We start from the raw sequence: 452,092 nt of genomic DNA, 5'->3' as shown, positions 1-452,092 counted from the left end.
AGCCAGCACATCCTGTTGGATTCGCCGCCAAACCATCCGGTTGAGGACAAATATGACCAAAGGCAGGCCGATCATTAGAAGCGCCAATTCGCCTAGGAGGTAGAAGTTATCCATCGCTTCTCGTTACCCCAGGAGGTTCCCGGTCAGGACACTTTGGCGGCGGCCAAGGCGCGGCCGTCAAGGGGTTGCGGGTAACGTTTTGTTGTGTGCGTCCCTCATCGAGGGGCTTAAAGCACCGCCCAGCCGCGCGTACCTTGAGCAATATGGATTGGGATGACGACGACGAAGATTACGACGATGTTGTGGACCCGGACGGGGCTCCAGCCTGGATACATTTGCTTAGTCTAAGCCTACGAGAATGGCGCCGTTCCCAAATTCTAAAAGGACGCGACCCAGACCCATATATCGAAAAGCAGCTCGTCGAAGCAGGCGAGTGGCCGCCCAAGGCGTAGGCCTGCAAAGCGCGCACGCGCGCGAGCCGTGCCAATCCTGGTCCTCAATTCCGCCGCTTCGCCAGATCGCCGCTCGGCGCCTCGCTACAGCGCACATTCTGCCCGCCGCTGCCATGCCCTCGCATTTACAGCGGCTAGACCACTAATTGGAAGGCGGGGAGCGCTCGGCCCTAGCCGGGGGCGCTTCCAACGCCGCCTGGGGGTATGGGGGTATGATAGGTAGGTAGGTTGGAATCGGGTTGGAACCGGCCGCAAACCCATTCGCCGCAACGGTTTCGCCCCTCTCGGCTTCCAACTTGTTCCAACCCAAAAATCGAGCGTTGGAAATCAGGTTGGAAATGGCCCACCGGAAAGTAGCCTGCGGTAACGATGGGGATCTTCCGGTACACCGAAATGCCCCTTGGCTGCCCTTCCAACCTTCCGAGTGCGCCAACGCGGATTTAAAGGTTGGAAGGGTTGGAAATCACGCCGCCTCGGCGGTTTGCGCAACACGGAGGATGCGGCTTCGGGGTTTGGACTGCGGCCCTTCCGCCAGAGAGCCGATAACGCCGGAAGCAAAAAGCCTGTTCATCGCCGCTTCCAGTTGGCGCTTGTCGATTATGCCAGACCGCTCATCCTTGGCAAACTTGGCAGGGGCGTAAGTCGGCCCCCACGCGGCGCTCACATTCCTTCCCTCAGCCGTGTAGGCGTCCAGCAAATCGAGGAACACGCGGTCGGCCTCATGGATCGCCGCTTCGCGTCCCTCCGCCGTCGCTTCGGCGCTGCCCTCGAACACGCCGTTCTCCCATCTCAGCTGTATCGTCGCCCCGGCCCGGCCGTAGTTTGCCTTGACGGCGGTTAGGGTGCGCAGATCGGGGTGTTTGTCACCGTCGCCGTCTCGCGTCAGTTGGAGCCGCGAGCGCACGGAGTTGTGCCACGCGGTCGAGCCCGACGAGCCCGCGCCCGCACTGAGGCCAGAGGTGTTTAGACCAGCGCGGCTCGGGTGCGCTAGGGGCATGAGAGCGGCATTATGCTCGATGGCCACGGCGCGCAGCTGAGCAATGAAGCCTCGCGCGTGGCTGCGCACATTCTCATTGCCGGCGAAGACATCGGCCAGGGTGTCGAGCACGACGAGCTTGGGCTTAAAATCGCTGATCACGTCGACAAGTTCGCGCCAGCGCGGCGTAAACTTGAGGCGATCCCGATCACCGGCGACTGCGAGCGCGGGGTCGTCGGCTACCAGGGAGACGACTTTCAGCTTGGCGGCCAGATCGCGAAGGGAAATGCCCTCCCGACTGGCAATGTCGGCGATGCGCCGATGCAATTCAGCCTCGTCGTCTTCGGCCGTCAGGTAAATGGCTCGGCCCGGCCGGACGCGAAGCCCGAGCCACGACCGTTCCGCCGCCGTAGCGACGGCAAGCTGCATCGCCAGCAAGCTCTTGCCGGTGCCACCATCGCCGTAAAGCAGCGTGACATTGTTGCCGGGTATCCAGCCCTCGACGTGCCAGTTGCGCTCGGGAATGGGCTGGCCGGACAACGCGGCAAGGTCGAGGGTAGCGCGGGCCAGGACGCCCGATTTCCCGTTGTCGTTCGCCGCAGCACCAAGCACCAGGTCGTCGGGTATCTCGTCGAACTCCAGTTCGATACTGGCCGAGCCGGGGCTGTTCTGCCCATATGCCGCCGCGTGCTCCACGATCGCCGCTAACTCCTCACGATCCCAAGGCGGGCTGCATCTCTCGTTCCAATCGGAAAGAATGTCCATCGCGTCTAGCGCCCCATCGGCGGACAGTCCAAGGTCTTTGAGGCGCGCAGCGACGCGGTAAGCGTTGTCGTTTCCCCCTTGGCCGGCAATCGACGGCGGAGCGTCCCGCAAGTAGGCGAGTGCAGCGGTATAGGCCGCGTCGGTGTCCAGATCGACCGCCACGGCAAGCTCCACCCTGGGGGCCTTCGCGGAAGCCGCCGCAATGGCATCTAGAAGCCACGCCGGGAACGGGGCCAGGTTCGGCCTCCCGTCCTGCCGATAAAGCCCCTCCCGAGTGCTCTTGCCGTCTTCACGCGTGTATGAGCCAGGGGCGAGCAAGTAGCCGCCGCTGCCCCTAATATCGATGCCTGCGCCGATCTTGCCTACGCTATTCGGTACCGTCACGCCTTCCGGTAAGCGAAACAGCATGTGCCTGCCGCCGGACGGCGTAGCCACAGTGAACGTGTCCGGGATGGTCGCCCCGGCAGCCTTGGCCAGTTCGCGAAGCGTCGCCAATCCATCGGCGCCGCCTTTGCAATCAAGGTCCACGCCAACGATGCGAGAGGGGCCGCAGGCAATGCCGATATTGGGCGGTTCGGGGCAATCGAACCACGCTGCGAGCGTGGCCTCATCGGTCGTGGCGGCCCGATCCGGTTTGTCCATAAGGGGAGGAGTTTTCTTGCCGCGCACTACGGGGAAAAGATGCAAGCCGACCTTGGCCAGCCGGCGCGCCGTTTCGTAGCGGAACCTGTCCGCCAATCGCCAATCCGCTTCGGTCGTGGGCGGATTTTCTTCATTGGACGGGTCGGATTTGATATACTTATATTCTGACATTTCTCTGCACTTTCTCGGTTGACGTACATGGCCCCGTCGCGCCTCCAAGCTTCGGCGGGGTCATTCATTCAGGGGGGTGGGCATCACGGGGCGTCTATGCCTAACCGTCTGGCGTCAGGGGCCTTGGTCGCCGTTGGCAGCGTCCAGAACCACTCGCCGTCCTTGTCTCTCGTTGCCAGGAGGCCCATTGCACGGCGCGCACGGATAGCGGCACGCCAGCGAATTCCGGCGTTGCCGGTTCGGCGCATCGCCGTTCCAAGCTTCACCGGGCCTTTGGCCAGGAGGTCGACAAGAAACTCTCTGGCGTATTCGATCTCGATTTCTTCAATGTCGTCATTCATGTGAGGGCTCACGCAGGGTACGGCAGCGCGGGGTGCGCGGCTCGCTCGGGGCTCATTTGGGATTGATCCTGAAAGGGCGTTCTTGGCCGCGCCCCAGGCCATCTGTCAGCGGCTTGGCGGGATCGGCGCCAAGGTGTTCGCCCAAAAGCCCCTCGGTACAAAAGGGGCACGAATAGGATAGCAAATTGCAGCCGCCATAGTCGCGCCATTTATTTCTCGACGCGGTAACCATTGGATTCTTGAAAGCCTCTGCGGAGCCACTATTCGCGCAGGAATCTGCCGCGTTGTCGTCTGGATTCTATGGAGGCGCAACCATATAGTCGGGCCCCTTGCAGGGGGAATCAAATATTGGATAGCGATTTTCAAGTTTTCATTAGCTATGCTCGGCCGGACCGAGAGGCTGCCGGGGAATTGTACGATTGGCTCAAGAAAAATGGTTTCGACGCTTGGATAGATTTTAAGAAGATAAAGGGCGGGCAGAATTGGGATTTTGAAATCAAAAAGGCGCTAGACAGGTCAGCTATTATCGTAATCCTTTGGTCTAAAAACTCGCGCGATAGGCGAGGCTACATCCAAAGAGAGGTTAGAATTGCGTTGGACAAATACCAGGAGAAGCTGGTCGACGATATCTTCATAATTCCTGTTCTCCTAGACGATAGCGCAATCCCGGATCAACTAAAAAGCATCCAGGCCTTGTTCGCCGGCCAGTCAGATTTCCGGGAAGCTTTGTCAGACGCAATAGCCCATCAGGTCGAAAGGCTAGGGGGCGAGCGAGAACGCGTCCAATTGGATCAGGAAATTACATGGCACTCGTCTTGGATAAAAGAAGAATGGGAGGGGACGCCAGGATATTCCGTTGAATTACAGATACTAGAATTTTCATCCACGGAAGTTCCGAATATAAATCAGATAGGACAACACCTGAGAGGTGTATTGCTTGAGGATTTATTTGTCCATCGCCAGATAAAATTCAAACAGGATTCGGAGTTTTACAACTATGCCCAGGACAAATGGGCTCGAACTAACACGTTTGATGCGCGTTGTACTGATCCAGTATTTTGCAACAAGGTTGTCACGCTCCTATATAACATTCATTGGTATGGTGCTGGGGCGGCGCACGGCACCCATAGTCACAAATCCTTCGCCTTTTTGCTTGAGCCGCTTTTTAGGATCGAATCACTCGAAAGTGTCTTCAAGGAGCCCGATGGCGCGTTTCCGATCCTACAGAGGGAAGTCCGCGAACGGTTGGTGAAATACAATCCTGGAGGAGACGAGGAGCCGGAGCCCGGCGAAGTGGTCGGCCTCGATGAGGAGTGGGTTAACAGGGGAACCGACGAGTGGTCGCACTTCGCCTCATTCGTTTTCAACGAAAATAGCCTCGATATTCACTTCGCCTCCTATCAGGTCGCATACTACGCGGCCGGCACGCCTCACGTTTCAATCCCATATCCCTTAATCGCCAAATTGTTGCGAGAAGAGTATGTGATAGCTCTGAATTTAAAGCGGTACACGTGGGATAAGAGCTAGGGAAAGTCACTGGGGGGCGCCGGGGATGGAAGATGCGGGTCAGATCGCGAAACTTACGGAATGGGTTCCGCTGGCCGTATCGGCATGTTTGACAGCGGGTCTTTGTTGGACAGTCGGGTCGTGTCTCCCGCTGGGCGCAGACGCATTCTACTATCTGAGCGCAAGCGACTTTTTGCGAAGCGCCTTGATTTGCGTGCCCATAACGCTCTTGTGCGCCCCTGTCTTGCTGGCAAGCCTACTTTTTCACTCGAATGATCGCGCAACCGACTACACTAGAAAGCTGGTTGCAGAGCATGAGCAACACGGCAGACGCGCAGTCTATTTGACTGCCTTCATACGGGAGGCACTCTATCACCTCCCGTTAGTTGCAATCATCGCGTTCCCATTTTTGGTTGCACCAAGCAAGTTTGAGGTAGCAATTTTTCTCGGTGTTTATTTCGTCGTTGTGCTTGTCGGAACAGTCACATTTGCAAACTTGAATGACACGAAGCGGCGGGCTTTGGCTGTCGTATCAATGTATCTAGGCGCTTTGGTGCTCTTTTCCTTTCTATATCAGGTGAATGTCCTCCGCACGGCAGAGCTGATCCCCAGTGATAACATATGTCTTGGGGACAAGTGTCGACAAGGAACTGTGGTCGCCCGTTTCTCCGAAGGCAGCTTCATTTGGTGGGCTGGCGCGACAGCTCTTTCGATCGTGCCCAACGACCAGATAACGTCCTTAGACAAATTGGGCGACGGTAGGCTGAAGCCATTGTGGGACTTAAAGAAGTCCGTGCGGTCTTGGTTTGAGGGGGCTGCAAATCCGTAGGCGGCAGCAGCGCCGGCCCCAGCGGATCAGCGCCTAGGCCCGGTCGAAAGGCCTAAAGGCAGGGGTCGCACCTTCAAAGTTGAGATCGGCCCTCCTGCCACCGCTTCGGCGGATCACCGATTCCGTCGCGATCAAAATTTTGTTACCTGTCCCGTTACCTTTTCTGCCGAGAAAGACCTTGGGAATGCGCGCTAAGTAGTTGAAATTGTTGGTGCCCCCGGACGGAATCGAACCGCCGACCTTCGGTTTACAAAACCGCTGCTCTACCAGCTGAGCTACAAGGGCACGGCGCTCCGGTTAGCATATTTGTTGCGCCAGTAAAGACAAAACTCCGTTTTCGGTTACCCCGGCGGTGGATGACGCTGCGGATGCACATGCTGAAATTCGCGGGCACGCTTCCTACATATGGGTCAGGTGCAATCGCTTCGGACTGGAGTGTCGCATGATCAGGCTTGTCATCATTCTCCCCATCGTCGTCATCGCCTGGATGCTGCTGGTGAGGCTCATCAGCGACGTCAAGAAGGCCAATGTCGACTGGACCGGCGTGACTACGATCATCGGCTTCATCGCGCTCGCCTTCTGGCTTCGCCACATCACGGGCATGGGGTGAGGCAGTAGGGAATAGGGAATAGGGAATAGGGAATTGCATCGTTCATAGCGCATGGCGCCATTTCACTACTGCCTACTGCCTACCCCCCTGAAAAAATCTCCTCGACCTTTCGAACCTTTTCCCGCGCTCCGCCGACTGATCTCCAGAGGCGAATGGGTCGCCTCGATCAAGGATCCAGGAGATCATCATGCTCAAGCGCACTCTGACATCAGGCCTCGTCGCCATTTTCGTCGCCACCGGCGCGCTCGCCGCCACCGTCCAGTCGTCCTCGGCTCACGGCTTCCATCATCACCACCATCATCATCACCACAACCACTACTTCAAGATGCATTGGTGGTGGCACCGCAACCATCATCATCACGGCCATGGCAAGGTGATCATTTTCCTTTGATGGAGGGACCCCATTCTCCCAAAAGGGCGGCTTCGGCCGCCCTTTTTGCGTTCCGTGTGGCCTTCGCAATAGCCGAAGACGAAGCGGGAAATGCCAAGCGGGAAGTCACGCTGAAAAAATCGAAAAAAGATTCGAACCTTTCTTTTGGCTCCGACGACAGATGATCAAGAGGCGGATGGATCGCCTCGGTCAACGAAGCAAGGAGATCATCATGTTCAAGCGCACACTCGTTTCCGGCCTTATCGCCACCACCGTCGCCGCCACCACGCTGGTCGGCACCGTTCAGCCTTCGGCGGCTCATTCGCATCATCACCACAATGGCATCGGCATCGGCGTCGCCGCCGGCATAGGTGGCTTCGTCCTCGGCAGCCTGCTTGCCCAGCAGCAGCCGCGCACCGTCTATGTCGAGGAAGACTACGACTCGATCCACATCCGCCGCTGCTACGCTCGCTACGCCACCTACGATGAAGGCTCGGACACCTACATGAGCTACGACGGCCCGCGCACTTGCAGGCTTTGAGAGGAGCCCAACAGTCACAGTAAAAAGGGGCCGCATGCGGCCCTTTTTTCTTTGTTTCCAGCGAGCGCACTGACTGCGCGACCGCCTATCAGACCTTTGGACCAGCGTCGGCAATCGGCAAACCGGCCGCCTGGCAGAGGCCAACAACTCGACGGCGAGCCTCTGGCGTCTCATCGCTCATCGCGACGAGTTCGAACCTGCTTCCGGCATCCGGGTAGACCTTGGCAACAAACGCCTTGTCACCGCCCCCGGATGGGGTCTTGGCGCTGACGGTGCCGCAGACCACGATCTCCCGGCGGCCGCTCAGCGTTCGCTCGCCGGCGAGAATCGTCCCGAACCTGGCGGAGGCCGGATCCGGCAGGTGCTGGCGGATACCGCTCGTGACGACCTCCTCGAGCGCGAGCGAGAACGGAATGGGGTCGACGCGTTGGTCCCCGGCATCGAGTTGAGGTGTCGTCGCCACGCATCCGTAAAGCGAAGCGACAAGCAGAAGCTGAACCGTTTTCCTCATCCGCGCCCTTTCGCATGCATTCGAACGCCACGGCAAGGCGGTGAAATCCGATCTGGCGGGCGCTATACAGCGATTTTCGCAACGTCTAGTCTATGCCGATGGCCCGGCTGAGGGAGGGTGGCTTGGACGAGCAGGATCCCAGGGAAGACCTGATCGAGACGGTTTTCCGCAACGGCACCGTCACCACCGTCGGCATCCTGCTGGCATTTTCGCTGGGCTTCATCACCCATTGGGCCGCCAACCCGATCCCGTGGCGGGCCTACCATCTTGTCGCCGTGCTGCCGATCCTGGCCGGCATCGCCCTGCAGATGCGGGCACTGGCGCTGCTGCTCGACATAAAGTCGCTGCAACGGCGTGTCTATGAACGCGCCAACCGCATCTTCATCGCCGGCCTCATCAGCACCGCTTGCGGCGTCGGCTTGGCGATCCTGCTCGATTTCTTCGATATTGCGACGAAGAGTGCGCTGCCGGGGGCAAGCTGATCAGCCGGCTTGCACGCCGCCGATCATCCGGGTGACCTCGGCCGCCGCATTGTGCACCAGCGGACCGATCTCGGCGAGCCGCTCCGGCGTCACCCGCACCGTCGGCCCCGAAACCGAAACGCCACCAATTGGTTCGCCGAATTCGTTGAAGATGGCGGCCGCCACGCAGCGCATGCCGGGGTGGCGTTCCTCATCATCGACCGACCAGCCGCGGCGCTTGATGACAGCCAGATCGTGGGCGAGGGCGGAAATGTCGGACAGCGTCTTGTCGGTGAAGCGCTGCAGGCCCGCCTTGCGCAAGATGGTGCCGACACGCTCCGGTTCCAGATGCGCCAGCACCGCCTTGCCGATGCCCGATGCGTGGAAGGGGCTGCGCGTGCCCGGCCGGAAGAAGGCGCGGATCGCCTGATGCGTCTCGACCTGGCTGACGAACACCACGCAGTCATCCTCGGCGACGCCGAGATTGGCGGTCTCTCCGGTTCGTTCCATCAGCTCCTGCATGACGATGCGGGCGCGGTCGACCAGCTTGCGGCGGCGCAGGAACGCCGCACCCATGCGGTAGGTCTCGACGCCGATCGACCACAACTGGTCTGATGTGTCGAACTCGACCATGCCGTGGTTCTGCAGCGTCGTCAGCATGCGGTAGGCGGTCGAGGCGGCAAGGCCGCTCTGGGCTGATATCTCGCTCAGCGACAGGCCGCTGCCCTCCGCGACAATGGCCAGGATGCGCAAGGCCCGGTCGAGCGACTGCACCGAACTGGCCTCGGCAGGCCCGTTGAAAGCGCGCGGCCGGCCGCGCTGGCGTTTCTCAGTGGTTTCCATGACACCAGTTTCGCCGATTTCGTAAAACACGCAATGAAAAAGTTTTTCACTCGGGCGGAGAGGGAAATTCTTGGAAAACCAAAAGCCAAATGAAATCAGGGCACAGGCGCTGTTTTCTAGAAATGAAAAAATATTCTGAAAAAATTGAAAAATAGCCGGCTTGCTGACATCCTCGGCTATCCAACAATGACAAACCCCGTGGAGGGCTGGAAAATGGCCAGGATGCGCGCTGTCGATGCCGCGGTTCTCGTTCTCGAAAAGGAAGGCATTTCCTGCGCCTTCGGCGTGCCGGGCGCGGCGATCAATCCGCTCTATTCGGCGCTGAAGGCGAGGGGCACCATCCGCCATGTGCTGGCCCGCCACGTCGAGGGCGCCTCGCATATGGCCGAAGGCTACACCCGCGCCAAGGCGGGCAATATCGGCCTCTGCATCGGCACTTCGGGGCCGGCCGGCACCGACATGATCACCGGACTCTACTCGGCGGCAGCCGACTCCATTCCGATCCTCTGCATCACCGGCCAGGCACCGCGTGCCCGGCTGAACAAGGAGGATTTCCAGGCCGTCGACATCGCCGCCATCGCCGCACCGGTCGCCAAATGGGCGGTTACCGTCATGGAGCCGTATCTGGTGCCGATGGCGCTGCAGAAGGCATTTCATCTCATGCGCTCGTCGCGCCCGGGGCCTGTGCTGATCGATCTGCCGGTCGACGTGCAATTGGCCGAGATCGAGTTCGACATCGACGCCTATGAGCCGTTGACGCCGTTCAAGCCGGCGATGACGCGCGCCCAGGCCGAAAAGGCGCTGACGATGCTCAACACGGCCGAAAAGCCGCTGATCGTCGCCGGCGGCGGCATCATCAATGCCGATGCATCGGATCTGCTGATCGAGTTCGCGGAAATTTCTGGTGTGCCGGTCATCCCGACGCTGATGGGCTGGGGCGCGATCCCCGACGACCACCGGCTGATGGCCGGCATGTGCGGGCTGCAGACGTCGCATCGCTATGGCAATGCGACGATGCTCGAGGCCGATTTCGTCTTCGGCATCGGCAACCGCTGGGCCAACCGCCACACCGGCTCGGTCGACGTCTACACCAAGGGCAAAGAATTCATCCATGTCGACATCGAGCCGACGCAGATCGGGCGGGTCTTCCCGCCGGACCTCGGCGTCGTCTCCGATGCGGGTGCGGCACTCAAGATACTGCTCGACGTCGCCACCGAGTGGAAGACGGCCGGAAAACTGCGCGACTGGTCGGGCTGGGCGAAGGAATGCCAGGCTCGCAAGAAGACGATGAAGCGCAAGACGCATTTCGACCAGGTGCCGCTGAAGCCGCAGCGCGTCTATGAGGAGATGAACAAGGCGTTCGGCCGCGACGTCACCTATGTCACCACCATCGGCCTGTCGCAGATCGCCGGCGCGCAGTTCCTGCATGTCTACAAGCCGCGCAACTGGATCAATTGCGGCCAGGCCGGCCCGCTTGGCTGGACGCTGCCGGCAGCCCTTGGCGTTCGCGCCGCCGATCCGGACCGCACCATCGTGGCGCTGTCGGGCGACTATGATTTCCAGTTCATGATCGAGGAACTGGCGGTCGGCGCGCAGCACAAGCTGCCCTACATCCATGTCGTCGTGAACAATGCCTATCTCGGCCTGATCCGCCAGGCGCAGCGCGGTTTTGCGATGGATTACGAGGTCAGCCTCGCCTTCGAGAACATCAACCGATCAGGCGATCCCGAGGCCGGCTATGGCGTCGACCATGTCGCCGTTGCCGAGGCGATGGGCTGCAAGGCGGTTCGGGTGCGGAAGCCCGAAGAATTCGCCGGCGCCTTCAGAGAGGCGCAGCGGCTGATGAAGGAGCACCGGGTTCCGGTCGTGCTGGAATTCATCCTCGAGCGCGTCACCAACATCTCGATGGGCACCGAGATCGACAAGATCACCGAATTCGAGGACCTTGCCGAACATCAGGAAGACGCGCCGACCGCGATCGTGATGCTCGACTGAGAAGAAGGACAAAAAGAATGCCGCGTTTTTCAGCCAATCTGTCGATGCTCTTTGGCGAGCATGATTTCCTCGACCGCTTCGACGCCGCCGCCCGCGCCGGCTTCAAGGGCGTCGAGTATATCGGTCCCTACGACCATGCGCCCGAGGTGGTAGCCGCCAGGTTGAAGAGGAACGGCCTGACGCAGGTGCTGTTCAACCTGCCGGCAGGCGACTGGGGCAAGGGCGAGCGCGGCATTGCCGTGCTGCCGGATCGCGTGCCGGAATTCCGGCAGGGCATCGCCAAGGCAATCACCTACGCGCAGGCGCTCGGCTGTCCGCAGGTCAATTGCCTGGCCGGCATCGCGCCCGCCGGCGCCGACCGCAAGGTGCTCGAGGATGTTTTCGCCGAAAACCTCGCCTTCGCGGCGGAGAAGCTGGAGCAGGCCGGCATCCGGCTGCTGATCGAGCCGATCAACACCCGCGACATTCCCGGCTTCTTCCTCAACTACTCGGACCAGGCGCTGGCGATCATCGACCGCGTCGGCTCCAAAAACCTGTTCCTGCAATACGACATCTATCACATGCAGATCATGGAGGGGGATCTCGCCCGTAAAATCGAGGCCAACCTCGGCCGCATCGCGCATATCCAGCTTGCGGACAATCCCGGCCGTCACGAGCCGGGGACGGGCGAGATCAACTATCCCTTCCTCTACGACCACATCGACCGCATCGGCTATTCCGGCTGGATCGGCGCGGAATACAAGCCCAAGGCGGGGACGGAGGCCGGCTTAAGCTGGTTCCGGGACCTGGCCGGGCAGGGCAGCGCGGCGGCTTAGCGGCTAAGGCCCCCTCATCCGGCCGCTTACGCGGCCACCTTCTCCCCGCCGGGGAGAAGAGACGCGCACCAACGTCGGCAGCCTCTTCTCCCCTCGGGGAGAAGGTGGCCCGAAGGGCCGGATGAGGGGGCGTTTCACACAGGCATTGGAGAAAAGACAATGGAAACCATCGGCTTCATCGGCCTCGGCATCATGGGCGCGCCGATGGCGGGGCATCTGCTGGATGCGGGCTACAAGGTCATCGCCAGCGATCACCGCTCCAAGCCTTCAGCCGATCTCACCGCCAAAGGCCTGAAAACAGTCTCCGGCCACGCCGCCGTGGCCAAGGCGGCCGACATCATCATCACCATGGTGCCCGACACCCCACAGGTGGCCGACGTGCTGTTCGGCGACAACGGCGTCGTGTCGGGCCTCTCCAAGGGCAAGCTAGTCATCGACATGAGCTCGATCTCGCCGATCGAGACCAAGACCTTCGCCAAGAAGATCAACGATCTCGGCTGCGATTATCTCGACGCACCGGTTTCGGGCGGCGAGGTCGGTGCCAAGGCGGCGTCACTGACCATCATGGTCGGCGGCGAGGAAAAGGTGTTCGAGCGCGCCAGACCCGTGTTCGAGAAGATGGGCAAGAACATCACTCTGGTCGGGCCGAACGGTGTCGGCCAAACAACCAAGGTCGCCAACCAGATCGTCGTCGCGCTGACCATTGAGGCCGTCGCCGAAGCACTTGTTTTCGCTTCGAAAGCCGGCGCCGATCCGGCGAAGGTCCGGCAGGCGCTAATGGGCGGACTGGCCGCCTCGCGCATCCTCGAAGTGCATGGCGAGCGCATGGTCAAGCGCACCTTCGCGCCGGGCTTCCGCATCGAATTGCACCAGAAGGACCTCAATCTGGCATTGGAAGGCGCGAAAGCGCTCGGCGTGTCGTTGCCAAACACCTCGACCACGCAGCAACTGTTCAATTCCTGCGCCGCCAATGGCGGCGCCAAGGAAGATCATTCGGCGCTGGTCAGGGCGCTGGAGCGGATGGCGAATTTCGAGGTCGGCGGCGAAGCGGCCGAAATCAAGGGCAAAGCGGCATAGGTCGGGAGAGGGCGGCGCAACGTTCCCAAGCCGCCACCTCTTGTCCGTCGAAGAACGGGTTTCGGCGCCTGTCGCCGGGACCCGTTTCTCGTTTGCAGCAAATAGTCCGCTGTTCCTGGCTCAGCCGCGCTTGAGGAAGGCCCGTGCGGCATAAAGACTGATCGCCGCGGCGTTCGACACGTTGAGCGAACGGATGATGCCCGGCATGTCGAGCCGTGCCAGCGTCGTCACCGTCTCGCGTGTCTTCTGGCGCAGGCCCTTGCCTTCGGCCCCCAGCACCAGAGCGATCTTTTCTCCGGCAAAGCTCTTTTCGAGTTCGGCCGGGCCGTCCGAGATCAAGCCCGATCGTGCGAAAGCCGGCCTCGTGCAACTGGCCGAGCGCGTCGGCCAGGTTCTTCACTTCGATCTGGTCGATATGCTCCAGCGCGCCGGAGGCCGATTTCGCCAGCACGCCCGATTCCTGCGGGCTGTGGCGCGCGGTGGTGATCAGCGCCCCGGCGCCGAAGGCGACCGCCGAGCGCAGGATGGCGCCGACATTGTGCGGATCGGTGACCTGGTCGAGCACCAGCACCAGCTTGGTGTCGCCCAGCGCATCGAGGCCCTTGGGCTTCAGCGGCTCCGCCTCGATCAGCACGCCCTGATGCACGGCGTCCGAGCCGGTGATCTTGTCGATGTCCCTGGGTTCGACCAGTTCCGCCTTAAAAGGCAGGGCGGCGAGATCGGCGATTTCCAGGCGCTCGGCTGCGTTGCGCGTCACCAGCATTTCCCGGATCTTGCGGCGCGGATTGTCGAGCGCCGCCCGCACCGTGTGCAGGCCATAAAGTCGCACCAGGCCGTCGGCTGCGTTTTCGCCGGGCGGCACGGGCTGGCGTGGCTTGAATGCTGGTGCGCCACCGCTTTTCTCGTCGCGAAAGGCGCGGCGCAGATTGGCGTAATGGGTATCTTTCGGGGTGTTTGTCTTGTTGCTCATGGCCGGCTTCTATAGCTGTCTCCCGTTGCCAAGGATATGCCCTGTCGCCGCAGCCGGCGAACAACATCGAAAAACCCTTCCTGCGCGGTTGACACCCAAAGGGCTTGCCGCCATAAGGCGCTTCGCTGGTTTCGGAGAAGACACAACTCGGGTCCGAATTGGCGCGAATGCCTCGTTGCATGGCTCCGGCGGCAGACTGGAGAGGTGCCCGAGTGGTTAAAGGGGACGGACTGTAAATCCGTTAGCTTAGCTTACGTTGGTTCGAATCCAACCCTCTCCACCACTGCCGGCCCGGAAGCCCTGAAACGAAAAAGCATCGGGCCGAAAAGTGCATGGCGCTTTTCGGGTGAATCCGATACTTCAGTGCAAGGCGCGGGTATAGCTCAGTGGTAGAGCAGCAGCCTTCCAAGCTGAATATGCGGGTTCGATTCCCGCTACCCGCTCCAGATTCTCACCAGCGCCGGATTCCCACCCAGAAAGAACCGCAAGCCGAAGCGCTGCGCGACCGATGCGCAGCGCTTCAACGTTTCAGGGCCGTGTCAGCTGTTGAACGCGGACGCCACCTGATGCTGCTGCGGCACCTGGCCGTTCGGCGTCAGCTTGTCGACGATGCCTGGCAAAGCCGTGGACAGCTGCTTAAGCAGTTCGCCCTCGTCCATTCCGGTCCGCTGCGCGATCTCGCGGATGACCTGTGGTCCAAGCGCAGAACCGAGGTCGTTGGCGTTGATCGACTGGTTCTGCCCGGTGCCGACCCAGGAATCGGCGACATTGCCGTGGCCGGCGTCCTTGAGCTTGTCGAGCAGGCCGCCCAGACCGCCGAGCAGGCCGCCATCACTGGCGGTGGTTCCGGCAGGCGTTGGCTCGGCTGGTGCGGGTGCTTGATCCGGCTGTTCGGCGCTTCTGCCGCTCAGCATTTTTCCAACCAGCAGGGCGCCGAGCGCGATCATCAGCGGTTTGGTGATGTTGCCGCCGGGAACGGCGTTGTCAAAAAGTCCCATAGTGGATCCTCCATCTAGCCAAGCCCAACCCATCATCAACAATGGCGCAATCGGGCGGAATTTCAAGCTGGCTTGTGGTTTTGACAGCCATATGAAAATGTCGGGCTGGCGAGGGATGGAGAGGAAAAAAATGGGTATCATCAGCTGGATCATTCTCGGCGCCATCGCCGGCTTCATCGGCAGCAAGATCGTCAACAAGACCGGTCAGGGCCTGCTCATGGATATCGTGCTCGGCATTGTCGGCGCCATCGTGGGCGGCGTGATATGCAGCCAGATTTTTGGCGTGGGTGTCACCGGTCTCAACATCTCCAGCCTGATCGTCTCAGTGGTTGGCGCGATAGTTGTGCTGTGGGCCTACCATCAGTTCAGCGGACGTCGGACGCTGTAAGCGTCAGCCGGATGACCTGAAATTTCGGATTTCTGCCGGGGCAAGACCGGCTTCGGGCTTGCCTATGGCATCAGCACCGCATCGGCCGCGGCGAAGAAGATCAGCGTTCCGGCGATGAACACCGCCCAGCCGACCAGCGACTTGCGAACGGCGGCCTTGTGCTCGGCGTCGGAGTTCTTGTTCTGGTCAAAATCGGTCATGGGGAAGCTCCCTTGGCTGATTGATCACGGCATCGCCGGATAGACGATATATCGCCGAATAGACGATCAATCTGGGCTCTGCAACAGCAGAAACAGGCGCTCGGATGGCGATGCTACGCGACGACGGTCAGCCGGCGCTTGCGCTGATCCAGCGACACGATGGTCAGCCCGCTGCCCACCACCAGCAGGATACCGCAGACAGCCAGCGCATTGGGGAACTGCCCGAACACCAGCAGGCCCGAAATCACCGCCCAGACGGTGAAGCAGTAGTAGAACGGCGCCACCGCACTGGTCGGTCCGATGCGATAGGCCATGAAGATGAAGAAATGGCCGAAGATGAGGAAAAACCCGGCGCCTGCCATCAGCAGCAGGTGGCGCGCCTCGGGCATGACCCAGCGCTCGGAAACCAGATGCGCAGCACCAGCGCCGATCAATACCACCACCACGGCGGAAATCGCCACGATCATCCCCGGCACCTCTGCCGGCACACGCCGGCCGGCAAGGTCGCGCGCGGCTGCCAGTGTGGCGTTGCCGAGCGCCAGCAGCGCGTAGACCGATATGCCTTGCATCGTCGGCTGCGCCACCATCAGCGCGCCGATGAAGCCGAGCCCGATCAGCGCCATGCGCTGGCCGCCGATGCGCTCGCCAAACAGGATCGATGAACCGACCAGCATCAGCAGCGGCGTGATTTGTCCCAGCGCCGTTGAATCGGCGATCTGCATGTTGGCGAGCGCCACGACATAGCAAAGGATCGCCGCCATCTCGAGCAGGTTCCTGCGCAGCACATGGCCGTCGAAGATCAGCGGAATCTGTTTGCCGTAGCCGAGCAGGAACAACAGCGGGAAGCCCCAAAGCGTTGCTGCGACCCCGCGCAGGAACAGCACCTCATAGGATGGCAAGCCTGCCGTCGCGAGTTTCATCATCGTGTCGTTGACCAGGTACGACCCGGTCGAGACGATCATGAACAGCGGGCCGCGGATCGAGGCAGGGATGAAATGCATCGGGTGAGGAGATCAGACCTCGGTGACCGCCGCAATGGGCCATCAACTGGCCGTGATCCAGACGGGGACTGGCGGGCAAGAGCAACCTTGATCGATCGGCCTGTCGCCCATTTCATTTCATGCATCGCCTTCCTATATCAGCGCCACATCCCCGCAATCGGATCCCAGGTTCGGACTGAGTGAGACGGCACCCAGCCAAAAGACGCTTGTGTTTTTTGGCCTTTGTCGCTAATCGCCCCGCATTCGACTGAACTGAAGGTCAAGGCCGTCCAAGGAAAGAGACTATGGCAAAAGGTAAATTCGAGCGTAACAAGCCTCATGTGAACATCGGCACGATTGGTCACGTTGACCATGGCAAGACGTCGCTGACGGCGGCGATCACGAAGTATTTTGGCGAGTACAAGCGCTACGACCAGATCGATGCGGCGCCCGAAGAGAAGGCACGCGGCATCACGATCTCGACGGCTCACGTCGAATACGAGACGGCCAACCGCCACTATGCCCACGTCGACTGCCCCGGCCACGCCGACTATGTGAAGAACATGATCACCGGTGCTGCGCAGATGGACGGCGCGATCCTGGTCGTGTCGGCTGCCGACGGCCCGATGCCGCAGACCCGTGAGCACATCCTGCTCGCCCGTCAGGTCGGCGTGCCGTCGATCGTTGTGTTCTTGAACAAGGTCGACCAGGTCGACGACGCTGAGCTGCTCGAACTGGTCGAGCTCGAGGTTCGCGAGCTTTTGTCGAAGAACGAGTTCCCCGGCGACGACATTCCGATCGTCAAGGGTTCGGCTTTGGCCGCGCTTGAAGATTCGAACAAGACGATCGGCGAAGACGCGATCCGCGAGCTGATGGCTGCGGTCGACGCCTACATCCCGACGCCGGTTCGTCCGCTCGACAAGCCGTTCCTGATGCCGATCGAAGACGTGTTCTCGATCTCGGGCCGTGGCACGGTCGTCACCGGCCGCGTCGAGCGCGGCATTGTCAAGGTTGGCGAGGAACTCGAGATCATCGGCATCCGTCCGACGACCAAGACGACCTGCACGGGCGTTGAAATGTTCCGCAAGCTGCTCGATCAGGGCCAGGCTGGCGACAACATCGGCGCGCTGCTGCGTGGCGTTGATCGTGAAGGCGTCGAGCGTGGCCAGGTTCTGGCCAAGCCCGGCACGGTGAAGCCGCACAAGAAGTTCGTGGCCGAAGCCTACATCCTGACCAAGGACGAAGGTGGCCGTCACACGCCGTTCTTCACCAACTACCGTCCGCAGTTCTACTTCCGCACGACCGACGTGACCGGCATCGTATCGCTGCCGGAAGGCACCGAGATGGTGATGCCTGGCGACAACATCACGGTCGATGTCGAGCTGATCGTGCCGATCGCCATGGAAGAGAAGCTGCGCTTCGCCATCCGTGAAGGCGGCCGCACCGTCGGTGCCGGCATCGTCGTCACCATCAAGGAATAATCGACACCGGCATTAGCCGGATCGAGAAGAAAAGGGCGGTCTTAGGGCCGCCCTTTTTGTTTGCTGACACTAGGCGGAATAAGTATTGCGCAGTTCTTTCAAACCTATTGCAAGCACCGTTGCCACAACTATTATCGGTTGTGTCGAGGGGGCTTTGGCAAAGCGTGTTTTTGGGGCGCCGTTCAAGCTATGTAGCAAGTTGGTGGCGTGCGCTGGTTCGCCTGGTGCCGGTGCTTGCGATTGTGATGGTTGCCTTCACCGCGAAGGCCGATAACCCCTCCGACCCGAAAACATGGAATCCCGATACCTGGTACCTTCAGCACCTTCTGTCCGATGGTCTCTCGGAGATGCAATTTGCCGTCGTCCGCAGCAACGCGGCTGGCTGCGAGCCCAACTGTCCGGAATGGATTTCGGCTGAAGGCGCCATCGAAGCCGGTACGCCGGCCAAGCTCAAGCGCATATTGAAGACGCTAGGCCGTCGGCAACTGCCGGTTATCGTCAACTCCCCTGGCGGCAATGTCGACGCCGCGCTCCAACTCGGCCGCATAATCCGCAAGAACAAACTCGATGTAGCCGTCGGTGCCACCAAATTCTCCGGCTGTCAGCTGGGAATAGGCGATTGTCGGGCCAACGATGGCAAGGGCGCCGCCTACTTCGGCATCGCGTCCGACGGCGGTGCCATGTGTAATTCCGCCTGTCCGCTGATGTTTGCCGGAGGTGTCCAACGCCTGGTCGGGCGATGGGCCTATCTGGGCGTCCACCAGATCACCACGACATTCCAGCGCCAACAGGTCTACTACCGTACCACGTACAGAATTGTGCGTGGCAGGAAGAAGATTATCAGCAGCAAGATCGTCAGCCGCACAAACGTCGGCACCTACAAGACCTACGAAATGAGCAAGGCGGTTGAGAGGAAGCTGTCGGCGTATCTCAGGGAAATGGGAGTGGGGCAGGGTGTTCTCGAGGTCATGAAAACCACACCCGCGGGTGACATCCGCCAGGTCGCCCTCGACGACATGACCACGATGAAGTTGGTCACCAGCAAGGGCACTGTCGACCTACTTATATGGGCGGGCATATGCCGGCGGAGTCCTGCGCCGGCGAACTGCAGGGAAATCCCTGCGAACGCCAAGCCGGCCGACGTGGCAGCGATAGAGGCAAAGCCCGCACCCTCCCAACCGGCTCAAGTCTCACTTTCGCAGCCTGCCAAGGCAGCACCAACCCAGCCTGCCAAGGCAGCACCGGCCCAGCCTGCCAAGGTAGCACCAACCCAGCCTGCCAAGGCTCCGCTCCCCAAGCCGTTCTGGGCAGCGCCAGGAAATGGGGCGCCGGAGACGCGCTTCGTGGTCGTTCGCGGCAGCGATCCGCTCTGCGATCCCGACTGCCCGGAATGGATCTCGGCGGAGGGCGCGATCACGCCTCAGACCCCGGACAGGCTTCGCCGGTTGCTCGCCATGCTTGGCAACCGGCGGCTGCCCGTTGTGATCAGCTCACGGGGAGGCGACCTGTTCAGCGCTTTGATGATGGGTCGGCTCATACGGGAACGGAAGCTCGACGTCGTCGTCGCCCGCACCAATATCACAGGCTGCAGCCCGGCCGGGGCTGGTTGCTCGGACGACAACGGCGCCTATGTCGGGCTGATCAGCGATTTTGGCGTGGAGTGCGATTCAGCCTGCGCGCTCGTGCTTGCCGGCGGCGTCAAGCGGCTGGTCGATCCCAAGGCGCGGTTCACCATGTACACAATGGGGCAGAAGGGGATAGTCAAAGCCTACCTGGAGGAGATGGCGATCGATCCCGGTCTGTTCGCAGCGCTCGAGCAGCACTCGGTCGAGCGCCAGCTCGAACCCGAGCTGATGCTGAGGGCTGGATTGATCACCGGGCCGCAATCGGTCAACGTGCTGATAGGCCCGACCATTTGCAAATCGGCGCCAAAACCGGACAATTGCCGGGCTTTGTCGTCGGCTGATGCCGAGGCAAAGACGGCGCCTAAACTTTAGCGCACTGTTTCCGGCACTGCGTGATCTGGGAGCTACGCCCGCCGTCAAAGCTGTTGCAAGCGCCATCGCGGCAACTAGTATAGGTTGCGTTGTGGGAGCTTGCCGAAGAGTGGTTCCAGGGCGCTGTTTCGATGGGATGGCATGGTGGTTGCGGGCACTTGTCCGTCTCATGCTGTTGACCGCTGTTGTGCTGACTGTAGCGGCAGCGCAGGCTCAGGAGCAGTCGCTGGAGATCCCCTCGATGCGGTTTGCCGTCGTGCGCAGCAATGCGCCGGGCTGCGAGCCCAACTGTCCGGAATGGATATCGGCCGAAGGCACCATCGAGGCGGGCACACCGTCGCTGCTCAAGCGCACGCTCAAGGCACTCAAAGGCAGGCAATTGCCGGTGGTCGTCAATTCCCCCGGCGGCAATGTCGATGCGGCGGTGACACTTGGCCAGATGATCCGCAAGAACAAGCTCGACATCGCCGTCGGCACGACGGTGTTTTCCGGCTGCGAGCCGGAGATGAAGAATTGCAGGGATAATCAGGGCAAGGGCGCCGACTATTTCGGCCTGGCCTATGACAGCGGCGCCATGTGCAATTCCGCCTGCCCGCTGATGTTTTCCGGCGGTGTCCGCCGCGTCGTCGGGGATTTCGCCTATCTCGGCGTCCACCAGGTCACCACCACCTATAAGCGCGAGAAGCTGCTTTACCGGACGACCTACCGGATCGTGAACGGCAGGAAGAAGATCATCAGCACCAAGGTCGTCAGCCGCAAGAACGCAGGCAGCTACAAGACCTACGAAATGAGCAAGACGGTCGAGAAGAGGCTTTCGGCCTATTTGCAGGGGATGGGGATAGGCGAAGGCGTGTTCATCACGATGAAGAACACGCCGGCCAGCGAAATCCATCAGCTGGTTCTCGACAACATGCTCCGCATGAACCTCGTCACCTCGCTCGACACCGTCGAGCTTTTCACCGGCGGAACCATCTGTAAGGCAACTCCGATGCCGGCGAACTGCCGGGAGATACCAGTGGGCAAAGAGAGTTCGCCGGCCAATCTCCCGACCGCCCAGGCAAAACCGGCTCCCGCTGCGCCCGCTGAGGCCCCGAAGGAGGCGGACATGCGCTTCGTGCTTGTCCGAGGCAGCAACCCGCTCTGCAATCCCGACTGCCCGGAATGGATCTCGGCGGAAGGCTCGATCACCGCGCAGACGCCGGATAAGCTTCGCCGGGCACTCGATGCCGTCGCCGGCCGGCGGCTGCCGATCGTCATCAACTCGCAAGGAGGCGATGTCGAGAGCGCGCTTGCCGCCGGCAGGCTGATCCGCGAACGTAAGCTCGATGTCGTCGTCGCCCACACGGATTTCGTCGATTGTGATCCCTCGGCGGATTGCCTGGCCAAGGACGGCACCCACACCGGGCTCACCATCGAATCGGAGGGCGAATGTGCGTCGGCCTGTCCGATCATGGTTGCTGGCGGCGTCAGGCGCGTCATCGGCTCGGCCGTGCGCCTCAGCGTGAGCTCTGTTGGGCCTGGGGACAAGGTCAAGGCGTATCTCGACGAGATGGCGATCGGACCCGGCCTGTTCGCCGCCATACAACTCTCCTCATCCAAACGGCAGCTCTACCAGCAGGCGATACTGAAATTCGGGTTGGCAACCGGGCCTCAGTCCGCAGACGATCTGACGGGTGCCACCATATGCAGATCGATTCCGAGGCCGGACAATTGCCGGATCGAGCCGTCAGCCAACGCCGAAGCCGAGATGCCGGCCAAACTGTAACTGGCCATCGAGGCAGGTTGAGGCTGGTCGGGTCTTTCCGCTACCGTCTGCGGCGATCGAGGACAGGTGACCGCCATGCGCAAGGATGTTCCGACACTCTACGAATGGGCCGGCGGCAGCGACGCCCTGAACCGGCTGACACAGACCTTCTATGACAAGGTGGCGCAGGATCCGGTCGTCGGGCCGGTGTTCAAGACCATGTCGCCGGATCATCCCGCCCATGTCGCTGCCTTCATCGGCGAAGTCTTTGGCGGACCGAAGACCTACAGTGAGAAATTTGGCGGCCACCGCGAGATGGTCATGCATCATCTGGGCAAGCATTTGACCGAAGAGCAGCGCCGCCGCTGGATCAACCTGCTCGCCGATGCCGCCGATGCCGTTGGTCTGCCCGACGATCCCGAATTCCGCTCGGCCTTCATGGGCTATGTCGAATGGGGATCGCGGCTGGCCAAGATGAATTCCAATCTCGGCGAGACCTGCGATCCGGAAACCGAACCGATGCCGGCCTGGGGCTGGGGCGTGCCCGGCGGACCGTACACGCCACCGGAAACAAAGTAGGTTCCAGCCACCCGGATTGCCGAACTATGTCAAAAGATTTTAAGATCGTGCGCTGGCGCGAGTGGGACGGCCCCGGTATCGAGCATCTCGAACTGCGCCAGCGGGCAGGGGAGGTCCTGGCTGACTCCGTCGTCATTTGTTCCGGCCAGACCCCTTTTGCCGTCCGCTATCGCATAGAATGCGACGTGAGCTGGCGCGCCAGGAGCGTCACGGTCGACATGATCGGCTCTGGCCGGGCGCTGGTTCTTGCCTCCGAAGGTGACGGCCGCTGGATCCGGGACGGTCTGCCGATGCCGGAACTTGGCGGCGTTCTCGACCCTGATCTCACCGTCACTCCGTTCACCAACACGCTGCCGATCCGGCGCTTGCGGCTTTCCACCGGGCAGAGCGCCGAGATCACCACCGCCTTTATCGAGTTCCCGGCGCTCACGGTCGTCAGCAACCCGCAGCGCTACACATGCCTCGAGGAGGGCAAGCGATATCTCTATGAATCGCGCGCCAGTGACTTCAAGCGTGAACTCGAGATCGACCGCGATGGGCTGGTCGTTGCCTATCCCGATTTCTGGCAAAGGGGATGAAGGCGTGTTTGCGTGCAAACCACTCTTTACAGAGAGCGCGGAAGCTTTTAGGAAGCCCCTGCTGCGCCGAGGCGCGCACGATACGGGCATAGCTCAGTTGGTAGAGCGGCGGTCTCCAAAACCGCAGGTCGTAGGTTCGAGCCCTGCTGCCCGTGCCATTTCAAGAATGGCCATTGGAAGTGATTTTTTGTGGGCCGCCTTTGAAAATCGGCGACACGCTTGCCATATTAGGCTGATTGGGGCATAAGGGCGCCATAGCCGGGACGGAACGACTGGATGGTTCCGAGGCGGTGTTTGGTCATAAAGCGGACACTTGCCACTTGCGTGGATCAAGAATCGGTTTTATGTAGACAGAACAGACACGCGACGCGCGGAGCTGGGAAACCGGCTTTACGCGTCTGATTTGCATGGGCGAAATGATTGCGCTGATTCGGCGCGATACTGGGCTCAGGCGGCACGTCCCGGCCAGCGGGATCATCCAGGAGACCCGGCCAACGGGTCTTGAAGACAGAGCGGCATATGGCTTCGAAAACCACAAATCCTTTCGTCTTTCTCCAGCAGGTTCGCTCGGAGACCGCCAAGGTGACTTGGCCGTCGCGGCGCGAAACGATGATCTCGACGGTGATGGTTCTGGCCTTCGCTGTGATTGCGATGATTTTTTTCTTTAGCGCCGATCAGTTGATGGGCTTCGCGATCGAACAGATTCTGGGCATTGGACGCTAAGTCCGGCGACTACGGAGAAGTCTAAAAAAATGGCTGCGCGCTGGTACATCGTCCACGCTTATTCGAACTTTGAAAAGAAGGTCGCCGAGGACATCGAGAACAAGGCCAAGCAGAAGGGCCTGTCCGCCGATATCGAGCAGATCGTGGTGCCGACCGAGAAGGTCGTCGAGGTTCGCCGTGGCCGCAAGGTCGATGCCGAGCGCAAGTTCTTCCCGGGCTACGTGCTCTTGAAGGCCAATCTGACCGACGCCGTGTTCTCGCTGGTGAAGAACACCCCGAAGGTCACCGGCTTCCTGGGTGACTCTAAGCCGGTGCCGATCACCGAGGCGGAAGCACAGCGCATCCTGAACCAGGTGCAGGAAGGCGTCGAGCGGCCGAAGCCCTCGGTCACTTTCGAGATCGGCGAAGCGATCCGCGTTTCGGACGGTCCTTTCGCGTCCTTCAACGGTTTCGTCCAGGAAGTGGACGAGGAGCGGGCGCGGCTCAAGGTGGAAGTTTCGATCTTCGGGCGCGCTGTGCCTGTCGATCTGGAATTCGGACAGGTCGAAAAGGGCTGATCCGAAATCCCCGATGTTGGGCCGGCGACGCCGGTTCGACGATCAGGGCAGGCGGCGCGGAGACGCGCGGCCTGAGAACGGTGGGAGACGAATGCAGCTTTAGCCGGCCGCATGGATCGCACCACCAGACTGCAACCGCCGGTGTTTCCCAGATGGTGGGGCCGGCATAGACAAAGGCAGGAAAAGAGATGGCTAAGAAAATTGCAGGCCAACTCAAGCTCCAGGTTAAAGCGGGATCGGCTACGCCGTCTCCGCCGATTGGCCCGGCGCTTGGTCAGCGTGGCATCAACATCATGGAATTCTGCAAGGCGTTCAACGCGCAGACCCAGGAAATGGAAAAGGGATCGCCGGTTCCGGTCGTCATCACCTATTACCAGGACAAGTCGTTCACCTTCGTCATGAAGACGGCGCCGGTGAGCTACTTCCTGAAGAAGGCGGCGAACCTCACGTCAGGTTCGAAGGAGCCGGGCAAGGTCAAGGCTGGCACCGTTTCGCGCGACAAGGTTCGCGAGATCGCCACTGCCAAGATGAAGGATCTGAACGCAAACGACGTCGAGGCGGCCATGCGCATGGTCGAGGGCTCCGCCCGCTCGATGGGTCTGGAAGTGGTGGGCTAAGATCATGGCAAAGATTGCAAAGCGTGTATCGAAGACCCGCGAAGGCATCGATCCCAACAAGGCTTATGCCTTGGGTGATGCGCTGAAGCTGCTCAAGGACCGTTCCTCGGTCAAGTTCGACGAGACCGTCGAAGTCGCCATGAACCTCGGCGTCGACCCGCGCCATGCCGACCAGATGGTCCGCGGCGTGGTCAATCTGCCGAACGGCACCGGCCGCTCGGTTCGCGTCGCCGTGTTCGCCCGTGGTGACAAGGCCGAGGAAGCCAAGGCCGCCGGCGCCGACATCGTCGGTGCCGAGGACCTGGTCGACATCGTCCAGAAGGGCACGATCGATTTCGATCGCTGCATCGCCACGCCGGACATGATGCCGCTGGTCGGCCGTCTCGGTAAGGTGCTCGGCCCGCGCGGCATGATGCCGAACCCGAAGGTCGGCACCGTCACCACCGACGTCGCCGCCGCCGTCAAGGCATCGAAGGGTGGCGCGGTCGAGTTCCGCGTCGAGAAGGCCGGCATCGTTCATGCCGGCGTCGGCAAGGTCTCGTTCGACGTCAAGGCTCTGGAAGAGAACATCCGTGCCTTCACTGACGCGGTGACCAAGGCAAAGCCGGCTGGCGCCAAGGGCAACTACGTCAAGAAGGTGTCGGTCACCTCGACGATGGGCCCGGGCCTCAAGCTCGACGTCTCGACGCTCGCAGCGTCCTGATTAAGACCATTTGGATCGGCCGCTGGAAGGCTGATCCGTGACTGAATTCCGGGCCTCGGATTTATCCTGGGCCCGGTGCCGGAAGTCGAAAGGCTTCCGGACATCCTGTCCGAGATTGCAGGCGGCCCAAAAGCCTTAATTCATGTGGGCCTGCATGAGACGGGTGAAGACCCGACAAAGGAGCAAATGCTCCAATGAAAGGTTCGAACCGTGTTTGCCTTTTGTCTGCGCATCGTCGGCTTGCCGGCGGTGTGGCGAAAGGGGGCAGGATCCTCGAGCGTCGTTCGGGAGATCCGTTACTGGATGGCCCGGCCGGCAAAAGGCAACCCGACGCCTGTCCTCGTCAATGGGAATGTTCCCGTTGAACAGGATAGGGGTCAACTGGAGATAGGCAGTGGACAGAGCGGAAAAACGCGAACTCGTCACGGGCCTGAATGATGCGTTTTCGGGCGCAGGTTCAGTCGTAGTGGCCCACTATGCCGGTATCACCGTCGCGCAAATGAACGACCTTCGGTCGAAAATGCGCGCTGCCGGTGGCACCGTTAAAGTCGCGAAGAACCGTCTCGCCAAAATCGCTCTTCAGGGCACGGACTCCGCATCGATCATCGACCTGTTCAAGGGACAGACGCTGATTGCTTATTCGGAGGATCCGATTGCGGCGCCGAAGGTCGCGTCCGATTTCGCCAAGGGGAATGACAAGTTGATCATTCTCGGCGGCGCAATGGGCACCACCTCGCTCAATGCCGACGGTGTGAAGGCACTCGCCACACTTCCGTCGCTCGATGAGCTGCGCGCCAGGCTGGTTGGCATGATCGCCACGCCGGCAACCCGGATCGCCCAGATCGTCAATGCGCCAGCGGCTTCGGTCGCGCGCGTCATCGGCGCTTACGCCCGGAAGGACGAGGCGGCATGAGGCCGTTCCTCGCTATCACAAACACACGTTCGAACCTTATGAAGGAATACAACAATGGCTGATCTCGCAAAGATCGTAGACGACCTTTCGAAGCTGACCGTCCTCGAGGCGGCCGAGCTGTCGAAGCTTCTGGAAGAAAAGTGGGGCGTTTCGGCTGCTGCTCCGGTGGCGGTTGCCGCTGCTGGCGGCGCTGCTGCTGCCGCTGCTCCGGCCGAGGAAAAGACGGAATTCGACGTCGTCCTCACCGAAGCTGGCGCTCAGAAGATCAACGTCATCAAGGAAGTCCGTGCCATCACCGGTCTTGGCCTCAAGGAAGCCAAGGATCTGGTCGAAGCGGCTCCGAAGCCGGTCAAGGAAGGCGTTTCCAAGGCCGACGCTGACAAGTTCAAGGCCCAGCTGGAAGCAGCCGGCGCCAAGGTCGACCTGAAGTAAGCGTAAAAGCGGCGGGCGGCCTCGCGCCGTCCGCCACTCCCCTCGACCGAAGGGAGGACGCGTAGCGCGAGACGTACGAGAACCTCTTTCCTGAGGGCCGCAACCGGCCTTCAGGAAACGGGTTTTCTCCCGTTTTAGCCGGCCGCCGCCAAGCAATTGGTTGGGGCGGACGGAGAACAGACAGAGAGCCGCCGCCCAGGCGGCTCGGTATGCAAGGCGGGCCGCGGCGAGGCCCGTCCCGAGTTTAGAGCTAAGGAGCGACGATGGCCCAGACCCAGACTTTCAATGGCCGCAGACGCGTACGCAAGTTCTTCGGAAAGATTCCGGAAGTTGCGGAGATGCCGAACCTGATCGAGGTTCAGAAGGCATCCTATGACCAGTTCCTGATGGTGGACGAGCCCAAGGGCGGACGTCCGGACGAGGGACTGCAGGCTGTTTTCAAGTCGGTCTTCCCGATCTCCGATTTTTCCGGCTCCTCGATGCTGGAGTTCGTGAAGTACGAGTTCGAAGGACCGAAATTCGACGTTGACGAATGCCGTCAGCGCGACCTGACCTATGCCGCGCCGCTGAAGGTGACGCTGCGCCTCATCGTGTTCGATATCGACGAGGATACCGGCGCCAAGTCGATCAAGGACATCAAGGAGCAGGACGTCTACATGGGCGACATGCCGCTCATGACCTTGAACGGCACCTTTATCGTCAACGGCACCGAGCGCGTCATCGTCTCGCAGATGCACCGTTCGCCGGGCGTCTTCTTCGACCATGACAAGGGCAAGTCGCACTCGTCTGGCAAGCTTTTGTTTGCCGCGCGCGTCATTCCCTATCGCGGCTCGTGGCTCGACATCGAGTTCGATTCCAAGGACGTCGTGCACGCCCGCATCGACCGTCGCCGCAAGATTCCAGTGACGTCGCTGCTGATGGCGCTCGGCATGGACGGCGAAGAGATCCTGTCGACCTTCTACAACAAGATCACCTACAAGCGCGCCGGCGACCACTGGCGCATCCCGTTCAACGTCGAGCGTTTCCGCGGCCTCAAGGCTGTCGGCGACCTGGTCGACGCCGACACGGGCGAGATCGTTGTCGAAGCCGGCAAGAAGATCACCGCCCGTCAGGCGAGGGCGCTTGGCGAAAAGGGTCTCAAGGCGATCAAGGCGACCGACGAGGATCTGCTCGGTAACTACCTGGCCGAAGACATCGTCAACTACGCCACCGGCGAGATCTTCCTCGAAGCCGGCGATGAGATCGACGAAAAGACGCTGAAGGTGCTGCTTGGCACGGGCGAGAACGAGATCAAGGTTCTCGACATCGATCACGTCAATGTCGGCGCCTATATCAGAAACACGCTCAACGTCGACAAGAACGAGAGCCGCCAGGACGCGCTGTTCGACATCTATCGTGTCATGCGCCCGGGCGAGCCGCCGACGCTGGAGACCGCCGAAGCCATGTTCAACTCGCTGTTTTTCGACAGCGAGCGCTACGATCTGTCGGCCGTCGGCCGCGTCAAGATGAACATGCGCCTCGAACTCAAGGCCGAGGACACCGTGCGCGTGCTGCGCAAGGACGACATCCTGGCCGTGGTCAGGACGCTGGTCGAACTGCGCGACGGCAAGGGCGAGATCGACGACATCGACAATCTCGGCAACCGCCGCGTGCGTTCTGTCGGCGAGTTGATGGAGAACCAGTACCGCGTCGGCCTGCTGCGCATGGAGCGCGCGATCAAGGAGCGTATGTCCTCGATCGAGATCGACACGGTGATGCCGCAGGACCTGATCAACGCCAAGCCGGCGGCTGCCGCCGTGCGCGAGTTCTTCGGTTCCTCGCAGCTGTCGCAGTTCATGGACCAGACCAACCCGCTGTCGGAGATCACCCACAAGCGTCGCCTGTCGGCGCTTGGACCGGGCGGTCTGACCCGCGAGCGCGCCGGCTTCGAAGTGCGCGACGTGCACCCGACGCATTACGGCCGCATCTGCCCGATCGAGACGCCGGAAGGCCCAAATATCGGCCTGATCAACTCGCTGGCCACTTTCGCACGCGTCAACAAGTACGGCTTCATCGAGAGCCCGTACCGCAAGATCGTCGACGGCAAGCTGACCAATGACGTCGTCTATCTCTCGGCGATGGAAGAAGCCAAGCACCATGTCGCGCAGGCCAACGCCGAGCTCGACAAGAGTGGCGGCTTCGTCGACGAGTTCGTCATTTGCCGCAGTGCCGGTGAAGTGATGATGGCACCGCGCGAAAACGTCGATCTGATGGACGTGTCGCCGAAGCAGATGGTTTCGGTGGCCGCGGCCCTGATCCCGTTCCTCGAGAACGACGACGCCAACCGCGCGCTGATGGGCTCGAACATGCAGCGTCAGGCCGTGCCGCTGGTGCGCGCCGAGGCGCCGTTTGTCGGCACCGGCATGGAGCCGATCGTTGCCCGTGACTCAGGCGCCGCCATCGGCGCCCGCCGCGGCGGCATCGTCGACCAGGTGGACGCGACGCGTATCGTTATCCGCGCCACCGAAGATCTCGATCCGGGCAAGTCCGGCGTCGACATCTACCGGTTGATGAAGTTCCAGCGTTCGAACCAGAACACCTGCATCAACCAGCGTCCGCTGGTGCGTATGGGTGACCGGGTCAACAAGGGCGATATCATCGCCGACGGTCCGTCGACCGAGCTCGGTGATCTGGCGCTCGGCCGCAACGTGCTCGTCGCGTTCATGCCGTGGAATGGCTACAACTACGAGGACTCGATCCTGCTCTCCGAGCGCATCGTCGCCGACGACGTCTTCACCTCGATCCACATCGAGGAGTTCGAGGTCATGGCGCGCGATACCAAGCTCGGTCCGGAGGAAATCACGCGTGATATTCCGAACGTTTCGGAAGAAGCGCTGAAGAACCTCGACGAAGCCGGCATCGTTTACATCGGTGCGGAAGTTCAGCCGGGCGACATCCTGGTCGGCAAGATCACGCCGAAGGGTGAAAGCCCGATGACGCCGGAAGAAAAGCTTCTGCGCGCCATCTTCGGTGAAAAGGCTTCCGACGTGCGCGACACTTCGATGCGCATGCCTCCGGGCACCTTCGGCACCGTCGTCGAGGTGCGCGTGTTCAATCGCCACGGTGTGGAGAAGGACGAGCGCGCCATGGCGATCGAGCGCGAGGAGATCGAACGCCTCGCCAAGGACCGCGACGACGAGCAGGCCATCCTGGACCGTAACGTCTACGCGCGTCTTTCCGACGTGCTCGTCGGCAAGGAAGCGATCGCTGGACCGAAGGGCTTCAAGAAGGGCTCGACGCTGTCCAAGGATACGCTCGACGAGTATCCGCGTTCGCAGTGGTGGCAGTTTGCCGTGGAGAACGAAAAGCTCCAGAGCGAACTGGAAGCCTTGCGTGGCCAGTACGACGACTCCAAGAAGGCGCTCGAACAGCGCTTCATGGACAAGGTCGAGAAGGTCCAGCGCGGCGACGAAATGCCTCCGGGCGTCATGAAGATGGTCAAGGTCTTCGTGGCGGTGAAGCGCAAGATGCAGCCGGGCGACAAGATGGCCGGCCGTCACGGCAACAAGGGTGTCGTGTCGCGCATCGTTCCGGTCGAGGACATGCCTTTCCTCGAGGACGGCACGCATGCCGATATCGTGCTCAACCCGCTGGGTGTGCCGAGCCGCATGAATGTCGGCCAGATCCTGGAAACGCATCTGGGCTGGGCTTGCGCAGGCATGGGCAAGAAGATCGGCGAGCTGATCGACGCGTACAAGGTGGCGGGCGACATCAAGCCGCTGCGCAAGACGCTCGAGAGCTTCATCCCGGCCAACGACCGCAACGAGCCGGTCCGTGATTATGACGACGAGAGCATTGTTCGCCTCAGCGAGCAGATGCGCCGCGGCGTCTCGATCGCGACCCCGGTGTTCGACGGCGCGCATGAGGCTGACATCAACATCATGCTGGAGCAGGCGGGCCTGCACACCAGCGGTCAGTCGCAGCTCTATGACGGACGCACGGGCGAGCCGTTCGATCGCAAGGTGACGATGGGCTATATCTACATGCTCAAGCTTCACCACCTGGTGGATGACAAGATCCACGCGCGTTCGATCGGTCCGTACTCGCTCGTCACCCAGCAGCCGCTGGGCGGCAAGGCGCAGTTCGGTGGCCAGCGCTTCGGCGAGATGGAGGTCTGGGCGCTGGAAGCCTATGGCGCCGCCTACACGCTGCAGGAAATGCTGACGGTGAAGTCGGACGATGTCGCCGGCCGCACCAAGGTCTACGAGGCGATCGTCCGCGGCGACGACACCTTCGAAGCCGGCATTCCCGAGAGCTTCAACGTGCTCGTCAAGGAAATGCGGTCTCTCGGCCTCAATGTCGAGCTGGAGAACACCAAGCTCGACGACAACCCGATCCGGCTGCCCGACGCAGCCGAGTAAGGCTATGGCGCGCCGCCCAAGTTGCGGCGCGCCAAACGAATTCGACGGCCAGTGGCCGACAAAGACGGCGGGCGTTTGGTCCGCGTTAGATGCAAGGGGTTTTCGAGGACCCCGAAAAGGAGAACGGCATGAACCAAGAGGTCATGAATCTCTTCAATCCGCAGGCGCCGGCGCAGGTGTTCGATTCCATCCGGATATCGCTCGCCAGCCCTGAGAAGATTCTGTCCTGGTCGTTCGGCGAGATCAAGAAGCCGGAGACCATCAACTACCGCACCTTCAAGCCGGAGCGTGACGGTCTGTTCTGCGCGCGCATTTTTGGCCCGATCAAGGACTATGAGTGCCTGTGCGGCAAGTACAAGCGCATGAAGTACAAGGGCGTCATCTGCGAGAAGTGCGGCGTCGAAGTCACGCTGTCGCGCGTCCGCCGCGAGCGCATGGGCCATATCGAGCTCGCCGCTCCGGTCGCTCACATCTGGTTCCTGAAGTCGCTGCCCTCGCGCATCGGCACGCTGCTCGACATGACCTTGAAGGACATCGAGCGCGTCCTCTACTTCGAGAACTACATCGTCACCGAGCCTGGCCTCACCGCGCTGAAGGAGCACCAGCTGCTCAGCGAGGAAGAGTACATGATCGCCGTCGACGAATATGGCGAGGACTCGTTCACCGCCATGATCGGCGCCGAGGCCATTCATGACCTTCTGGCCGGCATGGACCTGGAGAAGATCGCCGGCGACCTGCGTTCCGAACTCGCTTCGACCACGTCCGAGCTGAAGCAGAAGAAGTATCTGAAGCGGCTCAAGGTCGTCGAGAACTTCATGGAATCGGGCAACCGTCCGGAATGGATGATCATGAAGGTGGTTCCGGTGATCCCGCCGGACCTGCGCCCGCTCGTCCCGCTGGACGGCGGCCGTTTCGCCACGTCCGACCTGAACGACCTCTATCGCCGCGTCATCAACCGCAACAACCGTCTGAAGCGGCTGATCGAGTTGCGCGCTCCCGGCATCATCGTGCGCAATGAAAAGCGCATGCTGCAGGAAGCCGTCGACGCACTGTTCGACAACGGCCGTCGCGGCCGCGTCATCACCGGCGCCAACAAGCGTCCGTTGAAGTCGCTGTCCGACATGTTGAAGGGCAAGCAGGGCCGGTTCCGTCAGAACCTGCTCGGCAAGCGCGTCGACTATTCCGGCCGCTCGGTCATCGTCACCGGTCCGGAGCTCAAGCTGCACCAGTGCGGGCTGCCGAAGAAGATGGCGCTCGAACTGTTCAAGCCCTTCATCTACGCCCGTCTCGACGCCAAGGGTTACTCCTCGACCGTCAAGCAGGCCAAGAAGCTGGTCGAGAAGGAGCGTCCGGAAGTCTGGGATATTCTCGACGAGGTCATCCGCGAGCACCCGGTTCTCCTGAACCGTGCGCCGACGCTGCACCGCCTCGGCATCCAGGCGTTCGAGCCGATCCTGATCGAAGGCAAGGCGATCCAGCTGCATCCGCTGGTCTGCACGGCCTTCAACGCCGACTTCGACGGCGACCAGATGGCCGTTCACGTGCCGCTGTCCTTGGAAGCGCAGCTTGAAGCCCGCGTGCTGATGATGTCGACCAACAACATCCTGCACCCGGCTTCCGGCGCGCCGATCATCGTGCCGTCGCAGGACATGGTTCTCGGTCTCTACTATCTCTCGATCGTCAACCAGAACGAGCCGGGCGAGGGAATGGTGTTTGCCGACATGGGCGAACTCCAGCACGCGCTCGAGACCAAGGCGGTCACCCTGCACGCCAAGATCAAGGGCCGCTTCCGCACGGTCGACGCCGAAGGCAAGGTCGTGTCGAAGATCCACGACACCACGCCTGGTCGCATGATCATCGGCGAGCTTCTGCCGAAGAACGTCAATGTGCCTTACGAGACCGCCAACCAGGAGATGACCAAGAAGAACATCTCCAAGATGATCGACACCGTCTACCGCCATTGCGGTCAGAAGGAGACGGTCATTTTCTGCGATCGCATCATGGCACTCGGCTTCGCTCATGCCTGCCGCGCCGGCATTTCGTTCGGCAAGGACGACATGCTGATCCCGGACAGCAAGATCAAGCTGGTCTCCGACACCGAAGCTTTGGCCAAGGAATACGAGCAGCAGTACAATGACGGCCTGATCACGCAGGGCGAGAAGTACAACAAGGTCGTCGACGCCTGGGCCAAGTGCTCGGAAAAGGTCGCCGACGAGATGATGGCCCGCATCAAGGCGGTCGAGTTCGAGGACAATGGCCGTCAGAAGCCGATGAACTCGATCTACATGATGTCGCACTCCGGTGCGCGTGGCTCGCCCACCCAGATGCGTCAGCTCGCCGGCATGCGCGGCCTGATGGCCAAGCCGTCGGGTGAAATCATCGAGACGCCGATCATCTCGAACTTCAAGGAAGGCCTGACCGTGCTCGAGTACTTCAACTCGACCCACGGCGCCCGCAAGGGTCTGGCCGACACCGCCTTGAAGACGGCGAACTCGGGTTACCTCACCCGCCGTCTGGTCGACGTGGCACAGGACTGCATCGTCAACTCCGTGGATTGCGGCACCGACAAGGGCCTCACCATGCAGCCTATCGTCGATGCCGGTCAGGTCGTCGCTTCGGTCGGCCAGCGCGTGCTGGGCCGTACCTCGCTCGACGACATCAACCATCCGGTGACCGGCGACCTGCTGGTCAAGGCCGGAACGCTGATGGACGAGCGAGACGTGGAACAGATCGAAAAGGCCGGCGTCCAGTCGGTCCGCATTCGCTCGGCACTGACCTGCGAAGTCAGGATCGGCGTCTGCGCGGTCTGCTACGGTCGCGATCTGGCGCGCGGCACCCCGGTCAACCAGGGTGAAGCCGTCGGCGTCATCGCGGCGCAGTCGATCGGCGAGCCGGGTACCCAGCTCACCATGCGTACATTCCACATGGGCGGTACCGCGCAGGTGGTGGATAGCTCGTTCCTTGAAGCCTCCTATGAGGGCAAGGTCGAGATCCGCAACCGCAACGTGGTGCGCAACTCCGACGGCCAGCAGATGGTCATGGGCCGCAACATGGCGGTGCTGATCCTCGACGAGGCCGGCAAGGAACGCGCCACGCACCGTGTCACCTATGGTTCGCGCATCTTCGTGGACGATGGCGACAAGGTGAAGCGCGGCCAGCGTATCGCCGAGTGGGATCCCTATACCCGCCCGGTCCTCACCGAAATCGAGGGCAAGGTGTCGTATGAGGATCTGGTCGACGGCATTTCCGTTCAGGAAACGGCCGACGAGTCGACCGGCATCACCAAGCGTGAGGTCATCGACTGGCGCTCGACGCCGCGCGGCAACGACCTGAAGCCGGCAATTGCCATTCAGGACGCCAAGGGCAAGGTCGGCAAGCTGTCGAAGGGTGGCGACGCCCGCTTCCTGCTCTCGGTCGAGGCCATTCTCTCGGTCGAGCCGGGTGCGCAGGTTCGTCCCGGCGACGTGCTGGCGCGTATCCCGATGGAAAGCGCCAAGACCAAGGACATCACCGGCGGTCTGCCGCGTGTTGCCGAACTGTTCGAGGCACGTCGCCCGAAGGATCACGCCATCATCGCCGAGATCGATGGCACGATCCGCTTCGGCCGCGACTACAAGAACAAGCGCCGCATCATCATCGAGCCGCATGACTCGACGCTTGAGCCGGTCGAGTACCTGATCCCGAAGGGCAAGCCGTTCCATCTCCAGGACGGCGACGTCATCGAGAAGGGCGACTACATCCTCGACGGCAATCCGGCGCCGCACGACATCCTGGCGATCAAGGGCGTGGAAGCACTTGCTTCCTACCTCGTCAACGAGATCCAGGAAGTCTACCGCCTGCAGGGCGTGTCGATCAACGACAAGCACATCGAGGTGATCGTTCGCCAGATGCTGCAGAAGGTCGAGATCACCGTGCAGGGCGACTCGACCTACATTCCGGGCGACCACGTCGACGTGATCGAACTGGAAGAGGTCAACGAGCGCCTGGTCGAGGACGGCAAGAAGCCGGCCGAAGGCCTGCCGGTTCTGCTCGGCATCACCAAGGCCTCGCTGCAGACGCCGTCCTTCATCTCGGCCGCCTCCTTCCAGGAGACGACCCGGGTGCTGACGGAAGCCGCGGTTGCCGGCAAGACCGACATGCTGCAGGGCTTGAAGGAAAACGTCATCGTCGGCCGGCTGATCCCGGCCGGTACTGGCGGCACGATGAGCCAGATCCGGCGCATCGCCACCTCGCGCGACGAACTGATCATCGACGAGCGCCGCAAGGCCTCCGGTGTGGAAATCGCCGAGCCGATGTTGGCCGATATGACAACCGCCGCGCAGTAAGCGCGGCGCCAAGACATCTCAGGCAACAGGGCCGTCGGGGCAACCCGGCGGCCTTTTTGTTTACTGGGCATGACGACGTTGGTATTCAGCAAGAGGGTCCGCGCGTTCTTCTCCGTAAAACCTTAAGCGGTCGGTTTTTCGCGTCGGCTCTCGATCGGAGAGAAAACGATGAGCAAGAAGACCTGGGCTGCTGTCGACGACTACATCGTTGATGCCCTGTTCGAGGCGGATCCCGCCCTCGAAGCCGTTCTGGCCGCCAACCGCGATCAAGGTTTGCCACCGATCGACGTCTCGCCGGCGCAAGGCAAGCTGCTTTCACTTCTGGCGCGCATTCAGGGAGCGAAGAAGATCCTCGAAATCGGCACGCTGGGCGGCTATTCGACGATCTGGATGGCGCGGGCTTTGCCTGCGAACGGCAAGATCGTGACGCTTGAACTCGACCCGCACCACGCCAGCGTCGCGCAGTCGAATTTCGAACGTGCAGGTGTGTCGGAACGGGTTGACCTGCGGATCGGACCGGCCCTCCAGTCGCTTACCGCGCTAAGCACTGAACATGCCGGGCCGTTCGATCTCATCTTCATCGACGCCGACAAGCCGAACAACCCGAATTATCTGTCCTGGGCCATGCGGCTTTCGAGGTCGGGGACAGTGATCATTTGCGACAACGTCATCCGCGACGGCGCAGTGCTCGACGGGGGCGGCCATGACGCCAACGTCGTGGGCGCTCGGGCGGCGTTCTCGTTCATCGGCGGCGACAGGCGTTTGGATGGCACCGCGATCCAGACGGTCGGCGCCAAGGGCTATGACGGCTTTGCGATCGCGATCGTCGAGTGATATCCCGCTGCAATAAGTTCGCGCCCTTCCTCTCCCCGTCGATCGGGGGAGAGGTGGCTCGGCGTAGCCGAGACGGAGTGGGGGTCGACCTGGCACAAGCGTGCGTTCAAGCCAGGTCCGCGATCCCGTCGCGTGCACAAATCAATCGAAAAACGCCTCGACCATGTTGCGCTTGCCGAGCATGAAGGCATCGGCGACGTGCTGCAGCGGCGCCAGATCGACGTCGGACACGCCGGCACGCACGATCTCGGCGAAACGGCGGTAGAGTTGGGGATATTCGGCTTCGGGCTCGTCATGAACCACCTTGCCATCAATGGCGAGCTTCGCGCCGCCGCCGGAAAGCACCATCTTGCCCTGGTCCGTGTCGGCCAGGATGTCCCAGCTTTGCGGCCCGGTTTGCAGCCAGTCGAGGTCCATTGTCACCGGCAATCCATCAGACGTGCGGAAGGTGACTTGCGCGGCGACCGGGGCGGCGCGGTTTTCGGGAAAGTCGAGCACGGCCGAGGCGATGAACATCGCCGGCAGGATGTGGGTTGCAATCGACAGTGCGTTGATGCCGGGATCGAAGACACCGAAGCCGCCGGGCGCCCAGATCCAGTCCTGGTTGGGGTGCCAGCGACGGACGTCCTCTTTCCAGTTGATCGCCGCCGACTTGACCTTGGCCGAAGCCAGGAAGGCGCGCGCGGCCTCCACCGCCGGCGCGTAGCGCGAATGCCAGCTGGCGAACAGCGAGACGCCATTGGCCGTCGCCAGCCTCTTCAGGTCCTCGACCTCGCTGACCGTGGCGCCGGGCGGCTTCTCCAGGAAGACGTGCTTTTTTGCGATCAGCGCTGTGCGCGCCGCATCGTAGCGGAACTGCGGCGGCATGCAGAGCGACACGGCCTCGAGTTCAGGCACTGCGTCGAGCATGGCTTCGATGGTCGAGAAATTCGGAAGGTTGTCGACCTTGCCGTGCCGGCTGGCGGCGGCGGTGAGGCGATAGCTCGGGTCTTTCGCCAAAGCCGGCAGGTGCTGGTCGCGGACGATCTTGCCGACGCCGACGATGCCGATCTTGATGGGGCCTATCTTGATGGGCTCGGACACGGCCGCTCCGTCTGTTTGGTGATGGTATGCGTTTCTAGCAGAAGACTTGCCCCGGGCAAGCCGAAGCCTAACGATCAGCCCCAGCTTTCCTCGAACTGCAGCGCCAGCTTTCCGCCCGCCAGAAAGGCTTCGATCGCAGGTTCGAAGGGCGAGGGGTCGAGGCCGTTGGCGGCCAGCCATTCGTCGGAATAATAAGTGTTGGCATAGCGGTCGCCGGAATCACAGATCAGCGTCACCAGCGAACCGGTCTTGCCATGCTCGATCATGCGCGCGGCCTGAAAGCACATGGCGATGAAGTTGGTGCCGGTCGAGCCACCGACACGGCGGCCGAGTCGGCGCGACAACACCCGCATCGCCGCCAGCGACAACGCATCCGGTATCCTCAGCATGTGGTCGATTACGCCGGGCACGAACGATGGCTCCATGCGCGGCCGACCGATGCCCTCGATTCGCGACGGCTGCTCGCAGCGGCAATCGCGGTCATGCGTGGCAAAGCCGTCAAAGAAAGCCGAGCGCTCGACGTCCACGACCGACAGCCGGGTCGCATGCCGCTTGTAGCGCAGGTAGCGGCCGATCGTGGCCGTGGTGCCGCCGGTGCCGGCACTCATCACGATCCAGCTTGGGACCGGATGCCGCTCCTCGCGCATCTGTCCGAAGATGGAATCGGCGATGTTGTTGTTGCCGCGCCAGTCGGTGGCCCGTTCTGCGTGGGTGAACTGATCGACGAAATGACCGCCGAGCCGCACCGTGAGTTCGGCCGACTCGGCATAGATCTCGCCTGCCGTCATCGATGAAATGACAGTTGCCGCCATAGTGTTCGATCGCGGCTATCTTTTCTCGCGAGGTCGAACGCGGCATCACCGCATAGAACGGCACGCCGATCATACGGGCGAAATAGGCTTCCGACACTGCTGTCGAACCGGATGACGCCTCGATCACCGGCGAGCCTTCGCGGATGAGGCCATTGCACAACCCATAGAGAAACAGTGAACGCGCCAGCCGGTGCTTCAGGCTGCCGGTCGGATGGGTGGATTCATCCTTGAGATAGAAGTCGATGCCGGCCAGCGCCGGCAGGTCGAGTTTCCACAGGTGGGTGTCGGCCGAACGATGCTGATCGGCCTCGATCGCGGCGACCGCCCGGTCGGCCCAGGCCCGGGATGCAGGTTCCTTCGGTCCAGCCATCATCTATGCCCTGGGTTCAGATCGGCACGTCGAAGGTGACGATCGACACTTCGCCTTCGAGCGCGCCCTGGAAAGCGGAAAGATGCGGCTCCTCGTCGGGTATGCCGTCCATGTCACCGATCTGGTCGAGCTCGGCCTCGGCGTAACCCTCCGCGGCAAGCGATTCGAGCGCGCGTCGCACCGCCGAATCGTCGTCGGGCGCAACCAGCATGACATGCACGCCCTCTACCTTGCCGCCCTTCCTCTTCCATACCCGGCCGGTGATGATGGTGACCGGGCGCTCCTCATTGTCGTTCACGGGCTGATTCCTGTTTTTTGCCAAAGAGACGGGGTGGGCGAGGGGATTTGGGCTGCTCATGCGGACTTTTCGCATGAAGCATGGCTTTGCAACAGTCGAACGCCGGTCACTTTCTTCCTAGAGCTTGCAAAACGGCGAAAGAAAATTACATGCGGTTTTCGCATAGCTGCCAAGCCCCGGCTTCGATGCAATATTTGCCACTCCGGGGTTGACGGTTCGCGGGCTTACGAGTAGAAGCCGCCCAGTCAGAACCGATGTGAGGCTCTCCCTTCCGAAGCGACACGCTTTGGAGTTTGCCTCAAACAGGGTTCGTTTTACGAGCGAAAAGACATTTCCGGCGTGCACGAAGCGGCTTCCGCTTCCTCTGCCATTTGTTCGGGCAAGACCGCGAGGCGCGGTTTATGGCCCGAATTTGCGTATGGAAATGACGCTTTGAGCGGCCCTGACCGGGCGAGACACGGAATTGAGAGACAAGAGGGTTTAATGCCTACCGTCAACCAGCTGATCCGCAAGCCGCGCATTGCGCCGGTGAAGCGCAACAAGGTCCCGGCCATGCAGCAGAACCCGCAGAAGCGGGGCGTCTGCACACGCGTCTATACCACGACGCCGAAGAAGCCGAACTCGGCGCTGCGCAAGGTGGCCAAGATCCGCCTGACCAATGGTTTTGAAGTGATCGGTTACATCCCCGGCGAAGGTCACAACCTTCAGGAACACTCCGTGGTCATGATCCGCGGCGGCCGCGTCAAGGATCTTCCGGGCGTTCGCTACCACATCATCCGCGGCGTGCTCGACACGCAGGGCGTGAAGAACCGCAAGCAGCGCCGTTCGAAGTACGGCGCCAAGCGTCCGAAGTAAGATTTTCCGGCCCTGACGCTGCTTGAATGCGTCGGGCTACGAGATTGAGAGACAAAAGCCATGTCGCGTCGTCACAGTGCAGAAAAGCGTGAGATCAATCCGGATCCGAAGTTCGGTGATCTGATCGTTACCAAGTTCATGAACGCCGTCATGTATGACGGCAAGAAGTCGGTCGCCGAGACCATCGTCTACGGCGCGCTCGACCAGGTTCAGTCGAAGACCAAGCAGGAGCCGGTTACCGTCTTCCATCAGGCGCTCGACAATGTCGCGCCGCATGTGGAAGTGCGTTCGCGTCGCGTCGGCGGCGCCACCTACCAGGTTCCGGTCGACGTGCGCCCCGAGCGCCGTCAGGCGCTGGCCATTCGTTGGCTGATCGCTGCCGCCCGCAACCGCAACGAGACGACGATGGTCGACCGCCTGTCGGGCGAGCTGATGGACGCGGCCAACAACCGCGGCACCGCCGTCAAGAAGCGTGAAGACACCCACAAGATGGCTGAAGCCAACCGCGCTTTCGCGCACTACCGCTGGTAAAGCGCGAACGAGACTGAGAGGCAGCTACGATGGCCCGCGAATACAAAATCGAAGACTACCGCAATTTCGGTATCATGGCGCATATTGACGCCGGCAAGACGACGACCACCGAGCGCGTCCTCTATTACACGGGCAAGTCGCACAAGATCGGCGAAGTGCACGACGGCGCTGCCACCATGGATTGGATGGAGCAGGAGCAGGAGCGCGGCATCACCATTACGTCCGCCGCGACCACGACCTTCTGGAAGGGTCGTAGCGGCAAGATGTACCGCTTCAACATCATCGACACCCCCGGACACGTCGACTTCACCATCGAAGTCGAGCGTTCGCTGCGCGTTCTCGACGGCGCCATTGCGCTGCTCGACGCCAATGCCGGTGTCGAGCCGCAGACGGAAACCGTCTGGCGCCAGGCCGACAAGTATCGCGTTCCGCGCATGATCTTCTGCAACAAGATGGACAAGATCGGCGCCGACTTCTACCGCTCGGTCGAGATGATCGGCTCGCGCCTCGGTGCGCATGCCGTCGTCATGCAGCTGCCGATCGGCGCCGAGACCGAGTTCAAGGGCGTTGTCGACCTCGTCGAGATGAATGCGCTGGTCTGGCGCGACGAGACGCTGGGCGCTGCCTGGGATGTCGTCGAGATCCCGGCCGACCTTCAGGCTCGTGCGGAAGAATATCGCGAGAAGATGATCGAAGCCGCTGTCGAAATGGACGAGACGGCGCTTGAGAATTACCTCGAAGGCAAGATGCCGTCGAATGACGAGATCCGCGCGCTGATCCGTAAGGGCACCATCGCGGTCAAATTCTACCCGATGTTCTGTGGCTCGGCCTTCAAGAACAAGGGCGTGCAGCCGCTGCTCGACGCCGTCGTCGAATATCTGCCTTCGCCGGCCGATGTTCCCGCCATCAAGGGTGTCGATGCCAAGACCGACGCCGATATCGAGCGTCATGCGGACGATAACGAGCCGCTGTCGATGCTCGCCTTCAAGATCATGAACGACCCGTTCGTCGGTTCGCTCACCTTTGCCCGCATCTATTCGGGCAAGCTCACCAAGGGCATCTCGGTCGACAACACCGTGAAGGGCAAGAAGGAGCGCATTGGCCGCATGCTGCAGATGCATGCGAACTCGCGCGCCGACGTCGAAGAGGCTTTTGCCGGCGACATCGTCGCTCTGGCCGGGCTCAAGGACACGACCACTGGCGATACGCTCAGCGATCCGCTGCACCCGGTCATCCTCGAGCGCATGGAATTCCCGGATCCGGTCATCCAGATCGCCATCGAGCCGAAGACCAAGAACGACCAGGAAAAGATGGGCCTCGCCCTTCACCGCCTGGCCGCCGAGGATCCGTCTTTCCGCGTCAAGACCGATGAGGAATCCGGCCAGACCATCATTTCTGGCATGGGCGAACTCCACCTCGACATCATCGTCGACCGCATGCGTCGCGAGTTCAAGGTCGAGGCCAATGTCGGCGCTCCGCAGGTGGCTTATCGCGAGACGATCACCCGCAAGCACGAGCAGGACTACACCCACAAGAAGCAGACCGGCGGTACCGGCCAGTTCGCTCGCGTCAAGATCGTGTTCGAACCGAACCCGGAAAGCAGCGAGTTTGAGTTCGAGACCAAGATCGTCGGCGGCGCCGTGCCGAAGGAATACATCCCCGGTGTCGAAAAGGGCATCAACAGCGTCATGACCTCGGGTCCGTTCGCGGGCTTCCCGATGATCGGCGTCAAGGCAACCCTGATCGACGGCGCTTATCACGACGTGGACTCGAGCGTTCTGGCCTTCGAAATCGCCGGCCGCGCCTGCTTCCGTGAAGCCGCACCCAAGCTTGGCGTGCAGCTGCTCGAGCCGATCATGAAGGTCGAAGTCGTGACGCCGGAAGACTACGTCGGCAGCGTGATTGGTGACCTGAACGGCCGTCGTGGCCAGATCCAGGGCCAGGAAGCGCGCGGCGTGGCTGTCGTCATCAACGCGATGGTGCCGCTCGCCAACATGTTCAAGTACGTCGACAACCTGCGCTCGATGAGCCAGGGCCGCGCGGCCTACACGATGCAGTTCGATCACTACGAGCCTGTGCCGACCGCGGTCGCCCAGGAAGTTCAGAAGAAATACGCGTAACCCGAACGGGTTGCATCGGTAACTTAATTCAAGGCCCGTATGGGCGAGCAGATTGGAGACATCACATGGCAAAAGGTAAATTCGAGCGCAACAAGCCTCATGTGAACATCGGCACGATTGGTCACGTTGACCATGGCAAGACGTCGCTGACGGCGGCGATCACGAAGTATTTTGGCGAGTACAAGCGCTACGACCAGATCGATGCGGCGCCGGAAGAGAAGGCACGCGGCATCACGATCTCGACGGCTCACGTCGAATACGAGACGGCCAACCGCCACTATGCCCACGTCGACTGCCCCGGCCACGCCGACTATGTGAAGAACATGATCACCGGTGCTGCGCAGATGGACGGCGCGATCCTGGTCGTGTCGGCTGCCGACGGCCCGATGCCGCAGACCCGTGAGCACATCCTGCTCGCCCGTCAGGTCGGCGTGCCGTCGATCGTTGTGTTTTTGAACAAGGTCGACCAGGTCGACGACGCTGAGCTGCTCGAACTGGTCGAGCTCGAGGTTCGCGAGCTTTTGTCGAAGAACGAATTCCCCGGCGACGACATTCCGATCGTCAAGGGTTCGGCGCTGGCCGCTCTGGAAGATTCGAACAAGACGATCGGTGAAGACGCGATCCGCGAGCTGATGGCTGCGGTCGACGCCTACATCCCGACGCCGGTTCGTCCGCTCGACAAGCCGTTCCTGATGCCGATCGAAGACGTGTTCTCGATCTCGGGCCGTGGCACGGTCGTCACCGGCCGCGTCGAGCGCGGCATTGTCAAGGTCGGCGAGGAACTCGAGATCATCGGCATCCGTCCGACGACCAAGACGACCTGCACGGGCGTCGAAATGTTCCGCAAGCTGCTCGATCAGGGCCAGGCTGGCGACAACATCGGCGCGCTGCTGCGTGGCGTTGATCGTGAAGGCGTCGAGCGCGGCCAGGTTCTGGCCAAGCCCGGCACGGTGAAGCCGCACAAGAAGTTCGTGGCCGAAGCCTACATCCTGACCAAGGACGAAGGTGGCCGTCACACGCCGTTCTTCACCAACTACCGTCCGCAGTTCTACTTCCGCACGACCGACGTGACCGGCATCGTGTCGCTGCCGGAAGGCACCGAGATGGTTATGCCCGGCGACAACATCACGGTCGATGTCGAGCTGATCGTGCCGATCGCCATGGAAGAGAAGCTGCGCTTCGCCATCCGTGAAGGCGGCCGCACCGTCGGTGCCGGCATCGTCGTCACCATCAAAGAGTAATTTGGACTTAAACCGATCTGTCGCGGGCGCGGAAGTTGCCCGCGCCGCGCCAGAACAAGGAAGTGACGCATGAACGGACAGAATATCCGCATCCGCCTGAAGGCGTTTGATCACCGCGTGCTCGACGCCTCGACGAAGGAAATCGTGTCGACGGCCAAGCGCACCGGTGCCAACGTCCGCGGCCCCATTCCGCTGCCGACGCGGATCGAAAAGTTTACGGTCAACCGGTCGCCTCACGTCGACAAGAAGAGCCGCGAGCAGTTCGAGATGCGCACGCACAAGCGTCTGCTCGACATCGTCGATCCGACTCCGCAGACCGTCGATGCTTTGATGAAGCTCGATCTGGCCGCCGGCGTCGACGTCGAGATCAAGCTCTAAGGGAATGAGAGCGCGGTAAGGGGCGGTGCCCCTGGCCCGGAACTCTAAAGGAATTGAACCGATGCGTTCAGGTGTGATTGCAAAGAAGGTGGGAATGACCCGCATCTACAACGATGCCGGGGAACATGTTCCCGTCACCGTTCTCCAGATGGAGAACTGCCAGGTCGTGGCGCAGCGCACGCAGGAGAAGAATGGCTACACCGCCGTTCAGCTCGGCGTTGGCCTCGCCAAGGTGAAGAACACGTCGAAGGCGATGCGCGGCCATTTCGCGACCGCTTCCGTCGAGCCGAAGGCGAAGGTCGCCGAGTTCCGCGTCTCCGCCGACAACATGATCGATGTCGGCGCCGAGATCACCGTCGAGCACTTCGTCGCCGGCCAGAAGGTCGATGTGACGGGTACGACGATCGGTAAGGGTTTCCAGGGCGTCATCAAGCGTCACCACATGGGTGGTGGCCGCGCGACGCACGGTAACTCGGTCTCGCACCGTACACACGGTTCGACCGGCCAGCGCCAGGACCCGGGCAAGGTGTTCAAGGGCAAGCATATGGCTGGCCACATGGGCGACACCCGCGTCACCACACAGAATGTCGAGATCGTTTCGACCGACGCCGATCGCGGCCTGATCCTGATCCGCGGTGCGGTTCCCGGATCGAAGGGCGCCTGGATCCTGGTCCGCGATGCGGCCAAGGTGGCACTGCCGGCCAATGCGCCGAAGCCTGCCGCGATCCGCGTCGTTGCCAAGAACGAGGCTCCGGCCGCAGAGGGAGCAGAATAATGGATCTCAAGATCACAACGCTCGGCGGTAAAGACGCCGGCAAGGTGGAACTCTCCGAGGAGATTTTCGGCCTTGATCCGCGCGAGGACATCCTGCAGCGCGTCGTGCGCTGGCAGCTTGCCAAGAAGCAGCAGGGCACGCACAAGGCCAAGGGCCGCGCCGAAATCGCGCGTACCGGCGCCAAGATGTACAAGCAGAAGGGTACGGGCCGCGCCCGTCACCATTCGGCACGCGCTCCGCAGTTCCGCGGCGGCGGCAAGGCCCACGGCCCGGTCGTTCGCAGCCATGAGCATGAACTGCCCAAGAAGGTTCGTGCGCTTGGCCTCAAGCATGCTCTCTCGGCCAAGGCCAAGAGCGCGTCGATCATCATCATCGACGAGCTGAAGCTGACCGAAGCCAAGACGAAGGCGCTGATCGCGAATTTCGCGACGCTGGGCCTGACCAACGCCCTGGTGATTGGCGGCGCCGAGCTTGACAAGAACTTCAAGCTCGCAGCCACCAACATCCCGAACATCGACGTGCTGCCCATCCAGGGCATCAACGTCTACGACATTCTGCGCCGCGGCACGCTGGTCCTTTCGAAGGCCGCCGTCGAGGCTCTCGAGGAGCGCTTTAAATGACCGACCTTCGTCATTACGACGTGATCGTCTCGCCGGCGATCACCGAAAAGTCGACCATGGCCTCCGAGCAGAACCAGGTCGTCTTCAACGTCGCCAAGAAGGCGTCGAAGCCGGAAATCAAGGCCGCCGTCGAAGCGCTGTTCGGCGTCAAGGTGATGGCCGTGAACACGCTTGTCCGCAAGGGCAAGATCAAGCGCTTCCGCGGCACGATCGGCCGCCAGAGCGACGTCAAGAAGGCGATTGTGACGCTGGCCGACGGCCAGTCGATCGACGTCGCGACGGGTCTCTGAGCAAGGCCGCGAGGACAGAACAATGGCACTGAAAAAATTCAACCCGGTAACGCCGAGCACCCGCCAGCTGGTCATCGTCGACCGCTCGGGCCTCTACAAGGGCAAGCCCGTCAAGGGTTTGACCGAGGGCCTGACCAAGTCGGGCGGCCGCAACAATCACGGTCGTATCACCGCCCGCTTCATCGGTGGTGGCCACAAGCGTTCGTACCGCATCATCGACTTCAAGCGTCGCAAGTTCGACGTTGTCGGCACGGTCGAGCGTATCGAGTATGATCCGAACCGCACCGCCTTCATCGCGCTGATCAAGTATGATGATGGTGAGCTGTCCTACATCATTGCTCCGCAGCGTCTGGCTCCCGGCGACAAGATCGTGGCCGGCGAATCGGTCGACGTGAAGCCGGGCAACGCGATGCCGCTGGCCTCGATGCCGGTCGGCACCATCGTCCACAACATCGAGCTGAAGCCGGGCAAGGGCGCCCAGGTCGCTCGTTCGGCAGGCGGTTACGGCCAGCTGGTCGGCCGTGACCAGGGCATGGCGATCCTGCGCCTCAATTCGGGCGAGCAGCGTGTCGTTCACGGCTCCTGCATGGCCACCGTCGGTGCCGTGTCCAATCCGGACCATGGCAACATCAACGACGGCAAGGCCGGCCGCACGGTTTGGCGTGGCAAGCGTCCGCACAATCGCGGCGTGACCATGAACCCGGTTGACCACCCGCACGGCGGCGGCGAAGGCCGCACCTCCGGTGGTCGTCATCCGGTCAGCCCGTGGGGCAAGCCGACCAAGGGCAAGAAGACGCGGTCCAATAAGGCGACCGACAAGTTCATCCTGCGCTCGCGCCATCAGCGCAAGAGCTAAGAAGAGGTAACGCCAAGTGACTCGTTCTATTTGGAAAGGCCCCTTCATCGACGGCTACCTTCTCAAGAAGGTGGATAAGGTTCGTGAAGGTGGTCGCAATGAGGTGATCAAGATGTGGAGCCGTCGCTCCACCATCCTGCCGCAGTTCGTCGGCTTCACCTTCGGTGTCTATAACGGCCAGAAGCATGTTCCTGTTGCGGTCAACGAGGACATGGTCGGTCACAAGTTCGGTGAATTCGCTCCGACCCGGACCTATTACGGTCACGGCGCGGATAAGAAGGCGAAGAGGAAATAATCATGGGCAAGGCCAAAGCTCCGCGCAGGCTTGCTGACAACGAAGCGCGCGCCGTATTGCGCACGATCCGTATCAGCCCGCAGAAGCTGAACCTCGTTGCCGCGCTGATCCGCGGCAAGAAGGTCGCGACAGCACTTTCCGATCTCGAATTCTCGGCCAAGCGGATTTCCGGCACGGTCAAGAAGACGCTGGAATCGGCGATTGCCAACGCGGAAAACAACCACGACCTGGATGTCGATGCGCTGATCGTGGCGGAAGCCTATGTCGGCAAGTCGATTGTCATGAAGCGGTTCCATGCCCGTGGTCGTGGTCGCGCCAGCCGTATCGAGAAGCCGTTCTCGCACCTCACGATCGTCGTTCGTGAAGTCGAAGAAAAAGGGGAGGCCGCATAATGGGCCAGAAAGTCAATCCGATCGGTCTTCGCCTCGGCATCAACCGGACCTGGGATTCGCGCTGGTTCGCGAACACCGGCGAGTACGGCAAGCTGCTGCATGAGGACATCAAGATCCGCAAGTATCTTGAGAAGGAACTCAAGCAGGCTGCGATCTCCAAGGTCGTGATCGAGCGTCCGCACAAGAAGTGCCGCGTCACCATCCACGCCGCGCGCCCGGGTCTGATCATCGGCAAGAAGGGCGCCGACATCGAGAAGCTTCGCAAGAAGCTGATGGAGATGACGAAGTCCGAGACGCACCTCAACATCGTTGAAGTGCGCAAGCCGGAAATCGACGCGACCCTGGTCGCCCAGTCGATCGCCCAGCAGCTCGAGCGTCGTATCGCGTTCCGTCGCGCCATGAAGCGTGCCGTTCAGTCGGCGATGCGCCTCGGTGCCGAAGGCATCCGCATCAACTGCGCCGGCCGTCTTGGCGGCGCCGAGATCGCGCGCATGGAATGGTATCGTGAAGGCCGCGTGCCGCTGCATACGCTGCGCGCCGATGTCGACTACGGCACGGCCGAAGCGCATACGGCTTACGGTATCTGCGGCGTCAAGGTCTGGGTATTCAAGGGCGAGATCCTCGAGCACGATCCGATGGCTTCGGAGCGTCGCGCGACCGAGGGTGATGCTGCGCATGGCGGTGGTGGTGATCGCGAACGCGGTCGTCGTCGCGAAAACGCCTGAGACATTTAGGAATTTGGAGTTAGAACGATGCTGCAGCCAAAGCGCACAAAGTTCCGCAAGCAGTTCAAGGGCCGTATCCATGGTACCGCAAAGGGCGGCACCAACCTGGATTTCGGTGGTTTCGGGCTGAAGGCGCTTGAGCCGAACCGCGTCACCGCGCGTGAGATCGAGGCGGCCCGCCGCGCGATCACGCGTGAAATGAAGCGTGCCGGCCGCGTCTGGATCCGTATTTTCCCAGACGTGCCGGTCACCTCGAAGCCGACCGAAGTGCGCATGGGCAAGGGCAAGGGCGCGGTCGACTACTGGGCGGCGCGCGTCAAGCCGGGCCGCATCATGTTCGAGATCGACGGCGTCAATGAAGAAACCGCCCGTGAGGCGCTGCGTCTCGGCGCGGCCAAGCTCTCGGTCAAGACGCGCTTCGTACAGCGCATCGCAGAATAGGACGGGCTGATCATGAAAGCCGAAGACATCCGGACCAAGACCCAGGATCAGCTGACCGACGACCTGGCCAGCCTGAAGAAGGAGCAGTTCAACCTGCGCTTCCAGAAGGCCACCGGCCAGCTTGAGAAGACCGCGCGCGTGAGACAGGTCCGTAAGGACATTGCGCGCATCAAGACCATCGCTGCGGAAAAGTCCGCGGCTAAGAAGGCTTAAGGACGAAAACCATGCCAAAGCGCATTCTGCAGGGCACCGTCGTCAGCGACAAGAACGAGAAGACGGTTGTCGTCAAGGTCGAACGGCGCTTCACGCATCCCGTGATGAAGAAGACCGTGCGCATGACCAAGAAGTACAAGGCGCACGACGAGAACAACGCCCACAAGGTTGGTGATCAGGTGTTCATCCAGGAATCGAAGCCGATTTCCAAGGACAAGCGCTGGATCGTCGTGTCTTCGGACCAGGCGTAAACAAAACGAATTTTGGACAGACCGGGGAGGGGCTTAGAGCCCGTCCCGTTAGAAAAGAAGAAGGCGGCCAGTCATGATTCAGATGCAAACAAACCTCGACGTGGCGGATAATTCCGGCGCGCGTCGTGTCATGTGCATCAAGGTGCTGGGCGGCTCGAAGCGGAAATACGCTTCCGTGGGCGACATCATCGTGGTGTCCATCAAGGAAGCCATTCCGCGCGGCCGCGTTAAGAAGGGCGATGTGATGAAGGCGGTCGTGGTTCGCACGGCCAAGGACATCCGCCGCCCGGACGGCAGCGTGATCCGTTTCGACAAGAACGCGGCCGTTCTCGTCGACAACAAGAAAGAGCCGATCGGCACGCGTATCTTCGGACCGGTTCCGCGCGAACTCCGCGCCAAGAACCACATGAAGATCATCTCGCTCGCGCCTGAAGTGCTGTAAGGAGCCGGACCAATGCAAAAGATTAGAAAAGGCGACAAGGTCGTCGTGCTGGCTGGCAAGGACAAGGGCCGTTCGGGCGAAGTCCTGTCGGTTCAGCCGAAGGATGACACCGCGCTGGTGCGCGGCGTCAACATGATCCGTCGTCACCAGAAGCAGTCCCAGTCCCAAGAGGGCGGGATCATCACCAAGGAAGCGCCGATCCAGCTGTCGAACATCGCGCTGGCCGACCCCAAGGATGGCAAGCCGACCCGCGTCGGTTTCATCTTCCAGAAGGACGGCAAGAAGGTGCGCGTCGCCAAGCGCTCGGGAGAAGTCATCAATGGCTAAGTCTCAAACCAAGCAGGCGACTGCAACCAACACGCCGCGCCTCAAGCAGGTCTATAACGAGACCATCCGCAAGGCGCTGCAGGAGCAGTTCGGCTACGACAACGACATGCAGGTTCCGCGCCTCGACAAGATCGTGCTGAACATGGGTGTCGGCGAAGCGACCGCCGATTCCAAGAAGCCTTCGGTTGCGGCCGAAGATCTGGCGATGATCGCCGGCCAGAAAGCCGTCGTCACCCGCGCCCGCAATTCGATCGCTGGCTTCAAGGTCCGCGAGAACATGCCGATCGGCGCCAAGGTCACGCTGCGCAAGGAACGTATGTACGAGTTCCTCGACCGCCTCGTGAACATTGCACTGCCGCGCGTCCGCGACTTTCGCGGACTGAACCCCAAGAGCTTCGATGGCCGTGGCAACTACGCCATGGGCATCAAGGAGCACATCGTGTTCCCGGAGATCAACTACGACAAGGTTGATCAGATCTGGGGCATGGACGTCATCGTTTGTACGACTGCGAAGACGGACGACGAAGCCCGGGCATTGCTCAAGGCTTTCAACTTCCCCTTCCGCCAGTAACGGCAGCGAGAAAAGGAAAAATCTGAAATGGCAAAGACCAGCTCAGTCGAGAAGAACAACAGGCGCCGCAAGCTTGCCGACCAGTACGGTCCCAAGCGCGCTGCCCTGAAGGCGATCATCATGGATCAGTCCAAGCCGATGGAGGAGCGCTTCCGCGCTCAGCTCAAGCTTGCCGCCATGCCGCGCAACTCGGCCAAGATCCGCATCCGCAACCGCTGCGAAGTCACCGGCCGCCCGCGTGCCTACTATCGCAAGCTCAAAGTATCGCGCATCGCGCTTCGTGATCTCGGCAATAACGGCCAGATCCCGGGCCTGGTCAAGTCGAGCTGGTAAGGAGGACATAACATGTCATTGAGCGATCCTCTCGGCGATATGCTGACCCGCATCCGCAACGCCTACGGCCGCAAGAAGTCGAGTGTCTCGACGCCGGCTTCGCGTCTGCGCACCCGCGTCCTCGACGTGCTGAAGGCTGAAGGCTATATCCGCGACTACAGCCAGACCGACTTCGACAACGGCAAGTCCGAAATCGAAATCGAGCTGAAGTATTTCGACGGTGCGCCGGTCGTACGCGAAATCGCCCGCGTCTCGAAGCCGGGCCGCCGCGTTTACGTCTCGGCCAAGTCGATCCCGCACGTCGCCAACGGCCTCGGCATCGCCATCCTTTCGACGCCGAAGGGCGTGATGGCCGATCACGAAGCACGCGAACAGAACGTCGGTGGCGAGATCCTCTGCCAGATCTTCTGATCTGGCAGCTGACCCGCAAAGTGGAATCCGGTCTTCGGATCGTTCCGAAGACAGAGACCTGAAACAAGAGAAGTGACGAGGACAACAAAATGTCTCGTATTGGAAAGAAACCCGTTTCGCTGCCGCAGGGCGTGACCGCGACCGTCAACGGCCAGACCGTGACGGCGAAGGGCCCCAAGGGCGAGCTGAAGTTCGTGGTGAACGACGAAGTCCTGGTCAAGATGGAAGGCAGCGAGATTGCTGTCCAGCCGCGCGACCAGACCAAGACCGCTCGCTCGAAGTGGGGCATGTCGCGCACGCAGATCGTCAACATCCTGCAGGGCGTGAAGGACGGCTTTGAGAAGAAGCTCGAGATCACCGGCGTCGGTTATCGTGCGGCACTTCAGGGCAAGAACCTGCAGCTGGCACTTGGCTTTAGCCATGACGTCGTCTACGAGACGCCGGCCGGCATCACCATCACGGTGCCGAAGCCGACGGAAATCACCGTGACCGGCATCGACAAGCAGCAGGTTGGCCAGGTGGCTGCCGAGATCCGCGAATACCGCGGCCCCGAGCCCTACAAGGGCAAGGGCGTCCGTTACGCTGGCGAGAAGATCGTCCGCAAGGAAGGCAAGAAGAAGTAGTGGCTTGGCCCCGAAAGGTTGCAGACTTTTCGGAAAGGGCCAAACCAAAGAAGTGCAACGCCGCGGGGAGCGGTCGCGGGAGGCGCTTTCGCCTACCGCATATGGCGGCCCCCGTCTTTTGAAGGCAAGGAACTATCATGGCTAGCAAAGAGTCCATCCAGCGCCGCGCGCAGCGCGTCCGCCGTCAGATCAAGAAGGTCGCCGGCGAGCGTCCGCGTCTCTCGGTTCACCGCACGTCGAAGAACATCTACGTGCAGGTTATTGACGACGCCAAGGGCCACACCATCGCCGCCGCTTCGACGCTTGAGAAGGACCTCAAGGGTTCGCTCAAGACCGGCGCCGACACCGCGGCCGCTGCTGCGATCGGCAAGCTGATCGCCGAGCGTGCCACCAAGGCCGGCGTCAAGGAAGTCGTCTTCGATCGCGGCGCCTACATCTACCACGGCCGCGTCAAGGCGCTGGCAGAAGCCGCTCGCGAAGGTGGCTTGAGCTTCTAATTTCGCCCCCGGTGACCCACAGAGGCGCCGGATCTCATCATCAACCGTGCTTCCGGAAAAAAACAAGGAACAGGATATGGCACAGGAACGTAGGGAAGGCGGCCGCGGCCGCGAGCGTGAAGAGCGCGATGACGGCATGGTGGACAAGCTCGTCCACATCAACCGCGTCGCCAAGGTCGTCAAGGGCGGCCGTCGCTTTGGTTTTGCCGCACTTGTCGTCGTCGGCGACCAGAAGGGCCGCGTCGGCTTCGGTCACGGCAAGGCACGCGAAGTGCCGGAAGCCATCCGCAAGGCAACCGAATCGGCAAAGCGCGACATGATCTTCGTGCCGCTGCGCTCGGGTCGTACGCTGCATCATGACGTCGAGGGACGTTGGGGTGCTGGACGCGTTCTGCTGCGCGCTGCCAAGCAGGGTACCGGCATCATCGCCGGCGGCCCAATGCGCGCTGTCTTCGAGACGCTGGGCATGCATGACGTGGTCGCCAAGTCGATGGGTTCGTCGAACCCTTACAACATGGTTCGCGCCACTTTCGACGCGCTGAAGAGCCAGATGCATCCCAAGGATGTGGCTGCCGCGCGCGGCATCAAGTATTCGACCCTTCAGGCCCGCCGCGGCACCGCCGTTGCGGCTGAAGAATAGTCGATCTGACCAGGGATTTTGACCATGGCCAAGAAAGCAACCAAGACCATCACCGTTGAGCAGATCGGTTCGCCGATCCGCCGCCCGAAGGAACAGCGTGCGACGCTGGTCGGCCTCGGCCTCAACAAGATGCACAAGCAGCGCACGCTGGAAGATACGCCTTCCGTGCGCGGCATGATCGCCGCCGTTCAGCATCTCGTCCGCGTCGTGGACGAGGGCTGAGCCAAAGCGCAGGAGAACCCAGATGAAACTCAACGATCTGCGTGACAAGGACGGCGCGACGCATTCCAAGAAGCGTCTCGGCCGCGGTATCGGTTCCGGCTCCGGCAAGACCGCCGGTCGCGGCGTCAAGGGCCAGAAGGCGCGCTCCGGCGTCGCCATCAACGGCTTCGAGGGTGGCCAGATGCCGCTCTACCGGCGCCTGCCGAAGCGTGGCTTCAACAACATCTTCGCCAAGAGCTTCACTGTCGTGTCGCTGGCCCGTATCCAGGTCGCCATCGATGCCAAGAAGCTCGACGCCAAGGCAACCGTGACGGCTGAATCGCTGGTTGCCGCCGGCGTCATCCGCCGCGTCAAGGACGGCGTTCGCATCCTCTCGGACGGTGAGATCAAGGCAAAGCTCGCCTTCGACGTCGCCGGTGCCTCCAAGGCCGCGATCGAGAAGATCGAAAAGGCCGGCGGTTCGGTCAAGCTGCCGGAAAAGGCAGCTGCCGAGTAACGGCAATTTGAAGCGCGATCGGCAAGGATGGAATCCCGTTTTTGCGCATGATTGCGCTTTGATCTGCTCAATTAGGCGGCCGCGTCAACGCGGCCGCTTGCATGTTTACAGCCCGGAGCTTATCTCGTGAGCTTCGGTGAAACGCACCGCCTGACCTCACGGGCCATCAAGCGTTACCAAGCGGAGAATCAGGCATGGCTTCGGCTGCTGAACAACTAGCCTCGAATCTGAATTTCTCGGCCTTCGCCAAGGCGGAGGACCTGAAGAAACGCATCTGGTTCACCATTGGCGCGCTGCTCGTCTATCGCCTCGGCACCTACATTCCGCTTCCCGGCATCAACCCCGACGCCTTCGCCCAGGCCTTCTCCTCGCAGAGCAAGGGCGTGCTCGGCATGTTCAACATGTTCGCCGGCGGCGCTGTGCAGCGCATGGCGATCTTTGCGCTCGGCATCATGCCTTACATCTCCGCCTCCATCATCATGCAGCTGATGACGTCGGTCATCCCGTCGCTGGAAGCGTTGAAGAAGGAAGGCGAGCAGGGCCGCAAGGTTATCAACCAGTACACGCGCTACGGCACCGTGCTGCTCGCGCTGGTGCAGGCCTACGGCATTTCAGTGGGACTGGAGAACGGCAACGGCATCGTCAGCGATCCCGGCATGTTCTTCCGCATCTCGACCGTCGTCACGCTGGTTGGCGGCACCATGTTCCTGATGTGGCTCGGCGAGCAGATCACCGCGCGCGGCATCGGTAACGGCATTTCACTGATCATCTTCTCCGGCATCGTCGCCGGCCTGCCGCATGCCATTTCCGGCACGTTGGAACTGGGCCGCACCGGCGCCCTGTCGACCGGCCTGATCCTGGCGATCATCGTCCTGGCCATCGTCGTCATCGCGCTCATCGTGTTCTTCGAGCGTGCCCAGCGCCGCCTGCTGATCCAGTATCCGAAGCGCCAGGTCGGCAACCGCATGTTCCAGGGCGATACCTCGCATCTGCCGCTGAAGCTCAACACCTCGGGCGTCATTCCGCCGATCTTCGCGTCGTCGCTGCTCCTGCTGCCGGCCACCGTCGCCGGTTTCTCGCAGACGACGAACATGCCCGCCTGGGCGAGCACCATCCTGGCCTCGCTTGGCCACGGCCAGCCGCTCTACATGGCTTTCTACGCGGCGATGATCGTGTTCTTCGCCTTCTTCTACACAGCGATTGTGTTCAACCCGAAGGACACCGCCGATCAGCTCAAGAAGCATTCGGGCTTCATCCCGGGCTATCGTCCGGGCGAGCGCACCGCCGATTATATCGATTACGTTCTCACCCGCATCACCGTCGTCGGCGCCATCTATCTGGTGCTGGTGTGCCTGCTGCCGGAGTTCCTGATCTCGGCGACTGGCGTACCATTCTACCTTGGTGGCACATCGCTTCTGATCGTGGTCAGTGTCACGCTCGATACGGTTGCGCAGATTCAGGGCCACCTGATCGCGCACCAGTATGAAGGCCTGATCAAGAAGTCGAAGCTGCGCGGGGGGAAGAAAGCCAGATGAGGTTGATTTTGCTTGGGCCGCCAGGGGCGGGCAAGGGGACACAAGCACAAAGACTGGTAGACAAATACGGCATACCCCAGCTTTCGACGGGCGACATGCTGCGTGCCGCCGTTCAGGCCGGGTCCGAAGTCGGCAAGCGTGCCAAGGCGGTGATGGATGCCGGTGAACTGGTGTCCGACGCCATCGTCAACGCCATCGTCGCCGAGCGGATCGACCAGGCCGATTGCGCCGGCGGGTTCATTCTCGACGGCTACCCGCGCACGCTGGTACAGGCCGATGCGGTTGAATCGATGCTATCGGAGCGTGGCATCAGCCTCGACACGGTCATCGAACTGGTCGTCGACGACAGGGCCCTGGTCGGCCGCATCGTCAAGCGTGCAGAGGATGCCAAAGCGGCCGGCCAGCCGGTGCGCAAGGACGACAATCCCGCGGTGTTCGAAGAGCGCCTGCGCGAGTACTACAAGAAAACCGCTCCGCTGACCGGCTATTATTACGCCAAGGGCAGGCTCAAGACGGTCGACGGCATGGCCAGCATCGACGCGGTGACCGCCGAGATCGAAGCCGTGCTCGCGGCAGCTGCAAAGGCGCGGTAAGGGAATTTAAAGATTAAGCTTGACGGGGACGGTTCGCTGCGGTATGGCGGCCCGTCTTCCTATCAGTTGCGCACTTTGCTTGTCCGCAAGGGCAAGGCAGTCGCTTTGAACTGGAAACTCCCGCAAGGGCCGGCCTCCACCGGACGCGGGGCAATCTGAATAACGCCGGCTCGTCCGGCCCACATGGAGAAGAGAAGAACATGGCTCGTATTGCCGGCGTCAACATTCCGACCAACAAGCGCGTCGTCATTGCGCTTCAGTACATTCACGGCATAGGCAAGAAGTTCGCCCAGGAGATCGTCGACAAGGTCGGCATCCCGGCCGAGCGCCGCGTCAACCAGCTGACCGACGCGGAAGTCTTGCAGATCCGCGAGACCATCGACCGCGACTACCAGGTCGAAGGCGACCTGCGCCGCGAAGTCTCGATGAACATCAAGCGGCTCATGGACCTCGGCTGCTACCGCGGCCTGCGTCACCGCCGCTCGCTGCCGGTTCGCGGCCAGCGCACGCACACCAATGCACGTACCCGCAAGGGCCCGGCCAAGTCGATCGCCGGCAAGAAGAAGTAATTTGGGGCAGTAAGGAGTAGGGCGGTAAGGCAATAGGACCGGCAGACATACTGCCCTCCTGCCATATTTCCCTACTGCCTTCTCCCTGGTGGAGCCGCTGGCATTACGGCGGTGTAGAGATCAACTGAAAGGACTATCATGGCCAAGGAAGCCGCTCGTGTTCGCCGTCGCGAACGCAAGAATATCTCGTCGGGCGTTGCCCACGTCAATTCGACCTTCAACAACACGATGATCACCATCACCGACGCGCAGGGCAATTCGATCGCCTGGTCGTCGGCCGGTGCCCAGGGCTTCAAGGGTTCGCGCAAGTCGACCCCGTTCGCTGCCCAGATGGCTGCCGAGGACGTTGCCAAGAAGGCCCAGGAACACGGCATGCGCATGCTCGAAGTCGAGGTCTGCGGACCTGGCTCGGGTCGTGAATCGGCGCTGCGCGCCCTGCAGGCGGCCGGCTTCACCATCACCTCGATCCGTGATGTGACGCCGATCCCGCACAATGGCTGCCGCCCGCGCAAGAAGCGCCGCGTCTAAGAAATTACCGAACGCCGCGCGAACGCCGAAAGGCGTTCCTCCGCGGTATTCCAGGTCGCCCGCCACGATTGGATGGTGGCGGGTCAACGGAAGGAAAGCATCATGATCCAGAAAAATTGGCAGGAACTGATCAAGCCGAACAAGATCGAGTTCTCGTCGAAGAAGAAGACTCTGACCACGCTGGTCGCCGAGCCGCTCGAGCGCGGCTTTGGCCTCACGCTGGGCAACGCGCTGCGCCGCGTGCTTCTGTCTTCGCTGCGCGGTGCGGCTGTCACCGCCGTGCAGATCGACGGCGTCCTGCATGAATTCTCGTCCATCGCCGGCGTGCGCGAGGACGTGACCGACATCGTTCTGAACATCAAGGAAATCGCCATCCGCATGGAAGGCGACGGCCCCAAGCGCATGGTCGTTCGCAAGCAGGGACCGGGTGCGGTTCTGGCCGGCGACATCCAGACGGTTGGCGACGTCGAGATCCTCAACCCCGACCACGTCATCTGCACGCTGGACGAAGGCGCTGAAATCCGTATGGAATTCACCGTCGACACTGGCAAGGGTTACGTGCCGGCCGAGCGCAACCGCGCCGAGGACGCGCCGATCGGCCTGATCCCGGTCGACAGCCTCTACTCGCCGGTCAAGAAGGTCTCCTACAAGGTCGAAAACACCCGCGAGGGCCAGGTTCTCGACTATGACAAGCTGACCATGACCATCGAGACCGACGGTTCGATCTCGGGCGAAGACGCGGTGGCTTTCGCCGCCCGCATCCTGCAGGACCAGCTCGGCCTGTTCGTCAACTTCGACGAGCCGCAGAAGGAAGTCGCTGCCGAGGCCGTCACCGAGCTCGCCTTCAACCCGGCGCTGCTCAAGAAGGTCGACGAACTCGAGCTTTCGGTGCGTTCGGCCAACTGCCTGAAGAACGACAACATCGTCTACATCGGCGATCTCATCCAGAAGACCGAAGCCGAGATGCTGCGCACTCCGAACTTCGGCCGCAAGTCGCTGAACGAGATCAAGGAAGTCCTGGCGGCAATGGGCCTGCACCTCGGCATGGAAGTGCCGGACTGGCCGCCGGAAAACATCGAAGACCTCGCCAAGCGTTACGAAGATCAATATTGAGCATGAATTCCAAGGATCGGCGGCGTGGGCCGCTCGATCCGCCGGTCATGCGGAAAACCATCAGGGGCCGCGGCCTCTTGAACAACTGAAGAAGGAAAAGAGCCATGCGCCACGGTTTTAAAGGCCGCCGCTTCGCCCGAAGCATTAGCCATCGCAAGTCGATGTTCGCCAACCTCGCCGTGTCGCTGCTCGAGCACGAGCAGATCGTCACCACCTTGCCGAAGGCCAAGGACCTGCGTCCGATCGTCGAGAAGCTGGTGACGCTCGGCAAGCGCGGCGACCTGCACGCCCGCCGCCAGGTCATTGCCCAGATCGGCAATGAAGGCGTCGTCAAGCGCCTGTTCGACACCATCGCGCCGCGCTACGCCAACCGCAATGGCGGCTATCTGCGCATTATGAAGGCGGGCTTCCGTCACGGCGACAATGCCGCGATGGCCGTCATCGAGTTCGTCGATCGCGACACCTCGGCCAAGGGCGCCGGCGACCGCGCGCGCATTGAAGCCGAAGGCACCGAAGCGGACGCCGCTGCCGCATAACGCTGCGTCTTTCCGGACTGAATTGAAGGGGCCTGCGGGCCCTTTTTCTTATTCTGCGCGTGCCATCGCGTGCCCAAAACGATCGGCTGGCGCGAAAATAATCGGATTTCAGCGGCTTAGCCTTTCATTTTGCACAATCGTCGGGACAATGCGCCCGAACTTGCCTTGGAGGATTCGCGAATGCGCGCCAAAAGACTGTCCCTCGTTCTGCTCTGCGCCTTCATGGTGTTCGCAGCCGCACCGGCAGTTCGGCAGGCGCTGGCCGAAGACGCCGCAAAGCCTGCCGATCCCGGCCTGTCGGACGTGCTGACCGATCTGTTGCATGGCGTTGAAGGCGAGAATTCCACCTCGGGGCCAGACAAGCGCGTGCCGTTCGGCCGCGAGGAGGTGCAGCTTTCGTTTGCGCCGCTGGTCAAGCAGACCGCGCCGGCCGTGGTCAACGTCTATGCCTCGCAGACGGCCAAGGTCACATCGCCTTTTGAAGGCGATCCGTTCTTCGAGGAGTTTTTCGGCCGTGCTCAGCCGCGCGCACAGTCCTCGCTGGGCTCGGGCGTGCTCGTCGATCCGAGTGGTGTCATCGTCACCAATTTCCACGTCATCAAGGATGCCGATGAGGTCAAGGTGGCGACTGCCGACGGCCGCGAATTCACCTCGAAGGTGATGCTCAAGGACGAGACGCTCGACCTTGCCGTGCTCAAGATCGAATCCGACAAACCGTTCCCGGTCATCGCCATCGGCGATTCCGACGCGCTAGAGGTCGGCGATCTGGTGCTGGCCATCGGCAACCCCTTCGGCGTCGGCCAGACCACCACCAGCGGCATCGTTTCGGCGCTTGCCCGCAGCCATATCGGCGTTTCGGATTCGGGCTATTTCATCCAGACCGACGCCGCCATCAACCCCGGCAATTCCGGCGGCGCGCTGATCAACATGGGCGGCCAACTGGTCGGCATCAACACCGCGATCTACAGCCGCAGCGGCGGTTCGATCGGCATCGGCTTTGCCATCCCAGCCAACATGGTGCGGGCTTTTGCCGATGCCGCCAAGGCAGGCCTCGATTTCTTCGAACGGCCCTATATCGGCGCCGAGTTCGAAGCGGTGACGCCGCAGATCGCCGAATCGCTTGGCATGGAGAAGCCGACAGGGGCTCTTGTCTCTTCCGTCGAAGCGACCGGACCGGCGGGCAAGGCTGGGCTGAAGGCGGGCGATGTCGTGCTGCAGATCAACGGCAAGCCCGTCGAGAGCATCGAGGCGCTGGACTATCGCATGGCGACGCTGTCGATCGGCACCAAGGCGAATTTCGCGATCCTGACCAAGGGCCAGCAAGCGGCGATGGATATCGCGCTGGAGCGCGCGCCGGAGGGTGCAAAAGCCTCGGAAGTGACGCTGCACGGCCGCAGCCCGTTCTCGGGCGCCAAGGTTGCCGAACTGTCGCCGCGGCTGGCTCAGAAGCTCGGCCTGCGCACGGATCTCAAAGGTGTCACGGTGATCGACATCAACCGCGATTCGCCGGCCGCCGATTTCGGCTTCCAGCCGGGCGACATCGTACGTGAGGTCAACGGCACCGCCATCGACACCGCCGCGACGCTGGCGCAGGTTGCCCAGCAGGATACGCGCTGGTGGCGCTTTACCGTCGAGCGCGGCGGGCAGATACTGCGCCAGGTGTTGCGTTACTGAGTTCGATCTGAAGGGATCGCGCTCCAAACCAAAAGAAGTGCATGGCCGATCTGTTCAGCGTCGATGAACCGGAGAAGGCGCCGCCCGGGCGGCCGCTGGCCGACAGGCTGCGACCGAAAAACCTTGGCGAGGTCGTCGGCCAGGATCATCTGACGGGACCCGATGGCGCGCTGACCCGCCTGATCGGATCTGGTTCGCTCGGCTCGATGATCTTCTGGGGACCGCCGGGCACCGGCAAGACCACGGTGGCCGGGCTGCTCGCCGGCGAGACCAGCCTTGCGTTCGAGCAGATATCGGCGGTGTTTTCCGGTGTCGCCGACCTGAAGAAGGTCTTCGAGGCGGCCAAGCTGCGCCGCGCCAACGGCCGCCAGACCCTGCTTTTCGTCGACGAGATCCATCGCTTCAACCGCGCCCAGCAAGATTCCTTCCTCCCCGTCATGGAGGATGGGACGGTGGTCCTGGTTGGCGCCACAACCGAGAACCCGTCCTTCGAACTGAATGCCGCGTTGCTGTCTCGCGCGCGCGTCATGGTCTTTCATTCGCTGGGTGAGGAGAGTATCGCCAAGCTGATGGTGCGGGCGGAGGAGACTGAGGGCAGGGCGCTGCCGCTCGACGACGAGGCGCGTACGATGCTGATCCGCATGAGCGATGGCGATGGCCGCGCATCGCTGACGCTGGCAGAGGAAGTCTGGCGCGCCGCCAAGCCCGGCGAGATATTCGATCCCGAAGGGTTGCAACGCATCGTCCAGCGCCGCGCGCCGATCTACGACAAGGGTCAGGACGGCCATTACAATCTGATCTCGGCGCTGCACAAGTCGGTGCGTGGCTCCGACCCTGATGCAGCGCTCTACTATCTCGCGCGCATGTTCGATGCCGGCGAGGATCCGCTCTATCTCGGCCGCCGGCTGGTGCGCATGGCGATGGAGGATATCGGCCTCGCCGATCCGCAGGCGCTGGTCGTCGCCAATGCCGCCAAGGATGCGTACGACTATCTGGGCTCGCCGGAGGGCGAGCTCGCCTTTGCCGAAGCAACCGTCTATCTCGCCACCGCGCCCAAATCCAATGCAGTCTACACCGCTTTCAAGGCAGCCACGCGCGCTGCCAAGGAGCATGGCTCACTGCTGCCGCCCAAGCACATCCTCAACGCGCCGACCAAGCTGATGAAGGAAGAGGATTACGGTGCGGGCTATCGCTACGACCATGATGAGCCGGACGCCTTTTCGGGCCAGGACTATTTTCCCGAGAAAATGGGCCGCCAGACCTTCTACGATCCGCCTGAGCGTGGTTTCGAGCGCGATATCAGGAAGCGGCTCGACTATTGGGCAAAGCTGCGCAAAGAGCGGGAATAACCGACTTGCGCGGCCCGGTGGTCGTCACGCTTCGAAGCCAGGCCTCGCCATGGGCCGTTCCCGCCTCGGTTGTTCTTCACACGCTGCTCGCAGCAACGCTGGCCTTGATGCCGATGCCGAAACCGCCGAAGCGGTTGGAAGAGGAACGGGTATCCGTCGACATTCTGACGCCGCAGCAGTTCGAGGCCTCGACAAGGCCACCGCCAGTGCACGCACCGCCGCCGGCACCAGAGGCACGAGCGACGGTGCCCACGCCATCGCCGAGTGCTCCTCAATCTCTACCGCCCTCCGCGCCGGCCATGATCCGGCCCACCGAAATGCTGTCGGCCAAGACGCTCGCCGATCCGCGCAGCCGGCAGGCGCGCGCCGATCTTTCGACCTTCGCCGACGACGAGCGCATGGTGCAATTGTGCAATCTCGAGGCCATGGACCAGATCCGGCGTTGGCGCGCGGACTTTCATCCGGAACGCGTCGTGCCTTACGCAACGGCCGAGGAGAAGGTCCGCGGCACCACGATCGCCGCCGACGGCGCGGCTTTCCGCAGCCGCAAAAACTGGTATAATCTGAAGTTCAAATGCCAACTCGCACAGGACGGCGAAAGCGTCATCGGCTTTGAGTTCCTGGTCGGCGATCCCGTGGCCAGGGAGAAATGGGACGAGCTCGGCTTGCCAGCGGTGCATTGACCCCAGCGGTTCATTGACCGAAGTCTGGCGAATTCCACCAGGCAGCTGCCAGGCCACGACGTCGTGGCGTTGTGCGGCGACCCAAAAAACCTTATCAAGGCGCACGGCCGGGCGGTGGTCGTTGCCGAGATTTGGCACACTCATTCGCAACAGGATCGCGCTCCGCGCGTGGAAAAATGACAAAAACCCTTCGCAAATCCCTTCGCAAATTCGCCATCGCCATCCCGCTTCTCGCCCTTGGCTTCTACTTCATCCCCATTCTGACGACGATCTTCATCGTTTGCGGCCTGATCGACGTGCTGCGCAACGACAGGAAGGATCTGTCGCTGTTCTCAGGCTACTTCCTTGGCAACGGCCTGTTCACCTGGCTGCTGTCGCCGTTCAACCTGCTGGTCGATCTGCTCTGCTACAGGAACCCCGGCGTCTGGAAGCTGGAGCAGTTTCCGGAGGATTATCAGCGCGAGGTCAATGAAGTTCTCGACATCTTCAAGGCGCGCAAGGACGAGATCATCGCCGACATCGACGCCAATTTCGGCGCCGGCCGGCGCGGTATGTATGTCTACCAGTGGTATGGCAAGCACAGGATCGACAACGTCGCCGAGTTCAACAAGGATTTCAAATACATCAAGACCATCGCCGTGTCGGTCTTCAGCAAGCGCGAATCGACCTCCTGGCATTTCGGTCCGCTGCGGCTCAGCCTGCGCATCCTCTACAATCTGGTCCCGGTGAAGTCGGAGATCTTCGTCGAATGCGGCAACGTCAAGAACTACTGGTACGACAACCCGCTGTTCATTTTCGACGACACGCTGCTGCATCGCTCGGTCAACGAGTATGACGGCCGCCGCTACTGCGTGTTCATGGACATCATCAGGCCGTCCCCGGTTCCCAGGCTTATCGCCGGCATGCTCGCGGTTGTCTCGGTCAGCGTCGAACGCATCAATTCGATGTTCTACAAGAACTGGAAGATGATCGGCTCGACCAAGCCGAAGAAGGTCGAAACCACCTGAACAGAAAACCCGTCGACCGGCAGCGGTTCGCAAGTAAGCACCTCTGCCGGTTACCCGTGGGCCGCCCCACCTAGGTGTTCTCCATGCTCGCGCCGTGCGCGTTCGAGCAACGGCCCATTTGGGCTCTCAACAATTCATTATAAGAATCTGTTCGCAAGATTCGCCGGAACGGCCCTTGGCGGCGTCAGGGGACGGCTCCGGTTTGGTCCCGGCAATTCTGTCCCTTCTCTCCTTGGCGGCTTCCAGTGACAAAGAACAAAATCTTCGGATTCTGGACGGGCACCTACATATTCACCGTCTTGCTTGGGGTTGCCCTCAGCGCTGTGTACGTAAATCTCGAAGAGTCCGTCTACTATTGGGACTTCGCTGCCTATTTCAATACGTTCAACCAACAGGGTGCGCTGCTGGTCGAGAGCCCTTTCAAGTGGCTTAGCCAATTGGGCACTTCTATCGCGACGGAAGATTACGGCGTGGCGATCCTGGTGCCCTTGATGCCGTTTCACATCATTTTTGGCGGTTCAAGGCTTTCCTTCGTTGCCGGAATAGTCGCGGTTTACCTGGTCCCGGCGGTTCTTTTCATAGGCAGAATAAGCTATCTGGAGGCTGCCTCCGAGACGCCTTCCCGAAGTTGGATTGCCGTCTGGATTGCGGCCTTTCTGTATACTCCGTTTTGGGCGCCGACGCTTCGAGGGTTGCCTGACATTGCCGGTTGTACCGTTCTCACCGCGGCAACCTATTTTCTTTGGAAATCAAGATTCCTGACCCGGGAGCCGGTGATCAGCGGAATATCGGTCGGCGCATGCCTCTGGTTGGCGTTCATGCTGCGCCGTTGGTATGCCTACGCCGTCATCGGGATCACTGTTTCCGCAGCATTGTTTTGTTTGCTGCAGATCGCAAGGGACCGAAACTTTTCCGCCTTCCGAAAAGCGGCGTTGGGCGGCGTGTGTGCGATTTTCGTTGTTGTCGCAACCGCGTTGAATTTCCAATTGCCGCTGATCGCCAAGATTCTGGGAACCAGCTATGCCGAGCTTTACAGCGGATACAGGACGACCATCTTTATCCAACTCGGTGAAATTGGATCCCGCCTTAGCTACATGAACTGGGCCTTGATCATGGTGGGTCTCTATATCTCCCTAGTGCGCAGCAACAGATTTTCCTTGTTCTGTACCATCGCTTCGGTCCTCACCTTTTTTCTTTTTGTCCGTACGCAGGACCCGGAACGTCATCATTCGCTACCGATATTTCTCTGGCTCTTTCCTGCATACGCTCAAGCAATCGTTTCTATTGTTTCGGCGCCGGCGTTGAGATCGCAATGGTCTACCGCCGTGATATCCATTGCCGCTGGACTTGCTTTTTGGGGTACCTTTTTTCCAACCGGACGGCAGATGCTGTCGCCGATCAACTACGTCTTTGCCAAGGAAGCCACCCTTCCTCTTCACCTCGACAATATTCCTGAATACAGACGGCTGATCGACGACCTTGTTCAAAGAATGGGACCAGCGGATCGATTTTCGGTCTTCGCCTCCGGCGCGGTCATGAGCGACGCGCTGTTGTTAGGTATGAACCAAGGCCTTCTCCCGCATGTCGGATGGTCGTGCCAGGTGGATAGCCGCGACCAGTTCAGATCCGAGACATTGAAATCCAGATATGTTGTCGTTACCGACCGGCCCGTTATCCATTTGCAATCGGGTGCGCAGTTATGCGTCACGGTTCCCAACGAACATATTTTCGAAGGGAAAGGCATTGGCGCCGCATACAAGCGTATTGCGGCATACCAGTTGTCCGACGGCGTTACCGGTTACCTCTATGAGCAGGTACGTCCGGTCAGCAAAGCGGAACTCGATGCGCTTTACGCCGAGTTCAGGAAAAAACATGCCGGGTGGGCTACGCCTGAATGGTGACAATGATGTTGGCGGCGCTTGGGCGGGAGGCCGGGTCGGCCGCGTTCCATGGCTGCTGTTGGACCATTGTCTTATAGCGCCAGCAGCCGCTGATCCCCTACAACTCAATGCAGCTGATATATCTGAACGGATATAACGCTGCTTGAGTTGGAAGCGCCTTGGGAGGATGAGGTGACCGGACAGCCGGCCCATCATGCCGATGTCGTCCAGGCGGCCATTGCCACCAGCGATGCCGCCCGATCGGCGTTGGTTGCCTCCTGGAGACGTTCGCTCACGGTGCATGGACTGGATCCTGGCCAACGACAAGCGCCTCGACGGCTGACCGAAGGCGAGTTCAGGCTGGCGCGGCAGCGGGTCGAGCAGCTGCTGCGGGCTGCGGAAGCCAGCCTTGATCGTCTCTATCTTGCGGTCGGCGGCATTGGCTGTTGCGTCCTGCTTGCCGATCGCGACGGTATCCCTGTCGAACGCCGCGGGGCTTCCGCCGATGACGAGACCTTCGACGAATGGGGCCTGTGGACCGGGACAGTATGGAGTGAGGACTCCGAGGGCACCAACGGCATCGGCACATGCCTGGCCGACCAGCGCGCGCTGACCATTCATCGTGACCAGCACTTCTTTTCGAGCAACACGCTGCTCAGTTGTACGACTGCGCCGATTTACGACCACGAGGGCAATCTGGCTGCCGCGCTCGATGTCTCGTCGTGCCGGTCGGATTTGACCGAAGGCTTTGTCGGCCTGATCGCCATGGCGGTCGGTGATGCTGCCCGCCGCATCGAGGCCGAGAATTTTCGCCTGTCTTTTCCCAATGCCCGCATTCTGCTTGCCTCGGCGGCCGAGCGCGGCGCCGGTGCGCTGATTGCGGTCAACGGCGATGATCTGGTCGTCGGCGCGACACGCTCGGCGCGGCAGACCCTCGGCATCACGCAACAGGCGCTGGCAAGGGGGCTGCCCGCCGCCGACATCCTCGGCGATTTCGCCAAGGCCGCGGAAGAACTGGAGGACGCGGAGCGCGGAGTGATCCAGCGGGCGATCGCGCGCGCCGATGGCAACGTCTCCGCCGCCGCGCACAATCTCGGCATTTCCCGGGCCACTCTGCATCGCAAGCTCGCCCGCTTCGGCATCCGCCGGCCGCATTGAGGTTTCGGCGCCGAACCTGTCGCAATCTTGCGACAGTCGGCCCGGGGTGGATGACATGCCTGGGCTGACAAAGCTCGATGGCATCCTCACTCTCCCTGGCAGCGCGGTACATCCCGTACCGCTGTTTCCTGGGAGGAAGACAATGAACAAGGTGGAATTTTCACGCACGGCCAAGGTGCCCTTCGCCAAGCGTTACGACAACTACATCGGTGGCAAATGGGTGGCGCCGCATTCAGGACGGTATTTCGACAACATCTCGCCGGTCAACGGGAAGCCGCTGGGCGAAATCGCCCGTTCGGATGCTAACGATATTGAGGCGGCACTCGACGCCGCGCACAAGGCCAAGGACGCCTGGGGCAGGACCAGTGCCGCTGCCCGTGCCCTGATCCTCAACCGCATCGCCGATCGCATGGAGGACAATCTCGATCTCCTGGCGCTCGCCGAGACCTGGGACAATGGCAAGCCGATCCGCGAGACGACCGCAGCCGACTTGCCGCTCGCCATCGACCATTTCCGCTATTTCGCCGGTGCTTTGCGCGCCCAGGAAGGCAGCCTGTCGCAAATCGACGATGACACCGTCGCCTATCATTTCCATGAGCCGCTTGGCGTCGTCGGCCAGATCATTCCCTGGAATTTTCCGCTGCTGATGGCGGTTTGGAAACTGGCGCCGGCCCTTGCCGCCGGCAATTGCGTGGTGCTGAAGCCGGCCGAGCAGACACCCGCCACCATCATGCTGTGGGTGGACCTTATCGGTGACCTGCTGCCGGATGGCGTGCTCAACATCGTCAACGGCTTTGGCCTCGAAGCCGGCAAGCCGCTGGCGTCGTCCAACCGCATCGCCAAGATCGCCTTCACCGGCGAAACCACGACCGGTCGGCTGATCTCGCAATATGCCAGCCAGAACCTCATCCCGGTGACGCTCGAACTCGGCGGCAAGTCGCCAAACATCTTCTTCCAGGACGTGACATCGGAGGATGACGACTTCTTCGACAAGGCGATCGAGGGCTTCGTCATGTTCGCGCTCAACCAGGGCGAGGTCTGCACCTGCCCCAGCCGGGCGCTGGTGCATGAGAAGATCTATGACAAGTTCATGGAAAAGGCGCTGAAGCGCGTCGAGGCGATTGTCCAGGGCGATCCGCTCGACCCGGCAACTATGATCGGTGCACAGGCATCGGGCGAACAGCTGGAGAAAATCCTGAGCTATTTCGACATCGGCAGGCAGGAAGGCGCCGAGGTGCTGATCGGCGGCGAGCAGAACCATCTGCCGGGCGATCTGGCCGGCGGCTATTACGTCAAGCCGACCGTGTTCAAGGGGCACAACAAGATGCGCGTTTTCCAGGAGGAGATTTTCGGGCCGGTGGTCTCGGTGACGACCTTCAAGGACGATGACGAGGCGCTCTCGATCGCCAACGACACGCTCTATGGCCTCGGCGCCGGCATCTGGAGCCGCGACGCCAACCGCTGCTACCGCTTCGGCCGCGCCATCCAGGCCGGTCGTGTGTGGACCAACTGCTACCATGCCTATCCCGCGCACGCGGCGTTCGGCGGCTACAAGCAGTCCGGCATCGGCCGTGAGAACCACAAGATGATGCTCGACCACTATCAGCAGACCAAGAACATGCTGGTCAGCTACAGCCCGAAGAAGCTTGGCTTCTTCTGAGCGCCCTCCCAGGGCTACGCATGACCTCGGAAGGCCCTAAATCTCCGATGGGTCATGCGCATCCGCAAAGGGGCGCGGCCGTTCCGCCGCGCCCCGATCGCCTGATGATGCCCGACTGCTTCATGATGGAGGAATGCCGTGCTCGACAAGGTTTCGCTTGGGAAAGTCTCGGCCACCCCGGAGGCCAGAACATTCCTGGCTGAAATCATCGCCGACCATGGGCCGGTGCTGTTCCATCAGTCGGGCGGCTGTTGCGACGGCTCCTCGCCAATGTGCTATCCCCAGAACGATTTCATCGTCGGCGACAATGACGTCATGCTGGGCGAAATCGGCGAGACACCGGTCTATATCAGCGCTTCGCAATATGAAGTGTGGAAACACACAGATCTCATCATCGACGTGGTGCCGGGCAGGGGCGGCATGTTCTCGCTCGACAATGGTCGCGAGCGGCGGTTTCTGACGCGGTCAGCTATCTGTGCTGTTCCGGAAGTCCCGTCACGGGCTTGAAGGGATTGACGCCGCCGCCCTCGCGGGGGCAGTAGACGACAATGTTCAATCTGCTTCTCGTTGTCATAGGCGGCGGCATCGGCTCCGGCATCCGCCACCTCACCAATATCGGTGCGCTACGCGTTGTCGGCCCCAACTATCCCTGGGGCACGATGGCCATCAACATTGTCGGCTCCTTTGCCATGGGGCTGTTCATCGCCACTGTGGCGCGCCGCGGCGGATCGGATGAAGTCAGGCTGTTTGTCGCCACCGGCATCTTTGGTGGCTTCACCACGTTTTCCGCCTTTTCGCTCGATTTCGCGACACTGTGGGACCGCGGCGCCACGCTGCCGGCGTTTGGATATGCGCTGGCCAGCGTCATTGGCGCCATCATCGCCTTGTTTCTGGGACTTTGGCTCGCAAGAAGCCTGCCTTAATGCTATTGCCGCGCCAAGCGCAGGCCGAGACCTGCTTTGGAAACGGATAAGCGAAGAAAAAATGGCAGGCGTTGAACAGATCACGGTGGAGGCCGGCGAGGCGGGCATGCGGCTCGATCGCTGGTTCAAGACCCATTTCCCGGGCCTTGGTTTTGGCCATCTGCAGAAGTTGCTGCGCTCCGGCCAGATCCGCGTCGATGGCGGCCGGGTCAAGGCCGACAGCCGTGTCGAGCCTGGCCAGGTGGTGCGTGTTCCGCCGCTCGAGGTCGACAAGAAGGGCGAGAGCGCGCTGACCGGCCATTCGATCCGCAACCAGGGCGATGCCGACGTCCTGGCAAAAATGCTGATCCATGAGGACCCGAAGGTTTTCGTCTTCAACAAACCGGCGGGCCTTGCGGTGCAGGGCGGTTCGGGCGTCACCCGAAATGTCGACGACATGCTGGAAGCCTGGCGCAACCAGAAGGGTGAGAAGCCGCGGCTGGTCCACCGGCTCGACCGCGACACGTCGGGCGTGCTGGTCGTTGCCCGTTCGAGACTGGCAGCCATGAAGCTGTCGGAGGCGTTCCGCGCCCGCGAAACGAAGAAGACCTACTGGGCCCTGGTCAAAGGCGTGCCGCCGAAGCGCGAGGACAAGATCTCGACCTGGCTGATCAAAGAGCCGACTGAGGACGGCGACCGCGTTCGGGTGGCTGCGCATGGTGAAAAAGGCGCCGACCATGCCGTGTCCTACTACCGCATCATCGAGCAGGCGGCGCAGACCATGACCTGGCTGGAGATGGAGCCCTATACAGGCCGCACCCACCAGCTTCGTGTTCACGCCGCGTATATCGGCTGCCCGATCATCGGCGACCCGAAATATTTCGAGGCCGATACCAACTGGGATTTCCCAGGTGGCATTCAAAATCGCCTGCATCTGCATGCGCGCCGCATCATCATTCCGCATCCCGACAAGGGCGTCATCGACGTTACCGCGCCGATGCCGCCGCATATGCGCCAGAGCTGGAACCTGATCGGCTTCGACGACGCCAGCGCGGAGGACTGAGCTTGAGCGGCGCCACCGACGCGCTCGATCGGCGCGACACAGTCGACATGGCCGCCGCCGCCATCATGGTCGGCCTGACCTTTTCCTGGGGCCTGAACTACGTCGCCGCCAAGATCTCCTACGCCGGCTACGACCCTGTCTTCCTGTCGATCGCACGCTCGCTCATCGGCGGTTTCTGCGTCTTCCTCTGGTGCCGCTGGCGCGGCATCGCGCTGTTCACACGTGATGGCACGTTGCTGGTTGGCATCGCGGTTGGCGTGCTTTTCGGCGTCGAATTCCTGTGCCTCTATGTCGGCCTGGAACACACGACCGTTGCCCGCAACACGCTGCTGGTCAACTCCATGCCGTTCTGGATGCTGATTGGCGGTCACTTCCTGCTTGGCGAACAGATCACCATGCGCAAGTTCCTTGGCCTGCTGCTGGCGTTCGCCGGCCTTGCCGCCGTCTTTTCCGACAAGCTGGGCGGCGGCGGGGACATGCTGTTCGGCGACCTGCTCAGTCTCGGCTCCGGGTTCTTCTGGGCTTTGACCAATATCCTGATCAAGCGATCCAAACTGGTTGAGGCGAGCGCCGAGAAGCTGCTGCTCTATCAACTCGCCGGTGCGGCGATCGTCGGCCTGTTAGTGCTGCCTCTCGCCGGCCCACCGGTGCGCGATCCCTCGCTGTTGCCGACATTGGCGCTGCTTTTCCAGGCGATCTACATCGTCGCTTTCACCTATGTCCTCTGGTTCTGGCTGCTGCGCCGCTATCCGGCCTCCGGCCTGTCCAGCTTCACCTTCCTGTCGCCGGTTTTCGGCGTGCTGTGCGGTGCGATCATCTTGAATGAACCACTGACCATTCGCATCTTCCTGGCACTCGGCCTGATTGCCGCCGGCCTGATCATCGTCAACCGGCCGGCACGCAAGCTGATCCCGGTGTGAGAGAGATTTTTCATGCGTGACATCCTCAATGACCTCGAAGCGGGCAAGTATCTTTCCGATCCGGATCCGGTGCGTCGCGCCCAGATTCAGATGAAGACACCGCAGCCCAAGCGCTTCTACAAGACCGTTTCGGTTGCGCCGATAGAGGGCGGTTTTGCCGTGCATCTCGACGGCAAGCCGGTGCGCACGCCGGGCAAGGCGCTGCTGGCGCTGCCGACCGAGGCGGTAGCAGTGCTGGTTGCCGAGGAATTCGCTCAGCAGGGCGAGACGATCAATCCGGTAACGATGCCGGTGATGCGCCTGGTCAACACCGCCATCGATGGCGTCGCCAGCGATTCGCAGGCGGTGCTGGAGGACATACTGCGCTTTGCCTCATCGGACCTGCTCTGTTACCGCGCCGATGCGCCGCAAGGGCTGGTCGAGCGGCAGAACGAGCAGTGGGATCCGGTCATCGATTGGGCGCGCGCCACGCTTGGAGCCCGCTTCAACCTTGCCGAAGGGATCATTCATGTAGAGCAGCCGCGTGAGTCCATCGCCGTTCTGGGCAGTCATCTTGCTCAGCGCGCCGAGCCGCTGCGGCTGGCCGCCATCCACGTCATGACCTCGCTGACCGGTTCGGCGCTGCTGGCGCTGGCTGTCGATTTCGGCGAACTCGACGCGGAGGCCGCCTGGGCCGCCGGCCATGTCGACGAGGATTGGCAGATCGAGCAATGGGGACAGGACGCCGAAGCGATCGCGCGCCGCGCCGCCCGTAGGCGCGATATGGTGGCTGCGGTCAGCCTTCTCGAAGCGCTCAAGGCCTGACCGGCCGGTCCCTACCGCACCGCACCTAATACCAAAGTCATAATCCCATCGTCGCTCTGCCTTCGGCGAGCGCTTTCTGTCATTTTTTCCTTGATGACTCGGCATTTCCGAGTCCGCGTTCGGAGGAGAGCGCGGACATTGGCGCCCGGCATCGAGGACAGGGTCTCACGGGAGGACAACTCAATGACAATTGCATCGACCGCCGGCGGAGCAAGCCGCGGCATGACGCGAGAGGAGAAGAAGGTCATCTTCGCTTCCTCGCTCGGCACCGTTTTCGAATGGTACGATTTCTATCTCTACGGCTCGTTGGCGGCCTTCATCGGCTCGACCTTTTTCAGCCCGACCATTCCGGAGGCGACGCGCAACATCTTCGCGCTGCTAGCCTTTGCCGCCGGCTTCCTGGTGCGCCCGTTCGGCGCGCTGCTGTTCGGTCGCATCGGCGACCTCGTCGGCCGCAAATACACATTCCTGGTCACCATGACTATCATGGGCCTGTCGACGTTCCTGGTCGGTCTGCTGCCCGGCTATGCAACCCTGGGCATCGCGGCTCCCGTGATCCTGATCGTCCTGCGCATGCTGCAAGGCCTGGCGCTGGGCGGCGAGTATGGCGGTGCGGCGACCTATGTTGCCGAGCACGCGCCTGACGATCGCCGCGGCTTCTACACCTCATGGATCCAGACGACAGCGACGCTCGGCCTGTTCCTGTCGCTGATCGTCATCCTGATTGTCCAGGGATCAATCAGTAAGGAGTCTTATGCCGCCTGGGGCTGGCGCATACCGTTCATCGTCTCCTTCCTGCTGCTCGCCGTCTCGGTCTGGATCCGGTTGTCTCTGTCAGAGTCTCCGACGTTCCAGAAGATGAAGGACGAAGGTAAGGGCTCCAAGGCGCCGCTGTCGGAGGCCTTTGGGCAGTGGAAGAACGCCAAGATCGCTTTGCTGGCGCTGCTTGGTCTCACCGCCGGCCAGGCCGTCGTCTGGTACAATGGCCAGTTCTACGCGCTGTTCTTCCTGACGAACGTGCTCAAGGTCGACGCGCAGTCGGTCAACATCATGATCGCCATCGCGCTGGCGCTTGGCTCGATCTTCTTCGTCGTCTTCGGCTGGCTCTCCGACAAGATCGGTCGCAAGCCGATCATCATGGCTGGCCTCGCGCTCGCCATTGTCTGCACCTTCCCGCTGTTCAAGGCGCTGACCCGGGCGGCCAACCCGGCACTCGCTAACGCACAGCAGAACACAAAGGCGACGGTGACCGCAGCCCCGGGCGACTGCAGATTCCAGTTCAATCCGGTCGGTACGGCGAAGTTCACGACGTCCTGCGACATCGCGACTTCATTCCTGACCAAGAACTCGGTTCCCTACGACGTGGTGTCGACGGCTGCAGCCGGAGCGACTGCGTCGGTCAAGATCGGCAACGAAACCGTGGACTCCTACGATGCGGTCGCTGCTGGTGATCAGGCCAAGGCCAAGGATGCAGCCTTCGCCAAGGCTATCAACATGTCCCTGAAAGACGGTGGTTATCCGCTGAAGCGCGCGGCGATCAAGGTCGCCGACCAGAAACTCGACGCCTTCATCGCAGCCAATCCTGAACTCAAGCTCGACGCGGCAACTATCCGCGGCGGCGAAAAGGCAGCGGTGCCGACTGATCAGGCGGTCAAGGACAAGCTCTTGACATCAGATGAGGCAGCGGGTGCGCCGGAGGTCACGGTCTACAACATACCGGGCGGCGGTGCCTTCGCCATGTTCGCTGACCCGGCCGGGATCAACTGGCCGATGACGATCGGCATCCTGTTTATCCTGATCCTCTTCGTGACCATGGTCTATGGTCCGATTGCCGCAATCCTGGTCGAGATGTTCCCGACCCGCATCCGCTATACCGGTATGTCTCTGCCCTATCACATCGGCAATGGCTGGTTCGGTGGTTTGCTGCCGGCGACGGTGTTCGCGCTCAGTGCCTATAAGGGCGACATTTACTACGGCCTTTGGTACCCGGTGGTGATCGCGGCGTTCACGCTCGTTATCGGCATGATCTTCGTCAAGGATACGCTTGGCACTGACCTGCACGCCAAGGACTGACGGATCATCGGTCAACAGAAAGCCCGGCGTGATCGCTCACGCCGGGCTTTTCGTGTCTGAGACCCGAACGAAACGATCAGCTCTTGCGTTGATTTTCTTCCTCGACGGCCGCTTCGTGATACCAGCCGTCAAAATCGGCGTGCGTGTTGCGCAACGAGGCCAGCTCTGCCGCGAATTTCGCCTTTACGCCTAAATTTGAGGCAGAGCCGCGCGCTGCCAGGGGGAACATCAGAATTTTTGCCGACGGACGGGTGTGGACGACTTCCATGAGCGGTCTCCTTTCTTCTTCAGGAGCTTTTCGATTCAGCTTTCCCAGAAGATAGGTCTTGCGATTCATTTAGGCAATATGCCTACGAAAAGATCATCAAACGCCTAATATTTATGCATTATCCGGGTTTGATCGATATGGACCCAGTGGTGAGACGGCTGAGTAAATTCATCGCGATATCACGGCCATTTTGCCGCACCCGTCGATGCCGGAGTGGCACACGAATTGCATTTTATTAATCGGCAGCGCCGGCTGCCGACGGCAGACGCATGTCGACCCCGTCTGGTGTTCGGTGATCAAGCAACGAGAGGCTAGAATGACGAAATACAAGCTCGAGTACATTTGGCTCGATGGATACACCCCGGTCCCCAACCTTCGCGGCAAGACACAGGTCAAGGAATTCGCCGAATTCCCGACGCTGGAAGAGCTGCCGCTCTGGGGCTTCGATGGTTCCTCGACGATGCAGGCCGAGGGCCACAGCTCCGACTGCGTGTTGAAGCCAGTCGCGGTTTATCCGGACCCGACCCGTACCAATGGCGTGCTGGTCATGTGCGAAGTCATGATGCCCGACGGCGTCACGCCGCACGCTTCCAACAAGCGCGCCACCATCCTCGATGACGAGGGTGCCTGGTTCGGCTTCGAGCAGGAGTATTTCTTCTACAAGGACGGCCGCCCGCTCGGCTTCCCGGAGACCGGTTATCCCGCGCCGCAGGGGCCGTACTACACCGGCGTCGGCTACAAGAATGTTGGCGATGTCGCGCGCCAGATCGTCGAAGACCATCTCGACCTTTGCCTCGCCGCCGGCATCAACCATGAAGGTATCAACGCCGAAGTGGCCAAGGGCCAGTGGGAATTCCAGATCTTTGGCAAGGGCTCCAAGAAGGCCGCCGACCAGATGTGGATCGCCCGCTATCTGCTTCTGCGCCTCACTGAAAAATACCGCATCGACATCGAGTTCCACTGCAAGCCGCTCGGCGATACCGATTGGAACGGCTCGGGCATGCATGCCAACTTCTCGACCGCCTATATGCGCGAAGTCGGCGGCAAGGCGTATTTCGAATCGCTGATGGCGCAGTTCGACAAGAACTTGATGGACCACATCGCCGTCTACGGGCCGGACAACGACAAGCGTCTGACCGGCAAGCACGAGACCGCGCCATGGAACAAGTTCAGCTATGGCATCGCCGACCGTGGTGCCTCGATCCGTGTGCCGCACTCCTTCATCAAGAATGACTACAAGGGTTATCTGGAAGACCGCCGCCCGAACTCGCAAGGCGACCCCTACCAGATCGCTTCGCAGATCCTGAAGACCATCTCGGAGGTTGCGACCGACGCGAAGGTCTCGGCTGCTGCCTGATTGTCTTCGCGGCGCGGATCGCAAGGTCCTCGCCGCGACTGGAACTCGGTAACAAAAAGCCCTGGCGGAAAATCGGCAGGGCTTTTTCGTGTTTGCGAGGGGCGGGTTCGTCTGCCGCTGTCAGCCGGCGACAGCTCCACGCGCCTTGAGCGCCGCCAGCACCTTCGCATGCGGCAAGGCAGGGCTGCGGTTGCCGTCACGGCCGATCATGTCACTGTTGGCGACGAGCGCGTTGAGCACTGCCTCCTCGGTCGCCTGCACAACGGCGGCATAGAAATCGTCCATGCGCCCCCACGGAATGAAATCCATGCGGCTGTAGCTCTCTTCGCTGGCCGGGCCTTTGGGAAAGCGGCCATTGAGCGCATCGCGGTTCGCGGTCGAGAAGCCGAGGAAAATATCGCCGGAGAAATGCGAGCCCGTAGTCCCGGTCCGCGCCAGGCCGAGCGGCACGCGCCGGGCCAGCGCCTTGCATTGGCCCGGCAAGAGTGGCGCGTCGGTGGCGATGATGCCGATGCAGGAGCCGGCGCCCGTCGGACCGCCCCGGAAGTACGCCTCCATCGGGTTGTCGTCTGCCAGCCGATCACCAAGCGGCACGCCGGCGATGGTGAACTCGCGGCGCGACCCGAAATTGGCCTGCAGGAAGACGCCGACCGTGTAGGATCGATGGCCGTAGTCGACGATCCGTGAGGCCGAACCCGAGCCGCCCTTGAAGGCATAGCAATTCATGCCTGTGCCGCCGCCGACCGAACCTTCCTCGATGCGCCCGCTCGCCGCGTTGTCGATCGCGGCAATAGCGTGGTCGACCAAGACATGCGAGCCGTTGATGTCGTTGAGATAGCCGTCCCAGGTTTCGGCCACCACCGGCAGCAGCCACTGCTTCGCGACATCGGGCTTGTGGCGCGCCACCCAGTCGATGACGCCACGATGGCAGGGACCGATCGCATGGGTGTTGGTGATCAGGATCGGCAGGCTGATGCTGCCGGCCTCCTCGATCCACGATGCGCCGGTCATCTCGCCATTGCCGTTGAAGGAATGATAGCCGGCGGCACAGGCGACGCCGACGCCGTCACGGCCGAACGGCAAAATGGCCGTCACGCCGGTGCGCACCGGTCCTTGTCCATTGAGCTTGCCTTCGCCCTTGATGATCGTGGAGTAGCCGACCAGGACGCCGTCGACATCGGTGATGGCATTGGCGGGGCCGGGCGTGCCTTGCAAGGGAATGGCGAGAGCGCGGGCTCGCGCCTTGCCGGCAGGCGTGGTGGTGTGGGTCGGCAATTGGTCCATGCTTGGGGTCGCTCCGTTGATGTAAGCCGGCTCAGCGAAGGCTGCAGCCGGTCGCAAGCTCGGCATAGCTGGTCAGGATTGCCAGCGCCGAAGCTTGATCGACCGCAGGCACAACGTTGACGAGATGCAGCCCCAGCCCGTCCTCGAGCACCACCAGGCTGCGCGCGATCGTCTCGCTGGCCGCCTGTAGGTTGAAGATGCCGGTGGCCGCGCCCGCTTCCAGGATGCCGACATAGATCGACACCTGTCGTTCGAACAGCGTGATGTGGCGGGCGGCGTAGCTCGGATCCGAGCGCGAGTAGGCGCCGAGTTCGAGCAATAGCCGGCAGAGCTGGTCGTCCGTGTCGGTCGGCAGCCCGTTATCGATCATCGTTTTCAGCCGCAGCCGGGGATCGGCGATCTCGGCGACCGACGCCGCGCGTATCGTGCAGAACCGCTCGACAGCCTTGCGCTGCACATCGTCCAGCAGGTCCTTCAGGCCGGGATAATAATAGAGCAGGGCGCTCGAACTCATCCCTGCTTCATTGGCAACGTCGCGCAGGGTGACGCCGGCAAGGCCGCGCCTCGCGATCATCGATTCTGCCGCCGCGACCAGAGTGAGGCGGCGATCGGTCTGGGTTTTGGGTCGTCCCATTTCTGTTTCCTGAATTAGATTCAATTAAAAACCGGCATGTGGATTTTTGCAAGCACCAATGCACCATATTTGTTGACGATATCTGACTCGGTCGATAGGTTCCGCGTCGGAGGATAATTTTTATCTGATTAAAAAAAGGGAGGACGATGTCTACAAACGAAGCAAAAACGGGGGCGGTCAACAAGACTGCGCCCACCGCCAAGGGACTGGACCGGGCGCTCAATGCGCTGGGCACGCTGATGATCGTGCTGTCGGCCGTGACGCCGGCATCCTCGGTGTTCATCATCGTGCCGGGCGTCATCGCGCTGGCCGGCACCGGCTCATTCCTGAGTTTCGTCATTGCCGCCGTCATCGGGCTGTTCATGGCCTTCGTCTATGCCGAACTGTCATCGGCCTATCCGATGGCCGGCGGCGAATACACCATGATCGGCCGTACGCTTGGCCGTTTCTGGGGTTTTGTCACGCTGGTGCTGGTGTTCGTCTCGATCGTGCTGATCGTCGCCGTCATCGCGCTCGGCGTCGGCACCTATCTCGGGGTTCTCATTCCCAACCTCAGTCCGCAATGGGTCGGCGTGGTGACGATCGCACTGGCCGGCACGGTCGCGGCAATGCGCATCAAGCTCAACGCCTTTGTCACCGGCATCTTCCTCGGCATTGAGATGCTGGCATTGCTGGTTCTGACCGGCCTCGGCATTGCCCATGTCGAGCGGCCGTTGTCGAGCCTGTTCACGTCGCCGCAATTGCTCGATGCCACCAACACGCTGGTCCCGGCATCGGCCGGCATCGTGCTGGCGGCCACCGCCGTTGCCCTGTTCGCCTATAATGGCTATGGCGCGGCCGCCTATTTCGGTGAGGAGACGCAGGACGCCAAACGCAACATCGGCAAGGTCGTGGTCTGGGCGCTGTTGATCACGGTCGCTGCTGAGCTCATTCCGCTGACGGCTGTGCTTCTGGGGTCGCCGGACCTGGCGGGACTGCTCGCAGCGCCCCAGAAAATAGAATATTTCCTCGAGGCGCGCGGTGGCCATGCGTTGACGGTACTGATCAGCCTCGCCATCGCCGTTGCCATCTTCAACGCGGTCATCGCCATCATCCTGCAGGCGGCGCGGCTGCTGTTCAGCTCCGGCCGCGACAAGACGTGGTTCGGTCCGATCAATGCCGCGGTCGCCTCCGTCCATGGCAGCTACGCGTCGCCGTGGATCGCCACCATCGTCGTGTCGGTGCTGGCGGCAGTCGCCTGCTTCATCGACATCAACCTGCTGCTGGTGGTCAGCGGCACCTCGCTGGTGGTGATCTACGCGCTTCTGTGCGTGGCGGCGTTTGCCGGGCGCCGCAACGGCACAACGGCTGGCGGACACTACCGCATGCCCTTGTTTCCGGTGCCGGCCATCCTTGCTTTCGTGGCGCTGGTCTATGTCGCCTATCAGAACCTGCTCGACGCCGCCTTCGGGCGCCCGAGCCTGATCGCGACGCTGCTGATCATGGTCGTGGCGGCGATCTACTATGTGCTGGTGCTGGCCAGACGAACGGACTGGAATCTGCACGGCCCCGACGAACTTGCCGGATAGGCATCACCCTCCGATGTTCTGTCCGTGTGAGAACCCCGGCCCGTGCCGGGGTTCTTTTTGCCATACCTGACCCCGCGGACCGAATACCCCCAAAAAAAGTCAGGTTGAAAAGGATCGGGCAAATTCACCGGCCGGAAAGACTTTTGGCCGACGCCCCTTGCCACCATTGGTGTTGTGCGTTTCCGTGTTCCCTGAAAAAGCCCGGAAAACAGCCTGTTTCAGGTCACCCGTACACCAATGATCAGTTATATAAGCCTCTGATCAAACACCGAAATCGGCGTTCGGCGCCTCTGGCCGGCGGCGTTGACAGATTGCACCGCAGCATGCGTATTCGTGGCCTTGGGGTTACGCCAAAGCGATGCTGTTCGAACGGGGCGGGGTTTCTTGAACGACGGCATTGGCGGGGGCGCCGGACGAGCGGGCATTGCAGCCTGAGGCAGTGTGCCGCTCGCTCCTGGCTCGCGGTTGAAAAGCCCAGCCGTCAGCCTTCATTTGCGGCTTCTGCCGGTGGCCATAGCCCAGCCAAGTCCTGCCATCAAACAATTCTCTAGAACCAAAAGAGCTTGCCCGCTGTTGCGTGGCTGGCCAAACGCGCACCCATAGGCAAAGCATTGGTGGGCAGCAAAAAGCCCTTGAAGGCGGAAAGCCTTCAAGGGCTTTGCATTGTTATCCGGGCGGGATCTTAGACCGAATAGTACATGTCGTATTCGACCGGATGCGGGGTCATTTCGAAGCGCATCACCTCGGCCATCTTCAACTCGATGTAGCTGTCGATCTGGTCGTCGTCGAAGACGCCGCCGGCCTTCAGGAAGCCGCGGTCCTTGTCCAGGCTCTGCAGCGCTTCACGCAGCGAACCGCAGACGGTCGGGATCTTCTTCAACTCCTTCGGCGGCAGGTCGTAGAGGTCCTTGTCCATCGGCTGTCCCGGATGGATCTTGTTCTTGATGCCGTCGAGACCGGCCATCAGCAAGGCGGAGAAGGCCAGGTAAGGGTTCGCGCCCGGATCGGGGAAGCGAACCTCGACGCGCTTGGCCTTCGGCGACGAGCCGAACGGGATGCGGCAGGAGGCCGAGCGGTTGCGCGCCGAATAGGCGAGCAGCACCGGCGCTTCATAGCCCGGCACCAGACGCTTGTAGGAGTTGGTCAGCGGGTTGGTGAAGGCGTTGACCGCCTTGGCGTGCTTGATGACGCCGCCAATGAAGAACAGGCAGTTCTCCGACAGGCCGGCATATTCATTGCCGGCGAAGGTCGGCTTGCCACCCTTCCAGATCGACATGTGGACATGCATGCCCGAACCGTTGTCGCCAAAGATCGGCTTCGGCATGAAGGTTGCCGTCTTGCCATAGGCGTTGGCGACCTGGTGCACGACATACTTGTAGATCAGCATCTTGTCGGCGTTGCGCACCAGCGCGTCGAACTTGATGCCAAGCTCATGCTGGGCGGCGGCCACTTCGTGGTGATGCTTTTCGACGCGCACGCCCATCTCGGCGAGCACGGTCAGCATCTCGGAGCGCATGTCCTGCGCGCTGTCGATCGGCGGCACCGGGAAATAGCCGCCCTTGACGCGCGGACGGTGACCGAGATTGCCGGTCTCGTAGTCGGTATCGTCATTCGACGGCAGTTCGGTCGAGTCGAGCTTGAAGCCGGTGTTGTAGGGGTCGGCCTTGTACTTCACGTCGTCGAAGACGAAGAACTCTGCTTCCGGGCCGACATAGATGGTGTCGCCGATGCCTTCAGCCTTCATGTAGGCCTCGGCCTTCTTGGCCGTGCCGCGCGGGTCGCGGTTGTAGGATTCGCCGGAGACCGGGTCGAGGATGTCGCACAGGATGACCATGGTCGACTGCGCGAAGAACGGGTCCATGTGGACCGTGTCCGGATCGGGCATCAGCACCATGTCGGACTCGTTGATGGCCTTCCAGCCGGCAATCGAGGAGCCGTCGAACATGACGCCATCGGCAAACATGTCTTCCTCGACCTCGACGACATCCATCGTCACGTGTTGCAGCTTGCCCTTCGGGTCGGTGAAGCGCAGGTCGACGAATTTCACGTCGTTGTCCTTGATCTGCTTCATGATGTCTTTGGCTGTCGTCATGTCATTTATCCCTGTTTGATGACGTTTTTTGATGGATGACGGTTCTTGGAGGATGGCTCCGTCAGACGGCGTCCATGCCGGTTTCGCCGGTACGGATGCGTACGACTTCCTCGATATTGGAGACGAAGATCTTGCCGTCGCCGATGCGGCCGGTCTGGGCTGCCTTGCGGATGGCCTCGATCGCGCCTTCGACCGCATCGTCGCCGAGCACCACCTCGATCTTCACCTTGGGCAGGAAATCGACGACATATTCCGCGCCTCGGTAGAGTTCGGTGTGACCCTTCTGGCGCCCGAAGCCCTTGGCCTCGGTGACGGTAATGCCTTGCAGTCCGGCCTCCTGAAGCGCTTCCTTCACTTCGTCCAGCTTGAATGGCTTGATGATCGCTTCGATCTTTTTCATGTAAAAAGTGGCCTCCACTGCCAAAAAAACGGGTTGTGAGCCCCCGCTTGCGCCTCGATCAAGCACGAACTGTGCCAATCCGAGGGATTCGAAGCGGTCTCATACGATTTCGAAGCCATGCTGCACCTGGATGCAAATTCGCGTCATTCACTGCAACGGATGCGGCATGGGCCGCAAGAGCCTACACAGTGCCGTCATTTGCGCCCGCACAAAAACCAGGCAAGTTGCTCATACAGTGGGCAATCTTGCGCCTGCGACGTGCATCCTGACGGTCTGGCGGCGGATCGCAACAACTCCTCCCCGTTTGCGTCGAGCCGAAAACTGGACAATGCTTGATCGAATGCGGATCGGCAATCCATGAGCAACGAACTTCTTTCTCCCGCCGAAATGAGCGAGGCGGATCGGCTGACGATTGCCGCCGGCCCGCTCAACGGTTTTGGCCTGATGCAGCGCGCCGGTGAGGCGGTCGCGGCCGAAGTTCTCAAGCACTATCCCTCGGCAACACATGTCCATGTGCTCTGCGGTCCCGGCAACAATGGCGGCGACGGTTATGTCGTCGCCCGCATCCTGGCCGGCAACGGCGTTGCCACGACAATCTGGGCGTCCGTTGCGCCGAGGCCGCTAAGCGACGCGGCGCTCGCTGCTGCCGAATGCCCGATCGAGCCGCGGCCGCTGTCCGGCTTTAAGGCCGAGCCCGGCTCGATCGTGGTCGACGCGCTTTACGGGGCAGGGCTGTCCAAGCCGCTGTCCGGCGATGCCGCCAGGGCGGTCAATATTGCCTCGGACCTCCATTTGCCCGTTGTCGCGGTCGATCTGCCTTCCGGCGTTTCGGGTGATAGCGGCAAAGTGCTGGGCAAGGCATTTACCGCCGATGTTACCGTCACCTTTGCACGCAAAAAACCCGGCCATCTGCTTCTGCCCGGTCGCGAACGGTGCGGCGAGATCGTGCTTGCCGATATCGGCATCGGCGACGACATCATTGCACGGCTCCGGCCCCAGGCGTTCGAGAACACACCGGCGCATTGGCTGCGCGATTTCCCGGTTCCGGCTGTCGACGCGCATAAATACAAGCGCGGCCATGTCGGCGTCTTTTCCGGTGGGCCGAGCGCCACCGGCGCGGCGCGGCTGTCGGCGCTGGCCGCGGCCCGAAGCGGGGCAGGGGCGGTGACCGTGCTGTCGCCGGGCAACGCCATGCAGGTCAATGCCGCCCATCTGACCTCGATCATGCTGCGCAAGACCGATGACGTCGCCGACATCAGCGAATTTGTCGGCGAACGCCGGCCTTCGGCCTTCGTTCTTGGTCCAGGCTTTGGCGTCGGTGAAAAAACGCGGACGTTCGGGCTGGCACTCCTCGCCGCCGGTCAACCGCAAGGTACTTCCGCACGGGTCGATGGCCTTGTGTTCGACGCCGACGCCATCACCGCGTTTCGCGATGAGCCGGACACTTTGTTCGAAGCGGCGCGCGGGCCGAATGCACCGGCCTTGGTGATGACACCGCACGAAGGCGAGTTCGCCAGGCTGTTTCCTGACATCGCCGGTGATGGCGCCTCGTCCAAGCTGGACAAGGCGCGTGCGGCGGCCAAACGTGCCAATGCCGTCATCGTCTACAAGGGCGCTGACACGGTGATCGCGGCGCCCGATGGCCGGGCGGCGATCAACGCCAATGGCGCGCCATGGCTCGCAACCGCAGGATCAGGCGACGTGCTGTCCGGCATCGCCGCCGGGCTGCTGGCGCAAGCCATGCCGGCGTTCGAAGCAGCCTGCGCGGCGGTGTGGATCCATGCCGAGGCCGGCAGCCGGTTCGGGCCGGGGCTGATCGCCGAGGATCTGCCGCTGGCGCTGGTGCCGGTGCTGCGCGAACTGGTCGAAGTACGGCGGAAGGTGCCGATCGGATGAAGCGTTTCGCGCTCGCGTTTGCGGCCGTCGTCGCGCTGTTTACACCGCATGGCGTACGCGCCGGGCAGCCGGTGACCATCGTCGACGATCCGGCGGTGCTCGCCGCACTCGATGCCAAGGGCTATGGCTTCGCCGGCATTTTCGGCGTCGATGGCGCGGGCGACCTGAAGGCGCTCTATGACAAGGTGCCGGCCTATCATGCGATCGTCGATACGGTGGCATCAGACATTGCCACGCTGCGCGCCGAGATAAAGGCCGGCGGGCGCACCCTCTACGAGGTCACCGACGGCAATGTCGGCCGCGTCATGGACATGCGCTGGCTGAAGACGGAGGCGGCACGCTTTCGCCTGGTCGGCGTCGTCAATCGGCTCGACCGGCGCGATTTCGCTGCCTTGGAAGGCGACAAGAGCTGCGGCGAGGTGCGTTTCATCTATCGCCTGGCCTACAGTTTCAGGAAGGGCGGCAAGGTCCTGTCCTCGCGGCTGCCGTTCAACTTCAACGCCGTCTACAGTGCGGCACCCGATGCCGACGGCGGCTGTGTCGGCGTTGCCGGACGCTGGACGCCGCAGCTGGATGAAAGCGTCGACGCCGGCTGGCTGGCCGGCGGGCCGTTGGAGCGCGCCGGGCTCACCTTCAAGCAGCTCGAACTCAATGCGCAGGTCGTGCGCTTTCCCTCCGGTCAGGAGACCGAATTCGGCGGGCAGGCCGCTTATCTGATGCGGATCTTCGGCATCGACGGTGCCGCAGTCAGCGAGAAGCCGCTGGAGAATACGCCGGACACCGAACGGCTCTCGCAAGACGCGGCGCTGAAGAAAAGCCTTGCCGAGTACGTCAGCACCAATGTCGCGGCGGTCGATCTCGGCGTCTACAAAATCCCCGACGCTTTCCTGGCGAAAAAGGTCATCTCGTGGTCGACCTTCGGCAGCGCAAGACAGGCCAACCATCCGTTTACGCAATTATTCCAATCCAAGGAATTCGCATCGCTCGATTATTCCTCACTGAAACTGGTGCGAACGCCGGAGGCGCTGGTCGAGCGGTTGGACAACGGCGCCTGTCAGGGCTGTCACCAGGCGGGTTCCACCGCCGGCTTCCACTTCATCGGCCTCGACGACAAGACGACGTCGCCGCTCAACCGCATCGAGGTCGGCATCTCGCCGCATCTCCACGCCGAGATTCCCCGGCGCCAGGCCTGGCTGCGCGCCACTGCCGAAGGCAAGCAGCCGAACCGCTACCGGCCGCTGTCCTTCGCACCGCCTGCGACATGGACCGATACCGGCGATGTCGATTACGCGCCGGCCGGGATGGCGATGCCATGCCTGATGCCGGACGATGCCAAGCGTTTCGGCGCGACCTGGCAATGCGGCGGCGGCACCGTCTGCACGCCGCTGGCGACAGCATCTGGCGTACGCACCGCTCTGGCGCAGTGTCTGCTGCCCAAGGACAGTCCCAAAATGTTCTCCGGCCATCCCTGCCTGACCGGGTCTATCGCCAGCAACGCGGCGCAGCCTTTCAACGACCGCTACAGCATCACGGGTCAGTTCGCGGCCTTTGCGCCGGATGTCTCGCGCGCCGCCTACACCTGCCGTCCGCCGAAGATCGGTGTGCCTGCAGGCATCGCTTATCGCGCCTGCGACGACAAGGACCGCAGCTTTGCCGCCTTCAAGAAGGGCAAGCCGATGCCGAACGAGATTTGCGGGTTGGTCGGCGGCAAGAAATTCGACATCTGCGTGGCGACCAACAATTTCGACCAGTGTCTTGGCGGTGCGGTCAATCGCGGCAACCGCCCGGCCTGTGATGCCGAGCATTTCTGCCGCGAGGATTATATGTGCCAGTCGATGCCGCCCGACACGCCGGGCATTTCAAAAGTGAAAGGCATCGGCTTTTGCTCGCCGACCTATTTCATCTTCCAGATGCGCATCGACAACCACGCAACGCCGTGGGCGAGCCCGACCAGCGCCACCATGGACGCGGGGTTCGGCGCGGCGGAGGAGGAGTGAGCGCCCGACAGCTACCCCCCTCGGCCACCTCACAGCGGAATGTTGTCGTGCTTCTTCCAGGGGTTCTGCATGTCCTTGTTGCGCAGCATTCTGAGCGCGCGCGCAATACGGCGGCGGGTCGAATGCGGCATGATCACCTCATCGACATAGCCGCGCTCGGCGGCGACGAAGGGTGACAGGAAGCGATCCTCGTAAGCCTTTGTATGGGCTGCGATCTTTTCCGCGTCGCCAATGTCCTTGCGATAGATGATCTCGACCGCGCCCCTGGCGCCCATGACGGCGATCTGCGCCGTCGGCCAGGCATAGTTCATGTCGCCGCGCAGATGTTTTGAGGCCATCACGTCATAGGCACCGCCATAAGCTTTGCGGGTGATGACGGTGATCTTCGGCACAGTTGCCTCGGCATAGGCAAAGAGCAGCTTGGCGCCATGCTTGATCAGCCCGCCATATTCCTGCGCGGTGCCCGGCAGGAATCCTGGGACATCGACGAAGGTGACGATCGGTATGGAAAAACAGTCGCAGAAGCGCACGAAGCGCGCTGCCTTGCGGCTGGCGTCGGAATCGAGCACGCCGGCCAGCACCATCGGCTGGTTGGCGACGAAGCCGACCGTGCGGCCCTCGATCCGCCCGAAGCCGGTGACGATGTTTTTGGCGAAATTCTGCTGGATTTCGAAGAAGTCGGTTTCATCGGCGACCTTCAGGATCAATTCCTTGATGTCGTAGGGCTTGTTGGCATTGTCGGGGATCAGCCGGTCGAGCGAAAGATCATGGTCGGTGACCGACTGGTAGCATTCGATCTCGGGGATTTCCGACGTGTTCGACGCAGGCAGGAAATCGACCAGCCGGCGCATTTGCAAGAGCGCCTCGACGTCATTGTCGTAGGCGCCGTCGGCGATCGAGGATTTGGTCGTGTGCACCGAGGCGCCGCCAAGGCTCTCGGCTGTCACCGTCTCGTTGGTGACGGTCTTCACCACATCCGGCCCGGTGACGAACATGTAGGACGTGTCGCGCACCATGAAGATGAAGTCGGTCATGGCGGGCGAATAGACGTCGCCGCCGGCGCATGGGCCCATAATCACGGAAATCTGCGGAATGACGCCGGAGGCCAGCACGTTGCGCTGGAAGATTTCGGCATAGCCGCCAAGGGCCGCCACGCCCTCCTGAATGCGGGCGCCGCCAGCGTCGTAAATGCCGATGATCGGCGCGCGGTTGCGCAGCGCCATCTCCTGCACCTTGATGACTTTTTCGGCATGGGCTTCGGACAGCGAGCCGCCGAACACGGTGAAATCCTTGGCGAAGAGGTAGACCGGGCGGCCATTGACGGTGCCCCAGCCGGTAACGACACCGTCGCCGGCGATCTTGGTTTTCTCCATGCCGAAATCGGTCGAGCGGTGCTCGACATACATGTCGAATTCCTCGAACGAGCCTTCATCGAGAAACACCTCGATGCGCTCTCGCGCCGTAAGCTTGCCCTTCTTGTGCTGGGCATCGATGCGCGCCTGGCCACCACCCATGCGGGCGATGTCGCGCCGGCGCTCGAGTTCCTTCAGCACGTCCTTCATCGCTTGGTCCCCCATGCGCGATACTTCTTGGCAGGCATTCGCCAGATATGGCAGAATAAACCTATGAAGAACAACGTAGAAATATCCGAGGATTTGAACCGCCGGATTGAAATGTTGACCTCGCGCTCGACCCTGACTCGCGATCAGATCATCGAGGATGCCCTGTCGCATGGCCGTTCTCTGGCGTGGCAGGAAAAGTGGATTGCCGGCGTTCAGGCGGGAATCGAAGCCGCCGACCGTGGCGACTTCGCCAACGAAGAAGAGATCGCGACGGTTCTCAATAAGCACAGTCAGGCATGAGCCTCGGTGCGAATTGTCTGGACCCGACACTATCTGATCGAGCTTGCATCAATCGGCGACTACCTCGGCCAACATAACCCGCGGGCCGCTGCCCGGATCGTCAACGAAATTCACTCAAAGACCGCCCGGCTGTTGTCCGCCAACCCGTTCATAGGACGCGTTGGGGAGATCAAAGGCACGCGCGAACTGGTGATTCCCGGCACGCCCTACATCGTCGCGTATCGGGTCACGGACACTCAGATAGAAATTTTGTTTGTCCAGCATGGTGCCAGGAAATGGCCGGATGAGGTTTGAGCGGACATTTCCGACCGCGTCCTAGTCGGTTTTTGCTGCGCCGCAACATGACGCCCCTTGCATTCCGGGGCGAACTCGGCCATATGCAGCCCATAGGCGCTTGGGCCGGGAGATTCCGGCCTTCTCGACAAATGAGACTGGTTGCGTCTGTTTTCCCTCTTTCCGGTATATCGGCCTCCCTTTCCGGTACATCACAAAGTGGCGAAAAAGCCCCGTGGCATGATGCCTGCGGGCACGACAGCGCAGCCGAGTGGACGTTTACGTCCGCCCGCCTTGTCGTTTCATAACAAATTTTTCGACGGCAGGTTGCGCCCTGCCGCCATCGATGTTTGCGGCCACGGAGCCGCGTGAAAGAAGAATATTTTGACCAACGAAAACACATTGCCCGGCAACGACTCCGCGGAACTCACCGGTTTCGCAGCGCTGGGAATTACGGGTGCGCTGCTCAAGGCCACCCACAATGCCGGCTTCGCCGAACCGAAGCCGATCCAGATGCAAGCGATCCCGCCGCAGCTGGAAGGCCGTGACATTTTCGGCATCGCGCAGACGGGCTCCGGCAAGACCGCGGCCTTCGCGCTGCCGATCCTGTCCAAGATCATCGCGCTCGGCACCAAGCGTCGCGCCAAGACGGCCCGGGCCCTGATCCTGGCGCCGACCCGCGAACTCGCGGTGCAGATCGAGGACACCATCAAGATCCTCGCAAAAGGCCAGCATGTCTCCACTGCACTCGTGCTGGGCGGCGTCTCGCGCTTCAGCCAGGTGAAGAAGGTTGCACCGGGCGTCGACATCCTCATTGCCACGCCTGGCCGGTTGACCGACCTGGTGCGCGAGGGCGACCTGATCCTCTCCGACACCAAATGGCTGGTGCTGGACGAGGGCGACCGCATGCTCGACATGGGCTTCATCAACGACGTCAAGCGCATTGCCAAGGCGACCGCGCCTGATCGTCAGACGGCGCTGTTTTCAGCCACCATGCCGGATGAGATCGCCGAACTGGCCAAGGGCCTGTTGAAGAACCCCGTGCGCATCGAAGTCTCGCCGCAGAGCACCGCGGCTGTCGAAATCGTGCAGGGCGTCGTCTTCGCCCGCACCAAGCAGAAGCGCCAGGTGCTGTCGGCCATGCTCGCCGACGAAGCGATGAAGTCCGTCATCATCTTTTCGCGCACCAAGCATGGTGCCGACCGGGTGACCAAGGATCTCGAGCGCGATGGCTTCAAGGCCGCCGTCATTCACGGCAACAAGTCGCAGAACGCCCGTCAGAAGGCGCTCAACGATTTCCGTGAGGGATCGGTGCGCATTCTGGTCGCGACCGACATTGCCGCGCGCGGCATCGACGTCCCCGGCATCAGCCATGTCGTGAATTTCGACCTGCCGGACGAAGCCGAAAGCTACGTCCACCGCATCGGCCGGACCGGCCGCAACGGCATGGATGGCATTGCGATCACGCTTTGCGATCCTTCGGAAAACAGCAAGCTGCGTCAGGTCGAGCGCATCATCCGCACCAAGCTGCCGATCGTTGCCGACCATCTCGGCAGCCCCGATCCGCAGCGCAATCCGGCTGAAAAGAACGAGCGTTTCGAGCCCGCCAATGATCGCAACGACCGTAATGGCCGTCGCGACGGCAGGCGGCCGGGCGGCGAGAACAAGGGCAGCGGTTTCGGCAAGAAGCGCTTCGGCGACAAGCCGGCCTTTGCCGGCGAGCGCAAACCGGAAGGCAGCAAGCCGGCCTTCAAGGGCAACAACAAGCGCCGCTTCGGCGGCAAGCGCCCGGCGGCGCGGGCTGCTTAACCACGCCTGGCTGGTGGCTGACCAAACCTTAGCAGTTGGCTGGTTATCTGTCTGATAGAGAAGAGGGCGGCTGAAGCGATGCTTCGGTCGCCCTTTCGTTTGACCGTTACTTTGCCACCGCCTCGACCCAGACGGCGATTCTCTGCGCCAGGAAAGCCGTGGTCGATGGTGACAGCACATCGCCGGCGATGACATGGTTGTCCGGGTCGCCGCTGCTTTCGATGGGCACCAGCTCATGTGCGCCACCCCAACGTCCGGCGATCTCACGCGTGCGGTCGGGCCGCACCACCTTGTCCATAGCCGAGAAAATGAACAAAGCCGGGATGGTCGCCTTCTCCACCGGCGCGCCATAGGCAAGTTCCGTCAGCGCCTGCATCGGCAGCGTCGCGGCAACCGGATATTTGGTGGTCCAGAGCTTTTCGTGCAGGGCGTTGCGCGCCACGAAGCTGCGCTCCTTGCCGATGACGAGTTCGGCGATCTGCTTGCCCCATGGCATGGTCAGGATCTGGGCGCCGGACGCCTTCACGCCGAAATTGGGCGAGATGAACGCAATGGCCGCCACCCCGTCCGATGCGCCGGGTTGCGTTGCCGCCCAAGCCGCCAGCGAGCCGCCGGTCGAGGTCGAGATGACGATCACCTTGTCGCCGATCGCCCGGCCGATGGCGAGCGCCTCCTCATAATCGTTGATCCAGGCATTGACGCTGCCTTGCGTCATCGCCGCGCCGTCCTGCCCGTGACCGGTGAGGCGGGTGTAGAAGAGGTTGGCGTCGAGCTGGTCGGCCACGTCGTCGGGCAGGGGGCGGACTTCGCCCTTCGATGCGGAGAAGCCGTGGATATAGACGATCGACAGCGGCGTCTTGGCGTGCACCATCGGGTTGGCCCAGACGATCTCCTTCTCCAGCCCGTCGCGGATGCCGGGCACGGTGGCTTCCACCTTTGCGACATAGGCCTGCGGATCGTCACCGATGACGGAAGGATCGAAACGGATCGTGGTGTCGACGGGAACGCGTGGACCAAGGACGAAGGCCAGAGCAAGGACGGCGATCAGGCCCAGCACAGCAAGCACGATCCGTCGCCCCATCGCAGACTCCACGCAACAACTACGAACCTATGGCGGCGGCCATGAACAGGCAACGGCCGCCCAGGCAGCCAAGCCACCAATCCTTTGCGCATCCTATTTGTTGGGCGGTTTACGCTCGTAATGCAGCGGCCGCGCCTTCCAACTGGTCATCAAGATGATCACCCATCGGGTGACCGGCCTCGGCAACAGACTGAGAAATTTCAGCGGCCAGCTCGTGCGGTACGGGAAGGTGACTTCGAAGCCGCCGGATTTGATAGCCTTCACCATGCGGCGTGTCGCTCGGCTGACCGGCATCAGGCCCGGCATTGGCAGCATGTTCTTTTCGGTCAGCGGCGTGTCGACAAAACCAGGGTTTATCACCTGGACGCGGATGTTCATCTTGTCGAAATCGTACTTCAGCGACTCGGCCAGGATGTTGATCGCCGCCTTGGTGCCGCCATAGGCGGCCGTGGTCGGCCAGCCGAAATAGGCGGTGACCGATCCAACCAGCACGACATGGCCGCGCGCCCGCACGCGCATATAGTCCACGACCGGCACCAGCCCGTTGATGATGCCGAAATAATTGACCTCGAAGGACTTGCGAAAGTCGCTGACGACGAGAGCCTCTCCAGGTGTCGAAATGTAGTTTCCGGCGTTGAAGACGGCGAGCACGATGGGGCCGAGCTCCTTCTCGATCGCGGCCACCGTCCTTTCCATACGCGGCTCGTCGCTGACGTCGCAGGGAAATGCCGTGACGCTGCCCGGCATCTGCGCGGTCTCGACGATCAGCGTGTCGATAGGATCATCGTCCAGTGCCGTTACCGCCACCGCATAGCCCTGGGACGCCAGATCCCTGGCCAGCGAGCGGCCAATACCGCTCGAGCCGCCCGTGACCCAGGCGACGCCGTGTTTCGGATCGGCCCGATAGAGTGTCATGCTGCGCCCTGCCGAGTTTGTTGGTGCCTTGCTCTAGAGCGGTTCACCGTTTCACGGAAACGCTGATCAGCTCTATCTCTTTGTTTGGAGCAATTCCGGACGGAAAACCGCTACGCACTTTTCCTGGAATTGCTCTAACGGTGAAGAAATCGAATGAAAAGAGTGCTTTTCGACGTTGGGTGCAAATGAACTGTAGGATATTCGTCCGGTCGCGAGGGCGCCCGTGCACCGTGGTGCCGGAAATGCGACTGGACCAGACGAATTCTTGCCTTGAAACCGAAGCTTCGGGTTTCTAGGGTTTCGGCGTACGCACACAAGGAATCCTGAATGCCCCGTTCTGTGATCGACGCGATCGGCAACACGCCTCTGATCCGCCTCAACAAAGCGTCCGAAGAAACCGGCTGCGAGATCCTGGGCAAGGCCGAATTCATGAATCCCGGGCAATCGGTCAAGGATCGCGCCGGCCTGTTCATCATTCGCGACGCCGAACAGCGCGGCCTGTTGCAGCCGGGCGGCGTCATCGTCGAGGGGACGGCCGGCAACACGGGCATCGGGCTGACGCTGGTCGCCAAGGCGCTGGGCTATCGCACCGTCATCGTCATCCCTGATACGCAGAGCCAGGAAAAGAAGGACACGATCCGGTTGCTCGGCGCCGAGCTGATCGAAGTGCCGGCGGTGCCCTACAAGAACCCCAACAATTACGTGAAGCTGTCGGGACGGCTGGCCGAGCAGATGGCCAGGAGCGAGCCGAACGGCGCCATCTGGGCCAACCAGTTCGACAATGTCGCCAACCGCGACGGCCATATCCGCACGACGGCGCAGGAAATCTGGGCCCAGACCGGCGGCAAGGTCGACGGGTTCGTTTCGGCGGTCGGTTCCGGCGGCACGCTTGCCGGCGTCGCCATGGGGCTGAAGGCCAGGAGCAACAATGTGAAGATCGCGCTAGCCGACCCGTTGGGCGCCGCGCTCTACAGTTTCTACACCAGCGGCGAATTGAAGTCCGAGGGCAGTTCGATCACCGAAGGCATCGGGCAGGGGCGCATCACCGCCAATCTCAAAGGCTTCACGCCGGACTTCTCCTTCCAGATCAGGGACGAGGACGCGCTGCCGATCGTCTTCGACTTGATCCAGGAAGAAGGCCTGTGTGTCGGCGGTTCGACCGGCATCAACATTGCCGGCGCCATCCGGCTGGCCAGGGAGCTGGGCCCTGGCCACACCATCGTGACCATTCTTTGCGACTACGGCACGCGCTACCAGTCGAAGCTGTTCAACCCGGAATTCCTGCGCGAGAAGAATCTCCCGGTGCCGGGCTGGATGGAACTGCAAAGCAAGATTTCGGTGCCTTTCGAAAAGGTCGCATGATGGCGCACAAGACGGAAGCGCTGTTTCGCGACGACGCCTATCTGAAGACAGCGGACGCTAAGGTTGTTGCCGTCAATGACCGCGGTGGCATCATTCTCGACCGCACGATCTTCTACGCAACCTCAGGCGGCCAACCGGGAGACACCGGCTATCTAGAACGCGCCGATGGCAGCCGCATCGCCATTGCCGCCACCATCACCGGCGAAACCAAGGACGAAATCATCCATGTGCCGGCGCCGGAGCAGGTGGCCTTGGCGGTTGGCGAGAAGGTCAAACTGACCATCGACTGGGAACGGCGGCATCTCCTGATGCGCATGCATGCGGCCTGTCACCTGCTTACAGTCGTCTGCCCGTTTCCAATCACGGGGGCTTCGGTTTCCGAGGACGACAGCCGTGTCGATTTCGACATCCCGGACGCCAGCTTCTCGAAGGAAGAGGTGACGGCGAGCCTGATGGACCTGGTGCGCGCCGATCATCCGATTTTCACCAGGCTGATCAGCGACGAGGAACTCGCCGCGAATCCTGGCCTGGTGAAGTCCAAGAACGTCCGGCCGCCGGTCGGCACCGGCAAGATCCGCCTGGTCTGCATCGGTGAGAATGGCGCGGTCGATAGCCAGCCCTGCGGTGGCACGCATGTGAAAAGCACCGGCGAAATCGGCGAAATCCATATCGGCAAGATCGAAAAGAAGGGCCGTGAAAACAGGCGCTTCCGCATCCGCTTTGGCCTGATGCCGGCGATTTGACACGCAACGCTTTGCTTTACCCGGGATAGAGAGAACCAGAATGGCCGAAGACAGTCCTTTTATCGTCGATGCGGACTGGTTGCAGGGGCGCCTCGGCGAGCCGGGCCTGACGATCATTGACGCGTCCTGGTACCTGCCGGCGCAAAAGCGCGACGCGCGCGCCGAATACGAGGCGGCCCACATTCCCGGCGCCCGTTTCCTGGATCAGGATGCGGTTTCGGATCCCGACGCCGCTTTCCCGCACACCCTGCCATCACCTCAGCATTTTGCCCAATATGTCGGTGCGATGGGCGTCTCGGCCGACGACACCATCGTCATTTATGACGGTCCGGGGTTCTTCTCGGCGCCCCGGGCATGGTGGATGTTCCGCATCATGGGCGTCTTCCAGACCTATGTTCTGGATGGCGGTTTCGATGGCTGGAAAGCGGCCGGCCGGCCGGTAACGTCCGAGCCGACGAAGATCGCGCCGAGTGTGTTCCATGCCGATTTCGACGCCGGCCGCGTCGCCAGCCTCGCCGACATGCGCGGGATCGTCGAGACCAGGGCCAGCCAAATTGCCGATGCCCGTGGACCTGGCCGCTTTACTGGTGCCGAACCCGAGCCTCGAGCGGGAATCCGCTCCGGCCATATGCCGGGCGCGCGCAATGTGCCGTACTCCGCACTGTCGGAAAACGGCATGCTGCTGTCGAAGGACCGTTTGCGCAAAGTGATCGAGGCGGCAGGCATCGACCTGTCGAAGCCCGTCGTCACATCTTGCGGCTCAGGTGTCACCGCCGCGGTGATCACTCTGGCGCTGGAGACGCTTGGCCACACCGACAACAGGCTCTATGACGGCTCATGGACCGAGTGGGGCGGGCTCTCCGACACGCCTGTCGTGACCGGCCCCGCGAAGACCGGCCCCGATAAGACCGGCCCCGATAAGACCGGCAAGGAATGAACGCGATGGAAAACGGCGTGCTGCAGGACATTGAAGTCACGGTGACTTTTCTCGAAATGCATGCCCCTCCTGCCGTCTCGCCGCCAGTGCCCTACAACCGCCAGGTCGCGCTGCTGAAGACCAGGGAAATTCCCTTGCATTTTTATCGCTATTTGATGGATCGGGTCGGGCGCAAATGGCACTGGGTGAATGTTCTCAGGCTGAATGATGAGGAGCTTTCGGCGGGAATCCACCGTGAGGATCGCGACATCAGGGTGCTTTATCTCGACGGTGCGCCGGCCGGCTTCTTCGATCTCAAGCCGCATCTGCCCGATGAAGTCGAGCTCGCCTATTTCGGCATGATGGAACATGCCACCGGGCAAGGTATTGGCCGCTGGTTCCTGGGCTCGGCGATTTCAGCCGCCTGGTCGCATGGGCCGAAACGGGTGACGGTGCAGACCTGCACGCTGGACCATCCGGCGGCTCTGCCGCTCTACCAGAAGCTCGGTTTCAAGCCGGTCGCGCAGAAGAAAGAGGTCGTGCATCCGCTGCCTTTCGCCGAGCGCTCGGCCAGCGTCATGCGGCCCTGATTCAGCCGGAAGCCGACACCAGCGCGAAACCTGAACCACTCGTTCATCCGCGCTTCAGCCTGTCTTTGGCATCTTGCCCGCATCGTCAATGCGGCAGAGGCCGAAGGAGAAAAGACATGCTGACACGCCGTACCCTGGCCGCCGCGCTGATCGCAGCCATTGCCATGCCGAGCCTTGCCGCCGCCCAGGCGACGACGCCTTCGGCCGCGACGATCGAGCGCAAGCTCGAGGCGGCACCCCGGGTGAAGTTGCGGCCGAACGAGCGCGTCACCATCCGCGAATTCAAGCGCCGGCCGGATCTGCGCCGCATGGCGCGCTCGATCGACATCCAGTCGATCAATTTCGCCTTCGGCTCGGCCGCCATTGCCAGTTCGCAGTACGACAAGATCGACAATATTGCCGACGCGCTGCAACGCATCCTGCGCCGCGATCCCCGTGCCCGCGTGCTGATCGAAGGGCACACCGATGCCGTCGGCTCCTTCCAGTCGAACCAGATCCTGTCCGAGCAGCGCGCCGCTTCGCTGAAACGTACGCTGGTGCGCGAGTTCGGCGTACCCGGCTATGCCTTGGAAACTGTCGGCTATGGCGAGGAGTTTCTGCTGGTGCCGACGCAGAACGAAAACTGGCAGAATCGCCGGGTGACATTGCGACGCTTTGACGATTTCATCCGCTGATTTGGGGTTCGGCCAGTGCTTCATTGGCCGGCTTACTTCACCGGGTTGGCGCTGGTGCCTTTATCTATATGAGGGACTGATCGCCGACATCGGATCGGTCCCTCGATCCCTTGGCAGGAATCGGGTGGGAAGCATTGGCCCGTGCGCATAGTTTCCGGTCGACAACACCGGAGGTTTTCACGATGACCATTCAGTTCAAGGCGCTGCCTACCGAATCTGTAAGAGCTCTGCAGCGTGGTGGACCCGATGCTTACGGCCACACGCCCGAGCGGAACATCTCCGACGGCGACGGCATGCCTTGCCGGCATTGTCTAAGGAACATCGCAGCCGGCGACGCCTATCTCATTCTCGCCTATCGGCCGTTCCCGAACCTGCAGCCCTATGCGGAAACCGGGCCGATCTTCCTGCATGCCGAAGAATGCGAGCGCGCCGCCGGGAGCGAAATGCTTCCCGAGATCCTCGAAAGCCCGGACTACATCGTGCGCGGTTATGGCAGGGATGACCGCATCGTCTACGGCAGCGGCGGAGTCATCCCGACCGAGGCAATTGCAGCGCGAGCCGAGACTTTGTTCGAACGCGACGACATTGCCTACGTGCATGTCCGCTCGGCGCGCAACAACTGCTACCAGTGCCGGATTGAACGGGCCTGAACCGCAGGGAATGCGGTCAGGGGGCCTGTCGTACTCCCGTCGCATAGATCAGATAGAAAGCCAGTGTCGATCGATTGGCCGACCGCGGATGAACCGGCGGCAATCTCGATATCGAGGAAGCGGGGCTTTGGCTCCGCTTTTTTGTTGCGTCGAGCAATCCAGGAAAAGCGCATAGCGCTTTCCCTTGGGAATTGCTCTGGGGTCCAGCACAAAGTCTTCAAGGCAAAAAGCCCGCCGGCTAGGCCGACGGGCTTCGACTGTTTGCCTGGAGGGGCTTACTTTAATTGAACTTGTATTTCGCGCCGATACGAACGGTCTGGAACGAAGCCTTGTCCGTCAGCGTACCATCCGGCGCTCCGAATTCGGACGAAAAGTCCTTCTTGCCGAACTGCGAATAGCGATATTCAAGGCCAACAGTCATATTGTTGGATACCGCCGTTTCGAGGCCGCCACCGATCGTGAAGCCACTCTTGCCCCAGTCGATGATGTCGCCGATCGGATCTGAAGCTTTGAGGTCGAAATGCTGGTAGCTGTAGCCGCCGATGACATAGGCTAGGGTCGATTCATTGACCTTGGCGCCGACGCGGGCCAAAGCATCGAAGCCGTAATCATTGTCGAGCTTGATCGAGCCGCCAGGGATGTCGAGTTTCGAGCGAATTCCAGAATAGCTGCCATCGAGCTGTACACCGGCAACCCAGCTGCCGAAATCATAGTCATAACCAATGCTGGCTTCGCCAAACACGCCTTCGCTGCCAATGCCATTGAGATCGAGAGCACCGCCACCAAGGTCGACGCCAAGGTCGTGAACCGCCGTGCCGGCGCCAAGCGCGCCACCAACATAGAAGCCGGTCCAGTTGTAGGTCGGGGCCGCAAATGAAGCACCACCACCGTTCTGCGCGCCGAAGCGATAGTTGGCAGCGATATGGAAGGTGTGGGTGGATGGCTCGACGTTCAGAGAACCGCCGCCAAAATCAAGAACCGACTTGTCGCCATAATTGGCATAGCGATATTCGGTCTTCAATGTCCAATTGCCGCTCAGCACGGTTTCCATGCCAGCGCCGAGCACATAGCCGCCCCGGTTTTCGGTAAAGCTCAGCCCATCGGCAAGGCCCGATCCATCAAGTTTGAAATGCTGCCAGCTGTAACCGCCGAGCACATAGCCGAGCGTGGTGGGGTTCAGAAGATAGCCAGCGCGCAGGCCGACATCGAAACCGTAGGAATTGGTCAGGTCGATATCGGTACCTGGAATGCTGATCGACGGCCCGATGTTTCCGCCGTTGGCGTCAATGAACCCGCCCAGGAGGAAACGCTCGGAAACCATATAGTCATAACCGGCGGTCAGTTCGCCGAATACGCCGTTGCCGCCGATGCCGTTGAAGTCGACAATCGGCGCGACGCTGAACTTGTGCACACTGGCGCCGAAGCCACCACCGATGCCGACATAAGCACCACTCCAGTTGAAACCGGACGCCTCAACAGGCTGCACCACATCAGCCGCATGTGCAGCCGACATCAAAGCCACTGCAGAAACGGCACCCAAAAGGAAAGATTTCGCAGAAACGCGAAGAAACATTGCCCAAACCCCTAATCAATAAACCCACCATGTCTCTAGCAGGGACTCGGCCAGATTTGGAATGACAAATATGCAACAGTTGTGGGTAAACCCACCCCTGCAACTGACACCGATCCGCCCAGTAACCAGGCTTGCCACCCTAGATCGACCAAGAAAAAGCCCGCCGGAACGAACCGGCGGGCAACAACAGCAAGTTGACTTTTTCTGGGTGTATCAGGCGGCCAGAACAGCTTTCGGCTCGACCAGTTCGTAGCCCAGCGCTTCGGCCACCGCACGATTCGTGATCTTGCCCTTGTGGACATTGAGGCCGTTGCGCAAATGATGGTCGTCGACCAGCGCCTTGAGGCCCTTGTCGGCAAGCTGCAGGCCGTAGTGCAGCGTCGCATTGTTCAGCGCATGGGCCGAGGTGACCGGCACGGCACCTGGCATGTTGGCAACGCAATAGTGGATGACGCCGTCGACCTCGTAGGTGGGCTCGGCGTGAGTCGTCGCATGCGAGGTCTCGAAGCAGCCGCCCTGGTCGATGGCGACGTCGACCAGCACCGAGCCCTTCTTCATGCCGGACAGCATTTCGCGGGTGACGAGCTTGGGTGCGGCAGCACCCGGGATCAGCACGGCGCCGACGACGATGTCGGCCGAGAAGCATTCTTCCTCGAGCGCCTCGACGGTCGAATAGCGGGTGTGGACACGGCCAGCGAAGAGGTCGTCGAGTTGGCGCAGGCGCGGGATCGAGCGGTCGATGATGGTGACGTCGGCGCCAAGGCCGGCGGCCATGCGGGCCGCGTGCAGGCCGACGACGCCGCCGCCGAGCACGGTGACCTTGCCGGGCAGCACGCCGGGCACGCCGCCGAGCAGAACGCCGCGGCCGCCATTGGCCTTCTGCAGCGCCGTCGCGCCGGCCTGGATCGACAGGCGGCCGGCGACTTCCGACATCGGCGCCAGCAGCGGCAGGCCGCCGCGGTCGTCGGTCACGGTCTCATAGGCGATTGCGGTCACGCCCGAAGCGAGCAGGCCCTTGGTCTGTTCCGGATCCGGAGCCAGGTGAAGATAGGTGTACAGGATCTGGCCGTCACGCAACTGCACCCACTCATTGGGCTGCGGCTCCTTGACCTTGACGATCATGTCCGACTTGGCGAACACGTCGGCAGCGGTCTTGGCGATGGTGGCGCCGGCAGCACGATAGGCATTGTCATCGGCGCCGATGCCGGCGCCAGCGCCGGTCTCGACCAGCACTTCGTGGCCATGCGCCACATATTCGCGGACCGCGCCTGGCGTGAGGCCGACACGATATTCGTGGTTCTTGATTTCCTTGGGGCAGCCGACGCGCATTGTCTTCTCCTGATCCGGGCCCTTTTGGGCTCACTCCCTGTATGGGTGAAGTGAACCATGAATCGGCTCGCAAGTGTTTGCGAATGCGCTTGCGCGGACGGTCAGGTTTCGATAATCGTTGCGCGAAATAGTCGGATATTCGCAGGATTCACGAAAAATGCCGCTCGACAGGATTGATATCGCCATTCTCGAGGCTTTGCAGAAGGATGGCAGGATACCCAATGCGGCGCTCGCCGAGAAGGTTGGCCTGTCGCAATCGGCCTGTTCGCGCCGGCTTGATAATCTGGAAAAATCCGGAACCATTCGCGGCTACCACGCGCGGCTTTCCAACGCAGCCCTTGGTCATCAGATGACGGCGATCGTGCATATATCGCTGTCGGGCCAGTTCGAGAAGACGCTGTCGGATTTCGAGGCGGCGATCAAGCGTTGCCCCAACGTGCTGTCCTGCCACCTGATGTCGGGCGAATACGACTACATCCTGCGCATCGCAGCAAAAGACCTGGTCGACTATGAACGGATCCACAAGGAGTGGCTGTCGGCGATGCCGCATGTGACGAAGATCAACTCGTCATTCGCCTTGCGTGAGATCGTCGACCGCACGGCGATGGGCATGAAGCCGGAAATGGCTTAGCGCCAAAGGCACACCCGGACGTCCTTGCCGACATAGCAGGCGCCTTCGCGGCGAAGTGCTTCCCAACGTTCGTCACCGTGCGTTTCGTCAATTTCGGAGTTGCTGTAGCCGGCCCAAACATCACCGTCCTTGTAGACATCTGCCCAGTAATCCCGGGACATTTCACCGGCCCCGCTATGTGTATCGGGATAGTCGATACCCGCAAAAACTTGCCGGGGCCCCTGGATATTGAAATCGCCGCCCGCCTCGATTTGATAGGAGCATTTTCCGGATATGCGGGTCTGACCGTCAACAACAAGCAGGCAACGGCCCCATTTGTAGTCGCTCGGCAAACGATGTGGTTTCGCATGCGCAGGCGACAAGGAAAACGCGATGACAAGGGCAGCTACGGCAGTTCGTCCGATCATCTTATCACCTGTTGTGAAACAGCCAGTCCAAGAGCGACCGTTGGATCCGCCCAGAGCGCATGTCGAAACGGTCCGACGCAGGATGGTCCGCTCAAAGGTCAGATTATTTATCGACCAAGTCGGATTTTTGTCACGTGACATCTGCGCTGCCGCGCGGCGGAAGTATGGAGAATTTCCCGAAACAGATGGGGTGATTGGGGTCTCGGCCGAGCCAGATGATGGCGGCTGCTCCTGTCGAAATGTGAAAACGTGGTCGATGTGAGTCGCCACAAACATTTGGAAGGAGCAGCCATGAAGTACTTTGCCGGACTGGACGTGTCTTTGGAAGAGACCTCTATTTGCATTGTCGACGAGACTGGCCGGATCGTGAAGGAGGCGAGAGCGTTGAGCGATCCGCAGGCGTTGTGTGAAGCGCTGAAGGGGACCGGCTTGCCGCTTGAGCGGATCGGCCTGGAAGCGTGCTCGCTGACGGCCTGGCTTCACGATGGATTGCACGCCGAAGGCTTGCCGGCGATCTGCATCGAGACGCGGCAGGCCAATGCGGCGATGAAGACCATGCCCAACAAGACCGATCGCAATGACGCCCGCGCGCTGGCGCAGATCATGCGCACCGGCTGGTATCAGCAGGTGCACGTCAAGAGCCGGCAGTGCCGGCTTTGGCGCTCGCTGCTGGTTGCCCGCCGCACGGTGCTGAACGAGATGCGTTCGATCGAGAACGTGGTGCGGGCGATGCTGCGCGAGGCCGGCGTCAAACTGGGCTTGCCGTCGCGCAGCGCTTTTGCCGGCCGCGTGCGGGAACTGGCCGGCGCCGACGCCCAGATGATGGCGATGGTCGAGCCGCTGCTTGCGATCCTCGCCGTCATGCTGGGAGAGTTCGCCCGCCTGACCAAGCAGGTTCTCGATATCGTGCGCAAGGAGGAAGTCTGCCGGCGGCTGATGAGCGCGCCGGGCGTCGGGCCGATCACCGCGCTTGCCTTCCGCGCCACGATCGACCGGCCGGAGCGGTTCGGCTCGTCGCGGGCGGTAGGGGCGCATCTGGGGCTGACGCCGGCGCGCTACCAGTCCGGCGAGACCGACATCCAGGGAAGGGTCAGCCGCTGCGGCGATGAACTCGCCCGCACCGCCCTCTACGAGGCAGCGCATTCGCTGCTCGTGCGATCGAAGAAGTGGTCGAGCCTCAGGGCCTGGGGCATGACCATCGCCAGGCGCCGGGGCATGGCGCGGGCGCGGGTGGCGGTGGCCCGCAAGCTGGCGGTCATCCTGCATCGCATGTGGGCCGAGGCAACCGAATTCCGCTTTGGAAAGGAGCCTGCCGCGGTGGCGGCGTGAACCGAGGCCAATCAAAGGAACACGCAACACGAACAAAGCCTTCGCCCGAAAGGGCGATGCCCGGATCGTTCCGTGGGGACGATGGGCGAGGCGATCTCGTTGAGAGTCCCGAACCTGCCGGCCAAAACTCGGCAAAGTCGTGAAACAGATTGAGACGCCTCGCTCTCCTGACCCCATCATGCGGCGGCCAGAGCGCCGACCGCGAAGAGAAGCGAGTGACCCACGGAACGGTCCAGAAAAAAGTGCAGGAGCATCTTGACCTCAACGACCCCAATCAGAGAAGGCTCTCAGGCCTCCGTCACCATCCGATCCATTGGAATGTCGTGCGGCTGCGGATAGATGGTGGCGATGCGCTGCAGTTCGTAGCCGACGCCGATGACCAGCGGCTTGAACGGCATGGCGGCCAGCGTGCGGTCGAAGAAGCCGCCGCCATAGCCCAGGCGATAATTTGCCGGATCAATGCCGACGATCGGCGAGATGACGATGTCGGGCAGCACCGGATCGCCCTCGGCCGGGATCGGGATGTTCCAGATGCCTTTTTCCAACCGGTCGCCGGATTTGTAGGCACGGAAGATCAGCGGTTGCCCTTTCTCGACGACGATGGGCAGCGCCGTGCGGCCGCCGCGATCATTGACGGATGCCATCCATGGCCGCAAATCCGGCTCACCGCGAAACGGCCAGTAAAGACTGACCATGCGGCCACTGACCGCGCCGATGATCGCGTCGAGCCCTTCGGCAATACGCTGGGACATGGCCGTTCTGGCGTCGGCCGAAACAGCGAGGCGAGCCGCGATCAGGCGTTCGCGCTCTGCCTTGCGCCAGCGTCTCACATCTGCCCAGTCCGACAGCGATGTCTGAAACGCGGGATCGAGTTCATGCATGAAGCAGGGCGGCGAGGAATACTGCGCCGGAGCCAGGTCGTCATGATCGTTGGCCATGCCTTACCTCGTAAGCCTGTTCGATGACGCTATACCTCGCGACACGATGCATCTTGTGCGTTCACGACATGGGACGACGAGTCCCGGGCACTGTCCTTCTGTTGCTGCATTGCACAAAAATACCTACATCTACGGTAGGCAATCTTACCGGCAGGGTGAATGAGATGAACGAAGCCAGCCATCATGTCGTCGTTGTCGGCGCGGGTTTCGGCGGCCTCGAACTCACCCGCGGGCTGTCGGGCGCACCGGTGCGCATCACCATGATCGACAAGCGCAACCATCATCTTTTCCAGCCGCTGCTCTACCAGGTGGCGACGACGGCACTGGCAACCTCCGAGGTTGCCTGGCCGATCCGTCACCTCCTGCGCAAGCGCAAGGACGTGACGACGCTGCTGGCCAACGTCACCGGCGTCGACCGTGCCGGCAAACGCGTGTTGCTCGATGACGGCAGCGCCGTCACCTACGACACGCTGGTGCTCGCCACCGGCGCACGCCATGCCTATTTCGGCCACGATGAATGGGAGCCTTTCGCGCCGGGCCTGAAAACGCTTGAGGACGCCACCACCATCCGGCGTCGCATTCTCCTGGCCTTCGAGCAGGCCGAGCGGGAAACCGATCCCGCCAAACGCCAGGCGCTGCTGACAATTGCGATCGTCGGCGGTGGGCCGACCGGCGTGGAACTGGCCGGCACCATCGTTGAGCTGGCGCACGACACGCTGCGCGGCGAGTTCCGCAACATCGATACGCGGCAAACGCGCGTGGTGCTGATCGAGGCCGGCGACCGCATCCTCGCCAATTTCGCGCCAAAACTCTCCGACTATGCCAGCAGGGCGCTCGAGCGGCTTGGCGTGACGGTCGAACTCGGCCGGGCTGTAACGCGCTGCGACGCCGAAGGTGTTGTGTTTGGCGACAAGCAACTGGAGGCGAGAACGATCCTGTGGGCAGCCGGTGTTGCCGCTTCGCCCGCCGCCGAATGGCTGGGAGCGAAGGCGGACCGCGCCGGCAGGGTGCTCGTCGAGCCCGACCTCAGCGTGCCCGGCAGCCCGGAGATTTTTGTCATCGGCGACGCCGCCCTTGTGCTGCGGCCCGATGGACGGCCGGTACCCGGCGTGGCGCCTTCCGCCAAGCAGGAGGGCCGCCATGTCGCGGCGACCATCAAGGCCAGGCTCGGCGGCGATAGCACCACGCGGCCATTTCACTACAAACATGCCGGCGATCTGGCGACGATCGGCAAACGCGCCGCCGCGATCGATTTCGGCTGGATCAAGCTCACGGGCTGGCTCGCCTGGTGGCTGTGGGGCATTGCGCATATCTATTTTCTGATCGGCTTCCGCAACCGGCTTGCGGTTTCCTTGAGCTGGCTATGGATCTACGTCACAGGCCAGCGCAGTGCCCGGCTGATCACCCAGGGCGACGACGACAAGACCTGACTTTTCTTCACTGTCGCATTCATCCGCGCGTCATCTGTCGCTGATCGACTGGCGCTCCAATGCGCGCGACTTCTTGACCCCACTTAAACACCGCCTGTAAGAATATGTTATTATATCAGCACGTTAGGCGCGCGCCGGCGCGTGTTACCACTACATTTTGGGGATGATCTCAGGCGAGTTGTTCGTCGAGGTTGTGTGGCAGAGCGATGCCAGATGCCTTGAAGACGTTGCCCACTTGGCCCGTAACGTGAGTTCTGGTTGTGACGATGCGACCATCCTTTTCGATGGTGGCTTCCTGGAGGCGGTCGAGATCGCGTAGGAGCGGCTGCCATTCGGGCGTCAGGCCTTTGGCCCGGCAGAGGCGGCGCAGTTCCTTGCTGAGCACGAGCGCCAGGAACGAGCAAAACACATGCCCGCGGATGGCGGCATCGGATTGGTGGAAGATCGGCCGGGTATTGAAGGTTGCCTTGGCGGCGCGGAACAGGCTCTCGACCTCGAGCAAATCGCGATACCGCAGCACGGCCTGGAGCGGGGTCACCTTCGCGTTGGTCCGCACCACGGTGAGGCCGTCGTACCGGGCTTCCTCGGCAAGCTTGCCGACATCGATCTTGAAGTTCTTGCCGCTGGCCTTGAGGTAACGCCGGTAGGCCGAGTTGCCGACCAGTGCCTTGTCGCCCTTCTTGAGCTGTGCCTCGAGGCCGGCGATGATCGCCTGGCGGTCGGCCTTGTCCTTCTCGGCCTCGGCGTCATTGCGGCTGACAATGTAGCGGTCTTTACCGACCTTGACCTCTTTGACCCACAACTGAGTTTCACCGCGCTGGCGCTCGAGAACGAGCGGAACCATCGGTGCCGCGTCATTGAGCACGACGTTGTGGATCACGCTGCTCGAGCGTTCGCGGGCCCCCAGAATGTATTCCATGCCCAGCTTTTCGAGCGCGGCGATGGTATCGGCGCTGATCATGCCGCGATCGGCGACAACGCAGGCGCGTGTGACGCCGAAGCGCGTTCGCAGCCGATCGACCACCGGCAACAGGACGGTCACGTCAGCGGTGTTGCCGGGCACCATCTCGGTGCAGATCGGCCGGCCCTCGGCATCAACGACCAGCGCCAGGATCATTTGCGCCAGATCGGGGCGGAAGTCCTTGGAATGCCCGCGCTTGCCCAGCGTCTCGCCGCCCGCGCCATGGAAGGACAACGAGGTTGTGTCCATGAACACAAGGCTGAGGTCGGTGAACAGGTCCTGCCGGCGCGCGAAGAGCTTTTCCTCGATCACGTCTTTCACGCAGCGCGCCACCAGCGCGCCTTGCGCCTTTTCGCCGAGTTCCTCGCCCAGCCACGCCATGGCCCGGTAAAAGTGATGGAGCGCCAGACCCTCGGCGCCCTCGATACCATAATCGGCCATCCAGTTCGCGCAGTCGCGGTCCGAGCCGGACACGAACAGCCGATGCAACGTGCCAATGAACACCGCCCGTTCCACCGCAAAGCCGAACTGGCGCCCCTCCAGCACCTCTTCCAGCACATCGCCGATCCCGAGCCGCTGCCACAGCCGCCCGAACAACAGCGGACCGCCAATGCGGCGAGAGGCAATCCGCCCCGCGTCAATGTCGGACAGGATGAGGCTGCGTTCGCCATGGCGCGCAATCGAGGCCGCCAATCTGTCAAGTTCGCCGCTGGCAACCAGCGCATCCTTGCGGCCCAGCGCCTTTATCGTGCGCTGGCGAACGGTTTTGCCGTCGCGGACACTTTCCACGAGGTAGAGATAGCGGTGGCCGCGCGCGACTCTCTCAACGACAAACATGCCAGCGTTGTTAGCGAATAAATGCCGTCAAATCCATACAGAACCACGATAACAGCACAAATGTTGTTACCACACATTTTCGCGCCGGAAATTCAAGGCAAGTGAATTCAATAGCTTAACTGACAGCGTTCGCCATCCGTTCACCTCCAACTGTTCAAGTCGGGCTTGAGTGGACTTGAGCCGGTTTCAGCGCCAAGTTCGCTTCGGGTCAGGGCGTGTCACGTTGTTGATGAGGAGAAAACATGTCGCAACTGCTCCACCCAGTCTCCCGCCGCGGTTTTCTCGCGGGTGCCGCAGCCACAGGGGCGCTGATCGTGCTTCATCCCTTCTCCGCCCGTGCGCAAGCCAACCAGGCGCATCTTCGCATCATGGAAACCACCGATATCCATGTGAATGTGCTGCCTTATGATTATTACGCCGACAAAGCCAACGACACGATGGGCCTGTCGCGCACGGCATCCCTGATCGACGCGGTGCGCAAGGAAGCCGTCAATTCGATGCTGATCGACAATGGCGACCTGCTGCAGGGCAACCCGATGGGCGACTACATCGCCTACGAGAAGGGCCTGAAGGACGGCGATCTGCATCCGATCATGAAAGGCATGAACCTGCTCGGCTACGAGTGCTCGACGCTCGGCAACCACGAGTTCAACTACGGCCTGTCCTTCCTGGACAAGGTGCTGGCCGGCGCCAACTTTCCGTTCGTCTGCGCCAATCTGATCCGCGGCACCGAGCTTGCCGCCAACCCGCGCGACGACAAGCTCTACCTCAAGCCCTACGTGATCCTCGACAGGAAGATCAAGGATGGTTCGGGTGCCGAGCAGCCGATCAGGATCGGCGTTATCGGGTTCGTCCCGCCGCAGATCATGGTCTGGGACCTCAAGAACCTTGAGGGCAACGTCAAGACGCGCGACATCGTCGAGGCGGCCAAGGCCTGGGTGCCGCAGATGAAGGAAGAGGGCGCCGACATCGTTATCGCGCTTTCCCATTCCGGCATCGATGTGAAGCAGGGCGGCATGATGGAGAACGCCTCGTTCTTCGTCGCCGGCGTCGATGGCATCGATGCCGTGTTCACGGGCCACCAGCATCTGGTGTTCCCCGGCAAGAAGGATTTCCAGTCGCTCGAGGGCGTCGACACGCAAAAGGGCACGCTGCAGGGCAAGCCGGCCGTCATGGGCGGCTTCTGGGGTTCGCATATGGGTCTGATCGACCTGATGCTGGAGCGTGACGGATCGAAATGGAAGGTCGTTTCCGCGACCTCCGAGGCGCGGCCGATCTTCGAGCGCGTCGACAACAAGAACAAGCCGACTGTTCCCGACGACAAGCGTATCATCGCCGCCCTCGAACAGGACCACCAGGCGACCCTGGCCTATGTGCGCCGTCCTGTCGGCAAGACTTCGGCGCCGCTCTATTCCTATTTCTCGCTGGTCGCCGACGATCCGTCGGTGCAGGTCGTCAGCCAGGCGCAGACCTGGTACTTGAAAGACATTCTCAAGAGCACGCAGTGGAAGGATGTGCCGCTGCTGTCGGCCGCCGCTCCCTTCAAGGCCGGTGGGCGCAACGGCGCCGACTACTACACCGACGTGCCGGCCGGCGACATCGCCATCAAGAACGTCGCCGACCTCTATCTCTACCCGAACACCGTGCGCGCCGTCGAAATCACGGGTGCGCAAGTGAAGGAATGGCTGGAAATGTCGGCCGGCATCTTCAACAAGATCGAGGCCGGGAAGGCCGACCAGGCGCTCATCAACACCGATTTCCCATCCTACAATTTCGACGTCATCGACGGCGTCACCTACAAGATAGACCTGTCGCAGCCGCCGAAATATGATGCCAAGGGCGGCGTGGCGAATGCTGGCGCCAATCGTATCGTCGACTTGATGTTCGGCGGAAAGCCAATTGATCCCAATCAGAAATTCGTCGTTGCGACCAACAACTACCGGGCCGGCGGCGGCGGCAATTTCCCTGACATCAATGCCTCGAAGATCATCTATGAGGCACCGGACACCAACCGCGACGTCATCGTTCGCTACATCGTCAGCCAGGGTACGATCAACCCGTCTGCCGACGACAACTGGTCGTTCGCGCCACTGCCAGGCACCAGCGTCGTGTTCGAGACAGGCGTCAAGGCAAAGGACTTCATCGCCGACGTGAAGTCGCTGAAGATCGAACCGGCGGGCGAGGGCGAAGCCGGTTTTGCTAGATATCGCATCACGCTTTGAGGAAAGGCACAAACCACGCAACAGGTGCGTGGTTTTGTTTTCTTCCGCAGTGCTGCTTCAGTCGGTTGCAGGCGTCGGCGTCAACGGCAAGGCTGTCACGGGGGCTTGCGGGCTGACTGGCTGCGTCGGCTCGAGCGACGTGCCCGTCGGGTCGCTGGGCACGGTCAAGGGCGTCATCCCGGCCGGAACATGCACCCCGTGAATGGTCGAGGTCGGTGTGTTGTCGACGAGATCGCTCACACCAGGCGTCAAGGTTGGGCTGATGCTGTGGCCCAGCGGATCGTTCATGACGATGGGTGGAGTGATGCGCCGTGCGTCGGCTGTGGATACGGCGGCAAGCAGGACGGCAATGGCAGCAACAATTCGCTTCAAGGAAGCCTCCTATGGTCAGAGGCGCTCGGCGTTGGGGATTGGGCGCGGGCGTCGGATGCGGCAGAACGCCCGCCAGGCGCTCACGGTTGCATCACGTTGGCATCAGGAAATCGCGATCGAAAACGGCGAAGCACGCCAACCGGTAATCGACCCGGCCGTCATCTCCAGCAGTGCTGACTTCCGATGGCAACGAAATCGAGAGCGTATCGACCTACGCCTTGTAGACCACCTGGCGCACATCGATGTAGCTGGCGCGAAAGCCGGCTTCGCAATAGTGCAGGTAGAACTCCCAGAGCTTCTTGAAGCGATCGTCGAAGCCGAGCGGCACGATCTTGTCCCAGGATACCCAGAAGCGCTGCCGCCATTCGGCAAGCGTACGCGCATAGTCGTCCGGAAACACGCGCTCACGCAGATGCGCCAGGCCATGATCCGCGCCCAGCGCCTTCAGGATCGACGGTGTCGGCAGCATGCCGCCCGGAAAGACGTAGCGCTGGATGAAATCCGGCCTGGCGCGATAGGTGTCGTAGGCGGCTTCGTTGATGGTGATGATCTGCAGGCCCGCGGTGCCGCCGGGCCTCAGGCAAGCCTTCATCTTGCCGAAGAACACCGGCCAGTATTTCTCACCGACCGCCTCGAACATCTCGATCGACGCGATGCGGTCGTAAGTCCCTGTTTCGTCGCGGTAATCCTGCAGCTTGATATCGACCTTGTCCGCAAGTCCGGCCTTGGCGATGCGTGCCTTGGCGAAATCGTGCTGTTCGCGGCTGATGGTCAGCCCGGTAACGCGGCAGCCGATTTCGCGTGCCGCGAATTCGGCAAAGCCACCCCAGCCGCAGCCGATTTCCAGCACATGATCCTTTTTGCCGATACCCGTATCCTTGGCCAGCGCCCGGTATTTGGCGGCCTGGGCGCTTTCCAGGTCGTTGGCGCCATTCGCGTAAAGCGCCGAGGAATAGGTCATGCTGGGGTCGAGCCATTCCTTGTAGAAAGCGTTGCCGAGATCGTAATGCGCCGAGATATTGCGCTTCGAGCCGGTGCGTGTGTTCTCGTTGAACCAGTGGCGGATGCGCTGGACGGTGTTGATGAGCCAGCTGGCGCCACCGGCGACGCGTTCTCCGATCGCCGAATTGACCACGAACAGTTCCAGGAAACTGGTGACATCAGGGCTCTCCCAATCGCCGTCCATATAGGATTCGGCAACGCCGATCGTGCCGCCGGAAAAGGCGCGGCCTGGCAGGCGCCAGTTCTTAAGCACCAGTTCGGCGTCCGGGCCGGGTCCCTTGCCACCGACGAGAACGGCGCGACCATCCGGCATCCTGACCTTGAGCGTACCACGCGGCAGGTTCATCGCCGCCGACAGCACCATGCGCGCCTTGGCCGGCAGACCTTTGACGATCTCGGCGAAATTGAACTCGTCAAGCCTGACCGCTTCGCCCGGCGCTACGCTATGATGGTCCCCGTCTGCCATTTCATGCCCCTGGATTTCCGTGGTGCCGGCGCAATTGCCGGGCCACGGTTCTCTTGGATCATCCGCCAGGTTCGAACACCCTTGCCTGGTCCCGTTGGCTCACGGGTTCGGCGACAGGCGGGTCGAACGAAAGCGCGCGCCCGTTAACCGGAGCTTCCGCGCTTCCCAGCGAATGCCGGCCTCAATCTTCCACGTCATGAGGGGGAACTTCAAGAGGCAAGCCGTCAGCTGGGCTGTGCCACGTGGCGTTCAGCATTTTCGTCGAGTCGCTGCTGCCCAAAATCAAAAAACGTCTATGGTCGCAGTCGCGCTTGTGCGATAGCTTTAGCCATGCGTTATGTAGTCGTCATTGCCGCCATCGCGTTCTTCCTGATCTGGGACGGCCTCTACAATCAGGGCCGGTATCTCGACATATCGGTCAGGGAGTTCTCCCATGCTGTGCGCTACGTCACCGGCAAGGCATAATATCCCCTTTTAGAGATAGCAGCCCCGGCGCTTCTGCAAGGTGTCCGTTGCTGCGAGATGAGGTCCGGCCCCATCCGGGCGCGTCGCAAGGACGCGTGGCGCCATGGACGGTTGACGCGAGGGGACCGCCGTCACTAAAGACCCCGACATTCAGATCGAGGAGGCGGGATTGATCCGGCATATCGTTTTCTTCAGCGCGCGGCGCAGGGAGGATGTGGAGGCAGTGCGCACCGGGCTGCTGGCGCTCGGCAACATTCCTCATTCCAGTCGCTTCGAGGTCACTTTGAACACCAAGGTCGACCCGCTGTCGGATGAAGTCGATGTCGTTGTCTATGCCGAGTTCGCCGATGACGCGGCGCTGGCCGCCTACAAGGCCCATCCGCTCTATGCGCAGACCACAGCCAAGGTCAAACCATTGCGTGAACTGCGCTATTCAGCCGATGTCGTGGCAGGCAGCTGATCCAGCGCCTGTGGCAGTTGATCCAGCGCCTGCGGCAGCTTACCGAGCGCCTGCGGCAGCTGACCGAGCGTCTGCTCGAGCAGGTGACGTTTTCGACGCCCCATGAAATAGCCCGGCAGCACGTGGAGGCCGCCAGGCAGATGGTTGGCCTGCCGCCAGGCCTTCAACTCGGCCAGCGCGACGCCGAAATGGCCCTGCGCCGCCGCTTTCAGCGTGCCGCGCACCGTCAGATAGCTGAGGATCGACCCGTAGCCGACTGATCGATAATCGGGACAGCGGCCGACGAAATCGTCCAGCCCCTTGATATAGCCGGCATGGTTGCGCGAGATCGAGTTCGCCGATCGGTATTTCCACACGTCGGTGGCGGTGCCGAAGGCGATGCAATGCCGTCTCGCCAACCGCAGCAGCAACTCACGATCCTGATGGCGGCGCAGGTCCGGATCATAGCCACCGATCGCGTCAAAAGCTGTGCGGCGAACCGTGACGGTCGAATTGGTCAATGGAATGCAATGGCAGAGCAGGAGCTGCCGCAGTTTCTCTCCATCGGGCGTCATACCAGGCAAGCGGTGGATGCGTTCACCGCTGTCCGAAATGTCGCTGAAGCCGTCTATGCTACAGTCAATATCCGGGTTCTCATCGAAGAAGGTGATAAGCCGGTCCAACCGCCCGGGGCGGAAGGCATCATCCGAATCGAGAAAGGCGATGAGCGGCGCGGTGGACAGGGCGGAACCTTCATTGCGAGCCTTGTTGGCGCCGGCCGGCACCGGCATCCGGCGCCATTTCAGGCGCACATCGTCGAGCGAGGCCAGATAGCTGTCGGTCCCGTCCGCCGACCCATCGTCTATCACCACCAGCTCGATATCCATTCGGAGGCTGCCGAGGACGGATGCCAGCGTGCGTGGCAGGCTTTCGCGGCGGTTTCTGGCTGGAACCACGACGGTAAGGCGCGGTGTGACGGCGCGCCCGATTTCCCTGGGAAAGAATGCTGGAAGGACTGTCACAGCCGAAACTCGTGCATGGTGGTGCGGATGCAGCCGAAGTCGGCCTTGAAGGGTTCGTCACCGATGGTGAAATCGAAGGCTGTGCCGCCCTCGGCAGCCCAGGCAGCCATGACCCGGTCAAGCACTACGCGACCGGGCGAATGACGAGCGTGGGAGACATAGTCGCATGCCAGCAGAATGTAACGGAAGCAGTCGCCGTCGACCAAGCCGGAGACAAAGGCGACCGGGCCATCCTTGGAGGCAAGGCGCCAGGTTCGTGCAAGGCCGGAGCGTGCGCCGTTGGTGGCGACATCCGATGTAGAATTCAAGGCCGCGTGCCGTCTGCAGCGGATCATTGGAAAAGCGCCCGGTGCGGAAGTCGCGTGCTGCAACCATGGCCTGACGCACACCGTCCGGCTCGACCAATTCCAGTGTCAGCCCACCGGCCTCGGCTAGTTTGCGCGCCTTCCGGTCAAGTCTGGCGGCGTCACGGCGGCCGAGATTCGTCCGGCGCCATTCAGCATAGGGATTGCCATAGCGCACGGCGTGCGCGCCGAAGTCGAGCGGGGAAGGCTCGACCCCCAGCAGAGAACGCCAATGATGCAGATGGCTGTGATGGACAGGTCCAATTCTCAAATCAGCATGAAGCCCAACGACATCGCGAAAATGCCATGCGGTTTGCGCGCCAACCCTTATGCCTCTGGCTACGATCGGACAGGCATAATCGGTGACGCCCAGAAAGGCATATTCGACCCATCCCCGCCCATTGCCGTTCTTGTGCCGGACCAGGGGAACCAGCAGCTGCAACTCGCCGTCGCGGTCCCGGCCGGTGACTACCAGCGGCTCGACATCATGGGCCGGAGCGATGTTGCGATAGAAGGCCGAAAGCCAGTCGGGATGCTGGAAGGCCGATGCTGATGCGCTGGCATACAGCCGTCGATACGCCTCAGAACCGAAATCGAAGCGATCGGTCGCCTCGATCAGGATCGGCCGTTTGGAAATCGGATGCTCCGGTGCGGCCAGGTCAAGCACGTTTCAGCCCCGTGAAAAGGCGCCTGAACGCCTGCTGCGGGAGAAGGGCAGGGTCGTCGAGGCCTATGCGGGGTCCAACCGGCAAGTCCACGGCCCGCAAGGCGGCGTACAGTCGGTCTTCCCCGAGTCTCTGGGTTTCGACCCGTTGGGGGAGTGTTTCCTTATAGATCGTGCTGTGGGAACCGTGCGCCGGATTGGTGTTGATCTCAAAGATCTGTGGATGCCCATCGACCAGCGAGAAATCGGCACGCCCGTAATCGATGCCGGCAAGGTCGAAAGCCCGGCGCAGCACGTCTTCATAAAGATTGCCTTCGACAAAGCGGCGCTCGTTTTCGAGGAATGTCTCCAGCTTCGGATGGGCGAGGAGTCTCTGCTTGTCCTGCACGTCCTTGGCCGCCCAGCGGAAATCGACGGCATTGTGATGAGCGATCAGCCGATGGCCGACGCGATAGGTGGCAAAACGCTGCCAGACGCCGGGGCTGACCTCCTGTCCGGCATATTCGATCACCAGCTTGCCGGCCAGCGGTATCCCGTTGACCTTCATCCGGCTCAGGGTTGCATCGAGCGCCGGCTGGTCCGCGATCAACTCGAGCTCGGCCGAGAGGTGGTCGAACTCGTTGCGGATGAAGACGGGAAAGGAATTCGGACGTGGCCGGTTCTCGCAACGCCAGGCCGAGAAGCGGTTGATACCGGCCGCATTCAAGGCTTTCAGCAGGTCATGGCGGCTAAGCACATGGGCGGGATGGTTGAGAACGCGGGCGCCGCCGCGCTCGAGCCGGTTGGCGACCCTGGCGGCCAGCGCAATCTCGAAGTTCGAAAGCCGCTCATGATCCGTAAAGACCCAGGTGCCGGAGCGCAATTCCCTCTGCCGGAAGAGGCGCTCGTAGCTCCAGTGGCGTGCATTGCCCAACTGATGAACAAGGTGCCGAACGGTATAGCCGTGGCTGCGCGTGGTGACGAAATTGATCAAGCACCATCCGGCGAACCGCCGTCCTCCTGCAGCGCCAGAATTCCTTTCGAGGAGCGCGACCCGGTCTTCGAACCTGTGAGAACCGACGCATAGAGGGCGAGGTTGAGTGTAACCGCGCGATCCAGCGAGAAATCCTGTACGCGCCGGCGCCCTCTTGCAACGAGCACTTCTTCTGCGCGGCCATCGGCAAGCATCTGAAGCGTTCGCTCAATAAGCTCTTCGCGCCGTCCTTCGGGCCGGAGCGCCAGTGCTTCCGGACGACCGGCCACGTCAGTCACGCCGCCGACGGCATAGGCAACCGTCGGCACGCCGGCTGCCATCGCTTCGAGCAGGACACTGCCGAACGCTTCACGTCTTGAAGGCAGGATCATGAGGTCGGATATCTTGAGCGCCTTCTTGACCTCGGCCGGTGAGACAAATCCGGTGATGGTCCACCAGCCTGGTCGCGAGATCGCCGCGAGCGCCGCTTCAAGCTTGCCGCGATCGGGGCCATCTCCGCAGATGAGCAGGAACACGCCTTTTTCGGACAGGCGCTCGACAAAAGCGGGCAAGTCCCGCCAACCTTTTTCTGCACTGATACGGCCGATGAAACTGACGATTGGTCGCCTGTCCGGGATGCCGTGATCGCCGCGAAAGATCTGAAGCGTCTCTGGAGCGATCGGGCGCTGGAAAGCTTCAAGGTCGACGGTGTCGGGAATCACGTCGACGCGCGAGGCATGAACTCCCAACTCGCCCGCCGCTCTCCGGCCATACGTCTCGGTCAGAGCGACGACTCGGCTTGCCGACTTCAAGGCCATCCGCTCGATCCAGCGAGTGACGTCATATGATTTGCCCTCGAGCCGGAGCGCATCCCGAAACCCGGACCACAAAGGCGTGTTCATCGAGACGACAAGCGGTATCTTCAGCCTGCCGACAATGATGGCGATGATCCTGCACCAGATCGAATGGTTGAAATGGATGTGGACGACATCGTAGCGGCCTCGGGCGCGAAGCAACTCCGGTATCGCGCCCAGAAACCAGCTGAAGCAAAGCATTGGGCCGGCCAGAAACGCCGGCAGCCAGAAACCCGTGCATTTGACCCGCATCGTCAGAGATAGTTGCACGTGCCTTGGGCTGCCTGGAATGTAGCTGGTCAGAACCGTCTGGGTCGTGCCGGCCTTGTCCATGGCTTGCGCGATAGTCCATGTCTGGTTCTGCAATCCACCAACCGGATCGAACGCAACCGGCCATTTGCCGGGTCGGTAGAAATGCGGCGTAATCCGCAAGATCCTGAGCATGCTGTTGCCCGTCATCCGTCGTTCCAGCCATGCACGCAGGGCAATGGGCGCCATTCGACGTCGAATCGCGACGTCGTGACAATTGTCCAAGACGGAATTCGCAGCATCCCCCATGCGGGGGATATCGTTACGTCAAATCCTGCGGCGGCAGAAGAGAAAAGGGGCGACCATTTCTGGTGGCAGTTGCGCTACCGCTGGCGGTGAGGATCGCAATCACGTCTTGAACCGTGTTGCGGAATGATGCACATCGCGCCTCAAATGACCCGAACAGCCGGCATTCATCCGCTCGATCATCTGGTGCTGCCGACGCAGAGCCTCGATGTGGCACGAGCCCGGCTCGCTTCGCTGGGCTTCGTCGTCGCACCGACCGGGATCCATCCCTTTGGAACGGAAAACTGCTGCGTTTTCCTCGCCGATGGCACCTATCTGGAGCCACTGGCGATCGGCAATGAACAGGCAGCGATCAAGGCGGCTGCCGAGGGCAATGTCTTCGTCGCGCGCGACCGCCTCTATCGCGACAGCCGCGGCGAGGAAGGATTTTCCGCGGTCGTTCTCGGCACGGACAATGCCGACGCCGATCATGCGCGCTATGTCGGGGCCGGGCTGTCGGCGGGAGACACGCTGAGCTTTTCACGCGCTTTCATGGATACATCGGGCAAGAGCGATCTGGCGTCATTCAAGCTCGCCTTTGCTGCGACCAGCGGAGCAACCGACGCGTTCCTGTTTGCCTGCCAGCGGATCAACGCACCGAAAGTGGACCGTACGGCTCTGCAGGCCCACGCCAATGGCGCCACGGGCATTGTGGAGGTGGTGGCGGTCAGCGACCAGCCTGCCGAACAGATCAGGCTGATCTCGGTGGCGGTGAACGATCCTGCCGCCGATGGCGGGGCGTTTCTCCTGCCGAACGCTACTTTGAGCGTGCTGGACCCCAAGTCCTTCACCGCCCGCTTTGGCATTCCGGCCGGGTCAGCGACGAAACTTCGCTTCGCGGCGATCGTCTTTGCCGTCCGAAACATTGATGTCACGTCACGGCTGCTTGCAGCCAATTCCATCCAGCACGATATAGCGGGCAATGACATTGTCGTGCAGCCGGCGTCCGGACAGGGCGCGGCTTTCATCTTCCGGGAGATCCCATGAGCAAGTCCCAAGCGTCCAATTCGATGGCGCCCAATTCGTCGGTAACGGTCGGCAATGTCGTTTTCGACAACAACGCGGCTTTGGCGCTGATCGCCGGCCCGTGCCAGTTCGAATCGCGCCAGCATGCCTTCGACATGGCCGGCGCGCTGAAGGAACTGACCGGCAAGCTCGGCATCGGCCTCGTCTACAAGACGAGCTACGACAAGGCCAACCGCACCTCGCTGTCGGCAACACGCGGCGCCGGCATGGACGCCGCACTTCCGGTCTTCGACGAACTGCGCAAGGAATTTTCGCTTCCCGTGCTGACCGACGTCCACACCGAGGAACAATGCGCGATCGTCGCGCCGCATGTCGATGTGCTGCAGATTCCGGCCTTCCTGTCGCGCCAGACCGATATGCTGGTTGCCGCTGCGAAAACGGGCAAGGTGATCAACGTGAAGAAGGGGCAGTTCCTTGCCCCCTGGGACATGAAGAACGTGGTTGCCAAGATCACCGGTTCCGGCAACGCCAATGTCTTGACCACCGAGCGCGGCGCGTCCTTCGGCTACAACACGCTGGTGTCTGACATGCGCGCGCTGCCGATCATGGCGGAAATCGGCGCACCGGTGATCTTCGACGCCACGCATTCGGTGCAGCAGCCGGGCGGGCAGGGCGGTTCCTCGGGTGGCGAGCGCCGCTTTGTCGAGACGCTGGCGCGTGCGGCCGTCGCCGTCGGCGTTGCCGGCGTGTTCATCGAGACCCATCAGGATCCGGACAATTCGACATCTTCAGATGGCCCGAACATGCTACCGCTGAAGGATATGCCGGCGCTTCTCGAAAGGCTGATGGCATTCGATCGCATCGCCAAAGGCCGCTAAAGCGCCCTGAGGGACGTGCTTCAAGCGCCTGCATGTCAGTTGTTCTGGGCTGACCGCCTCATGTCGATCGCGAACACCGCGTAATAGTCCACGCCTGGCATCGGCGCCGTGACGGTCAGGATCCAGCGCACATTGCCATGCTGGCGCTCGTAAACCGGCGGGCCGTTCGAGGGCAGGGCATCGGCCGGGATTGCAAAGGCGAAGGGAATGCCCACGCTCGACTGCACGGAACCACGCGGCACGACGAGCTTTTCCTCGTATCTGAGCTCTTCCTTGTAGGTTGATTTGTCCCCGGCGATCGTATTCACGGCAGGTCCGCCGACTCGGTAGGTTCTGATACATCGCAATTTGACGACGTAGTCACCGGAAGGAGACAGATCGCGGCTCGCCCGGAGCCGGCCTTCGAAGCGTCCGCCAGATTTTGCCAGCCCCGCCTCTAGCGTCGTTGCGCCGAATTTGCGCACGCGCAATGTGTCACGGATCGCCTTTAGCAATGCGTAGAGCCCGATGACGGCAAACACGACCGGGACGAAGACCAGTGGATTGAATTCGCGGTCGTTAACGTTGAAGTTGAGCGGCAGTTCGAAATACCAGGGGATCAGGGCGGCGATCAGCACCATGGCGCCGGCAAAGTAGTAGCCGCTGGACGCATTTGCGGCATTGGCATCAACCACAGGTGACGGCGGCTGCGCCGCTGCTGGCTGCTGACTGCGCCTTCGGGCCATTGCCGCCTCACAAAACGATCGGACGCTTCCTCAATGCCACGCTGGACGGCGGCATGACAATGGCCCCGACGGCGCCGCGCTTGTGGAAGCCATAAGCCGGTTGTACGCTTGGCCGGCAAATGAGCGTTTTGGCAGGAGGAAGCCATGTCCGTCGCCCGCGTCACCGAAATCACCTCGTCGTCGAAGAAGAGCTTTCAGGACGCCATCGAAAAGGGAATCGCCCGCGCTTCGAAAACCCTGAAGAACGTCGAAGGCGCCTGGATCCAGGATCAGAAGATCGTCGTCGAGGACGGCAAGATCGCGGCCTACCGCGTCAACATGAAGGTCACTTTCATCCTCGCGGAGTGATTGGCCGCCGCCGAAAAAGTCGGGAACTTTCGCCCGCGCCCCTCATTGTCAAAGCAGAGTTCAACGACAACGAGGAGCAGATCATGACAACTCAGACAGGTCACACCGAAGCCATTGCCGCTTCGCGCGTCATCGGCACGTCGGTCTACAACACCGAAGGCAAGAGCATCGGCAGCATCGAGGACATCATGCTCGACAAGACGTCGAACGGCATCATGTTCGCGGTGATCGGCTTTGGTGGCTTTCTCGGCATAGGAGAGAAATACCATGCCGTTCCCTGGGCAAGTCTCGACTATGACGAGCACAAGGGCGGTTATGTCGTGCCATTCTCGAAGGATCAGCTGAAGGCAGCGCCCGCCTATTCGATCAACGAACTGGCCGGTGCGGATGGCGAGACCGCGCGCGATGCCTCGTATGAGTACTACAAGGTCACGCCCTACTGGCATTGACGCAACCTCAATCAAAAAGGGCCTCGTTTCGACGAGGCCCTTTTTTATTCAAGACAACGCTATTCGCTGGTGCTCAACGCCGGCAAAGGCGCGAAGGCCTTCGGTGGCGATTGTTGGGTGTCGCACGACGTCAGGAACGCCGCCGCAATCAGGAACAAACTCAAGATACCGCTCAACTCGGACATGGCGAAACTCCTCCTGTTTCGCCCCGCGCATCGAAACCATAGCTCGAAATGCGCGTCTGATGACATGACTTATGATGACAGAAATTTGCGCTTCGTGAATCGGGCTGGCGGCACTATTCGGCCATGGCCGGATTGCCTTTTGCGCCGCTTTGGCTAAGACGGGCGCGACCTTTCGTCAGATCAATCGGGGACATCGCAATGACCGCCATCATCGACATTGTCGGACGTGAAATCCTGGACAGCCGTGGAAACCCGACCGTCGAGGTCGATGTTGTGCTCGAAGACGGCTCGATGGGCCGCGCCGCGGTGCCGTCGGGCGCCTCGACCGGCGCCCACGAAGCCGTCGAGCTTCGCGATGGCGGTGCCCGCTATCTCGGCAAGGGCGTGCTGAAGGCCGTAGAGGCGGTCAATGGCGAGCTGTTCGAGGCGATCGGCGGCATGGAAGCCGAAAACCAGATCCATATCGACCAGACCATGATCGAGCTCGACGGCACACCCAACAAGAGCCGGCTCGGTGCCAACGCCATTCTCGGCGTTTCGCTGGCGGTGGCCAAGGCCGCGGCGGATGCCTCTGGCCTGCCGCTCTATCGCTATGTCGGCGGCACCAAGGCGCACATCCTGCCGGTGCCAATGATGAACATCATCAATGGCGGCGCCCATGCCGACAACCCGATCGATTTCCAGGAGTTCATGATCCTGCCGGTCGGCGCGCCGACTTTGCGCGAGGCCGTCCGCTGGGGTTCGGAAATCTTCCACACGCTGCGCAAGAAGCTGAAGGACGCCGGCCACAACACCAATGTCGGCGATGAGGGCGGCTTTGCCCCGAACCTGAAGAGCGCACCGGTGGCGCTCGATTTCATCATGGAATCGATCGAGAAGGCCGGCTTCAAGCCGGGCGAGGAGATCGCACTCGGCCTCGATTGCGCTGCGACCGAGTTCTTCAAGGACGGCAACTACGTCTATGAGGGCGAGAAGAAGACGCGCGATCCCAAGGCCCAGGCCAAATACCTCGCCAAGCTCGCGGCCGACTATCCGATCATCTCGATCGAGGACGGCCTTGCCGAGGACGACTGGGAAGGCTGGAAGTACCTGACCGATCTGATCGGCAAGAAGACGCAGCTGGTCGGCGACGACCTGTTCGTCACCAACACGGCGCGCCTGCGCGACGGTATCCGCATGGGCGTCGCCAATTCGATCCTGGTCAAGGTCAACCAGATCGGCTCGCTGACCGAAACGCTCGATGCCGTCGAGACCGCGCACAAGGCCGGCTACACCGCCGTCATGTCGCACCGGTCCGGCGAAACCGAGGATTCGACCATCGCCGATCTCGCCGTGGCTACCAATTGCGGGCAGATCAAGACCGGCTCGCTGTCGCGCTCCGACCGCATGGCCAAGTACAATCAGCTGATCCGCATCGAGGAAGAGCTCGGCAAGCAGGCGCGTTACGCCGGCAAGTCGGTGATCAAGGGCTGATCTGCAATACCAAACTCGGACAGTGCGCGAAGGGCGGGAGCATTCCCGCCCTTTTTCATTTCGCTGGTCGCCTGGCCGGTCTCCGTAACCGTCCGTTAAGCACAATCAGGTGAAAAAGGGTCCGGGTCGCCCGAGTTAGCGGCCATGGGGAATCGGTTATGTGGACGCGTCAGCACAAGCAGAGAAATACCGGCCGGCTGATCATTCCCTCGCTTTGCGTCCTATTCCTGGCCTATTTCGGCTTCCATGCCTATCACGGCGAGTTCGGCATCAATTCCAAATATCAGCTGGAAGCTCAAACGGTTGCGCTGCAGGCTCAGCTCGATGCCGTCAAGGCGCGGCGTATGGAGCTCGAACGGCGCGTTCGGCTCATGCATGACGGTACGCTGGAGAGGGACATGCTCGACGAGCAGGCGCGCCGGGCGCTCAATCTGTCCCAGGCTGATGAAATCACCATCATGCTGCCGGCCTCAGCGAAATAACTGACTTTCAGTTAATCACCAATATTTTCAATGATTTTAATCGCTTAGGCGCATGCCAGCTATGCAAATTCGTCATGGCGCAACGCTCTGACGCGTGTTAGCTTTGCATAAATCGGTGGGGAGAGCTGATCTTCCCAGGGCAGATTTCATCCTGCCCTAATGTCCGCAAAGAGACGCCAACAGGGAGTGATGCATGGCCACCGCAGCCAGAAAAGCGCCTGCCAAATCGAAATCCGACGGCAAATCAGGGCTTTCCGCGCCCAAGCCTGCTGAATTCACCAAGGACGAAGAGCTCGCCGCCTACCGGCACATGCTGCTCATCCGCCGCTTCGAGGAAAAGGCCGGCCAGCTCTACGGCATGGGCTTCATCGGCGGCTTCTGCCATCTTTATATCGGCCAGGAAGCAGTCGTCACCGGCATGAAGATGGCGCTGATCGACGGCGACCAGATGATAACAGCCTATCGCGACCACGGCCACATGCTGGCGATGGAGCTTTCGCCGCGCGGTGTCATGGCCGAGCTGACCGGACGTCGTGGCGGCCTGTCACGGGGCAAGGGCGGCTCCATGCACATGTTCTCCAAGGAGAAGCATTTTTATGGCGGTCACGGCATTGTCGGCGCGCAGGTGTCGCTCGGCACGGGCTTGGCCTTCGCCAACCGCTACCGCGACAACAACAACGTCTCGCTGACCTATTTCGGCGATGGCGCCGCCAACCAGGGCCAGGTCTATGAAAGCTTCAACATGGCCTCGCTGTGGAAGCTGCCGGTGATCTACATCATCGAGAACAACCGCTACGCCATGGGCACCTCGGTCTCGCGCTCGTCGGCGGAAACCAATTTTTCCCATCGCGGCGCCTCGTTCAAGATTCCGGGCATCCAGGTCGACGGCATGGATGTGCGCGCGGTCAAATCCGCTGGCGATCAGGCGACCGAATGGTGCCGTGGCGGCAACGGGCCGATCATTCTCGAAATGCAGACCTACCGCTATCGCGGTCACTCGATGTCCGACCCGGCAAAATACCGCTCCAAGGAAGAAGTCCAGAAGATGCGCTCCGACCATGACCCGATCGAACAGGTCAAGGCGCGGTTGACGCAGAAGAAGTGGGCGACCGAGGACGAGCTGAAGACCATCGACAAGGAGGTTCGCGACATCGTCGCCGACGCCGCCGAATTTGCCCAGAACGATGCAGAGCCGGATCCGTCCGAGCTCTGGACCGATATCGTACTGTAAGGGAGGGCCAGGACATGCCGATCGAAATTCTCATGCCTGCTCTCTCGCCGACCATGGAAGAGGGCAATCTTTCCAAGTGGTTGAAGAAAGAGGGCGACAAGGTTGTTGCCGGCGACGTCCTCGCCGAGATCGAAACCGACAAGGCGACGATGGAAGTCGAAGCCGTCGATGAAGGCACGCTTGCCAAGATCGTGGTTCCTGCCGGCACCGAAGGTGTCAAGGTCAACGCGGTGATCGCAGTGCTGGCGGTTGAGGGCGAAGACACCGACAAGGCCGGCGAAGGCATTGGCGAAGAGCCGGCCAAGGCCGAAGCAGCGGTGCCGACGCCAGCGGCGGCCAAGAGTGAAGCCGCGGCACCTGTCGCGGCGGCGCCGAAGACCGAAATTGCCGCCGATCCCGACATTCCGGCCGGCACCGAAATGGTCTCGACCACGGTGCGCGAAGCGCTGCGCGATGCCATGGCCGAGGAAATGCGCCGCGACGGCGACGTCTTCGTCATGGGCGAGGAGGTCGCCGAATACCAGGGCGCCTACAAGATCACCCAAGGCCTGTTGCAGGAATTCGGACCGCGCCGCGTCGTCGACACGCCGATCACCGAGCATGGCTTTGCCGGCGTCGGCGTCGGTGCGGCGATGGCTGGCCTGAAGCCGATCGTCGAATTCATGACCTTCAACTTCGCCATGCAGGCGATCGACCAGATCATCAATTCGGCCGCCAAGACGCTCTATATGTCGGGCGGCCAGATGGGCGCACCGATCGTCTTCCGCGGACCGAACGGTGCCGCCGCCCGCGTCGCCGCTCAGCACTCGCAGTGCTATGCCGCCTGGTACAGCCACATTCCCGGCCTGAAGGTGGTGATGCCGTACACGGCAGCCGACGCGAAGGGCCTGCTGAAGGCTGCGATCCGCGATCCGAACCCGGTCATCTTCCTCGAGAACGAGATCCTCTACGGCCAGTCCTTCGACGTGCCGAAGCTGGATGATTTCGTGCTGCCGATCGGCAAGGCGCGCATCCACAAGGTGGGCAAGGACGTCACCATCGTCTCCTTCGGCATCGGCATGACCTATGCGGTCAAGGCCGAGGCGGAACTGCGCGGCATGGGCATCGACGCAGAGATCATCGACCTCAGGACCATCCGCCCGCTCGATCTCGACACCATCATCGCCTCGGTCAAGAAGACCAACCGGCTGGTCGTGGTCGAAGAAGGCTATCCACAGAGCTCGGTCGGCGACCATATCGCTAACCAGGTCTCGCAGCGCGCTTTCGATTTCCTCGACGCGCCGGTTATCACCATTGCCGGCAAGGACGTGCCGATGCCTTATGCGGCAAACCTCGAAAAGCTGGCATTGCCGAATGTCGGCGAAGTCATCGAGGCGGTCAAAGCCGTCGCGTATCGCTGAACCGGGCGGGAGGACAAAATGCCAATCAACATCACCATGCCGGCGCTCTCGCCCACGATGGAAGAGGGCAATCTTTCCAAATGGCTCGTGAAAGAGGGCGACAAGGTTTCGCCGGGCGATGTCATCGCCGAGATCGAGACCGACAAGGCGACGATGGAAGTCGAAGCCGTCGATGAAGGCACGGTTGCAAAGCTCGTCGTCCCCGCCGGCACGGAAGGCGTCAAGGTCAATGCGCTGATCGCCGTGCTTGCCGCCGAGGGCGAGGACGCAGGCGCCGCCGCGAAAAGCGGTGGCGGTGCTGCGCCGGCGAAAGCCGAGGCTCCCAAGGCTGAAGCACCAAAGGCTGAAGCGCCGAAGGCCGAGCCTGTTGCTGCGGCCGCACCCAAAGCCGAAGCGGCACCGGCCGCCAATGGCCATGCGGCTGGCGAGCGAACCTTCGCCTCGCCGCTGGCACGCCGTATCGCCAAGGACGCCGGCGTCGATGTCTCGGCCGTGACCGGTACCGGCCCGCACGGCCGTGTGGTGAAGGCGGATGTCGATGCCGCGATTGCCGGTGGTGGCGCCAAGGCAGCGCCCGCTGCCAAGGCTCCGGCCGGCGCGCCTGCCGCCGCCGCTCCCGCCGTCAAGGCGATGTCGGACGACCAGGTGCTGAAACTGTTCGAGCAAGGCTCCTACGACCTCGTTCCGCACGATAATATGCGCAAGACGATTGCGCGGCGCCTGGTCGAGGCCAAGACCACCATTCCGCATTTCTACCTGACGCTCGACTGCGAACTCGACGCACTTCTGGCACTGCGCACGCAGATCAACGCCGCAGCCCCCGTGAAGAAGACCGACAAGGGTGAGGCGCCCGCCTACAAGCTGTCGGTCAACGACATGGTCATCAAGGCGATGGCCATGGCGCTGAAGGCGGTGCCGGATGCCAATGCCTCGTGGACCGAAAGCGCCATGGTCAAGCACAAGCATGCCGATGTCGGTGTTGCCGTGTCGATCCCCGGCGGCCTGATCACGCCGATCATTCGGCATGCGGACGAAAAGACGCTGTCTACCATCTCCAACGAGATGAAGGATCTGGCGAGCCGCGCCCGCAGCCGCAAGCTGAAGCCCGAAGAGTATCAGGGCGGCACCACGGCGGTGTCGAACCTCGGCATGTTCGGCATCAAGGATTTTGCCGCGGTGATCAACCCGCCGCATGCGACGATCCTGGCGGTCGGTGCGGGCGAGGAGCGGGCGGTGGTCAAGAACGGTGAGATCAAGATCGCCACGGTGATGTCGGTGACGCTGTCGACCGACCATCGCGCCGTTGACGGAGCACTCGGTGCCGAACTGCTGGTCGCCTTCAAGCGGCTGATCGAGAATCCGATGGGCATGCTGGTCTAGGAAAGGAAAAGGCTGTGCGGACATTCTTCACCAGCCTTTTCGCTTTCATCCTTTCCGGCTTTGCCGGCGGTCTCGTCGCGCAGTGGCTGGCTGTCGCCACCGACGATCAGGGAGCATACATCGTCGCCTTTGCAGTCTCGATGCTGGTGACGTTCGTCGTCACCTTTGTCTTCTTCATCGCTCAGTTGATGAATGATCCCGTCACCGCAGTGGCCAAAACTGGCAAATGGACGCTGATCGTGTTTGCGGTGCTGATTGTCCTGCTGGTCGCGTTGACGCTCTATAGCGACAGCAGTGCGGCAGTCGTCAGGAAAGACATGCCATTCATTGCAGGCCTTGGCTTGCCTGGGCTGGTAACGATCATCGTGCAGTGGTTTTTCGTGCGCTGGCGGGTGAAGCGCGGCGTAGCCAACACAAAGGCAGGTTGAGCGTATGAAGACGGTGCTTTGCTACGGCGATTCGCTGACCTGGGGACACGACCCGGAGACCTTGGGTCGACATAAATACGAAGACCGGTGGCCAACCACACTGGCGACCGTGCTCGGACCAAGCTTCCACGTCATTGCCGAGGGACTGGGCGGTCGTACCACGGCCTACGACGACTTCCTGTCGGCCGCGGACCGCAACGGCGCGCGGATATTGCCGACGACCCTGAGCACGCACTCGCCGATCGATCTGATCGTCATCATGCTTGGCTCGAACGACATGAAGCCGTCTATACACGGCAGCGCGGTCATAGCGTCCTATGGCATGCGGCGCCTCGTTGAAATCGTGCGGGGGCACGCCTATCCGTTCGGCATTGTCGCCCCCGGGATTATTCTGGTTGCGCCGCCGCATATCGTGGAAACCCGCAAGGCGGACTACGCCGAAATGTTGGGAACCGGCGCAATCGAGTCGCCCAAACTCGCCGGCTTCTATCAAGCCGCCGCCAACGAGATGGGCTGCGGCTTTTTTGATGCCGCGAGCGTCGCCAAATGTACACCGCTCGATGGCGTCCATCTCGATGCCGAAAACACGCGCAACATCGGCAAGGCGTTAGCGCCTGTCGTGCGCGGCATGCTGGAACTGTGAATAAGGAGAAGATCCGTGGCTGAGAACTACGACGTCATCATCATCGGCTCCGGCCCCGGCGGCTATGTCACGGCGGTGCGTTCCGCCCAGCTCGGCTTCAAGACCGCGATCGTCGAGCGCGAGCATCTCGGCGGCATCTGCCTCAACTGGGGCTGCATACCGACCAAGGCGCTGCTGCGCTCGGCCGAGATCATGCACTATTCGGATCATTTGAAGGACTATGGCTTGAAGCTCGACGGCAAGGTCAGCGTCGACACGGCGGCCGTGGTCGACCGCTCGCGCAAAGTGTCGCTGCGGTTGAATGGCGGCGTCGCCTTCCTGATGAAGAAGAACAAGGTCGATGTCATCTGGGGCGAAGCCAAGCTGTCGAAGCCCGGTGAAATCGTCGTCTCCAAGACGGCCAAGAAGCCGATGGAGCCGCAGCCGCCGGTGCCAAGCGGCGTCAAGGGCGAGGGCACCTACACCGCCAAACACATCATCCTGGCGACCGGTGCCCGGCCGCGCGCGCTGCCTGGCATCGAACCGGACGGCAAGCTGATCTGGACCTATTTCGAGGCGATGGTTCCGCCGGAAATGCCGAAGTCGCTGCTGGTGATGGGTTCCGGTGCCATCGGTATCGAATTCGCCTCCTTCTACCGCACCATGGGCGCTGACGTGACGGTGGTTGAATTGCTGCCGGCGGTGATGCCGGTGGAAGATGCCGAAGTCTCGAGATTTGCGCAAAAACAGTTCGAGAAGCAAGGCATGAAGATCATTCTCGAAGCCAAGGTGACCAAGGTCGAGAAGGGTGGCAACTCGGTCACCGCGCATGTCGAGATGAAGGACGGCAAGGTCGAGAAGATCACCGCCGACCGCATGATCTCGGCTGTCGGCGTGCAGGGTAATATCGAGGGCCTCGGGCTTGAAGCACTTGGCGTTAAGACCGACCGCGGCTGCGTCGTCGTCGACGGCTACGGCAAGACAAACATACCCGGCATCTACGCCATCGGCGATGTCGCCGGCCCGCCGATGCTGGCCCACAAGGCCGAGCATGAGGGCGTCGTGTGCATCGAAAAGATCGCCAGCTTTCCCGGCGTGCACGCCATCGACAAGCTCAAGATCCCCGGCTGCACCTATTGCAACCCGCAGGTCGCCTCTGTCGGCCTGACGGAAGCCAAGGCCAAGGCCGAGGGCAAGGATATCCGCGTCGGCCGCTTCCAGTTTGCCGCCAACGGCAAGGCGATCGCGCTTGGCGAGGACCAGGGCTTCATCAAAACCATCTTCGACAAGAAGACCGGTCAACTGCTCGGTGCGCACATGGTCGGCGCCGAGGTGACCGAGTTGATCCAGGGTTTTGTGGTGGCGATGAACCTGGAGACGACGGAAGAAGAGCTGATGCACACCATCTTCCCGCACCCGACGCTGTCGGAGATGATGAAGGAAAGCGTGCTCGACGCCTATGGCCGCGCGTTGAACGCATGATAGATTCGCCGCAAGAGACTCAGCCGCGAAAGCCCTGGGAACTCAACGGCAGCGGTGTTCGTTTCCGGATGCATTTTTACGTGCGCAAGGAGAAGACATATGCACTTGAACGGCGTGGGCTGGATCGCAGCCATCATCATCGGCGGCCTGGCAGGCTGGTTCGCCGAAATGTTCATGAAGAGCAACACCGGCATATTCATGAACATTATCATGGGTATCGTCGGCGCCGTGGTGTTGAATGCCATCCTGCAGGCGCTCAATTTCGGCCCATTCGGCGTCGGCTGGATTGCCTATCTGATCACCGGCTTCATCGGTGCCTGCCTGCTGATCTGGGTTGGTCGCCTGGTGCGCCGCTAATCGATATCGTTCCCGGCTATGCGAAAACGGTTGTAGCGGCATGCGCCGCTGCAGCCTTTTTCTTTGGGCCGAAAAGTCCTAGATGACGTGAAAGTGACGATCGCCGACGGGCGGTCGCAAGAAAAGCCAGGGTTCAGATGGTCACTGTCCTCGACACGATCGCCAACGCGCCGCGGCTGCGGCACCCGGAGAAGGCGCATAAGCCTGACCAGGAAGTGCTGCGCAAGCCGGACTGGATCCGCGTCAAGGCGCCGGTCTCGAAGGGCTATGCCGAGACACGCGAAATCGTGAAATCGCACAAGCTGGTGACGGTCTGTGAAGAGGCCGGCTGCCCCAATATCGGCGAGTGCTGGGAAAAGAAGCACGCCACCTTCATGATCATGGGCGAGATCTGCACGCGCGCCTGCGCCTTCTGCAATGTCGCCACCGGCATTCCGACCGCGCTCGATGCCGATGAACCCGCACGCGTCGCGCATGCCGTCAAGCAGATGGGCCTCAGCCACGTCGTCATCACTTCGGTCGACCGCGACGATCTCGCCGATGGCGGCGCACAGCACTTCGCCGAAGTCATCCGGGCGATCCGCGCGGCAACGCCTTTGACGACAATCGAAATCCTGACGCCCGATTTCCTGCGCAAGGATGGCGCGCTCGAGATCGTCGTGGCGGCAAAGCCAGACGTCTTCAACCACAATCTCGAAACGGTGCCGTCGAACTATCTGACGGTTCGGCCGGGCGCGCGCTATTTCCACTCGATCCGGCTGTTGCAGCGGGTCAAGGAACTCGACCCGTCGATCTTCACCAAGTCCGGCATCATGGTGGGGCTTGGCGAGGAGCGGAACGAAATCCTGCAGCTGATGGACGATCTGCGTTCGGCCAATGTCGACTTCATGACCATCGGCCAATATCTGCAGCCGTCAAAGAAGCACCATCCGGTGATCCGCTTCGTCACACCCGAAGAGTTCAAGTCCTTCGAGACGATCGGCCGGACCAAGGGTTTCCTGCTGGTGGCGTCGAGCCCGCTTACACGCTCATCGCACCATGCCGGCGACGATTTCGCGCGGCTGCGCGCGGCGCGGGAAGCGCAGCTCCAGAAATCTCTCTAGCCGATTTTATGCCGAAATTCGAAGCCACCCGCCGCGTTGCCCATACGCCGCAGCAGATGTTCGCGCTGGTTGCCGATGTCGAGGCCTATCCGCAATTCCTGCCGCTTTGCGAAGCGCTGACGGTACGCTCGCGCAAGGAGCGTGACGGACGCACCATTCTGCTGGCTGACATGAGCATCGGCTACAAGGCCATCCGCGAGACCTTCACCACGCAGGTGCTGCTCAAGCCCGACGAGAACGCCATCGACGTGAAGTATATCGATGGCCCGTTCAAATATCTGAGCAATGTCTGGCGTTTCGAGCCGGACGGCGCCGGCTGCGCCGTCCGCTTCTTCATTGACTATGAATTCAAGAGCCGCATCCTGGGCGCGCTGATGGGCACCATGTTCGACCGTGCCTTCCGCATGTTCGCCGAGGCTTTCGAAAAGCGCGCCGACGTCATCTATGGTGTCGCACCGCAGGCCTAGAGCATTTCACCGTTTCACGGAAACGGCGAACTGCTCTAACTCTTTGTTTTGACGCAATTCCCAAGGGAAAGCGCTATGCGCTTTTCCCGGGAAAACCGCTTCACACTTTTCCTGGAATTGCTCTAATTCTGGCTGAGCGCTTGCAGGCCCAGCTTCAGGGCGTGTCTCACCGTCTCGTGGCGGATGAATTCGCGGCCTTTGTGGCCAAACAGCTGGCGCTCGGCGACAACCGGCTGACCGGCCAGAGCCAGGCCGAACCAGACGAGACCGACCGGCTTGTCGGCCGAACCTCCGCCTGGACCGGCAATGCCGGTAACGGCAAGAGAAAGGCTCGCGCGTGAATGCGCCAGCGCGCCGGCCGCCATCTCCAGCACCGTTTCGCGCGACACAGCTCCATGCGCGTCGAGCGTTTCGGCGGAAACGCCGAGCATCTCCATCTTGGCTTCATTGGAATAGGTGATGAAACCGCGGTCGACCACGGCGGAGGAGCCGGCAATGTCGGTGAGCGCCGCGATGATCAAGCCGCCGGTGCAGCTCTCCGCCGTCGCCAGCATGATGCCACGTTGCTGGCAGGCCAGCAGCAGGGAGTTTGCGAGCTCGGCGTTGCTCATTCCGGCACCTCGCCGGGGAACACCACGCTGGCCGTGGCGATCGCCGCAATGCCTTCCTCGCGGCCGATGAAGCCGAGCTTCTCGTTGGTGGTCGCCTTGATCGAGATGCGGTCGGCGGAAATGCCCAGCATTTGCGACAGGGCCGAGGTCATCGCCTGGCGATGCGGGCCGACACGCGGCGCCTCGCAGATCAGCGTGATGTCGGCATTGGCGATGCGTCCGCCGCGCCCGCGCACCACCTTTGCCGCATGTTCGACGAAGATCCGGGACGCAGCGCCTTTCCACTGCGGGTCGGACGGCGGAAAATGCGTGCCGATGTCGCCGGAGCCACAGGTCGCCAGCAGGGCGTCGGTCAAAGCGTGCAGCCCGACATCGGCGTCGGAATGGCCCGACAATTTCTTGTCATGCGGAATGGCGACGCCACACAGGGTGACATGATCGCCAGGCTCGAAGGCGTGGACGTCGTAGCCGTTGCCGGTGCGGATGTCGGGGAAGTGCGTTCGTTCGCTGGAAAGCCGCTCGTGCGCCATGGCGATGTCCCGTGCCCAGGTGAGTTTGACATTGTCCGGCGAGCCGGGAACCAACTTGACCGGAATATGCGCCCATTCGGCGATGGCCGCGTCGTCGGTGAAGTCCAGTCTGCCCAGTTGATGGGCCTTGTCGTGTGCGGCAAGGATCGGCCCGTAGGGAAAACCTTGCGGTGTTTGCGCCGCGTGGAGCCCGCTGCGGGAAACGGTTTCCGCGACCACGCCGGCGGCCGACTCGCGCTTCAGCGTGTCGGCGACGGGCAGGGCTGGCAACGCTCCCTCGTTCTCGCCGATGGCGGCGATGGTGCGGTCGATCAACTCCGCATCGACGAACGGGCGGACGGCGTCGTGAATCAGAACCTGGCCCGGCGCGTGGGCCTTCAGTGCCAGCAGCCCGAGCCGGACGGACTCCTGCCTGGTCGGTCCGCCAATGACTGCGGTGACACGCTGGGCCTGGGCGCCCGCCGCTTGCCGGAACAGTTCGTGGTCGTCGGCGTGGATGGCGACGACAATCTGGCCGGTTCGCGGATGGGCAAGAAACATCTCCAGCGTATGCGCAATGACGGCGCGCCCACCGATGTTCTGGTACTGCTTGGGTCCGTTGGCCTGACCGGCACGAGCGCCGCGGCCGGCGGCGACGATCACCACCGCAACCCCACCCGTCGCGCTCGAGTTTTCACTTCCGTCAGTCATGGCGATTGGCTTAGCGCACGATCCCCAAAAGTGTAATTGGTTTTCCGAAAAGATCGTGCGTCAAATATGAATTCCAAAAGCGTCTTGAAGGAAGCGCGGCGCCTTTGGTCGCGGCAAAAGCCGAAGGCCGGCATTTTCCCAATTGCGCCTTAATGTGGCGTCATTCCGCGTTGCACATTGCGGCCGATATGGCTAGAGAATGTGCAACGAATGGACGTGCTTGGTTTTTGTGCATGGTTAACTCAGCCAAATTGGCCGCGCCTCTCGACGTCGGCGGCGTGGAAATCCGCAATCGCGTGTTCCTCGCGCCGATGTCGGGCATTACTGACGAGCCTTTCCGCAAGCGCGCCCATGCGCACGGCGCCGGCCTGGTCGTGTCCGAAATGGTGGCAAGCGGCGAACTCGCCAAGGGCAGGGCCGGCTTCGACCTGCGCATACGGCATTCCGGCCTGCCCGTCCATATGGTACAGCTCGCCGGTCGCGAGGCAGCACATATGGCCGAAGGCGCGCGCATCGCCGCCGGCGAGGGCGCCGACATTATCGACATCAACATGGGCTGCCCGGCGAAGAAGGTTACCGGTGGATATGCCGGCTCGGCATTGATGCTGGATCTCGACCACGCGCTGTCGCTGATTGAGGCCGTGGTTGGCGCGGTCAAGGTGCCGGTGACGGTCAAGATGCGGCTCGGTTGGGACGAAGGCGCGCTCAATGCACCCATCCTCGCGCGCCGTGCCGAGCAGGCGGGCGTCAGAATGGTGACTGTGCATGGCCGCACGCGCTGCCAGTTCTATCAGGGCAAGGCCGACTGGCGCGCCATCGCTCGCGTCAAAGAAGCCGTTTCCATCCCGGTCGTTGCCAATGGCGATGTCTGCTCCCTGGCCGAGGCAGCCGCCATTCTCGACCAATCCGGTGCCGATGCGGTGATGGTCGGCCGCGCGCACTATGGCGCGCCCTGGATCGCTGGTGGCATTGCAGCCGCGGCAGCAGGCGAAACGGCGACCAACGTGCCGTGCAATTCGACCGCACTGGCCGACTATGTCGTCGCCCACTACGAAGACATGCTGGCGCTATATGGCGTCGAGAGCGGCTTGCGCCAGGCGCGCAAGCATCTGGGCTGGTATCTCGATCGCCATGCCGTTGGCGTCGCCGACGACGACCGAAAGGCGATCCTGACCACGTTCGAACCGGCCCGCGTCATTGCCTTGCTGCGCAATGTGTTCTCGCGCGATCCGCAATCCTTGAACCTGCGGAGTGCGGCATGAACGCCAACGTCACCCACGGTACCGATATGGCAGAGGCCGCCCATATCGTGCTCAACACGATCCGCCGGCCGGTGATCATGGTCGATACGGATGGGTTCATCACCTACGCCAATGCCGATGCCGAGGACTTCTTCCGCTCAAGCGCGAATATGCTCGCCCGCAACACGCTGTCCAAGCTGATCCCGTTCGGCAGCCCGCTGCTGACACTGGTCGATCAGGTGCGCGAGCGCCGGGCTCCGGTCAACGAGTATCGCGTTGATGTGTCGTCGCCGCGCCTCGGCATCGAGAAGGTCGTCGATCTCTATGTCGCGCCGGTGCCGGAATTCCCAGGCTCCGTCGTCGTCATGTTCCAGGAGCGGTCGATGGCCGACAAGATCGACCGCCAGATGACGCATCGCGGTGCGGCGCGTTCGGTGACTGGCCTGGCGGCCATGCTTGCCCACGAAATCAAGAACCCGCTCTCCGGCATCCGAGGCGCCGCGCAGCTGCTCGAACTGTCCGCCTCCGACGAGGACCGCGCGCTGACGCGGCTCATCACCGACGAGACGGACCGCATCGTCTCGCTGGTCGATCGCATGGAGGTGTTTTCCGACGAGCGGCCGATCGATCGCTATCCCGTCAACATCCATGTCGTGCTTGACCATGTGAAGGCGATTGCCAAGAACGGTTTTGCAAAGAAAATCAGGATATTGGAGGACTATGATCCATCATTGCCTCCGGTGTTCGCCAATCGCGACCAGCTGATCCAGGTGTTCCTCAACCTGGTTAAGAACGCCGCCGAGGCGATCGGCAGTGATCCGCATGGCGAAATCGTGCTGTCGACCGCCTTCCGGCCGGGCATTCGCGTTTCGGTTCCAGGAACGCAGGATCGCGTGTCGCTGCCGCTGGAGTTCTGCGTGCGCGACAACGGCTCCGGCGTCTCGGAGGATATCCTGCCGATCCTGTTCGATCCCTTCATCACCACCAAGCCGAACGGATCCGGGCTGGGGCTGGCACTCGTCGCCAAGATCGTCGGCGAACACGGCGGCATCATCGAATGCGACTCGACCCCGCGCGGAACCACCTTCCGCATCCTGATGCCCGCCTGGAAGGAAACGCCGTTCGGCGCTGAAGAAGACGGTGAAGGAGACCGCAAATGACGGTTCGCGGCAATATTCTCGTCGCCGATGACGATGCGGCGATCCGCACAGTGCTCAATCAGGCTCTCTCTCGCGTCGGCCATGAGGTGCGCGTCACTTCCAATGCCTCGACCCTTTGGCGCTGGGTGGCAGCGGGCGAGGGCGATCTTGTTATCACCGACGTGGTGATGCCGGACGAGAACGCCTTCGACATGCTGCCGCGCATCAAGAAGGCGCGACCGGAACTGCCCGTCATCGTCATGAGCGCACAGAACACGTTCATGACGGCGATCCGCGCATCCGAAACCGGCGCCTACGAATATCTGCCAAAGCCGTTCGACCTGACCGAGCTCCTCAACATCGTCAACCGGGCGCTGTCTGAGCCGCGCCGGCCGAAGATCGATGCGCGGCCGGAAGAACAGCCCGATGCCATGCCGCTGGTCGGCCGCTCGGCAGCCATGCAGGACATCTACCGCATGCTGGCGCGTATGATGCAGACCGACCTGACGGTCATGATCTCGGGCGAATCCGGCACCGGCAAGGAACTGGTGGCGCGTGCGCTGCATGAATATGGCCGTCGTCGTGGCGGGCCGTTCGTCGCCATCAACATGGCGGCAATCCCGCGCGACCTCATCGAATCAGAACTGTTCGGGCATGAGAAGGGCGCCTTCACCGGCGCCCAGAACCGCTCCACCGGCCGCTTCGAGCAGGCCGAGGGCGGCACGCTGTTCCTCGACGAGATCGGCGACATGCCGATGGAGGCGCAGACGCGCCTGCTGCGTGTCCTGCAGCAGGGCGAATACACGACGGTCGGCGGCCGCACGCCGATCAAGACCGATGTGCGCATCGTCGCCGCCACCAACAAGGATCTGCGCACGCTGATCAACCAGGGACTGTTCCGCGAGGATCTGTTCTATCGCCTCAACGTCGTGCCGTTGAGATTGCCGGCATTGCGCGAGCGCTCCGAGGACGTGCCCGATCTAGTGCGTCATTTCTTCAAGCTCGGCGAAATGGAAGGGCTGCAGACCAAGCGCATCTCGTCAGGCGGCATCGAATTGATGAAGCGCTATCCCTGGCCAGGCAATGTGCGCGAGCTGGAAAATCTGGTGCGCCGGCTCGCCGCGCTTTATTCGCAGGACGAGATTTCCGCCGAGATCATCGAGGCGGAGCTCAAGACCGGAGAGCGTCCCGTGGTTCCGGGCGGCGGCAACCTCATTCCCGACGACCTTTCCATCGGTCAGGCGGTCGAGCATTTCCTGCAGCGCTATTTCGCATCGTTTGCCGGTGAATTGCCGCCCGCCGGGCTCTACCAGCGCATTCTGTCCGAAGTTGAATATCCGCTGGTCCTGGCCTCGATGACGGCGACTCGCGGCAACCAGATCAAGGCCGCGGAACTGCTGGGGTTGAACCGCAACACGCTGCGCAAGAAGATTCGCGAACTGGGCGTCAATGTCTACAAATCATCGCGGCCAGGCTGAGCGCTGGTCCGGCGTTGATTCTTTTCGGGAGACTGAGCGTCTTTTCAGGGGGCTGAGCGGCGAAAGATTGCTGCCATTGTCACACTTGTTGCATAATCGCCACAATGCGTTGCATAGATCGGACGCAATCATTGGCTCCCAGACGGCGACATGGCTCCGCAGGCACCTGTACTCAACCAACCGCTTTTCAGCGAACCCGGCGCCCGCGACGGGCGCCGCCTGCTGGCGCTGCCCGGCGTCGTGGCGGTCGTTGGCGCCCTGGTCATGGCGGCCATTTCGTTCACCATCCTGGTCGGCGCGACGCCGATCGCGCCTGACGCCAGGACGACCTGGGCGCTGATCGCGCTCAATGCCGCTTTCGTGCTTTTCCTCAGCGCGCTGGTCGGGCGCGAGGTGCATCGCATCGTCATGGCGCGCCGGCATGGCAAAGCGGCCTCGCGGCTGCATGTGCGCATCGTCGCCATGTTCGCGCTGGTTGCCGCCATCCCTGCTATCATGGTGGCGATCATCGCCTCGATCACGCTCGATATCGGCCTCGATCGCTGGTTCGAGATACGCACCAAGACGATCGTCAATTCCTCGCTGTCGATAGCCGATGCCTATGTCCAGGAAAACGCCCGCAATCTGCAAGGCACGACGCTGTCGATGGCCTATGATCTCGATGCGTCGCGCACGCTCTACGGCCTTGATCGCACAGGCTTTCTCGACCTCATGAACAAGGAGGCGGTGGGCCGGTCGCTGGCCCATGCGGCGCTGATCAAGCCCGACGGCTCGTTCGTCATGAGCGCCCAGACCGATGCCGATTTCTCCATGCCGGAACCGCCGGAGGGCTCGGTCAGCAGCGCCACCGAGGGCAAACCGGTGCTGATCGAGCCGCGCACCCGCAACATCATGGGCGCCATCGTCAAGCTGCGCGAGATCGAGGGCCTCTACCTCTACACCATCCGCCTTGTCGATCCCGAGGTGATCAAGGCACGGCAGATCGTCAGGTCCAACACCGACGAGTATCGCAACCTCGAAGACAACAGGCGCACCTCGCAAGTCGCCTTCGCACTGCCCTATCTGTCGCTGACCCTGATCATCATCCTGTCGGCGATCTGGACCGGCATTGCCGTAGCCGACCGTCTCGTGCGGCCGATTCGCCAGCTCATCGGTGCCGCAGACGAGGTGGCGACAGGCAATCTCGACGTCGCGGTCCCCGTCAGGCCTTCCGACGGTGATGTCGCCTCGCTTGGCGATACCTTCAACAAGATGCTGCTGGAGCTCAAATCGCAACGCAACGAGATCCTGTCGGCAAAAGACCTGATCGACGAGCGGCGGCGCTTTTCCGAAGCCGTGCTCGCCGGCGTCACCGCCGGCGTCATCGGCGTCGATCCCTATGGCATCGTCACCATCGTCAACCGTTCGGCCGAATCGATGTTGGCGATTTCCGCCAGTGCCGCACTCGGACAGAACCTGTCCGCCATTCTGCCACATGTCGGCCGCGTCTTCGAAATCGGCCGCCAGTCGGGCAAGCCTGTCTACCGCGAGCAGGTGACATTCTTCCGCGCCGGCACCGAGCGTACCTTCAACGTGCAGATCACCATCGAGGCGGGCGACGACGGTTCGGAGGAGAAATCCTACGTCGTGACGGTCGACGACATCACCGACCTGGTTCAGGCCCAGCGTTCTTCGGCCTGGGCCGATGTGGCGCGCCGCATCGCCCACGAGATCAAGAACCCGCTGACGCCGATCCAGCTTTCGGCCGAGCGCATCAAACGCCGCTACGGCAAGGTCATCACCGAGGATCGCGAGGTTTTCGACCAGTGCACCGACACCATCATCCGGCAGGTCGAGGACATCGGCCGCATGGTCGACGAATTCTCCGCCTTCGCGCGTATGCCCAAGCCCGAGATGAAAGCCATCGATCTGCGCGAATCGCTGCGCGAGGCATCGTTCCTGGTCGAAGTCAGCCGCGCCGACATCACCTTCGAGCGGGTTTTCGGCAACGAGCCGCTCAAGGGCACGTTCGACAGCCGGCTGATGGCGCAGGCTTTCGGCAATGTGATCAAGAATGCCGCCGAAGCGATCGACGGATTGGAACAGAAGGACGGTTCGCACGGCATAATCCGGATTCAAGCCGGCCGTCAGAATGGCGCGATCAGAATCGACGTCATCGACAATGGCAAAGGCCTGCCGCGCGAGAATCGCCAACGGCTGCTCGAGCCCTATATGACCACACGCGAGAAGGGCACCGGGCTTGGTCTCGCTATCGTCAAGAAGATCGTGGAGGACCATGGTGGCAGGCTGGAACTTCATGATGCACCTGCGGATTTCCATGGCGGGCGCGGTGCGATGATCAGCATCATCCTGCCGCCTGCGGCTGCCACGCCGTCGCGCGGCGAAGCCAAGACGGAACACGAAAGAGAAACTGAAAAGGTCGGTAATGGCGTCTGATATTCTCATCGTCGATGACGAGGAAGACATCCGTGAGCTCGTCGCGGGCATCCTGAGCGACGAAGGTCACGAAACCCGCACGGCATTCGATGCCGACAGCGCGCTCGCTGCTATAGCTGATCGCGCGCCGAGGTTGATTTTCCTCGATATCTGGCTGCAGGGCTCGCGCCTGGACGGCCTGGCGCTGCTCGACGAGATCAAGACCATGCATCCCACGCTGCCGGTGGTGATGATCTCCGGCCATGGCAACATCGAAACGGCGGTCTCGGCCATCCGTCGTGGCGCCTATGATTTCATCGAAAAGCCGTTCAAGGCCGACAGGCTGATCCTGATTGCCGAGCGCGCGCTGGAAACCTCGAAATTGCGGCGCGAGGTTTCCGACCTCAAACAGCGCAGCGGCGAGACCTTCGACCTGATCGGCATGTCGTCGGCGATGAGCCAGTTGCGCCAGACCATCGAGCGCGTCGCGCCAACCAATAGCCGCGTGATGATCATCGGCCCGTCGGGATCCGGCAAGGAACTGGCGGCGCGCGCCATCCACACGCTGTCGGCGCGCAAGGGCGCGCCGTTCGTGACGCTGAGTGCCGCCAACATCACGCCTGAGCGCATGGAGATCGAGCTGTTCGGCACCGAATCGAACGGTGTCGAGCGCAAGGTCGGCGCGCTGGAAGAAGCCCATCGCGGCATCCTCTACATCGACGAAGTGGCCGATATGCCGCGCGAGACGCAGAACAAGATCCTGCGCGTGCTGGTCGAGCAGCAGTTCGAGCGGGTAGGGGGCACCAAGCGGGTCAAGGTCGATGTTCGCATCATCTCCTCGACCTCGCAGAATCTGGAAGCCATGATCGCCGACGGACGTTTCCGCGAGGATCTCTATCATCGCCTGGCGGTGGTTCCGGTGATGGTGCCGGGGCTGGCCGAGCGGCGCGAGGATATTCCTTATCTCGTCGACAATTTCATGAAACAGATCGCCCGCCAGGCCGGCATCAAGCCGCGCCGTATCGGTGACGACGCGCTGGCCGTGCTGCAGGCGCACAACTGGCCGGGGAACGTGCGCCAGCTGCGCAACAATGTCGAGCGGCTGATGATCCTGGCGCGCGGCGACGATGTCGATGCGCCGATCACCGCGGACCTTTTGCCGTCCGAAATCGGCGATGTCATGCCGCGCACGCCAAACCAGTCCGACCAGCACATCATGGCGCTGCCGTTGCGCGAGGCGCGTGAACAGTTCGAGAAGGACTATCTGATCGCCCAGATCAATCGCTTTGGCGGCAACATCTCGAAGACCGCCGAGTTCATCGGCATGGAGCGCTCCGCCTTGCACCGCAAGCTGAAGTCGCTGGGCGTCTGACGGACACAAAGTCAGCCTGGCCGTGGCCTACGCAATTGTCGGTTACGGTAGCGGCGGAATCGCATAAGAAAGCCGGGACTTTTCTGAGGGATCACTATGCCGCGCATTGCCTATGTGAACGGGCGCTACGTCGTCCACGCGGACGCTTCCGTGCATATCGAGGACCGCGGCTATCAATTTGCCGACGGTGTCTATGAGGTCTGCGAGGTGGCGCGAGGCTTCATCGTCGACATGCCGCGCCATCTTGCCCGGCTGAACCGCTCGCTCACCGAACTGTCGATCGCTTGGCCGGTCGCGCGCAACGTGCTGCCGCTCATCCTGCGTGAAGTGGTCAACCGCAACCATGTCGTCAACGGCCTGGTCTATGTCCAGGTGACGCGCGGTGTCGCCAGCCGCGACTTTGTTTTCCCGTCGGCGGACACCAAGCCCTCCCTGGTGGTCACGGCCAGGAAGGCCGATCCGGCGGCTGGAGCAAAGCGAGCCGAGACCGGCATCGCGGTCATCACCGTGCCCGAAAACCGTTGGGACCGCGTCGACATCAAGACTGTCGGGCTGCTGCCCAACGTGCTGGCCAAGCAGAAGGCCAAGGAGGCCGGCGCCCAGGAGGCGTGGTTCGTCGACACCGACGGCAACGTCAAGGAAGGCGGCTCGTCGAATGCCTGGATCGTCACCAGGGATGGCGTTCTGGTCACCAGGCCGGCCGAGCATGGCATCCTGCGCGGCATCACCCGCACGACCATGTTCGAGGTTGCGGCAAAGCTCGGCCTGAAGATCGAAGAGCGCGGTTTTTCCGTCGCCGAGGCCAAGGCGGCGCGCGAGGCGTTCATCAGCTCCGCAACGACAATTGCCATGCCTGTCGTGGCCATTGACGGTGATCCGGTCGCCAATGGCCACCCCGGCTCTGTGACACTTTCGTTGCGGCAGGCCTTTTTTGACATTGCGGAAAAAAGTCCAGCCTGATAACCGCACAGGTGGAATGAACATCAATATATCTCGTTCTGCTTGTCGTTACTGACGACAAGACGGTGTTTGCGCGCTTGACATGTGCCCGACAATTTGGCGCATTGGCTTGCAAACCGAAGGGGATCGGCGAAAGACAAGAACAATGGCGGAACGATCGCAAAACCTTCAGGACCTGTTCCTGAATTCAGTTCGCAAGAGCAAGAACCCGCTCACCATCTTCCTCATCAACGGCGTGAAGCTGACCGGCGTGGTCACTTCGTTCGACAATTTCTGTGTCTTGCTGCGCCGCGACGGTCACTCCCAGCTCGTCTACAAGCACGCCATTTCCACGATCATGCCGAGCCAGCCGGTTCAGATGTTCGATGGCGAGGAAAGCCAGGGCGCCTGATTGGCACGTGAGAAGGACGCGGACGCGACCGTTCGCGGAAAACCAGCGCATCATCCCGGGACGGAAGCCAAGGGCCCGACCCGGGCTGTCGTCATTGTGCCTGTACTTACTCGCCAGCCGCGCGGCGACGACGATACCAACCGCCCGCGGCTGACGCGATCGGCTGACGCACGCCGCGACGAGGCCGTCGGCCTTGCCCGCGCCATCAATCTTGATCCGATCCATACGGCGGTGGTGACCGTCAACGACCCGCGCCCGGCGACCTTGCTCGGTAGCGGCAAGGTTGAGGAGTTCGCCGAGATCGTCAAGGAGGGCCACGCGGAGCTGGTCATCGTCGATCATCCGCTGACGCCGGTGCAACAACGCAATCTCGAAAAGGAATTGAACGCCAAGGTGCTCGACCGCACCGGGCTGATCCTCGAGATCTTCGGTGAGCGCGCCCGCACCAAGGAAGGTACGCTGCAGGTCGAGCTTGCCCATCTCAACTACCAGAAGGGGCGCCTCGTGCGCAGCTGGACCCACCTCGAGCGTCAGCGCGGCGGCGCCGGCTTCCTCGGCGGCCCCGGCGAAACCCAGATCGAATCCGACCGGCGGCAGTTGCAGGAAAAGATCATCAAGCTGAAGCACGAGCTGGAAACGGTTCGTCGCACGCGCGACCTGCACCGCGCCAAGCGCAAGAAGGTGCCATTCCCGGTGGTGGCGATCGTCGGCTACACCAATGCCGGCAAGTCGACGCTGTTCAACCGGCTGACCGGAGCAGACGTGCTGGCGCAGGACATGCTGTTCGCCACGCTCGACCCGACGCTGCGCCGCGTGCGCCTGCCGCATGGCACGCCGATCATCCTGTCGGACACGGTCGGTTTCATCTCGGATCTGCCGACGCATCTGATCGCGGCTTTCCGCGCCACTTTGGAAGAGGTGGTCGAGGCTGATCTTGTCCTCCATCTGCGCGACATTTCCGATCCCGATACGGCAGCGCAGGCCGAGGATGTCGAGCGCATCCTGGCCGACCTCGGTGTCGACGCCAGTGACACCAAGCGGGTGATCGAGGTCTGGAACAAGGTCGATCTGCTGGACGAAGGCAACAGGAGCCGGCTGCTCGCCGATGCCGCCGACGGCAGCAAGGGACCGCCCATCGCCGTATCGGCGGTGACCGGCGAGGGCATCGATGCGCTGAAGGCGATCATCGAGACACGCATGGCGGGCGAGCTCGAGGACCTGACGGTGACGATCGAGCCGGCACAGTTCGGCCTTGTCGACTGGCTTTACCGCAATGGCGACATCGTCTCGCGCACCGATAATGACGACGGCAGCGCCACCATCTCGCTCAAGGCGACGCAAAGCGCCCGCGAAGAGATCGAAAGCCGATTGCGCAGGAAAAACAACGGCTAACCCGAGGCAATTCCAGCAAAAGTGTATAGCGGTTTCCCTCCGGAATTGCCGAGCTTACTTCGCGGTTTTCGCTTCCTGCCAGAGCGCTTCCATCTCGGCCAAGGTGGCCTTCTCCAACGTATTGCCGGACTTCTCCACGGCCTGCTCGACATAGTGGAAGCGCGAGCGGAATTTTTCGTTGGTGCCGCTCAACGCGGCTTCCGAATCGAGCTTGAGGTGACGGCCGAGGTTGACGACGGCGAACAGCATGTCGCCGAACTCGTCCTTGATGGAGGCTGTTTCACCCTTGGCCAATGCCTCGCGCAATTCGCCGATCTCTTCCTCGATCTTGTCGAGGATGGGCGCCGCCTCGCTCCAGTCGAAGCCGACACGAGCAGCCTTCTCCTGAAGTTTGAGCGCCCGTGTCAAGGCGGGCAGGGCGACCGGAACACTGTCCAGAAACCCCTTGCCGTTGTCCTCGGGGTCGAGACCGCGCGCGAGCCGGGCTTGCCGCTTCTCCACCTTCTCCTCCGACTTGATCTTTTCCCACATGCCCTTGGCCATGCCGGCGCTGCGGGCTTTTTCGTCGCCGAAGACATGTGGGTGGCGGCGGATCATCTTTGTGGTGATGGCCTGGACCACATCCGGGAAAGCGAATTCACCCGCTTCCTCAGCCATCTGCGCGTGATAGACGACCTGCAGCAGGAGGTCGCCCAACTCGTCACGGAGATCATCGAGATCGCCGCGTGCGATGGCGTCGGCCACCTCATAGGCTTCCTCGATCGTATAGGGCGCAATGGTCGAGAAATCCTGCTCGATGTCCCACGGACAGCCGGTCTTCGGCGCACGCAGCGCTGCCATGATCTCGATCAGGCGCGAAATGTCTTTCGCTGGCGTCATGCGGCGGATGCTATCCTGCGGCCCTACGCGCGGCCAACACTGTCGGCCGGCGAGGGCGCCTTGTCCACAGCTGAGCCGCTTAGTCGAGTACGGAGACGATCGCCTTGGCGAGATCGTCCATGCCGTCCTCGGGCAGTCCGGCGACGTTGATGCGGCTGTCGCCAACCATGTAGACGCCATGTTCGGCACGCAGCTGTTCGACCTGCGCTTCCGTGAGGCCAAGCCGCGAGAACATGCCGCGATGGCTGGCGACGAAGTCGAAGCGGTCGGAGTTGGACTGCCGGCGCAGCGCCTCGGCGAACTGGACACGAAGCCTCAGCATGCGCAGGCGCATCTCTTCCAGCTCGGCTTCCCAGTCGGCACGCAAAGTAGCGTCTTCCAGCACGATGCGCACCGCTGCGGCACCATGGTCGGGCGGCATCGAATACATGGCGCGCGCCGCCAACAGCATCTGGCTCATCGCCACATCGGCCTGTGCGCCGTCCCTGGCCAGCACCATCGCCGCGCCGACACGATCGCGGTAGACGGCGAAATTCTTCGAGCAGCTCGACGCCACCACCATCTCCGGAACTTTCGCCGCCAGCAGCCGCAGGCCGAGCGCGTCGGCCTCGAGGCCATCGCCAAAGCCCTGATAGGCGATGTCGACGAAAGGCAGCAGGCCGCGCTCGACGACCAGATCGGTGACGGCCTGCCACTGCACCGCGTCGAGGTTGGCGCCGGTCGGGTTGTGGCAGCAGCCATGCAGCAGCACCACGTCGCCGCTCTCAGCCGTGCGCAACGCGGTCAGCATGTCGTCGAAACGAACGGCACCCGAGGCCGCATCGAAATAGGGATATTCGCGGATCTGCAGGCCGGCGGCACGCATGACCGGCATATGGTTCGGCCAGGTCGGGTCCGACAGCCAGATGGTGGCCTCCGAACGCGTCCGCTTGAGCAGCTCCGCCACCAGGCGCAACGCACCGGAACCGCCAGGCGCCTGTGCAGCCCGGATGCGCGTCATGTCGGCGCCCGGGCCGAAGGCGAGCTTGGCCATCACCGCGTTGAACCCGGTATCGCCGGCAAGTCCAAGATAGGTCTTGGTGTCCTGGCTGTTCAGCAGCCGCTTTTCAGCCTCACGCACGGCGCGCATGACCGGCGTCTTGCCGTCGCGATCCTTGTAGACGCCGACGCCGAGGTCGACTTTGTTGGGGCGCGGATCGGCACGATAGAGGCCGATCAGGGCCAGGATCTTGTCGGCGGGAGCTGGCTGCAGGTCTTCGAACATCGTTATGGTTCCGTTGGCGCGGCGGAGTGATACGCAAATCGGACGTGATGCACCAGCGCTTTTAGTTGTGCGAAACAGAAGGCGGCGCCCAAGGGTGTGGCCTTTCGATCGAAACGATAGCCGCTATTCTAATCGCAGCGTATGCGCCGCTTCGAAAGCGGTTCAAGGGATGACGGCCTCATGCTCGTACGGCTGACGATGATCTGTAGCGGTGCCACAGCCGCGACCCGGAAGGGTGCGTTCCCGTCGGATGAGCCGCTGGAGCCGCGATCGCTGACGCAAGCGAAGGCGATGCGCGGGACGTTGCGCCGTGCCGACCGCGTGTTGACGGCGCCTTCGCTTCGCGCCCGCCAGACCGCCGAGGCGCTGGCGCTGGACGCATCGGTCGAACCGCTTCTGGCCGACCAGGATCATGGAAGCTGGGCCGGCAAGAGCTTTGAGCAGGTCCAGGCGGAGCAGCCCGAGGGCATAGCCGCCTGGCTTACCGACCCCAAAGCAGCGCCGCACGGCGGCGAGTCGCTGGCCGACGTTGCTCGCCGGGCCGCCGGCTTGATGGACAGGTTGATGGCCGTGCGTGGCCATACGATCGCGCTGACCCATGCCAGCGTCATCCGCACCGCGATCCTGAATGTTCTCGGCGCACCGCTTGCCGCTTGCTGGAAGATCGATGTCGAGCCGCTCAGCATCACCGATTTTCGCAGCGACGGTCGCAGGTGGGTTTTACGTGCCAGCGGTGTAACGACGCCCAAACCGGCAAAACCACTTCGCCCCTGAGAGCCAGGCCCGGCGAGGGTACTGGCAAACGCGCCCTTTCGGCGAACCCGCCAAAGAAAAAATGGCACTGCTCGGGATTAAAATCCCCACATGCTCCGTCAACAGGACATGAAACGGTCGATGCCACGCTTTGACATCATAGGACAGCTCGGGTCGCTGCGGCGCTATGCCCAGTCGCTGACGCGCGACAGTGCGGACGCGGAGGATCTCGTGCATGACGCGCTGGTGCGCGCCTATGAGCGGCGCGGCACCTTCCGCTCGGGTGGAAACCTGCGCGCCTGGCTGCTGTCGATCGTCCACAACGCGTTTGTCGACCGCATGCGCTCTCGCCGCTCGGAAGCCGCGCGTATCGAACAGGCCGGATACCTCGCCGATGCCAGCACGCCGGCGCCGCAGGAGCATTCTGTGCGCCTGGCGCAGGTGCGGGACGCCTTTTTCAACCTGCCGGAAGAACAGCGTTCGGCGCTGCATCTGGTCGCAATCGAAGGGCTTTCCTACAGCCAAGCGGCCGATGCCACCGGCGTGCCGCTGGGCACGCTGATGTCGCGCATCGGCAGGGCGCGCGCTGCCTTGCGCCAGATGGAGGACGCCGCCCCGGCACGCGGCAGGAATCATTTGAGAATCGTGGGAGGTGAGTAATGACCGCTCTTGTCGACCCCGTGACCGACACCGACCTCGACGCCTATGTCGACGACCAGCTGGATGTCACCCGCCGCATCGAGGTGGAAGCATTCCTGTCGACACGTCCGGAGGCTGCCGCACGCGTGATGTCGGATCTGCGGACCCGGGATGAACTGCGCGTGGCGCTTGCCGGTTCCAAGGGCATGGCGCGGCCGGCGACCGCTGACGCGGCGCGGCGGCTGGAGAGGGCTCTTGTCCGCGGCCGTATCTTCGGTGTTTTGCAGCGCGCCGCGGCCGTTGCCGCCTTCATTGCCGCCGGCTGGTTGGCGAACGGCATCATCGGGCCGATGTCGGTGACCAAGGTCATCGCTTCGCCGCAGCCGCCCGCCTATGTCGAAGAAGCGGTGCGGGCACACAGGACGACCCTGGTGCGCGAGACCATGCCCTCACAGCCGGAAGCGCCCAACTACAATGCCGGCGAGATCCGCGCCGCGACTGCGATCGTCATGCCGACGCTGCCCAAGGACTGGAATGTGCGCGACGTGCAGATCTATCCGTCGCGCTTCGGCCCAAGCGTCGAGATGGCTGTCGACACCAAGGATATGGGCGTGGTGTCGCTGTTTGCGATCCGGCCGGGAACCTTCGACGTGGTCAAGCCGACCGTCGCGCCCTCGGGCGACATTTCCTCGGCCTATTTCCAGATCGGCGAGGTCGCCTATGCGGTGGTCGCGAAGAGCGGGGTTCATGACCTCGACCGCGCCGCCGAGGCGCTCGCCAAAACGCTTTACTGACTGATTTACAAAGGAGACTGCAAATGAACACCCCCAATCTGGGATATCGCGTCGGCACCGGCGCCCAGGCCGGAGCCGTCTTCGACGAAGGCCTGCGCCAGCATATGCTGCGCGTCTATAACTATATGGGCCTTGGCCTGGTGGTCACCGGCCTAGTCGCCTTCATGGTGTCGTCGACGCCCGCACTTTACGTGCCGATCTTCTCCAGCCCGCTGAAATATGTGGTGATGCTGGCGCCGCTCGCCTTCGTCCTGCTGTTTTCGTTCAAGATGCAGACCATGTCGGCGGCGAGCGCCCAGATGATGTTCTGGGCCTTCTGCGCGGTGATGGGCCTGTCGCTCGCCTCGGTGTTCCTGGTCTTCACCGGAACCAGCATCGCGCGCACCTTCTTCATCGCCGCTACCATGTTCGGCGCCACCAGCCTCTACGGCTACACGACCAAGCGTGACCTGACGCAGTTCTCGTCGTTCCTGATCATGGGCCTGATCGGCGTGGTGATCGCCAGCATCGTCAACATCTTCCTCGGCTCGACCGCGCTGCAGTTCGCCATTTCGGTGATCGGTATCGCCGTCTTCATCGGCCTGACCGCCTGGGATACGCAGACGATCAAGGAACAGTACGCCGAGAATTTCGATGCGGAATCGCGTCAGAAGCTCGCCGTCTTCGGCGCCTTCTCGCTCTATCTGAACTTCATCAACATCTTCCAGCTGTTGCTGAATTTCACCGGCGAGCGCGAATAACGACTGTCCGCTGTGGGCAAGGGCGAGCATATCGTCCTTGATGCGGAGAGGTGGCCGGAGGAGAGATCCTCCGGCCACAATTCGTTTCGGCAAGACCGACTACGGCTTGAGTCCTCAAAAGCCTTTGCTAGTCTGCCTCGCAACAGCCTTCAAAACCGTGAGGACACATGGAACAGGACAGCCAGACGCTCCATGGCGACGGCATCTCGGCTGTAATTGTCGGGCAGGGCGCCGAACTGGTTTCGCTACGGGGGGCGCAGGGATTTGAGTTCCTTTGGCAGGCCGGGCCGGAGTGGCGGCGTCATTCGCCGGTGCTGTTTCCGATCGTCGGCCGGCTGAAGGGCGACCAACTGCGCCATCGCGGCCAGACCTATCCGATGACGCAGCACGGCTTCGCCCGCGACAAGCCGTTCACCTGGGAGGAGAGGGGCGAGCGCTCCTGCACGCTGGTCCTGACCGACGACGCCGACACGCGCGCGCACTATCCGTTCGCCTTTCGCTTGGCCGTCACCTACACACTCGATCGCCGGCAGCTTGGAGTGGCTTTGGAGGTCACCAACACCGGTGACGAACTGTTGCCGGCCTCGGTCGGCGCGCATCCGGCATTCAACTGGCCGTTGCTGCCGGAATTGCCCAAGCAGGCCTATCGGCTGACCTTTGCCAAGGACGAGCCGGCACCGATCCGTCGCCTGAAGGACGGCCTGTTGCTGCCAGCACCCCGGCCGACACCCATCGAGGGCAGGACGCTCGCATTGTCCCAACGGCTGTTCGATGACGATGCCGTCATCCTGGATCGGCCCGCCAGCGCCAGCGTGCGCTACGCCGCCGACCATGGTCCGGCGATTGAAATGTCATGGCAGGGGGCAGAGCAGCTGGGCATCTGGTCCAAGCCCGGCGGCGCGCCGTTCCTGTGCCTCGAGCCCTGGCACGGTATTGCAAGCCCGGTCGATTTCGATGGCGAATTTACTGACAAGCCTAGCGTGATGCTGATCGAACCGGGGGCGAAGCGTTCGCTGACCTACCGGATCAGCCTGGAGCAGGGGCCGCGGTGACCAGCGGACGACCAGCCGGAAAATCAACGTCATGGGATACCTAATGAAACTTGGCTTCATCGGCACGGGCGCGCTTACTTCAGCCATTGTCACCGGGCTCAAATCCCTCGAAGGCGATCCGGTATCGGTTGTGTTATCGCCGCGCAACGAAGAGATCGCAGCGGATCTCGCTTCCCGTTATCCGAATGTGGATGTTGCCGCCGACAATCAGGCGGTACTCGACGAATGCGACACCGTCATGCTGGCGGTGCGGCCGCAAATTGCCCCTCAGCTGTTGCCTGAATTGAAGTTTCGGCGCGACCACCACCTCATCAGCCTGATCGCTACGCTGTCGCGCGAGGAAATAGTCGGCCTGACCGCACCCGCGAGCCGTGTGACGAAAGCGCTGCCCATGCCGATGATTGCGCAGCGGCTGGGGGCGACGATCATCTATCCGCCCGATCCGGAGGTGACCGCATTGCTCGGCGGGCTGGGGAAGGTGATCGAGGTCGAGAGTTCGAGCGAGTTCGACGCCTTGAGTGTCGCGACCGCGACCTATGCCACTTACTTCAAATATCTCGATACGATCCACCGCTGGCTCAAAGCGCATGGTGTGCCGGATACCAAGGGGCGCGACTATATCGCGGCGCTCTTCACGGCGCTTGGACACGCACCGGAGACGGCGCCCGATGCGGACTTCACGCATCTGGCGCAGGACTATGCGACCCGCGGCGGCATCAATGAGCAGGTCCTGAACGAGCTCACGGCCCGCAACGTCTTCGATGCACTCGCCGAAAGCCTGGATGCCGTGCATCGGCGCATTTCAGCGACAGGCGCCACATAGCCGGGTCTCAAACCTGCCGGACGATGGTGCCGATCACATTGACGAGAAGGCGCGCGGCGGTGAGGGACGACAGGCCGTCCATGTCGGCGGGTGGGTAGAGTTCGACAAGGTCGAATCCCGCAACTCTGGCCCGCTTGCCGAGGCCGGCGATCAGGTCGATCGCCTGCGTGTAAGTGAGGCCGCCGGGCGTGCGTGCCGCCACGCCTGGCATGATGCCGGGATCGAGGCTATCGCAGTCGAAAGTGACGACGACTCGCGCGCCTTCCGGAATATGCCTGAGCGCCGCGTCCACGCCTTGAGCATGAACCTCGCGCGCGGTCACGAAACGGCTGCCATAGTGCTGCGCCGCTTCGATTTCGGCGCGGCGCGCGCTGCCGACGCTGCGCAGGCCGACCTGCACCATGCCGGCGACATGCGGCATCTCGCTCGCTCGCCGCATCGGGCTTGAATAGCCGTAGCGTTCGCCATGCACCTCGTCGCGCCAGTCGATATGGGCATCGATCTGCAGGATCCAGATCGGTCCGTGGTCGGCAAAGCCGGCAAGGAGCGGAATGACGACGGAATCGTCACCGCCAAGCAGGATCGGTATGGCCGGCATGGCCAGGACCTCGTACGTCTTCGCCTCGATCCCGGCGCGGTTGCCGGCATTGTCATGCAGGGTGGTCGAGATGTCGCCGACGTCGACGCAGCAGGCCGGCTTGCCGTCGAACAACGGGCCGCCGAGATCGAAGTCCCAGTGTTCGACGAGCGAGGCATCATCCTGGCTGGCTGCTCGGATGGCGTCGGCCGCCGACCCATAACCGCTGCTGTCCTTGCCGGGATAGGTGCTGCCATGGCCGGCTCCGAAGATCACTGCGCGAGGCGTGCGGCCATCGGCAAGGCGATCGGGAAGGCCGAGAAACGATGCGGTCATTCTTGATGGTCCTGATGATATGGACAGGGAGGTTATCGCGTCACACGGTCGGCCGCAAAGCAGGTCGCCTTCCGGGCCTCAGACTGCACATCCGATGTTGCAACCAAGTTTGAATGTCGCTTGGCCAGCAAAGTAGAAATGTCGCCACGGGGCAATTGGCGGGGCGGGGCGCAGCAATTTAGAAATGCGACAGTGACGCGCTTCTTGGCGCCGACGAGAGCGCCCGATCGGGCGACAGCTGGTCAGGGTTGCGCAGCCCGATCGGGTGCGGCTCCAGCCAAGCTCCCCGGCTTTAGCTTTGAGTGGCCCGCCAGTGCCTGTTCACGCCGGACGATGACCGCTGGATCGTTCATGAAATCCGTCCTTCGGCCAGGCTTCCTGTCGCGCTTCTGATAGCCAGTCTGTTCGCTGTTCGTCTTAATCTTCGGCGCGGGCCGAGCCTCATCTTGCTGGCTCTTGATCCATGACAGAACCTCGCCAAGCCGCTTGTTCTCGGTGACCGCGGCGTGGGTGACGCGCTGCTCTTTGTCGAAGATAGTGTAGGGCAGGGAGGATGCCTTCCATCGAACATCCAGGCGACCGTCCGCGAACTCGTAAATATCGACATATCTACCGACCAGGCCGCATGAGATATCGTTCTTCTCCAGCATGATCTGCTTGCGTTGGTAGGAGAAAGACAATTGCTGGCCGACATAGCGCTGCTCGCGTTTGCAGAGCAGGTCGCGGAGTCGATCGGCCGGCATGTTCAAGACACGATGCAGATTGTCCGGCCGGTTAGGGATCTTCGCAAACTTGTCGTTGAAGCTGGTCGTGAATGCCGGCAGAAAAGCGTTGGCTTCTTCGATATCTGAGATGCCAGCAAGACGCAGTTCCTTCACCAGCCGGTCCTGCAGCGTGCGATTGACACGTTCGACCCGGCCCTTGGCCTGACTCGAATTGGCGCACAGGATCTCGATGTTGAGCTCGGACAAGGCTCGGCCGAACTGTGTCATGCCGCGGCCGGCACGCGCCTCGGCCTTGGCAACCCGGAACACCGTGTGCTTGTCGGAATAAAACGCCACCGGGCAGCCGTGCGCCTCCAGATAGAGTTCCAACGCCTCGAAGTAGCTGAACGTGCTCTCCGACTTCACAAAACGTAGCTGCTGAAGCTTGCCGGTGGCATCATCGATAAAGACGAGCAGGGTGCATGCATCACCCCGCTCCTCGAACCACCGATGCTCGCTGCCGTCGATCTGCACGAGTTCGCCATAGGCTTCGCGCCGCAAGCGCGGTTGATGAAATGTCCGGCGCTGCTTGCGCGACAGCCAGATTCCGGCCTCTGCCATCCACTTGCGCAGCGTCTCGCGCGACACGACCAGGCCATGTTCCTCGGCCAGCTTCTCAGCCGCCAGCGTCGGACCGAAATCGAGATAATGTTCGCGGACCAGACAGACGGCGAAATCTCGAATGCCATCGCCAATCTCACGGTTTGAGCGTCGACCTCGCGCCTTGTGTCGTAGCGCGGAAGCACCGTCGAATTGGAATGCCTTCAAAAGCCTCTGGACCTGACGCCTGGTCAAGCCGAGCACATGTGCCGCCGTGACCGTTGTCATCCTTCGCTCGATGATCTTCGATAGAACCTCTATGCGTTGCAGCTCGCGTTCGCTCATCAACACCAATCCCACCTAGAGTCTCCCTCGCTATCGGTGCCGGGGAGAATGGCATCCAGCAAAGCGGAAGCGACATTCCTACTTTGCAGAAGTGGGACATTTTAACTTTGCGCCTACATCCGAAAGTCGCATAAGATAGATTATGGAACTCGTGCATAGGCCAGCAGCCGGAAATTACTGCTGCTTTTCAGAGGCTTGAGACGCTCGATGTGTGTTGCCTCATGTGGATTGCCAACGCTACGCTGCATGGATGACAGCAGCAAAGCGTAAGATCGAAGCGGCGATCGAGGTGTTCGTACATGGCTACAGCACCGACAAAAGCCGCACCTTTCCTTACGAGGTCAGCCGCGTCGGGCCATTGTGGGCGATGCGCGATGCGCCGCGTAGGAATGCTCGCGACTACCGTGGCGAGGAATGGGTCGTCCATGACGTCGCTGCCGAGGAAGCCGACGCGATCGTGCGGCAGCATGCGCGGCCGGGTTATGCCATTTCCGTCGTGATCGCAAACGACGAACCGGATGGGCCGACGCGAACCGCATACAAGGCTCTCGGCTACCGGCTGCTTCGGACGGAAGGTTTTTTCGTCCAGCCATTGCGTCAGATTCCAAGCCCGCCGGCGGCCGTCTCGATCGAACGCGTGCAGACAGTCGAACGGGCAGCGCAATTGGCCGCGATCATCCGCAGGCGGCCGATCGCGGCCGATCTGCTCGGCGACGGCGCGCCGTTCCGCCAATATGTGGCGGTCGATGGCGACGCTATCGTCGGGCGTGTGCGCAGCATAGACGCCGTGGGCGCCACGTGGTGCGCGGCCATGTATGTCGAGCCTTCGCACCGGCGCCGCGGCATCGGCCAGGCGCTGATGGCTAAAATGCTGCGTGACGACCGGGCTCGTGGAGCGCGATGCTCGATGCTGTTGGCGACGCATGCCGGAGCGCTGCTTTATCCCCGCATGGGCTATGAGCGGATTGGAACGCTGCTCATATTCGGGCCAAAGAAGCGAACGGCATATGAACAGGCGTGTTTATCCCGCTGATTCATAAGGAATTTCGATCACCATGCCATCATAGGCTGGGACCACCTTATCAGGCGTCTCGGCCATCACGGTGGCATAGTCGAGCGGCACATGCATATGGGTCAGCATGGCACTCTTCGGCGCCAGCTTCTCGATCCAGTCGAGCGCCTGGCCGAGCGACAAATGGCTGGGATGGGTGTTGTACTGCAGCGCGTCGATGACCAGCATCTCCAGGCCCCGAAGCCGCTCGGCTGTGGCGTCGGGAAAGCCGCTGATATCGGGACAATAGGCCAGCCCACCGATGCGGAAACCGAGCGAGATGATGTCGCCATGGAACTGCGGCAGCGGCTCGAGGGTGAGGGCACCCCCTCGCCTTCGATCACCACGGGCTTTGCGTGGTCGATGATATGGGCCCTCACGATCGGCGGATAGGAGCTGCCCGGCGGTGTCTCGAAGCAATAGCCGAACGCCTGCCGCAGACGCAGCATCGTCGGTTGGTCGGCATGGATGTCGATCAGGTGGCGCTGCTCCTGCACATAGCCGCGCAGATCGTCGATGCCGTGGATATGGTCGGCATGCGGGTGCGTGTAGACGACCGCATCGATGCGTCTGACCGAAGCGAGCAGCATCTGCGCGCGGAAATCCGGCCCTGTGTCGATGACCACGGTGGTGCGGCGGCCATCGGCGGCAATCCGTTCGACCAGCGCTGCCGTGCGCATGCGCCGGTTTCTCGGATTGGTCGGGTCGCAATTGCCCCAGTCGCCGGTGATGCGCGGCGTACCTGGCGACGAGCCGCAGCCGAGAATGGTGAGGCGCAGCCGGTCAGTCATCGTTCAGGCGCTCTGCTCGGCAGGTCGCGGCATCTTGCCGAACAGCCGGAAGAAATTGTTCGTCGTCAGATCAGCGACCTCAGCCTTGCTGACGCCAATCGTTTCCGCCAGCACCTTGGCGGTGTGCGCGACATAGGCCGGCTCATTGCGCTTGCCGCGAAACGGTATCGGCGCCAGATAGGGTGCGTCTGTTTCGACGAGCAGCCGGTCATGCGGCACATCGGCGGCGACGGCGCGCAGTTCAGCCGAATTCTTGAAAGTCAGGATGCCCGAAAACGAGACATAGCCGCCGAGCGAGACACCGATTTCGGCCAGCCGGCGCCCCGAGGAGAAACAATGCAGGATGAAAGGGAAGGCGCCCTTCCCTGTTTCGTCCTCGAGAATGGCGGCCATGTCGTCATCGGCGTCGCGCGAATGGATGACGAGAGGCAGGCCGGTCTCGCGAGCGGCGGCAATGTGATTGCGAAAACCCTGCGCCTGCGCATCGCGCGGCGCCTTGTCGTAGAAATAATCCAGCCCGGCCTCGCCGATCGCCACCACCTTCGGATGAGCCGACAGGCGGACAAGCTCTGCGGTGGTGATGTCGAGTTCCTCGGCGGCATTGTGCGGATGGGTGCCGACCGAACAGTAAACCTCGTCGAAAGTCTCTGCGATTTCAAGGATTTGCTGAAAGCGCTTCACACGGGTCGAGATCGTCACCATGCGGCCGATTCCGGCCGCCTTGGCGCGGGCGACAATGGCCGCCCGCTCCTCGGCGAAATCTGGAAAATCCAGATGGCAGTGGCTGTCGACAAGCATCAGGCGTTCGCGCCCGGCTGTTCGACGTAACGCGGAAATACGCCTTCCGGCACAGGCAAGGCGGCGCCGGACACCAGCGCATAGTCGGCGTGGACATGCACGAAGTCGCGCTCATCGGCCGGCACCGCCAACAGGTCGAGCAGGCTCGTGGCCGACCCCGGAACGAAGGGCTGGCATAGCACCGCCACGCGCCGTACCACTTCGGCTGTCGTCCACAGCACCGTTTCCATGCGTTCCGGATCGGTCTTCTTCAGCGCCCATGGTGCCTGTCCAGCGAAGTATCGATCGGCTTCCGCCACCACATCGAAGATCGCCGCAAGTGCCAGATGAATGCCTTGCCCGACCATTGCTTTGCGCGCGGTGGCCAGAGCCGCCACCGCCTGATCCAGGATGGCGCTGTCGGCATCGGTCAGGTCGCCGCGCTTCGGCACCACGCCGCCGCAGTTCTTGGCGATCATCGACAGCGAGCGCTGTGCCAGATTGCCGAGGCCGTTGGCGAGGTCGGCGTTGGTGCGGTTGACGATCGCTTCATGGCTGTAGCTGCCGTCCTGGCCGAACGGCACTTCGCGCAGGAAGAAGTAGCGCACCTGGTCGAGACCGTAATGCTCGACCATGGTGAACGGGTCGATGACGTTGCCGACTGATTTCGACATCTTCTCGCCGCGGTTGAACAGGAAGCCATGGCCGAAAACGCGCTTCGGCAACGGGATGCCGGCCGACATCAGGAAGGCCGGCCAGTACACCGCGTGGAAGCGCACAATGTCCTTGCCTATGATATGCGCATCGGCCGGCCAGAAACGCCATTTCTCATCTTTTTCATCGGGATAGCCGACGCCGGTGATGTAGTTCGTCAGGGCGTCGACCCAAACATACATCACGTGCTTGTCGTCGCCAGGAACCGGCACGCCCCAGTCGAAGGTGGTGCGCGAGATCGACAAATCCTTCAATCCCGATTTGACGAAACTCATCACCTCATTGCGGCGCTCGGCCGGACCGATGAAGTCGGGCTGGCTTTCATAAAGCGCGATGAGCTTGTCCTGGTAGGCCGAGAGGCGGAAGAAATAGCTCTCCTCCTCGACCCATTCGACCGGTGTTCCCTGCGGCCCGTAGCGGACATTGTCGGGACGGACCTCCGTCTCCTCCTCGCCGTAATAGGCTTCGTCGCGCACCGAGTACCAGCCGGCATAACCGCCCTTGTAGATGTCGCCATTGGCGTCCATCGCCTTCCAGATCGCCTGCGAGGCAGCGTAATGCCGCTCTTCGGTGGTGCGGATGAAATCGTCATTGGACGCGTTGAGCGCGGTGGCCATGCGCTTGAAATCGGCCGAGTTGCGATCGGCCAGTTCGCGCGCCGAAATGCCTTCGCGCTTCGCCGTCTGCAGCATCTTGATGCCGTGCTCATCGGTGCCAGTGAGGAAGAAGACCTGCTTGCCGTCGAGCCGCTGGAAGCGCGCAAGCGCGTCGGTGGCGATCAGTTCGTAGGCATGGCCGATATGCGGCCTGCCATTCGGATAGGAAATCGCGGTCGTGATGTAGAATGTGTCGCGTGACATGAATGAACCATCATGAATGTCTGAATGGAAGCCGTGGCGGTGGATATCGCATCGGAATGGCATTTGCCATCCCGGTGGGGACCGTCACATTCGCATCGCAGACTTCAGGCGGTCGATCATGGTCAAGGCTTGCTGCTTCTTATCGAGTTTGCAGGTGTCGGTCTCAAATATAGCGTCCAGCGCCTCATGCCAAGTCCCGACCGTTGCAAAGGCAGGTCGCGATCCGTAGTTTCGCGGCGTTGTAAAAAGGCAGACCGGCATGGCCACGACCACGCAATATGATCCGCGGCAGAACCTCGATCTGCGCTTGCGTCAGGCCGGCGCCAGTAAAACCGTTTACGCCCTCGTCACGCCAGAGATCGAAACAGTGAAGGCCGAGCTGTTTGGCAACAGCGGGGGAAACGGCCCCGATGCGATTCGCGCCGCCTATCTCGATCAGTTTCGCCATGCCTGGACTGGAAAGCAGAACGCGTTGCACAGGCGGTTCTTCGACACCTGGCTCGGTTGGGCGAAGCCGATGGCGCCGCTGGACGCGGCTGGCTTTCCATTCAGCTACCCGACGTCAGGTGCCAGCGAGGCGCTCTTTCATCTGATTGCCGACTACGGCAACCGCGCACGCATCGAGAGGTTTTCCCCTCGGCTTGTGATCTTTCGCGGCGAATATGAGGGCTACAAGGCCTATGCGGAAGCCTGTGGCGTTGCGGTGATGGAATATGAACGCCACGCCTGGCGCGAGGTCGCCGACACCGTCAATCCCCAGGATCTCATCTGTCTCAGCCAGCCCTCGGCCATCGATGGCATGGTGTGGCCGCGGGCCAACGCCTTTCTGCGCCGGCTGAGCCAGCGCGCGAACCCGGCCCAGCTCGTCCTCGATTTGACCTATGTCGGGGCGACCGGCGAACCTCCGGCGGAGACGATCCTCGCCGACGCGCCTTGCGTGAGCGCCGTGGTGATCAGCCTGTCCAAGCCGTTCGGCGCCTATTACGACCGCATCGGCGGAGTGTTCTGCCGATCGCAGAATCTCGGCCTGTTTGGCAATCAATGGTTCAAGAACCTGACATCGCTGCAACTGGGAATACGGCTGATGGAGCGGTTCGACGTCTTCGCCATGGCGCGCCGCTACGCCAGTATTCAAGGCAGTGTCGCTGAACATGCAGGCCAGGCGCTCGGCCTTGCCTTGACGCCTGCGGACGTCTTCATTCTTGCCCAGGCCACGGCGGGCGCGCAGAACGATCCCGATCTCGCCTCCTATCTGACGCGTGCCCCTGGCGCGGTCGATGCCCGACCACGCTTGTGCCTGACGCCAGGCATGGCGGAACGGATCGGCATGGCCAGTCCGAATTCCGAGACGTTGTCATGAAGAATTTGATCCCGCTCGTGACGAGTGATGACATCCATGCCCATTGCCTCGAGCACTGGAAGACAGAAGCATTCCGGTCATCGCATCGCCAGGGCGGCTATGTCCACGGCATAGTCGATCAGTATGCCCGCCTGCCCCGCTTCAGCTGCGAGACCACCAACGACCGCCTGGAGCGCGCGCATTTCTGCACATGGTGGGGACTGACCATGCGCCGGGATGACTATGCGTCCCCGGCCATCGAGGATCTCTACGTCCTGCATGAAATCTGGCACGCCGCGCATATGCCCTTTATCCCAGGCATCGGTTTCGAGGCTTTCCACGGCAAGATGGAGCGCAACGAACTCGAAGCCAGCGTGGCGTCCGAACTGCTGGTCTATTTCAAGATCGATGGGCTGAGGGAAAGTGCGTTTCCTCATCCCATTTATGCGGACCGATTCCTGAACGATCCGGCGATGCGGCTTCTATGGCGTGAGAATGAAGTCGTCGCCACCAACACATTGCTCGAAGCGCGCCGCAACGTCATGTATTCCAAGCCCGAAGGAGACATGGACCTGAGCGAGCGATGGATTCGCAAATTCACCATGCAGAACCGGCAATGGTCGATCGTCTGGGCCGACCGCTACCTCGACATCGAGGATCATATGCACGGGTTCCAGCAGATGGCTCTCGGCGGCGACAGGAAGGCAGCCGCCGACTTTCACGCCGACTGGATCGAAGCCGAAGCCGCTACGGACACGGTGGACCACGTGCCTTTCCGCGACCAAGCGCTGCTGTTCGCCACCATCTATTGGGCCAATCGCGCGAAATACGATGCCGCGCTTGCGGTGCAGCGAGCAAGCCAGTCCTAGGACACGGCCTTGAAGCAGGCCGTATGAATGGCGACTGCCATCCCGAAAGGCTATTCACATCGTCGACTTCAGCCGGTCGATCATGGTCAGGGCGTGCTGCTTCTTGTCGAGATTGTAGGTATCTGTCTCGGAGATCGCGTCCAGCGCCTCATGCCAGGTGTCAGACAGGATTTTGGCCCGCGCGAGATCGCCCGACAGCGCCGCCTGGCTCGCGGCGTCCGACAACAAGTCGAGCGCCCGGCGGTTAAAGATATCGAATTGGATCGCCTGGTCGCGGCCGGCGACAGCTTCCGCGAGCCTATAGGCGCCGCCGATGTCGCTCTTTCCCTTCGCCACCAACCCATCGAGCGTCTCGGCGATCTCCAGCCCGCCATATTGCGTCAAAAGGATCGCGTTGCGGGCGCTGCCCCCTGCCCGTTCGACCAGCGCCGCCCGTGCGGCCGGATCGCCCGGTGGCGGCGGTTCGGCGGTCTGCAGCACCGCCAGCAAATCGTCGGCGTCGAGCGGCGTCAGGCGTATCACCTGGCAGCGCGAGCGGATCGTCGGCAGCAGACTGCCCGGCGCATGGACGATGAGAATGAACAGCGTTCGCGCGGGCGGCTCCTCAAGGTTCTTCAGCAAGGCATTGGCGGCATTGGCATTCATGTCATCGGCGGGATCGACGATGACGACCCTGTAGCTGCCGTCATGCGAGGTCATCGACAGGAAGCGGCTGACCCTGCGGATCTCGTCGACGGTAACGACCGTCTTGAAGCTCTTGGTCTTGTCGTTCATCGGACGGGTCAGATGGAGCACGCCCGGATGCGCCCCGGTCGCGATCTGGCGAGACAGCGACGATGCCGGATCGGGCACGGCAAGGCTTTCCGGCGCCTGCGCGAAGGCCGGGTGCTTCAGCAAATGATGCGCCAGATGGAAGGCCAGCGTCGCCTTGCCGATGCCGACGGGGCCAGCGAAGATCAGCGCATGCGGCAGCTTTCCCGATCGGTAGGCGGCGGCAAGCATCTCGGCCGCCTGCCGGTGCCCGACCAGACGAGGCGTTTCGGACGGTTCGGGCACGCCGTCCAGCGTGTCATGCTGCTCCGGCGCGATGCGTTCGAAGATCATACCGGTGCCGCCTGCCTGTTGCGCGCGGGTGCCCTCGCCTCCAGAGCCGCGAACACGGCCGCGGTGACGACGTGCTCCACCGTGTTGGGATCGGCGGAGGCGTCGACGACGATGCAGCGTTCCGGCTCGGCCGCGGCGATCGCCAGGAAGGCATCGCGCCGGGCCTGATGGATGGCCAGCGTTTCCTTCTCGAAGCGATCGGCGTCGGCATCGCTGCCGCGCCGCAGCGTCGCGCGCCTGAGGCCTTCGGCCGGATCGATATCGAAGATCAGCGTCATGTCGGGCATCATGCCGTTGATGGCGACCTGTTCCAGCGCAGCCATGAACGCCGGGTCGATCCCGCCGGTGACACCCTGGTAGACGCGCGAGGAATCCAGGAAACGGTCGCAAAGCACGATGGAGCCGCGCTCGACCGCCGGCCGGATGACCTGCTCGACATGGTCGGAGCGCGCGGCGGCGAAGAGCAGCGCTTCCATCTTCGGCCCGAATGGCTCGGCCGCCCCTGAAAGCAGCACATGCCTGACCGCTTCGGCGCCCGGCGAGCCGCCCGGCTCGCGGGTGAGCAGGACATCATACTTCTTGGCGCGCATCTTCCTCGCCAGCCGCTCGATCTGCGTCGACTTGCCTGCGCCTTCGCCGCCTTCGAAGGTGATGAAAAATCCGCGCGCCAATCGAAAGGGCCTTTGTCCGTGTTGGAGTGGATTGTTGCGCTCTAGATAGTCCGCGTTCGGGAAAACGTCCATGCCGTCGGTGCTATCGCAGCCAGCCGATCGCCAGTTCCTTGACGGCATCGAGCGCGCGCTGCGGCAATGTGCCGACGCCGATCGATTCAGCAGCGAAAAGCGGCGTCTCTTGGCTCAGCGTGTCGCCGATCCAGACGCGCAGCGCGCCCACAGGCTGGCCCTCCTCCACGGGTGCTGCAACCGGGCCGGTGTAGACGATTTTGGCCGTCAGCTTGTCACGGTTGGTGATCGGCAGGAAGATGTCGATCGGTCCCTTTGCCTTCAGCGTCACGCCGGATTTCGCGCCGCCAAAAACCTGGGCCTCGCCGACCACCTCGTCCTTGGCGAAGATCTCGGTTTTCTGGAAGGAGCGAACACCCCAGTCGAGAAGCTTGCGCGCCTCCTCGGCGCGTTCCTTGTCGTTGGCCAGCCCGCTCATGGCCGCGATCACCCGCGTGCCGTCGTGGCTGACCGAAGCGACGATGCCGAAGCCGGCTACCTCGCTCGCGCCGACAGCCAGGCCGTCGACGCCGATATCCATAGCCAGCAGCGGATTGCGGTTCCTCTGCGAGATCTTGTTCCAGGTGAAATCCTTCAGGCCGTAGTAGCGATAGAAATCCGGATAATCGCGCCACAGATGCAGCGCCAGCTGCGCCAGTTCGCGCACCGTCGTCCGCTGGCCGTCGGCCGGCAGCCCGGTCGAATTGACGAAGGTCGATGTTTTCAGGCCGATCTGGCGGGCCCGTTCTGTCATTTGCGCGGCAAAATTGTCCTCGGATCCGGCCATGCCTTCGGCGATGACGATGCAGCCGTCATTGGCCGCCTGCACGGTCACGCCCTGGATCAGGTCCTCGAGGCGGATCGCCGATTTGAGCTTGGCAAACATTGTGGATGTTCCCGACGGCGCGCCGCCCTTGCGCCAGGCATTTTCGCTGACCACGAACGTGTCGTCGAGTTTGAGGCGCCCTGATTTGATGGCGTTGAAAACCACTTCCATGGTCATCAGCTTGGCCATCGAGGCCGGCGGGATCGGTTTGTCGGCGTCTTTCGAGAACAGCACCGTGCCGGTGTCGACATCGATCATGAACGCCTGCGTGGCCTTGGTCTCGAAAAGCTGCGCTTGGGCTGGAGCGAGGCAAAGCAGCAGCAAAGCCAGTCCCAGAAAGCCGGCAAATGGCGAAAAGGCGCGCAACTGCATGAAATCTCGACCCGTTTGCCGGTTTTGGCACAACCAAGCTATCAGGGTTTTTTCCGCCGGATCAACCGCGCGGGCAAAATAGATCAGTTGCGCACAGCCAGAGCGTCCGGCGCACCGTGCGACCATGCCGCCTGCAGCAGATCATCCAGGCCGCCATGACCGTTCGGATAGAGATTGACCGCATACCAGTCATTGCCGTCGAGATCGGAACGCTGGATCTCGGTTCTGCCGAAGGGCTGAAGTGCGGCGGCCACGCGCTTGGCCTCAGTGGCATCGTCGAATGTGCCGGCGGCGACATAGTCGGCGCTGGACGGCGAGGCCTGCGGATTGGATTTTTTCCACGACCGCAGGATGTCGGCGGGCGACATGCCGCTGTCGTCGAGTGCGGCGAAGACGTCCGCGCGCTTTACGCGCTCATCCGCATAGGACAGCGACGCCACCGCGAACGGCGACTGCGGCGGCAGGCCGATCTCGGGACGTTCCGGAACGATCGGTCCGAAATCGGGGAGCGCCAGGTCGCCGAAAGCCGGCGCCTGGGCCGACAGGGACGGCTGCGCGGCCTCGCCGGAATTCGTCAACTGACCGGGGAACGGCACGGCGGCGGCGCCCACTGGCACGCTTGGCGACGGTCCGTTCATGGCCACCATGACGCCGGTTGGCAAGCCATCCGACGGATCCGGAGTCCTGTTGCCCGGATGGTAGGATGCCATCAGATACTGGTCGTCATTACCATCGAGCGGCGCGCGGCCGACATATTCGACCTTGACCTTCGCGGTGCCGACCTTGGCGTAATCGAGCATCTGCGCCGCGCGCTCCGAGACGTCGATAATGCGGTTCTCATGATACGGCCCCCGGTCGTTGACGCGCACGATGACCGAACTGCCGGTTTCGAGGTTGGTGACGCGGGCATAACTTGGCAGCGGCATGGTCGGATGCGCGGCCGTCAGTTGCGCCGTGTCATACACCTCGCCATTGGCGGTCAGCCGGCCATGGAAAGCATCGCCATACCACGAGGCCAGGCCGACCTTGGCGTAGTGCCGATCTTCCTTGGGATAGTACCACTTGCCGCGCACCTGATAGGGCTTGCCGAGCTGGTCGCGACCGCCGCCGCGCCGCATGAATTGGACGCGCGGGCTTGCCTTCACGCCATATTCGGTTTCGGCGAAATATTCCTTGGAGCGAGGCTTGGGATTGACCATCCCCTTCGGCTCAGGCTGCGACGCGCAAGCCGCCAGCAAGGCAGCCGACGCCGCAAGCAGCGTAAGCGTGGAAGCGCGACGAAGACGCTGATGCGTCGTAGCCTGCATTTTTCCTGAAATCCCCTACAGTCTCAATCAAGACGCCGTGGTTTGAACAGCAGAGGAGCCAAAGCACTCACTCGACAACACCAACGGCGCCCTGAACCCCGATCCTTTGTGCGCAGGAATTGTTTGCCACGGTATTAACCAATTGTGGCCGGAACCGGGCAAGATTGTGACGCAGCCGGCCGAGCCCGGTGCGCTGGGTCACATATATTAGCAATCGCTTGAATTTTCTCCAAATCAAGATCATTCTTGTCGATGGGTGTGGTCCGCTGTTTGTTAAGCGTTGTAGGGGTAGAGTGTCATGGAATTCGCAAGTTGCTATGACCAGAGCGCGAGCATTTTTGCGTCAACGATGTTCCTGAACATCACGGCGTTTTTCATAATTATGGCCGCATTTGCCGTTGCACGGCTGATAACGATATCCGGCGAAGGTTCGGTCAACCGGCTTCAGACCGCGTAAACCCTTGGGCACATGGCCGGGATGATCGCGATCAAGGACTGGACTTGCGGCATGAGCGACGAACTCGGCCGTGTGGTGCTGACGATCAACCCGACAGAGGGGGCGCCGATCGTCGTCCTGATGACAATTTTCCAGGCGGCAAAAATAGCCCAGGAACTGAGAACGCCGAAATTCATCCCCTTTTCCCCTGTGTAACACGCTTGAGCGTTCCCCGCCTCTTCGTTGAGCGGGTGCAACCTCGGAGGATCGCTCCACCTTCCCTAAGGCTTGCGGAAATTGAGTCCAGCACTTGCCCGGCCAACAGGAAAGGCGCCGCAACGGTGGTTGACGCGGCCCTCAATGCCGCTTTACAGGAATGAACTGCGAACCGGTCGGGAATGCCTTCGGTGCCAATCCGGCGCCAACGCCGAAAACCCGTCGGAAGCGCACGATCCAAGTGGTTGAGAAATCACGACGGAGGGATGGCCGAGCGGTTTAAGGCACCGGTCTTGAAATTTAGAAACGGACTGCCCGCAACTGGCTGAGAACAAAGGGACTTCGATACTACCGGGCGCAGTTTTTGCGCCCATTTTGCGCCCACGCTGGCAATCGGGCGCAAAAAGCTGGATGGGTGGCCGAGTGGTTTAAGGCTCTGGTCTTGAAAACCAGCGTAGGGGCAACTCTACCGTGGGTTCGAATCCCACCCCATCCGCCATCGCCTTCCCCTTTCCTCTAATGCCGTGCTGCCGGCTAGTTTGACGATCCACACTCCCCTTGCCGGTGCCTCTGTGAAAAGCTCACAGGTTCGATGTCGACTTGATCCTGCACAATGTATCCGGCGATACCCATCGGTACGGTCCGCGCATGATCCTCAACCTGTTCATCGGCACCATCGTCATAAGCCTGACGGTCTTAATCCACACATTTGGTCTGATCGCCGTCACACATGCGATGGGATACCTTGTCTCTCGCTTTCGCATGCACGGGCGCCGCAGCCGTATCGTCGCGATGATCAGCGTGGTGATGGGCCTCTTTGCCGTCATGACCGCGGAGGTCTGGCTTTGGGCTGGGCTATACCGGCTGCTCAACATCTTCGCCGACTTCGAAACTGCCTTGTACTTTTCCACCATCACTTTCTCGACGGTCGGCTATGGCGACATTGTGCCCGCCCATGCATGGCGCGTTCTGGCAGCGCTCGAAGGCGTGAACGGGTTCCTGCTCATCGGCTGGTCGACCGCCTATCTGATCGCGGCAGGGACCCGTATCGGCCCATTCAAAGCCGGGGAACATTTCTGACCAGTTCGACGCTCAGACCGCCACAGAATGCCTAGCCTTGCCGGTCTCGAGATATTTGTCGAATTTCGCCGCGACGCTTCTGACAAAGGGGCGGTTTTCCGCCGGCACGACGAAGCGGTCACCATCAAGTTCAAGCAACCCTTCGGGGTCACGAAGCGCGGTGGAGCTTGCCTTGAGCAGAAGTCTTTGGCCGGCTTCGCCAAAGCGCTCCACCAGTTCGAGCGCGGAGAAGGCGAAGTCGCACATCAGCCTCTCGATGATCCAGCCGCGAACGCGATCGTCCTCGGAAAGCGCTATACCGCGGACCGTCGCCAGCCCACCGTCCGAGACCATGCGTCCATACTCCGCGGTCGACGGCATGTTCTGCGCGTAGCCTTGGCGAAATTGACTGATTGATGAGGGGCCAAGGCCGATCAGTGTTTCGCAGCGATCCTCCGTATAACCTTGGAAATTCCGGCGCAAGCAGCCGGTTCGGGCGGCTACGGCCAATGAATCGTTGGGCTTGGCGAAATGGTCGAAGCCGACGGCTTGATATCCCGCGTTCAGCATCAGGCATGCGGCCAGTTGCGATTGAGCAAACCGCTCTGCCGGGCCTGGCAACCACGCCTCGTCGATCATCGTCTGATGTTTCTTGAACCACGGCACATGCGCGTAGCCAAACAATGCCACCCGATCCGGTTCCAGGGTCAACGCCTGTGCGACCGTAGAGGAGACGCTCTCCCTGGTCTGGTGTGGCAAGCCATAAAGCAGGTCCAGATTGACCGATCTGACACCGCGCGCGCGAACCCCGTCCACAACCGCCTTGGTCTGCAGAAAGCTCTGCTCGCGGTTGATCGCCTTCTGCACCTTCAGGTCAAAATCTTGGACGCCAAGGCTCGCCCGGGTCATGCCGATTGCGGCGAGCGCGTCGAGGCGGGCGTCATCCATATCGTTGGGATCGATCTCGACGCTGATCTTGGCGTCGGGAAGGAAGGCAAAGCTGCTGTGCAGGACCTTTCCCAGCGCCACCAAATCCTCCGGTTTGAGCATCGTCGGTGAACCACCGCCGAAATGCATGGCACGCACCTTCGCCTTATCTCGGACGAGACCCGCGACGGTTGCGATCTCGGCATGCAGTGATCGCAAATATTTGGTCACCGGCTCGTAGTGGCGTGTCTGCTTGGTATGGCAGGCACAGAACCAGCAAAGCCTGTCGCAATAGGGGATATGCAGATAAAGCGAGATCTCGTCATCCTCGCCAAGCGCCTGCAGCCAGTCGCGGCAAACGGCACCGTCGACACCAGAATGAAAATGCGGCGCTGTCGGGTAGCTGGTGTAGCGCGGCACGTTCTCGCCAAGTCTGGCAACTAAATCTGGGCGCATCTCTCCGACCACTCCACTTTGCATGGGGCGGTATTGATCCCATTGGAGGCGCGCTGCCTTGATTTCGGTCAAGAGAGATGTTGCTGCGGACAAACTGCCGCAAGGCTTTTTGTTGGGTCGATGCTATACCGTTGCAGGACTTGGGTCCGCGGAAGACGACAATGACAGTGCGCCAGGATGTACACAGCGCCGGCATTCCCGTGCTTTGCCTATCATGCGAAGCGCGGCACCATGGTGTTTGCGGCGCGCTCGACCCCGACCAACTGGTGGGCCTCGCAAAGACCTCGTCGAAGCATACCATCGAACCGGGCGCGGAATTGATTGGTGACGCCGAGACCGTCGACAGTTACTCGAACGTGCTCTCCGGCGTGGTGAAGCTCACAAAGAGCCTCTCGGACGGACGCCAGCAGATTGTCGGGCTTCAATTTGCTCCCGATTTTCTGGGCAGGCCCTTCAAGGCGGAAAGCGCGATCAACGCCGAAGCCGCAACCACAGTCTCCCTGTGCTCGTTTCCAAAAGCCGCGATCGAACGGATGATGAAGGAGTCGCCGGGCCTGGAGCATCGCCTTTTCAAGCAGACGCTGAAAGAACTCGACGACGCCCGCGACTGGATGGTGACGCTGGGCCGCAAAAGTGCTTCGGAGAAGGTGGCGAGCTTTCTCCTGATGATCGCCACGAACATCGACCCCGCGCTTGACCCGGATGCCCAGTCGACAAGTTTCGATCTGCCTTTGACCCGCGCCGACATCGCCGATTTCCTCGGTCTGACGATCGAGACGGTCAGCCGCCAGCTGACAAGGCTGCGATCGGATGGCGTGATCCGTATCGAGAACAACCGGCATGTCACAGTCGATAGCCTGACGCGTCTACAACGCCGCTCAGGCACCTAGGATCAATCGACGATCCCGATCATCGGCAGGACATGCTCTCGCTCAAAGGCGATATGCCGGCGGAGGCTTTCAAAGAAGCCGCGCAGCATGAAGCCGATTGCCTCGGCATTCTCGACCGTCTTGCCATGGCCGATCGCCAGCAGGATTTCGGTCACCTCGCCGGCAAAGCATTCGTCCTCAACATGTTCGGCCCGTAATCGTCGGGTTGAGGCAAAGTTCGGGTCGCTGCCGGTCAAGGCAGCCTCGTAGACCGGAAAGATGACCGTCTCTTCGTATTGATGAATGTTCCGCAACAGTGGGACGATCGCGTTTGCGGTAGCCAGGCATGCCAGGCAATCAACCCTGGGCAAGGTGTCTGCGATCCTCTCAAGGGCCTCGCAAAGCCGCAGCTTTTCCAGATGCGCACGTTTCATCACAGCAGCCGGAACTGCCTCCCTGCCGGGTCGAGCTGCCAGTATCGAACTTTCGCGGCTCGTTTCGAACAGCGACGATTCCAGCTCCTTCTCCCTGTTCAACGGCAGCCTCCAGATCGTTTGCACGACCGAAACTGCGCAATCCAAAAGCAAATGGCTTTGACATGGATCAAGGCGGCGAAGGGGCGACTGCTGAATTGCTGTTCCCGCGGATTGACGTCCGCGCATCAGAGTCGACGTCGGGGACATGTCATGAAGTTCGGCACGCACATCTTCGTTTTGGGCCTGTTTGCATTTGCGGCTTTTGCAGCTGCGGGCTTCGGCGTGGACGAGCCCTTCCGCCAGCACATGTGGGTGCTGTTCATCGTGCTGCTGGGTTTTACCGCTGTTCTTCTACGCAACACGAGTTTCGCGCCGGCAGTCGCGGTCGATCCGTCAGCCTATATGGATGGACCCATCCGTTACGGGGCGATCGCCACCATGTTCTGGGGTGTCGTCGGCATGCTTGTCGGCGTCGTCATCGCGCTGCAGCTTGCTTACCCGGATCTCAACATCCAGCCGTGGTTCAATTTCGGCCGCTTGCGGCCGCTGCACACTTCGGGCGTCGTCTTTGCCTTCGGCGGCAACGCACTGCTCTGCACATCTCTCTATGTCGTCCAACGAACCTGCCGCGCCCGTCTGTTCGGCGGCGATCTCGCCTGGTTCGTGTTCTGGGGCTACCAGCTCTTTATCGTGATGGCGGCGACTGGCTACCTGCTCGGCATCACCGAGAGCCGCGAATACGCCGAACCTGAATGGTATGTCGACATCTGGCTGACCATCGTCTGGGTCGCCTATCTCGCCCTGTTCCTCGGCACGATCCTGAAGCGCAAGGAACCGCACATCTACGTCGCCAACTGGTTCTACCTCTCCTTCATCGTGACCATCGCGATGCTGCATGTGATCAACAACCTGTCGATGCCGGCTTCCTTCCTCGGCTCCAAGAGTTACTCCGCCTTTTCCGGCGTTCAGGACGCCTTGACGCAATGGTGGTATGGCCACAATGCCGTCGGCTTCTTCCTGACCGCCGGCTTCCTCGGCATGATGTATTATTTCGTGCCAAAGCAGGCGAACCGACCAGTCTATTCCTACCGCCTGTCTATCGTCCATTTCTGGGCAATCATCTTCCTCTACATTTGGGCCGGGCCGCATCACTTGCATTACACCGCCCTGCCCGACTGGGCGCAAACGCTCGGCATGGTGTTCTCGATCATGCTGTGGATGCCCTCATGGGGCGGCATGATCAACGGCCTGATGACGCTGTCGGGCGCCTGGGACAAGCTACGCACCGATCCGATCATCCGCATGATGGTGATGGCCATCGCCTTCTACGGCATGTCGACCTTCGAAGGTCCGATGATGTCGATCAAGACGGTCAATTCGCTGTCGCATTATACCGACTGGACCATTGGTCACGTGCACTCCGGCGCACTCGGCTGGGTCGGCATGATCTCGTTTGGCGCAATCTACTACATGGTGCCGAAGCTGTGGAACCGCGAACGGCTTTATTCGCTGCGGCTCGTCACCTGGCACTTCTGGCTGGCGACGCTCGGCATCGTTGTCTACGCCGCCGTGATGTGGGTGTCCGGCATCATGCAGGGCCTGATGTGGCGCGAATACGACGAGCAGGGTTTCCTGGTCTATTCCTTCGCCGAAACCGTCGCCGCCATGCACCCCTACTATGTCATGCGCGCCATCGGCGGAGCCATGTACCTCTCCGGCGCTCTGATCATGGCTTGGAACATCACCATGACCATCCTGGGCCATCAGCGCGAAGAGCAACCGATCCCGGGCTCCGTCCCCACCCTTCAGCCTGCCGAATAAGGAGCCACAAAATGGGCTTGATGGACAGACACGCGATCATCGAGAAGAACGCCACGCTTCTTCTCGTTGGTTCCCTTCTGGTGGTGACGGTCGGCGGCATCGTCGAGATCGCGCCGCTCTTCTATCTCGACAACACGATCGAGAAAGTCGAAGGCATGCGGCCCTACTCGCCGCTCGAACTCGCCGGCCGCAACATTTATGTGCGCGAGGGCTGCTACCTCTGCCACAGCCAGATGATCAGGCCGTTCCGCGACGAGGTCGAGCGCTACGGTCATTACAGCCTGGCCGCAGAGTCGATGTACGATCACCCGTTCCAATGGGGATCGAAGCGTACCGGGCCCGATCTGGCCCGGGTCGGTGACCGCTACTCGAACACGTGGCATGTGCAGCATCTGTCCGACCCGCGCTCGGTGGTGCCGGAATCGATCATGCCGAGCTATGCCTTCCTCAAGGACAACCCGATCGAGGTGAAGGACTTCTCGACACATCTGGTCGCAAACAGGCGTGTTGGCGTCCCGTATTCCGACGACATGATCGCGCACGCCAACGCGGACCTTATGGCGCAGGCCGACCCCAACGCCGATACGTCGGGCCTGTTGACCCGCTATCCGAAGGCGAAAGTGGGCGATTCTGATGGCAATCCCCAGCAAGTTACGGAGATGGACGCGCTCGTCGCCTATCTGCAGATGCTCGGCACGCTGGTCGATTTTCGGCACTACGACGAAGCCGCCGGTTACCGCTGAGGAGAACGACCATGGACTACAATCTGATGCGGGAATTCGCCGATAGCTGGGGTTTGGTTGCCATGGCGCTTTTCTTCGTCGGCGCCATCGCTTTCGCACTTCGTCCGGGCAGCCGCAAGCAAGCCGATGAAGCCGCCCGCATTCCTCTCAAGGACGACTGACCATGAGCAACGAACATATCGACGAAGTGTCCGGCACCTCGACGACCGGCCACGAATGGGATGGCATCAGGGAGCTCAACACCCCTCTGCCGCGCTGGTGGGTCTGGACGTTCTACATCACCATCGTCTGGGCGATCGGCTACACCATTGCCTATCCGGCATGGCCCCTGCTGCACTCGGCAACCAAGGGCGTGCTCGGCTATTCGAGCCGTAACGATGTCGGGAACGAATTGGCGGCGGCCGAGGTTGCCAAGGGCAAGTATGTCGCGGCAATTCAAGCCAAGACCGTTTCCGAGATCACCGCAGACGATGCGTTGCGCGAATTCGCCGTCGCCGCCGGCGGCGCCGCGTTCAAGGTCAATTGTGTGCAGTGCCATGGTTCGGGAGCACAAGGATCAAAAGGCTTTCCCAACCTGAACGACGACGACTGGTTGTGGGGCGGCAAGGCCGACCAGATCCAGCAGACGATCACGCACGGCATCCGTTTCGCGTCCGACCCTGATACACGCATGTCCGAGATGCCGGCCTTTGGCGACATCATCACCGCCGACCAGATCACCCAGGTCAGCGCCTATGTGGCGAGCCTATCCGGCAAGGTCCAGGATACAAGCCTGATAGAGCCCGGCGCAAAGGTCTTTGCTGAGAATTGCGTGGCCTGTCATGGCGACAACGCTAAGGGCAACAGGGAGTTCGGCGCCCCTGATCTGACTGATGCCATCTGGCTGTACGGGTCCGGCGAGTTAGCGATCGCCGCCCAGGTTCGCGCGCCGAAACACGGCGTGATGCCGGCTTGGGGCGGCCGTCTTGGCGAGACCAAGGTGAAGGAACTGGCGGTCTACGTGCATTCGCTTGGCGGTGGAGAATAGCAACGGGGGTCTATTCTCCGGCCCTCACCGTGCAAGCGACGAGGCCCGGCCATGCCGGGCCTCGATCTGTTTGCGGCATGCGGCGATTGACCTGTATCAACGCGGCTCAACGCTATCGGTGGCAAAGTCCTGTCGACGCTGCATTTCGCGCGCTTGCCTGAACCGATCAGGTCAACTGCCCGGCGAAATCACAAGCTGCGCGACGGGAGACACTGGTGCTGGACAATACGCAGGTAGAACGGCTTGAGGCCGAGGCCGTCAACTCCGCCAGAGTGCGCCAGCCACTGTATGCCGCGCGCAAGAAAATCTTTCCCAAGCGGGCGTCGGGCAGCTTTCGCCAGTTCAAATGGATCGTGATGGCGATCACGCTCGGCATCTACTATCTGACGCCCTGGTTGCGCTGGAATCGAGGCCCATTTGCCCCCGATCAGGCGGTGTTGCTCGATCTCGCCAATCGGCGTTTCTACTTCTTCTTCATCGAGATCTGGCCGCAGGAATTCTACTATGTGGCCGGTCTTCTGGTTATGGCCGGCGTCGGTCTTTTCCTGATCACGTCGACTGTCGGCCGCGCCTGGTGCGGCTACACCTGCCCGCAGACCGTATGGGTCGATCTGTTCCTGGTGGTCGAACGCGCGATCGAGGGCGACCGCAACGCCCGTATGAAGCTCGATGCGGGCCCATGGACCGCCCGCAAGCTCGTGCTGCGTGTATCAAAGCACGCCATCTGGCTTGTCATAGGCGCGGCGACCGGCGGTGCCTGGATCTTCTATTTCGCCGATGCGCCGACCTTGGCTCGCGAACTTTTCACCGGCACTGCGGCGCCCGTCGCCTACATCACCATCGCCGTGTTGACGGCGACGACCTACACGTTCGGCGGTCTGATGCGCGAGCAGGTCTGCACCTACATGTGCCCCTGGCCGCGCATCCAGGCAGCCATGCTCGACGAGAACTCGCTTACCGTCACTTACAACGACTGGCGCGGCGAACCGCGCTCGCGTCACGCTAAGAAGGTCGTGGCAGCAGGTCAATCTGTCGGCGATTGCGTCGACTGCAATGCCTGCGTCGCGGTTTGCCCGATGGGGATCGACATTCGCGACGGCCAACAGCTCGAATGCATCACCTGCGCGCTTTGCATCGACGCCTGCGACGGCGTCATGGACAAGCTCGGCAAGGAGCGCGGGCTGATCTCCTACGCGACGCTCTCCGACTACAACGCCAACATGATGCTGGCGACCGCAGGTGGCGCCAGTTCGGTCAATCCGTCGCTGGTCAGGGCGGCTGATGGCCTTTTCTCCGACAAGGTCGCGCATTTCCATATCCGCAAAATCTTTCGGCCCCGCACCTACGTCTACATGGGTATGTGGTCGCTGATCGGGCTGGGCTTGCTCTATTCGCTGCTGACGCGCGACCGGCTCGAGGTCAACGTGTTGCATGACCGCAATCCGCAGTTCGTCACACTGTCCGACGGATCGATCCGCAATGGCTACACCGTCAAGCTGCTCAACATGATCCCTGAGCCACGGACGATCGTCGTCACGATGCAAGGCTTGCAAGGGGCTGAAATGAGCGTGGTTGGCGACGACATCCCCGCAGGCCGTTCTTTCGCCATTCCGGTCGAACCCGACCGCCTGAAAATGCTGAAGGTCTTCGTGAGCCAGCCGGCGGATCAGATCCAGGGCGCGGCGCAGACCTTCACGTTCCGGGTCGAGGACAGAGCGAGCTTCGAGTCAGACCAATACACCGCCACCTTCAACGCACCGGAGATCGCCAGATGACCGCCAAGGCGCAAAGGCCCCGCGAATTCACCGGCAAGCATATGTTGGCGATCATCCTTGCCTTCTTCGGGGTGGTCATCGCGGTCAATCTGACGATGGCGACGCTCGCCAACACAAGCTGGACCGGCCTTGTCGTCGAGAACACCTACGTGGCGAGCCAGCAATTCAACAAAAAGGCCGAGGAAGGGCGCGCACAGGCTGCCCTTGGCTGGAGCGGGAAACTGACCATCGCATGGGGTGAAGTCCGCTACAGCCTTACCGATGCCGGCGGCAAGCCGGTTCCGTTGCGTGGTGTCAAAGTGCTGTTTCGCCATCCCGCTTACGAGAAAGAGGACAAGTCGGTCACGCTCGCACCCGCCACGGGTCAGGAATTCGCCGCCCAGCACATGCCGAAGGACGGCGTCTGGATCGTCGAGGTGGACGCCGATGCCGGCCTCGCGATGCCCTATCGCGACGTCCGCAGGATCATGATTTCCCATGGAGCGCTGCAATGAGCTGTTGTGCACCGGGCGCCGAAATGGCGCTGGAACTGGAAAACAGCATATCGGTCCTGCCATCAAGCCAGGAGATCAGGCTGGCAAGCCGATCGCTCGGCGGTGGTCTTAACCAGACTGACCTTTCAGTCCCAATGGTTCACTGCGCAGCCTGCATCCAGACGATCGAGACGGCGCTGGCAAAGCTCGACGATGTCGAAGGCGCGCGTGTCAATCTGTCGACGAAACGGGTCGCGATCCGGTGGCGTGGGGATCAGGTGCCACCTTTCGTCGCCGCGCTTGGCAGGCTGGGCTACGAGGCGCATTTGTTCGCCCCCGAGGTCGATGAGAAGGACAAGACGCTTGCGGAGCTGATCCGCGCCGTCGCCGTTACCGGCTTCGCGGCCGGCAACATCATGTTGCTGTCAGTCTCGGTCTGGTCCGGCGCCGAAGGTGCTACCCGCGACCTGTTCCATTGGGTGTCGGCGCTGATCGCCATCCCGGCGCTGGCCTTCGCCGGTGGCATCTTCTTCCGCTCAGCCTGGAATGCACTGCGCCACGGCCGCATGAACATGGACGTGCCAATCGCGGTCGGGGTGTCGCTTGCCTATGCCATGAGCCTCTATGAAACGATCAATCATGGCGAACATGCCTATTTCGACGCGTCGGTTTCGTTGCTGTTCTTCCTGTTGATCGGTCGCACGCTGGATCACGTAATGCGGGAGCGTGCCCGCACCGCGGTGAAAAGCCTGTCACAACTGGCCGCGCGCGGCGCCATGGTGTTGCGCCGCGACGGCGCGCGGGACTATTTGCCGGTCGGCGAGATCGAACCGGGTATGCATCTGCTGATAGCAGCCGGCGAAAGAATCCCGGTTGACGGCAAGATCATTCAGGGAGCGTCGGATCTCGACTGTTCGCTGGTCTCAGGCGAGAGCACGCCGAAAAACGTGGCATCAGGCGAACCCGTGCAGGCTGGCGTGCTCAACCTTACCGGCCCGCTGACAATCGAGGCGACAGCCGCCGCAAAGGATTCGTTCCTGGCGGAAATGGTTCGGCTGATGGAGGCCGCCGAGGGCGGTCGTGCGCATTATCGCCGCATCGCCGATCGCGTCTCGGCACTCTACGCGCCCGTGGTTCATCTCACCGCCTTCGTGACATTCCTGGGCTGGATGGCGGCGACCGGCGACTGGCACCGCGCGATGACGATCGCCATCGCTGTTCTCATCATTACATGCCCGTGCGCGCTCGGTCTTGCGGTGCCGATCGTCCAGGTGGTCGCCGCGCGGCGACTGTTCGAGAACGGCATCATGGTCAAGGACGGCTCGGCCATGGAGCGCCTGGCGGCGATTGATACGGCGGTGTTCGACAAGACCGGTACGCTCTCGCTCGGCCAACCCCGGCTTGTCAATTCGGGCTCAATCGATCCAGTCATGCTGGCAATCGCCGCAGACTTGGCCGCGCATTCGCGTCATCCGTTTTCAAAGGCCATAGCCGGCTTTGCCGCTCCGGGCGGGCAACACAAGTTCGATGCGGTCGCCGAGCACCCGGGATTTGGAATCGAAGCCACTGACGCCGGAAGCACCTGGCGGCTGGGTCGACGCGGATGGGCCGGGTGGAAGGCTCGAACCGGTGGTGAAGGCAAACATGGCTACGGCGGAACGGTCCTGACGAAAAACGGGATGATTGTCGCATCTTTCGTTTTCCAGGATGCGTTGCGTGCCGACGCTTGTGCGGCCATCGATCAATTGCAACATGCTGGGATGTCGGTGGAAATGCTGTCGGGCGATACAGCGGCAGCCTGTGCCGACGTTGCGAAAGGGCTTGGTGTCGATGACTTCGTGCCCTGCCTGTTGCCATCCGGCAAGGTCGAACGCATCGAGACCCTGGAGAAGGACGGACACAAGGTTCTGATGGTTGGCGACGGCCTCAACGACACGCCGGCGCTGCGCGCAGCGCATGTCTCGATCGCACCGGCCACGGCCGCCGACATTGGCCGCAACGCAGCGGACTTCGTCTTCCTGCGCGAAAGTCTTCTGGCGGTGCCTCTCGCGCTGGACGTCTCGCGCAAGGCCGGACACCTGATCCGCCAGAACATCGCTATTGCGATCGTCTACAACACTGTCGCCGTGCCGATCGCCATATTGGGGCATGTCACGCCTCTTATCGCGGCGGTCGCGATGTCTGCCTCGTCATTGCTTGTGATTGGAAATGCCATGCGTCTGCAAGGCTTCGCAACGGGTGCGTCGTCCGCAACTGCACAGCAGGACAGGCCCGCGCGGGCCGCCTTGGCCCAATCCTCATGACGACGCTCGCATATCTCATTCCGGTGGCGCTTTTCCTTGGTGCACTCGGCCTGTCCGGCTTCCTGTGGGCGTTGAGAAGCGGCCAGTACGAGGACCTCGATGGTGCGGCGGAGCGCATTCTCATCGACCGCGACGACGGCGCGGAGAATGCCCCTCGTTCCAAGTGACTCAGATCAAAGCGCCGCGGGTCGCGATGTCCCATCGTCGTCTGGCGAAAAATCAGGAGGTGAGGATGCAAGCCGAAGCCATAATGACGAAGCCGGTCGTCACGACGGATGCGAACGCGACGATTGCCGAAGCGGTCGAGCTCATGATCTCAAACAAAGTCAGCTGCCTCCCGGTAACGGACAGCGACGGTGCCCTGGTCGGCATTGTAAGCAAAAGCGACTTCTTGCGCCGAGAGGAACTTGGGACTCAGCGGGTGCGTCCTCGCTGGTTGGAGTTTGATCTTGGCCCGGGCACAACCGCCCACGACTATTTGCGCTCGAACGGACGGATCATCCATGAGGTGATGACCTCAGTCGTCATTTCGGCGCCTCCAGGTGCGTCTATTGCCCATATTGTCGACTTGATGATGCAACACCGCATCAACAATGTGCCGATTGTCGATCGGGAAAGGGTCGTGGGCATCATCACGCGAACTGATTTGCTGCTTGTCCTGATCCGCGCAATGCCGAAACTGGGCAGCACCACGCCACCCGATGACGACCTGATCCGCAAGGCCATACTTGCCGAGCTGCAGAGACAATCGTGGAGCGGTGGTGACTTGATTGATGTGCAGGTCAGCGGCGGCGTCGTCGAACTGACGGGGGCGATTGTCGACGAGCGTCAACGGAAGGCAGCGATCGTTGCGGCGGAGAACGTTGCCGGCGTCGGGCAAGTCAAGGACAGCCTCCGTACAGATCCGTTCTCGGTCATGGTGGTTTCGTAGTGCGAAAACGGGGCCGGAAAGCCGAGGGCCTATCGGGTTCTGCTTTCCTCCCACGTCCCCTTGGCCTTAACCCGTCGGCGACGTCCTTCAGCATATCGCGCTCGTCATGCTTGGCCCGTCCGGGCCGAATGCGCCCTCTGTGAAAACGCACTTCACCGGCTAGGGATTTTGGCCGCGAGCTGGGTGTTCAGCTGCGGCGAACTGCTCGGATCATTGGGACCACCCTCACCTCTCATTTGACGCAATTCCGGACGGAAAACCGTTCACACTTTTCCTGGAATTGCTCTAGGCTGTAGTGACAAATTAACGACTTGGGATTCCCATCGCGAGGCAAATCAGATTCAAGGCTGACTTTTGGAGGTCGGCTTTGGAAGGTGAGGTTCTACGCGACGATCAGTGGGAGCAGATCAAGCCTTTTGTGCCGGGTGGGCGCAAGGGCAAGCGGGGTCCGCGTAGCGATGGTCGGCGCTTCTTCGATGCGCTTTTATGGATCGCTCGGTCAGGCGCGCGCTGGCGCGACCTGCCGGAGCGGTTCGGCCCGTATCAGAGGGCAAAGCGACGTTACTACCGCTGGATCGAAGCGGGCGTGTTCGACCGGCTGTTCGAAGCCATCAGCAGGCATCCAGATATGGAATGGCTGATGATCGACGCGACCGTTATCCGCGCTCAGGCCCAGGCTGCTGGAGCCCGGCGTAAAAGGGGGGATCTGAAGCCCAGGCTCTCGGCCGCTCGCGTGGTGGGTTCGGCACCAAGCTCCATGCCGTCGTAGATGCGCTCGGCCTACCGGTCCGCTTCGAGATCGGCCCCGGCCAGCAAAACGACATGGCAGCGGCCTGCGGTCTGATCGAGGGGATTGCAGCAGGCCAAGTGATCGCCGACCGCGCTTATGATGCCGATCGACTGCATGATGTGATCCTCGACCAAGGCGGTGAACCGGTCATCCCGCCGCGGCGCCATCGCAGATACCAACACAGCTATGACAAGATCGCCTACAAAAACCGCTGGGGCATCGAGGCCTTCTTTGCAAAGCTCAAGCAGTGGCGGCGCATCGCAACGCGCTACGACAAAATCGCCGCCAACTTCCTCGGCTTCGTCAAGCTCGCAGCCATCATGCTCTGGCTCAAATGATTAAATTGTCACTACAGCCTAGAGCCTTTCACGTTTTGACGGAAGCGTAGCCTGCGTTTTGGAAGTAGTTCTTGCATTCGGCTGCCTCGATGGTTTCGACGAGGTGGCCGATGTAGCGCCAAGTGTCCTCGACGGTGCGTTTCTGAGCTTGGCGCATCCAGTGTTTGATCTTGGCGAAGGCCTGCTCGATGGGATTGAGGTCTGGAGAGTAGGGCGGCAGGTACCAAAGCCTGGCGCCGGCAGCCTTGATCATCTGCCTGATGGCCGCCGACTTATGACTTCCCAGATTATCCATGACGACGATGTCGCCGGGCTTCAGAACGGTGACGAGCTGCTGCTCGACATACGCGCGAAAGCATTGGCCGTTGATCGGTCCGTCGAAGACGCAAGGTGCTGCGAGCCGATCCCAGCGCAGCGCGCCAAGGAAGGTCAGCGTGCGCCAGTGGCCGTGCGGCGCCAGACCGCGCAGCCGCTTGCCCTTCGGCCCCCAACCTCGCAGCGGAGCCATGTTGGTCTTGATCCAGGTCTCATCAATGAAGACCAGGCACCGCGGATCGAGACCGGTCTGCCAGGATCGCCATCGCTGACGCCTGCGGGCAATATCAGCGCGTGCCTGCTCAAGGGCGAACAGCGTTTTTTTTGAAGCTCAGGCCCTCGCGGCGCAGGAACAGCCACACCGTATTGTGCGAGACCTTGACCCCGCGCGCATCCAATTCGTCCTTCAGCCGATGCAGCGTCAGTTCAGAGGTCTGATTGATCCGCTCCACGATGAAGGCCCGATGCGGCTCCAGAACGCGCTTGCGGTGTCCGCCCATCTTGCCCGGCGCCACCGATCCGGTCGCACGGTAACGCTGCGACCACTTCACTACAGAGGAAACTGCAACGCCAAAGCGCGAGGCAACCGCACGGCAGGTCTCCCCCTCGCCAACTGCCGCTACTGCACGCTCACGAAGATCATTTGAAAGCGCTCGCGTCATCAGATGCTGGCCTCCAATCCAGCCAGCATCTTGAATCACAAACACCCTTCTTTGGGAATCCTACGATTCTCTCAAAACAGGAAACGCTCTAATCTGCATCTCCAAATGAACAGGGCCGGATGAACCGCCGCCCTCGGTCCGTCCGGCCCGTGCCCGCCTCACTTATGGCAGGCAGACTGTATGATGCTTCAGTTAGCCGGAACCTGGGTGAAAAGGTCGGCGAACACCGTTTTTGCTTTCCCAGGATGCTTGACCCCCTTGGCGGTATCGAGATTGACTGGCTTGCCGACAACGATCAGTGCGACCATGCCCATGCCGTAGTGGGGCGCGCATTTGACGCCGTAGACGCCTTCCTTTGTCAGCGTGACGGTGATTTCCTCACTAGGCTTTCCCTTGAAAGGCTCGGCGCCGTCCGGAATCATGCCCTTGATCGACTCGGCGTCATGCGTCTTGTCGGTCGGCACGAACTTCACGGTGTCGCCAGGAGCGGCCTTCACGAAGGCGGGCTGGAAAACCATGGCGCCTTTTTCGCCCTTATTGAGCATTTGCACCACGTGTTCTTCGGCGTTTGCGCCGCTGGCGAGCGCCAGGATGGAGACTGCGGCGGCGAGGATGGAGAGTTTCATCGATTTATCCTTTGTTTCGTCTTCGCGGCATTGCGCCGTTCCATGCCATTTAGCCTGATGCGACTGGGAACAATTTGCGCTGGCGCAAACTCGGGATAAGATCGGACAGCCGACGCAGAGCATCTTGTGTCTCACCAGCACAGTCAGCGTTGCCGGCCATTTCCTGATGATTTCGTCGACGAACATGTCCGGGCGTCTCCGCGATTTGCGAAGCTGTTCCCAAATCTCGTTCGGACCGCCCTCGTTGCGCTTTCACAACTTCATAGAAACTGGCGCTGAACCATCTCGGGACCGTCAGATGGCGGTGCCAACGACGGCACCGATACCCGCGGTCAGCGCCATTGCCAGCGCGCCCCAGAAGGTGACGCGAACAGTTGCCCTCAACACATTGGCGCCGCCGGCCTTGGCCCCAATGGCGCCCAGCACGGCCAGGAACAGGAGTGAGGCAACAGACACCGTTGCGGCAAGCCAGGCGGCCGGCGATGCAAGCACCATCGCCAATGGCATGGCCGCGCCAACCGAAAATGCGGCCGCAGACGTCAGCGCGGCCTGGATTGGTCTGGCCGTCGTCACCTCCGAAATACCGAGTTCGTCGCGCGCGTGGGCACCAAGCGCGTCCTTCGCCATCAATTGGTCGGCAACCTGCAAGGCAAGCGTTGGCTCCACGCCACGTTTGACATAGATGTCCGCAAGCTCCTGCCGCTCGAAATCCGGCTGTGTCGCCAGTTCCCCTTTCTCACGCGCAAGGTCGGCTTGTTCGGTGTCGGACTGTGAGCTGACCGAGACATACTCGCCTGCCGCCATCGACATCGCACCGGCGACCAGTCCGGCGATGCCGGCCACCAGAACATTGGAGGCCGCGGCATCGGCTGCCGCCACGCCAACGATCAGGCTTGCCGTCGACACAATGCCGTCATTGGCGCCGAGCACGGCAGCGCGCAACCAGCCGACGCGGGATACAAGATGGTTTTCAGTGTGCAGCCGGCTCATGACATCACGACGCCCGCCGTCCAGGTCGCAGCATCCTGACCAGCACATCTGATTTCACATAGAAATGTTGCCATAGCGCCGCGGCGGCATGGAGGCCGACGGCAATGATGATTACCGGCTTGGCGAGTTCGTGAATCTCACCCATCGCTCGAAAGCTGAAGAACCATGCCAGCGCCCCGGTAATCGGCATCCCGAAAATGAAAAGATACAACAGGAAATGGGCGGTCGCGGCAAGCCGCTTCAGCAGGACGCTTTCTGCGGGCGGCGCCGCCGGCACACCATGCCGTAGACGGACCGCAAGCCGCCAGATCGCCAGCACCAGAACTGCCAAACCGACATAGGCATGAATATTCGCATCGAACATGTCGCCAACTGCAGGCTCGGCGCCGCGCGAGAACGCCCGGTAAGCCGGCTTGATGTCCTCACCGATTACAAGCTGAAGGATGATAAGCCCCGCGATTGTCCAATGCAGCAATATCTGGGTTCCGGTGTATCCGGCCGGCTCGTTGGCAACAATCATGGACAGCTACCTCGCTTGGGAGAACCTTCCTACCTCGCCGCCTATGCGACAATCTTGATCTAGGACAAGCCAATTTGCCGTCCCCCCTCGAGCTTTGACTGTCCTCGCAGTTAGCCCCCGCCTGACAGCCAGTTGTCAGCTTGGTTGTGGGATATTGCCTCCGAAGCGGACCGGAGGGGTCACCTTTGCAATGTACAATGTGGAAGCACCATTCCGATGAAACAGATTGCCCTGTCACTTTTGGTGATCGCCGCCTCGGGCGCTTATGTCTGGGATCAGGCCGGCAAGGATCCGGCAAACGATATGCTCGGCGAGGCGCTGCCGGCCGACGCAGCAGAAGCGCCCTCCGTGCAGCCAAAAGAGCCCGCATCCGCTGCGGCTTTGCCGGTGCTCCGCACCTCGCCGGCGCCCCTCGATCCCCGGTTCAGGACAAGGTTCCCGATTGCCCGGGAAACGACGGCTGGCATAGCCGTGCGCGCCGAACGGCCAAATGATCCAGTCAAACAGACAGTGGTTCCAGTGGCACCACAACCGTCGCCAGCGCCGCCCGCGCAGCCAGTGGCGCCGGCTGTCACCGATCCTGCGTCATCAACGCCTTCATTCGCCGTAACGCCCGCCATCTACATATCAGTCCCGCAGCCGAGGCCGGCATATCCGGATGCACCAGCACGTGTCGTCCGGGTGGGCATGAAGCTCGCCGCAAAGGGCTATGCCGATGGCGTCTACACCGGCCCCGCGGCCGATGCCTACTACGGCATCATCCAGATTCAGGCCCTCGTACAGGGCGGGCAGCTTACGGCGCTGAAAGTGTTGAAATATCCCTCCGATCGCCGCACCTCCGTCAACATCAACAGGCAGGCGCTGCCCATGCTGCGCGACGAAGCGATCAGCGCCCAGAGCGCCAATGTCGATATTATTTCGGGCGCGACGCTGACCAGCAGGGCTTTCATCCAGTCGCTGCGCGGCGCGCTGAAGAAAGCGTCGTCTTAGGACCATGCGCGACACGCGAATTTTGATGGGCATGCCCATCACGGTCGACATCGGCGGCGCGTCGGCCGGTGAGTTGATCGACACGGTTTTCGGCTATTTCGAGCATATCGACCGGCGCTTCAGCACGTACCGGGCCGACAGCGAGATCGCGGCCATCAACCGCGGCGACGTTCCGGTCGTCGACTGGAGCGGCGAGATGATGGAAGTGCTGGCCATTGCCAAACAGACGAACGACGAGACGGATGGATACTTCGATATTCGCAAGCCCGACGGTTCGCTCGATCCTTCCGGCATCGTCAAGGGCTGGGCCATTCGCAATGCGGCCGGGATCGTTCAACGGGCCGGCATCAGCGATTTCTTCATCGAGGCCGGCGGCGATATCCAGTCCTGCGGCAAGAATGCATCGGGCCATGACTGGAGCGTCGGCATCCGCAATCCCTTCAACGCGGACGAGATCGTAAAGGTCGTCTATCCCCGCGGTCGCGGTGTCGCAACCTCCGGCACCTATGTCCGCGGTCAACACATCTACAATCCGCACGGAATTGGCAGCCCGATCCAGGACATCATCAGCCTGACCGTGATCGGAACCGACGTGCTCGAAGCCGATCGTTTCGCCACCGCGGCCTTCGCCATGGGTCGGGACGGCATTCTCTTCATCGAGCAGACGCCCGGCCTGGAGGGCTATCTCGTCGATGCCAATGGCCGCGCCACGCCGACAACCGGGTTCGGAGCCCTTTGCCTGCCATGATCAAGACCATCGACCGATTTCTCGATCACCTGACCATGTACAGGCTTGTCCTCTACTATCTGATGGCGCTGGTCGGCGCGGCGTTCGTGCTCGGCTTCGTCAAGCTGGTGCCACATGATCCGATTGCGCTTGCCTTCACGACGGCGCTTGCGCTGGCCGCCTGCTGGATCACCAACAAGGTCTTTGCGCATGTCTTCGCAGTCCCGGCCAACAACGAGTCCGTCTACATCACCGCACTCATCCTGGCCCTTATCCTCGATCCTGTTGCGGTTACGGACATAAAGGGGATTGCGGCGGTGGCATTCGCAGCCGTCTGGGCGATTTCATCCAAGTTCATTTTCGCCATCGGACGGAAGCACCTTTTCAACCCGGCTGCGCTGGGCGTGGCGCTGTCCGCGCTGCTGCTCGACCAACCGGCCACATGGTGGGTGGGCGGCAATCTGCCATTGCTTCCGCTCGTGCTCATTGGCGGCATGCTTATTGTCCGGAAACTGCGCCGGCTTGACCTTGTCTCGACCTTCGTTGTCGTGGCGCTGGCGACCATTCTGGCAACCACGGACCCGTCGCAATACTGGACCGCGCTCCCAGAGACATTGGGTTCATCGCCGCTGCTGTTCTTTGCCTTAGTGATGCTGACCGAGCCGCTGACGGCACCGACGATGCGATGGCCGCGCATCGCCTTTGCCGCCATCGTCGGCTTTCTGTTTGCTCCCAACATCCATATCGGCTCGTTCTATTTCACCCCGGAACTGGCGCTGCTCGCCGGCAACCTGTTTGCCTATGCGGCGGGCCCCAAGGGACGCTTTGTGCTGACGCTCGAACGCATCGAGCAATCAGCCGTCGACAGCTTTGACTTCATCTTCCGGTCGCCGCGCAAGCTCGCCTTTGAAGCCGGCCAGTATCTCGAATGGACGCTTGGCCTCGATCGTGCCGACAATCGCGGCAACCGCCGCTATTTCACGGTCGCATCGGCGCCGACGGAGGAAACAGTCCGCCTCGGCGTCAAGTTCTATCCGCAATCGAGCGCCTTCAAGCGCGAATTGATGACCATGAAGCCGGGCAGCACGATCCACGCCGCGCAACTGGCCGGCAACTTCACGCTGCCCGCCCGGCGTGAAACCAAGATCGCGTTCCTGGCCGGAGGCATCGGCATCACGCCGTTCCGCTCGATGCTGCAATATCTCCTCGACCGCAAGGAGCGGCGACCGATCGTCATCCTCTACGGAACCGAAGGCCAGCAGGACATCGCTTATCGCGAGGTGCTTGGCGCAGCCAGACAGGAGCTTGGTATCAAGACGATCCACGCTGTGGCGCGCGGTGGCGAGCGCGGGCAATATCCCGGATACATCGACGAGCGCCTGATACGTCTGGCAATACCCGACTACCTCGAGCGCACTTTCTACATTTCCGGCCCGCAGGCGATGGTCAAGGCGCTGCGCCAGAAGCTGCTGGCCATGGGCGTTCGCCGCTCGAAGATAAAGGTCGACTATTTCCCGGGTTTTGCCTGAAGCACGCTCAACTGTGTCGCGGCAATGAAATGGTCACAACAAGGCCCGGATCGGCGTTGGCCATGGCAAGGCGTCCACCATAGGCTTCGACGATATCGGATACGATGGCCAGGCCAAGACCGCTGCTGCCGCCCTTGCTGTCGAGCTGGACACCACGTGACAGCGCGGACTCCCGGTCGGCATCCGGTATACCTGGGCCATCATCGGCGACGGTGACGGTCACCTCGTCCCAGGCAGTGGATGCACCGACACGGACTGACGATTTTGCATAGCGCGCGGCATTCTCGACCAGATTGCCGAGAACTTCTGACAAGTCGCCTTCGTCGATTGGCGCCGTCAGATCTTCCGCGACATCCAGCTTGAAAGAAAGCTGCTTGCCGCTTGGTGTCCGTTTGACGACGGCAATGACGCCAGCCGCGACGTCCGACACGAGGCAGGATGCCTTGCCGGAAACGCCGGGGGCGAGGCGCGCGCGCGCGAGCTCCCGCTCGACATGGCGTCGGATCGCTCCGGCGCTCTTTTCGATCTCGTCAGCCAGATCCGTCTCGCCTTTCTTGCGCAAGGCCCGAATGTCGGCCGACAGCACTTGCAGCGGTGTCTTGAGGCCATGCGCCAGATCGGTGGCGCGCGAGCGGGCTCGCGCAAGCGCCTTCTCCTGGGCATCGAGAAGACGATTGATTTCGTCCGCGAGCGGCTGGACCTCGCTTGGCGCCACCACATCGAGCCGTGCTGATCGCTGCGCAATCACGTTTCTGACCGAAACCCGCAAGGTCTCCAGAGGCGCAAGACCGACGGTGATCTGGATGAAGAAGGCCGCCATGAGAGCAATGGCGAGCAGAACAAGGGCTGGCGCAAGATCGCGGACATACCCATCGATGGATTCCTTCACCGTTTGATGGTCTTCCGCCACGACGGCGCGAAACGATCGGCCACTGGCGTCGATGATCGTGCGCTCGACGGCGATGGTAAGCTCCCCCTGTGGCCCCTTGAATTCCTTGATCTCCCTGAATTCGCCGTTAGTTGCGCGATCAGGCAAGGCAAGCGTCGCGTCCCATAGTGAACGCGAGCGGACAAGGTTGCCGGAACCAGTGTCCTGCACCTGCCAGTAGTGGCCGGAAAAAGGAATGGAGAAACGTGGGTCGGCCAAGGTCGCCCGGACCGAAACCCGGCCATCGGCGGCGAAATTGGTCGCGCCGATAAGATCGTTCAGGTCGACTGTCAGCTCGCTGACAACGCGCCGCTCGACGTTCAGTTCGAACAGATAGCGCAATCCAACGCCGGCGATAGCGAGTGCGACAAGGATCGAGATCGTCGCCGCCAACCAGAGCCTGAACCGGATCGAGTTGCCCATCAGCGGGAATCGTCGGGCATCAGATACCCGAATCCGCGCCTCGTTTCGATGACGTCGCTCCCGAGCTTGCGACGCAGGCGCGCGACGATCACCTCGATCGTGTTCGGATCGCGGTCGTTGCCTGAATCGTACAAATGCTCGGCAAGTTCGGTCGGCGCCACCACCCGGCCGGCGTGGTGCATCAGAAACGCCAGGAGCCGGTATTCCAGCGGCGAAAGCGCAACGGGAATGCCGCGTAGCGAAATGCGCATCTGGCGTGTGTCCAAGAGCAGCGGCCCGGACCGCAACACGGGTGCCGCCTGGCCGGCCGAGCGACGCAGGATTGCCCGTAACCGGGCGAGCAGTTCTTCCATTTCGAAAGGCTTGGGAAGATAGTCGTCAGCACCGGAATTGATGCCGTCGACGCGTTCGGTCCACATGCCTCTTGCGGTCAGGATGAGAACCGGAAACCTGCGCTCATTGGCCCGCCAACGTTTCAAGACCGTAAGGCCATCGAGCTTGGGCAATCCGAGATCCAGAATCGCGGCGTCATAATTCTCGACATCGCCTGCGAACCAGGCAGCTTCACCATCCTTTACGATATCGACCGCCATTCCGGATGCCTTGAGGGCGGTCGCGATATCGGCAGCGATACGGGGCTCGTCTTCGGCCAGGAGGATCTTCATCAGTCACCCTCCCCATCGCGCATGATGGCGCCGGCGCCGGCGTCGACGTCGACGGTCTTTCGCCGGCCATCGGCACCCACGACCTGAAAACGGTAGACCCATCTGTCGGCCTTGCGGATGAGATCGACCGCAACAACATCGCCAGGAGCTTTGGCGCGGACAACGTCAAGTATATTGGCAAGGCCCTTGATTTCGCCGCGTTCGTACAAATCCCGCGCCCGGTCATGGTCGCCGTCATCGTCCTCGTCGGCACGGGCAGCGAGAGGCATTGCCAGGACAAGTCCCGCGAGACCCAGCACCGCCAAACGCTTCCATTGTCTTTTCATCAGCAAGGCATGTCGCACGTTGCAGCTTTCAATTTGCTGTCAGTTATCCTCAGCCCACAGCAAGCAAAGGGTCCATATCAAGGCATCATCGCGTCCAATCATGGCCGCGCTGAGAAGGATACGAGACCATGCGCAACTCCATGCTTGTCCTTGCAGCACTTGCAAGCCTCACGATCTTTGCCCTGCCGGCGGCAGCTGAATCGGACGAAGGATCATGTGGGGCGTCATCGTCTGTTGTCCCATCCGGTCCGATCGATCTGCAGGCCATCCCCATGCAGGACGCCTCCACCCCGAAAGCCATCAAGGGCGGCGAAGATGCGTGTGACGACCAGCAAGGCGATGAAGCCGACGATAACGACTAGGTCTTCCCTACGCTGTGCGTGGCCCACCGCAGCACATGACGCTTGCCGATGTCGTGGGCCAAGGCTCGCTGCAAAGCCGGCCAATCATCCAAGTCTCTTGCCAATTTCTGGAGAGTTTTCGTGATCCCCATTCAACATATCCACCCCATGCTTGTTCATTTTCCTATTGTTCTGATCTACATGCTCGTGGCTATCGACCTTGTAGCGCTGGTTGGCGGCAGCGCCGTCACCAGGAGATCGGGCGCCGGTACGATCTCTACTTTTGTGGCCCTGGCTGCCGGAATGTTGGCTATGGGGACCTGGTTCTTCGGAGGTCTTGCGCTGGATCATGCCGAAGCGGCCGGCTTCAGCAGCGACATCGCGGAGATCCACGAGAGCCTGGGAGGTATCACTGCCCTTGCCTTCCTGATCTGGGGACTTGTGAGGCTCACGCTTTGGATACGGAATCGCGAGTTTCGGGCTGTGACCATCGCCATTCCTCTGATCGAAGTTTGCGGAGCATTTCTGGTCACTGCAACGGCCTACTACGGTGGACTGCTTGTCTACGAACTTGGGGTGAACGTCGCCAAGACCGCGATAGCCGGTTGACCGGTTCGCGCCCCGTCATTCAAGGTTTTGGACTATTTGCCTCGACGGAAAAATGATTCAGATCAAGGCGCTTCGTTCATGTGAAGTCTAAAGAAGCCGGACGTTGGAAAACTCCGGAGAGCGAACATGCAAGCCGAAGCCATCATGAGCAAACCAGTCGTCGGCATAGACCCGTCCGCATCGATCGCCGAGGCGGCCGGGTTGATGCTCTCCAAAAAGGTCAGCGGCCTCCCCGTCATTCGCAACGACGGCAGGCTGGTGGGGATCGTCAGCGAGGGCGATTTCCTGCGACGCGGGGAACTGGGCACGGAGCGCAAGCGCTCGCGCTGGCTGGAATTTCTCGTCAGCCCCGGAAAGGCCGCCGACGAATATGTCCGCGCCAATGGTCGACGGGTTGAGGAGGTGATGTCGCAAGATGTCGTGACGGCATCCCCTGCAGCATCGCTCGCGAAAGTCGTCGAGCTCATGACGCGTCACCATGTCAAACGCATTCCGGTCGTCGAAGCTGGGAAAATCGTCGGCATCATCACTCGCTCTGATCTTCTGCGGGCATTGCTGGGCGTCCTTCCTGATGGAGCTGCTACGGTCATCGATGACGAACAGATTCGGCAGAACATCATTGGCAAGCTTACGACGCAGAAGTGGGCCGGCAACGACTTGATCAACGTAACTGTAGACAAGGGCGTGGTGACACTGAGCGGCGCCATCTTCGACGAACGCGAGCGCCAGGCAGCGATAGTCGCTGCCGAAAACGTCTCCGGCGTCAATGCTGTCAAGGATAATCTCTTCTGCGCCGATCCCGTCTCGGTCGTCCTTGTTTCGTAGCGGAGTAGACCATTGATCCGCACCGAGGCACCATTGCCTCTCTGTGTTGCTAGTCCTCGCCCAAGGCTTCGCCGCGCTTAGGGCGCAACCAGGGGTATCAACGGTCGAAGGAGCAACAGGGCAAAGCCAATAAGCGCCGCGCCCGCAACTTTTTCTACCAGTGTTTTGCCACCGCTGAAGTGCCGACCCAGCAAAAGCCACACCGATCCGGTGGCGGCTGTCATTACCAGCAGCGCAACCCAGAAGATCCCCAGCGCGCGCGGCTCGATGTTCATCGGCACGATAGCCAGGCAATAGATGAAGGCCTTCGGATTGAGAGCACTGGTCACCGCAACAGAAATGGCGTCGCCGCTTTTGGAAGCGTTGATCCGAGCGCTCACCGTTAGACGCAAGCCAAGAATGACGAGCCACCCGGCTGCTACCAGCCTGAGTATCTGAATAGTATCGGACGACATGAAGGGACGCAGTGAAAACCAGCACGCGGATGCGATCCCGTATCCGCATGCCTGAGCGGCCAAGAGCTTGACCGCTTTCTCTCGCTTCACCGACCCCGCCAGCAAAAGAGCGTTGGTTGGCCCTGGTGCGACAAAGAGCAGGAATGCTTCCAGAAAAAATAGAGTGTCCAACTGCCTGGTCCCGTGGAATGCAAACCTATCAACTGCAAAACTCGGTTTGCGTTGACTCTCGTCAAAACACGGACAGCACGACATCGTCCAGGCGGAGTACTCGAATGACTACCGTTGGCCGGCCGCATGCTGCAGTCGAGCGATCAGGTCGCTGTTGCGGCAATAGTCTGGCGGGTTATCGGCTTGCTGGTGTTCGTCGAGCCAGACCGAGCATTCGTCCTGATGCCCGCAGGAACGGCAGCGATCCACTGCCCGGCTGGTGACGGCGGCATGGTCGGCTACGACTTTCAATTGTCTGTCGACGCCGAGCTTCCGCATCATGCGGTCCATCAAGGTGGTTCTGGCATCAACTGAAATCAGGTAATCGAGAAAGGTCATGGTGATCACTCCTGCCTACCGGCCATCATTGGCATGTTGGCGGCCGGCGGCGTTGATCTCGATCAACAGACGATCATCTGACAACCTCTTGAGCGCTAAACCGAAGCGACGAGGCGGTCGAGAAATGGCCGTTGACCGACAACCAGCTTGTCTCTGGCCAGTGCTAAATCCAGCCATTCACCACGATCGACCTCGGCAAACGATTGTACTCGGCCGCTGCGTGGCGGCCATTCCATCTCAAACAGGTTGCTGCGCAACGTCGCGGTATCGAAGTCGCCTTCGAACGCGAATGCCGTGATGAGTTTGCCTCCTCGCTGGCGCAATTGACCCAAAGTGAGCAGGGCCCCCTTGGGCTCCCAGCCTGTCTCTTCCCTGAATTCGCGCCGTGCCGCTGCTTCGGGCAGCTCGCTTTCGTCATACTCGCCTTTGGCAATCGACCAGGCACCAAGATCACGTCTTTGCCAGAACGGGCCGCCAGGATGGACAAGCAGCACCTGCAGCCCCTTGTTCGATCCACGATAGGGCAGAATGCCTGCGCTTCTTTTCATCATCGCTTCAAGCCTCCCCACGGCCCTGTGATCCCGAGTAGGCTGCATGTGGCTTGGATCCGCTTTGGACCAACTGCCCCGCCCTCTTCCGGAGCGACTGACGCTTCTCTTGTCCGAAAAACCAGCGCTTGGTCGCCTCCGAGGCGAGTAGATAGAGCGCGGTAATTGCGACAAGCCCGGCAAGCACGGGCAGAGGCAAGGGCACGAAGCCGAACCAGGTTGCAAACGGCAGGTAGGGGATCATGATCGCGATAATCCCGACAGCCAACGTAAGCCAGGCAAGCAACGGGCTTGGACGGCTCGCCCAGAAAGCCCTGTGCGTGCGCACAATGAGCACAATGGCAAGCTCCGTCAGCAACGACTCGACAAACCACGCGGTCTGGAATGCGGCCTCCGTGGCATGCGCGAAGAACAGAAGGAATGCGAAGGTCGCAAAGTCGAACAGCGAACTGACCAAGCCAAAGCTGATCATGAACCGCCGCACAAAACGGATATCCCAGTGGCGAGGCCGGCGCAGTTGGTCGGGATCGACGTTGTCGCTTGCAATGGCGAGTGAAGGAACGTCGGAAAGGAAATTGTTGAGCAGGATCTGCTTGGCCAGAAGCGGCAGGAAAGGCAGGAACAGCGAGGCAACAGCCATGCTGATCATGTTGCCGAAATTGGCGCTGGTGGTGATGGAAATGTACTTCATCGTGTTCGCGAAGGTCTTGCGGCCATCGTCGACGCCGCGCACCAGCACGCCGAGATCCTGCTTGAGAAGGATGATATCGGCCGCTTCGCGCGCGACATCGACAGCGGTGTCGACCGAGATGCCTATGTCTGCTTCATGGAGCGCGGGCGCATCATTGATGCCGTCGCCAAGATAACCAACGACATGGCCCCTGCTCCGCAAGGCCTGAACGATGCGTTCCTTCTGGTTGGGATCGATCTCGACGAACAGGTCGGTGTGCTGCACGCCTGCAAAGAGCGCGCTCTTCGTCAATTTCGACAGCTCCTCGCCGGTCATGATCCTGTCGGCGCGCAAGCCGATCGCCTGGGCGAGATGCGCGGCAACGTAACGGTTGTCTCCAGAAATGACCTTTACCGCAATGCCGCGCTGGGCGAGCTCGGCAAGCGTCTCCTTGACGCCTTTCTTTGGCGGGTCGAGGAAAAGCAGGAAGCCCGCAAAGGCGAGATCGATCTCGTCTTTCCTGCTGAACGTTTTCGCGCTCTCAAACCGACGGATTGCCAGGCCCAGAACGCGGTAGCCGTCCGCGCTCCAGCGCCGGAATTTTTCGTCGATTGCCGCACGACGCATTTCATTGAGAGGTTCCAGCCCCTTGGCCGTTCGGACGAAGCTGCAGGTTTCGAGGACATTTTGTACGGCACCTTTGCTAATCAGAAGGTCCTGGACGTCCTTGGTCCGCGCCACGACGGATAGCCGCTTGCGAATGAAATCATAGGGGATTTCGTCGACTTTCGTGAAAGCCGCCAATGATGCGCCCTCGCCCGGCGCGCCGGCGATTGCCTCGTCCAGCGGGTTCTTCAGTCCGGTCTGCAGGGTCGCGTTGAGACGTGCCCAGAGCAGAACATCGGTTGACGGACTGCCATCGACATCGAGCCATCCATCCAGGTGGATGACGCCTTCCGTCAGCGTCCCCGTCTTGTCGGTGCACAGCAGATCCATGCTGCCTAGGTTCTCGATGGCATCGAGACGGCGCACGATGACGCCATTGGCGGCCATGGCGCGGGCACCACGAGCAAGGGTCACACTGATAATAGCCGGGAGAAGCTCGGGCGTGAGGCCCACCGCGAGTGCCAGCGAAAACAGCAGCGACTCAATCAGCGGTCGCTGCAGCAGCAGATTGGCGAAGAACACCAGGATGACGATCGCCAGCATGATCTCGGTCATCAGATAGCCGAACAGCCGGATGCCTCGGGCAAACCCTGTTTCGGGGATTTGTCGCTCCAGGGTCGCGGCGATCGACGCGAACTCCGTGCGGGTGCCGGTTGCTGCTGCAAGCACGGTTGCGGTGCCGCTACGGACGGACGTTCCCGTAAAGACCGCATTGGTGCGTAGTGTGAGCGCGGCATCCGGCGCCGATCGTCCCGGTGTCTTCACGGCGGGAAAGGTCTCGCCGGTCAGCACAGCCTCGCTGACATTGAAATCGCGCGCATCCAGAATGATACCGTCGGCAGGGATGAGATTTCCGGCCGAAAGCCGGATCACGTCGCCCGGCACGATATCTTCGGCGGCGATCGAGCACTCGGCGCCGTCGCGCAACACAATAGCCTTGCGCGAAATACGCTGTTTCAGTGCTTCGGTCGCCCGCGACGCACCGTACTCCTGGGTGAAGCTCAGGACGCAGCTTGCCAGCACGATCGCGCCGATGATCGCAGCCTCCTGGCCCTCCCCGACGAAGGCCGACACGCTGGCCGCGAAAATGAGGATCAGGACCAGCGGGCTGCGGAACTGACGGGCAAACACTGCCAAGGCCGACGCGCTTGACGTCGACGCTGGTGTGTTTCGGCCGAATTTTGCGAGCCTCGATGCCGCTTCGGACGAAGCCAGCCCCGAGACTGAGGTCTCAAGACGTAGCAGGAGGTCATTGGTCTCGATCGACCAATAGGCACCGTCCTCTGGCGAGACGGATTGCTGGCCGGCTTCGCCTATCATCAGTACGACATGAAGCGGTTGATGCCACTCTCTTCGATCAGCGTGCGGGTAACGCCGCCGAACGCCCATTCCCGCAAGCGGCTATGGCCATAAGCACCCGAGACGATGAGGTCGACATGAATCGAGCGTGCGAATGTCAGCAGCCGGTCGCCGTCAGCCTCGCCGGCGATCAGCTCGGTTTGCGCCTTGATGCCATGGTGTTCGAGAAAGACCGCGACATCGGCGAGGCTGTCACGAATGCTTTCGTCGCGGTCGGTGTCAATCGTGACGATCACCACTTCGCTGGCTTTGGCCAGGAAAGGCAATGCATCAACCATCGCCCGCCGTGCCTCCCTGGTGTCTTTCCACGCTACGAGAACGGTTTTTGCAAGGATGTGCTCGACGTTGGTTGCGGCGACCAGAACCGGACGCCCGGCACCCAGTGTCAGACTGCCGACATCCACGGCGCGAAACACATTGTCTCCTGTCTGGCCGGTAATGATAAGATCGGCCGCTCTGGCCGAAACGCTGAGGAACCGGGTCGGGCTGCAAACAGCCTGGCCCCATTCGCTAAAGATCGACGCAGGAACCAGCCTCTCGAACTCGGCACGCAATTCGGCAAGCCGCTTTTCGATTTCCGTCCGTTGGATCTGCATGATCTCGCCTTCGTAGACCATGCCTTCGCCGGTCGCGACCAGGGGCGGAACATCGGCTGCCGCCAAGCCGATAAGACGGGCTCCGAACCGTTCCGCGAGCTCGACCCCCACCTTTACAATGGGTGCAGGAGCCGCATCGATGGCGAGGTTGACGATGATTGACTTGTAAGACATTGCGGACGCCTTTCGCGGAACGATGGAATGCGTGATGAATTGCATTCGCCCGCGTCCAATGCCTTGATGCGCGTCAAAGATCGCCAACCGCATCTGCACACGAAATCGTCGGCTCGATCCGTTTTGCTGTGCGGCGAGAAGTGATAGTTACCCCGGTAGCACCGTCTCGAACCCAGGAACTTCAGGTGATCAAAGACGAAGCGCTCAGTTTGTCGCCCGGCGGAACGACACTGAAATCACTGTTGTCGCAAATGTTCGATCAGGCTCCGGGCTTTATAGCGCTCCTGCGCGAGCCAGGTCACGTTTTCGAACTGACCAATGCCGCCTACCAGCGATTGATCGGCCACAGGCAAGTGATTGGAAAGTCAGTACGGGACGGTTTTCCCGAGCTCGAAGGGAATGAGTTTTTCGAACATCTGGACCATGTGTACACGACTGGCGAGCCTTACATCGGCCACGGGGTGAAGGTTGGCCTTCGCAACACAACCGACGGGCCGGTCGAGGAGCGCATCCTTGATTTCGTCTATCAGCCGGTCAAGGCCGACGATGGCCGTATCACCGCGATCTTCATTGAAGGCACGGATGTCAGCGACCTGTCCTTTGCAAACGCAGCACTTCGGCTGCGTGAGGACCATTTGCGATCGATCCTGGCAACAGTGCCGGACGCGATGGTCGTCATCGACGAACAGGGTGGGATTCAATCCTTCAGCACCGCTGCCGAAACGCTGTTCGGCTACCAGTCAAGCGAAGTCATTGGTCAAAACGTAAAAATGCTGATGCCCTCGCCCTACCGCGACGAGCATGATGCCTATCTGCTTCGCTACCTGACGACGGGAGAGCGCCGGATCATCGGGCTCGGCCGCACCGTTACCGGCGCGCGCAAGGATGGCACGACTTTCCCAATGGAGCTTTCCGTTGGCGAGATGCATCCGGGAACCGGACGCTTCTTTACCGGCTTCTGCCGCGATCTGACCGAACGCCACCGGGCGGAGGCAAGAATCCAGGAGCAGCAGCAGGAGCTCCTCCACATGGCGCGCTTTACAGCACTTGGCGAAATGGCATCGACGCTTGCCCATGAGATCAACCAGCCACTGACCGCGATTACGAACTACCTCAAAGGCAGTCGTCGGCTGCTTGAGAAGAGCCAGGACGAGAATGCGCCTATGCTTCGGGATGCCGTCGAAAGGGCAGCTGAGCAGGCATTGCGGGCAGGCGACGTCATCCGTCACCTGAGGGATTTTGTAGCCAGGGGCGAAAGCGAGCGTCAGGTCGAACGACTGCCGGTTCTCATCGAGGAAGCCGCATCGCTGGCCCTGGTTGGCGCGAGGGAGATAAATCTCCTTGTCAGCTACAAGCTTGACCCTGCCGCCGAACTGGTCTTGACCGATCGCATCCAGATTCAGCAGGTTCTGCTCAACCTGATGCGCAACGCGGTGGAGGCCATGCAGGACGCGCCGCGCCGCGAATTGAAAGTCACAACCATTGCCCGGGATGATGGGATGGCCGAGGTAAGCGTGATCGATACAGGCCCGGGTCTCGCGCCGGAGGTCTCGGCCCAGCTCTTCCAGCCGTTTGTAACGACGAAGAAGCAAGGCATGGGTGTCGGCCTTTCTATTTGCCGCACCATCGTTGAATCGCACGGTGGCCATATATGGGCCGAGGTCATGCCGGCCGGCGGAACCGCTTTCCGGTTCACCTTGCGCATCGTAGAGAAGGAAGAGATCACAAATGGCCCACAGTGATCTGGTGCACGTGGTCGACGACGACGTCGACGTCCGCAAATCGCTCGGTTTTCTTCTGGCAACAGCAGACTTCGCAGTACGCCTGCACGAATCGGCCACCGCTTTTCTCTCAACGGCGACTGGCCATCTCGACGGCTGCATTGTCACCGATGTGCGCATGCCGGGCATAGACGGCATCGAGTTCCTGCGCCAGCTCAGAGCAGGCGGACATACAGTTCCGGTGATTGTCATGACGGGTCATGCCGACGTGGCGCTTGCCGTTCAGGCAATGAAGGAAGGCGCTGCCGATTTCATCGAAAAGCCATTCGACGACGAGATGCTGATCGAGGCGATCCGCTCCGCGCTGGCCAACCGCAACCAGGCAAACGCGGCGCATCCCCAGTCCGCGGATATCCGCGCGCGTCTGTCGACCCTGTCTGAACGCGAGCGGCAGGTGCTGAATGGACTTGTTTCGGGCCTGCCGAACAAGACGATTGCCTACGATCTGGGGATCAGCCCGCGCACGGTGGAGATACATCGGGCCAATGTCATGAGCAAGATGGGCGCAAGCAGCCTGTCACATCTCGTGCGCATGGCGCTGATCGTGGAATCCCGACCCTAGGGAGAACCTTCGAGAGGGTTGCTAGTGCTGGCCTGACCCTTCACCTCTTCCCAGTCGCGCCAGTGGGTCGGACGGATGTCGACACGGGCGCCGGTGGTGGCATTTTTCCAACCTTCGCGGACCTTTATGCAGGGAAATACCAGCGCATGCGCCCCCTCCTCGTCGAAGACGGCGAGTTCGAGGCCGCGACCATAAGGTGCGCTTAGGATAGGGTTCCACATCGCATCAAAATCTTCGCAAACGGTACGTTGCGCATTGATCTGCATCATTTTCTGGAATCGCCGAAACGGCACACGCGTTGCCGGGCGTCGGGCTGATGTGGCTAACAGTTCTTGCGGCAGAGGCCATATCGTCATCGGTGCCAATCACATGCACAGCGCGGGCAAGCCAATTGATTGCGAACGCAACGCCAATATCTGATCGGGCGCTCATCGCGACGGCTGCGTTTTCCCTGAAATGCTTCATGACCCCACTCCGTCGACGGCCGGCCATCTTAGGACAGCTGCCGCATCAGAAATTGATCGTCGTCAAACGTCTCGCGATTGCAGCACTCTGCGCCGGACGCCGATTGATCGGGATCAAGGACCGTGCCGCGCGAGCGCATATCATTCGGCGGCATAGGGAGAATTGCGATGCACTATATCAAGGTCGATGAAGCCCTGTGGGCGTCCAGCATGTTGCCGGAGGGCATCCTGGAGCGTTGGTTCATTACGAGCGGCGATACAATCAAGGCCGGAGAGCGAATAGCCGAAGTTCGCGTTGAAGACGCGCTGCACGAGATTGTGGCGCCGGCAGGCGGCCGCGCGACGATTGTCGCCACTGCGAATACCGTCATCGAGCCCGGCTCGATCCTGGCAACGCTGGAGTCCTAGCCCGCGTGAGGACGCCTCATCGGGTTGATCGCGCTCATTCCTCAACCATAGCCTCAAGGATGTATCAGTATGCAGACCCAACACGCTGTCGCCTGGCTGGATCATCGCAAAGCCAAGGTGTTTTTCTTCAATCGTGAATCGGCCGAGAGCCTGAGGCTTGCCACCACGCTTGCGCATCATCAGACCCACAACAAGGCAGGCACCGTCGACGGCAAGCGTGCACCGGAAAACCAATCCTTCTATCACGACATCGTCACCGCCCTGCAGCCGGCGAAGGAATGGCTGATAGTGGGGCCGGGATCGGCAAGAGACGAGCTGGCAAAGCATATACGTGACCACCATCCCCACTTGAAGGATCGCATCGTCGGCGTCGAACCTGCCGATCACCCTACGGAGGCCCAGATCGTGGCGCATGCTCGCTCGTTCTTCCGTGCCGCTGACCGGATGTTGCCCTAGCCTGGTCTGCGCCGATTTGCCGGCGCCGCGAACGGTCACCAGATCGACTGCCTCCGCTGTGCAGTGGAGGCGTCAGGCTCGGCCGGCTGCTGCGTCTGCAATCCCTCTCACGGTTGCTGCAAGGTGGTGATGTAAGCGATTATTGCATCGATCTGGTCGGGGCTGGCGATCCACTCAGGCATGTCCGGGTGGCCAGTCGAAATCCCCTCAGCGAGGGCCTCCTCGAGATCGGTGATCGGATAGCTCTTTGACAAGGTGCGAAACGCCGGGGCGTCAGGATGACTGCTCTTGTCGGTTTTTCCAATGGCGTGGCAGCGGGCGCAATTGACCTCCACCAACGCCTTTCCGTGATCCGTCAGGCTATCGGCCGGGGCTGGATGCACATATCCGAGCAGCATCATTGCAAGGGCGGAAGCCGGCAGAAGACGACGCCTGTAAAGGCTGTTCATGTTTGACGACCTCCGCATTGCCGGTCTACGCGACTGTCTTTGCCGCTGCATCCTCGATCGCGGTTCTGGCTTCCTCGCGAACCCGCTTGGCCGTTTCCGAAGCAAGCCTGGAGGTCAGTGTAGCGACCTTTCCGGCTTCGCTGACGTATTGCGATGTCGCATTCTGCAGGAAAGCAGCAAAGATGTCGAAGGCGTCATTGAACTCCGGGCCACTGATAAGATCATCGGCCAGCTTAACGTCCTGTTCGCAACGATGCTTCAGAAATGCCAGCGTTTCGAGGTTATAGCGCATCATCGCCTTGAAGGCGTGCACTTGAAGAGACGCGGCAGCAAGGAAGAACTTCTGGCCATTTCCCGCAATCGGCAACAATTGTGTGCCGAATGAGGAAGGCTCGGGCTGAGTGTGCATTATCGACTACTCCGTTGTGAGGCATGCGAACAAGATCTCCACAGCGCAACGTTGACGCCATTCGTCGTCATGTCCTTGATCAGGATCAACCCTCTGGCCTTGCGGACTGTACGAGCGCCCCGGCACCAACCGGTCTCGTTAGGGTTTGACCCGCATCAAGGTGCTTGCCTCTATTTGATGGCCAAGTCGCGTCAACCGCAGATGGAATGACGCGATGGCTTTCAAGACGATCATGGTTCAACTGGACGTGGACGTAATCGCAGCGCCACGCATCGCGATGGCGTGGGATCTTGCTCAACGGATCGAGGCCGACCTGATCGGCTTCTGCGCCGCCGAGCCGCATTTTGTCCTCCCAACCAGCACTGATGACCAGGCCGCGACCAAGGCGTTGTGGCGCCAGATAGAGGAGATAGAAGGTCGCCTCGACTGCCTGAGGGAGGAATTCCTGAGCATCGTCAACGGCAGCAATCGTGCCTCGTGGCGCGGAGAGGTAGGCAATCCTACGCGCCAACTTGCACTCAATGCGCGTGCCGCCGACCTGATCCTCACTGGCTCGCCGACGGCCGATCTGGTGGTCGACCGTCATCGTGTGCTTGATCCGGCAAGTCTCATCCTTGCGGCTGGCCGTCCGATACTCGTGGCATCGGAACCCCTGGCACCGATCAAGGCCGAAAGCATCTTGATTGCGTGGAATGACACGCGGGAAGCGCGACGTGCCGTCGTCGACGCTATGCCTTTCCTGATCACCGCCAAGGATGTCGTGATCGCCACCGTGGACAATGGGAATACTGGACCCAGGGAAAATGCAGCGGATGTGGAACTCTTTCTGACGCGCCACGGTGTGAAGGCGCGATCCGAAATCTTGGATGCGTGCCGCTCCGAACCGGCGGAAATCCTCCTCCAGATCGGACAGGATATTGCGGCCGATCTCATCGTTCTCGGTGGCTACGGTCATAGCCGGCTACTGGAGAGGACCTTTGGCGGCGTGACGCGTTCTGTGCTGCGCAGCGGATCATTGCATCGGTTCATATCGAACTGAGGAGGTGACACCTCCAAATCGTGGTTTTGACATGAATCAAGGTCTTCCGCTCCCGCAAACGGTTACGTCTAACCTTGCCAAGTTCGGTGTAGCTGATGCCCGCAGCGCAACCGCGAGCAAATAAGGAAATTCGGACATGAACTACCAGCGGTTCTTCGAAGAATCGATCGACCAGCTCCACGCGGAGCGTCGCTATCGTGTCTTCGCCGACCTTGAGCGTATCGCGGGCAAGTTTCCGCGCGCCATATGGCGTTCCAATGGCCGCGCCGAGGAAATCACCGTCTGGTGCTCCAACGATTATCTCGGCATGGGCCAGCATCCCGATGTCATCGCCGCGTTCCAGGAAGCGGCCGGCAAGATGGGCTCGGGCGCCGGCGGCACCCGCAACATTTCCGGCACTTCCAACCCGCTGGTCGAGCTCGAGCATGAGCTTGCCGACCTGCACGGCAAGGACGCCGCACTGGTCTTCACCTCCGGCTTCGTCTCCAACGAAGCGTCGATTTCGACCATTGCGCGGCTTTTGCCCAACTGCCTGATCATCTCGGACGAGCTGAACCATGCCTCGATGATCGAAGGCGTGCGGCGCTCGGGCGCCGAGAAGAAGATCTTCCGCCACAATGACGTCGCGCATCTGGAAAGCCTGCTGCAGGCGGCGGGGCGCGAGCGCGCCAAGCTGATCGTCTTCGAGAGCGTCTATTCGATGGACGGCGACATCGCGCCGATCAGAGAGATCGTCGAACTCGCCGAGCGCTACAACGCCATGACCTATATCGATGAGGTCCATGCCGTTGGCATGTACGGGCCGCGCGGCGGCGGCATCACCGAGCGCGAGGGCCTCGCCGACCGCATCGATATCATCGAAGGGACGCTCGCCAAGGCGTTCGGAACGCTGGGCGGCTACATCACCGGCACAAGTGCCGTCATCGACGCCGTGCGTTCCTATGCGCCGGGCTTCATCTTCACCACGGCATTGCCGCCGGCGATCGCCGCCGCGGCCACGACATCGATCCGCCATTTGAAACGCTCGCAGGCCGAGCGCGACGCGCAGCAGCAGCAGGCGAGCCGGACCAAGCAGATCCTGTCGGCGGCCGGCCTGCCGGTGATGGAGTCGCCAACCCATATCGTGCCGCTGTTGGTCGGTGACCCCGAGCTCTGCAAGATGGCCAGCGATCGCCTGCTCGGCGTGCACGGCATCTACATCCAGCCGATCAACTACCCGACCGTGCCACGCGGCACGGAGCGGCTGCGCATCACGCCGACGCCGTTCCATTCCGACACGCTGATCGCGGGACTGCAGGACGCGCTGGTCGAGACCTGGGATGCGCTGGGCATTCCCTACGGCTCCGCCGGCCGGCCCACTGTCGCCAAGAGCGATCGGATCGTTCCGCTGCTGGTGCAGAAATCCGGAGGCTGAAACCCGCCGCTTGCCCAAACGGTGTTCGTCCCCTTTGCCTGCCGGTCTCCTCGAACTGGTCGAGGCGGCGGTGGAAAACGATCGGGGCGATGCACCTTTGAGCGATTTGATCCTGCTCAATGCTCAAAGCCTTACGATGCCTGACAATGGAGTTCAAATCTTCGAGGAGCATCGCCATGGGGCAAATTTCCCACACATCCTTTGCTGGCTTCACGCACGCTGGCCAGCAGGCGCAACAATGGGTCAAGGAACTCGCCAAGGACCTCTGCTGGAGCGAGCCGAGCGCGTGCCGTCTCCTTAGGTCTGTCCTGCACACGGTGAGGGATTGGCTGTCGCCGGCGGAAATGGCCGATCTCTCGGCGCAACTGCCTGTTTTGGTCCGCGGCATCTATTTCGAAGGCTGGAATCCGTCGGCGCCTCCGCATGAGCGCACGAAGCGCGACTTTGTTATCAGCGTCAGAAACAGTTTCGGCTACGATGAGGAGATCGACTTCGATGTCGCGATCAGTGCCGTGTTCAAGCTTCTCGACCGTCACATTTCGCACGGTGAGATCGTACAGGTCAGAAACTCGATGAAGAAGTCGCTGCGAAAACTGTGGCCGGTGGATTGACCGATGTTCCGCGACCGGGAAGAGGCTGGAGTGAAGCTTGGCCTGGAACTGAGCAGGCTTCAACTGCATCAGCCCATCGTACTGGCATTACCGCGTGGCGGCGTGCCCGTCGCAGTGGAAGTGGCCAGGGCCCTCAACGCTCCTCTTGACCTGCTTGTCGTCCGCAAGGTCGGCGCCCCGGGCAATCCCGAGCTGGCTGTTGCCGCAATCGTCGATGGCGACCCTGGTGAGGTCGTGTTGAACCGTGAGATTGTCGAGACCTATGCACTCGACGAAGGCGAGCTACGTGTCTTGATTGCAAATGAGCGTCCTGAACTCGAACGCCAGCGCGCTGCCTATCGCGGGAAGACCAAACCGATCTCGATCGCGGGAAAGACCGCGATCATCGTCGATGACGGTGCCGCAACCGGTACGACCATGAAAATCGCGATCCGCGCCCTCAAGCGCCGGTCACCAAGGGAAATTGTCGTGGCAATTCCCGTTTCACCGCAAGAGACGGTCGCCGCGCTGGAGCAGGAAGCGGACCGTGTGGTCTGCCTTAGTCAGCCAGGACAGTTCCGGGCCTTGGGCCACCACTATCTACGGTTCCCGCAGCTCTCTGACAACGACGTTGTCTCCGCTATGGACGCGGCTGCCCAGCTGTACAAAACTGGCCTGCGACACGTTTCCGGCCTAGTTCAAAAGCCGTGAAGAACAGGAGATCGCACTGATGCAGATCCGCACGCTTTCTGCTTTGGAATGTACCAAATTGCTGACGGCCAATCGCGTTGGCCACCTGGCATGCGCGAAGGACGGGCAACCCTATGTCGTGCCCTTCCACTACGCCCATTCGGACGCTCATCTTTACGCGTTTTCAATGCCGGGGAAAAAGATCGAATGGATGCGAGCCAATCCGCTGGTGTCCGTCCAGGTCGATGAACATGGCCAGGGGCGAGGATGGAGAAGCGTCGTTGCCGACGGCCGATACGAAGAACTGCCTGACCGGATCGGCCACAAGCTTGAGCGGGATCATGCCTGGTCGGTCTTGAGCAAGCACTCCGACTGGTGGGAACCCGGTGCACTCAAGCCCATCGTTCCTCCCTCAGCCGACAGTGCGCCGCACGTTTTCTTTCGGATCCTGATCGAGCAGGTGTCCGGACGAGAAGCAAGCGAGTAGTCGCCCCATCAAATCTTGCGAGACATGAAAAGAGCCGGCGCAATCTGCACCGGCCCTTTTTTCTGTCGTTGAATTGCTATCGCGCCATCAAGACCGGCAGCGATTGCCCCTCGAGCATCGACTTGGTGACCCCGCCGAAAATCCGCTCGCGCAACCGGGAATGACCATAGGCGCCCATGACCATCAGCTCGGCCGCAACGTCGCCGGCATGCTGGCGAAGCACGTCGGCAACCGAATGGTTCGCGCTCGGCAGCCGCTCGACCGTAACCTTCACGCCGTGCCGGGCAAGATAGGCGGCGGCATCGGCTCCAGGCTCCGCACCGTGATGGAATTCGTCCTCGATCGGGTCGACAATAACGAGGTGAACCTCTTCGGCGCCTTTCAGCATATCGAGCGACTCGCGGACGGCCCGCGACGACTCAAGACGGGCGTCCCAAGCGACTAAGATGCGTTTCGGTTTCAGCGTCGGGCGCGAGCCCTCGGGAACGAGCAAAATGGGCTTTCCCAATGAGAACAGCGTGCCCTCGATGACTTTATCCTTCAGCCTATGGCTTGCCAGCAGATCTGGTCCGAGAATGGTCAGATCGGCGTAGCGGGCACGCCTTCCGATGACGTCGTCCGCCCATCCCATGTCGGGATAGTCGTCGCTCAGATCGGCCGATACGGCGGTCTGGGAAAGAAAGCCGGCGACGTCGGAAATTCGTTTCTCGAGCCTTTTCAGCTCGGCCTGACGTTCCTCCAGCCAGGCTGGTGAGACGACGGCAGCATACTCACCACTTGATGGCGGTGCGGCCAGCTCGAGAACGAGCACGGAGAGATGGGCGCCGATCTGTTCGCACAGCGAGGCGGCTAGCTTTAGATCGCCCTCACCCTGGTTAGGTCCGGTAACCGTAAGCAGTGTCTCGAACGCCATGATGGCAACTCCTGATTTCGATTGAAGGATCAGTCGCGGTTTCAGTAATTAGCGAGGGCGCCCGATGCGTTCGTTGCGCTGAATCAAACACAGTGACTGACGGCATTTGATCCGTGTCAACGCACTGCCAAAGCAAGGCTTTAGATTTCAGCCAAACAATCGGGGAAACACACATGAGATTCCTGATCACGGCGGCTCTGGCAGGATTGGCTTTCAATGCGGCCGGCGCCCAGGAACTTGGCGACGGCAAGGCCGAATACATGAACTCATGCGCCGTCTGCCATGGTCCCGAAGGCAAGGGCGATGGCCCGTTGGGCGACGAGCTGTTGAAGCGGCCGAGCGATCTGACGCGCCTCTCCAGGCGCAATGGCGGCGAATTCCCTTACTGGCGCGTTTATGCCGTGATCGACGGTCGCGCCATGGTGCCGGCGCATGGCGAGCGCGACATGCCAGTGTGGGGCAGCCAATTCCTGCCTGCCGACGTGAAGAAATATGGCCCGAACGCAGGCGAAATCGTCACCAGGGAACGCATCCATGAGTTGGCAGGTTATGTCCAGACATTGCAGCAATGAGCGCAGATCGCGGAAACGAATTTTCCAAGACACACTGGGAAGGCCGGCCATGATCGTCGATGACCAGCAAGCCGCTGCCGCGTTTCTGCTTGATCCTGCTACCCATGGCGCGGTTGGGCCCGTCGAGGCGATCGAGACTCACATTTCGCGTATTTTCCTCGTTGGCGAACGCGCCTACAAGATGAAGCGGGCGGTCAAGCTGCCTTATGTCGATTTCTCGACGCCGGCACTGAGGCTGGCCGCTTGCGAGAAAGAGGTAGAACTCAACTCGAAAACCGCTCCCGGCCTCTATCTGGGGGTGCGTCGCATCACGCGAGAAGCCGACGACAAATTGGCTTTTGACGGCACCGGCCAAATGCTCGACGCGGCGATCGAGATGATCCGCTTCGACCAGTCGAAGCTTCTCGATCGAATGGCAACAGCGGGACAATTGACGCCGGCGCTGATGACCGCCGTCGCACGGATGATCGTAGGATATCATCGCGCAGCACCGGAGGTCCACAATGGCACCGGCTCGTTCAATTTGATGGGCGTGCTCGACATCAACGAGGCCGGCTTTGGCACCAGCCATGTTTTTGCGAAACGGGAGATCGAGACGTTTGCCGGGGCCTTCCGCACCGCACTTGCCCGGCATGCCGGATTGCTAGACCGCCGGGAGGCCGCGGGCAAGATCCGCCGGTGCCATGGCGATCTGCACCTGCGCAACATCTGCCTTTTCGATGGCGAGCCTCGCCTCTTCGATTGCATCGAATTCAATGACCAGATCGCCAGCATCGATGTTCTGTACGATCTTGCCTTCTTGTTAATGGACCTTTGGCATCGCGGCTTCCCCCAGCTCGCCAATCTTGTGATGAACCGCTATCTCGACGAGGCCGACGATGAAGACGGTTTCATCCTGCTGCCGTTTTTCATGGCCGTGCGGGCTGCCGTGCGCGCCCATGTCACCGCAACGCAGGTCGAGGAAGGCAGCGCCGACAGCGACAAGCTGATTGCCGAGGCGAGATCCTATTTCGAACTCGCCCTGACATTTCTCCAGGAAACAGAACCGCGGCTCGTTGCCATCGGCGGCCTCAGTGGTTCCGGCAAGACGACCATTGCCGAGGCGCTCGCTGCCTATGTTGGAGCGCCGCCCGGCGCACGCATTGTCGAAAGCGACCGTATCCGCAAGGCAATGCACGGCGTGCCCGCCGAGACCAGGCTGCCGGACAAGGCCTATCGACCTGAGGTGTCCGAACGGGTCTATAACGAAATGGCATGGCGCGCCGGCCTGATCCTCTCCGAGGGCGGCTCCGTTGTCGCAGATGCGGTTTTCGACAGACCGGCCGATCGTGAGCGGATTGAAAAGGCAGCGCGCGACCGAGGTATTGCATTCTCCGCTTTCTGGCTGGAGGCGGATCCACTCGTCCTTTGGCAGCGGGTCAATGAACGCAAGGGCGGCCCCTCGGACGCCACGATAGATATCCTGTCGCGGCAATTGCAGCGCAAGGCCAGCCAGGCCAGTTGGCGCAGGACCGACTCCGACCGACAACTCGTCGACATTGTCTCCGAATTGAGGAGATGTTGCGTGCACGATGCTTCCGAGATCCTGCGCACAGCGTCCTGACTGGGTGCGGACGATCAATCTCAACTGAGTTCGAGCTTGGCCTCGACAAGGCCGGGCTCGTTCGGAAGATGCGTGATCGAGAAGCCAAACTCGCGGCACATGGCCAGCATCTTGCTGTTTTCGCTCAGCACGATGCCTTCGATGCGGCGGATACCATCCGCTCTTGCATAGTCGACGATCTGGCTGAGCAATTCCCAACCCAGGCCATGCCCCTGCAAGTCCGTCCGCACCAGCAAAGCGTATTCGGCGCTGACATGATCGGGATCGCAAGATAGCCGGCTGATGCCCGCCAGCGCGCCAGTGCTCGTGTCCAATGCGACGAAAGCCATGTTGCGGTCGTAGTCGAGCTGGGTAAGCCGCTTCAACATCTGGTCGGAGAAGCTTTTGCTCGACGACAGAAAACGCAGGCGCAGATCGTCGGGCGAAATCCTGGTGAGGAAACACGGATAGAGCGCGATGTCGGCCGGTTTGATCGGCCGGATGTGATAACGCCTGCCGCCCACCGAAAACTCTTTTTCCCAACCCGACGGATAAGGCCTGATGGCAATCGCCGGGTTGGGCCCAGGCTCCTCAACGCGTTCCGGCTCGATCTCGATGCGGGCGTCGAGCGCAATCACGCCGGTGGAATCGGCGAGCAACGGATTGATGTCCATCGAAACGAGGCACGGAAAGTCGACGATCATCTGCGACAGGCCGTTGAGCGCGCCGATGATCGCCTGCCGATCGGCCGGCTTGCGATCGCGGAATCCGGCCAGCAGGCGGCCGATCCGCGTTTGCCCGATCAGGTCACCGGCAAGAACGTCGTCGAGCGGCGGCAATGCAATCGCTGTATCGTCCATCACCTCGACGGAGACTCCGCCGGCTCCAAACAGAATGGCCGGCCCGAAGATCGGATCCCGGCTCATGCCGAGAATGAGTTCCTGCGCCTGCTTCCGCACCACCATTGGCTGAATGGCATAGCCTTCAATATCGGCTTGCGGTGCGTGCTTACGCACGCGCGCCTCGATTGCGCGTGCTGCCTCCCCTGCGGCAGTCGCAGTAGCTATGCCAAGCACCACCCCGCCAATGTCCGATTTGTGCGAGATCACCTTGGACAGCAGCTTGACGGCGACCTGCTCGGACGTCTTGAGGAGGCGGCTGGCGGCCGCCTCCGCTTCGGCAGGAGATCTGGCGACGATCGTTTCGGGTACCGGGATGCCGTAGGCGGAAATTGCTGCCTTGGCTTCGGGCTCGGTCAGCATTCGCCGCCCTTCCCCCGCGACCTGCCTGAATATTGCGAGCACGGCGTCTCGGTCGCTCGTGACGTCCTCGCTGCGGCTCGACGGGGTGCGCATCAACGCCCGCTGGGCTCGCGACCATTCGCTGAGGTAGGAGACGGCCGTTGCGGCATCCGCTGGCGTCTCGAAGCTGGCAATACCGGCATCCTGAAGAACACGTCGCCCTTCGCGCGCCGTGTGTTCGCCAAGCCAGCAGGTCAGGACAGGTTTGCCACCAATCTTGCCGTCCTGCGCGAGCGCCGCCGCCGCGCTTGCCGCAGCAAGCGGCGAGCCGAGCCCAGTCGGGCAGTTCATGACCAGGACAACGTCGGTTCCGGCATCGGCCGCGACGGCCACGATCGCCGCCTGATAGCGCTCTGGCGGGGCGTCGCCGATAATGTCGACCGGATTGGCGCGGGACCATGTGCTCGGCAGGACGGCATCCAGTCGGGCGATCGTTTCCGGCGACAATTCGGCCAGTTCTCCATTGCCTTCGACGAGTTGATCGACGGCAAGCACGCCGGCGCCGCCGCCATTGGTGACGATGCCGACCCGGGTTCGTTCTAGCGGAACGAAACGAGCGGTCGTTTCAACCGCATCGAACAACTCAGTGAGACCTTTGACGCGCAGTATGCCTGCCCGCAGCAACGCCGCATCGACGACGCGATCGGCCCCCGATAGCGCGCCGGTATGGGTCGCGGCCGCTTTGGCCGATTGTTCGTGCCGACCCGATTTTATTGCGATCACCGGCTTGATCCTCGCCGCCGCACGAGCGGCTGAGATGAACTTGCGCGGATTGGGAATTGTTTCGAGATACATGACGATAGCGCGGGTGTGCGCATCGCCCGCCAGCATGTCGAGACAATCTCCGACGTCCACGTCCGCCATGTCGCCCAGGGAGACGATTTGGGAGAACCCGACATTGTTGTCGGCAGCCCAGTCGATCAGCGATGTGGCAATGGCGCCGGATTGCGACAACAGCGCGATGTTGCCGGGCTTGGCGGCCATATGCGCAAATCCGGCGTTGAGCTTCATCGGCGGGATCATCAGCCCGACCGTGTTCGGCCCGATGATGCGGAAGAGCGTGGGCTTGGCAGCGTCCAACATCGCCTGGCGCAGGCCATTTTCGCGCGTAACCCCGGCGGTGATCACGACCGCCGCCCGTGTGCCCTTTTCAGCAAGGTCGCGCACGATGCCGGGAATTGTCTCGGGCGGCGTGACGATGACACCAAGGTCTGGGACGTCAGGCAGATCGGCCGCCTTGGGATAGCATTGCCGATCTGCGACTTCGGAGTATTTCGGGTTGACCGGCCAAATGTCGCCCTCGAAGCCACCGCTGACGATGTTGTCGAAAACGACATGGCCGACGGAGCCTTCGCGCACCGACGCACCGAAGACAGCAACGGACTTCGGGGCGAACGCATGTTCGAGATTTCGGATCGTCACCCCTCATGCCTCCTGTTCGTAGCGATGATCGCCGGTCGATCTTGCCCGTTCGTTGCGTTGGATCAAAGCGTTCTCTGGTTCTCGCTATTAGCTGTTGCCCGAGTTCGACGCGCCCCGTCAGCGCTGACGAAAATTGGCGAGCATCGATCAAATCGAAGGGCATCGCATGAACGAGTCCACCTTGCGACGCGCATTGCTGGTCATTGCCATCTTGGGTCTCGCCGTTGGGATCGGAGTTTGGCGAACCGGGCTCGGCCCCCTTGAAGCCAACACGATCTGGACGGTGGCGACCTTGCCCGTGGTGGCGGCTCTCGCCATCTCTATCCTGCGTGATTTCTGGATCGGCCGCTTCGGTGTCGATGCGATTGCGCTGGTGTCAATGTCCGCCGCCCTGCTGCTCGGCCAGCCCTTGGCGGCGGTGGTAGTCGCGATCATGTATGCCGGCGGCACGGTGCTTGAGGATTTCGCTCGCGGCCGCGCGGAACGGAACCTCAAGGCATTGACCGACCGATCGCCGCGTGTCGCCCACCGAACGTCAACGCTGGGGACAGAAACCATCTCCGTCGAGGACGTTGATGTGGGCGACGAGCTTCTGGTCCGGGCCGGCGAACTGCTCCCCGTCGACGGCATCCTGCTCGATGCTTCGGCCTCCCTCGACGAGTCCGCGGTGAGCGGAGAACCCCTGCCGGAACGGCGCAGCGCAGGCGATGTGCTGCGCAGCGGCACCGTCAATGCGGGCGAGACCTTCAGCATGCGGGCTTCTGCCCTCGCGGAGCAGAGCACTTATGCCGCGATCGTTCGCATGGTCGCTGCAGCGCAGACCGCGAAATCCCCGTTCATCCGAATGGCCGACCGCTTCGCCCTGTTCCTTCTGCCAGTCACATTGCTGGTCTCCGGTGCCGCCTGGTACATCTCCGGCGATCCAATCCGGGCGCTGGCCGTACTGGTCGTCGCGACACCCTGCCCGCTCATCCTCGCCGCGCCTGTTGCCTTCATCGGTGGCGTCTCGCGCGCCGCGCGTGCCGGCATCCTGATGAAAGGCAGCACGGCGCTGGAGGCGCTTGCGCAAGTCCAAACCGCGATCTTCGACAAGACGGGGACCTTGACCATCGGCGGCGCCGAGCTCATCGAAATCGAGGCCGCGCCCAGCCGTGACGCGAACCATCTGCTGCAGCTTTTGGCATCCCTGGAACAGGCCTCGCACCACGTGCTCGCCGACTCGATTATCCGGGCGGCGCGCGGCAAGCAACTGGTGCTGTCGCATCCGCGTGATGTCCGCGAGCATCGCGGTGCCGGCCTGAAGGGTCGGGTCGAAAACATGTCTATTGCCGCAGGATCGCGGGCTCTCGTGCTCGCCGACAAGCCATTGCCCGACTGGGCGAAAAGCGGCGAAGAAAAATACCGGGACGAGCCAGTACTCAGGGTTTTTGTAGCACTAGGAGGTCGACTTGCCGGTGTCTTCACTTTCGGCGACGCCCTGCGTCTTGATGCGCACGATACACTCGGCAGACTGCGCTCTGCCGGCATAACGCGCATGGTCATGCTCACAGGCGACGACGGCGTCGCAGCCAAGCGCACCTCAGTCTTGCTCGACCTCGACGCCCTAGTCGCCGATGCGACCCCTGCCGAAAAAGTCGCGACCGTCGAAGCAGAGAAAGCCTCGGCACCGACGATGATGGTCGGCGACGGCATCAACGATGCCCCTGCGCTTGCGGCGGCAACGGTCGGCGTCGCTATGGGCGCACGAGGTGCGACCGCCTCCTCCGAGGCGGCGGACGTCATCGTCCTGACCGACAGGCTGCTGCCCGTCGCCGATGCGGTTCGGATTGCACGGCGAACGCGATCGATCGCCTTGCAGAGCATCATCGCCGGGCTGGTGCTGTCGGGGTTGGCAATGATCGCAGCGGCCATGGGGCAGATCACGCCGGTTGCCGGAGCGCTGCTTCAGGAAGGGATCGACGTAACGGTTATCCTCAACGCGTTGCGCACCCTTGGCGATGGGCATCTGTGGCGCGCATAGTGATCGAGAACAAAATCGGTGAATGGCTTTGGCACAGCAAAATCTGGTGGTTTGCAGCAAATGTGGTGGGGTCAACCGCCTGCCGCCCGCCCGCAATGCCAGTGAGGCAAAATGCGGAAAGTGCGGGACCAGGCTGTTTTCGGGGCATCCCGATGATGTCGACGCCGCTGGTTTCGAGCATCAGATCGCGCGCAGCAGCCTGCCAGTTGTTGTCGACATCTGGGCACCTTGGTGCGGCCCCTGCAAGATGATGGCGCCAGCCTATGAAGCGGCGGCAAGTGAACTGGAGCCGCATGTTCGCCTGATCAAACTCAATTCCGAAAATGAGCAGGCCGTCGCGGCAAGGCTAGGCATTCGCGGCATCCCGACGATGATCCTGTTCCATGGCGGGCGCGAACTTGCACGCACATCTGGGGCAATGACGGCAGGCCAGATCGTCAGGTGGGTTCGCGACCGCCTGCCGACTGTGACCGCCTGAAGTCGTCGCGCCAATGGACCCGCTCATCGCCCGGCTTGGACTGGCCCTCGCAATAGGTCTTCTTGTCGGCTTGGAGCGTGGTTGGCAGGAGCGGGATGCGCCCGATCGCAGTCGTACAGCTGGCATCCGGACATTCGGCATATCCGGCCTGCTTGGTGGCGTGCTCGCGGCGCTGGCCAGTGCACTAGGCTCGGTATCGGTGCTGGTCGGCGGCTTCATCGCCTTTGCGGCAATCTTTGCCTGGTACAAAGCGCGCGAGGCTGCCCATGACGAGGATTTCAGTGTCACCAGCGTGATCGCGGGCCTGGGCGTTTTTGCCCTTGGCGCGCTTTCCGTCGCCGGCGATTACCGTGCTGCTGCTGCCGGTGGGGCGGCACTGGCGGCAATCCTAGCCAGCCGCGAGGTCCTGCATGGTCTTTTGAAGCGACTGACCTGGGTCGAACTCCGGTCGGCTCTGATTCTTGCGGTGATGACGGCGATCGTCTTGCCCCTGCTGCCAAACCGGACAATGGACCCGTGGGGCGGTTTCAATCCTTGGGAAGTCTGGTTCCTGACGGTTCTGATGGCCTCGATTTCGTTCGCCGGCTACGTGGCTGTTCGCATTCTGGGAAATACACGTGGTCTACTGGTCAGTTCGCTCACCGGTGCAATCGTCTCTTCTACAGCGGTGACCTTGGCGCTTGCCCGCAATGCCGCGTCGGCAAGCAATCTGCTGCCGCTCGCCGGGGCGGCATCCCTGGCTGCAATGGTTTCGGTGCTCCGCGTCTGCGCCGTGGTTCTGATCGTCGAGCCAAGCGTGCTCGCATCGGTCGTCATTCCGGCGATTGCCGCAGCGCTTGCCTTCGCTGTCTGCGGCGCATTGCTGCTGACTCGTGACAGCGGGAACGGTGAAGGCAGCGCGATCGCGCGCAATCCATTCGAACTAGGCCCGTTGCTGCTCTTCGCCTTGCTCTTTGCCATCGTCGCGACCGCAAGTGCCGGGCTGGCCGCTCAATTCGGTGGGCGCGGTCTGCTGGCGAGTTCGGCGCTGGCCGGCGCATTCGATGTCGATGTCTCGGTGCTTGGCGCGTTGCGCCTGGTCAAGCATTCCGTGTCCGTCGAGACCGTGGGCCAGGCCGTGCTCGCGGCGCTGGCGGCAAACGCGATCGGTCGCCTGTCGCTCGCAGTATTTGCTGGTCCGGTCAGGTTCTGGTTGCCACTGGCCGTCACAACACTGATCGCCGCGGCCATGGGCATCAGCGCCCTGCTGTTGCTCGGTCCTGGATAGAAGTGCTGTGCTCGGGCGTTCTTTGATGCGGATCAAGGGCTAGGTCCCGCCACCGCTCTATGAAACTCCGTAAAAGGAGCTCGCCATGACCAGTTTGAAGGACCTCACCCCGAAATTCCGCAATGTCCGACTGCTGCTCGCGCGTGAAAAGGGCCACCCGGAGGGCGACCGTGAAGAAGGCTATGACGTGCTGGCTCCGTTGACCGGCGAAGGCCGGATCGATGCCGACGAATGGAAATCGCACAGGGCCTCTTGCCGTGTTCGCCGCTTTCGCACCGGCGAGGAGGATTTGATCGGCCGGCTGAGGCGCAAGCCCGGCGGGCAGTGGTATTTCGACTACGCCGAAGGCGATCGCGATGACGAAATCGGCTTTCATCTCGGCGACGAACGGTTCGTGACCGGTGAGTATGTGTCGATCGAGCGCAACGGCGCCATGCACACCTACCAGGTGGCGAGGGTCGAGCGGCCCTGACGCGGCAACGCCAGGCTCCCTGGGAGTAGACCATGTCGCGACGTATCTTGATTGTGGTCGGCCATCCCGACCCGTCCCCGGACCGGCTCCGCCGCGGTCTCGCCAGGGCCTATGGCGAGGGCGCGGAGAAGGCGGGGCACGCCGTCCGCCGGGTCGATCTGGCGGCGATCGATTTTCCGATGCTGCGGACAATGCAGGAGTTCGAGCACGGTTCGATTCCCGATGAGCTGAAGGACGCAGCCGAAGCGATCGTCTGGGCGGAGCACATTGTATTTGTCTTTCCTCTGTGGCTTGGGACCATGCCGGCCATGCTCAAAGCATTTCTGGAACAGGTCATGCGGCCGGGAACGGCCTTTGCCTATCCGGACAAGGGCGGCGGCTTCACCAAGACATTGCTTCGCGGCCGCTCCGCGCGCGTTGTGGTGACGATGGGCATGCCCTCCGTTCTTTACCGGCTATGGTTCCTTGGACACGGCATCGCCGGCATGAAGCGAAGCATCCTGCATTTTGTCGGCATCAGTCCGGTGCGCGAGACCTTGTTCGGCATGGTCGCCGGCGCCAGCGATGCGACCCGCGCGAAGTGGATCAGCCAGATCCGAAATCTCGGCGAGCGGGCCAGATAATCTTCAACTGTCAATCACGGCACCAGGACGGCGGCGCCGCTCAATCTGCCTTGCCTCAAATCGTCCAGTGCCTGATTGGCCTGTTCCAGCGGGTAGATTTTGGTGTGGGTGCGTACCTGCGCGCGCTTGGCAATGGGGAAGAACTCTCCGGCGTCGCGGCGCGTCAGGTTTGCCACCGATACCAGTTCACGCTCTTCCCAGAGCAACTCGTAGGCCATTGCCGGAATGCCGCTCATGTGGATGCCGCCGCAAACCACCCGGCCGCCCTTGCGGACGGCACCAAGCGCGATCGGCACCAGGTCACCCACAGGAGCGAAGATGATCGCGGCGTCGAGCTGCTTGAGCGGAAGTTGATCCGAACCGCCCGCCCAGGTCGCTCCAAGCGAGCGCGCGAAATCCTGTGCTTGCTCGTCACCGGGCCGGGTGACAGCGAAAATCTCACGGCCTTGCCAGATCGCGACCTGAGCGACGATATGCGCGGCGGCGCCGAAGCCGTAAATCCCGAGCCGCTTGCCGTCACCGGCCTTCTTCAGGCATCGCCAGCCGATCAGGCCGGCGCAGAGCAACGGCGCCACCGATATGGGATCGGCATCCTGGTCCAGATCGAAGGCGAATTGGGCGTCGGCAACGACATGGCTGGCAAAGCCGCCATCGCGTGTGTAGCCCGTGAAATCTGGCTGATCGCAAAGATTTTCATCTCCTGTGGCGCAGTAGGGACAATGCCCGCAAGTGTGCCCAAGCCATGGCACACCGACTCTCCGCCCGATCCTGGAACGCGCCACGCCCTTGCCCACGGAATCGACGATGCCGACGATTTCGTGACCGGGAATCAGCGGCAATTTTGGATGACGCAGATCGCCATCAATGACATGCAGATCGGTCCGACAGACAGCGCATGCCTCGACCTTCAACCTGATCTCACCCACCCCCGGTAAGGGGTCGGATCTGTCGACCAGTTTCAAGGGAGTGCCGATGCTTTCGAGCACCATTGCTCTCATGACGCGCTCCATGTTGCCCCGGAAACAAACGAAGCCGACTACGATCCACTTCCTCCGCTATAGCGACATCAGGCGATGGGATGCGATCCCGGCAAGCTTTCGAAAGCTGCGACACGTCACAGGCTCTTGGCGCTGCCTTGTTCTGGGGTTTATGGATCGACGGTGAACTCGGCCCACATTCCGGCGCCAAAGTGACCTGGAACGTTGCAGATAAGCAGGTATTTTCCAGCCTTCAGTTCGACGGTCAATGTGCCTGATTTGCCGGGATCGAGCTCCGAAACTTCGCCCTTGTCGCCAGCCTTGTCTTCGTCGACCCGGTTCTCGGCCTCGACGTAAGGAAGCGGCTTGCCCGGATCGGCAAGGTACATCACGATCATTTCGTGAACGGTGTCCTTGGAGTCGTTTTTCACATTGAATGTGACCTCCCCGGCTTTCACCGCACCGGGCAAAACCTTGATGCCCATGGTCGCCTTGGCGAGATCGAGTCCTGGCGTTGCATAGGCAAGACCCATCGGCATCTCCGTACTCGCGCCCTTGTCCCAAAGCGAGACCTGGACAAGCGCGGCAGCCTGGGCAGCACCAGCACTGCCGGCCATGAGCATTGCGGCAGCAAGCCCGAGCGCTGCTCTTCTCGATATGGTTTTCATGACGGTCCTCCTTCAGGACGGCAGCAGAAGCGCTCCGCATCCCGGCAATCATCCTGCTCGTGGCGTCACCCGCCGTCCTTGCGCCAGATCAAACTGACCGGCGAGCCCGACCAGCGGCGCCGATGCAGCTGTCAGCCAGTTGTCAGGTTGAATTGGTTATGCCGCACCAATGACGGTCATATCGCCGTCTGATCGAATCGATCGAAATCCACCCCCAAGGCGCATCGCCGCGCCCAACCTCCCGAATGGAGCCATCATGTATCGCACACTCGTCCTCGCCGCTCTTGCTGGCATGATTGCAGGACCGGCGCTCGCCGCCGGCGGCAGCTGCAGCACCGCCCCGAAATCACAGTTCAAGCCCAAGGCAACCCTCGAGGCGCAATTGACCGGCGAAGGCCTTACCGTCCGCCAGATCAAGGTCGAGAAGGGTTGTTACGAGGTCTACGCGGTCGACAAGGCCGGCAAGAAAGTGAATCTGGCCTACAATGCCGAGACCCTTGAAAAGCTCGACAATGCCGAAGCCGGCGAGAACTGATCGAAACGTTTCCATAGCCGCGGACGCGCAACCATCGCCGGAGATGGTGCGCGTCTGGGACCGGGTCGTGCGGAGTTTCCACTGGGCGCTTGTGCTCAGCTTCGTCACGGCCTGGCTCACCTCCCATTCCTCCGAGGACATTCACCATTGGGCCGGCTACACCGCTGCCGCGCTGGTCGCAATGCGGCTCTTATGGGGCGTTCTGGGCACGCCCTATGCGCGGTTCTCTCAATTCGTGCGCGACCCGGCGACGGTGCTGCGCTATCTCTCGGCAATACTGAGCGGTCGCGAAGCCCGCTACATCGGCCACAACCCGGCCGGTGGCGCAATGGTGGTCGTGCTGATCGCGGCGATGGGGTCAACCGCACTGACCGGTTGGCTGATGACGACGGACGCTTATTTCGGCGTGTCGTGGGTCGAAACGGCGCACAGCCTGAGCGCGCACGGCTTACTTGTGCTGATCCTTTTCCATATAGGCGGCGTCGTGCTGGCAAGCTTTCGCCATCGCGAAAACCTGGTACGGGCCATGATCACGGGGAGAAAACGCAAAGCCGAACCGGCGGACATCGCCTGACGACCTACCAATAGACCAAATCCGATTTGCGCCCCGGCCGATTTCGGGGGCGCAAGTCGGTCGCTCCTTGTTCAACATTTCCCTGGAAGCGCGCGATGCGACATGGGCGGAGCGGACAAAGATAAGAGCAGGTATTGGTGCGGCGACCCAGAAACCGGAACACCAACGCCACTCTTCTTATTCAGCAACCGCTTATTGACCCGCGTCAAAGCTGCCGGCCCGTTCTTCCTGTTCATTGCCTCCCATCAGAGCCTTCAATTTGGGGAGAGCATCATGACTACGGCTGATTTCAACATCCCTGTTGCGAAAGTCGCGACCGCGGCGCCAGCGAAACTTCGATTGGGGTCCCTGACCGCATTGGTGATCGGCTCGATGGTCGGCTCCGGCGTGTTCAGCCTACCGCAGAATATGGCGGCTGGTGCCGGTCCTCTTGCAATCCTGATTGGCTGGGCGATCACAGCTGTAGGCATGCTGGCGCTGGTCTTCGTCTATCAATCGCTTGCAACCCGCAAGCCCGAGCTCGATGCCGGTCCCTATGCTTATGCCAAGGCCGGTTTCGGACCCTTCATCGGCTTCAACAGCGCCTGGGGCTACTGGATCAGCGCCTGGGTCGGCAACGTCTCCTACGCGGTCATCGTGTTCAGCGCCCTGTCCTATTTCTTTCCGGCCTTCGGCGATGGAAACACTTGGCAAGCGGTGCTCGGCGCATCGATCCTGCTGTGGCTGATCCATGTCCTTGTTCTGGCCGGCATCCGGCAGGCTGCCGTAGTCAACCTCATCGTCACGGTGGCGAAGATCGCACCGATCGTCCTGTTCGTCGGGGTTGTTGCCGTCGCCTTCAAACTGCAGGTCTGGTCTCTCGACTTCACGGGTCTCGGCAGCGCCAATCTCGGCTCGATCACCGCACAGGTGAAAAGCACGATGCTGGTGACCCTATGGGTTTTCATCGGCATCGAAGGCGCCAGCGTCTTCTCCGGCCGTGCCGAGCGACGCAAGGACATCGCTACGGCGACAGTGCTCGGCTTCTTCACCTGCCTGGCGCTCTACGCTCTGGTGTCGCTGCTGTCGCTCGGCATCCTGAGCCAACCCGAACTCGCCGCGCTGAAGAACCCGTCCATGGCCGGTGTCCTGGAGGCGGTTGTCGGTCCCTGGGGTGCCATCCTGATCAACATCGCGCTTGTCGTGTCCGTGATCGGCGCCTTCCTGAGCTGGACGCTGCTGGCCGCCGAAATTCCGCATGCCGCCGCCAAGGACGGCACGATGCCCAAATTCTTCGGCCATGAAAGCGACCGCGGCGTACCCTCGATTTCGCTCCTGATCACCAACCTGCTCGTCCAGGCCTTCCTGGTGATCACGCTCTTCGCCCAGAGCACCTATCAGGCATTGTTCTACATTGCGTCGGCCGCGATCCTGGTTCCTTACATCTTTTCCGGAGCTTACGCGGCCAAGCTCGCATTGACCGGAGAGAGCTACGAGGGTGGCGAGCAGCGCATCGGGCCGCTTTTTACGGGGTTGCTGGCAACGGTCTACGGACTGTGGCTCGTCTACGCGGCGGGGCCCGCATACCTGTTCATGTGCGCCATCCTCTACGCACCCGGCATCATCTTCTACATCTGGGCGCGCCGCGAAACCAATCAGCGTGTGTTCCATCCTGCCGAAGCGGCCCTCGCCGGAACCCTCATCGCTGTCGCCATCCTCGCCGTCTACGAGATGTGGACCGGCGCCGTCAGCGCGCTGTGAGGGGACCGGTTCGATGACAAGTCTCGGTGTTCACTCCGAAGTCGGCCGACTGCGCGAGGTTATGGTCCATCGTCCGGACCTCAGCCTGCGCAGGCTCACACCGGAAAACTGCAAGGCGCTTCTCTTCGACGACGTGCTGTGGGTCAAGCGAGCTCGCCAGGAACACGATGTCTTTGTCGATGCCTTGCGCGAACGCGGCGTGCTGGTGCATTCCTTCGGTGAGCTCTTGGCTGAGACAATGCGCCTCGCCAAGGCCCGCGACTGGCTTCTCGACCGCCGGGTCCATCCCGGCGTCGTCGGGCTCGACATGGTCGACGAAATGCGCGGATGGCTCAACGAGATGCCGCCGGAGCAATTGTCGTCCTACCTTGTAGGCGGCATTGCCCGGGCGGAGCTTCCTTTCGAACCCAAGGGCCTGACCGGAAGGACGCTCGCGCCCCAGGATTTCGTGCTGCCGCCTTTGCCGAACCAGCTGTTCACCCGCGACAGCTCCTGCTGGGTCTACGGCTCGGTCTCGGTCAATCCCATGTACTGGCCCGCGCGGCGCCCGGAAGCGGCCAATGTCGAAGCCGTCTATCGCTTCCATCCCCGCTTTCGCGACAGCGGCATGCCTTTTGTGTCGCCAGACCTGGGCACCGGCACCAGCCTTGAAGGCGGTGATGTCATGCCGATCGGGGGTGGAACGGTTCTCGTCGGCATGGGCGAGCGCACCACGCCGCAAGCGGTAGGCGATCTCGCGCGCAACCTGTTTGCTGCCGGCGAAGCCACCCGCGTGATTGCCGCCTTGATGCCACGGGACCGCAGTTTCATGCATCTCGACACCGTCTTCACCTTCTGCGATCGCGATCTTGTCACCTTGTATCCGCCGGTGGTCGACCGGTTATGCACCTTCTCGCTGCGGCCGGGCGATGGAGAGGCGGCGGTCGAGGTCACCGATGAGACAAAACCATTCACGGCCGTGGTTGCCGAAGCCCTTGGACTGAAATCGCTGCGCATCATCGCCACCGGCGGCGACCGCTACGAGGCCGAGCGCGAGCAATGGGATGACGGCAACAATGTCGTGGCAGTCGAGCCTGGCGTGGTCATCGGCTACGACCGCAACGTCTACACCAACACGCTGCTGCGCCGCGCCGGGATTGAAGTGATCACGGTCGAAGGCGCCGAACTCAGCCGCGGTCGCGGCGGCGGGCACTGCATGACCTGTCCGATTGTCCGCGACCCGATCTGACCCGAAAGGAAATTTTCCATGTCGATCAATCTTCACGGCCGCTCCGTCCTGACCCTGGACGATCTCACGGCCGACGAGATCCGCTTTCTTCTCAAGCTGGCGGCCGACATGAAGGCCGCCAAGCTCGCCGGGCACGAGATTCCGCGTCTTGTCAGAAAAAACATTGCGCTGATCTTCGAGAAGGATTCGACGCGCACGCGCACAGGGTTCGAGGTAGCTGCCTATGACCAGGGCGCTCACGTCACCTATTTCGGCCCCACTGGCAGTCATATCGGCCACAAGGAATCCATGAAGGACACCGCTCGCGTCCTCGGCCGTATGTATGATGCGATCGAATATCGCGGTTTTGGCCAGCACCAGGCCGAACTGCTTGCCGCGCATGCCGGCGTGCCGGTCTACAATGGTCTTACCGACGAGGCACATCCGACGCAGATCCTCGCCGACCTCATGACCATGCGTGAATTCACGCATAAGCATCTATCGGACATGACCGTCGCCTTCGTCGGTGAGGGTCGGGATAATGTCGCGCTGTCACTGGCGCTTGGAGCTGCCAAGGTCGGCATAGACATGCGCATCGCTTCCCCGAAAGAGCTCTGGCCGGACGAGGAATTCTGCGCCCATGTTCAGGACCTAGCGCAGCGTAGCGGCGGCCGCTTCCGCCTCGACGAAGACGTGACAGGCTGCGTGCAGGATGCTGATTTCATCTACACCGACGTCTGGATGTCGATGGGCGAGGACAAATCCGGCTGGGCCGAGCGCATTCGCCTTCTGACGCCCTACCGCGTCACGAGCGAGGTGATGGCTGCCGCCGGCAACCGCCACGTCAAATTCATGCATTGCCTACCGGCATTCCACGACACCGATACCGAGATCGGCGCCTTCGTTGCGAAGGAATACGGCATCGACTGCATGGAGGTCACCGACGAGGTGTTCGAGTCGGCCGCGTCCATCGTCTTCGACCAGGCCGAAAACCGGATGCACACGATCAAGGCCCTGCTCGTCGCCACGATCGGCAACTGAGATGCTTATCGTCGTTGCGCTCGGCGGAAACGCACTGCTGCGCCGTGGAGAACCGATGACGGCCGGGAACCAGCGCGCCAACATCGTGCGCGCCGCGGCTGTATTGGCGAATCTGGTCGACGCAGGGCACTCGATTATAGTCACTCACGGCAACGGTCCGCAGGTGGGGCTTCTAGCCCTGCAGGCAGCGGCCACTTCGGACGGCGGCACATTTCCGCTGGACGTGCTTGGCGCCGAGAGCGCCGGTATGATCGGCTATGTGATCGAGCAGGAACTCGGCAACCTCCTCAAAGAGAGGCTTTTCGCGACCCTGCTGACACAGGTGAAGGTGGACCCACAAGATCCGGCTTTCGCTCACCCGACAAAGCCTATCGGCCCCGTCTACGATGAGGCAACAGCACGCAGGCTTGCCAGCGAGCGCGGCTGGCAGATCGCGCCTGACGGTGACAAATGGCGCCGCGTCGTGCCCTCGCCCAAGCCGCTGGTGATCCTAGAAGCATCGGTAATCTCGTTCCTGGTCGAGCGCGGCGTGATCGTCATCTGCACCGGCGGCGGCGGGGTTCCGGTGATTGCCCGGGACGACGGCAGTCTTTGCGGCGTGGAGGCCGTTATCGACAAGGATCTGGCAAGCTCGCTTCTTGCTCGCCAGTTGAAAGCCGACATGCTGCTCATGCTGACCGATGTCGACGCCGTCTATGCCGACTATGGCACAGCAGCCGTTCGGGCGCTTCGGCGCGTGAGCCCAAAGGAGCTATCGGGGAAGAATTTTCCGGCCGGCTCCATGGGGCCGAAGGTCAGCGCTGCAATCGAATTCACTGAAGCGACGGGTAAACCTACCGCAATCGGCAAGCTCGATGACGCCGTCGAAATTGTCAGGGGGAACGCGGTACCTGGGTCGACCCAGGCACTCCTGAGGCCCGATGCGCCGATCCGAGTCAAACGCCCCCTGGATCCTGATCGAGACGCGTCAAAGCGGTCGCGCTTGTTCCTCGACGACCTTCAGTCGGACCACCGAAACCGAGCAAAGAGCCTGTGCGACCACTTTGGTCGAGACGCTGCCGAGGTGGCGGCGGATTGCCGAAGATGCCCGGGCTCCAACGACGATGTGGCCGACATCATTGTGCTCGGCATAATCGAGGATCGCATCGGCAGGGCTGACCGCTTCAAGCACATGATAACTGATGCGGTCCTCCGGCAGATGAAGTGGATGGGCCCAATCCTTCAGCGCCACGAGCCGTTTCAAGTAAACCGGGCGCCCGGATTCGTCGGCCGCGGGCGTCTCGCCTATGATCTCGGTCCTCAGGACCGTTACGCAGGCCAGCCAGGAATCCTCGCGCGAGGCAAGCACGCGGGCGGTCTCGTTGAGAACCTCGCCTGCCAGCGCATCGCTGCCATTGGTCAGATCGACTGCGGCGAGAACAATTGACGGTCCAGCCTGCGTCCTTGACAAAGTCGGCTTGCCGACAAGCGATCTGTCATCCGTCTTGCGAAGCAGCTTCATGATCGCGGCCCATACCCCCTCGGTCGGGGGCTTACGCCTGGCAACCACCACCTGGTCGGGGTTCCTCAGGTCTGAGAGAACGTGTGCCGCCTCGGCATATCGTCGAGACCTGTCCACTTCCATGCATCTCAGGACTATGGCTTCCAGCCATCGCGGAATGGCATCGTTGATATCTCTCGGCGGCCTTGGCGCGTGATAGAGCCTGCGCTTCATCCCCGCGAAGGTCGCAGGCCGCCCGAACGGCTCCTCGCCCGTAGCCAGCTGGTAGAGGATGCAGCCCAGTGCGAACAAGTCACTTGCAGGATCGGACCGCTCTCCGAGCACCTGTTCCGGAGAGATATAGGCGGCCGTGCCCATCGGCACCGAGCTTTCCGCGCCGAGAAGATCGGGAAGCTCTGCATGCCGGGCGAGCCCGAAATCGAGGAGAACGGCCCCGCGCTCGGCGAGAATGACATTCTCGGGTTTGAGATCGAGATGGACGACCTTCTGCCGGTGCAGGGCAGCGAGTGCCGTCGCGATCTCGGCGCCAATCCTTGCCACCTCGCCCACGGGCAGTGGCGCGTTGCTGACGATATCCGCCAGACCGGTGCCAGCCACGAACTCCATGGCGATAAAGGGAATCTGCGACAAGCTGCCGGCTCCCGCAAAACGCGGCACATGCGGACCCGTCAGACGTTTCAGGATCAGTTCCTCCGCCTCAAAACCGAGAATGACGGAAACATCCCCGCCCGGGTCGAGAAACGGTATCTTCAGCACAAGCGGGAAATCGTGCAGCGGGTTGGTCGCCCGCCAGAGCGATGCCATGCCGCCGGCGGGCAGCTTTTCGACCAGCTCGAAACCATCAATGACTGTCCCTGCCTCGAACCGTTGCATAGAATACCTCTTCTCAGCGGCCGATCTTCAAACGCATGCCCAGCCACCCAGGCAGACCGGCGGCGCGGATCTTGCGGGCCGTTTCTTCGTGATCATAGGGAACACGAACCATCGTGGCCTCTTGCCGCTGCGTGTCGACAAGAACAAAGCACGCTGCCGGGTTGCCGTCGCGTGGTTGACCAACAGCACCGGCGATCACCACGTGCCGCCTCATCTCCGACAGGGGTGCAGCCACATTGTCGTGCGGCTGAAAATGCATCGGTCGGCGACCGGGCAGAGCGTAGTAGATGGCGGGAATGTGGGTGTGACCGCAGAAAATGAAGCGTGCGTCGCTTGCCGAAAGGCAGCGTTCCGCTGCGTCCACGTCGCGTATATAGGGCCACTTTCCTGGGCGCTCCGCACTGGCGTGCACATACAGGCGGTCTTCGGACTGCAGCGAGAGCGGCAATCGCGCGAGAAAATCGACATGCGCCGAAGCGATGCGTTTGCGAGTCCACTGGACGGCGAAACGCGCATTCTCGGTCATGTTGCTCAGGTTCAGCGCCACTGCTTCGTCGTGATTGCCCATGATGCAAAGCGCGCCGTCAGCCATCAGATGGGCTGCCCTTTCGATCACATGGATGGGATCGGGGCCGTAACCCACCAGATCACCGAGCAATACCAACTCGTCTGGACTACCGCGTTCGCGAACAGCTTCCAGGACCGCGTCGAACGCCTCGCGATTGGCATGGATGTCAGACAGGATTGCAATGCGCATTCAACCTTGTCCCAGAGATTGGCAAAACATGGCAAGGCGCATGCCGCGATTGATTTGACACGGACGCGTCGCGATCATAGGGCACGGCTAAAGCAACGTGCCGCCTCGTTGGGGTGGCGCAACATGGCTGAGTGACGCCGAGTCTGCTTCAGCGTCTGCTGTGGTGCCTTTGGAAACCAGGCGTATGACAAAGACGAAGTATCCGACCTGCAGAATGACCAAGTCGACAATCGCCCAGCCCAGTGCTGTCCAGACCCAGCCCGTTACCACGTAGGTCCACACCGCGACGATGGTCGAGGTGACAAACATTCCGACCAGAAACTGCGGAAGATACATCGTCGCGCATCAACCGCCCCGGAACCTGACATGAGTTCGGAACGGTTCCCCATTATTATCCAAAGCTAGGGGATCATAGGCATCCGGATTGGCTTGTGGCTTGACGTGGATCAACAAGTCGGGCGTCAGTCGACGGGTTTCTTTTTGATTGTTGCAAATCTGGCCAATTCTTCGGCCAAGAGATTTTTGAGCGTGCCGCGGCGGCCCGGGTCTGTTTCGGATATGAGCTTGCGCCTGAAATGCTTGACGTTTTCGTGGTGTATATAGTCGCGATAGGGATCCTGCATGACCGTATCCCTCCTTCAGGGAGACGTAATAGCGACGGTAGGCGTCTATTCGGTCCAAGGCTAGCGCAATCGCTTGTTGAGGGCCCTAGCCGCATTTGCCACTGCAGATCGGTTCCGTGTTCAACTAGGTAGTTTCCCGTAGGGATATAACCGAATTTCGCGACCCGCGGATTCGCGCGATTGCTGTGTCACGGAACAACCGGGAAAACAGCCATGCACGCCTACACCGCCTCCAGGATTTCACTGCCGTCGCATTCTGTGCAACCAGGCGTGCCGGACGCATTCGACCCGGCGCCGCTGCAGCCGATCAGCTTTTTTCCGGCCGGCGCGGAAATTTATGCCCAGGGCGAGAAGGCCGGGGCCTTCTACCAGGTCGAGTTCGGTGCCGTGCGCATCTACCGGCTGCTCGCCGACGGTCGCCGGCAGATAAGCGCCTTCCACCTCGCCGGTGAGACCTTCGGCTTCGAAGCCGACACGACGCATCATTTCTTCGCCGAAGCGATCAGTGCCACCGGCGTCCGCGTCTTTCGCCTGGCTGCCGCCGACATGTCCCGTCAGTTGCTGCCGTTGGCGCTCAAGGGTCTGACGCGCGCGCAGGAACACCTCCTGGTCCTCGGTCGACAAAACGCCATCGAACGTGTCGCCGCCTTCCTGGTCGACATGGCGGAGCGACAAGGTGGATTGCGGCAGGTCGAGTTGCCAATGTCGCGCATGGATATCGGCGACTATCTCGGCCTCACCATAGAGACCGTGTCGCGGGTCTTCACCCGGCTGAAGGACAAGGGCGTCATCCGCCTCCTCAACCTGCGCAGCATCGAAATCGTCAAGCACGACGCGCTCCACTGCATGAGCGAATGACCAGACATCGTCGAACGGTGGCACGGAGATATCCAAAGGAAGCCATATCCACTTGGTTCCGCTGCGTCCGGCCATTCAGAACAACCCAGGATTAGAGTTCCACCCATGTCCACGAACAGCGCAATTACCACACGTACTGGATTTCGTTTCGAAGTACGCCTTGCACGTCCCGAGGACGAGCCAACCCTGGCGGAGTTCTTCACCCATGTGACACCGGAAGACCTGCGCTTCCGCTTCCTCGGCGCTGTGAAGGAAGTTTCGCATGAACGGCTGGTGGCGATGACGCGTTCAGACGACGCGCATATCCATAATTTTCTGGCCTTCTCGACCGACGGGATGCTGATCGCCGTTGCGACGCTGGCAAGCGATCGAGCCGACCGAACCGGTGAGGTCGCGATCTGCATTCGCGCAGATCGCAAGCATCTGGGCGTTGGCTGGGAGTTGCTCGCCTATATCGCGAAATATGCCGAAGACCTTGGCCTCGAAGCCATCGAGTCGATCGAGAGCCGTGAGAACCGTGCCGCCATCGAGGTCGAGCGCGACATGGGTTTCACCGTCACGACCGATCCCGACGATGCGACGCTGGTCCTGGTTCGGCGGGAGTTGGGGGCGCGATCAGCCGCTTAGCTACCTTGGCCGCTGCAGAATTTGAGAATCTCCGTGGCTACAGCGCTTTCTTCATCCGCTGGAATGACAAGGACATCGACGCGGGATTTCGCAGCGCTGACCACCTCCTCGCCTCCTCGGTTTCGCTCGCCGTCGAGACCGACTCCGAGCCAGGCCGCGGCGGCGCTGATCCTCTCCCGGACCAACGGCGCATTTTCGCCAATGCCGGCCGTGAACACCAGCGTGTCCAGTCCTCCCATGGCAGCGGCAAGCGATCCTATCTCGCGTCCGATGCGATAGACGAAGAGGTCGACTGCCTCGGCGGCGGCGGGATCGTTTGAGCCGATCAGGGTCCGCATATCACCAGAGATTCCAGACACACCGAGCAGCCCGGATTGCTCATAGAGAAGCGTCACCAGTTCACCCCCAGACAGCCGCCGCTCCTGCAGTAAATGGAGGATGACTCCCGGGTCGAGCGCGCCGCAACGCGTGCTCATCACCAGGCCGTCGAGCGTCGAAAACCCCATCGTCGTGGCGATGCTTCGTCCAGCGTCCATGGCGCACAGGCTGGCGCCGCTGCCGAGATGGGCAACGATCGCTCGACCACCGGTGCGCGCGCCGTAGCGATCACGCAGCTTCGCAGCGATGTGGCTGTAGGACAGCCCGTGGAAGCCATAGGAAACGATGCCCGTCTCAGTCAGTGCGCGCGGCAGCCCGTAGATTTTGGCGAGCTCCGGCCTGGTCGAATGAAACGCCGTGTCAAAGCACCCGATCTGGAGAGCCTGCGGCAAGAGTTCAGCAGCCAGCGCGACAATGTCGAGGTTGATCCGCTGGTGGATGGGCGCCAGCGGCTCGAGCAGGCGCAGTGCTTTGAGCGTGCGTTCGTCGAGCAGCGTCGCTTCGGTGAAGTCACGCCCGCCATGAACGATCCTGTGCCCTACCCTGTCGATGCGGCGCAGGAGATCGTTTTCGGCGAGCACGGACGCAACCGCCGCGAACGCCTTGCCCATATCGATCGGTGCCTCGCCCAAGCTCTTGTCGATCTTGGGCCTGCCGGCCGCGGCCTCGACACGTAGCCGTGGTTGTTGACCGAGAGAGGAGACATTGCCGCGCAGCAGCAGCAGGAGCTCGCCGCGTCGCTCGAAGACCGCGAACTTCAAGCTCGAAGAACCGCCGTTCAGGACAAGGATCGCATCGGTCATGAAGCCATCCGATAGGTTGCCGTTCCCATGCGCTTGCGAACGGGCATCCGTTCAATCCGGACGCTTCGGCCCGGCATCGGCATCCTGTTCCCACTTCCACTCAAGGATCTCCGGCATATCCTGTCCATGGGCGCGAATATAGGCTCGATGCTCAAGCAGCTTGCTGTCCATCGCCTGCTTGACGCCGACCCGCATGCTCTTCAGTCGTGGAACCCAGTCGACGACGCTTTGGACGATATGAAAGCGGTCGAGGCCGTTCAGCACCGTCATGTCGAAGGGCGTGGTGGTCGTGCCCTCCTCATTGTAGCCGCGTACATGGATGTTATCGTGGTTGGTGCGTCGATAGGTCAGGCGATGGATCGTCCAGGGATAGCCATGATAGGCAAAGATGACCGGCTTTTCGGTGGTGAACAGCGCATCGAACTCGCGATCCGACAGACCATGCGGATGATATTCCTTTGGCTGAAGAGTCATCAGGTCGACGATGTTGACCACCCTGATCCTGAGATCAGGCACCTGTTGCCTGAGGATCTGCACGGCGGCCAGCGTCTCGAGAGTCGGGACGTCGCCAGCGCAAGCCATCACCACGTCGGGCTCAGCCCCATCGTCCGTTGACGCCCAGTCCCAGATGCCAATCCCCGCCCGGCAGTGAACGATTGCCCTGTCCATCGACAGCCACTGCCAGGATGGCGGCTTGCCGGCGACGATGACGTTGATGCGGTTCCAGGTCTGCAGCACATGGTCGGTCACGCACAGCAAGGTGTTGGCGTCCGGTGGCAGGTAGACCCGCACGATGTCAGCCTTCTTGTTGAGGGCGACGTCGATGAATCCTGGGTCCTGATGGCTGAAGCCGTTGTGTTCCTGATGCCAGACATGGCTGGACAACAGATAATTCAGCGATGCGATCGGCCGCCGCCAGGGGATGTCGCGGGAGGCGTCCAGCCATTTCGCATGCTGGTTGAACATGGAATCGACGATGTGGATGAACGCTTCGTAGCAGGAAAACAGGCCGTGGCGCCCGGTGAGCAGGTAGCCTTCGAGCCAACCCTGGCAGGTGTGCTCGGAGAGGATTTCGAGCACCCGGCCGTCGCGCCCCAGATGAACGTCTTCGGGCAGGATCTTTTCCATCCAGCCGCGCTCGGTCACTTCAAACACGTCCTGAAGACGGTTTGAGGCTGTCTCGTCCGGGCCTACGATGCGAAAATTCTTCGAGGCCGCGTTCAACTGCATGACATCGCGCAGGAAACTGCCCATGACCCGCGTCGACTCAGCCTTGACGACGCCGGGGCGCTCGAGCGCAACGGCGTGACCATGCAATGCCGGCAGATCGAGAGACCTGCGCAGCAGGCCGCCATTGGCGTGGGGGTTTGCACTCATTCGTTTCGTTGCCTGGGGTGCCGTGGCGCGGATCGTGGCGACAGGAGCGCCGGCGGCGTCGAACAATTCCTCGGGCCGGTAGCTTCTCAGCCATTCCTCGAGCAGCTTGAGATGCGCGGGGTTTTCCGCAAGACCTGACAAGGGAACCTGGTGCGAGCGCCAGAAGCCCTCGGTCTTCAGCCCGTCGACCTCTTTTGGACCGGTCCAACCCTTGGGGCTGCGCAGCACGATCATCGGCCATTTTGGTCGTGACCCGGTCGCGGCCGGTCCATTGCGCGCGGCATGCTGGATAGCCGTGATGCGATCGAACGCATCATCGAGCACAGTTGCCATTCGCTGGTGCATCAGGGCCGGCTCGTGGCCTTCCACGAACAGCGGCTCATAGCCGTAGCCGGCAAACAGCGCGCGCAGTTCGTCTTCAGGAATGCGGGCTAGAATGGTTGGATTGGCGATCTTGTAGCCGTTCAGGTGCAGGATCGGCAGCACCGCTCCGTCGCGCGCCGGGTTGAGGAATTTGTTGGAATGCCATGCTGCCGCCAGTGGTCCCGTTTCAGCCTCGCCGTCTCCGACGACGCAGGCGACCACAAGATCCGGATTGTCGAACGCGGCGCCGTAGGCGTGCGAAAGCGAATAGCCCAACTCGCCGCCCTCATGGATCGAACCGGGCACATCCGGTGCGGCATGGCTCGGAATGCCGCCGGGGAACGAGAACTGCCGGAAGAGTTTGCGCATTCCTCGCTCATCCATCGCAATGTCGGGATTGAGCTCGCTGTAGGTGCCCTCCAGATAGGTATTGGCCACCATTGCCGGGCCACCATGGCCGGGGCCGCAGACATAGATCACATTTGCGTCCCTGAGCCGGATCGCGCGGTTAAGGTGGGCGTAGATGAAGCTTAGGCCGGGCGACGTCCCCCAGTGGCCGAGGAGACGCGGCTTGACGTGCTCCAACCGCAACGGTTCGCGCAGCAATGGATTGTCCAGCAGATAGATCTGGCCGATCGTCAGATAGTTGGCAGCGCGCCAATAGGCATTGATGTCGTGCAACTCGCGATCGGACAGCCGGCCACCGGAAGCTGGTATCGTCGTATGCTCTGTCATGTCTGGCTCCCATCGCCTGCTGGCGCCCTGTCGCCGGACCGCGACCTGGGCCTGTGTTCGTCGATCTGCCGCGAATGGACACCAACGCGCTCGCGCGCTTTCAGTTCATCCTTCGCCGGCCTCTACGCGTCCTCGTCCTCGAGCGCCCTGCGCATGCGCCTGATGACCGCTGCGCGACTCCGTTCGTCGGCCGCGGCGCTGACCGCCTCGTTTACGTCGAGGAGAAGCTTTGAAAGGTCATTGTGCCAGTCGAGGCGGGCAATCTTTTCCGGCTTCAGACGGCGGGGCTCATTGACCTCGACCGGCAAATTACGACCGGGGGTCAATTGGAAAGCATCGTCTAGCCTGGGGACGATGATCTTGTCGTCGGGTATCAGTCCTGCAAGCCTTCCACGCAGGCCGCCGAGTCCGGCTTCCTCTCCATGCGTCAGGAACACCTGCTGCTTCACCGGAGTTCGGGCCTTGAGCCAGGCGACCAGTTCGCTGGCGTCGGCGTGGCCGGAATAGAGGTCGAACAGGCTGATGCGTGCCTTGACCTCGACTTCCTCACCCTGGATGCGCACACGCTCAGCGCCGTCGAGCAGGATCCGCCCGAGCGACCCTTGGGCCTGGTATCCGGCCATCATCACCGTGGCGTTCCGGCGCCAGAGATTGGCCTTGAGATGATGGCGGATACGCCCCGCGTCGCACATGCCGCTGGCGGCGATCACCACGAAGAAGCCGCTCAGGCGGTTGATCGCCTTGCTCTGTTCCACCGTCTCGGTGAAGCGCAGCTCCTTCGAGTTGAGGGCCTGGCGCAGCACGTCACCCTGTTCGATCTCGTTGGCATGCCGCTCGAAAATCGCACTGGCGCGTGTCGCCAGCGGCGAGTCTACGAAGACCGGAGCTGACGGCACCTCCCCCGCATTCATGAGCAGATACAGGTCGACCAGCAGTTCTTGCGTCCTCTCGACGGCAAAGGACGGAATGATGAGGGGGCCGCCGGCCTCGGCGGCACCACGCACGATGTCACCAAGCTGGGATCGCCGCTGTTCGGGCGAGACGTCCGGTCGGTCGCGGTCGCCGTAGGTCGATTCGCAGATCAGATAGTCAACGTCGGCGGGCCCCTCGGGATCGGTCTGAAGTAGCTTGTGGCCTGGTCCGATGTCGCCCGAAAACATGACGCGCAAACTCGCATCGTGTCGGTCGATCTCAAGCTCTACCGATGCCGAACCAAGGAGATGGCCGGCGTTCCAGAAGCGGGCGCGGAGGCCTTCGGCGATGGTGGTCCATTCGCCATATTCCAGGGCGCGGAACAGGGTCATGCACGCGGCCGCATCCTGCTGACCGTAGATCGGCTCGACCGGCGGCCGGCCGCGCTGCGCGTTGCGACGGTTCAGGTGTTCGACCTCCATTTCCTGGATATGCGCCGAATCCGGCAGCATGACCGAGCAGAGATCGATGGTGGCGCGGGTCGTATGGATGGGACCAGAAAAGCCCTGTTTGACCAGCTTCGGCAAAAGGCCGCTGTGATCGATATGCGCGTGCGTCAGGATGACGGCGTCAATCGCGTCCGGGGGAAACGGGAACGCACCGTAGTTCAATTCCCGTTCGGACTTCGACCCCTGGAACAGACCGCAGTCGATGAGGATGCGCGAATGCGGCGTCTCGATCTCATAACATGAGCCGGTGACGCCATGGGCTGCGCCATGGAAACGCAGAATAGGATCCGTGTCGCCTCTCATCTCGCCACGACCTAATGTGACAGCAGGACAGGCAGGCGCAGATCCGCGAGAATGCCTTCGGTGGCACCGCCAAGCACGAAGTCCCTGACGCGGGAGTGGCCGTATCCGCCCATGACAAGCAGGTTGCCGCCGATCTTGAGAGCATGCTCCTGAAGCGCTGTTCCGATTGAACTGTCCCCTGCCTGGATAGAGACAGCCTGGGCCACCAGACCACGCGTCCTCAAGCCCAACGCCAGGAGTTCGCCGATGCCCTGTCCCGGAAGCGGCTTTTCGTCGGTCACGGTCAAAACGGTGATCGTCGAGGCACGTTCAAGAAAGGCCCGCGCGTCGGCAACCGCCCGCGCGGCCACCCGGCTGCCGTCCCAGGCGACAACGACATGTCCAAGGGTCCCAACGTCCGCGGAGTCGGGAAGAAGCAGGGTCGGTCGACCCGAGTCGAACAGGATCGCCTCGGCTAACATCCGCGCCGTCTGGTTGGCCGGCGCCCAGCCGACCAGGCAGACATCGAAATAGCGGGAGTGCTTCGCGGCAACATCGCCCATCAATGCCGGTGGCGTGGTCAACTCCTGCGTGCTGAGGGTCACACCCCCGTGCGCGGCCTCTTGGATAATTGCCTCGAGCAGATCTTTGCCGCGCTTGCGACTGGTCGCCTCGACCTCTTGTATCTTGTAGGGAAGATCGAGCAGGTAGCTCGACAGCGCGTTCGAAACGTCGGGAATGTCGACATCGATGGCAACGGCATGGAGCGCGGCGTCGATCTGCTTGACGAGAGCGACCGTGTTCGCCGCGATTTTCGAGGAGTTCGCGTCCGGGTAGGTTGCCAGGAACAGAGATGCCATCAGCTTCACTAGAATCGCCTCCGTTGTCGCGCGGCCAACTGCCAATTTTCGCAACATCTTGTAGTCGCGACGGGCGAGACGAGCTTTGACCCAGCGCAAATGCGATCCCTTAGCTACCGACGTGAGATTTGAGTTGATTTGAAGGTCCGCTCGGCAAGCTATCAAACAGTTGCGGGCAGTAACGTTTTCCGGGATCAGACAAAAGATCGGCTGCCACCGAGCCGCGCCACCTGATCTGTCATCGGGCAAGCCATAACCTATCATCAAGCGTCACAGCGCTTTCCGCGCAGCGCGATATGGTCAAGAACCGGCTCGCCAACGTCGCGCAGATTAGGGCCTTCACCACCCTATCGAATCTGATCCGGCAATGCGCGGCCGAACTGCAGCTCGCCGCGTCTGCGGTGCCGGTCCCCAGGCCGATAAACGAAAAGGAAATGCAGCCGCTCCAAATGCAAACACTGCTGGATCAGTTTGAGCGAGACGGCTACTCGCCAGCCGAAAACATGCTAGACGAATTCAGGTCGGACGGCATTAAGCTGGCTCGACCGCCAAGGTACAGGTAACGGCCGAAGGCCGGCTGCACAAACGGCAATCTGTCCAGAGCGCCGATTACAAGAGCGTATCACGAGCACTTGGGGGCAGGTTCCACGATTTGCAGGACGAAAAATTTCCATTTGCTCAACTTTCTATTCTGATTCTGTCCGCGCGGTCCCGCCCTCGATGCATTGTTTTTCCACCCACTGGATGTTCATTATTTTGGCCAATATGAATATATGACTGCGTTGGAGGGAGCGCCGCGATGTTCATTGACTACTACGAAGTTCTGGAAGTCAGCCCAAACGCGAACTCCGAAACGCTGGAACGGGTGTTTCGTTATTTTGCCATGCGTTACCATCCCGACAATCAGGACACTGGCGACGAAGCCCGCTTCAGCGAAATCGTAGAGGCCCACAATACGCTCAAGGACCCAGTCAAGCGCGCGCAATACGACATCCAGTATAGGGATCACGCGGGTCTGCGTCGGGAGTTGACCGAGGAAGCCGGCAACACCAAGGGCATGGAGCGTGACGTCGTAATCCAGGCCAGGCTGCTCGCGCTTCTTTATGTAAAACGCCGACAAGACGTTAATAACCCTGGCATTGGCGATGTGGAACTTGAGAGATTGTCAGGCTGCCCGCGAGAACATCTCGAGTTTCATCTCTGGTACCTCAAGGCAAAAGGTTGGATAGCAAGGATCGAGAACGGGACGATCGCGATCACCGTTGAGGGCATCGATCGTGCCAATTCCGATCATCGTCGCGACCCGACCACCAAACTCCTGGACCATACAACCTCTTGAACCGCGTGCTCGCTTGCTGCTGGCCGCCCGACGTGGTGGCGGCGCGATGGCAGGTCCACTCAACGCGATTGCCTATTCGGATGGCTGGGTACGCTCCGCGATGGCAAATGCCTGCAGGTTCTTGGCCTTGCCGATGTCCTGATCCGTATTTGCGATGATCGAAAAGAAGGCTGCTCTCGCTATGTCCTTCTTCGAGGCCTTGGGGTGCGCTTTCTGGGCCGCCTTGACAAGCTGCTTGGGAGACATGTCGGGCGTAACGATCCTCATGAGGGTGTCGCCGATCGCACTCATTTCACTTGCGTCCATGACGGGGTGTCCTGTGCTGACCGTAAGCCACAATAGCAAGGACGGTTCGTGACTGCCAAGATAGCATCTGAAATAGAAAACCCCACCGGCAGGGAACCGGAGGGGTTGGTCTTGGGAGGACGCGCGGAACACGCTGCGCTCGTCGACCGCGCATCGCTGGGATATCGCCCGGTTGCGACACCGATGTGACAGACAGGTGAGCGTGTTCATCACATCCCCGGCCACGAACGTAACCGGGGGGACCGGCATCAAGCCTTTGGAAAGGAGAAATGTGGTTCTGTCCGGAAGCTGAGGTGCGAGCGTGTGCTGGCCAAGGCGGGGCAACAGAGGCGGGCGAATGGATATATTTGGCATCAAGGCGCTGTTGATCTCAGCGTTGATCTTCATTCCGTTCGAACATCTGTTCCACGAACGGCCCCAGAAGGCCCTCCGCAAGGGCCTGGGTGTCGACCTGATCTATGTGCTGTTCAACGGCCTCATCATAAAAGTGGTCGTCGTTCTGATCGCGGCCAACACCCTCGACGCCGCCGCGATTCTGGTTCCGCAATCAATGGCGCACGCCGTCGGCGGCCAGCCCATCTGGCTGCAGGTCGCGGAAATCATCCTGATCACCGATATCGGCGTCTATTGGACACACCGGGCCTTCCACGAAATTCCCGCGCTTTGGAAATTCCACGCCGTTCACCATGGCATCGAGGAGTTGGACTGGCTCGGCGCCTTCCACTCCCACCCGGTCGACGCCATCCTCACAAAGGCGATATCGCTGACGCCGATCTTTTTCCTCGGTTTCTCCGAAGCTTCGATCGCCGTCTTTTCGTCACTCTATTTTGGACACACGCTGCTTGTTCATTCAAACCTGAGGATTCCGTTCGGCCCCTTGAAGTGGCTGATCGCCAGCCCGCAGTTCCATCGTTGGCACCATGCCAACCAGCGCGAAGCCTATGACAAGAACTTCGCCGGGCAGTTGCCTGTCCTCGACATGGTGTTCGGCACCTACAATGCCACCGGCAACAAGGTGCCGGAAAAATACGGCGTCGATGATCCGATCCCCGCAAGCTACTTCGGGCAGGTCAGCTATCCGCTCCTGCCCCGCGAGAAGCCATCAACCCGTGTGGTGCCGAGCACCGAAGCCTGACTGCTGACATCGGCGGCGGAAATTGGCGGTGTCGCCTGATGGCAGCAGACTTTCCGTCGCGGGTTGGTTTTGGCGGATACCAGCAATAATTGTAGGTCCTGCGCATTCGCCTCGAGGCTTTCTCGGCATGGACCATCACGACGACGACCTCAGGAAATTCGAAGCGCGTGGCGCAGCGCCCCTGCCGGTCGCACGGGCCGAAGGCCAGCTGGAACATGAGGGCGCAAAAATCTGGTACGCCACGTTTGGGGCCGGCCCTCCCGTGATCTTGTTGCATGGCGGCCTCGGTCATAGCGGCAATTGGGGATTTCAGGTTCCCGCGCTGGTCAAGGGTGGCTACCAGGTCGTGGTGATCGACAGCCGCGGCCACGGGCGCAGCACCCGCGACGAAAGGCCGTACAAATACGAACTGATGGCTTCGGATGTCCTGGCCGTAATGGACGCCCTGCATTTGAAAAAGGCGGCCGTGGCGGGTTGGAGCGATGGCGCCTGCATCGCCCTGATCCTCGGCATGAAAGCCGCCGACCGCGTCACGGCTGTGTTCTTCTTCGGCTGCAACATGGATCCGAGCGGCACCAAGGAATTCGAGCCCAGTCCGGTTATCGAGCGATGTTTTGGCCGGCACGCCAAGGACTATGCCGAACTGTCAGCGACACCGGACCAGTTCGATGCATTCGTCAAAGCCGTCGACCTGATGATGAAGACCGAACCCAATTATTCCGCCGCCGACCTAGCGTGGACGCGCGTGCCCGTGGCGATCGTTCAAAGCGAGCGTGACGAGTTCATCAAAGACGAACACGCGACCTATCTGGCCCACAGTATCCCAGGCTCCGAATTGATCACCCTGCCCGGCGTCAGTCATTTCGCACCGCTGCAACGACCCGAGCAGTTCAACAGCGTGCTGTTGGCCTTCCTCGGAAAAACTCATTCCTGAGCAATTCCAGGAAAAGTGTGAAACGGTTTTCCGTCCGGAATTGCGTCAAAACAAAAGATAGAGCGGTTCGGCGTTTCCAAGAAACGATGAACCGCTCTAGGGATTCGGTACGCAGCGCTTTCCTGAAGCCAGAAGGCTTTTTCTCGTCGAATCGGCTAAGCCTTGCGGCATGAACGAGACCTCACTCTATGCGCCGGTGAAGCGGTTCCTCGAAAGTCTCGACTTCGTCGTGAAGGGTGAGATTGGCGGCTGCGACATCGTCGCGTTGCGCGAGGGCGAGCCGCCGATCGTCGTCATCTGCGAATTGAAGCTGCAGTTCAATCTGGAACTCGTGCTGCAGGGCGTCGACCGTGCCGCCGCGTGCGACGAAGTCTGGCTGGCGGCGCGCATGTCGGCACGCGGCAAGGGGCGCGAAAGCGACGCCCGGTTCCGCAATCTCTGCCGTCGGCTTGGCTTCGGCGTGCTTGGTGTGACAGCCAGTGACAAGGTCGAAGTGCTTGTCAGTCCTGCCGCGCCGGAGCCGCGCAAGAACGCACGGAAGCGCTCTCGCCTTGTCGACGAACATCAGCGGCGCCGCGGCGACCCTGTCGCCGGCGGAGGATCGCGCAATCCGATCATGACCGCCTACCGCCAAAGCGCCCTCACCTGCGCCGCCGCGATGGTTGACGGACCCAGACGGCCGCGCGATCTGAAGGTCTTGACGCCGATCGCGCCGAAAATCCTGCAGCATAATGTCTATGGCTGGTTCGCGCGCGTCGACCGCGGCCTTTACGATCTCACCGATGCCGGCCGCGCCTCGCTGGTCCGTTGGCCGCAGAGCGCGCACGATGCGCCTCGACACGAGATTTTGATTGCGCCGACCCCCTGAAAGCGGGGGCTTGCCGAGCATGAAGCGGCCCTCTTAGTTGATTTTTCAGACAAAACATGCTGCTTGTCCCGCCCATGAAGACACTCTGCATGACGGCCATTGCGTCCTTGGCGCTGGCTTTTCCGGCCAACGCGATGGACAACGCCTTGCGCAACGGCCTGATGAAACTTGATCCGCAAACACGCCTCGAGCAGCGCTGCGATGCCGAAGTCCTGGACCGGATCACCCACGATGACCGCAAGTTCAAGGCCGACCGCGTCGTCGCCTACGCCTTCGCGACGCCCGAGATGAGCGCCGATGCGATCAGGAGCCCTGGTGCGGCGTTCCGCAGCAAGGGACAATGGTACCGGCTGAAATTCAAATGCCAGACCGGCCCGGATCATATGGAAGTCCTGCAGCTGCGCTACCGGATCGGCGACGAAATTCCGGAAGCCGACTGGGCGAAGTACAATCTCTACGACTAGTTTTTCCACACTCGCAGCGGCGCAAGCGTTCGAGCGGCGAGAACTGAAAATCCCCGGTAATCCCACTGTAACAAAAGTGGTTTCCCAACGTTGTCCGATGCAGCGTCTTGACGCCAGCGGACCATGCCTTTAGGCCCGTTTGGATAGTCGACGACGACACTCGGCGAACAGGCAAGGGCTTCCAGATCTATGGAAATATTCACTGCCACGGGCTTATCGGCTCTTCTTCAGGTCATAGCCATCGACCTTGCTCTGGCGGGCGACAATGCCATCGTCATCGGTCTCGCCGCGGCTGGCCTGCCGGCAAGCCAACGGCAGCGCGCCATTCTCGTCGGCATCGCGGCGGCCACCGTGCTGCGCATTTTCTTCGCCCTGATCACGCAATGGCTGCTCACCATTGGACCCATGCTGCTTATCGGCGGCGGCCTGCTGTTGTTGTGGGTCTGCTGGAAGATGTGGCGCGAATTGCGTGTCAGCCACGAACAGGAGCGCGACGCGACCGAATCTCTGTCGAATGGTGATTTCAACAAGGACGGTGTCATCGGTGGCAAGGGGCCGAGCAAGACCTTCTCGCAGGCTGCCTGGCAGATCGTCATCGCCGACGTTTCGATGTCGCTCGACAACGTTCTTGCCGTAGCGGGAGCGGCGATGAACCATCCGACGGTTCTGATTGTCGGACTGGTCCTGTCGATTGCCCTGATGGGCTTTGCCGCCTCGTTCGTCGCGCGCCTCCTGCACAAATATCGCTGGATCGCCTATCTCGGCCTGGCGATCATTCTCTACGTTGCGGTGAAAATGCTGCTGGACGGTGCGGTACAACAGTACCCCGATCACTTCGCTTTCCTGGCGCCCTGGTTCGGGTCGGGCGGGCATTGATCCATCCCGATGGCGCGGACCAGCCTGTTGGCCGGTTTGCTTGATTGCGCAACCCATGCTATTGCGCCGCGCGTATTGGCTCCTGCCACACGCCACAGACCGAAATTTACAGCGACTTGAGGCCGGACCAGCGTTTCGGCCCCTGCCCCCATTGGAAACTTGCCTATGTCCGCCCCTCGCGTCAGTTTCGTCAGCCTTGGATGTCCGAAGGCGCTCGTGGATTCCGAGCGCATCATCACGCGCCTGCGCGCCGAAGGCTATGAGATCGCCCGCAAGCATGACGGCGCTGATCTCGTCGTCGTCAACACCTGCGGTTTCCTCGACTCCGCCCGCGACGAGTCGCTCAATGCCATCGGATCCGCGCTTTCGGAAAACGGCAGGGTCATCGTCACTGGTTGCCTCGGCGCCGAGCCGGACGTGATCCGCGAGAAGCATCCCAATGTGCTGGCGATCACCGGGCCGCAGGCCTATGAGAGCGTGATGGCCGCCGTGCATGAGGCCGCCCCTCCTTCGCACGATCCCTACATCGATCTCCTGCCGCCGCAGGGCGTCAAGCTGACGCCGCGCCACTATGCCTATCTCAAGATTTCGGAAGGCTGCAACAACCGCTGCACCTTCTGCATCATCCCGGCGCTGCGCGGCGATCTCGTTTCGCGGCCGGCTGCCGATGTGCTGCGCGAAGCCGAAAAACTGGCCAAGGCCGGTGTCAAGGAGTTGCTCGTCATCTCGCAGGACACCAGCGCCTACGGCATCGACATCAAGTACCAGACGTCCATGTTCGGCGATCGCGAAGTGCGGGCGAAATTCCTCGACCTGTCGGAGGAACTGGGCAAGCTCGGCATCTGGGTGCGCATGCACTATGTCTACCCCTACCCGCATGTCGCCGACGTCATTCCGCTGATGGCCGACGGCAAGATCCTTCCCTATCTGGACATCCCGTTCCAGCATGCGTCGCCGCAGGTGCTGAAGAACATGCGCCGCCCGGCGCACGGCGAAAAGACGCTGGAACGCATCCGCGGCTGGCGCGATGTGTGCCCGGATCTCGCCATCCGCTCGACCTTCATCGTCGGCTTTCCCGGTGAGACGGACGAGGATTTCGAGATGCTGCTCGACTGGCTGGACGAGGCCAAGATCGACCGTGCCGGCTGCTTCAAATACGAGCCGGTCAAGGGCGCCCGCTCCAACGACCTCGGTCTCGAACAGGTACCGCAGGAAATCAAGGAGGCACGCTGGCACCGCTTCATGCAGCGCCAGCAGAAGATTTCCGCGACGCAGCTGGCCAGGAAGGTCGGCAAGCGTCTGCCGGTGCTGATCGACGAGGCGCACGGCACCTCGGCAAAGGGCCGCACCAAATACGACGCCCCGGAGATTGACGGCTCGGTCCACATCCAGTCGCGTCGTCCGCTGCGCCAAGGCGACATCGTCACCGTCAAGATCGACCGTGCCGACGCCTATGACCTCTATGGTTCGGCTGTCTGAGCCTTCAATCAGCTTCTCCAGACAAAGAAAAGGGCGCCTCGCGGCGCCCTCTCCATATTCGGTACGTGATGTGCCTTATTGCGGCAGCTTGTCGTCGACCCCCTTGACGTAAAAGTTCATGCCGAGCAGCGTGCCGTCATCGGCGACTTCACCGTCCTTCAGCCATGCCGAGCCGTCCTGCTTGGCGATCGGTCCGGTGAAGGGGTTCCAGCCGCCGGCGATCTTCTTCTCGGTCGCCTCGGCCATCGCCTTCACGTCGTCGGGCATGTTGGTGTAGGGCGCGAGCTTGACCGCACCGTCCTTGATGCCAAGCCAGACATTGTCCGGCTTCCAGGTGCCGTCCAGCGCTGCCTGGACCCGGCTTGTGTAGTAGGGACCCCATTCATCAGTCAGTGAGGTCAACTGCGCGTTCGGCGCGAACTTGATCATGTCGGAGGATTGGCCGAAGCCGTGCAGCTTGCGCTCCTCGGCCACCTGCAAGGCAGCGGTCGAATCGGTGTGCTGGACGATGATGTCGGCGCCCTGGTCGAACAGCGCCTTGGCAGCGTCGGCTTCCTTGCCCGGATCGAACCACGAATTGACCCAGACGATCTTGGCCTTGAAGTTCGGGTTGATCGACTGCGCGCCGAGCATGAAGGAGTTGATGCCCATCACCACTTCCGGGATCGGGAAGGAAACGATGTAGCCGGCGACGCCGGACTTCGATTCCTTGGCGGCGATCTGGCCGAGCACGTATCGGCCTTCATAGAAGCGGGCATTGTAGAGGCCGAGATTGTCGCCGGACTTGTAGCCGGTGGCGTGCTCGAACATCACTTTCGGGAATTTCTTGGCGACCTTCACCTCGGCGTCCATGAAGCCGAACGAGGTGCCGAAGATCAGCTTGCAGCCTTCGCGTGCCAGGCGCTCGAAAGCGCGGTCGGCATCGGGACCTTCGGAGACGTTCTCCAGATAGGCGGTCTCGACCTTGTCGCCGAGCGCCTTCTCGACCTCGAGCCGGCCTTGGTCGTGCTGGTAGGAGTAGCCGAAATCGCCGATCGGGCCGGTATAGACCCAGCAGGCCTTCAACTTGTCGGCAGCCTCTGCGGACGCGGCCAGCGACAAAGCCGCTGTTGTCGTCATCAGGGCAATAAGCAGTTTTTTCATTGTGTTACCTCTCTGTGTTAAGCCTTGGAGCTTCCCGTTTGTTATTATTGTCAACGATCCGGAACGAATGGCTGCCCCAGGGATGCCGGCGTGTTCATCATCGTCAGACGCTTGTTGCGCGAGATTAGAACGAGAACCACAACGGTTGCCAGATAGGGCAGAGAAGAAAGCATCTGCGAGGGCACCGGAATGCCAAAAGCCTGTGCATGAAGCTGGCCGATCCACACCGCGCCGAAGATGTAGGCGCCGGCCAGCACCCGCCACGGCCGCCAGGACGCAAACACCACCAACGCCAGCGCGATCCAGCCGCGGCCCGCTGACATGTTCTCTACCCATTGCGGCGTGTAGACCAGCGACAGATGGCCGCCGGCCAGACCGGCGCAAGCGCCGCCGAAGATGACCGAGAGATAGCGGTAGCGGATGACCTTGATGCCAAGCGCATGCGCCGACGTGTGACTGTCGCCGATCGAGCGCAGCGTCAGTCCGGTACGCGTCTTGAACAGGAACCACATCACGGCCGCCGTCAGCGCGATCGAGATGTAGAAGATAGGATCCTGGCCGAACAGCAGCTTGCCCACGACCGGGATTGAGCTGAGGCCGGGAATGTCGAGATTGGGCAGCCGGACGCCTGGCTGGCCGACGAAGCTCGTGCCGATCATGCCGGAGAGGCCGAGGCCGAGCAGCGTCAGCGACAGGCCGGTCGCCACCTGGTTGGTGGCCAGCGACAGCGTCATGACGGCAAACAGCAGCGAGAACAGCGCGCCCATGACGATTGCCGCCAAAAGGCCGATCCAGGGCGAGCCGGTCAGGTAGCCGGCGCCGAAGCCGCCTACCGCGCCCATGATCATCATGCCTTCGACGCCGAGATTGAGCACGCCGGAGCGCTCGACCACCAGTTCGCCGATCGCCGCGATCAACAGTGGGGTCGCTGCCGTGGCGATGGTCAGGAGGATGTTGACGGTGATGTCCATCAGCGGGCTTCCTTCAACTTCGGCGCCGCTTCGAGCTTCGCCGCGCCTTCTTGTTTCGTCAGCGCCAGGCCGATCAGGCGGACGCGGTAGTGGATGAGCGTGTCGCAGCCGAGCACAAAGAACAAAAGCATGCCCTGGAACACCCTCGCCACCTTGTCGGAAATACCGAGCGCGCTTTGCACCGCCTCGCCGCCGAGATAGGTCAGCGCCAGCACCAGACCCGCGGCGATGATGCCAAGCGGATTGAGGCGACCAAGGAACGCCACGATGATGGCGGTGAAGCCGTAGCCGGGCGAGATCACCGGCTGCAGCTGTCCGATGGCGCCGGAGACTTCCGAGATGCCGGCAAGTCCGGCCAGTGCGCCAGACAGCAGGAAGGCGAAGAACACCATGCGGTTGAGGCCGAAGCCTGCGAAGCGCCCTGCCCGTGGGCTCGAGCCCAGCACGCGGACCTCGAAGCCCTTGAGCATGCGGCTCATCAGGATCCAGACCAGGACCGCGGCAACCAGGGCGAAGACGAACCCCCAGTTGGCGCGTCCGGCATCCGGCATCAGTTCCGGCAGCACGGACGCGTCGCCGAACCGGATCGTCTGCGGGAAACCATGGCCCTGCGGATCGCGCCATGGGCCGCGCACCAGCCAGTCGAGGAAGAGCTGGGCGACATAGACCAGCATCAGGCTGGTCAGGATCTCGTTGGTGTTGAACCGGGTTTTCAGAAACGCGGGGATCGCCGCATAGGCCGCACCGCCGACCATGCCGAGCAGAAGCATCAGCGGCAGCACCAGTGGGCCTTCGAATTGCGGAAACAGCACCGGAATGGCGGAGCCGAAGATGGCGCCGAAGACGAACTGGCCCTCGGCGCCGATGTTCCAGATGTTGGCCTTGTAGCAGACCGACAGGCCGACCGCGATCAGGATCAGCGGTGCCGCCTTGATCGCCAGCTCATGCAGCTGCCAGACCTGGCTGATCGGCTCGATGAAGTAGATCCGGAACGCGGTCAGCGGATTGACGCCGAGCAGCGCGAACAGAACCGCGCCGGCAATGATCGTGAGCGCGAAGGCGATGAACGGCGACAGGGCCGAAAACAGCACGGAGCGCTGCGGGCGTTTGACGAGTTCGAGGCGCATCATGCCGTCTCCAGCGTATGTTCGGCGTGGCCGGGCTCGGCGCCGCCCATCAGCAGACCGACCTTCTCGAAGGTCGCCTCGGCGATCGGCATCGGCTTGGACAGCTCGCCATTGTGCATGACCGCGATCGCGTCCGAGATTTCGAACAGCTCGTCGAGATCCTGGCTGATCACCAGCACCGCCGATCCACTGCGCGACAGTTCGATCAGCGCCTGCCGGATGTGGGCGGCGGCACCGGCATCGACGCCCCAGGTCGGCTGGTTGACCACCATGACGCTTGGGCGGCGGTCAAGCTCGCGGCCGACGATGAATTTCTGCAGATTACCGCCCGAAAGTGCTGCCGCTTCCGGATCCGGCGCGCTCTTGCGTACGTCCATCGCCTCGATGATGCGTTGAGAGGCGGCGTAGATAGCACCGCTCTTGACCATCCCGCCGGTGCCGACAAAGGCCTTGCCGTCGGTAGCATGGCGCGACAGCAAAAGGTTTTCCGAGAGTTTCATGCGGGGCGCGGCACCATGGCCGAGGCGCTCTTCCGGCACGAAGGCGGCACCCAGCAGGCGCCGTCCGGTGATGGTGAGGCCACCGGCATCCTTGCCACGGATGCGCACCGAGGCGGCATCCTGCTGCAACACCTCGCCGGAGACGGATTCGAAGAACTCGCCCTGGCCGTTGCCGGCGACACCGGCAATGCCGATCACCTCGCCGGCGCGGACATTGAGGCTGATGTTCTTGAGCGGAATGGAGAACGGCGTCGCCGGCTTGCGGCTGAGTCCGCGGATTTCGAGCAGCGGCTGTGCGGTTTCGATCCCTTCGACCGGCGCACGCACCACGGCCTGCACCTCGTTGCCGACCATCATGCGGGCGAGTGAGGCGGCTGTCTCCTCGCGCGGGTTGCAGTGGCCGACCACCTTGCCATGCCGCAACACGGTGGCGCGGTCGCAGATGCGTTTGACCTCTTCGAGCCGGTGCGAAATGTAGAGGATCGATTTGCCTTCCGCGCGCAGCCGCTCCAGGGTCTCGAACAGCTTGTCGGCTTCCTGCGGCGTCAGCACCGACGTCGGCTCATCCAGGATGATGAGCTGCGGCGTCTGCAAGAGGCAGCGGATGATCTCGATGCGCTGGCGCTCGCCGACCGACAGGTCGCCGACCAGCGAGTCCGGATCGAGCGGCAGGCCGTAGCTGAAGGAAAGCGCCCTCGCCTTCGCGGCAATGCTGCTGATCGGCGCGCCGTCATCCAGGGACAGCGCGATGTTCTCGGCCGCGGTCAGCGCCTCGAACAGCGAAAAGTGCTGGAACACCATGCCGATGCCGAGCTTCTTGGCAGCACCCGGGCTGGTGATCCGCACCGCCTGGCCGTTCCAGAAAATCTCACCGGAATTGGGCTCCAGCGAGCCGAACAGCATCTTGACCAGCGTCGACTTGCCGGCGCCATTCTCGCCGAGCAGCGCGTGGATTTCACCCTTGGCGATGTTGAGGTCGATATGATCGCACGCCGTCAGCGTGCCGAATATCTTGGTCAGGCCACGAACCTCAAGCAGGTTCGCCCCGTCATGATCTGCACTCACAGTGCCTCCCATCTGGTTAGCCAGATATGTTCTGTGTTCCCGCAAGCATGGTAGGCGCCGCCGGCTCTCAACGGAAAGCGGCACGCGTCTTGAAAGAGCTTCAAGAATTTCAGCGGAAATTCAAGGGATAGCAAGCCTGGCGGGACTAAGGGATGAGAATGGTCGTCCCTGTTGTCCTGCGACCCTCAAGGTCGGCATGCGCCTTGCCCGCATCCTTCAGCGCATAGCGCTGGTTGATCTGTATCTTGACGGCGCCGCCGAGCACCACCTCGAACAGCGCAGCCGCGGAGGCATCGAGGTCCTCGCGTTTTGCATTGTAGACGAACAGCGTCGGCCGGGTCGCGAACAGCGAGCCCTTCTGGGCCAGCAATGACATCGAGAATGGCGGGATCGGTCCGGAGGACTGGCCGAAGCTGACGAACATGCCGAGCGGCTTCAGACAGTCGAGCGAGGCCGGAAAGGTGTCGTTACCCACCGAATCGTAGACCACGTCGCATTTTTTGCCACCGGTAATGGCCGCGACGCCGGCGACGAAATCCTGCTCCTTGTAATTGATGACATGGTCGAAGCCGTGCGCCTTGGCGAGCTCGATCTTGTCGGTCGAACTTGCCGTGCCAATGACCGTCGCGCCCAGATTTTTCGCCCATTGGCCGAGAATGAGGCCGACGCCGCCGGCTGCGGCATGGAACAGGATCGTGTCGCCCGCCTTCACCTTGAAGGTGCGGCGCAAGAGATATTCGGCGGTCATGCCTTTCAGCATCATCGCGGCGGCCTGTTCGTCGCTGATGCCGTCTGGAATCTTCACCACACGGTCGGCGGCGATGACGCGTTGCTCGGCATAGGCGCCGACATTCGTCGAATAGGCGATCCGGTCGCCCGGCTTCAGCCAGTCGACGCCCTCACCGACCTCTTGCACCACGCCGGCGGCTTCGCTGCCTGGAATGAGCGGAAAACCGCCGGGCGGCGGATAGAGCCCGGAGCGATGATAGACATCGATGAAGTTGAGGCCGATCGCCGTATGCTTGACCAGGATCTGCCCAGAACCCGGCTGGCCGGGATCGGTGTCCTCATAGGTCAGAACTTCCGGGCCGCCATGGGCGTGGATGCGGATCGCTTTGGACATAGATTGACTTCCTCTGGGAGCGGCTGATCAGGCCTTCTTGGCGCCGAGATTTGGAAAGAACTGCATGATGCCACCGATAGAGGCGAGGTAGAGCCCGCTGATGGTGATGCCGATCTTGATGAAAGTGCTGACCTGTTCGCCCAGCACGCCGATCTGATCATAGAAGGCGGCAAGCGCCGCCTGCGCAAGCGCAAGCGCGCCGAAGGCGCACCACAAAAGCGTCATTGTCAGATTGATGCGCCGCAGCCGCACCACCCGCACCGGATGAATGAAATTGATCGGGACGAACGTCAGGATGCCGGCCACTACCACCACCGCGAACGAAACCCATTGTCCCGGCTCGATGACGAACAGCGTGAACACCACCATGTTCCAGACAACCGGGAATCCCTTGAAGAAATTCTCCTTCGTCTTCATGCCGGTGTCGGCATAATAGATCGCACTGGAGACGACGATGATCGCCGCCGACAGGAATGACAGGCCCTCGCCCATGAAGCCGCGCTGGTAGAGCGCGAAGGCCGGAATCAGCACATAGGTCACATAGTCGATGATGTTGTCGAGGAGTTCGCCCGACCAGGTCGGCAGGATTTCCTTGACCTCGAGCTTCCTGGCGATCGGCCCGTCGATACCGTCGACGAACAGCGCCAGGCCAAGCCACCAGAACATTGCCGTCCAGCGTTCCTCACTCGCCGCCACCAGCGACAGGAAGGCAAGGAAGGAGCCTGACGCCGTCAGCAGATGGACGGAGAACGCCCTCGCCTGCGGCCAGGTGACTTTCTTCTTCGGTCGCGGAATCCGATCCGTAAGCTTCTTGGCGGCTTTTCGTGCCGCCAGGTTCCTGGCCCCCATATTCCTGGCGGATGTGTTCTTGCTCACGGGCCCCGCCAATCCAGCTTGCAGATTTCGGCCGAGCGGCCAGCAAAATTCCAGTTGCGGCCAAAGGCCCGCATCTTGCTCTTGTCGGACCTCGCCACGATGATCTCCGGTGCGATCCAGTATTCCGAATTCGTGATCACTGTATCCTTCTCGCGATCCTTGCCCGCGATTGGCGTAACCGCCCCGTCGATGATCTTCGGTATCTGGAAGATACGCGTCTTGTCGCGCGTCTCATAGGTGATCGGCACCTGTTCGACACCCAGGAATTTTCCGACCAGGATCGACAGCAGCGACGTGGTCCCGCCTGCCTTGCCGGTGAAGATCTTCGTCAATGCCTTGACCGCGTATACCGAGGCGCGTTTGTCGATGAAGAGGCCGGCGGTCCAGTTGCCGCGGCTCATATAACCGGGGATTTCCATGATCAGGCCAAGGTTGAGGCCGGAGAGGTCGACCTCGCCGAAATGACCGGCGTCGATACGGAAACCCGCCCAGGTCTGGCAATAGCCCTCGGTCGGTGGGTGGCTGCCGAGCGACAGCACGCAAGGGCAAAAAACCGTGCAATTGCAGGAGAGTACAAGCTCTCCTTTCATTGCCCAGCCCTGATCTGTCATTGAATTTCCCCCACTCACAACGAGACTACTAGCAGCGCGGCTGCCCAGACAAGCAGTATCGCACCGGCCAGCCGGGTTGGAAGGCTGCCCGTCGTCTGTTTTTCAATCAGGGTGAACAGGCCGATCAGCGCCATCCAGAAGATGTTCATCACGCCGACGGCAAACATCACCAGCATCAGCGCCCAGCAGCAGCCGAGGCACCAAATGCCTTGTGCGACGCCAAGCCGGAAGACGCGGACGGCTTTGGCGCTCCAGTTCGAAAACAGGATCGAGAACGGGTTGCGGCATTTCTTCAGGCAGGCCTCCTTGAGGCCGCTGAACTGGTAGAGGCCGGCAACCAGCAGCGCGAGAGCGCCGGCAATGCCAAGCACCGGATCGTAGATTTCGCCGGACGCGGCGAAAGTGTGCATGCCCAACGTCAGCGCTGAAAACAGCATCGAGGCGGCGAGCCAGACGCCGAGATAGCCGGCAACCAGCACCAGCGGATGGACGACCGGCTCTCCTTTTATCCGGGCCGTATCGGCGATCTCGCAATAGGTACGGATCATTGGTGCCGCGGACGGCAGCATCGCGGCGATCGCCATCAGGAACCACATCAGGACAAGCGCCAGAGCGCGCACTCCGATGCCTGCGTCCACCGGCGCCGGCGACAGGCAGAGCGCGAAGAACCGCTCCAGGAAATCGGGCAGCGGCATCTGTGGCAGACCGCGCAGGAGCGTGTCGCCGGGCGCGCTGCCCCGGGCTTCGGCACCTCGAATCGCCATCGCGGCGAGCGACAACCAGGCGAGCGCGATGCCGGCGCCCACAACGACATTGACCGTCAAGCGCGGGTTGCGCGCAATATCAGCCGTGGCGCGGCCGGCGCGGTCGAGATGGCTGAAATCGTCCTGATGGCCGGTCATGCCCCCGAATGGGCCGAATCGCCGCGTTGATCAAGCGGCATGATCTGACCTATATGCTGCTTGACTGGCAGGTCTGGTGGCCGCCTCGCATCGCAAGCCGAAAGCCGATCCTTGGAGCATCAGGAAACAGCGCCGATACTGATTGCCGGCACCGGGCCCGCAGGGCTGATCGCGGCGCTCGCTTTCGCCGATGCCGGCTTCCCGGTGACGCTTGTCGGGCCTGAGGCGTCGGCACCTGATGGCCGCACCACGGCGCTGATGAACCCTGCCCTGAAAGTGCTTGAGCGGCTTGAGGTCCTCGAAGACATCAAGCCCAAGGCCGCCCCCTTGAAAATCATGCGCATCGTCGATGCGACCAGCCGGCTGATCCGCAGCCCCGTCGTCACCTTCCGCGCCAGCGAGATCGACGAGGACCAGTTCGGGCTGAACCTGCCCAACAGCGTCTTTGGCCCGGCGCTTGCCGGCAAGGTGGCCGCGCATTCCGGGATCGAATGGCTGAGGTCGATGGTCAAGACCTGGCGTCTCGATGCCGACAAGGCTTATGCCACCCTCGCCGACGGTGGCGAGGTTGGGGCGCCGCTGGCGGTCGCTGCCGATGGGCGCCTGTCGCCTGCACGCGAGGCGGCGGGCATTTCGACCGCCGCGCGCTCCTATCCTCAGGCGGCGCTCGTGCTCAATTTCGGCCATAGAAGCGAGCATGCCTTCACCTCGACCGAATTCCACACCGAGACCGGTCCCTTCACACAGGTTCCGTTATCAGGCAATCGCTCAAGCCTCGTCTGGGTGGTCAAGCCCGAGACCGCCAAGGAGCTTGCCGCACTGGATGATGCAGCCCTCTCGCTGCGGGTCGAGCAGCAGATGCAGTCCATGCTGGGCCGGGTGACGGTAGAGCCGGGCCGCCAGATCTATCCGCTTTCGACGGTGACGCCCTTGCGCTTTGCACAGCGGCGGGTGGCGCTTGTCGGCGAAGCCGCACATGTATTCCCGCCGATCGGCGCGCAAGGCCTCAACCTTGGCATCAGGGATATTGACGATCTGGTTGGAATTGCTGCTGAAAATCGTGGTGACCCTGGCGCGGCCAAGGCCCTTGCCACCTACGATTTCAAGCGCCGCCCCGATATTCTGGCCCGCAGCAGCGCTGTCAATCTGCTCAACATGTCGCTGCTCTCCGATATGCTGCCGGCGCAGATGGCGCGCGGCGCTGGTCTTAGCGTGCTCGGTGGTTTTGCACCGCTGCGCGCCTTCTTCATGCGCGAAGGGCTTCGTCCCGGCAGTGGTTTTGCAGCACTTGCCGGCGGCCTGCGAAAACCGATGCGGCAGCAGTAGCGATCTTGCGGACTTTATCGCGACATCGCCATGTCAATCAAAAACCTTTGCGCCGTATTCTGCGTAGCTTGAGGACGCTCAAACGCTTCGGGATTGAATTGACTCGGAGTCTGCGCCAAATAAAGTCAAGGAATTCAGTGGTGAGTACGATGAAAACAGCCAAATTCGCGATCGGACAGGTGGTTCGACACCGGCTGTTTCCATTTCGGGGCATCATTTTCGACGTCGATCCGCAATTCGCCAACACCGACGAATGGTACGAAGCCATCCCCGCCGACGTGCGGCCGCGCAAGGATCAGCCATTCTACCATCTGCTCGCCGAGAATTCGGAAACCGAATACATCGCCTATGTGTCGGAGCAGAACCTGCTCGAGGATCAGTCGGGCGAGCCGGTCCGCCATCCGCAGATCAAGGAGATGTTCGACAAGAAGCCGGACGGACGCTACGAGCCGAAACGGCAGTCCAGGCACTGACGTCCCGGCATTCCGGCCATCCGTCAAGATATCCAGGCCATGGCCAGGAACGAAAAAAAGCGGGGCATGGCCCCGCTTTTTCTTTGACTCGAGAATGCCCGAGCCGGTGATCAGTTGGCGGTCTTGGCCTTGTCCTGCTCATCCTTGAGCTTCTTGGCGAAGTCCTGGTTGTTCTTGGCGACGAAGTCCTGGAGCTTCTTCTGCCGGTCCTCGATGTCCGACTGCTGCAGCGGTGGGCCGTCATAGGCGCCGCTGAAGCCCTGCAGGGCGATCTTGATCGGGTTGGCCTGGTTCTGGAAATTGATCGAGGTCAGCGTGATCCCCTGACCTTTCTTGAACGAGGCGACGAGCTGGTCGGTCAGCGGCACTTCAGCCACGCAACGATCGGGGAAGCAGATCACATAATCGAGCTTCACGGCCTTGCCGGTATCGATCTGCAGGCCGATGCCGGGAGGCACGAGGCGGCCGGTCGGGACCGTCACCTGGAACACCTTGCGGTTCACCTTGCCCTTGAGTTCGATCAGGCTCACGCCGGTGACGAGCTGGCCGTTGCCGGCAGTGACGATGTTCTGGACGTTGCAGATGTCGACGTCTTCCTGCTTGGTGCAGGCCTTGAACCAGCCCTGTGGGATCTGCGGCTGCTGCTGTGCGGAAGCAGAGGGAAGTCCTGCGCCCAGAAAGCCGACCACGCCCGCGGCCATGACCGAAAGGCGGTACGCATTGCTGTTCAGGCTCGTCATGTCGTGCACTTCCTCTCAAATGATCCCGGAACCGGCTTCTCTGCGCCGTGTGGTCCAGCTACCTGTTGCCGAAATGAGGCAACAGGATGACTTCGGTCGGCGTGTTACACTGCAAGCGGTGCCGAATCCAGCCCGCTTCCTGTAATTCTTGATGCCACCATTAGTCGGCACGCAGCTGCCTCATGCTAGGGTGCGCATCGAATCATCAAGCCGACCTGTTAAGGAGACGGTCATGGGCCGCGTTCTTGTTTGGCTGATCACCGCGACATTGCTTTTCACCCTTTCGCCGCGGCCGGCCATGTCGGAACCGAAGCATGCCATTGCCATGCAGGGCGAGCCGGCACTGCCGCCCGACTATACCCACTTCGACTACGTCAATCCTGACGCGCCGAAGGGCGGCAACATTACCTATTGCGTCGTCGGTAGCTTCGACAACCTCAACCCGTTCATCCTGAAAAGCCTGCGCACGACGGCGCGCGGCATGATGGATCTGAACTACGGCAACCTCGTTTTCGAGCCGTTGATGCAGCGTAATTACGACGAGGCCTTCAGTCTCTACGGCTTGCTCGCCGACAGCGCGGACATGGATCCCGAGCGCAAGTCGATCGAATTCCATCTCAACCCCAAGGCAAAATGGTCAGACGGCGAGCCGGTGACGCCGGAGGATGTGCTGTTCACCTACGATGTCTTTACCGACAAGGGCCGCCCGCCCTACAACGCACGCATGAGCCTGATCGCCAAGCTTGAAAAAACCGGTGATCACAGCGTGCGCTTCACCTTCAATGACAAGGCCAATCGTGAAACGCCCCTGATCATTGCGCTGACGCCGATCCTGCCGAAACATGCCTTCAACAAGGAGACTTTCGACAAGACAACGCTGAAGCCGCTGATTGGCAGTGGACCTTACACCATTGCCCAGGTGGCGCCCGGCCAGCGCATCGTGTTCAAGCGCAACGCCGATTATTGGGGCAAGGATGTCCCGGCCAAGCGCGGCTTCGACAATTACGACCAGATCACCATCGAATATTTCCTCAACGCCAACGCCAAGCTCGAGGCCTTCAAGAAAGGCCTCTGCGCCCTCGACGACGACAGCGATCCGGTCAAGCGTGAGCGCGATCTGGATTTCCCGGCCTTCCACAGGGGTGACGTGGTCGCCGAAACCTTCGACACCGGCATTCCGCCCGTCGTGACCGGTTTCCTGTTCAACACGAGGCTGCCGAAGTTCGCCAATCCGGTGGTTCGGCGCGCGCTCGGCATGCTCTACGATTTCGAATGGGCCAACAAGAACCTGTTCGGCGGCAAGTACACGCGCACGATGAGTTATTGGCAGAACTCCGAGCTTTCCGCGCTCGGCCATCCGGCCGACGACAGGGAAAAGGCGTTGCTCGCCCCCTACCCCGGCCGTGTGCCGCCTGACGTCATGGACGGCACCTGGAAACCGCCGGTGACCGACGGTTCGGGCCAGGACCGCAAGGTGTTGAAGACCGCTTTCGATCTCCTGAAAAGCATCGGTTACCATGTCCAGGACGGTACGATGCTCGATCCCGACGGCAAACGTTTCGGATTCGAGATCCTGACCGCTTCACAGGACGAGGAACGCCTGGCCGGCATCTATCAGCGCACTCTGGGGAAGATCGGCATCAACGTCAGCATCCGCAGCCTCGACGGCGACCAGATCCAGTCACGCAAGCAGCGCTTCGATTTCGAGGCTCTGATCGGATCCAGCGGCTTCAACAATTCGCTGTCGCCAGGCTTCGAGCAGCTCGGACGCTGGAGCTCCGAGGCGGCCAAGGCCGAAGGCTCGTTCAACCTCGCCGGCGTTGCCGATCCGGCGGTCGATGCGGCGATCGAAGCGATGCTGCGCGCCCGATCGAAGGAGGATTATGTCGCCGCCGTTCGCGTTCTCGACCGGCTGCTGATCTCGGGCTACTACATGGTGCCGATGCAGTACAACACGCAGCAGTGGCTTGCTTACTGGAATTATCTGGAACATCCGAAGAAGACCCCCATATTCGGCTATCAGCTGCCGACATGGTGGCGCAAACCGAACTGACAATCCGGAGATCGAGATGAGCGAAGCGAACGCCATAACCGTCGATGTGGTGTCGGACGTCGTCTGTCCCTGGTGTTTCATTGGCCAGAAGCGGCTGGACAAGGCGGTCGCCGCAGTCGGCGATGTCGATGTGCATATACGCTGGCGTCCGTTCCAGCTCGATCCGACCATTCCGCCGCAAGGCAAGGACCGCCGCGAGTACATGCTGGCCAAGTTCGGCAGCGAGGAGCGCATCCGCGAGATCCATGCCAGTATCGAACCGCTTGGCGAGGCCGAGGGCATTTCCTTTGCCTTCGATGCCATCAAGGTCGCGCCGAACACGCTGGATGCGCATCGGCTGATCCGCTGGGCTGGTGCCGCCGGCGAAGCCGTGCAGAACAGGCTGGTCCGTCGCCTGTTCCAGTTGAATTTCGAGGAGGGCGTCAACATCGGCGACCATGCCGTGTTGGTCGCAGCCGCCCGCGAGGCCGGCATGGATGCGTCCGTGGTCGCCACACTCCTGCCGACCGACGCCGATGTCGAAGCGGTGCGCACCGAGATCGCCACGGCGGCGCGCATGGGCATATCGGGCGTGCCGTGCTTCCTGCTGGAAGGCAAATATGCGGTCATGGGCGCTCAAGACGCCGACACGCTGGCTGATGCTATCCGCCAGGTGGCGGCGGCCAAGGCACGGGGCGAGTTGGACAAGGTCGGCTGAGGCCAGCCGCTTCCGCGCGTTGCAGAGCCTATTGCACCGTCACCTTGGCTTTGCTGACGAAGAACCCGTGACCATTGCTGCCTCTGCAGGTCAACCCCTTGGTCGACGACTGGCAAGTGAACGGCCCCTGGCTCCAGCTGTTCCCATAGTCAAGCTTGTCTACGTCGCTGCAACAGCTCTGTTCGCCGGGGTTCTTGATTAGGGTGGCCGGCCCTTTTGGGCCGAGGATTACGGTCACGTAGCTTGGCTCAACCCGGGAGCAGCTCAGTTCCGGACCGCCGTCCTGTGGTGAATAGGTGCTAGTGCCGCCTTTCGGCGTGTAGATACAGCCAATGTTACCAGAGGGAGCATTGAACTCGACTTGCCTTCCGAACTTGCCGGAATGGATTGATCGCCGGCATGCGCCAGAGGCAGCCAAGCGAAAAGCAACAGGATTGCGGGTGCGGCTGCGCGTGCAAGCATTGGTAAGCTTCCTTGTTGGAGAACCTGATATGCATTGGTGCCGACAGCCCCGGGCTAGGTTCAACCTCGTGTACGTATTTTGTTAAACGGCACTCTTCGCACGACGATCTGGTGAATCGCCGGCAGGCAAGGTCTGCGCTATTGTCCTCGGCATGGTTGATCGACCGGGGACGCTCTTGCTCATGCAACTTCGTGGTGTTTCATGCCTGTTGCTTTGCCTCACAGCCCTGGCCGGCCCGCAGTTCATATCGGCCGCAGACGCCGGGGACGCGGCCATGACCGCCAGTTTCTGCGGCAAGCCGTGGACGGCATCCTTCGCCCAGGGCACGACGCTGGAGATGGCAGGCAAACCGGTGCTGAACCTGTCGGGGACCCAACAGGGTTCGCCGACGATGACATTCAATTCGATGCTGGTGCTGAAAACGCCAGGCGACTATGTCGGCACCTATCCGTTCGGCGGCGGCTTTCCCGCCAATGGCGCCAACTTCAATATCCTCGATTCCGGCGCCACGGTTGGGCATGTCAGGTTCAAGAGCGGTGAAGTGGTGATCGAGACGTACGACCCTGCCGCAAAGACCGTTTCAGGTCATTTCTCAGCCTCTGGCAAGGACGATGACGGCAAGGAAGCAGACATCAAGGACGGTCTGTTTTCGGGAATTTTGGTTAGCCCGCAATGAAAGTTCGGCCCACCCGGCACGCCAAAATGAGTCACAAAATCGTGTGAGAGCCTTCCCTAGGGGAAGGTGGAAGCGTCTTGAAAATTACTTGGTAAGCATCTGACATCGTTGCGTTAAATCGCGGTTTCGCCGGCTTCCATGCGACGTCCGGAAAGGCTGTTCTGTTGCCTTGCCGCCACGGCCGGCACTTCAGTCCCGCCGACCCCCTAGAAAAATTAATGGAAAATGATCAATTGGTGTTACCATCCGTAACAAAACAAAAAAAGGTTTGGGCGGGATCGTGATTCGGATCGGCAAACGATCGCAGGAGTCAGTACCGGATAGACTACACAGCGGCGCCGCAGGGCCGCCGCAATTGACGCCGGTATCCTCGATGCGCAGTTTCTGGGGGCTGATGAAAGCCTACTGGTTGTCTGACCACTGGAAGGAAGCCTGGACGCTCACCGTCGTCATCGCGCTGCTGACGGCGCTTTCCAGCAAGGCCGGCGTCTGGTTCGCCGTGGCATTGGGCGAGTTGGGCAATTCGATCGCCTTCTTCCACGATGCCGCCAACACCAACCCGCTGCAGGCAATTCTGACCAATGCCGGCATATTGGTGGTGTTGGTCGTGCTCAAGGATGCCGGCTTCACCGGCGTGCGCGGTCTTGTCTCCGCAACCTTGCACCGAAAATGGCGCGGCTGGCTGAACAGCCAGTTCAACCAGGCTCTGCTCGACGGCAATCATACCCATTTCCATGCCCAGCATGGTTCGGCGGCCGGCGGTATCGTGGCGCCCGACAACATCGACCAGCGCATCCAGGAATCGATCAAGGACATGACCGGCGGGGCGATCGGTCTCGCCATGGGCGTTCTGGGTGTCGCGACCTCGCTCTATTTTATCGGCGAAAATCTGATCGGATCCTCGGTCGAGGTTAAAGGGCTGGAGTTCCTCGGCAGTTATGGCAGTGCAGTGCTGGCCTTCCTCGCCGTCGCCATTTACGTGCCGCTGAACACGTGGATTGCGGTCAGGCTTGGCCGCCTGCTCGAGCGGCTCAACATCCGCATGCAGCAGGCCGAGGGCAGCTACCGCAGTGAACTGACGACATTCCTGCGCCGCAGCTTCCATGTCGCCGCCTCGCATGGCGAGGGCGTGCAGAAGTCGATGCACGACAGGCTCTACGTCGATATCGATAAAACCTGGGGCAGGCTCAATGTCGTCAACAACAGCTACACGTCGTTCGAGCTGATCTACAACTTCGTCGGCGCCCGGATCGTCGCCTATGGCCCCGGTCTCGTGTCGTTCATCCACAATCGCCTGGACTACAAAGGCTATATAACCGGCTCTGAAATGGTCGCCCAGCTGATCAGCCAGTGCTCGTGGTTCATCCACGTCATGCCGGCCATTGCGACGCTACGCGCCAACAGCCAGCGTGTCACCGAACTGGCGAATGCGATCGAGGATGTTCAGCATCCGCAGGAGTTCTACAGCAAGACCGGCCGTTCCGACTTCCACTATGCCAGCCAGAACCCAGTCTTCGGCCTGACCATCCAGAAGCTCGAACTGGCGCATCAGGGCGAGGATGCGACGCCCTTCCTCAGTGCCGCGAACCTGCGCTTCCGGCGCGGCGAGTGGACCTTCCTGAAGGGCGAATCCGGTTGCGGCAAGACTTCGCTGATCAAGGCGATAAACGGCCTCTGGCCCTACGGCCACGGCACCATCGTCTTCCCTGACGGGGTGAAGAGTTTTTATGCCGCCCAGGAGGTCAAGCTCCCGCAGGTGTCGCTGAAACAGCTGGTCTGCCTGCCGGGCTCCGAACAGGACCATGGCGATGCCCAGGTCGCGTCAGCGCTGCACAAGGCTGGTCTGGGCGACTTCATTGAACAAATGGCCAATGAAAGCCGCGAGGGCAAAAGCTGGGATCAGGTCCTGTCGGGTGGCCAGAAACAGAAGCTTGTGGTGGCCCGCATCATCCTGCAGCAGCCGGGGCTGCTGTTCCTCGACGAAGCGACCGGTGCGCTCGACCCGGAGGGCAAGATTGCCTTCCATCAGGCGATCAAGGACAACTGCCCCGATGTCACGGTAATCAGCGTCATGCACGAAGCGGTGGCGCCGCGATCGGCTGCTGGTACCGAGTTCTACCACTCGATCGTCTTGATCGCCGACAGCGTCGCCACCAAGAAGCCGCTGGTTCCGACGCTGCCTGTCGAACTCACCACGATCCTGGCGCAGCCACGACCGGTCGAGGACAAATGGCTGCGTTTCTCGCGTCGGCTGAAGCAGAAATAGCGGTTATTTCACCGCGACTTGCCAGGTATTACGGCAGTCGGCGATCACAGTGTCGCGATCGGAGCTATCAGGCGCCGATTTCCTTCCTCACAACGATTGACTCGGCAAGGCGCGCTCCTATGTTGCGCCGGCTTGCTGATAGTCAAACGCGAACCCGCAAGCGGAAAGGTCACCGCGCCATGCCTGGCGACAGTATTAGTCGAACGCAACCGCCGTCCGCCTAGACGTGACCTGAATGGTTCATGTCCTGCCGGACGGCAAGGAGTGAGCCATGAACGATTTTCCCACTGTAGCGGACGACGAGGCCGTCGCCATCGCCCGCATCCTTGCAAACGACCACGCCGCCGACGTGGTCGAGGCGCTCAACCATGAATCGCGCGAAACCGCGACGGATCTGCTTTGCGCCGTACCCTTCGAGCGGCTGGTCGAGATTTTCGATCAGCCTGAACTCGATGCCGCGCCCGAACTCGTAGACGCCCTGCCCCGCCCCAAGGCAAGCAAGCTGCTCACCGCAATGTCAGTCGACCGTGCGGCCGACATCCTGCGCGAACTCGAGGAGCCGGCACGTTCCGAACTGCTCGGTGCACTGGCGCCGCCGCTGCGCGCGACCCTGCTTTCCATCCTGGGCTATCCCGAGGGCAGCGCCGCATCGATCATGACGACCGAGTTCGTCAGCGTTCCCTCGGACTGGACCGTTGGGCGCACACTCGATTATATCCGCAAGGTCGAGCGGACGCGCGAAACCGTCTACGCGATCTACATCGTCGATCCCGAAACGCACCTCCTGGTGCGCTCGACCGGCCTGCGTCGGCTCATCACTGGTGAGGCGGACGACCCGATCCTGTCGGTAGCGCCGGACCGCGTGCCGGTGACCGTCACGCCGCTGACCGATCGTGAAACCCTGGCGCAGACGATCTCCAAATACGATCTGCTCGCCGTCCCGGTCGTCGACCACGGCAAGATCCTCGGCATCGTCACCATCGACGACATCATCGATACGATGATCGAGGAGACGACCGAGGACGTGCACCGCTTCGGCGGCATGGAGGCGCTCGACGAGCCCTACATGAAGATGAGCTTCCTCTCCATGATCAAGAAACGAGGCGGCTGGCTGTGCGCGCTGTTCATCAGCGAAATGCTGACCGCCAACGCCATGCAGAGCTACGAGGGTGAGCTGGAGAAGGCGATCGTGCTGACGCTGTTCATCCCGTTGATCATGAGCTCCGGTGGCAATTCCGGCTCGCAGGCGACCTCGCTTGTCATCCGGGCGCTGGCGCTGCGCGAGATCGGCCTGCGTGACTGGTGGCGGGTGGCGCTGCGCGAACTGCCGACCGGCCTCGTGCTGGGCGCCATGCTCGGCGTGGTCGGCATCTGCCGTATCGCGCTCTGGCAATATATGGGCTTCTACGACTATGGGCCGCATTGGCCGCTGATCGCCACGACGGTGGGCGCCGCACTGGTCGGCATCGTCACCTTCGGCTCTTTGTCGGGCTCGATGTTGCCGTTTGCCTTGAAACGGATCGGCTTCGACCCGGCCAGCGCTTCGGCGCCGTTTGTCGCCACACTGGTCGATGTCACCGGGCTGGTGATCTATTTCTCGGTGGCGCTGGTCATTTTGCGCGGCACCCTGCTCTAGCAGCATCTGTCCCCGCCGTCGGCGATGGTCGACGGCGGTTCCGCCCTGCCCGTCTCAGGCCTGCCTGCCATAGATCGCGTCGCGGAGTGCATCGGGGAAGGTGCCAGTCATCCCGGCTATGGCTGTGTTGGTCAGCGCCACCACCGTCAGGTCCAGCGCCGGATCCACGAACCAGGAATGACCGTAGACGCCGCCCCAGCGCCAGGTGCCGGCGGTTTGAGGCGTCGATGCGGCGAGCGGGTCGCGCAGGACGCCAAATCCGAGACCCCAGCCCCAGCCGGGCAGGCCGGTGTCCAGGCCCGGTATCGCGTCCGCGACCATCGCCGCGGCCGTTTCGGGGCGGATGACTGGCCCGCCGCCCGAACGCAGCGCTTCAAGCAGCTTGAGGACATCGCCGGCGGTGCCGTTCATGCCGGTACCACCCGAGGCGAAGGAAGCGGGATCGAAAACACGGCCGGGCGAGAATGAAATGAAACCGTCACCGAAAGGCACACGATGATGTTCACCCATCGCGATAGCCTTGCCGGGCCCGTCGGCGTAAGGCGTCACCAGCCGGGATCGATCGCGCACGGTAAAGGCCGCGTCTTGCATGCCGAGCGGCTGGACGACCAGGCGATCGACCAGCTCGGGCAGCGAGGCGCCAGTGGCTCTCGCCAGGGCCTCGCCCAGCACATCCATCGCCACCGAATAGCCCCAGCCCGTTCCCGGTACGCAGGACAGCGGCACCGAGGCGATGCGGCGAAGATTCTCTGCCATGGAAAGGCCGGGCTGGTCGAGGCCGTCGGAGACGCCGGCGCGATGATAGGGTCCGTCTGCCGCCTGGCGGAAGCCATAGCTCAGGCCGGCCGTGTGGGTCAGCAGCTCTCGGATGGTGATGACAGGCTCGCTGCCATCCGCCAGCTTCGGCCGGAACTCGGGGATGAACTTCGCCACTGTATCATCGAGGCCGATCACGCCAGCTTCGACAAGGGCAAGCGCGGCGGTCGCGACGACGGGTTTGGTGACCGACGCAAGCCGAAAGATCGCGTCCGGCGTCATCGGTTTCTGCGCTTCGCGGTCGGCAAGGCCGGCGGCGCGGCTGTAAAGGACTTCGCCTCGCCTCGCGACGAGGATCACGGCGCCGACAATGCGCCCCTCCTCGACGGCGCTGTCGATGACCTGATCGACACGCCCGCCAAACCCATGATCAAGCGGTGTGGAGTTGGTGGAGGCGGACATTGAGCTCCCTCTACGGCAGGCGCTGGAAACAGACGAAAGGTTAGATGCGCTGGCCGTCCTTCACGCGGTAGGTCGGCTTGTACATGGTGACGAGTTCTTCCGCCGCGGTCGGGTGCACGGCCATCGTGCGGTCGAAGTCATCCTTGGTCAGTCCGGCCTTCAGCGGAATGCCAAGCAGCTGCGCCATCTCGCCGGCATCCGGCCCCAATATATGGGCGCCGAGCACTTTGCGGGACGCGCCATCGACCACCAGCTTGATCAGCATCTTCTCGTCGCGACCCGACAGCGTATGCCGCATCGGCCGGAAGCTGGCGCGGTAGACCTCGATATCGGCAAAACGCTTCACAGCATCGTCTTCCGAGAGACCCACCGTGCCGATTTCCGGTTGTGAGAAGACCGCGGTCGCGATCGTCTCATGATCGGGTGCGGTCGGATTGTCCTTGAATGCCGTCTCGACGAAACACATCGCTTCGTGGATCGCCACCGGCGTCAGCTGCACGCGGTTAGTGACGTCGCCGATCGCCCAGACATTGTCGATATTGGTGCGGGAATAGTCGTCGACCTTGATCGCGCCGACCGCGGTCATCTCGATGCCGATGCCTTCCAGGCCCATATTCTCGGTGTTGGGGATGCGCCCGATGGCCAGCATGACCTGGTCCACCGTCAGCGTCTGGCCGCTGGTGAGAAAGGCGTCGAGCCGGCCGTCCGGCCGCTTGCTCACCCGCTCGCTCACCGAATGGCAGAGTATCTTGATCCCCTTCTTTTCCATGGTCTCGTGCAGCGTGCGGCGCAGGTCCATGTCGAAGCGGCTGAGGATATCCTTGCCGCGATAGACCAGCGTGGTGTCGACGCCGAGGCCGTGGAAAATGTTGGCGAACTCGACCGCGATATAGCCGCCGCCCTCGATCATGATCGCCTTAGGCAGCTCCTTGAGGTCGAAAGCCTCATTGGAGAAGATGCAGTGTTCATGGCCGGGCAGCGCTGGATGCGCCGCCGGACGGCCGCCGGTGGCGATCAGGATCTGGTCGGCGGTAACGGTGCGGTCCTCGCCCAGAAGATGCACCACATGTGGCTCGACGATCATCGCCCGCGAATGGAAGGTCTCGCCGCCGGCGCCCTCGACATTCTTCTTGTAGATCGCCTCCAGCCGGCTGATTTCCCGATCCTTGTTTGCGACGAGTGTGCGCCAATCGAAACTGGCTTCCGGCACCGTCCAGCCATAGCCGACGGCGTCGGCAAAATGCTCCGGAAATTGCGAGGCGTAGACATAGAGCTTCTTCGGCACGCAGCCTCGGATGACGCAGGTGCCGCCAAAACGGTATTCCTCGGCGATGCCGACGCGCTTGCCGAGTGCCGCGGCAACGCGCGCCGCCCTCACCCCGCCGGAGCCGCCGCCGATGACGAAGAGATCGTAGTCATAACCGGCCATGCGCGGCTCCTTGAACGTCGGAAAATGTGAGTGACAGGTAGGCCGCCAATGGCCAAAGAAAAGCCCGGACAAGCCGGGCTTCACAGATGGCCGCAAGGCCGCATTTGAAAACGCAGGATCAGTTCTGCGTGCCGTCGGCGGGAGCCGAACCGTCGGCGGGTGCGGCGCCATCGGCCGGAGCCGCGCCATCTGCCGGAGCTGCATTGTCGGCTGGAGCGGCGCCATCCGCGGGCGCAGCCGGAGCCGGTGCCGCAGCCTTGGCGGCCGCTGCCAGCGTTTCGCCGACCTGCTGGGCGAGATCTCGACCGACGCCGTTTTGCCAGATGTCGGCTGCCTTGACCAATTCACGTGTCACGGTCGGACCGCTGTCGAGCAGCTTCTTGCCGGAGTCGGAGCTGTAGAAGGCCGCGATGTCGTTGAGTTCCTTTTCGGAAAACACCTTCGCATAGGCAAGGGCCGCTTCCTTCTCGAGATCGGCGCGGCGCGCGGCCATCGCCATCGCCTTCTCGTTGATCGTCTTGCCGATCAGCTCCTGCATGTCCGGGTTCTTCTGGATGAGCTGCGATTCGAGCGCGGCGGCCGCCTGCGGCAGGATGCTGTCGAACGGGTCGGTCGCATGGATCGCCGCGACCGCAGCGCGCGCGGCCTTCAGGTGCGAATCGGTGACGTCCTGCGAAAACGCCGGCGACGACAAGGCGAAAACGGCCGAAGCCGCCAGAACGACGCAAAGGCCGCGAACCCGGTTATGCAACATCATGATCGGTAGAACTCCCTGGTTTTCGGGCGGCATGGACGGTTTGGATGCCGTCGCCGCCGGCGATGATGGCCGCTGACGCCAGCCCGATGAAAAGACCATGCTCGACCACGCCCGGAATGGCATGGAGAGCATTCGAAAGCGCTCTTGTATCCGGAATGCGGCCAAAAGATGCATCGAGGATAAAATGGCCGCCGTCTGTAACAAAAGCCTGGCCTCCCGTCATCCTCAATGTAATCGGACCGGAAAGGCCGAGATTTGCAGCCGCCGCGGCTATCGCGATCTCGGTGGCGCGGAGGCCGAACTGGTTGACTTCGATCGGCAGCGGAAAACGGCCGAGCGTCTCGACCATCTTCGACCTGTCGGCAATGACGATCATGCGCTGCGAGGCCGCGGCCACGATCTTTTCGCGCAGCAGCGCGCCGCCACCGCCCTTGATCAGGGTCAGTTCCGGATCGACCTCATCGGCGCCGTCGACGGTGAGATCGAGCTCGGGCGTTTGCTCCAGCGTCGACAATGGTACGCCGAGCTCACGGCACAGCGCGGCGGTGCGCTCCGAGGTCGGCACACCGATGACAGTCATGCCGGTGGCGACCTTGTCGGCCAGCAGCCGTACGAACTCTTCCGCCGTGGTGCCGGTGCCGATGCCGAGCCGCATGCCGTCGCTGACATGGGCAAGGGCGGCCCGTGCGGCCTCGACCTTCAACTGTCTTGCATCCATGCCGCTTGCTGCCCCGGGGAACCTTACGTTCTGGGCTCGTAGCATTTTTGCCGGCGGGGTCAAAGCTTTTGACCGTGGTCAAAGCCTTTGGCAGCCTGTCCAACGGTCTGCTTGCCTTGACGCGCCGCAGCCGCTATCGCCTGCCGATGCACAAACCTGCGCAGGATGGATCATGACCCGCCCGATCATCGTGTTCGACCTCGACGGAACGCTGATTGACACGGCGCCGGACCTGCTCGACAGCCTCAACCACAGCCTGGCTGCCAGCGAACTCCAGGCCGTCGACGAGGCCGGCTTCAAGCGCTTCGTCGGCCACGGCGGCCGCGTGATGATAGAGCGGGCGCACGCTGCCCAGCAGCGCTCGCTCGATGTCGCCGAGCATGACCGGCTGCTAAAACTGTTCCTTGATCACTACACCGACAACATTCCCGGCAAATCCCGCCCCTACCCCGGTGTCATCGAGGCGATCGCGCGCTTCGAGAAGGCGGGCTATCTCCTGGCCATCTGCACCAACAAATACGAGGCCAACTCGCTGGCGCTGATCGAAGCGCTCGGCCTGAGCAAGCATTTCGCGGCGATCGCCGGCCAGGACACGTTCGCGTTCCGCAAGCCCGACCCGCGCCACCTCACTGAAACCATCAAGCTGGCCGGCGGCGATCGGCACCGCGCTTTGATGGTTGGCGATTCGCAAACCGACATCGACACCGCCAAGGCGGCCGGCATTCCGGTGGTGGCGGTCGATTTCGGCTACACCGACCGGCATGTCCGCGAATTCGAACCCTCGGCGGTGATCTCGCATTTTGACGCGCTGACGCTGGATCTGGCAGAGAAGCTGATCAAGGCTGCGGCAGGACACTGATCGGATGCGGCCGGCGTCGCGCCGAAAACAGCCCCGAAAGTGCGGCCATCCGATCTGTGTCAGAACGCCTGACTCCGCCTTGACTTCACCGGCCGGCCTCCCTTATATCGCGGCTCGCTTGGCCTTCGGGCAACGAGCGGGCGATTAGCTCAGCGGGAGAGCACACCCTTCACACGGGTGGGGTCGCAGGTTCAATCCCTGCATCGCCCACCATCTACCTTCCTGAAATCGCACCCCAAGCCGGTCCAGCTAACAGCTACAGCTCGCCCCTTCCCCACCAAAATTCTTCTGGGCGAAATTCAGCGCGCTCGAGTAGCTCGTGTAGCTCTGGAATTGGCAGACGTCGGAGCCGTTTCGGACCTTCATCTGGTCGAGATCCCAGAACGACACCTCGATGTGGTCGTTGGCGCAATAGACCGTGTATTTTTCAGGTTCCAGCGCCCAGGCTTTCTGCACGGGCATGGAAACGGCCGGGATGGAAAGCATTGACAGTGCAAGCATGACGACGTGACGCGTGCGCATATGGAATCCCCCAAGTGAATCGCCAGCAATATGGCCACGGATAGTGAAGCGCGCATCGTGGTTTTTTGGCGGACAGGTTTTTCTTGGCGCGCGGCCGCACGTCATCACGGCTACGGAACCAACCACCGCGCCAGTGAGTTTCTGTCCCAGGAAAATTGAGGGAAAGCCATGTCCAGATTGCTGCTGGCGACCAGCGTCGCCGTTCTTCTCGCCGCCGGGCCGGCCTTTGCCGCGGATGAAGCGCCGCTGCCGCCGCCCAATGCCAAGAAGCTGTCGGAAATCCTTGCCAAGGTCGAACAGCGCGACGGCTTTCGCTATGTGAAGGAGGTCGACTGGGACAAGGACGCCTACACCGTCACCTACTACACATCGGACAAGGCAAAGGTCGAAATCACCTATGATCCGGTGACGGCCGAGCCAAAATAGGAACCCTCGGCATACATTTCTCCGGACGCCCTCGATCGCCAGCCGGACGCCGCAAAATGTCCATTGTTCGAGTATGATATCCATGCATGGCGCGGGGCAGCGTCTTGGGCAATCCTGTGGGCTTGGGGGCAGTCATGCGATTTTCCGTTCGAACCGATGTCATGCTGGTGCTTGCCATCATTCTGGCCGGCAGCGTCCTTGGGGCCGCTCCGGCGCGGGCCGAGGAGCCATCCTTCGACTGCGCCAAGGCAAGCCTGCCGGCGGAGAAAGCCATCTGTGCCGATCCGCAGTTGTCGGCCATCGATCTGCTGGTCGCCAAGGCCTACAAGGATTTCGAGCCGGCCTTCGGCGGCGACAAGCGCAAGATTGCCCGCGGGCTGATTGCCGACCGCAATGCCTGCAAGAGCGATACCGCCTGCATCGTCAGCGCACTGAACAACGCCTTGCAGACCTATGGCAATGCGCCGTCATGGGTGCAGGATTACAACATCGCGCTGATCGGCAAGAAGGCGCTGGATGCCGCTGCGCTCAACCCCGGCAACAAGGATCAGCCCCTGCCCTCGGCCGTCGGGCAATGCGCGACCACGCATATCAAGACGCTGACCACGCGGCTTGGCGACGATCCGCTGGAAACGGCCCCGCCCGAGGGCGGCAGCGCCGCCACCTTCACCAATGGCGGCGGGTCCGTCTCCTATGATCGCGAGCCTGGCCTGGCCGCCTCGAAGGTCGGCGAACCCGTCGAGATGTGCCTGATCGCCATTCCCCGGGATTGCCCCAAAGACGACGATCGTGGCCGGGTCTATTACTCCCTCGACCTCGTCGCCAAGGGCAGCTGGGCCTTGCCCGACTCCGAGCATCTGTGCGGCGGCGCCTGACTGGTTCTGGCTCGTGTTCGGTGAAAGCGGCCAGGGAGCGCCGTTTGCGCCTCCCCTTGCGCCGGATCGTCTTTAATGGCTGATTGGAACAGTTGACTGCGCCGCATGGGGATAGGCATGGCGACGGCAAAGCACGTGATGAAGCGCATATTGATGATGTTAGCCGGCTATCTCGTCGCCTTGCTGGTCGGCCTGGTCGCCGTGGTGGCGATCTACGCCGTGCTCAGTTCCCTGCCGAACGCGCCGGAGTATTTCGGTGTCATGAGCCTCTCACCGATCGCGGTCCTGGTGGTGCCACCGCTCGGCATGTTCATCTATTTTCTGACGATTGTGGTGACCGGACTGCAGACACTGATCTTCGCGCTGATTGCCGAATCCTTTTCGCTGCGCAATGTCCTGCTGCACATGTTTTTCGGCGCTGCTTCCGCGGTGGGCGGCTTTGCCCTGATGTGGCCGAGTTCGCCGGAAGACATGGATCCTGAGCGATGGGCCGACATCGGTATCATCGCTGCCGCCGGCCTCGTCGCCGGCTTGATCTACTGGCTGATCGCCGGGCGGGAGGCGGGTTTCCGCCGCCCGCTGTCGCAACTCTGACGATTAGCTAGACGGCGAGCGAACCGCCTCGGTGGCGTCCAGGGCCTGCTTCAACCGCGAGTCGCGGTCGTAGACGTCGTTGAAATACTCGACCTTGCCGGACATGTCGGGCCATGCGGTGAAATAGGCGACATAGACCGGGATCTTGCGCGTCACATCCTCGGTCGAATGTCCGTGCTTCAGCTTCTCGGCGACATAGTCGACCGAGGTGCCAAGCACCGCCGCCGCCATGCCGCGCGGATCCTGCAGGCGAACGCAGCCATGGCTGAGCGCGCGCATATCCTGCTTGAAGAACGATTTCTGCGGCGTGTCGTGCATGTAGATCGCGTGCTTGTTGGGGAACAGGATCTTCAACTCGCCCAGCGCATTGGCCTCGCTCGGCTGCTGGCGCACGCTGTAGGGAATGTTGGCACCGTAGGCGCCCCAATCGACCGCCGACGACGGAATGCGCTTGCCGCGAGAATCCGTCACCTCGTAGCCGGCGCGGTCGAGATAGCCGGGGTCGTTGCGCAACCGGGGCAGCATCTCGTTGACGATGATCGACTGCGGCACGCCCCAATAGGGATGGAAGTCGACCTGCTTGATCTGGTCGTAGAAGAATGCCGTCTGGTTGGTGACCCGGCCGACGACGGCGCGTGTCTTCAGCTTCTCCTCGCCATTGTCGATGTAGCTGGCGGTGAACGCAGGCTGGTTGATGAAGACACGCGGGCTGCCGAGATCGGAAGGCAGCCAGCGCAGTTCCTCCAGCGCCACCTGCACCTTGAGCAGCCTGTCGGCCTTCGACGTACCGGCCAACAAGGCGACGGTGCGCGGACCGATGACACCGTCGCCCTTCATGCCTTCCTTCACCTGCACGGCCTTGATCAGCGGAACCAGTTCGGGGACGTAGACCTCGCTGGTACCCAGTCGCGACAGAACCTCACCATAGGTGCCGCCCATCTCGTCATCGAGGCTGCGTGCGATCAACGTCAGCAGCTTCGGCAGTTCTGGGCTGGTTTCGCCCGGCTTCAGCAGCAGCTTGGGATCGACGACGATCTCGTTTTCGGCGCTCGCCTGCAGCGATTCCAGCTCGACGCGCAGCGCCTGATATTCAGCATTCTGCGGATGGCGCGATTCGAGATAGGTGCGCACTTCCTGCGTATGCGCCAATGTCTTCAGCACGCCCACCAGGTCGATCGGCTTTGCAGGGAAATCATAGTAACCGGTCATCCGGTTGGGATCGACGCGGCCGTTCTGGGCATCACGGGCATAGCGCAGCACCCGGGCCGACAGCGCCATCTCGAAGCGGACGAACTCTTTCAGTTGCGCATTGGCATCGGCCGACGACGCGCTGGTGGCAGGCACTTCGACCGTATAGTCGGCGGGCGTCAGGCCGTAGCTCGCTGCCTCGCCAAGCACGCGCACCGCGTCCTGGGCGCGGCTGTTGGGGCTGGTGCCGTTCACCCAGATGAAGTCCGGATTGGCCGAGTAGTAGGCGATCAGCGCCTTGGCGATGTCGGGCTCGGCATAGAGTTCATAGTCGCTGAGACCGGCAATGGCGTCATGGAAAGCAGCCCCTGTGGCCGACGGAACAAACGCGGCGTCCTGCGCCGTCGCCGGCTGCGGTGCCGCGGACAGCGTCGAGAAGTCGACGCGCACCAGCTTGTCGGCCTTGTAGGTGTAGTAGGACGGGCTGCTGATCTTTACGCCGCCACCGCCGCCGCCGGCCGGGGCTTTGGGTCTGTGCTTTGGTGGTGGAGGCGGAAACTCGCCCTGCGGCTGGTGCTTGATGCCGCCGCCAAACAGCATGTCGAAGAGCCCTTGCGCACCTGCCTGGGGCGCGCCCAGGGCGAGCGTTGCCGCGATCGCCATCAGCGGCATTGCGGTTGCATTTTTACCGAGAAATTTCATGGATCACCCGCTCCGGTCGCAACCGGTTCCCGTTCCGCACGCTAGACCGTCTCGCTCACCGCATGGCGGATGTAAGGCGTGACTATACCGATTCATACCGATTTCGTTAAGCTTTCATAAATTTCAGAAAGCCTGTTGCAGAACGGTTTCACAACATCGTGACGGCTGGAGCGCGGGGGTCTCGCTCCAGCCCGAAGAACTCCTGAAAAATCAGGCGTTGGCGCCGCCATCGATGGTCAGTGCGGCGCCAGTCACGAAACGCCCTTCCGGACCGGCGAGCCAGGCAACCATGCCGGCGATGTCGTCGGCCTTGCCGAATCGCGGCGTTGCCATCTTCTGGCGCTGGTGTTCGGCATGCGGCCCATCAGCCGGGTTCATGTCGGTATCGGTCGAGCCGGGATGGACGACATTGGCGGTGATGCCGCGTGCGCCGAGATCGCGCGCCAGAGCCTTGGTCAAACCGACCAGCGCCGCCTTGCTGGCGGAGTAGGCGCCGAGGCTGGTGTCGGTGACGCGTTCGGCGAGATTGCTGCCGATCGAGATGATCCTGCCGCCCTCGCCCATATGCGCCGCTGCCGACTTCGAGGCGATGAACGGAGCCCTCAGATTGACCGACATGGTCTCGTCGAAATCGGCAAGCGACAGCGTATCGATGGGGGCCGCGCGCCAGATGCCGGCACTGTTGACCAGGATGTCGAGCCGTCCGAATTCGGCCACGGCCTCATCGACGGCCTTTTCGATCGCCTCGGCATCGCGATTATCGGCCTTGATCGCGATGGCACGGCCGCCCTTGGCCTCGATCTCGGCGACGACCGAGCGGGCCTGTTCTTCGCCGTTCACATAGGTCAGCGCAACATCGGCGCCGTCAGCCGCCAGGCGCCGGGCAATCGCGGCCCCGATGCCGCGACTGCCGCCGGTGACGAGCGCTGCCTTGCCGTTCAAATTGCTGGAAGACATTGGTTTCTCCATTTATGTAGTGATCAATACATAATACCTGTCAGGCTTGTCCGGTGGCGTCAACTCATTTATGTATCGATCAACACAGAAGGAGTGTCATGTCGGAAAGAGGCCGTCCCCGTAGCTTCGATCGAACCGCAGCCCTGCGGCGCGCGATGGAGCTGTTTTGGGCCAAAGGCTATGAGGGCACTTCGATTGCCGAACTGACCGCGGCGATGGGTATCAATTCGCCCAGCCTTTATGCCGCCTTCGGCAGCAAGGAAGCGCTGTTCCTCGAAGCGACCGAATATTACACGCAAGCCGAAGGAACAGAGATCTGGGCCGCGTTGGACGAGGCATCGACGGCATGCCAGGCGATCGAGAATTTCCTGCGGCAGACAGCCAAGGCTTATTCGCAGACCGATCGCCCGCAGGGCTGCCTGATTGCACTGGGTGCACTGCACGAGGATTCAAGCAGCGGTGCCATCTGCGCGGATTTGCGCCGGCGTCGCGCTGAAAACCTTACCGCCCTGCGCAAGCGCCTCGAGCGCGGCGTGGCCGAGTGTGAATTGCCGGCGAAATTCGACTGCGGCGCCGCCGCCACCTTCTACGCCACGGTGCAGCACGGCATGTCGATCCAGGCGCGCGACGGCGCTTCGTGCGCCGCGCTGATGGCGACGGTCACTGGCGCGATGGCTGCCTGGCAGACGCTGGCGGGCACCGACAAAGCGTGACAAACGCTGGCCATTGTGGTGGGAATTCAGACAGCCAGCCAATGCGCGGGTGGAGGGGAAAAACGGTGAAAAAAGGTTATCGCGAACTGCTGGACGAGGCCAACGCCGAGATCGAAGTGGTTTCGCCAGAGGAAGCGTCAGGATTGCTCGATGACGAAGGTACAATCTTCGTCGACCTGCGCGACCCGCGCGAGGTCGAGCGCGATGGGAAAATACCCGGTGCCAAACATGTCACACGCGGCATGCTGGAGTTCTGGATCGATCCCGAAAGCCCCTATCACAAGCCGTTCTTCGCCTCGGGCAAGAGCTTCGTTTTCTTCTGCGCCGGCGGCTGGCGCTCGGCGCTCGCCACCAAGACGGCGCAGGATATGGGACTTGCACCGGTCAAGCACGTCCTTGGCGGCTACACTGCCTGGAAGGCGGCCGGACTGCCCGTCGAGCCCGGCGAGAAAAAGAAATAGCCCAATTTATGTCGCTCAAAAGCGGTCCCGGCTTTGAGACAACGGCATGCATGGAACGGGCCTGCGTCTCAATGCAGCAGCGACGGCTCATGGTGCTCCGCGACGAAGACAACGGCGCGTTCGACCACGCCCTTGTCCGCCAGAATGCGGCGGTGACCAAGCCCATCGGCCCAGTGCAGCCGCACATGGCCGCCGGCCCCAGCGTAGCGTTTCGCGTGTTCAGCCGGCACTTCGCGATCGTCCGGCGCGTGGATCACGAGCGTCGGCACAGGTGCCTGGGCGAGCTGGCGGTCGCCGGTGAATTCATGCAGCGGCCGGCCGGACAGATGCTCGACACGGTCCGCCATCGCGACCTGCGAGCGCGGACCGACATTGAGCATGCGGCTGAAGTCGGCGAAAATCGCCGGCAAGGAGCTGGGTGCCGCGATCAGCACAAGACGCCCGGCGGCCAGCGGCGGAATGTTCTTGACCGAACCGGCAATGGCATTGGCGGCGACGGCGCCGCCGAAGGAATGACCCACGGCCGCGACAAACGGACCGAACCATTCGCCGGCGACCCTTACGGCCTCGACAGCATTGACCATGTTCAGGTGCCGCCCCTGCGAATGGCCATGGCCCGGCAGGTCAAGGGAAACGACCCTGTAGCCGGCCGCCCGATAGCCCTCGATCAAGGCGCGCATATATTCAGTACGCGAACGCCAGCCATGGACGACAAGCACAGTGCCAAGCGCCCTGCCCGGCTCTGGCCGGAATTCGTGCACCATGACGCAGCCGGTCGCCGTCTTCAGCCGATGATGGCGCGCCTCGGTCATGAACTCCGCGGCACGGCCGATGGCGCGGCGCTCACCGTCGGTCAGCGCTTTGGCGTTCGGCGTACGGCAGAACAGTTCGAAAGCCGCGCGCCCGGTGATGCGTGGCGCAATATGTTCGGCCGCACCAAATACGCTCCGGATGACCTTCAGCCCGATTGATGCCATAGTGAGAATCCATCCATACGTTCAAGCATGAACATAATAGTTCAAAGATGAACAATAAACAAGAGCTACCCTGGGACAACCCGCGTTTTCGCAACTGGGTCGCGGTGGCGCGCGCCTGCCATGTGCTGGAGCGCACGCTGGCGGTTAAACTCGCGCCGCTCGACCTGAAGCCGGCGCAGCTCGACGTGCTGATGAACCTCTACCGCCATCCCGGCATGTCGCAGCACGACCTTGCCCGCAAGCTGCTCGTCGGCCGCTCCAACATCACCATGCTGTTGCCGCAGCTGGAGACGCGTGGCCTGCTGCGCCGCGAAGGCGATGAGAAGGACAAGCGCATCCTGCGGCTCGCTCTGACCGAAGCCGGCGAGGCGCTGCTGATGCAGGCGCTGAAAGTGCATATGGCGCTGATCGAGAAGGCGATGAGCCAGTCGACACCTGAACAATGCGACATGATCGGCGAACAGATGCGCAAAATCTATGAGGTGCTGAAGGAAGCCTGACGGCCCGGTCACTCACCACATCGTCTTCTTCGCCCGTTCCGGCCATTCCTTGTCGTAGACCTCGCCGTCGATGTTCTTGCGGCTGGTGATTTCCAGGATTTTTCCGGGAGTCGGCAGCGATTTCGGGTCGACATGTCTGGCCGGATTCCAAAGTTCCGACCGCACGATGGCGCGGGCGCACTGGAAATAGACCGAATCGACATCGATGACGGTCACCGAACGCGCCGCCTTGCCGTCGACCATGAAGGACGCGCAAAGTTCGGCATCGGTGGTGATATGGGCTCGGCCGTTGATGCGCAGCGTCGTGCCGGAGCCCGGTACCAGGAACAAGAGGCCGACGCGCGGATCCCTGATGATGTTGCGCAGCGAATCGGCGCGATTGTTGCCGCGCCGGTCCGGCATCATCAGTGTCCTGGGATCAACGATACGCACGAAGCCGGCGAGATCGCCGCGCGGCGAACAGTCGAGCCCTTCCGGGCCGCTGGTGGCAAGCGCGACAAAGGGCGAGGCCTCGATAAAGGCGGCATATTCGGGAATGACGTGGTCGAGTTCCTTGACTAGCGAAGCTTCGCCCGGAACGCCATAGAGCGCTTCGAGCTGTTCGACCGTGGTGATGCGCGACATCTTTTCGTCTCCGAACCTTTGCCGGCGCTACTCCACATCGATGACGTTTTGACGACAACGGCGGGATGAGTTTAGCGGTCCCGGCTCAAGCCTTTTTCCGCAAGCTCCGCGAGATAGGCATTCCAGCGTTCATCCTTCTCATGGCCGAGCGTGTGCAGGTAATTCCAGGTGAAGATGCCGGTGTCATGGAAATCATCAAAGGTGATGCGCACCGCATAGTTGCCGACCGGCTCGATCTTCAGGATCGCCACATTGCGCTTGCCGGGAACCGTTACCCGCTGCTCGGGCGAATGGCCCTGCACCTCGGCCGATGGCGAGGCAACGCGCAACAGCTCCGCCGGCAATTCGAATGGCTGGTGATTGGGAAAGGTGACCGACAGCAGTTTGCGGTCCTTGGAGACCCTGAGTTCTTTTGGTGCGGTCATGCTGTTTGATCCCGTATCGATTGCCCTTCCCTACGCCGCTTCGCGAAAGGGGAAAAGGCCGTTTGAAACCGGCCGACATTCGATGTCGGCCCGGGGATGTTACCAACGATCGAGAAGCGGTATCTTGAATGGTGGGCTGCTTCGTATCACATAGCTGTATATAACGACGCCGGTAACGGTCACGGAAACGCTCGAACATGAACATGAACATGATCGACCCCTTCGGTCGCACGATCAGCTATCTCAGAGTGTCGGTCACCGACCGCTGCGATTTCCGCTGCACCTATTGCATGGCCGAGGACATGACGTTCCTTCCGAAGAAGGATCTGTTGTCGCTGGAAGAGCTGGACCGGCTCTGCACCGTCTTCATTGAAAAGGGCGTCAGAAGGTTGCGCCTCACCGGCGGTGAGCCGCTGGTGCGCAAGAACATCATGCACCTGGTGCGCCAGCTGTCGCGGCATCTCGAGAGCGGTGCGCTGGAAGAACTGACGCTGACCACCAACGGTTCGCAGCTGTCGCGCTTCGCCGCCGAGCTCGCCGATTGCGGCGTCAAGCGCATCAACGTCTCGCTCGACACGCTCGATGCCGACAAGTTCCACAAGATCACCCGCTGGGGCCATCTCGACAAGGTCATGCAAGGCATCGATGCCGCGCAGGCAGCCGGGCTGAAGGTCAAGCTCAACGCGGTGGCGTTGAAGGATTTCAACCACACCGAACTGCCCGACATGATGCGCTGGGCGCATGGCCGCGGCATGGATCTCACCGTCATCGAAACCATGCCGATGGGCGACATCGACGCCGACCGCACCGACCAGTATCTGCCGCTGTCGCTGCTGCGCGCTTCGCTGGAGCGCCAGTTCACGCTGACCGACATTCCCTTCAAGACCGGCGGCCCGGCCCGCTATGTGCACGTCGCCGAGACCGGCGGCAAGCTCGGCTTCATCACGCCGATGACGCACAATTTCTGCGAGAGCTGCAACCGCGTCCGGCTGACCTGCACCGGCACGCTCTATATGTGCCTCGGCCAGGAAGATGCGGCCGATCTGCGCGCGCCCTTGCGCGCATCCGAAGGCAATGAACTGGTCGCCGACGCGATCGACGAAGCCATCGGTCGCAAGCCGAAAGGCCATGACTTCATCATCGACCGCCGCACCAGCCGCCCATCGGTGTCCCGGCATATGAGCGTCACTGGCGGCTGATTTTTTCGAAAATTCATGCAACATCGCTTCTGGCTCTATTGGCTTCGAGGCGAGCATGCGGCGACGTTCTTCGTTCCTGGCGACTGTCGTTATCATTGCGGCAACCAGCGCGCTCGCCGCGCCGTCCACCTATGTAAACGAGCGCTTCGGCACCGTCTGCATCTTTCCCGATGAGATATTCACCGATCGTCAGCCCGAACCTGACAATGGCGACGGACAGGTGTGGCTGAGCGCGGATGGCGCCAGCCTGACCTGCTCCGGCATCCTCAACGTCGACAACGACACGCCGAAAGGTTTTGTCGCCGATGAAAAGGCAAGCAAGGAACCCGGCTACACCGTCACCTACAGCAAGGTCGGCAAGAACTGGGCGGTGCTGTCGGGGATGAAGGATGGAAAGATTTTCTACGAGCGGCGTCTGTTCGGCGGGGATGGCGTTATCCGCACCGTCTGGATCGATTACCCGCCTGCTCTGAAATCGAAATACGACCCTCTGGTCGCGCCGATCACCGGCAGCCTCAAAGGGCCATGAGCATTTTCGGTCACATCCCAGAAAAAGTCTGATCCGCAAACGGTTGCCCGATTTACCACCAGCATGTTCCGGCCTAGCTTTCCCTGCAGCGGAATCGTCGCTCACAGGGGGAACACGTCATGCGCAAACTCATTCTATCTCTTGCATTGCTTGGCTTCACGGCCCTGCCCGTGGCAGCTCAGTCGATCGGCGGCACCTATACCGTCGCCGGCACCAATTTCGACGGATCGAAATATGATGGCGAAGCCACCATCACGCTGACCAGCGGCACGACCTGCGCGATCCACTGGGAGACCGGCGGTTCTTCGTCCGACGGCATCTGCATGCGCAACGACGACGCGTTCTCCGCCGGCTATGTCATGGGCAAGGATATCGGCCTCGTCGTCTACAAGGTTGAGGATGACGGCTCGCTGCATGGTCTGTGGACCATCGCCGGCAAGGAAGGCAACGGCACCGAGATACTGACGCCGAAGAAATAGACGTTGCCGAGGTTGCACAGCCTCCGGGAGGCGGAGCCGCCTCCCGGCCGGAGTCGTGCCTAATCCATGACGTGATCTCACGCCGGCGATGACCAATGCCCGGTCCTGGCCCAGCCCTTTGCCATTGCTGTTTCGTGGCGGGCTGTTACAGGCTTGCTTGCCCAAGCAACCGGTAGATGTCTTGCCCCTTTCTCCAAATCTTCGCGGCGCGTTGTTCATGATGGTGGCGATGGTCGGCTTCACGCTCAACGATGCCATCACCAAATACTCTTCGCAGTCCATGAACATGGCGCAGGTCATGCTCATCAGAGGGGCATTCGCCTCGCTCTTCGTCGGCCTGCTGGCCTGGCAACGTGGCGCGCTCTTGCGGCCGCGCCTGATGCTGCAGCCGCTGGTGGCAATCCGCGTCCTGGGCGAAGCAGGCGGTACCGTGTCCTTCCTCGTGGCGCTTGCCCATTTGCCGATCGGCAGTGTGTCAGCCGTTCTTCAGGCGCTGCCGCTGGCGGTGACCATGGGTGCCGCGCTGTTTTTCGGCGAAGCGGTCGGCTGGCGGCGCTGGCTGGCGATCGCCATCGGTTTTGCCGGGGTGATGATCATCGTCCGGCCGGGCTTCGACGGCTTCAGCCTATATTCCCTTTGGGCGTTGGCCAGCGTTGCCTGCTGCACCGTGCGCGATCTCGCCACCAAGCGCATCCCCCAGAGCATACCGACGATGCTGGTCTCGACCGCAACCGCACTGGCAATGACCGTCGTCGGCGCGGTGCTGTTGTCGCCGATGGGTGGCTGGACGCCGATGACCGGCAAGAGCACCGCCCTGCTGGCGCTAGCGGCGGTGCTCGTGCTCATCGGCTATCAGTTCATCATCATGGCGATGCGCTCGGGCGAGATCTCCTTCATCGCGCCGTTCCGCTACACCGCGCTCCTCTGGTCCATTCTGCTTGGCTTGATCGTCTTTGGCGACATACCGGACATGCCGATGATTGTCGGCGCAACAATCGTCGTCTGCTCGGGCCTCTATGCGCTGTATCGCGAGAGGGTGGTCGGCCGGCGAAGGATCGTCGCGGAAACCACCGGGCCGGCCATGGCGCCGGATGGAATTTAGCCGGGCCTTGTGATTTCCGGCGGCTGGCGTACAGGCTCGATGCATGAGACGAGATATTGCAGGGATCGTCCTGGCCGGCGGCCAGTCAAGGCGGATGGGAGGCGGCGACAAGAGCCTGTTGCCGCTTGGCGGCGGCAGCGTGCTTGACCAGGTCCTGTCGCGCTTTGCACCACAGATTGAAACCCTGGCGCTGAGCGCCAATGGCGATCCGGCACGCTTTGCCCGTTTCGGACTGCCTGTGCTTGCCGACACCGTCGAAGGCTTTGCCGGGCCGCTTGCCGGAATTCTGACCGGCCTCGAATGGGCCGCTACCGGCACGCCTTGCAAGGCGGTCGTCACCGCTGCCGGCGACACGCCTTTCCTACCGCTTGATCTCGTCGACCGCCTGGCAGCCGCTGCCGGCGAACATCCCGGTTCGATCGCCGTCGCCTCTTCGGCCGGCAGGCTCCACCCGACTTTTGCGCTGTGGCCAACCGATTGTCGCGACGCCTTGCGGCATTTCCTGGTCGAAGAGGATAACAGGCGGGTGTCGGCCTTCATCGAGCGCCATAAGCATCTCGAGGTGGAATTCCCGGTCCTGCAACCCGCGGGGCTCGATCCTTTCTTCAACATCAATGTGCCGGACGATCTTGCCGAGGCCCTGCGCCTGTTGCAGAGCATGACATCATGAGCAGACGCGTCTTCGGCATCACCGGCTGGAAAAACTCCGGCAAGACCACCCTGACCGAAAAGCTGGTCGCCGAGCTTGTGCGGCGCGGCTGGAAGGTCTCGACGGTCAAGCATGCCCATCATGATTTCGACATCGACAAGCCCGGTGCCGACAGCTTCCGCCATCGGCAGGCCGGCGCCACCGAGGTTGCGATCGTATCCGGCAATCGCTGGGCGCTGATGCACGAGTTGCGTGGCGAGGAAGAGCCGCCATTGGAGGGCATCCTCTCGCGACTCGCCCCATGCGATATCGTGCTGGTCGAAGGCTACAAGCGCGAATCCCACCGCAAGATCGAAACGCGGCGGCTGGAGGCGAAGGACCGGACGCCGCTTTCAGCGGGCGATGCCAATATTGTCGCCATCGCTGCGGATTTCGCAGTCACGGACGAGAGCCTGCCGGTATTCGACCTCGACGACATAAAATCGATAGTCGACTTCATCGAGCGCACCACCGGCCTCGTTGCTTGAGAAGTAACGCAACGGCAGAACCCCATTACCGATTTCGGCGGTTTTGCAGTTGCTTTTTTCTTGGAAAGAGTGGGAGTATCGCTTCAGCGGGCGGTCAAAAGCACCGCCCCACAGAGCCGTTTCGGAACGACGGCCGGGACCATAAAGAGAGGACTATCATGCGTATTGCACTGCGTATCGCGCTCGCCACATCGGCTGCGCTGCTGACGCTCGGCGTAGCCCAGGCCCAGGAGAAGACCCTGCGGATCGGCACCGAAGGCGCCTATCCCCCTTTCAACAACCTGACCTCCGACGGCAAGCTCGTCGGCTTCGACATCGACATCGCCCAGGCGCTTTGCGATCAGATGAAGGTCAAGTGCACCTTCGTCGCCCAGGATTGGGACGGCATCATCCCGGCACTTCAGGCCGGCAAGTTCGACGCCATCGTCGCTTCGATGTCGATCACGCCGGAGCGCAAGGAGAAGGTCGACTTCTCCAACAAATACTACAACACGCCGTCGGCTCTCGCCGTGCCGAAAGACTCGACGCTGAAGGGCGTGACCAAGGAAGATCTCGCCGGCAAGACCATCGGTGTCGCCACCACGACCACCCATTTCAACTATGCCTCGAAGACCTACACCGACAGCACCGTGAAGGGCTATCCGAGCAGCCCCGAGGAGCAGGCAGATCTTGCCAATGGCCGTCTCGACGCCATCGAGGACGATATCGTCGTGCTGCAGCAGTGGCTGGATTCGCCTGATGGCGCCTGCTGCAAGATTCTCGGCCAGCCGTCGCCGCAACCGGTCGAGATCTTCGGGCCGGGCGCCGGCATTGCCGTTCGCAAGGGCGAGACCGACCTGGTCAACAAGCTCAATCAGGCCATCGACGCCATCCGCGCCAATGGAAAATACAAGGAAATCAACGACAAGTACTTCAAGTTCGACGTCTTCGGCGCCGAGTCCTGATAGATAAGATCAAGACGGCGGGGCAATCCCCGCCGTCTTTCTAATTGTCTCGGAAATGCCGTGGAGATAAGATTCGTCAATGCCAGCCCAAAGCATATGGACACTTCTCAGTTGGGGACCTGATGGCTGGAGTGACGATATTGCCTATGGCGTCATTGTAACGGTTCTGCTTGCGCTGGCGACGCTTCCCATCGGTCTGACGATTGGCTTTTTCATTGCGCTCGGCAAGCAATCCGAAGAGCCCTCGCTGCGCCTCGCCGCCAATATCTACACCACGGTCTTTCGTGGCTTGCCGGAACTGGTGACGCTCTTCCTGTTCTTCTTCGGCATGCCGATCCTGCTGCAGCACCTCATCCGATATTTCCGCCCCGACGCCACCATCGACGTCAACAGCTTCGTCGCCGGGATGATCGTGCTCGCGCTGATCTTTTCGTCCTATGCCAGCGAGGTTTTCCTCTCGGCCTTCCGTGCCATCCCGAAAGGCCAGTATGAGGGCGGTTATGCCATCGGTCTTTCCTACGCGCAGACAATGCGCCTGGTGATCCTGCCGCAGCTGCTGCGCATTGCGTTTCCCGGTCTCGAGAATTGCTGGCTCAGCCTGTTGAAGGACACCTCGCTGGTGTCGGTCGTCGGTCTCGCAGAGACGCTGCGCAACGCCGGCGTGGCCGCTCGCGTGACCAAGCATTCCTTCCTGTTTTACGGCGTGGCGGCTCTGGTCTTTCTCGCTCTGGCCATCGTGTCATCCTTCGCCACCAGCGCCATTTTGCGCTCGCTCGGCAAACGGGAGGCACAACGATGAGCGCGACAGCCACCATGGTCGAACGGCCACCACCGCGGGCCCGCGGCTGGCCGCGAAGGCGCGTCGTCGGCTACGCGCTGGTCTGCTTTTGGATCGCCTTCGGCCTCGGTATCGTCGCCTACCTCTTCTTTGCCTGGAACGCACCCTTCTTCGCCAAATATGCGCCGGCCTATCTGCGAGGACTTGGCGTCACCCTGTCGCTGGTCGCCATTTCGATGGTGCTTGGCGCCGTTATGTCCTTGCCCGTCGCTTACGGGCGTATGTCCAGGAACCGGATCCTGTCCGGCCTTGCCTATTGTTACGTCTATTTCTTCCGGGGCACGCCGCTGCTGGTTCAGACGTTTCTGGTCTATTACGGCTTGGGGTCGTTCCGACCGCAGCTCCAGATGATCGGGCTTTGGGATTTTTTCAAAGACGCCTTCAACTGCGGCGTCTTCGCCTTTGCGCTCAACACCGCCGCCTACCAGGCCGAGATCCTGCGCGGCGCCATCGAAAGCGTGCACAAGGGCCAATGGGAAGGCGCTGCCTCGCTCGGCCTGCACAAGCTGCAGACGCTGCGCAAGATCATCCTGCCGCAAGCCCTGATCGTCGCCTTGCGGCCCTACGGCAATGAGCTGATCCTGATGGTCAAGGCTTCGGCGATCGTCGCCATCATCACCGTCTACGACCTGATGGGCAATGCAAAACTCGCCTTCGCCAACTCCTTCGACATCCAGGCCTATATCTGGGTCGCCCTGGTGTACCTTGTGATGGTCGAGCTGTTGCGCCATGCCATCGAATGGATCGAGCGCCGGATCACCATCCACCTGAAACGCTGACCCGTTCTCGGCTGTACCAGTCGATCGGACCACGCGCGTCTTGACGAAATGAGCGCAGGGCCTAGAGCTTGCGCAGCAATTTCGTTTCCGTCTGAAGGGCAAGCTTATGGCATCTGTGGCATTTCTCGGTCTTGGCGTTATGGGCTACCCCATGGCCGCACATCTCGCGAACAAGGGCGGCCACGAGGTCACCGTCTACAACCGCACCAAGGCCAAGGCCGAGCAATGGGTCGGCCAGCATGGCGGCAGCTTTGCCGTGACGCCGGCGCAAGCCGCTGAAGGCAAGGATTTTGTCTTTTCCTGCGTCGGCAATGACGATGATCTGCGCTCGGTGACGACCGGTCCGGAAGGCGCCTTCAAATCGATGAAGAAAGGCTCGGTCTTCATCGACAACACCACGGCCTCGGCGGAAGTCGCGCGTGAACTGGCCGCCGCCGCGCAAGCCGGCGGATTCTCCTTTCTTGATGCGCCGGTCTCCGGTGGCCAGGCCGGCGCCGAGAACGGCGTGCTGACCGTCATGGTCGGCGGCGACCAGGCTGCGTTCGACAAGGCGAGGCCGGTCATCGACGCTTATGCCCGCATGGTCGGGCTGATGGGATCGGCGGGTGCTGGCCAGCTGACCAAGATGATCAACCAGATCTGCATCGCTGGACTGGTGCAGGGACTGTCGGAAGGCATCCATTTCGGCAAGCAGGCCGGGCTCGACATCGAGAAGGTGATCGAGGTGATTTCCAAGGGTGCCGCCGGGTCCTGGCAGATGGAGAACCGGCACAAGACGATGAATGCCGGCAAGTATGATTTCGGCTTCGCCGTCGACTGGATGCGCAAGGACCTCGGCATCTGCCTGGCGGAGGCCGACCGCAACGGCGCCAGGCTGCCGGTGACAGCACTTGTCGACCAGTTCTACAAGGATGTGCAGGCAATGGGCGGCAAGCGCTGGGACACGTCCTCGCTGCTGGCGCGGCTTGAGAAGTAGGCGACCATGCCGCTGCCCGCTCCGGATTGGACCGCGCAGGACATCGTCGCGCATCTGCGCTCGGTCGGCACCGCGGAAAACCGCGCCGGGATGGCGCGGTTCGGCATCAACACCGCGACCGCGCTCGGCGTCGGCAATACGGATTTGCGACCATTGGCGCGCAAGGTGAAGCGCAACCACGAGCGGTCCCTGGCGCTGTGGGCCAGCGGCATTCGCGAAGCGCGGCTGATGGCGGCTTTCACCGGCGAACCGAAGAAGATCAGCATCGAAGAATGCCGCCGCTGGGCCGGCGATTTCGATTCCTGGGAAGTCGTCGACACCGTCTCTGATCTGTTCGTCGATACGCCGTTTTGGCGCACGTTAATCGAGGAGTTCGCGGCCGACGAGCGTGAGTTCGTTCGCCGCACGGCCTTTGCCATGTTGGCATGGGCAGCCGTGCATTTGAAAAAGGAACCGGATGCAACGTTCTTGTCCTATTTGCCTTTGATCGAAGCCCATGCCGGCGATGAGCGCAACTTCGTCAGGAAAGCGGTCAACTGGGCGCTGCGGCAGATCGGCAAGCGCTCGATGAGCCTACACGCCCCTGCCCTAGCCCTTGCCCAGAAACTCGCTGGCTCCCTGGGCAAGACAGGACGCTGGATCGGCAAGGACGCCGTGAGGGAACTGTCGGATGCCAAGACACTCGGACGCCTCGCCACCAAAGGCTTCTGAATGGCCGGTTCTCGCCGACATGTGATGCGGCTCGAGCATTGACGTCATTGGCCTCGGCGTCTTTACTCCCGCAAAGGAAGCAGCCATGAATAATTTCTCATCAAGCTTGGCGCTCGCGGCCGCACTGTCTCTCTCCGCCGCCAACACCTCGGCCGAGACCATACACATTTTCTGGAAGGATTTGCGCCCGGCGACCCAGGCGGTCGCTGAAGACGCCGGCCTGCCGATGATTGCGGCAAAATTGCCCGATCATGGCGAGACGCTGTCTGTCGATTTGCAGGACAAGACCGTACAATTAGCCGGCTATGCATTGCCGGTCGATCGCGACGGCGACCTAGTCTATCAGTTCCTGCTGGTGCCATGGACCGGCGCGTGCAGCCACATGCCGACGCCGCCGCCCAACCAGATCGTGCTGGTCACGCCAGCCCATCCCTACAAGATGTCGCAAGCCTACCAGTCGGTCGCCGTCACCGGCGCCTTGAAGCCGGACATGGAAAAGAGCCAGCTGTTCATTCTCGACGGCGTCAGCGTCATCCAGTCCGGCTATAGCGTGCGCAAGGCGAATGTAGTCGGTGTCGACACCGTACCGGACACCGTTACGCTGCCGGTGAACTCGCCCTGGAGTTTCCTCAACAAAAAGAAGAGTTGATGGTGCTCAGGCCGCGTTGGCACCCGATTCCTTGTCCAGCACCATGTAGTCGAGCGGGATTTCGGTCGTGTACTTGATCTGCTCCATGGCGAAGGACGACGACACGTCTCGGATCTCGATCTTGGCGATCAGCCGCTTGTAGAAGGCATCGTAGGCGGCGATGTCGGGAACGACGACGCGCAGCAGGTAGTCGACGTCGCCGCTCATGCGGTAGAACTCGACCACCTCGGGAAACTCCTGGATGACCTCGGAAAACCGCCGCAGCCATTCATGGCTGTGCGAGTTGGTGCGGATCGAGACGAAGACGGTGACCCGCACATTGACCTTCTCATGGTCGAGAATGGCGACGCGCCGCTTGATGACGCCCTCCTCCTCGAGCTTCTGGATGCGGCGCCAGCAGGGCGTCGTCGACAGGCCGACTTTCTTGGCGACATCGGCCACCGCGAGCGTCGCGTCCTCCTGCAGGAGGCGTAGAATTTTTCGGTCAAGGCGGTCCATTAGAGGCTCCTGGGGGAATAGTTTGTCTATATTCCCTCTTATTCGAGGCTTTCACAAGAAAGAAATTCTGCCAATCGCCACTAAAGCGAGTGATTTCTTGCTGAATGCCTAGCCGAGGCGATAGCGGATTTCCGAGCGCAGGAAAGGCAGCAAATCCATTTCAAACCATGGATTCTGCTTCAGCCAGCCGCTATTGCGCCAGGACGGATGGGGCAGCGGCAGCACTTTCGCACCGATGGAACTCTCCCAGATGGCGCGCCAGTCCATCACCGTTTCCGTCAGCGAGGGTCGGCGCGCGGCGCCCATATGCCAGGACTGCGCATAGATGCCTATCGTCAGCACCAGATCTATTCGCGGCATCAGCGCCATCAACGGCGCGCGCCAGGCCGGCGCGCATTCGCGCCTGGGCGGCAGGTCGCCGCCCTTGGCATCCTGGCCGGGAAAGCAGAAGCCCATCGGCACGATGGCGAATTTCTCGATGTCGTAGAATTCGTCGCTGGTCACACCCAGCCAGCTGCGCAAGCGGTCACCCGAAGCATCGGTGAACGGCATACCCGACAGGTGCACCTTGGTTCCTGGCGCCTGGCTGGCGATCAGGATGCGGGCGCTGGACGAGGGCCGCAACACCGGCCGCGGCTCATGCGGCAGCGGCTTGCCGATAGGGTTTTCGATGCAGATGCGGCAGGCCCGGACCTCTGCTGCAAAACTGTCCAGTTCCGCACTCAAGCGGCGGCACTCGGCCGGCTGGAGACCGCCTGATGCCAGCGCAACACATGGGTACATTCGTCCGGCACCTTGATGCGCGCCGGCTTCATGAAGTCGACCGCGATCAGTCCGGTGATATCGGCAATCGAATAGCTGTCGCCGGCGACGAATTCGCGGCTCGCCAGCTCGTCGTCGAGGATTTTCAGGAATGCGACCGCCTTCGGCTTGTTGGCCTCGCCCCATTCGGGGATCTGCGGAATTTCCCATTCCTTCATGGCTGGATGGATGTGGCGAAAAGCCTGAGCGACGCAACTGAGCAGGTTGAACTCCATCCGCCTCTGCCACATCTCGACCTGGGCCTTGCCGAGCGCGCCACGCCCGAACAGGGCGGGCTCGGGGTGCAACTCCTCGAAATAGCGGCAGATGGCGACGGATTCGGTGATGATGGTGCCGTCGTCAAGCTCCAGCACCGGCAGGCGTTGCAAAGGATTGCGCGAGCTCACCGTTTGGCTCTTGTGCTCCAGCGCGCCCATGTCGACAGACACCAGCGGAACCGCGATGCCCTTCTCGGCAAGGAAAACGCGAACCCGCCGTGGATTGGGCGCCCGGCCGCCGTCATAGAGCTTCATTCGATCCTCCCTTTTCCTTCCCAGCCAAGGCACTTCACCAGAAGCGAAAGATCTCGCGTACGGCATCGCCGATCGACGCCAGCGTGCCGTGCTTTCGCTCCACGACCTCGCCATGATGACTGTCGCGCCAGTCCTGCGGCCGGTCGAACGTGCCTGCCCAGATACCGACCTTTGCCGCGCGGGCAGTCGCTTCATCACTTTCGTAGTCGCCGAAGGCAACGGCCCAACCCGCCTCGACCTGGGCGCGGTTGAGATCCGTGCCGCCGGCCTTGCAGTCGCCAAGCAGCCGGCCATAGCGATCCCGCTGCCAGCCGCTGCAGGTGACCGGCCTGCCAGCAATCAGACGCACCAGCGCCTGGCGCGCCAGCGTGCCACAGGCATAATCCGCACCGTTCCTGCGGCAGGTCTGGGTGTATTCCGGGGCGTCGATGCCGCGCATGCGGATGCGCTCGGCGCCAAGTGTGATGGAATCGCCGTCATTGATGATGGCGGCACCTTGCGTCTGGCGCGTTTCCACCCGATCGAGGCGCGCCGCCAGCAGGATCAGCAGTCCCAGAATGACTGTCGTAAGCCCATAATCCAGAAGCCGCCGCCACGGGCTCCTGGGCACCGATGCGTACCGTCGGCGCGATCTCGGCGACCATGAACGGCTCATATGGCAAACGGTTGGTTAATCATTCGAACGTAGCTTAACACCTTGAAATCGCTGCGCGCATAAATTGAAGCTTTTGATGCCCTTGCAACGCTCGAACACAGCGGACAAGTTCATTGTGGACCGCAGGAAACCCCATCGCAACACCGATGTGGCGCGCGCGGTGCGCAAGACGCGCGACCGTCTTTCGCAGCAGGCCGGCAATCCCGATTTCGACCGCGAACTGCTGAAACTCCACGCGCGCGCCATGACAAGCGGCGCGGTCGTCATCCCGTTGCTCGTCCTGGCGATCGCTGCAGTCGGCCGGCTCGCCGGCGTCGGCAACGAGATCGGGCTTTGGGCGCTGTTCACACTCATCTCCTATACGATCGTCGTCTTCATGGCGCGGCGCATCGAGCGCACGGAAGCTTCCGAGCTCAACCCCTTGAAAGCAAGGCGGGAATTCCTGGTCGGCCATTTCCTTTGCGGCCTCGGCTGGGGCTGGTTCGTCTGGCTTGGCTGCGCCGTCTGTCAGGTCGACCAGTTCCAGTTGGTCAAGGCGGTGGTGCTGCTGCTCGCCATGGCGGCGACTGCGGTCATGGCCTCGTCTCTAGGCGGCGCGCTGTTGGCAACCTTTGCCGTTCCGGTGACGCTCTATGCCTTTGCCGGGGTAAAGCTGTGGATGCCGGTCGAAGCGATCATGGCCGGGTTGCTCGTCGTGTCGCTGCCCTTCTTCGAACATATCGCCCGTCACCTCAACCGCTCCTCCCTGATGCTGTTGTCGTTCCGCTCCGAAAAGGATGCGTTGATCGCCGAAGTGGAGACGGCGAAATCCATGTCGGACGAGGCGCGGCGGCGGGCCGAGGACGCCAATCTGGCAAAGTCGCGGTTCCTGGCTTCGATGAGCCATGAACTGCGCACTCCGCTCAACGCCATTCTCGGCTTTTCCGAGGTGATGGCGAACGAGGTGCTGGGGCCGATGAGCAATCCCACCTATCGCGACTACGCCCATGACGTGCATGATTCCGGCCAGCATCTGCTCGACCTGATCAACGAGATCCTCGACCTGTCGCGCATCGAGGCCGGGCGCTACCAGCTCAACGAGGAGCCGGTGATGTTGCTCAACATCGTCGAGGATTGCTGCCATATGATGGAGTTGAGGGCGCGCAACAAGGATATCCGCGTCATCCAGGATTTCGAACAGACATTGCCGCGGCTCTTCGCCGACGAGCGCGCCGTGCGCCAGATCACCCTCAACCTTCTGTCCAATGCCATAAAATTCACCGCCACCGGCGGCGAGATCCGCGTCCGTGTCGGCTGGACGGCGGGCGGCGGACAATACATTTCGATCAAGGACAATGGCCCCGGCATTCCCGAGGACGAGATTCCGATCGTGCTCTCAGCCTTCGGCCAGGGCTCGATCGCCATCAAGAGTGCCGAACAGGGCACCGGGCTTGGCCTGCCGATCGTGCAAGGCCTGCTCGCCATGCATGGCGGCGAGTTCGAGCTTCATTCCAAGCTGCGCGAAGGCACCGAGGCGATCGCCATCTTCCCGCTGAGCCGCGTGATGGAAGAGCTGCCGGCACTGCCGACCGCCGCGGTCGCGGCGCGCCGGCGCTAGCAGACTACACCGCGCCTAGTTGTGCCTCGTGGCTATCCCCGAACAGCCGCCGCCATGCCCGAGCTGGTCAGCGCCGCCGCCTTGACCAGGCCTGCGCCAAGGGCTGCCCCTGCCCCTTCGCCATGGCTTATGCCCAGGTCGAGCAAAGGGCGCAAGCCAAGCAACTCGGCGGCCCTGGCGTGCGCGGGCTCAGGCGACAGGCTGGCGAGAAGACAATGGTCGAGCGCTGCGGGGTTCGCGACATGAAGCACCGCCGCGGCTGCCGTTGCCGCGAAGCCGTCAATCAGCACGGGAATCTTCTGCATCCGCGCGGCGAGAATGGCGCCGGCTATCGCCGCGAACTCGCGGCCGCCGACGCGGCGCAGCACCTCCAGCGGGTCTTCGAGATGGCCGTGGTGAAAGGCCAGCACCGCATCGACCACCTCCGCCTTGCGCGCCTGCATCGCCGCATCGGCGCCGGATCCCGGGCCGACCCAGTCGGCACCCCTGCCCCCGAACAGCGCGGCGAGCAGCGCGGCGGCGACGGTGGAATTGCCGACGCCGAGATCGCCGAGGCAAATCAAATCGGTACCGCCGGCAATCGCTTCCATGCCGAAGGCCATGGTGGCCGCGCAACCGCGTTCGTCGAGCGCGGCGTCATCGGTGATGTCGCCCGTTGGGATGTGCAGGGCAAGATCGAAGACTTTCAACCCGAGATCATTGGCGATGCAGATCTGGTTGATCGCCGCACCGCCGGCCGCACAAAGCTCGACCGCGTTGGCGGTTGCCGCCACCGTTCGCGGCGAAATGCCGTGCCTGACAACACCGTGGTTGCCGGCAAAGACCGCCATCAGCGGTCTTGTCACGGCGGGCGGAGCCCGGCCGCTCCATGCGGCAAGCCACGCCGCGATGTCCTCGATGCGGCCAAGCGAATGCGCCGGCTTATCGGCCTCGGCAAACAGCGTGTGCACGCGCGCTTCGGCTTTGAGGTCGGCTGCCGGCAGATTGTCGAGCAGATTGCGAAAATCGTCGAAAGGCAGAGCGCTGGTCATGTCGTGAGCAATCATTCCTGGAGTTGGTGAGCGGCATAGCCGCGTTGCGTGATCGGCACAACCTCTCCCAAACATCCGCCTTGATTGCCGCAAAGATGGCCTGGAAAGGCGCGATCGCGAGGGCTTGCATTGGCTTTGCCGGTGCACCATGTGGAGGTGAATGAGCGGATTCCGCACGGATCCCTCGAGAGAAAGTCATGACGGTTATCGAATCCCCCTGCATCCTAGTCTGTTCGATCGACATGAAAACCGGCTTCTGCTTCGGTTGCGGTCGCACGCGCGAGGAAATCGGTGCCTGGATGGGGATGACGCCGGAGACGCGCCGCAATGTGATGGCCGAATTGCCGGCCCGGCTGGAAACGGTCGAGCGCCGGCCGCGGCGGGAAACACGCCGCACCCGGATGGCGCGCGAACGCGACGCACTTTAGGGTTCACCCTTTCACGGAAACGGCGGATCGCTCTAACTCATTGTTTTAACGCAATTCCGGACGAAGAACGTTTCGCACTTTTCCTGGAATTTGCTCTAGCGAGGCACGTATGAGCAGTCGGCTGTTTTGGATTTTGATGGCGGTGATCGGCGTGGGAGCAGTCCTGCTCATGCTCAACGATTCCGCCGGCCGCACGCTGGGTGTCGAGAATTACGATTTTGGCCGGCTGATCTGGCTTGGCGCCTTCGGCGCTCTCATCGGCGCCGGCCTGCTGCGCTCGGGCCGCCCGTTGGGCGCCATGGCCCGCAACCTCGGCGCCTGGGCCGCAATCGTGCTGGCGCTGATCGCCGGCTACCAGTATCGCTACGAACTGCAGGACGTCGCCAGCCGGGTGACCGCAGGCCTCGTTCCCGGCAGCCCGCTGGCGCTTGGCGTCGAAGACGGTCACGCCACGGTGACGCTCGACAAGGCCGACAATGGCCATTTCGAAGCGCGCATCCTAGTCAACGGCAACCCGGTGCGCGCCGTAGTCGATACCGGCGCGACCAGCACGGTTCTGACGTCGGAAGATGCGCAGGCCGCCGGCTTCAACCCGGCCGCGCTCAACTACACAATACCGGTTTCGACCGCCAACGGCATGGCGCGCGCCGCGGCGGTCAAAACCGACGCGGTGGCGATCGGCGGCATCGTGCGCAAGGACATGTCGGTGATGGTCGCAGCCCCCGGCATGCTAAGCCAAAGCCTGCTCGGCATGAACTTCATCGGCTCGCTGTCGGGCTTCGACGTGCGCGGTGACCGCATGATCCTTAGGGACTGAGCAATTCCAGGAAAAGTGTGAGCGGTTTTCCCGGGAAAGCGCGTAGCGGTTTCCCTTGGGAATTGCGTCAAAACAAGAGTCTAGATCAGGCCGCTTCGGCCGCCCTTCCACCGAATTCGACAGCTGCGAAAGCCGTCTTCAGCACGTCGGGCCCGGCACCGGGCCGGTTTGCGTCGGTCGACAGGATCTGGCGATAGCGACGTGCGCCGGGCAGCCCATGGAACAGTCCGACCATATGGCGGGTGACATGGCCGAGCCGCCCGCCCTGCTCGATATGGCGCGCCGCATAATCTGCCATCACATCGATCAGCGCGGCGAAATCGAACGCCTCGGGCTTCGCGCCGTAGAAGGCGGCATCCACGCCAGCCAGAATGCCCGGTGTGTGGTAGGCGGCACGGCCAAGCATGGCGCCGTCGACATGATCGACATGCGCGCGCGCCTCCTCAAGCGACTGAATGCCGCCATTGATACCAATGAATTCGTTCGGCTTTTTGGCCTTCAGCCGGTAGACCCTGTCATAGTCGAGCGGCGGGATGTCACGGTTTTCCTTGGGGCTTAGCCCTTCCAGCCACGCCTTGCGCGCATGCACCCACAAGGCGTCAGCGCCGGCCTTGAAAACCCCGTCCGCCAGCGCATCGAGCGCGGGCTCCGGATCCTGTTCGTCGACGCCGATGCGGCATTTGACGGTGACGGGAATGGTCACCGCCGCTTTCATCACCGCGACGCACTCGGCGACGAGATCGGGCACCTTCATCAGGCAGGCGCCGAAAGTGCCCGACTGGACGCGGTCGGACGGGCAGCCGACATTGAGGTTGATCTCGTCATAGCCGAACGCTTCGCCAATGCGCGCCGCCTCGGCAAGCTTTACCGGATCCGAGCCGCCAAGCTGCAGCGCGACCGGATGTTCCGCGTCATCGAAGCCGAGCAGCCTCTCGCGCGCCCCGTGGATGACCGCGTCAGCCACCACCATCTCGGTATAGAGCAACGCACGGCTCGTCAGCTGGCGATGGAAGAACCGGCAATGCCGGTCCGTCCAATCCATCATGGGTGCAATAGCCAGTCTATGCTCTTGATTTTCCGCCATTTTTTCTTTAACATCAAATCGTTAGAACCTGCCGAGTGCACACGAATTTACGCCAGAATACGACCCTTTTCGCCACGTTTCGATCTCTCAGTGCACACAGAGCGCACACGAAAAAATGGCCACCTACACAAAACTCTCGTCCGGTTCCTGGCGTGTCCAAGTCCGTCGCAAGGGTCGCTACGTCAGCGAGACCTTCCTGCGCCGAGACGACGCACGGCGCTGGGCAACCGAAGCCGAGCGCCAAGTCGATCGTGGTGAGACGCCGACCAAGTCCCGTATAGCCCGCCTGAAAACTTTCGGTGAACTCATCGACCTTCATATCGACGACATGTGCGATGTAGGCAAGTCCCCTCGCCGCTCCAAGGCCGCGGCTCTCGATTTGCTCCAAAGACATCTGGGGAAGTGCAACCTCGCGGCTCTCGATCGCGAACGGCTCATTCGTTTTGGGCGCGACCGGGCCGCCCAAGGTGCCGGACCAATGACGCTCGGCATCGACATCGGCTTTGTAAAACTCATTCTGGCTCATGCCGCTGCGGTGCACGGCCTGCCCGTCAAGGTCGAACCGGTTGATCTCGCGCGTATTGCCCTAAAGAGGCTTGGCCTCGTTGGGAAGGGCAATCAGCGCGACAGGAGGCCAACCCAGGATGAACTCGACAGGCTCATCGCCCACTTCGATGCAAATCCTCGTCAAATAGCGCCGGTTGGTCAGATAATACGTTTCGCCGTCGCAACCGCGATGCGCCAGGAGGAAATCTGCAAGGCGCGGTGGTCCGACATGGACGCCCGCACGCGGATGCTTCTCATCCGTGACCGGAAAGACCCGCGAAACAAAAACGGGAACAATCAACGCATACCCTTGTTCGCGGCAACTGGGTACGACGCATGGGCCATTGTCGAGGAGCGACTGGCCAAGCGAAGCAATGACGATGATCGAATATTCCCATTCAATCATAGGTCAGTCGGCACCGCCTTCCGTCTAGGGTGCGCTGAACTGGACATCCACGACCTTCATTTTCATGACTTGCGTCACGAAGGCACGAGCCGTCTTTTCGAGGCCGGATTCACGATCGAACAAGTTGCGCTGGTAACTGGGCACAAGGACTGGAAAATGTTGAGGCGCTACACCCATCTGAAGCCGGAGGCTCTCCACTCGCTGTTGGCAGCGCGCGCAGCATAGATATGAGTGTCATAAGGTTTCCCTATAGAACAAGCCCCACTCGATTGTTTCTAACTCAGCTAGGCCATTGATCTAGCTGGGTTTTTTCTTGCTTGCGGCACCGAAAGCCGACGCATGGTCCGTCAAAAAGTTACGCTTTTGATTTTACAGGGAAAATCGCCGCAAAAAATATTTTGAGGTTTCACCAACTATCGGGACCAATCGGGCGATTTTTGCACTTTGCGGCGTTCGAGGCGCCCCCAGCCGACTCGAAAAAGTACCGTCACCGCTCCAGCTAGTGCATTTTTCGTTGCAAAATCAATGGTCATGGTGGACCAGCCGCGTGAGAGGCAAGATAGGTCATGGCCCCAAAATCGAAACCCGCCCGTGCTGCTGCTCGACGGCGGCGGCGAACTCACCGGCCGCATCGACATCAAAGCGAGCAAAGGCGGCAAGCGGTCCCAATTCGCCGGCGGCGGCCTCGAGCTTGGCCGCCAGGTGCCGATGGGACGCGGGCAGGCCCATCAATTTTTCTTCGACGGCTGTCCCAAGGTCGCTTCGTTCCGTCGGAAAACTACTGTCAGAGCAGTACCGAGAGGTTTCGTTGTCGCGCGCGATAGCAGAAGCGTTATCGAGCTAGGTTACGCCCACCAAGTGCCTCGATTAGCACCGGTTCAGCGTATTCAACCTTCTGGGATGTCGTCAGCAACTTGGCGGTCTCGACCGAATCCGTGACGGCATTGGCCTGACTTGGACCGACAGTGTAGAGATTTGGTGCAAAGCCCAGTTGCCGCCTGATCAAGAGACCGTGCTCTTTCAGAAGACTCTCAATTTCGGGAACTGACGCCTCTCCGGCGAACCGCACATTCAAATTGCCGCTATCGATCTTGAGGTGACCGTCGCTGTCCTTGAAAACCGCCCTTGCGCCGGTTTGGTTCACCCGCGATGTCGACTCGACAAATGCCCAACCAGCTCTGGTGAAGTTGTCGACATCGTCACGTGGCAGCATCGACACCGCCTGCGGCGCTCGGCCTGGATCGCTTCCAACTGTTCCCGGCGGCCCAGGCGGGACGGCAGACACGCCTTCGACCCGTTTAAGATCGTCAAGCTTTTCAGCCGAAGTCTCTTTGTCTGACATCACCATCCTGTACGGGGGCCGGAATGATGCTAGACGATTGCCGGCGCGGCTGCGACAGCTTTCTCAGCATTCACTCTCCCATATCCAAACCTTGGATTTCTACCATTACCATAGTTTAGTGGCCCAATTTTGTCACATGTCGATCGGAGTAGATCTCGAAGCTGGGTGCTTGTGAGCGCAAGATTTTGCGACAGGGCGAGCGCTGCGACGCCTGTTGCGCAAGGTGCAGCGAAACTCGTCCCGGTCGTTGCTGCGTAGCCGCCCCCGCTGGCCGGAATAAAGACCTGGACTCCCGGCGCCAAGAACTCCAACTCCGGGCCGAAGCCCGAGCCATTGTCGGTATCCGCCGATGTCGAGCGTCCAACCGCACAGACCCTCGGATGCGAACAGACCTGATCCGAGCTGACGGGGAAATTGCCGTTGGTGCATGCCCAGAAAATCGCGACCCCTTTGCCCTGGCGGCCCTGCGTTGCGGCGAAGTCGATGGCGTCCGATAAAACTTGTCGAAGCGTCCAAAGTGCCGTGTTGGGTCCGAGCGAGCACGAGATAACGTCAGCACCAACCTGGCCAGCCACGCCTCCCGGTTCCAGCGAAGGCTGGGCAGCGTAAGCAATTGCGCGTGCGAGCGTACTTTGCGTTCCGACCTGATCGCCCATACATGCGATCATGTTAAGTTCGCTGCCGAACGCGACGCCACAGCCTCCAATGCCGTTGCCTTCTTTTGCCGCTATCATACCCGCGCAGGCGGTGCCGTGATTTTGGTCTGGCATGCTGGCCGTACCACGTATGAAGTCCGCATCGGAGAAATCCGCGGTTTGGCGGTACCAGCCGGACAAACTGCCGAAAGCCAGATCTGGATGACCTTTGTCAAAACCGTTGTCGATTATGGCGATGCGTACGCCTTCTCCTTTTGTTACGTCCCACGCGTTCTGGCAACCGATGCGGGGATGATGCCATTGCTGGGGATAGCTGGGATCCCCGGGCACATAGCGTGTTCCGATGTGCTCGATGAAATCAGGCTCGGCGAAAACGACGACGCCTTCCTGCATCAGTTCTGCGGCTACCGCGGTGGCAAAGCCCCTGGTGTTGGCCAAGCGATAGGTGTCGGGCGGCAATCCATCCGAACCGACGAGTACCAATCCGTGTCTCTTGAAGATTCGCTTTCGCTCAGCGGCCTTAACACCTGCTTCAAAGCGCAGAATTAGCCGCTCCGGCTCAAGCAGAATTCTGGATCCTTCCAGCATCACTCGGGATACCGACCCATTGCCTCCAACGTCCCGCCGCTGGGCCAGCGGCATTTGCGAGTAGCTGTCGGACCCGTGGAAGAAACCGATGCCGGCCTCAGCGAAGCCTGCCAGCTGTTCATCCGTTTCGATCGATCCGGAAAGCGTTGGCATGGCGGATTCGACCACATCGCCTGCAGACAGTTCGGAATCCAGCGCGGCGCGAGAGTCGACTTCGGCTACCGTCATGTCGCGTGCCCGCATGCTTCTGGCCACACCACGCCACTGTTCTCGTACCCCAACAGCCTGTCCGCTCGCCGTTGGGAAGACCCCCTCCAAAGGCTTGATCGCTGAGAGCTTTGCAAAAGCCAGATCTTTCACGCTCATGGGAATCTCCATTCTAATTGTCAGATTGCTTCGAAAGCACGGCCGCTTCAGTCATAGGTTTCATCACCCTGGGGCGGCGACAGTCTTCGCTTCCGGTCACGTGTCGCGGTAGTCACCGGTTGAAGACACCACGACACCTCCGGCTGCGAAATCGCCGGCGTTCCGCAAACCCTCCAGTGATCGCGCGATGATTTCGTCGGGCGTTTCAGCGGGCTCGCTCGACTGCCAGTCCGAGTCGAAGATTTCGGCGAAGTAGGCGGCAAGTCCGGCATGTTCGATCAGCAGGCTCGTCTCGCGGTTGGACATCAGACCCGTCGTCGACCAGTTCTGCGATCCGACCAGCACCTTCTCGTCGTCGACGACGACCAGCTTGTTGTGACAATGCACGAAGTGCCGCAGCGACAGATACCGGTAGTTTTCATCGAACTCGAAGCCGAAGTCCCGCATGGCCTTTTCGAACTTCTGTTTCTTGTCGCCAAACAGGTACTTTGGCGAGACGATGATCTTCACAACCAGGCCCGGATTTTCCGCACGAGCCTCCCCGATCGCGCTGAGCAATTCCTCGACGGCCGGTTGGCCGCCGCGGATATATTGCTGCTCGATGCGGATACTGCGGAGTGCCGAGCGCAGGAGCTCGCGGATGGCGCCGTGGAAATTTTCAGGCGTCACCAGCGGCGTGATCGCGATCGGTGCGGAGGGCGTGATCGTCAGGCTGGAAAACAGCCGTTCCGGCATCTCGCTCGGGGCGGCTTCGAAGAACATCTCGCTCGCCGCGGCGCCGTCGGCCTCCGCCACGACCGCGGGCGGCAGGTCCGGCGGCTCACCTAGCGCTAGGCGCATGTCGCGCGCAACGAGGTCCGAGAACAGCCTGGCGAGTTCGGTCGACTGCACCGCAACGCCCATGTCGCGGTTGCCCGGCTCGAAGCTGCCGACGACGACGCCGTCGCCCTCGTTAAACGGGATGCTGTTTTCCGACCAGTTGCCACTCTGGATCATGGCGATCTCGCCGTCGACGACGATGATCTTTTCGTGGGCGTTGCCGAAGTAACGGTTCGGATTGCCGGCGCTTTGCGATGGCGCCTTCACGCAATTGGCGCCGAGCATGCTGAGCTCCGCGAACAGGTTGGGATCGTCGTCCGCGTTGGTATCCAGCATTAAGGAGACCGACACGCCTCGCCGCATCGCCTTCTTGAGATGCTCCTTCATGTAGGAGGCGCTGAAGTCGTATATGCCAATGACGATGGAGTGCCGGGCGCTTTCGATCAGCTTCCTGGTGACCGCGTAGGTCGAATCGGGAGAGGCGAACGCCATGATGCGGCCGGAGACCGACCGGGTGGCGAAATGCTCCGGCGGTAGCTTCGGGTAAGGGATCAGGGCAGCCGGTGCGGCTTCGCTGTCGTCTTCCTCCCGTTCGCCGCGAAGCACCGCCGGCAGTCTCCGGAGCAAGGTCTCCATCCGCGCATTGGCGGCCAGCGCGAGATTGGGCGAGCGCGCGGCGCCCGGATCCGACAGCGCCGCCAGCGTGCGGGTGCCGAGAGCAGAGGCGGGAATCGCTTCCGGCGCCAAGGGTACGGCCGAAGCGACAGCACCGGGCAGCACGATGCGGCATCCGGCGAAAGGGGCGACCGTGCTCTGGCCGAGACGAGTTGCCAGGCCCTCCAGCTTCATCGTCACGAAGTCCGCGACCTGCCCGCCGAAGTCGATGCGCCGGCTCGCTATCATGATGTCGCCGACGGTGTAGCCGCGTCCGGCCGGCACCTCGAAGACGGCGCGGACGAAGTGTCCGTCACTGCCGCGGACGTAGCTCCAGAAGGTGCGCGGGTCCTCATTGTCCGGCGTCGTCCACCCCACCGGATTGAATTCGTGGAAGTATAGGCCGACCGGGTTGTTGAGGGTGATGTCGGCACGTTGCCTTGCCAGCGCATTGACCTGCTCGCCTATGAAGGGATCGCTGTTGCGCCCCTCGGAGCCGTAGAGCGAACAGCGGATCAATGCCTGCGCGTCGGTGATTTCCTGCGCGTCCCTCAGCCGCCGGATGGTCGCCGCGGCAGCGAGCCAGATCTCTGCGGTGAGCGTGTTTGCCTGCTGGATCAGGTGCATCGCACCGTTCGTGGTGGTGCTGTTGTAGCGGTTCTTCGGGGTATATTGGCCGGCAACGAACAGGTCCTCATGCTGGACCTGCGGCGAGACGAATTGGCGGTAGAGAGCCAGCACCTTTTCGGGATTCACCAACGCCAGCTCACTCCAGTATTCGGGCGGCTCGCAGGTGAAGGTGACGCGGACGATCTTGCCCGTTGCCGGATCACGGCTGACGCTCCACTCGCAATATTCGTCCTGAACGTCACGGCTGGCGTCGGCCCGCCGCCAGCGCTGGACCTCGCTCAACGAGGAACTGCGCACCTGGCGCGGAAAGGCGTTCCAGGCGATGGTCGCCACCTTCGCATCTTCCGCCGGCGGATTCACGAGTGGATTGAAGAACTGTGCGCGCGGCCCGTCATTCTCACCGGGATCTCCGGCGCGAGCCGAATCGAACCAAGCGGAGACTTTGGCGCTCCAGTTTTCTTTCTGTGCGTCGTCGAGGTCGTCGAGGTGTCCGGGCGGATCGAATCGAGGCATGGCGTTTTTGTCTCCCAGCAAATCAGTTGCGATGTTCAGACGTAAGGTGGTGGTGCTTGGAGGGATGGAATAGCCTCGGCTCGACCGGCGACGGTCATGCGCATGGCGGGTGCATCTTCCGGTATGTTCGTGCGCGGCGTGGTCAAGCGGAACTCCGCGAGGGGACGGCCGCGAAAGCGTCGCCGCCGGTATTCGGCAAGGCGGAACCAGCCGTCCACGACCTGAGGATCATCCACACCCGACTGCAGTGCGGCAAGATAATCGCCGATCCTCGCCGCAAAGGCGTTTGTGAAGCCGGCTGTCTCCCAGTTTGACAGGAATTCGCGCTCCGGGCTGTCGGCCGACGCCGCCTCTCCGGCTGCCGCCACGGCGCCCTCGACCGCCGCGACGAATCGCGTCTCCAGTTCCACCGCGGGGTCGGGGCTATGCACGCTGGCCGGTGTATGCTTCAGTAGCGCGGCGCGGCGGCCGGAAAATACCGGATTGGAGAAGTCCGTCATCGAGATGGCGGCGATCAGGCGTGCACTGGCGAGGCCTTTCAGCACCATCTGGTCGATCAGGTTGGTGTCTTCGAAGGCGGCCTCGGGGACGAGGAAGGCGAAATGCGTGTCACCTTCGACACGCATTTCGCCGTCGAAGCGATGGACATCGTAGCGCCGCAGGCAGTCGCGGTAGAGTTTTCCGGGGATGACGATCCTGGCGATGTCCGGGTTCGCGGGGATAAGAGACAGCGTATCGAACAGCACGTCGCGGTTGAGGAAGAATGACAGCGGCAATTCGAGCGGCGTTTCGTCAGTGAGAATATGGCTGGCAAGATCAGCCGTGACCAGATTGACCGTCGTCTCGGTCACCACCTGCCGCATGAACCAGTCGACATGTTGCCAGGCGCCGTCGGGCGCCACCGCCCTGGTTACACGCCTCTGGTTCCAGCGCGCTATTCCGGGGCGCACGACCTCGCGTTCCAAGCGCTCGGCCGACACGCGTGCTTGAAACAGCGGCTCGGCGCGCAAGCTGTCGTTCGGCGCCAACGCGTCTGCGTTGATGCCGGCCTGGGTCGAATGCCAATGCACCCAGGGCGGGCGCAGTTCCTTCATCACAGGGGCGCCGTTGACATGGCTGTCGAATGGACCCTGCTGTCCGCGTGTTTCGTCCCGCAAGGCGTGTTCCGACATGCCGGCCCAGAAGAAAGTTCCCTCTCGCCTCTCGTAGAAATTGAACACGCTGTGGGTCGTGTCCCAGCCGATGATCTGCAGAAAGGCTTGGTTGACGTCGGACTCGATCAATGTGCTGGCCGAAATCAGGAGCGGAAAATCATTCGCTCCCCGGGCGATCGCGAATCGGAAGCCGCGTCTTAGCCGGTCGGTCTCGGGTGTCCACGGGATGTGCCCGCCGTCGGCGACCAGGAAGACGAGCTGCTGCGGCAAGTCGTCCGAGGTACCGGCCAGCGCGTCGATCGCCGCAAGAAGCGCACGCAGCGTGAGCGGAAAAGGCTTGCCCGAGCGCAGCAGGCGGCCGAGCGGGTCGTCAAGCCCCAGCAATTCCTCGGCGGTCATCGGGCTCGGAATGACGTCCAGCCCAGCGATCCGCCGATAGAGGACATTTTTGTCGACGGCCTGTTGCAAAGCCGCGTCGGCTGGCGCCGCGCCGAGCGTCGTTGCCTGATAGGGATAGTTGCGGGTCGGAAAGCGCTGCTGCTCGCGGGTGATGCTCACTGTAGCCCCCGTCGCAAGACAGATGCGCGCCCGGGCGGCGGCAGGGCCATCATGGCTGCCGGCGCCGTCACGGGACCTGGCCTTGGCACAGGGCCGCTGGATCGCGATCGCTCACCTCGGCGTAGCCGACCAACCTGAAGCGGGCATTGATATCGATCGCCGGCGAGAGCGTGGCGTTGCCGGCGGCGTCGGGCGTCAGGGTGACGGAGCCTTCCGGACGGTCGTTGATGAAGAAATCCAACCGCTTCAAGCCGCGCGTCGTCACTGTCAGCGCGCGCCTGCCGGTGTTGCCGGCCTGCGGAGCACCGATTTCGATCCGGATGCTGCGCGGTCCGCTCTCCGCGAGCAGCTCCGCCGCACGCTTGAACAGCTCGATGTCGCCGAGCATCAGATCCGCACGGGACGGGAACTGGACCTTGTCGGGCACGACGCCGAAGTCCTCAAGCAGGGCCCCGGCGCGCGGACCGACACGCAGGCATTGCCGGATCGCCACCCGCATCCCGGCCTGGTTGGGCAGCGGCTTGAGACCCCAGCCGGCCGGCAGCGCCTGGGTGAGCAGCGAGTGCGGCCAAACGTTGGCGCCCCCCGCTCCGGTCGCATTGGCGACGCCGAGTACCTTGCCGACCTGATGGTCCTGAAAGCCTGCCGCGAACATGTCGGTGGCCGAATAGCAGTTGCCGTCGACGACCAGCACGACCGGACCATAGTATTGCTGGCCGATGGCGTTGCAGCTGTCCAGCGACGTCAGAGGGAAGGCGCGCGAATAGGTGGCCCCGGTTTCCACCGCCTCCTCCAGGGACGGTCGCCACAAGTTCAGAGGTATCGACGACGTAGCCGGATTATTGCGGGCGAGATCGAGCGTCCCCGCAGAAGAAACGAATTGCATCCGCTCGGGTTCGATCGACCGCGCGGTCAGCGTCTGCAAGAGCCGCTCCGCCGCCCAGATATTGCCGCCACCATTGCCACGGACGTCCATGATCAAGCCGTTGTCCGGAATCTGCCGGAGCAGCCGAACGAATTCCTCGACGAACCCATCCGCATCCGAGGAATTGAAGGTGCGGACATGGATGTGCCCGAACCGTTTGCCGTCAATGCCGAGCGTCCTCGCCCGAAACGCCGTCGCCCACGTCACCTTGACCTTGATCTCCTCGCTGTCGAGTGTGTCCTCTACCGAGCCAGCAGAACTGCTCCCTCGGATGCCGTCGGCCTCGTCACCGATGGCGGCCGCCTGGAGATTCTTGAGCGAGGCAGAATCGAAGATGAGCTGGCGAGCCTCACGCACCGAATCGGCCGCTGTGTCGAGCCCGAGAACCGCCGAGAACGCTTCTATGCGCACGGGTTGCGCTGCGGCCGCAGCAACCTGAGGCGGCGAATCGGCCGCCAAGGGCGCCCCGGCGCCCGGCAAGCCGTAGAGCATGTCGAGCGACCGCTGCGTGCTGTGGCGGCCCAAGTCGAGCGATGACCGCGCCGCAGCTGCGACCGCCATGTTCGCGGGTACCATGGCTGGGGCAACGGGCGCCGACGACGTGAGTTCGGCCGGCGCCGAGGTCGACGGTGCGAAGCGTACGAACCAGTCCTGCCGCATCTTGCGTCGCGCGCTGCTGTCCTTCGGATCGGCGTCGCGCGGCACGAACTCCAGGTCGACGAAATCCGCGTCAGGAGGAAGCGCGGTGTTCATCGGGCGAATAGTCAGCGCGCTGACGCCCCGCGTATGGCGCGCAGCCTCGTTGCCACCGGCCGTCTGGTCGGCATTCGCGCGCACCGCACGGCCGATCGCCATGCCGTTCCAGTACAGCAGCTCGGCGCCGGGCGCGAAGTCGGAGGATTCGAAACCGTAGCCCGGCACCACACGGGTGACGAGATACCGGTCGCGGTCATTCTCCCGGAACCAGGCGACCTCGAAAGGCAAGTAGGCGATGAAGTCGCGGTAGGGTCGCGGCAGCTGATAGCTGGTGTGCAGATCGCGCACCGAATTGAATATCTGCGTGAGCGTATTATGGAAGGCGAGTTCGTCGCGCTCGGCAGAGGGGATATTGCCCTCCGTCTGCAGACGGCGCTGCAGCACCCGCAGCCGTTGAATTGGCCGCACCGCGTGCACCGCCTCCTTCAATGTCCGATGGACATAGAAATTATCCAGCATCTGGATTGCCTGGCTTACGATCAGGATGCGGTCGTCCTGGGTGAGCGTGCCTTCGACACTTTCGCGGAAGAGCCTGAGTGTCTTATCACCGGCGGGCGGCTGACCCAGCTCCGGCATGGCCGCCGGCGCATTTGCCACGGCTTCGTCCGTCTCGTTCCAGGAAAGCGGCCCGCCGGTGTCGCGCGGCAGCGACATCTGACCGACACGCCGGCGTACCCCTTCCAGCCTCGTGGTCGGCGGTGGCTCCGGCGCCGGTTCACCCTGCGGCGTCAGCAATGCCGTAGCGGGCGTCGACTCGCTGCGGCGCCGCAATGCCTCGGCCACCGCCGCCTCCGCGTTGAGAAACATCCCGATCGGTTTGCCGGGGTCCTCGACGAGCGAAGCGCCGGTTCCGACAAGGATGTCGCGCGCATCGTCATGCGTGAGAGCGGGGTTGACCGACAGCATCAAGGCCACGGTGCCGGCCACCTTCGGCGTAGCGCCGGAGGTACCGCCGAAGCCATTGCGATAGGCACTATCGCTCTCGTTCGCGCAGGTCAGATCATGGCTGGAATCGCCTGGCGCCGACATCGAGACGCGACTGCCGAAATTGCTGAACCATGCACGTTTGTTCAGCACCGGATCGTAGGCGGTGGCGCCGACCAGGATCGAGCCGGTGGGATCGAACGGATCGCCGGCATCGGTGCGGTCGGCGGCACGGTTGCCGTTTCCCGCAGCCACGCAGACAACACAACCGTCGGCAATCGCCGCCCGGATCGCGCGGGCGACGCTTGGCACTTGTTCGTAGTTACCGCCCTGCCCGGTCTGGACCTCGAGGATAATGACCTTGCGGCGGGCATCCGGCTGGCGCCGCACAAAGTCGATCGCCTCGGCCCACGGTTCCTGGAATATAGGTATGCCTGTCCCGCTGTCGCCCTGGATGCCCCAAAGGCTCGCCTCCGGCGCATAGCCGGCCATGCCGACGCCATTGGCGCGCGCGGCTGCTATGCCCATCACCGCCGTGCCGTGGCCTGCGCTGGCACCGTGGGTGACGTTGGCGCTGCCGTCTACGGCATTGTAGGTCTGTTCGAATCCGCTCCCGAAATCCTGGTGTGATGTGCGGAAACCCCAGTCGATATCCGCAACAACCACGCCTGCGCCGCGCGTGTACCGCCAGGCCTGCGGAACGCGTGTACGATGCAGGTACCACTGCGATTCCAGACCGGTCGCACCATCAACGATGAGCAAGCCGCTGCCTATGAGCGGGTCCGCTGGCGCAGGGGCGTTAAACGCCAGCATGGGCGGCATTGCCTTCGGCACAACGACAGCACGCGCGACATCCGGAACGCGGCTAAGCGCTGCCGTCACCGCAGCTGCCGATGTGTCAGCCGGAAACCGCAGGCGCACGAAATTCGACAACGGGGACAGCCGCTCCAGCGCGCTTACCCGCTCCTGCGACGCCTCGCCCAGCACAGCAGCCTGCCTGACGGACGCCAGTCGCGCCTCGTCGGCGTGGTTCTGCTCGGGGGTGAATACCTGGTGTGCGTCGATCACCTGGAACTGACGCAACACCTCGGCGAGCGCGGTATCGGCCCGCGCGCCAGCGGTGCTGCCGGACGCGAAGGCAGAGGCGTCCGCGGCGAGCACGGCACCGATCGACGACGCGTTGGTCGTCAGTTCCACCTCCACCAGAAGGCTTTCGGGCGGTGGCGCCGCAGCCTCGGCGGTACCGCCGATGGCGCCCGAGCCTTGCGGGATGAACGGCGCACCGGCCGGATTGTCGTCCAGCACAGCAGATGGCGGCTGTTTGGGCGGCCGTGGACCCGGTGACCCTGTCGTAGCCGATTTGCTGGTTTTTCGAACCATGGTGTTGCTCTCAATCTTGCGACCGGCGAGTGGATCAGCCCATCTTCAGTTCGGCTTTGTCGGCGGGGTCGATGCCACCGTCCTAGCCGTGCAGCAGCGAGACTTCGCTCGAATGTTAGGAGCCCTGCTCCGACGGCAATGTGAAAATTGCCACCCTCCGGTCAGTGACTCCGCGGCCCGCCTGTGCGCAGGGAGGACCAATGTGACAATCGCCACCTCGTGGAACGCCGATGCGGCACATAGTCCCTCAAGATTGGACCTGCCGTTCGAAAGGCGTACTTTGCTCGACGACCCCGTAGACAGCTGGCTCCAGAAGGCCGCGCCCGTCGAAAGCGCATGGACCCCGGACATCTGCTTCGCCAGTCAGCGACACGGGTGGGCCATCAACGCCAGCGGCCAGATCGTCGCGACGGTCGATGGCGGCCTGAACTGGTTTGAGCAGGCGCTGTTGCCGACAGCCTATCTTTCCTGCGTCGGCTTTGCCGGAACCGTGGTCGGATGGGTCGGCACGCTTACGCCGGAGCAAAGACTGTTTTGCACGCACGACGGCGGAGCGACCTGGCGCTCGGTCAATAATTTGCCGCCGGAACCGCAGCGTATCACCTGCCTGAGCGTCGTCGACGAAAGCACGGTCGTGCTCGCCGGGGGCGCATATCCCACAGACAAGGCGGCGATCGTCTGGACGCGGGACGGAGGTGAGAGCTGGGCGACCGTCGACCTCACCCGTCGCGCTTCCGTGATTTCGGACGTCCGCTTCCTCGACGCAAGCCATGGCTGGGTTGTCGGCGGCCGACTGGTTCCGGGCTGCGCTCAAGGAAGCTTAGAACCGGTCGTCCTTGAGACACGGGATTCGTGCACGAGCTGGCACGATGCCGTGGACCTGAGCCTGCCCGCCAAGGGCGCGGCGCGTAAGCTCAGTGTCTCGGCGGACGGACGCATTGCGGTCTCGCTCGGTGGCAGGCACGATGGCATCCTGGTTTCCGACGACGGCGGGCGGACATGGCGTCTGCTGCCGGTCAAAGGGCAGACCAATCTCGACGGCGTCTGCTTCGTCGACAGGAATGTCGGCTGGGTCGGTGGCTGGGGAGACAGCACCTTTACCAGCGGCCACTGCCTGTCGACCACAGACGGCGGCATGAACTGGGCAAGGGCGGACCACGCGGGCCTGCGCATCAGCCGCTTCGTGACCCACCCGAACGGTATCGTCTTCGCGGCGGGCGATACGATCTACAGCCTGAACGACCCTGCTAGTACGCTATCCACCAAACGGCTGGCGGCACGCAGGGCAGCGCGTGCCTCGCGGGACACCGAGACATCTGCCGCGTTCGCCGCGCGGCTCCATCTCCCCGCCCGCTCCCGCGTGACTGTGAGGGCGTGGGCGGTACACGGTCGTCTCGTGTGGAAAGTCGACCCAATGGAGGCGCCGTTTGGCAACCCCGCCAGCCTCCACTGGGATATGAACGACGGCGACGGCCGACCGGTATCGCCGGGGCCGTATCTGATTCGCATCGTCGTCGACAACGTCGCGCAGAGCCGCATCGTCTTCAAGGCCGGGTAGGCCATGCGGAAGCGGACGAGGTGGCAATTTTCACATTCGCCCTGTGGCCCTGGGGCTAACCTGACAGGGCGGCGTGCAGGCTGGCCGCATGAATGGAGAACCATCCATGGCCAAGGTTTTGCGGCAGCTACGCATCCTCCCACCCATGGTGATCGCACGGTTTGGATCGTCGCCCTCGCCAATGGACAATTATGCCCTTGAGCTGCCGCGCGACGCGGCGGGCGCGGAGACGTCGGACTATCGCGTCATCGTGCCGGCCGATACGCTTTCGGTCGACGAGGCAACTGGCGAGATCAGCGCGGCGACCACGCCTGCAAGCGTGGTCTTCCGCGACAGCGAGGGGCGCATCAAGCCTGTTTCGCCCTTCCTCGAGGTCTGGGCGCAGTTCGACGGGAGCGATGAGTTGACGCCGTTGACCCTGCAGGACCTCGCCGACCTCGGCGGCTCGCTGGCATCGATCTCATGGCGTGTCAGAGCGGCCAACCTGAAGGTGTTCCGTCGTACCGGTGTCGAGGGCGACAAGGTCACGGCGGACAGCGGGAACTTCTCAGACCACGCGCGGCATACGCTTGTCGGCCGGTCCCCCAACTTCAAGCCTGGCAAGACCATCGCCGTGGGCGATGTTCGCTTCATCAAGCCGACGGCCGCATTCCCCGAGATCCGGCTGCGCTTTACGCCTGGCAAGGGATTGGTCTTTGGGCCGCGTGCCGGCGATCCTTTGACCAGCGACGACGTCTATTTCGGTGCCACCTCCGTGGATCCCGAGCCGCGACGGTCGGGCCGGTGGGACCGCTACTTCCTGAACGAGCCGGGCACACCGGCGGTGACCGCGCCAGGCGACATCTTCCAGGGGGAGACGATCGGCGTCGGCCAAAGCTCGAAGCTCAGCCACGGCTATCTCGACGATTCCTGCGACGGCATCGCCGAGGTGACGCTGACGCTCGGCGGCCAGACTTTCAGCGCCTATGCCCGCTTCGCGTCGGCCGTTCCGGATTTCGCGCCCGACACACTGCCGGTGCGCTCCATTGCCGACGAGATCGAGCAGATGGCGCTGGGACCCGCCGTCGCCGCTCCGGCGGACGCGGCCGGGCAGGCGACGCTGCTCGCCGACGTGCGCGACATCCTGCGCCGCGGTCTCGACACGATGCGGCAGATCAACACGGCGGTACACAATGGCGACAATCCGGTCGCGGACGTTGCGGCGTTCTTCAACAACATGCCGGGCCAGGAGGCGGGCTCCTACAATCGGCGCTTCGAACCGATCTTCAGGCCACCGCAGCAGGCCAGCTACAACTTCGCCCTGCGCACGCACAAGAGGGTCGTCGACCGCGCTCTGCGCAGTCCGGACCTCGCCGGCGCGTTCCCGAATGGTATGGCTGTCGTGCGGCTGCCCGAAGAGGCCGCAGACCTCACGGATGCCGGCCGCCGCAAGATGCCGGCGATGATGCGCGGCAATGAGGGCGTCGAGCTGGTGCTTACCCGGCGCATGATAGCCAAGCTCGCTCATGCCGACCCCAACGCAGCGCCGCCAGCGGCAGCGCCAGCGGCTGTGGCCCTGCCAGAGCCGCTGGACTTTGCCAACGCCACGCGCCCGATCATGAGCCGTGTCCGCGGCGAGAACGAAACCTGACAGGGGGAAATGCGGATGCCTACGATCAAGGCCAAGAACGTGACCGCGGAGATGCAGTTCCACGGCCGGGGCAATCCTCCTGCTTCACACCCCGAGGACGCCGTCGGCAATTTCTTTCCAGGTCTGGAATTCAACTTCCAGAACGTTTGGAAACGCTTCTTCATCGGGATCGAGGTGCTCGAGCACAACGCTCAGGTGATCTCGGTCGATGAGGCGGCGGTCACCGCAAGTGGCGGCGACATCGTCTCGCAGGGGCCGGATGCCACCCCGCTGAGCGCGGTGGCTGGCGGCCTGTTCCTTTCCATTGACGGCAGGCAGACCTTCACGCAGGTGCAGGGCCCGCTGCAGGATCCGAACGGCGGTAGCCCATTCATCCTGTTCGAATGGAGCAATATGCTGGCCGACATCCATGCCCAGAAGGGCGGCACCGCACAGACCGTCGAATGCTTTTTCCAACCGGCGGGCGACGGGCGTCGCGTCGGGCCGTTCCGCCTGAAGGTGAACCGGCTGCTTGAGCCGGATACGCTCCTCATCAAGCGCGACACCAGCCTGCCGGGCGAGATCACTGAGAGCCTCTGTTCGCCATGGCAGACCGACTATATCGGCTGCGCCTGCTACTACTGGGCCGCCAACCGGCCCGACTATGTAAACATCACCGATGCCGATACGGCGAACACCACCGGCCACAACTGGTTGAATGTCGCCCGCGTGAACGCCGACGGCAAGCCACTCTATACGCTGGTGGATACGAACCTGCTAGCGCATGAGGACGTGATGCAGGGCTGGGAGAATAAGTTCCAGTTCGTTTTCAGGAGCAAGGATTCGCCTGATGGATCGGCTTCCTGAGATGCGGACCGAAGCCGACACGAAAGCCCCTGCCCCAGCGGCGCCGCGCTGGTCGAAAGCCGGTCTCACCTTTCATGCCGACGGCCAGCCGCACCTGTTCCTTGCCAACGGCTCGCGCCTGTACGGAATTGACGACGCCTTGCTGGGCTCCTTCCTCGGCCGCGCGAACGACGACGACGCCCTGTCGGACTGGCTCGCTCAGCATCAGCTCGACGCGGAGCGGTTTATCGACGACACCGCGATTGATCCGTTTCCGGTGCATGCGATATCGCTTGCCGTCGCGCAGAAATGCAATCTGGGCTGCACCTACTGCTACGCCCAGGAAGGCGAATTCGGTGGCCGGCCGAAGAACATGCCCCTCGATATCGCGAAGGCCTCGATCGACGCGCTCATCGGCGGTGTGACGCCCGGCGAACGGGTCAACATCGCTTTCCTCGGCGGCGAGCCGCTGGTCAACCGGGACGTGTTGCGCGCGGCGGCCGAGCATGCCGAGCGGACGGCGGACGAAAAGGGCGTCCAGGTCAACTTCTCGATCACCACCAACGGCACGCTGATTCGCCCGGACGACGGCGAATTCTTTGAGCGGCATGGCTTCGCGGTGACGATCAGCCTCGACGGCGTCGGCCAGGTCCACGACGCGCAGCGTTCCTACAAGGGCGGCCGCGGCTCCTTCGACGAGATTATCCGTCGTGTCACGCCGCTGCTGGAGAGGCAGCGCCGCATGCAGGTGTCCGCCAGGGTAACCGTCACGCCGGGGAATCTCGACCTGCCGCGCACGCTGGAGGATTTCATCAATCGCGGCTTCTTCAGCGTGGGTTTCTCGCCGATGCTGAGTTCGCCGACGCGGCGCGGCGAGATGGATACACCAGCGCTCGAGACCATGCTTGAGCAGATGATTGCCTGCGGCGGCGCGTTCGAGGAAGCGGTGATCGAAGGATGTCGTTACCCCTTCCTCAACATGGTCAACGCCATGCGGGAAATCCATCGCGGCACGCATCGGCCCTATGGGTGCGGGGCCGGCGGCGGCTATCTCGGCGTATCGGCCGAAGGCGCCTACTTCGCCTGCCATCGCTTCGTCGACGACAGTTCTGGCGCAATGGGCACAGTCGCTCTTGGGCCGGACGAGACCCGCCGGCGTGAATGGCTGTCGGATCGCCATGTGCATCGCCAGGAGCCCTGCTCGGGCTGCGGTGCCCGCTATCTGTGCGGCGGCGGCTGCCATCACGAAGTGATCCATCGCGGACGCCCGGCCTGCGATTTCATCCGCGGCTGGCTTGCCTATTGCCTGGCAGCCTATGTCAGGCTTAGCGCACGCCGTCCCGACTTTTTCGGTGCCGCCCCGATCAGGCCGGTCTGAGACCGACTGTCGATGGCGGTCCGGCAACGCTTCGACTGCATCGTCATCGGCGGCGGCGTCAGCGGTACGGTGGCTGCCCGCCGTCTGGCTGAGTTCGGACTCGACGTCTGTCTGCTGAATCAGAGGGAGGCGCGCGAACAGCGCGTGGTGGAGTCCGTTGCCAAGGGCTCGCTGGTCGTGCTCGAACGGCTGGGGATCGCCGACTGCATCGCCCATGCGCGCGTTTCGCAATCGGCCACGACATGCGTCCGCTGGGCGGGCGAGGCCGCCGAGACCCCTGCCGCCGAAGCAATCATCGTCCGTCGCACCGCTGTGCGGACGGCGCTGCTGCACAAGGCCGTCCAATGCGGTGTCGTCGTCATAGCCGGTGCATCCGTCCACAGGCTCCGCCGGCACGGGGTGGGCTGGCTAGTCGAGGCGGATCCCCCGGAAGGGCAGGTGCGGATCGAGGCGAAGCTGGCGATCTTTGCCGGCGGGCGGCACGGGCCGAGATGCGGCCGGCGCCAGCGCCTCGCTCCGGTCACGCTTGCCGTGACGGGCCAGTTCAGCCTGCCCGTGGCTGCGGCGAGGAGCTGCGTCGAGGCGACCGCCCATGCCTGGTTCTGGGCGGCACCGCTCACCGGCGGCAATCAGGTCACCGCCTTCGCCGCACCCGACCATCCAGCGCTTGCGGGGGAGGCCACGATAGAGGACGGATTCCGTCGGCTGGTTGCCGGGTCGTCGCTGCTCGGCCATCTGGCCGGAGCACCGCTCGCCGATCCGGTCACAGTCTGCGACGCATCGCCGACCATCGTTGAGCCTTGCGTCGACGACCATTTCGTTGCGGTGGGAGATGCGGCCTTCACGATCGACCCCTTGTCGTCGCAGGGCATGACCAAGGCGATCGTTTCGGCCGAGCAGGGGGCTATCGCGGTCAACACCATGCTGCGGCAGTCAGGCAGACTCGGTGCGGTCAAAGCGTTTCATCTCGACCGCACGCGGGAGGCCCTCGACTGGGATCGGCGCGCTTCGGCCGCGCACTACGCGCGCCAAGCAGCCGTCACGCCAACGCCATTCTGGCTCGCCCGAGCTGAAGGCAAGGCGGAGGCACGGCATCGCCAGGCGGATCGCCCTCTGCTTCTGGATACCGCGCTCGTTTTCGACGCATCGGCAAGCCTTGCGCCGGAACCGGTAATCCGTGGACAGATGATCGACGAGGAGACAGCCTTGCGCCATCCTCGGCTGGCGAGGCCGATCGCCTTCATCGGCAATGTGCCAATCGGCATGCTGCTTGCGCACATGCCCCGCAACATGACCGCGGCCGAACTTGTCCAGCTCTGGTCAGCCGTCATCGGCGATCAGGCGGCGATTGGGCTTCTGAAGCGGCTCTGGGACGATGCAATTCTCGTCCCAGCCAACGTGGGCAATTGCGCGGCTTAGGGCCGCTTCTTGTGTTGGGGCCGACTTTCATCGTGAAGGACAGGCGCACCCACCCTCACGTGGCGCGCTGAAAATGCATCAAGGTGGCATTTCCCACAGTCGCCCTGACCGGAAGCCGGCAAACTCGCCCGAAAGTTTCTCGCCCGCGGGCGCTGCTTGGGCAGGGAGTGATTGAAATGCCTCTGACATGGCGGCCGACGAAACTAGCTACCGCCAGCCGCACGGACGACATCTGGTTCGCCGATGGCTCGGTCGGGTGGGCCGTCAATGCCGACGGCAACATCCTGAAGACCGTCGACGGCGGGGAGAGTTGGGTGCGGCAGGCGCACTTTGCGGAGAACTACCTGCGGTGCATGGCGTTCTCCGATTCGGGCACTGGGTGGGTCGGAACTCTGGAGCCCACTCCGCGCCTGATCTCAACACGCGATGGCGGAGAAAGCTGGGCGCCGGTGGGAAACCTGCCGGCGACATCTCCTGGGCGCATCTGTGGTCTTTGCTCTCCTGCGCCGGGCGTCGTCTTCGCGGCCGGCACCAACTATCCGAACGAGCCGACGGGTGTATTGCGCACGCGAGACGGCGGCGCGACCTGGGATTCCCTCCAGGTCCCGGGCGCGACGCTGCTGGTCGACATCTTTTTCGACACACCCGAGCTCGGATGGGTGGTCGGCGGGGTGGACGATGTCGGTCATCCCGGGCGCCCTCCCAAACGAGCGGATGTGGTGCCCGGGATATTCTTCACCCAGGACGGCGGCGAATCATGGGTCAATGTCGTCGCAACGAATGCCAGGAATGGCGAGTTGCCGCGCGGTGAATGGGGCTGGAAGTTCCAAAAACTCAACGAGCGCACGCTCTTGGTCTCATGCGAGAACTTCCTCGACGGTGCGATCCTACGCAGCGACGACCGCGGGGCAACCTGGCGCCGACTGCGCATCAACGATCGCCAGCGCAACTCCAACCTCGAGGGCATCGGCTTCCTCAATGAGAATCTTGGCTGGGTCGGCGGCTGGGGCGATCTCGATTTCGCCGGTGGCTTCACCAGCATGACGGAGGACGGCGGACGCAACTGGATCGACGCCAACGAAGCCGGCTTCCGGCTGAACCGCTTCCGCTTCATCGGTTCACCGCCTGTGGTCGCCTATGCGTCCGGCGACACCGTCTATAAGCTCTCCGACTTGCCGCTCCCGCCTGTCGCAAGCACGGCCGGCCTGCGCAAGGCAGAGCCTGCCGACGAGGACTCGGTACGGTTCGCCGCGGATATCCCGGAAGGCGCCAAGACGTTCCATGTCCGCATTTGGGAGCGGTTCGGCCGACGCGTTCGCCTACTTGTCGACGAGACAGATCCCCTGCCGGGAGCGCGCTCGATCCGATGGGACTTCACCGACGATGCCGGCAGAGACCTCGGCGCCGGCGCCTTCATCGTCCGCCTGACAGCTGACGATTTCTCCACCAGCATCGTCGCGCACCGCAAGCCATCAACGGAAGCCAAGGGAACGGACTCATGAGCACCAGCAAGATCTACGCCGTCGATGAGATCGAGACCACGTTGCTCAAGAGCAATCCACCCTCACTGCTGATCATCTGCCTCGGGCGGGTGACCACCAGCGGCTGGAGTAGTGGCGAGCTGTCGCAATATATCTATCTAACGCCGCCAGCCGACGGCATCCAGGAGTTCGACTTTACCGCCAGACGGCCGGTCGCCGGTTCGATCGTCCTGCCGGTGCTACGTCCGATCAGCGCCGAGGCCGTGCTTGATGGCATCGACCTCGCCAACTACTGGGGGCCGGGACTGCCGCTGCGCGGTGTGCGCGTGTTCGCCGTCTCCAACTCTAAGATCGCCAGCTTCGACGCAACGTCCAAGATGCACAACCTCGCCACCGGACAGGGTGTCGCTGCGGCACCGAGCCGGACAATCGACGCCATGCTGGCACCGAGTTTCGAAACGGAAATAAAGCCGCTCTTCCGGCCGAAGGACGTCAATGCGATGAAGTCGGTCGCCGGATGGCGCCTGGACGTCTACGAGGACGTGAGGTCCAACATTGAAGCGATCGGCGGCGAAATTCGCGCCGGATCGATGCCGTGCGACGGGGCTTGGCCGCAGTCCGACATCGACCTGTTCGACAAATGGATCGCCGGCGGCATGCGGGCCTAACAGCAGGCCGGTTCCGCCGCGATAGAGCGCGTCACTTGACCAAAGGCGTCGACCCGAGCACGGCAAAGCCGGTCGCGAACGACCGATAACCGAAGGTCGAGAACACATCGCCTATGTCGTCGAACGCTGCGCCGCTGCCGCGGCGAACGGCAGCTAAATGCTCACATCGCCGAACGACTGCATCCGCCCAAACCATCGGCTCATGGGCGGTGTAGCGCTTGAGCGCGGTCGCAAAGCGCAGCGCTTCGGTCGTGTCGTCGTCTTCGAGACTGGCATCGATGGCGTCGCGATAGAACCAGAGGTGGTTCGAACCGATGCAGCCAGTAGCAAGCAGCGCTTCGCCCTTGGCAAGGATCGCTTTCCGGTGCCTCGTGACGGGTTCGTTGAGCGCCGCCTCCCCTAGCACGCGAGCGCCGTTGTAAGACGTGCCAACTTCTTCGCTGATCGCCAAGGCGGACGCTATGACCGATCGTGCCTGCGCGGGTTCGCCCGAAAGCCGATACGCCTTGGCGAGATAGGTGAGGTTGAGTGGCTCGAAGCGGCGCGCGTTGAGTTCGCGAGCGAGCCCTTGGGCCTGCTCAACATGGAACCTGACCTGATCGAGCTGACCGAGGTCGAACAGGATGACGCTGAGGAATGAGTGGCAGCAGAGCCTGGCGCGGTGATGGGCGATCTCCTCGGCGCGCTCCAGTGCCGCATAGCCTTCTTGCAGCGCTTCGTTCAGCCGCACGAAATAGTGGGCGGCCGTCGCGACCATATGATGATTCTCGGCCGCGCGGCGGCGCCAACCGCGAGCGTCAGACATCTCGACGCACTGGCGGAACAGGTCATAAGCACTGCGCATGCGGCCGCGCGCATATTCGGCATCGCCGAGACCGCTGAGCGCCAGGACCTCGATCTCGGCGGAATTGGCCTTGCGTGCGATCTCCTGTGCTGCTCGCTGCCGGCGGTAGCATTCTTCGATCCTTCCCTGCGGGAAATAGACGCTGCCTTTCAGGTAGTGGACCTGCGCCAGTTCGGCCGCGAAGTCACCGCGGTTCGCCGTCTCTTCCGCACGCTCCAGCGCGGCCAGCGCGTCGTCATAGTGGTCGAGCGCCAGACAGCATTTTGCCAGCACCAGCCGGGCCTTGACCGCCTTGTGATCGTCGGCTTCGTCGAGCAGCGCCACCGCTTCGCTGGCGACCGAGGTCGCGCTCGCCGTGAGGCCCGTCGCCAGCAGAACCTGTGCTTTCAGAGCGAGCAGGTCGCCCCTGAGCCGTCCGGAGCGGCTCCAGAGCAGGCCCCGCTCCGCCATCGCCAGCGCCTCTTCGTAGCGCAGACGATCCAGTTGCAGGTCGCCAGCGCGGTAGAAGGCCTCGCCGGCACGCTCGTCGCCCGCCTTTTCGAGATGTTCCGCTTCCAGCAGAGCGTCCTTGTCGGCGAACCATTCGGCGGCGCCCAGATGTAGGTCGCGCCGCCGCGAGGTCGTGATCGAGGCGTAGGCGACTTCTCGAATGAGTGGATGATTGAAGGTCCAGGCGTCGTCGACCATCCGGATCAGTCCACCCTGCACCAGGCTGCGCGGATCGTAGGCGGGCTCGCCGAGCAGGAAGGCCAGCATTTCGGTGGCCGCGCGCGGCCCAGCCACCGCCAGCGCCTGGAGCGCCGCATTGTCGCGGCGCGACAGGTTGGCCAGCCGCGAATCGATCGCGTCCATGATGGTGGCCGGAATCACGCGACCGGTCGACGTGTCGTGATGCTGCAGCAGTTGGACGAGGAACAGCGGGTTGCCACCGGAGCGCTGGATGCAGTCATCGATCATCGGCGCGTCCAAGGCCTGAAACTGCTCCGCTATCTGCCTGCATTCGTCATAAGCCAGCGATCCGAGAGGCAGTACCAGCCCCTGTGGAACGGACCGGCCTGATACGTCTACGGTCGCCGGAAGGCTGGCAACGCGCGACGTGAGCAGCACCGCGACCGGATGGGCGGCCGCAATCTCGCCGAGATCACTGATGAATGACAGCTGGAGATGGTCAGCCTGTTCGGCATTGTCAACGATGATGACCAAAGGCGCGCGGCGCGACAGCTTCACCACGAGATCCAGCGCTACCGCCTGCTTGCCCAGCTTACGCGCCTGCTCGTCCAACAGCGAATGCTGCCCCATGAGTTGGATCGGAACGGCCGCGTTGAGCAGATCGTAGAAGAAGGCCAGGTTCTTTTTCTCCAGCCAGCCTTGACGCTGCAACTCGGCAACCAGCATCTCGACGCTCGTGGTCTTCAGCCCGTTCGCCCTAATTAGCTCAAGGACGAACGATCCGGCGAAGGAGAGCGATGCCGAACGGGCCTCGAAATCGTCGAACTCCATGCGGATCGAGCGCCAGTTCGCGCCGTTGGCTACTTCTTCGGCGAGCCGCGTCTTGCCAATGCCGGCCTCGCCGACGATCCTGACGACGCAGCCGCGTCCAGCCGACAGCACGGCCGTCAGCATGCTGCGCAGTTGCAGGAGTTCCACCAGCCGGCCGACAAAGCCGATGCGGTTGGCCCCGGGCCGACCACACTCGCCAATCGCCTGCCATATCGGCACGGCCCCGTCCGGGCCGGCGTCGATCCTGATGGCGTCGAACCATTCGGCTACGGCATTGAACACGTCCGCGGTCATGTAGACGCCGCCGTCGCCCGACCGCTCTGCCAGCCAGAGTGAATTCGCCACCACTGGCCCGTAGACGCCCTTTTCGCTAGAACCCGGCTCGCCTTCGACGAGTGCGAGGCCGCAGTCGATGCCGACGTGGCAGCTGACCAAGGGCGACAGTCCTACGGCCGGATCGCCGACGGCGCGGTTGAAATCCAGCGCGGCAGCGACCGAAGCCAAGATTACACTTTCCTGCGTCGGCTCGATGCCGAAAGCAGTGATGTGTCTGTCGCCGGCATGCCCGACGATCGTCCCACCTTTGGCGGTGACACTTTTGCGCAGCATCCTGTCAAACGTGATCGCCGCGCGGCGGGCATCCTCGGCATCGAGTCCGCCAGAGCCCGCCTGCATCGACATCTTGAACGTGGCAACCGCAAGGAAGCGCTTTGCTTCGGATTCGGTCGGGGCTGCGTCCTGCGCCGTCGCCTTCAGGCGGTAGACCCCCACAGGCCGGCTCATATTCTTGAGATTCTTTTCACCCAGATAGGCGAAGCGGCGCTGCCACAGTTCTCCGAGCGTCGAGTAGACGGCTTCCGAGATGCACACGCCCCCCGGTTCGGCCAACCGTTGGATGCGCTCGGCAATATTGACGCCGTCGCCATAGACATTGTTGTGGTCGAAGATAGTGTCGCCCAGATTGACGCCGATCCTGAACTCCAGGCTGCCGGCGGCGGAGGCCCTCGATGCGGCGAGGACCGTCTGCACCTCCTCAGCCGCGACAACCGCGCCCGCCACCGTCGAGAACTCGGCAAGGACTGCGTCACCCGGATGATAGATGACTACTCCGCCGTGACGTCCGAATGTACCGGCGAAGAGCTCGAAGCTCGCGATCAATGCGAGATGCGCTGCGAGTTCGTCGGCGGCTGTCACCGCAGAATAGCCGACCGCATCGGCATAGAGAAGCACGGCGAGCTTGCGGCGCGGCCGCTCTCGAGCTGCCGAAGCATCTAAGGTTGCGGCCGAGCGCCGCGACACGAGAACCGCCCCGACCTTGGTCTGGTCCGACCTAGACCAAGAACCCGTCGACGAGGTCGCTTCGGAACCGCTGCTCGTCGACGATGACGATTTGTCCACGTCCGAGCTGGACATAACCTTGGGCCTCCAAGCGGTTGAGTTCCTTTGTCACCGCCTCCCGGTGCGAGCCGACCCTTGCGGCGATCTCGTAGTGGGTCGGCGCAGGGCTGATGATTGCGCTCGCTCCGGCGTGCTGGCCGTCGACCGCCAAGCGCGCCAGCTCGACGTGCATGCGATTGTGCGCGCTGAGCACGATCCGCTGTAGCAACCCGTCCGACAACGCCCGAGACTTCGCCGTGAGTAACTTCAGCAGTTCCAGCGCCAGCACGAAATGTTCCCGCATCAGCAACAGTAGGTCGGCCGAACCAAGGCGCGCTACGATCGTGTCTTCGAGCGCCCACACGTCTGCCGCCCGGGGCATGCCGTCAATGGCCGCGAATTCGCCAAAAAGCCCGCCGCTGCCTATTTCGGAATAGATCAACTCTCGGCCGTTCCGCGAGTAGTTCTTCACCTGGGCTCGCCCCTCGAGAATAAAGAACAAGTCTTTAGTATCGTCCTTCGCCGACAGTATTTGCGTACCTTTGGGTACGCGGCACACGACGCACTTCGAAACTACCGCCTGCAACTCGCTGTCCGCGAGTTGAGCGAGTAACGCGACACGCCTGAAGAGAGGCGCAGCAGCCACATTTCCACCAAGAATTCGAATATATTATGATCTTCTGATACGAACGGCGTATTGTCAATCGCCTGTCCTGCGGCGTGCTGCAACACCAGCCTCGGAGTCTCCCGAGGCTCTCGTCAAATTGTCCAGCCGATAGATGGGTAACAGTTTGAACCGGATACATAGGTAACAGTTTTCCCCTTATGGAGGGTTCGCCGTAGCGCCAAGCGGTTGGGTTGGCGCGGCGCTTCGGCGAACCAATTTCATGTGCTTCTGGTCGATGAAACCGAGCGGATGGGCATAGAAGCGCATGGCCCATTCGCCGTTCTCAGTTTCTTCGATGGCAATAGGCTCGCCCGCCAGCGTGGCCGAGACGTAGATCTCGGCGCCCTGCCATTTGATGGCGCCGTTCTGGCGTACACTGCGCATCGCCGCCTCGGCCGGATAGTCCGGCTCGGGTGTCGTCCTGGGCATGGGGCGTGTCGAGGGACGGTAATGCTGTGCCGGGGTGCCCATGCCAAGTGCCTCGTGCGGGCGTTCCTCATTGTAGCTGCACCGGAAGGCCTCGAACGCCTGAGCTTGAGCCGCCCTGTCGGCCTCCGGTGCCTTGGCCATCGGCAGCATGGTCAGGTGGAAGCGCTCATGGCGACCGTTCTGCTGCGGCTTGCCCGGCTGGATGCACTCAAGGGCGATGCCGAGTTTGACGAAGCGCGCCGCAAGCGGCGTCAACCCGGTGACGCCGGGCGATGCGAAGGGTGGGCCATTGTCGCTTCTGAACCGATCCGGCAGCCCATGCTCCTCAAACAACCGCTCAAACACCGGCCAGGCCTCGGCGTCCGCCGTCGAACCCGTTGCTTCGAGCGCCAGAAGGTAGCGGCTCGATGTATCCATCACCGTCAAGGGCTCACAGCGCCACCCGCCACGGGTCCGGAACCAGCCCTTGTGATCCCCGGTCCACACCGCGTTCGGCTCTAAAGCTTCCGGCCATGGACCATTGCCTGCCGCCTTCCAGCGCCTGCGCTTACGCCCCACAAGTCCATGCCGCTTCAGAATCTCACCGGCTGTCGAGACCGCCGCAGCGAGGCTCCGCACGCTTGAGCCTGGCCATGATCTTCTTGGGCCCCCACAGCGGGTGGGCCTCCTTCATAGCCACGATCCGCTCCACCACATCCCAAGGCGTCGCCCGGCCGTGATTGAGCGGCGCTCGCGGCTGATCGTGCAGACCTTCTGCGCCAAACTCCCGATAGCGCCCAAGCCATTTGCAACCGCTCTTGCGCGAGATGCCGTAGGCCGCACAAAGCGCGCTCATCGTTTCCTCACCCGAAAGGCAGTCCACAACAAACCGTAGCCGCTCGTCCATGATCCCAGTCTCTCGCCAAACCATCGCCGGTCCTCCGGCGGACAAGAAAACTGTCACCCATGCTATCGGTCCATTCTGTTACCTATCTATCCGGTTCAGACAAAATCTGCTGGCTGACACCTGCCAGATCCTAGGCAGTGGACCGGCAACGGCGCGCACTCTTTTATTTGCCGGTGAACTGTGTAAGCCCCTGCGGATACTGAAGAACGTTCGACGCGCGGCGGCGGCAAATGAAAAACTGGCGTGCCGCCGGAACTAGGCTGCGGAATAGCGGAAGCGCGGACCCGCAAAAAGTCCGGATTGCGGTCCTGCTGTAAGCTGCTGGGCTAGCAGGTCGCGTGCCACCCCGGCGAAGTCCTGCATGGTCTCGACGGCGGTGTCTACCTTGTCTGGCTCGCCCGAGAAGCCCATTTGCAGCTCGTCCAGCATTCTTGAATAGAGTCGGTCGCACTCGTTCGAAAGCTGCACCGCCTGGGCGTCCGAAATGTCAATCGCGACGAGCTGCGGGTTGTCGACCATCTTGATCACATCGGCATCGTCGTCGATCACCAGCGGCTGGGCCGGATCGAAGCCGACCTTCAGCGGGGACCCTGGATTACCAACCAGCTTCATGCCCTTTTCGAGTTCCTGGAACCGATAATAGTGTGCGATGTCCTGCTGGAGGTCAAAAGGCGACTGTGGTGTGCCCTCACCCTGCTCGACGATCGTTTCGATGGCGCGCAGCGCCGTTTCGACATTGCTGACGACGAACTCCTCGCTGGCGTCGAACCGACCGGTCGTCACCTGCCGGGCCGGATCTCCGGTAAAGATGGCATCCGTCTGACGGACGATCTCGTGGCGAATCGCGGAGTAGAATTCACCGATTGTGCGTGGTCCGCTCGCCGCATCGGGCGGCAGTGCTCCGAGCACCGGGATATCCAGCGGCAGCTCCGGTTCCTCGATCTGCATGAATACGTCACGGACAAGTGCACGCGAGTAGCGCTTCAGGTGAACCTCGACACCACCGGCAATGCCCATCGGAAGCGGGCCGGGATAAATGGGTTGCAGGCCCGGGCGATTGATCTCGGGCGTACCGCCGATGGCATTGAGGATGTTGCAGGCCAACGACATATGCAGCATCTCCTCCAGGACGATATCCCTGATAAGGCGCCGCGCGTACCGCACCGCGTCCGAGTTTCCGGACAGCGTCAGCAGGGCACACAAATAGGGTGGGATCGTCGAATGCTCGAGCTGAATCGCCTGCTGCAGCGCCGCGCGAAGGCCGGCGAGATCGGTGATCGGCGAAGCCTGTATCCTGAGCATACCAACTCCATCTGTTGAGGCCGGCGGAGGCAATGGCCTGTCGACCCGAAATTCTAGTGGCCTATCGCCTCTCACGTTTGTGGCTTTTGCCACATCGGAGCTTGAGAAGATTTAGCACAATGGACGCGCCGAACATTCAACTTCATTACTCCCATCGTCGTTGCTGTATTTGTGACGTCAAGCGGTTCTGCGACAGAAAATTCATCTGGAACAATGTGCGAGGGTGGCAATTGAAGACCGTAGACATTCGCCGAACGACAGATCTCATTTCGTTTGACCCACCCGTGCTGTCGCTGATACTGGCCGACGACGAGGTCGAGGTCGTGGTGTTCCGAAACTTTGACCGGAAAGCCGGGCACTGGATCAAGCCGGTCGGGGGGGCGGACGATCAATGGTTCCCGCAACGGATTCCCCGCTGCCTCGATCCTGACGTGCCACAGGTCAGCTCGCTTCTCAGGATCGCCGGCAGCGATGGTCCGGCCCGGGTCGAGTATACCTGCTCGATGCACTCTGGACGCGACCCGCAGGAACTCGGCGTCATCGAGATCAATTGGCCATGACGGTCCGGGCAGGAGCCATCGTGGGACAGTCGAGCCCTGGAGTTGACTTCGAGGCGACAACGGCACGACTGAGCCGCCGCCGCTTCTTGATCAGCGCAGCGACCGGCGTTCTCGCACTCGCAGCCCTAACGCTGCGGCGCGGGTTTGTTGCGCCGGCAGCCGCGCAAGAGCCGGCGCTGGGGCCATCCCTACGCAAGATCGGCGAGATCGGCAGTGCCGGCGGCCGCCTGCAAGCGGTGCTGGGCACCAGCAACATCGCGCGGCGCCTTCCCGGCAAGTCCGAAAGCATAGTCCTTCGGCACTTCTGGGGTCGCGACGTTTTGACCGGCGCCATGTGGCCGCCGGCCGACGATCGCGAGGCGATGAATCCTGGCCCCACGCTGCGCGCACGGGTGGGCGATTTCGTCGAGATCAAGTTCTTCAACGCCATCGACGTGTCGGCTTTCGGTGATGACGGCATCGACCGAGGCGAGACCGGCAAAGCTGACGGTTGCGAGGTTACCAAGTCCTTTGGTGGTGACACAATTTACCCCTTATCCAGCGATGTGTTCCCGAACTGCTTCCACGGCTCGAGCACGACGAACATCCACTTCCACGGCTTTCACGTTTCCCCGGACGGGCTGGGCGACAACGTGCTGCTTAAACTTCGTCCCAATCCGCAGCTCAAGGAGGACGAGGTCGGTGGCGATTTCGATGCCATCTTCGAGCGCACGCGGCGCGGCGACCCGCCGCGGAACTGGCGAGATCTTCCACTCGATCTCACGGCGCTACAGGAAGAGATGCTTGCTGCTTATGACGACAGCGCAACATGGAAGGGGGAGCCCGGCACGCTGCCGACAGCCAATCGGCTGCTGCCGTTGGTGAAAGAGCAGGTTGCCGCCGGAATGTGGCCGCAGTTCGAGATTGGTGCACATCCGTTTTCGTTCCAGATCACACCGTTTGTCCAACCAGCCATGGACATGACACATCACAAGGGAGCGACCACGCAGCCACCGGCTGTAGCCGGACAGGCACCTGGCACGCACTGGTATCACACGCATGTGCACGGATCGACGGCGATCAACATGTACCACGGCATGGCCGGTGTGTTCGTGGTCGAAGGTGAAAGTTACGACGACAAACTGCGGGTGCTGCTGCCGGGGCTCGTCGAGCAGGTCATGATCGTCCAGCAATATGCCGAGTTTCCACCCACCATGGTGGAATCGGGCAAAATCCCGTCCCTGATGGTGAACGGCCAGGCGACGCCAACAATCAGCATGCGCCCCGGCGAAGTGCAGTTGTGGCGGCTGGTCAATGGCAGCGTGGACGCGGTGTGCAAGATTACCGATTTCCGGCCGCGTGACGAGACGACGAGCGCTCCACTGCCTGCGTGGAAACAGACAGCGCAAGACGGCGTGCAGTTCGACCCGAAGACATATGCAACCCGGCCGCTCCAGGACACCTTTTACCCGTTGCGAAACTTTGCGCCAGGCAACCGGGTGGACTTGTTGGTGCAGGCGCCTGCGCTGGCCGTTGATGGACAGAGCGCGATATTCGACTTGGAGATCGCTGTCGACAACCAGTCCATTCAGCCATTGCTGACACTGGTGGTGAGCGGCGAGCCCATGGCGATGACGCTTCCGACAGAAGCGTCATTTCCGCCGCGACCAAGTTTTCTCGCCGATCTCCCCGATGACGAGCCGCCGATCGTGCGCACAATCAAATTCTCGGAAACGTCAAAGGGCCCTCTGATCGATGGTCGTGAGTTCTCGGACGGTGGATACGATCACACCATGGTGCTGGGCGATACCGAGGAGTGGAAGTTGGTCAACACGACGAATACAGCAGCGCATCCATTCCATATCCACGTCAATCCGTTCCAGGTGATCGAGGTATTCGACCCAGGAATGCCGGAGGAGCATAGGCTCTACATCCCGCCCACACCGCGGCCATGGCAGGACACCGTCGCAATTCCGCGGAAGAAGAACGGCGTCACGGCGCCGGGCTACGTGAAGATCCGGCACAGGTTCGATGATTTCACCGGATCGTTCGTTCTGCACTGCCACATCCTTGAGCATGAGGATCGGGGCATGATGCAGCTGGTGCGAGTTATCCCGAAGGCGTCATTGACGCGTCATCATTGAACACAAGCCACTCATGAAAAGGAGATCCTGAGATGCGTTACGTTTCGACCCTGACCGCCGCCATCTTCGGCCTGACGTTGCCTATCGTAACATTGTTCGGTCCCCCGGCGTTCGCCCAGGCCGACCCGCTTGTGCTGCATCCCGGCGACACTCTTTCCTGGCAACCAACGGGTATCCACCGCGCGATGTTTGGCGATCCCGGCGACCCAAACGAAACAGACAACCCGGGAAACGTGCCGTTTGCACAAGTGCTCAAACTGCTCGATTTCGACAAGGATTTTCCCTGTGTGGGCACCGAGGCTGTCTGCGATACCGAGCCGAAGCCGAAATTCACCGCTACTGTCCGGCAAGACCTCGACCTCGCTGCGCTCGGCCCCAAGGCTGCCTTCGACTTCTCATGCGGCGCGCACAACTTCATGGACACCAAGATGTTCACTGTGGTTGCCGGCGTGTCCGGTGCCCCGGTACGCAACATAGTGCTGATCACTAAGGGACTCGCCTGGTTCATTAAGGATCCGGCCGGCGACATCCCGATCAACAGGTAAGCGTGCATTGGCGCCGATGTGTCAGACGGGAGGCGTCGCGGGCGCGGTTGTGCCGGCGGCAAGGTCGGACCGGAAAGAAGGAATTCAAGCCATGTCAACCTCAGATATCGTGGGCACCTGGACCTACCGGAGTTTCCACAACAATCCGGACCCGGTGAACGGTGACCCTCAGAAGGCGCTCGACCTCTTTTTTGCAGAGGCAGAGTTCCGCTTCGATAGGATCTCGGAGACTGAATTTAAGGGGGTCATCGATTGGGGCAGCGGCGGGCTCGATTTGACCGGCATCATCAAACCGGGCGGCGCTGACACTCCGGTCTCATTCGCGATTGTCGGCATCGGACGCTCAGGCAGTCAGACCGATGGTTGGGAATACGACTATAATGGATGCCTTGCCTACAAATGGCCTTCCGGGACCAAGCAAGTGCCATCGCTGGTTGGTTCCCTGATCCGAGCCAAGCCGCACAATGGCGCGCCCGCAGGCTACACGGCGTCATTCATTGCGGTGAGGAAACCTTGATTGAGACCGCGTTGAAATTCAACTGTGACAGAACCAAAAGAGGGCAAAATGGCTGGCAAGCGTGAGGACGCCTGGAAACTAGGAGCAGGTTGGAACGACACCTTCCTCTGGTATGCCAAGGCCATCATTGAATTGAAGACGCGCGACGTAACCGACCGGACGAGTTGGCGGTACCTTGCAGCGATGCATCAGTTCGATCGCGACATGTGGATCGGGCTGGGAATCATCGACAAAAATGCGGCGCTTCCTCCAGCCAGTGACACCTTAATCGCCTGGAACCAGTGCCAACATTCGTCCTACTATTTCCTCCCTTGGCACCGCGGCTATCTCGCGCGCTTCGAGGACATCATTGCGGCGACCATCGTCGCGCTTGGCGGGCCAGCTGGCTGGAAACTGCCCTATTGGAATTATCTTGACGCGACAAATCCGAATGCGCGCAAGATACCGGAGGCCTTCCTTCTCAAGTACCTTCCCGATGGCGTCACACGAAACCCGCTTGAAGACCTTCCGCGCTACGGTCAGACGGTTATTGGCCCAGAGCCGGGCTTCGGCATTCCTGACATCGATCTGTCGGCAATGAAGGAAACTGATTTCACCGGGACAGTCAGCTTCGGAGGCAGCAAGACGCTGTTCTCCAATCCAGAAGCTGGCGTGCGGGGGCAGCTTGAGAACGCGCCGCATGGTTCGGTTCATGTCCTTATCGGTGGGGCGCTTCCGGTCAATCCGGGCGACGGCTTCCTCTCGGCATTCGAAACGGCCGGCCTCGACCCATTGTTCTGGCTCCATCACTGCAACATTGATCGACTCTGGGCCGCGTGGATGACCGCGCCCGGAGTCAAGATGGAGAGTGGAAAGCAATGGCTTGATGGTCCATCCGACCGCGCCTTTGCCGTTCCGACGGTCGACGGCTCAGGATTGGAAAACTATGCGGCGCGAGATACTCTTGCAGGTGGCAAGTTCTACCCTGAATATGACGATTTGCATTTGGGTACCGGTGTTCCGGCCCCGTCAGCAGGCGGCGCTATCAGAGTTGCGCAAGGACCAACGAGCATGACTGAACCTATTGTCATCGGCGCCAACGGCCAGAAGGTATCTATTGGCGATGCTCCAGTCGAAACGGCCGTGACAATCGCATCCAAGGAGGGCTCGGCGGTCATCGTGGCCATGGGTCCCAACGCACCTGAGAGGTCGGCGCCCGCTCGCCTTTTTCTCAAGCTTGAGAATATCCGCGGCGCAAGCATTGCGGGCGGCATTCAAGCCTATATCAACCCCCCGGCTGGCGCTGGAGCGGATCTGCCCCAGGATCGCGTCGCAGGAAGCGCGGCCCTATTCGGACTGGCTAGCGCTTCAAAAGTCGACGGGCAGCATGGCGGCAACGGCATAACGCTTATCTTCGATATCTCCGATCTGGCGCGACGCCTGATCGAGCAGAAGGACTTCGATCCCAAGCATCTGCGTGTGAAGATCGTGTCGGTGCATTCTGGCGGTGATGCCAATCCGGTCACAATCGATCGCGTCAGCGTGCTTCGAGACTGAGAAGGCGGTGGCTCTTTGTCGATGCAGTGAGGAGTGGACCCGTGCGATTTGTGTTGCTGGGTGGCCTGCTCAGCCCCCCTTTTAGAGGACCCATGCTGGCAGCAGCGGCCGGTATGGCGGCGTCATCGACGTTGAATTTCCATGCCGATCTTCCGTCGCTCTGCGGCACCACGGCAGCTGACCCAACATTTGAAGCCGTCGTCGGCAGCTTGCGTTTCATAATTGCTACCAATCCGCTGTCGTCACTGGTGTTGGCCTGGCTGGCCATGCTTGCGGCGATGATGACGCCGCTTATCGCGTTGCCCTTGTCGCATGTCCGCGCATCAAGCCTCGCTACACGGCGATGGCGCGCCTCCGCAGCCTTTATTCTCGGCTATTTTGGGGTGTTGGTCCTCGCTGGCATTCCTCTCCTGGCTCTCGCGTTCACAATCCGGTTGCTGGCGGGCAGTGCCTTGACCGCATTCATCGCAGCGACCGTGCTCGCGCTGGTCTGGAGCGCAAGTCCTTTCCACCAGGCAGCGCAGAACCGGGCGCATCGGCTGCGACGGATCGGCGTTTTTGGGCTCACAGCCGATCGCGATTGTATTGCCTTCGGTTCCGGCCTGGGTAAATGGTGCTTGGCCAGTTGCTGGCCTTGGATGCTGGTGCCCATGTTTGTTTCGAGCAGCCATATCCCCGTGATGATCGCGGTTTTGGCAATCGTGATGGGCGAGCGGATTCGAGGCCCGGGCCCCTTGGACTGGCGCGTGCCCATCATCAGAGCGACGCAGCTCGCCTGGATGCACGAGCGTTTCCACTTTTTCTCGCAATCGCAAAAGCGCTCTGTCTTTTTGGCTTCACGCAATTCCGGACGGAGAACCGCAACGCACTTGTCCTGCAATATTTGAGGGCCACCAAGTCGCAAAGGTTGGGGTGCCTGACGGCGTATATGCGGTTTGAAGAGCGGACCGATCACATCGCTTGCCGCCTCAGGCATTGGGTGTAGGGTGCAGAGGAGATTCGAGCAGGGTGGCAGTATCTGCCATCTGGCATGAGTTAGCCTCGGTAGAGCACAACCACCTTGTCGACAAGCTTGGACGACAGCGAGATCGTGCGAGATGAACAGCATTGCAACGGAATGCTGTTTTTTCAACGATTGGAGCAGCTCAACGATGCGCGACTGGACACACACGTCGAGTGCCGACAGGATTTCGTCGCAGATCAGCAGCTTCGGGTTGACCAGCAAGGCCCGCGCGATGGCTATGCGTTGGCGCTCGCCGCCTGAAAGCTGTTCAGCCAGATTTGTCAGATAGGTGGGACGGATTCTGGGATTGGACGAACTTGCATGTGAAATATTGACGTCTGTCTTGCAACTTTCCTTGTTACTCCACATTTGTAAGTGGAGAAATGGAGGCAAGGCTATGACCAAGGTTATCCAAGTCGATCCCTGCGGCTAACGTTCTCCCCAGGGAGGACCGCAGCTGAGGTAGTTTACCTAATGCAGCCCCTGTTTGCATTTGTCGACCTGCGCGGGTGAAATCTCGCCGGACGAGTTCCAACCCTTTACGGCAAAGCAATAGAAGAACTCGACGTTAGCAGGAAGGTCGAGATCGCTACAGTTTATCTGCCTACCGTCAGTCGCGAACGTACAGCGGGCTGCACGTTCGCGGTCAGGCGCGCCGTTAATGAGTACACCCTCTCTAAACGTGCCGGAAACGGGAACGAGCGATACACCCGCTGGCAACAATATCTGTATGCGGAGGTTCCGTATTTCGCGCGCTGCAAACACGGTGGCTCCCCCGGGCGGCACATCGTACTCATTGGCGAACTCGGCCGAAAAGTAGGCACGACGATCGCGAGCGGGCACGTGAAACGCTGTGTACTTGCGGTCCTCAATGCCATCCGCCGTTTTTACGGTTTCCGAGCTTTCCTGTCCGTCAAGATTGGTGAGTTGTTCACCGACAAAGCTGATCACTTCTGGCCGTCGATCGGTGGCCGCCTTGAAAACGAAATCCTTGAGGTCGTAATTGAAGGCATACGAGAAGGTGATCTCGTTTACATACCGCAAAGGTCCGACGACACGGCCGGAGTTTGCGTAGTTGTAGATGCGAACGACGTCCACGTAGCAGCGTCGAACCGCACATGAGGCTTCCGACCTCAGGAAAAAATATGAAGCCGCTACGGCGGCAACGGCGGCGATCAATAGCACCCCTCTGTGGGCAGACATCCACAGCAGGGCTTTGACATAGGGTCTGGGTTCAACATGTGCTGGTGATCTGGTTCGAGGGGACGACAACAGGAGGGGAAGCCAATATTCGCGGCAGAAATCCACCTCCATAAAGCCACTGTGCGTAAGGTCATGATAAGAATCCTCGACCATCGGATCGCCGGCGCCGACTACGCCGGAGGCGCCAAAGTTCCTGGATAGCAGTTCGGCCAAGGCCGGAAACGGATCTCGAGCGCCGCAAAAGTTCAGGACTTCTCCACTGATCTGTTTCGAGTCATTAGTCAGTTGCCGCCAGAACGAAGTCGCGCGCGGAAACACAGCGCCACAGAGGATCACGTTGTGAAGCTGCAAGTCACGATTCTCTGTGAGGGCTTTCAAAAGAAGCCAAGTCCCAAAGCTGTGAGCGATTACACTCACCCTATAATTGGTCTGGAGCGCACGCAGATCGCTCTCCACCAGTCTCAGCGGCTTGTGGTAGAAAAAGTTCTTGAAGATGAACATGAAGAGGTCAAAGCGCAGGTAATTGCGGTATCCGACTTTGAAGCCCGTCTCTTGGGCCACAATTTCGCTAACGCGAGACATCCAAAAAGCATTCGTCCTGATCCCGTGGAGCGAATACACGTAATCGGGTTTGTCGTTTTGATCTGCAGGCCGTCGGTCAGATCGCGAGGGGCTCATGTCTCACTCACGTGCGGACTCCCTTGCCTTGGTCAACCTGCTATCCCACGAGCCTGTTTCTTGAACGCTGGGCGCTTGGAAGTTCAGCCAAGCAGCTAGCGCTCCAAAGCGATCCATGGTCTGACATTTTTTATCGAGCGGCAATAGTCGTGACGGTAAGGTTTCGGTTGGATTCTAGGTCAGTCGTGCTCGCGTCGTGCGTGGCGTCGCCAGCAGTAGGCTGGTTTCGCTGCCCGTTATGCCAGCTATGAGGCGGATGCGTCGTAGCACCGCATCGAAATCAGTCAGCGAGGCCGTCCCGAGTTCAACCACCAGATCCCAGCGGCCATTGGTGGTATGGATGGTCGAGACTTCAGGGAAACCACCCAGCGCCCGGACCACGCGGTCGGCGGCATGGCCCTCAATCTCAATTAGCATGATACCGCGGATACGCTGATCGACGGCGTCGGCGCGCAGCACCACCGTGTAGCCGATGATCTCGCCAGATCGCTGTAGCCGCTCCATGCGTGCCCTGACCGTGGCGCGCGAGACGCCGAGATCGACGGCGAGATCCGAAACGCTGCGCCGCGCGTCATGGCGCAGCAAGGTCACGAGCCGTTCGTCCAGTGCATCCATGTTTGGCTACCATTTTGATCAATTTCGCTGCCATTACGATAAACAATGCTTTTCGGATTGCCAATTCTGCCTGTTCATATCGCCGGCTCGCAATGATCTGCTCGCGGTCATTCGAAATTGGGCCGCAGGAAAAACAAATGCGTTGCAAAATCGTCGGAGCGCCTGTGCAGGACGGCGCCGGCAGAATGGGATGCGAAATGGGTCCGAGTGCACTGCGGACCGCCGGACTTGTCGAGGTGCTGTCAGGCCTCGGCCACGATGTCGAGGACATGGGCGTCGTTCAGGCAGCTCCGGCAAGACGCATTGTACACGGCAATTTGGCACTGAAGGCCCTTCCCGAGATATCAGCTTGGACATCCGCGATTGCCCAGGCCGCCTACGCGGCGAGTGCGGACGCCATGCCGATCTTCCTCGGCGGCGACCATTCGATATCTGCCGGGACCGTGTCTGGCCTCGCCCGCCGCGCCACAGAGGCCGGTCGCCCGCTGTTCGTGCTGTGGCTCGACGCGCATCCGGACTTCCACACACTCGACACCACCGCCAGCGGCAATCTGCACGGTGTCCCGCTCGCCTACGCCAGCGGCCAGCCGGGCTTCAGCGGCTATTTTCCGGATCTGCCGGCAGCGGTCGATCCCAAGCGTATCTGCACCATGGGGCTACGCAGTGTCGACCCGGCCGAGCGCAGCGCGCTCAACCGGGCGGGCGTGACTGTGCATGACATGCGCGCGATCGACGAGCATGGCATCGCGCCGCTGCTGCGCGCCTTCCTGGCGCGTGTGTCTGATGAAGACGGGCTGCTGCATGTCAGTCTCGATGTCGACTTCCTCGACCCCTCCATTGCACCGGCAGTCGGCACCACGGTTCCCGGCGGCGCGACGTTCCGCGAGGCGCATCTGGTGATGGAGATGCTGTCCGACAGCGGCCTCGTCTCCAGCCTCGACCTGGTCGAGTTGAATCCCTTTCTGGACGAGCGTGGCCGCACCGCGACGCTCATGGTCGACCTGACGGCGAGCCTGATGGGGCGCCGCATTATGGACCGTCCGACCCGCAGCCATTCCGGGAGCTTTTGATCATGACCACAGCCAAGCTGAACATCGTCCCCTTCGTCAGCGTCGACCGCATGATGAAGCTGGTGATTGCCATCGGCATCGAGCGCTTCCTGACCGAGCTCGCCGGCTACATCGAGGAAGACTTCCGTCGCTGGGAGCTTTTCGACAAGACGCCCCGCATCGCCTCGCACAGCCATGACGGCGTCATCGAGCTGATGCCGACCAGCGATGGGCGCCTCTATGGCTTCAAATATGTCAACGGTCACCCGAAGAACATGCGCCAGGGTCTGCAGACGGTCACCGCCTTCGGCGTCCTCGCCGACGTCGGCAGCGGCTACCCTATGCTGCTCACCGAAATGACCATCCTGACGGCGCTGCGCACCGCCGCCACATCCGCTGTCGCGGCCAAATATCTGGCACCGCGCGGCGCCCGCACCATGGCCATCATCGGCAATGGCGCGCAGTCGGAATTCCAGGCGATCGCCTTCAAGGCGCTGACCCGCGTCGACCGGCTCAGGCTCTATGATATCGATCGGTCCGCCTCGCTGAAATGCGCGAAGAACCTGGCTGGCATGGGATTCGACATCACCATCTGCGCAACTGGACAGGAAGCGGTTGAAGGCGCCGGGATCATCACGACCGTCACCGCCGACAAGCAATGCGCCACCATTCTCACCGACAACATGGTCGGCTCCGGCGTCCACATCAACGCTGTCGGCGGCGACTGCCCCGGCAAGACCGAACTGCACAGGGACATCCTGCTGCGCTCCGACATTTTCGTCGAGTTCCCACCGCAAACACGCATAGAGGGCGAAATCCAGCAGTTGGATCCCGACCATCCGGTGACAGAGCTCTGGCAAGTGATTGCCGCCAAGACCCAAGGCCGCCGAGACGCCAAGCAGATCACGCTGTTCGATTCAGTCGGCTTCGCCATCGAGGATTTCTCGGCGCTGCGCTATGTGCGCGACCAGTTGCAGGTGACCGGCCTCTATGAGGAACTCGACCTTCTGGCTGACCCCGACGAGCCACGCGATCTGTTCGGCATGTTGCTGAGGGCAGCCATGCAACCGGCCGCCTGAGGCGGCCTACGCCTCGCCGCGGGATGTTTCGGCACAGCGCAAAATGGGCCGGTACAACCGGCCCATATCAAATCATTCCTCCTCAACGGGTGCCGGGATCTCATCCGGCAGGTTTTGCGGTCCAACCCGGTCCGCAACGAGCATCGAAAGCATCATCTCGACAAGGCCATTGGCGGCCCCCTTCTCGCCACCGGTCGCGCCGATCTGGATCTGCGGCACGAGCGGTATCCTGCCATTTTCGATCGCCTCGGCGAAGCGCATGAGAACCTGCGAGTTGAGCTGATAGTCCGGGCCGCCGAAGGCCGCGACCTTCTTCTCGGTGGCTTCGGCCTCCGCCAGACCGATGGCGCGCACCCTGTCGGCATCGGCAAAACCGGTCGCCTTGATGCGTTCGGCATCGGCATGCGCGATAGCCTTGATCATGTCGGCCTCGCCCTGGCCGCCGAGGCGCACCTTCTCGGCCTCTGCCTTGGCAGTGACCTGAATGGTTTCCGCCTGCTGGCGGGTGCGGGCGAGTTGCGCCTTGCCCTCGTTCTCACTGATCTCGATGGTAAGTGCCGACGTCGTGATCTTGGCTTGCTGTTCGGCGAGCGCTTCCTTCTCACGCAACGTGCGTTCCTGAATGGCCGCCTTCTCCTGCAATTTATAAGTCTCGACCTTTTCGACTGCGATCTGGCGCTCGCGCAGCTGGATCAGGATCTGCTCTATGCTGTTCTGGCCATTGGCGGCACGGGGCGTACCTATCAGCACTTCCTGCAGCTCGAGGCTGTAGGAATTGAATTTTTCGCGCATCTCCTCGCCCGATTTGCGCTGGATATCGCTACGCTCCTGCAGAAGCTGGATCAGCGTCTTTGTCTGGGCGATATTCTTGAAGTAAGCAGAAACCATCGGATCGAGCGTTTGTTCGACCAGCCGCTTGATGTCACCGGCCTTTATCAACCAAAGACAGCTACGGCTGATTTGATGATGATGCCGCCATGCGGGCTTCGGCGCATCTGACGACCCGTGGCGGTGCGAAAAACATTCGTCAATTGCAGCGCAGGCGGCACGCGCGACCACAGGGTTCGCACGCTCTCCCGGCCATGCCGGGTTTTGCGGATGACGTTTCCTGAGACGACGCGCTGCGACCATCGGAAGCCGATCTCGTGGAAATACAGGTCGGCATGCTGCGGGCTGATATGATGAAAGACGCCGGCGATGGTACGGCGGACGCGGGAGTTGAAGCCCTCCACCGAATTGACGTGGACGGCGTCGCGCGCATACTCACCGCTGGAATGCTTCACGGTCTCATGCTTGGCAAAGCTCTTACCAATGGCCATGAATGCCTTCCACTCGTCGCTCATCAAATGAGCTCCCAATTCGATCTGCGCTTCAATGACGCGTTCGCTTGCTCGCGCCGAGAGACTGGTCACGACCGCGGCACGCGCGTCACCGGACGGAGCGCCGGGCGTGACGTCGGTCGGCCGCTGCACCATGGCCATGACTGGCGTTTTGTCCGTATTCGCCTGGCCTTTCCGGCCCCGTCCCGGAGGTGGGTCATCCGGCCGCTTTCGGGGACTTCCCCCGAGATGGAAATGGTCGATCTCAACCGTGCCGACGAGCATGTTCTCCCGCGCCACCATGAGACGCAGTGCATGTCCCATCCGCCAGGCCGTTGGCTGGCTCACCCCGAGCGCCTCGGCCAGGCGCACCGACGACAAGCCCTTGTCGGATTGCAGTAACAGCCACATTGCCTTCAGCCAAACACGCAAGGGAAGCTTCGTGGAGTGCAGAGGCGTGTGTGTCGTCACCGTGAACTGGAACCGGCAATCGCCGCTGGAACATTGATAAAGACCCGGTCGGGCGCGACGCTTGCCGGTATCGCGACCGGCAAGCGCAATCGAGCGTTTGTATCCGCAGGCGGGGCAGATCCGGCCATCCGGCCACACCATGCTTTCCAGCAACCGACGGCAATGCTGCTCATCCCGGAAGGCCGCGATCATTTCTTCAACAGTCCGAATGTTGGAAAGCGCTGCAAGTATTTCAGGCATTCTCACCTCCTTCAGACCAGCCCGAAGAATCGCATGAAAGGCTATAGGTCACAAGGATATTGCGGTCTTTGGTTGATAAGGGCCATGTCACCGAAACGCTGCACCACGAGCGGCGCCTTCATATAGTCGATATGCACGACGACGGAGAGCGGCAGCACAGGCTCGAACGCATCCTTGGTGATCAACGACACTTCAGACAGGTTCTCGTCCAGCCTGTGTTCGCCAAACTGTTCCTTCGTCCATTTGAGCACGAAGTTGGTGGTCGGCACGATGATGATATTGCCGGCATAGGTATTGAACGCGTACTTGCCTGGCAGCAGCGGCGTTGACCAGACACCGCGTGCGCCGATTTCAACCAGCTCGCCGTGACGGTATGCCTGCCCGGATATATCCGTGCCGTGACGGCCGTTATAGGAGACGACGACACCCACCGTGCCAACGTCAATGATCGTCTTCTTGACCAGTTCGACGGTCGCGAAAATGCGATTGAGGAAGTAGCTGCCGTCGGCCAGCACCTGCAGCTGCCGGCCACGATAGCCACCGGCATTGAGAAACTTCTCCGGGTCCTGAAAATTGTTGTGGAAGTTCGGGTCGTTGGGATCGTTGGCGACGGTCGGTGCGATGATCTCGCCGTCCGGCAGGGCCGGACCGTCATGGATGGTGACGATACCGATCATATCCTCGGCATTATGGATGACGATTGGCTCAAAGCCACCCCGCTCCGAGATCATGCTGGACATATTGGTAAAAAGGTTTTGTTCCGACGCGCTCAGATTGACGGCATAGATTGACTGGGCGGTCAGCACGATGAATTGTGCGAGATTGATGGCATAGATGCCTTCACGCAAGATCTTGCGTTGCGGCCCTTTCTGTCCGCCTTTTTCGAGAAAGCCGCGCACATCCTGGAAATCATCGGCGTCGGTGTTGGAAGCAAGTGTCTGCGTCGAAGGTAGCGGCTTGCCGTCACGGGCAAAGACATAGCCGATCTGACCTTGGGGGATGGTGACAAGATTGGCGCGATGCATCGAATATTGGAACGGCATAAAGAAATGCAGGCCACCGCGCACGACTTCCGGCTGGTAGCCTGCCTCACGGTTGAGCGCAATGAAGCCATTGCTAACGGAGCCGCGAAAGCTCCATAGTTTTTCCAGGATGCCGAGCCTGTCGTTTGGGATGTAGCGGACCACGCCGCTCCACCAGAACAGGATTGCCAGCACGACGGCCAGCACGGCGACCTCGATCGCCGTCCATTCCATCGGGCCGAGATATTGTAGGGCTTCCATTTCTTCTCTCCTATGGGCGCGCGGGTTTGTTCACCCGACGGCTACCCGGTTGGTGTTTATTGATAAAATGGGGAGATCGCGCACCGACACGCTCGACGCGCTAAGGGCGTGTCGAACGTTTGGGCTGCTCATTGGATGGGGAAATGACCGCGCGTCCCGAGTCCCCAGTGAGGGGTGGCGCGGCCGTGAGCGATGTCACATCGGTTTTGCCTTGATAGACATAACGGAAGATGACGTAGGGATCGCACCAACAGGTTTAAAGATATTCCGCGCGGAAATAGTATAAATATTTCCAACGCTTTCATTACAACTCCCGACACACCTCGACGCAGAAATCGACGAAGGCGCGCACCTTGGCCGGCGGATGCTTGCGCGACGGGTGAAAGGCAAACAGCGGGAAGAGCTCGCCATGCCAGTCCGGAAAGAGATCGACCAGCACCCCATCCGCCAACAGTTCCCTGACGCCCCAGCTGATGACCTGGGTGACACCCGTTCCAGCGATGCATTCCTCCAGCATCGATTTGGGGTCGGTGAAGGTCAGAGGTCCGCTGGTCGCGACCTCGATCGTTTCCTCACCGCGCACGAACGCCCAGTCGAATGGCGTGCCGCTGTGTGGGTCCAGGAATTGCAGGCATCGGTGCGCTGGGAGGTCGGTGGGCTGGCCCGGCCGTCCATGGCGCTCGATATAGCGCGGGGAAGCGACCGTCAGGATCGGCGCCTCGATCAACTTGCGCGCAACGAGCGTCGAGAAGCGTGGCTGTCCGAAACGGATCGCAAGGTCGATGCCATCCGACACCAGGTCGCCGAACTGCTCTTTCGAGACGAACTCAATCTTCAGCTCGGGATAGCGATCGCAAAAGGCGCCGAGCCGGCCTGCCAGCACCAGAGGCAGAAAGAAGGGGTCGATGTCCACCTTGAGGCGGCCGCGTACAGCCGAGGCCGTACCTGAGGCGACAACCGCCGCATCCTCGATCGCGTTCAGATGGGGTTTTACGTCTTCGTAGAAGCGCCGGCCCTCATCGGTCAGCGACAGGGATCGTGTGGTTCTATCGAACAGCCGCACGCCCAGACGCGCCTCGAGCCGCCCGATGGCGCGGCTGACGCCTGAATCGGTAATGCCGATAAGCTCGGCGGCTTTGACGAAAGTGCCGCCTTCGACCACCGCCGCCAGCACGCTTACCCCGGACAAGATCCTGCCATCGAACGCCATGATCATTCCTGATTTTCAGTCAGGAAGTATCTGACATAAGCGCACTTAATTCAAGTTCGTCCAGGAGCGATAAGGCTGGCCATGCGCAACCCGCCAGCACGCATCTGGAAAGGAACAGGCCCATGAGCACGCAGAAGAATCCCCGCACGCTATTCAAGGGCGGCACCGTCATCACGATGGATGCCGCCGTCCCCAATCTCGCGACCGGCGACGTTCTTGTCGAGAACGACCGCATCGTCTCGGTCGATGCGCATATCCAGGCGGATGGCGCCGAGGTGATCGACGCCTCGGCAAGCATCGTCATGCCGGGGCTGGTCGATGCGCACCATCACATGTGGCTTGGCGTGATGCGTCGCCTGATGCCTGATGTCGACGATCTCTTTGCCTATATCGGCGTGGTCGCCGAAACGCTTGGCGCGCATTACCGCCCGCACGACATGTCTATCAGCACCAGCCTGACGGCCGCCGCCTCGCTCGATGCCGGCATAACGACGATCATCGACGCTTGCCACAGTTCGCGCAGCCCCGAACACACCGATGCTGCGCTTGACGCGCTCAAGGGGTCCGGCATCCGCGCGCTGCATATGGTCGGCGCCGCAATGGACAAGAAGGCGTCCAGCGCGCACCTGCCTGGCGATCTCGAACGCCTCGCCCGCAATTGGAATGCCGGCGGTCTGGTGCAGGTTGGACTGTTTGGCCAGTTCAATCTCGACTGGTGGAAGGTCGCCCGCGACCTCGACATGCGGATATTGACCGAGTTCATCGGCGATCTCGCGAAGCTGCCTCCGGAAGTCACCGAACAGGGCTTATTGGGCCCGCACAACATCTTCAACCATTGCACGCGCCTGCCTGAGGACACCTGGAAGCACTTTGCCGACGCCGGGGTCAACGTGACCGTCAATTCGCGCTCCGATGCGCTGTTTGGCTTCGATGATGACCGCTTCGCCTATCAGCAGGCCATCGACCATGGCCTCACACCAGCACTTGGCATCGACCTCGACACCGCCTTCGGCAGCGACCTGTTCGGCGAGATGCACGCACTGTTCGGACAGCAGCGTTCGGCAATGCGCTACCGCCGCTTTCGTGGCGAAACCAACGTGCCGGGGCCAATTTCCGTCGAAGCGGTGCTGCAGGCCGCCACCATCAATGGCGCCCGTGCCGCCGGGCTTGAAGCCGCCATCGGCACACTGACATCAGGCAAGCAGGCCGACATCATCATGGTGCGTACCGACGATGTCGCCGTGTTCCCGGTCTCCAACGCGATCGGCACGATCGTCCAGGCGGTCGAACGCTCCGACGTCGACACCGTGATGGTCGCCGGCAAGATCCGCAAACGCGCCGGCAAGCTGGTCGATGTCGATCTCGCCAGGCTGGCGTCCGAGGCAACCGCCTCACGCGACTATCTGCTCGAAACCAGCGGCTATCGCACCAGCCTCTTCGGAGCCGCTGCGAAATAATCCGTCAGATCCGGCTGGTCGCACAACAAGCGGCGGCCAGCCCGCCCCAACCCATTCCATGGAGGCTGTCATGTCAGCACTCGCTGCGGCGAACCGGTCGAATGCCGCACCGGCTCATCTTTCCCGTCCCGCGCCCGGCATCATCGCGGCGCTGTTCTGCGGCTATCTCTGCGTCGGTCTGCCGCTGCCGGTGCTGCCGCTGTTTGTCCATGACAAGCTCGGTTTTAGCAGCCTGACCGTCGGGCTGGTCATCGGCATCCAGTTCCTGGCTACGGTGCTGACGCGCGGCTATGCCGGGCGTGTCACGGACCAGCAAGGTGGCAAGCGCGCGGCAATTCAGGGTGCGGTCGTTTGCGCGTGTGCCGGGCTCCTTTATTTCGTCTCCGCGCTGCCCGGCCTGTCCCCCGCAACCGGCCTCGCCATCGTGGTTGTCGGCCGCCTGACGGCCGGATTTGGCGAGAGCCAATTCGTCACCGGTTGCGTTTCATGGTCAATCGCCTCGGTCGGTCCGCAGCGCGCCGGTATGTCGATGTCGTGGACCGGCATTGCGATGTTCGCAGCCCTTGCCGTCGGTGCGCCGGTCGGCATGGCGCTCTATCAGGCCTATGGGCTCGATGCTGCCATGGTTGCCTGCGTCGTGGCGCCGATCATCGCCGCCGCAATCGCCTTTGGCTCGACCTCTTACAAGACGCCCGGCGGCCAACGACTGCCCTTCTACCGCGTCGTCGGTCAGATCTGGCGCGAAGGTCTTGGCCTCATGCTGCAAGGCGTTGGCCTTTCCGGCCTCACCGCCTTTGCCTCGCTCTATTTCGCCGCGCATGGCTGGGGTCATGCCGGTCTGGTGATGACCGCTTTCGGCATCGGCTTCATTCTCATGCGGGTCTTGCTTGGACATCTGCCCGACAGGATCGGCGGCTATCGCGTCGCTCTGTGGTCCATGGTCATCGAGGCGATCGGACAGCTGATGATCTGGAGTGCCCCGCATGAGAGCCTCGCACTGGCGGGCGCCCTGGTCACCGGGCTAGGCTGCGCGCTGATCTTTCCGGCTCTGGGTGTCGAAGCCCTGAAGCGCGTCCTGCCGGCAAACAGAGGCAGTGCCATGGGTGCCTTTGTTGCCTTCCTCGATATCGCCTACGGTCTCGCTGGACCTGTCGCGGGGTTCGTGGCCGGCCAGTTCGGTTACGCTGCCGTCTACCTGCTTGGTGCTGCCAGCGCGTTGCTCGGCGTGGCGTTGATCTCCACGGCACGCAGCCGCGAAAACTGATCGTCGACCAGGCACCATCGCCGCGCATCAACGCGGCCAGTTTCAAGGAGAATTGCCATGTCTCGCATCTTCATATCCGGCTCGTCCGCCGGCCTCGGCCTGATGGCGGGCGAACTGCTCGTAAATCAGGGCCACCAGGTCGTCCTTCACGCCCGCAACGCAGCCCGCGCCGGCGACGCCCATAAGGCTCTACCCCAGGCCGACGCGATCGTGGAAGGCGACCTCGATACAGTTGCCGGAGCCAGGCAAGTTGCCGCGCGCGTCAATGAACTTGGCCGCTTCGATGCGGTGATCCACAATGCCGCCGTCGGCTATCGCGAAGCCCATCGCCTCACAGCCGACGGCCTGCCACGCGTTTTCGCGATCAACACATTGTCAGCCTATATCCTGACCGCTCTGATCGAGCGGCCGCATCGGCTCGTCTTCCTCAGCTCAGGCATGCACCATCATGCGGACGCAAATCTCGATGACATCCTGTGGCGCAAGCGCCGCTGGAACGGCTCGACCGCCTATGCCGAGAGCAAGCTGCACGATGCAATGCTGGCATTCGCGGTGGCCCGTCGCTGGCCTGACGTGTTGTCGAACGCGCTCGAACCGGGCTGGGTGCCGACAAAAATGGGTGGCCCCGGGGCGCCCGACGATATGAAGCAGGCGCACCTGACGCAGGCCTGGCTCGCTGCCAGCAACGAGCCACAAGCCCAGGCGACCGGCCGCTATTTCTATCATCTGGGTCCCCTGGCCGCCAATCGTCAGGCCGACGACAAGGCGCTTCAGGATCGCCTGATTGAAATCTGCGCCGAGCTTTCCGGCATCACGCTGCCTGCCTGAGTCGGAATGCACGCTCAGCGCCATAAGCGCTTGATGTTATTGACTATTTTTAAATCAGTCAAAGCAAGGAACGTGCTCACTCCCGCCGCCGCTATTCCGTCGCTTGGGATTAAGACTTTGGCCCCAGGCCAACCGGTTGCGCCGTCCGGAAAGCCCGGCCGGCCCTGTCACCGCAGACGTATCGACACCCTCCTGCGGCCGCTACGGCCGCAGTCCCGGCATTCAGCAAATCCGGTGCGGCTAGCGCCGCGCGTATAGGCCCGCCATGGTTTCGCCGGCGACCGGCAACGCCATGTCATCGTCCAGAAGCCGCGTGATCCGGGCAAAGCCGGTGAAGGCCTTCCTGGCTTCTTCCGCCGACATCTGCCCCGACAAAGCGGCCGAGCAACAATTCAGCGCGCACTGATACACTGGCCCACGTCTTCCCGTCGGCCATTTACGCAAGAAAACCATCGCCTCGGCGACACTATCCACTTCTTCTACAGGATGCCCCTGCCCGCGCGAGATCCGCACGGGCGAAAAGAAATGCAGGTAGTCCATCGTTTCCTCCCGGTCGATCGCGATGCCGCTCGATCGAACCCAATCAAACGCGCTGTCTGGCGGTTGGTTCCACCCGGAAAACAGAATCTTTCAAGAATCTTTTGGTCGATGAATGCCGGCTAGACCGTTGGGAAGTGGCACGCCACTTTGCGTCCAGGTCGATATTCCCTCAGCTCCGGCCGCTCGGTGCGGCATCGCTCGACAGCGATCGGGCATCTCGGGTGGAAACGGCAGCCAGATGGCGGTTTCAGCGGGCTCGGCACGTCACCGGTCAGGATGATGCGCTTGCGCGTCCCGCTGGGCGTCGTCTCAACGACCGGGACCGCCGAGATCAGCGCCTGGCTGTAAGGATGCGCCGGCGCCGCAAACACCTCCTCTGCCGGTCCTTCCTCGACGATCGAGCCGAGATACATCACCGCGATGCGGGTCGACACCTGACGCACCACCGACAGGTCGTGGGCGATGAAGATGTAGGTGAGATTGAGCTTCTCCTGCAGGTCGGCCAGCAGGTTGACGATCTGCGCTTGCACCGACACGTCGAGCGCGGAGACCGGTTCGTCCAGCACGACGAGATCGGGGTTCAACGCAATTGCCCGTGCAATGCCGACGCGCTGTCGCTGGCCGCCGGAGAATTCGTGGGGATAACGCATGACATGGTCCGGCAGCAGTCCGACAAGATCGAACAGTTCGGCGACGCGCGCGGTGATCTCGCGTGACGAAAGCTTGCCATGGATACGCAGCGGCTCGGCCACCAGGTCGCCGACGCGCCGGCGCGGATTGAGCGAGGCCGACGGATCCTGGAACACCATTTGCAGGCGGCGCCGCATCGGCCTCAGTTCCGACAGCGACTTCGAGGTGATGTCCTCGCCTTCGAACAGCAGCGCGCCGTCCGATATGTCGTAGAGCCGCACCAGGCAGCGCGCCAGCGTGGACTTGCCGCAGCCGGATTCGCCGACCAGCCCGACTGTCTCGCCGCGCCGCACGGTCAGCGAAACATTGTCGACCGCATGCACGGTTCGCCTGCCATCGGCGGAAAACCGGCTGCCGATCGAAAACCGCTTTCCCAGCGAACGCGTCTCGAGTATCGGACGATCTTTGTCGGTCATCGATGAGCTCATGCCTGTGCCACCCGGTAGCACGCCGCGGCATGAGTGCCGACGCCTAGGTCGGGCTTGCCAGTCACGCAGGGTTCGTATTGAACCGAACAACGCGGACCGAAGGCACAGCCTTGCGGCAAGCGCAGCAGCGACGGCGGCGAGCCGGGAATGGCCGGCAGGCGGCGCGGCTTTTCGCCGGTCAACGGCGGGATCGAACCGAGCAGCGCACGCGTATAGGGATGTTGGGGATCGGAAAACAGCTCCATGCGGCTGCCGCGCTCCACCACGCGACCGGCATACATGACCATCACCCTGTCGGCGAGTTCGGAGACGACGCCCATGTCGTGCGTTATAAAGACGACAGCCGATTTGTGCGTCGCGCGCAGCTTGCGCACGAGGTCGAGAATGCCGGCCTGCACCGTGACGTCGAGCGCGGTGGTCGGCTCGTCCGCCACCAGCAGGGCCGGATTGCACGACAAAGCCATTGCGATCACCGCGCGCTGGCGCATGCCGCCCGAAAGCTGGTGCGGGTAGCGCGACATGGCCTCGTGCGGGTTGGGAAAATTCACCTCGGCCAGCAGCTCTTCGACGCGCTCCATCGCCTTGGCCTTGCTGATGTTGTGATGCGCGCGGATCTGTTCGGCGATCTGCCAGCCGATCGTGTAGACCGGCGTCAGCGCCGTCATCGGATCCTGGAAGATCATCGCGATCTCGTTACCGCGCAGGCGCCTCAGTTCGCGCGGTGGCAGGCCGACGAGTTCGCGGCCCTTGTAGCGGATCGAGCCTTCGATAATGGCGTTAGGATCGGTGATGAGACCCATCACGGCCAGCAGCGATACCGTCTTGCCGGAGCCGGATTCGCCGACGACACCGAGGATCTCGCTTTCCTCGAGGTCGAAGGAGACGCCATCGATGGCCCGCACCAGGCCGTCATTGGTGCGGAAGGATACTTTGAGATCGCGCACCGACAGTATCATGATGTCCTCAGGCGCGGATCGAGAAGGATGTAGACGAAATCGACGACCGCATTGGCGACCACCACGAACATCGACGCATACATCACCGTCGCCATGATCATCGGCAGATCGAGGTTCTGCAGCGCGTCATAAGTGAGCTTGCCGATGCCGTTCAGCCCGAACACCACCTCGGTCAAAAGGGCTGAGCCGCCCACCAGGGCGCCGAAGTCGAGACCGAACAGAGTGACAAATGCGATGAGCGAGGTGCGCAAGGCATGGCGCAGCAGGATGCGGGTCTCCGATAGGCCCTTGGCCCGGGCGGTGCGGATGAAGTCTTCCTGCAGGGATTCGATGATCGCCGCGCGCAACACGCGTCCATAGATGCCGATATAGAGAATGGCCAGCGTGATCCACGGAATGACCAAGGTCAGGAACCAGCCTTTGGGATCGTCAGAGAAATTCTTGTAACCGAGCGGCGGCACCCACGAGAACGCCCAGCTGTCGTGGTAGCGGCTTTGGGTGATCAGGTTCATCACCTCGCCCAGCCAGTAGACCGGCATGGAAATGCCGAGCAGCCCCAGCGCCATCAAAAGCTTATCCAGCCAGCTGCCGCGGGTGGCGGCAGCGACGGTGCCGATGATGATGGAGACGACCACCCACAGGATCGCCGCCCCGAAGACCAGGGAAAGCGTGACGGGGATCGAATCCATCACCGCCGGCACCACCTTCCAGCCACGATTGACGAAGGAGGTCAGGTCGCCGGTGACGAAGATCTTCTCCATCATCTTCACATATTGCACGTAGAGCGGCCGGTCGAAGCCAAAACTGTGGCGCACCGCTTCCAGCACTTCGGGCGATGCATTGCGGCCGGCGATGCGCGCCGCCGGATCGGCGCCCGGCGTCGCGAAGAAGATCAGGAAGACGATGACCGAGATGCCGAACATGACGAACAGCATCTGACCGAACCGGCGCAGGATGGCGTAAAACATCAGTCGCGCCCCAGCCGAACCTTGGAGCGCGGATCGAGCGCGTCGCGCAGGCCGTCGCCGAAGACATTGAGCGCCATGACGGAAACCGCGATCGCCAGGCCCGGCACCAGCGCCACCAGCGGCCTGGTGTAAAGCAGCGCCTGCCCGTCCTGGATGATGGTGCCCCAGCTCGCAGCCGGCGGCTGCACGCCGATCGACAGGAAGGAGAGCGCCGATTCCGTCAGCATGTTCAGCGCCATCATCAGCGGCACGAAGACGATGAGCGTGGTGGTGATGTTGGGCAGGATATCGCGCCACAGGATGCGCCACCCGGGTACACCCAGATTGATCGCGGCGAACACGAACTCGCTGTGTCGCAGCGACAGCACCTGCCCGCGTATCGGACGCGCCACATAGGGCACGTAGACGATGCCGATGATGATGACCGGCAGCCACAGACTGCCGGACTCGATCTCGATCGGTCCGATCCTGATGCCTTGCGCGATGGTGACGATGGAAAGCGAAATCGCCAGCAGGTAGATCGGAAACGCCCACAGAACATCCAGCAAGCGCGACAGCACCGTATCGGTGATGCCGCCAAAATAGCCGGCGATCAATCCCGCCGCCGTGCCGATGATCAGCGTGAAGATGGTGGCTGCCCCGGAGATCAGCAGCGAGCTCAGCCCGCCATAGAGCATCCGGGCCATGACATCGCGCCCCTGGCTGTCGGCGCCAAGGAAATAATTGCCAAGCCGCCAGGTCGGGCCGAGCGGCGTGTAGCCGAGCCCAAGCCCCTCGGTCGACTGTTCCATCACCGGAACGTCGGCGCCGTCGATCTGGATGACGGCGTCGAGCGTCGAGGCGAACGGGTCCACGCCTGCCCATTTCGCGTAGAGAGGCGCACTGAGGCAGGCAAGCACGATGAGGAGGAACACGGCCAGGGATGCCATGGCAGCCCTGTCCGTTGCCAGCTTGGCAAACGCGACGGCCCAGGGCCCTCGCGTCTTGCGCGGCATGGCGTCAGCTTGGTTCGACACGGACGTGTCCCTCCGCAGCTCGTTACTGCACCCAGGACTGGGTGATCATCCAGTTGAACTGCCGGTTGAATTTGAAATTGCCAACCCGTTTGCTGACGAAGTCAAGCCGCTTCGGCGTGAAGAGGCCGACGGCCGGCGCCTTGTCCGTGATCTGCCTGTCGATTTCGGCCCACATCTTGTCGGCGGCTTTCTGGTCGGTGACGCCGAGGTCCAGCGCCTTTTGCATCTTGGCGTCGATGTCCTTGTCGCAGAAACCGGCAATGTTGATCGAAGCGTCCGACCCTTCACGGAAGGAAGCGCAGCTGAACAGGATGTTCAGGAAGTCTGAAGCCGCAGGATAGTCCTTGTACCACTGGGTGATGGACATCTGCACTTTGTTGTTGGTGTTCTGGATGTAGGTGAACTGGATGTTGGACGAGATCGGCTTGACGTCGGCGACATAGCCGATGCTGGTCAGCACGCTCTGCAGATAGACGCCGATGGAGCGTGAGATGGCGGTATCCTCGGCGATGATCGTCACCTTCTGGCCCTTGGTGCCGGATTCCTCGACGAGCTGCTTTGCCTTGTCGAGATCGGGCGCCGACCATTTGGCGCCGGGGTTCTTGGTGAAGGGGCAATAGTCCTCATGGCCGGGGAAATCCGGCGGCAGGACCTGGCAGACCGGCGAAGCCAGCACCTTGCCGCCGAACAGCTTGACCAGCGTGTTGCGGTCGATCGCATAGGCAACCGCCTGGCGGGCCTTTTCGTTGTCGAATGGAGCGAGGCGGTTGTTCAGCGGCGCGTACCACCATGCCGAAAGCGGCGAGATGTGCAGCTGGTCCATGGACTTGCTGCCAAGTTCGCCCAGGCGGTCACTCGGCAGCGCGTCGAACATCCAGTCCGCCTCGCCGTTCTGGATCGCCGTGACGGCTGCTTCCTCGGACAGGCCGAAATCATATTGTACGACATCCGGGTAACCGTCCGGCTGCGCATCCTCGCTCCACTGCTTGAAATTGGGATTGCGGGAAACCGTCATGCCCTTGTTGGGGTCGAAGGCGGAGATCATGTAGGCGCCGGTGCTGGGGATGGGTTTGGAACCCATGTCTTCGGCAGGCGTGTCCGCCGGCAGCACCACGGCATGCGGCAAGGCAAGCTTGTAGAGGATCTCTGCATCAGGCTTGGTGAGATTGAGGGTGATGGTGCCGGCGGCTTCATCGCCGACAACGCCGCCATCCAGCGTGCAGCTCTTGGCGTCGGCCAGGCATTTGTCGGCACCGACGATGCCGGCATAGAAGGTGCCGGAGGTCGGCCCGGAAACCTTGAAGATGCGCTGGAAGGAGGCGACGACGTCCTTCACGCCAACATCCCCGCCGCTGGAGAACTTGATGCCCTTGCGCAGCTTGAAGGTGAAAGTCTTGCCGTCATTGCTGACCTGCGGCAGCGCCTCGGCGAGATCGGGAACGATGGTGAAGCCGTCCATGCCCTCGGCCTTGCGGAAGGCCACTAGGCCGTCATAGATCGGCTGATACATCTGCCAGCCTTGGTCGGTATAATTGATGTGCGGATCGAGCGTTCCGGCCGCCGAGCGGGCCAGAAGACGGATGGTGCCGCCTCGGTGCTCCTTGAGGTATTCGGCCTGTGCCGGAGCCAGCCACGTGCCGGCCAGCAATGCCGCGGCTGACGCCGCAAAAAGCAGTTTCTTCATGTTTTATTCCCCTTTTCTCAGTTGTCGTTGCCGTCCAGGAAGTCTCCCACCACCCGCATGCACGCCTCTTGCTCCTCGACATGCGGCATGTGGCTGGAATGCTCGAATATCTCCCAGTGCGATCCTTTGATGCCCTCCTTGAACGGCTGGACGGTCGCTGGCGTGGCCTCGTCATAGCGACCTGATATGATCAGTGTCGGAACATTGATGGCCCGCAGGCGCTCGACGATGCTCCAGTTCTTCAGGGTTCCGATGACATGGAACTCGTTCGGCCCGTTCATCACATGATAGACGGTCGGATTGCGTGCGATCTGGGCGAAGGTCTCCGTCACTTCGGGCGGGAAAGGCACGCGGCAGACATGCCGTTCGTAGAACCGCATCGTCGCTTCCTGGTAGGCCGGATCGTCCGTCGTGCCGGCCTGCTCGTGGCGGGTGAGTGTCTCCTGCACATCCACGGGCAGGTCGGCGCGCAGCCGGTTGGCCTCTTCGACCCATAGCTTCATGGAAGCCGGCGAGTTAGCGATGGTCAGCGACTTCAGACCTTTCGGCCGCGTGACCCCATATTCGGCGCCCAGCATGCCGCCCCAGCTTTGGCCCAGCACGTGGAAACCCGCGCGGATGCCGAGATGATCGACGAGGTTTTCAAGCTCGTCGATGAAAAGCCGGGGTGTCCAGAAGTCGGCACCCTTCTCAGGCAACAAAGTGGAATTGCCGCATCCCAGTTGATCGTAGTGGATGACGGCGCGGCCTCGTCGGGCGAGCAGTTTGTAGGCATCGACATAGTTGTGGGCGGCGCCCGGCCCGCCATGCAGGATCACCACAGGAGCCTTTTCGCCGCCGAGTTCGCCGCTGACCCGATACCAGGTCTCGTAGCCGCCGAAGGTGGCCCGCCCTTCTCTGCCAATGATCTCAGCCGACATTCCAGTTTCCATCCCGTTTGAACGCATCTCGTATTTGTCCGTAGCCGCAGCTGATTAGTTCACCCTGCGGCTGGCCTGCACCCACTCTTCCAGCATCTGCACGCCGAAGGCCGTGGCGCCTTGCCTGCCGAGCGGCCGATCGGCGTCGGCCAGCTCCTTGCCGGCGATGTCGAGATGCACCCAGGGGCGGTCTTCGGTGAAATGGCGCAGGAAGGCCGCCGCATACGGGGCGTCGCCATCCTCCATGTCCTTGGCATGGTGCCGCAGATCGGCGAATGGCGATTGCAGACCCTCATCGTACGCACGGTCGAGCGGCAGCCGCCAGAACCGCTCACCGACCGTTTCGCCGGCAGCGATCATCTGCGACGCGATGGCATCGTCGGTGCTGAACAGGCCGGCGAATATCGATCCGAGGCCACGCGTCACCGAATAGGTCAGCGTTGCCAGATCGACGATCACAGACGGATTGAAGCGCGTCGCCGCATAATGCAGGCAGTCGGCCAGAAGCAGGCGTCCTTCGGCATCCGTGTCGAACACTTCCACGGTCTGACCCGAGGCCGTCGTGATGATGTCGCGCGGCTTGAGCGCGGTGCCCGACGGCATGTTTTCGGCGATGCCAAGCACACCGATCGCATGCACCGGACTGCCTTGCCGGGCGAGCGCGATCAGCAGGCCGACGACGGCCGCCGCACCGCCCATGTCGGCCTTCATGTCGAACATCTGCTCGCCACGCTTGATGCAGAGGCCGCCGGAATCAAAACACACGCCCTTGCCGACAAAGGCGAGCGGTTGGGACGGAGCACCCTTGCCGCGATAGCGCAGGACAGCGACCCGTGGCGGCCGCACCGAGCCTGCGCCAACCGCCAGCAGCGCGTTCATACCGAGCTCTTTTAACTGCGCTGCATCGAGCATTTCGATGTCGATGCCGGCTTCGCGCAGCGGCTCGAGATGATCATGGAAATTGTCGGGATGGAGATGGTTCGGCGGCAAATTGACCAGCGTACGCGCATATTCGACGCCGTCCGCAATGGCATTGATCCGCGCCAGCGCTGGGGCCAACTCCGCGCCGGCTGCCCCGATCAGTTGCACCCGCAAGGTCCGATCCGAGCCCGCGCCCTGGCGCCGGTTGCGCATGTCGAAACGATAGCGCCTCAGCCGCATGCCCAGCGCGACGCGGGCCAGGATTTCGGCTCCGGGCATGTCGACGCCGGCGATTGGGTCAAGCACAAGCGTGGCCGCGCATTCGCATTTGCCTTCCAGATGCGCGGCAAGCAAACCGCCGGCGCGCGCCAGCGACAGGGCGTTTACGGCCTCGGCTTTGCCCAGGGCCAGGACGATCACGCGCCGAGCCGATACGGCCTGGGGTGCTATGAGATCGATGCAGGTGCCGGACTCGGCCAGGACGGCCGGGTCGGAGCAGGCACGGGAGAGAATGCCGCCCATTTCAGCGTCCAGTGCCGCCGCCCGCGGGCCAAAGCCTGTGTGGGCAGTCTGCAAGATCACGACGACAGAGGTTTCCAGGGAAATCTCGTCCACCGCTTCAAAGACCGGCACTGGCGATTGAGGCATAGACTGGCATTCTCCCATTTGCTGAAGAGTCCGGCCTCGGCGCAGCATGCATTGTGCGCAAAGCTTCGCCCGCCAATGGCGGAGACCGGTTGGGCTGGTCACTGCCGTTGGTGGAATGGTGCCGGAGGCCCCAAATAACTGTTTTCAGATGGCGACTTTGTCGCTCATGCTTCTTGGGTATCCCCGAACAGGGCGAGCGATCAAACGCCAATTTTGCCCAAGTCGATTGACAAAAACTCAATCGACAATTCATGATCTGCCAATGGCCCTACCCTCACTCAACGGCATGCGCGCTTTCGAGGCCGCCGCACGTCTCGGCAGCGTCAAGGATGCAGCCGAGGAATTGCATCTGACGCCCTCTGCCATCAGCCGCCACATCCGTGCGCTTGAAAGAAATCTCGGCCAGGATCTGTTCGAGCGCGGCTTTCGCCAGATAACGCCGACTATCCGCGGCTCTTACTATGCGCGAAGCCTCTCCGAAGCGTTCGAGGCGATCTGGCGCGCCACCGACGATGTCAGCCTCGCCGATGGTCCGACCCACAGCAGGACCCAACGCGTCCGGGTCCTGTGCGTGCCGGCCGTCCTGAACCTTTGGCTGGCGGACCGGTTGCCGAACTTTCGCAAACTGCATCCGGCGGTGGAACTGGAGATCTCGACATCGGGCAAGCGCGCCAACTTCGATTTGGCCATCGTCGACGAGTTCGTCTACAAGGCCGGCCCAGCCTTGACGCTCCTGATCCCTCTGGTTCTAACCCCGGTCTGTGCGCCCGCGTTGCTCGACGGGCCTGTGCCGCTGCGCTCGCCCGCCGATCTGGTCAATCACCACCTGATCCATGAATGCGAGAGCATGAGATGGAAGCGTTGGCTGGAGCAGGAGGGCGTCTTGGACACGACGCCGAAATCCAGCACAACGCTGGATGACTGCACGCTGATCATGCGCGAGGCGATCAATGGCGCCGGAATTGCGCTCGCCGACACGATGATGGCCCAGGATTTTCTGCAGCAAGGCAGACTTGTCGCCCCGTTTCCTGCCCGCCACACCTATCCGGCCGGCATCTACCTGCACCAGCGCCGCAGCATCGGCAACAAGCCGGGCACCGGCCTGTTTCAGGATTGGCTGTTGTCGGAGGTCGAGGACCACAAGCGGGTGATGGCTATCGCCTAGGAGAAGGGAAGACGCTATCCGCCTACCATCTCCGCCAGCCTGCGCACTGTGTTCCAGTTGCGCGAGGTGCCGATGCCGAGGCGTTTGTGGTTCATTGCCGCGAGCAACCGTGACGTTGGCCTCTCGCGCGAAAAGACAACCCAGATGTCGCCAGCGAAAGGCAGTACCTTCTCGTCCTCGGCGGCATAGGCTTGCAGCGCCGCGACGCCCTCCACAGGCGCAGGTTTGCGCATCACCCGCACAGCCACCTGGTCGCCTGCTGCGGCTGAGTCAACCTGGAATGGATTGCCGGCGGCTAGCTTAAGCCAGCCCTCGGCAGTGCGCACGATGATGTCGACATGGCGACCAAAGGTTTTTTCGAAGGCCGTTTCCAGCCGCTGTTCCAGCTTGCCGATGTCGGTCGCCCGCGCCTCGAAAACCAGATTGCCCGTCGCCACCAGCGTGCGGACATTCCTGAGGCCGAGGCCTTCCGCCATCGCCTTGAGGTCCGACATGACGACCCGGCGCCCCTCGCCCAGGATGATGCTGTAGAGGAGCGCGACATAGGTCTGCATGAGAGGCCTAGCCTGAGCAATTCCAGGAAAAGTGTGAAACGGTTTTCCGTCCGGAATTGCGTCAAAACAAAAGGGTAGAGTGCCTAGACCAGACGCGATTGTTCCACCGCCGCCTCGATGAAGCTGGCGAACAGCGGGTGCGGATCGAGCGGCCGGCTCTTCAGCTCGGGGTGATACTGCACGCCGATGAACCAGGGATGGTCGGGATATTCGACCGTCTCCGGCAGCACACCGTCAGGCGACATGCCTGCAAACACCAGGCCGCAATCCTCAAGCCGCTCCTTGTAGTCGATATTGACCTCGTAGCGGTGGCGGTGGCGCTCGGAAATCTGGGTGTCGCCATAGATGTCGGCGATCTTGGAGCCCTTGGCGAGCTCGGCCTGATAGGCGCCGAGCCGCATCGTGCCGCCGAGATCGCCGGTCTCGCGGCGCTTCTCCAGCATGTTGCCTTTCAGCCATTCCGTCATCAGCCCGACGACCGGCTCCTGGGTCGGGCCGAACTCGGTCGAAGACGCGTGCTCGACGCCGGCCAGCGAGCGCGCCGCCTCGATACAGGCCATCTGCATGCCGAAGCAGATGCCGAAATACGGCACCTTGCGCTCACGCGCGAACTTCGCCGCCAGGATCTTGCCTTCCGAGCCACGTTCGCCAAAGCCGCCGGGAACCAGGATGCCGTGCACCTTTTCCAGCCACGGCGTCGGATCTTCCTTTTCGAAGATCTCCGATTCGATCCAGTCGAGCTTGACCTTGACGTGGTTGGCCAGCCCGCCATGCGAAAGCGCCTCGATCAGCGATTTGTAGGCATCCTTGAGGCCGGTATATTTGCCGACGATGGCGATGGTCACCTCGCCTTCCGGATTGTGGATGCGGTCCGAGACCTTCTGCCAGGGCTCCATGCGCGGCTTCGGCGCCGGGTCGATGCCGAAGGCGGCCAGCACTTCCGAATCGAGCCCTTCCTTGTGATAGGCCATCGGCACATCATAGATGTGCGGCACGTCGAGCGCCTGGATGACGGCACTTTCCCTGACGTTGCAGAACAGCGACAGCTTTCTGCGCTCTTCCTTGGGAATGGCGCGGTCGGCGCGGACCAGCAGGATGTCGGGCGCGATGCCGATGCCGCGCAACTCCTTGACCGAATGCTGGGTCGGCTTGGTTTTCAACTCACCCGCCGTCGGGATGTAAGGCATCAGCGTCAGATGCACGTAGACGGCATTGTTGCGCGGCAGATCATTGCCGAGCTGGCGGATCGCCTCGAGGAACGGCATCGCCTCGATGTCGCCGACTGTGCCGCCGATCTCGCACAGCACGAAATCATAGTCGTCATTGCCGTTGAGGACGAAATTCTTGATCTCGTCGGTGACGTGCGGGATGACCTGCACGGTCGCGCCGAGATAGTCGCCGCGCCGCTCGCGTTCGATGATGTTCTTGTAGATGCGGCCGGTGGTGATGTTGTCCTGCTGATTGGCCGAGCGGCCGGTGAAGCGCTCGTAATGGCCAAGATCGAGATCGGTCTCGGCACCGTCATCGGTAACGAACACCTCGCCATGCTGGTACGGCGACATCGTGCCGGGATCGACATTGAGGTAAGGGTCGAGTTTTTTGATGCGTGCGCGATAGCCTCGCGCCTGCAGGAGAGCCCCAAGGGCCGCTGCGGCAATGCCTTTTCCAAGTGAGGAAACCACGCCGCCTGTGATGAATACATATCGCGCCATGGGAGTCATCGCTTAACGCGGCCGGATTGATTCCGCCAGAGAAAAAACCACCGCGAAGGCTTTTTCCCAAGAAGGCGCTTGGACCGAGATCCCGAAAAGTGGAATCCGGCTTTCTCGGACAAATGGTTTCCGTTTGTCCAGGGATCACGACCGAACAGGCTTGATCGGACGGGCAAAACAAAAGGGCCGGCTGAGCCGGCCCTTTCGGCAGGATGATCAAAACGTTAGATAATGACGACTTTGGTGCCGACCTTGACGCGGCTGTAGAGGTCCATGACGTGCTCGTTGATCATACGGAAGCAGCCATTGGAGGCGCTGGTTCCGATCGACTGCGGCGCGATGGTGCCGTGGATGCGCAGATGCGTGTCCTTCTTGCCGTCATAGAGGTAGATGGCGCGGGCGCCGAGCGGGTTCTGGCCGCCTCCGGGCATGCCGTCCTTGTACTGGCCGTAATGCTTGGGCTCGCGCTTTTGCATGTCGAGCGTCGGGATCCAGCGCGGCCATTCCTGCTTGTCGCCGACTGCGACCGTGCCCTTGAACTGCAGGCCTTCACGACCGACCGCGATCGCGTAGCGACGCGCGGTCGAAAACGATCTCGACGAGATAGAGCCGGCGCGCGCTGGTGTCGATGACGATGGTGCCTGGCTCATAGCCGGTGAACTCCACGTCCTGCGGCACAAACTCAGGCTTCACCTTGAACGGCTTCTTGGAGTCCTTCTTGGCGAGAGCCTGGTCGAGAGCCCGCGTCTCGGGCAGATAGCTGATCGATGAGCCGGATGAGGTCCCACCAAACAGGCCGGCGAACAGACCGCCACTCGATTGCTTCTGGCCGCCGATGACCTCGCTGCGGAGTTCGCCATTGTTGCCGGTCAAGGCGACATTCATCGCCTCGGCCGGGAGCGGCTCGGCCGACTGGATCGGCGTGATAGGTTCAACCGGCTCGATGACCTTGGTGGTCTTCTTGGCCGGCTTGGCGTCAGCCACTTCGGTTGCCTGAGCTTTCTGGCCCTTGCTGGCCAGGAACGCCTGCCGGTCCGCTTCGGCCTTGGCCTTGGCAGCTTCACGCATCGCCAGCTTCCTGGCTTCGAGCGCCTTGGCCTTGGCGTCTTCCTTGTCGGCGACGATCTTGGCTTCGATCTTCTTGATCTGGGCGAGATCGTCCGGCGTCGGGTTTTTCTTCTTCTTGAGAAGCCTCAACTGCGCCGCATCACTTTTGGTGGCTGCGACAGGGATTGCATCGGTTCTGTCGACCGACTGATTGGCGACCATATTGGCCGGCACACCGGCGAAAGCCGGGGAACTCAGGCCGAGTGCGGCGCAAAGTCCCAGGAAAATGAAGCTGCGAAGCTGCATGGCGAAGATCCGATCGTTCAATGCTTGTTGCCCACGGCGTCGCCCGGCATCCCCCAAGGACACCGAAAATGCCGCGTGCAATCTATAGTCGAATAAGCGCGGATGCCTCAAGCGTGGGACCGCGCTACTGGGCGTCGAATCTTCGTGAACGCACAGCATTTGCCGCGACTGTGTTCAAACGATCACAGGTCGCGGTTTGGACCAGGTGGAGGTTACTGGTTCGGGACCTGCGGTGCGGCCGGCGCGGTGTTGGTGGTGCCGTTGCTTGCCGGCGGCGTCACACCAGAGGCAGGCGCGGTGGCCGGAGCGGCTGGCGCAGGCGTCGTTGCCGCGCCATTGCCCGACGGCGGCGTCGGCGTGGTGGTGCCGGCGGGCGCAGGCGTCGTCGTGCCAGGCAACTGGTTGAGCACGCCCTTGCCGGCGCCGTCCGAAGTCGCGGGCACACGGTCGAGAATGTCGATCGGCTTCTCGCCGTAGCGGGCAATGATCGACAAGGTAAGCGACGTGACGAAGAAAGCCGCCGCCAGGATCGCCGTCGCCCGCGTCAAAGCGTTGGCGGCGCCACGTGCCGTCATGAAGCCCGATCCGCCGCCAATGCCAAGGCCGCCGCCTTCGGAGCGTTGCAGCAGCACCACGCCGACGAGGGCGAGCACGACCATGAGATGGATGACGATCAGTACGGTTTGCATAGTTTATCCTGGCAAGGCCTTGCCCGGCCGCGGACACGACCGGTGAATTGGAGGCGGCTCAATACAATGCTTTCACGGCATTTCCAAGCCCGTGGCCGGAATATGGGAAGCAACGCGCCCTTTGCAACGAATTTGGACGGGATGAGCCCCGTCCATCGTCGTGGATATCAACTCGAAATGCTGCGATAGGCTTCGGCGATACCAAGGAAATCGGCGGCTTTCAGGCTGGCGCCGCCGACCAGCGCGCCATCGACATTCCTGACGCCGAGCAATTCCACCGCGTTGGACGGCTTGACCGAGCCACCATAGAGAATGCGCACTTTGGCAGCGATGGCGCCGAGCTTTTCCGCCAGCTTTTCGCGGATATGCGCATGCGCTTCGGCCACATCGGCGGCGGTCGGCGTCAGGCCGGTGCCGATCGCCCATACCGGCTCATAGGCAATGATGGTGTTGGATGGTGTGGCACTCGGCGGCACCGAACCGGCGACCTGGCGCGACAGCACGTCGAGCGTGGCGCCCGCTTCACGCTGTTGCTGCGTCTCGCCGATGCAAACGATGGCCACCAGGCCGGCACGCCATGCGGCGGCAGCCTTGGCCTGGACCGTCGCATCGTCCTCGCCGCGCTGTTCGCGGCATTCGGAGTGGCCGACAATGACGTGGCTCGCGCCGGCGTCCTTCAGCATCTCGGCCGAGATGCAGCCGGTATAGGCGCCGCTCTCCTTGGCGTGGCAGTCCTCGCCGCCGGCATGGACCGGCGTGCGCGACAGAATCTCCGCCGCATGCGAAAGCAGCGTCGCGGGAACGCAGACCAGTGCCTCGGTCTCCGCGTCGAGCCCGCTCATGAACCCGTTGCCGATCATCCTGAGCTCGTTGAGCGAGGCGCTGGTGCCGTTCATTTTCCAGTTGCCGGCGACAAGCGGGCGAATTCCTGGCGTCATGGTCTGCTTCTCCGGGCAATATCAAGCTCTGGCCCTCACTACCAAAATCAGGCCACAAAGCAATCGACAGTGGGCCGGAAGGGCGCTATTGCGCTTGTTTCAAACTCGGCGCATCCGAAAATGCGCATAAATCGGAAGTAACGATGCTTGGTATATTGAGAAGCGCGGCGGGCACCTGGGTCGCGAAGACATTGCTTTCGCTGTTGGTGGTCAGTTTCGCCGCCTGGGGCATCTCCGGACGCCTGATGGGCGGCTTCGCCGGCCACGATTCGGTGATAATAGCGGGTGGCACCAAGGTATCGATCAACGAATATCGCCTCGCCTATGATCGCCAGTTGGCCGTCATGTCGCAGCAGTTCGGTCAGCGCCTCACCCATGAACAGGCAAAGGCGCTCGGCATCGACAACACGGTTCTGGCTCAGCTCGTCTCTGGTGCCGTTCTCGACGAACAGGCGCGCAAGCTTGGTCTCGGCCTGTCCAAGGATCGGCTGGCCGAGCTGACGCGTGAGGATCCGGCATTCAAGGGCCCAGGCGGCCAGTTCGACAGAAGAACATTCGAGTACATGCTGCGTCAGGTCGGCATGCGGCCCGAGGATTACCTGAAGAACCGCGCCCAGGTGGCGGTGCGCCAGCAGATCGTCGAGGCGGTCTCGGACGGCCTCAGGGCTCCGGACACTTTCTTCAAGGCGGTCGCACTTTATCGTGGCGAGGATCGCACTGTCGACTATCTGCCATTGCCAAAGACGCTCGTCGAGCCGATCGAGGCGCCGAGCGCCAGCGTGCTTCAGGCCTATTTCGATGCCAACAAGAAAACCTACGCAGCCCCTGAGTACCGCAAATTCTCCTATGTCCGCCTCGAGCCGGTGGACATCATGGATCCGACCGCCGTCACCGAGCAACAAGTCAGCGACGACTACAACAAGAACAAGGCCCGCTACACCACGCCCGAAATGCGCACCATCGAGCAGCTTGTGTTCAAGACGCCGGATGCGGCCAAGGCGGCGTTCGATTCGCTCAAGGCTGGCGCTACTTTCGAAAAGCTGGTGATTGCAGAAGGCAAGACCCCGGCCGACACGCTGCTTGGCACGCTTGCCAAAGACAAGATCGCCGACAAGGCGGTTGCCGATGCCGCTTTCGCGCTCAACGCCAATGAAGTCAGCCAGGTCGTTCAGGGCACCTTCGGTCCGGTGCTCCTGCGCGTCACCGAGATCAAGCCCGAAGTGGTGAAGCCGCTCACTGAGGTCTCCGACCAGATCCGCAAGGACCTGGCGCTGGGCGAGGCAAGCCGCATCCTTCTGGATGTGCACGACAATTACGAAGACACCCGCGCCTCCGGCAGTTCGCTGGCCGATGCGGCCGCCAAGCTGAAGCTGAAGGACATCACCCTCGACGCCATCGATCGCAGTGGCCTCAGGCCGGACGGCTCCATCGTCAAGGACCTGCCGGAATCACCGGAGCTGATCAAGGCGGTCTTCGACGCCGAACCGAACACCGAAAATGAAGCGCTGACCACGGCCGACAATGGCTTCATCTTCTATGAGGTTGCTTCGATCACGCCGGCTCGCGACCGGACACTCGATGAAGTCCGCCAGAAAGTCGTGGCCGACTGGACGGCGGCCGAGACCACCAAGCGACTCGCCGCCAAGGCGGCCGAGTTCGAAAAGCGGCTCAAGGCCGGTGCCACGCTCGACGTCATCGCCGGTGAGCTCAAGCTGGAGAAGCAGACCAAGCGCGGCCTGAAGCGCGAAGCCGACGATGCCGATTTCGGCAAGGAAGGTGCTGCCGTGATGTTCGGCGTCGGCGAAGGCGGCACCGGCCTGATCCCCTCGCCCACCGGTGACGGGCAGATCCTGTTCAAGGTCGCCGAAGTGTTCGAGCCCGCCGGGGCCGATGCCAGCTCGGTGCCAGAAGACGCGCAGAAATCCTTCACCTCCGGCATGTCGGACGATCTGCTCGACCAATTGGTGGCGCAGTTGCAGACGCAGTACGACGTCCGTGTCGACCAGGCCGCCGTTGCCCAAGCTACGACAAGATGAGCGCGCTGAAAACCCATATCGCCAAGGTCGCGGCCGGCACCGCGCTTTCCTTCGAGGAAGCGCGTGAGGCCTTCGACATCATCATGTCGGGCGACGCGACCCCCGGGCAGATCGGCGGCTTCCTGATGGCGCTGCGCGTGCGCGGCGAGACGGTGAGCGAGATTTCAGGCGCTGTCGCCACGATGCGGGCCAAGATGCTCCGCGTAGAGGCGCCGGCCGGCGCCATCGATATCGTCGGCACCGGGGGCGACAATTCCCATAGCGTCAACATTTCGACCGGGTCGGCCTTCGTCATCGCCGGCAGCGGTGTACCGGTCGCCAAGCATGGCAATCGCGGTCTGTCCTCGCTAACCGGTGCCGCCGATGTCCTGATCGCGCTCGGGGTCAAGATCGACATTCCGCCGGAAACGATCGGTCGCTGCATCCACGAAGCCGGCGTCGGCTTCATGTTCGCGCCCGCGCACCACCCGGCGATGAAACATGTCGGCCCGACCCGCGTCGAACTCGGCACCCGCACCATCTTCAACCTGCTCGGCCCCCTCTCCAATCCGGCTGGCGTCGTCAGGCAGATGGTCGGTGTGTTCCTGCCGGAATGGATCATGCCGGTGGCCGAGACATTGAAGGCGCTGGGCACAGAGCACGCCTGGGTCGTTCATGGCGACGGCTATGACGAAATCACCACCACCGGAGAGACCCATGTCGCCGAACTGGTTGGCGGCGAGATCTCGCAGCTTCACGCTGACCCCGGAAGAGTTCGGATTGAAGCGCCATACCAAGGACGAACTGCGCGGCGGTGACGCCGCCTACAACGCCAAGGCGCTGCGCGATATGCTGGGCGGCGCTGCCGGTGCCTATCGCGACACCGTGCTGATGAATGCCGGCGCCGGACTGGTGGTGGCGGGCAAGGCCACGACGCTTGGCGACGGCATCGCGCTTGCCGCGCAAGCCATCGACAGTGGCCGGGCACTGCAGGTGCTCGATCATCTGGTCGAGATTTCAAACGGGTGAACCGTGTCTGACATTCTGCGCAAGATCGAGGCCTACAAGCGCGAAGAGATCGCCGCCGCCAAGGCGCGCGTGCCGCTGGCAGAGATCAAGGCGCGTGCGAAGGACGCCGACGCACCGCGCGGCTTTCTCGCCGCACTCGAGGCAAAGCGCAGGTCGGGCAACTTCGCCCTGATCGCCGAAATCAAGAAGGCAAGCCCCTCCAAGGGGTTGATCCGTGCCGACTTCGATCCACCGGCATTGGCGCAGGCCTATGAAAAAGGCGGCGCCGCCTGCCTTTCTGTCTTGACCGACGCGCCGTCCTTCCAGGGCGCGCCGGAATTTCTCACCAAGTCACGGGCAGCCGTCGCCCTGCCCGCGCTGCGCAAGGATTTCCTGTTCGATCCCTATCAGGTCTACGAGGCCCGCGCCTGGGGCGCCGATGCCATCCTGATCATCATGGCCAGTGTCGATGACGCCCTGGCCAGCGAATTGGAAGCAACGGCATTCGAACTCGGCATGGACGCGCTGATCGAGGTGCATGACGAGGCCGAGACGCTGCGCGCGGTAAAGCTGTCGTCGCAGCTGATCGGCATCAACAACCGCAATCTGAGAACATTCGAAACCAGCCTTAAAACCTCGGAGCGGCTGGCGCCGATGGTGCCGGGTGGCCGCCTGCTGGTCAGCGAGAGCGGTATCTTCACCCATGACGACTGCCTCAGGATGCAGAAGACCGGCATCGGCACCTTCCTTGTCGGCGAGAGCCTGATGCGGCAAGAGGATGTCACCGCGGCCACGCGCCTGCTTTTGACGGGCAAGGCGGCAGCCGAGGTGGCCTAACGATGACATCAGCCCTCACCCATCTCGGCGCGCAGGGCGAGGCCAACATGGTCGATGTCGGCGACAAGGACGAGACGACGCGAACCGCGATCGCCGAGGGTTTCGTCTCGATGCAGCCCGAGACGCTGAAGACCATTCTCGCCGGCAACGCCAAGAAAGGTGACGTGCTCGGCACCGCGCGCATCGCCGGCATCATGGCGGCGAAGAAGACGCATGAGCTGATCCCGCTCTGCCATCCGCTGCTCCTCACCAAGGTTTCCGTCGACATCGAGCCCGACCATACGCTGCCCGGCCTGAAGGTCACCGCGCTGGCCCGTGTCACCGGCAAGACCGGCGTCGAGATGGAAGCGTTGACTGCCGCTTCCGTGGCTTGCCTGACCATCTACGACATGGCCAAGGCGGTGGACCGCGGCATGGTCATCTCCGGCATCCGGCTGGTCGAAAAGACCGGCGGCAAGTCGGGCGACTACAAGGTCGGCGCCTGATGGTGCTGGTTCCCGTCGCGGAGGCGCTCGAACGCCTGCTGGATGGCGCAGCACCCCTGGGTGGCGAAAGCGTTTCCCTCTTCGAGGCGGTCGATCGTGTGCTGGCGGAGCCTGTCGTGGCGCTGCGCACCCAGCCGCCCTTCAATGCCTCGGCCATGGACGGCTATGCCACCCGCGCAGTCGATGTCGCGTCGGCGCCGTCGCGACTTTCGGTGATCGGCATGGCGCCGGCCGGACGTGGTTTTGACGGCTCGGTCGGCGAGCGCCAGGCGGTGCGCATCTTCACCGGGGCGCCGCTGCCCGACGGCGCCGACACCATCGTCATCCAGGAAAACGTCCGGGATCTTGGAAGCGGCAATATCGAAGTGGTCGAGCCGACGGCGCAGTGGCGCAACATCCGCCGCATCGGCCTCGACTTTTCCAAAGGCGACGTGCTGCTGGAAAGAGGCCGCTTGCTCGACCCGGCGGCGCTTTCACTGGTGGCATCGGCCAACCATCCCGCGGTCACAGTGGTCAACCGGCCGCTGGTCGCCATCATCGCCACCGGCGACGAGTTGTTGCCACCGGGCAGCGAGCTCGGGCCGGACCAGATCATCTCGTCCAACGCCTATGGCGTCGCCGCTGCCGCGCAATCGGTCGGCGCTCGTGCCCTCGATCTCGGCATTGCCGCCGATCGCGAGGAGGCAATTGCCGCGCTGGTGCAAAAAGCGGTCGCGGCCGGTGCGGATGTCATCGTCACGCTCGGCGGCGCCTCGGTCGGCGACCACGACCTGATCCATGACGTGCTGACCGGCGAAGGCATGACGCTCGGCTTCTGGAAGATCGCCATGCGTCCCGGCAAGCCGCTGATGTTCGGCCGCCTCGGCGACATCAGGTGTATCGGCTTGCCCGGCAACCCGGTGGCAAGCCTGGTCTGCTCGCAACTGTTCCTGAAGCCGCTTCTGGCAAGGCTCGGTGGCCGCAATCATCGTCAGGACATCCGTCAGGCACGGCTGGGCGCTTCAATGCCGGCCAATGATCTGCGCCAGGATTATGTGCGAGCGGTGGTCAGGGAGGATGATGGCGGGCTGGTGGCGACGCCGTTCAGCATCCAGGATTCTTCGATGCTGAGGATGCTGGCCGACGCCAACGGGTTGGTCGTGCGGCCCCCGTTCGCCCCTGCTTCCGCTGCCGGAGATTCCTGCAGCGTTCTGATGTTGCGCTGAAGCAGCGCCACATAAATCACTGATAATATGCAAAAAAATGATCTCGGTTATTCCGAGATCAAGGTTCGTGTCAGTGCATGCGCCGGATCGGCAAGCCCATCGACAATGTCGTAGTGATGCCGGTCGGGCTCGACCACAGCGCTGGTGGTGGCGCCAAGGCCGGTCCAGATGTTGGCCAGCAGCGCATTCTGGCGCAGGAACTCCGAGCGCTCACCACCGCCGACCCAGCAGGTGATGCGAAGACCATCCATGGGGCGCAGTAGCGCCGGGCTTTCCGCCAAGGCTTCGGCTTCATCAATTGCCAATGCCGCATTGTGCCCGGTGAACATAAGTGGGCGCAGGTCATGCAGGCCTGAAATCGAGACGACGTTGCGTATACGCCGGACAACATCGGTGGCCAGAGGCGTGGATGTGGTCACCATGCGGCTGGCGAGATGTCCTCCGGCCGAATGTCCGGTGAGCATCAGCGGCCCGTCAACCATGGCTGCCGCCTTGCCGATCGCCGCGCCGATTTCGCGGACGATGCCGGCGATGCGGATGTCCGGGCACAGCGTGTAGGACGGCATCGCCACGGCAAGGCCGTTGCCGACAGCGCCCTTGGCGAGGTGCGACCAGCCGCTCTTGTCGGACTCCAGCCAGTAGCCGCCATGGATGAACACCACGAGTCCCTTCGGGGCGGCATCGGGCAGGAAAAGATCGAACCGATTGCGCGGTCGGTCGCCATAGGCGATGTCGAGGTGTGCCCGGCCCTGTGCCGACAGTGCGTCACGAAAGGCTTGCGCCGGTTCCGTCCAGGCAGCCGGCCACCGGTCGCTGCCGGCGATATTGGCGCCGTTGGCGTAGGCATTGTCCCAATCGGCAATGCGATGTCTAGGCATCGGCACCCTCCCCAGAAGAGGCATCGTTTCGGGCTAGCAATGGCCGCCACCATGCCATGCGTCAATGCTCCAGGCAAAAACATTTTAGGCTTGAAACAAATTTCGACTGGTGCGATCCTGCCCGACGAACAGCTGACAATGGGAGGTCTGCTGTGCTGTCCTGAAACCTGCGGATGTGCATCCTTTCCGGGTGGCGTCGTCGAACAGGTGTAGCTGGCTGCACGAAGCCTCTCGAGAAAAGACGGGAACTTCAGATCCACCACCTCGGACAGGTGCTTCGCGCACTGGCCAGGCAGCAAATGGGATGGCGGCGAGATGCTTGGGCCTTCAGCGCATATCGACACGTTCACGCGCGATCACCTCCCGCCGCCGGGTGAATGGCCTGAGTTCCTGCTCGACGGCTTCGACTATCCAGAACGTCTCAACGCCGGCGTCGAACTGACCGACAGGCTGGTCGAGAAGGGCCTCGGCGACCACACCGCGCTGATCGGCAATGGCCGCCGCCGCACCTACAAGGAACTGTCCGACTGGACGAACAGGCTGGCGCACGCGCTGGTCGAGAATTACGGCGTCAAACCGGGCAACCGGGTGCTGATCCGCTCCGCCAACAACCCCGCAATGGTCGCCTGCTGGCTAGCCGCCACCAAGGTCGGAGCCGTGGTCGTCAACACCATGCCGATGCTGCGCGCCGGCGAACTCACCAAGATCGTCGACAAGGCGGAGATCACCACAGCGCTTTGCGATACCAGACTGATGGATGAGATGACCGCCTGCGCCAAGGACAGCGCGTTCCTGAAGCAGGTCATCGGCTTCGACGGCACCGCCAACCATGACGCCGAACTCGATCGCGCCGCCCTCGACAAGCCGGTCATCTTCACCGCCGTCAACACCGGCCGCGACGACGTCGCGCTGCTCGGCTTCACCTCCGGTACGACGGGTGTGCCGAAGGCGACGATGCATTTCCACCGCGACCTGCTGATCATCGCCGACGCCTATGCGCGCGAAATCCTCCAGGTGACGCCGGACGATATCTTCGTCGGCTCACCGCCTCTCGCCTTCACCTTCGGCCTTGGCGGCCTCGCCATCTTTCCCCTACGCTTCGGCGCGGCGGCAACGCTGCTGGAACAGGCGACGCCGCCCAACATGATCCATATCATCGAGACCTACAAAGCGACCATTTCCTTCACCGCGCCGACCGCCTACCGTGCCATGCTGAAGGCCATGGATGAAGGCGCCGATTTGTCATCGCTGCGCGTCGCCGTCTCGGCCGGCGAGACGTTGCCGGCTCCGGTCTTCGAAGAATGGACTGAGAAAACCGGCAAGCCGATCCTCGACGGCATCGGCGCCACCGAAATGCTGCACATCTTCATCTCCAACCGTTTTGGTGACATGAAGCCTGCTTCCACAGGCAAACCAGTCGGCGGCTACGAGGCGCGCATCGTCGACGATGCGATGCGCGAGGTGCCGCGTGGCGAGGCCGGACGGCTGGCGGTGCGCGGCCCGACCGGCTGCCGCTACATGGCCGACGACAGGCAGAAGGAGTATGTGCGCGACGGCTGGAACCTCACCGGCGACACTTTTACCCAGGACGAGGACGGCTTCTTCCATTTCGCCGCGCGCTCCGACGACATGATCGTCAGCGCCGGCTACAACATTGCCGGGCCCGAGGTCGAGGCAGCGCTGCTGTCGCATCCCGACGTCGCCGAATGCGCTGTCATCGGCGCCGAGCATGGCGAACGCGGCCAGATCGTCGAGGCGCATGTCGTGCTTGTACAGGGCGTGGCACCGGATGCGCTGACCGTCAAGCGTCTGCAGGACCACGTCAAGGCAACGATCGCGCCCTACAAATATCCGCGCTCGGTCAAATTCATCGCCGCGCTGCCCAAGACCCAGACCGGCAAGATTCAGCGCTTCCGGCTGCGCACGGAGAAAATCAATTGAGCGAGCCCTACGATCCGGCGTCCGAAGGCGCACAGATGTCGTTCAAGGAGCGCATGTCCTACAGCGACTATCTGCATTTGGAGAAAGTCCTGGAGGCACAGACACCGCTGTCGTCGGCGCATGACGAGATGCTGTTCATCATCCAGCACCAGACCTCCGAACTCTGGATGAAGCTCGCTTTGCACGAGATCGGCGCCGCGATCCGTTCCATCCGTGCCGATCGGCTCGAGCCGAGCTTCAAGATGCTGTCGCGCGTCGCCCGCATCTTCGAGCAGCTCAACAACGCCTGGGACGTGCTGCGCACGATGACACCAAGCGAATACACCGAGTTCCGCGACGCACTCGGCCAATCCTCCGGCTTCCAGTCCTGGCAGTATCGCGCCATCGAGTTCATGGCCGGCAACCGCAACCTCGCAATGCTCGGCCCGCACAAACACCGGCCGGACCTGAGCCAGAAGCTGGAGGCGATCCTGGCTGAGCCGTCGCTTTACGATGAAGCCCTGCTGCTTTTGGCGCGCAATGGATTCGACATCGGCGCCGACGCCAGGCGCACCGACTGGCGCGAGACGCGAACCGAAAATGAAGAAGTCCTGGTCGCCTGGCAGACCGTCTACCGCGACCCGCAGCGCTACTGGATGTTCTACGAGCTGGCCGAGAAGCTGGTCGATTTCGAGGACTATTTCCGCCGCTGGCGCTTCAACCACGTCACCACGGTCGAGCGCATCATCGGTCTGAAGCGCGGCACCGGCGGCACATCAGGCGCGTCCTATCTCAAGAAGATGCTCGAGGTCGTGCTGTTTCCCGAACTGTGGACGGTTCGCACCCGGCTTTGACCTCTCTCAGGTCACCGCCGTCTTGACGGCGAAGCGGGCGTCCTGCCAGGCGCCGGTGCGCATAATGTCCTCCAGCACCTCGACCGCCTGCCAGACGTCCCGGTAGCCGACATAAAGCGGCGTGAAGCCGAAGCGGATGGTCGAGGGTGCGCGAAAATCACCGATCACGCCGCGCTCGATCAGGGCTCGCATCACCTGGTAGCCATGCGGGTGGAGGAACGACACCTGGCTGCCGCGCGCATTGCCATCTCGCGGGCTTTCGAGTTCGAGACCGTAGGCGCCGCATCTGGTTTCGACGAGCTGGATGAACAAGTCGGTTAAGGCGATGCTCTTCCTGCGCACCTCTGCCATGTCGACATCGTCCCAGATATCCAGCGCGCCCTTGAGCGCCCGCATCGACAACATCGGCTGGGTTCCACACAGGAACCTGCGGATACCGATGCCGGCAGCAAAACCCTGTTCGAAAGCGAACGGCCGCGCATGGCCCCACCAGCCGCTGAGCGGCTGATGGACATCGTCGTGATGGCGTGTGGCGGCATAGACAAAGGCCGGCGCGCCCGGGCCGCCATTGAGATATTTGTAGGTGCAACCGATGGCGAAATCGGCATTGGCGCTGTCGAGCTCGACCGGCAAGGCGCCGGCCGTGTGGCAGAGATCCCAGACGATCAGCGCGCCAGCCTGGTGGGCCTTGCGCGTCAGCGCGGCCATGTCACGCAACTGCCCGGATTTGTAATTGACGTGGTTGACCAGGATGACCGCGACGCGCTCGTCGATCAGCTCTTCAATGGTTGATGCATCGACGCCTTCGAGCCGCAGCACCGTGCCCGGCCGCGTCGAGGCCACGCCTTCGGCCATATAGAGATCGGTCGGAAAGCTGTCGCCCTCGGCAACGATGACCGAGCGGTCCGGCCGCATGTTGAGTGCGGCATGCAGCACCTTGTAGATGTTGATCGAGGTCGTATCGCAGACCACCGTCTGGCCCCTCGCCGCTCCGATCAGGCGCCCGAGCTGATCGCCAAGCGCGACCGGCATATCGAACCAGCCGGCGGTGTTCCAGGCACGGATCAGGTCTTGCGCCCACTCCTGCGTCGCCGCCTTGTGCAGTTCGTTGAAGACGGCGGGTGCCGCGGCGCCCAGCGAATTGCCGTCGAGATAGATCACGCCTTCCGGCAAAATGAACCGGTCGCGCATGGCACGCAGCGGATCCGCCGCATCCATGGCTTCGACTGCTGCGAGATCGAGCGTTGCATTCATGATCGATTGTCCTTCGCGCATAGGCGCGCCCAGATGAACACGTCAGGTGAAATCGGCTGGCCGATCATGGGCAGTCGGCCAGACCCTGTCAAACATTATATATAATTTACGCCATGGAAGGCTTTCATATATAATCGTTGGCGTGGCAGTCCAAGGATGAGACAAGATGCTGGACGAAGGACTCTCGAAGACGGAAGCGGCCTACAGGCTGCTGCGTCGCGATATCCTCACGACCCGTCTGCGGCCTGGCGCGCCGCTCAAGCTCAGCGCGCTGCGCAACAGCTATGGCATTGGCTGGACACCGTTGCGTGAAGCGCTGTCGCGACTGGAGGCGGAGCGCCTGGTGACTTCCATCAGCAATCGTGGCTTTGCCGTCGCCCCGGTTTCGCGCATCGAATTGGAAGACCTGTCGCGCGCCAGGTGTGTCGTCGAACTGCCACTGCTCCAGCAATCGATCGAGAAAGGTGGCCACGATTGGGAAAACGCCGTCGTCGCCGCGCATTACCGGTTGTCGCGTTGCAAGACTGCGGTCGACGATCCATCCGACGCAGTGGTCGACGAATGGGATGAAAAGCACGAGGCTTTCCACGCAGCCCTGCTCAGCGCGGCAGCATCGCCCTGGCTGCTGACTTTCCATTCCACGATCGCGGATCAGTTGCGTCGCCATCACCGTTTTCTCGTCCTGGCGCCAACGCTGCGGGCAGCCGCCGGCCTGCAGCATGGTTATGAGGAAGCCGTGGAAGCGTTGCGCCAGGCGGTCGCAATCGAACACCACACCGCGCTCATGGAAGCGGCGCTCGATCGCGACGTCGAGCGGGCAAAGGCACTGATGACGGCGCATATCGGCTACACGCTGCATGTCTATGTTCACAGCGAAGACAGCGGCACCAACACCTCCACCGCACGCGCCGGCAGCCTGAAATCGGTTTCCGGATGACGCTTGCGCGGCGTCCAGATCCCCGCGGCCTGTGTCCGCCCCGGAGCCAGTGATTGTTGGCGTTTTGATTTCGTTTCGTTCCGCCGGAAATGGCTCTATAAGCCATACAAATCCACCTCGCGAACGCCTTTGAAACGCCTGGTGCCAAAGCGCATCCAGGGGTAGGCCACAGGCTATTAACCAAAACGATTTCAATGCGCACGCCAGCGGCGGAGGTGGTCGATTGCCGTACGCAGCCAGGGGCAAAAAATTTCAGACATCTTAACAAATTCACTAAACTTTAAACGGTTGCAGAACACAACTGGAACAGATAGTGTTTGTTCTGGGTTTGTTTTTCGATTCTGGTTCAGACCTTTTGTTCAAGCCTTGGGGGCTGCCATGCTGACGCGTAAGCAACATGAACTCTTGATGTTCATTCATGAACGGCTGAAGGAAAGCGGCATTCCGCCCTCCTTCGACGAGATGAAGGAAGCGCTCGATCTCGCCTCCAAGTCAGGGATCCATCGCCTGATCACGGCGCTGGAGGAACGCGGTTTCATCCGCCGGCTGCCCAACCGTGCACGCGCGCTGGAAGTGCTGCGGCTGCCGGATTCGATAGCGCCCGGCCTCAACGCGGCAAAGAAATTCTCGCCAAGCGTCATCCAGGGCAGCCTCGGTCAGGGCGGCCTTGGCCGTCAGATCAAGCCGGCATCGTCGCGTTTGCCCGCGGCCGGCAATGACGACGATGTGGTTTCCGCCGTGTCGATCCCGGTGATGGGGCGTATCGCCGCCGGTGTGCCGATCGATGCCATCCAGCATCAGACGCATTCTATCTCGGTGCCGCCGGACATGATCATGGGTGGTGAGCACTATGCGCTGGAGGTCAAGGGCGACTCGATGATCGAGGCCGGCATCTTCGATGGCGATACCGTCATCATCCGCAACGCCGATACCGCCCAGCCTGGCGAGATCATCGTGGCGCTCGTGGATGAAGAGGAAGCGACGCTGAAGCGGTTTCGCCGCAAGGGTGCCTCGATCGCGCTTGAAGCCGCCAATCCGGCCTACGAGACGCGTATTTTCGGCCCCGACAGGGTCAAGGTACAAGGCAAGCTCGTCGGGCTGATCCGGCGCTACTGAGCAGGAGCGGCCGGCTTTTCGGGTTTGCGCCAGGGCAACAGCCCTCTCGCCTCACGTGAATATTTGCGCTGCGCATGCCAGGGCCGATACGGGCCATCCACCGCGAAGCTGACGATTGGCGGACCGGTCGCTGATTGGCGGTCGAAGAAGACAGCAGCACTGCCCTTGCGTGCGAGCTGCCGTTTGGTGACGACGAGAACAAGCGGATTGTGACAGGCGTCATAGCCCGTCGCGTCATTGACGACGATCAGGTCTGCGAAACCGCAGGCCTTCCATGTGTCCTTGCGATCTTCGACATACGCGATGATCGCGCCGGACGGGTGCCGGGCGAGACAGACGCCGTCCGTGCAATAGAACGGTGCTCCCGGCGGCAGGTTGACCGCATCGGCAATGTCGAATTGTCCCTCCGCCTTGTTGAACATCTCCGGCACGACGATGGTTTCGGAAGTCAGCGCGCGTTTCCAATTGTCGACGGTGAACTCGTTCGGGCGAGCCCGGCTGACCGCGAGTTCGCCGCCACCGATCGGCAGCGCGACCAGCCGCGCATCTTCCGAGATCAGCACATCCGGCGTGCGTGTAGCCGACACCGTCAACAGGCCGGCAAGCGCGAATGGCAGCGCTGCGAGCCGCAGCCAGGTCGTCGCCATCGTCGCGATAACCAGGGCGACGGTCACCAGCAGGACGGATTGCTGCGAGATCAGCCCGACCGCATCGACTGGAGAGCGTTCCGAAATCCACGCCGATATGGCGATCATCGCCGTCAGACCCTTGCCCATCAGGTAAAGGGATGGTGCATCCAATCCGAACGGCATCAGCAACGCGCTGGCAACGGCCAGGAACATCACGACCGACACGATCGGCATAACGGCTAGGTTGGCGAACAGGCTGAGCGGCGACACCCGCTGGAAATGCCAGATGGCAAACAGCGCCGTGGCGCAGCCGGCGATGATGGAGGTCATGGCCAATCCGCCCGTCGCCAGCAGAAATTTTCGCGTGAGAAAGCTCGGCAGGGATCGCTTTGGCGGTGGCGGTCTTGTCTTTCCCGCATGGTGATCCGCCCAACCGGCATAGGCGCCAACCAATGCCGCGGTCGCGGCGAACGACATCTGGAAGCTCGGGCCGACCACTTCGTGCGGCGACACCACGATGACGGCGATCGCCGAGATCGCCAGATTGCGCATGGTCAGCGCCGCGCGATCGAACAGGACGGCAATCAGCATCACCGCCAGCATGATGAAGCTGCGCTCGGCGGCAACGACGACGCCGGAAATGACGAGATAGGCGGCGATCGAGACCAGTGCTGCGGCAGCAGCGTATTTCTTCACCGGCCGCCGCGCGGAAAAATCCGGAAACAGCGCGAAGGCGCCGCGCAGCAGACCCATAATGGTGCCGGCGACAAGCGCCATATGCAGCCCGGAAATCGAGATGATGTGATAGATGCCGGTGCGCCGCATCGCTTCGTTGATGTCGTCGGGAATGCCCGCGCGGACACCAACGATCAGCGCTGCCGCGATCTCGCCTTCAGCACCGCCGACCGTGGCCCTGATATGGTCGGCGATCGCTTCGCGGGCGTTTTCAATCCCGGAGAAAAGCCGGGACGAGAGCGGCATCTCGCCGTCGTCGGCGGAGACAAGCTTGGGATTGCCGAGAAAGAAGCCGCTGCCGCCGATGCCGGCGAAATAGCTGTCGAAGGAGAAATCATAGCTGTCCGGCCGCACCGGACCAGTCGGCGGCAACAGTTTGGCGTAGCCGGTGACCAGGGAGCCGGCAGTCATTTCCGCCGGAATACTGCGTGCCGAAAGCCGGACCCTTTCCGGCGCATAGCGCAGTCTGGGCCGTGCGGTCGACGTCACGTCTATGGTCAGCCGAATGCGGCCGGTCTCCATCTGCTCCCGTGAGACCACGCGGCCGGTCAGTTCAGTCGATATTTCCGAACCCAGCATCTGGGTACCCGCCCGCCATGTCTCGACCTTCGCGGCAAGCAGGCCAAGCGCGCACAACAAGGCCGCCATGAAGCCCAGATGGGTTTTCGGCCAGGAACGCGAAACAAGCGCGCAGATCGCCATCAGCACGACGACCGCGACAGGTTTTGCAAAATCAGGCTCCACTGCCAGCGAATAATAGCCGATCGCTCCAGCGGCCAGACAGACCGGCACCAGCAGGAAGGCGATGCCCCGATCAAATTCCAGCTCCGCCGCGATAGCCACGCTGTGGCGCAGACGAGGCAGGGAAACCTGGCCGAGTTGCCGTCGGAGACGCGCAATCCTGCCCGAGGCAACGGATGGAACTGGAACTGGTATATCTGCCTGCAGCGGATGGCTGCCGGGCGCAGACACGAGAGGCGATGGGGGCAGCGAGGCTGGCGGCGGGATCGCAAACAGAGACCGTTCGCTGACGCCAACACCAGCGTCCTCGCCCCGATCCGCGCCCCGGTCTCGTCCAGCCATCGGGTCTGCCCCTTGCACCCCTGACGCCCTATGCTACATGAACGCGCAACGCGCGAAAGTCCGCGCAGCCGCACCCCGCTTCAGATGGTTTCCGAGAGCTCCATGTCCGACAAGGTCGTCACCCGTTTTGCCCCCTCGCCCACCGGCTACCTGCACATCGGCGGCGCGCGAACGGCGCTGTTCAACTGGCTGTACGCAAAGCACACCGGCGGCACGATGGTGCTGCGCATCGAGGATACCGACCGCGAACGCTTCAACGAGGCGGCTACCCAGGCCATTCTGGACGGGCTGACCTGGCTTGGGCTTTCCTGGGACGGTGAGGCGATATCGCAGTTCGAGCGTGCGCCGCGCCACCGCGAGGTCGCCGAGGAACTCGTGCGCCTGGGCAAAGCCTATTATAGCTACGAGACACCTGCCGAGTTGGAGGCCATGCGCGAGGCGGCCCGGGCCAAGGGATTGCCACCGCGCTACAACGGCCAGTGGCGCGATCGCGACCCATCCGAGGCACCTGCCGGTGTCAAGGGCGCCATCCGCATCAAGGCGCCGACCGAGGGCGAGACGATCGTCCACGACCGCGTCCAGGGCGAGGTGCGCTTCCCCAACAAGGATCTCGACGACTTCATCATCCTGCGTTCGGACGGCAACCCAACCTACATGCATGCCGTCGTCGTCGATGACCACGACATGGGTGTCACGCACATCATCCGTGGCGACGACCACCTGACCAATGCCGCCCGCCAGACCGTGATCTACAACGCCATGGGCTGGAATGTGCCGTCGATGTCGCACATCCCGCTGATCCATGGCGCCGACGGCGCCAAACTGTCGAAGCGCCACGGCGCGCTCGGCGTCGAGGCCTATCGCGCCATGGGCTACCTGCCGGAAGCGCTGCTCAACTATCTGGCGCGTCTCGGCTGGAGCCACGGCGATGACGAGATCATGTCGATCAAGGACATGGTCTCCTGGTTCGATATTGGCGACGTCAACAAGGGCGCGGCCCGCTTCGACTTCGCCAAGCTGGAGGCGATCAACGGCGCGCATATGCGCCGCATGGCCGATGCCGAACTGTTCGATATCTTCATCGCCACCTTGCCCTATCTCGAGGGTGGCCCGGCAATGGCCGCGCGTCTCGACGACAGGAACAAGGCGCAGTTGCTGGCGGCCCTCCCGGGCCTGAAGGAGCGCGCCAAGACGCTGGTCGAGCTCGTCGATGGCGCCGCCTTCCTGTTTGCCACACGGCCGCTGCCGATGGACGACAAGGCGGCACTCCTGCTCAATGACGATGCCCGCAAGATCCTGCGTGGCGCTCACAAAGCTTTGTACGCGCTTACAAGTGACTGGACGGCTGCCGCGGCAGAAGCCGCGATCCGCGAGTATGCGCTGTCTGGTGGCCACAAGCTTGGCGCCGTTGCCCAGCCTTTGCGGGCCGCGCTGACCGGCAAAAGCACCTCGCCGGGCGTGTTCGACGTGCTTGCCGTGCTTGGGCGCGAAGAGAGCCTGGCGCGCATAGCGGATCAAATCGATTAGGAGCAAACTGGCCCAAGAAGATTGGCATTGAAAGGCGCGTTTCGCAGTGCAACATTAGGCTCTGGCCCAATCTGGCACGCACCTCCTAGAATGCGGTGGCGAATACACGCATTGCGGTGATTTCGACGTGTCGCTCTCTGCAGAATTTGCCTTTGCCGGCATGAGGAAACAAGAAGGAGTTTGCAATGACCGAAGCTGCGAAAAAACTGGATGTGGGCGGCGCGAACCAAGAGGCTACGGCAACGCTCGAATTCGCCGGCAAGACCCATGAATTCAAGGTGCGAAGCGGCTCGGTGGGACCCGATGTCATCGACATCGCATCGCTCTACAGCACGACCGGCGCCTTCACCTACGACCCCGGCTTCACCTCGACCGCAAGCTGCGAGTCCGAAATCACCTTCATCGACGGCGATGCCGGTATTCTTCTCCACCGCGGCTATCCGATCGACCAGCTGGCCGAACACGGCGACTTCCTCGAAGTCTGCTATCTCCTGCTCTACGGCGAACTGCCGACCAAGGCGCAGAAGGACGATTTCGATTACCGCGTGACGCGCCACACAATGGTGCACGAGCAGATGTCGCGCTTCTTCACCGGCTTCCGCCGCGATGCGCACCCGATGGCGGTGATGTGCGGCGTGGTCGGCGCGCTGTCGGCCTTCTATCACGACTCCACCGACATTTCCGACCCGTACCAGCGCATGGTCGCCTCCATGCGGCTGATCGCCAAGATGCCGACGATCGCGGCCATGGCCTACAAGTACCACATCGGCCAGCCCTTCATTTACCCGAAGAACGATCTCGGTTTCGCGGCAAACTTCCTGCATATGTGCTTTGCCGTGCCGTGCGAGGAGTACAAGATCAACCCGGTGCTGGCGCGCGCCATGGAGCGCATCTTCATCCTGCACGCCGATCATGAGCAGAATGCCTCGACCTCGACGGTTCGTCTCGCCGGCTCGTCGGGCGCCAACCCGTTCGCCTGCATCGCCGCCGGAATCGCTTGCCTGTGGGGCCCGGCCCATGGCGGTGCCAATGAAGCCGCGCTCAACATGCTGGGCGAGATCGGCCATGTCGATCACATCCCGGAATTCATCGCCCGCGCCAAGGACAAGAACGATCCGTTCCGGCTGATGGGCTTTGGCCACCGCGTCTACAAGAACTACGATCCTCGCGCGAAAATCATGCAGAAGACGGCGCACGAGGTTCTGGGTGAGCTCGGCATCAAGGACGATCCGTTGCTCGACATCGCGATGGAGCTGGAAAAGATCGCGCTGACCGATCCCTATTTCATCGAGAAGAAGCTGTACCCGAATGTCGACTTCTACTCGGGCATCACGCTGAAGGCGCTCGGCTTCCCCACCACCATGTTCACCGTGCTGTTCGCGGTCGCCCGCACCGTTGGCTGGATCGCGCAGTGGAAGGAGATGATCGAGGATCCGCGCCAGAAGATCGGCCGCCCGCGCCAGCTCTACACCGGTGCGCCGGAGCGCGACTACGTACCGATCGCCAAGCGCTGATCGAAGCTGTCTGGACCGAAAAAGGCGCCTGTCAGGGCGCCTTTTTTATTTGACGAAGCACGATGCCCGCCGCGATCTCGCCCGACGGCTTGTCCGTCGCCATGCGCCGCGCGATCTCGGCAAACCCGTCTTTCTGCCAGGCGCGCATGCCCGTGTCGGTGAACAGCGCTTCCAACTGGCGCGCCAGATTGTTCGGCTTGACATACTCGTTGTAGAACTCCGGGATCAAAGCGCGATCCGAGATCAGGTTGGGCAGCAGCGCCGACCAGACGGAAACGAAATAGGGCGCAACGGCACGGGCGATGGGATCGAGCCTATAGCACGAGACCATCGGCACACCGGCCAGCGCCAATTCCAGCGAGACGGTCCCCGATGCGATCAGCGCGGCATCGGCCTTGCCGAAAGCCTGCCATTTGCGTTGGGGATCAACGAGGATTTCGGGCTTTTCATCCCAACGGTTGACCGAGGATTTGACGAGGTCGGCGACATGCGGAACCGTCGGCAAAAGGAGCCGCAAGCGATGCCCCCGCGCGCGCAGCATCGACACGGTCTCGCCGAACGTATCGACCAGCCGCCGCACCTCGCTGCGCCGCGAGCCGGGCAGGACAAGCAATGTCTTGATGCGGTCCTGGGCGAGATCGCGCGGCAAAGCCTGCGCCTTCCCGGCGGCAAGCACACCCGCATCATGCGTCAGGCGATGCCCGACATAGGTGCCGGGCGGGCCGCCCAGCCGCTCGAGCTCCTTCACCTCGAACGGCAGGATGCAGAGGATATGGTCGACATAGGGCTTCATCGCCACCGCCCTGCCCGGCCGCCAGGCCCAGACGCTCGGGCAGACATAGTGGATGATCGGTATCGACGGATTGGCAGCACGCACCTTCCTGGCGACGCGCAAGGAGAAGTCCGGGCTGTCGATGGTGATCAGGCAATCCGGCTTTTCCTCGGCGATGGTTTTGGCCAGCTGGCCGATCCGCCTGAAAAGGCGCGGCAGATCGCGCAGGACGGCACTGAAACCCATCAGCGCGATCTCGCCGGCATCAAAGGGCGACACTAGGCCCAATTCACTGAGATGCCGGCCGCCGAGGCCGACGAGTTGCACCTCGCGGCCGGTTGCCTGGCGGAGCGAACGCACGATGTCGGCGCCAAGCAGATCGCCTGATTCTTCACCGGCAACGATCGCGATTTTCAGCGCCTTGTCAGCCATGCGCGGGCTCCGCCGCGGCCAGGCCGACGATGAACAGACCAAGCTCATTGGCGCGCGCCAGGGTTGCTGGACCTTCAAGGATCAGCGAGCGTCCCGCTTCGACGGCAATGCCGACGAGCCCGGCCGCATGCGCCGATTCGACCGTCTGCGGTCCTATGGACGGAAGGTCCGCGCGCAGTTCCTGGCCGGGCTTGGCGCATTTGACCAGCACGCCGCGGGTCTTGCCTGCGATACGGCCGTGGCCTCGCAACAGTTTTGCGCGGTCGAGCAATCCTGCAGTCCCCTCGATGCCTTCCAGCGCGATGACGCGGCCGCCCACCGCTATAGCTGCCTGGCCGATATCCAGCGCCCCGATGGCCTTCGCCGCAGCAAGTCCGGCTTCGATGTCGCGCCGATCCGAATCCCTAGGCGCTGCTTTCGTCAACACGCCTTCGGCAGCTGCAAGGGTCGGAACGATTTCGTGGGCCCCTACGACCTTTATTCCACGCGCCTCCAAGCCTCGCGCTACGACCTTCAGCAGGCCGTCGTCGCCGCGTGCTAGTGCCATCACGACAACCGGTATGACCGCGAGCAGGCTGAAACTGGGGCGAAGACGTGTCAACCTTGGCCGGCGCTTGATCTCGCCGGCAAGCACCAGATGGGTAATCCGGTGGCGTTTGAGCAATGGAACAAGCGAGCCGATTGCCTCCAGGGCAAGGGTCTCATGCTCATACCGGCACAATTCCGGCAGACGGTCGGCTTCGCCTTCCATGAGGACGATGAAGGGCGGATAACCCTGCCCGGCCGAGCCGGCCGCGACTTCGACCGGAAGGCTGCCACCGCCGGCGATGATGCCGACCCTGGCACCTGGCGGGAGACCAAGACCAGAAGAAGCTGTCTCAGTCTTCATCATCAGTATCATCGCCATCGCCGCCCTTGAGCGATGGCACCGCATAGTGCCGCTTGCCGCGACTGGAGATGAAATCGATGATCTTCATGGCGGTCGGCGAAGAGGCGAACTCGGCCTTGGCGAGTTCGATGTTCTCGCCAACAGTGCGGGAGCGGTCGAAGATCGTCCTGTAAGCTTTGCGCAACAGATAGATTTCGGATCGCGGCAGGCCGGCGCGCTTGAGGCCGATAATGTTCAAGCCGCGCAAGCTGGCGCGGTTGCCAACGGCGATGGCATAGGGAATGACATCACCAACAAACGCCGAGCACCCACCAAGAAAGGCATTGTCGCCGACACGTACGAATTGATGAACGGCGCTGAGGCCGCCTATATAGACATTGTCGCCGATCTCGCAGTGTCCGCCCAACGTCGCACCATTGGCGAAGGTGGCGTTCTTGCCGACGACGCAATCATGGGCGATGTGGGCGTAGGCAAGGAAATTGCCGTTGTCGCCCACCGTCGTCTCGCCGCGGCTGGTATCGGTGCCAACATGCATGGTCACACCTTCGCGGATGGTGCAGTTGGCGCCGATGACCAGCGTGGTGCGACCGCCCTTGTGCTTGGTGTTTTGCGGCGGCGCGCCCAATGTTGCCATCGGATAGACCTTTGTCGAGGCGCCGATAGTGGTCGCACCCATGACGGAGACATGGCTGGCCAGCTCGACACCATCGCCGATCACGGCATCGGCGCTGATATGGCAGAACGGCCCTATGCGCACGCCTTGGCCGATTTGAGCGCCTTCTTCCACAACGGAGGAAGGATGGATTGAAGTCTTGATGTTCATAAGCACTCGATCGTCAGTCGCTGGTGACCATCATGGCTGAAATCTCGGCCTCGGCTGCCTTGGTGCCATCGACCAGGGCTTCGCAGGCGAATTTGAGCAGGTTGCCGCGCTTCTTGATTTTCTTGACATGGATCTTCAACTGGTCGCCGGGAACGACCGGTTTGCGGAATTTGGCGTTGTCGATGGTCAGGAAATAGACCAGCGACGGTTTCGACGCCCCAAGGCTGCGGATGCAAATGGCGCCTGCCGTCTGCGCCATGGCCTCGACGATCAGCACGCCCGGCATCACCGGCTGCTCCGGGAAGTGCCCCTGAAAATGCGGCTCATTGATGGTGACGTTCTTGATGCCGACGGCAGAATCGTCACCATCGATGTCGACGATGCGGTCGATCATCAGGAAGGGATAGCGGTGCGGCAGAAGCTTCATCAGCCCCATTATATCGACCGCTTCCAGCGTCGTTGCCGCCACCATATCAGCCATTGTCCTTGCCCTGCTTGCGTGCCCTGGCCATCGTGCGCAACATGGCTATCTCTCGCATGGCTTCCGCCATCGGCTGTGCCGGATAACCGCCCCATATTTCGCCGGCAGGGACATTGCTCATAAATCCACTTCTGGCGGCAAGCTTGGCTCCTGAGCCGATGGTCAAGTGATCCGCAAGCCCGACACCGCCGCCCATCGTGACATTGTCACCCACGACCACGGAACCGGAAATACCTGAAAGCCCGGCAACTATGCAATTGCGACCGATGCGGACGTTATGGGCGATCTGCACGAGATTGTCGATCTTGGTGCCCTGACCGATGATCGTATCCGACATGGCGCCGCGGTCGACGGTCGAATTGGAGCCAATCTCGACATCGTCCTGGATGACAACCCGTCCGATCTGGGGAACGCGTTCCGGCCCCTTGGCGCCGCCCACAAAGCCGAAGCCGTCCTGGCCGATCCTGGCGCCGCCATGGATGATGACCCGATTGCCGATCAGCGCATACTGGATACTGGTACCCGGGCCGACATAGCCGTCACGGCCGATCTGGCAGAACTGTCCAATGACCGCGTTGGGCGCGATGACGGTGCCTCTGCCGATCGAGACGCCTGGCCCGATGACCACGCCGGCTTCGATGATGGCGCCGGCTTCGATATGCGCGGTCGGATCGATATAGGCATGCGGCGAAACACCGGTTTCACCGGTCATTGGCCCCGGCGTGGCGGCTGTGGGAAACAGCAGTCGACCGACGAGCGCGAATGCCTGTTGCGGACGCGCATGGGTCAGGACGGCGACACCGGCCGGTGCCTTGTTGGCGAATTCCGCCGGGCACAGGACCGCGGCCGCCCGCAGCGACGGCATCAGCGCGGAATTACGCCTGCCATCGACGAAGACGAGCGCATTGGCACCGCCTTCGTTGGCCGGAGCCAGCGCCGAGATCGAAACGTCGGAGTGGCCGGAATCGACAAGCACCGAGCCGGTCAGATTCGCGACTTCGGCCGCCGTATACCGGCGTGATGGCGCGAAGAACACCGGATCGGTCATTCCAGAAGCTATATCCAGCTAGGTCGGAACATTTCTCCCGGATCCAGAAAATCCGGGAGCATCGTTGGCCGCCGATCAGAAGCGGGTCGATATGCCGAAGTTGAATTCCTGCACGTCGTCGCTCGCTTCCTTCTTGACCGGGATCGCATAGTCGATACGGATCGGACCGAACGGCGAAGCCCACATCAGGCCGAGACCGACCGAGGCGCGCACCTGCAAACCGGTCGACGCCGGATCGACCAAGGACTGGTCGGCGATCTTGTTGCCATAGAGCGTCGCCGCGTCGGCGAACACCGCGCCACGCAATCCGAAGCTCTCGGGAACGACCGGGAGCGGGAATTGCGCTTCCGCCGAAGCGTTGAAATAGGTCGTACCGCCGAGATGGTCACCGCTGGTGCCGGAAGCGACCGGACCGATACCGCCATAAGCAAAGCCGCGGATCATGCGATCCGTGCTCTGGAAATGATCGAAGATGCGCAGATCGCCGTCGCTCCCATAACCCTCGACATGACCGGCGCCACCCGAAAGGAGGCCAACAAGATCAAGCTGCTCGGACAGCGTCTGATAAATACTGCCGCGTCCCGTGATCTTCACAAACTTTGCATCGCCACCGAGACCGGCCACTTCCACCGTCGTGTTGGCAAAAATACCCTCGTGCGGGTTCTTCATGTCGTCGATGGTGTTGTAGACTAGCCCCAAACTAACCGAGGACTTGATCCAGGGACTTTGCTCTATGCCATCCAGGATAGCCTGCGAAATGTTGCAGGTGCCGTCAGGATCTCCAGGGCTAGTCGGACCGCAACTGTTGTCGACCTTATACTTCTCCTGAGAGATATTGTAGGCCAACTGGGTCGTGATGCTGTTGGTTATCGGCAGTCCGAAGCGGATCGTGGCGCCCGTGGTATCACTGTCGTAGTTGTTGTTGTACTCCCGCGTCGACTTGAAGATGTCGAAGCCGGCGGCGATGCGCCGCCCGAGGAAATACGGCTCTGTGAAGGACAGGCTGTAGTCGCGCGAGTTCTTGCCGCCACCGGCAGACAGCTTGATGTACTGGCCACGGCCGAGGAAGTTGCGCTCGGTGATCGAGCCTTCGACGGACGGACCCGCCGAATCGCCACCGGTCGAATAGCCGGCGCCAACAGAGAATTCACCCGTCGACTTCTCGACCACGTCCACCACCAGCACGACCTGGTCGGGCTGCGAGCCGGGCACCGTGGAGATGTCGACTTTATCAAAGTAATTCAGGTCTTCCAGGCGCTTCTTCGCGCGCTGGATGAGGACCTGATTGAACGCATCGCCTTCGCTGACATCGAATTCGCGGCGGATGACATAGTCGCGCGTACGATCGTTGCCGCGGATCTCGATGCGCTCGATATAGGCCTTAGTGCCCTGGTCGACCGTATAGACCACCGAAATCGTATGGTTCTCGAAGTTGCGATCGCCGCGCGGCGTCACCTGCGCGAAGGCGTAACCGGAACCGGCAACCTTCTCGGTCAGGGCAATGATCGAGTCCTCGACATTCTTGGCGTTGTAGACATCGCCCTTGCGGGTCTCGACCACTGATTCCAGCGACTTCGAATCGACTTCCGGGATAGTGCTTTCGACGCTGATATCGCCGAAATTATAACGCTCGCCTTCCTGGACGGTGATGGTCACCGTGTACTTGTTCGTCGCATTGTCGAGTTCGCCGACTGCCGACACGACCTGGAAATCGGCGTAGCCGTGATTGTAGTAGAAGCGGCGCAGCAGCTCCTGGTCGGCGCGCAGCTTGTCCTCGTCATAGACGTCATCGCGCAGGACGAACGAAATCCAGGACGAGCGCTTGGTGTTGATCACATCCGACAGGCGGCGGCTCGAATAGGCGCTGTTGCCGACGAAATTGATCGCCGCGATCTGCGTGCGGTCGCCTTCGGTAATCTTGAAAACCACATTCACGCGATTGTCACCGAGGTCCATGACCTGCGCGGTCACGCCGGCATCGTCGCGGCCGATACGCCTGTAGGCAGACTTGATCGCTTCGACGTCGGAATCGAGGGTCGCTTGCGAGAACGTGCCGCGCGGCTTCAGTTGAAGCCCCATCTGCAGAGCATTGTCCTTGATCTTCTTATTGCCCTGGAAGAGCACCTGGTTGACGACCTTGTATTCGGCAACCTTGACCACCAGCGTCGAGCCGACCTGGTTGATCTGGACATCCGAGAACAGGCCGGTGCCGAACAGCGCCTTGACCGCAGCGTCGATATCAGAACTGGAGAAAGCCTTGCCCGGCTTGATGGTGATGTAGTTGCGGATGGTATCGGCGTCGACACGCTGGTTGCCGCTCACCTCCACCCTGCTGACGACAGCGGCTTCAGCCGCCGATGTGGCAACGAATTGCACTGCGAACGCACCTGGTACGACCAGAGCCGCGGACAGTGCCGCCGCGGACGCGGCGTTTAGAAACTTGGATGCTGCCTTCATCGGGCTTAATAACCTTTTCTCGTAGTCCCCACGGCGAGAAAACCGGACGTGCGGTAATTTCCCCTACCGTATTAACCGGATTTTCCCTACACGCAAGGCTTCTGGTTAATTTGTATTTACTTAACCCTGGTGCGTGGCTTTCGCGTCACTCATATCCCCGTGCATGGTAAACGGCGTCTCAACATCGACCATGCCCAGGCCGAATTTCTTCATGATTTCAGCATCCAAACAGATCGTTCCAGAACACGAAACCCATGAAGCACAAGACCAGAAGCAGACCGGCCCGATAGGCCATTTCCATCATCCGTTCGGACACCGGCCGGCGGATGACGGCCTCCACCCCGTAGAACAAGAGATGGCCGCCGTCGAGGGGGGAATCGGCAGAAGGTTTAGAAAACCTATGCCCACGGACAGCAGCGCGACGAGCTGCACCAGCCATTCGAAACCCAGTTTGGCCGCCTTGCCGGCCATGTCGGCGATCTTGACGGGACCGCCCAACTGGCACTTGTCCTCGCGCCCGACGACGAAACGCTGCAAGAACTGGCCGGTGCGCTCGATAACGTGGCCTGTTTCCTCGACTGCCGCCGCAACCGCTCCGACCGGTGTGTAGGTGATGAGACGAGGCTGGCCGAGTTCCTTGTTGTTGACGACGCCGATCACGGCGACCTTGATCTTGTTGCCGAGCGCGTCTTGCTGCTCCATCAGCTGAGGGGTCGCGGTCACCGTCACTTCCTTGCCATCGCGCAGCATGACAAAGGTGATGGTATCGCCGGCGCGGCCCGAAACCAGCCGCTGCACATCGCCAAAGGTTTCCACCTTGGCGCCGTCGACTCGGACGAATCGGTCGCCGGGCAGGATGCCCGCCTTCGCCGCCGGACTGTCTGCCGTAACTTCCGCCACCATGGGCTCAGCGACATAACGACCATAGGTGGAAAACAGGACGGCAAAGACGACGATCGCTAGCAGGAAATTGAACAGAGGCCCGGCCGCCACCGTCGCCGCGCGCTTCCAGATCGCCTGGGTGTGGAAGGCAACCTTGCGCTCATCGTCGGTCAGCGTTTCCAACTCATCCGACGTCGGCTGGCTGGAGGTGGCGTTCATATCGCCGACAAATTTGACATAGCCGCCAAGCGGTATGGCGCAGAGCTTCCAACGCGTGCCATGGCTGTCGTTGAAGCCGATGAGTTCGGGACCGAAACCGATCGAGAAGGCCTTGACCCCGATGCCGCACCAGCGGCCGACGAGGTAGTGGCCCATTTCATGGACGAACACCACCACGGTCAGGACGAAGAGAAACGGCACGAGTGTGCCGAGAAGCAAGCCGTCCGTGCTGAAAATCGCGTGAAGAATCCCGTTCAACTCAAGCCCTCAAATTCTTCCGCAGTCGCGCCGTGACTGTGACAGCAATCCAGGCGAATCCAAGGCGCCCACATCAGATGGTGGAACAACATCGTTCAAATCGGAAACAGCCCCTGTGCCGGATGATCGGCGCCCGCCGAAATCCAGCCAATGACGTATAGGGCGAACGCCGCCGCGACAAGCCCGTCGACACGGTCCATCACGCCGCCATGGCCTGGAATGAGCACGCCCGAATCCTTGCGACCATGCCGCCGTTTGACCCAGGATTCGAACAGGTCGCCGGCCTGGGCGACGATTGAAAGCACAAGCGCCACAAGGCCAAGCAGGGCCAGATTGCCGGCGCCGGCGGCAGCTGCCAGCATAACCCCGGCGACAACGCCACCGACAGCGCCGCCGAGGGCGCCACTGCGCGTCTTGCCCGGCGAAATCGATGGCGCCAGTTTGGGGCCACCAACGGCACGCCCGACGAAATAGGCAAAAATGTCGGTTGCCCAGACCACCGCGAATAGGAACAGGATGGCGATGAGGCCCGAATGGTCGCCATCGCGCAGCAGGGCAAGCGACAGGCCGGACACGCTTGCATAGGCAAGACCGCTCGCCTCCCACTGCCCCGTCTTGCGAACCCGGGCGGCTAACGCCGTTGCGGCAATCACAATCACGACAAGCAGCAGCAGCCGGAAGGCAGGAAGCCCGGCAATCAAGGCGCCAATGAAAACGACGACCAACGCCTCGGGCAGGAAGCCCAGCCCATTGGCAGCAGCCGGCCGCGACATGCGTGTCCACTCATAGAAGATCATCGCCGACATGGCTGCACACAGCAGTCGGAAAGGCAGGCCGCCAAGCCAGGTCAGGCCAAGAGCGATGACGGCAAGCACGACCGCTGAAATGACGCGGAGCTGAAGGTTGCTCATCCCGCGGCCGGTCGCGAAGCGACGTCTTGCGGGCCCAATGCGCCAAAGCGGCGCTCGCGGCCGGCAAATTCGCGCAGGGCTTCGGCGAGGTGCTCGCGGCTGAAGTCGGGCCAATAGCAAGGCAGGAAGACGAGTTCGCTATAGGCGGCCTGCCACAAGAGGAAGTTGGACAGGCGAAGCTCGCCGCTGGTGCGTATGACCAGCTCCGGATCGGGAATGCCTTGCGTGTCAAGACCGCCGGCAAAGCTTTCGGCGGTGATCGCTTCGGCCTCGATTTCGCCCCGCGCCACGGCCGCGGCAAGTTTGCGCGCCGTGCGAACGATCTCGTCGCGCCCGCCATAGTTGAAGGCGATGACCAGCGTCAGCGCTTCGTTGCGGGCGGTGAGCGATTCGGCCTCGTCGAGCAGCCCGCGGATGTCAGCCTGCAGCCCCGCCCTGTCGCCGATGATCCTGACCCGCACGCCGCTCTGGTGCAGTTCGGCAAGGTCACGACGGATGAACAGCTTCAACAGCCCCATCAGGTCGCTGACTTCGGACTTCGGCCGCGACCAGTTTTCCGACGAGAATGCGTAGACAGTCAGGAAGGAGATACCGAGATCCGGTGCCGCGCGCACCGTCTTGCGCAGGGCTTCGACGCCGGCGCGATGACCGGCAAGCCTCGGCATGCCGCGCGCCTTGGCCCAGCGTCCATTTCCATCCATGATGATCGCGACATGCGCGGGCGTTGTCATGATCTCGCTTTCGGGTCAGCCGGCGGCCAACCCTAAACCTGCATGATTTCAGCTTCCTTATCGGAAAGCAGATGATCGATGGTGCTGATCGTTTCGTCGGTAAGCTTCTGGACCTGGTCGGAACGCTTGCGTTGATCGTCCTCGCTGATGTCGCCGTCCTTCTCCGCCTTCTTCAGGAAGTCCATGCCGTCGCGGCGCACATGGCGCGCGGCGACACGAGCGTTCTCGGCATAGCCATGCGAGATCTTGACCAGTTCCTTGCGGCGCTGTTCGTTCAGCTCAGGCAGTGGGATCCGGAGATTGGTGCCGTCGACGATCGGGTTGAAACCCAGATTGGATTCGCGGATGGCGCGGTCGACGGCGCCGACCATCGACTTGTCCCAGACCGACACCGAGATCATGCGCGGTTCCGGCACCGAGACGTTGGCCACCTGGTTGATCGGCATGGAAGTGCCATAGGCCTGCACCTGGATCGCATCGAGCAGATTGCTGGAGGCGCGACCGGTCCGCAGCGAAGCCAGATCATGCTTGAACGCGGCGATTGCCCCATCCATGCGCCGCTTGAGATCGTCGTACTCACCACTCATCCTAGTCTCCTCGACCCGTCTGACGCGGGTTCACTGCTTTGGGGCAAAGGCCCCATCTTCGAGCCTGATTTTCGAAAGCCGGTTTCCCGTCTTTTGGGGATCAGACCCCGGATCACTCGTCCGCGACGACCGTGCAGCGGCCGCCGCCCCTCAGAATATCGCCGAAACCACCCTGTTCGTGGATCGAATAGACGATTATCGGAATGTTGTTTTCGCGCGCAAGTGCAATCGCAGCCGTATCCATGATGGAAAGGCCGCGTTTTATGACTTCACCATGGCTGATGCGCTCGAAACGGGTCGCGTTCGGGTCCTTCTTCGGATCGGCCGAGTAGACACCATCGACCTGCGTGCCCTTGAACAGCGCATCCGCGCCGATTTCAGCCGCGCGAAGCGCTGCGGCCGAATCAGTGGTGAAGAACGGATTGCCGGTGCCGCCGGCAAAGATCACCACCCTGCCCTGGTTCATGTAAGCGTCTGCCTGGCGCTGCGAAAAGCTTTCGCACAGCTCAGGCATGGCGATCGCGGACAGTACGACGGCGTCGACGCCGATTTTGTGCAGCGAGGTGCGCAGCGCCAGCGAGTTGATGACCGTGGCAAGCATGCCCATATGGTCGCCGGTGACGCGGTCTCCGCCCTTGGAGGCGACTGCCACCCCGCGGAAGATATTGCCGCCGCCGATGACGACGCCGACCTCTATGCCCAGCGCGCGGGCCTCGGCGATGTCGGCGGCGATGCGATCGACGACCGAGACATCGATGCCGAAATGCTGTTCGCCCATCAACGCTTCGCCCGACGCTTTCAGCAAGACACGTCGGTAGAGGGGCTTCACCGTCATCTGGTCCTCGTCATTTTGCATGTGGTATTCGGACAGGCATTCGCGCAGGCGCCATCCCAAAACACTGGGTTCCGATACACGAAGGGCGCCGCGATGTCACGCGGCGCCCGACCGGCAAATTTGTGGCAATCCTGCCCGATCGATCAGTTGGTCGACACGCTGGCCGGTACGCCCTCCACAAGCACCGGCAACGCGTAGCCGGAGGGCTTGTCGCCGGTTGCAGCACCGCCGGTGACGCGCGCTTGTATGTGCGAGCCGAAATAGGAATAGGGGAACGGCGCCGGGGTTCTGCTGACCGAATCCAGCCGATCGCGAAGCCCTGCCGAAATCTCGAAATCCAGCGCGCCAAGATTGTCCCTGATCTGGCTGAGCGTCGTCGCACCGAGGATGACGGTGGCAATCCCTGGCTGCGTCGCCACCCAGTTGAGCGCGACCTGCGGCATGCTGCGGCCAAGCGCGGATGCGACCTTCTCGAGCTCGGCCACGATGGCCCAGTTGCGCTCCGTGAACTTCTGGAAGCCCGGATGCGTCGAATTGCGAAAACCGTCGAGCCGGCCGGCAGGTCCGGCCTGAGCCGGTCGATACTTGCCGCTGAGCAGTCCGCTGGCCAGCGGGCTCCAGACCATGATGCCGGCGCCGTGGCGGGTGCCGAATGGCACGAACTCGTTCTCGATCGCGCGCTCGGCCAGGGAGTATTCGAGCTGCAAGGCCGAAACCGGCTCATATCCGCGCAGCTCGGCGATCGCCTGTGCCCGCCCCGCATACCAGGCCGGCACATCGGACAGGCCGACATGGCGCACCTTGCCCATCCGCACCAGGTCATCCAGCGTGCGCATGACCTCTTCGGCCGGCGTCAGCCTGTCCCACACATGCATGAGATAGAGATCGATATAGTCGGTGCCCAACCGCTTCAGCGAAGCATCCACCGCCCGCATGATGTTCTTGCGGCCGTTGCCGCCGGCATTCGGATTGCCGGGCTGCATGTTCATGGCGAACTTGCTGGCGATCACCGCGGTGTCGCGCAAGCCCCGCTCGGCGATGAATTCGCCAAGCCAGGCTTCGGCGGTGCCGCCGGTGTAGAGGTCCGCCGTGTCGAAGAAATTGCCGCCTGCCTCGACATAGGCGTCGAACATCGCGCGGGCTGTATCCCTGTCGGCTCCCCAGCCCCATTCCTTGCCGAAAGTCATCGTGCCCAGCGCCAGCCGGCTGACCCTGAGGCCGCTGTTGCCGAGAGTGTAATAGGTCATGGTCATGATTGTCTTCCAATGCTTGATGGCGAATGCCGCGGCGTCACTGGCCCGGGGCATCACCGGCCAGGAGTTGCCTTGACCCAAAGGTTGCCGCGCTCATGCGTCTTGCGGAACGCGAAGCCGTCGACCTTCCAGCCGGCGGCGGAGCGCGTCAGGTGATGCTCATAGGTGCCCCAGACTTCCCAGAGCGGGTCGCCATTGCCTTCCATACGGTTCCAGGCATAGCCGTTCGACAGGACAGTCGCCGTGTCCGCCTCGAGAACAACCTGGTGATTTGTGCGCAGATGCAGGCTCGTCTTGCTGCCCTTGAGATTGCCGGCCCAGGCGCCGATCAGATCGTCGGAGGCGATGTTGGCCGCAGGCTGCCCGGACAGGCTGCTGAAATCGGCGGTAACCCGATCCGCGAAATAGCTGCGCGCCAGTTTCCAGTCCTGGGCGTCGACGGCGCGGTCGATGGCATCGGCAATACGGATGACCGCGCGTTCGTCCGCGAGCGCTTGCCAGCCGGTTGGCTCCGCCCCGCCGGCATCGATCGGCGCCAGCGCCATGCCTGCCGCGAATGTCACGTGTTTCAATGCATTCATGTCTCTTCTCCTTGATGCCATCAGCGATTGCCGCTGTGTGGCCGCCGATGTGTTGGCGACAATGTGGACCACTGGCTCGGCATCGATAAGATTGCATTGTTCGCAAAGACTATGCGATATCATGCATGAATGGACCGGGATCTGCTTACCCATCTGCCTGTCGTCATTGCCGTTGCCCGGCGCGGCGGCTTTGCGCTTGCTGCGGCTGAACTCGGTATGAGTCCGTCCGCCGTCAGCCATGCGGTGCGCCTTGTCGAAGAGCGCATCGGCCAGCCGCTGTTTGCGCGCACGACGCGCAGCGTTTCGCTGACGGAAGCCGGCAAGGCGCTGGTAGAGACGGCGGCCCCTGCCCTTCAGGACATTGCCGAGCGGATGGACCGTATCCGCGCCATCAAGGGCCGGCCTTCGGGCCTGCTCAGGCTCAACGTTCCCAACATCGCTATTCCGCTTGGTGTGACGGCCGTGGTTGCGGCGATGGCCGAGCGCTATCCGGATGTGACAGTTGAATTGCTGACGGACCAGGGGCTGATCGACATTGTCGGCGAAGGTTTCGACGCCGGTATCCGGCTGGGCGAGATGATTGCGCAAGACATGGTCACTGTCCGGCTGACGCCGCCGTTCAAGGCGGTCATCGTCGCCTCTCCCACCTATATCGGACGGCGTGGCCGCACGCGCAACGCGGCCGATCTCGCCAACCACAATTGCATCGGCTACCGGCTGGTTCGCTCCGGTGCGCTCTATCGCTGGGATCTGACGGAAGACGGCAAGGACGTCGTTGTGGAGGCGAAGGGCACGGTCATCGTCACAGATTCACTCGCTGCGATAGACCTGGCGCTTGCAGGCGTCGGTCTTGCCTATGTGTTCGAGCCACTGGTGCGTGCGGATCTTGCAGCCGGCCGCCTTGTGCAGGTCCTGCCGCAATCGGCAATCGAGGAACCTGGCCTTTTCCTCTACTTCCCGCGCCGGGCAGCGATGGCGCCGAAACTGCGGGCCTTTATCGACACCGCGCAAGAAATCGGCCGGGCGTCCCTGAAGACACCCGGCCGAAAAACACAGTCGGAATAAAGCGGTAAGACGCTTACTTCTTGACCGCCGCAGCGACTTCCGCCGCGAAATCGGTCTCTTCCTTTTCGATGCCTTCGCCGAGGGCGAAGCGCAAATAGGCGGTGATCTTGGCCGGAGCGCCGATTTCCTTCTCGGCATCCTTCAGCGCCTTCTCGACGGTGATATCGGGATTGAGCACGAATGCCTGCTTCAGGAGCACGACTTCCTCGTAGAACTTGCGAAGACGGCCCTCGACCATCTTCTCGATGATCGCTTCCGGCTTGCCCGACTGGCGCGCCTGATCGGAGAAGATCGCCTTCTCGCGCTCAACGGCTGCCGGATCGATCTGCTCCGCGGTCAACGCCATCGGGTTGGTGGCGGCGACATGCATGGCCACCTGACGGCCAAAGGCGTTGGCGGCATGCTCGTTACCCGTGGTCTCGATCGCGACCAGCACGCCGAGCTTGCCAAGGCCGTCGGCAACCGCGTTGTGGACATAGGTCGCGACAGCGCCGTGCGGAACCGTCAGCTTGGCCGAGCGGCGGAAGCCCAAATTCTCGCCAATGGTGCCGACAGCGTCCTTGATGGTGTCGGTGACCGACTTGTCCGAACCCGGATATTTTGCAGCAGCAACAGCCTCGGTGGTGCCATAGGCGAGAGCAACCTTGGCAACGTTGGCGACGATTTCCTGGAACGCGGCGTTGCGGGCAACGAAGTCGGTCTCGGAATTGACCTCGACAACGGCAGCTTCGCGCACGCCATTGTCGACGCCGATCAGGCCTTCAGCCGCGGTGCGGCCAGCCTTCTTGTCGGCCTTCGAAATGCCCTTCTTGCGCAGCCAGTCGACGGCCTCTTCCATGTTGCCGTTGGTCTCGGTCAATGCCGCCTTGCAGTCCATCATGCCCGCGCCGGTCAAGTCGCGGAGTTCTTTGACCTGTGCAGCCGAAATGCTCATTGTCGCCTCTTTGTCTAGAATGCACCGACGCACCATCGGTGTTCGATGGTGCGTCTGTTTAGCGTGCCAAAATATGAGAAAGATGAAGGCCGCAAACCGGCCTTCGATTATCAAGCCTCGGGGGCTTCCGATGCCGGAGCCGGATCGAGCGCCGGTTCGACCGGAGCTTCGACCGAAGCGCCGATGTCGACGCCAAGCGCGCCCTGCTGACGGGCGATGCCGTCGATCGCAGCCTTGGCGACCAGGTCGCAATAGAGCTGGATGGCGCGGGCCGCGTCGTCATTGCCGGGGATCGGGAAATCGATCTTGTCCGGATCGCAGTTCGAATCGATGATGGCGACGACCGGGATGCCGAGACGCTTGGCCTCGAGGATGGCGATCGCTTCCTTGTTGGTGTCGATCACGAACATCAGGTCGGGCGTCGAGCCCATGTCCTTGATGCCGCCCAGCGCCTTGTCGAGCTTCTCGCGCTCGCGATCGAGGTTCAGGCGCTCCTTCTTGGTGAGGCCCTGGGCCTCGCCGGCCAGCATCTCGTCCAGCTTGCGCAGGCGCTGGATCGAATTCGAGATCGTCTTCCAGTTGGTCAGCATGCCGCCGAGCCAACGCGAATTGACGTAGTACTGAGCCGAACGCTGTGCCGCATCGGCGACAATGTCCGACGCCTGGCGCTTGGTGCCGACGAACAGCACGCGGCCGCCCTTGGCAACAGTGTCGGAAACCTGCTTCAGCGCCTGGTGCAGCAAAGGCACCGTCTGCGAGAGGTCGATGATGTGGATGTTGTTGCGGGCGCCATAGATGTAGGGCGCCATCTTCGGGTTCCAGCGGTGGGTCTGGTGGCCGAAGTGAATGCCAGCTTCCAAAAGCTGGCGCATGCTGAAATCAGGCAGAGCCATTCTTTATTTTCCTTTCCGGTTAGCCTCCACGGACACAGGCATTTTCGGACGAAGTCCTCGAACGCCACCGGAGGTTTCAGCCGGATTTCTCCCGGGCAGACACCAAAGTCCGTGTGTGGAATGAGCGGGCATATAGAGGGGAAGTGCGACAAACGCAAGCGCGGCGGCGTTTTACCGCTCAGCGTGCGGCAATCAGCGCTCCGGTGCCGATCATAGCGCTGCCGGCAAACCTGTTCATCAGCCGCATGCGCTTCGGCGTCCTGAACCAGCTCGAAGCCCGGCCCGCAACTGCTGCATAGACGCCCATTGTGAGGATATTGACGCTGATGACGGCGGCCACCACCAGCAGGCCATCGACAAACGTCAGCGTGTCGAGGTTGAGGATCAGCGGCATGATCGAGGCATGGAACAGGATCGCCTTGGGGTTTCCCAGTGCGATGGACGCGCCAAGGAAGAAGGACCGGGACAATCTCGCCTCGGCCGTCCGCGGCTCATTCGATTGCGTGACTGATGCCCGCCACATCCTGATGCCGAGAAAGACCAGATAGGCAGCACCGGCATATTTCAGCAGGAGAAAGATCCATTCGAAGGTCTGGGCAAGCGCCACCAGCCCGAGCAGCGCCAGAGTAACCAGCACGGCATCGCCCGCGGCGACCCCGACGCCGGCCATGAAGGCGCGAAGGAAACCGCGCGACACGCCATTGGTGATGACCGCGAACATCGCTGGCCCGGGCGTGGCGGCAGCGAGCGTGACGGCGGCGCAATAGGCCAGAAATGCCGTTGGGGTCATCGCTTGGCCTTTCCGTTGGGCACCCGCACGCGCCGGAAGATCGCGACGATCTCCTCGCGGCTGCATTCGATGGCGCCGAGCCGCACCGCGCGGTCGCGCTCGAAGCCGGTTATGTCATAGTGCGGTGCCGATGTCTTGGGCGGTCCCTGGTAGGATGAACGCTTGATGCCAAGTGCTGCGGCGAAACGATGCAACTCGTCGGTGTCGTCGGCCATCAGGTGGCACCAGCGATGGCCGGCCCACTTCCAGATCGCCGCATCGACGTAGACTGCCATCAAGCCCGCCGCGATCAGCTCAATTGCGCAACCCCGCTATTTCGATACCGGGCAAGGCTTTGTCTGGTCGAACAGCGAGAGGTTGACCAGTTTGCCGGTCATCGAGAAGTCGCCATAGTCCATGGTGAGATCGCGGGTGATGCCGTTCTCATGCAGCTTGAAGCTGATCCGGTACTCCGGCACTTCTTCGCCGTTCTGGGCGCTGTCGTCGAAATAGGCGATGTCGACCGGCCAGTATTTGTCGGTTGCGAGCTTCGCCAGCGCCGGAGCCTCTGGATCGGCCTTGTCGGCTTCGGTCTTCTTGCCGACGACGACAGTGGTCGTCATCACCTTGTTGGCGTCTTCCGAGCCGTCGAACAGGTTCGTCTGATAGAAATTCTCGCCTTTCTCGGCCTTGCCGATCAGCTCGACCAGATGCTGGGTCGGAAACTGAGTGGCGGCGAGTTCCAGGCTGTTCTTCTCGGGCTTGTCGATATCGACCTTGAGCCCTTTCGTGTCTTTCGTGGCGATACCCTTGACCTCCTTGTCGAGGTTCTGGTCGACAAAGGATTTGGTCACGAACGAAAAGGTCTTGCCTTCGGCGTCCTCGAAAGTCGTCGTCTGCTGGTCGGTCAGTCGCGTATTGTCATTGGTGACGATCTGGGTCACGAAACGGAACTTCACCGTATAGCCTTCGCAGGCCGAGCCGTTGAACTCATAGACCATGCGACCGGATATGCCTGTTATGCCGGAGCGGTCGGAGGCCTTGTTGAGGGTGAGGTCATACACGGCGCGATGCGCCTGCAGCGCCGGCACGGCGAAGGCGGGGACTATCGGCAAGACCGCCGACAACAGGACGGCGTGGAATGCGAGGCGCGCTGCGCGCATGAGGTACTCCGATCGTCGCGGCTGATGGCAGGCCGCAGGGAAAGATGGTCCAGCTTAAAAAAAGTCGTGGCGGAAGCGAGGCAAAAATAGCAATTTCGGCCCCGCCAGCGCGGCGCCTTCCAGCAATAGGGAAAAGCAATGAGTGAAACAATCGAAAAGCGGCTAAGTGATCTCGGCGTGACGCTTCCCGCCGCCGCCGCACCCGCCGCCAACTACGTGCCCTATTGCAGGTCAGGCAATCTGCTGTTCACCGCCGGGCAATTGCCGCTCAAGGACGGCAAGCTGCAGGCGAGCGGCCTGCTTGGCCGCGATGTCGATACCGCCACCGGCAAGGACGCGGCAAAATACTGCGCGATCAACATTCTGGCGCAGGCCAAGGCGGCACTCGGTGACCTCGAGAAAATCCGCCGCCTGGTGAAGATCACCGTCTTCGTCGCCTCGGCTACGGACTTTGTCGAACAGCATCTGGTTGCCAACGGCGCCTCGGATTTCCTGGTCGCTGCCCTTGGCGAGCGTGGCAAGCATGCCCGCTCCGCCGTCGGCACCGCCTCCCTGCCGCTTAATGCCGCAGTGGAAATCGAAGCGATCTTCGAAGTCGAATGAGCGAAGCCTGACATGACCAACATCTCCTGGCTGACTGCCCGGCCCGTTGCCCATCGCGGCTTTCACGACATGAACAAGACGCGCTGGGAAAACACGCTGTCCGCCTTCACTGCGGCGGCCGAACGGGACTACGCCATCGAATGCGACGTGCATCTGTCGTCGGACGGCGTTCCCGTCATCATCCATGATGACGACCTGAAAAGACTGACCGGACAGGACGGCTTCGTCTGGCAGCGCAGCGCGGCCGAACTGACCGCGCTCAAGGTTGGCGGCACATCCGACCGCTTGCCGACGCTGCAGGAGGCGCTCGACCTCGTCGATGGCCGCGTGCCCATGGTCGTCGAACTGAAAGGGATTCCCGGCCGTGACGAAGGCCTGGTTGCGCGCGTCGGCAAGATGCTCAAGCGCTACAAGGGCAAGGCGGCGATCATGTCGTTCGATCACTGGTTGATCCGCGATTTCCCGAGACATGCGCCCGGCATTCCCGCTGGCTTGACCGCCTACGGCAAGGACCTCAAGCTGATCGAAGCACATTTTTCCATGCTGGCGCATGAGCTCTCCTTCACTTCCTACGCCGCCGGCGACCTGCCGAATCCGTTCGTCAGCTTCGTGCGTGAAAAGCTCAAAATGCCTGTCATCACCTGGACGGTGCATGATCAGCCCGCGATCGACCTGACCTTCAAATATGCCGATCAGATGACATTCGAAGGGTTCGAACCCGATCTGGTCAAAGTCGCATGAGCGGGTGCCTCAAACGTGACTTGTAGCGGCCCGGATGGAGCTTAAATAAGCCTGATGGATCAGGGCGACGATGGCGACGGACAAACGGCAAATGCGGACTACTCGATCCGCATCGCCGCGGGCATCGGCGCGTTCACCTGCGACGAGTGGAACGGCTTTGCCGGCACCACGCGCGGTGATGCTGAAAATGGCTATAACCCGCTCGTTTCATTCGCTTTTTTGAGTGCACTGGAAGATTCCGGCTGCGCCGTGCGGCGCACCGGCTGGCAGGGACATCATTTGCGGCTGGAGACGGCGCAAGGCAGGCTGCTGGGTGCCGTCCCCTGCTATCTCAAGTCGCACAGCCAGGGCGAATATGTGTTCGACCATGGCTGGTCGGATGCCTTCGAGCGCGCCGGCGGCCGCTATTATCCGAAACTGCAATGCGCTGTGCCGTTCACGCCGGTCACCGGCCCTCGCCTCCTGGTCGGCAAAGGCGAGGATCCGGATGCGGTAAAGGCCGGGCTTGCCGCCGGTCTAAAGATGGTGACCGACAAGCTCGGCGTATCCTCGGCGCATGTCACCTTCGCGCAGGAAAGCGACGTAGCAACGCTGGAAGCCGCAGGCTTCCTGCATCGCACCGACCAGCAATTCCACTTCTTCAACGAAGGCTTTTCGACCTATGACGACTTTCTCGCCACGCTTGCCTCGCGCAAGCGCAAGGCGATGAAGAAGGAACGGCGCGAGGCGCTCGCCCCAGGCATCACCATCGACTGGCTGACCGGCAAGGACCTGACCGAGAAGGCCTGGGATGATTTCTTCGCCTTCTACATGGATACCGGCAGCCGCAAATGGGGCCGTCCGTATCTGAACCGGCAGTTTTTCTCGCTGATCGGCGAACGCATGGCGGATGACATTCTGCTGGTGATGGCCAAACGCAACGGGCGCTACGTGGCCGGCGCCATCAACTTCATTGGCTCCGACGCGCTCTATGGCCGCAACTGGGGCTGCATCGAGGATCACCCCTTCCTGCATTTCGAGGTCTGCTACCACCAGGCCATCGACTTCGCCATCGAACGCAAGCTGAAGGTGGTCGAGGCGGGCGCTCAGGGAGAGCACAAGCTGGCGCGCGGCTACAGGCCGGTGACCATGCATTCCGCCCACTACATTTCGCACCCCGGCCTGCGCAATGCGGTCGCGGACTACCTCAAGCGCGAGCGGCGCGAGGTGGAGCGGATGGGCGAATATCTGGAAGAGCACACGCCGTTCCGCAAGGATCTCGAGGAATAGCAGGCTTTTGGCGTGCCTGCTGACGCTGTTTACCGCCCCACCGGAATCCGCTAAATCATGCCCCGGGACATGGGTGCGCAAGCGCCCTGGGGGAAACATGCAGGGTTTGGCATCTCTGGGTGTCGGGCAATGGCTCGGTGCGGCGGGGCTCGTGGCTGCGCCGACTTTGGTTGCCTGGCTTGAAGGCAGGCGCACGGCTTGGCCTCTCGGCTTCGCGACCTTCTTTCTGCTTTTCGGCCTCGCGCATCTCCTGTTTCCGGGCAATATCGTCGCCTTGTGGGCGGCGCTGATGCTGACGGCGATCATCGGCATCGTCTCCAAACTGAAGCATCGCTATCTCGGCTTCAATTTCCTCGCCGGTGACATCTATCATCTCGCGGCAAGCAGTTTTCGCGGTGTGCTGGCCGATCATGCGCGTGTGACGATCCCTGCCCTCGCGGCCATGATCGCCATCGTCCTGGGATTAGCTGTCCTGGCACGGATGCTGGCCGAACCGGCGATGCCGCTGCCGCAGCGCCTTGCCGTGTTCAGCGCCGCGGCCTTTGTTTATCTTTGCGTCCTTTGGGTAAGCGGCGGCCCGCAGCGGTTTCGCTTTCGCCATCTGACCGACGGCCGGTTTCACCTTTCCGCCTTTGTCGCCTCATGGTTCGGCGCGGGGCCGTCGCGGCGCCCGGCTTTCGTCGACATCGATCCGGAAGCGTTGCCGCTCTTGGCGCCGGTGCCGGCAAGCCGACCGGCGCATGAACGACCGCCACACATCATTATGATCCTGCATGAATCGACATTCGACCCGAGGCGGCTCGGCATAGCGATCGATGACGTGTCCAAGCGTTTCTTCACACCGCCCGACGCCCTCTCAGGCGTGCTGCATGTCGACGTCTTCGGCGGCAGCACGCTGCAGACCGAGTTTTCGGTGCTGACGGGTCTCTCGTCGCTCTCGTTCGGCAATGACAGCCGCTACGTCTATCATCTTCTGAGCGGACGCGTGCGGCATACGCTTCCCTCCGTGCTGGGCGGCATCGGCTACACCGTGTCCCATATCAGCTGCGACCGGCCTTCCTTCGTCAATTGTGGCCGATTCTACCAATCGGTCGGGTTTGACGAGGTCAACTATGCCGAGACCTTGCCGCCGCCGTTCGACGGCGAACGCTGGAAGCGGGAGAATCACGACGAACAGCTCTACGACCACGCGCTCGACCAGCTTTCGAACCGCGTCGCCGCCGGCAGACCGTGCTTCCTTTCGATCGCGACACTGATGAACCATGGCGACCACCGCCGCCGCATCTTTCCGATCGAGCGTCATGCGCAAGTCCGCCGCGAGGCCGTCGCGGCAACCGGCGTTCCGTTCTATGGCGAATATGCCGTGCGGCTGGCCGAGAGCGTGGCAGCCTATGCGGCCTTTCGCAGACGGCTCGAAATCCTGTTGAACGGCCAGCCGGCAATCGTCGTGCGCTATGGCGACCATCAGCCGTCATTCACCACGGCGCTTACCGGGCTGCGGCCTTCCGACCCGGCGTTGCGCCAGACATTCTATGCCGTCGAGGCCGTGAACTGCCGGTTGCCGGACGATCTTGCGGCTCCGCCGGTCCTCGATTGCGCTTTCCTGTCGACGCTGACCTTGCTAGCCGCCGGGCTTCCACTCGATCCGGTGTTTGCCACGCGGGCCGCCTTGTTGACGGATTGCGCCGCACCTTATTTCGACAGCACGTCGTCGCGCAAAAGACGCTTCCATCGCGCTCTTGTCGAAGCCGGCATGGTCGATCTCGCCTGATCGCGCTACATCGTCTTGCCGCTCCAGAAGAGCTTCGCTACACGAGACGGCGAGGCACAATCCGGAGTGTTCGCCATGGCTGAAACCGCCTATGACACCGACAACATCTTCGCCAAGATCCTGCGTGGAGAAATTCCTTCGCACCGCGTTTACGAAGACGACGCCGTCGTCGCCTTCATGGACGTGATGCCGCAAGGACCGGGCCACACGCTGGTGGTGCCAAAGGCGCCGTCGCGCAATCTGCTCGACGCCGATCCATCGACCTTCGGCCCGCTTTTCACGGTCGTCCAGAAAGTGGGACTGGCAGTGAAGAAGGCGCTCAGTGCCGACGGCGTCACCATCCTGCAGTTCAACGAGCCGGCCTCAGGGCAGACCGTCTATCACCTGCACGTCCATGTCATCCCTCGCTTCGAGGGCGTGCCGCTGAAGCCGCATAGCGGTGGTATGGAGAAGCCCGAAGTGCTGGCTGGGAACGCCGAGAAGATACGGGCGGCGCTCGGAAGCTGACCCGCACGTTTCGCGGATTGGAAGAAGGTTTAGGCGGCGGTTTGAGCCAGCCGGTCGATCGCGCTCGGATGGGCGCCAGTTCGCATCAGCCGCTGGTGGATCGCTTGCACGCACTGCTCAGGGCTGAGGACCGAGGTGTCGACATCGAGATCGTATAGGCCCGGCCGGTGCACCGCTTCCTGCCACAGGCGGACCGGCAAAGGTACGGGATCGTCTGAAGAGCCGGTGACATAACCCCTGCCCGCCTCGCTGGCGGCTCGCCTTTCCATAATGATCTCAATCGGACAGCGCACGCCGACAAGCAGCACCGGCAGGCCGGCGAGACGGCGCGCGCAGTCGGCCAGGCAATCGAGAGGCTTCGAATAGGCGTCGTGATGGCCGACATCGGTTACGACGTTCAGGCCCAGCCGGCTGTGCGCCGCGATCGATTCGTAGAGGGCGGCGTATAAACGTGGCACAAAAACCTCGAGGTCAGGGCGTTCGCCGCCAGGGCGCAACCCTATTCCCGGACGAAGTTGCGGCGGCGTGATCTGCTCATAGCTGTCGACGCCCAGGTTCATCCATGGACCATCGAAGCTTTCCTGAATGGCTCGAGCGATGCTCGACTTCCCCGATCGCGGCGCGCCGTTGAGGATGATGATCTGGCCTGACATAGCCACCCCATTGTCCAAATGAAAAAAGCCCCGTTGCCGGGGCTTCTTTCGAGTGAGTGCCGATCAGCCCTTGCGGGGCAGTTGCGGGACCAGGCTGCGCTTGCCGCCATCCTTGCCCTTGGGCTCGGGCTTCTGCGCCACAAGCTTCTTGGCGGCAGGCTTCTTTGCCGCCACGGCCTTGGGCGGCTTCGGCGCGTCTTCCGGCTCTTCCTTCTTCGGCTTCACCGGTGCCTCGTCGGCCAGCGATTCGAGCTTCAGGCCGGTCTCGCCGGTTTCCTTCTTCTCGACGGTGACGCGCACCGTGCCGCCCTTCTTGAGCTTGCCGAACAGCACCTCGTCCGCCAGCGGCTTCTTGATGTGCTCCTGGATCACACGGCCGAGCGGCCGCGCGCCCATGCGCTCGTCATAGCCCTTGTCGGCGAGCCAGGCGATCGCATCCGGCGACAGGTCGAAGGTGACGCCACGCTCGGAGAGCTGCGCCTCGAGCTGCATGACGAACTTCTGCACCACCTGATGGATGACCGGCACCGGCAGCGAGCCGAACGGGATGATCGCATCGAGACGGTTGCGGAACTCCGGCGTGAACAGCCGGTTGATCGCCTCGACGTCGTCGCCTTCGCGCTTGGTCGAACCAAAACCGATCGCCGCGCGCTGCGCATCGGATGCGCCCGCATTGGTGGTCATGATCAGGATGACATTGCGGAAGTCGATCTGCTTGCCGTTATGGTCGGTCAGCTTGCCGTGGTCCATCACCTGCAACAGGATGTTGAACAGGTCCGGATGTGCCTTCTCGACCTCGTCGAGCAACAGCACACAGTGCGGATGCTGGTCGACACCGTCGGTCAACAGGCCGCCCTGGTCGAAGCCGACATAGCCGGGAGGCGCGCCGATCAGCCGCGAAACGGTGTGGCGTTCCATATATTCCGACATGTCGAAGCGGATCAGCTCGACGCCGAGCGAGGCAGCCAATTGCTTGGCGACTTCGGTCTTGCCGACGCCGGTCGGACCGGAGAACAGGTAAGAGCCGATCGGTTTTTCCGGTTCGCGCAGGCCGGCGCGTGCCAGCTTGATCGCCGAGGTCAGCGCGGTGATGGCGGTGTCCTGGCCATAGACGACGCGCTTCAGCTCGATATCGAGGCCCTGCAGCACCTTCTCGTCATCGGCCGAAACCGTCTTCGGCGGGATACGCGCCATGGTGGCGATCGTGGCTTCGATCTCCTTGATGCCAATGGTCTTCTTGCGCTTTGCTTCCGGCACCAGCATCTGCGAGGCGCCGGTCTCGTCGATCACGTCGATCGCCTTGTCCGGCAGCTTGCGGTCGTTGATATAGCGCGCCGACAGTTCCACCGAAGCCTTGATCGCCTCGTTGGTGAACTTCACCTTGTGGAATTCCTCATAATAGGGCTTGAGACCCTTCATGATCTCGATCGCGTCCTCGATGGTCGGCTCGTTGACGTCGATCTTCTGGAAGCGCCGCACCAAAGCGCGGTCCTTTTCGAAGAACTGGCGGAACTCCTTGTAGGTGGTCGAGCCAATGCAGCGGATCGCACCCGACGACAAAGCCGGCTTCAACAGGTTCGACGCATCCATGGCGCCGCCTGACGTGGCACCCGCACCGATCACCGTATGGATCTCGTCGATGAACAGAACGGCGCCCGGATAGTCCTCGAGTTCCTTGACGACCTGCTTCAGCCGTTCCTCGAAATCACCGCGGTAGCGCGTGCCGGCCAGCAGCGTGCCCATGTCGAGCGCGAAGATGGTGGCGTTGTGCAGCACTTCGGGAACATCGCCCTCGACGATGCGCTTGGCGAGGCCCTCGGCAATTGCCGTCTTGCCGACGCCGGGATCACCGACATAGAGCGGGTTGTTCTTGGAGCGGCGGCACAGCACCTGGATGGTGCGGTTGATCTCCGTCTCACGACCGATCAGCGGATCGATCTTGCCGGCCTTGGCCTTGTTGTTGAGGTTGACGCAATAAGCGGTCAGCGCATCCTGCTGCTGCTTCTTCTTGCCACCCTCCTCCTGCGGCTCGGCGCCGTTCTGGCCGCCCTGCTCGTCATCGGCGCCGCGCGGCGAGCGCGTTTCCGAAGCGCCGGGGCGCTTGGCGATGCCGTGCGAGATGTAGTTGACCGCGTCGTAGCGGGTCATCTGCTGTTCCTGCAGGAAATAGGCGGCGTGGCTCTCACGCTCGGCGAAGATGGCGACGAGCACGTTGGCGCCCGACACTTCCTCACGGCCCGACGACTGCACATGGATCACCGCGCGCTGGATGACGCGCTGGAAGCCGGCGGTCGGCTTGGAATCCTCGTCGTAGCCGGTGACCAGATTGTCGAGCTCGGTGTCGATATAGGTGAGAACAGTGTGCTTCAGCTCGTCGAGATCGACGTTGCAGGCGCGCATGACGGCGGCCGCCTCGGTGTCGTCGATCAACGCGAGCAGCAGATGTTCAAGGGTTGCGTATTCGTGGTGCCGCTCGTTGGCGAGCGTCAGCGCCTGGTGAAGCGCCTTTTCCAGGCCTTGGGAGAAAGCCGGCATGTTACCTCACTTCTTCTCCATCACGCATTGCAGCGGATGCTGATTCTGTCGGGCGAAATCCATGACCTGAGACACTTTGGTCTCGGCCACCTCGAATGTATAGACCCCGCACTCGCCCACTCCATGATTGTGAACATGAAGCATGATGCGTGTGGCGGCTTCGCGGTCCTTCTGGAAAAAGCGTTCCAGCACGTGAACCACGAACTCCATCGGAGTGTAGTCGTCGTTGAGGATGAGGACCCGGTAAAGGCTGGGCTTCTTGGTTTTGGTTTTGGTGCGCGTGATGACGGCGGTCCCGCGGCCGGCCTCATTGCCGTCGCCGCCGCCGTTTGCCATCCGCGCCACTTGTCTCGTGGCAGTCAAACCGATCGTCACGTAATCCTGCCTCTTTCGAATCCCCATGCGAGTTCGACATGTAGGTGTTCGATGGACGATTTTAAGCCCTTCTGGTTAGCTGACAATATGGCTAGGTGCCCAAACTTGGCTGATTTTCGCAATCGTGAAGCGCTACGCGGTTCCTGATGGGAAATTGACATGAAAAAACCCGGCCGCGCTTCCGCGACCGGGTTTTGTCCGGGCCCTAAAGGGCCGGATTTGGAATTGTCAGGCGAAGATCACTTCGCCTAGGCGAAATTACTTCGCCTTGGCAACGATCGATTCGAACGGCTTGTAGGCTTCCTTGGCGAGTTCGGCATAGAGGTCGCCAATCTTGGTGGCCTCGGCGACGAATGCCTCGTAGGACTGCTTGGCGTAGTCGGACTGAATCTCGATCGCTTTGTCCAGCGACTTGGCCGAAAACAGCTTCTCGACAGCGGCGCTGCCGGCCTCAAAGCTCTTCTTGGTGTACTCACCGGCCTCGGTGGCGATCGCCTGAGCGCCCTTGGACAGCGAAGCGAAGCTCTTCAAACCGGTATCGGCGAAGTCCTTGCCGTATTTGCTGAAGTCCTCATAGGTCTGGGTCATTTCACGATTCCCTTGACGGTTGAGGCGTCCTTCTTCGGGGCGCCCTTGTGCAATGCACTAGAGTATATTGTGCGACGCACAAAAGTCAATATTTCGCCGGCGTGCGGAGCCCGCCTGCGCAGGCAATGGCTAAAAATCAAATAAAGTGCGTTTCAAGCCCGAAGAAAATGGTGAACGCGGCGGTTACCATAAACGGATTGGTAACGCTGCCCGGCTAGCTTGGCTGGAAGTGAGGCAGGACCCCTTTGCCGCCTCCAAGGCAACGAAGAATTCAAGGGAAATACCAGTGCGTCAGGCGTTGTTGGGCATCGTTTCCAAATCCACCTCCCCCTCAAAGCGATCATGGTCTTCGCCTTGGCGTTGACCTTCGTATGCGCAGACGTTGCCTCGTCGCTGGCAGCGCGGCCGGCGGCCATTGTCGTGGACGCCAAGACCGGCAAGGTGCTGTACTCCGCGGATGCCAATGGCAGGCGCTATCCGGCGTCGCTGACCAAAATGATGACGCTTTATCTGACCTTCGAAGCGATGGCGAAGGGCAAGATCAGCAGGAATTCACAGGTCGTGTTTTCGGCTCATGCCTCCGCCGAAGCGCCAACGAAACTCGGCGTCAAGCCGGGCGGTTCGGTCTCGGTCGAGACCGCGATCCTGTCGATCGTCACCAAGTCGGCCAACGATTCGGCCACCGCGCTCGGTGAGATGCTCGGCGGCGATGAACCCACGTTTGCCCGCATGATGACCGCGAAGGCGCGCCAGCTCGGCATGAACGGCACAGTCTTCCGCAACGCCAACGGCCTGCCCGACCCCGGCCAGTTCACCACCGCACGCGACATGGCCACGCTCGGCATCGCGCTGCGGGAGCATTTTCCCCAGTACTACGGCTATTTCTCGCAGCGCTCCTTTCTCTATGGCCGCCAGCGCATCAACGGCCATAACCGGCTGCTCGGACGCATCAAGGGCGTCGACGGCATCAAGACAGGTTACACCCGCGCCTCGGGCTTCAATCTCGTCTCGTCGGTTAATGACGGCAACCGCCGGCTCGTCGCCGTTGTCATGGGCGGCACGTCGGGCGGCAGCCGCGACAACCAGATGGCGAATCTGATCAACACCTACATGCCGAGGGCCTCGACCCGCGGCGGTGGCGATCTGGTTGCCAAGGCTGACAGCAGCAGCAGCAATCCGATCAAGGCGCTTGCCAAGGTTCTCCTGCCCAAGCACGACGCACCGACCCCGGACGACAAGCCGGAGGCGGTGGCCAGCGCCGACGACACAGCCGTTGCCGAAGACGCGACTGTTGCGCAGGGTGATGATGAAGAGAGCGCCGAGGCCGAAGCACCCAAGCTGGTTGTCCCGGCAAAGAAGGTGAAGACCGTCATCGTCGCTGCGCCGAAGGTCGCCACCGCACAGGTCGTGGCTGCCTATGCCGAGCCGACGCCGCCGGCAGTCGAGCCGACGCCAACTGTCGATCCGGTCAACACCGCGTCGGTGCCGTCGGGCTGGGCCATCCAGGTCGCCTCCTCGCCGAAACAGTCGGAAGCCCAGGCATTTCTCGACAAGACCACCAAGCAGGCGCCCAAGGTGCTGGCGGATGCTTCAGGCTTCACCGTCGCCTTCGACAAGGATGGGGTCACCTATTACCGCGCCCGCTTCGGCGGCTTCGGTTCGAAGGACGCCGCCTGGAAGGCCTGTACCGCTTTGAAGAAGAAGAAAATCGAGTGCTACGCCGTCCAGCAATAGGACGGCGTGGAAGCGATCTCCCGGAAATTTTTTGCGTCGAAGGAGACTAGTTGTGATTGGAGAGCAAGACGTCCTTGGCTTCGTTGATTCGCGCCGCCAGGAAAGACGTGCCGCCGATATCGGGGTGCAGGCGCTGCATCAGGCGGCGGTGCGCCTTGCGGACATCCGCCGCGGCGGCCCCCGCTTCAAGACCAAGGACCTTGTAGGCCTCCTCCTTAGTCATGGCGCCCGGACCTGGCGTAACACCCAGCCCTTTGCCACCGTTCGTCTCAGTGTTTTTGCGCCAGACGGGAAATCTGCCGTCAAGATACGTCTCTAGCAGTTGGCGGCTCTCCGCATCGCCGGAGAGCTCGCGGTACAGATGCTGCAACTCCGCAAGGCCCATCGCGCCAAGCATCTTGCCGTCATGGCGGCCGGCCAGAACCAGCCCTTCGAGGCCGCCCGTATTGTGATCCAGCTCCATTTCGAGTGCTGCCGTCCGCACCGTTGAGCGTTTTCCCGGCGCCAAGCTGACATCAGGCCGGTTCGTACGCGTGGCGAAATACCAGCCTATTGCCACGAACAGGATGACGCCGCCGATTCCGCTTCGACCAACCAGAAGCACGGCGCCGCCCACCAGCGCCAACAGGATCGGCCCCAGAGTTCTGGTTGTGCTCGCCAGACTGGCGGGATCGGCGCGAAGAAACGCCGCGGCTGCGATCAGCAACACCAGCAGCAATGCGACCAGGACGATAATTGCGCCTAACATTTCCCACCGCCCCGCGGATTCCCTGCCCGCCTGGACAGCCGCGTCATTTCATCAAACACTTTTTCTGCGCCGGAATCATGGCCTTCGCTTGGACAGGAAGAGGTCTGTCGTGCGAGCTGGGTCCGCCAACGCCGCGATTCTCTGTCGAGTTCGACAGCTTTCATCGCGCATGAATTTCAAGATGTGGCGTTGCCGCGCTGCTTGCAAGTCCAGTGCGAAGCAAGATGGAGGGCCAGGAAAGGCCCACGCCGGAACAGGCAACGCTTCTGCGCGATAACCTACAGCAAGCCGAGATCGGCAAGCTCGCGCCTGAGTTTGGGCGGCATTTCGACCAGCCCGGCCTTGCCCTTGCCGAGATCAACTGGTGCATCGGACGGTTTCAGGTAGCGCCAGCCCTGAAAAGCCCGGCGCGGCTGCCAGTCGGTGCGAACGACCTGCGGATCGAGCATCAGATGGCAGCGGCCGATGCCTTCGTCATCGATGAACGGCCGAATCTCGGTGATCAACTGGCGGCATTGCACGTTGCCCTTGACCACCCAGTAGAGCGAGCCGCCATCGGTGATCTCGGCGCCACGCGTCGGCACCATGCGGGTGGTGTGCCAGTGTTCGGCCGGTTCACCGGCGCGGCGCCGTTCGTCGAGACGGAACTCGATCCATTCCTCAAGATCCTCGACGCTGTCGCAGCCGACGCACAGTTTTAGCAGATTGAGAGCCATCCGCTAAGGTTAGTCCGGAGCGCCGCGACGTCAACGGCCTGACGGACTTCTCCACAGTGCCGGTTTAGGCCAGCCCCTCAGCACTCCACGACATTGACGGCGAGCCCGCCAAGGCTGGTTTCCTTGTACTTCTCGTTCATGTCGAGGCCGGTCTGGCGCATCGTCTCGATCGCCGCGTCGAGCGGCACGAAGTGGACGCCGTCGCCTTTGATCGCCAGTGACGCGGCGGTCACCGCCTTGACCGCGCCGAGTGCATTGCGCTCGATGCACGGTACCTGGACCAGCCCGCCGACCGGGTCGCAGGTCATGCCGAGATGGTGTTCGAGCGCGATTTCGGCGGCATTCTCGACCTGCATGGGCGTGCCGCCCATGACGGCGCACAGCCCGGCCGCGGCCATTGCCGAGGCGGAACCGACTTCGCCCTGACAGCCTACCTCGGCACCCGAAATCGAGGCATTGGTCTTGATGATGCCGCCGACGGCGGCGGCCGTCAGCAGGAAGTCGCGGATGCTCGGCTGATCGGCCTCGGGGTGGAAATGCAGCCAGTAGCGCAGCACTGCCGGCAGCGTGCCGGCGGCGCCGTTGGTCGGCGCAGTGACGACGCGGCCGCCGGCGGCATTCTCCTCATTGACCGCCATGGCGTAGATCGACAGCCAGTCATTGGCGAGCAACGGATTGGGTTTGTTCTGCTGCCACTGCTCCTGCAGCTTGTCGTGCAGCATGCGCGCGCGGCGGCGCACCTTCAGCCCGCCCGGCATGATGCCGTCCTGCGACAGGCCGCGGTCGATGCAGCTCTTCATCGCCCCCCAGATGGCGTCGAGGCCGGCGTCGAGCTCCTCGCGCGACATCTGCGTTTCCTCGTTGACGCGCTTCATCTCGGCAATGGAAAGACCGCTCTCGCTCGCCATCTTCAGCATCTGGACGGCGTTCTTGAAGGGATACGGCACTTTCTTGCCTTCGGTCGTCACCGACCCCTTGGCCTTCATGCGCTGCAGCTCTTCTTCCGAAACCACGAAGCCGCCGCCGATCGAATAGTAGATGCGCTTGAGCAGCAGGCGGTCGCCGGCATCGTAGGCATAGAACGCCATGCCGTTGGCGTGACCCGTGAGCGGCGTCTTGCGGTCGAGCACCAGATCAGTCGCCGGGTCGAAGCGATAGGATGGATGGCCGGGCGGCGAAAGGCGCTTTTCAGCAGCGATGCGGCCAGAAATCCCATCGGCCTGATCCGGGTCGACGGTCTGCGGTGTCAGGCCGGCAAGACCAAGCACCACGGCGCGGTCCGAACCATGGCCAATGCCGGTATAGGCGAGCGACCCGTGCAGGCTGGCGCCGACGCGATCCACCGCGACACCGGCCGGTCGCGGCCAGTCGCCATTGAGGATCTCGTCCAGGAAGCGGGCGGCGGCCGTCATCGGCCCCATCGTGTGCGAACTGGAGGGGCCGATGCCGATCTTGAACAGGTCGAAAACCGAAAGGAACACGTTGTCTCCTGGAGTCGCGTCGGGGACTACATATAGGAATTCCCCGGATGTTTCCGCTCTTTTGGCAATCGCGGCGCAGCACCTGCCGACCTTGTTTGCTCCGGCAGCGACATTGCTGTCGTTCGCCGGGAGTCTGCCATCGAAGTGACCGCGCCGGATGTGGTAAATTCAGCCCATGGGTGATTCCTCCTATCTGTCTACGGCCGATCTCGGGGCGTTGGCCCTCTTCCTGATGGCGTGGCTGCTGCACACGCTGGCTTCCGACGGCATGCTGGTCAGCCGGGTGTCGCTGACGACAGCCATGAATGCGCAGCGCGAGGCCTGGATGCGCACAATGGCCGAGCGCGAAATCCGCATCGTCGACACCGCCATCATGAGCGGCCTGCAGCAGGGAACTGCCTTCTTCGCCTCCAGCTCGCTGATCGCGCTCGGCGGCTGCTTTGCCTTGCTCGGCGCGTCCGACCGGGTGCTTGAAGTGCTGAGCAATCTGCCGCTCGGCGGCGCGCCGTCGCGCTCGGCCTTTCAGATCAAGGTGCTGGGATTGGTGCTGATCCTGGCGTTTTCCTTCTTCAAATTCGGCTGGGCCTACCGGCTGTTCAACTATTGCTCGATCCTGATCGGCGCCGTGCCGATCCCGCATGGCGAAGCCTCGCGTAATCCGGTCACGGAAACGGCGGTGTGGCGCGCGACGCAAATGAACATGCTGGCCGGCAAGCATTTCAACTCCGGCCTGCGCGGCGTGTTCTTCTCGATCGGCTATCTCGGCTGGTTCGTTGATCCCTTGGTCTTCGTGCTGTCGACGTTTCTGCTGCTGGCCGTGCTGGTGCGACGCCAGTTCTTCTCCGCGGCGCGGCGCGCCGTCATCGGTCAGCCGCCAGGTGCCGGAAAAGGCTGATCGATACGGCCCGAAAGCCAATAGGCGAAAAGCCCGATCCATTCGCGGATCGCCATGGTCGTATTCTCTAGTGAATCGGCCGCATTGTCGCGAAACAAGCCGACACCTTCCTCGCCCGAGGTGCGATAGTCGACCGGCCATGGGACGGTTGGAAAACCAGCCTTGTCGAACAGCGCCTTGGCCCGCGGCATATGGAAGGCGGAGGTCACCAGCAGCCAGGTCTCGCCCGGCTTCGGTTCGACGAGTTTGCGGCTGAAGACCGCATTTTCATAGGTGTTGCGGGACTTGTCCTCAAGGACAAGTCGATCGGCCGATACACCGAGCGGGACGAGCAGCCGGGGTGCGGTGTCGGCGTCTCCCTCGCCATCGAGGAAAAGCGAGCCGTTTCCACCGGATACAACCACCTTGGCCTGCGGGAAGCGCCGGGCGAGGATTGCGGTCTCGACCATGCGATCGCCGCCGCTGCTCAATTCATAGCCGCCGCGGACCAAATTGATCCCGCCCTCGAACCCGCCGCCGAGCACGACGATGCCGTCGACCTTTTGCGGCAGCGGCGGCCGTGGAAAACGCTCCTCAAGCGGGTTGAGCACTATGGCGCCGAGCGACGTCCAGGCCGACAGCGCAAGAATCAGGAACGCGAACACGCTGCCGGTGACGGCCAACCGCCGGCGGCCGATCAGCCCGGCAATCAACCCCGCCAGAAGCAGGAAGATCGTCAGGTTGAGCGGCTGGATGAAGAACCAGAACACCTTGGAAAGATAGTAGAACATTGCTCACCCTTTCAGACGAGCGATACCCTTACCACCACTTCTCCGGCTGAAATGTGCCGGCCGCCTGCTCGATGACGGCGGCGGTCTGGAACAGCGTTTCTTCCTCGAACGGCCTGCCGATCAACTGCAGGCCGAGCGGCAGCCCCTTGGGGTCGAGGCCGGCGGGCACGGCGATGCCCGGCAGGCCGGCCATGTTCACGGTGACCGTGAAAATGTCGTTGAGGTACATCTTGACCGGGTCGGCCGCCATATCCTCGTCGGCGATGCCGAAGGCGGCGGACGGCGTCGCCGGGGTCAGGATGACATCGACGCCGGCGGCAAAGACGTTCTCGAAGTCGCGCTTGATCAGGTTGCGCACCTTCTGCGCCTGCAGATAGTAGGCGTCGTAATAGCCGGCCGACAGCACATAGGTGCCGATCATGATGCGGCGCTTGACCTCGCGGCCGAAACCGGCGGCACGGGTCTTCTCATACATCTCGACGATGTCCTTGCCCGGCACGCGCAGCCCATAGCGGACGCCGTCATAGCGCGCCAGGTTGGACGACGCTTCGGCCGGCGCCACGATATAATAGGCCGGCAGCGCGTATTTGGTGTGCGGCAGCGAGATATCGACGATCTCGGCACCGGCATCCTTGAGCCAGGCAATGCCCTTCTGCCAAAGCGCCTCGATCTCTTCGGGCATGCCGTCGACGCGGTATTCCTTGGGAATGCCGACCTTCATGCCCTTGATCGGCTTGCCGATCGCCGCCTCATAGTCCGGCACCGGCCGGTCGACCGAGGTCGTGTCCTTCGGATCGACCGAGGCCATGGATTTGAGCATGATCGCGGCGTCGCGCACGTCGCGCGCGATCGGGCCGGCCTGGTCGAGCGACGAGGCGAAGGCGACGATGCCCCAACGCGAGCAGCGGCCATAGGTGGGCTTGATGCCGACAGTGCCGGTGAAAGCGGCTGGCTGGCGGATCGAACCGCCCGTATCGGTCGCTGTCGCGCCGGCGCACAAAAAGGCCGAGACGGCGGTCGCCGAACCGCCGGAAGAACCGCCCGGCACCAGCTGTGCATTGTCCAGGCTGCGCTGGGTTTTCGTGCCACCGGACGAGACGAAGCCGCCGTCGCCCTGATGCGTCGTTGGCATCACCACCGTGTCGAGGCGCGAGCGCCGCCACGGGTTGATGACCGGGCCGTAATAGGACGTTTCGTTGGACGAGCCCATGGCGAACTCATCCATGTTGAGCTTGCCGAGCATGACAGCACCGTCGGCCCACAGATTGGCGGTAACAGTCGATTCGTAGCGCGGCTTGAAGCCGTCGAGCACATGGCTGCAGGCCTGGGTATGGACACCTTCGGTGCCGAACAGATCCTTGATGCCCAGCGGAATGCCTTCCAGAGCACCGCCCTCGCCCTTGACCAGCCTGGCGTCGGACGCCTTGGCCATGTCGCGTGCTCTGTCGCCGGTCACCGCGACATAGGCATTGAGCGCCGGATTGGCGCGATCGATCGCCGAGAGATAGGCCTCGGTGATCTCGGTCGCGGTGATTTCCTTGCCGCGCAGCTTGGCGCGGGCCTGCGAAATCGTCAGGTGGGTCAGGTCGCTCATCAAAGGCTCTTTTCGTAAAAAACCGACCACTCGGAATCGGGATAATCCAGAACCGGTCCGCAGCGCGAGAACCCGGCACGTTCGTAGACGGCCCAGGCAGCGGGATGGCGGTCGCCCGTCTCCAGCACCAGCCGCTTCAGTCCTTCCTGCCGCGCCAGCGCCTCGACTCGCTCGACGATGCTGGCGCCGATCTTGCGGCCGCGATGCGAAGGCCGCGTATACATGCGCTTGACCTCGCCAATGGCATCATCGTGGCGCTTCAGCGCGCCACAACCAATGGCGATGCCATTGTCGCGGGCGATGAAAACGGTCGTGTCCCGGCCTGCCATCTGCTCGACCGTCAGGTGGTAACAATGCTCCGGCGGCGTCAATTCGAGCAAGGTCTCGTTGAGTTCCTTGACCAGGCCGCGCACATCGTCCTGCAGCGGCGTCTCGATGGCGATCTCGATTGCCATCGGCCCGCTACTCCACGACCTTCGGCACGAGGAAGAAATTCTCTTCGGTCGCCGGTGCATTGGCGACGATGTCGGCCGCCTTGTTGCCGTCGGTGACGACGTCTTGGCGTTTCTTCATCTCCATCGGCGTCACCGAGGTCATCGGCTCGACGCCGGATACATCGACCTCGTTCAACTGCTCGACGAAGCCCAGTATGGCGTTCAGCTCGCCGGTCATGCGTTCTGCATCTTCCTCGCTCACCGCAATGCGGGCAAGACGCGCGACGCGCTTCACAGTCTGAAGATCAACGGACATGTATTTGCCTCGGGGAAAAACCAGTCCGGGCTATAGCGGCGCCACGCGCGGTGCGCAACATGCATCATAGCAAGCCTATGCAGCGATGCTGGCCCGGTCCTTGGGGCGGCGCAGCGGGTTGGGCAACTCGAACAATCGCTTGCTTGACGAACACATGCTGCATGCGCCCTCGTCTTCCAGCGCGGCAAAGGCTCGCAATTTCGCCGTGGAACAGCCTGGCTCAAGCGGTCGATATGCCAGATAGGGATCCCACTTGTCGGACAGGCGGTACTTTGCTTTCTGCATCGGCAGATAGGCGAGAGGCGCGCACTTCCAGATCTGCCCGGCATGGAGTTGCTTGCATTCGCGGGCCGGACAGATTTCCCAACTGGAGCGCTGGTCGCCATCCGCGAACGGCAACATGGCGTCGCCGAAGCCTTCGTATCGACGGGTCCAATTCTTGTCTGATGGGCGGATCTGAACATATATCCCGTGTTCCCGGCGCCACGCCTCCAGGAGAGCGAAGACCGGTTTCAACTTTTCCTGGTACTCTTCGGAGGCGTGATGAACCGAAACACTCAATTGGGTGTTGCCATCGGCGGCGAGAATCGCCGGCAATGTCGGATGACGGTGCAGGAAAAAGCCGTTGCTGACGATCTCTATGCGGGCACCAGGCCAGTGCCGCCGGACCAGCGCGACGAAGGACGGCAGCTCCGGGTGGATGGTGGGCTCTCCGCCCAGGATGGAGAACCAGACAACATCTATGCGCCGGCTCCACAGCCCCATCCAGCGGTCCGCCTCCTCAAGCGAGACGGTGCCGGAATGGCCATGATTGGAGTAGTGCGAACAGCTGTCGCAAGACAGATTGCAGCCATGCGCGACGTGCAGTTCCAGTTTTGGGAACACCAGCCGTTCACGGCGGAAAAGCGACCTGATGCGCCGCATCATCGTCATGGCAGGGCAACGCCCTCGCACAGATAGTAGCTGCCGCTGTTACCGCTCGCCTCGCTTTCGTCATCGATGGGCCGGACCGATACGAGATCGACCTGCGTCGGGTTCATTTGCGTCACCGAGAGGACGTCCGGAAAGACATAGCCCGGCTCCTGGCAGATCGCCGTCACCGCCCAGCTTGGCGAGCGTGTCGCCTTGCTGATTTGAACGAACTCGCAATTGTATTCGACGCCTTGCAGACCATGCGCCGACAACACGATGTTGCCGGCGTCGATCAGCGTCTGCAGCGTATCCTTTTTGGCCTGCGCACAAAGCTCCTCGGACTGCAGATAGACGCCTTCGATAAAGTCATCCGCGGCCAACGCGGGCGACGCCGCGGCAAACATCGAAATGAAAAGAGTTTGCCGCAACGCCATGGTTTTGTGCCGCTTTAGCTATTTCTAGATCGTAATCGTCTCGCCAATCCTAGGCAATGCGACCTTAACACCGGATCCTTCCAGGCCATCCTCGAATTTCTCAGGCGTCGGATCGATCATCGGAAACGTGCCGAAGTGGCAGGGAACGACTGTGTCGAACTTGAAGAAGCGGCGGCAGGCGAGTGCCGCCACCGCACCGCCCATGGTGAAGCGGTCGCCGATCGGCACGATGCCGATCTTCGGCTCATGCAGTTCGTTGATCAGCGCCATGTCGGAAAAGATGTCGGTATCGCCCATATGGTAGAGCGTCCGGTCTTCCGGGAAATGCAGAACCAGCCCGCCCGGATTGCCGAGATAGACGTTCTTGCCGCCGTCTTCGCCAAACGAGGATGAGTGCAGCGCCTGGACGAAGGTGGTGGTGAAGCCCCCGCAATCGACCGTGCCGCCGATGTTGCCGGGATTGATCTTGCTACCGTCGGCGCCCTTGCCGACCAGATACATGCAGATCTCGAAATTGGCGACCAGCTGGGCGCCGCTCTTGCCGAGCACTTCCAGCGCGCCGCTGATGTGGTCGTTGTGTCCATGCGTCAGCAGAACATGCGTGATTCCTTCGGCCGGCCCTTCCCAGCCACCCGTCCAGGACGGATTGCCGATCAAATAGGGGTCGATGAGGATCTTGGAGTCGCCGGTTTCGATACGGAAGGCCGAATGGCCGTACCAGGTCAGTTTCATGAATGCATTCCTCGATTTTTGTCGGTCCAGAGGATAGAACGCCGATGGTCCCGAGATCAAAGGGTTACTGTGTCCGTTGCGCGTTTGACAAAACACGTGGTGGTGAAAGGCGAAGGACGGCCGTTGAGTATTATCACGATCGAGGAATTGCCGGCGCGGCTCGCCGGCGGCAAGACACTGGCCGGGCTCGATCTGGGCGACAAGACGATCGGCGTCGCGGTTTCCGACCGGGGATTCTCCTTTGCTCACCCGCGCCCGGTCATCATGCGACGGAAATTCTCGCTCGACGCCGCCGTGCTTCTGGCCTTGCTGGGAAAGGAGAATGCCGGCGCGATTGTGATCGGCCTGCCGATCAACATGGACGGGTCGGAAGGTCCGCGTGCGCAGAAATCACGCGCCTTCGTGCGCAACATGGCGCAGCTGAGCGACCTGCCCTTCGTGTTCTGGGATGAAAGGCTGTCGACGGTGGCGGCCGAAAGGACGCTGATCGAGATGGACTTCTCGCGCGCCAAACGCGCCGGCAAGATCGATTCGGCGGCCGCCGCCTTTATTCTGCAGGGAGTTTTGGACCGGCTTCAGTCGCTCGCTGCATCCGCTCGAAGGGAACCGGACCCTCCCAGCGCTGTTTAAGCCAGCCGGCGATTTCGCGGCGACGGCGGAACGCCCACAGCGCCATCAGCAGAAATCCATCGAAGATGCAGGTCTTCGCCACCAAGCCCGGGATGATCGTTGGATCGACGCCTAACATCTGGCCATAGAGCTGGAAGAAGAAGTCATGCATCTGCCGGCTGAGCATCACATAGCCGAAATTCATGTCATTGGCCGACAGGTAGAACCAACCCCAGAACAGCGCCATCGGAGCCGCCCAAAATGCGAAGATATAGCGCATCAGCGGCCTCCCTTCGCTTTAGGACCGGTCCGGTTGAGGCCGGTCCGGTTGGGACCGGCTCGGCCCGATATCAGGGAGAGCAGCGAATTGTGGGCCGCCGCCTTCGCCATGTTGTGCGCCGTGGCGTGGAAAGCGGCTTCATCATACACCGCTGCCGAGCGCCGCTCGGCAAGCATCGCGACATAGGAGGCGAGAAGCGCGGCCAACTGCACCGCGACGACCATAAAGAGCCCGTTGATGCCCTGCGCGGCGCCACCGATCAGGATCATCGACAGCACACCGGACGCGGAAATGAAAGCGATACGCACGACGCTGTCGGCCCCCGGGCTGGTCGCATCGTTGATCAGGGAATCGACAAAGGCCCAGAAGAACAGCACCGAGACGACCAGCAAGGCGGTGGCCAGCGGCGCGACAACGACGATGTTTTCCAGATTGACGAAGCGGGCGCTCTCGACGGTCACACCGAGCACACCGAGCACACCGAGGGCTGCCGTCACACCGCGGTCTCCGTCAATGCAGATCAGCGCCAGCAAGGCGAAGACAATTGCCCAGTGCACAGACAGAAAGGAGGTCAGTACGTGTCGCATCGTGGTTCCTGCTTCGGCAGGAATGACAGTGGGCTTTGCCGCCCGTCGCCGCAACGGAAACCATTTGTTAAGGTTAACGGCGATCCACAGGGCGCACGATGATGCTCGCAGATGCATGCAACTGATCGAAAAATCCAGCCGCGCGCCGCCCCGGTTCAGTTCACCGGCGGATAGAGCGTGTCGATGATCATGCGCGCATCGTGGCGCGCATCGAGCATGCCATAGGTGTTGCGCCACTGGCCGGCCAGGCGCGTTTCGACGAAAGCATCGGCGATCCGCCCTGCCCCCAGCCGGCGAAGCTCCGCCGCCGCGGCCGACAACGCCAATTGTTCGGTCAGCAGGCGCGCCGAGCCCTCATCGGTCGAAGCCACCTGCATTGCCGCCTTTAGAACACCGATCGTGCCGCGCCCGCCGGCACCGAGGTCACGGTCGATGCCGGCCAGCACCTCTTCGAACAGGCCAGGCGCGCGGCCGAGCACGCGCAGCACATCGAGCGCCATGACATTGCCCGACCCTTCCCAGATCGCATTGACGGGGGCTTCGCGATAATAACGGGCGAGCGGCGCCTCCTCGACATAGCCATTGCCGCCGAGGCATTCCATCGCCTCGTAGAGCAGCGGCGGCGCGATCTTGCACACCCAGTATTTGACGACAGGCGTCATGGCGCGGGCAAACGCCGCCTCACCGCGATCGCTAGCCGCCTCGTCGAAGGAACGCGCCAGCCGGAACGACAGCGCCGTGGCGGCAGCGACATCCAGCGCCATGTCGGCCAGCACGCGCTGCATCAGCGGCTGCTCGATCAAGGTCGAGCCGAACACCTGGCGATGGCGGGCATGATGTACCGCTTCGGCCAGGCCCGCCCGCATGATTGCCGAAGACGCCACCGCGCAGTCGAGCCGGGTCAGGGTCACCATGTCCATGATCGTCTTCACGCCGGCGCCTGGTTCGCCGACCATCTCGCCGATGGCGTTGACGAACTCGACCTCGGAAGACGCGTTGGAACGGTTGCCGAGCTTGTCCTTCAGACGCTGGAAGCGAAAGCCATTGCCCGATCCGTCACCGAGAACGCGCGGCACGAGAAAGCAGGACAGTCCCTCCGGCGCCTGCGCCAGCACCAGGAAGGCGTCCGACATTGGCGCCGACATGAACCATTTGTGCCCGGTCAGGCGATAGAAGCCGCTGCCGGCGCGTTCAGCCCTGGTCACATTGGCGCGCACATCGGTGCCGCCCTGTTTCTCGGTCATGCCCATGCCGAGCGTCAGCCCGGTCTTCTCGACGGGCGGCTTCTGGCTCTGGTCGTATTTGCGCGTCGTCACGCGCGGCGCCCATTCGCGGAACAGTTTTGGGCTGGCCATCAGCGCCGCCAGCGAGGCACTGGTCATGGTGATCGGGCAGAGATGCCCGGTCTCGAGCTCGGCGGTCAGATAGAAGCGCGCGGCGCGCACCTGATGCCGACGGCCGATCTCGGCGTCGCCATTTTCCCAGACAGAAGAATGCAGCCCGTACGCCACCGAACGGCGCATCAAGGCGTGATAGGCGGGATGGAATTCGACCAGGTCGAGGCGCCGTCCCTGGCGATCATGCGTCCTGAGCTTCGGCGTCTCGACATTGGCCAGGCGCGCCAATTCCTGCGCTTCCTGCGTCAGCACGAAACGGCCGAGACCGTCGAGGTCCTTGCGTACCGGATCGGAAAAACGCTCGGCAAGCTGGATCAGCAACGGATCGCCTCGCCAGGCATTGCCGCCCGTCAGCGGCGGCGGCTGGTTCGTTACGTCGTCGGTCACGCCCAATCCTTCAATCGGTAGAAAGGCCCTTATCGTGCGAAAGCCACGAATCCGAGGCCATCGGCTAGATATAGCCAAGCGTTGCCGCGCGCGCGACGAAAATACCGGGGAGAACGGCGCCAATCCAAAGCTGGTGCTTGCAGGCGCAAAATCCGCACCCTATAGCAGCCCCTTGAGATGACCGACGCTTCGTCCCTGCCACTCTACCCTCACCGCCATCTTCTGGGCATCAGCGATCTTTCGCCTGGTGACATCGAGCTTTTGCTCGACAGGGCGGATCGGGCGGTAGCGATTTCGCGGCAGTCCGAGAAGAAGACCTCGACGCTGCGCGGCCGCACCCAGATCAACCTGTTCTACGAAGCCTCGACCCGGACGCAGTCGTCGTTCGAGCTGGCTGGAAAGCGGCTCGGCGCCGACGTCATGAACATGTCGGTGGCGAGTTCGTCGGTGAAGAAGGGCGAGACGCTCATCGACACGGCGATGACGCTGAACGCCATGCGGCCCGATATATTGATCATCCGCCATCAGTCGGCGGGCGCTGCCGCCCTTCTGGCGCAGAAAGTTGGCTGCTCGGTCGTCAATGCCGGCGACGGTGCGCATGAACACCCGACACAGGCGCTGCTCGACGCGCTGACCATCCGCCGTGCCAAAGGCCCGCTGTCGAAGCTGATCGTCGCGATCTGCGGCGACATCCTGCACTCGCGCGTGGCGCGTTCCAACATCATGCTGCTCAACGCGCTTGGCGCGCAGGTGCGGGTCGTTGCCCCTTCGACGCTGCTGCCCTCGGGGATCGAGAGGATGGGCGTCATCGTCACCCGGTCGATGGCCGAGGGCCTGAAGGACGCCGACGTGGTGATGATGCTGCGCCTGCAGCGCGAGCGGATGGAAGGCGCCTTCGTGCCTTCGGTGCGCGAATATTTCCGCTATTTCGGCCTCGACGCCGAGAAGCTGAAGGCCGCCAAGGACGACGCAATGGTGATGCATCCCGGCCCGATGAACCGCGGCGTCGAGATTGCCTCCGAAATCGCCGACGGTCCGCAAAGCGTCATCCAGGAACAGGTGGAGATGGGCGTTGCCGTGCGCATGGCGGTGATGGAAGCGCTGCTCGACCCCCGCCGCAATCAAGAGGGCCGCGGCGCATGAGCACGACGGTCTTTGAACGCGCCCGCATTGTCGACCCCTCGCGCGGTATCGACGAAGTCGGCTCCGTCATTGTCGAGGGCCGCAAGATCGTTGCCGCGGGCAAGGCGGCGTTGAACCAGGGCACCCCCGAGGGCGCCATAACAATTGATTGCGCCGGCAAGACGATCATTCCCGGCCTCATTGATGGCCGTGTCTTCATCGGCGAGCCGGGCGGCGAGCATCGCGAAACCATCGCCTCGGCGAGCGTCGCGGCAGCGGCCGGCGGGGTCACCTCCGTCGTCATGATGCCCGATACCGACCCGGTGATCGACAATGTGGCGCTGGTCGAGTTCGTGCTGCGCACCGCCAAGGACACGGCGATCGTCAACATCTTCCCGGCGGCGGCGATCACCAAGGGCCTCGATGGCCGCGAGATGACCGAATTCGGCCTGTTGCGCGAGGCCGGCGCCGTGGCCTTCACCGATGGCCGCCACACCATTTCAAGCGCGCTGGTGATGCGCCGCGCGCTGACCTATGCCCGCGACTTCGGCGCCACCATCGTGCATGAGACGCAGGATGCCGACCTCGGCTCGTCCGGCGTCATGAACGAGGGCCTGTACGCCAGCTGGCTCGGCCTTTCCGGCATCCCGCGCGAAGCCGAATCCATCCCGCTGGAACGCGATCTGGCTTTGGCACGTCTGACGCGCGGCTCCTACCATGCGGCAAAAATCTCGACGGCGATGGCGGCAAGCGCCGTGACGCGCGCGAAAGCCGACGGCGCTGCCGTCACATCCGGCGTGTCGATCCACAATCTGTCGCTCAATGAAAACGATGTCGGCGAATACCGCACCTTCTTTCGCCTGACACCGCCGTTGCGCGCCGAGGAAGACCGGCTGGCGATGATCGAGGCGGTCAGGGACGGCACGGTCGACATAATCGTCTCCTCGCACGATCCGCAGGATGTCGACACCAAGCGCCTGCCCTTCGCCGACGCGGCCGCCGGTGCCATCGGGCTGGAGACGCTGCTCGGCGCTGCCTTGCGCCTCTACCACAATGGCGATGTGCCGCTGCTGCGGCTGGTCGAAACGCTCTCCACCGCGCCGGCAAAACTGTTCGGCTTGCCCGGCGGCACGCTGAAGCCGGGTGCCGTCGCCGATCTCGCGCTTGTCGATCTCGATGAACCCTGGATCGTCAGTGAAAGCGGCATTCGCTCGCGATCGAAGAACACCTGTTTCGAAGGCGCACGCCTGCAAGGCAAGGTCTTGCAAACGCTGGTCGCGGGCCGCACAGTGTTCTCGGCATAGGAGCACATCCTGGCGCCACCTGAAGCAGCTACAAATCGGCGATGGGAAGTGTGGGGGAAACAATGACTTATGGCGTTATCCTGGCGCTGGTGTTCGGCTATCTCCTGGGCTCGATTCCCTTCGGGCTGCTCCTAACCCGAGCCGCCGGCCTTGGTGATGTGCGCAAGATCGGCTCGGGCAATATCGGCGCCACCAACGTGCTGCGCACCGGCAACAAGGGCCTTGCCGCAGCGACGCTGCTGCTCGACGCGCTGAAGGGCACCACCGCCGTTCTGATTGCAGGCCATTTCTCGCCTGAAACTGCAGTCTGGGCCGGCCTCGGCGCCTTTCTCGGTCATCTCTTCCCGGCATGGCTGGGCTTCAAGGGCGGCAAGGGCGTCGCCACCTATCTCGGCGTGCTGATTGGCCTTGCCTGGCAGGTGGCGCTGATCTTCGCCGCCGTCTGGCTGGTGATGGCGTTCCTCTTTCGCTTCTCCTCGCTGGCGGCGCTGACGGCAGCCGTCGTCGTGCCGATCGCCCTTTATTTCATGAGCACACCGCAGATTGCCGTGCTGTTCGTGGTGATGAGCATCATCGTCTTCATCAAGCATAGGGAAAACATTTCGCGGCTGCTTGCCGGCACCGAGGGCAAGATCGGGGCTAAGGGGTGAGCGAGCACGCCACCGCGGTGAGCGAGCCGGCCACCGGGCCGCGCCTCAGCGACCGGCAGCGGCTGAGCTGGCTGCGGCTGATCCGCACCCAGAATGTCGGGCCCGCATCTTTTCGCGACCTGATCAACCGCTTCGGGTCCGCCGAGGTGGCACTCGAAATCCTGCCGGAACTGATGATTTCCGGCGGCGCGAGCCGGATCGCCCGCATTCCGTCGGTCGCCGAAGCCGAGGCCGAACTCGAGGCAGCCCGCAAGGCTGGCGCGCGTTTTGTCGGTATCGGCGAGCCCGACTATCCATCCTTGCTGAGAAGTATGGACAATCCTCCGCCGCTGCTGGCGGTGAAGGGCAATGCTGCCGTGTTCCGGCTGCCGGGGGTTGCCATCGTCGGCGCCCGCAACGCATCGCTGGCCGGCATCAAGATGGCGCGCATGCTGGCGGCCGATCTTGGCGGCGACGGCTATGGCATCGTCTCCGGCCTGGCGCGCGGCATCGACACGGCGGCGCACCAGGGCAGCATGGCAACCGGCACGATCGGCGTGCTGGCCGGAGGCCTCGACCTGCCCTACCCGCCCGAAAATGCCGGCCTGTGCGCGGAAATCGCCGAGCGCGGCGCGATCATTTCGGAAATGCCGTTCGGCTGGCAGCCGCGCGCCCAGGATTTTCCACGCCGCAACCGTCTGGTCGCGGGTGCTGCCCTTGGACTGGTGGTGGTCGAGGCCGCGCAGCGCTCGGGCTCGCTGATCAGCGCCAGGCTTGCCGGCGAAATGGGCCGGCTGGTCTTTGCCGTGCCGGGCTCGCCACTTGACCCACGCGCGGCCGGCACCAACGGCCTGCTCAAGGACGGCGCCACGCTGGTTACCGAGGCATCGGATATTTCCAGGGCGATCGCCCCACTGACCGGCATGCGGGCGCCTGATGTGCCGCCGTTTGAGGACCCGCCCGACTTTTCGGCCACCCCGCCACCCGGCGAGAGCGACCGCGCCAAGGTCATCGAGGCGCTCGGCCCGACGCCGGTGTCGGTCGACGAAATCATCCGCCACACCGGCCTGCACCCGGCCCAGGTCTTTATGGTGCTTTTGGAACTCGACCTCGCCGGCCGGCTCGAACGCCATGCTGGCGGCAATGTCTCGCTGGTTTTCGGGAACGGCTGAGCGCAACCGTCAATGGCGATTGCGGCTCTTCCCCACGGTGTCGGCATAATCCGTTGTGTTGGCTCCAAACAGATCGTTCTCGACTGCCTTGCGCCAGACCGCATCGGCGTCTTCGGGACGCAACGGCTCAGCTGCCGTCTTGGCATCACCGCTTTGCGGCTCGGCGCGTCGTTGCAGCCAGGCGGGCATGATTTCCCGGATGAAGCTGGTCAGTTGGGTCATTTGCAAACTCCTTCCATGCGCGGGAGAGGCTTGGCTGCAATCCGGTTTATTTGGCCATTGCGGCCAGCGTGGCCGCGGTCTCGCGTCTGCTCATTCCGTCCAGCCAGGCAAAGGCCGCATCCACGCCGGCCAGCGCAAAAGGTGCCGCTGTCGATCCATGTGGCTTTATGCGAACCGAGACGCCGTCCAATTCGTTGACGACCTCGAACCCGTTCTCGTCTGAAGTATCGTCACCGAGGAACACCGGTCGGCGTCCCCTGAAAGCTGGAATTTGCGTGAAGCGTCGGATGGCTGCTCCCTTCGCCGCCTCCAGCGGCATCAGCTCCACGCCGGCATTTCCGGCCAAGACCCGATATCCCGCGGGTAATTTGTCCAGTGCCTGTTCGACCAGCTCTGTCGCCCGCTGCAGCAAATGCGGGGCCGCGCGTGTATGGATGGCCAGGATTGGTCCCTTGCGTTCGATATAGACGTCCGCATTGTCCAGTTCCGTCGCGATTTCGCTGGCAAGCGCTGCAATGTCGGCCGGTTCGACAGCCGCTTCGACCGGACCATCGCGTGCCAGCCTGTGCTCGAGGCCATAGAGCCCCGCGGCGCGCAATCTGAGCGGCTGGAAGAGATGGTCAACGGCGGCGATCGACCGTCCCGTGATGAACGCCAACGCCCCATCCAATTGCGCTTCGAGCCGTTCCAACAGCGTGCGCAGTTCCTCACTGACAACCACCGCATCGGGATGCGCGGCATGTTCGAGGAGCGTGCCATCGATATCGAGGAACAGGCTCCATGGCCCTTGCGGGACGACGGGTTCCGGCAGGTTTGGCAATATCGACATCACAGCGCCGCCACGCGTCTGCGATCAAGCAGCGAAATCACATTGGCTGCGGCCGCTGGAGCGGCACCGACGGCACGATCGACTGCATCACGCTTGCGCAAGCGCGCAGCATCGAGAAGCATGCTGCCCGCCCACCGATAGACATTGTTTTCGCGCACGATCTCGCGCATGCGTCGCATGCGCTGGCGTTGCTCATCCTCGGACATGGTCAAGGCCTGCAGCAAGGCGTCGCCCATCATCGCCGCGTCATAGGGATTGACGATCAGCGCTTCCAGCAGCTCCTTGGAGGCGCCGGCGAACATGCTGAGCAGCAGCACACCCTGTTCATCCTCGCGCGCCGCGACAAACTCCTTGGCGACCAGGTTCATGCCGTCATGCAGGCTGGTAACCATGCAGACGTCGGCGGCGCGGTAGATTTCGTAGACCTGCAGCTGCGAGTGATGTTCCGTCACCATCAGGACGGGCGTATAGCCTTCGCGGCCATAGCGCTGGTTGAGATCCTCGGCATGGCGCAGGCACTCCTCGTACAATTGTTGGTAGGCAGGCAGGGTGCCGCGGCTGGGCGCCGCGATCTGCAGGAACGCCACCTTGCCGATCCATTCCGGGTGAAGCGTCAGCAGTTCATCGAGCGCATTGAAGCGATCGAGGATGCCCTTGGTGTAGTCGAGACGTTCAACGCCGACGCACAGCTTGACATGTTCGGCCAGGCCGAATTTCTCGCGAACCTGCCGACGGCACTGTGCCACATCCGGCAGTTTGTCCAGGAGCGGCGGCGACCACTCGATTGAAATCGGGTAGGCGTGAACCAGGCTGATCTCGCCGCCATAGGAAATGGCTGAATCCTCGCGCTCGATCCGGCTTTCCAGGAAGCGGTCGACGCTGTCGATGAAGTTGTTGCAATGGAACTGGGTGTGAAAACCGACGATCGAACTGCCAAGCAAGCCGTCGAGAATCTTCTCGCGCCACGGGCAGATGCTGAACACTTCCGAATTCGGCCATGGAATGTGCCAAAAGGTGATGATGATCGCCTCCGGCAGACGCTCCCGGATCATCCGCGGCAGCAGCGCGAAATGGTAATCCTGGACCAGCACGATCGGCCGCTCGTTGCGGGCTTCCGCGATAACGGTGTCGGCGAATTTGCGGTTGACCGCCTCATAGGCTTCCCAATCCGAGGCGCGGAATATCGGCCGGGTGAAGGCGATATGGCACAGCGGCCACAGGCCTTCATTGGCAAAGCCGAGATAATAGCCTTGCTGCTCCTCCTCGCTCAGCCAGACCCGGCGCAGCGTGTAGGAAGGATTGTCCGGCGGCACTTCGATCCGGTCGTTCTTGTCGACCACAAGCGCGTCGGCCGAACCACCGCCATAGGCGATCCAGGTGCCTGCGCAGGCACGCGTGATCGGCTCGAGGGCGGAGACGAGCCCGCTGGCGGGCACGACCAGTTTGATGTCGTCGCCCTCGCGGTTGTGGATATACGGCTCACGATTGGAGACAACGATCACCTGGGCATCGGGAAGTTCGGTCGCCAGGATGTGACGCAGTGTTTCGGGTGACCACTGCACCAGCGAGGCGACAGCAGACTTCCCGTCCTTGTCGAATTCCGGCAACGGGCCATGAGCCGGTTCAGCCTCCACAGTGGCCAACTTGCCCTTGCGGGCCCGCAACATCATCGTCACCAGCACAATGGCCAGGACGCCGACAGCTGCAAGGGTGAAGAGCCACAATGCGAATAGAGGAACGACCAGGTACGAACTGTTGTCGGGCATTTAAACAGAGACCTTTCAATGGGATACCGAAGCGGCTCAATCTGCTCCGGCGCCCATAGTGGGGGTCCAACGCCTGTGGCGCGGGATGGTTCCGACTTTTCAACTCCTGACCACCAGAGGCACCAGCCCCTCATGCGGTTCGGCAAGGAAGGCGCCGACACGATCTCCCACGCGCTGGAATGTCAGATCCACTGCCGCTTGCCCGACGGAAAGATGCCGAATGACGAGGCTGTCGATGCCGATCGGCAGGCGCGGCCGGGTCACATGGATCTCGCCTGCCCAACCATCGATATGAAGGCCGAGACACGATTGCATGAGCATGAAGGCCGAGCCCGCGGACCAGGCTTGCGGCAGGCAAGCCACCGGATAGGCAATCGGTGCCTCGCCGGCCGCGCGCGTGAAGCCGCAAAAGAGTTCGGGCAGACGCATGTTGAAATGGACGGCGGATTCGAAGGTCCCGCTCATCAGCCGCACCACGCTGTCGCGCCTGCCGTATCGCGCCAGCCCGGCCGCGCAGATCGCAGTGTCGTGCGGCCAGATAGACCCGTTGTGATAGGACATCGGATTGAAGAAGATCGCATCGTCCGCCAGCGTCCGCAGTCCCCAGCCGGAATGGAACGAGGCCGACAGCAACTGGTCGGCGACCATGCGCGCGCGATCCGGGCTGGGAAGGCCGACATAAAGCAGATGACCGGCATTGGACGTGCGCACCTTGCAGGGCTGACCGTCGCCATCCAGCGCCAGGGCATAGTAGCCGAGATCCTCGATCCAGAAATGACGCTCGACCTGTTGGCGAAGTGTGTCCGCGCGTATTTCCCAACTCTCCGCCCGCTCCGTTTCGCCGCGCAGCCGTGCCAGTTTCGCCAACCCCTGGAATGCCGCGAAGACGTAGCCCTGCACCTCGACCAGCGCGATCGGCCCCTTCGGAATGCGGCCATCGGCGTGAAAGACGGAATCGAAACTGTCCTTCCATCCCTGGTTGGCAAGGCCGGATTCTGCGGCGCGCTGGTAGGTGAGGAAACCCGTCGAACGGCTCGCCGTTTCGATCCACTCGGCCGCGGCGCACAGCGACGGCCACAGCGTATCGATGAAGGCTATGTCCCCCGTGCGGTCCGCATAGGCGCAGGCAAGATGAATATAGAGCGGCGTCGTGTCGACACCGCCATAGTAGCGGCCGAACGGCAGCTCGCTCAGCGCCACCATCTCGCCCTTGCGGGTCTCGTGCATGATCTTGCCGGGTTCGGAATCGCTGAAAGGCGAGGTCTCGGTCGCCTGGTGCTGGGCGAGAAACGCCAGGACGCCCCGCGCCAGCCCAGGATTGAGCCAAAGCATCTGCAAGGCTGAAATCACGCCATCCCTGCCGAAGGCGGTGGAGAACCAGGGAATGCCGGCATAGGGATACGGCCCGGTGGGCAGTTCCGTGGTGAGCAGCGCGACATCGGCGCGAGCCCGCGCCATCCAGTCGTTGAAAACGCGGCCCGAACTATGCAGCGTCGCGCCATGCCGGCGTTTGGCGCGCATGCCGAACCGGGCGCGGGCGGCAGCAGCGCGAAACCGTTGGCTTTCGGGGCGATCCTCTGTCTCGTTGCCCACCTCCACGTAAAGCGTCTGGCTGCTGCGCTTGGTGACGGCGATGACGAAATCCGCCCGCTCGGAGGTCAGTTGATCGGGTGTTTGCGAAAACGATATCGCCGATGTCCGCACCACCTTGTCCAGGCCTTCGTAGCGGAGCACGACCGCGTTCTGGGCCATCTCTGCGGTATGGGCGGTTCCGCGCTTCGAGCGGGTCGAGCCCCGAACCTCGAACATATCGCGGAAATCGGCGCCAAAGCGCAACGACAGCAGGATCGTCGAATGCTCCCGGCTGTAATTGGAGAGCGTTATGCGCTCATACAGCCTTTCCTCCCACAGCAGCCTGACGCGCTCGATATGGATGGCGCCTTGCGGAATCTGGCGGCCAGCAGCGCTCTCAATCGGCAGGTTGGTCAGGTTGGTGGTGAACAGAACATTGTCCTGGCTGAGCGACGCGCCAAGCAACGACGTCGACCGCCCACCGACGGTGAGACGAAATTCAGAGAGCACACGCGTGTCGTCGCGGAAAAACCCGTCCCCGGCGCCACGTATGTCACCATAGGCGTCTGCAACGACAAAGCAGTCGCCATGCTTGAGGGCGAACAGCCTGTGCGGCTCCCGTGGCGCCGTCCCATCGAGAGACGCCAGTGCTATCGCCGGATCGAGCGTGCGCTCGTCAAGTGGGATGATGGTCAAGTGGCCTGTCCCTGTTCATTCTGAAAGGCATTTCGGCTACGAGGCCTTTACGTGACCGCCGGCGTCGACCAGCTCTGCATAGGCGGCGGCGTAGTCCTGAGCCATCCTGAGGGCTGAAAAGCGCCGCTCGAACACCGCCCTGATGCGCCGCCTGTCGAGCTGCAGGAGAGCCGGCATGGAGGCAACGGCATCCTCTATGGTCTCGACGACGAAACCGGTCACGCCGTGGTCGACGATCTCCGGCATGGCGCCGCAACTCCAGGCCATGACAGGTGTCCCGCAGGCCATCGCCTCGATCACGGCAAGGCCGAATGGCTCCGGCCAATCGATCGGGAAAAGCAGGGCGGCGGCGTTTCCGAGGAACGCCGTCTTCTGCTGCTCATTGATCTCGCCGACATATTCGATCTGGTCGCCATCGATCATCGGCTGGACGACTTCCTCGAAATAAGCGCGGTCGTCGTCACCAACCTTGGCCGCGAGCTTGAGCTTCAAGCCGGTGCGGCGAGCGATCTCGATCGCCCGATCCGGGCGCTTGTCGCGCGACATCCTGCCGAGAAAGGCAAGATAGCCGCCATCCGAGCCTGCCTCGAAATCGGGTTCGTAGAGATCGACCGGCAGGCCGTGGTGGATTGTCGCCAGCCAGTTCGCGGATGCGAACCGCGCCCGCTGGCTGCGGGATATCGAAATCATCGGGAAGCGTGGGAACCGATCATAGGCTTGTGCGAGGTCCGCGTAGTCCAGCCTGCCATGTGGCGTCGTCACCGTACGCTGCGGCATGTCGCGGAAAAACGGGAAATGCAGGAAATGGCTGAGATGGAAATGAATGACGTCGAAATCGTCGGCCCTTTTCCTGACCTCATCGAGCATCGACAGATGCGCCGCGATCTCGGATTTCAACGGACGGGGATCAAGACGAAGCGCCCGCTCACGGCATGGCACGAGCCTGGCGGAGGTCTTGGTGTCGCCGCTGGCGAACAGCGTCACGTCGTGGCCGAGGTCGACGAGAGACTCGGTAAGATACGAAATGATGCGCTCGGTGCCGCCATAGAGCCTTGGCGGCACGGATTCTGTACAATGGTGCGACATGGGCGATCTTCATGGCCCGGCCTTCCCTCAATGAGCTGGTCATGGAGCGAAATGCTTCAGCCGCGGGATCGTTCCTGCCTTATTGGCAGATGCGCCGAATGAGCGGAGTGTTTGATGTCCGACCTGGCCGCCGCCCTATTTCCTGTGGGCTGCCGAATTTGCACGCACGGCAGCCCAAGGAGGCCCAGGTGCAAGAACCGAAGGATGCGCAAGAACCCAGGGATATTGCAGCCCGACGCCTGGGCATGATCATCGAACAATATGTCGAGGCCAGAAAACGGCATTATGACTTCGTGTCGACGGATCAGGCTGCCAGGGTGGTCCGCAGGATGGTTGAAACCCACGGATCCAGCCCTCTCAGACCGCAAGCTCGACGATATGGTCGCCGCCCTCGCCGTCAAGAACGGCCTGGTAGTCGTCTTCGATCGCGGTGTCAGAGCACCGGCCGATATCGCCGAGGCCGGCCTGGACAGAAAGGAACCGACCATGCGAGCACCCACGGAGACCCCGGATGTTGCCGGCGCGGTGGATGCCATTCTGGCTGCCCAGCCTGCGCCGCTTTCAATGAGCGCGGTGATCTCGCTGCTGCGCGAACGGACCGGCACCAAACGGTCGGACGCGGATCTGGAAGGCCTGATTGCAAAGAAGGCCGCCGTACTCGACGTCCATCTGTCGCGGCGCGGCTGAAGGTCGATCGCGGCGGGTCGGGCGTCGTATGGGTGGTGTGTTATTCGATGTAGGTCACCGCACCCGTTTGGAGATCATAGATCCCCGCGACGATCTTCAGCTTTCCCGCCTTGGTAAGACCGGCCAACAGTTTGCTCGAAGCGGTCAAGCGCATCGCCGTCCTCCGCGCGCTCTCCTTGGCGGTGTTGTCGACGAAATCGCCCGCTTGGCTGCGCACTGCGATCGCCGCAGGCAGGATCGGTTCGATCATCGGGCCAATCGCGCCGGGATAGGTCGCATTCTTGGTGACCACGTCGCACGCAGCCTTGACGGCTCCGCAACTTGTGTGCGCCAGGACGACAATCAAGGGTGAGCCGAGCACCGCCGCGCCGTATTCGACCGTGCCGAGCGTCGCGGTGTCGACGAGGTTGCCGGCATTCCGGGCGACGAACAGTTCTCCAACACCATGGCCGCCGAAGATCAGCTCCGGCGGAACGCGACTGTCGGCGCAACTGATGATCGTGGCCCAGGGGGCCTGGTGTGTGGCGACAGCGTTCCGCTGCGCGGCAAGGTCGGTCGAGCAAAGTTCCGGGTGGCTGATATAGCGTTCATTGCCGGATTTCAGCGCAGCCAGTGATTCATCGAGGGTCAGCTGCGGCGCCGCGCTCTCGTCCGCGCGCGCCGGCCATGACGCTCCACCAAAACCGAACGCAACGAGTCCCGCGCCGACTTTGAGGAAATCCCTCCGGCCAACCCCTCCACCGTCGCAGTTGCTACACACTGTTTGGCTCCGTCGCTGAGATTTGAGACTGCTCTACGACAAACATGCGCCTTCTCTAATATAGTCGCAAGATATTACGGAACTCGGAAATCACGCCGACGGATAAGAAAGGGCGCTGACGGTCAACAAAGCCGGACGCCGTGGCCCCAAACCACTCCGCGATCAATGAAAACCCGCCAAAGGAGCGACCCGCGACGGGCTTTTGGAGTGGCTACATCCCTGAAAAAATCGACCGCTTGTAGGTACTTGTGAACTGTGTGATCGCGTTAGCCTATGGTGTGATCGTGGAAGCCTGGCGGGCAGCACAAGCGGAGCTTCTGAAAACGTACAACTCGCTTCTAACCGCCTACAGGCCCTAAACCCTCTGTATCCGGCGTATCTGAAGGCTTTGGCAACCGCCAGGTCCAACGCCCACAACGTAAGCGGCATCATCGGGTATGGCGCGCAGGGGCTGTCCGCTACACCGCAGCAGATCGCTCATCGCGCCGTCTATGGCTTCTCGACTGGCGGCATGATTGGCGGAGACTCCGGCGACACCCAGAAGGTCGAATTCTTTAAGAAGCCCCGCGAGCGTGTGATCATCGCAGACAACGACCAGATAAGCGACCAGCGCCGTGGGTCGTCTGGAGGCGGTGGTGCGCGTCCGATCGAGGTCAAGCAATACATCACCGTACCAGGCGGCGGATCCGTCTCTAAGGAGAGCCAGGCTGAAATGCGCAGGCAGGCTTCGCTTGCAATCCGAGATCCACTGAGGTCAGTCAATGGTCGATAATGTGACGCCTTGGCAGGCGTTCATGCTCTCGGCTGGCGTCGTTTTGGCGCTGGCGTGGCATTTCTAGGGATCGCCGGGGCTTGCCTTGGCGCCGTCGCTGACCGCGGATGTACCGGCAGCGGCGGACTTACCTTGCAATCGCCATTCCGACCGGTGTTTCGAGCCCAATTGCAAGGCCACCAGCGAGTTTCCTGGTAGCCCTTGTCGCGCAGGTACATGGTCAGGATTTTCTCGACCATCGACGACACCGGCCGCATGTCGTCCTTTGGCGAGGCCAAAGCAGAGGGCTTTTCATATCGGTTGGTCAAGTCTACACCATCGGTCGGGCGAAAACGCCGGTGGGGCGCCATGAAACCGATCGCGATTGCAATTCCGTTACTCTTCCTCGTGGTGCAGGCTCAAGCGCAAGAGCGCAGGGATATCGCCGGCCTGAGTTGCGCCGAAGTTCAGGCACTACTGAAGCAGGACGGCACCACCGTCATTCGCTACCGCTCCATATTCAACCTCAGCCTGACGCGCTACGACCTCTATGTCAGCGGGCAGAAGCAATGCGGTCCTGGCGAGGTGGCTACTGGCGCAGGCGTGCCGACGACCGACACAGATTATTGCCCGGTCCATAGATGCATTGCGAGCAATCTCTTCGTGGCAAGGTAGCCGGCGTCACCATAAGCAAAAGCTCGACCTGGTGAAGCTTCGCGACCGCTTCGGCCCCGATGCACCAGCCATGGAATGGGATATCAGCCCGAAGCTTCGATGCAAGAAATGCAACGGGAACGACGTCGGCCTGAGCTACACGCCGGACACCAGCCCAAACGCCTACGGCAAGGCAAGGGGTGGGTGAGAATCGCGGTCCCGCGTTTGCGCTAGGAGGGAATCATAACAAGCAATGACGCTGGCAGCTTACGCGTGAGATTTCCAAAACCTTCAAAGCCCTGACGTTTGGATCAGGTTGGCAACTCGCATACCAAGCCTAGTGGTGAATTCCCCTTCGTTGGCGGCGAAATCCCAACAGAAGAAGGCCCCCATGCAAAAAAGCAGGATGGAGAATCGCATTAGAGTATTCTAATGTAAGACAGGTTGAGTAAGCGTTAAGACAGAGGCGCCGCCTTTGAGTGCACAGGGTAAAAGATGACCGACAAGCCGGTAACAACCTACGTGGTCAGCGTCTTTGAGAAGCCTAGCTGGCGCACTGTGCTGACCATCAAGGACGAAGGGGTTCTGACCTGACCGAGTGAACAATTTGTCTAGACGGCCCGCTGCCTCACGGTGGCGGGCTTTGTTTACTGGCACTTGACGTAACGTGAACTAGGCGCAATCATTTCGGATTGGCAGGATGAGGGCGTTTCAATGAAACTCGTTGTCTTTGGCATAGCAATGGTATTGGTCGCCACCGGAGCAGCTGTTGCAAAAGCGAAGAACAAGGTGGCTACCGCTCAGGCTGCAACCTCGTGTTCTGCAGCTCATATGAAGGCTGGAAGCAAGCCGACCCCGAAACTGGATTGCAAATCGACAGGCGGCGTCGTTGTTGCGCGACCGTCAAATGGGCCCGCAAACTTCCTGGATCATTATAATCCGCACTTAGGGTATGGCACCAGTCCGTGGTTTGTCCCGACGAGCCTTTAGACTGAATATACCGAGAGTGGTTTAAGCCCGCTGCCTCACGGTGGCGGGCTTTTTCAATAGAAGATATGGATGATGGCGACAGCGGCCCCAATCGCCGTGAGTGTGGTCGGGATCAACCATTTCCAGTGCTCTAGGTAAAAGTCGACCAAGACGTGCGCGGCGTTCGAGGTCCAATGCCGCTCATAGCGTTCGCCGAGAAAAACGAGATGTTCGCTGACCAGCGGTTTCTTGGAGTTTTGGTGAGCGCGATGGGATTCGAACCCATGACCTACTGATTAAAAGTTCATTCCGGCGCATTTTCGCAACTCCTTGCTTTCGTTCACTTTTATGACGTGTCCGCACATAACCTGTTGATTCAAAAGGGACACTCTTTGACAAATCAGGACACTGTGAGACAATCACCGCACATGAATAGCCGTCGAGTTGACGGACACAGTGCGGACACAGGAGCCAGCCGTGAAACTCTCGGATGCCAGCATCAAGACCCTTCCGACGCCGGCCAGCGGCAACAAGATTACATATGACGATGAGATAAAGGGGTTCGGGATCCGCGTCACCGCCGCAGGCGCGAAGGCGTTCATCCTCAATTATCGCACCAAGTCAGGCCTGGAGCGCCGTTATACGATCGGCTCTTTCGAGGATTGGAAGTGTGCCCCTGCCCGCGAGGAAGCCAAGAACCTCAAGAGACGCATCGATGTTGGCTCTGACCCAATGGGCGAGTTGCAGTCGGTAAGGGAAGCGAAGACGGTTGCAGATCTCTGTGACCGTTTCGAAAAAGAGCACCTCACCAAGAAGCGCGACTCGACTGCCCGCGATTATAAGGCGCTGATCAAGAACCACATCCTGCCGGCGCTGAAAAACAAGAAAGTGGCCGAGGTCGAGTTTACCGACATCGACAGCCTGCACCGCAAGATGTCGAAGACCGCGCCCTATCTGGCAAACCGGGCGGTGGCCGTTCTTTCGAAGATGTTTGGTCTGGCCATCAAATGGCGGTGGCGCAACGATAACCCGGCCAAAGGCATTGAGCGCAACGATGAGCAGAAGCGTCACCGCTATCTATCCCCGGCCGAACTGGCCAAACTTACCGAGGCGCTGACCGCGCTGGAGGACCAGCAGGCCGCGAACATTTTCCGCCTGCTGCTGCTGACTGGCGCACGCCGTGGCGAGGTACAGGCGGCGAAGTGGGACCAGTTCGACCTCACTGCTGGCGTCTGGACCAAGCCGGGCGCCACCACGAAGCAGAAGACCATGCACCGCGTCCCACTGTCGGCCCCTGCCCGGCTCCTGCTGACTCAACTTCGCGAGAAGGCTAAGGACGATGCGGTGTACGTATTCCCCGGACGCGGCTCTGATCACCGCGTCGAGATCAAGGCGGAGTGGAAAGAGGTCTGCATCGCCGCGGGTATCGTCACCGCCGAAACCGTGGGGGACAAGATTGTGGTCACGCCATCAGCCCGCATTCACGACCTTCGCCACACCTACGCCTCTGTGCTCGCCAGCGCCGGACTGTCGCTGCCAATCATCGGCGCCTTGCTCGGACACTCCCAGCCCGCCACTACGGCCCGCTACAGCCATTTGATGGATGATCCGCTGCGAGCCGCAACGGAACGGGCCGGCTCGATTGTCATGGCCAAGGACAAGGGTGCTGAAGTCGTCGCAATTCGTGGCGATTGACACAACTCGCCAAGACTTGTCGTGGGGGGGCTTGTAAAAGAACAAAAGGTGACCGATATTGCCGTTGCCGACAGTCGGATGATTCGTCGGTGTTCTGCGCCGGATAGCGCCATGCCTGGAAGACAGGCGCACGGGAATGGATGTTCCCATGGATCTTCCGGCGACACATTTTCAGATCGATAAAGTCGAGCCGGAAGCAAGCGTTTAACCCGCGCTGCGCCGGCTTTTCTGTGTTGGATTGATCCCCGGAAGCCGTTGCGAGCGCCTTGAATGGAGCTTGCTTGCATGAGCATCCTTGACGACTACCTAGACCGCCCTTCCCTTGCTGCCGACCTCAAGGTCAGCGAGCGGACATTGATCCGGTGGCAACATTTGCCAGATGGACTCCCATATGTCGAACTTGGTGGCCGCATTCTTTATCGCGTGTCATCTGTCAAAGCTTGGATCGAAGCGCTGGAGCGCAAGCCGAATCCTCGTCGGAGGGCGGCATGATGCACGAGGGTCCGAAGCTTGCCGACCATCAGCATTCCGCTGTGCTTGACGAGGCCGCCCAATGGCTCGCCGATCGCCTCCGAAGCCAGAAACTCGCCTTCCCGGTTATCTCAGAATTGTGTTTCAGGTTCGGCTTGACCACGGAACAGGCGTGCGCCGTCGCCGCTGAGGCCTATAACAACCGGGGGCGCCGATGAACGCCCCCGAGATGGAAAAACCGGTCGGCTTACGCGCGACCGGCTTCCATATGATCGATATGCTTCCCGGCAGGATCGATGACTTGGATGATACTCACATCGGTCGATTGCTGCAAGCCAACGCTATCCGCGATCGGTTTGATCTGTCCTGGCCGCTCGCGCGATGCGTCGCCGAGCATGTCTATGGGCGGGCTCATGCATGATCGCAACCATCGACACCCCGCACCAGCAGCACATTGACTGGCTGGTGAAGAATGGCGTCCCCGTCAGGGCGATGTATCACCCGCAATGCATTCTGCTAGCCCAAGGCGAGCGCGCCACCGATGGCACATTCGAACCGGTAGAGAACGGCGTTTTCTGGTTCGTGTTCGAGGAAGCCAAGGACGTTGTGTTCTGGCAACCCCGCACCGGTCAACTTGCCACCGATCTGCGCCGCGCATTCGCGCTCGGCGAGGATGACATCTATAATCCCGGCACCTTCAGTTACGATGGTCATCTCAACATTTTTTCGAACCCTCTCGACTGGCTTAGGGCCAAGCGTGATGGAATTGTCGTGCTCGACTGGACGAGGGCTTTCGATCGCCTCCGCGACTGCCCCCGGATCTCCGTCGATGAAAAGGTGCTGTTCCTCTACAAGCGGCATATGCACCCGCCGCAACTGCCCGAGCTTTATGTGCGGACAGGCTGGAGGGCGGCAGCATGAACAATTCCGTCATCCTCCCGATAGAAGCATATGAGCGCGAACAGGCGCCTCCACTTCGCATCGCAGCCGCGCCGTTTGTCTGGCGTGATCCGGCCACCATTCCGCCACGTCGCTGGCTGTTCGGCGGGCACTATATCAGGGGCTATGTCACCGGCACGGTTGCACCCGGCGGCATGGGCAAGACATCCGTAGTGCAGACTGATGCGCTGTCGATGGTCACGGGCCGCGCCTTACTCGGAATCACCCCTGTCCTGGCATCTCTCAAAGCCTGGATATGGAACCTGGAAGACCCGACCGAAGAGGTTGAACGGCGCTTTGCTGCCTCCGTCGTTCACCACGGCATCGATCCACAAGAACTTGCCGGCAAGATGTTCGTCAACTCGGGACGTGACACGCCCTTGGTCATAGCCCGCAAGGTCAAGGACACGATCACGGTTGCCGATCCGGTAATTGATGCCCTGGTCGCCGAGATAGTCGCGAACGGGATCGACGTGCTGATTATTGATCCATTCGTCAGCAGCCATGGCCTTCCCGAGAACGACAACGCCGCGATCGATTCCGCGGTTAAAGCATGGGGCCGTGTAGCTGGTCGCGGTAACTGTTCGGTCGAGCTGGTGCACCATTCCCGCAAGCTCAATGGCGATGCCATCTCTGCGGACAGCGCACGAGGCGGCAGCGCCTTTGTGGATGGCTGTAGGGCGGTGCGCGTCATCAACCGCATGTCTGATGAGGAAGCGACCCGACTAGGCGTTGACGAGGCTCGCCGGTTCTTCTTCATGCTCGCTGACAAGCAGAACATGGCGCCGCCGGCCGATAAACGAGACTGGTATCAACTTGTCTCTGTGCCCCTTGCCAATGGGGACAACGTTGCAGCCGTAGACAAGTGGACGCCACCGAACCCGTTCGATGATGTCACGCCCGATCACCTACGGCGTGTCCAGGCCATGTTTGCCGCCAGTGACTACCGGGAAAGCGAGCAATCGCCGGAATGGGGCGGCTATGCCGTAGCAAAGGTGCTGGATCTTGATGCCGGCAATGGCAGGAAGGCAAACGAGCGCACAGGGTCACAGAAGGCCGCTAGGGGCAAGGTAAAGGGCATCCTTCGCACCTGGCAGGATACGGGCGCTATTGCCATCGAAACGCGCTTGGACAGCAACCGGATAGAACGCCGCTTCTATGCCTGCGGTGATCCGGCATGAGTGTCTTCGGCTTATCTGCATCACTGCATCACCCACTAGTGATGCAAGGTGTGGCAACCGTTGCAACAGCACTGCATCACCACCACCCTCTAAGGGGTGTGGGGTGTAGCGGTGCAAACACGCGGTGCAAATTTCAGGTGATGCAAAAGTCATCTGGGAAAAGGGCGATAAAAGCGACACCGACGCACGCCCGGACACGCCCCATCTTTCTCCGCTGCCGACAAGCGGCAAGATCACCTCCGCCGCCTTAAGTCGAGCCATGACAGCACTGTGCCACTGATGTATTATCAGTTGTCAGTTTATGACAATCTATTGATTTTACTTGCATTTATCCTGCAAATCGCAGAGCGTGTCCGCACTAAGTCCGCAATCGAGGTTGCAAAAGTTGCTCGCAGATACCGACCCGATAGACACAGAAAGCCAGGCTGTTGCGTCCTCGAAAGGGCCGAAAGCCCGCTTGCGTACGCTCGACGATCTGGACCGCCGCACCAGGGCAGCCCAGGCGACATTCGAGCTTCGCGACCAGATCGCCCAAGACCTTGGCGGCATCGATCGCCTGTCGGCCATGAAGCGCGAGATCGTGGACAGTGCGGCCTTGCTCGGCGCCATGATCAAGGATGCCGGCGCGGCGTACATTTCGGGTGATCCTGTGGACCTGGCCGAGTTCATGGCCCTGACCAATGCGCAACGTCGCCTGCTTGCCGACATCGGTCTGGAACGCCGCGCCAAGGATGTCACGCCTACGCTTCGGGACATCATTGCGGGCCACGCCGCATGAACATCCTGCAAGCCTGTGAAAGCCAGCTGCTCTTTGCGCCTTGGTTCAAGAACCGGGACAACTACGCCTCGTGGTTCGCCTTCCTCGCGGCCTTCTTCGGCCTGCCGATGTCGGACGATCAACTGGCGACGTTCAAGCACCACACAGGACGCACAGAAGCCCCTACAGAGGCCGGCAGCGAGGCTTGGCTGATCGTCGGGCGCCGTGGCGGCAAGTCGTTCGTGATGGCCCTCGTTGCGGTGTTCCTGGCCTGCTTCTTTGACTACCGCCAATACCTTGCACCAGGCGAGCGCGCCACTGTCCTGGTGATCGCAGCCGATCGCAGGCAAGCCCGCGTCATTGTCCGCTACATCAAGGCGATGTTGACCGGCATCCCCAGCCTGGCACTGCTGATCGATCGGGAAACGGCAGACTCATTCGACCTGAACAATTCAGTCACCATCGAGGTTGGCACTGCATCGTTCCGCTCGACGCGTGGTTACACCTATGCGGCTGTCCTGGCAGATGAGATCGCGTTCTGGCGCACCGACGACGCGGCAGAACCAGACTTTGCCATCCTCGACGCAGTGAGGCCTGGCATGGCCACCGTCCCCACTTCGATGCTGCTCTGTGCCTCGTCTCCTTATGCGCGCCGTGGTGCCCTGTGGGACGCCTACAGGCGCTATTGGGGCAAGGATGGAACCCCGCTCGTCTGGAAGGCCACCACCAGGGAGATGAACCCGACCGTTCGTCAGTCCGTGGTCGACGCTGCTCTTGAACGTGATCATGCAGCGGCTTCGGCGGAATGGCTTGCCGAGTGGCGGTCTGACATCGAGGCCTTTGTCACCCGCGAAGTGGTTGAGGCTTGCGTCAGCTTGAATGTCACGGAGCGTGCACCGGCAGGCATGGCCTACAAAGCCTTTGTCGACGCGTCAGGCGGCAGCAACGACTCAATGACGCTGGCTATAGGCCACAGGGAGGACCGCAAGGCGGTGCTTGATGCCACTCGGGAGCGCAAGCCGCCATTCTCGCCTGAAGCTGTCGTGTCGGACTTTGCAGCCTTGTTGCAGAGCTACGGCATCTCGTCAGTTACGGGCGATCGATATGCCGGCGAGTGGCCGCGCGAACAGTTCCGCAAGCACGGGATCACGTATCGCGTAGCCGACAAGCCCCGCTCGGATTTGTACCGGGATCTTCTGCCACTCCTGAACAGCGGCAGCGTCGATCTGCTCGATGACGACAAGCTGATCAACCAGATCGTCGGCCTTGAACGTCGCGTTGCGCGCGGTGGCCGGGAATCGATCGATCACGGTCCAAACGCTCACGACGATCTGGCGAATTCCGTCGCTGGTGTCGTCGAGATGCTTAACCCAGTCCGCCAGGCACCCGTTGCCATGAGCGGCGTGTTCCAAACCGTCTACTGAAGGAAAGATCATGACAATGAAACCATCCGAACTACTCGAAAGCCACGTTGCAGCCGGCGCCCGCTACGCCGCCGCGCTCACAGAGTTGCAGGCAGCGTTCATCGACCTGGCCGGCCATGACATGGCGCTCGACAACAAGAACGTGCCCGTTGGCCCGACGCCTGTTCGGTCGTTCTTCGGCATCCCCGATTCCATCCCGTGGCCGCTCCGTCATGGGCAGTTCGCGCCCGATGGCGGGATGAACTGGCAGGACGCCAGCCGTGCGCGCGGCAATGAGCTGATCAACAGCGTGAAAGCCTGAGAGGCCGGTCATGAACATTCGCACCCAGCAGATTGTATCCCGCATCAACAACGATGCGCTTCGCCAGGCGGCGACCCTTTGCCTTGATGTAGCCGATCGGTTTGGCCAGCGCGCCGCTTCCATCAAGGGCGATCCAAGCTTTACAAAGGTCGGACGTGAAAAGGTCCTGATGGACGAGGCCGCCAAGACGTATATCCCGGGCCTGAAGGTGGCATACGCGCCGATTGCAAAGGCCTTCGCCGATGCCAAGACGGCAAGAGCGGCAATTTCGATCCCGGCGCCGGATCCGAGCAACATTGCCGCTGCACTGGAGCGGCAGGAAATTCGCGGAATGATCCGGGAGATGAACCCCGGGCAGCGTATGGCCTTTGTAAGTGGGTGTCGGGACGAAAGGATCGTGGATGCGGTTCTTTCGGCTCCGGGCGTCCTGTCCGGGCTCTTGGATGAGCAGTTCGGGCAGCTTCGCGATCTGGTGGTTGAGCGCCGTTTTGGCGCCCAGGTCGCAGAGATTCGAGAGGCGGAGGAAACCGCCGAAGCCGCGCAGGCGGCAATGCTCGTTGCGCGTAACGATATCAGGGCCGCCACTGGCCTGGACGAACGTGCGTTCGATCGTTTCGAGAAGAAGGCCTTCATCACGCCCTGGCTGGTGAAGGAGGGCGACCGGGTCGTCAAAGTCGTCCCCGGCAGCACCTATCCGGCGGCTACCGCCGACGAGATCGCCCTCGGGAAATTCTACGCCAACCAGGATGAATACCTCGCCGACAATCCTGGCGCGCGTCTGGCCGCAGCGGCTTAAGAGGGGACCAACAATGGGACAGGAAGCAGCCGGTTCAGTCGTCGTAGAAGTCGGCGCCAATCTTAGCGCATTCGAGGCTGCGCTGGCCAAGGCCAGGCAGATGGCCGACCTATTCGATCAGCAGGTATCGAAGAAGCTCAGCGGCAATTCGGCGACCGATGCTGCCATTGCCAAGATTGCCGCTGCCGTCGACCAGACCAATGCGCTTTTGGCCAAGATGACCGGCATTGCGGTGACGTCATCCGGCGCCATGACGAAGCTTTCCGGGGAATCGGAAAAGGCCAGCGGGTCGATCTCCACAGTCGGCACAAGCTCGGCGACCGCTTCGGCTTCCGTTGGAAAACTCGCCGCTGAAACCAACGTCGCCACCGCCAACATGCAGCGCGCGATTGCGGCCAATCAGCAGTTCGCCGCCTCCAATTTGCAGATGGTCAATGGTGGCGCTGCAAGGAATGAGGATATCCAAGCCTATGGCGCGGCGCTCGATGACATCCGCGCCAAATACAATCCGCTGTTCAAGGTCACGCGCGACTACCTCGTTGTCAAAGAGGAAATCCGGCTTGCGAACAAGCTTGGCGCGATTTCGGAAGTCGAGGCCGCTGCGGCTGTTTCCCGCGAGCGTCAGGAAACGCTTGCTGCCATCGGCGTCCTCAAGGGCCATACCGGCGCTTTGGGCGCCCACGGTGCGGCTCTGGGCCTCGGCACTACCCAGACCATGGCTCTGATGCATGCCACGCGTAGCTTTACCGAACAGCTTTTGCTCGGCGTCTCGCCGTTGCAGGCATTGACCGCGCAGATGAACCATCTGAGCTATGCGGCGAGTGGCCCTGGCGGGTTTAGCGCGATCTTCAGCACAGTTGGCTCCGCCATCTCAACCGCCACAAGCAAGGTCGCCAGCTTTGTCGCCAACAGCCCATTGGTCCGTGGCTTTGCCCTAGCATTGGGCGGCGTTGTCACCGGGTTTATGGATATCAAAGATGCCGCTGAACAGGCCGAGCATCGCTCTGTTGGGTTTGGCGAGACGTTCAGCGCAATCTTCCAGACGCTTGGCCACGATCTCGGGTCCAGTTCCGTCGGTTCGGCCTTCGATGCAATCTGGGAGGCCGGCAAATACGCCTTTGACAAACTCAAATCGGCAGCAACTGACCTGGCCGAATGGACCATCAATGACTTTCGCGCAGTCGGCTCGGATATGGCGTTCATCTGGGGCAACCTGCCGACAATCGTAGAGGCCGCAGCGGTCGGCGCCGCAAATGCCTTGGTTTCCAAGATGGAAGAAGCGGTCAACCGGGTTGGGGATGCCGTCAACAGCCTAAGCGACACGTTCGGGGGCATTCTGCCCAAAATCGAGCATGTGGATCTTGGCCGATTTGCCAATCCTGCCGCCTTTGATCTGGCGGCCAAGAATGCTGAGCACCTCAAGGACGTGATGGCGATCCTGAATTCGACGCCATTGCGCGATTTTGCCAAGGACGTGGTGGATCAGATCCAGACCAATCACGCCCTGGAAGGTCTCAACGACCTGAAAAACATCAACTTCGGACGCGCGACGAGCAGCGCTAACGGTCTCTCTTCAGCGATTGGCGGTATCGGCAAGTCTGCAAACGGCGTTACCGTCGAGTTCGGCGCCATGCAGCAACAGGTCGTCAATGTCTCCCGGGCGTTCCAAGACGCCAAGCTTTCCCAGTTGGGAGAACTTCAGCAGACCGTCACGACGCTTCATTCGACACAAGCCGAAATCAAGAAAATCACAGACGAGCTTAAGGCAGCGCCGCATCAGTCAATCGATGAGGTATTTGGCAAAGGATTCGCCGGCAATGCTGATGCGGCAAGGGATGCCATCGATCGCACGGTAACATCTATCGACAAGCTTTTTGCCGCCTACGATCACGGCAATGGAACGGTAAAGACACTTCACGACAGCGAAGAATTGCTGCGTCAGAGCCTTCTTGCCCAAGGTGGCGATCCCGTTGCCATCAACGCCTTTTTCGACAGCATCGTCAGCGGCGAGATCAAGGTTCGGCAGCTTAATTCGACTGTCAGTGCGCTCCACGACAACATTCTTGCTCTCCCGAACAAGACCGTGACGATCACAATCCGCACCCAGCAAATCGGCAGCGGCACGCAGTCAGAATACAGCGTGCCGAACCAGACGGGCGGCTATAGCAATGTCGGCGTGACGCGCTACGGCGCTGCGGCTGGCGCGCAGTCTGGCCCGTCTATCACCGCAAATCAGGTTTCCTCCCAGTACATGGGAAGCGAATACACGGGCGGCGGGTCAAGCTACGGCAGCGGCACCAGCACGGTCAATGTCACCCGCTTTGGTGGCACGCGCGCCGCTGGCGGTCCTATCGTACCCGGCATGCCTTATCTGGTCGGCGAGCACGGTCCGGAGTTTGTCATTCCATCCAGCGCCGGCACGGTGATCCCTAATGCCCAGTCAATGGCCCTTGCCAATCCGCAATCCGGCTTCACCGGACAGGTAGCCACCCGCGATCAAGACCGCATTTGGCAGCTTCAGATGAACATCGAGGCGAACACGCGGAAGACGGCCCAACTGCTCGATGAGATCAAGGCCACAAGCCTTGCCAGCGGTTCCGGGCTCTCGTCTGGCTTGTCTTCCGGCGGCTCGTCGGCCAGCAGCAGCCAGGCTGATCAACTCCGCGCGCAATACATGCAGGTTCTTCAAACGTGGAAATCCAACTTTGCCGCCGCAGGCATCGTGGGGAGCGGAAACATTGGGTATGGCTCCCAAGGGCTTGGCGCTACCCCGGAACAGATAGCCCGCAACATCGTCTATGGCGGTGGCGGAACGTCGGTCGGCAGTGCTGGCGCGAACGACTATGAGAACACGCTGGCGCAGACGCAGGTGGCGATGTCTCAGAGCGAGGCGCGGCGCCACAAGGCTATCTATGGCTTCGATACTGGCGGCATGATCGGTGGCGGTGGCAGCGACACGCAAAAGGTCGAGTTCTTCAAGAATCCAAACGAGAAGGTGATCATTGCGCGGCCTGACCAGTTCGCCGATGTGAGGCCGGGAACGTCAAGCACAGGCTCCGCCAGCAGCCTAGACGGGCGCCCGATCAGCATCTCGATACCAATCACCATCCAAGGCGGCGCCAATGTCAGCAAGGACAGCCTAGCCGCCATGCGCACGCAACTTGCCGGCGCCGTTCGCGATGGCCTGAGGGCAGTCAATGGTCGATAAGCCCGAGAAATGGTGGAAGGCACCGCCTGAGTTCGCTGAGGTGGTCGAGCAAAACCGCAAGGCCTTCAAGGCGCAGTTCGGGAGCTTCGACGATGCGGTGATCAAGCGCTATTGGTTGGGCACTTCCGACGACGGCGCTTATCTGGCCTTCCAGTTCTATATGCCGGACGGCACCATTCAGCGCTTCACGATGTGCAGGGAATGGGTGTCAGATTTTGTCATCCAGCTCGCCGGAGCGACCGATGACATGAATGAACGTGCACTCGCTGCGGGCCTCGCCACGGCAGACCCGAGGGGCAGTGCCTGATGCACGGCGCAACGAAAGAGGTGAATGCATGAAAACGCTTCCCATCGGCGGCAATGAGGTCATCAGCCTCCCTGCCTACAATGTGATTTCGATCACGGGCGGTTCGGGATCAATCGAACGCCTTGGCGACAATCCTGGCGATACATCATCTGGAACGAAAACGACGTTCACAGCCGATACGACCATCGGCCCGTTCCCAGGCTGGACCAGGCATATGTTGCGGTGCGTCCCGTCCAGTGCCGTCAGCTACGACATCACCCCTGCCGATTTCCCGGCTGTCACATCGGCGATCGAGCGCATCACCACTCTTTCCCAAGCAGAGTATGACGCTCTGTCACCTCCCGAGCCGGCAACGCTATATCTAATTGTCGGCTGATGGCTGCTGGGGGCTCGCCTTCACGCTGTCGGGATGGACCCAATTGGCTGGCGGATCATACTCGCGCGGCCGACGACCGGGAGGGCCGTTTCCCAAAACGGTGGCAGGAAAAACGGACCGCTCTATGTGTTCCCTAGTCAGGGCAATGCGTCCTTCGCTAAATTTCGTAATATTGGCCGAAAAATTTCGACCGGGCGGCGAGACAGTCACCAATGACTTTTTAGCGTTGAAAGTTTGCCGTAGGAAACTAGCCGTGGCAGCCTGATCGGAATCCGCCGTGAGTAGATAGGCGCGGTCGAAAACGTCGTTCCAGGCATCTGTAATCAGCGATAGGCCAAGGTTGAGATCGGACGCTTTCTCGTTTGGCTGTTGCCAAGTTCGACCACAGTCCCGGCAATCGCGTTCCTCATGAATATAATGACCCATGACGCAATCGACTCCTACATTTCGCAACGCGTTCATCAGTTGCTCATGCCGCCAACGCTTTTCGGGATCTCCTGGGTAGTAGGCGGTGCAAAAAACGACCTTCACCAGCCTTTCCGAGACCTTCGGAATGATTATTTCACCTAGTCCCCAAAGGTTGCACCACTTCAAGAAGTTATCATTTAGGTCCTTTACAGCGTGGTAAAGATTGAACCCGTCGACATAAAGCGCCGATCTGATAGGCACGGTGCCCCCCTTGACTTTTTACCCTGACTCGAACATATAGACACTATCACCGCGACGGGATACGTCCCTAGCACACCCCAGGCCCCGGCTTGGGGTTTTGCGTTTTTAGGACTATCGCGAGGCCGTGCGAGGCGCTGCGCTGATCAACCTATTGAGGCAATACCTGCACGGTCGCCCAGAGCCGTGCAGGCAGCAATTTGGGTTAGCGCACTACTTTGAAGCCACTAGATTCCAGCGTTGCCAAGGCCGTTTCTGCAAAGGTCGCGCAGTTGTCAAACGGATCATTGTTTTCATAGAGCGTCGCTTGATAGGCCGCGAGGATACCTTCAAAAATGGCAGTTAGCACTTGGTCGCGACTTTTGGCGGCGTCAGTGCTCGGTTCAACAGTCATCTTTGGCGTTTCTGGGCCTTTGCCTTCCATGAGAAACTCGAGGAGAGCCGACACCAGCCACTCGGCGCTGTCCCTGTCCAGTTCTAGGACGGTTGTGTCGTCGTCATCGGTCACTAGTTCCAGTGCGCCTCGCAACGGGTTCCGCGATAGAACCGTCACGTCACCATCCTGATATTCGACAATTTTGGTCATCACTTTGCTCCATGTTTTTTAGTGGCCGCAACGCCGCTGAACGGGGCGTGGAAGCCGGATTGTTGTTGTTAGGAGTTGTGCTTGGGCAGCCGTGCTGCTCGTTGTCTACGAGCGTAAGGGCTCCCCCATCGTCGGTTATCACGCGGCTTGATTCTCCAGAGGTGCCCCGGGCCGCTTCTCTCAAGGCAGAACGAAAATTATCTAACCTGCGCCGACAGTCAACCCGCTATTGCCATTCCAATGCCTACGCCAAGCCCGATAGCTACGCCCATCAGCAGCTTGCCGGCAAAGTCCAGGACAATGGCGCGGACAGGCCTCCAGGCGTCTACACGGGGCGCTCTGAGGGCTCTGGATAGGTCATCGAAGATCGTGTCCATGGGCCGATTCTAGATCGAACCGGATTCGATGTGAATCCCCTATTCCATCAAAGTCTAACGACTAGGAAAGCGCACTGGAAAGCACAGTGGGTAACATTTAATTCAACCATTTCTGATATTTGAATGGTATGGTAGCGGCTCCGACACTGGGCGGGGGTGCTTGGATGCCGGAGCCGCCCGCGCAGCCCGGGTTTGGGGTTTGACCGCGCTGTTCCAAAATTAGGACAGCGCGGTCAACGAACCGTTAAAATTCTCCGGACCTAATTTAGCGTGCGCTAATTGATCGCGGCTTGCGAGACGTTAGCGCATGCTTTGCGACTTTGTGCCCAGCGACATTGGGTACTCAGTCTCGTTTAAGGGACTGCTAATGTCCGGTAGAATGCCTTTAGAACGGGTTTTGTCAGTTCCCGTGTGGCCGGTGCAGTTGGATGGGGTATTGCGCCGGCCTATTCGGTAAGCGCCTGGGCAGCGCGCGATTCTTGATTTGTTCAGGCCATTTGCAACTATCCGCAATCACGCAGTAGCGGACCAGCGGAAAGACGAGCGAGTTTTTCACTTTTCGTTCCCTCCGGGGATCGCGCTTGCGGACAGCGCCGGTGCGGCCTCCTACGGCTGGGTAGCGCCAAGGTGTGAACGGTACCAAATGGCGAATATAACGCTTGGCTAAAGTAAGGGAACGTCCAACGGACATTCGCGGAACTAAAGCGGTAACGTCAGACCTTAGCTGGCAGGGTGCAAGACTTTAGTCCTGCCCTTACTTAAGTTGAAGGAAATATAAGAACCTTACCGCCTTCGCTCTTTCTCACCAGAGGCGCGGGCAGGGAAGCATGCCGCGCTGGTAATGCTCTCAAGCCTAGGCGCTGCCGTCCGTCGCCAAGTTTGGCTTGACGAACCTGAGGTATGTTTGGGCAGCGGCATCACATTTTGCGCGAGATGGACCGTTCGACTGCAAGAGGACTTCTGCCACACTGAGCGGCAAGCCGTGCTTGTTCGCAAATTCGTAGAGCCCGTAGGGGACATTGTCGAATTGGGGATTAGGATCGTCGTGGGTCGCCCTGTTGCGAAGCCTCACCCCGGCGCCGCCGCCATTCTCGGGGATGAACTCAACGCCGGCAGATTCGAGGGCGCGCTCGATCGCGGCAAGCGCATCTTCCGAGCCGCCATACCTGCCAGTCTCAAAATTTGAGATCGTGTTGCGGTGAACTCCAGCAGCCTTTGAAAGATCGGCCAGGGACCAGTTTAGGGCCGCTCTGGCCATTCTCACTTGTGCAGGCTTCACAACTGCTAACCCTTGTGCTAATTTCACAAGTGTAAGTATCACAACTGTTGGGAGAAATCCATTGCCGAACACCCATGTTCCGGCACCTGGCGGAGCTGTGCCCGCTATCTGCCGCATCTTTCGTCTCCGCCTTGCGCTGCTCATGCTGCGCACTGCCAACAAGCTTTCCGACCATGCCGCCACCATCATCAAGAGCTATGAGGGGAAGGGTCGATGAACACTCACGTCCGCACCCTAAAGCCCTTGGGGATGCCAGACGGCATGAACCCGCGCGAATGGCGCCAGTCGGTCGAGAAACGTCTGAATGACCTTCTGGACCGCGCTATGTCGCTGATCACCGCTTTGGATTTCATGGAGGCCGATTGCGATCTGGAGGATACAGCCGACGACGAACCATCAATCGGCTGGACGGATCGAGGTCCGCAAGCTGGCGGCCTCAACGACGACTGCGAAATGGACGATGCCGACCTGGAGGAAAGCGGCGACGAGCACGAGCCGTCCCTTGGATGGTCAAGCGCGACCGACCAGCACCTTGCCCTGGCCGACTACGGCACGGCTCGCGATGTCTCTTTCTTCGATGGCGAGCAAGACGGAGGCGATGCACCGGAAATGGACTTTGGCGAAAGCGGCATTGCCGATCTCGACGCGCTGGCCCTGATACAGCACATTTGCTGAACGCAACGGAAAAGTTTTCCGCCGCGCAAGCCCGCTGCCTCACGGTGGCGGGCTTCACTTTTCGGTCCAATCGACAAGCGAACAGTCAGAATTCTTGATAGTCCCGGTCGCGAATTCGTCGTTCACTCCGCCAAAACCGTTACGAGCCCGGTACTCCATTATGACTGTGTGCTTCCCGCTGGAGTCAATCGGTGTGATCTGTGTTTTGACGTGCTCGAATGAGTTTGGGTCTCGTAGCGATTCCTTGATTTTGGTGACAAGTGCAGAGTTGGATCCGTCCCAGGCAGACAGGCAGTGGAATCCGTTACGATGTTCGTCCGCTAGTTCCGCTTCGCTTTTTGAGGGACCCATAAAGCTTTTGAACAGGAACCCAAACAGCACAAACACAACCAACAGCAGAATTCCGCCCACTAGTGTCTCGGCGCTCGATTGTTGCCGGGCGGCCGGCATCTCCAGGGGTTTGCTGGTATCGATAACCTGCACTTGATGTTCTGTGGAGGCGACAGGCAAACCATATTTGCCACGGAGCACCCGTTCAGTTAGGTCGAAATGCTCCTGTTTAATATCGCCTCGACGCAGCAAAAACCGTAGCTTCGCCATCTCGCGATCAAATTCAGGAGGTCCCGCCATCTCTCTTGCCGCCCCGCGAACGCCGTTTCTCTATTTTAGCGCGTTCTTAAGTTGGGGTCGAACTTTCCTTGGATGGAACGCTCTGCACTGCCCCTTATTTTGCCGACATAGCGCGGACACGCTTTCGCTAGGCACAAAAAAGCTACCCAGACCTTTCATAAAGCATTGATTGTATGGAGTTTTTGGTGAGCGCGATGGGATTCGAACCCATGACCTACTGATTAAAAGTCAGTTGCTCTACCGGCTGAGCTACGCGCTCCCGCGGGCTTGAAAAGGCCGCCCTCGAAATTGCGCGGAACATAGGGAGAGTGGCTCAACCGGTCAACCGGAAAAAACGGATCGGAGAGCCAAGCTTTTCCGGCATCGTCGACTTGCCCGAACGGCCACTTCGATGAAGCGAGATATAAGCTTGGCAGAGCCATTGGCAGAGCACTTTGCAGTGCTGGTGTCAGGCAAGAGAAACATTACAGATCAGCAACTTGGTGTTTTGCGAGGAACCATCCTGTGCATCGCTCGTTGTCTCGCCACAAGGGACGTCAATCACCCTTTCGAAGGAGAAGACAATGAACAAGATCGTTACGGGTATACTGGCGACCACCCTGTCAGTTTCGTTTGCCGCTGCCGCAGCTATGCCGGCCAATGCGGCGCAGATGTTTGTGCCGCAAGCGGCATCAGCTTCGAGCGATGTACAGACCGTTGACTACAAGCCGTGGATGAAGAATCGCCAGTTCAACCGCAATTTCGGCAACCGCCGTATGGGCGCCAATCGTAACTTTGCCCAAACCAATGATGGCGGCGGCTACTGGAACGGCCATCGCGGTTATCGCGATTACCACCGTGGTTATCGCCGTCACGGCGACTATTGGTTCCCGCTCGCGGCATTCGCGACTGGTGCCTTGATCACCGGTGCGATCATCAACAACGAGAACAACCGCGTCTACGAAGGCAACTCGCACGTGCAGTGGTGCTATGACCGCTATCGCAGCTACCGCTCTTCGGACAACACATTCCAGCCGAATTACGGTCCGCGTCAGGAATGCCGTTCTCCTTACTGATCCAGGCGAGTATCAGTAGCCGATAAGTCTGAGTACAAGGTCCGTGTCGGAAACGGCGCGGGCCTTTTCTTATGCGCTCAAGGTCCTGCGCACAGCATCGCGCCAGCCTGCCAGCTTGGCCGATCGTGTGGAGATATCCATCTCCGGCTTGAACCGCCGCTCGAGCGCCCAGCTCTTGGCGAACTCCTTCGCCTTCGGCCACACGCCGGCTTTCGAGCCGGCGAGCCAGGCCGCACCCAGCGCGGTCGTCTCGAGAATGGTCGGACGATCGACGGGGGCATCGAGAATGTCGGCCAATCGCTGCATGGTCCAGTCCGACGCCACCATGCCGCCATCGACCCTGAGCACCGTTTTGGCCGAAGTGCCCTTCCAGTCCTTGCGCATGGCATCGAGCAGGTCGCGGGTCTGGTAAGCGACGGATTCGAGTGCGGCGCGCGCGAACTCCGCTGGACCGGAATTGCGGGTCAGTCCGAAGATGGCGCCGCGCGCTTCGGCGTCCCAATGCGGCGCGCCCAATCCAACAAAGGCCGGTACCAGATAGACGTTTTGCGTCGGGTCGGCCTCGGCGGCCAGTTTGCCACTCTGCTCGGCCTTGCCGATCACCTTGATGCCGTCGCGCAGCCATTGCACGGCCGCCCCGGCAATGAAGATCGAACCTTCCAGCGCATAGGTGGTCTTGCCGTTCAGCCGATAGGCGATGGTGGTCAAGAGCCGGTTCCTCGAACGCACCAGATCGCTGCCGGTGTTGAGCAGCGCGAAGCAGCCGGTGCCGTAGGTGGATTTCATCATGCCGGGCTCAAAGCAGGCCTGGCCGATGGTCGCGGCATGCTGGTCGCCGGCGACACCGAGGATTTTTATCTCGGCGCCGAACAGATTCTTCTCGGTCACTCCATAATCATCGGCGCAGTCTTTGACCTCCGGCAGCATTTTTACCGGAATGTTGAGAATGCCCAAAAGCTCGTCGTCCCAGGCATTTTCGGCGATGTTGTAGACCAGCGTTCGTGAGGCATTGGTGGCATCGGTGGCGTGGACCTTGCCGCCGGTCAGCCGCCAGATCAAGAAACTGTCTATGGTGCCGGCCAGCAATTCGCCCTTCTCGGCGCGTTTCCTCGCGCCCTTCACCTTGTCGAGCATCCAGGCGATCTTGGTGCCGGAGAAATAGGGATCGAGCAGCAAGCCGGTCTTACGCGTGAATTTCTTCTCCAAACCCTGCTTCTTCAGTTTCTGGCAGAGCGGCGCGGTGCGCCGGTCCTGCCAGACGATGGCGTTGTGGATCGGCTTGCCCGTCGCTCTGTCCCAGATGACGACGGTCTCGCGCTGGTTGGTGATGCCGATCGCCGCCACTTCGGATGCTTCACAGCCTCCCTTTTTCAGCGCAGCCTTCACGGTCGTCACGACGCTTGCCCAGATCTCTTCCGGGTCGTGCTCGACCCAGCCGGAGGCCGGATAGTGCTGGGTGAATTCCTTCTGCCCGCTGCCGGCGACTTTCATCTCACCGTCGAACAGTATCGCCCGGGTCGATGTCGTTCCCTGGTCGATTGCGAGGACGTATTTGGTCAAGTTCTGCAATCCTATCTTATCTCAAGCTTGCCTTGGTGAAGGCCCAATCCAATCGGGGCAACGCATACGGACAGATTTTCCAGCTTCTCGCCCGCGTTCAATGCTTTGGAAATCGCGTCTGCGTAGCTGGAGGCTTTTGCGATGGTCTCCACAGCGGATGGAGGCAGCAGCTCGCGTGCGAGATTGTCATGAACCGGTTGAAATACCGGGTGCCGGGCGACTTTAAAACCATGGGTCCGGCCATGCCGGTCGCTCAGTACATATTCAAAATCCTTGGGAGGGGAGAGCCTTCTCAACGCATATTCCGCGATGATCTCGGGAACGAGTTCATGAGCCAGCCGCAACTCAGGGTTCTGCAGGATCTGCTTCAAGCGATCCGAGGTAAGTCCTGTCGTGGCTTCGCTTTCATGCCCGTGGTCTGAAAGGTGCAGCCTACCCAGTTCCAGGGCAAAATCCGCAGTGAAAAGCAACTCGCCGTTCTGACCAGTGGTGGCTGGAGCCCAACGTTCAGCACTCTGAAAAAGCGAGGAAATCACCGTTCACACCGAAACGTTTGCCGGGGCACCATGCCCCGGCAAACTGTAGTTGCAGAATTTTACTTCTGCCAGCTCTTCACCAGCTCGTCGTAGTTGATGGTGATCGGCTTTTCCTTCTCGTTCTCGATCTTCAGCTGGGGCGCGAGATTGCCCTTCTTAACCGCGTCGGCGTTCCAGTAAGCGAGGTCATGCTCTTCGGCCATCTTGGGGCCGATATCGCCCTGGACGCCCGACTTCTCAATGCGGCTCATGACCTTTTCCTGCTCGCCGCAGAGCGAGTCCATCGCTTCCTGCGCCGTCTTGGCGCCCGACGACGCATCGCCGATCGCCTGCCACCAGAGCTGTGCCAGCTTCGGATAGTCAGGCACGTTGGTGCCGGTCGGCGACCACTGGACGCGGGCCGGCGAACGGTAGAACTCGATCAGACCGCCGAGCTTGGGCGCACGTTCGGTGAAGCTCTTGTCGTGGATCGTGCTCTCGCGGATGAAGGTCAGGCCGACATGGCTCTTCTTCACGTCCACGGTCTTCGAGGTGACGAACTGCGCGTACAGCCAGGCGGCCTTGGCGCGGTCGGTCGGCGTCGACTTCATCAGCGTCCAGGAACCGACGTCCTGATAGCCGAGCTTCATGCCGTCCTTCCAGTAGACGCCGTGCGGCGACGGCGCCATGCGCCATTTCGGCGTACCGTCGTCGTTGAGCACCGCCTTGGCGCCGGCATCGACCATCGAAGCGGTGAAGGCGGTGTACCAGAAGATCTGCTGGGCAACCGCGCCCTGCGCCGGGACCGGTCCCGATTCGGAGAAGGTCATCCCCTGGGCTTCTGCCGGAGCGTAGGCCTTCAGCCAGTCGAGGTACTTCTGGATCGAGTAGACGGCAGCCGGGCCATTGGTGTCGCCGCCACGCGCGGTGCAGGAGCCGACCGGACGCGAATTCTCGTCGACCTTGATGCCCCACTCGTCGACCGGCAGGCCGTTCGGCAGGCCCTTGTCGCCATTGCCGGCCATCGACAGCCAGGCGTCGGTGAATCGCCAGCCGAGCGACGGATCCTTCTTGCCGTAGTCCATGTGGCCATAGACCTTCTTTCCGTCGATCTCGCGGCCGGTGAAGAATTCGGCGATATCTTCATAGGCAGACCAGTTGACCGGCACGCCGAGGTCGTAGCCGTACTTGGCCTTGAAATCGGCCTTGTTCTTCTCGTCGTTGAACCAGTCGTAACGGAACCAGTAGAGGTTCGCGAACTGCTGGTCGGGAAGCTGGTAGAGCTTCTTGTCTGGAGCCGTCGTGAACGAGGTGCCGATAAAATCCTTCAGGTCGAGGTTCGGGTTGGTGACATCCTTGCCGTCGCCCGCCATCCAGTCGGTCAAATTGCGCACCTGCTGGTAGCGCCAGTGCGTGCCGATCAGATCGGAATCGTTGACCCAGCCGTCATAGAGGTTCTGGCCGGTCTGCATCTGGGTCTGGATCTTCTCGACGACGTCGCCTTCCTGGATGACGTCATGCGTGATCTTGATGCCGGTGATGGCGGTAAAGGCCGGCGCCAGCACCTGCGATTCATACTGGTGTGTGGCGATGGTTTCGGAGACGACCTTGATGTCCATGCCGGCGAACGGCTTGGCTGCGTCGATAAACCACTGCATTTCGGCTTCCTGATCGGCGCGCGAAAGCGTCGAAAGCGGGCCTATCTCCTTGTCCAGAAAGGCTTTTGCTTCGTCCATCCCGGCGTAGGCATTGCCCGCGCCGAGCAATAGGACAAGGGCAGTTGTTGATGTTAAAAATTGCCGTCGCATGTGTTTCCTCCACTGTTTCAGGTTTCAAGTGCGATCTGGAGCGGTGGCCGGCACGCTGCCGCTCCAACAGTTCCCCCTCTATACGTAGCGGAACACGCCAATGGCGTAGACCACGGAGAGAGCGAGAGCCCACCACAGGTTGGATCCGACAAGACCCAGCCAAGCGAGATGGATAAAGGCGCTGCCAAGCAGCGACAGGAAGAGACGGTCGCCGCGCGTCGTCTCGAAGCGCAGGATGCCGACGCGTGGATTGCCGCCCGGCGAGGCGTATTCCCACATCGCCATGCCACACAGCAGCAGCAGAATGGTCGCGAAGAAGGCCGCCGTCGGCCACGTCCACGCCATCCAGGTGAGGTCGAAATTCATGGTCATACCCTCCCCAGGGCAAAGCCCTTGGCGATATAGTTTCGGACGAACCAGATGACGAGCGCGCCGGGGATCAGCGTTAGTACGCCGGCGGCGGCGAGCAGGCCCCAATCCATGCCGGCGGCCGAAACGGTGCGCGTCATCGTGGCGGCGATCGGCTTGGCATCGGTGGTCGTCAGCGTGCGCGCGATCAGCAATTCGACCCACGAGAACATGAAGCAGAAGAAGCAGGCGACACCGATGCCGCTGGCGATCAGTGGCATGAAGATTTTGACGAAGAAGCGCGGGAAGGAATAGCCGTCAATATAGGCGGTCTCGTCGATTTCCTTCGGCACGCCCGACATGAAGCCCTCGAGGATCCACACCGCCAGCGGCACGTTGAACAGGCAGTGCGCCAGCGCCACCGCGATATGCGTGTCGATCAGCCCGAAGGCCGAGTAGAGCTGGAAGAACGGCAGCGCGAACACCGCCGGCGGCGCCATGCGGTTGGTCAAGAGCCAGAAGAACAGATGCTTGTCGCCGAGGAAGCGGTAGCGTGAGAAGGCGTAGGCGGCCGGCAAGGCCGCCGCCACCGAAATCACCATGTTCATCACCACATAGGTGATCGAGTTGATGTAGCCGGAATACCAGGACGCATCAGTGAAGATGGTGACGTAATTGGCGAGTGTCGGCGCGTGCGGGTAGAGCGTCAGCGACGAGACAATCTCGGCATTGGTCTTGAAGCTCATATTGATGAGCCAGTAGATCGGCAGCAAAAGCACGATGATGTAGAGCGTCGGCACGATCCACCACCAGCGCGATTCCTCGCCGCGGCGCCGCATGCGCCTGTCGAGATCGCTATGCGACAGCGTACTGGCGAGACCTTCCGCGGCAGAGGTCCCGTTCATCGCATTGCGCTCGGTTCGTTCATTGGCGCCGGCCATCTCAGCGCTCCGCGTCGTAATTGGTCATCACGGTGTAGAACACCCATGACAACAAAAGGATGATGAGGAAGTAGACCAGCGACATGGCGGCCGCCGGCCCGAGGTCGAACTGGCCGAGCGCCGTCTTGACGAGGTCGATCGACAGGAACGTCGTCGAGTTGCCCGGGCCGCCGCCGGTGACGACGAAGGGTTCGGTGTAGATCATGAAACTGTCCATGAAGCGCAGCAGCACGGCGATCAGAAGCACGCGCTGCATCTTCGGCAGCTGGATGTAGCGGAACACCGCCCAGCGCGAGGCGCCGTCGATCTTCGCCGCCTGGTAGAAAGCATCGGGGATCGAGACCAGACCGGCATAGCAGAGCAGCACGACGAGGCTGGTCCAGTGCCAGACATCCATGACGATGATGGTGACCCAGGCGTCGAACGGATCCTGCACATAATTGTAGTCGATGCCGAGCGCGTTGACGTAGTAGCCGAGCAGGCCGATGTCGTTGCGCCCGAACACCTGCCAGATGGTGCCGACGACATTCCACGGGATGAGCAGCGGCAAGGCCATCAGCACCAGGCAGACCGGCACGCCCCAGCCCTTCTTCGGCATGTTGAGCGCGATGAAGATGCCGAGCGGCACTTCGATGGCGAGGATGATGAAGGAGAAGATCAGGTTGCGGGTCATCGCCTCCCAGAAGCGGCTCGACGACAGCAGTTCCTCGAACCACTCGGTCCCGGCCCAGAAGAAGACGTTGTTGCCGAACGTGTCCTGCACCGAATAATTGACGACGGTCATCAGCGGGATGACGGCCGAGAATGCCACCAGCACCAGCACCGGCAGCACCAGGAACCAGGCCTTGTTGTTCCAGGTCTTGTCCATCTATGCCCCCATCTCGACACGCCAGGAATCGGCATAGATGTTGATGCCGGCCGGATCGAACCTCACCTTCGGTTCAGCGGGAACGGTCTCGTCCTCGCCGATGACGGCAGCGATATCGCGACCCTCCAGCTTGGCGCGCACCACCTTGTGGCGGCCGAGATCCTCGACCTTGCTGATCGAAACAGCCATGCCGTCGCGGCCCAGCCGCACATATTCGGGACGGATACCAAGCTCGACGGCGCTGCCGTCCGCCTTCGGTACGCCCTGGCAACTCGATCCGTTGCGACCCGAGCGTTGCCGTCCTGCCTTCGATCGCCACCGGCATGACGTTCATGCCCGGCGAACCGATGAAATAGCCGACGAAGGTATGGCGCGGCCGCTCGAATAGTTCCGCCGGCGTGCCGATCTGCACGATGCCGCCATCGTACATGACCACGACCTGGTCGGCGAAGGTCAGCGCCTCGGTCTGGTCGTGCGTGACATAGACCATGGTGTAGCCGAAGCGGCGATGGAGCTGCTTCAATTGCGAACGCAGCACCCATTTCATATGCGGGTCGATGACGGTCAGCGGCTCGTCGAACAGGATGGCGTTGACGTCCGAGCGCACCAGTCCGCGGCCGAGCGAGATCTTCTGCTTCTGGTCGGCGGTCAGGCCCCTCGCCTTCTTTTTCGCCCAGGACGCCAGGTCGATCATCTCCAGCGTCTCGCGCACCTTCCGGTCGACGTCGGCTTCCGGCACGCCGCGGTTGCGCAGCGGGAAGGCCAGATTGTCGTAGACGGTCATGGTGTCGTAGATGACCGGGAACTGGAACACCTGCGCGATGTTGCGTTCCTGTGTCGACAGATTGGTCACGTCCCTGCCGTTGAACAGCAACTGGCCGTGCGAGGGATGCAGCAGCCCCGAAATGATGTTGAGCAGCGTGGTCTTGCCGCAGCCGGACGGCCCGAGCAACGCATAGGCGCCGCCATCCTCGAAGGCGTGATGCACTTCCCTGAGTGCGAAATCCGCATCCTTCTGCGGGTTCGGCAGGTAGGAATGCCTGACATGGTTGACGTCGATACGCGCCATATCGCCCTCCTCAAGCCGCCAGCTTCGGCGCGGTCACGGCGCGGCCGTGCTCGTCGAAGACCATAATGTGACGCGGATCGATGAACACCTCGACCACTTCGTCGGTCTCGAAATCGCGGATGCCATGGGTCAGCATCACCCAGCGCACATCGGCGAAGTCGAGATGGATGAAGCTTTCCGATCCGGTGATCTCGGTGATGGTGACCTTGGCCCGCACCGGCACTGCCAAGGCGTTGGGCCGGTCGAGCGACAGATGATGCGGCTGGAAGCCGATCGTGTAGTTGCCGTCGGCAATGCCGACGAGTTCGGGCGGCACCGGCAGCTTCACCCCGCCTTCGAGCAGGAAGTCGGGACCCTTCTTGGCCAGCACGATGGTGTTGAGCGGCGGATCGGCGAAGGTCCTGGCCGTCACCAGATCGACCGGCTTGCGGAACACATCGATGGTCGGCCCGAACTGGGTGATACGGCCTTCCGACAGCGTTGCTGTGTTGCCGCCGAGCAGCAGAGCCTCATGAGGCTCGGTGGTGGCGTAGACGAAGATGGTGCCGGCGGCAGCAAAAATCCTCGGCAATTCGGCGCGCAATTCCTCGCGCAATTTGTAGTCGAGATTGGCCAATGGCTCGTCGAGCAGCACCAGGCTGGCATTCTTGACGATCGCACGCGCCAGCGCGGTGCGCTGCTGCTGGCCGCCCGACAGGCTGAGCGGCGTGCGGTCGAGATACGGCGTCAGCTTGAGCAACCCCGCGGCCTCGCGCACCTGGCTGTCGATCTTGGCTTGCTCGACACCCGCCACCCTGAGCGGCGAAGCGATGTTTTCATAAACGGTCATCGCCGGATAGTTGATGAACTGCTGGTAGACCATGGCGATCTTGCGCTTCTGCACCGGCGTGCCGGTGACGTTCTCGCCATCGAACCAGACCGAGCCGGAGGTCGGCACATCGAGGCCGGCCATCAGCCGCATCAGGCTGGTCTTGCCGGAAAGCGTCGGCCCGAGCAGAACGTTGAGCGAGCCGTGCTGAAGCGTCAGCGACACGTCGCGTATGTGCTCGACCGCACCGACCGTCTTGGTGACGTTCCTCAGTTCAAGCATGACGCCTCCTCCCGGGCTTTCTGCATCAGCTCAAGACCCTCTTCATTCGGCGGCCGCGACATGCCGCCGGCTTATGCCATGCATGAATTCGTCGAGTGCCGCGACCTGCTCGCGGCTGAGATGCAGGCCGCGCTTGGTCCGCCGCCACAGCACATCTTCCGCCGTGACGGCCCATTCATTTTCAACGAGATAGCGCACTTCGGCCTCGTAGAGATCGCCGCCGAAGTTGCGGCCGAGCTCGGCATTCGACTTGGCAAGGCCGAGCAGAGCCTGAGCGCGCGTCCCGTAAAGCCGCGTCAACCGGCGGGCGAGGCGCGCATCGAGGAACGGATAGGCCGTCTTCAGCTTCGCCACTTGCGCGTCGAAACCCGTGGCCGGGAAGTCACCGCCGGGCAGCGGCGCATCTGATGTCCACGGCTTGCCACGCTTGCCGAGAAAACCCTCGATCTTTTCCAGCATCGATTCCGACAGCCGGCGATAGGTGGTGATCTTGCCGCCGAAGGCATTGACGATCGGTGCGGCGCCCTCGCCGCTATCGGCCTTCAGCACATAGTCGCGCGTCGCTTCCTGCGCCTTGGAGGCGCCGTCGTCATAGAGCGGACGCACGGCCGAATAGGTCCAGACGATGTCGGAGCGCTTGACGGCTACCGCGAAATATTCGCTGGCGGCGGCACAGAGATAGTCGATCTCGGTGTCGCTGATCTTCACATCGTGCGGATCGCCGGGATAATCCTGGTCGGTCGTGCCGATCAGCGTGAACTCTTCCTCGTAGGGAATGGCGAAGATGATGCGGCCGTCTTTGTTCTGGAAGAAATAAGCGCGCGGATCGTCGAACTTCTTGGCGATGACGATGTGGCTGCCCTGCACCAGGCGGACATTGTGCACATCGTTCAGGCCGACGACGCCGGAAAGCACATGATCGACCCACGGTCCGGCCGCGTTGACCAGCAGCCGCGCCTTGATCTCTTCGGTCTCGCCACTCTGCAGGTTCTCGATCTTGATTGTCCAAAGGCCGTTTTCTCGGCGCGCGCCGACCACCTTCGTGCGGGTTCGAATCGTTGCACCCCGGTCAGCGGCATCGCGAGCGTTGAGCGCCACCAGCCGCGCATCATTGACCCAGCCATCGGAATATTCGAACGCCTTTTTGAACAAGGGTTTCAAAGGCTTGCCCGCCGGATCGTTTGCCATGTCCAGCGTCCTGGTCGCAGGCAGCAATTTGCGCCCGCCAATATGGTCGTAGAGGAACAGGCCAAGCCTGATCAGCCAGGCCGGACGCAGACCCTTGGCATAGGGCAACACGAAGCGCATCGGCCAGATGATGTGCGGCGCGTTCCTCCACAGAACCTCGCGCTCCATCAGCGCCTCGCGCACCAGGCGAAACTCGTAGAATTCAAGGTAGCGCAGGCCGCCATGGATCAGCTTGGTCGAACCGGAGGAGGTTCCGCTGGCGAGGTCGTTCATCTCAGCCAGAAAAACCGAAAACCCGCGCCCAACGGCATCGCGGGCGATGCCGCAGCCATTGATACCGCCCCCTATGACGAAAATATCCCGGACTGAAGATGTGTCCACTTAACTCCTCCACGATTTCGCATTGCACCATTTTTGATCTTTTGCGAAACCGTGGCGGAATTATTTCGAACTCATAACGAATGTCAAACGAAATATCACAAGCCTGTGAGATGACCGTGAAAGAGCCTCATCCAAGCGACGTCTCGATCAGCTGAACCTCGGCCTCCTGACAGATCTTGCGCACCGACGCGATGTCGCAACGGTCTGTGATGAAGGTATTGACCTGCGACAGATGGCCGATGCGCACCGGCGCCGTGCGTTCGAATTTGGTCTGGTCGGAAACCAGAATCACATGTCTGGCATTGGCGATGATAGCCTGCGCCACCTTGACCTCGCGGAAATCGAAATCGAGCAAGGCGCCGTCATGGTCGATGGCAGAGGCGCCGATGACGGCGTAGTCGACCTTGAACTGCCTGATGAAATCAACCGCCGCTTCGCCGACGACACCGCCATCCGAACCGCGCACCACCCCGCCGGCGATCACCACTTCGATCGAGGGATATATGCGCATCCTATTGGCAACATTGATATTATTGGTGATGACCATCAGGCCATTGTGATCGAGCAGGGCCTTGCTGACCGCTTCCGTCGTGGTGCCGATGTTGATGAACAGCGAGGCGTTGTCCGGGATCAGCCTGGCCGCCGCGCGGCCGATCGCTTCCTTCTCGTCCGCCGCGATCTTGCGCCGGGCCTCATACTCCATGTTCTCGATCCCGGAGGGGAACAATGCCCCGCCATGGATGCGCGAAAGCAGCCGCTGGTCGCAGAGATCGTTGAGATCCTTGCGAATGGTCTGCGGCGTCACATTGAAATGCGTGGCCAGATCGTCGACCAGCACGCGGCCATGGTCCTTGGCCATCTGAATGATCTCGGCATGGCGCGGCGACAGATACATTGAGAACCTCCCCGTTTTCGTTTTTCTTGTTTATAGCCGAAAGCGAAAGCGATGAAAAGGGAGACGCCGGCTAATGAAATATCGATGATTGCAAAGGCGAACCGGGCAGATACAGATCAGACGCTTTCCGCCACCTTGCGTGTGGCGGCAGCGATTTTTCCCGGCTCGCGGATCATCAGGAATTTTCCGGACCAGCTTCCCCGAATTCGCCAGCTGCCTTTGATCTCTGTTGCGTCGCCGTTCAGGATGCCGCTGTAGTCGATCGGCTGCACCTTCAAATCGGCATCGTCATATGTCTTTACGAAGGAGACGGAGTTGCCGTCGCGCTGCCCTTGCAAGGTTGCGTATCTCACAGCGCCAGTCGCCGGGCCGGCCGGTTCATGGGTCGTCCCCATCAGTCTGGCTGCGGTCTCAATCAGCGTCGCAACGAAGGAGACCGGCGCCAGTTCACGCGGATAGAAATAGCGCCCTCTCCACACGCCGGTCAGGTTCTGGTTAGCCTCTTCGCCCTGCCCGGCCATATGCTTGTCCGCAAATCCTTGCTGGCTACCTCGGGACAATCCCTGTCAGCTCCTCAGGGATCTTGCACAGTCGCAGATGACAGTGAAGGCGGTATCGACATCGGCGGCGGTCGTTTCAAACTGGCCGACCTGGAAGCGGATCGCCACCTGCCCGTCGACCCTCGTCTGCGTCAGGTAGATGCGGCCATCGTCGTTGATCGCATTGACCAGCCGCAGATTGTGCTCGTCGGCATCGGCGTTTGAGGCCGCCTTGTGCCGGAACGAAAACAGCGACAGCATCGGTTCGCTGACGATCTCGAAATCGGGCTCCTTCGCCAGGCGCACTGCAAGCCCTTCGCTCCACGCCACATGGTTGCGGATCATCGCCCGCAGGTTTTCCAGCCCGTGGGCGCGCAGCAGGAACCACAGTTTCAGGGCGCGGAAGCGCCGGCCGAGCGGCACCGACCATTCGGAATAGTTGATGATTCCGTCATGACCATGCGTCTTCAGATAGTCCGGCTTGATCGCCAACGTCCGGACATGGCTTTCGGGGTCGCGCAGGAACTGGATCGAGCAATCGAACTGCGCGCCGAGCCATTTGTGCGGATTGAAGACGATCGAATCGGCGCCTTCGACGCCGGTCCAGAAATGCCGGTACTCCGGGCAGATCATCGCCGACCCAGCCCAGGCCGCATCGACATGGAGGTAGAGGCCGTACCGCCTGGCGACCTCGGCGACCGCCGCAATGTCGTCCGTGCCGCCCGTGCTGGTGCCACCAACGCAAGCGATGATGCCCGCCGGCAGCAGGCCGGCTTGCCGGTCGGCCAGTATGGCTGCTTCCAGAGCAGCGGTGTCCATGGCGCGAAAGCGACCGCTGACGGGAATGCGCACCAGATTGTCCTCGCCGATGCCCGAGACCCAGATGGCCCGGTCGATCGATGTGTGCACCTGATCCGAGGAATAGATGCGCAGCCGCCCCTGTCCGGTCAGTCCCTTTTTGTTGCCTTGCCAGTCCAGCGCCCGCTCGCGCATGGTCAGCACAGCATTGAGTGTCGCCGACGACGCCGAATCCTGGATGACGCCTGAGAACCCCTCGGGCAGGCCGAGCGCCTGACGCATCCAGTCGACGGTGCGCGTTTCGAGTTCCGTCGCCGCCGGCGACGTCTGCCAAAGCATGCATTGCGCGGCCATTGCGGAGACGAGGTTCTCGGCGACCACCGAGACCGGCGCCGCGTTGGCCGGGAAATAGGCGAAGAAACGCGGATGCTGCCAGTGCGTCATCCCCGGCACGATCTTCTCCTCGAAGTCGGCGAAGATCCTGTCCATCGGTTCGGCGTCTTCGGGCGGTGACGCTTCTATGCTCCTGAATATGTCGCCCGGCTCGATCAACGGCCGCACCGGCCGTTCGCGCAAAGTGTCGCGATAGTTGGCGCCCCAGTCGGCGGCACGCTGCGACCATTGCCGGAACTCATCATTGTTCATCCTGTCCTCCCGACATGACCTTTCGCCGCCAGTCGTTGCCGCCGGCTGTTCAAGATAAGACATTAATTAACATGTGAAATATTTGCAACTACAAGCGGGCGGCGAGCCGCGGACTACCCCGGAAAATCCGGCAGGCTGGCAAAAGCCGTCTTCAGCGCGTTCGACCAGCCGTCCGAGATCGTGCGGTAGTATTGGTCGTCCTGAGCGATCCGCTTCTTCAGGCCAACCTTGAAGGTGTCCTTCTCCAGGAACAGCAGGTCGAGCGGCAGGCCGACCGACAGGTTCGATTTCAGCGTCGAATCGAACGAGACCAGCAGCAGCTTCACCGTCTCGGCCAGACTCATGGTCCGTTCATAGGCGCGGATGATGATCGGCTTGCCGTATTTGGTCTCGCCGATCTGGAAGAACGGCGTGTCGTCGGTCGATTCGATGAAATTGCCTTCGGGATAGATCATGAACAGCCGCGGCGGACTGCCCTTGATCTGACCGCCCAGGATGAAGGAGGCATTGAAATAGGAATCGGCCTTCTCGCCGGCGGGTGACGCCTGTGCGATTACCTCTTTCACCGTATCGCCCACCAGCCGCACCGTCTGGTACATGGATGGCGTTTCAAGCAGCTTCTCGTGGCGGTCCGTCACCGTCTTGGTGCGCTCGTCGAGCAGGCTGACCACGGCTTGCGTCGTCGCCAGATTGCCGGCCGACATCAAGACGACGACGCGCTCGCCAGGCTGTTCCCAGACATGCATCTTCTTGAAGGTGGAGATCGAATCCATGCCGGCATTGGTGCGCGTGTCCGACATGAACACGAGCCCGCGATCGATCTTGAGCCCGACGCAATAGGTCATGGAATCTCTTCTGGCAGCAATCCTTGCCGGATTACTGCTCCACCGTGACGGTGACCGCAAGCTGTTCTTCCGCCTGTCCCAGTCGAATTCCCGACACCGGCGTGGCATCGCGATAGTCCCGGCCCGTTGCCACCTTCACATAGCGCTCGTCAGGCGAAATGCCGTTTGCCGCATCGAAGGCAACCCAGCCCAGTCCATAAACATGCGCTTCGACCCAGGCATGGCTTGCCGCCTGCTCTACGGTCGCATCCAGCATCAGATAGCCGCTGACGTAACGGGCTGGAAAGCCCATGCAGCGCGCCGCGGCGGCAAAGATGTGGGTGTGATCCTGGCAGACACCGGTTTTCAGCGCCAAGGCCTCCTCGGCCGGTGTCGCCGCATTGGTGGTGCCGGGCGTGTAGATGACACGCTCGCCGATCATAGCCATCAGCCTGTGAAGCCGTTCGATATCGGTTCCTTTGCCGACCGAGGCAGCGAGTTCCCGAATCCCATCGCCGATCATCGTTAACGGCGTTTCGTGGCTGTACAGCCAGAGCGGTGTAAAGCCCTGATGCGGTCCAGAGACGCCCGCGGTGTCGCGTGTCACAACCTCACCTGCTGCCT

441 protein-coding genes, 7 tRNA genes and 14 pseudogenes (2 of these 462 running past the window's edge) are annotated in these 452,092 nt (G+C 61.8%); 266 read left to right on the top strand and 196 right to left on the bottom strand.

Annotated elements, in window-relative coordinates:
• The 3 genes from AC56QX_RS24785 to AC56QX_RS24775 form a co-directional block, all read right to left on the bottom strand.
• Positions 1–114 carry the 5' portion of a hypothetical protein gene (locus tag AC56QX_RS24785; protein WP_497111129.1) on the bottom strand. It extends 51 nt beyond the left edge of the window, so only the first 114 of its 165 coding nucleotides appear in the window; the start codon lies at positions 112–114; its stop codon lies off the left edge, out of view.
• 801 nt (positions 115–915) lie between these two features.
• Positions 916–3,006, bottom strand: coding sequence for an AAA family ATPase (locus AC56QX_RS24780; RefSeq protein WP_497111128.1), 2,091 nt, complete (start codon positions 3,004–3,006; stop codon positions 916–918).
• An 83-nt stretch (positions 3,007–3,089) separates the two neighbouring features.
• Positions 3,090–3,347, bottom strand: coding sequence for a hypothetical protein (locus tag AC56QX_RS24775; protein WP_497118069.1), 258 nt, complete (start codon positions 3,345–3,347; stop codon positions 3,090–3,092).
• A 348-nt stretch (positions 3,348–3,695) separates the two neighbouring features.
• Between AC56QX_RS24775 and AC56QX_RS24770 the strand changes: the two genes are divergently transcribed.
• Positions 3,696–4,874: a TIR domain-containing protein gene (locus AC56QX_RS24770; protein ID WP_497111127.1), complete on the top strand. Its 1,179-nt coding sequence runs from the start codon at positions 3,696–3,698 to the stop codon at positions 4,872–4,874.
• A 1,017-nt stretch (positions 4,875–5,891) separates the two neighbouring features.
• Here AC56QX_RS24770 and AC56QX_RS24765 read toward each other — a convergent pair.
• A tRNA-Thr gene (locus AC56QX_RS24765) sits at positions 5,892–5,967 on the bottom strand.
• Between the two features lie 157 nt (positions 5,968–6,124).
• Between AC56QX_RS24765 and AC56QX_RS24760 the strand changes: the two genes are divergently transcribed.
• The 3 genes from AC56QX_RS24760 (at position 6,125) to AC56QX_RS24750 (ending at position 7,203) form a co-directional block, all read left to right on the top strand.
• Complete coding sequence (locus AC56QX_RS24760) at positions 6,125–6,292, top strand: hypothetical protein (protein ID WP_081294272.1); 168 nt, start codon at positions 6,125–6,127, stop codon at positions 6,290–6,292.
• 187 nt (positions 6,293–6,479) lie between these two features.
• A complete protein-coding gene (locus AC56QX_RS24755; RefSeq protein WP_497111126.1) occupies positions 6,480–6,683 on the top strand; it encodes a hypothetical protein in 204 nt (67 codons plus the stop codon).
• A gap of 211 nt (positions 6,684–6,894) precedes the next feature.
• Positions 6,895–7,203, top strand: a complete 309-nt coding sequence (locus AC56QX_RS24750; protein ID WP_497111124.1) for a BA14K family protein — start codon at positions 6,895–6,897, stop codon at positions 7,201–7,203.
• A gap of 88 nt (positions 7,204–7,291) precedes the next feature.
• On the opposite strand, the gene AC56QX_RS24745 is transcribed toward AC56QX_RS24750, so the two are convergent.
• On the bottom strand, positions 7,292–7,714 hold the full coding sequence (locus tag AC56QX_RS24745; protein ID WP_497111123.1) for a hypothetical protein: 423 nt from the start codon (positions 7,712–7,714) through the stop codon (positions 7,292–7,294).
• A 122-nt stretch (positions 7,715–7,836) separates the two neighbouring features.
• On the opposite strand from AC56QX_RS24745, the gene AC56QX_RS24740 reads away from it, so the two are divergent.
• Positions 7,837–8,196: a hypothetical protein gene (locus AC56QX_RS24740; RefSeq protein WP_497111122.1), complete on the top strand. Its 360-nt coding sequence runs from the start codon at positions 7,837–7,839 to the stop codon at positions 8,194–8,196.
• On the opposite strand, the gene bhcR is transcribed toward AC56QX_RS24740, so the two are convergent.
• Complete coding sequence (gene bhcR / locus AC56QX_RS24735) at positions 8,197–9,018, bottom strand: HTH-type transcriptional regulator BhcR (RefSeq protein ID WP_497111121.1); 822 nt, start codon at positions 9,016–9,018, stop codon at positions 8,197–8,199. It abuts the gene before it with no gap.
• A 213-nt stretch (positions 9,019–9,231) separates the two neighbouring features.
• On the opposite strand from bhcR, the gene gcl reads away from it, so the two are divergent.
• The 3 genes from gcl to AC56QX_RS24720 all read left to right on the top strand — a co-directional run bounded on the left by gcl (position 9,232) and on the right by AC56QX_RS24720 (position 12,905).
• On the top strand, positions 9,232–11,013 hold the full coding sequence (gene gcl, locus AC56QX_RS24730) for a glyoxylate carboligase (protein ID WP_497111120.1): 1,782 nt from the start codon (positions 9,232–9,234) through the stop codon (positions 11,011–11,013).
• A gap of 17 nt (positions 11,014–11,030) precedes the next feature.
• Positions 11,031–11,828 carry a 2-oxo-tetronate isomerase gene (otnI, locus tag AC56QX_RS24725; protein ID WP_497111119.1) on the top strand — a complete coding sequence of 266 codons (798 nt, stop codon included), beginning with the start codon at positions 11,031–11,033 and terminating at the stop codon, positions 11,826–11,828.
• A 159-nt stretch (positions 11,829–11,987) separates the two neighbouring features.
• On the top strand, positions 11,988–12,905 hold the full coding sequence (locus AC56QX_RS24720) for a 2-hydroxy-3-oxopropionate reductase (RefSeq protein ID WP_497111118.1): 918 nt from the start codon (positions 11,988–11,990) through the stop codon (positions 12,903–12,905).
• A gap of 120 nt (positions 12,906–13,025) precedes the next feature.
• Here AC56QX_RS24720 and AC56QX_RS24715 read toward each other — a convergent pair.
• A pseudogene (locus AC56QX_RS24715) lies at positions 13,026–13,875 on the bottom strand (TrmH family RNA methyltransferase).
• A 198-nt stretch (positions 13,876–14,073) separates the two neighbouring features.
• Between AC56QX_RS24715 and AC56QX_RS24710 the strand changes: the two are divergent.
• Positions 14,074–14,158: transfer RNA gene (locus tag AC56QX_RS24710), tRNA-Tyr, on the top strand.
• Between the two features lie 89 nt (positions 14,159–14,247).
• Positions 14,248–14,321 (top strand) — tRNA-Gly (locus AC56QX_RS24705).
• Between the two features lie 93 nt (positions 14,322–14,414).
• Here AC56QX_RS24705 and AC56QX_RS24700 read toward each other — a convergent pair.
• Complete coding sequence (locus AC56QX_RS24700) at positions 14,415–14,873, bottom strand: YidB family protein (protein ID WP_497111116.1); 459 nt, start codon at positions 14,871–14,873, stop codon at positions 14,415–14,417.
• A 130-nt stretch (positions 14,874–15,003) separates the two neighbouring features.
• On the opposite strand from AC56QX_RS24700, the gene AC56QX_RS24695 reads away from it, so the two are divergent.
• A complete protein-coding gene (locus AC56QX_RS24695) occupies positions 15,004–15,261 on the top strand; it encodes a GlsB/YeaQ/YmgE family stress response membrane protein (protein WP_027028819.1) in 258 nt (85 codons plus the stop codon).
• 62 nt (positions 15,262–15,323) lie between these two features.
• On the opposite strand, the gene AC56QX_RS24690 is transcribed toward AC56QX_RS24695, so the two are convergent.
• Together AC56QX_RS24690 and AC56QX_RS24685 are read right to left on the bottom strand one after the other, a co-directional pair.
• Entirely contained in the window at positions 15,324–15,461 is a 138-nt protein-coding gene (locus AC56QX_RS24690; RefSeq protein WP_497111115.1) for a hypothetical protein, read from the bottom strand.
• A gap of 113 nt (positions 15,462–15,574) precedes the next feature.
• Positions 15,575–16,462, bottom strand: coding sequence for a DMT family transporter (locus AC56QX_RS24685; protein WP_475450922.1), 888 nt, complete (start codon positions 16,460–16,462; stop codon positions 15,575–15,577).
• A 284-nt stretch (positions 16,463–16,746) separates the two neighbouring features.
• Here AC56QX_RS24685 and tuf (AC56QX_RS24680) point away from each other — a divergent pair, with 284 nt between their 5' ends.
• The 15 genes from tuf (AC56QX_RS24680) (at position 16,747) to AC56QX_RS24610 (ending at position 36,324) form a co-directional block, all read left to right on the top strand.
• A complete protein-coding gene (gene tuf, locus AC56QX_RS24680) occupies positions 16,747–17,922 on the top strand; it encodes an elongation factor Tu (protein ID WP_027044958.1) in 1,176 nt (391 codons plus the stop codon).
• Between the two features lie 347 nt (positions 17,923–18,269).
• Positions 18,270–19,919, top strand: a complete 1,650-nt coding sequence (locus tag AC56QX_RS24675; protein WP_497117876.1) for a COG3904 family protein — start codon at positions 18,270–18,272, stop codon at positions 19,917–19,919.
• 109 nt (positions 19,920–20,028) lie between these two features.
• Positions 20,029–21,684, top strand: coding sequence for a COG3904 family protein (locus tag AC56QX_RS24670; protein WP_497111114.1), 1,656 nt, complete (start codon positions 20,029–20,031; stop codon positions 21,682–21,684).
• Positions 21,685–21,759: 75 nt separating this feature from the next.
• Positions 21,760–22,242: a group II truncated hemoglobin gene (locus AC56QX_RS24665; RefSeq protein ID WP_497111113.1), complete on the top strand. Its 483-nt coding sequence runs from the start codon at positions 21,760–21,762 to the stop codon at positions 22,240–22,242.
• Between the two features lie 26 nt (positions 22,243–22,268).
• Positions 22,269–22,820 (top strand): putative glycolipid-binding domain-containing protein, encoded by a 552-nt coding sequence (locus AC56QX_RS24660; protein WP_497111111.1) that lies wholly within the window; start codon positions 22,269–22,271, stop codon positions 22,818–22,820.
• Between the two features lie 82 nt (positions 22,821–22,902).
• A tRNA-Trp gene (locus AC56QX_RS24655) sits at positions 22,903–22,978 on the top strand.
• Between the two features lie 361 nt (positions 22,979–23,339).
• Positions 23,340–23,543, top strand: coding sequence for a preprotein translocase subunit SecE (secE, locus tag AC56QX_RS24650; RefSeq protein ID WP_027044964.1), 204 nt, complete (start codon positions 23,340–23,342; stop codon positions 23,541–23,543).
• A gap of 29 nt (positions 23,544–23,572) precedes the next feature.
• A complete protein-coding gene (gene nusG, locus AC56QX_RS24645) occupies positions 23,573–24,100 on the top strand; it encodes a transcription termination/antitermination protein NusG (protein ID WP_010909261.1) in 528 nt (175 codons plus the stop codon).
• A gap of 188 nt (positions 24,101–24,288) precedes the next feature.
• Positions 24,289–24,717 (top strand): 50S ribosomal protein L11, encoded by a 429-nt coding sequence (rplK, locus tag AC56QX_RS24640; protein WP_013531410.1) that lies wholly within the window; start codon positions 24,289–24,291, stop codon positions 24,715–24,717.
• A gap of 4 nt (positions 24,718–24,721) precedes the next feature.
• A complete protein-coding gene (rplA, locus tag AC56QX_RS24635) occupies positions 24,722–25,420 on the top strand; it encodes a 50S ribosomal protein L1 (RefSeq protein ID WP_172229162.1) in 699 nt (232 codons plus the stop codon).
• Between the two features lie 394 nt (positions 25,421–25,814).
• Positions 25,815–26,333: a 50S ribosomal protein L10 gene (rplJ, locus tag AC56QX_RS24630; RefSeq protein WP_027044966.1), complete on the top strand. Its 519-nt coding sequence runs from the start codon at positions 25,815–25,817 to the stop codon at positions 26,331–26,333.
• 54 nt (positions 26,334–26,387) lie between these two features.
• Positions 26,388–26,765 (top strand): 50S ribosomal protein L7/L12, encoded by a 378-nt coding sequence (gene rplL, locus AC56QX_RS24625; protein ID WP_008875658.1) that lies wholly within the window; start codon positions 26,388–26,390, stop codon positions 26,763–26,765.
• A gap of 263 nt (positions 26,766–27,028) precedes the next feature.
• On the top strand, positions 27,029–31,165 hold the full coding sequence (gene rpoB / locus AC56QX_RS24620) for a DNA-directed RNA polymerase subunit beta (protein ID WP_497111109.1): 4,137 nt from the start codon (positions 27,029–27,031) through the stop codon (positions 31,163–31,165).
• A gap of 128 nt (positions 31,166–31,293) precedes the next feature.
• Positions 31,294–35,490, top strand: a complete 4,197-nt coding sequence (rpoC, locus tag AC56QX_RS24615; RefSeq protein ID WP_477447449.1) for a DNA-directed RNA polymerase subunit beta' — start codon at positions 31,294–31,296, stop codon at positions 35,488–35,490.
• Between the two features lie 168 nt (positions 35,491–35,658).
• Positions 35,659–36,324, top strand: a complete 666-nt coding sequence (locus AC56QX_RS24610) for an O-methyltransferase (RefSeq protein ID WP_497111108.1) — start codon at positions 35,659–35,661, stop codon at positions 36,322–36,324.
• Positions 36,325–36,465: 141 nt separating this feature from the next.
• Here AC56QX_RS24610 and AC56QX_RS24605 read toward each other — a convergent pair whose 3' ends face one another.
• From AC56QX_RS24605 to AC56QX_RS24595, 3 genes and pseudogenes are all read right to left on the bottom strand, one after another.
• Positions 36,466–37,389 (bottom strand): Gfo/Idh/MocA family protein, encoded by a 924-nt coding sequence (locus tag AC56QX_RS24605; protein WP_497117874.1) that lies wholly within the window; start codon positions 37,387–37,389, stop codon positions 36,466–36,468.
• Positions 37,390–37,481: 92 nt separating this feature from the next.
• Positions 37,482–38,592, bottom strand: a pseudogene (locus AC56QX_RS24600) (PLP-dependent cysteine synthase family protein).
• 13 nt (positions 38,593–38,605) lie between these two features.
• Positions 38,606–38,887, bottom strand: coding sequence for a hypothetical protein (locus AC56QX_RS24595; protein ID WP_027044972.1), 282 nt, complete (start codon positions 38,885–38,887; stop codon positions 38,606–38,608).
• 483 nt (positions 38,888–39,370) lie between these two features.
• Between AC56QX_RS24595 and rpsL the strand changes: the two genes are divergently transcribed.
• The 44 genes from rpsL to AC56QX_RS24375 all read left to right on the top strand — a co-directional run bounded on the left by rpsL (position 39,371) and on the right by AC56QX_RS24375 (position 73,479).
• On the top strand, positions 39,371–39,742 hold the full coding sequence (gene rpsL / locus AC56QX_RS24590; protein WP_006333356.1) for a 30S ribosomal protein S12: 372 nt from the start codon (positions 39,371–39,373) through the stop codon (positions 39,740–39,742).
• Between the two features lie 60 nt (positions 39,743–39,802).
• Positions 39,803–40,273 (top strand): 30S ribosomal protein S7, encoded by a 471-nt coding sequence (rpsG, locus tag AC56QX_RS24585; protein ID WP_008875664.1) that lies wholly within the window; start codon positions 39,803–39,805, stop codon positions 40,271–40,273.
• Between the two features lie 29 nt (positions 40,274–40,302).
• Positions 40,303–42,393 carry an elongation factor G gene (gene fusA, locus AC56QX_RS24580; protein ID WP_464610642.1) on the top strand — a complete coding sequence of 697 codons (2,091 nt, stop codon included), beginning with the start codon at positions 40,303–40,305 and terminating at the stop codon, positions 42,391–42,393.
• Between the two features lie 65 nt (positions 42,394–42,458).
• Positions 42,459–43,634, top strand: coding sequence for an elongation factor Tu (tuf, locus tag AC56QX_RS24575; protein ID WP_027044958.1), 1,176 nt, complete (start codon positions 42,459–42,461; stop codon positions 43,632–43,634).
• A 69-nt stretch (positions 43,635–43,703) separates the two neighbouring features.
• Entirely contained in the window at positions 43,704–44,012 is a 309-nt protein-coding gene (gene rpsJ, locus AC56QX_RS24570; RefSeq protein ID WP_010909272.1) for a 30S ribosomal protein S10, read from the top strand.
• A gap of 61 nt (positions 44,013–44,073) precedes the next feature.
• Positions 44,074–44,787 carry a 50S ribosomal protein L3 gene (gene rplC, locus AC56QX_RS24565; protein ID WP_497111107.1) on the top strand — a complete coding sequence of 238 codons (714 nt, stop codon included), beginning with the start codon at positions 44,074–44,076 and terminating at the stop codon, positions 44,785–44,787.
• A complete protein-coding gene (rplD, locus tag AC56QX_RS24560; RefSeq protein WP_006333366.1) occupies positions 44,787–45,407 on the top strand; it encodes a 50S ribosomal protein L4 in 621 nt (206 codons plus the stop codon). The genes rplC and rplD overlap by 1 nt, the downstream gene beginning before the upstream one ends.
• Entirely contained in the window at positions 45,404–45,697 is a 294-nt protein-coding gene (locus tag AC56QX_RS24555) for a 50S ribosomal protein L23 (protein ID WP_010909275.1), read from the top strand. The genes rplD and AC56QX_RS24555 overlap by 4 nt, the downstream gene beginning before the upstream one ends.
• Positions 45,698–45,719: 22 nt before the next feature.
• Positions 45,720–46,553, top strand: coding sequence for a 50S ribosomal protein L2 (rplB, locus tag AC56QX_RS24550; RefSeq protein ID WP_172229142.1), 834 nt, complete (start codon positions 45,720–45,722; stop codon positions 46,551–46,553).
• Positions 46,554–46,569: 16 nt separating this feature from the next.
• On the top strand, positions 46,570–46,848 hold the full coding sequence (gene rpsS / locus AC56QX_RS24545; RefSeq protein WP_027044977.1) for a 30S ribosomal protein S19: 279 nt from the start codon (positions 46,570–46,572) through the stop codon (positions 46,846–46,848).
• 2 nt (positions 46,849–46,850) lie between these two features.
• Positions 46,851–47,240, top strand: coding sequence for a 50S ribosomal protein L22 (gene rplV / locus AC56QX_RS24540; RefSeq protein WP_006205462.1), 390 nt, complete (start codon positions 46,851–46,853; stop codon positions 47,238–47,240).
• On the top strand, positions 47,240–47,965 hold the full coding sequence (gene rpsC / locus AC56QX_RS24535) for a 30S ribosomal protein S3 (RefSeq protein ID WP_023672753.1): 726 nt from the start codon (positions 47,240–47,242) through the stop codon (positions 47,963–47,965). The genes rplV and rpsC overlap by 1 nt, the downstream gene beginning before the upstream one ends.
• Positions 47,966–47,992: 27 nt before the next feature.
• Positions 47,993–48,406 carry a 50S ribosomal protein L16 gene (gene rplP / locus AC56QX_RS24530; RefSeq protein ID WP_013531427.1) on the top strand — a complete coding sequence of 138 codons (414 nt, stop codon included), beginning with the start codon at positions 47,993–47,995 and terminating at the stop codon, positions 48,404–48,406.
• Positions 48,407–48,418: 12 nt separating this feature from the next.
• Positions 48,419–48,619, top strand: coding sequence for a 50S ribosomal protein L29 (rpmC, locus tag AC56QX_RS24525; RefSeq protein ID WP_006205459.1), 201 nt, complete (start codon positions 48,419–48,421; stop codon positions 48,617–48,619).
• 11 nt (positions 48,620–48,630) lie between these two features.
• A complete protein-coding gene (rpsQ, locus tag AC56QX_RS24520) occupies positions 48,631–48,870 on the top strand; it encodes a 30S ribosomal protein S17 (protein WP_010909280.1) in 240 nt (79 codons plus the stop codon).
• Positions 48,871–48,943: 73 nt separating this feature from the next.
• Positions 48,944–49,312, top strand: coding sequence for a 50S ribosomal protein L14 (rplN, locus tag AC56QX_RS24515; protein ID WP_006205457.1), 369 nt, complete (start codon positions 48,944–48,946; stop codon positions 49,310–49,312).
• A 12-nt stretch (positions 49,313–49,324) separates the two neighbouring features.
• Positions 49,325–49,639 (top strand): 50S ribosomal protein L24, encoded by a 315-nt coding sequence (gene rplX, locus AC56QX_RS24510; RefSeq protein ID WP_006205456.1) that lies wholly within the window; start codon positions 49,325–49,327, stop codon positions 49,637–49,639.
• Complete coding sequence (gene rplE / locus AC56QX_RS24505; RefSeq protein WP_172229140.1) at positions 49,632–50,210, top strand: 50S ribosomal protein L5; 579 nt, start codon at positions 49,632–49,634, stop codon at positions 50,208–50,210. Before rplX ends, rplE begins: the two co-directional genes overlap by 8 nt.
• Before the next feature lie 27 nt (positions 50,211–50,237).
• Positions 50,238–50,543, top strand: a complete 306-nt coding sequence (gene rpsN / locus AC56QX_RS24500) for a 30S ribosomal protein S14 (protein ID WP_013895695.1) — start codon at positions 50,238–50,240, stop codon at positions 50,541–50,543.
• A 12-nt stretch (positions 50,544–50,555) separates the two neighbouring features.
• Positions 50,556–50,954 (top strand): 30S ribosomal protein S8, encoded by a 399-nt coding sequence (gene rpsH, locus AC56QX_RS24495; protein WP_006205453.1) that lies wholly within the window; start codon positions 50,556–50,558, stop codon positions 50,952–50,954.
• Between the two features lie 89 nt (positions 50,955–51,043).
• A complete protein-coding gene (rplF, locus tag AC56QX_RS24490; RefSeq protein ID WP_023682603.1) occupies positions 51,044–51,577 on the top strand; it encodes a 50S ribosomal protein L6 in 534 nt (177 codons plus the stop codon).
• 137 nt (positions 51,578–51,714) lie between these two features.
• Positions 51,715–52,074 carry a 50S ribosomal protein L18 gene (rplR, locus tag AC56QX_RS24485; protein WP_172229138.1) on the top strand — a complete coding sequence of 120 codons (360 nt, stop codon included), beginning with the start codon at positions 51,715–51,717 and terminating at the stop codon, positions 52,072–52,074.
• Positions 52,075–52,150: 76 nt separating this feature from the next.
• Positions 52,151–52,714, top strand: a complete 564-nt coding sequence (rpsE, locus tag AC56QX_RS24480) for a 30S ribosomal protein S5 (RefSeq protein WP_032933400.1) — start codon at positions 52,151–52,153, stop codon at positions 52,712–52,714.
• A gap of 24 nt (positions 52,715–52,738) precedes the next feature.
• Positions 52,739–52,936: a 50S ribosomal protein L30 gene (rpmD, locus tag AC56QX_RS24475; protein WP_006205449.1), complete on the top strand. Its 198-nt coding sequence runs from the start codon at positions 52,739–52,741 to the stop codon at positions 52,934–52,936.
• Between the two features lie 22 nt (positions 52,937–52,958).
• Complete coding sequence (gene rplO, locus AC56QX_RS24470) at positions 52,959–53,432, top strand: 50S ribosomal protein L15 (RefSeq protein ID WP_027044981.1); 474 nt, start codon at positions 52,959–52,961, stop codon at positions 53,430–53,432.
• A gap of 194 nt (positions 53,433–53,626) precedes the next feature.
• The gene (gene secY / locus AC56QX_RS24465; protein WP_015317976.1) at positions 53,627–54,967 is read left to right on the top strand and encodes a preprotein translocase subunit SecY; all 1,341 of its coding nucleotides are present in this window, start codon (positions 53,627–53,629) and stop codon (positions 54,965–54,967) included.
• Positions 54,964–55,560, top strand: coding sequence for an adenylate kinase (locus tag AC56QX_RS24460; protein ID WP_258583910.1), 597 nt, complete (start codon positions 54,964–54,966; stop codon positions 55,558–55,560). Before secY ends, AC56QX_RS24460 begins: the two co-directional genes overlap by 4 nt.
• Before the next feature lie 200 nt (positions 55,561–55,760).
• On the top strand, positions 55,761–56,129 hold the full coding sequence (gene rpsM, locus AC56QX_RS24455) for a 30S ribosomal protein S13 (protein WP_006205445.1): 369 nt from the start codon (positions 55,761–55,763) through the stop codon (positions 56,127–56,129).
• A 138-nt stretch (positions 56,130–56,267) separates the two neighbouring features.
• The gene (gene rpsK, locus AC56QX_RS24450; RefSeq protein ID WP_006205444.1) at positions 56,268–56,657 is read left to right on the top strand and encodes a 30S ribosomal protein S11; all 390 of its coding nucleotides are present in this window, start codon (positions 56,268–56,270) and stop codon (positions 56,655–56,657) included.
• 102 nt (positions 56,658–56,759) lie between these two features.
• Positions 56,760–57,770: a DNA-directed RNA polymerase subunit alpha gene (locus AC56QX_RS24445; protein ID WP_006205443.1), complete on the top strand. Its 1,011-nt coding sequence runs from the start codon at positions 56,760–56,762 to the stop codon at positions 57,768–57,770.
• Positions 57,771–57,874: 104 nt separating this feature from the next.
• Positions 57,875–58,306: a 50S ribosomal protein L17 gene (gene rplQ / locus AC56QX_RS24440; protein WP_258583909.1), complete on the top strand. Its 432-nt coding sequence runs from the start codon at positions 57,875–57,877 to the stop codon at positions 58,304–58,306.
• A gap of 180 nt (positions 58,307–58,486) precedes the next feature.
• Entirely contained in the window at positions 58,487–59,980 is a 1,494-nt protein-coding gene (locus AC56QX_RS24435; RefSeq protein ID WP_497111106.1) for a DegQ family serine endoprotease, read from the top strand.
• A 41-nt stretch (positions 59,981–60,021) separates the two neighbouring features.
• Positions 60,022–61,329, top strand: coding sequence for a replication-associated recombination protein A (locus tag AC56QX_RS24430; RefSeq protein WP_497111105.1), 1,308 nt, complete (start codon positions 60,022–60,024; stop codon positions 61,327–61,329).
• 5 nt (positions 61,330–61,334) lie between these two features.
• Positions 61,335–62,012, top strand: a complete 678-nt coding sequence (locus AC56QX_RS24425; protein WP_497111104.1) for a DUF930 domain-containing protein — start codon at positions 61,335–61,337, stop codon at positions 62,010–62,012.
• Between the two features lie 176 nt (positions 62,013–62,188).
• On the top strand, positions 62,189–63,019 hold the full coding sequence (locus AC56QX_RS24420) for an aspartyl/asparaginyl beta-hydroxylase domain-containing protein (RefSeq protein WP_497111102.1): 831 nt from the start codon (positions 62,189–62,191) through the stop codon (positions 63,017–63,019).
• A 245-nt stretch (positions 63,020–63,264) separates the two neighbouring features.
• On the top strand, positions 63,265–64,920 hold the full coding sequence (locus tag AC56QX_RS24415; RefSeq protein WP_497111100.1) for a hypothetical protein: 1,656 nt from the start codon (positions 63,265–63,267) through the stop codon (positions 64,918–64,920).
• 171 nt (positions 64,921–65,091) lie between these two features.
• On the top strand, positions 65,092–66,057 hold the full coding sequence (locus AC56QX_RS24410) for a helix-turn-helix domain-containing protein (RefSeq protein WP_497111099.1): 966 nt from the start codon (positions 65,092–65,094) through the stop codon (positions 66,055–66,057).
• 142 nt (positions 66,058–66,199) lie between these two features.
• Complete coding sequence (gene adh / locus AC56QX_RS24405; RefSeq protein ID WP_497111098.1) at positions 66,200–67,717, top strand: aldehyde dehydrogenase; 1,518 nt, start codon at positions 66,200–66,202, stop codon at positions 67,715–67,717.
• Between the two features lie 138 nt (positions 67,718–67,855).
• On the top strand, positions 67,856–68,224 hold the full coding sequence (locus AC56QX_RS24400; protein WP_497111096.1) for a DUF779 domain-containing protein: 369 nt from the start codon (positions 67,856–67,858) through the stop codon (positions 68,222–68,224).
• 41 nt (positions 68,225–68,265) lie between these two features.
• Entirely contained in the window at positions 68,266–68,640 is a 375-nt protein-coding gene (gene crcB, locus AC56QX_RS24395) for a fluoride efflux transporter CrcB (protein WP_497111094.1), read from the top strand.
• A 61-nt stretch (positions 68,641–68,701) separates the two neighbouring features.
• Positions 68,702–69,682: an RluA family pseudouridine synthase gene (locus tag AC56QX_RS24390; protein WP_027028859.1), complete on the top strand. Its 981-nt coding sequence runs from the start codon at positions 68,702–68,704 to the stop codon at positions 69,680–69,682.
• A gap of 47 nt (positions 69,683–69,729) precedes the next feature.
• On the top strand, positions 69,730–70,602 hold the full coding sequence (locus tag AC56QX_RS24385) for a DMT family transporter (protein ID WP_497117872.1): 873 nt from the start codon (positions 69,730–69,732) through the stop codon (positions 70,600–70,602).
• A gap of 12 nt (positions 70,603–70,614) precedes the next feature.
• Positions 70,615–71,406, top strand: coding sequence for an ATP12 family chaperone protein (locus AC56QX_RS24380; RefSeq protein ID WP_497111092.1), 792 nt, complete (start codon positions 70,615–70,617; stop codon positions 71,404–71,406).
• Positions 71,407–71,589: 183 nt separating this feature from the next.
• The gene (locus AC56QX_RS24375; RefSeq protein ID WP_497111090.1) at positions 71,590–73,479 is read left to right on the top strand and encodes an MFS transporter; all 1,890 of its coding nucleotides are present in this window, start codon (positions 71,590–71,592) and stop codon (positions 73,477–73,479) included.
• A gap of 76 nt (positions 73,480–73,555) precedes the next feature.
• On the opposite strand, the gene AC56QX_RS24370 is transcribed toward AC56QX_RS24375, so the two are convergent.
• Positions 73,556–73,816: a DUF2735 domain-containing protein gene (locus tag AC56QX_RS24370; protein WP_497111088.1), complete on the bottom strand. Its 261-nt coding sequence runs from the start codon at positions 73,814–73,816 to the stop codon at positions 73,556–73,558.
• Positions 73,817–74,063: 247 nt separating this feature from the next.
• On the opposite strand from AC56QX_RS24370, the gene AC56QX_RS24365 reads away from it, so the two are divergent.
• Positions 74,064–75,104 carry a glutamine synthetase beta-grasp domain-containing protein gene (locus AC56QX_RS24365; RefSeq protein WP_172229116.1) on the top strand — a complete coding sequence of 347 codons (1,041 nt, stop codon included), beginning with the start codon at positions 74,064–74,066 and terminating at the stop codon, positions 75,102–75,104.
• A 120-nt stretch (positions 75,105–75,224) separates the two neighbouring features.
• On the opposite strand, the gene AC56QX_RS24360 is transcribed toward AC56QX_RS24365, so the two are convergent.
• Together AC56QX_RS24360 and AC56QX_RS24355 are read right to left on the bottom strand one after the other, a co-directional pair.
• The gene (locus tag AC56QX_RS24360) at positions 75,225–76,388 is read right to left on the bottom strand and encodes a DmpA family aminopeptidase (RefSeq protein WP_497111087.1); all 1,164 of its coding nucleotides are present in this window, start codon (positions 76,386–76,388) and stop codon (positions 75,225–75,227) included.
• A gap of 31 nt (positions 76,389–76,419) precedes the next feature.
• Complete coding sequence (locus tag AC56QX_RS24355; protein ID WP_497111086.1) at positions 76,420–77,022, bottom strand: TetR/AcrR family transcriptional regulator; 603 nt, start codon at positions 77,020–77,022, stop codon at positions 76,420–76,422.
• 146 nt (positions 77,023–77,168) lie between these two features.
• On the opposite strand from AC56QX_RS24355, the gene AC56QX_RS24350 reads away from it, so the two are divergent.
• Positions 77,169–78,590, top strand: coding sequence for an APC family permease (locus AC56QX_RS24350; RefSeq protein WP_497111085.1), 1,422 nt, complete (start codon positions 77,169–77,171; stop codon positions 78,588–78,590).
• A 682-nt stretch (positions 78,591–79,272) separates the two neighbouring features.
• Here the strand turns inward: AC56QX_RS24350 and glnA are convergent.
• Both glnA and AC56QX_RS24340 read right to left on the bottom strand, forming a co-directional pair.
• Positions 79,273–80,682: a type I glutamate--ammonia ligase gene (gene glnA / locus AC56QX_RS24345; RefSeq protein ID WP_027045003.1), complete on the bottom strand. Its 1,410-nt coding sequence runs from the start codon at positions 80,680–80,682 to the stop codon at positions 79,273–79,275.
• Between the two features lie 61 nt (positions 80,683–80,743).
• On the bottom strand, positions 80,744–81,082 hold the full coding sequence (locus tag AC56QX_RS24340; RefSeq protein ID WP_006205430.1) for a P-II family nitrogen regulator: 339 nt from the start codon (positions 81,080–81,082) through the stop codon (positions 80,744–80,746).
• 357 nt (positions 81,083–81,439) lie between these two features.
• Here AC56QX_RS24340 and AC56QX_RS24335 point away from each other — a divergent pair, with 357 nt between their 5' ends.
• Complete coding sequence (locus tag AC56QX_RS24335; RefSeq protein ID WP_497111083.1) at positions 81,440–82,978, top strand: NAD(P)H-hydrate dehydratase; 1,539 nt, start codon at positions 81,440–81,442, stop codon at positions 82,976–82,978.
• Positions 82,975–84,975: a hypothetical protein gene (locus tag AC56QX_RS24330; RefSeq protein ID WP_497111082.1), complete on the top strand. Its 2,001-nt coding sequence runs from the start codon at positions 82,975–82,977 to the stop codon at positions 84,973–84,975. The genes AC56QX_RS24335 and AC56QX_RS24330 overlap by 4 nt, the downstream gene beginning before the upstream one ends.
• 29 nt (positions 84,976–85,004) lie before the next feature.
• Here AC56QX_RS24330 and AC56QX_RS24325 read toward each other — a convergent pair whose 3' ends face one another.
• Positions 85,005–86,537: an acyl-CoA carboxylase subunit beta gene (locus AC56QX_RS24325; protein WP_497117871.1), complete on the bottom strand. Its 1,533-nt coding sequence runs from the start codon at positions 86,535–86,537 to the stop codon at positions 85,005–85,007.
• A 63-nt stretch (positions 86,538–86,600) separates the two neighbouring features.
• On the opposite strand from AC56QX_RS24325, the gene AC56QX_RS24320 reads away from it, so the two are divergent.
• The 3 genes from AC56QX_RS24320 (at position 86,601) to AC56QX_RS24310 (ending at position 88,919) form a co-directional block, all read left to right on the top strand.
• Positions 86,601–86,837 carry a transcriptional regulator gene (locus AC56QX_RS24320; protein WP_497111081.1) on the top strand — a complete coding sequence of 79 codons (237 nt, stop codon included), beginning with the start codon at positions 86,601–86,603 and terminating at the stop codon, positions 86,835–86,837.
• Positions 86,838–86,843: 6 nt separating this feature from the next.
• Entirely contained in the window at positions 86,844–87,131 is a 288-nt protein-coding gene (locus AC56QX_RS24315; protein WP_497111079.1) for a type II toxin-antitoxin system RelE/ParE family toxin, read from the top strand.
• 363 nt (positions 87,132–87,494) lie between these two features.
• Positions 87,495–88,919, top strand: coding sequence for a DEAD/DEAH box helicase (locus tag AC56QX_RS24310; RefSeq protein ID WP_497111077.1), 1,425 nt, complete (start codon positions 87,495–87,497; stop codon positions 88,917–88,919).
• A 106-nt stretch (positions 88,920–89,025) separates the two neighbouring features.
• Here the strand turns inward: AC56QX_RS24310 and AC56QX_RS24305 are convergent, their stop codons facing one another.
• Positions 89,026–90,000: an alpha/beta hydrolase gene (locus tag AC56QX_RS24305; protein WP_497111076.1), complete on the bottom strand. Its 975-nt coding sequence runs from the start codon at positions 89,998–90,000 to the stop codon at positions 89,026–89,028.
• A gap of 93 nt (positions 90,001–90,093) precedes the next feature.
• The gene (locus AC56QX_RS24300) at positions 90,094–90,915 is read right to left on the bottom strand and encodes an SDR family oxidoreductase (RefSeq protein WP_497111075.1); all 822 of its coding nucleotides are present in this window, start codon (positions 90,913–90,915) and stop codon (positions 90,094–90,096) included.
• A 327-nt stretch (positions 90,916–91,242) separates the two neighbouring features.
• Between AC56QX_RS24300 and AC56QX_RS24295 the strand changes: the two genes are divergently transcribed.
• The 6 genes from AC56QX_RS24295 (at position 91,243) to AC56QX_RS24270 (ending at position 95,850) form a co-directional block, all read left to right on the top strand.
• Positions 91,243–92,277: a cysteine synthase A gene (locus AC56QX_RS24295; RefSeq protein ID WP_497111074.1), complete on the top strand. Its 1,035-nt coding sequence runs from the start codon at positions 91,243–91,245 to the stop codon at positions 92,275–92,277.
• A complete protein-coding gene (locus AC56QX_RS24290; protein ID WP_497117869.1) occupies positions 92,277–93,020 on the top strand; it encodes an alanyl-tRNA editing protein in 744 nt (247 codons plus the stop codon). Before AC56QX_RS24295 ends, AC56QX_RS24290 begins: the two co-directional genes overlap by 1 nt.
• Before the next feature lie 40 nt (positions 93,021–93,060).
• Positions 93,061–93,957 (top strand): 3-mercaptopyruvate sulfurtransferase, encoded by an 897-nt coding sequence (gene sseA, locus AC56QX_RS24285; protein ID WP_497111073.1) that lies wholly within the window; start codon positions 93,061–93,063, stop codon positions 93,955–93,957.
• 5 nt (positions 93,958–93,962) lie between these two features.
• Entirely contained in the window at positions 93,963–94,526 is a 564-nt protein-coding gene (locus tag AC56QX_RS24280; RefSeq protein WP_497117868.1) for a GNAT family N-acetyltransferase, read from the top strand.
• A 116-nt stretch (positions 94,527–94,642) separates the two neighbouring features.
• The gene (locus AC56QX_RS24275) at positions 94,643–95,200 is read left to right on the top strand and encodes an OmpA family protein (protein ID WP_497111072.1); all 558 of its coding nucleotides are present in this window, start codon (positions 94,643–94,645) and stop codon (positions 95,198–95,200) included.
• A gap of 182 nt (positions 95,201–95,382) precedes the next feature.
• Positions 95,383–95,850, top strand: coding sequence for a DUF1203 domain-containing protein (locus AC56QX_RS24270; RefSeq protein ID WP_497111071.1), 468 nt, complete (start codon positions 95,383–95,385; stop codon positions 95,848–95,850).
• A 280-nt stretch (positions 95,851–96,130) separates the two neighbouring features.
• On the opposite strand, the gene AC56QX_RS24265 is transcribed toward AC56QX_RS24270, so the two are convergent.
• Positions 96,131–97,363 carry an outer membrane protein gene (locus AC56QX_RS24265; protein ID WP_497111070.1) on the bottom strand — a complete coding sequence of 411 codons (1,233 nt, stop codon included), beginning with the start codon at positions 97,361–97,363 and terminating at the stop codon, positions 96,131–96,133.
• Positions 97,364–97,636: 273 nt separating this feature from the next.
• Positions 97,637–98,752: an alanine dehydrogenase gene (gene ald, locus AC56QX_RS24260; RefSeq protein ID WP_027045017.1), complete on the bottom strand. Its 1,116-nt coding sequence runs from the start codon at positions 98,750–98,752 to the stop codon at positions 97,637–97,639.
• A gap of 157 nt (positions 98,753–98,909) precedes the next feature.
• Here ald and AC56QX_RS24255 point away from each other — a divergent pair, with 157 nt between their 5' ends.
• On the top strand, positions 98,910–99,383 hold the full coding sequence (locus AC56QX_RS24255) for an Lrp/AsnC family transcriptional regulator (protein ID WP_013531467.1): 474 nt from the start codon (positions 98,910–98,912) through the stop codon (positions 99,381–99,383).
• Here AC56QX_RS24255 and AC56QX_RS24250 read toward each other — a convergent pair.
• Positions 99,380–99,790: a hypothetical protein gene (locus AC56QX_RS24250; protein ID WP_497111069.1), complete on the bottom strand. Its 411-nt coding sequence runs from the start codon at positions 99,788–99,790 to the stop codon at positions 99,380–99,382. The genes AC56QX_RS24255 and AC56QX_RS24250 overlap by 4 nt on opposite strands.
• Positions 99,791–100,081: 291 nt before the next feature.
• Between AC56QX_RS24250 and AC56QX_RS24245 the strand changes: the two genes are divergently transcribed.
• Positions 100,082–101,119: an IS110 family RNA-guided transposase gene (locus AC56QX_RS24245; RefSeq protein ID WP_497111068.1), complete on the top strand. Its 1,038-nt coding sequence runs from the start codon at positions 100,082–100,084 to the stop codon at positions 101,117–101,119.
• 287 nt (positions 101,120–101,406) lie between these two features.
• Here the strand turns inward: AC56QX_RS24245 and AC56QX_RS24240 are convergent, their stop codons facing one another.
• The gene (locus tag AC56QX_RS24240) at positions 101,407–102,057 is read right to left on the bottom strand and encodes a 5-formyltetrahydrofolate cyclo-ligase (RefSeq protein WP_497111066.1); all 651 of its coding nucleotides are present in this window, start codon (positions 102,055–102,057) and stop codon (positions 101,407–101,409) included.
• A 164-nt stretch (positions 102,058–102,221) separates the two neighbouring features.
• Between AC56QX_RS24240 and AC56QX_RS24235 the strand changes: the two genes are divergently transcribed.
• Positions 102,222–103,487 (top strand): NAD(P)/FAD-dependent oxidoreductase, encoded by a 1,266-nt coding sequence (locus AC56QX_RS24235; RefSeq protein ID WP_497111065.1) that lies wholly within the window; start codon positions 102,222–102,224, stop codon positions 103,485–103,487.
• A gap of 169 nt (positions 103,488–103,656) precedes the next feature.
• Here the strand turns inward: AC56QX_RS24235 and AC56QX_RS24230 are convergent, their stop codons facing one another.
• Complete coding sequence (locus tag AC56QX_RS24230; RefSeq protein WP_497111064.1) at positions 103,657–105,285, bottom strand: IS1634 family transposase; 1,629 nt, start codon at positions 105,283–105,285, stop codon at positions 103,657–103,659.
• Between the two features lie 242 nt (positions 105,286–105,527).
• Between AC56QX_RS24230 and AC56QX_RS24225 the strand changes: the two genes are divergently transcribed.
• Positions 105,528–107,507 (top strand): bifunctional 2',3'-cyclic-nucleotide 2'-phosphodiesterase/3'-nucleotidase, encoded by a 1,980-nt coding sequence (locus tag AC56QX_RS24225; protein WP_497111063.1) that lies wholly within the window; start codon positions 105,528–105,530, stop codon positions 107,505–107,507.
• 57 nt (positions 107,508–107,564) lie between these two features.
• On the opposite strand, the gene AC56QX_RS24220 is transcribed toward AC56QX_RS24225, so the two are convergent.
• Together AC56QX_RS24220 and AC56QX_RS24215 are read right to left on the bottom strand one after the other, a co-directional pair.
• Complete coding sequence (locus AC56QX_RS24220) at positions 107,565–107,879, bottom strand: hypothetical protein (RefSeq protein WP_497111062.1); 315 nt, start codon at positions 107,877–107,879, stop codon at positions 107,565–107,567.
• A 211-nt stretch (positions 107,880–108,090) separates the two neighbouring features.
• The gene (locus AC56QX_RS24215; protein ID WP_497111061.1) at positions 108,091–109,347 is read right to left on the bottom strand and encodes a class I SAM-dependent methyltransferase; all 1,257 of its coding nucleotides are present in this window, start codon (positions 109,345–109,347) and stop codon (positions 108,091–108,093) included.
• A 330-nt stretch (positions 109,348–109,677) separates the two neighbouring features.
• Between AC56QX_RS24215 and AC56QX_RS24210 the strand changes: the two genes are divergently transcribed.
• Both AC56QX_RS24210 and AC56QX_RS24205 read left to right on the top strand, forming a co-directional pair.
• A complete protein-coding gene (locus tag AC56QX_RS24210; protein ID WP_475450872.1) occupies positions 109,678–109,812 on the top strand; it encodes a hypothetical protein in 135 nt (44 codons plus the stop codon).
• A 169-nt stretch (positions 109,813–109,981) separates the two neighbouring features.
• Positions 109,982–110,272, top strand: coding sequence for a Dabb family protein (locus AC56QX_RS24205; RefSeq protein ID WP_497111060.1), 291 nt, complete (start codon positions 109,982–109,984; stop codon positions 110,270–110,272).
• Here AC56QX_RS24205 and AC56QX_RS24200 read toward each other — a convergent pair.
• Complete coding sequence (locus AC56QX_RS24200; protein ID WP_497117866.1) at positions 110,242–111,207, bottom strand: glycosyltransferase family 2 protein; 966 nt, start codon at positions 111,205–111,207, stop codon at positions 110,242–110,244. The genes AC56QX_RS24205 and AC56QX_RS24200 overlap by 31 nt on opposite strands.
• A 62-nt stretch (positions 111,208–111,269) precedes the next feature.
• Positions 111,270–111,608 carry a GNAT family N-acetyltransferase gene (locus AC56QX_RS24195; RefSeq protein ID WP_497111059.1) on the bottom strand — a complete coding sequence of 113 codons (339 nt, stop codon included), beginning with the start codon at positions 111,606–111,608 and terminating at the stop codon, positions 111,270–111,272.
• Positions 111,609–111,849: 241 nt separating this feature from the next.
• On the opposite strand from AC56QX_RS24195, the gene AC56QX_RS24190 reads away from it, so the two are divergent.
• A complete protein-coding gene (locus AC56QX_RS24190) occupies positions 111,850–112,170 on the top strand; it encodes a hypothetical protein (RefSeq protein ID WP_497111057.1) in 321 nt (106 codons plus the stop codon).
• 106 nt (positions 112,171–112,276) lie between these two features.
• On the opposite strand, the gene AC56QX_RS24185 is transcribed toward AC56QX_RS24190, so the two are convergent.
• Positions 112,277–113,254, bottom strand: coding sequence for a hypothetical protein (locus AC56QX_RS24185; protein ID WP_497111055.1), 978 nt, complete (start codon positions 113,252–113,254; stop codon positions 112,277–112,279).
• A complete protein-coding gene (locus AC56QX_RS24180) occupies positions 113,251–114,546 on the bottom strand; it encodes a glycosyltransferase family 4 protein (RefSeq protein WP_497111053.1) in 1,296 nt (431 codons plus the stop codon). Before AC56QX_RS24180 ends, AC56QX_RS24185 begins: the two co-directional genes overlap by 4 nt.
• A 243-nt stretch (positions 114,547–114,789) precedes the next feature.
• Between AC56QX_RS24180 and AC56QX_RS24175 the strand changes: the two genes are divergently transcribed.
• Positions 114,790–115,668 carry a VOC family protein gene (locus AC56QX_RS24175; protein WP_497111051.1) on the top strand — a complete coding sequence of 293 codons (879 nt, stop codon included), beginning with the start codon at positions 114,790–114,792 and terminating at the stop codon, positions 115,666–115,668.
• Positions 115,665–116,525, top strand: a complete 861-nt coding sequence (gene kdsA / locus AC56QX_RS24170) for a 3-deoxy-8-phosphooctulonate synthase (RefSeq protein WP_497111049.1) — start codon at positions 115,665–115,667, stop codon at positions 116,523–116,525. Before AC56QX_RS24175 ends, kdsA begins: the two co-directional genes overlap by 4 nt.
• Positions 116,526–116,560: 35 nt before the next feature.
• On the opposite strand, the gene AC56QX_RS24165 is transcribed toward kdsA, so the two are convergent.
• Positions 116,561–117,145: a hypothetical protein gene (locus AC56QX_RS24165; protein WP_497111048.1), complete on the bottom strand. Its 585-nt coding sequence runs from the start codon at positions 117,143–117,145 to the stop codon at positions 116,561–116,563.
• A 249-nt stretch (positions 117,146–117,394) separates the two neighbouring features.
• Here AC56QX_RS24165 and AC56QX_RS24160 point away from each other — a divergent pair, with 249 nt between their 5' ends.
• Entirely contained in the window at positions 117,395–117,598 is a 204-nt protein-coding gene (locus AC56QX_RS24160; RefSeq protein WP_027045027.1) for a dodecin family protein, read from the top strand.
• Positions 117,599–117,681: 83 nt separating this feature from the next.
• The gene (locus tag AC56QX_RS24155) at positions 117,682–118,047 is read left to right on the top strand and encodes a PRC-barrel domain-containing protein (protein ID WP_477444865.1); all 366 of its coding nucleotides are present in this window, start codon (positions 117,682–117,684) and stop codon (positions 118,045–118,047) included.
• A gap of 59 nt (positions 118,048–118,106) precedes the next feature.
• Here the strand turns inward: AC56QX_RS24155 and AC56QX_RS24150 are convergent, their stop codons facing one another.
• Complete coding sequence (locus tag AC56QX_RS24150) at positions 118,107–118,232, bottom strand: hypothetical protein (RefSeq protein WP_475450867.1); 126 nt, start codon at positions 118,230–118,232, stop codon at positions 118,107–118,109.
• Between the two features lie 198 nt (positions 118,233–118,430).
• Here AC56QX_RS24150 and eno point away from each other — a divergent pair, with 198 nt between their 5' ends.
• From eno to AC56QX_RS24095, 11 genes are all read left to right on the top strand, one after another.
• Positions 118,431–119,705, top strand: a complete 1,275-nt coding sequence (eno, locus tag AC56QX_RS24145) for a phosphopyruvate hydratase (RefSeq protein ID WP_497111047.1) — start codon at positions 118,431–118,433, stop codon at positions 119,703–119,705.
• Between the two features lie 158 nt (positions 119,706–119,863).
• Complete coding sequence (locus AC56QX_RS24140; RefSeq protein ID WP_497111046.1) at positions 119,864–120,187, top strand: FtsB family cell division protein; 324 nt, start codon at positions 119,864–119,866, stop codon at positions 120,185–120,187.
• Between the two features lie 193 nt (positions 120,188–120,380).
• Positions 120,381–121,418 carry a pyruvate dehydrogenase (acetyl-transferring) E1 component subunit alpha gene (pdhA, locus tag AC56QX_RS24135; RefSeq protein ID WP_497111045.1) on the top strand — a complete coding sequence of 346 codons (1,038 nt, stop codon included), beginning with the start codon at positions 120,381–120,383 and terminating at the stop codon, positions 121,416–121,418.
• Positions 121,419–121,432: 14 nt separating this feature from the next.
• Entirely contained in the window at positions 121,433–122,818 is a 1,386-nt protein-coding gene (locus AC56QX_RS24130; protein WP_497111044.1) for a pyruvate dehydrogenase complex E1 component subunit beta, read from the top strand.
• A gap of 18 nt (positions 122,819–122,836) precedes the next feature.
• The gene (locus AC56QX_RS24125; RefSeq protein WP_497111043.1) at positions 122,837–124,198 is read left to right on the top strand and encodes a pyruvate dehydrogenase complex dihydrolipoamide acetyltransferase; all 1,362 of its coding nucleotides are present in this window, start codon (positions 122,837–122,839) and stop codon (positions 124,196–124,198) included.
• A 14-nt stretch (positions 124,199–124,212) separates the two neighbouring features.
• Positions 124,213–124,626 (top strand): hypothetical protein, encoded by a 414-nt coding sequence (locus AC56QX_RS24120; protein WP_497111042.1) that lies wholly within the window; start codon positions 124,213–124,215, stop codon positions 124,624–124,626.
• Between the two features lie 4 nt (positions 124,627–124,630).
• Positions 124,631–125,269, top strand: a complete 639-nt coding sequence (locus AC56QX_RS24115; protein ID WP_497111041.1) for an SGNH/GDSL hydrolase family protein — start codon at positions 124,631–124,633, stop codon at positions 125,267–125,269.
• 15 nt (positions 125,270–125,284) lie between these two features.
• Positions 125,285–126,730: a dihydrolipoyl dehydrogenase gene (gene lpdA, locus AC56QX_RS24110; RefSeq protein ID WP_497111040.1), complete on the top strand. Its 1,446-nt coding sequence runs from the start codon at positions 125,285–125,287 to the stop codon at positions 126,728–126,730.
• Positions 126,731–126,829: 99 nt separating this feature from the next.
• The gene (locus tag AC56QX_RS24105; RefSeq protein ID WP_091586392.1) at positions 126,830–127,087 is read left to right on the top strand and encodes a GlsB/YeaQ/YmgE family stress response membrane protein; all 258 of its coding nucleotides are present in this window, start codon (positions 126,830–126,832) and stop codon (positions 127,085–127,087) included.
• A 137-nt stretch (positions 127,088–127,224) separates the two neighbouring features.
• Complete coding sequence (gene lipA / locus AC56QX_RS24100) at positions 127,225–128,190, top strand: lipoyl synthase (protein WP_477220627.1); 966 nt, start codon at positions 127,225–127,227, stop codon at positions 128,188–128,190.
• A gap of 8 nt (positions 128,191–128,198) precedes the next feature.
• Positions 128,199–128,657, top strand: coding sequence for a type II toxin-antitoxin system RatA family toxin (locus tag AC56QX_RS24095; RefSeq protein ID WP_497111038.1), 459 nt, complete (start codon positions 128,199–128,201; stop codon positions 128,655–128,657).
• Positions 128,658–128,779: 122 nt separating this feature from the next.
• Here AC56QX_RS24095 and AC56QX_RS24090 read toward each other — a convergent pair whose 3' ends face one another.
• Positions 128,780–129,268 carry a CinA family protein gene (locus AC56QX_RS24090; protein ID WP_497111037.1) on the bottom strand — a complete coding sequence of 163 codons (489 nt, stop codon included), beginning with the start codon at positions 129,266–129,268 and terminating at the stop codon, positions 128,780–128,782.
• Positions 129,265–130,488, bottom strand: coding sequence for a bifunctional 2-C-methyl-D-erythritol 4-phosphate cytidylyltransferase/2-C-methyl-D-erythritol 2,4-cyclodiphosphate synthase (locus AC56QX_RS24085; RefSeq protein ID WP_497111036.1), 1,224 nt, complete (start codon positions 130,486–130,488; stop codon positions 129,265–129,267). The genes AC56QX_RS24090 and AC56QX_RS24085 overlap by 4 nt, the downstream gene beginning before the upstream one ends.
• 233 nt (positions 130,489–130,721) lie before the next feature.
• On the opposite strand from AC56QX_RS24085, the gene dusB reads away from it, so the two are divergent.
• The 8 genes from dusB to hflX all read left to right on the top strand — a co-directional run bounded on the left by dusB (position 130,722) and on the right by hflX (position 140,876).
• Positions 130,722–131,750: a tRNA dihydrouridine synthase DusB gene (gene dusB, locus AC56QX_RS24080; RefSeq protein ID WP_497111034.1), complete on the top strand. Its 1,029-nt coding sequence runs from the start codon at positions 130,722–130,724 to the stop codon at positions 131,748–131,750.
• Positions 131,747–132,889 carry a two-component system sensor histidine kinase NtrB gene (locus AC56QX_RS24075; protein ID WP_497111033.1) on the top strand — a complete coding sequence of 381 codons (1,143 nt, stop codon included), beginning with the start codon at positions 131,747–131,749 and terminating at the stop codon, positions 132,887–132,889. Before dusB ends, AC56QX_RS24075 begins: the two co-directional genes overlap by 4 nt.
• Entirely contained in the window at positions 132,886–134,346 is a 1,461-nt protein-coding gene (gene ntrC, locus AC56QX_RS24070; protein WP_027045043.1) for a nitrogen regulation protein NR(I), read from the top strand. The genes AC56QX_RS24075 and ntrC overlap by 4 nt, the downstream gene beginning before the upstream one ends.
• Positions 134,347–134,496: 150 nt before the next feature.
• Entirely contained in the window at positions 134,497–136,782 is a 2,286-nt protein-coding gene (locus AC56QX_RS24065) for a sensor histidine kinase NtrY-like (RefSeq protein WP_497111032.1), read from the top strand.
• On the top strand, positions 136,772–138,133 hold the full coding sequence (ntrX, locus tag AC56QX_RS24060; protein WP_010909346.1) for a nitrogen assimilation response regulator NtrX: 1,362 nt from the start codon (positions 136,772–136,774) through the stop codon (positions 138,131–138,133). Before AC56QX_RS24065 ends, ntrX begins: the two co-directional genes overlap by 11 nt.
• Before the next feature lie 96 nt (positions 138,134–138,229).
• Positions 138,230–139,093 (top strand): D-amino-acid transaminase, encoded by an 864-nt coding sequence (locus AC56QX_RS24055; protein ID WP_497111031.1) that lies wholly within the window; start codon positions 138,230–138,232, stop codon positions 139,091–139,093.
• A 145-nt stretch (positions 139,094–139,238) separates the two neighbouring features.
• Positions 139,239–139,484: an RNA chaperone Hfq gene (gene hfq / locus AC56QX_RS24050; RefSeq protein WP_006202172.1), complete on the top strand. Its 246-nt coding sequence runs from the start codon at positions 139,239–139,241 to the stop codon at positions 139,482–139,484.
• Complete coding sequence (hflX, locus tag AC56QX_RS24045) at positions 139,485–140,876, top strand: GTPase HflX (protein WP_497111030.1); 1,392 nt, start codon at positions 139,485–139,487, stop codon at positions 140,874–140,876. It begins immediately after the preceding gene.
• Between the two features lie 54 nt (positions 140,877–140,930).
• Here the strand turns inward: hflX and mazG are convergent, their stop codons facing one another.
• Both mazG and AC56QX_RS24035 read right to left on the bottom strand, forming a co-directional pair.
• Positions 140,931–141,755, bottom strand: coding sequence for a nucleoside triphosphate pyrophosphohydrolase (gene mazG / locus AC56QX_RS24040; RefSeq protein WP_497111028.1), 825 nt, complete (start codon positions 141,753–141,755; stop codon positions 140,931–140,933).
• Between the two features lie 79 nt (positions 141,756–141,834).
• Entirely contained in the window at positions 141,835–143,019 is a 1,185-nt protein-coding gene (locus tag AC56QX_RS24035) for an amino acid aminotransferase (protein ID WP_497111027.1), read from the bottom strand.
• Between the two features lie 180 nt (positions 143,020–143,199).
• On the opposite strand from AC56QX_RS24035, the gene AC56QX_RS24030 reads away from it, so the two are divergent.
• From AC56QX_RS24030 to AC56QX_RS24005, 6 genes are all read left to right on the top strand, one after another.
• The gene (locus AC56QX_RS24030; protein ID WP_497111026.1) at positions 143,200–143,793 is read left to right on the top strand and encodes a histidine phosphatase family protein; all 594 of its coding nucleotides are present in this window, start codon (positions 143,200–143,202) and stop codon (positions 143,791–143,793) included.
• 108 nt (positions 143,794–143,901) lie between these two features.
• Positions 143,902–144,432, top strand: a complete 531-nt coding sequence (locus tag AC56QX_RS24025) for a sigma-70 family RNA polymerase sigma factor (protein ID WP_497117864.1) — start codon at positions 143,902–143,904, stop codon at positions 144,430–144,432.
• The gene (locus AC56QX_RS24020; RefSeq protein WP_497111025.1) at positions 144,432–145,205 is read left to right on the top strand and encodes an anti-sigma factor family protein; all 774 of its coding nucleotides are present in this window, start codon (positions 144,432–144,434) and stop codon (positions 145,203–145,205) included. The genes AC56QX_RS24025 and AC56QX_RS24020 overlap by 1 nt, the downstream gene beginning before the upstream one ends.
• Before the next feature lie 23 nt (positions 145,206–145,228).
• Entirely contained in the window at positions 145,229–145,945 is a 717-nt protein-coding gene (locus AC56QX_RS24015; protein ID WP_497111024.1) for a Bax inhibitor-1/YccA family protein, read from the top strand.
• A gap of 167 nt (positions 145,946–146,112) precedes the next feature.
• Positions 146,113–146,997: an aldose 1-epimerase family protein gene (locus AC56QX_RS24010; RefSeq protein WP_497111023.1), complete on the top strand. Its 885-nt coding sequence runs from the start codon at positions 146,113–146,115 to the stop codon at positions 146,995–146,997.
• Positions 146,998–147,040: 43 nt separating this feature from the next.
• Positions 147,041–147,820, top strand: a complete 780-nt coding sequence (locus AC56QX_RS24005) for a pyrroline-5-carboxylate reductase (RefSeq protein WP_497111022.1) — start codon at positions 147,041–147,043, stop codon at positions 147,818–147,820.
• A gap of 7 nt (positions 147,821–147,827) precedes the next feature.
• Here AC56QX_RS24005 and AC56QX_RS24000 read toward each other — a convergent pair whose 3' ends face one another.
• Positions 147,828–148,733, bottom strand: coding sequence for an agmatinase (locus tag AC56QX_RS24000; RefSeq protein ID WP_497111021.1), 906 nt, complete (start codon positions 148,731–148,733; stop codon positions 147,828–147,830).
• A 242-nt stretch (positions 148,734–148,975) separates the two neighbouring features.
• Positions 148,976–150,397, bottom strand: coding sequence for an ISNCY family transposase (locus tag AC56QX_RS23995; protein ID WP_497111020.1), 1,422 nt, complete (start codon positions 150,395–150,397; stop codon positions 148,976–148,978).
• Positions 150,398–150,632: 235 nt separating this feature from the next.
• Between AC56QX_RS23995 and AC56QX_RS23990 the strand changes: the two genes are divergently transcribed.
• A complete protein-coding gene (locus AC56QX_RS23990; protein WP_497111019.1) occupies positions 150,633–151,415 on the top strand; it encodes a GNAT family N-acetyltransferase in 783 nt (260 codons plus the stop codon).
• Here the strand turns inward: AC56QX_RS23990 and AC56QX_RS23985 are convergent.
• From AC56QX_RS23985 to metG, 3 genes and pseudogenes are all read right to left on the bottom strand, one after another.
• Positions 151,404–152,224: pseudogene (locus tag AC56QX_RS23985) on the bottom strand (MBL fold metallo-hydrolase). The gene AC56QX_RS23990 and the pseudogene AC56QX_RS23985 overlap by 12 nt on opposite strands.
• Positions 152,225–152,227: 3 nt before the next feature.
• A complete protein-coding gene (locus tag AC56QX_RS23980) occupies positions 152,228–153,022 on the bottom strand; it encodes a TatD family hydrolase (protein WP_497111018.1) in 795 nt (264 codons plus the stop codon).
• Positions 153,022–154,575 (bottom strand): methionine--tRNA ligase, encoded by a 1,554-nt coding sequence (gene metG / locus AC56QX_RS23975; RefSeq protein WP_497111017.1) that lies wholly within the window; start codon positions 154,573–154,575, stop codon positions 153,022–153,024. Before metG ends, AC56QX_RS23980 begins: the two co-directional genes overlap by 1 nt.
• 259 nt (positions 154,576–154,834) lie before the next feature.
• Between metG and AC56QX_RS23970 the strand changes: the two genes are divergently transcribed.
• Both AC56QX_RS23970 and AC56QX_RS23965 read left to right on the top strand, forming a co-directional pair.
• Positions 154,835–155,935 (top strand): aminotransferase class I/II-fold pyridoxal phosphate-dependent enzyme, encoded by a 1,101-nt coding sequence (locus AC56QX_RS23970; RefSeq protein ID WP_497111016.1) that lies wholly within the window; start codon positions 154,835–154,837, stop codon positions 155,933–155,935.
• Positions 155,932–156,783, top strand: coding sequence for a hypothetical protein (locus tag AC56QX_RS23965; protein WP_497111015.1), 852 nt, complete (start codon positions 155,932–155,934; stop codon positions 156,781–156,783). The genes AC56QX_RS23970 and AC56QX_RS23965 overlap by 4 nt, the downstream gene beginning before the upstream one ends.
• A 54-nt stretch (positions 156,784–156,837) precedes the next feature.
• On the opposite strand, the gene AC56QX_RS23960 is transcribed toward AC56QX_RS23965, so the two are convergent.
• The 4 genes from AC56QX_RS23960 to AC56QX_RS23945 form a co-directional block, all read right to left on the bottom strand.
• Positions 156,838–157,887 (bottom strand): DNA polymerase III subunit delta', encoded by a 1,050-nt coding sequence (locus AC56QX_RS23960; protein ID WP_497111014.1) that lies wholly within the window; start codon positions 157,885–157,887, stop codon positions 156,838–156,840.
• Positions 157,884–158,558 carry a dTMP kinase gene (gene tmk / locus AC56QX_RS23955; protein WP_497111013.1) on the bottom strand — a complete coding sequence of 225 codons (675 nt, stop codon included), beginning with the start codon at positions 158,556–158,558 and terminating at the stop codon, positions 157,884–157,886. Before tmk ends, AC56QX_RS23960 begins: the two co-directional genes overlap by 4 nt.
• Before the next feature lie 82 nt (positions 158,559–158,640).
• A complete protein-coding gene (locus tag AC56QX_RS23950; protein WP_497111012.1) occupies positions 158,641–159,807 on the bottom strand; it encodes a D-alanyl-D-alanine carboxypeptidase family protein in 1,167 nt (388 codons plus the stop codon).
• Between the two features lie 83 nt (positions 159,808–159,890).
• On the bottom strand, positions 159,891–161,114 hold the full coding sequence (locus AC56QX_RS23945) for a septal ring lytic transglycosylase RlpA family protein (RefSeq protein ID WP_497111011.1): 1,224 nt from the start codon (positions 161,112–161,114) through the stop codon (positions 159,891–159,893).
• A gap of 508 nt (positions 161,115–161,622) precedes the next feature.
• Between AC56QX_RS23945 and AC56QX_RS23940 the strand changes: the two genes are divergently transcribed.
• From AC56QX_RS23940 to AC56QX_RS23930, 3 genes are all read left to right on the top strand, one after another.
• Positions 161,623–161,766 carry a hypothetical protein gene (locus AC56QX_RS23940; RefSeq protein ID WP_497111010.1) on the top strand — a complete coding sequence of 48 codons (144 nt, stop codon included), beginning with the start codon at positions 161,623–161,625 and terminating at the stop codon, positions 161,764–161,766.
• A gap of 409 nt (positions 161,767–162,175) precedes the next feature.
• Positions 162,176–162,265 (top strand) — tRNA-Ser (locus tag AC56QX_RS23935).
• Positions 162,266–162,366: 101 nt separating this feature from the next.
• Complete coding sequence (locus AC56QX_RS23930) at positions 162,367–162,846, top strand: potassium channel family protein (RefSeq protein ID WP_497111009.1); 480 nt, start codon at positions 162,367–162,369, stop codon at positions 162,844–162,846.
• Positions 162,847–162,858: 12 nt separating this feature from the next.
• On the opposite strand, the gene hemN is transcribed toward AC56QX_RS23930, so the two are convergent.
• Positions 162,859–164,208: an oxygen-independent coproporphyrinogen III oxidase gene (gene hemN / locus AC56QX_RS23925; protein ID WP_497111008.1), complete on the bottom strand. Its 1,350-nt coding sequence runs from the start codon at positions 164,206–164,208 to the stop codon at positions 162,859–162,861.
• Positions 164,209–164,369: 161 nt separating this feature from the next.
• Here hemN and AC56QX_RS23920 point away from each other — a divergent pair, with 161 nt between their 5' ends.
• The gene (locus AC56QX_RS23920; RefSeq protein ID WP_497117863.1) at positions 164,370–165,098 is read left to right on the top strand and encodes a Crp/Fnr family transcriptional regulator; all 729 of its coding nucleotides are present in this window, start codon (positions 164,370–164,372) and stop codon (positions 165,096–165,098) included.
• A gap of 2 nt (positions 165,099–165,100) precedes the next feature.
• Here AC56QX_RS23920 and AC56QX_RS23915 read toward each other — a convergent pair whose 3' ends face one another.
• Positions 165,101–165,511: a hemerythrin domain-containing protein gene (locus tag AC56QX_RS23915; RefSeq protein ID WP_497117862.1), complete on the bottom strand. Its 411-nt coding sequence runs from the start codon at positions 165,509–165,511 to the stop codon at positions 165,101–165,103.
• 252 nt (positions 165,512–165,763) lie between these two features.
• On the opposite strand from AC56QX_RS23915, the gene ccoN reads away from it, so the two are divergent.
• From ccoN to AC56QX_RS23865, 10 genes are all read left to right on the top strand, one after another.
• A complete protein-coding gene (ccoN, locus tag AC56QX_RS23910; RefSeq protein WP_497111007.1) occupies positions 165,764–167,374 on the top strand; it encodes a cytochrome-c oxidase, cbb3-type subunit I in 1,611 nt (536 codons plus the stop codon).
• An 11-nt stretch (positions 167,375–167,385) separates the two neighbouring features.
• Positions 167,386–168,117, top strand: a complete 732-nt coding sequence (ccoO, locus tag AC56QX_RS23905; RefSeq protein ID WP_497111006.1) for a cytochrome-c oxidase, cbb3-type subunit II — start codon at positions 167,386–167,388, stop codon at positions 168,115–168,117.
• An 11-nt stretch (positions 168,118–168,128) separates the two neighbouring features.
• Entirely contained in the window at positions 168,129–168,278 is a 150-nt protein-coding gene (locus AC56QX_RS23900; RefSeq protein ID WP_477439030.1) for a cbb3-type cytochrome c oxidase subunit 3, read from the top strand.
• A 2-nt stretch (positions 168,279–168,280) separates the two neighbouring features.
• The gene (gene ccoP, locus AC56QX_RS23895; RefSeq protein WP_497111005.1) at positions 168,281–169,144 is read left to right on the top strand and encodes a cytochrome-c oxidase, cbb3-type subunit III; all 864 of its coding nucleotides are present in this window, start codon (positions 168,281–168,283) and stop codon (positions 169,142–169,144) included.
• Positions 169,145–169,359: 215 nt separating this feature from the next.
• Positions 169,360–170,919 carry a cytochrome c oxidase accessory protein CcoG gene (gene ccoG / locus AC56QX_RS23890; RefSeq protein ID WP_497111003.1) on the top strand — a complete coding sequence of 520 codons (1,560 nt, stop codon included), beginning with the start codon at positions 169,360–169,362 and terminating at the stop codon, positions 170,917–170,919.
• Complete coding sequence (locus tag AC56QX_RS23885; protein ID WP_497111002.1) at positions 170,916–171,413, top strand: FixH family protein; 498 nt, start codon at positions 170,916–170,918, stop codon at positions 171,411–171,413. The genes ccoG and AC56QX_RS23885 overlap by 4 nt, the downstream gene beginning before the upstream one ends.
• Positions 171,410–173,695, top strand: coding sequence for a cation-translocating P-type ATPase (locus AC56QX_RS23880; RefSeq protein ID WP_497111001.1), 2,286 nt, complete (start codon positions 171,410–171,412; stop codon positions 173,693–173,695). The genes AC56QX_RS23885 and AC56QX_RS23880 overlap by 4 nt, the downstream gene beginning before the upstream one ends.
• On the top strand, positions 173,692–173,862 hold the full coding sequence (gene ccoS, locus AC56QX_RS23875) for a cbb3-type cytochrome oxidase assembly protein CcoS (RefSeq protein ID WP_497111000.1): 171 nt from the start codon (positions 173,692–173,694) through the stop codon (positions 173,860–173,862). Before AC56QX_RS23880 ends, ccoS begins: the two co-directional genes overlap by 4 nt.
• 65 nt (positions 173,863–173,927) lie before the next feature.
• Complete coding sequence (locus AC56QX_RS23870) at positions 173,928–174,626, top strand: CBS domain-containing protein (protein ID WP_497110999.1); 699 nt, start codon at positions 173,928–173,930, stop codon at positions 174,624–174,626.
• A 367-nt stretch (positions 174,627–174,993) separates the two neighbouring features.
• Positions 174,994–175,754 (top strand): IS5 family transposase gene (locus tag AC56QX_RS23865; protein ID WP_497109867.1). Its coding sequence is split into 2 segments (ribosomal slippage): positions 174,994–175,321 and positions 175,321–175,754, totalling 762 coding nucleotides; the frame shifts between segments, so codons are not numbered across the junction.
• 28 nt (positions 175,755–175,782) lie between these two features.
• Here the strand turns inward: AC56QX_RS23865 and AC56QX_RS23860 are convergent.
• The 4 genes from AC56QX_RS23860 to AC56QX_RS23845 form a co-directional block, all read right to left on the bottom strand.
• Positions 175,783–176,731 (bottom strand): IS630 family transposase gene (locus tag AC56QX_RS23860; protein ID WP_497110998.1). Its coding sequence is split into 2 segments (ribosomal slippage): positions 175,783–176,394 and positions 176,396–176,731, totalling 948 coding nucleotides; the frame shifts between segments, so codons are not numbered across the junction.
• A gap of 188 nt (positions 176,732–176,919) precedes the next feature.
• Entirely contained in the window at positions 176,920–177,357 is a 438-nt protein-coding gene (locus AC56QX_RS23855) for a pseudoazurin (RefSeq protein ID WP_497117861.1), read from the bottom strand.
• A 294-nt stretch (positions 177,358–177,651) separates the two neighbouring features.
• Complete coding sequence (locus tag AC56QX_RS23850; protein WP_497110997.1) at positions 177,652–178,347, bottom strand: VIT1/CCC1 transporter family protein; 696 nt, start codon at positions 178,345–178,347, stop codon at positions 177,652–177,654.
• 4 nt (positions 178,348–178,351) lie between these two features.
• Positions 178,352–178,867, bottom strand: coding sequence for a cytochrome b (locus AC56QX_RS23845; RefSeq protein WP_497110995.1), 516 nt, complete (start codon positions 178,865–178,867; stop codon positions 178,352–178,354).
• Positions 178,868–179,083: 216 nt separating this feature from the next.
• Between AC56QX_RS23845 and AC56QX_RS23840 the strand changes: the two genes are divergently transcribed.
• From AC56QX_RS23840 to AC56QX_RS23830, 3 genes are read left to right on the top strand one after another with little or no spacing between them, the layout of a single operon-like run.
• Entirely contained in the window at positions 179,084–179,857 is a 774-nt protein-coding gene (locus AC56QX_RS23840) for an FMN-binding protein (protein ID WP_497110994.1), read from the top strand.
• A 25-nt stretch (positions 179,858–179,882) separates the two neighbouring features.
• On the top strand, positions 179,883–180,605 hold the full coding sequence (locus AC56QX_RS23835; RefSeq protein WP_497110993.1) for an FAD:protein FMN transferase: 723 nt from the start codon (positions 179,883–179,885) through the stop codon (positions 180,603–180,605).
• Entirely contained in the window at positions 180,602–182,113 is a 1,512-nt protein-coding gene (locus tag AC56QX_RS23830; protein WP_497110992.1) for an RnfABCDGE type electron transport complex subunit D, read from the top strand. The genes AC56QX_RS23835 and AC56QX_RS23830 overlap by 4 nt, the downstream gene beginning before the upstream one ends.
• Before the next feature lie 7 nt (positions 182,114–182,120).
• Here AC56QX_RS23830 and AC56QX_RS23825 read toward each other — a convergent pair whose 3' ends face one another.
• The 3 genes from AC56QX_RS23825 to AC56QX_RS23815 are packed head-to-tail and all read right to left on the bottom strand — an operon-like array spanning position 182,121 to position 184,428.
• Positions 182,121–183,464, bottom strand: a complete 1,344-nt coding sequence (locus AC56QX_RS23825) for a sensor histidine kinase (protein ID WP_497110991.1) — start codon at positions 183,462–183,464, stop codon at positions 182,121–182,123.
• Positions 183,464–184,129, bottom strand: coding sequence for a response regulator transcription factor (locus AC56QX_RS23820; protein ID WP_497110990.1), 666 nt, complete (start codon positions 184,127–184,129; stop codon positions 183,464–183,466). Before AC56QX_RS23820 ends, AC56QX_RS23825 begins: the two co-directional genes overlap by 1 nt.
• Positions 184,129–184,428 (bottom strand): PepSY domain-containing protein, encoded by a 300-nt coding sequence (locus AC56QX_RS23815; protein WP_497110989.1) that lies wholly within the window; start codon positions 184,426–184,428, stop codon positions 184,129–184,131. Before AC56QX_RS23815 ends, AC56QX_RS23820 begins: the two co-directional genes overlap by 1 nt.
• Positions 184,429–184,583: 155 nt before the next feature.
• On the opposite strand from AC56QX_RS23815, the gene AC56QX_RS23810 reads away from it, so the two are divergent.
• From AC56QX_RS23810 to AC56QX_RS23800, 3 genes are all read left to right on the top strand, one after another.
• Entirely contained in the window at positions 184,584–184,817 is a 234-nt protein-coding gene (locus AC56QX_RS23810) for a hypothetical protein (protein WP_497110988.1), read from the top strand.
• A gap of 120 nt (positions 184,818–184,937) precedes the next feature.
• Entirely contained in the window at positions 184,938–185,405 is a 468-nt protein-coding gene (locus AC56QX_RS23805) for a DUF2231 domain-containing protein (protein WP_497110986.1), read from the top strand.
• Positions 185,406–185,531: 126 nt separating this feature from the next.
• Positions 185,532–186,230, top strand: coding sequence for a CBS domain-containing protein (locus AC56QX_RS23800; protein ID WP_497110985.1), 699 nt, complete (start codon positions 185,532–185,534; stop codon positions 186,228–186,230).
• A 77-nt stretch (positions 186,231–186,307) separates the two neighbouring features.
• On the opposite strand, the gene AC56QX_RS23795 is transcribed toward AC56QX_RS23800, so the two are convergent.
• The 5 genes from AC56QX_RS23795 to AC56QX_RS23775 all read right to left on the bottom strand — a co-directional run bounded on the left by AC56QX_RS23795 (position 186,308) and on the right by AC56QX_RS23775 (position 191,247).
• Positions 186,308–186,856: a hypothetical protein gene (locus AC56QX_RS23795; protein ID WP_497110983.1), complete on the bottom strand. Its 549-nt coding sequence runs from the start codon at positions 186,854–186,856 to the stop codon at positions 186,308–186,310.
• Positions 186,857–186,964: 108 nt separating this feature from the next.
• Positions 186,965–187,234: a DUF6455 family protein gene (locus AC56QX_RS23790; RefSeq protein ID WP_044551386.1), complete on the bottom strand. Its 270-nt coding sequence runs from the start codon at positions 187,232–187,234 to the stop codon at positions 186,965–186,967.
• A 95-nt stretch (positions 187,235–187,329) separates the two neighbouring features.
• Positions 187,330–187,785: an NUDIX hydrolase gene (locus AC56QX_RS23785; protein WP_497110981.1), complete on the bottom strand. Its 456-nt coding sequence runs from the start codon at positions 187,783–187,785 to the stop codon at positions 187,330–187,332.
• A 4-nt stretch (positions 187,786–187,789) separates the two neighbouring features.
• Positions 187,790–190,438, bottom strand: coding sequence for a magnesium-translocating P-type ATPase (gene mgtA, locus AC56QX_RS23780; protein ID WP_497110980.1), 2,649 nt, complete (start codon positions 190,436–190,438; stop codon positions 187,790–187,792).
• Positions 190,438–191,247 (bottom strand): universal stress protein, encoded by an 810-nt coding sequence (locus tag AC56QX_RS23775; RefSeq protein WP_497117859.1) that lies wholly within the window; start codon positions 191,245–191,247, stop codon positions 190,438–190,440. Before AC56QX_RS23775 ends, mgtA begins: the two co-directional genes overlap by 1 nt.
• 185 nt (positions 191,248–191,432) lie before the next feature.
• Here AC56QX_RS23775 and AC56QX_RS23770 point away from each other — a divergent pair, with 185 nt between their 5' ends.
• The gene (locus AC56QX_RS23770; RefSeq protein WP_497110978.1) at positions 191,433–192,989 is read left to right on the top strand and encodes a PAS domain S-box protein; all 1,557 of its coding nucleotides are present in this window, start codon (positions 191,433–191,435) and stop codon (positions 192,987–192,989) included.
• A complete protein-coding gene (gene fixJ, locus AC56QX_RS23765; protein ID WP_497110977.1) occupies positions 192,976–193,590 on the top strand; it encodes a response regulator FixJ in 615 nt (204 codons plus the stop codon). Before AC56QX_RS23770 ends, fixJ begins: the two co-directional genes overlap by 14 nt.
• Here the strand turns inward: fixJ and AC56QX_RS23760 are convergent.
• Together AC56QX_RS23760 and AC56QX_RS23755 are read right to left on the bottom strand one after the other, a co-directional pair.
• Entirely contained in the window at positions 193,587–193,859 is a 273-nt protein-coding gene (locus AC56QX_RS23760; protein WP_497110975.1) for a hypothetical protein, read from the bottom strand. The genes fixJ and AC56QX_RS23760 overlap by 4 nt on opposite strands.
• Positions 193,816–194,055 (bottom strand): hypothetical protein, encoded by a 240-nt coding sequence (locus tag AC56QX_RS23755; RefSeq protein WP_497110973.1) that lies wholly within the window; start codon positions 194,053–194,055, stop codon positions 193,816–193,818. Before AC56QX_RS23755 ends, AC56QX_RS23760 begins: the two co-directional genes overlap by 44 nt.
• Positions 194,056–194,222: 167 nt before the next feature.
• Between AC56QX_RS23755 and AC56QX_RS23750 the strand changes: the two genes are divergently transcribed.
• Positions 194,223–194,462, top strand: a complete 240-nt coding sequence (locus AC56QX_RS23750; RefSeq protein ID WP_477439082.1) for a lipoyl domain-containing protein — start codon at positions 194,223–194,225, stop codon at positions 194,460–194,462.
• Between the two features lie 69 nt (positions 194,463–194,531).
• Positions 194,532–194,918, top strand: coding sequence for a translational machinery protein (locus AC56QX_RS23745; protein WP_497110971.1), 387 nt, complete (start codon positions 194,532–194,534; stop codon positions 194,916–194,918).
• A gap of 107 nt (positions 194,919–195,025) precedes the next feature.
• Here the strand turns inward: AC56QX_RS23745 and AC56QX_RS23740 are convergent, their stop codons facing one another.
• Together AC56QX_RS23740 and AC56QX_RS23735 are read right to left on the bottom strand one after the other, a co-directional pair.
• Positions 195,026–195,319, bottom strand: a complete 294-nt coding sequence (locus tag AC56QX_RS23740; protein WP_497117857.1) for a c-type cytochrome — start codon at positions 195,317–195,319, stop codon at positions 195,026–195,028.
• Between the two features lie 73 nt (positions 195,320–195,392).
• Positions 195,393–195,659 carry a phasin family protein gene (locus AC56QX_RS23735; RefSeq protein ID WP_497117856.1) on the bottom strand — a complete coding sequence of 89 codons (267 nt, stop codon included), beginning with the start codon at positions 195,657–195,659 and terminating at the stop codon, positions 195,393–195,395.
• 331 nt (positions 195,660–195,990) lie between these two features.
• Here AC56QX_RS23735 and AC56QX_RS23730 point away from each other — a divergent pair, with 331 nt between their 5' ends.
• The 5 genes from AC56QX_RS23730 to AC56QX_RS23710 all read left to right on the top strand — a co-directional run bounded on the left by AC56QX_RS23730 (position 195,991) and on the right by AC56QX_RS23710 (position 199,996).
• Positions 195,991–196,815 carry a universal stress protein gene (locus AC56QX_RS23730; RefSeq protein WP_497110970.1) on the top strand — a complete coding sequence of 275 codons (825 nt, stop codon included), beginning with the start codon at positions 195,991–195,993 and terminating at the stop codon, positions 196,813–196,815.
• 136 nt (positions 196,816–196,951) lie between these two features.
• Positions 196,952–198,229: a 5-aminolevulinate synthase gene (gene hemA / locus AC56QX_RS23725; protein WP_497110969.1), complete on the top strand. Its 1,278-nt coding sequence runs from the start codon at positions 196,952–196,954 to the stop codon at positions 198,227–198,229.
• A 176-nt stretch (positions 198,230–198,405) separates the two neighbouring features.
• Positions 198,406–198,840: a DUF2267 domain-containing protein gene (locus AC56QX_RS23720; protein ID WP_497110968.1), complete on the top strand. Its 435-nt coding sequence runs from the start codon at positions 198,406–198,408 to the stop codon at positions 198,838–198,840.
• A gap of 3 nt (positions 198,841–198,843) precedes the next feature.
• The gene (locus AC56QX_RS23715) at positions 198,844–199,530 is read left to right on the top strand and encodes a phosphoribosyltransferase (RefSeq protein WP_497110967.1); all 687 of its coding nucleotides are present in this window, start codon (positions 198,844–198,846) and stop codon (positions 199,528–199,530) included.
• 19 nt (positions 199,531–199,549) lie between these two features.
• Entirely contained in the window at positions 199,550–199,996 is a 447-nt protein-coding gene (locus tag AC56QX_RS23710; RefSeq protein WP_497110966.1) for a pyridoxamine 5'-phosphate oxidase family protein, read from the top strand.
• Between the two features lie 76 nt (positions 199,997–200,072).
• On the opposite strand, the gene AC56QX_RS23705 is transcribed toward AC56QX_RS23710, so the two are convergent.
• On the bottom strand, positions 200,073–200,909 hold the full coding sequence (locus AC56QX_RS23705; protein ID WP_497110965.1) for a universal stress protein: 837 nt from the start codon (positions 200,907–200,909) through the stop codon (positions 200,073–200,075).
• Between the two features lie 173 nt (positions 200,910–201,082).
• Here AC56QX_RS23705 and AC56QX_RS23700 point away from each other — a divergent pair, with 173 nt between their 5' ends.
• Positions 201,083–201,481 carry a c-type cytochrome gene (locus AC56QX_RS23700; protein ID WP_497110964.1) on the top strand — a complete coding sequence of 133 codons (399 nt, stop codon included), beginning with the start codon at positions 201,083–201,085 and terminating at the stop codon, positions 201,479–201,481.
• Between the two features lie 49 nt (positions 201,482–201,530).
• Positions 201,531–203,084 carry a bifunctional aminoglycoside phosphotransferase/ATP-binding protein gene (locus AC56QX_RS23695; RefSeq protein ID WP_497110962.1) on the top strand — a complete coding sequence of 518 codons (1,554 nt, stop codon included), beginning with the start codon at positions 201,531–201,533 and terminating at the stop codon, positions 203,082–203,084.
• Positions 203,085–203,104: 20 nt separating this feature from the next.
• Here AC56QX_RS23695 and AC56QX_RS23690 read toward each other — a convergent pair whose 3' ends face one another.
• Complete coding sequence (locus AC56QX_RS23690) at positions 203,105–205,786, bottom strand: bifunctional acetate--CoA ligase family protein/GNAT family N-acetyltransferase (protein ID WP_497110960.1); 2,682 nt, start codon at positions 205,784–205,786, stop codon at positions 203,105–203,107.
• Positions 205,787–205,952: 166 nt separating this feature from the next.
• On the opposite strand from AC56QX_RS23690, the gene AC56QX_RS23685 reads away from it, so the two are divergent.
• From AC56QX_RS23685 to AC56QX_RS23665, 5 genes are all read left to right on the top strand, one after another.
• Positions 205,953–207,806 (top strand): heavy metal translocating P-type ATPase, encoded by a 1,854-nt coding sequence (locus AC56QX_RS23685; RefSeq protein ID WP_497110958.1) that lies wholly within the window; start codon positions 205,953–205,955, stop codon positions 207,804–207,806.
• Positions 207,807–207,834: 28 nt separating this feature from the next.
• Entirely contained in the window at positions 207,835–208,284 is a 450-nt protein-coding gene (trxC, locus tag AC56QX_RS23680; protein ID WP_497110957.1) for a thioredoxin TrxC, read from the top strand.
• Positions 208,285–208,297: 13 nt separating this feature from the next.
• Entirely contained in the window at positions 208,298–209,551 is a 1,254-nt protein-coding gene (locus tag AC56QX_RS23675; protein ID WP_497110956.1) for an MgtC/SapB family protein, read from the top strand.
• Positions 209,552–209,636: 85 nt separating this feature from the next.
• Positions 209,637–210,023, top strand: a complete 387-nt coding sequence (locus tag AC56QX_RS23670; RefSeq protein ID WP_497110955.1) for a hypothetical protein — start codon at positions 209,637–209,639, stop codon at positions 210,021–210,023.
• A gap of 32 nt (positions 210,024–210,055) precedes the next feature.
• Positions 210,056–210,646 (top strand): NAD(P)H-dependent oxidoreductase, encoded by a 591-nt coding sequence (locus AC56QX_RS23665; RefSeq protein ID WP_497110952.1) that lies wholly within the window; start codon positions 210,056–210,058, stop codon positions 210,644–210,646.
• 14 nt (positions 210,647–210,660) lie between these two features.
• On the opposite strand, the gene AC56QX_RS23660 is transcribed toward AC56QX_RS23665, so the two are convergent.
• Together AC56QX_RS23660 and AC56QX_RS23655 are read right to left on the bottom strand one after the other, a co-directional pair.
• Complete coding sequence (locus tag AC56QX_RS23660; RefSeq protein ID WP_497110951.1) at positions 210,661–211,644, bottom strand: zinc-dependent alcohol dehydrogenase family protein; 984 nt, start codon at positions 211,642–211,644, stop codon at positions 210,661–210,663.
• A gap of 149 nt (positions 211,645–211,793) precedes the next feature.
• Complete coding sequence (locus AC56QX_RS23655) at positions 211,794–212,246, bottom strand: sulfocyanin-like copper-binding protein (protein WP_497110950.1); 453 nt, start codon at positions 212,244–212,246, stop codon at positions 211,794–211,796.
• A 301-nt stretch (positions 212,247–212,547) separates the two neighbouring features.
• On the opposite strand from AC56QX_RS23655, the gene AC56QX_RS23650 reads away from it, so the two are divergent.
• From AC56QX_RS23650 to arcC, 6 genes and pseudogenes are all read left to right on the top strand, one after another.
• Entirely contained in the window at positions 212,548–212,826 is a 279-nt protein-coding gene (locus tag AC56QX_RS23650) for a PepSY domain-containing protein (RefSeq protein ID WP_056587822.1), read from the top strand.
• A gap of 43 nt (positions 212,827–212,869) precedes the next feature.
• Positions 212,870–213,400 (top strand): cytochrome b/b6 domain-containing protein, encoded by a 531-nt coding sequence (locus AC56QX_RS23645; protein WP_497110949.1) that lies wholly within the window; start codon positions 212,870–212,872, stop codon positions 213,398–213,400.
• 273 nt (positions 213,401–213,673) lie between these two features.
• Positions 213,674–215,140 (top strand): arginine-ornithine antiporter, encoded by a 1,467-nt coding sequence (arcD, locus tag AC56QX_RS23640; RefSeq protein ID WP_497110947.1) that lies wholly within the window; start codon positions 213,674–213,676, stop codon positions 215,138–215,140.
• Between the two features lie 13 nt (positions 215,141–215,153).
• On the top strand, positions 215,154–216,368 hold the full coding sequence (locus tag AC56QX_RS23635; protein WP_497110945.1) for an arginine deiminase: 1,215 nt from the start codon (positions 215,154–215,156) through the stop codon (positions 216,366–216,368).
• An 18-nt stretch (positions 216,369–216,386) separates the two neighbouring features.
• On the top strand, positions 216,387–217,388 hold the full coding sequence (argF, locus tag AC56QX_RS23630; protein WP_497110944.1) for an ornithine carbamoyltransferase: 1,002 nt from the start codon (positions 216,387–216,389) through the stop codon (positions 217,386–217,388).
• 1 nt (position 217,389) lies between these two features.
• Positions 217,390–218,214 (top strand): annotated as a pseudogene (gene arcC / locus AC56QX_RS23625) (carbamate kinase); the annotation flags it as partial.
• Between the two features lie 141 nt (positions 218,215–218,355).
• Here arcC and AC56QX_RS23620 read toward each other — a convergent pair.
• The 4 genes from AC56QX_RS23620 to AC56QX_RS23605 form a co-directional block, all read right to left on the bottom strand.
• Positions 218,356–219,693 carry a protein kinase domain-containing protein gene (locus tag AC56QX_RS23620; RefSeq protein WP_497117854.1) on the bottom strand — a complete coding sequence of 446 codons (1,338 nt, stop codon included), beginning with the start codon at positions 219,691–219,693 and terminating at the stop codon, positions 218,356–218,358.
• A gap of 82 nt (positions 219,694–219,775) precedes the next feature.
• A complete protein-coding gene (locus AC56QX_RS23615; RefSeq protein ID WP_497110942.1) occupies positions 219,776–220,519 on the bottom strand; it encodes a metallophosphoesterase family protein in 744 nt (247 codons plus the stop codon).
• Between the two features lie 87 nt (positions 220,520–220,606).
• Positions 220,607–220,855, bottom strand: a complete 249-nt coding sequence (locus AC56QX_RS23610; RefSeq protein ID WP_497110941.1) for an exopolysaccharide production repressor protein — start codon at positions 220,853–220,855, stop codon at positions 220,607–220,609.
• Positions 220,856–220,980: 125 nt separating this feature from the next.
• Positions 220,981–221,142 carry a hypothetical protein gene (locus AC56QX_RS23605; protein WP_497110940.1) on the bottom strand — a complete coding sequence of 54 codons (162 nt, stop codon included), beginning with the start codon at positions 221,140–221,142 and terminating at the stop codon, positions 220,981–220,983.
• A 213-nt stretch (positions 221,143–221,355) separates the two neighbouring features.
• Between AC56QX_RS23605 and AC56QX_RS23600 the strand changes: the two genes are divergently transcribed.
• Both AC56QX_RS23600 and AC56QX_RS23595 read left to right on the top strand, forming a co-directional pair.
• A complete protein-coding gene (locus AC56QX_RS23600; RefSeq protein ID WP_497110938.1) occupies positions 221,356–222,000 on the top strand; it encodes a helix-turn-helix domain-containing protein in 645 nt (214 codons plus the stop codon).
• Between the two features lie 105 nt (positions 222,001–222,105).
• Positions 222,106–222,627, top strand: a complete 522-nt coding sequence (locus tag AC56QX_RS23595; protein WP_172231139.1) for a GNAT family N-acetyltransferase — start codon at positions 222,106–222,108, stop codon at positions 222,625–222,627.
• On the opposite strand, the gene AC56QX_RS23590 is transcribed toward AC56QX_RS23595, so the two are convergent.
• The 4 genes from AC56QX_RS23590 to AC56QX_RS23575 form a co-directional block, all read right to left on the bottom strand.
• Positions 222,624–223,808 (bottom strand): acetate/propionate family kinase, encoded by a 1,185-nt coding sequence (locus tag AC56QX_RS23590; RefSeq protein ID WP_497110937.1) that lies wholly within the window; start codon positions 223,806–223,808, stop codon positions 222,624–222,626. The genes AC56QX_RS23595 and AC56QX_RS23590 overlap by 4 nt on opposite strands.
• 51 nt (positions 223,809–223,859) lie before the next feature.
• Positions 223,860–226,283 carry a phosphoketolase family protein gene (locus tag AC56QX_RS23585; protein WP_497110936.1) on the bottom strand — a complete coding sequence of 808 codons (2,424 nt, stop codon included), beginning with the start codon at positions 226,281–226,283 and terminating at the stop codon, positions 223,860–223,862.
• Positions 226,284–226,405: 122 nt separating this feature from the next.
• A complete protein-coding gene (locus AC56QX_RS23580) occupies positions 226,406–228,007 on the bottom strand; it encodes an MBL fold metallo-hydrolase (protein WP_497110935.1) in 1,602 nt (533 codons plus the stop codon).
• A gap of 11 nt (positions 228,008–228,018) precedes the next feature.
• Positions 228,019–228,945, bottom strand: a complete 927-nt coding sequence (locus AC56QX_RS23575) for a universal stress protein (protein WP_497110934.1) — start codon at positions 228,943–228,945, stop codon at positions 228,019–228,021.
• A gap of 700 nt (positions 228,946–229,645) precedes the next feature.
• On the opposite strand from AC56QX_RS23575, the gene AC56QX_RS23570 reads away from it, so the two are divergent.
• Complete coding sequence (locus AC56QX_RS23570; RefSeq protein WP_497110933.1) at positions 229,646–230,185, top strand: DnaJ domain-containing protein; 540 nt, start codon at positions 229,646–229,648, stop codon at positions 230,183–230,185.
• Positions 230,186–230,257: 72 nt separating this feature from the next.
• Here AC56QX_RS23570 and AC56QX_RS23565 read toward each other — a convergent pair whose 3' ends face one another.
• Positions 230,258–230,491, bottom strand: coding sequence for a hypothetical protein (locus tag AC56QX_RS23565; RefSeq protein ID WP_497110931.1), 234 nt, complete (start codon positions 230,489–230,491; stop codon positions 230,258–230,260).
• Positions 230,492–230,828: 337 nt separating this feature from the next.
• On the opposite strand from AC56QX_RS23565, the gene AC56QX_RS23560 reads away from it, so the two are divergent.
• From AC56QX_RS23560 to rimO, 6 genes are all read left to right on the top strand, one after another.
• Positions 230,829–231,626, top strand: a complete 798-nt coding sequence (locus tag AC56QX_RS23560) for a sterol desaturase family protein (RefSeq protein WP_497110930.1) — start codon at positions 230,829–230,831, stop codon at positions 231,624–231,626.
• Between the two features lie 127 nt (positions 231,627–231,753).
• Positions 231,754–232,560 (top strand): alpha/beta fold hydrolase, encoded by an 807-nt coding sequence (locus tag AC56QX_RS23555; protein WP_497110929.1) that lies wholly within the window; start codon positions 231,754–231,756, stop codon positions 232,558–232,560.
• 169 nt (positions 232,561–232,729) lie between these two features.
• A complete protein-coding gene (locus AC56QX_RS23550) occupies positions 232,730–233,428 on the top strand; it encodes a DUF2161 domain-containing phosphodiesterase (RefSeq protein ID WP_497110927.1) in 699 nt (232 codons plus the stop codon).
• Between the two features lie 56 nt (positions 233,429–233,484).
• Positions 233,485–233,892 (top strand): DUF930 domain-containing protein, encoded by a 408-nt coding sequence (locus AC56QX_RS23545; RefSeq protein ID WP_497110925.1) that lies wholly within the window; start codon positions 233,485–233,487, stop codon positions 233,890–233,892.
• A 189-nt stretch (positions 233,893–234,081) separates the two neighbouring features.
• On the top strand, positions 234,082–234,768 hold the full coding sequence (locus tag AC56QX_RS23540; RefSeq protein ID WP_497110922.1) for a TerC family protein: 687 nt from the start codon (positions 234,082–234,084) through the stop codon (positions 234,766–234,768).
• Positions 234,769–234,933: 165 nt separating this feature from the next.
• The gene (gene rimO, locus AC56QX_RS23535) at positions 234,934–236,247 is read left to right on the top strand and encodes a 30S ribosomal protein S12 methylthiotransferase RimO (RefSeq protein WP_497110921.1); all 1,314 of its coding nucleotides are present in this window, start codon (positions 234,934–234,936) and stop codon (positions 236,245–236,247) included.
• A gap of 75 nt (positions 236,248–236,322) precedes the next feature.
• Here the strand turns inward: rimO and AC56QX_RS23530 are convergent, their stop codons facing one another.
• The 8 genes from AC56QX_RS23530 to AC56QX_RS23495 all read right to left on the bottom strand — a co-directional run bounded on the left by AC56QX_RS23530 (position 236,323) and on the right by AC56QX_RS23495 (position 244,565).
• Positions 236,323–237,390, bottom strand: coding sequence for a BMP family ABC transporter substrate-binding protein (locus AC56QX_RS23530; RefSeq protein WP_497110918.1), 1,068 nt, complete (start codon positions 237,388–237,390; stop codon positions 236,323–236,325).
• Between the two features lie 50 nt (positions 237,391–237,440).
• A complete protein-coding gene (locus AC56QX_RS23525; RefSeq protein WP_475450808.1) occupies positions 237,441–238,361 on the bottom strand; it encodes an ABC transporter permease in 921 nt (306 codons plus the stop codon).
• Positions 238,361–239,491, bottom strand: coding sequence for an ABC transporter permease (locus AC56QX_RS23520; protein ID WP_497110916.1), 1,131 nt, complete (start codon positions 239,489–239,491; stop codon positions 238,361–238,363). The genes AC56QX_RS23525 and AC56QX_RS23520 overlap by 1 nt, the downstream gene beginning before the upstream one ends.
• Positions 239,488–241,065 carry an ABC transporter ATP-binding protein gene (locus tag AC56QX_RS23515; protein ID WP_497110915.1) on the bottom strand — a complete coding sequence of 526 codons (1,578 nt, stop codon included), beginning with the start codon at positions 241,063–241,065 and terminating at the stop codon, positions 239,488–239,490. The genes AC56QX_RS23520 and AC56QX_RS23515 overlap by 4 nt, the downstream gene beginning before the upstream one ends.
• A gap of 133 nt (positions 241,066–241,198) precedes the next feature.
• Entirely contained in the window at positions 241,199–242,176 is a 978-nt protein-coding gene (locus AC56QX_RS23510; protein ID WP_497110914.1) for a quinone oxidoreductase family protein, read from the bottom strand.
• Positions 242,177–242,203: 27 nt separating this feature from the next.
• A complete protein-coding gene (gene pcsA / locus AC56QX_RS23505; RefSeq protein ID WP_497117853.1) occupies positions 242,204–243,025 on the bottom strand; it encodes a phosphatidylcholine synthase in 822 nt (273 codons plus the stop codon).
• A gap of 23 nt (positions 243,026–243,048) precedes the next feature.
• Entirely contained in the window at positions 243,049–243,663 is a 615-nt protein-coding gene (locus tag AC56QX_RS23500; RefSeq protein WP_027045083.1) for a DUF1326 domain-containing protein, read from the bottom strand.
• A gap of 14 nt (positions 243,664–243,677) precedes the next feature.
• The gene (locus AC56QX_RS23495; protein WP_497110912.1) at positions 243,678–244,565 is read right to left on the bottom strand and encodes a DUF2182 domain-containing protein; all 888 of its coding nucleotides are present in this window, start codon (positions 244,563–244,565) and stop codon (positions 243,678–243,680) included.
• Between the two features lie 111 nt (positions 244,566–244,676).
• Between AC56QX_RS23495 and AC56QX_RS23490 the strand changes: the two genes are divergently transcribed.
• The gene (locus AC56QX_RS23490) at positions 244,677–245,891 is read left to right on the top strand and encodes a UbiH/UbiF family hydroxylase (protein WP_497110910.1); all 1,215 of its coding nucleotides are present in this window, start codon (positions 244,677–244,679) and stop codon (positions 245,889–245,891) included.
• A gap of 149 nt (positions 245,892–246,040) precedes the next feature.
• On the top strand, positions 246,041–246,364 hold the full coding sequence (gene hspQ / locus AC56QX_RS23485) for a heat shock protein HspQ (RefSeq protein ID WP_027027770.1): 324 nt from the start codon (positions 246,041–246,043) through the stop codon (positions 246,362–246,364).
• Positions 246,365–246,474: 110 nt separating this feature from the next.
• Here hspQ and AC56QX_RS23480 read toward each other — a convergent pair whose 3' ends face one another.
• Positions 246,475–247,104 carry an invasion associated locus B family protein gene (locus AC56QX_RS23480; RefSeq protein WP_497110907.1) on the bottom strand — a complete coding sequence of 210 codons (630 nt, stop codon included), beginning with the start codon at positions 247,102–247,104 and terminating at the stop codon, positions 246,475–246,477.
• A 232-nt stretch (positions 247,105–247,336) separates the two neighbouring features.
• Here AC56QX_RS23480 and AC56QX_RS23475 point away from each other — a divergent pair, with 232 nt between their 5' ends.
• The 5 genes from AC56QX_RS23475 to mgtE all read left to right on the top strand — a co-directional run bounded on the left by AC56QX_RS23475 (position 247,337) and on the right by mgtE (position 254,895).
• Positions 247,337–249,157 (top strand): extracellular solute-binding protein, encoded by a 1,821-nt coding sequence (locus AC56QX_RS23475; protein WP_497110905.1) that lies wholly within the window; start codon positions 247,337–247,339, stop codon positions 249,155–249,157.
• A gap of 16 nt (positions 249,158–249,173) precedes the next feature.
• Complete coding sequence (locus AC56QX_RS23470) at positions 249,174–249,854, top strand: DsbA family oxidoreductase (protein ID WP_497110903.1); 681 nt, start codon at positions 249,174–249,176, stop codon at positions 249,852–249,854.
• Between the two features lie 737 nt (positions 249,855–250,591).
• Positions 250,592–250,993 (top strand): DUF6252 domain-containing protein, encoded by a 402-nt coding sequence (locus AC56QX_RS23465; RefSeq protein ID WP_497110901.1) that lies wholly within the window; start codon positions 250,592–250,594, stop codon positions 250,991–250,993.
• A gap of 373 nt (positions 250,994–251,366) precedes the next feature.
• Positions 251,367–253,259, top strand: a complete 1,893-nt coding sequence (locus AC56QX_RS23460) for an ABC transporter ATP-binding protein/permease (RefSeq protein ID WP_497110899.1) — start codon at positions 251,367–251,369, stop codon at positions 253,257–253,259.
• 271 nt (positions 253,260–253,530) lie between these two features.
• On the top strand, positions 253,531–254,895 hold the full coding sequence (gene mgtE, locus AC56QX_RS23455; RefSeq protein ID WP_497110897.1) for a magnesium transporter: 1,365 nt from the start codon (positions 253,531–253,533) through the stop codon (positions 254,893–254,895).
• Positions 254,896–254,949: 54 nt separating this feature from the next.
• On the opposite strand, the gene AC56QX_RS23450 is transcribed toward mgtE, so the two are convergent.
• From AC56QX_RS23450 to rpiA, 4 genes are all read right to left on the bottom strand, one after another.
• Positions 254,950–256,113 (bottom strand): serine hydrolase domain-containing protein, encoded by a 1,164-nt coding sequence (locus AC56QX_RS23450; RefSeq protein WP_497110896.1) that lies wholly within the window; start codon positions 256,111–256,113, stop codon positions 254,950–254,952.
• Positions 256,114–256,153: 40 nt separating this feature from the next.
• Positions 256,154–257,542 carry a glutathione-disulfide reductase gene (gor, locus tag AC56QX_RS23445; protein ID WP_497110895.1) on the bottom strand — a complete coding sequence of 463 codons (1,389 nt, stop codon included), beginning with the start codon at positions 257,540–257,542 and terminating at the stop codon, positions 256,154–256,156.
• A gap of 118 nt (positions 257,543–257,660) precedes the next feature.
• Positions 257,661–258,299 (bottom strand): DUF2059 domain-containing protein, encoded by a 639-nt coding sequence (locus tag AC56QX_RS23440; RefSeq protein ID WP_497110894.1) that lies wholly within the window; start codon positions 258,297–258,299, stop codon positions 257,661–257,663.
• Positions 258,286–259,017 carry a ribose-5-phosphate isomerase RpiA gene (gene rpiA / locus AC56QX_RS23435; protein ID WP_497110893.1) on the bottom strand — a complete coding sequence of 244 codons (732 nt, stop codon included), beginning with the start codon at positions 259,015–259,017 and terminating at the stop codon, positions 258,286–258,288. The genes AC56QX_RS23440 and rpiA overlap by 14 nt, the downstream gene beginning before the upstream one ends.
• Positions 259,018–259,189: 172 nt before the next feature.
• Between rpiA and AC56QX_RS23430 the strand changes: the two genes are divergently transcribed.
• Both AC56QX_RS23430 and AC56QX_RS23425 read left to right on the top strand, forming a co-directional pair.
• Entirely contained in the window at positions 259,190–259,876 is a 687-nt protein-coding gene (locus AC56QX_RS23430) for a phosphoglycolate phosphatase (RefSeq protein WP_497110892.1), read from the top strand.
• Between the two features lie 138 nt (positions 259,877–260,014).
• Positions 260,015–260,089, top strand: a tRNA-Val gene (locus AC56QX_RS23425).
• 36 nt (positions 260,090–260,125) lie between these two features.
• On the opposite strand, the gene AC56QX_RS23420 is transcribed toward AC56QX_RS23425, so the two are convergent.
• Positions 260,126–260,398, bottom strand: a complete 273-nt coding sequence (locus tag AC56QX_RS23420) for a hypothetical protein (protein WP_497110891.1) — start codon at positions 260,396–260,398, stop codon at positions 260,126–260,128.
• A 168-nt stretch (positions 260,399–260,566) separates the two neighbouring features.
• Between AC56QX_RS23420 and AC56QX_RS23415 the strand changes: the two genes are divergently transcribed.
• The 3 genes from AC56QX_RS23415 (at position 260,567) to AC56QX_RS23405 (ending at position 262,293) form a co-directional block, all read left to right on the top strand.
• The gene (locus tag AC56QX_RS23415; RefSeq protein ID WP_497110890.1) at positions 260,567–260,824 is read left to right on the top strand and encodes a PepSY domain-containing protein; all 258 of its coding nucleotides are present in this window, start codon (positions 260,567–260,569) and stop codon (positions 260,822–260,824) included.
• A gap of 134 nt (positions 260,825–260,958) precedes the next feature.
• The gene (locus AC56QX_RS23410) at positions 260,959–261,699 is read left to right on the top strand and encodes a lysozyme inhibitor LprI family protein (protein WP_497110889.1); all 741 of its coding nucleotides are present in this window, start codon (positions 260,959–260,961) and stop codon (positions 261,697–261,699) included.
• A gap of 117 nt (positions 261,700–261,816) precedes the next feature.
• Positions 261,817–262,293, top strand: coding sequence for a hypothetical protein (locus tag AC56QX_RS23405; protein WP_497110888.1), 477 nt, complete (start codon positions 261,817–261,819; stop codon positions 262,291–262,293).
• A gap of 3 nt (positions 262,294–262,296) precedes the next feature.
• On the opposite strand, the gene AC56QX_RS23400 is transcribed toward AC56QX_RS23405, so the two are convergent.
• Complete coding sequence (locus AC56QX_RS23400; protein ID WP_497110887.1) at positions 262,297–264,183, bottom strand: L,D-transpeptidase family protein; 1,887 nt, start codon at positions 264,181–264,183, stop codon at positions 262,297–262,299.
• A gap of 210 nt (positions 264,184–264,393) precedes the next feature.
• Positions 264,394–265,140 (bottom strand): 3-oxoacyl-ACP reductase family protein, encoded by a 747-nt coding sequence (locus tag AC56QX_RS23395; protein WP_497110886.1) that lies wholly within the window; start codon positions 265,138–265,140, stop codon positions 264,394–264,396.
• Between the two features lie 98 nt (positions 265,141–265,238).
• Here AC56QX_RS23395 and AC56QX_RS23390 point away from each other — a divergent pair, with 98 nt between their 5' ends.
• Together AC56QX_RS23390 and AC56QX_RS23385 are read left to right on the top strand one after the other, a co-directional pair.
• Positions 265,239–265,853 (top strand): TetR/AcrR family transcriptional regulator, encoded by a 615-nt coding sequence (locus tag AC56QX_RS23390; RefSeq protein WP_497117852.1) that lies wholly within the window; start codon positions 265,239–265,241, stop codon positions 265,851–265,853.
• A 65-nt stretch (positions 265,854–265,918) separates the two neighbouring features.
• A complete protein-coding gene (locus AC56QX_RS23385; RefSeq protein ID WP_497110885.1) occupies positions 265,919–266,314 on the top strand; it encodes a rhodanese-like domain-containing protein in 396 nt (131 codons plus the stop codon).
• 68 nt (positions 266,315–266,382) lie between these two features.
• Here AC56QX_RS23385 and AC56QX_RS23380 read toward each other — a convergent pair whose 3' ends face one another.
• Positions 266,383–267,291, bottom strand: a complete 909-nt coding sequence (locus tag AC56QX_RS23380; RefSeq protein WP_497110884.1) for an alpha/beta hydrolase — start codon at positions 267,289–267,291, stop codon at positions 266,383–266,385.
• Between the two features lie 47 nt (positions 267,292–267,338).
• Here AC56QX_RS23380 and AC56QX_RS23375 point away from each other — a divergent pair, with 47 nt between their 5' ends.
• On the top strand, positions 267,339–267,791 hold the full coding sequence (locus tag AC56QX_RS23375; RefSeq protein WP_019858112.1) for a MarR family winged helix-turn-helix transcriptional regulator: 453 nt from the start codon (positions 267,339–267,341) through the stop codon (positions 267,789–267,791).
• A 12-nt stretch (positions 267,792–267,803) separates the two neighbouring features.
• Here AC56QX_RS23375 and AC56QX_RS23370 read toward each other — a convergent pair whose 3' ends face one another.
• Both AC56QX_RS23370 and AC56QX_RS23365 read right to left on the bottom strand, forming a co-directional pair.
• Entirely contained in the window at positions 267,804–268,415 is a 612-nt protein-coding gene (locus tag AC56QX_RS23370; protein ID WP_497110883.1) for a pyridoxamine 5'-phosphate oxidase family protein, read from the bottom strand.
• 71 nt (positions 268,416–268,486) lie between these two features.
• Complete coding sequence (locus AC56QX_RS23365; RefSeq protein ID WP_095200208.1) at positions 268,487–268,840, bottom strand: gamma-butyrobetaine hydroxylase family protein; 354 nt, start codon at positions 268,838–268,840, stop codon at positions 268,487–268,489.
• A gap of 203 nt (positions 268,841–269,043) precedes the next feature.
• Between AC56QX_RS23365 and moaA the strand changes: the two genes are divergently transcribed.
• From moaA to AC56QX_RS23305, 12 genes are all read left to right on the top strand, one after another.
• Positions 269,044–270,039: a GTP 3',8-cyclase MoaA gene (gene moaA / locus AC56QX_RS23360; protein WP_497117850.1), complete on the top strand. Its 996-nt coding sequence runs from the start codon at positions 269,044–269,046 to the stop codon at positions 270,037–270,039.
• A 55-nt stretch (positions 270,040–270,094) separates the two neighbouring features.
• Positions 270,095–270,568 carry a hypothetical protein gene (locus AC56QX_RS23355; protein WP_497110882.1) on the top strand — a complete coding sequence of 158 codons (474 nt, stop codon included), beginning with the start codon at positions 270,095–270,097 and terminating at the stop codon, positions 270,566–270,568.
• Positions 270,569–270,687: 119 nt separating this feature from the next.
• Positions 270,688–271,047, top strand: a complete 360-nt coding sequence (locus AC56QX_RS23350; RefSeq protein WP_497110880.1) for a hypothetical protein — start codon at positions 270,688–270,690, stop codon at positions 271,045–271,047.
• A gap of 181 nt (positions 271,048–271,228) precedes the next feature.
• A complete protein-coding gene (locus tag AC56QX_RS23345; protein WP_497110878.1) occupies positions 271,229–272,149 on the top strand; it encodes a DMT family transporter in 921 nt (306 codons plus the stop codon).
• Positions 272,150–272,192: 43 nt separating this feature from the next.
• Positions 272,193–272,819 carry a molybdenum cofactor guanylyltransferase MobA gene (mobA, locus tag AC56QX_RS23340; RefSeq protein WP_497110877.1) on the top strand — a complete coding sequence of 209 codons (627 nt, stop codon included), beginning with the start codon at positions 272,193–272,195 and terminating at the stop codon, positions 272,817–272,819.
• Positions 272,816–273,325, top strand: coding sequence for a molybdopterin-guanine dinucleotide biosynthesis protein B (gene mobB / locus AC56QX_RS23335; protein WP_497110876.1), 510 nt, complete (start codon positions 272,816–272,818; stop codon positions 273,323–273,325). The genes mobA and mobB overlap by 4 nt, the downstream gene beginning before the upstream one ends.
• A 158-nt stretch (positions 273,326–273,483) precedes the next feature.
• Positions 273,484–274,269, top strand: coding sequence for an ABC transporter substrate-binding protein (locus tag AC56QX_RS23330; RefSeq protein WP_497110874.1), 786 nt, complete (start codon positions 273,484–273,486; stop codon positions 274,267–274,269).
• 79 nt (positions 274,270–274,348) lie between these two features.
• A complete protein-coding gene (locus tag AC56QX_RS23325; RefSeq protein ID WP_096446000.1) occupies positions 274,349–275,068 on the top strand; it encodes an ABC transporter permease in 720 nt (239 codons plus the stop codon).
• Entirely contained in the window at positions 275,065–275,886 is an 822-nt protein-coding gene (locus tag AC56QX_RS23320; RefSeq protein WP_497110872.1) for an ABC transporter permease, read from the top strand. Before AC56QX_RS23325 ends, AC56QX_RS23320 begins: the two co-directional genes overlap by 4 nt.
• 106 nt (positions 275,887–275,992) lie before the next feature.
• Complete coding sequence (locus AC56QX_RS23315) at positions 275,993–276,862, top strand: NAD(P)-dependent oxidoreductase (protein ID WP_497110870.1); 870 nt, start codon at positions 275,993–275,995, stop codon at positions 276,860–276,862.
• Between the two features lie 6 nt (positions 276,863–276,868).
• The gene (locus AC56QX_RS23310; protein ID WP_497110868.1) at positions 276,869–277,573 is read left to right on the top strand and encodes a DNA alkylation repair protein; all 705 of its coding nucleotides are present in this window, start codon (positions 276,869–276,871) and stop codon (positions 277,571–277,573) included.
• Positions 277,574–277,658: 85 nt separating this feature from the next.
• Positions 277,659–278,222, top strand: coding sequence for a DUF3299 domain-containing protein (locus tag AC56QX_RS23305; protein WP_497110867.1), 564 nt, complete (start codon positions 277,659–277,661; stop codon positions 278,220–278,222).
• A gap of 6 nt (positions 278,223–278,228) precedes the next feature.
• On the opposite strand, the gene AC56QX_RS23300 is transcribed toward AC56QX_RS23305, so the two are convergent.
• The 4 genes from AC56QX_RS23300 to AC56QX_RS23285 form a co-directional block, all read right to left on the bottom strand.
• Positions 278,229–278,720 (bottom strand): Lrp/AsnC family transcriptional regulator, encoded by a 492-nt coding sequence (locus tag AC56QX_RS23300; protein WP_006205209.1) that lies wholly within the window; start codon positions 278,718–278,720, stop codon positions 278,229–278,231.
• Between the two features lie 108 nt (positions 278,721–278,828).
• Positions 278,829–279,503 (bottom strand): uracil-DNA glycosylase family protein, encoded by a 675-nt coding sequence (locus AC56QX_RS23295; RefSeq protein WP_497110866.1) that lies wholly within the window; start codon positions 279,501–279,503, stop codon positions 278,829–278,831.
• Positions 279,443–280,054 carry a glutathione S-transferase gene (locus AC56QX_RS23290; RefSeq protein WP_497110864.1) on the bottom strand — a complete coding sequence of 204 codons (612 nt, stop codon included), beginning with the start codon at positions 280,052–280,054 and terminating at the stop codon, positions 279,443–279,445. Before AC56QX_RS23290 ends, AC56QX_RS23295 begins: the two co-directional genes overlap by 61 nt.
• Positions 280,055–280,088: 34 nt before the next feature.
• Positions 280,089–280,709 carry a thermonuclease family protein gene (locus AC56QX_RS23285; protein ID WP_497110863.1) on the bottom strand — a complete coding sequence of 207 codons (621 nt, stop codon included), beginning with the start codon at positions 280,707–280,709 and terminating at the stop codon, positions 280,089–280,091.
• 76 nt (positions 280,710–280,785) lie between these two features.
• On the opposite strand from AC56QX_RS23285, the gene AC56QX_RS23280 reads away from it, so the two are divergent.
• On the top strand, positions 280,786–282,306 hold the full coding sequence (locus tag AC56QX_RS23280; RefSeq protein WP_497110861.1) for a sensor histidine kinase: 1,521 nt from the start codon (positions 280,786–280,788) through the stop codon (positions 282,304–282,306).
• A 32-nt stretch (positions 282,307–282,338) separates the two neighbouring features.
• On the opposite strand, the gene AC56QX_RS23275 is transcribed toward AC56QX_RS23280, so the two are convergent.
• The gene (locus tag AC56QX_RS23275) at positions 282,339–283,337 is read right to left on the bottom strand and encodes a nicotinate-nucleotide--dimethylbenzimidazole phosphoribosyltransferase (RefSeq protein WP_497110859.1); all 999 of its coding nucleotides are present in this window, start codon (positions 283,335–283,337) and stop codon (positions 282,339–282,341) included.
• Between the two features lie 197 nt (positions 283,338–283,534).
• Here AC56QX_RS23275 and AC56QX_RS23270 point away from each other — a divergent pair, with 197 nt between their 5' ends.
• Positions 283,535–283,765: a DUF1289 domain-containing protein gene (locus AC56QX_RS23270; protein ID WP_258583734.1), complete on the top strand. Its 231-nt coding sequence runs from the start codon at positions 283,535–283,537 to the stop codon at positions 283,763–283,765.
• 109 nt (positions 283,766–283,874) lie between these two features.
• Positions 283,875–284,582, top strand: coding sequence for a TIGR02281 family clan AA aspartic protease (locus tag AC56QX_RS23265; protein ID WP_497110858.1), 708 nt, complete (start codon positions 283,875–283,877; stop codon positions 284,580–284,582).
• Positions 284,583–284,667: 85 nt separating this feature from the next.
• Here AC56QX_RS23265 and dusA read toward each other — a convergent pair whose 3' ends face one another.
• Positions 284,668–285,666, bottom strand: coding sequence for a tRNA dihydrouridine(20/20a) synthase DusA (gene dusA, locus AC56QX_RS23260; RefSeq protein WP_497110857.1), 999 nt, complete (start codon positions 285,664–285,666; stop codon positions 284,668–284,670).
• 115 nt (positions 285,667–285,781) lie between these two features.
• On the opposite strand from dusA, the gene AC56QX_RS23255 reads away from it, so the two are divergent.
• A complete protein-coding gene (locus AC56QX_RS23255) occupies positions 285,782–286,843 on the top strand; it encodes a site-specific integrase (RefSeq protein WP_497110855.1) in 1,062 nt (353 codons plus the stop codon).
• Between the two features lie 339 nt (positions 286,844–287,182).
• On the opposite strand, the gene AC56QX_RS23250 is transcribed toward AC56QX_RS23255, so the two are convergent.
• The 6 genes from AC56QX_RS23250 to AC56QX_RS23225 form a co-directional block, all read right to left on the bottom strand.
• Positions 287,183–287,347 (bottom strand): hypothetical protein, encoded by a 165-nt coding sequence (locus AC56QX_RS23250; RefSeq protein ID WP_497110854.1) that lies wholly within the window; start codon positions 287,345–287,347, stop codon positions 287,183–287,185.
• A gap of 103 nt (positions 287,348–287,450) precedes the next feature.
• Positions 287,451–287,960: a hypothetical protein gene (locus tag AC56QX_RS23245; protein ID WP_352893774.1), complete on the bottom strand. Its 510-nt coding sequence runs from the start codon at positions 287,958–287,960 to the stop codon at positions 287,451–287,453.
• Between the two features lie 29 nt (positions 287,961–287,989).
• The gene (locus tag AC56QX_RS23240) at positions 287,990–289,570 is read right to left on the bottom strand and encodes a S8 family serine peptidase (protein WP_497110852.1); all 1,581 of its coding nucleotides are present in this window, start codon (positions 289,568–289,570) and stop codon (positions 287,990–287,992) included.
• Positions 289,571–289,666: 96 nt separating this feature from the next.
• Positions 289,667–292,186, bottom strand: a complete 2,520-nt coding sequence (locus AC56QX_RS23235) for a phospholipase D-like domain-containing protein (RefSeq protein ID WP_497110850.1) — start codon at positions 292,184–292,186, stop codon at positions 289,667–289,669.
• Positions 292,187–292,221: 35 nt separating this feature from the next.
• Entirely contained in the window at positions 292,222–293,898 is a 1,677-nt protein-coding gene (locus tag AC56QX_RS23230) for a hypothetical protein (RefSeq protein ID WP_497110848.1), read from the bottom strand.
• Positions 293,899–293,965: 67 nt separating this feature from the next.
• Positions 293,966–297,808 (bottom strand): S8 family serine peptidase, encoded by a 3,843-nt coding sequence (locus AC56QX_RS23225; protein WP_497110846.1) that lies wholly within the window; start codon positions 297,806–297,808, stop codon positions 293,966–293,968.
• A 277-nt stretch (positions 297,809–298,085) separates the two neighbouring features.
• Between AC56QX_RS23225 and AC56QX_RS23220 the strand changes: the two genes are divergently transcribed.
• From AC56QX_RS23220 to AC56QX_RS23190, 7 genes are all read left to right on the top strand, one after another.
• Positions 298,086–299,441, top strand: coding sequence for a WD40/YVTN/BNR-like repeat-containing protein (locus AC56QX_RS23220; RefSeq protein ID WP_497110844.1), 1,356 nt, complete (start codon positions 298,086–298,088; stop codon positions 299,439–299,441).
• 106 nt (positions 299,442–299,547) lie between these two features.
• Positions 299,548–301,071 (top strand): hypothetical protein, encoded by a 1,524-nt coding sequence (locus tag AC56QX_RS23215; RefSeq protein WP_497110843.1) that lies wholly within the window; start codon positions 299,548–299,550, stop codon positions 301,069–301,071.
• Positions 301,072–301,110: 39 nt separating this feature from the next.
• Complete coding sequence (locus AC56QX_RS23210; RefSeq protein WP_497110841.1) at positions 301,111–301,917, top strand: hypothetical protein; 807 nt, start codon at positions 301,111–301,113, stop codon at positions 301,915–301,917.
• Positions 301,901–303,274, top strand: coding sequence for a radical SAM protein (locus AC56QX_RS23205; RefSeq protein WP_497110839.1), 1,374 nt, complete (start codon positions 301,901–301,903; stop codon positions 303,272–303,274). Before AC56QX_RS23210 ends, AC56QX_RS23205 begins: the two co-directional genes overlap by 17 nt.
• Before the next feature lie 12 nt (positions 303,275–303,286).
• Positions 303,287–304,693 (top strand): flavin-dependent monooxygenase QhpG, encoded by a 1,407-nt coding sequence (qhpG, locus tag AC56QX_RS23200; RefSeq protein WP_497110838.1) that lies wholly within the window; start codon positions 303,287–303,289, stop codon positions 304,691–304,693.
• Positions 304,694–304,776: 83 nt separating this feature from the next.
• Positions 304,777–306,195, top strand: coding sequence for a WD40/YVTN/BNR-like repeat-containing protein (locus AC56QX_RS23195; protein WP_497110837.1), 1,419 nt, complete (start codon positions 304,777–304,779; stop codon positions 306,193–306,195).
• The gene (locus AC56QX_RS23190) at positions 306,192–306,842 is read left to right on the top strand and encodes a hypothetical protein (RefSeq protein ID WP_497110835.1); all 651 of its coding nucleotides are present in this window, start codon (positions 306,192–306,194) and stop codon (positions 306,840–306,842) included. The genes AC56QX_RS23195 and AC56QX_RS23190 overlap by 4 nt, the downstream gene beginning before the upstream one ends.
• Positions 306,843–306,873: 31 nt before the next feature.
• On the opposite strand, the gene AC56QX_RS23185 is transcribed toward AC56QX_RS23190, so the two are convergent.
• The 4 genes and pseudogenes from AC56QX_RS23185 to AC56QX_RS23170 form a co-directional block, all read right to left on the bottom strand.
• The gene (locus AC56QX_RS23185; protein WP_497110834.1) at positions 306,874–310,485 is read right to left on the bottom strand and encodes an AAA family ATPase; all 3,612 of its coding nucleotides are present in this window, start codon (positions 310,483–310,485) and stop codon (positions 306,874–306,876) included.
• A 31-nt stretch (positions 310,486–310,516) separates the two neighbouring features.
• Positions 310,517–311,065, bottom strand: coding sequence for a Crp/Fnr family transcriptional regulator (locus AC56QX_RS23180; RefSeq protein WP_497110833.1), 549 nt, complete (start codon positions 311,063–311,065; stop codon positions 310,517–310,519).
• A 321-nt stretch (positions 311,066–311,386) separates the two neighbouring features.
• Positions 311,387–312,569 (bottom strand): annotated as a pseudogene (locus AC56QX_RS23175) (integrase core domain-containing protein).
• A gap of 231 nt (positions 312,570–312,800) precedes the next feature.
• A complete protein-coding gene (locus AC56QX_RS23170; protein ID WP_497110831.1) occupies positions 312,801–313,847 on the bottom strand; it encodes a ferritin-like domain-containing protein in 1,047 nt (348 codons plus the stop codon).
• Positions 313,848–313,966: 119 nt separating this feature from the next.
• Between AC56QX_RS23170 and AC56QX_RS23165 the strand changes: the two genes are divergently transcribed.
• The 7 genes from AC56QX_RS23165 (at position 313,967) to AC56QX_RS23135 (ending at position 320,392) form a co-directional block, all read left to right on the top strand.
• Positions 313,967–314,407, top strand: coding sequence for a hypothetical protein (locus AC56QX_RS23165; protein WP_497110830.1), 441 nt, complete (start codon positions 313,967–313,969; stop codon positions 314,405–314,407).
• Positions 314,404–316,530 (top strand): multicopper oxidase domain-containing protein, encoded by a 2,127-nt coding sequence (locus tag AC56QX_RS23160; RefSeq protein ID WP_497117848.1) that lies wholly within the window; start codon positions 314,404–314,406, stop codon positions 316,528–316,530. The genes AC56QX_RS23165 and AC56QX_RS23160 overlap by 4 nt, the downstream gene beginning before the upstream one ends.
• Before the next feature lie 32 nt (positions 316,531–316,562).
• Entirely contained in the window at positions 316,563–317,075 is a 513-nt protein-coding gene (locus AC56QX_RS23155) for a hypothetical protein (protein WP_497110828.1), read from the top strand.
• A gap of 91 nt (positions 317,076–317,166) precedes the next feature.
• Positions 317,167–317,592: a hypothetical protein gene (locus tag AC56QX_RS23150; protein WP_497110827.1), complete on the top strand. Its 426-nt coding sequence runs from the start codon at positions 317,167–317,169 to the stop codon at positions 317,590–317,592.
• A gap of 48 nt (positions 317,593–317,640) precedes the next feature.
• Positions 317,641–319,128: a tyrosinase family protein gene (locus AC56QX_RS23145; RefSeq protein ID WP_497110826.1), complete on the top strand. Its 1,488-nt coding sequence runs from the start codon at positions 317,641–317,643 to the stop codon at positions 319,126–319,128.
• A gap of 92 nt (positions 319,129–319,220) precedes the next feature.
• Positions 319,221–320,015, top strand: coding sequence for a copper chaperone (locus AC56QX_RS23140; protein ID WP_497110825.1), 795 nt, complete (start codon positions 319,221–319,223; stop codon positions 320,013–320,015).
• 185 nt (positions 320,016–320,200) lie between these two features.
• Complete coding sequence (locus tag AC56QX_RS23135) at positions 320,201–320,392, top strand: hypothetical protein (RefSeq protein ID WP_497110824.1); 192 nt, start codon at positions 320,201–320,203, stop codon at positions 320,390–320,392.
• Here AC56QX_RS23135 and AC56QX_RS23130 read toward each other — a convergent pair.
• The 3 genes and pseudogenes from AC56QX_RS23130 to AC56QX_RS23120 form a co-directional block, all read right to left on the bottom strand.
• Positions 320,375–320,500, bottom strand: a pseudogene (locus AC56QX_RS23130) (hypothetical protein); the annotation flags it as partial. The gene AC56QX_RS23135 and the pseudogene AC56QX_RS23130 sit on opposite strands and share 18 nt — an antisense overlap.
• A 102-nt stretch (positions 320,501–320,602) precedes the next feature.
• Positions 320,603–321,916 (bottom strand): alpha/beta hydrolase family protein, encoded by a 1,314-nt coding sequence (locus tag AC56QX_RS23125; protein ID WP_497110823.1) that lies wholly within the window; start codon positions 321,914–321,916, stop codon positions 320,603–320,605.
• A gap of 270 nt (positions 321,917–322,186) precedes the next feature.
• Positions 322,187–322,627, bottom strand: a complete 441-nt coding sequence (locus AC56QX_RS23120; RefSeq protein WP_023760289.1) for an Lrp/AsnC family transcriptional regulator — start codon at positions 322,625–322,627, stop codon at positions 322,187–322,189.
• Between the two features lie 137 nt (positions 322,628–322,764).
• Here AC56QX_RS23120 and rocF point away from each other — a divergent pair, with 137 nt between their 5' ends.
• Together rocF and ocd are read left to right on the top strand one after the other, a co-directional pair.
• The gene (rocF, locus tag AC56QX_RS23115) at positions 322,765–323,697 is read left to right on the top strand and encodes an arginase (protein ID WP_497110822.1); all 933 of its coding nucleotides are present in this window, start codon (positions 322,765–322,767) and stop codon (positions 323,695–323,697) included.
• A gap of 2 nt (positions 323,698–323,699) precedes the next feature.
• Complete coding sequence (ocd, locus tag AC56QX_RS23110; RefSeq protein ID WP_497110821.1) at positions 323,700–324,755, top strand: ornithine cyclodeaminase; 1,056 nt, start codon at positions 323,700–323,702, stop codon at positions 324,753–324,755.
• Between the two features lie 72 nt (positions 324,756–324,827).
• Here the strand turns inward: ocd and AC56QX_RS23105 are convergent.
• The 4 genes and pseudogenes from AC56QX_RS23105 to AC56QX_RS23090 form a co-directional block, all read right to left on the bottom strand.
• A pseudogene (locus AC56QX_RS23105) lies at positions 324,828–325,685 on the bottom strand (SPFH domain-containing protein); the annotation flags it as partial.
• Between the two features lie 5 nt (positions 325,686–325,690).
• On the bottom strand, positions 325,691–326,785 hold the full coding sequence (locus tag AC56QX_RS23100) for an IS1595 family transposase (RefSeq protein WP_497110820.1): 1,095 nt from the start codon (positions 326,783–326,785) through the stop codon (positions 325,691–325,693).
• Between the two features lie 83 nt (positions 326,786–326,868).
• A pseudogene (locus tag AC56QX_RS23095) lies at positions 326,869–328,068 on the bottom strand (flotillin family protein); the annotation flags it as partial.
• 304 nt (positions 328,069–328,372) lie between these two features.
• Positions 328,373–329,278, bottom strand: coding sequence for a LysR family transcriptional regulator (locus AC56QX_RS23090; protein ID WP_497110819.1), 906 nt, complete (start codon positions 329,276–329,278; stop codon positions 328,373–328,375).
• 122 nt (positions 329,279–329,400) lie between these two features.
• Between AC56QX_RS23090 and AC56QX_RS23085 the strand changes: the two genes are divergently transcribed.
• The 3 genes from AC56QX_RS23085 (at position 329,401) to AC56QX_RS23075 (ending at position 332,827) form a co-directional block, all read left to right on the top strand.
• Positions 329,401–330,735, top strand: a complete 1,335-nt coding sequence (locus AC56QX_RS23085; RefSeq protein WP_497110818.1) for an amidohydrolase family protein — start codon at positions 329,401–329,403, stop codon at positions 330,733–330,735.
• A 70-nt stretch (positions 330,736–330,805) separates the two neighbouring features.
• The gene (locus AC56QX_RS23080) at positions 330,806–331,999 is read left to right on the top strand and encodes an arabinose transporter (protein ID WP_497110816.1); all 1,194 of its coding nucleotides are present in this window, start codon (positions 330,806–330,808) and stop codon (positions 331,997–331,999) included.
• A gap of 57 nt (positions 332,000–332,056) precedes the next feature.
• The gene (locus AC56QX_RS23075) at positions 332,057–332,827 is read left to right on the top strand and encodes an SDR family NAD(P)-dependent oxidoreductase (protein ID WP_497110815.1); all 771 of its coding nucleotides are present in this window, start codon (positions 332,057–332,059) and stop codon (positions 332,825–332,827) included.
• Positions 332,828–333,067: 240 nt separating this feature from the next.
• On the opposite strand, the gene AC56QX_RS23070 is transcribed toward AC56QX_RS23075, so the two are convergent.
• The 8 genes from AC56QX_RS23070 to AC56QX_RS23035 form a co-directional block, all read right to left on the bottom strand.
• Positions 333,068–333,367, bottom strand: coding sequence for a DUF982 domain-containing protein (locus AC56QX_RS23070; protein ID WP_497110813.1), 300 nt, complete (start codon positions 333,365–333,367; stop codon positions 333,068–333,070).
• Positions 333,368–333,486: 119 nt separating this feature from the next.
• Positions 333,487–334,473 carry an ABC transporter ATP-binding protein gene (locus AC56QX_RS23065; RefSeq protein WP_497110812.1) on the bottom strand — a complete coding sequence of 329 codons (987 nt, stop codon included), beginning with the start codon at positions 334,471–334,473 and terminating at the stop codon, positions 333,487–333,489.
• 8 nt (positions 334,474–334,481) lie between these two features.
• The gene (locus tag AC56QX_RS23060; protein ID WP_497110810.1) at positions 334,482–335,441 is read right to left on the bottom strand and encodes an ABC transporter ATP-binding protein; all 960 of its coding nucleotides are present in this window, start codon (positions 335,439–335,441) and stop codon (positions 334,482–334,484) included.
• Positions 335,438–336,409, bottom strand: coding sequence for an ABC transporter permease (locus AC56QX_RS23055; protein ID WP_497110809.1), 972 nt, complete (start codon positions 336,407–336,409; stop codon positions 335,438–335,440). The genes AC56QX_RS23060 and AC56QX_RS23055 overlap by 4 nt, the downstream gene beginning before the upstream one ends.
• Entirely contained in the window at positions 336,409–337,425 is a 1,017-nt protein-coding gene (locus AC56QX_RS23050; protein ID WP_497110807.1) for an ABC transporter permease, read from the bottom strand. The genes AC56QX_RS23055 and AC56QX_RS23050 overlap by 1 nt, the downstream gene beginning before the upstream one ends.
• Before the next feature lie 22 nt (positions 337,426–337,447).
• Positions 337,448–339,109: an ABC transporter substrate-binding protein gene (locus AC56QX_RS23045; RefSeq protein ID WP_497110805.1), complete on the bottom strand. Its 1,662-nt coding sequence runs from the start codon at positions 339,107–339,109 to the stop codon at positions 337,448–337,450.
• A 17-nt stretch (positions 339,110–339,126) separates the two neighbouring features.
• The gene (locus AC56QX_RS23040) at positions 339,127–340,029 is read right to left on the bottom strand and encodes a proline iminopeptidase-family hydrolase (protein ID WP_497110804.1); all 903 of its coding nucleotides are present in this window, start codon (positions 340,027–340,029) and stop codon (positions 339,127–339,129) included.
• A 54-nt stretch (positions 340,030–340,083) separates the two neighbouring features.
• Positions 340,084–341,598, bottom strand: coding sequence for a leucyl aminopeptidase (locus tag AC56QX_RS23035; RefSeq protein ID WP_497110803.1), 1,515 nt, complete (start codon positions 341,596–341,598; stop codon positions 340,084–340,086).
• A 262-nt stretch (positions 341,599–341,860) separates the two neighbouring features.
• On the opposite strand from AC56QX_RS23035, the gene AC56QX_RS23030 reads away from it, so the two are divergent.
• Positions 341,861–342,763 carry a LysR substrate-binding domain-containing protein gene (locus tag AC56QX_RS23030; protein ID WP_497110802.1) on the top strand — a complete coding sequence of 301 codons (903 nt, stop codon included), beginning with the start codon at positions 341,861–341,863 and terminating at the stop codon, positions 342,761–342,763.
• 14 nt (positions 342,764–342,777) lie between these two features.
• Here AC56QX_RS23030 and AC56QX_RS23025 read toward each other — a convergent pair whose 3' ends face one another.
• From AC56QX_RS23025 to tpiA, 5 genes and pseudogenes are all read right to left on the bottom strand, one after another.
• Positions 342,778–343,317 (bottom strand): DUF1697 domain-containing protein, encoded by a 540-nt coding sequence (locus tag AC56QX_RS23025; protein WP_497110801.1) that lies wholly within the window; start codon positions 343,315–343,317, stop codon positions 342,778–342,780.
• A gap of 83 nt (positions 343,318–343,400) precedes the next feature.
• Positions 343,401–345,038 (bottom strand): CTP synthase, encoded by a 1,638-nt coding sequence (gene pyrG / locus AC56QX_RS23020; protein ID WP_081709448.1) that lies wholly within the window; start codon positions 345,036–345,038, stop codon positions 343,401–343,403.
• 215 nt (positions 345,039–345,253) lie between these two features.
• Positions 345,254–346,382, bottom strand: a pseudogene (locus tag AC56QX_RS23015) (L,D-transpeptidase).
• Positions 346,383–346,594: 212 nt separating this feature from the next.
• Positions 346,595–347,071, bottom strand: coding sequence for a preprotein translocase subunit SecG (secG, locus tag AC56QX_RS23010; protein ID WP_497110799.1), 477 nt, complete (start codon positions 347,069–347,071; stop codon positions 346,595–346,597).
• A gap of 167 nt (positions 347,072–347,238) precedes the next feature.
• On the bottom strand, positions 347,239–348,009 hold the full coding sequence (gene tpiA / locus AC56QX_RS23005) for a triose-phosphate isomerase (RefSeq protein ID WP_497110798.1): 771 nt from the start codon (positions 348,007–348,009) through the stop codon (positions 347,239–347,241).
• Positions 348,010–348,152: 143 nt separating this feature from the next.
• Here tpiA and AC56QX_RS23000 point away from each other — a divergent pair, with 143 nt between their 5' ends.
• The 5 genes and pseudogenes from AC56QX_RS23000 to AC56QX_RS22980 all read left to right on the top strand — a co-directional run bounded on the left by AC56QX_RS23000 (position 348,153) and on the right by AC56QX_RS22980 (position 353,559).
• Positions 348,153–350,045 (top strand): SurA N-terminal domain-containing protein, encoded by a 1,893-nt coding sequence (locus tag AC56QX_RS23000; protein WP_497110797.1) that lies wholly within the window; start codon positions 348,153–348,155, stop codon positions 350,043–350,045.
• Positions 350,042–351,053, top strand: a pseudogene (gene trpD, locus AC56QX_RS22995) (anthranilate phosphoribosyltransferase). Before AC56QX_RS23000 ends, trpD begins: the two are co-directional and overlap by 4 nt.
• Before the next feature lie 3 nt (positions 351,054–351,056).
• Positions 351,057–351,869, top strand: coding sequence for an indole-3-glycerol phosphate synthase TrpC (trpC, locus tag AC56QX_RS22990; protein ID WP_497110796.1), 813 nt, complete (start codon positions 351,057–351,059; stop codon positions 351,867–351,869).
• A gap of 2 nt (positions 351,870–351,871) precedes the next feature.
• Positions 351,872–352,354 carry a cyclic pyranopterin monophosphate synthase MoaC gene (moaC, locus tag AC56QX_RS22985; RefSeq protein WP_497110795.1) on the top strand — a complete coding sequence of 161 codons (483 nt, stop codon included), beginning with the start codon at positions 351,872–351,874 and terminating at the stop codon, positions 352,352–352,354.
• Positions 352,354–353,559, top strand: coding sequence for a molybdopterin molybdotransferase MoeA (locus AC56QX_RS22980; RefSeq protein ID WP_497110794.1), 1,206 nt, complete (start codon positions 352,354–352,356; stop codon positions 353,557–353,559). Before moaC ends, AC56QX_RS22980 begins: the two co-directional genes overlap by 1 nt.
• A gap of 47 nt (positions 353,560–353,606) precedes the next feature.
• On the opposite strand, the gene AC56QX_RS22975 is transcribed toward AC56QX_RS22980, so the two are convergent.
• Entirely contained in the window at positions 353,607–354,437 is an 831-nt protein-coding gene (locus tag AC56QX_RS22975; RefSeq protein ID WP_497110793.1) for a hormone-sensitive lipase, read from the bottom strand.
• A gap of 39 nt (positions 354,438–354,476) precedes the next feature.
• On the opposite strand from AC56QX_RS22975, the gene AC56QX_RS22970 reads away from it, so the two are divergent.
• The 3 genes from AC56QX_RS22970 (at position 354,477) to kynA (ending at position 357,211) form a co-directional block, all read left to right on the top strand.
• Positions 354,477–354,650, top strand: coding sequence for a hypothetical protein (locus AC56QX_RS22970; protein ID WP_497110791.1), 174 nt, complete (start codon positions 354,477–354,479; stop codon positions 354,648–354,650).
• 102 nt (positions 354,651–354,752) lie between these two features.
• Entirely contained in the window at positions 354,753–356,378 is a 1,626-nt protein-coding gene (locus AC56QX_RS22965; protein WP_497110790.1) for an AMP-binding protein, read from the top strand.
• Entirely contained in the window at positions 356,375–357,211 is an 837-nt protein-coding gene (kynA, locus tag AC56QX_RS22960; RefSeq protein ID WP_497110789.1) for a tryptophan 2,3-dioxygenase, read from the top strand. Before AC56QX_RS22965 ends, kynA begins: the two co-directional genes overlap by 4 nt.
• 6 nt (positions 357,212–357,217) lie before the next feature.
• Here kynA and kynU read toward each other — a convergent pair whose 3' ends face one another.
• Positions 357,218–358,465, bottom strand: coding sequence for a kynureninase (gene kynU / locus AC56QX_RS22955; protein WP_497110787.1), 1,248 nt, complete (start codon positions 358,463–358,465; stop codon positions 357,218–357,220).
• A gap of 166 nt (positions 358,466–358,631) precedes the next feature.
• Here kynU and AC56QX_RS22950 point away from each other — a divergent pair, with 166 nt between their 5' ends.
• Together AC56QX_RS22950 and lexA are read left to right on the top strand one after the other, a co-directional pair.
• Complete coding sequence (locus AC56QX_RS22950; RefSeq protein WP_497110786.1) at positions 358,632–359,402, top strand: GntR family transcriptional regulator; 771 nt, start codon at positions 358,632–358,634, stop codon at positions 359,400–359,402.
• A gap of 378 nt (positions 359,403–359,780) precedes the next feature.
• The gene (gene lexA, locus AC56QX_RS22945) at positions 359,781–360,518 is read left to right on the top strand and encodes a transcriptional repressor LexA (RefSeq protein WP_477440499.1); all 738 of its coding nucleotides are present in this window, start codon (positions 359,781–359,783) and stop codon (positions 360,516–360,518) included.
• Here the strand turns inward: lexA and AC56QX_RS22940 are convergent.
• Entirely contained in the window at positions 360,512–362,965 is a 2,454-nt protein-coding gene (locus AC56QX_RS22940; protein ID WP_497110784.1) for a ComEC/Rec2 family competence protein, read from the bottom strand. The two genes, lexA and AC56QX_RS22940, sit on opposite strands and share 7 nt — an antisense overlap.
• A gap of 102 nt (positions 362,966–363,067) precedes the next feature.
• Here AC56QX_RS22940 and gltX point away from each other — a divergent pair, with 102 nt between their 5' ends.
• Positions 363,068–364,492 carry a glutamate--tRNA ligase gene (gene gltX, locus AC56QX_RS22935; RefSeq protein ID WP_497110782.1) on the top strand — a complete coding sequence of 475 codons (1,425 nt, stop codon included), beginning with the start codon at positions 363,068–363,070 and terminating at the stop codon, positions 364,490–364,492.
• A 185-nt stretch (positions 364,493–364,677) separates the two neighbouring features.
• Entirely contained in the window at positions 364,678–366,006 is a 1,329-nt protein-coding gene (gene gltA / locus AC56QX_RS22930; RefSeq protein ID WP_475450725.1) for a citrate synthase, read from the top strand.
• Between the two features lie 31 nt (positions 366,007–366,037).
• Here gltA and lpxB read toward each other — a convergent pair whose 3' ends face one another.
• From lpxB to AC56QX_RS22865, 13 genes and pseudogenes are all read right to left on the bottom strand, one after another.
• Positions 366,038–367,210, bottom strand: coding sequence for a lipid-A-disaccharide synthase (gene lpxB, locus AC56QX_RS22925; RefSeq protein ID WP_497110781.1), 1,173 nt, complete (start codon positions 367,208–367,210; stop codon positions 366,038–366,040).
• Positions 367,203–368,117, bottom strand: coding sequence for an LpxI family protein (locus tag AC56QX_RS22920; protein WP_497110780.1), 915 nt, complete (start codon positions 368,115–368,117; stop codon positions 367,203–367,205). The genes lpxB and AC56QX_RS22920 overlap by 8 nt, the downstream gene beginning before the upstream one ends.
• On the bottom strand, positions 368,089–368,922 hold the full coding sequence (gene lpxA / locus AC56QX_RS22915; protein WP_497110778.1) for an acyl-ACP--UDP-N-acetylglucosamine O-acyltransferase: 834 nt from the start codon (positions 368,920–368,922) through the stop codon (positions 368,089–368,091). The genes AC56QX_RS22920 and lpxA overlap by 29 nt, the downstream gene beginning before the upstream one ends.
• A 13-nt stretch (positions 368,923–368,935) precedes the next feature.
• Positions 368,936–369,403 (bottom strand): 3-hydroxyacyl-ACP dehydratase FabZ, encoded by a 468-nt coding sequence (gene fabZ, locus AC56QX_RS22910; protein ID WP_027044543.1) that lies wholly within the window; start codon positions 369,401–369,403, stop codon positions 368,936–368,938.
• Entirely contained in the window at positions 369,396–370,451 is a 1,056-nt protein-coding gene (lpxD, locus tag AC56QX_RS22905) for a UDP-3-O-(3-hydroxymyristoyl)glucosamine N-acyltransferase (protein ID WP_497110777.1), read from the bottom strand. Before lpxD ends, fabZ begins: the two co-directional genes overlap by 8 nt.
• A gap of 75 nt (positions 370,452–370,526) precedes the next feature.
• A complete protein-coding gene (gene bamA / locus AC56QX_RS22900) occupies positions 370,527–372,908 on the bottom strand; it encodes an outer membrane protein assembly factor BamA (RefSeq protein ID WP_497110776.1) in 2,382 nt (793 codons plus the stop codon).
• A 217-nt stretch (positions 372,909–373,125) separates the two neighbouring features.
• A pseudogene (gene rseP / locus AC56QX_RS22895) lies at positions 373,126–374,267 on the bottom strand (RIP metalloprotease RseP).
• 95 nt (positions 374,268–374,362) lie between these two features.
• A complete protein-coding gene (locus AC56QX_RS22890) occupies positions 374,363–375,178 on the bottom strand; it encodes a phosphatidate cytidylyltransferase (protein ID WP_497110775.1) in 816 nt (271 codons plus the stop codon).
• The gene (locus AC56QX_RS22885; RefSeq protein ID WP_497110774.1) at positions 375,175–375,909 is read right to left on the bottom strand and encodes an isoprenyl transferase; all 735 of its coding nucleotides are present in this window, start codon (positions 375,907–375,909) and stop codon (positions 375,175–375,177) included. The genes AC56QX_RS22890 and AC56QX_RS22885 overlap by 4 nt, the downstream gene beginning before the upstream one ends.
• Before the next feature lie 32 nt (positions 375,910–375,941).
• The gene (gene frr, locus AC56QX_RS22880) at positions 375,942–376,496 is read right to left on the bottom strand and encodes a ribosome recycling factor (protein WP_111546531.1); all 555 of its coding nucleotides are present in this window, start codon (positions 376,494–376,496) and stop codon (positions 375,942–375,944) included.
• 112 nt (positions 376,497–376,608) lie between these two features.
• The gene (gene pyrH, locus AC56QX_RS22875; RefSeq protein WP_477440590.1) at positions 376,609–377,331 is read right to left on the bottom strand and encodes a UMP kinase; all 723 of its coding nucleotides are present in this window, start codon (positions 377,329–377,331) and stop codon (positions 376,609–376,611) included.
• Positions 377,332–377,474: 143 nt separating this feature from the next.
• The gene (locus AC56QX_RS22870; protein ID WP_497110773.1) at positions 377,475–378,584 is read right to left on the bottom strand and encodes an aldo/keto reductase; all 1,110 of its coding nucleotides are present in this window, start codon (positions 378,582–378,584) and stop codon (positions 377,475–377,477) included.
• A 53-nt stretch (positions 378,585–378,637) separates the two neighbouring features.
• Positions 378,638–379,165, bottom strand: coding sequence for a nuclear transport factor 2 family protein (locus AC56QX_RS22865; protein ID WP_497110772.1), 528 nt, complete (start codon positions 379,163–379,165; stop codon positions 378,638–378,640).
• A 129-nt stretch (positions 379,166–379,294) separates the two neighbouring features.
• Between AC56QX_RS22865 and AC56QX_RS22860 the strand changes: the two genes are divergently transcribed.
• A complete protein-coding gene (locus tag AC56QX_RS22860; protein ID WP_497110770.1) occupies positions 379,295–380,230 on the top strand; it encodes a LysR family transcriptional regulator in 936 nt (311 codons plus the stop codon).
• A gap of 13 nt (positions 380,231–380,243) precedes the next feature.
• Here the strand turns inward: AC56QX_RS22860 and tsf are convergent, their stop codons facing one another.
• The 5 genes from tsf to AC56QX_RS22835 all read right to left on the bottom strand — a co-directional run bounded on the left by tsf (position 380,244) and on the right by AC56QX_RS22835 (position 383,989).
• Positions 380,244–381,164: a translation elongation factor Ts gene (gene tsf / locus AC56QX_RS22855; protein WP_497110768.1), complete on the bottom strand. Its 921-nt coding sequence runs from the start codon at positions 381,162–381,164 to the stop codon at positions 380,244–380,246.
• Positions 381,165–381,274: 110 nt separating this feature from the next.
• The gene (gene rpsB, locus AC56QX_RS22850) at positions 381,275–382,057 is read right to left on the bottom strand and encodes a 30S ribosomal protein S2 (protein ID WP_258583653.1); all 783 of its coding nucleotides are present in this window, start codon (positions 382,055–382,057) and stop codon (positions 381,275–381,277) included.
• Positions 382,058–382,235: 178 nt separating this feature from the next.
• On the bottom strand, positions 382,236–382,847 hold the full coding sequence (locus AC56QX_RS22845) for a LysE family translocator (RefSeq protein WP_497110767.1): 612 nt from the start codon (positions 382,845–382,847) through the stop codon (positions 382,236–382,238).
• Complete coding sequence (locus tag AC56QX_RS22840; RefSeq protein ID WP_497110766.1) at positions 382,844–383,122, bottom strand: DUF4031 domain-containing protein; 279 nt, start codon at positions 383,120–383,122, stop codon at positions 382,844–382,846. The genes AC56QX_RS22845 and AC56QX_RS22840 overlap by 4 nt, the downstream gene beginning before the upstream one ends.
• 36 nt (positions 383,123–383,158) lie before the next feature.
• Positions 383,159–383,989, bottom strand: a complete 831-nt coding sequence (locus tag AC56QX_RS22835; protein WP_475450713.1) for a cell envelope integrity EipB family protein — start codon at positions 383,987–383,989, stop codon at positions 383,159–383,161.
• 138 nt (positions 383,990–384,127) lie between these two features.
• Between AC56QX_RS22835 and AC56QX_RS22830 the strand changes: the two genes are divergently transcribed.
• The 5 genes from AC56QX_RS22830 (at position 384,128) to AC56QX_RS22810 (ending at position 388,880) form a co-directional block, all read left to right on the top strand.
• The gene (locus AC56QX_RS22830; RefSeq protein ID WP_477440466.1) at positions 384,128–384,592 is read left to right on the top strand and encodes a RidA family protein; all 465 of its coding nucleotides are present in this window, start codon (positions 384,128–384,130) and stop codon (positions 384,590–384,592) included.
• Positions 384,593–384,604: 12 nt separating this feature from the next.
• Entirely contained in the window at positions 384,605–385,333 is a 729-nt protein-coding gene (locus AC56QX_RS22825) for a glycerophosphodiester phosphodiesterase (RefSeq protein WP_497110764.1), read from the top strand.
• A 54-nt stretch (positions 385,334–385,387) separates the two neighbouring features.
• Positions 385,388–386,602, top strand: a complete 1,215-nt coding sequence (locus tag AC56QX_RS22820; protein WP_497110763.1) for a GNAT family N-acetyltransferase — start codon at positions 385,388–385,390, stop codon at positions 386,600–386,602.
• 97 nt (positions 386,603–386,699) lie between these two features.
• Positions 386,700–388,373 (top strand): sulfatase-like hydrolase/transferase, encoded by a 1,674-nt coding sequence (locus AC56QX_RS22815; RefSeq protein WP_497110762.1) that lies wholly within the window; start codon positions 386,700–386,702, stop codon positions 388,371–388,373.
• Between the two features lie 75 nt (positions 388,374–388,448).
• Positions 388,449–388,880 (top strand): HIT family protein, encoded by a 432-nt coding sequence (locus tag AC56QX_RS22810; protein WP_497110761.1) that lies wholly within the window; start codon positions 388,449–388,451, stop codon positions 388,878–388,880.
• Positions 388,881–388,909: 29 nt separating this feature from the next.
• Here AC56QX_RS22810 and AC56QX_RS22805 read toward each other — a convergent pair whose 3' ends face one another.
• The 4 genes from AC56QX_RS22805 to AC56QX_RS22790 form a co-directional block, all read right to left on the bottom strand.
• The gene (locus AC56QX_RS22805; protein WP_497117847.1) at positions 388,910–389,533 is read right to left on the bottom strand and encodes a chloramphenicol phosphotransferase CPT family protein; all 624 of its coding nucleotides are present in this window, start codon (positions 389,531–389,533) and stop codon (positions 388,910–388,912) included.
• 63 nt (positions 389,534–389,596) lie between these two features.
• The gene (gene clpA / locus AC56QX_RS22800) at positions 389,597–392,068 is read right to left on the bottom strand and encodes an ATP-dependent Clp protease ATP-binding subunit ClpA (RefSeq protein ID WP_497110759.1); all 2,472 of its coding nucleotides are present in this window, start codon (positions 392,066–392,068) and stop codon (positions 389,597–389,599) included.
• Between the two features lie 6 nt (positions 392,069–392,074).
• The gene (gene clpS / locus AC56QX_RS22795) at positions 392,075–392,404 is read right to left on the bottom strand and encodes an ATP-dependent Clp protease adapter ClpS (RefSeq protein WP_027029050.1); all 330 of its coding nucleotides are present in this window, start codon (positions 392,402–392,404) and stop codon (positions 392,075–392,077) included.
• Positions 392,405–392,701: 297 nt separating this feature from the next.
• The gene (locus AC56QX_RS22790; protein ID WP_172228772.1) at positions 392,702–393,031 is read right to left on the bottom strand and encodes a phasin family protein; all 330 of its coding nucleotides are present in this window, start codon (positions 393,029–393,031) and stop codon (positions 392,702–392,704) included.
• Positions 393,032–393,317: 286 nt separating this feature from the next.
• Between AC56QX_RS22790 and AC56QX_RS22785 the strand changes: the two are divergent.
• Positions 393,318–394,765, top strand: a pseudogene (locus AC56QX_RS22785) (SPOR domain-containing protein).
• 46 nt (positions 394,766–394,811) lie between these two features.
• Here the strand turns inward: AC56QX_RS22785 and AC56QX_RS22780 are convergent.
• The 3 genes from AC56QX_RS22780 to AC56QX_RS22770 all read right to left on the bottom strand — a co-directional run bounded on the left by AC56QX_RS22780 (position 394,812) and on the right by AC56QX_RS22770 (position 397,710).
• Entirely contained in the window at positions 394,812–395,513 is a 702-nt protein-coding gene (locus tag AC56QX_RS22780; protein ID WP_497110757.1) for a DnaJ domain-containing protein, read from the bottom strand.
• Positions 395,514–395,791: 278 nt separating this feature from the next.
• Positions 395,792–396,229 (bottom strand): DUF1489 family protein, encoded by a 438-nt coding sequence (locus AC56QX_RS22775; RefSeq protein WP_475450704.1) that lies wholly within the window; start codon positions 396,227–396,229, stop codon positions 395,792–395,794.
• A 77-nt stretch (positions 396,230–396,306) separates the two neighbouring features.
• Positions 396,307–397,710, bottom strand: coding sequence for an L-serine ammonia-lyase (locus tag AC56QX_RS22770; RefSeq protein WP_497110755.1), 1,404 nt, complete (start codon positions 397,708–397,710; stop codon positions 396,307–396,309).
• A 175-nt stretch (positions 397,711–397,885) separates the two neighbouring features.
• Between AC56QX_RS22770 and AC56QX_RS22765 the strand changes: the two genes are divergently transcribed.
• A complete protein-coding gene (locus tag AC56QX_RS22765) occupies positions 397,886–398,605 on the top strand; it encodes a DUF599 domain-containing protein (RefSeq protein WP_497110754.1) in 720 nt (239 codons plus the stop codon).
• On the opposite strand, the gene AC56QX_RS22760 is transcribed toward AC56QX_RS22765, so the two are convergent.
• The 7 genes from AC56QX_RS22760 to AC56QX_RS22730 all read right to left on the bottom strand — a co-directional run bounded on the left by AC56QX_RS22760 (position 398,578) and on the right by AC56QX_RS22730 (position 403,797).
• Positions 398,578–399,375 (bottom strand): YdcF family protein, encoded by a 798-nt coding sequence (locus AC56QX_RS22760; RefSeq protein ID WP_497110753.1) that lies wholly within the window; start codon positions 399,373–399,375, stop codon positions 398,578–398,580. The genes AC56QX_RS22765 and AC56QX_RS22760 overlap by 28 nt on opposite strands.
• A 28-nt stretch (positions 399,376–399,403) precedes the next feature.
• Positions 399,404–400,969: an amidase gene (locus AC56QX_RS22755; protein ID WP_497110752.1), complete on the bottom strand. Its 1,566-nt coding sequence runs from the start codon at positions 400,967–400,969 to the stop codon at positions 399,404–399,406.
• Positions 400,969–401,424, bottom strand: a complete 456-nt coding sequence (locus tag AC56QX_RS22750) for a GNAT family N-acetyltransferase (RefSeq protein ID WP_497110751.1) — start codon at positions 401,422–401,424, stop codon at positions 400,969–400,971. Before AC56QX_RS22750 ends, AC56QX_RS22755 begins: the two co-directional genes overlap by 1 nt.
• Before the next feature lie 7 nt (positions 401,425–401,431).
• Entirely contained in the window at positions 401,432–401,719 is a 288-nt protein-coding gene (gene gatC / locus AC56QX_RS22745) for an Asp-tRNA(Asn)/Glu-tRNA(Gln) amidotransferase subunit GatC (RefSeq protein ID WP_010909575.1), read from the bottom strand.
• A gap of 75 nt (positions 401,720–401,794) precedes the next feature.
• On the bottom strand, positions 401,795–402,652 hold the full coding sequence (locus AC56QX_RS22740; protein WP_497110750.1) for a radical SAM protein: 858 nt from the start codon (positions 402,650–402,652) through the stop codon (positions 401,795–401,797).
• Positions 402,649–403,035, bottom strand: coding sequence for a hypothetical protein (locus AC56QX_RS22735; protein WP_497117845.1), 387 nt, complete (start codon positions 403,033–403,035; stop codon positions 402,649–402,651). Before AC56QX_RS22735 ends, AC56QX_RS22740 begins: the two co-directional genes overlap by 4 nt.
• Positions 403,036–403,089: 54 nt before the next feature.
• Complete coding sequence (locus AC56QX_RS22730; RefSeq protein WP_497110748.1) at positions 403,090–403,797, bottom strand: metal-dependent hydrolase; 708 nt, start codon at positions 403,795–403,797, stop codon at positions 403,090–403,092.
• 123 nt (positions 403,798–403,920) lie between these two features.
• Here AC56QX_RS22730 and ruvX point away from each other — a divergent pair, with 123 nt between their 5' ends.
• Entirely contained in the window at positions 403,921–404,427 is a 507-nt protein-coding gene (ruvX, locus tag AC56QX_RS22725; RefSeq protein WP_497117843.1) for a Holliday junction resolvase RuvX, read from the top strand.
• On the opposite strand, the gene AC56QX_RS22720 is transcribed toward ruvX, so the two are convergent.
• The 3 genes from AC56QX_RS22720 to AC56QX_RS22710 form a co-directional block, all read right to left on the bottom strand.
• Entirely contained in the window at positions 404,345–404,686 is a 342-nt protein-coding gene (locus AC56QX_RS22720; protein ID WP_172228752.1) for a DUF6105 family protein, read from the bottom strand. The two genes, ruvX and AC56QX_RS22720, sit on opposite strands and share 83 nt — an antisense overlap.
• Complete coding sequence (locus AC56QX_RS22715) at positions 404,686–405,273, bottom strand: hypothetical protein (protein ID WP_497117841.1); 588 nt, start codon at positions 405,271–405,273, stop codon at positions 404,686–404,688. The genes AC56QX_RS22720 and AC56QX_RS22715 overlap by 1 nt, the downstream gene beginning before the upstream one ends.
• A 155-nt stretch (positions 405,274–405,428) precedes the next feature.
• Positions 405,429–407,057, bottom strand: coding sequence for a DNA alkylation response protein (locus AC56QX_RS22710; RefSeq protein WP_497110747.1), 1,629 nt, complete (start codon positions 407,055–407,057; stop codon positions 405,429–405,431).
• 177 nt (positions 407,058–407,234) lie between these two features.
• Here AC56QX_RS22710 and AC56QX_RS22705 point away from each other — a divergent pair, with 177 nt between their 5' ends.
• The 4 genes from AC56QX_RS22705 to dprA all read left to right on the top strand — a co-directional run bounded on the left by AC56QX_RS22705 (position 407,235) and on the right by dprA (position 411,284).
• Positions 407,235–408,200, top strand: a complete 966-nt coding sequence (locus tag AC56QX_RS22705) for an aspartate carbamoyltransferase catalytic subunit (protein ID WP_497110746.1) — start codon at positions 407,235–407,237, stop codon at positions 408,198–408,200.
• Entirely contained in the window at positions 408,197–409,483 is a 1,287-nt protein-coding gene (locus AC56QX_RS22700) for a dihydroorotase (protein WP_497110744.1), read from the top strand. The genes AC56QX_RS22705 and AC56QX_RS22700 overlap by 4 nt, the downstream gene beginning before the upstream one ends.
• 62 nt (positions 409,484–409,545) lie before the next feature.
• Positions 409,546–410,133, top strand: a complete 588-nt coding sequence (plsY, locus tag AC56QX_RS22695; RefSeq protein ID WP_497110743.1) for a glycerol-3-phosphate 1-O-acyltransferase PlsY — start codon at positions 409,546–409,548, stop codon at positions 410,131–410,133.
• Between the two features lie 17 nt (positions 410,134–410,150).
• Complete coding sequence (gene dprA, locus AC56QX_RS22690) at positions 410,151–411,284, top strand: DNA-processing protein DprA (RefSeq protein WP_497117840.1); 1,134 nt, start codon at positions 410,151–410,153, stop codon at positions 411,282–411,284.
• A 9-nt stretch (positions 411,285–411,293) separates the two neighbouring features.
• Here dprA and AC56QX_RS22685 read toward each other — a convergent pair whose 3' ends face one another.
• The 5 genes and pseudogenes from AC56QX_RS22685 to AC56QX_RS22665 all read right to left on the bottom strand — a co-directional run bounded on the left by AC56QX_RS22685 (position 411,294) and on the right by AC56QX_RS22665 (position 417,468).
• Positions 411,294–411,506 carry a hypothetical protein gene (locus AC56QX_RS22685; protein ID WP_497110741.1) on the bottom strand — a complete coding sequence of 71 codons (213 nt, stop codon included), beginning with the start codon at positions 411,504–411,506 and terminating at the stop codon, positions 411,294–411,296.
• Positions 411,507–411,552: 46 nt separating this feature from the next.
• Complete coding sequence (gene otsB / locus AC56QX_RS22680) at positions 411,553–412,335, bottom strand: trehalose-phosphatase (protein WP_497110740.1); 783 nt, start codon at positions 412,333–412,335, stop codon at positions 411,553–411,555.
• Complete coding sequence (locus AC56QX_RS22675) at positions 412,335–414,101, bottom strand: alpha,alpha-trehalose-phosphate synthase (UDP-forming) (protein WP_497110739.1); 1,767 nt, start codon at positions 414,099–414,101, stop codon at positions 412,335–412,337. The genes otsB and AC56QX_RS22675 overlap by 1 nt, the downstream gene beginning before the upstream one ends.
• Positions 414,102–414,200: 99 nt before the next feature.
• Positions 414,201–416,363 (bottom strand): amylo-alpha-1,6-glucosidase, encoded by a 2,163-nt coding sequence (locus AC56QX_RS22670; protein WP_497117839.1) that lies wholly within the window; start codon positions 416,361–416,363, stop codon positions 414,201–414,203.
• A 42-nt stretch (positions 416,364–416,405) separates the two neighbouring features.
• Positions 416,406–417,468, bottom strand: a pseudogene (locus AC56QX_RS22665) (glycosyltransferase family 4 protein).
• Positions 417,469–417,788: 320 nt separating this feature from the next.
• Between AC56QX_RS22665 and AC56QX_RS22660 the strand changes: the two are divergent.
• The gene (locus tag AC56QX_RS22660) at positions 417,789–418,142 is read left to right on the top strand and encodes a hypothetical protein (protein ID WP_497110738.1); all 354 of its coding nucleotides are present in this window, start codon (positions 417,789–417,791) and stop codon (positions 418,140–418,142) included.
• A gap of 40 nt (positions 418,143–418,182) precedes the next feature.
• Here AC56QX_RS22660 and AC56QX_RS22655 read toward each other — a convergent pair whose 3' ends face one another.
• Positions 418,183–418,902: a carbonic anhydrase gene (locus AC56QX_RS22655; RefSeq protein ID WP_497110737.1), complete on the bottom strand. Its 720-nt coding sequence runs from the start codon at positions 418,900–418,902 to the stop codon at positions 418,183–418,185.
• Positions 418,903–419,290: 388 nt separating this feature from the next.
• Between AC56QX_RS22655 and AC56QX_RS22650 the strand changes: the two genes are divergently transcribed.
• From AC56QX_RS22650 to AC56QX_RS22585, 14 genes are all read left to right on the top strand, one after another.
• Positions 419,291–419,674 carry a hypothetical protein gene (locus tag AC56QX_RS22650; RefSeq protein ID WP_497110736.1) on the top strand — a complete coding sequence of 128 codons (384 nt, stop codon included), beginning with the start codon at positions 419,291–419,293 and terminating at the stop codon, positions 419,672–419,674.
• 216 nt (positions 419,675–419,890) lie between these two features.
• The gene (locus AC56QX_RS22645; protein WP_497110735.1) at positions 419,891–420,328 is read left to right on the top strand and encodes a hypothetical protein; all 438 of its coding nucleotides are present in this window, start codon (positions 419,891–419,893) and stop codon (positions 420,326–420,328) included.
• Between the two features lie 1,425 nt (positions 420,329–421,753).
• On the top strand, positions 421,754–422,971 hold the full coding sequence (locus AC56QX_RS22640; RefSeq protein ID WP_497110733.1) for a tyrosine-type recombinase/integrase: 1,218 nt from the start codon (positions 421,754–421,756) through the stop codon (positions 422,969–422,971).
• Between the two features lie 285 nt (positions 422,972–423,256).
• A complete protein-coding gene (locus AC56QX_RS22635) occupies positions 423,257–423,463 on the top strand; it encodes a helix-turn-helix domain-containing protein (RefSeq protein WP_497110732.1) in 207 nt (68 codons plus the stop codon).
• A 193-nt stretch (positions 423,464–423,656) separates the two neighbouring features.
• A complete protein-coding gene (locus AC56QX_RS22630) occupies positions 423,657–423,863 on the top strand; it encodes a hypothetical protein (RefSeq protein ID WP_497110730.1) in 207 nt (68 codons plus the stop codon).
• Positions 423,860–424,363, top strand: coding sequence for a hypothetical protein (locus tag AC56QX_RS22625; protein ID WP_497110728.1), 504 nt, complete (start codon positions 423,860–423,862; stop codon positions 424,361–424,363). The genes AC56QX_RS22630 and AC56QX_RS22625 overlap by 4 nt, the downstream gene beginning before the upstream one ends.
• Entirely contained in the window at positions 424,360–425,562 is a 1,203-nt protein-coding gene (locus tag AC56QX_RS22620; RefSeq protein WP_497110727.1) for an AAA family ATPase, read from the top strand. Before AC56QX_RS22625 ends, AC56QX_RS22620 begins: the two co-directional genes overlap by 4 nt.
• Positions 425,563–426,019: 457 nt before the next feature.
• Positions 426,020–426,340, top strand: coding sequence for a hypothetical protein (locus AC56QX_RS22615; RefSeq protein WP_497110726.1), 321 nt, complete (start codon positions 426,020–426,022; stop codon positions 426,338–426,340).
• Positions 426,337–427,743 carry a hypothetical protein gene (locus tag AC56QX_RS22610; RefSeq protein ID WP_497110725.1) on the top strand — a complete coding sequence of 469 codons (1,407 nt, stop codon included), beginning with the start codon at positions 426,337–426,339 and terminating at the stop codon, positions 427,741–427,743. Before AC56QX_RS22615 ends, AC56QX_RS22610 begins: the two co-directional genes overlap by 4 nt.
• 16 nt (positions 427,744–427,759) lie before the next feature.
• Complete coding sequence (locus AC56QX_RS22605; protein ID WP_497110724.1) at positions 427,760–428,044, top strand: hypothetical protein; 285 nt, start codon at positions 427,760–427,762, stop codon at positions 428,042–428,044.
• 10 nt (positions 428,045–428,054) lie between these two features.
• Complete coding sequence (locus tag AC56QX_RS22600; protein WP_497110722.1) at positions 428,055–428,840, top strand: hypothetical protein; 786 nt, start codon at positions 428,055–428,057, stop codon at positions 428,838–428,840.
• Positions 428,841–428,853: 13 nt separating this feature from the next.
• Positions 428,854–432,048, top strand: coding sequence for a hypothetical protein (locus AC56QX_RS22595; protein ID WP_497110721.1), 3,195 nt, complete (start codon positions 428,854–428,856; stop codon positions 432,046–432,048).
• Entirely contained in the window at positions 432,038–432,355 is a 318-nt protein-coding gene (locus AC56QX_RS22590; protein WP_497110720.1) for a hypothetical protein, read from the top strand. The genes AC56QX_RS22595 and AC56QX_RS22590 overlap by 11 nt, the downstream gene beginning before the upstream one ends.
• A 28-nt stretch (positions 432,356–432,383) precedes the next feature.
• The gene (locus AC56QX_RS22585; RefSeq protein WP_497110719.1) at positions 432,384–432,731 is read left to right on the top strand and encodes a phage upper tail fiber protein; all 348 of its coding nucleotides are present in this window, start codon (positions 432,384–432,386) and stop codon (positions 432,729–432,731) included.
• On the opposite strand, the gene AC56QX_RS22580 is transcribed toward AC56QX_RS22585, so the two are convergent.
• The 3 genes from AC56QX_RS22580 to AC56QX_RS22570 form a co-directional block, all read right to left on the bottom strand.
• On the bottom strand, positions 432,717–433,400 hold the full coding sequence (locus AC56QX_RS22580) for an NYN domain-containing protein (RefSeq protein ID WP_497110718.1): 684 nt from the start codon (positions 433,398–433,400) through the stop codon (positions 432,717–432,719). The genes AC56QX_RS22585 and AC56QX_RS22580 overlap by 15 nt on opposite strands.
• Before the next feature lie 202 nt (positions 433,401–433,602).
• A complete protein-coding gene (locus AC56QX_RS22575; RefSeq protein ID WP_497110716.1) occupies positions 433,603–433,983 on the bottom strand; it encodes a hypothetical protein in 381 nt (126 codons plus the stop codon).
• A gap of 1,230 nt (positions 433,984–435,213) precedes the next feature.
• Positions 435,214–435,756 (bottom strand): helix-turn-helix domain-containing protein, encoded by a 543-nt coding sequence (locus tag AC56QX_RS22570; protein WP_497110715.1) that lies wholly within the window; start codon positions 435,754–435,756, stop codon positions 435,214–435,216.
• A 96-nt stretch (positions 435,757–435,852) separates the two neighbouring features.
• Here AC56QX_RS22570 and AC56QX_RS22565 point away from each other — a divergent pair, with 96 nt between their 5' ends.
• Positions 435,853–436,314 carry a hypothetical protein gene (locus tag AC56QX_RS22565; RefSeq protein WP_497110713.1) on the top strand — a complete coding sequence of 154 codons (462 nt, stop codon included), beginning with the start codon at positions 435,853–435,855 and terminating at the stop codon, positions 436,312–436,314.
• A 54-nt stretch (positions 436,315–436,368) separates the two neighbouring features.
• On the opposite strand, the gene AC56QX_RS22560 is transcribed toward AC56QX_RS22565, so the two are convergent.
• Positions 436,369–436,944, bottom strand: coding sequence for a hypothetical protein (locus AC56QX_RS22560; protein ID WP_497110711.1), 576 nt, complete (start codon positions 436,942–436,944; stop codon positions 436,369–436,371).
• Positions 436,945–437,127: 183 nt separating this feature from the next.
• Positions 437,128–437,203, bottom strand: a tRNA-Lys gene (locus AC56QX_RS22555).
• Positions 437,204–437,507: 304 nt separating this feature from the next.
• Here AC56QX_RS22555 and AC56QX_RS22550 point away from each other — a divergent pair.
• Complete coding sequence (locus AC56QX_RS22550; protein WP_497110710.1) at positions 437,508–437,999, top strand: BA14K family protein; 492 nt, start codon at positions 437,508–437,510, stop codon at positions 437,997–437,999.
• Positions 438,000–438,068: 69 nt separating this feature from the next.
• Here the strand turns inward: AC56QX_RS22550 and glpK are convergent, their stop codons facing one another.
• From glpK to AC56QX_RS22480, 14 genes and pseudogenes are all read right to left on the bottom strand, one after another.
• Positions 438,069–439,559 (bottom strand): glycerol kinase GlpK, encoded by a 1,491-nt coding sequence (gene glpK / locus AC56QX_RS22545; protein WP_497110709.1) that lies wholly within the window; start codon positions 439,557–439,559, stop codon positions 438,069–438,071.
• An 11-nt stretch (positions 439,560–439,570) separates the two neighbouring features.
• The gene (locus tag AC56QX_RS22540; RefSeq protein WP_497110707.1) at positions 439,571–440,095 is read right to left on the bottom strand and encodes a hypothetical protein; all 525 of its coding nucleotides are present in this window, start codon (positions 440,093–440,095) and stop codon (positions 439,571–439,573) included.
• A gap of 59 nt (positions 440,096–440,154) precedes the next feature.
• Positions 440,155–441,882 carry an ABC transporter substrate-binding protein gene (locus AC56QX_RS22535; protein WP_477220413.1) on the bottom strand — a complete coding sequence of 576 codons (1,728 nt, stop codon included), beginning with the start codon at positions 441,880–441,882 and terminating at the stop codon, positions 440,155–440,157.
• A 78-nt stretch (positions 441,883–441,960) separates the two neighbouring features.
• Positions 441,961–442,248, bottom strand: a complete 288-nt coding sequence (locus AC56QX_RS22530) for a DUF2160 domain-containing protein (RefSeq protein ID WP_497110705.1) — start codon at positions 442,246–442,248, stop codon at positions 441,961–441,963.
• Positions 442,249–442,250: 2 nt separating this feature from the next.
• A complete protein-coding gene (locus tag AC56QX_RS22525; RefSeq protein ID WP_477220695.1) occupies positions 442,251–443,135 on the bottom strand; it encodes a carbohydrate ABC transporter permease in 885 nt (294 codons plus the stop codon).
• A gap of 37 nt (positions 443,136–443,172) precedes the next feature.
• Positions 443,173–444,039 carry a carbohydrate ABC transporter permease gene (locus AC56QX_RS22520; RefSeq protein ID WP_497110704.1) on the bottom strand — a complete coding sequence of 289 codons (867 nt, stop codon included), beginning with the start codon at positions 444,037–444,039 and terminating at the stop codon, positions 443,173–443,175.
• Positions 444,040–445,108: pseudogene (locus tag AC56QX_RS22515) on the bottom strand (ABC transporter ATP-binding protein).
• Between the two features lie 10 nt (positions 445,109–445,118).
• Positions 445,119–446,198 carry an ABC transporter ATP-binding protein gene (locus AC56QX_RS22510; protein ID WP_497110703.1) on the bottom strand — a complete coding sequence of 360 codons (1,080 nt, stop codon included), beginning with the start codon at positions 446,196–446,198 and terminating at the stop codon, positions 445,119–445,121.
• A 42-nt stretch (positions 446,199–446,240) separates the two neighbouring features.
• Positions 446,241–447,767, bottom strand: a complete 1,527-nt coding sequence (gene glpD, locus AC56QX_RS22505; protein ID WP_497110701.1) for a glycerol-3-phosphate dehydrogenase — start codon at positions 447,765–447,767, stop codon at positions 446,241–446,243.
• A gap of 127 nt (positions 447,768–447,894) precedes the next feature.
• Positions 447,895–448,662 carry a DeoR/GlpR family DNA-binding transcription regulator gene (locus tag AC56QX_RS22500; RefSeq protein ID WP_027044602.1) on the bottom strand — a complete coding sequence of 256 codons (768 nt, stop codon included), beginning with the start codon at positions 448,660–448,662 and terminating at the stop codon, positions 447,895–447,897.
• Positions 448,663–448,778: 116 nt separating this feature from the next.
• Positions 448,779–449,183, bottom strand: coding sequence for a hypothetical protein (locus AC56QX_RS22495; RefSeq protein ID WP_497110699.1), 405 nt, complete (start codon positions 449,181–449,183; stop codon positions 448,779–448,781).
• A 45-nt stretch (positions 449,184–449,228) separates the two neighbouring features.
• Positions 449,229–450,644, bottom strand: coding sequence for a pyridoxal phosphate-dependent decarboxylase family protein (locus AC56QX_RS22490; RefSeq protein ID WP_497110698.1), 1,416 nt, complete (start codon positions 450,642–450,644; stop codon positions 449,229–449,231).
• A 113-nt stretch (positions 450,645–450,757) separates the two neighbouring features.
• The gene (locus AC56QX_RS22485) at positions 450,758–451,489 is read right to left on the bottom strand and encodes a proteasome-type protease (RefSeq protein WP_497110697.1); all 732 of its coding nucleotides are present in this window, start codon (positions 451,487–451,489) and stop codon (positions 450,758–450,760) included.
• A 31-nt stretch (positions 451,490–451,520) separates the two neighbouring features.
• Positions 451,521–452,092, bottom strand: the 3' portion of a protein-coding gene (locus tag AC56QX_RS22480) for a transglutaminase family protein (protein WP_497110696.1). The gene runs 223 nt beyond the window's last position; the window shows 572 of its 795 coding nt (coding positions 224–795); its start codon lies beyond the right edge, outside the window; the stop codon is at positions 451,521–451,523.

It is taken from the genome of Mesorhizobium sp. RCAM 06353 (assembly GCF_059683585.1).
The sequence above is the reverse complement of the archived record's forward strand: the minus strand, read 5'-3'. Positions and strand labels throughout refer to the sequence as shown.

Excerpts from the sequence above, each read along its gene's own strand:
- sseA (WP_497111073.1), top strand. The coding sequence starts at position 93,061 with ATGGCCGAAGACAGTCCTTTTATCGTCGATGCGGACTGGTTGCAGGGG.
- AC56QX_RS24190 (WP_497111057.1), top strand. The coding sequence starts at position 111,850 with ATGATGCAGATGGCTGTGATGGACAGGTCCAATTCTCAAATCAGCATG.
- rplE (WP_172229140.1), top strand. The coding sequence starts at position 49,632 with ATGGCTAAGTCTCAAACCAAGCAGGCGACTGCAACCAACACGCCGCGC.
- AC56QX_RS23365 (WP_095200208.1), bottom strand. The coding sequence starts at position 268,840 with ATGACCGCACCAAAAGAACTCAGGGTCTCCAAGGACCGCAAACTGCTG.
- AC56QX_RS22765 (WP_497110754.1), top strand. The coding sequence starts at position 397,886 with ATGGGTGATTCCTCCTATCTGTCTACGGCCGATCTCGGGGCGTTGGCC.
- AC56QX_RS23710 (WP_497110966.1), top strand. The coding sequence starts at position 199,550 with ATGCAGATCCGCACGCTTTCTGCTTTGGAATGTACCAAATTGCTGACG.
- AC56QX_RS22520 (WP_497110704.1), bottom strand. The coding sequence starts at position 444,039 with ATGGACAAGACCTGGAACAACAAGGCCTGGTTCCTGGTGCTGCCGGTG.
- AC56QX_RS22740 (WP_497110750.1), bottom strand. The coding sequence starts at position 402,652 with ATGACGATGATGCGGCGCATCAGGTCGCTTTTCCGCCGTGAACGGCTG.
- AC56QX_RS23495 (WP_497110912.1), bottom strand. The coding sequence starts at position 244,565 with ATGACCGGCCATCAGGACGATTTCAGCCATCTCGACCGCGCCGGCCGC.
- mobB (WP_497110876.1), top strand. The coding sequence starts at position 272,816 with ATGAGCAGACGCGTCTTCGGCATCACCGGCTGGAAAAACTCCGGCAAG.
- AC56QX_RS23120 (WP_023760289.1), bottom strand. The coding sequence starts at position 322,627 with ATGGATGCACTGGACGAACGGCTCGTGACCTTGCTGCGCCATGACGCG.
- plsY (WP_497110743.1), top strand. The coding sequence starts at position 409,546 with ATGACTTATGGCGTTATCCTGGCGCTGGTGTTCGGCTATCTCCTGGGC.
- AC56QX_RS24005 (WP_497111022.1), top strand. The coding sequence starts at position 147,041 with ATGAAACTTGGCTTCATCGGCACGGGCGCGCTTACTTCAGCCATTGTC.
- AC56QX_RS24295 (WP_497111074.1), top strand. The coding sequence starts at position 91,243 with ATGCCCCGTTCTGTGATCGACGCGATCGGCAACACGCCTCTGATCCGC.
- AC56QX_RS24420 (WP_497111102.1), top strand. The coding sequence starts at position 62,189 with ATGACAAAAACCCTTCGCAAATCCCTTCGCAAATTCGCCATCGCCATC.
- mgtA (WP_497110980.1), bottom strand. The coding sequence starts at position 190,438 with ATGATAGGCGAAGCCGGCCAGCAATCCGTCTCGCCAGAGGACGGTGCC.
- AC56QX_RS23065 (WP_497110812.1), bottom strand. The coding sequence starts at position 334,473 with ATGACCGACAAAGATCGTCCGATACTCGAGACGCGTTCGCTGGGAAAG.
- AC56QX_RS23310 (WP_497110868.1), top strand. The coding sequence starts at position 276,869 with ATGCCGCTGCCCGCTCCGGATTGGACCGCGCAGGACATCGTCGCGCAT.
- AC56QX_RS24775 (WP_497118069.1), bottom strand. The coding sequence starts at position 3,347 with ATGAATGACGACATTGAAGAAATCGAGATCGAATACGCCAGAGAGTTT.
- AC56QX_RS24075 (WP_497111033.1), top strand. The coding sequence starts at position 131,747 with ATGAACGCCAACGTCACCCACGGTACCGATATGGCAGAGGCCGCCCAT.
- AC56QX_RS22630 (WP_497110730.1), top strand. The coding sequence starts at position 423,657 with ATGAACGCCCCCGAGATGGAAAAACCGGTCGGCTTACGCGCGACCGGC.
- AC56QX_RS24695 (WP_027028819.1), top strand. The coding sequence starts at position 15,004 with ATGGGTATCATCAGCTGGATCATTCTCGGCGCCATCGCCGGCTTCATC.
- AC56QX_RS23295 (WP_497110866.1), bottom strand. The coding sequence starts at position 279,503 with ATGTACCCATGTGTTGCGCTGGCATCAGGCGGTCTCCAGCCGGCCGAG.
- AC56QX_RS22590 (WP_497110720.1), top strand. The coding sequence starts at position 432,038 with ATGGTCGATAAGCCCGAGAAATGGTGGAAGGCACCGCCTGAGTTCGCT.
- AC56QX_RS22970 (WP_497110791.1), top strand. The coding sequence starts at position 354,477 with ATGGCCGCCACCATGCCATGCGTCAATGCTCCAGGCAAAAACATTTTA.
- AC56QX_RS22635 (WP_497110732.1), top strand. The coding sequence starts at position 423,257 with ATGAGCATCCTTGACGACTACCTAGACCGCCCTTCCCTTGCTGCCGAC.
- AC56QX_RS23720 (WP_497110968.1), top strand. The coding sequence starts at position 198,406 with ATGGGGCAAATTTCCCACACATCCTTTGCTGGCTTCACGCACGCTGGC.
- AC56QX_RS23605 (WP_497110940.1), bottom strand. The coding sequence starts at position 221,142 with ATGCAGGATCCCTATCGCGACTATATACACCACGAAAACGTCAAGCAT.
- AC56QX_RS22605 (WP_497110724.1), top strand. The coding sequence starts at position 427,760 with ATGAAACCATCCGAACTACTCGAAAGCCACGTTGCAGCCGGCGCCCGC.
- AC56QX_RS24355 (WP_497111086.1), bottom strand. The coding sequence starts at position 77,022 with ATGGGACGACCCAAAACCCAGACCGATCGCCGCCTCACTCTGGTCGCG.
- AC56QX_RS24300 (WP_497111075.1), bottom strand. The coding sequence starts at position 90,915 with ATGACACTCTATCGGGCCGATCCGAAACACGGCGTCGCCTGGGTCACG.
- hspQ (WP_027027770.1), top strand. The coding sequence starts at position 246,041 with ATGAAAACAGCCAAATTCGCGATCGGACAGGTGGTTCGACACCGGCTG.
- AC56QX_RS23610 (WP_497110941.1), bottom strand. The coding sequence starts at position 220,855 with ATGTATCTTCCGCAGTTTCTGGTCGGAATGTTTGTCACCTCGACCATC.
- AC56QX_RS23670 (WP_497110955.1), top strand. The coding sequence starts at position 209,637 with ATGACCAGTTTGAAGGACCTCACCCCGAAATTCCGCAATGTCCGACTG.
- rplF (WP_023682603.1), top strand. The coding sequence starts at position 51,044 with ATGTCTCGTATTGGAAAGAAACCCGTTTCGCTGCCGCAGGGCGTGACC.
- AC56QX_RS24750 (WP_497111124.1), top strand. The coding sequence starts at position 6,895 with ATGTTCAAGCGCACACTCGTTTCCGGCCTTATCGCCACCACCGTCGCC.
- AC56QX_RS24305 (WP_497111076.1), bottom strand. The coding sequence starts at position 90,000 with ATGGGGCGACGGATCGTGCTTGCTGTGCTGGGCCTGATCGCCGTCCTT.
- AC56QX_RS22750 (WP_497110751.1), bottom strand. The coding sequence starts at position 401,424 with ATGGCAATCGAGATCGCCATCGAGACGCCGCTGCAGGACGATGTGCGC.
- AC56QX_RS23245 (WP_352893774.1), bottom strand. The coding sequence starts at position 287,960 with ATGTCAGACAAAGAGACTTCGGCTGAAAAGCTTGACGATCTTAAACGG.
- mgtE (WP_497110897.1), top strand. The coding sequence starts at position 253,531 with ATGAACGATTTTCCCACTGTAGCGGACGACGAGGCCGTCGCCATCGCC.
- gltX (WP_497110782.1), top strand. The coding sequence starts at position 363,068 with ATGTCCGACAAGGTCGTCACCCGTTTTGCCCCCTCGCCCACCGGCTAC.
- AC56QX_RS24745 (WP_497111123.1), bottom strand. The coding sequence starts at position 7,714 with ATGAGGAAAACGGTTCAGCTTCTGCTTGTCGCTTCGCTTTACGGATGC.
- AC56QX_RS22595 (WP_497110721.1), top strand. The coding sequence starts at position 428,854 with ATGGGACAGGAAGCAGCCGGTTCAGTCGTCGTAGAAGTCGGCGCCAAT.
- arcD (WP_497110947.1), top strand. The coding sequence starts at position 213,674 with ATGACTACGGCTGATTTCAACATCCCTGTTGCGAAAGTCGCGACCGCG.
- AC56QX_RS23570 (WP_497110933.1), top strand. The coding sequence starts at position 229,646 with ATGTTCATTGACTACTACGAAGTTCTGGAAGTCAGCCCAAACGCGAAC.
- gor (WP_497110895.1), bottom strand. The coding sequence starts at position 257,542 with ATGGCCGGTTATGACTACGATCTCTTCGTCATCGGCGGCGGCTCCGGC.
- rplN (WP_006205457.1), top strand. The coding sequence starts at position 48,944 with ATGATTCAGATGCAAACAAACCTCGACGTGGCGGATAATTCCGGCGCG.
- gltA (WP_475450725.1), top strand. The coding sequence starts at position 364,678 with ATGACCGAAGCTGCGAAAAAACTGGATGTGGGCGGCGCGAACCAAGAG.
- AC56QX_RS24360 (WP_497111087.1), bottom strand. The coding sequence starts at position 76,388 with ATGGACCAATTGCCGACCCACACCACCACGCCTGCCGGCAAGGCGCGA.
- adh (WP_497111098.1), top strand. The coding sequence starts at position 66,200 with ATGAACAAGGTGGAATTTTCACGCACGGCCAAGGTGCCCTTCGCCAAG.
- AC56QX_RS24375 (WP_497111090.1), top strand. The coding sequence starts at position 71,590 with ATGACAATTGCATCGACCGCCGGCGGAGCAAGCCGCGGCATGACGCGA.
- AC56QX_RS23940 (WP_497111010.1), top strand. The coding sequence starts at position 161,623 with ATGAGCGACGAACTCGGCCGTGTGGTGCTGACGATCAACCCGACAGAG.
- AC56QX_RS24230 (WP_497111064.1), bottom strand. The coding sequence starts at position 105,285 with ATGTTTGTCGTTGAGAGAGTCGCGCGCGGCCACCGCTATCTCTACCTC.
- AC56QX_RS23945 (WP_497111011.1), bottom strand. The coding sequence starts at position 161,114 with ATGCAGGCTACGACGCATCAGCGTCTTCGTCGCGCTTCCACGCTTACG.
- AC56QX_RS24350 (WP_497111085.1), top strand. The coding sequence starts at position 77,169 with ATGTCTACAAACGAAGCAAAAACGGGGGCGGTCAACAAGACTGCGCCC.
- AC56QX_RS23160 (WP_497117848.1), top strand. The coding sequence starts at position 314,404 with ATGACGGTCCGGGCAGGAGCCATCGTGGGACAGTCGAGCCCTGGAGTT.
- AC56QX_RS23370 (WP_497110883.1), bottom strand. The coding sequence starts at position 268,415 with ATGTCGCGCATCACCACGGTCGAACAGCTCGAAGCGCTCTATGGCGTT.
- AC56QX_RS23740 (WP_497117857.1), bottom strand. The coding sequence starts at position 195,319 with ATGATGCTGCTCGGATATGTGCATCCAGCCCCGGCCGATAGCCTGACG.
- AC56QX_RS23850 (WP_497110997.1), bottom strand. The coding sequence starts at position 178,347 with ATGAGCCGGCTGCACACTGAAAACCATCTTGTATCCCGCGTCGGCTGG.
- AC56QX_RS24780 (WP_497111128.1), bottom strand. The coding sequence starts at position 3,006 with ATGTCAGAATATAAGTATATCAAATCCGACCCGTCCAATGAAGAAAAT.
- AC56QX_RS22610 (WP_497110725.1), top strand. The coding sequence starts at position 426,337 with ATGAACATCCTGCAAGCCTGTGAAAGCCAGCTGCTCTTTGCGCCTTGG.
- AC56QX_RS23515 (WP_497110915.1), bottom strand. The coding sequence starts at position 241,065 with ATGGGAGGCACTGTGAGTGCAGATCATGACGGGGCGAACCTGCTTGAG.
- nusG (WP_010909261.1), top strand. The coding sequence starts at position 23,573 with ATGGCTGCGCGCTGGTACATCGTCCACGCTTATTCGAACTTTGAAAAG.
- AC56QX_RS23525 (WP_475450808.1), bottom strand. The coding sequence starts at position 238,361 with ATGGACATCACCGTCAACATCCTCCTGACCATCGCCACGGCAGCGACC.
- AC56QX_RS23215 (WP_497110843.1), top strand. The coding sequence starts at position 299,548 with ATGGCCAAGGTTTTGCGGCAGCTACGCATCCTCCCACCCATGGTGATC.
- AC56QX_RS24225 (WP_497111063.1), top strand. The coding sequence starts at position 105,528 with ATGTCGCAACTGCTCCACCCAGTCTCCCGCCGCGGTTTTCTCGCGGGT.
- AC56QX_RS22820 (WP_497110763.1), top strand. The coding sequence starts at position 385,388 with ATGGATCAGGGCGACGATGGCGACGGACAAACGGCAAATGCGGACTAC.
- AC56QX_RS24165 (WP_497111048.1), bottom strand. The coding sequence starts at position 117,145 with ATGGTGCTGATCGCCGCCCTGATCCCCTGGTATTTCGAACTGCCGCTC.
- rpsM (WP_006205445.1), top strand. The coding sequence starts at position 55,761 with ATGGCTCGTATTGCCGGCGTCAACATTCCGACCAACAAGCGCGTCGTC.
- AC56QX_RS24180 (WP_497111053.1), bottom strand. The coding sequence starts at position 114,546 with ATGACGGGCAACAGCATGCTCAGGATCTTGCGGATTACGCCGCATTTC.
- AC56QX_RS23885 (WP_497111002.1), top strand. The coding sequence starts at position 170,916 with ATGACCGCCAAGGCGCAAAGGCCCCGCGAATTCACCGGCAAGCATATG.
- AC56QX_RS24150 (WP_475450867.1), bottom strand. The coding sequence starts at position 118,232 with ATGTCCGAGTTGAGCGGTATCTTGAGTTTGTTCCTGATTGCGGCGGCG.
- AC56QX_RS23450 (WP_497110896.1), bottom strand. The coding sequence starts at position 256,113 with ATGTCCGCCTCCACCAACTCCACACCGCTTGATCATGGGTTTGGCGGG.
- AC56QX_RS23965 (WP_497111015.1), top strand. The coding sequence starts at position 155,932 with ATGAAGAATTTGATCCCGCTCGTGACGAGTGATGACATCCATGCCCAT.
- AC56QX_RS22620 (WP_497110727.1), top strand. The coding sequence starts at position 424,360 with ATGAACAATTCCGTCATCCTCCCGATAGAAGCATATGAGCGCGAACAG.
- AC56QX_RS24275 (WP_497111072.1), top strand. The coding sequence starts at position 94,643 with ATGCTGACACGCCGTACCCTGGCCGCCGCGCTGATCGCAGCCATTGCC.
- AC56QX_RS24025 (WP_497117864.1), top strand. The coding sequence starts at position 143,902 with ATGAAACGGTCGATGCCACGCTTTGACATCATAGGACAGCTCGGGTCG.
- rpiA (WP_497110893.1), bottom strand. The coding sequence starts at position 259,017 with ATGGATGCAAGACAGTTGAAGGTCGAGGCCGCACGGGCCGCCCTTGCC.
- ccoS (WP_497111000.1), top strand. The coding sequence starts at position 173,692 with ATGACGACGCTCGCATATCTCATTCCGGTGGCGCTTTTCCTTGGTGCA.
- AC56QX_RS23085 (WP_497110818.1), top strand. The coding sequence starts at position 329,401 with ATGAGCACGCAGAAGAATCCCCGCACGCTATTCAAGGGCGGCACCGTC.
- AC56QX_RS23560 (WP_497110930.1), top strand. The coding sequence starts at position 230,829 with ATGGATATATTTGGCATCAAGGCGCTGTTGATCTCAGCGTTGATCTTC.
- AC56QX_RS23265 (WP_497110858.1), top strand. The coding sequence starts at position 283,875 with ATGAGCAGTCGGCTGTTTTGGATTTTGATGGCGGTGATCGGCGTGGGA.
- AC56QX_RS23655 (WP_497110950.1), bottom strand. The coding sequence starts at position 212,246 with ATGCTCATGGCCGGCAGTGCTGGTGCTGCCCAGGCTGCCGCGCTTGTC.
- AC56QX_RS23645 (WP_497110949.1), top strand. The coding sequence starts at position 212,870 with ATGGTGCGCGTCTGGGACCGGGTCGTGCGGAGTTTCCACTGGGCGCTT.
- AC56QX_RS24270 (WP_497111071.1), top strand. The coding sequence starts at position 95,383 with ATGACCATTCAGTTCAAGGCGCTGCCTACCGAATCTGTAAGAGCTCTG.
- AC56QX_RS23395 (WP_497110886.1), bottom strand. The coding sequence starts at position 265,140 with ATGTCTTCCAGCAATTTGAACGGCAAGGCAGCGCTCGTCACCGGCGGC.
- AC56QX_RS24340 (WP_006205430.1), bottom strand. The coding sequence starts at position 81,082 with ATGAAAAAGATCGAAGCGATCATCAAGCCATTCAAGCTGGACGAAGTG.
- rpsH (WP_006205453.1), top strand. The coding sequence starts at position 50,556 with ATGTCATTGAGCGATCCTCTCGGCGATATGCTGACCCGCATCCGCAAC.
- kynU (WP_497110787.1), bottom strand. The coding sequence starts at position 358,465 with ATGAATGCAACGCTCGATCTCGCAGCAGTCGAAGCCATGGATGCGGCG.
- AC56QX_RS23500 (WP_027045083.1), bottom strand. The coding sequence starts at position 243,663 with ATGACAGATCAGGGCTGGGCAATGAAAGGAGAGCTTGTACTCTCCTGC.
- rplD (WP_006333366.1), top strand. The coding sequence starts at position 44,787 with ATGGATCTCAAGATCACAACGCTCGGCGGTAAAGACGCCGGCAAGGTG.
- AC56QX_RS22570 (WP_497110715.1), bottom strand. The coding sequence starts at position 435,756 with ATGCGGCAGATAGCGGGCACAGCTCCGCCAGGTGCCGGAACATGGGTG.
- AC56QX_RS22890 (WP_497110775.1), bottom strand. The coding sequence starts at position 375,178 with ATGAGCAACCTTCAGCTCCGCGTCATTTCAGCGGTCGTGCTTGCCGTC.
- AC56QX_RS22825 (WP_497110764.1), top strand. The coding sequence starts at position 384,605 with ATGACCAACATCTCCTGGCTGACTGCCCGGCCCGTTGCCCATCGCGGC.
- AC56QX_RS24095 (WP_497111038.1), top strand. The coding sequence starts at position 128,199 with ATGCCGAAATTCGAAGCCACCCGCCGCGTTGCCCATACGCCGCAGCAG.
- AC56QX_RS23730 (WP_497110970.1), top strand. The coding sequence starts at position 195,991 with ATGGCTTTCAAGACGATCATGGTTCAACTGGACGTGGACGTAATCGCA.
- AC56QX_RS23855 (WP_497117861.1), bottom strand. The coding sequence starts at position 177,357 with ATGAAACTCTCCATCCTCGCCGCCGCAGTCTCCATCCTGGCGCTCGCC.
- AC56QX_RS23030 (WP_497110802.1), top strand. The coding sequence starts at position 341,861 with ATGGCCCTACCCTCACTCAACGGCATGCGCGCTTTCGAGGCCGCCGCA.
- rplX (WP_006205456.1), top strand. The coding sequence starts at position 49,325 with ATGCAAAAGATTAGAAAAGGCGACAAGGTCGTCGTGCTGGCTGGCAAG.
- AC56QX_RS22575 (WP_497110716.1), bottom strand. The coding sequence starts at position 433,983 with ATGACCAAAATTGTCGAATATCAGGATGGTGACGTGACGGTTCTATCG.
- AC56QX_RS24175 (WP_497111051.1), top strand. The coding sequence starts at position 114,790 with ATGACCCGAACAGCCGGCATTCATCCGCTCGATCATCTGGTGCTGCCG.
- AC56QX_RS23240 (WP_497110852.1), bottom strand. The coding sequence starts at position 289,570 with ATGAGCGTGAAAGATCTGGCTTTTGCAAAGCTCTCAGCGATCAAGCCT.
- rpoC (WP_477447449.1), top strand. The coding sequence starts at position 31,294 with ATGAACCAAGAGGTCATGAATCTCTTCAATCCGCAGGCGCCGGCGCAG.
- AC56QX_RS24235 (WP_497111065.1), top strand. The coding sequence starts at position 102,222 with ATGAACGAAGCCAGCCATCATGTCGTCGTTGTCGGCGCGGGTTTCGGC.
- ccoN (WP_497111007.1), top strand. The coding sequence starts at position 165,764 with ATGAAGTTCGGCACGCACATCTTCGTTTTGGGCCTGTTTGCATTTGCG.
- AC56QX_RS23915 (WP_497117862.1), bottom strand. The coding sequence starts at position 165,511 with ATGAAACGTGCGCATCTGGAAAAGCTGCGGCTTTGCGAGGCCCTTGAG.
- AC56QX_RS23460 (WP_497110899.1), top strand. The coding sequence starts at position 251,367 with ATGCGCAGTTTCTGGGGGCTGATGAAAGCCTACTGGTTGTCTGACCAC.
- tsf (WP_497110768.1), bottom strand. The coding sequence starts at position 381,164 with ATGAGCATTTCGGCTGCACAGGTCAAAGAACTCCGCGACTTGACCGGC.
- AC56QX_RS24255 (WP_013531467.1), top strand. The coding sequence starts at position 98,910 with ATGCCGCTCGACAGGATTGATATCGCCATTCTCGAGGCTTTGCAGAAG.
- pdhA (WP_497111045.1), top strand. The coding sequence starts at position 120,381 with ATGGCCACCGCAGCCAGAAAAGCGCCTGCCAAATCGAAATCCGACGGC.
- AC56QX_RS23695 (WP_497110962.1), top strand. The coding sequence starts at position 201,531 with ATGATCGTCGATGACCAGCAAGCCGCTGCCGCGTTTCTGCTTGATCCT.
- AC56QX_RS22705 (WP_497110746.1), top strand. The coding sequence starts at position 407,235 with ATGACCGACGCTTCGTCCCTGCCACTCTACCCTCACCGCCATCTTCTG.
- rplL (WP_008875658.1), top strand. The coding sequence starts at position 26,388 with ATGGCTGATCTCGCAAAGATCGTAGACGACCTTTCGAAGCTGACCGTC.
- argF (WP_497110944.1), top strand. The coding sequence starts at position 216,387 with ATGTCGATCAATCTTCACGGCCGCTCCGTCCTGACCCTGGACGATCTC.
- AC56QX_RS23470 (WP_497110903.1), top strand. The coding sequence starts at position 249,174 with ATGAGCGAAGCGAACGCCATAACCGTCGATGTGGTGTCGGACGTCGTC.
- AC56QX_RS22535 (WP_477220413.1), bottom strand. The coding sequence starts at position 441,882 with ATGCGACGGCAATTTTTAACATCAACAACTGCCCTTGTCCTATTGCTC.
- AC56QX_RS22600 (WP_497110722.1), top strand. The coding sequence starts at position 428,055 with ATGAACATTCGCACCCAGCAGATTGTATCCCGCATCAACAACGATGCG.
- AC56QX_RS22790 (WP_172228772.1), bottom strand. The coding sequence starts at position 393,031 with ATGACCCAGACCTATGAGGACTTCAGCAAATACGGCAAGGACTTCGCC.
- AC56QX_RS24105 (WP_091586392.1), top strand. The coding sequence starts at position 126,830 with ATGCACTTGAACGGCGTGGGCTGGATCGCAGCCATCATCATCGGCGGC.
- AC56QX_RS23205 (WP_497110839.1), top strand. The coding sequence starts at position 301,901 with ATGGATCGGCTTCCTGAGATGCGGACCGAAGCCGACACGAAAGCCCCT.
- AC56QX_RS22805 (WP_497117847.1), bottom strand. The coding sequence starts at position 389,533 with ATGTCAGGCCAGATCATCATCCTCAACGGCGCGCCGCGATCGGGGAAG.
- AC56QX_RS23830 (WP_497110992.1), top strand. The coding sequence starts at position 180,602 with ATGATCAAGACCATCGACCGATTTCTCGATCACCTGACCATGTACAGG.
- AC56QX_RS22885 (WP_497110774.1), bottom strand. The coding sequence starts at position 375,909 with ATGACAACGCCCGCGCATGTCGCGATCATCATGGATGGAAATGGACGC.
- AC56QX_RS23580 (WP_497110935.1), bottom strand. The coding sequence starts at position 228,007 with ATGAGAGGCGACACGGATCCTATTCTGCGTTTCCATGGCGCAGCCCAT.
- ald (WP_027045017.1), bottom strand. The coding sequence starts at position 98,752 with ATGCGCGTCGGCTGCCCCAAGGAAATCAAGAACCACGAATATCGTGTC.
- AC56QX_RS24435 (WP_497111106.1), top strand. The coding sequence starts at position 58,487 with ATGCGCGCCAAAAGACTGTCCCTCGTTCTGCTCTGCGCCTTCATGGTG.
- AC56QX_RS24610 (WP_497111108.1), top strand. The coding sequence starts at position 35,659 with ATGAGCAAGAAGACCTGGGCTGCTGTCGACGACTACATCGTTGATGCC.
- dusB (WP_497111034.1), top strand. The coding sequence starts at position 130,722 with ATGGTTAACTCAGCCAAATTGGCCGCGCCTCTCGACGTCGGCGGCGTG.
- AC56QX_RS22980 (WP_497110794.1), top strand. The coding sequence starts at position 352,354 with ATGGTGCTGGTTCCCGTCGCGGAGGCGCTCGAACGCCTGCTGGATGGC.
- rpmC (WP_006205459.1), top strand. The coding sequence starts at position 48,419 with ATGAAAGCCGAAGACATCCGGACCAAGACCCAGGATCAGCTGACCGAC.
- AC56QX_RS23380 (WP_497110884.1), bottom strand. The coding sequence starts at position 267,291 with ATGGCATCAATCGGGCTGAAGGTCATCCGGAGCGTATTTGGTGCGGCC.
- AC56QX_RS24245 (WP_497111068.1), top strand. The coding sequence starts at position 100,082 with ATGAAGTACTTTGCCGGACTGGACGTGTCTTTGGAAGAGACCTCTATT.
- secE (WP_027044964.1), top strand. The coding sequence starts at position 23,340 with ATGGCTTCGAAAACCACAAATCCTTTCGTCTTTCTCCAGCAGGTTCGC.
- AC56QX_RS24380 (WP_497111092.1), top strand. The coding sequence starts at position 70,615 with ATGCGTGACATCCTCAATGACCTCGAAGCGGGCAAGTATCTTTCCGAT.
- AC56QX_RS23790 (WP_044551386.1), bottom strand. The coding sequence starts at position 187,234 with ATGACCTTTCTCGATTACCTGATTTCAGTTGATGCCAGAACCACCTTG.
- rpsL (WP_006333356.1), top strand. The coding sequence starts at position 39,371 with ATGCCTACCGTCAACCAGCTGATCCGCAAGCCGCGCATTGCGCCGGTG.
- AC56QX_RS23970 (WP_497111016.1), top strand. The coding sequence starts at position 154,835 with ATGGCCACGACCACGCAATATGATCCGCGGCAGAACCTCGATCTGCGC.
- AC56QX_RS22870 (WP_497110773.1), bottom strand. The coding sequence starts at position 378,584 with ATGACCATGACCTATTACACTCTCGGCAACAGCGGCCTCAGGGTCAGC.
- rpsK (WP_006205444.1), top strand. The coding sequence starts at position 56,268 with ATGGCCAAGGAAGCCGCTCGTGTTCGCCGTCGCGAACGCAAGAATATC.
- AC56QX_RS23140 (WP_497110825.1), top strand. The coding sequence starts at position 319,221 with ATGCTGGCAGCAGCGGCCGGTATGGCGGCGTCATCGACGTTGAATTTC.
- hemN (WP_497111008.1), bottom strand. The coding sequence starts at position 164,208 with ATGCGCCCAGATTTAGTTGCCAGACTTGGCGAGAACGTGCCGCGCTAC.
- ccoO (WP_497111006.1), top strand. The coding sequence starts at position 167,386 with ATGGGCTTGATGGACAGACACGCGATCATCGAGAAGAACGCCACGCTT.
- AC56QX_RS23845 (WP_497110995.1), bottom strand. The coding sequence starts at position 178,867 with ATGATTGTTGCCAACGAGCCGGCCGGATACACCGGAACCCAGATATTG.
- AC56QX_RS24015 (WP_497111024.1), top strand. The coding sequence starts at position 145,229 with ATGAACACCCCCAATCTGGGATATCGCGTCGGCACCGGCGCCCAGGCC.
- AC56QX_RS23045 (WP_497110805.1), bottom strand. The coding sequence starts at position 339,109 with ATGAAGAAACTGCTTTTTGCGGCGTCAGCCGCGGCATTGCTGGCCGGC.
- AC56QX_RS23530 (WP_497110918.1), bottom strand. The coding sequence starts at position 237,390 with ATGAAAAAACTGCTTATTGCCCTGATGACGACAACAGCGGCTTTGTCG.
- rplR (WP_172229138.1), top strand. The coding sequence starts at position 51,715 with ATGGCTAGCAAAGAGTCCATCCAGCGCCGCGCGCAGCGCGTCCGCCGT.
- AC56QX_RS22585 (WP_497110719.1), top strand. The coding sequence starts at position 432,384 with ATGAAAACGCTTCCCATCGGCGGCAATGAGGTCATCAGCCTCCCTGCC.
- AC56QX_RS24330 (WP_497111082.1), top strand. The coding sequence starts at position 82,975 with ATGAAGCGTTTCGCGCTCGCGTTTGCGGCCGTCGTCGCGCTGTTTACA.
- AC56QX_RS23355 (WP_497110882.1), top strand. The coding sequence starts at position 270,095 with ATGCGGCGACGTTCTTCGTTCCTGGCGACTGTCGTTATCATTGCGGCA.
- pyrH (WP_477440590.1), bottom strand. The coding sequence starts at position 377,331 with ATGACGGTGAAGCCCCTCTACCGACGTGTCTTGCTGAAAGCGTCGGGC.
- AC56QX_RS24130 (WP_497111044.1), top strand. The coding sequence starts at position 121,433 with ATGCCGATCGAAATTCTCATGCCTGCTCTCTCGCCGACCATGGAAGAG.
- AC56QX_RS24085 (WP_497111036.1), bottom strand. The coding sequence starts at position 130,488 with ATGACTGACGGAAGTGAAAACTCGAGCGCGACGGGTGGGGTTGCGGTG.
- AC56QX_RS23290 (WP_497110864.1), bottom strand. The coding sequence starts at position 280,054 with ATGAAGCTCTATGACGGCGGCCGGGCGCCCAATCCACGGCGGGTTCGC.
- AC56QX_RS23665 (WP_497110952.1), top strand. The coding sequence starts at position 210,056 with ATGTCGCGACGTATCTTGATTGTGGTCGGCCATCCCGACCCGTCCCCG.
- AC56QX_RS24265 (WP_497111070.1), bottom strand. The coding sequence starts at position 97,363 with ATGTCGGCTGCACATGCGGCTGATGTGGTGCAGCCTGTTGAGGCGTCC.
- AC56QX_RS23585 (WP_497110936.1), bottom strand. The coding sequence starts at position 226,283 with ATGACAGAGCATACGACGATACCAGCTTCCGGTGGCCGGCTGTCCGAT.
- kdsA (WP_497111049.1), top strand. The coding sequence starts at position 115,665 with ATGAGCAAGTCCCAAGCGTCCAATTCGATGGCGCCCAATTCGTCGGTA.
- AC56QX_RS24445 (WP_006205443.1), top strand. The coding sequence starts at position 56,760 with ATGATCCAGAAAAATTGGCAGGAACTGATCAAGCCGAACAAGATCGAG.
- qhpG (WP_497110838.1), top strand. The coding sequence starts at position 303,287 with ATGGCGGTCCGGCAACGCTTCGACTGCATCGTCATCGGCGGCGGCGTC.
- AC56QX_RS24320 (WP_497111081.1), top strand. The coding sequence starts at position 86,601 with ATGAAGAACAACGTAGAAATATCCGAGGATTTGAACCGCCGGATTGAA.
- AC56QX_RS23420 (WP_497110891.1), bottom strand. The coding sequence starts at position 260,398 with ATGCGCACGCGTCACGTCGTCATGCTTGCACTGTCAATGCTTTCCATC.
- AC56QX_RS23320 (WP_497110872.1), top strand. The coding sequence starts at position 275,065 with ATGAGCGCGACAGCCACCATGGTCGAACGGCCACCACCGCGGGCCCGC.
- frr (WP_111546531.1), bottom strand. The coding sequence starts at position 376,496 with ATGAGTGGTGAGTACGACGATCTCAAGCGGCGCATGGATGGGGCAATC.
- AC56QX_RS23270 (WP_258583734.1), top strand. The coding sequence starts at position 283,535 with ATGACGGTTATCGAATCCCCCTGCATCCTAGTCTGTTCGATCGACATG.
- AC56QX_RS23920 (WP_497117863.1), top strand. The coding sequence starts at position 164,370 with ATGACAGTGCGCCAGGATGTACACAGCGCCGGCATTCCCGTGCTTTGC.
- AC56QX_RS23545 (WP_497110925.1), top strand. The coding sequence starts at position 233,485 with ATGCTGCTTGTCCCGCCCATGAAGACACTCTGCATGACGGCCATTGCG.
- AC56QX_RS23900 (WP_477439030.1), top strand. The coding sequence starts at position 168,129 with ATGGACTACAATCTGATGCGGGAATTCGCCGATAGCTGGGGTTTGGTT.
- AC56QX_RS23960 (WP_497111014.1), bottom strand. The coding sequence starts at position 157,887 with ATGATCTTCGAACGCATCGCGCCGGAGCAGCATGACACGCTGGACGGC.
- AC56QX_RS23465 (WP_497110901.1), top strand. The coding sequence starts at position 250,592 with ATGACCGCCAGTTTCTGCGGCAAGCCGTGGACGGCATCCTTCGCCCAG.
- AC56QX_RS23090 (WP_497110819.1), bottom strand. The coding sequence starts at position 329,278 with ATGGCGTTCGATGGCAGGATCTTGTCCGGGGTAAGCGTGCTGGCGGCG.
- AC56QX_RS24250 (WP_497111069.1), bottom strand. The coding sequence starts at position 99,790 with ATGATCGGACGAACTGCCGTAGCTGCCCTTGTCATCGCGTTTTCCTTG.
- AC56QX_RS24290 (WP_497117869.1), top strand. The coding sequence starts at position 92,277 with ATGGCGCACAAGACGGAAGCGCTGTTTCGCGACGACGCCTATCTGAAG.
- rocF (WP_497110822.1), top strand. The coding sequence starts at position 322,765 with ATGCGTTGCAAAATCGTCGGAGCGCCTGTGCAGGACGGCGCCGGCAGA.
- AC56QX_RS24055 (WP_497111031.1), top strand. The coding sequence starts at position 138,230 with ATGCCGCGCATTGCCTATGTGAACGGGCGCTACGTCGTCCACGCGGAC.
- mazG (WP_497111028.1), bottom strand. The coding sequence starts at position 141,755 with ATGACGCCAGCGAAAGACATTTCGCGCCTGATCGAGATCATGGCAGCG.
- rpsJ (WP_010909272.1), top strand. The coding sequence starts at position 43,704 with ATGAACGGACAGAATATCCGCATCCGCCTGAAGGCGTTTGATCACCGC.
- ccoP (WP_497111005.1), top strand. The coding sequence starts at position 168,281 with ATGAGCAACGAACATATCGACGAAGTGTCCGGCACCTCGACGACCGGC.
- AC56QX_RS23750 (WP_477439082.1), top strand. The coding sequence starts at position 194,223 with ATGCACTATATCAAGGTCGATGAAGCCCTGTGGGCGTCCAGCATGTTG.
- AC56QX_RS24090 (WP_497111037.1), bottom strand. The coding sequence starts at position 129,268 with ATGAGCAACGCCGAGCTCGCAAACTCCCTGCTGCTGGCCTGCCAGCAA.
- hemA (WP_497110969.1), top strand. The coding sequence starts at position 196,952 with ATGAACTACCAGCGGTTCTTCGAAGAATCGATCGACCAGCTCCACGCG.
- AC56QX_RS24365 (WP_172229116.1), top strand. The coding sequence starts at position 74,064 with ATGACGAAATACAAGCTCGAGTACATTTGGCTCGATGGATACACCCCG.
- AC56QX_RS23820 (WP_497110990.1), bottom strand. The coding sequence starts at position 184,129 with ATGAAGATCCTCCTGGCCGAAGACGAGCCCCGTATCGCTGCCGATATC.
- AC56QX_RS22510 (WP_497110703.1), bottom strand. The coding sequence starts at position 446,198 with ATGCTTGAACTGAGGAACGTCACCAAGACGGTCGGTGCGGTCGAGCAC.
- AC56QX_RS22830 (WP_477440466.1), top strand. The coding sequence starts at position 384,128 with ATGAGTGAAACAATCGAAAAGCGGCTAAGTGATCTCGGCGTGACGCTT.
- AC56QX_RS23480 (WP_497110907.1), bottom strand. The coding sequence starts at position 247,104 with ATGACGAGCCTGAACAGCAATGCGTACCGCCTTTCGGTCATGGCCGCG.
- AC56QX_RS23155 (WP_497110828.1), top strand. The coding sequence starts at position 316,563 with ATGCGTTACGTTTCGACCCTGACCGCCGCCATCTTCGGCCTGACGTTG.
- pcsA (WP_497117853.1), bottom strand. The coding sequence starts at position 243,025 with ATGGGGGCCAGGAACCTGGCGGCACGAAAAGCCGCCAAGAAGCTTACG.
- AC56QX_RS24685 (WP_475450922.1), bottom strand. The coding sequence starts at position 16,462 with ATGCATTTCATCCCTGCCTCGATCCGCGGCCCGCTGTTCATGATCGTC.
- AC56QX_RS23275 (WP_497110859.1), bottom strand. The coding sequence starts at position 283,337 with ATGACCAGCGCTCTGCCTTTCGACGATTTTCGCAATCTGCTCGACAAT.
- AC56QX_RS22780 (WP_497110757.1), bottom strand. The coding sequence starts at position 395,513 with ATGTTAGGCGCAATTATCGTCCTGGTCGCATTGCTGCTGGTGTTGCTG.
- AC56QX_RS23330 (WP_497110874.1), top strand. The coding sequence starts at position 273,484 with ATGCGTATTGCACTGCGTATCGCGCTCGCCACATCGGCTGCGCTGCTG.
- AC56QX_RS24155 (WP_477444865.1), top strand. The coding sequence starts at position 117,682 with ATGACAACTCAGACAGGTCACACCGAAGCCATTGCCGCTTCGCGCGTC.
- AC56QX_RS23025 (WP_497110801.1), bottom strand. The coding sequence starts at position 343,317 with ATGCAGACCTATGTCGCGCTCCTCTACAGCATCATCCTGGGCGAGGGG.
- AC56QX_RS23390 (WP_497117852.1), top strand. The coding sequence starts at position 265,239 with ATGTCGGAAAGAGGCCGTCCCCGTAGCTTCGATCGAACCGCAGCCCTG.
- AC56QX_RS23520 (WP_497110916.1), bottom strand. The coding sequence starts at position 239,491 with ATGATGCGCCTCGAACTCGTCAAACGCCCGCAGCGCTCCGTGCTGTTT.
- AC56QX_RS22950 (WP_497110786.1), top strand. The coding sequence starts at position 358,632 with ATGCTGGACGAAGGACTCTCGAAGACGGAAGCGGCCTACAGGCTGCTG.
- AC56QX_RS24000 (WP_497111021.1), bottom strand. The coding sequence starts at position 148,733 with ATGACCGCATCGTTTCTCGGCCTTCCCGATCGCCTTGCCGATGGCCGC.
- dusA (WP_497110857.1), bottom strand. The coding sequence starts at position 285,666 with ATGGCGGAAAATCAAGAGCATAGACTGGCTATTGCACCCATGATGGAT.
- AC56QX_RS23125 (WP_497110823.1), bottom strand. The coding sequence starts at position 321,916 with ATGTCTCGCGTTAGCGAAATTGTGGCCCAAGAGACGGGCTTCAAAGTC.
- AC56QX_RS24720 (WP_497111118.1), top strand. The coding sequence starts at position 11,988 with ATGGAAACCATCGGCTTCATCGGCCTCGGCATCATGGGCGCGCCGATG.
- AC56QX_RS23300 (WP_006205209.1), bottom strand. The coding sequence starts at position 278,720 with ATGGACCGCCTTGACCGAAAAATTCTACGCCTCCTGCAGGAGGACGCG.
- moaC (WP_497110795.1), top strand. The coding sequence starts at position 351,872 with ATGACATCAGCCCTCACCCATCTCGGCGCGCAGGGCGAGGCCAACATG.
- rpsG (WP_008875664.1), top strand. The coding sequence starts at position 39,803 with ATGTCGCGTCGTCACAGTGCAGAAAAGCGTGAGATCAATCCGGATCCG.
- AC56QX_RS23620 (WP_497117854.1), bottom strand. The coding sequence starts at position 219,693 with ATGGCATCGCTCTGGCGGGCGACCAACCCGCTGCACGATTTCCCGCTT.
- AC56QX_RS23635 (WP_497110945.1), top strand. The coding sequence starts at position 215,154 with ATGACAAGTCTCGGTGTTCACTCCGAAGTCGGCCGACTGCGCGAGGTT.
- ntrX (WP_010909346.1), top strand. The coding sequence starts at position 136,772 with ATGGCGTCTGATATTCTCATCGTCGATGACGAGGAAGACATCCGTGAG.
- AC56QX_RS22975 (WP_497110793.1), bottom strand. The coding sequence starts at position 354,437 with ATGCCTAGACATCGCATTGCCGATTGGGACAATGCCTACGCCAACGGC.
- moaA (WP_497117850.1), top strand. The coding sequence starts at position 269,044 with ATGAACATGATCGACCCCTTCGGTCGCACGATCAGCTATCTCAGAGTG.
- AC56QX_RS23325 (WP_096446000.1), top strand. The coding sequence starts at position 274,349 with ATGCCAGCCCAAAGCATATGGACACTTCTCAGTTGGGGACCTGATGGC.
- ntrC (WP_027045043.1), top strand. The coding sequence starts at position 132,886 with ATGACGGTTCGCGGCAATATTCTCGTCGCCGATGACGATGCGGCGATC.
- AC56QX_RS24140 (WP_497111046.1), top strand. The coding sequence starts at position 119,864 with ATGTGGACGCGTCAGCACAAGCAGAGAAATACCGGCCGGCTGATCATT.
- AC56QX_RS22940 (WP_497110784.1), bottom strand. The coding sequence starts at position 362,965 with ATGGCTGGACGAGACCGGGGCGCGGATCGGGGCGAGGACGCTGGTGTT.
- AC56QX_RS22525 (WP_477220695.1), bottom strand. The coding sequence starts at position 443,135 with ATGAACGGGACCTCTGCCGCGGAAGGTCTCGCCAGTACGCTGTCGCAT.
- AC56QX_RS23700 (WP_497110964.1), top strand. The coding sequence starts at position 201,083 with ATGAGATTCCTGATCACGGCGGCTCTGGCAGGATTGGCTTTCAATGCG.
- AC56QX_RS24240 (WP_497111066.1), bottom strand. The coding sequence starts at position 102,057 with ATGGCCAACGATCATGACGACCTGGCTCCGGCGCAGTATTCCTCGCCG.
- crcB (WP_497111094.1), top strand. The coding sequence starts at position 68,266 with ATGTTCAATCTGCTTCTCGTTGTCATAGGCGGCGGCATCGGCTCCGGC.
- rplO (WP_027044981.1), top strand. The coding sequence starts at position 52,959 with ATGAAACTCAACGATCTGCGTGACAAGGACGGCGCGACGCATTCCAAG.
- AC56QX_RS23660 (WP_497110951.1), bottom strand. The coding sequence starts at position 211,644 with ATGAGAGCAATGGTGCTCGAAAGCATCGGCACTCCCTTGAAACTGGTC.
- lipA (WP_477220627.1), top strand. The coding sequence starts at position 127,225 with ATGGTCACTGTCCTCGACACGATCGCCAACGCGCCGCGGCTGCGGCAC.
- AC56QX_RS24325 (WP_497117871.1), bottom strand. The coding sequence starts at position 86,537 with ATGAAGGACGTGCTGAAGGAACTCGAGCGCCGGCGCGACATCGCCCGC.
- AC56QX_RS23880 (WP_497111001.1), top strand. The coding sequence starts at position 171,410 with ATGAGCTGTTGTGCACCGGGCGCCGAAATGGCGCTGGAACTGGAAAAC.
- AC56QX_RS24065 (WP_497111032.1), top strand. The coding sequence starts at position 134,497 with ATGGCTCCGCAGGCACCTGTACTCAACCAACCGCTTTTCAGCGAACCC.
- AC56QX_RS23430 (WP_497110892.1), top strand. The coding sequence starts at position 259,190 with ATGACCCGCCCGATCATCGTGTTCGACCTCGACGGAACGCTGATTGAC.
- rimO (WP_497110921.1), top strand. The coding sequence starts at position 234,934 with ATGTCCGCCCCTCGCGTCAGTTTCGTCAGCCTTGGATGTCCGAAGGCG.
- AC56QX_RS23615 (WP_497110942.1), bottom strand. The coding sequence starts at position 220,519 with ATGCGCATTGCAATCCTGTCTGACATCCATGCCAATCGCGAGGCGTTC.
- rpsE (WP_032933400.1), top strand. The coding sequence starts at position 52,151 with ATGGCACAGGAACGTAGGGAAGGCGGCCGCGGCCGCGAGCGTGAAGAG.
- AC56QX_RS22835 (WP_475450713.1), bottom strand. The coding sequence starts at position 383,989 with ATGCGCGCAGCGCGCCTCGCATTCCACGCCGTCCTGTTGTCGGCGGTC.
- AC56QX_RS23990 (WP_497111019.1), top strand. The coding sequence starts at position 150,633 with ATGACAGCAGCAAAGCGTAAGATCGAAGCGGCGATCGAGGTGTTCGTA.
- AC56QX_RS22715 (WP_497117841.1), bottom strand. The coding sequence starts at position 405,273 with ATGCGACACGTACTGACCTCCTTTCTGTCTGTGCACTGGGCAATTGTC.
- rpmD (WP_006205449.1), top strand. The coding sequence starts at position 52,739 with ATGGCCAAGAAAGCAACCAAGACCATCACCGTTGAGCAGATCGGTTCG.
- AC56QX_RS22490 (WP_497110698.1), bottom strand. The coding sequence starts at position 450,644 with ATGAACAATGATGAGTTCCGGCAATGGTCGCAGCGTGCCGCCGACTGG.
- AC56QX_RS23305 (WP_497110867.1), top strand. The coding sequence starts at position 277,659 with ATGAATAATTTCTCATCAAGCTTGGCGCTCGCGGCCGCACTGTCTCTC.
- AC56QX_RS24760 (WP_081294272.1), top strand. The coding sequence starts at position 6,125 with ATGATCAGGCTTGTCATCATTCTCCCCATCGTCGTCATCGCCTGGATG.
- AC56QX_RS23150 (WP_497110827.1), top strand. The coding sequence starts at position 317,167 with ATGTCAACCTCAGATATCGTGGGCACCTGGACCTACCGGAGTTTCCAC.
- AC56QX_RS22810 (WP_497110761.1), top strand. The coding sequence starts at position 388,449 with ATGGCTGAAACCGCCTATGACACCGACAACATCTTCGCCAAGATCCTG.
- AC56QX_RS22815 (WP_497110762.1), top strand. The coding sequence starts at position 386,700 with ATGCAGGGTTTGGCATCTCTGGGTGTCGGGCAATGGCTCGGTGCGGCG.
- rpsC (WP_023672753.1), top strand. The coding sequence starts at position 47,240 with ATGGGCCAGAAAGTCAATCCGATCGGTCTTCGCCTCGGCATCAACCGG.
- AC56QX_RS22625 (WP_497110728.1), top strand. The coding sequence starts at position 423,860 with ATGATCGCAACCATCGACACCCCGCACCAGCAGCACATTGACTGGCTG.
- AC56QX_RS22530 (WP_497110705.1), bottom strand. The coding sequence starts at position 442,248 with ATGAATTTCGACCTCACCTGGATGGCGTGGACGTGGCCGACGGCGGCC.
- AC56QX_RS23375 (WP_019858112.1), top strand. The coding sequence starts at position 267,339 with ATGAACAATAAACAAGAGCTACCCTGGGACAACCCGCGTTTTCGCAAC.
- AC56QX_RS23170 (WP_497110831.1), bottom strand. The coding sequence starts at position 313,847 with ATGCTCAGGATACAGGCTTCGCCGATCACCGATCTCGCCGGCCTTCGC.
- AC56QX_RS23040 (WP_497110804.1), bottom strand. The coding sequence starts at position 340,029 with ATGTCGGCTGAGATCATTGGCAGAGAAGGGCGGGCCACCTTCGGCGGC.
- fixJ (WP_497110977.1), top strand. The coding sequence starts at position 192,976 with ATGGCCCACAGTGATCTGGTGCACGTGGTCGACGACGACGTCGACGTC.
- lexA (WP_477440499.1), top strand. The coding sequence starts at position 359,781 with ATGCTGACGCGTAAGCAACATGAACTCTTGATGTTCATTCATGAACGG.
- bhcR (WP_497111121.1), bottom strand. The coding sequence starts at position 9,018 with ATGGAAACCACTGAGAAACGCCAGCGCGGCCGGCCGCGCGCTTTCAAC.
- AC56QX_RS24755 (WP_497111126.1), top strand. The coding sequence starts at position 6,480 with ATGCTCAAGCGCACTCTGACATCAGGCCTCGTCGCCATTTTCGTCGCC.
- rpsN (WP_013895695.1), top strand. The coding sequence starts at position 50,238 with ATGGCAAAGACCAGCTCAGTCGAGAAGAACAACAGGCGCCGCAAGCTT.
- otsB (WP_497110740.1), bottom strand. The coding sequence starts at position 412,335 with ATGTCGATATTGCCAAACCTGCCGGAACCCGTCGTCCCGCAAGGGCCA.
- AC56QX_RS23475 (WP_497110905.1), top strand. The coding sequence starts at position 247,337 with ATGGGCCGCGTTCTTGTTTGGCTGATCACCGCGACATTGCTTTTCACC.
- AC56QX_RS24665 (WP_497111113.1), top strand. The coding sequence starts at position 21,760 with ATGCGCAAGGATGTTCCGACACTCTACGAATGGGCCGGCGGCAGCGAC.
- AC56QX_RS23255 (WP_497110855.1), top strand. The coding sequence starts at position 285,782 with ATGGCCACCTACACAAAACTCTCGTCCGGTTCCTGGCGTGTCCAAGTC.
- pyrG (WP_081709448.1), bottom strand. The coding sequence starts at position 345,038 with ATGACTCCCATGGCGCGATATGTATTCATCACAGGCGGCGTGGTTTCC.
- hfq (WP_006202172.1), top strand. The coding sequence starts at position 139,239 with ATGGCGGAACGATCGCAAAACCTTCAGGACCTGTTCCTGAATTCAGTT.
- AC56QX_RS24210 (WP_475450872.1), top strand. The coding sequence starts at position 109,678 with ATGCGTTATGTAGTCGTCATTGCCGCCATCGCGTTCTTCCTGATCTGG.
- ocd (WP_497110821.1), top strand. The coding sequence starts at position 323,700 with ATGACCACAGCCAAGCTGAACATCGTCCCCTTCGTCAGCGTCGACCGC.
- AC56QX_RS24460 (WP_258583910.1), top strand. The coding sequence starts at position 54,964 with ATGAGGTTGATTTTGCTTGGGCCGCCAGGGGCGGGCAAGGGGACACAA.
- AC56QX_RS23350 (WP_497110880.1), top strand. The coding sequence starts at position 270,688 with ATGCGCAAACTCATTCTATCTCTTGCATTGCTTGGCTTCACGGCCCTG.
- AC56QX_RS23055 (WP_497110809.1), bottom strand. The coding sequence starts at position 336,409 with ATGTTTTACGCCATCCTGCGCCGGTTCGGTCAGATGCTGTTCGTCATG.
- bamA (WP_497110776.1), bottom strand. The coding sequence starts at position 372,908 with ATGAAGGCAGCATCCAAGTTTCTAAACGCCGCGTCCGCGGCGGCACTG.
- AC56QX_RS23145 (WP_497110826.1), top strand. The coding sequence starts at position 317,641 with ATGGCTGGCAAGCGTGAGGACGCCTGGAAACTAGGAGCAGGTTGGAAC.
- AC56QX_RS24385 (WP_497117872.1), top strand. The coding sequence starts at position 69,730 with ATGGCCGCCGCCGCCATCATGGTCGGCCTGACCTTTTCCTGGGGCCTG.
- gatC (WP_010909575.1), bottom strand. The coding sequence starts at position 401,719 with ATGTCCGTTGATCTTCAGACTGTGAAGCGCGTCGCGCGTCTTGCCCGC.
- AC56QX_RS23650 (WP_056587822.1), top strand. The coding sequence starts at position 212,548 with ATGTATCGCACACTCGTCCTCGCCGCTCTTGCTGGCATGATTGCAGGA.
- AC56QX_RS23600 (WP_497110938.1), top strand. The coding sequence starts at position 221,356 with ATGCACGCCTACACCGCCTCCAGGATTTCACTGCCGTCGCATTCTGTG.
- AC56QX_RS23510 (WP_497110914.1), bottom strand. The coding sequence starts at position 242,176 with ATGTCCAAAGCGATCCGCATCCACGCCCATGGCGGCCCGGAAGTTCTG.
- AC56QX_RS23415 (WP_497110890.1), top strand. The coding sequence starts at position 260,567 with ATGTCCAGATTGCTGCTGGCGACCAGCGTCGCCGTTCTTCTCGCCGCC.
- AC56QX_RS23250 (WP_497110854.1), bottom strand. The coding sequence starts at position 287,347 with ATGGGCCTGCCCGCGTCCCATCGGCACCTGGCGGCCAAGCTCGAGGCC.
- AC56QX_RS23840 (WP_497110994.1), top strand. The coding sequence starts at position 179,084 with ATGAAACAGATTGCCCTGTCACTTTTGGTGATCGCCGCCTCGGGCGCT.
- rpsQ (WP_010909280.1), top strand. The coding sequence starts at position 48,631 with ATGCCAAAGCGCATTCTGCAGGGCACCGTCGTCAGCGACAAGAACGAG.
- AC56QX_RS23075 (WP_497110815.1), top strand. The coding sequence starts at position 332,057 with ATGTCTCGCATCTTCATATCCGGCTCGTCCGCCGGCCTCGGCCTGATG.
- AC56QX_RS24700 (WP_497111116.1), bottom strand. The coding sequence starts at position 14,873 with ATGGGACTTTTTGACAACGCCGTTCCCGGCGGCAACATCACCAAACCG.
- AC56QX_RS23400 (WP_497110887.1), bottom strand. The coding sequence starts at position 264,183 with ATGAAATTTCTCGGTAAAAATGCAACCGCAATGCCGCTGATGGCGATC.
- rplV (WP_006205462.1), top strand. The coding sequence starts at position 46,851 with ATGGGCAAGGCCAAAGCTCCGCGCAGGCTTGCTGACAACGAAGCGCGC.
- AC56QX_RS23705 (WP_497110965.1), bottom strand. The coding sequence starts at position 200,909 with ATGGCGTTCGAGACACTGCTTACGGTTACCGGACCTAACCAGGGTGAG.
- AC56QX_RS24690 (WP_497111115.1), bottom strand. The coding sequence starts at position 15,461 with ATGACCGATTTTGACCAGAACAAGAACTCCGACGCCGAGCACAAGGCC.
- AC56QX_RS23080 (WP_497110816.1), top strand. The coding sequence starts at position 330,806 with ATGTCAGCACTCGCTGCGGCGAACCGGTCGAATGCCGCACCGGCTCAT.
- AC56QX_RS22920 (WP_497110780.1), bottom strand. The coding sequence starts at position 368,117 with ATGGCGATGATACTGATGATGAAGACTGAGACAGCTTCTTCTGGTCTT.
- tpiA (WP_497110798.1), bottom strand. The coding sequence starts at position 348,009 with ATGACGCCAGGAATTCGCCCGCTTGTCGCCGGCAACTGGAAAATGAAC.
- AC56QX_RS23060 (WP_497110810.1), bottom strand. The coding sequence starts at position 335,441 with ATGATACTGTCGGTGCGCGATCTCAAAGTATCCTTCCGCACCAATGAC.
- AC56QX_RS24115 (WP_497111041.1), top strand. The coding sequence starts at position 124,631 with ATGAAGACGGTGCTTTGCTACGGCGATTCGCTGACCTGGGGACACGAC.
- AC56QX_RS23745 (WP_497110971.1), top strand. The coding sequence starts at position 194,532 with ATGCAGACCCAACACGCTGTCGCCTGGCTGGATCATCGCAAAGCCAAG.
- AC56QX_RS23550 (WP_497110927.1), top strand. The coding sequence starts at position 232,730 with ATGAACGAGACCTCACTCTATGCGCCGGTGAAGCGGTTCCTCGAAAGT.
- secY (WP_015317976.1), top strand. The coding sequence starts at position 53,627 with ATGGCTTCGGCTGCTGAACAACTAGCCTCGAATCTGAATTTCTCGGCC.
- AC56QX_RS22845 (WP_497110767.1), bottom strand. The coding sequence starts at position 382,847 with ATGACCCCAACGGCATTTCTGGCCTATTGCGCCGCCGTCACGCTCGCT.
- AC56QX_RS23735 (WP_497117856.1), bottom strand. The coding sequence starts at position 195,659 with ATGCGCTATAACCTCGAAACGCTGGCATTTCTGAAGCATCGTTGCGAA.
- AC56QX_RS22860 (WP_497110770.1), top strand. The coding sequence starts at position 379,295 with ATGGACCGGGATCTGCTTACCCATCTGCCTGTCGTCATTGCCGTTGCC.
- lpxB (WP_497110781.1), bottom strand. The coding sequence starts at position 367,210 with ATGGCTGACAAGGCGCTGAAAATCGCGATCGTTGCCGGTGAAGAATCA.
- AC56QX_RS22840 (WP_497110766.1), bottom strand. The coding sequence starts at position 383,122 with ATGGCAGTCTACGTCGATGCGGCGATCTGGAAGTGGGCCGGCCATCGC.
- rplK (WP_013531410.1), top strand. The coding sequence starts at position 24,289 with ATGGCTAAGAAAATTGCAGGCCAACTCAAGCTCCAGGTTAAAGCGGGA.
- rpsB (WP_258583653.1), bottom strand. The coding sequence starts at position 382,057 with ATGGCTCTGCCTGATTTCAGCATGCGCCAGCTTTTGGAAGCTGGCATT.
- AC56QX_RS23675 (WP_497110956.1), top strand. The coding sequence starts at position 208,298 with ATGGACCCGCTCATCGCCCGGCTTGGACTGGCCCTCGCAATAGGTCTT.
- AC56QX_RS24370 (WP_497111088.1), bottom strand. The coding sequence starts at position 73,816 with ATGAATCGCAAGACCTATCTTCTGGGAAAGCTGAATCGAAAAGCTCCT.
- AC56QX_RS22735 (WP_497117845.1), bottom strand. The coding sequence starts at position 403,035 with ATGTTTGCCGCGGCGTCGCCCGCGTTGGCCGCGGATGACTTTATCGAA.
- AC56QX_RS24430 (WP_497111105.1), top strand. The coding sequence starts at position 60,022 with ATGGCCGATCTGTTCAGCGTCGATGAACCGGAGAAGGCGCCGCCCGGG.
- AC56QX_RS23315 (WP_497110870.1), top strand. The coding sequence starts at position 275,993 with ATGGCATCTGTGGCATTTCTCGGTCTTGGCGTTATGGGCTACCCCATG.
- AC56QX_RS24035 (WP_497111027.1), bottom strand. The coding sequence starts at position 143,019 with ATGTTCGAAGACCTGCAGCCAGCTCCCGCCGACAAGATCCTGGCCCTG.
- AC56QX_RS24390 (WP_027028859.1), top strand. The coding sequence starts at position 68,702 with ATGGCAGGCGTTGAACAGATCACGGTGGAGGCCGGCGAGGCGGGCATG.
- otnI (WP_497111119.1), top strand. The coding sequence starts at position 11,031 with ATGCCGCGTTTTTCAGCCAATCTGTCGATGCTCTTTGGCGAGCATGAT.
- lpxD (WP_497110777.1), bottom strand. The coding sequence starts at position 370,451 with ATGACCGATCCGGTGTTCTTCGCGCCATCACGCCGGTATACGGCGGCC.
- AC56QX_RS23825 (WP_497110991.1), bottom strand. The coding sequence starts at position 183,464 with ATGGGCAACTCGATCCGGTTCAGGCTCTGGTTGGCGGCGACGATCTCG.
- AC56QX_RS22965 (WP_497110790.1), top strand. The coding sequence starts at position 354,753 with ATGCTTGGGCCTTCAGCGCATATCGACACGTTCACGCGCGATCACCTC.
- glnA (WP_027045003.1), bottom strand. The coding sequence starts at position 80,682 with ATGACGACAGCCAAAGACATCATGAAGCAGATCAAGGACAACGACGTG.
- lpxA (WP_497110778.1), bottom strand. The coding sequence starts at position 368,922 with ATGAACATCAAGACTTCAATCCATCCTTCCTCCGTTGTGGAAGAAGGC.
- rplQ (WP_258583909.1), top strand. The coding sequence starts at position 57,875 with ATGCGCCACGGTTTTAAAGGCCGCCGCTTCGCCCGAAGCATTAGCCAT.
- AC56QX_RS23035 (WP_497110803.1), bottom strand. The coding sequence starts at position 341,598 with ATGCCTCAATCGCCAGTGCCGGTCTTTGAAGCGGTGGACGAGATTTCC.
- AC56QX_RS23165 (WP_497110830.1), top strand. The coding sequence starts at position 313,967 with ATGGACGCGCCGAACATTCAACTTCATTACTCCCATCGTCGTTGCTGT.
- AC56QX_RS23760 (WP_497110975.1), bottom strand. The coding sequence starts at position 193,859 with ATGATGCAGATCAATGCGCAACGTACCGTTTGCGAAGATTTTGATGCG.
- rpoB (WP_497111109.1), top strand. The coding sequence starts at position 27,029 with ATGGCCCAGACCCAGACTTTCAATGGCCGCAGACGCGTACGCAAGTTC.
- AC56QX_RS23235 (WP_497110850.1), bottom strand. The coding sequence starts at position 292,186 with ATGCCTCGATTCGATCCGCCCGGACACCTCGACGACCTCGACGACGCA.
- AC56QX_RS22495 (WP_497110699.1), bottom strand. The coding sequence starts at position 449,183 with ATGGCCGGGCAGGGCGAAGAGGCTAACCAGAACCTGACCGGCGTGTGG.
- AC56QX_RS24125 (WP_497111043.1), top strand. The coding sequence starts at position 122,837 with ATGCCAATCAACATCACCATGCCGGCGCTCTCGCCCACGATGGAAGAG.
- tuf (WP_027044958.1), top strand. The coding sequence starts at position 42,459 with ATGGCAAAAGGTAAATTCGAGCGCAACAAGCCTCATGTGAACATCGGC.
- fabZ (WP_027044543.1), bottom strand. The coding sequence starts at position 369,403 with ATGGCTGATATGGTGGCGGCAACGACGCTGGAAGCGGTCGATATAATG.
- AC56QX_RS24010 (WP_497111023.1), top strand. The coding sequence starts at position 146,113 with ATGGAACAGGACAGCCAGACGCTCCATGGCGACGGCATCTCGGCTGTA.
- rplA (WP_172229162.1), top strand. The coding sequence starts at position 24,722 with ATGGCAAAGATTGCAAAGCGTGTATCGAAGACCCGCGAAGGCATCGAT.
- AC56QX_RS22755 (WP_497110752.1), bottom strand. The coding sequence starts at position 400,969 with ATGAGCGACCTGACCCACCTGACGATTTCGCAGGCCCGCGCCAAGCTG.
- AC56QX_RS23540 (WP_497110922.1), top strand. The coding sequence starts at position 234,082 with ATGGAAATATTCACTGCCACGGGCTTATCGGCTCTTCTTCAGGTCATA.
- AC56QX_RS23555 (WP_497110929.1), top strand. The coding sequence starts at position 231,754 with ATGGACCATCACGACGACGACCTCAGGAAATTCGAAGCGCGTGGCGCA.
- AC56QX_RS23835 (WP_497110993.1), top strand. The coding sequence starts at position 179,883 with ATGGGCATGCCCATCACGGTCGACATCGGCGGCGCGTCGGCCGGTGAG.
- AC56QX_RS24555 (WP_010909275.1), top strand. The coding sequence starts at position 45,404 with ATGACCGACCTTCGTCATTACGACGTGATCGTCTCGCCGGCGATCACC.
- AC56QX_RS23785 (WP_497110981.1), bottom strand. The coding sequence starts at position 187,785 with ATGATGAAAAGAAGCGCAGGCATTCTGCCCTATCGTGGATCGAACAAG.
- AC56QX_RS22700 (WP_497110744.1), top strand. The coding sequence starts at position 408,197 with ATGAGCACGACGGTCTTTGAACGCGCCCGCATTGTCGACCCCTCGCGC.
- AC56QX_RS24030 (WP_497111026.1), top strand. The coding sequence starts at position 143,200 with ATGCTCGTACGGCTGACGATGATCTGTAGCGGTGCCACAGCCGCGACC.
- secG (WP_497110799.1), bottom strand. The coding sequence starts at position 347,071 with ATGCAAACCGTACTGATCGTCATCCATCTCATGGTCGTGCTCGCCCTC.
- mobA (WP_497110877.1), top strand. The coding sequence starts at position 272,193 with ATGAGACGAGATATTGCAGGGATCGTCCTGGCCGGCGGCCAGTCAAGG.
- AC56QX_RS23810 (WP_497110988.1), top strand. The coding sequence starts at position 184,584 with ATGCGCAACTCCATGCTTGTCCTTGCAGCACTTGCAAGCCTCACGATC.
- AC56QX_RS22645 (WP_497110735.1), top strand. The coding sequence starts at position 419,891 with ATGGTCAGGATTTTCTCGACCATCGACGACACCGGCCGCATGTCGTCC.
- AC56QX_RS24215 (WP_497111061.1), bottom strand. The coding sequence starts at position 109,347 with ATGGCAGACGGGGACCATCATAGCGTAGCGCCGGGCGAAGCGGTCAGG.
- AC56QX_RS23280 (WP_497110861.1), top strand. The coding sequence starts at position 280,786 with ATGCCCTTGCAACGCTCGAACACAGCGGACAAGTTCATTGTGGACCGC.
- AC56QX_RS24160 (WP_027045027.1), top strand. The coding sequence starts at position 117,395 with ATGTCCGTCGCCCGCGTCACCGAAATCACCTCGTCGTCGAAGAAGAGC.
- AC56QX_RS22720 (WP_172228752.1), bottom strand. The coding sequence starts at position 404,686 with ATGCGCTATATCTTCGCATTTTGGGCGGCTCCGATGGCGCTGTTCTGG.
- rplB (WP_172229142.1), top strand. The coding sequence starts at position 45,720 with ATGGCACTGAAAAAATTCAACCCGGTAACGCCGAGCACCCGCCAGCTG.
- AC56QX_RS22775 (WP_475450704.1), bottom strand. The coding sequence starts at position 396,229 with ATGGCTCTCAATCTGCTAAAACTGTGCGTCGGCTGCGACAGCGTCGAG.
- AC56QX_RS23070 (WP_497110813.1), bottom strand. The coding sequence starts at position 333,367 with ATGGACTACCTGCATTTCTTTTCGCCCGTGCGGATCTCGCGCGGGCAG.
- clpA (WP_497110759.1), bottom strand. The coding sequence starts at position 392,068 with ATGCCGGCTTTCTCCCAAGGCCTGGAAAAGGCGCTTCACCAGGCGCTG.
- clpS (WP_027029050.1), bottom strand. The coding sequence starts at position 392,404 with ATGGCAAACGGCGGCGGCGACGGCAATGAGGCCGGCCGCGGGACCGCC.
- AC56QX_RS22685 (WP_497110741.1), bottom strand. The coding sequence starts at position 411,506 with ATGACCCAACTGACCAGCTTCATCCGGGAAATCATGCCCGCCTGGCTG.
- AC56QX_RS23755 (WP_497110973.1), bottom strand. The coding sequence starts at position 194,055 with ATGAAGCATTTCAGGGAAAACGCAGCCGTCGCGATGAGCGCCCGATCA.
- AC56QX_RS22865 (WP_497110772.1), bottom strand. The coding sequence starts at position 379,165 with ATGAATGCATTGAAACACGTGACATTCGCGGCAGGCATGGCGCTGGCG.
- AC56QX_RS23565 (WP_497110931.1), bottom strand. The coding sequence starts at position 230,491 with ATGGACGCAAGTGAAATGAGTGCGATCGGCGACACCCTCATGAGGATC.
- AC56QX_RS23800 (WP_497110985.1), top strand. The coding sequence starts at position 185,532 with ATGCAAGCCGAAGCCATCATGAGCAAACCAGTCGTCGGCATAGACCCG.
- AC56QX_RS24675 (WP_497117876.1), top strand. The coding sequence starts at position 18,270 with ATGCAATTTGCCGTCGTCCGCAGCAACGCGGCTGGCTGCGAGCCCAAC.
- AC56QX_RS23285 (WP_497110863.1), bottom strand. The coding sequence starts at position 280,709 with ATGAGCCGTTCATGGTCGCCGAGATCGCGCCGACGGTACGCATCGGTG.
- metG (WP_497111017.1), bottom strand. The coding sequence starts at position 154,575 with ATGTCACGCGACACATTCTACATCACGACCGCGATTTCCTATCCGAAT.
- AC56QX_RS23410 (WP_497110889.1), top strand. The coding sequence starts at position 260,959 with ATGCGATTTTCCGTTCGAACCGATGTCATGCTGGTGCTTGCCATCATT.
- AC56QX_RS24195 (WP_497111059.1), bottom strand. The coding sequence starts at position 111,608 with ATGATCCGCTGCAGACGGCACGCGGCCTTGAATTCTACATCGGATGTC.
- AC56QX_RS23190 (WP_497110835.1), top strand. The coding sequence starts at position 306,192 with ATGAGCACCAGCAAGATCTACGCCGTCGATGAGATCGAGACCACGTTG.
- AC56QX_RS22760 (WP_497110753.1), bottom strand. The coding sequence starts at position 399,375 with ATGTTCTACTATCTTTCCAAGGTGTTCTGGTTCTTCATCCAGCCGCTC.
- AC56QX_RS22500 (WP_027044602.1), bottom strand. The coding sequence starts at position 448,662 with ATGTATCTGTCGCCGCGCCATGCCGAGATCATTCAGATGGCCAAGGAC.
- fusA (WP_464610642.1), top strand. The coding sequence starts at position 40,303 with ATGGCCCGCGAATACAAAATCGAAGACTACCGCAATTTCGGTATCATG.
- AC56QX_RS23440 (WP_497110894.1), bottom strand. The coding sequence starts at position 258,299 with ATGATGTTGCATAACCGGGTTCGCGGCCTTTGCGTCGTTCTGGCGGCT.
- AC56QX_RS22675 (WP_497110739.1), bottom strand. The coding sequence starts at position 414,101 with ATGCCCGACAACAGTTCGTACCTGGTCGTTCCTCTATTCGCATTGTGG.
- AC56QX_RS22565 (WP_497110713.1), top strand. The coding sequence starts at position 435,853 with ATGAACACTCACGTCCGCACCCTAAAGCCCTTGGGGATGCCAGACGGC.
- AC56QX_RS24335 (WP_497111083.1), top strand. The coding sequence starts at position 81,440 with ATGAGCAACGAACTTCTTTCTCCCGCCGAAATGAGCGAGGCGGATCGG.
- AC56QX_RS23590 (WP_497110937.1), bottom strand. The coding sequence starts at position 223,808 with ATGACCGATGCGATCCTTGTCCTGAACGGCGGTTCTTCGAGCTTGAAG.
- AC56QX_RS23595 (WP_172231139.1), top strand. The coding sequence starts at position 222,106 with ATGTCCACGAACAGCGCAATTACCACACGTACTGGATTTCGTTTCGAA.
- AC56QX_RS23000 (WP_497110797.1), top strand. The coding sequence starts at position 348,153 with ATGCTTGGTATATTGAGAAGCGCGGCGGGCACCTGGGTCGCGAAGACA.
- tuf (WP_027044958.1), top strand. The coding sequence starts at position 16,747 with ATGGCAAAAGGTAAATTCGAGCGTAACAAGCCTCATGTGAACATCGGC.
- AC56QX_RS23870 (WP_497110999.1), top strand. The coding sequence starts at position 173,928 with ATGCAAGCCGAAGCCATAATGACGAAGCCGGTCGTCACGACGGATGCG.
- AC56QX_RS22560 (WP_497110711.1), bottom strand. The coding sequence starts at position 436,944 with ATGGCGGGACCTCCTGAATTTGATCGCGAGATGGCGAAGCTACGGTTT.
- rplC (WP_497111107.1), top strand. The coding sequence starts at position 44,074 with ATGCGTTCAGGTGTGATTGCAAAGAAGGTGGGAATGACCCGCATCTAC.
- AC56QX_RS24660 (WP_497111111.1), top strand. The coding sequence starts at position 22,269 with ATGTCAAAAGATTTTAAGATCGTGCGCTGGCGCGAGTGGGACGGCCCC.
- AC56QX_RS22550 (WP_497110710.1), top strand. The coding sequence starts at position 437,508 with ATGAACAAGATCGTTACGGGTATACTGGCGACCACCCTGTCAGTTTCG.
- AC56QX_RS23685 (WP_497110958.1), top strand. The coding sequence starts at position 205,953 with ATGAACGAGTCCACCTTGCGACGCGCATTGCTGGTCATTGCCATCTTG.
- rplP (WP_013531427.1), top strand. The coding sequence starts at position 47,993 with ATGCTGCAGCCAAAGCGCACAAAGTTCCGCAAGCAGTTCAAGGGCCGT.
- eno (WP_497111047.1), top strand. The coding sequence starts at position 118,431 with ATGACCGCCATCATCGACATTGTCGGACGTGAAATCCTGGACAGCCGT.
- AC56QX_RS23980 (WP_497111018.1), bottom strand. The coding sequence starts at position 153,022 with ATGCTTGTCGACAGCCACTGCCATCTGGATTTTCCAGATTTCGCCGAG.
- AC56QX_RS22730 (WP_497110748.1), bottom strand. The coding sequence starts at position 403,797 with ATGAAACTGACCTGGTACGGCCATTCGGCCTTCCGTATCGAAACCGGC.
- AC56QX_RS23405 (WP_497110888.1), top strand. The coding sequence starts at position 261,817 with ATGGCGACGGCAAAGCACGTGATGAAGCGCATATTGATGATGTTAGCC.
- AC56QX_RS24020 (WP_497111025.1), top strand. The coding sequence starts at position 144,432 with ATGACCGCTCTTGTCGACCCCGTGACCGACACCGACCTCGACGCCTAT.
- AC56QX_RS23775 (WP_497117859.1), bottom strand. The coding sequence starts at position 191,247 with ATGTCTTACAAGTCAATCATCGTCAACCTCGCCATCGATGCGGCTCCT.
- AC56QX_RS22485 (WP_497110697.1), bottom strand. The coding sequence starts at position 451,489 with ATGACCTATTGCGTCGGGCTCAAGATCGATCGCGGGCTCGTGTTCATG.
- AC56QX_RS23100 (WP_497110820.1), bottom strand. The coding sequence starts at position 326,785 with ATGCCTGAAATACTTGCAGCGCTTTCCAACATTCGGACTGTTGAAGAA.
- gcl (WP_497111120.1), top strand. The coding sequence starts at position 9,232 with ATGGCCAGGATGCGCGCTGTCGATGCCGCGGTTCTCGTTCTCGAAAAG.
- AC56QX_RS23715 (WP_497110967.1), top strand. The coding sequence starts at position 198,844 with ATGTTCCGCGACCGGGAAGAGGCTGGAGTGAAGCTTGGCCTGGAACTG.
- AC56QX_RS24280 (WP_497117868.1), top strand. The coding sequence starts at position 93,963 with ATGGAAAACGGCGTGCTGCAGGACATTGAAGTCACGGTGACTTTTCTC.
- AC56QX_RS23950 (WP_497111012.1), bottom strand. The coding sequence starts at position 159,807 with ATGCAGTTGCGCGCCTTTTCGCCATTTGCCGGCTTTCTGGGACTGGCT.